The sequence below is a fragment of the Streptomyces sp. HUAS MS02 genome, assembly GCF_055702265.1.
Map to the genome: position 1 here is coordinate 3,756,919 of NZ_CM146747.1, position 453,368 is coordinate 4,210,286.

The window sequence follows — 453,368 nt, forward strand, 5'->3', positions numbered from 1 at the left end:
GGGGTCCTTCCGAGGGCTCGGACTCACTACGCGCGTACCGGCCCCCTCGACCGGGCGCGGAGATGGAAAGCCCCAGGTGAGGGACGTTCAATCGTCGGTGCTCGAGCGAGGGCATGCCCCTGGTGACGGGCAGGAGGCAGCTAACAGGCAGCGCAAAGGGTCAGTGTAGCCAGTTGGCCCACTGATGTCCAGTGCGGGTTTACGGACCCTCGGAAACCCTCGTTGTTCCTCAATACCTGCGGCAAGCCACGCCCTCGATGCACATCGATACTGCCCTCTTCGCCGTCGATCCATGCCTCGGAGTTCGGATCCGTGTGACGACGCGTCCTGAGAATTGCGCGCTGCGTGCAGTTCGTCAAGGCCCCCCATGCCCGAACCAGATGCTGCGATCGTCACTCGCGGCCGGTCACCAGGGGTGCTCGGAGGCACGACGAAGATCACCATACTCGCCGCCACCGACAGTGCAAGGCAGCCGTCACTCGACGTCCCGGAACGCCGAAAGGCGACCACCCACATGGGTGATCGCCCTTCGGTACGTCCGCGTTACAGCCCCGAGCCCGGAGCCTGGCGCGAGCGGGTCCGCAGTGGACCCGTGGGCCTTACTTGACCTCGACGGAGGCGCCGGCGCCCTTGAGGGACTCGGCGGCCTTCTCGGCGGCGTCCTTGGCGACCTTCTCGAGAACGGGCTTCGGGGCGCCGTCCACGAGGTCCTTGGCCTCCTTGAGGCCCAGGGAGGTCAGCTCACGCACGACCTTGATGACCTGGATCTTCTTGTCGCCGGCACCGGTGAGGATGACGTCGAACTCGTCCTTCTCCTCCTCCTGCGGGGCGGCGGGGCCACCCTGCGCCGGACCGGCGACGGCGACGGCCGCGGCGGCGGTGACGTCGAACTTCTCCTCGAACGCCTTCACGAACTCGGAGAGCTCGATGAGGGTCATCTCCTCGAACTGCGCGAGCAGGTCTTCCTGGCTGAGCTTCGCCATGATGGGCGATCCTTCCACTAATTCGGCAGGTGCCGGATGTATCGAAACGGCGGGCGTACTTACGGCCCGCTACGACCCGCGCCTCAGGCGACGCGGATCAATGCGCGAGCCGAATTACTCGGCACCGCCCTGCTCGTCCTGCTTGGCGCGAAGAGCGTCCACAGTGCGGACGAGCTTCGAGGGAAGCGCCTGGAAGAGCTGCGCAGTCTGGGACTGCTTGCCCTTGAAGGCACCCGCCAGCTTGGAGAGCAGAACCTCGCGGGACTCGAGGTCCGCAAGCTTCTTGATCTCGTCGGCGGACATCGCCTTGCCGTCAAGGACACCGCCCTTGATGACGAGGTTCGGGTTGTCCTTGGCGAAGTCACGAAGACCCTTCGCCGACGTCACCGGGTCACCGGTGATGAAGGCAACCGCCGTCGGACCGTTGAACAGGTCGTCGAGCGTCGAGATCCCGGCCTCGTTGGCCGCGATCTTGGTCAGCGTGTTCTTCACCACGGCGTACTGGGCGTCTTCACCGAGCGAACGGCGCAGGTTCTTCAGCTGCGCGACGGTGAGACCCCGGTACTCGGTCAGCACGGCAGCGTTCGAGCTACGGAACTGCTCCGTGAGCTCGGCCACCGCGGCAGCCTTGTCGGGCCTTGCCATAGAGCGTCGGCCTCCTTCCGGGTGATGAGGACCGCTCAGAAGGGGCTGAACAGAACGAAACGCCCCGGCGCAGGCGCACGGGGCGTAGCTCGACCGGACGAATTCCGTGCGGGCACGGAACCGGACCAGGAGCAACTTCCACAGTCACCTGCGCGGGTCGTCCGCGGTTCAGCGGATCCTTCGGCCACCGCGCCCTCTTGCAAGCGCACGGCAACGACCAGCGGTCTTTGGCTTCTCCGGAAGGTTAGATGACACACGACGTGTCAAGCAAATCCGCTCCCTGGGAGGCCGCGACTCAGCCGGATCCGGGGCGGCCCACCACCTCGTCGAGGTCCACGGTGTCGTCGGCCGCCGGGGGCTCGACGGACACGGACGGGTCGACGGCCAGGAAGGTGACGGTCATGTCGAGGGGCCCGGTGTCGACCCAGCGCCCCTTCTTGTCCAGCGTGCTGGTCTCCCCGCGCAGCCGGAACTGTCTGGTCCCGCCGTCCCCGTCGACCCAGAGCTCCATGTCGAGCGCGCTTCCGACCTTCAGGCCCAGCGCCCTGAACTGGTCGAAGCTGTTGGTCGCGAGGTCCCATGCCTTCTTGCCCTGGGCGGCCCCCTGGGCCGCCCTCAGCCCCTTGGCCGTGACCGTGCCCCGGTAGCGGGTGGTGCGGGTGCCGTCCACCGTCTCGGTGCCGGCCTCCCGCAGGTCCTCGGCGCCGTTCAGGATCGTGGACTGCACCAGCGGGCTGCCCTCCAGCTGCCGGGGCAGGACCCGATAGGACTGGTTGTCCACGCTGAGGCCACCCCACGCGGCCGGTGCCGCCCGCAGCCAGCGCCTGCCGGCGGTCTCCACCCCTACGAGCCCGGCGTCGCCGAGAGTTGCCTCGTCCAGCTCGGTGTACATGGCCTCGTCCACGAAGCGGATCTCGACGGAGCCCTCCTCGCTCGCCCCCAGCCCGGTCACTTCCATGCGCAGTACGGACGGCCGCACGCCCATGGACGCCTCGGCCCGCACCTTCCCGTGCCCGGGCAGCGTGCCCCTCACCCGGTACCGCAGCGACGCGACGTCCGTGGTCCGCTCGGCGGCCCGGGCCACGGCCTCGGCGGGTGTCTTCGGCTTCGCCTCGGCCTGCGCCTCCGTACCGCAGGCGGTGGCACCGCCGAGCAGCGCGGCCACGACGGCGACGCCGACCGCCCTGCGGCCATGTACGGAGCGTACGGAGCCGCGCGCGGCAAACCTCATGTGTCCCCCTGGTCCCTCACGCCCCACCTCTGTGGGACGGCTGGGACACTAGCGCCGCCCGGTCGTCTCTGTCCCGCGAATTCAGCTCGTCGGCAGGTGACTCATCAGGTCCTTGTAGTCGACCGTCTCGGCGGCCGGTGGCTCCTCGGTGGAGACGTCGACGCCGTAGTCGCTGTAGTGGACCGTGGAGTTCACCGTGCCGTTCGCGGTCTCGGCCTTCTCGACCTTCTTGACCAGCAGGTTGTCCTCGTCGATCCAGAGGTCGATGTCGACGGTGGTGATGCCGGCGGCCTTCAGCTGCTCCTCCAGCTGGGCCCGCATGTCCTCGCCGAGGTTCGCGTTCCGCTCCTGGAGGTCGGCGACGTCCACGGTTCCGGCGTAGTGCGTGGTCCGCTCTCCGCGGACGTCCTCCTCACCGACCTCCTCGACGTCGCCGGAGGCCAGCAGGAGCCGTACGGACTGGTTCGGTGTGACGCTCTTGAAGTGCTCCTGCACATAGGCGCCGGAGGCCCCGCCGATCATCTCGTCCATGTCCTCGTACGCGTACCGGATCCACCGCTTGCCGCCGTACCGGCCGGCGAACAGGTCGCCCATGTCCGCGTAGTAGGCGTCGGGCAGATAGCGGGCCTCGGTCGAGGTGATGCCCAGGCGGCGCATCTGGTCGGCCGCCTGGCCGCCGGTGTAGGTGATGGTCATCGTGCCGTCGAGGCCGTCGGCCCAGTCGACCTCGCCGTCCGCCTCGATGGACATCAGCTCGCCCAGGTCGCCGGTGGACTCGATCCTCGACGAGTCGGCGTCACGGGTGGAGGAGTCCGCGAGCTTCAGCGCCGCGAACGGATCGTCCCGGCCGTCCCCGTCCGAGTCCGGGGAGCCGCAGGCCACCACCCCCGTCAGCGCGGCCACCACCGCGAACGACACCGCCGTACGGCGACGCGTGCTCGTCCTGGTCATCCGTCCCCACCCCCCAGGGAGATTCATCGTGCTCCGCACACCAGGGCAGCACATGCGCGGGCGTATGCCCACCCGCACGCAGGAAAGGGACGAGCCCCGCACCTCGAAAGGTTGCGGGGCTCGTCCTCGGGCTGTGCGTCCGCGACGCGGCTGCCGGTGAGCGTCAGGCTCAGACGGCGGCCGGGTCCTCCTCGACGAGGAGGTTGCGGGTGCGGTTCGAGTCGACCGGAATGCCGGGGCCGATCGTGGTGCTGATCGCGGCCTTCTTGATGTAGCGACCCTTGGCGGCCGACGGCTTCAGACGGAGGATCTCCTCCAGCGCCGCGGCGTAGTTCTCCACCAGCTTGGTGTCGTCGAACGACGTCTTGCCGATGATGAAGTGCAGGTTCGAGTGCTTGTCGACGCGGAACTCGATCTTGCCGCCCTTGATGTCGTTGACGGCCTTCACGACGTCCGGGGTCACGGTGCCGGTCTTGGGGTTCGGCATGAGACCACGGGGACCGAGCACGCGGCCGAGGCGGCCGACCTTGCCCATGAGGTCCGGGGTGGCGACGACGGCGTCGAAGTCCAGACGGCCCTTCGCCACCTCGTCGATCAGTTCGTCGGAGCCGACGATGTCGGCGCCGGCGGCGGTCGCGGCCTCGGCACGGTCACCGGTCGCGAAGACCAGGACCCGGGCGGTCTTACCGGTGCCGTGCGGGAGGTTCACGGTGCCACGAACCATCTGATCGGCCTTGCGCGGGTCGACACCCAGACGGAAGGCGACCTCGACGGTGCCGTCGAACTTGGACGTGGAGGTCTCCTTGGCGAGACGGACGGCCTCGAGCGGGGCGTAGAGCTTGTCCCGGTCGACCTTGGCGTCCGCAGCGCGGAGAGCCTTGCTGCGCTTGCTCACAACTGCTCCTGTGTGTTCTGAAAGGAGTCGTGGTGTACGGGCCGAGCAGGCCCTACCACGTGCGGCTCCATGAGCCGCATGGTTCTACGAAGGTGGGGTTCAGCCCTCGACCGTGACGCCCATGGAACGCGCGGTACCGGCGATGATCTTCGCGGCGGCGTCCAGGTCGTTGGCGTTGAGGTCGGGCATCTTCGTCGTGGCGATCTCGCGGACCTGCGCCTCGGTGATCTTGGCGACCTTGGTCTTGTGCGGCTCGCCGGAGCCCTTCTCGATACCCGCGGCCTTGAGGATCATCTTGGCGGCCGGGGGCGTCTTGGTGACGAAGGTGAAGGAGCGGTCCTCGTAGACCGTGATCTCCACCGGGATGACCCACCCGCGCTGCGACTCGGTCGCGGCGTTGTAGGCCTTGCAGAACTCCATGATGTTGACGCCGTGCTGACCGAGCGCGGGGCCGACCGGCGGAGCCGGGTTGGCCGCGCCGGCCTGGATCTGGAGCTTGATGAGCCCCGTGACCTTCTTCTTCTTGGGAGGCATTACTCTCCGGGTCCTTTCGATTCGAGTGCGCCCTCATCCGGTTCGCGGCCAGATGAAGGCATACCGCACAACGATAGCGGGTACAGATGCGCGGCTAAAAACCGAGCAGGTCAGACAAGCTGCGGAGAGCTCGCCTGACCTGGTCGGAAGCGTGGGTTGCGTCGCTCCGGAGAACTCAGTTCTTCTGGATCTGGTCGAACGACAGCTCGACCGGAGTCTCGCGGCCGAAGATCTCCACGAGACCCTTGACCTTCTTCGAGTCCGCGTTGATCTCGTTGATCGTCGCCTGCAGCGTGGCGAACGGGCCGTCCGTGACGGTGACCGAGTCGCCGACCTCGAAGTCCAGCACCTGGACCTCGACCTTGCGGGCGGGCGCCGGCTTGCCCTCGGCCTCGGCGGCCTCACGGGCGGCCTTCTCCTCGGCCTCCGGCGCGAGCATCTTGACGATCTCGTCCAGGGTCAGCGGGTACGGGTCGTAGGCGTTGCCCACGAAGCCGGTGACACCGGGGGTGTTGCGGACGACGCCCCAGGACTCGTTCGTCAGGTCCATGCGGACGAGAACGTATCCGGGGAGCTTGTTCTGGCGGATCGTCTTGCGCTCGCCGTTCTTGATCTGCGCGACCTCTTCCTGCGGCACCTCGGCCTGGAAGATGAAGTCCTCGACGTTCAGCGAGACGGCACGCTGTTCGAGGTTGGTCTTCACGCGGTTCTCGTAACCGGCGTACGTGTGGATGACGTACCACTCGCCGGGCAGGGTCCGCAGTTCCTCGCGGAGGGCCTCGACGGGGTCGACCGGCGCGGTCTCCTCCTCGACGACCTCCTCGGTCGCCTCGTCCTCGTCCTCGTCGGCGTCCGCGTCGTCGGAGTCGTCCTCGACGTGCAGCGCCTCTTCCTCGGCCGGCTCCCCCGCCTCGGCCTCGGCAGCCTCGAACTCGTCGACGTCGCCCTCGGAGTCTGAGCCCTCGACGATGTCGAGTTCGTCGTCCACGGACTCGGCACCTTCACCGCGAGGCTCCATGGCGTCCTTCAGGTTCGGGTCAGACACGTGGCTGCTTCTTCCTGGATCATGGGGGTGGAACACGCGAAAGGGGCGCCAGGTAACGGCGCCCTTCGCTCTCGGCTCAGCCGAAGACGTACTTGGCGGCCTTGTCGAGGCCGAAGTCAATCACAGTAACAAGACCGATCATGATGACGACGAAGACGATGACCACCGTCGTGTAGGTCGTCAGCTGGGAGCGGGTCGGCCAGACGACCTTCCGCAGCTCCGCGACGATCTGGCGGTAGAAGAGCGCGAGGCGCTTCAGCGGGCCCTTCTTGGCACGCTTGCCGCCCTTGCGGGTCTTCTTCTTGTCCTCGGGCACCTCGTCCTGGGCATCAGGCGTGTCGATGGAGCCCACGGCGTCCGTCATTCATCCTCACCTGATTCCGGTCCGGGTCGTGGCCGTGCCGCGCCCGGTCTGAGCCGCACGGCGGAACATTGCTGTACGTACATGCGCACACATCCTGGCGTGAGGAGTGTGTAGCAGGGCCGGAGGGACTTGAACCCCCAACCGCTGGTTTTGGAGACCAGTGCTCTACCAATTGAGCTACGACCCTTTGCGGTTATCCCCCAACGTACCGCATCCGACCGAGTGCTCGGTGTGCACCTGGTGAGCGCGGCCGGTGAAGGCCAACGAGGACAGAGCATACGTGGTCCGAGGCCTGTCGTCGAACAGAAAGCGTCCGCAGGGGCGTTGCTCGTCGGAGATCGACTGTTTCCGGCCGCGGATACGGACGGTTGTTCCGTTGCTGTTCAGTCTGTGAAACCCGCGTGCCCGGCGCGTTTCCTGTCTGAAACGATGGGGTCCATGAGCCCTGCAACCCCTCCCACCGAGCGCCGGGTCTCCGCGCGCATCGGCGCGATCTCCGAGTCCGCCACCCTCGCCGTGGACGCCAAGGCCAAGGCCCTCAAGGCCGCCGGGCGCCCGGTGATCGGCTTCGGCGCCGGTGAGCCCGACTTCCCGACCCCGGACTACATCGTCGAGGCGGCCGTCGATGCCTGCAAGAACCCGAAGTACCACCGCTACACGCCGGCCGGCGGTCTGCCCGAGCTGAAGGCCGCGATCGCCGCGAAGACCCTGCGCGACTCCGGCTACGAGGTCGACGCGTCGCAGGTCCTCGTCACCAACGGCGGCAAGCAGGCCATCTACGAGGCGTTCGCCGCGATCCTCGACCCGGGCGACGAGGTCATCGTCCCCGCGCCGTACTGGACGACGTACCCGGAGTCGATCCGTCTCGCCGGCGGTGTCCCGGTCGAGGTCGTCGCCGACGAGACCACGGGCTACCGGGTCTCCGTCGAGCAGCTGGAGGCGGCCCGCACGGAGAACACGAAGGTCCTCCTCTTCGTCTCCCCGTCCAACCCGACCGGCGCGGTCTACACGCGCGCGCAGGTGGAGGAGATCGGCCGCTGGGCCGCCGAGAAGGGCCTGTGGGTCCTGACCGACGAGATCTACGAGCACCTGGTCTACGGCGACGCCGAGTTCCACTCGCTGCCGGTGGTCGTGCCCGAGCTCGCCGACAGGACGATCGTGGTCAACGGTGTCGCGAAGACGTACGCGATGACGGGCTGGCGCGTGGGCTGGGTCATCGGCCCGAAGGACGTCGTCAAGGCCGCGACCAACCTCCAGTCGCACGCCACGTCGAACGTCTCCAACGTGGCGCAGGTGGCCGCGCTGGCCGCCGTCTCCGGCGACCTGTCGGCCGTCGAGGAGATGAAGGAGGCCTTCGACCGCCGCCGCAAGACGATCGTGCGGATGCTCAACGAGATCGACGGCGTGTTCTGCCCGGAGCCCGAGGGCGCGTTCTACGCCTACCCCTCGGTGAAGGAGCTGATCGGCAAGGAGATCCGCGGCAAGCGCCCCCAGGACTCGGTCGAGCTGGCCGCGCTGATCCTGGAGGAGGCCGAGGTCGCGGTCGTCCCCGGCGAGGCCTTCGGCACCCCCGGCTATCTGCGTCTGTCGTACGCCCTGGGTGACGAGGATCTCGTCGAGGGCGTCTCCCGCGTGCAGAAGCTGCTGGCGGAGGCGACGGACTGACATCCCGAGCGTTCGAGGGCCCACATCCGGATTTCCGGATGTGGGCCCTTATTCATGTGTGCGAGCAAGACCACGTTCGAGGATTCCGCTACCGGGACGGCGTGGGCGTACGGCAGGATCGGGCGATGGAGCGTGTACGTGATCTCTCTGAACTGCCCAAGGCCCATCTGCATCTGCACTTCACCGGGTCGATGCGGCCCACGACCGTGCTGGAACTGGCCGACAAGTACGGGGTCCGGCTGCCCGAAGCGCTGACGGAGGCGCTGACCAGCGGGGAGCCGCCGAGACTGCGGGCGACGGACGAGCGCGGGTGGTTCCGTTTCCAGCGGCTGTACGACGCGGCGCGCTCGTGCGTCAGGGAGCCCGACGACATCCAGCGGCTGGTGCGGGAGGCCGCGGAGGAGGACGTCCGGGACGGTTCGGGCTGGCTGGAGATCCAGGTGGACCCGACGTCGTACGCGCCCCGGCTGGGCGGGCTGATCCCGGCGCTGGAGGTGATCCTGGACGCGGTCGACACGACGGCGCGGGAGACCGGGCTGGGGATGCGGGTGCTGGTGGCGGCGAACCGTATGAAGCACCCGTTGGACGCGCGCACGCTGGCCCGGCTCGCGGTGCGGTACGCGGACCGGGGTGTGGTCGGGTTCGGGCTCTCCAACGACGAACGCCGGGGCATGGCGCGGGACTTCGACCGGGCGTTCGCGATCGCCCGGGAGGGCGGCCTGCTGTCGGCGCCGCACGGTGGTGAGCTCACCGGCCCGTCGTCGGTGCGGGACTGCCTGGACGACCTGCACGCGAACCGGGTGGGTCACGGGGTGCGGGCGGCGGAGCACCCGCACCTGCTCAGGCGGCTCGCCGAGCAGCAGATCACCTGCGAGGTCTGCCCGGCCTCGAACGTGGCGCTCGGCGTCTACGAGAAACATGAGGACGTCCCCCTGCGGACGCTGTTCGACGCCGGGGTGCCGATGGCGCTCGGCGCGGACGACCCGCTGCTGTTCGGTTCCCGTCTCGCGGCCCAGTACGAGATCGCCCGCCGGCACCACGGCTTCACGGACGAGGAGCTGGCGGAGCTGGCCCGGCAGTCGATCCGGGGGTCGGCGGCCCCGGAGCAGGAGCGGAAGAAGCTGCTGGCCGGCGTGGACGACTGGCTCGCCACCCCGGCCGGGGCCGGGGTGGCCTAAGGCGTCAGGGACTTCCGGAACACGCCTCAGAGGCTGACGCCGACCGTCACCGGCTCGTTGACCAGGGTGATGCCGAAGGCGTCCCGGACTCCGGTGACGACCTCGCGGGCCAGGGCGAGCAGGTCCTCGGTGGTGGCGGCGCCCCGGTTGGTGAGGGCCAGGGTGTGCTTGGTGGAGATCCGGGCGGGCCCGGTGCCGTATCCCTTGGTGAAGCCGGCCTTGTCGATCAGCCAGGCGGCGGAGGTCTTGGTGTGGCCGTCGCCGGCGGCGTAGGCGGGCGGGGTGACGTCGTCCCCGAGGCGTTCGCGCACGCGCGCGTGGAAGGCGGCGTACTGCTCGTCGGTGAGGATCGGGTTGGTGAAGAACGATCCGGCGGACCAGGTGTCGTGGTCCTCGGGGTCGAGCACCATGCCCTTCCCGGCGCGCAGCTTCAGCACGGTCTCGCGGGCGTCGGCGAGGGGCACCCGGTCGCCGGGTTCGACGCCGAGCGTGCGGGCCGTCTCGGCGTACTTGATCGGCCCCGACAGGCCGCCCGCGTCCTCCAGTTCGAACCGGACCCGCAGGACGACGTAACGGTCCGGCTCGTCCTTGAAGCGGCTGTGGCGGTACGAGAAGGCGCACTCGGTGTTCGGGACGGTGACGGTCTCACGGGTGCGGCGGTCGTAGGCGACGACCTCGGTGATGGTGGAGGCGACCTCCTGGCCGTACGCGCCCACGTTCTGGATCGGTGTGGCGCCCGCGGAGCCGGGGATGCCGGCCAGGCACTCGATCCCGGCGAGCCCGGCCTCGACGGTCCGGGCGACCGCGTCGGTCCACACCTCGCCGGCGGCCAGCTCCAGCCGTGTCCCGTCGAGCGCGAAGCCCTTGGTGGCGATGACCAGTGCGGTTCCGGCGAAGCCCTGGTCCCCGATCACCAGGTTGGAGCCGCCGCCGATGAGCAGCAGCGGCGTGCCGGTGTCGTCGGCCTCGCGGACGGCGGCGACGACCTCGTCGTCGGTGGTCGCGGTGATCAGCCGGCGCGCGGGCCCGCCCAGCCGGAAGGTGGTCAGCGGGGCGAGGGGGGCGTCGTGGAGTTCCTGCACGGGCTCAAGAGTACGAGACCCCCGCACCGGGGAGGGGCGGGGGACCGTGGGGGTGCGGCCGTGCGGCGCGGGCCGTCAGGCCAGTCGGACGACCGCCCGGGACATGCCCAGGACCTTCTGGCCGCCGCTCATGGCCGTCAGGTCGACGCGGACGGTGCGGTCGTCGAGCTTGGCGCCGACCTTGGCGCTGACCTCGATGGTGGCGCCCTCGTCGTCGTTGGGGACGACCACGGGCTTGGTGAAGCGGACGCCGTACTCGACGACCGAGCCCGGGTCACCGGTCCAGTCGGTGACGACACGGATCGCCTCGGCCATGGTGAACATGCCGTGCGCGATGACGTCCGGGAGGCCGACCTCCTTGGCGAACTTCTCGTTCCAGTGGATCGGGTTGAAGTCGCCGGAGGCACCCGCGTACCGGACGAGGGTGGCGCGGGTCACGCCGAAGCTCTGGGCGGGCAGTTCGGTGCCGACCTCGACGTCGTCGTAGGAGATCTTCGCGGTCATCGGGTTCTCACGCCTCCTCGGCCGCGCGGGCCACGAGCTTGGTCCAGGCGGTCACGACGTGCTCGCCGGACTCGTCGTGGACCTCGCCGCGGATGTCCAGGATGTCGTTGCCCGCGAGGGACTTGATCGCCTCGATGGTCGAGGTGACGGTGAGGCGGTCACCGGCGCGCACGGGGCGCTTGTGGGCGAACTTCTGGTCGCCGTGCACCACCCGGCTGTAGTCGAGACCCAACTGGGGGTCCCGGACGACCTGCTCCGCCGCCTGGAAGGTGATCGAGAACACAAAGGTCGGCGGGGCGATCACGTCGGCGTACCCGAGCGCCTTGGCCGCCTCGGGGTCCGTGTAGACGGGGTTGGTGTCCCCCACGGCCTCCGCGAACTCGCGGATCTTCTCCCGGCCGACCTCGTAGGGGTCGGTGGGCGGGTAGGTACGCCCCACGAAGGACTGGTCGAGCGCCATGGGCTCGGCACCTCCTGGTTGCTGCGGATACGGCGGTACTGACCGGCACCGGCCGGGTACTGGCCGGTACTGGTCGATGTAACGACGCGAGGCCGCCCCCGATCACTCGGGGACGGCCTCGTGTACGAGCCTGATTTATCGCGTTTCGCGGTGCGCGGTGTGCGCGTTGCAACGCGGGCAGTGCTTCTTCATCTCCAGTCGGTCCGGGTTGTTACGCCGGTTCTTCTTGGTGATGTAGTTCCGCTCCTTGCACTCCACGCAGGCCAGCGTGATCTTCGGGCGGACGTCGGTGGCAGCCACGTGAGTGCTCCTTGACGAACGGATAGGACTGGTTTAACGCAAGAAAGAGTAGCCGATCGAAGGACCGACCCCGCAATCGGCTACTGTCAGTAGCGGTGACCGGACTTGAACCGGTGACACAGCGATTATGAGCCGCTTGCTCTACCGACTGAGCTACACCGCTGTGATGCGATCGGATCCCGCCTTGCGACGGGAACCTTTCACACCAGAGCCCCAATACGGAATCGAACCGTAGACCTTCTCCTTACCATGGAGACGCTCTGCCGACTGAGCTATTGGGGCGAGCGATGAAGACATTACACGCCCCACCGCCGATCGCCCAAATCCGTTTCCCGGCCCGCAACCATGGGTCGTCCGGGCGCCGTCCGCGGCTCGTCCACGGAGGTTCCCGCAGCCGCCGGGGAACTGCCGCCCGTCGCGTTTTCGCAGGCCGCGCGGGCCCCACGCACACCACCGCCCCCGGCTCTCCCGGCAGTCCCCCCGCCTCCCACCGGCCGTCGCCGTCCCCTCTCCCGGCAGGTGAACCGCTCCGGTACGACTATTGCGCTCCTCCGCGACGAGGGCGGGTGGCCCGCCTAGGCTCGACTCACTCTGCGTGATCTTGTAGCCCCAGGAGCGCGATGCCCGACAGCCAGCCGCAGCCGTCACCCTCCTCCTCCGGCCCGCCCTCGGGCCCGAACGAGGCCGGCGCCCTGCTGCTGTGCGGGGCGCGACTGACCGACGGCCGGGTGGTGGACGTCCGGCTGGGCGGCGGGCGGATCGAGGCGGTCGGCACGGCGGGCAGTCTGGGCCCCGGGCCCGCCACGTCCGGGGTGTCCGCCACCCGGGTGGACCTCGGCGGTCATCTGCTCCTGCCGGCCCCCGTCGAGCCGCACGCGCACGGCGACACGGCCCTGTCGGCCGACTTCGAGGGGCCCGTCCCGTACGACGACCTGGATGTCCAGCGGCGGGCCACCGAGGCCGCACTGCTGCAACTCGGGCACGGGGCCACGGCGTTGCGCTCGCACGTCCACGTGGGGGGTGTGCAGGGGCTGGGGGCACTGGCGGCGGTGCACGCCGCGCGGCGGGCGCTGCGCGGCCTCGTCGAGGTGCGGACGGTGGCGATGCCCCGGGTGCTGACCGGGGTGGCGGGGGCCGACGGGCTCGCGATCCTGCGGGACGCGGTGAAGATGGGGGCCTCCGTGGTCGGCGGCTGCCCGGACCTGGACCCCGATCCCACCGGGTACGTGGAGGCGGTCCTGGAGATCGCCTCCGAGCACGACTGCCCGGTCGACCTGCACACCGACGGCGACGACCCCGCCCGGCTCGCGCGGCTCGCGGCCATGGCGGGCGGCCTGCGGCCCGGTGTGACGCTCGGCCCGTGCGGCGGCCTCGCCCGCCTTCCCTCCCAGACCGCCGCCCGTGCCGCAGATCAGCTCGCGGCGGCCGGGGTGACCGTCGTCTGTCTCCCACAGGGCGGCTGCGGGACGGTGGACCGCCGGGGCACGGCCCCCGTACGGCTGCTGCGCGCGGCCGGCGTACGCGTCGCGGCGGGCAGCGGGGCGCTGCGGGACGTGTCGAACCCGGTCGGCCGCGGGGACCCCCTGGAAGCGGCGTATCTGCTTGCGTCCCGGTACGGGCTGCGGCCCGAGGAGGCGTACGACACCGTCAGCGGGGCGGCGCGTGCCGCGCTGGGGCTGCCCGAGGTGCGCGTGGAGGCCGGTTTCCCCGCCGAACTGCTCGCGGTGCGGGGTGCGCGGCTCTCGGGGGTCCTGTCGCTGGCGTACAGCCGGATCGTCGTGCACCGGGGGCGTGTGGTGGCGCGCACCAGCGCGGTACGCGAGTACTGCGGCACGGCGGCGGGCACGGCGCCGGAGCTGCCTCGGCAGGGGCGCGGGGAGCCGTCGTGAGGTCGCCTCGGCAGCCGTCCGGACTCCCCCGGCCGAGATGGGCGAGCCGGCTGGTGAGACGGGCCGCCGCACGCGCGCGCAGGGCGTTCTGATGTCCCGTGCGCGCAGGGCGTTGTCATGTCCCCGTGCGCGCAGGGCGTTTCATGTCCCCTGTCCCCACGCGCGCGTGCCCGGCCCGAAGCGAACCGGCGGCTCGCCGCCGGGTCAGATGGGGAACATCCCGCTGCCCAGCGGGCCGCCGAACTCCTCGACCGGGATCTCGGACGCGCCCTTGGGGGCGCTGATGTCGCCGGCCTTGCCGAAGGTGAGGACGAGCGGGGCCTTGACGCCCTTCGCGTCGTCGGCGAGGACCGCGAGGTCGGTCTCGATGCGGGTGAGGTCGCCGTTCTTGAGGGTGAAGTCGACCGCGACCTTCTTGTTCGGGGCGTCCTTCATGTCCTCGCCCGTGGGGAGTTCGGCGCCCGGCGGGAGGTCGCCCTCGATGGGCTGGAGCTTGTCGACGATCCCGGTGAGCAGGTCGCGGAAGTTGGCCTTGGCGGTGATGACCTCGGTGCCGTCCTCGCCGTTCTTGGTCTTGAAGTCGACCTCGCGGGCGACGACTCCGCGGACGGCGGAGAGGATCTTCTTCTGGGTCTTGGCGTCGAGTTCGCCGGAGCCGCCCGAGCCGGAGCCGGCACCCGCGTCCTCGGTGGCGTCCTGCAGGTCGGCCGTGTTGACCTTGACCCAGTCGCCCTCCAGGAGCGGCCGCATGTGCTGCTCATCCTCGGGGAGTTCGCCGAGCTCGTCGGCCGTCGGGAAGGGCATGCCCATGGCGTCGCCCATGGCCTGCATGTCGGCGCGGTAGTAGGTGTAGTCGCCGACGAGCCGGTACTCGGCGAACACCCCCTCCTCGCCCGAGATCTTCATGCCCATGCCGGTGACGTCCTTCTCTCCGGACGCGGCGAGCGGCTTCTTCGAGGTGACCGACACGTCGACGCGCAGCCCGGTGAAGAAGTCCGCCATCTCCGGCGGCACTTCCTCGCTGTCCTCGCCCATCAACGCGACGAGGTCGTCCGGGTCGGCGTCGAGCCGGATCCCGAAGGCCAGCGACTTCTGCTCGCCCAGCCGCTCGACGGCGTTGTCGACCTTCTGGCCCGCGGTCAGGTTCTGCACGGTCCCGCAGGCGGCCACCGTGACGAGGACGGCCGCGGCGCAGCCGACCCCGGTGAAGGCCCGGCCGGCCACGGGCGCCCCCGCGACGGATGCGCGCTTCACGGACGTACGTACGACGGTCGTGGGCGTGGCTTCAGGCATGGCTTCAGGCATGACGGTGATGGGTCCCCCCGTGAATTCCCGTGCTCGCCGGAACGGCGAACACGGTTGAGACACTCGGGACGGCCGAATGGTTGCGCGGCAAACGCGTCGGGTCGGGCGTACGGTCGGAAACATGCGCATTGTCATCGCTGGAGGTCATGGTCAGATCGCGTTGCGGCTGGAGCGGTTGCTCGCCGCGCGCGGTGACGAGGTCGCGGGGATCATCCGCCGCGCCGAACAGTCGGACGATCTACGCGCGGCCGGTGCCGAACCGGTGCTGTGCGATCTGGAGTCGGCGTCGGTGGAGGAGGTCGCCGCGCATCTGCAGGGCGCCGACGCGGCCGTGTTCGCGGCGGGCGCGGGTCCGGGCAGTGGAACGGCACGCAAGGACACGGTCGACCGCGGGGCGGCGGTCCTGTTCGCGGACGCCGCGGTACGCACGGGCGTACGACGTCACCTGGTCATCTCGTCCATGGGGGCGGATCCGGACCACGAGGGCGACGATGTCTTCGACGTGTACCTGCGGGCCAAGGGCCAGGCCGACGCCTATGTGCGCGGCCTGGACGCGCTGGACTGGACGATCCTGCGGCCCGGCATGCTGACCGACGACGCCGGCACGGGCCTCGTACGTCTGGCGGCGTCCACCGGGCGCGGTCCGATCCCCCGCGACGACGTGGCCGCGACGCTCGTCGAACTCCTCGACACCCCGGCGACGGCCGGCCTCACCCTGGAGCTGATCAGCGGTTCGACGCCGGTGTCGGTGGCGGTGAAGTCGGTGGCGGGCAACTGAGGGGACGGGCACTTGAGGGGACGGGGCGCCCGGGCCGGCCGCTGACGGATCCCTGGGAGCATTGGGAACGGATTCCTGGGATCCCTGGGGATCATTGGGATCAGAAGAGGGGCAGCTGACCGGGGAACTCGGGGACGACGAAACCGTCGAGCGCGGGCTGGGCGGCCCCCAGCTGGGCCGGCCTGCGCGACCCGGGACACGACACGAGTTCCCCGCTCGCCCCCGGCGGATCGTGCCGCGCGAACCGCCCCGCCACGACGGCGATCTCACGACGGCACTCGGGGCAGTTCCTGCGACGCGATGACATGCGGTCAGTGTGCCTGGCCACCGGAGGCCCTGACCGGATCCGCACGCACCGCACACACGAAGAAGCCCCTCCCGAACTGCTCTCACAGTCCGGAAGGGGCTTCCCTCCACGTGGCGGCGCCAGGATTCGAACCTGGGTAGGCTAAGCCGACGGATTTACAGTCCGCTCCCATTGGCCACTCGGGCACACCGCCTGGGATTTGTCGTCCTTCGAACCGCTTTTCGGCGGCGCTCCGTGGCGACGTCGTAAACGATACCTGATGCTCGGGGGTGCTTCGCCACCTGATTGATCAGTGCGCGCGGGGGCTGGGTGGCTAGGCTTGTCGCCTCCCGTTTCACCGATACAAGGAGCCACAGGACATGGCCGACTCCAGTTTCGACATCGTCTCGAAGGTCGAGCGGCAGGAGGTCGACAACGCCCTCAACCAGGCCGCCAAGGAGATCTCGCAGCGCTACGACTTCAAGGGCGTCGGCGCCTCGATCTCGTGGTCCGGCGAGAAGATCCTCATGGAGGCGAACTCCGAGGACCGGGTGAAGGCCATCCTCGACGTCTTCCAGTCCAAGCTGATCAAGCGAGGGATCTCCCTGAAGTCGCTGGACGCGGGTGAGCCCCAGCTGTCCGGCAAGGAGTACAAGATCTTCGCCTCGATCGAGGAGGGCATCTCCCAGGAGAACGCCAAGAAGGTGGCGAAGATCATTCGCGACGAGGGTCCCAAGGGCGTCAAGGCCCAGGTCCAGGGTGACGAGCTCCGCGTCAGCTCCAAGAGCCGCGACGACCTCCAGGCCGTGATCGCCCTGCTCAAGGGCAAGGACTTCGACTTCGCGGTGCAGTTCGTCAACTACCGGTGACGAGCGGCCCGTAGCTCCCGTAGGTACGAGGAAGGGTGGGCTGCACGGTTCGCCGTGCAGCCCACCCTTTCGTGTGTGTCCCCGGCGCGGGCGCGCGGTCAGCGGCGGGAGTGGCCGAACAGGATGCGGTAGGCGATCAGCAGGACCAGGGAGCCGCCGATCGCTGCCGCCCAGGTCGCGCCGTCGTAGAAGTTCTCGGAGATCGGGTGGTCCAGCCAGCGGGCGGAGATCCAGCCGCCGATGAAGGCGCCCGCGACGCCGATGAGGGTCGTGCCGATGAAGCCGCCCGGGTCGCGGCCCGGCAGCAGGAACTTGGCGATGGCTCCGGCCAACAGCCCCAAGACGATCCAGCCGATGATGCTCATGCCGTGCACCTGCCCTTTCGTGCCGTACGTGTGCGGTACCCGTGCTGTGTTTCCCCCCACAGCGGACAGCGGCCGGGTTTCCGGCCGTGCCTCGTGTCTGCCGTGCCTGTCGTGTCTGTCCGTCTGTCGTGTCTGTCCTGCTCCTGTTGTCCGGGAGGACGCCTCCCCGACATCCGGTGGTTGCACTGGTCAGTAGGGTGCGGCACATGACACAAGCCGGATCGGGCGCTGGGCTGCGTCGCTCGCTCGGCGTCGGGGACGCGGTGGTCGTCGGGCTCGGGGCGATGGTCGGCGCGGGGATCTTCGCCGCGCTGGGGCCGGCGGCGCGTGCCGCCGGGTCGGGGCTGCTGCTCGGGCTCGGGATCGCGGCGGTGGTCGCGTACTGCAACGCCATGTCGTCGGCGCGGCTGGCGGCCCTGTACCCGGAGTCGGGCGGCACTTATGTGTACGGGCGTGAGCGGCTCGGGGAGTTCTGGGGGTACCTGGCCGGCTGGTCGTTCGTCGTCGGCAAGACGGCCTCGTGCGCGGCGATGGCGCTGACGGTGGGCGCGTACGTGTGGCCGGGGCAGGCGCACGCCGTCGCGGTGGCCGCCGTGGTGGCGCTGACAGCCGTGAACTATGGCGGTGTGCAGAAGTCGGCCTGGCTGACGCGGGCGATCGTGGCGGTGGTGCTGGCGGTCCTCGCCGCCGTGGTGGTCGTGTGCCTGGGGTCCGGCGAGGCCGACGCCGGGCGGCTGGACATCGGGGCGTCGGGCGGCGTGGGCGGCGTGCTCCAGGCGGCCGGGCTGCTGTTCTTCGCGTTCGCCGGGTACGCCCGGATCGCGACCCTGGGTGAGGAGGTACGCGACCCGGCGCGCACCATCCCGCGCGCGATCCCGATCGCGCTGGGCATCGCGCTGGTCGTGTACGCGGCCGTGGCGGTCGCCGCGCTCGCCGTGCTGGGCTCCGGTGCGCTGGGCCGGGCCTCGGCTCCGCTGGCCGACGCGGTGCGGGCGGCCGGGGTGCCGGGGCTGGTGCCCGTGGTGCGGGTGGGGGCGGCCGTGGCGGCGCTCGGGTCGCTGCTGGCGCTCATCCTGGGGGTCTCGCGCACGACCCTGGCAATGGCCCGGGACCGGCACCTGCCCGGGGCGCTCGCCGCCGTGCACCCCCGTTTCCAGGTGCCGCACCGGGCCGAGCTGGCCGTCGGTGCCGTGGTCGCGGTGCTGGCCGCCACGGTCGACGTGCGGGGCGCGATCGGGTTCTCGTCCTTCGGGGTCCTCGCGTACTACGCGGTCGCCAACGCGTCCGCCTGGACGCTGAGTTCGGCGCCCCTGTCCCGGGTGGTGCCGGTGGTCGGACTCGTCGGGTGCGCCGTCCTGGCGTTCTCGCTGCCCTCGTCGTCGGTGGGCGTGGGCGCGGTCGTGCTGGGTGTGGGGGCGGCCGTGTACGGCCTGCGGCGGCGCCGCTGAGGCGTGCGTTCGGGGCCGCCCCGTCACATCACCAGCGCTGCTGGGCGAACGGCTGGTCGGAGCGGACGATCTCGCGGCCCAGGGGCATCAGCGAGACCGGGACGAGCTTGAAGTTGGCGATGCCGAAGGGGATGCCGATGATCGTCACGCACAGGACGATGCCGGTGAAGATGTGGGTCAGCGCCAGCCACCAGCCCGCCAGGAGCAGCCACAGGATGTTGCCCAGGCAGGAGGGCGCGCCCGCGTCACGGCGCTCCACGGCGCTGTACCCGAAGGGCCACAGGGCGTAGATCCCGATCCGGAACGACGCGATACCGAAGGGGATACCGATGATGGTGATGCACAGAAGCAACCCTGCGAACAGGTAGCCGAGGAAGAGCCAGAAGCCGCTGAGGATCAGCCAGATGATGTTCAGTACGGTCTTCACTGCGGGGGACCTGCCATCTTCTCGAGTCGGGCGATGCGTTCCGCCATGGGCGGGTGTGTCGAGAACATCTTGGAGAATCCCCGGCCCGGCCGGAAGGGGTTCGCGATCATCATGTGGCTCGCGGTCTCGATCCGGGGCTCGGGGGGCAGCGGGAGCTGCTTGGTACCCATTTCCAGTTTGCGAAGGGCACTGGCGAGAGCAAGTGGATCACCGGTGAGCTGGGCTCCGGAGGCGTCCGCCTCGTACTCGCGGGAGCGGCTGATCGCGAGCTGGATGACGGACGCGGCGAGCGGCCCCAGGATCATGATCAGCAGCATGCCGAGGAGGCCGGGGCCGTCGTCGTCGTCCGAGCGGCCGATGGGGATCAGCCAGGCGAAGTTGACCAGGAACATGATCACGGAGGCGAGGGCGCCGGCGACCGACGAGATGAGGATGTCGCGGTTGTAGACATGGCTCAGCTCGTGGCCGATGACACCGCGCAGCTCGCGCTCGTCGAGCAGGCGGAGGATGCCGTCGGTGCAGCACACGGCCGCGTTGCGCGGGTTGCGGCCGGTCGCGAACGCGTTCGGGGCGTCCGTAGGGGAGATGTACAGGCGCGGCATCGGCTGGCGGGCCTGCATGGAGAGCTCGCGGACCATGCGGTAGAGCGCCGGGGCCTCGAACTCGCTGACCGGGCGGGCGCGCATCGCGCGTAGAGCCAGCTTGTCGCTGTTCCAGTACGCGTACGCGTTCGTGCCGAGGGCGACGACGATCGCGATGATCAGGCCCGTACGGCCGAAGAGGCTTCCGATGACGATGATGAGTGCGGACAGTCCCCCGAGGAGAACGGCGGTCCTGAGCCCGTTGTGCCGGCGGTGCACGGTACGCCCTCCAGGTCGTGCGGCGGGGGAACCCTTTGCTCGCTGTAGCTGTTGATTCCACTTCTCAGTGGACCCTCCCGTACTGGTCAACGCCAGGCGGGGATGACGAGTTCCCTGGTGCGCGCGGCCTGGCCGGTGGGCCGGGCGGGTGAGGGCGGGGCCGCCGCCTTGCCGAGTGGCCGCGGCTTCGGCGACGGCGGGGCCGCGGCTTCGTCAGAAGAGGCCGATGTCGGCGAAGCGCAGGACGAGCTGGGGTGCGCCGGACAGGGCGATGCCGATGATGCCGGTGAGGGCGAGGGCCAGGGTGAGCGGGGCGGGCACGCGGTGCGTCCGGGGCGCGGCGGCGGTGTCGCCCTCGGGGGCGCGGAACAGCAGGGCCGTCCACTGGAGGTAGTAGAAGAGGGCGATCACCACGTTGACGGCCATCACGACGGCGAGCCAGCCGAGGCCCGCGTCGACGGCCGCCGCGAAGACGGTGACCTTGGCGAACAGGCCGATGATGCCCGGCGGCAGTCCGGCGAGGCAGAGCAGGAAGAAGGCCAGGAGCAGGGCGGACAGGGGGCTCGACGCGTACAGGCCCCGGTAGTCGCTGAGTCTGTTCAGGGGCTTCGTACGGCCGACGAGGGCGGCCACGGCGAAGGCGCCGAGGTTCACGGCGGCGTACATCAGGGCGTAGGCGACGGTGGAGCCGACGGCCTTCTCCGCGTCGGCGGTGTCGTCGGCGTAGGCGGCCGCCGCGATCGGTACGAGGAGGTAGCCGGCCTGGCCGACGGAGGACCAGGCGAGCAGCCGGACCGCGCTGTACGCGCGCGTGGAGCCCTGCCTGAGGGCGCCGACGTTGCCGACGGTCATGGTGAGGGCGGCCAGCACGGCGAGGGCGGGCCCCCAGACGTCGGCGTACGACGGGAGGGCGACGACGGTGACGAGGATCAGGCCGGAGAAGCCGACCGCCTTGCCGACCACGGAGAGGTAGGCGGCGACGGGCAGGGGGGCGCCCACGTAGGTGTCCGGGACCCAGAAGTGGAACGGGACGGCGGCCGTCTTGAAGGCGAAGCCGATGAGGGTGAGGACGACGCCGGCCTGGGTGAGGGTGTGCAGCTGGCCGTCGACGTTCTCGACACGGTCGGCGATCTGGGTGAGGTACAGGGTGCCTGTCGTGGCGTAGACGAAGCTGATGCCCAGGAGGCTGACGGCGGTCGCGGTGACGGAAGACAGGAAGAACTTCAGGGCCGCCTCGGAGGACCGTCGGTCGCCGTGCCGGATGCCGACGAGGGCGAAGGCGGGCAGGGAGGCGACCTCCAGGGCGACGACGAGGGTGGCGAGGTCGCGGGAGGCGGGCAGGAGGGCGGCTCCGGCGGCGGACGACAGCAGCAGGAACCAGAACTCCCCTTCCGGGAGGTTCTTCCGGTCGTCCTTGAGGGCCGTCATGGACAGCAGGGCGGCGAGGAGGGCGCCGCCGAGGACCAGGAACTGGATGACGAGGGTGAACCGGTCGGCGGTGTAGCTGCAGACGTCCGGGGCGCCGGTCAGGCAGAAGGTGGCGCGGTCGGCGTCCAGGAGCGGCAGCAGGGCCAGCAGGGAGACGGCGAGGCCCGCGACGGAGACCCAGCCGAGCAGGGCCTTTCTGCGGTCGTCGGTGAAGAGGTCGGCGACGAGCACGGCGAGGCCGACGACCGCGGCGACGGTGGGCGGCGCGATCGCCGTCCAGTCCACGGACTGGACGACCGACTCGGCCAGGGTCTGGACGGCCTCGGCCGGGGCCGGCGGCTGGGCCAAGGGGCTCGGGCTCATCGGGTGCCTCCTGCGAGGAGCTGCTGCACGGCCGGGTCGGTCAGGCCGAGGAGGGCCGCGGGCCAGAGGCCGGCGGCGACGGTGAGGGCCACGAGCGGGGTCCAGGCCGCGAACTCGTACGTCTGCACGTCCGCGAGGGCGTACGGCTGTTCGTCCGTGTGGGCGTACGGCTGTTCGTCCGTGCGGCGTGGTCCCTCCCCCGGTTCCTTCGGGGCGGCGCCCATGCACACGCGGCGGACCACGATCAGCAGGTAGGCGGCGGTGAGGAGGGTGCCGAAGGCGGCGATCGTCATGAAGGTGAGGAAGGCCGGACGGCTGAGGCCCTCGGCGGGTTCGAACGCGCCGAACAGGGCCAGCATCTCGCCCCAGAACCCGGCGAGTCCGGGCAGGCCCAGCGACGCGACGGCGGCGAAGGCGAGGAGGCCGCCGAGGCGGGGGGCCCTGCCGTAGAGGGCGGCGCCGGTCTCCTGCGCGAGGGTGTCGAGGTCGGTGGTGCCGGTGCGGTCCTTCAGTGCGCCGACCAGGAAGAACAGCAGGCCGGTGATGAGGCCGTGGGCGATGTTGGCGAACAGGGCGCCGTTCACGCCGGTCGGGGTCATCGTGGCGATGCCGAGGAGCACGAAGCCCATGTGGCCCACGGAGGAGTACGCGATCAGGCGCTTGAGGTCGCCCTTGGCGCCCCGCCGGGCGAGCGCGAGGCAGGCGAGGGAGCCGTAGATGATGCCGACGACCGCGAAGGCGGCGAGGTACGGCGCGAAGGTGCGGAACCCGTCGGGGGTGATCGGCAGCAGGATGCGCACGAACCCGTACGTGCCCATCTTCAGCAGGACGCCGGCCAGCAGGACCGAGCCGACGGTCGGGGCGGCGGTGTGGGCGTCCGGCAGCCAGCTGTGCAGGGGCCACATCGGGGTCTTGACCGCGAGCCCGATCCCGATCGACAAAGCGGCGATGACCTGCACGGACGTGGTCAGTTCGGGGTGACTGTCAGTGGCGAGTGCCACCATGTCGAATGTGCCCGCCTTGATTCCGATCAGGAGCAGGCCCAGCAGCATGACCACGGAACCGAGCAGGGTGTAGAGGATGAACTTCCAAGCGGCTTGCGTGCGTTGCTCACCGCCCCAGCGGGCGATGAGGAAGTACATCGGGATGAGCACCATCTCGAACGCGAGGAAGAACAGCAGCAGGTCGAGGACGGCGAAGGTGGCGAGGGTGCCGGACTCCAGGACGAGCAGGAGAGCGACGAACGCCTTCGGGGAGGGCCCCGTGGCCCGCGGCGTCAGCCGCTGATGTTGCTGCTTGAAGTAGGAGTAGAGCGCGCAGAGGAAGGTCAGCAGCGCGGTCAGGACCAGGAGGGGGAGTGAGATGCCGTCGATGCCGAGGTGGATGCGTACGTCGAGTGCCGGGATCCAGCTGATGTCCGTGCTGGCCTGCATCTTCGACGGCTGGTCATGGTCGAAGCCGAGCGCGAGGACGATCGCGGCGCCGAGGACCGCGCCGGTCACGGTGATCCCGTGGCGCAGCACCGCCTGCTCGGGTGACTTCCCCTTCAGTCCGGGCGGGGCCGGGAGGAGAGCGGCGGCGGCGCCGAGGAGCGGGCCGACGACGATCAACGCCAGAAGGGCCTGCATCACGGACTCGTTGATATCGATCACGCCTGCTCACGCTCCCGTGGCGACGACGAGGGCGGCGACCACCAGGACGACGGTGCCGGCGAGCAGCGCGCTCACATAGGTCTGGACGTTGCCGGTCTGGGCTTTGCGGACGGCCGCGCCCAGCAGGCGGGGCAGGGCACCCGCGCCGCTCACATAGGTGTCGACGACCTCGCGGTCGAGGAACCGGACGAGGGACGCGCCGGCCCGGACCGGGCGGACGAAGAGCGCCGCGTACACGGCGTCGAGGTGGAAGCCCGCGGCGGCGTGACGGTGCAGCGGGCCGAGCAGGAGACGGCCCGGGTCGGCCGGGTCGGGCGCCGAGGCCACGTCCCCGTAGGCGGGGGTGTGGCTGGCGATGGCCTCCGCCTCGACGGTGCCGGCGTCCGCGTCGGGGTGGGCCGCGACCGCGCCCAGCGGCGGGTGGGTCACGGCCGTGGTGTACCGCCAGGCCGCGTACATCGCCAGGGCGCCGATCAGGGCGGCGCCCGTGCCGAGGACGGACGTGGTGAGCGTGGGGGCCAGGTCGTCGCCGTCGAACCAGTCGGGGAGCCTGCCGTAGGCGAGTCCGCCGAGGGCGAGGGACGGGACGGCCAGCACCCACAGCACCACGGTCATCGCCCGAGGCTGACGGCCGTGGTCGGGGGCCTCGGTGCCCTGACCGCGGAAGGCGAGCAGCCACAGGCGGGCGGCGTACGCGGCGGTGAGCAGGGCCGTGAGGACACCGGCGACCAGGACGGTCCAGCCGGCGGCGGCCGGGACGTGCTCGACGGGGCCGGTGAGGGTGTGACCGGTGGCGGCGTGCTCGGCGGCTCCGAGGACGGACTCCTTGGAGAAGAAGCCGCTGAAGGGCGGGATCGCGGCGAGGGCGAGCAGTGCCACGGTCATCGTCCAGAAGGCGTCCGGGACGCGGGCGCGGAGGTGGCTCATGCGGGACATGGCGGCCAGGGAGTTGGTGCCGGACGCGTGGATGATCACGCCGGCGGCGAGGAACAGCAGCGCCTTGAAGGCGCCGTGCGAGAGGAGGTGGAAGACGGCGGCGCCGCGGTCGCCGACGGCGAGGGCGCCGGTCATGTAGCCGAGCTGGCCGATCGTCGAGTAGGCGAGGACGCGCTTGATGTCGTCCTGGGCGAGGGCGGCCAGGCCCGAGCCGGCCATGGTGAGCGCGGCCATGACGGCGAGGACGACCAGGGCCGCCGAGGAGGCGGCGAAGACCGGGAGGAGACGGGCGACGAAGTAGACACCGGCGGCGACCATCGTCGCCGCGTGGATCAGGGCGGAGACCGGGGTGGGGCCCGCCATCGCGTCGGGGAGCCAGGTGTGGAGGGGGAACTGGGCCGACTTGCCGGCGACTCCGGCGAGGAGCAGGAGGGCGACGAGGGTGGGGTGGTCGAGGCCGCCGTCGGCGACGGTGGCGAGGATCCGCGTGATGCGGAACGACCCGGCGTCCGTGGCGAGGGCGAACAGACCGATCAGGAAGGGGACGTCGCCGAGCTTGGTGACCAGGAAGGCCTTCAGGGAGGCGGCGCGGGCCTCCGGGGTCTCCCAGTAGTGGCCGACCAGGAAGTACGAGCAGATGCCCATGATCTCCCAGCCGACCAGGAGCACCATCAGGTCGCCGGAGTAGACGACGAGCAGCATCGCGGAGGTGAACAGGGAGACGAGGGCGGCGTAGGAGGGGTAGCGCGGGTCGTCGCGGAGGTAGCCGGTCGAGTAGATCTGCACACAGGTGGCGACGAGGCCGACCAGAACGGCGACGAGGGCGGCGAAGCCGTCGATGTACAGGGCCAGGTCGATCGGGACCGAGCCGGTCGGGGTGAGCTGGGTGGCCGCGTCGAGGGTGTGGTCGCCGCCTTGGCGTACGGCGACCAGGACGGCCAGGGCGAAGGCCGTCAGGGTGGGCAGTACGGCGAGGGGGCGGACGAAACCGGGGGCGGTGCGGCCGAGGAGCAGGCCTGCGGCGGCGCCGAGGAACGGGAGGAGGGGGACGAGGACGGCGAGGGTGGTCGTGGTCACGCGGTGGCCTCAGCCTTCTCGCTCCGCTCGGGGCGGCCCGGCAGGCCGGGCTCGCGGGTGCCGTCGGCCTCGGGGGTGAGGTCGGGGTCGTCGGGGTGCTCGGCGGTGTCGCGGAGCTTGTCGATGTCGGCGGTGCCCCGGTTGCGGTGGACCGCGAGGACGATCGCCAGGCCGATGCCGATCTCGGCGGCGGCGATGGTGATCGTGAACAGGGTCAGGGCCTGGCCGGAGTGCAGGGTCTCCTCGGCGGTCCTGCTGAGCCAGACGTCGAAGGCGACGAGATTGAGATTGACCGCGTTGAGCATCAGTTCGACGGACATCAGGACGAGGATCGCGTTGCGGCGGGCGAGGACGCCGTACAGGCCCGTGCAGAAGAGGAGGGCGGAGAGCACGACGGGATAGGCGAGGTGCATCAGTGGGCACCTCCCTCGGCCGAGTCGGCCGACTCGGGTCCGGTGGGGGCCTTCGGCTGGGCCTTCTGGGTCCTGGGCGGAGTGGGGGGCGCGTCCGCTTTCGCCTTGCGGGAGAGGACGATCGCGCCGACCAGGGCAGCCAGCAGGAGGACCGAGAGGGCCTCGAAGGGGAGGACCCAGTTCTGGAAGAGGCTCTCGCCGGTGGCCTCGGTCGAGCCGGCGGCCGGGCCGTCCAGGTCGATCCAGGTGGTGCGGAAGGCGTCGACGACGACCCAGACGAGGGCGGCGGCGGAGGCGACGGCCACGGTGAGGGCGGCCCAACGGTTGCCGGAGTCGGCGTCCGGGGAGCGGCCGATGGGGGCCTTGGTGAGCATCAGTCCGAAGAGAAGGAGGACAACGACGGAACCGACGTAGATGAGGACCTGCACCCAGGCGATGAACTCGGCGGTGAGCAGGAGGTACTCGACGGCGAGTCCGCCGAGCGCCACGACCAGCCAGAGGGCGGCGTGCACCAGCTGGCGGGTGGTGACGGAAACAATCGCGGCGCCGAAGGTGACGAGACCGACGAGGACGAAGGCGATCTCGACACCCGTCGGGGAGAGGAAGCCCTGCGGTGCCTGGGCGAGGGTCATGTGGGTTCTCCCTCGGTGCCGGCCGGCTCGGCCTGGGAGGCCGCCAGTTTCTCGGCGGTCTTGCGGGCGGCGGCCAGTTCCTTGGGTTCCTCGGCGGCGGGGTCGAGGGCCGGGGGCGAGGGGACGGTCCACATCCACTCGCGGAGCTTGTCGCGCTCGTGGGTGAGTTCGTGGATGTCGGTCTCCGCGTACTCGAACTCCGGGGACCAGAAGAGGGCGTCGAAGGGGCAGACCTCGATGCAGATACCGCAGTACATGCAGAGGGCGAAGTCGATGGCGAAGCGGTCCAGGACGTTGCGGCTGCGCTCGCGGCCGCCGGGGGCGGCGGGCGGGACCGTCTCCTTGTGGGAGTCGATGTAGATGCACCAGTCCGGGCACTCGCGGGCGCACAGCATGCAGACCGTGCAGTTCTCCTCGAAGAGCCCGATGACACCACGGGTACGGGGCGGGAGTTCGGGCTGGACCTCCGGGTACTGCGCGGTGACCGTCTTCCTCGTCATCGTGCGGAGGGTGACGGCCAGGCCCTTGGCGAGGCCGGAACCAGGGATACGGGGCCGGGTGGGCGGGAGCGACTCAGCCATGGCTACTGGATCACCACCTTGACGACGCCGGTGAGGGCGATCTGGGCGAGGGAGAGAGGGACGAGGAGGGTCCAGGAGAGCTTCTGGAGCTGGTCCTCGCGCAGGCGGGGGTAGGTCACGCGGAGCCAGATGACGACGAAGGCGAGGACGGCGGTCTTCAGGAGGGTCCAGACCCAGCCCAGGCCCTCGTCGCCCCACGGGCCGTGCCAGCCGCCGAGGAAGAGGACGGTGGTCAGCCCGCACAGGACGACGATGCCGGCGTACTCGGCGAGGAGGAACAGGGCGAAGCGGAGGCCGGTGTACTCGGTGTAGGCGCCGAAGATGATCTCGGAGTCGGCGACGGGCATGTCGAAGGGCGGGCGCTGGAGTTCGGCGAGGCCGGCGACGAAGAAGACGATCGCGCCGACGATCTGCCAGGGCAGCCACCACCACTCGAAGGCGTCGACAATGCCGACGAGGGAGACGGTGCCGGCCGCCATCGCGACGGAGGCCGCCGTGAGCAGCATCGGGAGTTCGTAGGCGAGGAGCTGGGCGGCGGTGCGCAGGCCGCCGAGGAGGGAGAACTTGTTGGCGGAGGCCCAGCCCGCCATCAGTGAGCCGAGGACGCCCACGCCCATCACGGCGAGGACGAAGAAGACGCCCGCGTCGATGACCTCGCCGACGGCGCCCTCGCCCGGGCCGACCGGGATGGCGAGGAGGACGAGGAGGTACGGGAGGAGGGCGACGGCCGGGGCGAGTTGGAAGACCCGGCGGTCCGCGCCGGCCGGGACGACGTCTTCCTTCTGGGCGAACTTGACTCCGTCGGCGACGAGTTGGGCCCAGCCGTGGAAGCCGCCGGCGTACATGGGGCCGAGGCGGCCCTGCATGTGGGCCATGACCTTGTGCTCGGTCTGGCCGATGATCAAGGGGAACGTCAGGAAGACGACGAAGACGATGAGGAGTCGCAGGGCGACGTCCAGAGCGTCGTTCACTGCGTGCCTCCTGTGGGGGGTTCGGTGGCGGGGGTGCCGCCGTCAGAGTCGGGGGTGCGGCCTTCGGAGGCGGGGGTGCCTTCGGAGGCGGGCTCGGCAGGGGTCTCGTCGGGAGCGGCGGGGGTCCCGTTGTCGTCAGCGTCGGTGGGAGTCCCGTTGCCGTCGGGGCCGCTGGGCGGCGTGGGCGCGGCTTCGGGCTCCGCACCTGCCTCCGGCGCGCGCTCGGGCGTCGGCTCCGGCCCCGCTTCCGGCTCGGCCTTCGGCTCCGGCTCGGGCGTGGCCTCGGGCTCCGGCTTCGGCGTGGCCTTCGGCTCCGGCCTCGGCTCGGGATCAGGCTTCGGCTTCGGCTCGGTCGGCGGGGTGTCGAAAGCCGGGCGGGCGTGGTGCCAGGGGGCGTCCGGGCTGCCTGCGGTGCGGCGCGGCTGGGGCGAGGCGGCGGGGGTGACGTGCTGACTGGCCGAGCCCTGCGACGCGGTGCGCGCACGGCGCGGGGGCGCGGACGCGGGCGGGCCGGCCGGTGCCTCCGGGGTCGGAGCGGTGGCCGTCTGGCTTGCCGAGCCCTCCGCCGCCGTGCGGGAGCGGCGCGGAGGCGCGGACGCGGGCGGGCCGGCCGGTGCCTCCGGGGTCGGTGCGGTGGCCGTCTGGCTCGCCGAGCCTTCCGCCGCCGTGCGGGAGCGGCGTGGGGGCCTGGTTGTGGGGCTGTCCGGTGCCTCGGGGGGCGAGGTCTGGCTCGCCGAGCCTTCCGAGGCCGTGCGGGTGCGGCGTGGGGGTGTGGACGTGGGCGGGCCGGCCGGTGCCTCGGGGGGCGTGACCTGGCTCGTCGAGCCCTCGGTGGCCGAGCGGGTGCGGCGGGGCGGGCGGTCGGCCGGGGTGCGGGGCGCCGTGGCTCGGGCGGGGCGGGACGGGGCCGGGGGGAGCTGGCCCTTGAGGGGGCCCCATTCGTTGGGGTCGGGGACGCCGGGCGGGAGCATCTGGCGGCGCTTCGGGCCCCCGTGTGCCGCGCCCGCCGCGGACTCCCCCGGCTCCTTCGCGCCGGGCCAGGCCTTGGCCACCCGGGCGGCCAGGACGAAGTCCTTGCGGAGGGGGTGGCCCTCGAAGTTCTCCGGGAGGAGGAGGTGGTCCAGGCCGGGGTGGCCCTCGAAGCGGACGCCGAACATTTCGTGCGTCTCGCGTTCGTGCCAGGCCGCGCCGGCGTAGATGTCGACGGCGGTCGGCAGGAGGGGGGCGGAGTGCGGGACCGTGGTGCGCAGCAGGAGTCGTCGGACGGGGGCCAGGGCCACCACGTGGGCCGAGACGCGGAAGCCGGTGCCCGGCTCGTCGACCGCGCTCAGCCAGTCGAAGTACGTGCAGCCCAGGGTGGTGCGGGCGGTGCGCAGCGCCTCGGTCCAGGACGCGGGCGGAACGTCCACGGTGAGGACGTCGTAGGACTCCTCGGCCGTGGCCTCGGGGCCGAAGAGCTCCTCGACGGGGGTGGGCAGCCAGCCGGTCACTTGTCCCCCGCTTCGGCCGATCCGGCCTCGGTCGTCGGCGGCTTCACCAGCGCGCTCTGCAGTGCCCCCGTCGACGGGCGGGCGGTGGTGCCGTAGCGCTCGCCCAGGGATTCGCGGGCGATCTTCTCCTGGAGTTTCAGGATGCCCTGGAGGAGGGCCTCGGGGCGGGGCGGGCAGCCGGGGACGTAGACGTCGACCGGGATGATCTGGTCCACGCCCTTGGTGACGGAGTAGGAGTCCCAGTAGGGGCCGCCGCAGTTGGAGCAGGCGCCGAAGGAGATGACGTACTTCGGCTCGGGCATCTGCTCGTACAGGCGCTTCACGGCCGGGGCCATCTTGTCCGTCACCGTGCCCGAGACGACCATGAGGTCGGCCTGCCGGGGGCCGGGCGCGAACGGGATGACGCCGAGGCGGATGAAGTCGTGGCGGGCCATGGACGCGGCGATGAACTCGATCGCGCAGCAGGCGAGGCCGAAGTTGAAGACCCAGAGCGAGTAGCGACGGCCCCAGTTCAGGATGACCTTCATCGGCTCGGGGGCGAGGCGGGCGAGCGCGCCCAGCCGTTTGGGCTCCGGGAGGAGGACGGGCTGGGCGGCCCCCGGCTCCGGCGGGTTCACTTCTGGCGTCACGTCCATGCCAGGACGCCCTTCTTGTATGCGTAGAGCAGGCCCACGGCGAGGAACCCGAGGAAGACGAACATCTCGACGAGGGTGGTCGCCCCGTAGCCGGGGTCGGCGAAGACCGTCGCCCAGGGGAAGAGGAAGATCGAGTCGATGGCGAAGATGACGTAGAGGAAGGCGTAGACGTAGTAGCGGACCTGGGTGTGGGCCCAGCCCTCGCCGACGGGGTCGACTCCGCACTCGTACGTCAGGAGCTTCTCCCGGGTGGGGACCTCCGGACGCAGCAGCCGTCCCGCGCCGAAGGCGACGGCCACGAAGAGCACGCCCACGGCGGCGAGCAGTCCGACCACCGAGTAGGACTGGAAGTAGTCCGCCGCGACGGCGACGCTCGGCTGCGCCGCTGCGGCGACGGTCGGTTCCGGCACGTCCGTCCCTCGCTCCCTGGCCTGGCGATATGTACGTACGGGATGCGGACGCCGTACGTACGTCGCTGTTCGACGATCTGTACGCACGGGAGTCTAGGCCCTGCTAAAGAGAGCGTAAGCAGCCCGTCACAGGTCGGCATGCCCGAGTGCCGCCGTGATCGGGCCGGGAGGGGGAGGTATGGGACAGGGTGGGGTTTTCCCCAGGGTGGCCGGGGCGGTCCGCCTCATGGCGCGGGCCGGGAGGGGGCGGGCAGGCTGGTGGGCATGACCGAACCCCTCTCCTCCCCGGCCGGCTCCGGGCGGCCGTACGGTCGTCCGCTGCCGTCCAGTGACACGCCCTCGGACCCGTTGCCGCCCGCGACGTTCGCGTTCGGGGGGCAGACCTGGCGGGAGATCGCGCATCTGCTGGCCAACTTGCCGTTCGCGCTGCTCGGGTTCGTGTATGTGACGACGGTGTTGTTCACCAGTGCGTTCCTGACGTTGACGGTGATCGGTTTTCCGCTGCTGGCCGCCGCGCTGATGGGGGCCCGGCAGTTGGCGCGGCTGGAGCGGATGCGGGCGCGGGCGCTGCTGCGGGTGCGGGTGGACGAACCGAGTCCGCTGCCGTTCCGCGGGAACGGGCGGCGGGCGGACGAGGGCTTCTTCGCGCAGGTGTGGATGAGCGTGAAGGATCCGGTCGGCTGGCGGTCGATGCTGTACGAGCTGATCCGGATGCCGTGGGCCGTCACGACGTTCGTCATCACTCTGACGGGGTTGTTCGTGGCGTGGCCGGTGCTGCCGTACATCGTGCGGGGGCTGACGAACGTGGACCGGGTGATGGTGCGGTCGCTGTTGTCGCCGTCCGACGAGTTGGAGCGGCGGATCGCCGAACTGGAGTCCGACCGGGGGGTCGTCGTCGACACGGCCGCGGCCGATCTGCGGCGGATCGAGCGGGACCTGCACGACGGGGCGCAGGCCCGGCTGGTGAATCTGGCGATGGGGCTCGGGCTCGCCAAGGAGAAGCTGCTGGAGGATCCCGACGCGGCCGCCTCGATGGTGGAGGAGGCGCACGGTGAGGTGAAGCTGGCGCTCCAGGAGCTGCGCGATCTGGCGCGGGGGATCCATCCTGCGGTGCTGACCGACCGGGGGCTCGACGCCGCGCTGTCGTCGGTGGCGTCGCGGTGCACAGCGCCGGTGAAGGTGACCGTGGATCTGGCCGTGCGGCCCGCCGCGGCGATCGAGGGGATCGCGTACTTCACGGTGTCCGAGCTGCTGCAGAACATCAGCAAGCACAGTGGGGCGAAGGCGGCGTCGGTGGATGTGTGGCGGTCCGACGACCGGCTGCTGATCCAGGTGTGGGACGACGGGTGTGGGGGTGCGCGGCTCGACGGGGGGAGCGGGATCGCCGGGCTGGCGGAGCGGCTGGACGCGGTGGACGGGTTGTTCGTGATCGAGTCGCCGGTGGGCGGGCCTACGACGGTGACGGCGGAGTTGCCTTGGCGGGGGCGGTAGGTCCACTGCGGGGGCGGAGGTCCATTGCGGGGGCGGTAGGTCCACCGCGGGGGTGTGAGGGGCGCCTGCTCGGTGTGGGTGCCCCTTCTGCATGGGCGGGTGCGAATGGGTGCGGGTGCGTCGTGGTTGCTCGCGTGGTTCCCCGCGCCCCTGAGAACGCGCCCCTGAGAAGCCGGGGCTGTGCCCCTCGGCTTTTCGGCGCGCGGCTCCCGGGGGTGGGGAAAACCCCCCTCTCCAGACGCCGACCCGCTCCATGGTTCCGGCAGCCGGGGGACAGCAAGGTGGAGGTACGACATCGGGAATGCGGGACAGCGGAGGCGGGCGACGGTGATGGCCATGGAGTACGGGGACGAGTACGGGAGTTGGGGCGAGGAGCGGCGGCGTCGGGTGCCGGCCGGGTTGCGGGCGCCGTTCGAGGCGCGCAGCTGGCGGGAGTACGGGTACGTGCTGCTGGGGCTGCCGATCGGGATCCTGCTCTTCACCTACGCCGTCACGATGGTGTCCGTCGGTGCCGGGCTGCTGATCACGTTCCTCGGGGTGCCGGTGCTGGCGGCGGGGCTGGCCGGGTGCCGGGCGTTCGGCGCACTGGAGCGGGCGCGGGCGCGTGTGTTGCTCGGGGTGGACGTGGCCGCGCCGGAGCCGCTGCGGATGCGGGGGCGCGGGGCGATGGCGTGGATGGGCGCGGTGCTGCGCAGCGGGGCGTCGTGGCGGCAACTGTTGTACGCGGTCGTGCAGTTCCCGTGGTCGGTGTTCTCGTTCGGGGTGGCGTTGGCCTTCTGGACGTACGGGTGGGCGCTGCTGACGTATCCGCTGTGGTTCTGGGTGTTCCCCGTGTGGGTCGGGCAGGACGGGTTGCAGCTGTACGGGGACGAGACGCACTCCGTGTATCTGGACAACCCGTTCGAGGTGACCGTGACCGCGCTGGTCGGATTGCTCTTCACGATGGCCACGCCGTGGATCGTGCGGGGTCTGACGATGGTCGACCGGGGCATGGTGGTGACGCTGCTGGGGCCGTCTCGGCTCGGGGCGCGGGTCGTCGAGCTGGAGTCGGACCGGGGGGTCGTGGTCGACACGGCGGCGGCCGATCTGCGGCGGATCGAGCGGGACCTGCACGACGGGGCGCAGGCCCGGCTGGTGGCGCTGGCGATGGATCTGGGGCTGGCGAAGGAGAAGCTGGCGGAGGATCCCCGGGCGGCGGCGGTGATGGTCGACTCGGCGCACGGTGAGGTGAAGACCGCGTTGCAGGAGCTGCGGGATCTGGCGCGGGGGATCCATCCTGCGGTGCTGACCGACCGGGGGCTCGACGCCGCGCTGTCGTCAGTGGCCTCGCGGTGTGCGGTGCCGGTGGTGGTGGAGGTGGACCTGCCGACGCGGCCGGCGCCGGCGATCGAGGGGATCGCGTACTTCACGGTGTCCGAGCTGCTGCAGAACGTCAGCAAGCACGCGGGGGCTTCTCGGGTGACCGTGGATGTGTGGAAGGTCGAGGACCGGTTGATGTTGCAGGTGATCGATGACGGGGTGGGTGGGGCGGATGCGGGGGGTGGGGGCGGGTCCGGGTTGGCGGGGCTCGCTGAGCGGGTCGGGGCGGTCGATGGGGTGCTGGTGGTCGACTCGCCGGCCGGGGGGCCGACTCGGGTGACGGCGGAGTTGCCCTGGCGGGCGGCCTGAGGGGGGCCCTGCGGGCTGCTGGGGTGGGGGGCGCCTCTTCGCCGGGGGCGCCCTCTGTTGTGGGTGCGTTGGGGTAGGGGGTGCCTTGGGGGTTGTGGGTGGGTGTGGGTTCGTTGGGGTTGTTCGCGCAGTTCCCCGCGCCCCTGGGGGGGGTGGGTGCCTCGGCGCCGTGGGTGGGTGCCGGTTCGTGGGGGTTTTCGCGCAGTTCCCCGCGCCCCTGGGGGGGTCGGTGCCTCGGCCTTGTGGATGCGTGCAGGTCCGTTGGGGTATTCGCGCAGTTCCCCGCGCCCCTTGACGGTCGCGCAGTTCCTGCGGCCCTTGAAGTTCGCGCTGTTTCCCGTGCCCGTTGAAGTTCGGTGGCCTCCCCGCGTTCTTTGAAGATCGGTGGCCTCCCCGCGTTCCTTGAAGATCTCGTAGTTCCCAGCGCGCCTTAAAGAGGGCGCGGGTGCGTGTGTTCAGGGGGTGTCGGGTCTGGGTGGGCTCGTGTGTTTGGGGGGGTGAGGGCGCCCCTGTTCCACCCCTGTTTCCTTGGCTCTGTGGGGACTGGGCGGCCGGATGCTGGGATGCTGGGGAGTGTCGCGGTACCGGGTGCAGTGGGGGGAACAGGCGTGGAGGACAGGGTGCGGGTGGTCATCGCCGAGGATTCGGTGCTGCTGCGGGAGGGGCTCACGCGGCTGCTGACCGACCGGGGGCACGACGTCGTCGCGGGGGTCGGGGACGGGAACGCCCTGATCAAGACGATCACCGAGTTCGCGGCGCAGGGCGACCTCCCGGACGTCGTCGTCGCCGATGTGCGGATGCCGCCGACCCACACCGACGAGGGCGTGCGGGCCGCCGTACAGCTGCGGAAGTCGTACCCGGAGCTGGGCGTGCTCGTGCTGTCGCAGTACGTGGAGGAGCGGTACGCCACCGAGCTGCTCGCGGGGTCCAGCCGTGGCGTCGGGTATCTGCTGAAGGACCGGGTGGCCGAGGTCCGGGAGTTCGTCGACGCCGTGGTGCGGGTGGCGCGGGGCGGTACGGCGCTGGACCCGGAGGTGGTCGCGCAGCTGCTCGGGCGGAGCCGGAAGCAGGACGTGCTCGCGGGGCTCACCCCTCGGGAGCGTGAGGTGCTGGGGCTGATGGCGGAGGGGCGGACCAACTCGGCGGTCGCCCGGCAGCTGGTCGTCAGCGACGGGGCCGTCGAGAAGCACGTCAGCAACATCTTCCTGAAGCTCGGGCTGTCCCAGAGCGACGGGGACCACCGACGGGTACTAGCAGTGCTCACCTATCTGAATTCATGATTATCTGACACCGTGTCAGGTGAGGGCTCCCGATTCCTCCTCTTCCGTCGCCCGTCCGGCCTCCGGGTGGACTTCGAGGCTTTCGTCGGCCTCGCCGACGTAGGGTTGGTCTTGGGAGGGCCGTCGGGTCGGCCGTTCCCGGACAGCCGCCTCAAGGGAGGTCCAGTTCAGTGACCAGCCAGGTCAGCAGCCCAGCGGAGCAGGCCGACGAGTCCGCTCTGGGAGAACTGAGGGAACAGCGCAATCCGGCGGGACCGAAGGACGTCAGGCGACTCGATCGGGTGATCATTCGGTTCGCCGGGGACTCCGGTGACGGTATGCAGCTCACCGGCGACCGCTTCACCTCCGAGACCGCCACCTTCGGCAACGACCTCTCCACCCTGCCGAACTTCCCCGCCGAGATCCGCGCCCCCGCCGGCACCCTGCCGGGCGTCTCCAGCTTCCAGTTGCACTTCGCCGACCACGACATCCTCACCCCGGGTGACGCGCCCAACGTGCTCGTCGCGATGAACCCCGCCGCTCTCAAGGCGAACATCGGGGACGTGCCGCGCGGCGCGGAGGTCATCGTCAACACGGACGAGTTCACCAAGCGGGCGATGCAGAAGGTGGGGTACACGACCAGTCCGCTGGAGGACGGGTCGCTGGACGGGTACAGCCTGCATCCGGTGCCGCTGACCACCCTCACCGTCGAGGCGCTCAAGGAGTTCGACCTCAGCCGCAAGGAGGCCGAGCGCAGCAAGAACATGTTCGCGCTCGGCCTGCTGTCCTGGATGTACCACCGGCCGACCGAGGGCACCGAGAGGTTCCTGGCGGCCAAGTTCGCCAAGAAGCCGGAGATCGCGGCCGCCAACCTCGCCGCCTTCCGCGCGGGCTGGAACTTCGGGGAGACCACCGAGGACTTCGCGGTCAGTTACGAGATCGCCCCGGCGACCCAGGCCTTCCCGGTGGGGACGTACCGGAACATCTCCGGGAACCTGGCCCTGTCGTACGGGCTGATCGCGGCCTCGCGGCAGGCGGATCTGCCGCTGTACCTGGGCTCGTACCCGATCACGCCGGCCTCGGACATCCTCCACGAGCTGAGCCGGCACAAGAACTTCGGGGTGCGGACCTTCCAGGCGGAGGACGAGATCGCGGGCATCGGGGCCGCGCTGGGGGCCGCCTTCGGGGGGTCTCTCGCGGTCACGACGACCTCCGGGCCCGGTGTGGCGCTGAAGTCGGAGACCATCGGGCTCGCCGTCTCGCTCGAACTGCCGCTGCTCGTCGTCGACATCCAGCGCGGCGGGCCGTCGACCGGGCTGCCGACCAAGACCGAGCAGGCCGATCTGCTCCAGGCCATGTACGGGCGCAACGGCGAGGCCCCGGTGCCGGTGGTCGCGCCGCGTACCCCGGCCGACTGTTTCGACGCGGCCCTCGAGGCGGCCCGGATCGCGCTGACGTACCGCACGCCCGTGTTCCTGCTGTCGGACGGCTACCTGGCCAACGGCAGCGAGCCCTGGCGCATCCCCGAACTCGACGAACTGCCGGATCTGACCGTGCAGTTCACCCAGGGCCCCAACCACACACTGGAGGACGGCACCGAGGTCTTCTGGCCGTACAAGCGCGACCCGCAGACCCTCGCCCGGCCGTGGGCCGTGCCGGGGACGCCGGGGCTGGAGCACCGCATCGGCGGCATCGAGAAGCAGGACGGCACGGGCAACATCTCCTACGACCCGGCCAACCACGACTTCATGGTGCGCACCCGGCAGGCGAAGATCGACGGGATCGACGTCCCCGACATCGAGGTCGACGACCCGCACGAGGCGCGCACGCTGGTGCTGGGCTGGGGGTCGACCTACGGACCGATCACCGCGGCGGTACGGCGGCTGCGGACGGCCGGGGAGTCCATCGCGCAGGCCCATCTGCGCCACCTCAACCCCTTCCCGCGCAACCTCGGCGCGGTGCTGCGGCGTTACGACAAGGTGGTGATCCCCGAGATGAACCTCGGGCAGCTCGCCACGCTCGTACGGGCGAAGTACCTGGTCGACGCCCACTCCTACAACCAGGTGAACGGCATGCCGTTCAAGGCGGAGCAGCTCGCCACGGCTCTCAAGGAGGCCATCGATGGCTGAGAGGTCCACGGAGACCGCCGGCACGGGCGGCACGATCGAGGCGCTCTCCCTCGTGCCCAAGGCCACGGCCCGGCAGTCCATGAAGGACTTCAAGTCCGACCAGGAAGTGCGCTGGTGCCCGGGCTGCGGTGACTACGCGATCCTCGCCGCCGTCCAGGGCTTCATGCCCGAACTGGGGCTGGCCAAGGAGAACATCGTCTTCGTCTCGGGCATCGGCTGCTCCTCCCGCTTCCCGTACTACATGGACACGTACGGGATGCACTCCATCCACGGGCGGGCGCCGGCGATCGCGACCGGGCTCGCCACCTCGCGGCGCGACCTGTCCGTCTGGGTGGTGACCGGTGACGGGGACGCGCTGTCGATCGGCGGCAACCATCTGATCCACGCCCTGCGGCGCAATGTGAACCTGAAGATCCTGCTCTTCAACAACCGGATCTACGGTCTGACGAAGGGGCAGTACTCCCCCACCTCGGAGGTCGGCAAGATCACCAAGTCGACGCCGATGGGATCGCTGGACGCGCCCTTCAACCCGGTGTCGCTGGCGATCGGGGCGGAGGCGTCGTTCGTGGCGCGGACCGTGGACTCCGACCGCAAGCACCTGACGGAGGTGCTGCGGCAGGCCGCCGCCCACCCGGGCACGGCGCTCGTGGAGATCTACCAGAACTGCAACATCTTCAACGACGGCGCCTTCGAGGTCCTCAAGGACCGGCAGCAGGCCGAGGAGGCCGTGATCCGGCTGGAGCACGGCCGGCCGATCCGGTTCGGCGCGGACGGCGCGCGGGGTGTCGTACGGGACGAGGCCACCGGTGATCTGAAGGTGGTCACCGTGACCCCGGAGAACGAGTCCCGGATCCTGGTCCACGACGCGCACGCGGAGTCCCCCACCACGGCGTTCGCGCTGTCGCGGCTGGCCGATCCGGACACCCTGCACCACACGCCGATCGGTGTCCTGCGGTCCGTCGAACGGCCCGTCTACGACACGCAGATGGCCGACCAGCTGGACTCCGCCATCGACCGGTTCGGCAAGGGCGACCTCTCGGCACTGCTGGCCGGCGGCGACACCTGGACGGTGGTCGGCTGAGCGGCGGCCGACCGGGCGGGACGAGCGGGCGGCGAGGCCCGGGGCGGTTCAGCCCCGGGCCTCGCCGTACGTCCGCCGGGCAGCGTCGTACGTTCCCCGGGCCTCGTCGTACGTCCGCCGGGCTTCCTCCACGGCGTCCATGCGGTCCTTCGTCCAGAGCGCGAGGCCGCGCACCTGTTCGGCGGCCTCACGGCCGAGGTCGGTGAGGGAGTAGTCGACGCGGGGCGGGATGACGGGCTTGGCGTCGCGGTGGACGAGGCCGTCGCGCTCCAGGGTCTGGAGGGTCTGGGTGAGCATCTTCTCGCTGACCCGGCCGATGGCGCGGCGCAGCTCGCTGAAGCGGTACGACCGCTCCAGCAGCTCGATCAGGACGAGGACGCCCCAGCGGCTGGTGACGTGCTCCATGACGAGGCGGTGCGGGCACATCCCCTCGGGGCCCGTCTCGTACTTGCTCGCGGGCGGCGACACCTTGCTTACGGCCATGCCAGTAGCTTACTTCAAAGTGGGTACTTTCGAATAGTTAGTGCACCTCCTAGGGTGAGTCTCGCACCCGCCCCCTGGAGGAGTTCCACCATGAGCATCGTCGTCACCGGAGCCACCGGCCACCTCGGCACGTTCGTCATCGAGGGCCTGCTGGAGAAGGTACCGGCCGAGCAGATCACGGCCGTCGTCCGCAGCGAGGAGAAGGCCGCCGGATTCGCGGCGCGTGGCGTGAAGATCGCCGTCGCCGACTACAGCGCCCCCGAGACCTTCGACGGTCTCCTCGCCGCCGGCGACAAGGTGCTGCTGATCTCCGGCAGCGAGGTCGGCGCCGACCGGGTGGGCCAGCACAAGGTCGTGATCGACGCCGCCAAGGCCGCGGGGGTGGCGCTCCTCGCTTACACCAGCGCGCCGGGCAGCCTGACGGCCGCGCTCGCGGACGATCACCGGGGCACCGAGGAGGCGCTGCTCGCGTCCGGGCTGCCGTACACCCTGCTGCGCAACGGCTGGTACCACGAGAACTACACCGAGCAGCTCGCGCCGGTGCTGGAGCACAACGCCGTCACCCACGCCGCCGGTGAGGGCCGGGTCTCCTCCGCGGCCCGCGCGGACTACGCGGCCGCCGCCGTCGCCGTGCTGACCGGCGAGGGCCACGAGAACCAGACGTACGAGCTGGGCGGCGACACCGCGTGGAGCTTCGGCGAGTACGCGGCCGAGCTGAGCGCGCAGACCGGCAAGGAGATAGCGAACAACCCCGTCCCCGGCGAGGTGCTCACCGGCATCCTGACCGGCGTCGGGCTCCCCCCGTTCCTCGCCGAGATCCTCGTGGGCGTCGACGCGTCCGTGGCCAAGGGCGAGCTGGTGGTCTCCTCCGGCGACCTCTCCCGCCTCATCGGCCGCCCGACCACGCCGATCGCCGAGTCGATCGCGGCGGCGCTGAAGGCGTGACCGGGCGGGGCTGAGGCTCCGACAGGGCTGAGCCTTGGCGGCCCTGAGCCTCGGACGGACCTGACCTCAGACAGGGCTGAGCCTCGTCCGGACCTGAGCCTCGGACGGACCTGGGGCGTGCGCCGTGGCCGAGTGCCGTCGGTCCGTGCCCCGAGCATCCCTGGCCGGCGCCCCGGACTCCCCCTCTGGGCGCCTCACCCCCGGCTGTCATGACCGTATGCCGATACGGGCATGACAGGCGGGGGTGCTCGGCGTTACCTTCGGGAGGGTCGAGGGGTCGGGGTCGCGGCGGTGCGGCCGGGCAAGGAGGAGGGGCCGTGGCGGCGCAGTCGAGGGGCGAACACCGGATAGGGCTGCTGAACGGCTTCGCCGCGTACGGGATGTGGGGGCTCGTCCCCCTCTTCTGGCCCCTGCTGAAGCCCTCCGGCGCGGTGGAGATCCTCGCCCACCGCATGGTCTGGTCCCTCGCGGTCGTGGCCGTCCTGCTGCTGGTGCTGCGCCGCTGGTCCTGGGCCGGTGAGCTGCTGCGACAGCCGCGCAGGCTCGCCCTGATCACCGTCGCGGCGGCGGTGATCACCGTGAACTGGGGCGTGTACATCTGGGCCGTCAACACCCACCAGGTGGTCGAGGCCTCCCTCGGGTACTTCATCAACCCGCTCGTCACCATCGCCATCGGCGTCCTGCTGCTGAAGGAACGGCTGCGGCCCGTCCAGTGGACGGCGGTCGGCGTCGGCTTCGCGGCCGTCCTCGTTCTCACGATCGGCTACGGACGGCCGCCGTGGATCTCCCTCTGTCTCGCCTTCTCCTTCGCCACGTACGGGCTGGTGAAGAAGAAGGTCAACCTGGGCGGCGTGGAGTCGCTCGCCGCCGAGACCGCGATCCAGTTCCTGCCCGCGCTGGCCTATCTGGTGTGGCTGGGGTCGCGCGGGGACGCCACCTTCGGCCCCGAGGGGACCGCGCACGCGCTGTTGCTCGCCGCGACGGGACTGGTGACCGCCCTGCCGTTGGTCTGCTTCGGCGCGGCCGCGATCCGGGTGCCGCTGTCCACGCTGGGGCTGCTGCAGTATCTGGCGCCGGTGTTCCAGTTCCTGCTGGGTGTCCTGTACTTCGGCGAGGCCATGCCGCCCGAGCGGTGGGCGGGCTTCGCGCTGGTGTGGCTGGCGCTGTCCCTGCTGACGTGGGACGCGCTGCGGACGGCGCGGGTGGCACGCAAGCGGCTGGAGGAACTGAGCGTCGTCGCGGACCCCGTCGAGGCGCGAACCCCGCTGGCCAAATAGCACCCTTGACGGAGAGTCAGTCCCGCCCGCACCATCCAGGCACCTCATTCACCGGGTTCGCCATGGACACATCAATAGTGCGTCCGGGGCGGACCCATGGAATTCGGAGCCCCCCACCCATGAAGCTCTCTGTTCCAGTCACGGGACGCACCGCCGTCGCCGCCGCCGTCACGGTGGCCACGCTGTTCACCACCGGTTCCATAGCGGGGGCGGCCCCCGCCCCCGACCGGGCGGCCGCCGCTCCGGCCGCGACGATCGCCGCGGCGCCCGACCTGCCCGTGGCCAACGTCAAGGCCCACCTGACCCAGTTCCAGTCCATCGCCGCGGCCAACGGCGGCAACAGAGCCCACGGCCGCGCCGGCTACCTCGCGTCGCTCAACTACGTGAAGGGCAAGCTCGACGCGGTCGGCTTCACCACGACCGTGCAATCCTTCACGTCCGGCGGACGCACCGGCTACAACCTGATCGCGGACTGGCCGGGCGGAGACACGAACCAGGTTGTCATGGCCGGTTCACACTTGGACAGTGTCTCCTCGGGCGCGGGCATCAACGACAACGGCAGCGGGTCCGCCGCCGTGCTGGAGGCCGCGCTGACCGTGGCCCGCACCGACTACCAGCCCACGAAGCACCTCCGGTTCGCCTGGTGGGGCGCGGAGGAGCTGGGTCTCGTCGGGTCCCGCTACTACGTCAACAACCTCTCCTCCGCGAACCGGGCCCGCATCAGCGGCTACCTCAACTTCGACATGATCGGCTCGCCGAACCCCGGGTACTTCGTCTACGACGACAACCCCGTCATCGAGCAGACCTTCAAGGACTACTTCGCGGGCATCGGCGTCCCGACCGAGATCGAGACCGAGGGCGACGGCCGCTCCGACCACGCGCCGTTCAAGAGCGCCGGCGTTCCCGTCGGCGGGCTCTTCACGGGGGCGAGCCGGACGAAGACCGCCGCGCAGGTCGCCAAGTGGGGCGGTACGTCCGGCCAGGCCTTCGACCGCTGCTACCACTCGTCCTGCGACAACACGGCCAACATCAACGACACGGCGCTCGACCGGAACGGGGACGCGCTGGCGTACGCGGTGTGGGAGCTGTCGGAGTGAGGCATCCGGCGCGTGGCGTACCGGGTGGTGACGCCCGGTAGGTAGGCCCGGGTGGTTGTCGTTCCGGGGTCGGCCGGCGGTGGGGAGCGCCGCGGTCGGCCCCGTTTGTGTGTGTGGCGGCAGGTCAGAGTGACCGGCGGTGGGTGGGAGCGGGGTCGGGGGCGGGGGGCGACGGGCGGGTCACGGCTGAGGCGCGGCGGGCCGTGAGGGCGTGGGCGTGTGCCGGGGTCGCGGTCGTCGACCTGAGCCGGGACGCGACCGCGGTGGGCATGCCGGTGCCGTGGGCGAGGTCGGCGGCCACGGCGGAGCGGAGCGCGCCGAGCCGGGCCAGCCGGCTGGTGCGTCGCTCCGGGGTGAGCGCTCCGATGTCGACGCTCAGCGCGGCGCGGACGGCTCCGGGGTGCGTCGGGATGGGGGCGGCACCCTTCGCGGGGGTGCGGGAGGGGTCGAGACCGGCGGAGCGGAGGGCGACGGCGCGGGCGCTCCAGGGGGCGACCGCTCGGGGCGCCGGCGTACGACGGTGAGGGGTGCCGGGGGCTCGGGGAGCTCCGGGGGCGCCGTGCTGGGTGGGCGGTGCTGGGGTCGACCGGTCGAGGGTGCGCCAACTCAGGGTGCCGGTCAGCTCGTTGACGGTCACCTCGACCTTGGGGCGGAGGGCGGGGCGGTGTTCGGGGGGCGCCGCGGAGGCGGGGGAGCGATCGCGGGCCGCTCGGGAAAGGCCGGTGGGGCGGTCGGGCGCGGGGGTGGGCCGGTCGGGTCTGTCGGTGGGCCGGTCTGGTCCGCGGGTGGGCTGGTCGTGTCTGTCGGTGGGGCGGTCGGGTGCAGGGGCGCGGCGGTCCGGCTCACCAGTGGGGCGGTGAGGTGGTCCGTCGAGTTGGTGGCCGGGGAGGCGTCGGTGGCTTCGGGTGGGGTCACTGGCCATGGGCGTAGGGGGCGGAGTCGAGGGCGCGGGCCCGGTCGGTGAGGCGGGTCATGCGGGTGCGGGCCTTCTCCAGCTGCTCCAGGTCGTCGGCGGCGGGGCCGGCGTCCGCGGCGAGGTCGGTCCAGACGGCGATCAGGTCGCGGCCCAGGTGCAGCCCCTGGAGCGGGTCTCGGACCGCGCGCCAGGCGGCCGCCGCGCTCTGGATGTTGCCGTACGCGGCCCGCTGGTCGCGCATGCGGTGGCGGAGGCCGGCGAGGTCGAGCGACAGATGGAACGAGCGGAGGGCGTCACCGGCCAAGTAGGCGATGTAGGCGGTGAGTTCGCGGAGCTTCAGGACCTCGGGGTGCTGGGGGCCCAGCGCCACCGTCGCCTGTGCGACCGTCTGCTCGGCCATCTCCGCGGCTTCCTGGATGCGGCCCAGTTTCACGGCCTCGTTGATGCGCGAGACGGCCTCCGCGAACGGTGACGGGGTGCCGCCGTCCTCCTCCGGGTCCAGCACCGCCTCGGCCACCGCGTCGAACTCCCGTACCGGCGCGGGCTTCGGCGCGTCGTCCTCCTCCAGCACCTTCCACTCGGGGGCGGAGTAGGCGTCGGACGCGGACTCCTCCGGAGGAGCCGGCGTGGAGAGGGGTGCGAGCTCCGGGGTGGGCGTGGTGGCGGGCGGCGCCTGGACCGGCATCGGGGCCGGAGTCGGAGTGGGGGGCCAGGGCTGGGGCTCCAGCGAGACGGGCCCGGACTCCGGGGCGGGCCCCGAGGACGGCATGTGCGTCGACTCCGGGGCGTGCGGGTGCGCCGGCTCCTGGGCCGGGACGTCCGTCGGTGCCGCGGGCCACGGCTGCGGGTCAAGGGCGGCCGGGTCGGCCGGGGCCGTGAGCGGGCCGAACTCGCCGGTCGGGGGTGAGACCGTGCCGGCGGCCCGGGCGGTGTCCTGGGCGGGCTCGGGAGCCGAGGTCCGGGCTTCCGAGTCCACCGGGACGCCGGGGAGGGTGAGGGGCAGGTCCGGGGTGAGGGGCAGGTCCGGGGTGCGCGGCGGCCGCGCCAACGGGCCCTCCGTCGGTTCCGGCACCGCGCGCAGCACGAACGTCGACGGAACGACCCCGCCCGACGCCTGCTGCGACGCGTCGCCCTGCGCGCCCCGCTTCTCCTTCGCCGCCGTGAGCGGCATCGTCCGCGGCTCGCGCTTCACGGGCGGCGCCGGCTCGGCGGGGGTGGGGGCCGCCGACTTGTGGTCGGGGGCGTGCGAGGGTTCGGAGACGGGCGCGTGTGCGGGTGCGGGTGCCGGTTCGGGGGTCTGTGCGCGGATGGGCGCGGGCTCGGGAGCGTGCGCCGGTTCCGGCGTGTGCGCGGGCTTCGCCGCCGACAGAGGAAGGGTGCTCGGCTCCCGCTTCGGGCGCTCGGGCTCGGGTGTGGGGGTGAACGGCTCCGTCGTGGGTGCCGGTTCGCTCGCCGCCAACCGCATCGTGCTGGGCTCCCGCCTCGGCTGCCCCTGCGGGTGCGCCTGCGACTCCGGCCGCGCGTCCGGCCGTACATCCGCCTGGACGGACGGCTGCGGCTGCGGCTGCGGCTGCGGCTGCGGCTGCGGCTGCGGGCGATGCTCGGGGTGGGCCGGCGCCTCCGGCATCGCCTGCGGCTGCCACTGCTGCTGGGCCTCGGCCTGGGGCGGGACCTGGGCAGGGGCCTGCGCGACCGACTGCCAGTTCGGGTCCTGGTGCGGGTGTGGCGTGGAGTGGGTCTGCGGGGTGTGCGGAACGCCCTGCTCGGCCGGGAGTGCGCCCGTGGCCGCCGACTCCGGTACCGCGCGCAGGACATGCGTCGACCTGTCGCGGCGCGGGGCCGCGGACGGTGTCGGGGCCGACGCCGGCGCCGGAGCCGAGGTGGGCGGTTCCGGTGCTGACCCGCTCCCCGGCTGTGCCACGAACCCTTGCGGCTCGCCCACCCGTACCGGCTCGCCGGCGTAGTGGCTGGAACCGTCGACGTGGATCTGCAAGGGGACGACGTAGCCGATGCGTTCGTCGTGGACCGTGGCGAGGACGGGGTGACCGGTGGCGAGGGCCAGCCGGTGGAGGTAGTCGAGGGCGGCGGTCTGGAAGGACTCCCCGGCGGCCGGCGGCACCGGCATGCCGCCGACCGTCGCACCGGCCTCGGCCGAGACCCGTACGTCGATCGGGGTGAGCCCGGCCGGCACGCGTCCCGCGCGCTTGAGTTCCCGCTTCTGTTCGCGGCTGAGTCGAGTCATCGTTCCCTCACTCGGGTCGGGCAGAAGGAGAAGGAGAAAGAGGAGTTGCGGGGGTGGCGGACGCGGCCGACGTGGACGGGTCCGGTGTCGGTATCGCTGCCTCCACCGTACGCACTTCGTCCACCCGCCACGGCTCGCCCTTGCCCGAGCGCACCAGCTTCACGTACACCGTGGCCTGAGGGCCGGTTCCCGTCCAGCCGTCGCGGCCGTGTGCGGTGCCGTCGACGAAGAGGGCGCGGAAGGCGTCCCTGGCCGAGTCGGAGGGCGCGTCCCCGTCGTCGTCCGGTTCCACCTCGACCGTGGTCCATGCCTCGTGCGCGGCCCAGGAGTTCCACTGTTCGCCGGCGCCGCTCGCGGGACGGTACGAGCGCTCAGCCTTCGCCTTGGCGGCGGTGAACCAGCGCGCGGAGCGCAGTACGGCGTCGTGCGGGCCGGTGTCGTACTTGGTGTCGTAGCCGTACGCGACCTCGGTCCAGGCCTCGGCGACGGCGGTCGCGTCCGTCTCGTCGACGCCGGTGGGGTTCGGGACACGGGCGTCCGGGCCGAGCGACTTCCCGGAAGGGAGGGGGGCCTTGGGGGTGAAGGGCGGTTCGGACGTGGCCGTGGAGCCGCCCGCCGTCTCGCGGTGGTCCTCCAGACCGCAGGCGGTGAGGACCGCGACGCCGGTCACGGTCGCGAGCAGGACCATGCCCGCCCGACGGACCACTCCTCCGCCGAAGCGGCCCGCCCCGCGTGCGTCTCGTTCCTCGCGCCCACCGCGCGCATCGCGCATCACGTTCACCCTGGTTCCCCTCCTCACCTCAGTGTCCTGCCCCGCCGAACCCGCCGAACCCGCCGAACTCGTCATCATCCTCACTACAGCCCCAGCCACGGCGCCGGATTCACGTACGCCCCGTTCTGCTGCACCTCGAAGTGGAGGTGGGCGCCGGTCGAGTAGCCGGTCGAGCCGACCAGGCCGACGCGTTGGCCGACCTTGACCTTGTCGCCGACGCTCACGCCGAGGCCGGACAGCATGTGGTTGTAGGTGGTGGAGATGGTGTCGCCGTTGATGGTTCCGTGGGAGATGACGACACGGTTGCCGTAGCCGTTGCTCCAGCCGGCGAAGGTCACCTCGCCGTCGCGGGCGGCGAGCACCGGCGTACCGGACGCCGCGCCGAAGTCGATGCCGGTGTGCAGTTTGCGGACCCCGAGCGTGGGGTGCATGCGCCAGCCGTACGGCGAGGTCACGGGCGGGTTGCCGGGGAGCGGCATCGCCATCTCCCGGCCGGCCGGGAGCTTGCCCGGCGGGTCGTCCACCGACTCGTACTTGGAGATCAGGGACTTGATGCGGGCGACATAGTTCTGGGTCTCGGTGTAGGGCGGGATGCCGCCGTACTTCTTCACCGCCCCCGGACCGGCGTTGTACGCGGCGAGCGCCAGGTCGAGGGTCTCGCCGGTCGCCTGGCCGCGGTCCTTGTAGCCCTGGACCTGCTCGGCGAGGGCGCAGTCGTAGCGGCCCTGGGCCATGATCGCGTCGCCGGGGTCGTACGGGGAGACGCGGCCGTTGCCGTCGTCGTCCTTGCCCCAGCTCGGCCAGGTGCCCGGCATGAACTGGCTCAACCCCTCGGCGCCGACCGGGGACTTGGCGTTCGGGTTCCAGCCCGACTCGGCCTCGATCTGCGCGGCGATCACCGCGGGCTTGATGACGTCGCACATGGCGCCCGCCTTGAGCACCCACGGCACGTACTCGGCCGGTACCTGGCCCGACTTGAGTCCTCCCCCGACGCCCTGCTCCTCGGCCTCGGCATCGCCGCCGCCACTCACCGCGACCATCATGACCACCGGCATCAGCACGGCCGCCACGCAGCCGCCGACGACCCAGGTCGTGACGGACCCTCCCCCGTTGGACATCTGCTCCCCTCAGCGTCGAAGTGGCGGGAAGGACGGGACGGACGGGACGGGACGAGATGCGGTGACGCGGTTCCGTCATGCTCCTCGTGACGTCGTTCCGTCATGTTCCTGCCACTTGGGTCCAGTCAGACGAGTCTCTCCGCTCACCCCCGCTCCGCGCGTCACCGGTGCGTCACAGGCTCGTCGCAGGAACTCACGTCCCGATTCCCAAGCCGCCCGTACGCCGTGAAGATCGGTGATGGGCGTCGCGCCGGGCACGCAACGGCGGCCGGCACCCCGCCGGGTGCACGGGCACCACGGGCTCAGGAAGACTGCGACGGGCGGACCGCGCCGAGCGGACCGCTGTGATCAGCGGCGGAAACAGGGAGTGGTGGAGAGCGGTGATGCGGTGATGCGGCCGGAGACGGGACAGGCGGCGGCCGGGCCGGAGATCTGGGTGCGGGGTCCGGTGACGGAGCCGGAGGCACGGCCGCCGGACCCGGCGCCCATGGCGGCGGCGAGCGCGCGGCGGTTCTCCTGGGTCGCCACGCACGGCGGCGCCGGGTCCACCACCCTCGCGACGGTCTTCGGCGGTCATGACGCGGGCCGCAACTGGCCGCGTCCCGACCAGGGCGAGCCGGGGTCGGTGCTCCTGGTGGGGCGCACGCACGCCGCCGGGCTCGACGCGGTCTCGCACACCCTGGACATCTTCCGGCGGGGCGACGCGCCGCCGGGGCTCGACCTCGACGCGATCGTGCTGGTCGCGGACGCGCCCGGCCGGCTGCCCCGGCAGCTGGTGCAGCGCGTGAAGGTGATCGGTTCCGTCATAGACGTCTACCGCGTGCCGTGGGTGCCCGCCTGGCGCACCGGCGATCTCACCGGCCCGCCGCCCCGGGAGAGCGCGGCACTGGCCCGTCTGACCGGGAGGACCCCATGAGCAGCACCCTGTACGCCGCCGCCTCGACGCTGGCCGCGCCTCCGGCCGTGGTCACCAACGAGCTCAACTACGTGCTGAACATCCTCGCCTGGCTGGTGACGGCGGCCGGCGTGTGCGGGCTGATGATCGTGGGCACGCGGATGGCCATCTCGCTGCGGTCCGGGGAGGGCGACGAGCACCTCAGCCAGTTCGCGGTGGTCATGGGCGCCTGCATCATCGGCGCGACGGCCGGACCGATCGTGGGGTTCGTGCTGTAGGGGGACGCCAGGCGCAAGACAGAGCGACGGCCCGCCGGTTCACGGGGAACCGCCGGGCCGTCGCCGTGGCTTCGGACGGCTTCGGCCGTGTCTTCGGACGGCTTCCGCCATGGCTTCGGACGGCTTCCGCCGTGACTTCAGGCGGCTCCCGCCATGGCTTCGCGCGGCTTCTGCCGTGCCTGACGGCTTCCACCGTGCTTTTGCGCGGCCTCCGCCGTGTCTGACGGCGGCTCCCGCCATGGCTTCGCGCGGCCTCCGCCGTGACTTCAGGCGGCCTCCGCCGAGGCTTCGGGCGGCTTCTCGTAGCGCGCGCGGGGCGCCCGGCGCGCCGAGTCGCAGCTCCGACGGACGACCCCGACGCGCAGGACCGCACGGCCCCGACGCGCAAGGGCACCCGACCCCCGCCGTGCGGCCCCGTCGCACATGAACACGTCGCTCTCTTCGCACGCCGGTGCGATGCCTTCCGCTTAGTCGCAGGTCCCGGCGTTTCTGACAGGGCGTCACTGTCCCGGACATGACGAGGAGTTCCCGTCTGTCACGAGCACGTCACCGGCAGGTGCTGGATCACTACATCGCTTGGTTTCGGCTCACAGCAGTCGCCAAGCTCACAGGGCGACCGGGAACCCAGGCACATCACGCCGGCCCCGAAAGCAACCAATGTCCCATCCGCTCACATCGGTCGACGCCGGTCCGCCGCCCACGGCGGGCGGCCGAGACCACGGGGAGAAACCACATGCTGCACGCGATAGCCGCCAAGGCTCATCAGTCCGTTTTCCTGGCCGACGGCACGGTCCCCAACCCCAACCGCGACGCCCCCGCCGAACTCACCGGCAAGGTCGACACCGTGCTCGGCATCGTCGCCTGGGCCGGCACCGCCGCCGGTGTCGCGGGTGTGCTGATCTGCGGCGCCATGATGGCGATCTCCATGCGCCGCGGCGAGGGCTCGGAGCACATGGGCCGACTCGGCATGGTCCTCGGCGGCTGTGTCCTGGTCGCCACCGCCGGCCCGCTCGTGAACTTCGTCTTCTAGTCGTCCGAGCACGTCGAAAGGGGGAGCGACGATGCCGAACTCCGGCCGGGCCCACGGGGGCAGCGGAGAGTGGGAGCAGCCGTTCTGGCAGCAGCGGGGCTGGATCCTGTCGGCCGGGTTCCTGGCGGTCCTGCTCGTCCTCGCGGTGCTCTTCGCGATCACGGGCAACGGCGGCGGGGGGTCGACCGGCGCGGCCGGCGATCCCGACCCGGCGCCCACCTCGACATCGGAGACGGGCTCGGACACGGGCTCGGACTCCGGTGGCGGTGACGGCGGTTCGGAGAAGCGGCCCGCCGGCTGCCGCACCGACGACCGCGACCAGGACAAGCCCACCGAGGCGCCGCGCGACTTCCACTGGAAGGCCAACGGCACCGGCCTGGTCCCGGTCTCCAAGGCGGCGGGCCCGCGCACGTACGACGGTCCGGTCTGGTCCTGCTTCGCCCACACCCCGCTGGGCGCCGTCATGGCCGTCCACTCCATCACCGACCACCTCAGCTACGACGGCTGGCGCGAGGTCGTAGACAAGCAGGTCGTGCCGGGCGCCGGCCGCGACGCGCTGATCGCGAGCCGCTCCCAGGAGGCGAACAAGTCGACCACGGGCTCGCCGGACGCAGGTGGCTACGCCGGCTTCACGGTCCTGTCGTACGACGAGACGCAGGCGACCGTGATGGTCCTGGTGCGCGGCATGGGCGAGGGCGGCTTCGGTTCCGCCTCGGTCACCGTGCGCTGGCGGGACGGCGACTGGAAGCTCGCCCCGGACCGGGACGGCACGGTCTACAGCGGGGTGTCGCAGGTCAGCGGCACCGACGGCTTCGTCACGTGGGAGGCGTGAGATGGCCTGCTCCTGGAAGCTCTACGACTGTGTGATCGAAGAGGGCGGCAAGCAGTTCACCGAGGGTGCCGTGGTCGTCTTCGCCAAGGCGATCGGCGACGGCGCGGCGGAGGTGCTCAAGGCGCTCAACGGCGTCTGGCTGAACATCGACGTGGAGAACCCGACGGGGAACGGCGGCGGCGGCCACGGCCAGGCGACCGCCGCGAGTCCCATCGGTCAGATCACCGCGGAGGTCAACTGGATCGTCGCCTACGTCGCGGTGGCCTCGTTGCTGCTGGCCGCGATCCGGATGGCCGTGGACCGCAAGGGCCAGTCGATGCGGCAGGCGTTCATGGGGATGTGGAAGGTCATCCTCGTCGGCGCGGCCTCCGTCCCCGTGGTCACGGCCCTGATGAGGGCGTCGGACGCGTACGCCAAGGACGTCTACGCGAGATCGAACCTCGGTGACAAGGCCACCGAGATGCTGGGCGTGCTGACGCTCAACCAACCAGGCCTGGTGCTGATCTTCGGTCTGCTGGTGATGCTGTCGAGCTTCGTCCAGATCGTGCTGATGTACATCCGCATCGGTGTCCTGATCATGCTGGTCGGCACGCTGCCGCTGGCCGCCGCCTCCTCGATGACCGGGTGGGGCGAGGGGTGGTGGAAGAAGCACATCGGCTGGCTCGCGGCCTGGCTGCTGTACAAGCCGGCGGCGGCACTGATCATCTACTCGGCCACCTCGATGACCAAGGACACCAAGGACCTGAACCAGGTCATCGCCGGCATGGGCATGCTGATCATGGCGGTGTTCGCGCTGCCCGCCCTGCTCAAGCTGATCGTCCCGGCCACGGCCGCCCTCGGCGGTACCTCGGGCGGCACCGTCGCCCTCGGCGTCGCCAACAACATGGCCTCCGGCGCGGTCAGCATCGCCGGCAGTGCCGTCGGCGCGGCAGGACAGTCGGGCGGCGGCGGGGGCGGCGGTTCCGCCGGCCCCCAGGGCTCGCCGTCCTCGGGCGCGGGCTCGTCGGCGGGCGGCGCCGCGGGCGGTGCCGGTGGCGCCGGTGCGGCGGCCGGTACCGCCGCCGCGGGAGCGGCCACGGCGGGCGCGGCCGTCGCGGTCCAGGCCGCCGCGGTAGTCGTCCAGACCGGCATGCAGGCGGCCTCCGAGGTCGCGGGCTCCCTGGACGACAACGACGGGATGAAGGGCCACAACCATTAGCCGGACCCCCGCGCCCCTGGAAAGCAGGGGCCGCAGGCCCCCTGCCTTTCCAGGGGCGCGGGGAACTGCGCGAGCAACCACGCACCACCCGCAGCCGCCATCCGACCCCAGTGCCCCGAGTTCGTAGGCACCCAGCACCCAACACCCCGCACCGCGCATTCCGCACCCCGCACCCCGCACCCAGCACCCAGCGACGGCACCCGGAAACCAGCGACCTCAGCCGGAAGAAGGAACCCCATGTCCACCGACGCCCTCACGCGTCCCACCTACGGAAACTGGCGCCGCCCCCGCCGCCCCGGCCTCGGCCCCCTGGGCCTCCTCGGCACCGTCGTGGCCTTCGGCGGACTCCTGGTCGCTCTGCTCGCCTCGCTGGTCTCGCTGCTGGCCGCGGTCCTCGTCCTCATCCCCCTCGGCCTCTTCCTCGCGCCGCTCGCGCTGCGCACGGTGGACGGCCGCAACATCTACCAGGTGGTCGCGGTGCGTATCGGTTGGCTCAGGCGCAAGGCGAACGGCTCCACGACGTACGTCTCCGGCCCGCTCTCCAAGCGTCCCGGCGGCCGCTTCCAGCCGCCGGGCCTGCTGGCCCGCACCAAGATGTACGAGGGCCGGGACGCCTACAACCGCGCCTTCGGGGTGATCCACCACCCCGGCCGCAACCTCTGCACGGTGGTCCTGGCCTGCGAGCCGGACGGTGGTTCGCTGGTCGACCCCGAGCAGGTCGACATCTGGGTGGCGTCCTGGGGCGACTGGCTCTCCCGGCTCTCGCACGAGCCGGGCCTGCGCGGCGCCCAGGTCGTCGTGGAGACCGCGCCGGACACCGGGACGCGGCTGGCGGCCGAGGTGCTGCCGCGCATCTCGCCGGACGCCCCGGCGGCGGCCCGCGCGGTGATGGAGGAGGTCGTCGCGCGCTACCCGTCCGCCTCCTCCGAGATGCACACCTACATCGCGCTCACCTACGGCCCCACCGGCGGCCCCAAGCGGGACGTCCAGGACGTCGTCACCGACCTGTCCATGCGGCTCCCCGGCCTGCTGTCGGGCCTGGTCGCGGCCGGCGGCGGCTCCGCGTACCCGCTCTCCGCCGACCGGCTCGCGGAGATCGTACGGGTGGCGTACGACCCCGCCGTGGCCCCCGACGTGCTGAGCGCGCGGGCCGAGCAGTCCACCACCGGCCTCGACTGGGCGGACGCGGGCCCGGCGGCGGCCGTGGAGACGGTGCAGTCGTACAAGCACGACTCGGGGGTCTCGCGGACCTGGATGCTGACGCTGGCACCGCGCGGCACGGTCCGGTCCAGCGTGCTGCGGGGCCTGCTGGAGCCGGCGTCGGGCACCCGCCGCAAGCGGGTCTCGCTGGTCTACCGCCCGATCGACCCGGCGACCTCCGCCCGAATCGTCGAGGCCGACCGGCGTGCCGCGCACTTCATGGCCGGCTCCAAGCGGGGGCTGGTCCAGGCGCGGGCCAGTTCCGAGATGCAGGCGGCCGAGCAGACGGCGGCCGAGGAGGCCGCGGGTGCCGGGCTCGTGGAGTTCTCGCTGATGGTGACGGTCACCGTCGACGACGAGGAGCAGTTGCCGGACGCGGCGATCACCGTACGCAACCTCCAGGCGTCCTCCCGCATCCTGATGCGCCCCGCCGACCGTATGCAGGCCTCCGCGTTCACCTGCACGCTCCCCGTCGGCCTGCTGCCGTGGGAGCACACCCTCGTTCCGTACCAGATCCGGGAGGCGCTGTGAGCAAGCGCGCTGCTGAACGTTCCGCAGGTCAGACACGTCCCACCCGTCCCGTACGGCCGCAAGTGGCGCCCCCGCGTGGGTGGTTCGGCCCCGGGGGCGGTCAGGTCGGGCATGTCGACCCGCCCGCGCTGTGGCGGGCCACGACGGTCCAGGCGTGCGGGCTGTGGCCCTTCGCGGCGGGTTCCGGCGCCCCGATGACGGGTGTGCCGCTCGGCCAGCACCTGCACACGGGTGCCACGGTCTGCGGCGACCCCATCTCCTGGTTCACCCGCGCCCGTTACATCTCCAACCCGTCCCTGTTCATGCTGGGCATGCCGGGCCTCGGCAAGTCCACGCTGGTCAACCGCATGCTGATCGGCATGGCGGCCACGGGCATCACCCCGCTGGTCCTCGGCGACCTCAAGCCCGACTACGCCGACACCGTCCGGGCGCTCGGCGGCCAGGTGATCTCCATCGGGCGTGGGGTGGGCGGCATCAACGTCCTCGACCCGGGCGCGATGGGCGAGGCGGCGCTGCGGATCGGCGGCGAGCGGGGCCGGATCCTGGCGGCGGAGGCGCACGGCCGTGTGCTGAACATGGTCGCGGCGCTGATCACCATCGTCCGGGGCCGCCCGATGGACGACCACGAGCAGTCCGTCCTCTCGGCGTGCCTGCACCATCTGACGGAACGTACGAAGCCGGGCCGGGCGCCGCTCCTCCCCGACCTGCTGAAGGTGCTGGACGAGGGCCCGGACCGGGTGCGCGCGGTGACCCTCGACCGGGGTGACGTGGCGCGCTACCAGGAGGCGGTGGATCCGCTGCACCGCTCGCTGCTGGGTGTGCTGGACGGTCCGCTCGGCGACACCTTCGCCTCCGAGACCTCCACCCGGATCGACCCCGCCTCGCCCGCCGTCTGCGTCGACATCTCCCGGATCGGCGAGGCGGACACGCAGCTCACGGCGGCGGCGATGCTGGCGGCGTGGTCGGACGGCCTCGGCACGGTCGCGGCGGCCCACGCGCTCGCCGACGCGGGTCTGGCCCCGCAGCGCTGGTTCTTCACGGTGCTGGACGAGCTGTGGCGCCCGCTGCGGGCCGCCTCCGGCATCGTCGAGCGCATCGACGCGCTCACCCGGCTCAACCGGTCCCTCGGGCTCGGCGACGCGAAGATCACGCACACGTTGAAGGACGCGGAGGCGCTGGGCAGCGAGGCGGACCGGGCGAAGGCCCGCGGGTTCGTGGAGCGGGCCGGGATGGTGGTGTGCGCGGGGCTTCCCCGTACGGAGATGAGGGAGCTCGGGGAGATCGTCGGTCTGTCGGAGCGGGAGATCGACCTCGTGTCGTCGTGGTCGTCACCGCCGGGGTGGGCCAGCACCGGGGGCAACGAGGAGCCGCCGGGTCGTGGCCGCTTCCTGATCAAGGTGGGTGGTCGGCCCGGGATCCCGATCAAGGTGTCGATCACGGACACGGAACGGCAACTCCACAACACGAACACGCGGTGGACTCCGTCGCTGTCGAAGGGCGCCTAGTGGGGTGGGCCGGGTGGGTACGTCGGCGGGTGCGGCTCCGGTGGGGCTTCTCGCGCAGTTCCCCGCGCCCCTAAAAGCATCAGGCCCCGCGGGCCTGAAAGCCCCAGCGGGGGCCTGAAAAGCGCGGGGCGAAGCCCCCGCTTTTCAGGGGCGCGGGGAACTGCGCGACCAGCCCCCACCGGACGGACGTCTGGGGGTCGAAGGGGCACCGCCCCTTGAGGACGGGACGGGTAGGGGCGGCGGGGGCGAAGAAGAAGTCCGATCAGCTGACGGGTGAACAGAGATGGCCACACGCAAGCAACACCACACCACCACCGACGACCTACTGCCCTGGATCATCCCCGGCGCCGCCCTGCTCATCGGCACCCTCTTCCTCACCGCCTGGCTGGGCGGCACCCTCGCCGCCGCCCTCACCGGCGCAGGCTGGCACCCACCCCCCTTCACCCCGACCACCCTCAAGACCCTCGTCACGGACGGCCCCACGCCCCTGTGGCCCACGACCTCGCCCGGCACCCTCACCGCCGGCATGGGCACGGTCTTCGGCGCCACCCTCACCCTGCTCGTCACCCCCGTCGTCCTCATCACCCGCCGAGGCGGAAAGCCCACCGGCCTCGCGGGCCGCCGCGAACTCGCCGCCCTCCTCCCGAAGGGCGCCGCCGCCCGCGCCCGCCAACTCCGCCCGTCCCTCCCGAAGTCCGGCAGGCTCCCCGCCGACGACACGGGCAACCTCCTGGGCAACCTGGAGCCCGGCGGCCCTGAACTCCGCAGCAGCTACGAGGACGTGGAGCTGGACCTGATGGCACCGAGGGCCGGCAAGTCCACCGGCATAGCGGTCCCCCGTGTCCTGCGGGCCCGCGGCAGCGTCCTGCTGACGTCCAACAAGGCGGACGTGTACAGCGTGACCCGCGCGGAACGCGAACGCGCGGGCACGGTCTGGACGTTCGACCCGCAGGGCATCGCCCACACCACGCGCGGCCTGTGGTGGGACATGCTCGCCGACGCGGCCACCATCGAAGGCGCCCGCCGTCTGGCCGGCCACTTCGTCGGCGCGGTCAACGACGACGCCTCCAAGCGGGACTTCTGGATCTCGGCGGCCCAGAACACGCTCACCGCGCTCTTCCACGCGGCCAACCGGGGCGGGCGCCAGGTCGGCGAGGTGCTGGCCTGGCTCGCGGACCCGGCCGACCGCACACCCGTCGACCTGCTGCGCGACGCGGGCATGGCGGCCCTCGCCGACCAGCTCCAGGGCACCGTCCAGGGCGCGGTGGAGACCCGCGACGGCATCTACGAGACGGCCCGCCAGTGCGTGGCCTGCCTGCTCGACCCGGTGATCGCCGCCTGGGTGAGCCCGGACCCGGAGCTGCCGCAGTTCCTGCCCGAACGGCATGTGCTGTCCTGCGACACCCTCTACCTGCTCTCCAAGGACGGCGGCGGCTCGGCCGCCGGTGTCATCGCCGCCTGCGCGGACTCCGTCCTGCGCGCGGGCGTCGTGGCGGCGGAGCGGATGGGCGGGCGCCTGGACCCGCCGATGACGGCGGTACTGGACGAGGCGGCCAACGTCTGCCGGATCTCCGACCTGCCCGACCTCTACTCCCACTTCGGCTCGCGCGGCATCAACGTCGTGACCCTGCTGCAGAGTTACCGCCAGGGCACCCGGGTGTGGGGCGAGGCGGGGATGGACGCGCTGTGGGGCGCCGCCACCATCAAGCTGCTCGGCGCGGGCCTCGACGACGCGGACTTCGTCGAGAAGGTCTCGCGGCTGGTCGGCGAGCACGACGTGTCGACGGTCAGCTACTCCCGCGGCAAGGGCGGGCGTTCCCGCTCGACGTCGTACCGCCTGGAACGCATCCTGCCCGCCGACCGTATCCGCGCCCTCCCCAAGGGCACCGCCCTCCTCCTCGCCACCGGCGTCAAACCCGCGCTGGTCCGCCTCCGCCCCTGGTACGCCGAGCCCGGCGCCGACCGTATCGCGCTGGCCGCGCAGGCCGAGGTCAAGGCGATCACGGCGCGCGCCACAGAGAGGATCGTCCGATGACCACCACCGTCGAACAGCCCGGCCCGCAGCAGCCGCTGCCCGCCGTGGGCCCGCCGTTCATCCTCTACCTCGACGGCGCCGAGTACGCCGAGGAGATGCACGGCCTGGCCGTCTGGGTCGGGGACCTGCTGCTCCCGGTCTACGGCCGGGAGGTCAGCTCGCAGCAGCCCTGGTGCCCGCGCTGGTGGGAGCACCTGGAGGCGGTGGCCCGGCTGCACGCCCTGTGGCTGGCCTGGCAGGAACTCACCGACCCCACGGCGGGCCCGACGGGTCCGGCGGTCTGGCACCGCGACCACCTCGGGCCCGTCCTGGCCGAACTCCGCTCCCCCGGCGGCCCGTTCGCGGGCTGCAAGGAGGGCGCCCACCGCGCGAAGCAACCGCCGACCGTGGAGCCGTACGGGACGGGGTACTGAGGGGCGGTCGGCTCCTACCGGACCCGCCGGACAACCCCCCTACCCTGAACCGACGCGCAGCCGATCACAAGGCGGCCACCAGCGGAAACGGACCGACAGCGGTCATCGTCCGCGGCCGACGGGAGAGACAACCATGGACAACCCGACCCTGGAGTACTTCGAGGACGTCGTCGACTGGCGCCACCGCCGGGCGGGGCGCGCGCACACCCTGGTGCGGGCGGTGCGCTCCACCGTCACCGGCCGGGTGGTCGCGGTGGTGTCGGAGCTGGCGAGCAACCCCGACGACCGGGGCGTCACCGACGACTTCGGCAGCGTCGCGGACGCCGTACTGCCCGCCCTGCGGCGGGCGTTCGGCGCGGAGCCGGTCGAGGTCTTCTGGATCGCCCACTTCGGGGCGTTCTCGTACCACGACCCGACCGGCCCGGAGTCCTTCACCCAGATCGTCCTCACCGCGGGCCCTGAGGGACACGTCGACGACCTGTCCGGGGACCGTACGTTCACCGCGCGGGACGTGGAGGAACTCCTGGGCCACGGGCTCGAACCCGTGCCCCAGGTGCTCGCCCGTATCGACCACGAAGCGACACGGGGGTGAGCTGACCGATGACCGAGCATGTGTCGGGGCGTGACGTACTGCGCCAGGCGAAGGACTTGTACGCCCCCTACCGGGACGCGGTGGCCCCGACGGGACAGCGGGTGACGATCATCCGCTTCCAGCCCGCGGAGAACGATCCGCCGGAGTGGAAGGTGAAGCTGGAGGCGTCGAAGGTCTCCGCCGAGCAGAAGGTGAAGAGCTTCGAGCACCTGGGCTTCGAGGCGAACCACGTGGTGATGCCGCCCGGCACCACGCGTGCGCAGTTCGCGGCGGTGCTGGAGCAGGCGAACCAGGACGCGGCGACCCGGGCGATCATCGTGCAGTTCCCGCCGCCGGCCCACCTCCAGCCGCTCGTCCAGCGCATGGATCCCGCGAAGGACATCGACGCGCTCACCAAGGGCCGTTCCCCGTACGCCGCGTGCGCCACGGCCGAGGGGATCTGCCGGGTCGTGGAGCCCTTCGCCAAGGACGACCCGGTGATCGCGGTCGTCGGCAGCAAGGGGTTCGTCGGGCAGGGCGTCGTCACCACCCTGCGCGGGCAGGGCCACCGGCTGATGGAGCTCGACGCCGGGGACGACCTCAGGCGGGTACGCGACGCCGACATCGTCGTCTCCGTCACCGGCAACCCCGGCATCCTCGGCCCCGACCACCTCCGTCCCCACCACCGGCTCGTCGTCGACTCCGGGTTCGTCCCACAGGCGGACGGCACCGTGAAGGGCGACGTCCAGCGGGCGGCGTACGACATCCCGCAGCACCTCACGCCCGTCCCCGGCGGCATCGGCCCGGTCGAGATGGCCACCCTCATGGAACGCGTCGTGCGCCGCGAGGTGGACCCCGACGCCCCGTCCTGGAAGGTCGAACCCCGCCCGTACCTGACGAAGGACCAGCTGACCGCCCAGCAGGCGCCGAAGCCGGAGGTGACGGTGGCGTCGGCGGTGGCCGGACCGAAGGCGGGCCCCGGGCAGGGGACGGCGAGTCTCCAGGCGGCGGCCGGGCAGCGGTCGCCGACCGGTCAGGGGATCACGGGGCAGCAGGGTCCGGCGACGGGGCCGCAGGGTCCGGCCTCCGGCAATCCGGTCGCGGAGGCGGCCAAGCGCCGTACGGGTGGGGCGAACGGTGGAGCCGGCGGGCTCGGCCCCGGCCCGGCGACGCCCCCGACCGGCCCATCGGCCCCGGCCCGCCCGCACATCCCCGCTCCATAGAAGCCGCCGACCCCGCCCGCGCCGGGCGGCCCGGGCGGCCCGGCACGCTGAAGAAGCGGGCAAGTGGGCATGCGGGCAAGCCGAGGGATGGGCGGGACCCGAGCTGCGATCCAGGAGCCGCGAGACGCGAGATCCCCAGCGAGAGCGAGCAGCCGCACGATCCTGACCCACCCGCCAGCCCACCAGCCCGAGCAGCCAACCCGCCCGAGCAGAGCGAACACCCCGGAAGGTCATGGACCCGCACACCTCCCCGCACCCTCACTCACCACAGCCGCCCGACGGCCCCGTCGACGACGGGCTCGCGGCGCTGCCGACCATGCGGATCGCCGACGGCGTGCGCGCGGGTGAGTGGCGAGCCGTCGATGTCGTCGCGGCGGCGCTCGCCCGGATCGAGCGGGCCGAGCCCACGCTGCACGCGTTCATCGAGGTGTGGGCGGAGGAGGCCCTGCGGCAGGCCGGGGAGGTGGATGTGCGCGTCGCCGCGGGCGTGCGGCTGCCCTTGGCCGGGGTGCCGATCGGCGTGAAGGGGCGGTCCGGGCGGCGTACGGCGGCGGCCCGCGCGCTGGTCGCCGCCGGGTGCGTCCCCGTGGGCGCGACCTCCGTGCCCGGCCCGGGTACGCCCTGGCAGACCTGGGGTCTCGGGGCCGGCGGCCGTACGGTCAACCCCTGGCGGGCCGACCGTACGCCGGGCGGCTCCTCCGCCGGGTCGGCGGTGGCGGTCGCCGCGGGCCTGGTACCGCTGGCGACCGGCACGGACGGCGCCGGGTCGGTACGCATCCCGGCAGCCTGGTGCGGCATCGTCGGCCTGAAGTCCACGAACGGGCTCCTCCCCTCCGCCGACCGCACCGGCCTCGCCTCGGCCGGTGTCCTCACCCGCCACGCGTCCGACGCGGCGGCGTACTGGCGCTGCGTGACGGAAGCCGCCGGAGCCGCGCGGGAGCCGGCGCCCGCCGTCAACCCTCCATCCGCTGCCCCGACTCCCCCCGTCGCCGTCTGGTCGGACGACCTCGGGTTCGCCGACGTCGAACCCGGGCTCGTCGCGATCGCCCGTGCCGCCGCCCTTCGCCTCGCCGGCGCGGGGCTCGTGCGGCAGGCCCCTTCTCCCCCGGGGCCGTCCGGCGCGCTCGTCCTGGAGGACCCGGGGCCCGCCTGGCTCACCCTCCGCGCCGGGACCCGGTCCGGGGCCGGGGCCGGTTCCGGCTCCGGCTCCGGGGCTGACGCCCGTGTCGACCCGGCGGACCTTCGCGCGGCCCAAGAGATCCGCGCCGAGAACGACCGACGGCTCGCCACGTTCTTCGCCGGGGCCGACCTGATCCTCACCCCCACGACGCCCAACCCCCCGCACGGTCACGACGGTCCCGGTGACCGTTACTCCACGGCCCTCACCTGGGCGTTCAACCTCAGCGGCCACCCGGCGCTGAGCATCCCGGCCGGCTTCGACGCCGACGGCTGCCCGGTCGGCCTCCAACTCGTCGCCCGACCCGGCGAGGAAGCCCTGCTCCTCCGCGTGGCGGAGGCCGCCGAGGCCGTCCGGGAGTAGCCCAGTAGCCCCCTCTTGGAATCTCATGCGTACGCATATATTGTCAGTGCATGTAATCGTCGCACGCCGCATACCCAGGGGGACCCCATGACCCGCCGTTTCCTGTTCGTGCTCGGCAGCAGCCGGTCCGACGGCAACACCGAGATGCTGGCCCGCGCGGCGGCGGAACAGCTGCCGGCCGAGGTCGCGCAGGTGTGGATCGATCTGGCCCGGCATCCGCTGCCGGACTTCGAGGACCTGCGGCACGACAGTGACCACGTACGGCCCGAGGGCGACAACCGGGCGCTGCTGCTGGACGCCACGCTCGCGGCCACGGACATCGTGATCGCGTCGCCGCTGTACTGGTACTCCGTGTCCGCCCACGTCAAGCGCTACCTCGACCACTGGTCGGGCTGGCTGCGCACCCCCGGTGTCGACTTCAAGAAGACCATGGCCGGCCGCACCCTCTGGGGCGTCACCGCGCTCGCCCACGAAGAGGAGGAGGTCGCCGAGCCCCTCGTCGGGACGCTCAACCACTCGGCCGCGTACCTGGGCATGCGCTTCGGCGGAGTGCTCCTGGGCAACGGCAGCAAGCCCGGCGACGTGCTCCGGGACACCGCCGCCCTGACCCGGGCGAAGACCTTCCTCACCACGGAGCCGCCGTTCGCGCGCTTCCCGTACGACACGGAGGAGGAGGCCGCCGCCTGAGCCGTCGCGTCAGGCGGTGATGTCCTTCGCCGTGAACCTCGCCCACGCCGCCGACCCGAACACCGCCGCGTACACGGCCTGGAGGCCCAGGTTGCGCTGGAGGTCGTCCCAGTAGACCGGCTCGCGCATCAGGTCGGCGAAGGAGAGCCAGTAGTGGGAGAAGAAGTACGGGTGGAGGGCGTCGAGCTGGGGGATCTGGTCGAGGATCTGGACGGTGATGAGCAGCCCGACCGTGGTGGCCATGGCGGCGATGCCGCTGTTGGTGAGGGTGGAGATGAACAGCCCGAGGGCAGCGACGCCGATCAGTGACGCCGCCACCGCCAGCGCGATCAGCAGGGCCCGCAGCAGGCCCTCGGCGAAGCTGATCCGGGTACCGGAGATCGTGGTGAGGTCCCCGAGTGGGAACAGCAGCGCCCCGACCGCCAGTGCGGAGGCCGCCACGACCAAGGTCGCGACCAGGCAGAACGTCATGGTCGTCGCGTACTTGGTGAGCAGCAGCCGGGTCCGGCCCGCGGGTGAGACCAGGAGGTAGCGGAGGGTGCCCGCGTTCGCCTCGCCCGCGATCGCGTCCCCGGCGATCACGCCGACGGCCATCGGCAGGAAGAAGGGGAGTGTCGCGGCCAGCGCCGTGAACACCAGGAACAGACCGTTGTTGGTGATCTGCGCGATGAACGCGGGCCCGCCACCGCCGCCACCGCCCTCGGGTCCGCCACCCATGGACGACCCGTCGCCCGTCTCGATCCGCACCGCGATCCCGACGAGGATCGGCACGGCCGCGAGAACACCCAGCAGCGCGATCGTCCGCCACCGCCGGAAGGTCGTCAGCAACTCGCTGCGGAACAGACCGAAGGTCCACAGGAGGCTGGGGGTGCGCGCGGGGGCGGTGGCCTGTACGGCGGCCGGTGCGGTCGCCTCCGGCGGCGTACCCGGCGTACCCGGCGTACCCGGCGTACCCGGCGTACCCGGCGTACCCGGCGTGCCCGGCGTGCCCGGCGTCTCCTGCGTGCCCGGCGTCTCCTGCGGGGCCTGCGGCCCGGACGTGTCAGCCCGCGACATCGAAACCCTCCCCCGTGAGTGCCACGAACGCGTCCTCCAGGGAGGCGCGTTCGAGGGCGAAGCCGCGGACGCGGACGCCCGCGGTGACCAGTGCGGCGGTCAGTTCGGCGAGGTCGCGGTCGGGCGGGGGCGGTTCCGCCGTCACCCGGCCTCCCGCCTCGGCCACGACCACGTCCGCGATTCCCTGCTCCTTGAGCACCCGGGCCGCGTCCGCCGTGTCGGGGGTGGTGACGACGAGACGGCCGCGTGCGCCGGCGGCCAGTTCGGTCACCGCGCCCTGGGTGATGAGCCGGCCCCGGGCCATGACGGCGGCGTGCGTGCACACCTGCTCGATCTCGTCGAGGAGGTGGGAGGAGAGGAAGACGGTGGTGCCGTCGGACGCCAACTCCCGCACCAGGGTGCGGATCTCACGCATCCCCTGCGGGTCCAGCCCGTTCGTCGGCTCGTCGAGGACGAGCAGGCGGCGCGGCTGGAGCAGGGCTGCCGCGAGGCCCAGCCGCTGCTTCATGCCGAGCGAGTACGCCTTCGCCTTCTTGCCTGCGGCGGCCGCGAGCCCCACCCGGTCGAGGGCGGCCGCGACCCGCGTACGCCGGGTGCGCGGGTCGGCGGTCGGGTCGGCGGAGTCGTAGCGGAGCAGGTTGTCTCGGCCTGAGAGGAAGCCGTAGAGGGCAGGGCCCTCGATGAGCGCGCCGACATGCGGGAGGACGGTCCGGGAGGAGCGCGGCATGGGCCGGCCGAGGACCTGGGCCGTGCCCGAGGTCGGCTCGATCAGGCCCATCAGCATGCGGATGGTGGTGGTCTTGCCCGAGCCGTTCGGGCCGAGGAAGCCGAAGACGCTGCCGCTGGGAACCGTCAGCTCCAGGTGGTCCACGGCCACCTGTCCGCCGCGGAAGGTCTTGGTCAGCCCCTGGGTGTGGATGGCTGCGTCGCTCATGGCTCCCCTCGGGTACGGCCGAGGGGCCGGGACGGCGTCGTACCAGCCGTCCCGGCCCACAGCCGAACGTCACTCCTGCACCGCTCCGGCCCACCGAACCGGTGCCACCGCTCCACCGCCCCGGCCCACCGAGGCGGCTTCACCGAACCGGCGTCACCGCGCCCGGCGGCTCTACTTCGCCGCGTTCGCCGCCTTCACCAGGGCGTCCTTGGTGACGGCGCCCGCGTACACCTTGCCGTCGTCGGTGAAGAGGACGTTGATCAGCCGGGTCTTGAAGACCGTACCCGAGCCGAACTCGCCCTTGACCTGGTCGCCGAGGGAGTTCAGGAAGCCGTCGACCCGGGCGTCGCCGGACGACTCGCCGCCGCCGGTCGGCAGGCCGGCCTCGGAGCCGCCGTCGATCACGGCGATGGTGCTCCAGCCCTTGCCGATCGTCTTCAGTCCACCGAGCCCGCTCGCGAACTCCTCCTCGGAGCCCTCGGAACCCTCGGAACCCTTGAGCCCCTTGCCGTCCTCGTTCTTGAACTCCCCGTGCTTGCCGGGCCCCTCGAACACGGAGTCGCCGGACCCGGACTCGTGGCTGCCCGACTTCTCGACCTCGTCGGCCTCGGTGACCTTCGCGCCCTTCGGCGGGGTGAAGTCGAACGTCGACGCGCTCGGCTTGCCGAAGTCGACCTTCGTGAAGCCCGCGTCCACGACGGCCGCGCCGCCGCTCGCCGGGGTGAGCGTGAACTTCAGCGGCAGCCCCGTCTTCTCGTCGACGGCGATGGAGATCGCCCCGACCGTGGAGCCGGACTGCTTCGGCTTGATGACCAGCTTGTACGCGTCCCGCCCGGCGACCTGCGCGGTCCCGTCGACGGCCACGGACGTGGTGTCGTCGACGGCCTTCAGGGCCTCCTCGGCGAGCTGCTGGGGCGTGGCGGGTACGTCCTCGGCGGTGTCCGGGGCGTCCTTGCCGCCCTTGCCCGCGCGGTCCTCGCCCTCGCCCTTCGGGCCGGCGTCGGTCGCGTGGTAGACCTCGTTCGAGGCGCTGTCGTACGCCCACAGGTCGTCGCCGTTGTGGATGACGCTGTACTCGGCCGCCTCGTCCAGCAGCGACAGCTTCTGCTTGTCGGGGCCGTCGGCGGCGATCCGCAACGTGTGGGTGCCGGTTGCGAGTTCGAGCAGCTTGGAGGACGGGTCGGCGGAGGAACCGCCGTCGCCGCCGGGGGCGCCCTGCGATCCCAGGCTGTCAGTGAGACCGCCCAGGTCGGGCAGGCCCAGATCCGTGGTGATCTTCACCGTGCCGGACACCTGCTGTACGTCGGACGCGGCGATCTTCTCGATGAGTTCCTGTGCGCTGATCTTCGGCAGATCGGGGTCACCGGAGCCGGCGAAGGCCGGGACGAGCCCGATGGTCGCGGCCGCCACGCCCAGCACGGTGACCGGGACGACGTACCGTGCGGCCTTGCGTCGCCGTGCCGAGCGCGCCTCCTCGGCCTCGGCGGCGAGCGCGGCCGCGTCGCCGGACCGGGCGCTGTCGTCGGTTTCGTACGGTGCCATGTGTGCCTTACCTCCGTCGTCGGCGGCGGCGTCTGCTCTCAGCCGCCATTCTCACCCGAATCGGTGAGGAGTGGTGATACCCATCTGACCAAATCGGCCAGCGGGAATCGTCAGACTCGGGGCTCAACTCCACGTACTGCTACGGGATGACACGGCGAACCGTCAGGGATGACATGACGAGGCGGCGCCTCCCCACGACCCGTAGGGGACGCCGCCGGCGACCGGCCCGGAGACGATCCGGCGCGGTGACTGGAAGTAGTCAGGCGCGGGAACGATCGGGCGACCGGCGGCCGGCCGTACGCCGACGCACCGAGGACCGAGGACCGTCCGGCGCCGGTGACTGTCCGGCGCTGGACCGGTCCAGGCGCGGTAGCCATCCGGCGCCGGTGGCTGTCCGGCACAGGACCCGCCCTGCACGGTAGCCATCCAGCGCGGACGGCTGTCCGGCACAAGCCCCGTCCGGCGCGGTCGCTATCCGGCGCGGTGCACCACGGCGTCGCACAGCTCCACCAGGGCCGCCTTCGCGTCGCAGTCCGGGAGGGGGGCGAGCACGGCGCGGGCCTCCTCCGCGTAGCGGATCGTGTCGCGGCGGGCCTGCTCCAGGGCGGGGTGGACGCGGAGCCGGGCCAGGGCCTCGGCGTGGCGGGCGTCGTCGGTGAGGTCGGAGTCGAGCAGCTCGCACAGGGCGATGTCGTCGGCCAGCCCCAGCCGGCCCGCCCGCTCGCGCAGCCGCAGCACCGGCATGGTCGGCACGCCCTCGCGCAGATCCGTGCCGGGGGTCTTGCCGGACTCGTGCGAGTCGGAGGCGATGTCGAGGACGTCGTCGGCGAGTTGGAAGGCGACGCCGAGCCGCTCCCCGTACTGGGTGAGGATGTCGACCACGGTCTCGTCGGCCCCGGCCATCAGCGCGCCGAGCCGTCCGGCGACCGCGACCAGCGAGCCGGTCTTGCCGCCGAGCACGTCGAGGTAGTGGTCGATCGGGTCGCGGCCGTCGCGCGGCCCGGCGGTCTCCAGGATCTGCCCGGTGACCAGCCGCTCGAAGGCCTCGGCCTGGATGCGGACGGCGTCGGGGCCGAGGTCGGCGAGGACGTGGGAGGCGCGGGCGAAGAGGAAGTCGCCGGTGAGGACGGCGAGGGAGTTGTCCCAGCGGGCGTTGGCGCTCGGCACGCCCCGGCGCACCTCGGCCTCGTCCATCACGTCGTCGTGGTACAGCGTGGCGAGGTGCGTCAGCTCGACCACGACCGCCGAGGGCACGACGCCCGGCGCGTACGGGTCGCCGAACTGCGCCGCGAGCATCACCAGCAGGGGGCGGAACCGTTTGCCGCCCGCGCGCAGCAGGTGCTGGGCGGCCTCCTGGATGAAGGGGACCTCGCTCTTGGTCGCCTCCAGCAGACCCTCCTCGACGGCCGCCATCCCGGCCTGGACATCGGCTTCGAGAGCCTGGTCCCGCGCGCTCAGCCCAAACGGCTCGACGACGGTCACGAGGGTTCTCCTGTCTGCTGACGTCTACTGACGATCACACGGTCACACGGTCGGTCTGGTTCGCTCTCACGGTCGATGACACAGTTTGTCGATCTGTCGCTGCCATCACCCGAGTCAGCGTATCCGGTCACCTTTCGATCACCACGAGCGCCCACGGGTCGACGCGCGCGTACGGCACCCGCGCGAGGTCCGCCCCGGGTACCCGCTCCACCGCCGGAGACCCCCACCGGCATCCGGAGACCCCCGCGGACACCCGAAGACCCGCACGAACCTCCGAACTCCCTCGGATTCGCCCGCGAACACACAGCCCGACTTGACCGATTTGCCGCATAGCCAGCACTTCACCCCACTCCTCCCGTGAGTTGAGTCACCAGCCCCGCACGACGCAACCATCCGTCACCACGCCGACTTTCCCTTTGCGGTAGGCAAGTTGACCCCGGAACACGCATCGGAAATAGCCACCGAATCACACCAAACTCAAGGTCAACTAGACCTACCGGCCAAACCGGGACTTGTTCCGATCGTGTGCTCTCGCATACGTTCACACCCCGTCCGGACGGACCGCCGAATCCTGCCGCCGCCCGGACTCCCCACCCATCACCACTCATCCACGCACGGCAGGAGCGGGGGACCCAGGTAAGCGCCGGTCCGACATTTCCCCCATCGGACCGGCTAGGGGTGAAGCCACGCACGGCACGCCCAGCGGACGCGACACGCACAGCGGCCGCCGGGAGGGCGCGCGCGGCCGGGCATCTCCAGCCCGAACCCGACAGCTCACCCCGCAGGCGACGGAGAGGAATCCGCCATGCCCGCACGAGGCAAACACCGCCGTCCCAGAAGCAACGCGTTCACCCGTGGCGTGCTCGCCGCCGGAACGGGCGGGGCCGCCCTGGCCCTCCCGCTCACGGTCGCCACGACCGCGAGCGCCGCCACCCCGGCCCAGGCCGTCGGCTCCGTCCAGTCGGCGCCGCAGTCCGCGCCGGCCGCGACGCAGCCCAAGTCCGCGACCTACACCGTGGTCTCCGGCGACACGCTCTCCTCCATCGCCCGGAAGCACGGCGTCAAGGGCGGCTGGCAGCGGCTCTACAAGGACAACCGCACCGCCGTCGGCGACAACCCGGCCCTGATCCGTCCGGGTCTGAAGCTGAAGGTGGACGGGACGAAGGCGGCCACGGCGAAGAAGGCGTCGACGGCCACGAAGACCGCCAAGGCCACGCAGGCGTCGGTCAAGACGTACCCGGACAACCTCGACGGCTGGATCCGGGAGTCGCTGGACATCATGGCGCAAAAGGGAATTCCCGGGTCGTACAACGGGATCCACCGCAACATCATGCGCGAGTCGTCGGGCAACCCGCTGGCGATCAACAACTGGGACTCCAACGCGGCCGCGGGCACCCCGTCGAAGGGCCTGCTCCAGGTCATCGACCCGACGTTCGCCGCCTACCACGTGTCCGGCACCCCGTACGACCCGTACGACCCGGTCGCGAACATCACGGCGGCCTGCAACTACGCCGCCGACCGGTACGGCTCGATCGACAACGTCTTCGGTCCGTACTGAGTCTTCACCACTGAGCCCTCACCGGCTCCGTGAGCGTTCCCCTGGGCCGGCGGGCCCAGGGGAACGCTCTGTCTCAGCGGAACAGCCTGTCCAGCACCACCGCGATCCCGTCGTCCTCGTTGGAGAGGGTCACCTCGTCGGCGACGGCCTTGAGCTCGGGGTGGGCGTTGGCCATGGCGACGCCGTGCGCGGCCCAGTCGAACATCGGGATGTCGTTGGGCATGTCCCCGAAGGCGATGGTCGCGTCGGGGGTCAGCCCGAGGTGGTCGGCGGCCAGCGCGAGCCCCGTCGCCTTGGTGATGCCGCATGGCTGGAGTTCGACGGTGCCGGGCCCCGACATCGTGACCGTCGCCAGCGAGCCGGCCGCCATCCGCGCCGCCGAGGCCAACTCGTCGTCCGACAGGTAGGGATGGCGCAGCAGCACCTTGCTGATGGGCTCGCACCACAGGTCGTCCCGGCGCGGCACCCGCACCGCCGGCAGCGTGGGGTGCGGCATGAGGTAGCCGGGCTCGATCAGGGTGAGGCCGTCGACGCCGTCCTGGTCGACGGCCGCGTACACCTGTCCGACCTCGGCCTCGATCTTGCCGAGCGCGGTCTCGGCGAGTTCCCTGTCCAGGGTGACCGACCAGAGCAGCCGGTCCGCGCCGGGGTCGTACAACTGCGCGCCCTGTCCGCACACCGCGAGCCCCCTGCTGCCGAGGTCGTCGAAGAGGGGGCGCACTCTCGGCGCCGGCCGTCCCGTCACCACGAGATGCTGAGCACCGGCCTCCGTGGCCCGCGCCAGCGCGGCGAGGGACCGGTCGGAGAGCGTGTCGTCACTGCGCAGGAGGGTTCCGTCCAGGTCAGTGGCGATGAGTGAATATGCGGTGGGAGCGGCCATGATCAGAGAATACGGATGCGACGCCCCATCGGTTCGACCCGAACCGGACGACGTACGCCACCCCGACCGCCCCGGAACCCCCTGACGCCCCCTGAGGTCAACCCCCTTTGTCCGAACGGGGGTTCAGGGGGACTGGATGGGGCACGCGCCCTTTGAGATGGCCGCAGGCCTCGAAAGGGGCGCGGGGCTGTACCGACATGCGGCTCCGCCGCGTGGGTGCGAGAACCCCCACCGGACCCGCACCCCGCGACGCACCGCCCCCACCCGAGCTCACCCCGGAACCCTCACCCGTGAGCGGCGACCAAATGCCGCGCCAACCGAGGCGAAGCGAACTCCGTCCCGCACACGAACCGCATCACCGGCCCGTACGACGCCGCCGCCGGCAACCCCGTGAAGTACAGCCCCGGGATCGACGACCGGAACCCGGCCCCCAGCACCGGTGTCCCCCGGCTCACACCCAGCTCCGCGCGGAGTTCGTGCCCGAGGAACCCCATCGCCCCGAGGTCCACCCGGTACCCCGTCGCCGCGATGACATGATCCGCGCCCAGCTCCGCCGTACGACCGTCGTGCCCGCGCGCCACGAGGACCGGGCGCCCGTCGATGACGCCGGCCCGCACGACCCGCTCCACCTCCCGCACCTCCACACGCCCCTCGAACCGGTCCCGCAGCCACCACGCGCCCAGCGGCCCGAGCACCCGGCGGACCAGGTAGTGCCGGCCGGCGGCGGGCAGGTACCGGTAGGGGTGCGGGTAGTAGCTGAGCGCCCACAGCGACCAGGCCCGCCCGAACGGCGACGCGGGGCGCAGCCTCGGCTGCCGCCACGGGGGCGCGCCGAAGGCCACGGCGCCGTGCCCGCGCGCCACCACCTGGACCCGCGCGCCGGCCTCGGCCGCCAGGACCGCCGTCTCCAGGGCGGACTGCCCCGCGCCCACGACGATCAGTTCCCGGTCCTTGAACCGGCTCAGGTCGGCGTGCTGGGAGCTGTGCGAGACGGGCCCCGCGGGGGTGGGGCCGTCCACGACCGCGCCCGCCAGCTCGGCCGGCAGGTGCGCCAGCCCGAACAGCCCGCTCGCCACGACGACGGCCCGCGCGGCGAACGACTCCCCCGAGTCCAGCTTCAGTTCGAAGCCGCCGCTCTCGTTCCGGTCCACCGAGACCACGCGCACCCGTTCCAGGTCGGGCACGAGCCGCTGCTGGAACCACTCGCCGTAGGAGATGAAGGTCTCGACGGGGATGATGTCCTCGTCCGTCACCAGCCGCCTGATCCCCGCCGCGTCGCAGTAGTCGGCCAGGGTGTGGCCGTGCTGCGGCGCGTCGATGCTCGACGCGGCCGGCGTGGACTTCAGCAGCATCCCGGCGGGCATGTTGTCCCGCCAGCTCACCATGGGTTCACCGAAGACACGGACGGGAATGCCGCGCGCCCGCAGATGCGCGGCGGTGGACAGACCGAACGGCCCGGCACCGATGACTGCTACCGGTTGAATCACGAAGTCCCTCCCCAGGACGCCTCATGCCTACTTCGTGTGGTCACGCACGTGCCCGCGTGCGCCGACGGCCCCAGGGCCCTACGGGCCAGGTCGGACACGGCCTAGGGGCGCACACGGGCGTTGCCGAGGCGGTTGGCCCGCCACAGCTGGTAGAGATGCTTCGCGCCCGGTCGTACGAAGCGCGCGAGCATCGTGAGGAACGGCAGCGGGTCGTCACCCGCGAGCCATGCCAGTTCGGTCCCGCTCGCGCGCGGCGGCGCATGCGGGGTGGTGTAGCCGCTGCGCCGGTAGGCGAGCAGGGCGGGCAGATCGATGTTCTCCACGATGTACCGGCGCCCGGCGAGCTGTTCCCCCTCCGGCACCGGGCGTCCGGTCAGATCGAGGTGCATGGCGCGGACGACGTCGATCCCGGCCTCGTTCTCGAACAGCCGGAACTGCGCGCCCATCCGCGGGTTGAAGTCCAGCAGCTTGTACCGCCCGTCCCGCCGGTCGAACCGCAGGTCGAGGTCGATGACGCCGGAGAACCCGATCTGCTTGATGAACCGGGCGGCGATGTCCGCGAGTTCGGGGTTGTCGACGACGTACGCGTTCGCCGTCATCCCCGCGTGCGGCGGCCAGGACCGCACCTTCACCCCGGTGAACATCGCGAGCGGTGTGGAGTCCGCGTCGAAGTAGGCGTGCACGATCCAGTCCTCGGCGTCCTCCCGCGGCAGGTACTCCTGGAGGATCACCCCGGGCCGGTCGCCCCAGCCGCGGGCCAGCCGCAGCAGGCACTCCCGGTCGGCGATGCGGGTCGTGCCGTTCACCGCGGGCTGCCGGCGTCGTTCGAACGCCTCCCGGTTCTTGGCCACCACGGGGAAGCGGGCCCGCTGCGCGAACCGTTCCACGTCCTCGTACGACTGCGGGAACGAGCTCGCGGGGCTGGCGATGCCGTGCTCCACGCAGAGTTCGTGCAGCCCCTGTTTGCTGGCGAGGCGGCGCGGGAGCTTGGCGTCGACGCGGGGGAAGAGGAAGCGGGTCGCCAGTTCCTCCTGGTGTTCGGCGATGAGTACCGCGGCTTCCTCGTCGGTGGGGACGAGCACGGTGGGCCGCCCTATCCGCCGGCCGATGCGCAGCAGCCCGTCGACCAGCCACCCGGGCTCCTCCGTGCCGGTGGTCGGCCACACGAACGCGCGCCGCAGATAGCGCGAGACGGCGGCCGGTGTGTACCGGTCCTCCGTGATCGCGTACATCGGCACGCCGAGCCGGCCCAGGCTGCGGATGGCTCCGACGCCGCCGTGGTGCAGCGGATAGTCGCCGAGCTTCACGACCAGTCCCGGAACGTCTCGGTCCGCCTGTACCGGCGCACCCCAAGTGCCCATGGCCACGGGTCCCCCCACGTGTCCCCCCTACCGGACCCGGACCCACCCCGTCCGTGTCCCCCAGAGGACGCTAAGCCGGAACCTTTCCTTCCGACCCTCCCCTATCAGGACATTGCGAACTCTTTAGACACTCCCCGATCTTGGCACCGCCCCGTAACGTGAGCCGCGACCAGAGGTACGACGGAACGCACGAGAGCGAGGCAGCACCCGATGCCCCCCTTCGATGTCCCCGACGAGGTCCCCGAGGGTCACCCCTTCGACGTCCCCGAGGGTCACCCCTTCGGTCCGCACAACCTTCCCTACGGCGTCTTCTCCCTCGCCGCGTCCGACGCCCCCTCGGCCTACGCCGGGACCACCGGCACCCGTACCGTCGGCGTCCGTCTCGGCGACCACGTCCTCGACGCCGCCGCGGCGGCCCACGCCCTCGGCTCCCCGTACGCCGCGCTGCTGGCGCACCCCACGCTGAACCCCCTGCTGGCGGCGGGGCGCACGGCCTGGTCGGACCTGCGCCGGGCGCTCACGGCGTGGCTGACGGTGCCCTCGCACCGCGAGACGATCGCGCCGCACTTCCACGCGCTGTCCTCGGTGACACTGCACCTGCCGTTCGAGGTGGCCGACTACGTCGACTTCTACGCCTCCGAGAACCACGCCCGGAACGTGGGGCGGATCTTCCGTCCCGACGCGCCCGACCCGCTGACGCCCAACTGGAAGCACCTGCCCATCGGTTACCACGGCCGGTCCGGCACGGTCGTGGTGTCCGGCTCGGAGGTGGTGCGGCCGGCCGGGCAGCGCAAGGCGCCGGCCGATCCGGCGCCGGTGTTCGGGCCGTCGGTACGGCTGGACATCGAGGCGGAGGTCGGCTTCGTGGTGGGGGCGCCCTCGGAGCGGGGCCGGCCGGTGGGGCTGGGGGACTTCCGCGACCACGTCTTCGGGATGTGTCTCCTCAACGACTGGTCGGCGCGCGACCTCCAGGCCTGGGAGTACGTGCCGCTCGGGCCGTTCCTCGGGAAGTCGTTCGCCACGTCGGTCTCGGCCTGGGTCACACCGCTGGAGGCGCTGGAGGAGGCGCGGGTGGCGCCGCCCGAGCGCACACACCCGCTGCTGCCCTACCTGGACGACGCCGCGCCGGACATCGATCCCGGCGGGTACGACCTGCGGATCAGCGTCGCGATCAACGGGCATGTCGTCTCGGAGCCGCCCTTCGCCACGATGTACTGGACGGCCGCGCAGCAGTTGGCCCATATGACGGTGAACGGCGCCTCGCTGCGCACGGGCGACCTGTACGGCTCCGGCACGGTCAGCGGGGCCGACCCCGACCAACGGGGCTCACTGCTGGAGCTCACCTGGAACGGACGCGACCCGCTCGACCTCCCGACCGGCAAGCGCACGTTCCTGGAGGACGGCGACGAGGTGACCCTCACGGCATGGGCCCCGGGCCCGAACGGCACAAAGGTGGGTCTGGGCGAGGTCAGGGGGAGGGTGGCGGGGGCACAGGGGTAGACCGGCGCGCCGGGCCCGGGGTGGAACGACGCGTCCGGACTCAGGGGTAGACCGGCGCGTCCGGACTCAGGGGTAGACCGGGCGTCCTCCCCCAGGAGTGAGGGCGTGGACCGGGGCGGCTCCCGCACCGAGGAGGTCCGGCCGCAGGCGCGGCAGGCCGCCGCAGGTTCCGCCTCTGCCGTGGTACCGGACGTCGTCGGATCAGATCACGCGGAAGAGGTCGGCTGCGGCGTGGACGTCCGTGAGGTCGGATATGGAGCGGAGGTTGTCGCAGAGGGTGTCGAGGACCGAGTCGGACTCGGCGACGCGTGGGGCGCCCACGGCCACGCCGAAGACGCGGAAGCCCAGCTCGTGCTTGGCGTCGTGCCAGCCGCGCATCCAGTCCGCGGTGACGCCGCAGTCGTCGTCGGTGATCATCACGATGTCCCCGCGGGCGCGGGCCGTGTCGTCGTACTCCTCCCTCAGCAGTTCCCCGGCCGCCGTGAGGGGCGTCTGGTAGCTGGTGCCACCGCCCAGGAAGGTCTCCGCGAACTCGATGACCCGAGCCAGGTCGGCAGACTCGCCCCCGGGGAAGCGGAACACCTGGATCTTGTCGGCGGCGGAGAACAGGATGCCGACGAAGTCCCGACCCGCGTGCCGGGCCTGGTCCAGCAGGGCCAGGGCGCAGGCCTTGGCCCACGCCTCCCGGGTGACACCGCCGGGCCCCGCCTCGTACATGGAGTGCGAGGTGTCGACGCACGCGATGACGGCACCCTTGCCGGTCGCCTGCTCCCCCTGACCGTCGTAGAGCATCAGCTCCCCGGCCGCGTACCGCGCGGCGAACACCGCACGCAGCTCGGGCAGTCCGAGGTTGGCCAGCTCGGAGGGGATGACCCGGGAGAGGTCGTCGCCGAGGGTGACGCCGACCAGTTCGCCGACGGCGTTCTCCACCTTGCGGGCGCGCTCGCCGTCGGCCATCTGCCGAAAGCGGCCGATCAGTTCGGCCCACTCCGCGAGGCGGCCGGTCCGCAGCCGTTCGGCGAGTCGGGCCCGCTCGTCGAACCGCATCCGCTCCAGCTCCCCGGAGCCGACACCCCACGCCCGCATCAGCGCGGCCTCCTGCCGCACGGTCTCGGCGGCCCGCGCCACCGCGTTCCGTGCGGCGGTACGGATTCCGGGCGCCGCCGTCGCGACGGCCCGCTCGGCGTCCAGTGCGGCCTGCCGCGCCGCAGCCTCGGCGTTCTCGGCGCCCTCGATCGCCCGCCGTACGGTGTCGGCGGCCTGAGCCCGCACGGTGCCGTCCTCCTGGGCCTCGCCCGCCGCCCGCCGGAGTTCCTCGCCCACGGCGGTCGCCGCGTCCGCTGCTTCCGCCCGGGCTCTGCCCGCCTGCTCGGCCCGCTCCCGGGCGTGCCGGGTGTGGTCCAGCATCCGGCGCAACGCCTCGGCCTGGGTGAGGACGGCCATGGCTGCGGCGTAGGGATCCCCGGCCGTCTCCCGGTGCAGTTCGGTGAACTCCGGTGACTCCACCAGCGAGGTGATCACCTGGTGGTTGACCAGCCGGGCGGGCGCCATCTCCGCACGCTCACGCAGCTTCGGCCGGACTTTGTACGCGGCCAGGAACACATCACTCAGGAGGTCGGCGACACATGCACGGTCGGTGGTGCGGTCATGCTCGGTGGTGCGGTCGTAGTCGACGGTGTGGCCGTCGGCGGCGGTGTGGCCGTGGTCCCCGCCGTCGTGCCGGTTCAGCTCCTCGGCCAGTTCGCGCAGACCGGCCGACTGCTCGTAGGTGTCACGCCACGCGATCCGGTCGAACCGGTCCCCGACCACGGCCCCCGTGTACCGCTCGGCCCCGGCGGCCGACAGCCCCACCCACTCCCCGGCCCGCCCCGCCAACTCGTCCAGCCTGCCCGATGCCACCTCCACATCCATGTCCACATCCACATTCACATCCATGGTTGTCCCCCCTCCTCCCCCTGTTCTCAGACCCTCGCCTGCACCGTGCTCGCGTCCACGCCGAGGGCCTCGGTGAGGACGCGGGCACGGACGGCGCGCTGGCGGCCGGTGACACGGTCGATGGCGGCGGTGGAGCGGCCGACGCTCATCGCCTCCTCGCGCAGTTGCTCCAGCCGCTTCCCCGCCGTGGCCAGCTTGTTGTGGGCCTTCTTGATGACCCATTCGCTCAGTGCCTCGCGGGACTGCCCTGCCATGGCGTCGAGTTGGGCCTCCAGTTCGTCCATGGCGTCGGCCAGGTCGAGCGCCTCCTTGGCGTCGGGGTTGACCAGGTGCAGCACCTCGCGCTCGACGGTGGGGCGTTCGGCCGGGGAGTCCCACAGCACATGGGTCAGGATCGACAGGTCGGTCTCGGCGACCGCCGGGCGGCCGTCGAGGTAAGCGGACGCCTGGAGCAGGCCCACCGCCTGCCGCCAGCGGCGGTCGGAGGCGATGAGTTCGCGGCGCCGCAGGGCCGCCCGGAGAGTGCACACCGCGTCCACGATGCCGTCGGGCACCTCCACGGCCGGGACGTCCTCGGCAACGGCCTGCCGCAGCGCGGTCAGCTCGACGGTGGTCCGTGTCGGTGGTGTCGGGCGGCTGACGGCGGAGCGGACCAGCGCGGCGAAGTTCGAGGGGTCTTCCAGATAGCCGACCTCGATCCGCACCAGCAGTCGGTCGTAGATCGCGGCGGAGTCCTCTCCCGTGGGCAGTTCGTTGCTGGCCGTGATGGCCCCGATCAGGGGGCAGCGGATCGGCTCGCCGCCGTTCTCGGGGTGGTAGATCCGCTCGTTGAGATAGCCCAGGGTCTCGTTGAGTGCGGCCGTGGAGCATTTGAAGATCTCGTCGATGAACGCGACATGCGCGGTCGTGGCGCGGCCTTCGTACACCTGGCGGTACTCGCCCCGGGTCAGCGCGGCGACGTCGATGGGGCCGAACATCCTGGTCGGCGCGGTGAACTTCGACAGCAGGATCTCCCAGTACGCCGCCCCGTCGAACCTGGCGGTGAGGTCCCTGGCCATCTCGGACTTCGCCGTGCCGGGTGGGCCGAGCAGCAGCGAGTGCTGCCCGGCCAGCAGGGTCACCACGAGCGTGCGCACCACGTCGGCCCGCTCGTAGAAACGGTCCGCCAGCTCCCCGCTGATCGCCCGCAGCCTCTGTGCCGTGTCCTGTGCCTCCATGGTCGGGCCCCCTCCCCTCACCGCCGTGTCGCGTGTCCCCTACGCCCAGTCGTCGAATTCGGGCTCCGGCTCGTCGTCAGGCCAGTCGAAGGCGTCCGCCTCCGTGGAGGAGCCGCGCGCCGCGCCCTGCGCCCCGCCGGAGGCGACGGCCGACTCCCCGTCCGCGGCCCTGGCCCCACTTCCGCTCGTGCCTCCGGCCCCAGCCGCGCCCGCGCTACCAGCCCCGGCCGTGGCCCCTGCCTCGGCTGTGGCTCCGGCTCCGGCTCCGCCCAGCGAGGCCAGCACCCCCAACACCCCCTCCCCGTACGTCGCCAGCTTCTTCTCGCCGATTCCGCTGATCGTGCCGAGCTCGGCGACGGACGCGGGCGCGGTGGCCGCGATCTCGCGGAGGGTGGCGTCGTGGAAGATGACGTAGGCGGGGACGCCCTGCTCGCGGGCCTGTTCGGCGCGCCAGGCGCGGAGGGCCTCGAAGACGGGGATCAGGTCGTCCGACAGTTCGACGGCCGCCGCCTTGGCCTTGCGCTCACCCCGGCCGGAGCCTGAGCCGCCCGAACCGCCGCCCGACGCCGCCCGCGAGGTCACCGGCTTCTTCGGTTCCTTGCGCAGCGGCACGTCCCGCTCGCGACGCAGCACCGCTCCGCTGTCCTCCGTGAGCACGAGCGTGCCGTACTCGCCCTCGACCGCGAGGAGCCCCTGGGCGAGCAACTGCCTTACTACGCCCCGCCATTCGCCCTCGCCGAGTTCCTCGCCGATGCCGAAGACGGAGAGCTGGTCGTGGTCGAACTGGATGACCTTCGCGGTCCGCCGCCCGAGCAGGATGTCGACGATCTGCACGGCGCCGAACTTCTGCCCGCGTTCGCGCTGGAGCCGCACCACCGTGGAGAGCACCTTCTGCGCGGCGACGGTGCCGTCCCAGGTCTCCGGTGGCAGGAGGCATGTGTCGCAGTTGCCGCAGCCTTCGGCCTGGGGTTCCTGGCCGAAGTACTGCAGGAGCTGGCCGCGCCGGCACTGCGCGGTCTCGCAGAGCGCCAGCATGGCGTCGAGGTGGCTGGCGGCCCGGCGGCGGAACGCCTCGTCGCCTTCGCTGCCCTGGATCATCTTGCGCTGCTGTATGACGTCGTTCAGGCCGTACGCCATCCAGGCCGTGGACGGCAGCCCGTCTCGGCCGGCGCGGCCGGTCTCCTGGTAGTAGCCCTCGACGGACTTCGGCAGGTCGAGGTGGGCGACGAACCGGACGTCGGGTTTGTCGATGCCCATGCCGAAGGCGATCGTGGCGACGACCACGAGCCCTTCCTCACGCAGGAACCGTGACTGGTGTGCCGCGCGGGTGCCCGCGTCGAGGCCCGCGTGGTACGGCACCGCCTCCACGCCGTTCTTGCTGAGGAACTCGGCGGTCCGCTCGACGGAGTTGCGGGAGAGGCAGTAGACGATGCCGGCGTCGCCCGGATGTTCCTGGCGCAGGAAGGACAGGAGCTGCTTCTTCGGGTCGGCCTTGGGCACGATGCGGTACTGGATGTTGGGCCGGTCGAAGCTGGCCTCGAAGTGCCTGGCCCGGGGCATGTCGAGCCGCTCGGTGATCTCGCGGTGCGTGGCGCGGGTGGCGGTGGCGGTGAGCGCGATGCGCGGCACGTCCGGCCAGCGTCGGCCCAGGAGGGAGAGGGAGAGGTAGTCGGGCCGGAAGTCGTGGCCCCACTGGGAGACGCAGTGTGCCTCGTCGATCGCGAAGACGGAGATCTTGCCGCGGCCCAGCAGATCGAGGGTGGCGTCGAGCCGCAGGCGCTCCGGCGCGAGGTAGAGGAGGTCCAGCTCGCCCGCGAGGAACTCCGCCTCGACCACCCGCCGCTCGTCGAAGTCCTGGGTGGAGTTGATGAACCCGGCGCGTACGCCGAGGGCCCGCAGGGCGTCCACCTGGTCCTGCATGAGCGCGATCAGCGGGGAGACCACGATGCCCGTGCCGGGCCTGACCAGGGACGGGATCTGGTAGCACAGGGACTTTCCGCCGCCGGTCGGCATGAGAACGACGGCGTCGCCGCCCGCGACCACGTGCTCGATGACCGCTTCCTGCTCGCCCCGGAAGGCGTCGTATCCGAAGACCCGGTGGAGCACGGCCAGCGCCTCGCTGTCCGACCCGGTCGTCCTGTCCTCGTCCGCCATCACACTCGTCCCGCCCGTCCCGATCATGGCCCGCCCGCCGCACCCTTGCGTCCTGTGCCGTCCGTGGTTCCTCCAGCCCTTGCCACGATAGGCGCCCGCACCGACAGCCTCAGAGTTATCCACAGGCTCCACCCGTGCGAGGCCGTATTCGACCGCGCCACCGCTCGCTCATATGTACGACAGCGACGGGCCCGGCCCCCTGGAGGAGACCGGGCCCGTCGCACGAACCGTGGCCGAGCGCGCCGCGCCGGGGCGGAGCCTCAGCGCACGAACACTCCCGCCTGCCCCGCCAGGTCCAGGAAGTACTGCGGTGCGACGCCGAGCACCAGGGTGACGGCGACGCCGACCGCGATCGCGGTCATGGTCAGCGGTGACGGCACGGCGACCGTCGGCCCCTCGGGGCGGGGCTCGCTGAAGAACATGAGCACGATGACGCGGATGTAGAAGAACGCGGCGATGGCCGAGGAGATCACACCGACCACGACGATCGCGCCCGCGCCGCCTTCGGCGGCCGCCTTGAACACGGCGAACTTGCCCGCGAACCCGGAGGTCAGCGGGATGCCCGCGAAGGCCAGCAGGAAGACCGCGAACACGGCCGCCACCAGCGGGGACCTGCGGCCGAGCCCGGCCCACTTGGACAGGTGCGTGGCCTCGCCGCCCGCGTCGCGCACCAGCGTGACCACGGCGAACGCGCCGATGGTCACGAAGGAGTAGGCGCCGAGGTAGAACAGCACGGACGAGACGCCGTCGGGCGAGGCCGCGATGACACCGGCGAGGATGAAGCCGGCGTGCGCGATCGACGAGTAGGCGAGCAGGCGCTTGATGTCGGTCTGGGTGATGGCCACGATCGCGCCGCCCAGCATGGTGACGATGGCGACGGCCCACATGACTGGCCGCCAGTCCCAGCGCAGGCCGGGCAGCACGACGTACAGGAGCCGGAGCAGCGCGCCGAAGGCGGCCACCTTGGTCGCGGCGGCCATGAAGCCGGTGACCGGGGTGGGGGCGCCCTGGTAGACGTCCGGGGTCCACATGTGGAACGGCACCGCGCCGACCTTGAACAGCAGGCCCATGACGAGCATCGCGGCGCCGATGAGCAGCAGCGCGTCGTTGCCCATGGTGTCGGCGAGGGCGGGGTTGATGTCGCCGATGGTGCCGTCGACGACCTGGGCGATCGTCGCGTACTTCACCGAGCCCGCGTAGCCGTAGAGCAGGGCGATGCCGAAGAGGGTGAAGGCGGAGGCGAAGGCGCCGAGGAGGAAGTACTTGACGGCGGCCTCCTGCGACATGAGCCGCTTGCGGCGGGCCACGGCGCACAGCAGGTACAGCGGGAGGGAGAAGACCTCCAGGGCGATGAAGAGGGTCAGCAGGTCGTTGGCCGCCGGGAAGATCAGCATGCCGCCGATCGCGAAGAGCAGCAGCGGGAAGACCTCGGTGGTGGTGAACCCGGCCCTGACGGCGGCCTTCTCGCTGTCGCTGCCGGGCACGGAGGCGGCCTGGGCGGCGAAGGAGTCGACCTTGTTGCCGTGGGTCTCGGGGTCGAGGCGGCGTTCGGCGAAGGTGAAGACGCCGAGGACGCCGGCGAGGAGGATCGTGCCCTGGAGGAACAGGGCCGGTCCGTCCACGGCGATGGCGCCCATGGCCGCGATGCCGGCCTTCGTGGTGCCGTATCCGCCCGCCGCGAGGGCGACGACCGCCGCGAAGGACGCCGCGAGGGCGACCACGGAGACGAACACCTGGACGTGGTAACGGGACTTGCGCGGGACGAAGGCCTCGACCAGCACCCCGATGATCGCCGCACCGATGACGATCAGGGTGGGCGACAATTGCCCGTATTCGATCTTCGGCGCGTCGATCTTGGTGATCGGGTCGGCCGCGGTTGTCCACAGGCTGTGGACGGCTGATGCGCTCACTTGGCCGCCTCCACCTCGGGCTGGGGGTCCTTCTTCTGGACGTCGGACATGGTGTGCTCGACCGCCGGGTTGACGATGTCGGTGAGCGGCTTCGGGAAGACACCCAGGAAGATCAGCAGCGCGACCAGCGGGGCGACGACCACGAGCTCGCGCACCCTCAGGTCGGGCATCCCCTCGACCTCGGCCTTCACCGGGCCCGTCATCGTCCGCTGGTAGAGGACGAGGGTGTAGAGCGCGGCGAGGACGATGCCGACGGTGGCGATGATCCCGACCACCGGGTAGCGCGCGAACGTGCCGACCAGGACCAGGAACTCACTGACGAACGGGGCCAGTCCGGGCAGCGACAGCGTCGCGAGACCACCGATCAGGAAGGTGCCGGCGAGCACCGGCGCGACCTTCTGCACCCCGCCGTAGTCGGCGATGAGCCGGGAGCCGCGCCGGGAGATCAGGAATCCGGCGACCAGCATCAGGGCGGCGGTCGAGATGCCGTGGTTGACCATGTAGAGCGTCGCGCCGGACTGGCCCTGGCTGGTCATCGCGAAGATGCCCAGGATGATGAAGCCGAAGTGCGAGATCGACGCGTACGCCACCAGCCGCTTGATGTCGCGCTGGCCGACGGCGAGCAGCGCCCCGTAGATGATGCTGATCAGCGCCAGGACGAGGATCACGGGCGTCGCCCACGTGCTGGCCTCGGGGAAGAGTCCGAGGCAGAAGCGGAGCATCGCGAAGGTGCCGACCTTGTCGACGACGGCCGTGATGAGGACGGCGACCGGGGCGGTGGACTCCTGCATGGCGTTGGGCAGCCAGGTGTGCAGCGGCCACAGCGGCGCCTTCACCGCGAACGCGAAGAAGAAGCCGAGGAACAGCCACCGTTCGGTGCTGGTCGCCATCTCCAGCGTGCCGTTGGCACGGGCCTCGGCGATCTGCGGGAGCGAGAAGTTCCCGGCGACCACGTACAGGCCGATGACCGCGGCCAGCATGATCAGACCGCCGACCAGGTTGTAGAGGAGGAACTTCACGGCGGCGTACGAGCGCTGCGTGGCCGCCGTCTCCTCGCCGTGCTGGTGGGCACGGTCGCCGAAGCCGCCGATGAGGAAGTACATCGGGATGAGCATGGCTTCGAAGAAGATGTAGAAGAGGAAGACGTCGGTGGCCTCGAAGGAGATGATCACCATCGCCTCGACGGCCAGAACGAGAGCGAAGTAGCCCTGAGTCGGTCGCCACCGCTTGCTACCCGTCTCCACGGGGTCCGCGTCGTGCCAGCCCGCGAGGATGATGAACGGGATCAGCAGGGCGGTGAGCCCGATCAGCGCCACCGCGATGCCGTCGACGCCCAGTTCGTAGCGCACCCCGAAGTCCGCGATCCAGGCGTGGGACTCGGTGAGCTGGTACCGGTCGCCGCCGGGGTCGAAGCGGAACGCGACGATCGCGGCGAGCACCAGCGTGCCCAGCGAGACGGTCAGCGCCAGCAGTTTCGCGGCGTTGCGCCGCTGGGCCGGGACGGCGGCCGTGGCGATCGCCCCGAGGGCCGGGAGCGCCGCCGTCGCTGTCAGCAGAGGAAAGGACATCGGTATCAGACCGCCCTCATCAGCAGGGTCGCGGCGATGAGGATCGCAGCGCCGCCGAACATCGAGACCGCGTACGACCGGGCATAGCCGTTCTGGATCCGGCGCAGCCGCCCGGAGAGGCCGCCCATCGAGGCCGCCGTGCCGTTGACGACGCCGTCGACCAGGGTGTGGTCGACGTAGACGAGGGAGCGCGTGAGGTGCTCTCCGCCGCGGACGAGGACGACGTGGTTGAAGTCGTCCTGGAGGAGGTCGCGCCGGGCGGCCCGGGTGAGCAGCGATCCGCGCGGGGCGACGACGGGGACGGGCCTGCGCCCGTACTGGAGCCAGGCGAGGCCGACGCCGATGACCATCACGGCGACCGTGGAGATCGTCACCGTCAGGGCGCTGATCGGCGGGTGGCCGTGCGTGTGGCCGGTGACGGGCTCCAGCCAGTGGATGAACCGGTCGCCGATGCTGAAGTAGGCACCGCCGAAGACCGATCCGACGGCCAGGACGATCATGGGGATCGTCATGATCTTGGGGGACTCGTGCGGGTGCGGTTCATGGCCGTGCTCGTCGGGCTGCCAGCGCTTCTCGCCGAAGAACGTCATCAGCATCACGCGCGTCATGTAGAACGCGGTGATGGCCGCGCCCAGCAGGGCCACGCCGCCGAGGATCCAGCCCTCGGTGCCGCCCTTGGCGAAGGCCGCCTCGATGATCTTGTCCTTGGAGAAGAAGCCGGACAGCCCGGGGAAGCCGATGATGGCGAGGTAGCCGAGGCCGAAGGTGACGAAGGTGACCGGCATGTACTTCCTGAGGCCGCCGTACTTGCGCATGTCGACCTCGTCGTTCATGCCGTGCATGACCGAGCCCGCGCCGAGGAAGAGACCGGCCTTGAAGAAGCCGTGCGTCACCAGGTGCATGATCGCGAAGACGTAGCCGATGGGGCCGAGCCCGGCGGCCAGCACCATGTACCCGATCTGCGACATCGTCGAGCCGGCGAGGGCCTTCTTGATGTCGTCCTTCGCGCAACCGACGATCGCACCGAAGAGGAGCGTGACCGCGCCGACGACGGTGGTGACGAGCTGTGCGTCCGGGGCGGCGTTGAAGATGTTCGCGGAGCGGACGATCAGGTAGACACCGGCGGTGACCATGGTCGCGGCGTGGATGAGGGCGGAGACCGGGGTCGGGCCCTCCATCGCGTCCCCGAGCCAGGACTGCAGCGGCACCTGGGCGGACTTGCCGCACGCGGCGAGCAGCAGCATCAGGGCGATCGCGGTGAGCGTGCCCTCACTGGTCTCGCCGACGGCCCCCAGGACCGGCCCGAAGGCGAAGGTCCCGAAGGTGGTGAACATCAGCATGATGGCGATGGACAGCCCGACGTCGCCGACGCGGTTGACCAGGAAGGCCTTCTTCGCGGCGGTGGCGGCGCTGGGCTTGTGCTGCCAGAAGCCGATCAGCAAGTAGGAGGCGAGGCCGACGCCCTCCCAGCCGACGTACAGCAACAGGTAGTTGTCGGCGAGGACCAGCAGCAGCATCGCCGCGAGGAACAGGTTCAGATAGCCGAAGAAGCGGCGTCGGCGCTCGTCGTGCTCCATGTACCCGATGGAGTACACGTGGATGAGCGAGCCGACTCCGGTGATCAGCAGCACGAACGTCATCGACAACTGGTCGAGCTGGAAGGCGACGTCGGCCTGGAAGCCTTCGACGGGGATCCAGCTGAACAGGTACTGACCGATCTCGCGGTGTTCGGCGTCCTTGCCGAGCATGTCGGCGAAGAGGACCACGCCGACGACGAAGGAGGCCGCGGCGAGGGCCGTGCCGATCCAGTGGCCGACGGCGTCGAGGCGCCGGCCACCGCACAGCAGGACGGCGGCTCCGAGCAGGGGCGCCGCGACCAGCAGCGCAATCAGGTTCTCCACGATTCTTCCGACCCCTTACAGCTTCATCAGGCTGGCGTCGTCGACCGAGGCCGAGTGGCGGGACCGGAACAGCGACACGATGATCGCGAGTCCGACCACGACCTCCGCGGCGGCGACGACCATCGTGAAGAAGGCGATGATCTGGCCGTCGAGATTGCCGTGCATGCGGGCGAAGGCGACGAGGGCGAGGTTGCAGGCGTTGAGCATCAGCTCGACGCACATGAACACCACGATCGCGTTCCGCCTGATCAGGACGCCGGTGGCGCCGATCGTGAACAGCAGGGCGGCGAGGTACAGGTAGTTGACGGGATTCACTTCGCTGCCTCCCCGTTCTTCCCGCTGGTGCCGCTGTCGCGGCCGTTGCCTCCGTTGCCGCCGCTTCCGCTGTGCGAGCGCTCCAGGCGGTCCTCGGCGCGCTGTTCCAGTGCCTTGAGGTCGTTGAGCGCCTCGGTCGACACGTCTCGGATCTGGCCCCGGTCGCGCAGCGTCTTGCTGACGGTCAGCTCGGACGGGGTGCCGTCGGGCAGCAGGCCCGCGATGTCCACCGCGTTGTGCCGGGCGTAGACGCCGGGCGCCGGCAGCGGCGGGAGGTGCTTGCCCTCGCGGACACGCTGCTCGGCGAGCTCGCGCTGGGTCTTGGCGCGCTCGGTGCGCTCGCGGTGGGTGAGGACCATGGCGCCGACGGCGGCCGTGATGAGGAGGGCGCCGGTGAGCTCGAAGGCGAACACGTAGTCGGTGAAGATCAGGGCCGCGAGGCCCTCCACGTTGCCGCCCGCGTTCGCCGTGCCGAGGCCGTTGAACTCCGTCAGCGAGGCGTTGCCGATGCCCGCGATCAGCAGGATGCCGAAGCCGAGGCCGCACAGCAGGGCCAGCCAGCGCTGGCCCTTGATGGTCTCCTTCAGGGAGTCCGCCGCGGTGACGCCGACGAGCATCACCACGAACAGGAACAGCATCATGATCGCGCCGGTGTAGACGACGATCTGCACGACGCCCAGGAAGTAGGCGCCGTTGGCCAGGTAGAACACGGCCAGGATGATCATGGTGCCGGCGAGGCAGAGGGCGCTGTGCACGGCCTTCTTCATGAACACGGTGCACAGGGCGCCGATCACGGCGATCGTGCCGAGCACCCAGAACTGGAAGGCCTCACCGGTGGAGGTGGTGTAGGCGGCGAGGTGCTGCGTCATCGGCGGATCACCTTCTCCGACGCCGGCTCGTCCGCACCGGTGGTGGAGGCCGCGTCCTGCGGCTTCTCGCCCTCGGAGGTGGCCACCTGACGCTCCGTACCGGGCGCGGCCTCGGTGACCAGGCCCCGGTAGTAGTCCTGTTCGTCGGTGCCCGGGTAGATCGCGTGCGGCGAGTCCACCATGCCCTCTTCCAGACCCGCGAGCAGCTGCTCCTTGGTGTAGATGAGGTTGGCGCGGCTGGAGTCGGCCAACTCGAACTCGTTGGTCATCGTGAGCGCGCGCGTGGGGCACGCCTCGATGCACAGGCCGCAGAGGATGCAGCGGGCGTAGTTGATCTGGTAGACGCGGCCGTACCGCTCGCCCGGGGAGTAGCGCTCCTCGTCCGTGTTGTCGGCGCCCTCGACGTAGATGGCGTCGGCGGGACACGCCCAGGCGCACAGTTCGCAGCCGACGCACTTCTCCAGGCCGTCCGGATGGCGGTTGAGCTGGTGCCTGCCGTGGAACCGCGGGGCCGTGGTCTTCGGCTGCTCCGGATACTGCTCGGTCAGCCGCTTCTTGAACATGGCCTTGAAGGTCACGCCGAAGCCGGCGACGGGGTTCTGGAACCCCTGCTTGTTCTCTTTCGGCTCCTCAGCCATCGGACGCCTCCCTCCCATTCGAAGATCCGTCACTCTCAGTATCGGACCCACCACTGACAATCAGCTCCCGCTCCCGGCGCGGGCGCCTGCGCGGCACCGGTGGGAGGGTCTGTCCGGGCAGGGGCGGTACGGGGAACCCGCCGGCCATCGGGTCGAAGCCGGCCGGTTCGGCGGGCTTGTCCTGTGCCTCGCGCCGGTCGCGGAACATGTCGGCGACGACGGACAGCAGGAACAGGACGATGACGGCGCCGGCGACGTACAGCGCGATCTCGGCGAAGTCGTAGTTCTCGTTCCGGAGGGTCCGCACGGTCGCGACGAGCATCAGCCAGACCACGGAGACCGGCAGGAGGACCTTCCAGCCGAGCTTCATCAGCTGGTCGTAGCGGACGCGCGGGAGGGTGCCGCGCAGCCAGATGAAGAAGAACAGCAGCAGCTGCACCTTCACCACGAACCAGAGCATCGGCCACCAGCCGTGGTTGGCGCCCTCCCAGAAGGTGCTGATGGGGTAGGGGGCCCGCCAGCCGCCGAGGAACAGTGTCACCGACACGGCGGAGACGGTCACCATGTTGACGTACTCGGCGAGCATGAACATCGCGAACTTGATCGACGAGTACTCGGTGTTGAAGCCGCCGACCAGGTCGCCTTCGGACTCCGGCATGTCCAGGGGGGCGCGGTTGGTCTCACCGACCATGGTCACGATGTAGATCACGAAGGAGACCGGCAGCAGCACGATGTACCAGCGGTCCTGCTGCGCCTCCACGATCGCGGAGGTCGACATCGACCCCGAGTAGAGGAAGACGGAGGCGAACGCGGCGCCCATGGCGATCTCGTACGAGATCATCTGCGCGCAGGCGCGGAGACCGCCCAGCAGCGGGTAGGTGGAGCCGGAGCTCCAGCCCGCCAGGACGATGCCGTAGATGCCGACCGAGGCGACGGCGAGGATGTACAGCATCGCGATCGGCAGATCGGTGAGCTGCATCGTGGTGCGCTGGCCGAAGATCGAGATCTCGTTGCCGGCGGGCCCGAAGGGGATCACCGCGATCGCCATGAAGGCCGGGATGGCCGCGACGATCGGCGCGAGGACGTAGACGACCTTGTCCGCGCGTTTGACGATGACGTCTTCCTTGAGCATCAGCTTGATGCCGTCGGCGAGCGACTGGAGCATGCCCCAGGGGCCGTGCCGGTTGGGGCCGATGCGCAGCTGCATCCAGGCGACGACCTTGCGCTCCCACACGATGGAGAACAGCACGGTGATCATCAGGAAGGCGAAGCAGAACACCGCCTTGACGACGACCAGCCACCAGGGGTCGCGGCCGAACATCGAGAGGTCTTCCGCGGCGAGGTACATCGGGCTCACGCCTCCACCTCCTCGGGGGCCTCGGCGGCGAGCGTCGCGGCGCCGATACGGACGAGTGCGCCGGGCAGCGCCCCGGTGTCGGAGGCGACGCCCGAGCCGGTGGAGTTCAGCGGCAGCCAGACGACGCGGTCGGGCATCTCGGCGATCAGCAGCGGCAGTTCCACGACCCCGGCGGGGCCGCTGACCGCGAGGAGGTCGCCGTTCTTGATGCCCGCCTCGGCGGCCGTGGCGGCCGACACGCGCGCGTGGGCGGCGTGCCGGGTCCCGGCCAGCGCCTCGTCGCCGTCCTGGAGGCGGCCCTGGTCGAGCAGCAGCCGGTGTCCGGCGAGGACGGCCTCCCCGGCGGCCGGACGCGGCAGCGCGGCCCCGACCTCCACCGGCTCGTTGGCCCGCGCCCCGTTCCAGCCCCCGAGGCGGTCCAGCTCCGCGCGCGTGGTGCGCAGGTCCGGCAGCCCGAGGTGGACGTCCATGGCGTCGGCGAGCATCTGCAGGACGCGTCCGTCGGTGGGTGCCACCCGGCGGGTCATCTGGTCGGGCTTCAGCGCGGCTTCGAACATCCGCACCCGGCCCTCCCAGTTGACGAAGGTGCCCGCCTTCTCGGCGACGGCCGCGACCGGCAGGACGACGTCCGCGCGGTCGGTGACCTCGCTGGGCCGCAGTTCCAGTGAGACCAGGAAGCCCACCGCGGACAGCGCCTCGCGCGCGCGTGCCGGGTCGGGCAGATCGCCGACTTCCACACCCGCCACCACCAGGGCCCCGAGCTCTCCGGTGGCGGCGGCCTCGACGATCTGCCCGGTGTCCCGGCCGTAGCGCGCGGGGAGTTCGGCGACGCCCCAGGCGGCGGCGACCTCCTCCCGTGCGCGCGGGTCGGTGGCCGGACGTCCTCCCGGCAGCACGGAGGGCAGCGCGCCCGCCTCGACGGCGGCGCGCTCCCCGGCCCGGCGCGGGATCCACACCAGCTTCGCGCCGGTCAGCGACGCGGCGCGGACGGCGGCGGTGAGCCCGCCCGCGACGCCCGCGAGGCGCTCCCCGACGACGATCACGGCGCCCTCGGTGCGCAGCGCCTCGGCGGCCTTGGTGCCGTCGTCGTCGAGGCCGAAGCCGCTCGCGAGGGCGTCCAGCCACTCGGTCTCGGTGCCGGGCGCGGCGGGCAGCAGCGTGCCGCCGGCCTTCTCCAGGCCCCGGGTGGCGTGCGTGGCCAGCGAGTACACCCGCTGCTTGTGCTTGCGCCAGGCCTTGCGCAGCCTCAGGAAGACGCCGGGCGCCTCCTCCTCGGCCTCGAACCCGACCAGCAGGACCGCGGGCGCCTTCTCCAGCGAGGTGTACGTGACGCCCGTGCCGTCGAGGTCGCGGCCGCGGCCGGCGACCCGGGCGGCCAGGAAGTCGGCCTCCTCGCCGCTGTGCACGCGCGCGCGGAAGTCGATGTCGTTGGTGTCGAGCGCCACGCGCGCGAACTTGCTGTACGCGTAGGCGTCCTCGACGGTGAGCCGGCCGCCGGTGAGGACACCGGCCCTGCCGCGCGCGGCGAGCAGGCCCCGGGCGGCGACCTCCAGGGCCTCCGGCCAGGACGCGGGCTCCAGGACACCGTCGGCGTTGCGGACGAGCGGGGTGGTGAGCCGGTCGGGTCGCTGCGCGTACCGGAACGCGAAGCGGCCCTTGTCGCAGATCCACTCCTCGTTGACCTCGGGGTCGTCGGCCGCGAGGCGGCGCATGACCTTGCCGCGCCGGTGGTCGGTGCGGGTGGCGCAGCCGCCGGAGCAGTGCTCGCAGACGGACGGCGAGGAGACCAGGTCGAAGGGGCGGGAGCGGAATCGGTACGCCGCCGAGGTCAGCGCGCCGACGGGGCAGATCTGGATGGTGTTGCCGGAGAAGTACGACTCGAAGGGGTCGCCCTCGCCGGTGCCGACCTGCTGCAGCGCGCCCCGCTCGATCAGCTCGATCATCGGGTCGCCGGCGACCTGGTTGGAGAACCGGGTGCAGCGGGCGCACAGCACGCACCGCTCGCGGTCGAGCAGGACCTGCGTGGAGATCGGCACGGGCTTCTCGTACGTCCGCTTGCGGCCCTCGAAGCGGGACTCGGAGTGGCCGTGCGACATGGCCTGGTTCTGCAGCGGGCACTCGCCGCCCTTGTCGCAGACGGGGCAGTCCAGCGGGTGGTTGATGAGCAGGAGCTCCATCACACCCTTCTGGGCCTTCTCCGCGACCGGGGAGGTGAGGTGAGTCTTGACGACCATCCCGTCCGTACAGGTGATCGTGCAGGACGCCATGGGCTTGCGCTGGCCCTCGACCTCGACGATGCACTGGCGGCAGGCGCCGGCCGGGTCGAGGAGGGGGTGGTCGCAGAAGCGGGGGATCTCGATGCCGAGCTGTTCGGCGGCCCGGATGACCAGGGTGCCCTTGGGCACGCTGATGTCGACGCCGTCGATGGTCAGCGAGACGAGATCTTCCGGCGGGACCGCCGCCTCCCCGCTCCCGGAGGGAGCGCCGGTGGTCACGGTCATGCGTTCACCTCCGCGTGCTTGTCCTTGTCGGCCCAGGCCGTCGACCTGGCCGGGTCGAAGGGGCAGCCCCGGCCCGTGATGTGGTCCTCGTACTCCGCGCGGAAGTACTTGAGTGAGGAGAAGATCGGCGAGGCGGCGCCGTCGCCGAGGGCGCAGAAGGACTTGCCGTTGATGTTGTCGGCGATGTCGTTCAGCTTGTCGAGGTCGCTCATGACGCCCTTGCCGGCCTCGATGTCACGCAGCAACTGGACCAGCCAGTAGGTGCCTTCGCGGCAGGGGGTGCACTTGCCGCAGGACTCGTGGGCGTAGAACTCGGTCCAGCGGGTGACGGCCCGGACGACGCAGGTGGTCTCGTCGAAGCACTGGAGCGCCTTGGTGCCGAGCATGGAACCCGCGGCGCCCACTCCCTCGTAGTCGAGGGGGACGTCGAGGTGCTCGTCGGTGAACATCGGGGTGGAGGAGCCGCCCGGCGTCCAGAACTTGAGGCGGTGTCCGGGTCGCATGCCGCCGCTCATCTCCAGGAGTTGGCGGAGCGTGATGCCGAGCGGGGCCTCGTACTGGCCGGGGGAGGCGACATGGCCGCTGAGCGAGTAGAGCGTGAAGCCGGGGGACTTCTCGCTGCCCATCGACCTGAACCATTCCTTGCCCCGGTGCAGGATGGCGGGAACCGACGCGATCGATTCGACGTTGTTCACGACAGTCGGGCACGCGTAGAGGCCCTCGACAGCCGGGAAGGGGGGACGCAGCCGCGGTTGACCACGGCGGCCTTCGAGCGAGTCGAGCAGCGCGGTCTCCTCACCGCAGATGTACGCGCCGGCGCCCGCGTGCACGGTGATGTCGAGGTCGAGTCCGCTGCCGAGGATGTTCTCGCCGAGGTAGCCCGCCTCGTAGGCCTCGCGGACGGCCTCGTGCAACCGCCGCAGGACGGGGACGACCTCACCCCGCAGATAGATGAAGGCGTGCGAGGACCGGATGGCGTAGCACGCGATGATCATGCCCTCGATGAGGCTGTGCGGGTTCGCGAAGAGGAGCGGAATGTCCTTGCACGTTCCGGGCTCCGACTCGTCGGCGTTGACAACGAGATAGTGCGGCTTCCCGTCGCCCTGGGGGATGAACTGCCATTTCATCCCGGTCGGGAACCCGGCGCCGCCACGGCCGCGCAGTCCCGACTCCTTGACGTACGCGATGACGTCGTCCGGTGTCATGGCCAGCGCCTTGCGCAGTCCCTCGTAGCCGTCGTGCCTGCGGTAGACGTCGAGCGTCCAGGGCCTGTCCTCGTCCCAGAAGGACGACAGCACCGGTGCGAGCAGCTTCTCCGGGCTGCTGCCCTTGATCTCGGGTGCCAATGTCATCACTCCCCCTCCTCGGCGGCGGGCCCTGCCGGGTGGGCCGGGTCGGAGGCCGATGTCTCCTGTGGCGCGTCGTGCGAGCTGAGGTGTTCGGTCGGCGACGGCTTGTGCACCTTGCGGTCCTGCGGCTCGTCGTGGGGGCCGCCGTCCCGCGGGTGGACCACGCGCGCGGGTCCGGCCTCTCCCTTGGCCAGGCGCAGGCCGACCAGCGACGCGGGGCCCGCGCCGCCGCTCGCCTCGACGGCACCGGGCCGCTCGTCGGGGAAGCCGGCGAGGATCCGGGCGGTGTCCTTGAAGGTGCACAGCGGCGCCCCGCGCGTGGGCCGGACCTCGGCGCCCTCGCGCAGGTCGTCGACGAGTCGCTTGGCGCTGTCGACGGTCTGGTTGTCGAAGAACTCCCAGTTGACCATCACGACCGGAGCGAAGTCGCAGGCCGCGTTGCACTCGATGTGCTCCAGGGTGACCTTGCCGTCGTCGGTGGTCTCCCCGTTGCCGACCCCCAGGTGCTCCTGCAGCGCCTCGAAGATCGCGTCGCCGCCCATCACCGCGCACAGGGTGTTGGTGCAGACTCCCACCTGGTAGTCGCCGGAGGGGCCCCGCCGGTACATGGAGTAGAAGGTGGCGACGGCGGTGACCTCGGCCGTGGTCAGGCCGAGCACCTCGGCGCAGAACCGCATGCCGGTGCGGGTGACATGGCCCTCCTCCGACTGCACGAGGTGCAGCAGCGGCAGCAGGGCGGACCGGGAGTCCGGGTAGCGGGCGACGACGGCCGCCGCGTCCCGCTCCAGCCGGGCCCGAACGTCGTCCGGGTAGTCGGGCGCGGGCAGTTGGGGCATGCCCAGGCTGACGCCCTCGGGGGTGGTGGTCACCGGTCGACGCCTCCCATCACGGGGTCGATGGACGCGACGGCGACGATGACGTCGGCGACCTGGCCGCCCTCGCACATCGCCGCCATGGCCTGCAGGTTGGTGAAGGACGGGTCGCGGAAGTGGACCCGGAAGGGGCGGGTGCCTCCGTCGGAGACGGCGTGCACCCCGAGTTCGCCCTTGGGCGACTCGACGGCCGCGTACGCCTGTCCCGGCGGGACGCGGAAGCCCTCGGTCACCAGCTTGAAGTGGTGGATCAGGGCCTCCATGGAGGTGCCCATGATCTTCTTGATGTGGTCCAGGGAGTTGCCGAGTCCGTCCGGTCCCAGGGCGAGCTGCGCGGGCCAGGCGATCTTCTTGTCGCCGACCATGACCGGGCCGGGCTGCAGCCGGTCCAGGCACTGCTCGACGATCCTGAGGGACTGGCGCATCTCTTCGAGGCGGATCAGGAAGCGGCCGTAGGAGTCGCAGCTGTCGGCGGTCGGGACGTCGAAGTCGTACGTCTCGTAGCCGCAGTACGGCTGGGCCTTGCGCAGGTCGTGCGGGAGGCCGGCGGAGCGCAGGATCGGTCCGGTGGCGCCGAGGGCCATGCAGCCGGAGAGGTCGAGGTAGCCGACGTCCTGCATACGGGCCTTGAAGATGGGGTTCCCGGTGGCGAGCTTGTCGTACTCGGGCAGGTTCTTCTGCATCTTCTTCACGAACTCGCGGATCTGGTCCACCGCGCCGGGCGGCAGGTCCTGGGCGAGTCCGCCGGGCCGGATGTACGCGTGGTTCATGCGCAGGCCGGTGATCAGCTCGTAGATGTCGAGAATCAGTTCACGATCACGGAAGCCGTAGATCATGATCGTGGTGGCGCCCAGTTCCATGCCGCCGGTGGCGATGCACACCAGGTGGGAGGAGAGCCGGTTCAGCTCCATCAGGAGCACCCGGATGATCGTGGCGCGGTCGGGGATCTGGTCCTCGATGCCGAGGAGCTTCTCCACGGCGAGGCAGTACGCCGTCTCGTTGAAGAACGGCGTCAGGTAGTCCATGCGCGTCACGAACGTGGTGCCCTGGGTCCACGTGCGGTACTCGAGGTTCTTCTCGATGCCGGTGTGGAGGTAGCCGATGCCGCAGCGGGCCTCGGTGACGGTCTCGCCGTCGATCTCCAGGATCAGCCGGAGCACACCGTGGGTGGACGGGTGCTGGGGGCCCATGTTGACGATGATGCGCTCGTCGTCGGACCTGGCCGCGGTCTCGGCGACCTCGTCCCAGTCGCCGCCGGTGACCGTGTAGACGGTGCCCTCGGTGGTCTCGCGCGCCGAGGCGGCGGACTCCGCCGATGCGTGCTGCGTGCTCATGAGTACGACCTCCGCTGGTCCGGAGCCGGGATCTGGGCGCCCTTGTACTCGACGGGGATGCCGCCGAGGGGGTAGTCCTTGCGCTGCGGGAAGCCCTGCCAGTCGTCCGGCATCATGATCCGCGTCAGCGCGGGGTGGCCGTCGAAGACGATGCCGAAGAAGTCGTACGCCTCGCGCTCGTGCCAGTCGTTGGTCGGGTAGACGGGGACGAGCGACGGGATGTGCGGGTCGGCGTCCGGAGCGGAGACCTCCAGGCGGATCAGCCGGTTGTGGGTGATCGAGCGCAGGTGGTAGACGGCGTGCAGCTCGCGGCCCTTGTCGCCGGGGTAGTGGACGCCCGAGACACCGGTGCACAGCTCGAAGCGGAGGGCCGGGTCGTCGCGGAGGGTGCGGGCGACGGTCGGCAGGTGCTCGCGCTCGATGTGGAAGGTGAGCTCGCCCCGGTCGACGACGGTCCTGTCGATCACGTTCTCGGGGACGAGGCCCTGTTCCTCCAGGGCGCCCTCCAGCTCGTCGGCGACCTCGTCGAACCAGCCGCCGTAGGGGCGGACGGCCTCCCCGGGGAGCCGGATGGAGCGGACCAGGCCGCCGTAGCCGGAGGTGTCGCCGCCGTTGTTCGCGCCGAACATGCCGCGTTGGACGCGGATCTCCTCGCCGCCGTCGCCGCGCTGGCCGGGGAGGTTGGAGGCGGCGAGGTCCTTCTCGGGGTTGGGCCGGTCGGTTCCGTTCGCGTCGCTCATCGCAGCAGCCCCTTCATCTCGATGGTGGGGAGTGCCTTGAGCGCGGCTTCCTCGGCCTCGCGGGCCGCTTCCTCCGCGTTCACGCCGAGCTTGGACGTCTGGATCTTCTGGTGGAGCTTGAGGATCGCGTCCATCAGCATCTCGGGCCGTGGCGGGCAGCCCGGGAGATAGATGTCGACCGGGACGATGTGGTCGACGCCCTGGACGATCGCGTAGTTGTTGAACATGCCGCCGGACGACGCGCAGACCCCCATGGAGATCACCCACTTGGGATTCGGCATCTGGTCGTAGACCTGCCGCAGCACCGGCGCCATCTTCTGGCTGACCCGGCCGGCCACGATCATCAGGTCCGCCTGCCGCGGCGAGCCGCGGAAGACCTCCATGCCGAAGCGCGCCAGGTCGTAGCGCCCCGCGCCCGTGGTCATCATCTCGATGGCACAACAGGCGAGGCCGAAGGTGGCGGGGAAGACGGATGCCTTGCGTACCCAGCCCGCGGCCTGCTCGACGGTGGTCAGCAGGAAACCGCTCGGCAGTTTTTCTTCGAGTCCCATGGTCTTAAAGGCCCCTCAGTCCCATTCCAGGCCGCCGCGGCGCCAGACATACGCGTAGGCGACGAAGACGGTGAGCACGAAGAGCAGCATCTCCACGAGCCCGAAAACACCCAGGGCGTCGAAGGTGACGGCCCAGGGGTAGAGGAAGACGATCTCGATGTCGAAGACGATGAAGAGCATCGCCGTCAGGTAGTACTTGATGGGGAAACGCCCGCCGCCGGCCGGCGTGGGGGTGGGCTCGATCCCGCACTCGTAGGCCTCTAGCTTGGCCCGGTTGTAGCGCTTCGGGCCGATCAGCGTGGCCATGATCACGGAGAAGATCGCAAAGCCTGCCCCGAGGGCTCCCAGTACGAGGATGGGCGCATAGGCGTTCACCGCTCCTCGCTCCTCTCAGTCGGCACTGACTGCTGGCGGATTGCGTCGGCCCTGCTCTCCCGCCCCACCGGCCACACGAGCCCCGTCCGTCTCGACGAAGATCGCGAACATGTGAAGCAGGTCACAAGCCCAACTGCCCCGCATCCTATGCCTGCCGGTCTGTGATCTGCGACACGGGTGCAGCACCGAGTTTGTGATCTCCACCACCTGACGAAGGATCATGAAGTCGGATGAGCGTCGATCTTCATACACGAAGCGCCAGTCTGATCACCAGAAGTGACATTTTCACTCGTCACCGCTGGTCACGATGGGCGTCTCCATATCAAGAGAGTTCCGCTGCATGCAAATTGGTGCTGGACGAGATCGCTTGATAGAGCCCGCGGCCACACCCCGGAGGGAGGTCCGGCGACGGATGTGGACACGTGCACGCGTTCACGAGCGCCGCGAGGACGCCCTCCCGCGCGGGACGCCCCGGGAACGGGTGACCGTTCCGTGACCTGCGCCACATCGGACCGAGATCAAATCAACGGACCTTGGCCACTCGCTGCGATCGGTGGTAAGCGCAGGGCAATTCGGGCGTAATCACGAAAGTGCATGATCAAAGGCCTGTTCGGCCATGTCCGCTATGCCCGTTACGGCGTCAATAAAGAGTGACGCGCGAGAAATTCGGCGCCTCCGTTGAACAACTGTGGCGCAGCACACGTTTCTTGAAGGTATGGAGGATTCGCTGGTACCGCTTGTACCCATGTCCCACACCGCTCACATACGCAGCCACCGGAAACCCCGCCGCAACGCGTCCTCGATCGCGATGCGCGCCGGAGTCGCCGGTGGCGTTCTCAGCACCGTGGCAGTGGCCGGCGCGTCCACGTCGGCCTTCGCGGCGGAGCCGGTGACGCAGACGCTCGAACTGCCCACCCTCACGGCCGACCTGGCCACGCAGGCCGCGCAGTCCGCGGACGCCACGAAGGTGATGGCCGCCGAGTACCAGCTGCAGGCCGAGCGTGACGCCGCCGCCCAGGAGGCGGCCAAGCAGGCCGACAAGGACCTCGCCAAGGCGAAGAAGGAAGCGGCCCGCAAGAAGGCCGCCGAGGAGGCCGAGCGCAAGGCCGCCGCCGAGCGCGCCTCGCGCGACACCGAGCGGGCCACCCTCTCGACCAACTCGTCGGCGTCGACGACGACCACGACTGCGCCCGCCTCCGGCAGCGTCGGCACGGTCATCAGCTTCCTGAAGGCGCAGCTCGGCGACGCCTACGTCCTGGGTGCCACGGGCCCCAACGCGTGGGACTGCTCCTCGCTCGTGCAGGCCGCGTTCAAGCAGGTCGGCGTGGACCTCCCCCGGGTCTCGCAGGACCAGTCGATGCAGGGCACCGAGGTCTCGCTGTCGAACCTCCAGGTGGGCGACATCCTGTACTGGGGCGCGAAGGGCTCGGCCTACCACGTGGGTGTCTACGTCGGTAACGGCCAGTACCTCGACGCGGCGAACCCCTCCAAGGGCGTCGTGATCCAGGACCTCTCCGGCTACCCGGCGACGGGTGCGGTGCGCGTGCTCTGACCCGCGCGGTCGCCCAGGGCGTTTTCGAAGGGCCGCTCTCCCCGTAGGGGACAGCGGCCCTCGGGCTGCCCGCGGAAAGGCCACAGGCGCCCCACAGGGCGCCTGTCGTCCCACACTTGTGGTGTTCCGCACCCCGGGGCGGCAGTGAGCTCCTCAGGGGCGTACAGCGCGTTCGGCCGGCCACGGAGTGCTCCGTGGCCGGCCGAACGCGGTCATACCGGGGCGTACGCCCCCGGGGCGGGTCACGCCTTGGGGGCCACCTTGCTCAGGCCGTTGATGATGCGGTCCATCGCGTCGCCGCCGGTGGGGTCGGTGAGGTTCGCCAGCATCTTCAGGGTGAACTTCATCAGCAGCGGATGGGTCAGGCCCCGCTGGGTGGCGAGCTTCATGATCTTCGGGTTGCCGATGAGCTTCACGAAGGCCCGGCCCATCGTGTAGTAGCCGCCGAAGGTGTCCTTGAGGACCTGCGGGTAGCGCTGGAGGGCGAGTTCACGCTGCCCGGGGGTGGCGCGGGCGTGGGCCTGGACGATGACCTCGGCGGCGATCTGGCCGGATTCCATCGCGTAGGCGATGCCCTCGCCGTTGAACGGGTTCACCATGCCGCCGGCGTCGCCGACCAGCAGCAGGCCCTTGGTGTAGTGGGGTTGGCGGTTGAAGGCCATCGGGAGGGCGGCGCCGCGGATGGGGCCGGTCATGTTCTCGGGGGTGTAGCCCCACTCCTCCGGCATGGACGCGCACCAGGCCTTCAGGACGTCGCGCCAGTCCAGCTCCTTGAAGGCGGAGGAGGTGTTGAGGACACCCAGACCGACGTTGGACGTGCCGTCGCCCATGCCGAAGATCCAGCCGTAGCCGGGGAGCAGACGGTCCTCGCCCGGGCCGCGCTTGTCCCACAGCTCCAGCCAGGACTCCAGGTAGTCGTCGTCGTGGCGCGGGGAGGTGAAGTACGTGCGGACCGCGACGCCCATCGGGCGGTCCTCCCGGCGGTGCAGTCCCATCGCGAGGGAGAGCCGGGTGGAGTTGCCGTCGGCCGCCACCACCAGCGGGGCGTGGAAGGTGACTTCGCGCTTCTCGTCGCCGAGCTTGGCGTGCACCCCGGTGATCCGGCCCGTGCGGTCGTCGACGATCGGAGCGCCCACGTTGCAGCGCTCGTACAGCCGGGCGCCCGCCTTCTGGGCCTGGCGGGCGAGCTGCTCGTCGAAGTCGTCGCGCTTGCGGACGAGTCCGTAGTTCGGGTAGGCGGCGAGATCCGGCCAGTCGAGCTGGAGGCGGACGCCGCCGCCGATGATCCGCAGCCCCTTGTTGCGGAGCCAGCCGGCCTCCTCGGAGATGTCGATGCCCATCGCGACCAGCTGTTTGGTGGCGCGGGGTGTGAGACCGTCGCCGCAGACCTTCTCCCTCGGGAAGCTGGTCTTCTCCAGGAGCAGCACGTCGAGACCGGCCTTCGCCAGGTAGTACGCGGTGGTGGAACCGGCTGGCCCGGCCCCGACGACGATCACATCGGCGGTGTGTTCGGTAAGGGGCTGGGGCTCGGTCACGACGGGTTCTCCCCAAGAAGTAGGCGGATCGGAGCAAAGCCTGCCGGACATCCGGGGCGCCGGACGTCCGGAAAACATGTGCCGACCGGGGTCGGACATGGGCAGTCTATTCAGCGGTACCGATCATCGGCTGAAGGGCTGCCCTGTGAACCGAGCTCTGCCCGACGTACGGCTGCGTGTCCCCACCGACGAGGACGCCTTCGCCTGGCACCGGATCTTCGACGATCCCGACGTCATGGAGTTCCACGGCGGCCGGTCCGCCGAGCTGTCCGTCTACGAGGAGCTCACCGCGCGCCAGCGCCGCCACGACGCCGAGCACGGGTTCTGCCTGTGGACTCTGCTCGACGAGGAGGGCCGGGCCATCGGCTTCACCGGCGCGCAGCCGTGGCCCCGCGAGTGGGGCCCGGCCGGCGAGATCGAGATCGGCTGGCGGCTCGCCCGCGACCACTGGGGCAAGGGGTATGTGACCGCCGCCGCGCTCCAGACCCTGGAGCGGGTGCGGGCGGCCGGTGTGGGCCGGGTGGTCGCCATGGTCGACGCCCGCAACGAGCGGTCCATCGCCGTGACTCGGCGGCTGGGCATGGAACTGGCGGAGACGTTCACGACGCCCGTCTCGCAACGGCCGGGACACTGCTACCGGCTGACGCTCTAGCGGTCCGGCGGGTTCGGCGGTCCGGCGGGTTCGGCGGTCCGGCGGGTTCGGCGGTCCGGCGGTCCGGGAGGTCGGCAGTCCGGCTGTCCGGGAGGTCGGCGTTCGAGATTTCGGCAACTCGTCACCCAGAGTAGCGATTTGCCGCAGATTGCCACGCAGTGCTTCCGGGCGGGGGCGCCCGGCGGTTACCCTGCCGGTACCGCTGGGGGTGAACATCTGTGCGCATGACACCCAAGTCATCCGAAGTGCGTGTGCCACGGTTCGTCGGGCTGATGGCCGTGGACGCGCGCGAGACGGCCGAGGCGGGCGGGGTGCTCCTCGTCGCGCCCGACCGCCCCGACTTCCCACGCACCGTCGTGGACTACGTCGTACGCCAGTACCCGCCACCCGGGGTCCAGGTGCCGCGCGGCGCCGCCGTGACCGTGTGGTTCGAGCCGGGGGACGACGGCGGGGGCGTGCGGGAGCCCCGACGGGGTGGGCCGCCGCCCGGGTTGCGCAGGGCACTGGACGAGCCGGGGGACCCGTTCGCGGTGCTCCGCTAGGTCCCGGTGGGCGGCCCGTCCGGCGCCCGCCCCTCCTACCTCTGCCAGAGCAGGATCGCCGCCGCCCCTCCCCCGCCGATCACGAAGGCCGCCGCGATGGTGAGGGCCCAGATCAGCGCGCGACTGCGGGACTTGGGCGGCTCGGCGGGCGGCAGGTGGTGTCGGCCCAGCTCCACGAGCGGAGGTTCGTAGGGCGCCGGTGCCGGTGCGGGGACGGAGGGCCGTGGCGGGATCCCGTGGGCCGTCGTCGGGCCGCTGCTCGGCATGGCCGGGATCGGCGGTGCGATCACCGCCGTACGCGCTCCCGTCATCTGCACCAGACAGGGCGCGAGGAAGGCCGCGGCGAAGATCCAGAGCAGGCTGAAGGGCAGCACCTCGGGGAGGTCCAGGCCCGCCTCCACCTCGCCCGCGACCGAGAACTCGGTGGTGAACTCGGCCGTGGCCGAGCCGGACGCCTCCATGCCGAAGCCGCTGATACCGGCGAGGAGGAGGAACAGCCCGAAGAAGACGCCCGCGGCGAGGAGTTGCTCGCCGCGGCCCGAGGAACGGCGGGCCGCGAGGATCCCCAGGGTCAGGGCGCAGACCGCGCCGAGTGTCAACGCTCCCACGACCGCCCAGGAGTTGACGGCGTCGCCCAGCTCGGAGAGCCCGAACGACTCGCGCTCGTAGCCGCCGTACGGGCCGGACTCGACGAGTCCGTAGTCGCCGGAGGAGTCGTACGACGTGTCGTCCCCGTACCGGGTGCGGCCCGCCTCGCCCTGGACGGACGCGCCCCAGGAGAGGCCGAGGAGATGGACGGCGAGGTTGGGGAGGACGATCAGCACCAGCAGGAGCGGGTTGAGGTCCTCCTCCCACTCCGCCTGCCACTCGTCGTTCGCCGCGAGGAGCACGAACGTGACGAGTGAGCAGAGGGTGAGGACGACCGCCATGGCCCGTACGGCCGTTCCGGTCGCCCGGAACAGCGTCCGGGGCCCGGGGCGGACGGCCAGCCAGGCGGCCAGGTCGTCGCGTTGCAGCAGGCCGGCCGAGACGGCGGCGGTGAGCAGGAGCGCGCCCAGCGCGGCGCGCCAGGGGGAGGCCGAGACCTCGACGCGCGCGATGTCGGGCTGGGCGAACAGCCCCAGGAGCAGGACGGCGGCCGTCACCAGCAGCGTGACCCGCACGGCCGCTTCGAGCCCGGTGGTACGGCCGCCGGCGGGCCCCGCCCCGGGCGCTCCCGCGCCCGCGTACGCGGCACGGGTCAGCAGGCGGGTGCGGAGTTGCCGTACGCCGAGGAAGAGCGCCCCGAGGAACAGGACGGTCACCGTGAGCGGGACCAGGGTCAGGGTGAGGGCGGCCTCGGCGGACTGGTAGTCGCCCGCGAAGTCGCCGCTTCCGCTCTCGGAGATCCTGAAGCCGCCGCCGAGACCCTGGAGGAGGACGGCGAGGGCGAGGCCCAGCCGGTCGCCGAAGCCGACGAAGTCGTCGTCCGTGGCGCTCTGGTCGTACGAAGGAACGGCCAGAGCGAGGGCGGCGGCGAGGAGCAGCCCGACCGGCCAGAGCGCGGCGGCCGCGGAGCCGCCCCAGTCACCCCGGAAGGCCCGGCCGAGGAAGGCGCCCACGGGCGAAGGGCGGACGGGGACAGGAACAGAGACAGGGGCGGGTACGGGTACGGGTACGGGTGCGTACGCGGGCGGTGGCGGCGGGGGCGGTGAGCCGAGGGTCGGCGCGCCCGGTGGTGCGGAGGGGGGTGCCGGGGGGACCGGCATGCGTTCCCGGCCGCACGCCATGCAGTAGCGCGCCTCGGCCGGGCCTGGTGTCCCGCAGTGCGGGCAGTAGGACGTCATGGAGCCCCCGTCGTCGGACATCACCGGTGCGTGCCGGTGTATCAACGGACGGTAGTTTCCGTTGACCGGTTCCCGTCAACAGAATTCCCCGACGATCATCCCTCGTACGGGTGAACTACGGCTTCGGCAGGCCGACTTGGGCTCTACGCCTGGGCCTTGAATCCCCGGTGCAACGCGACGATCCCGCCCGAGAGGTTGCGCCACGCGACCTTCTCCCAGCCGGCCTTGCCGAGACGCTCGGCGAGACCCGCCTGGTCGGGCCAGGCGCGGATGGACTCGGCGAGGTAGACGTAGGCGTCCGGGTTGGAGGACACCGCGCGGGCCACCGGCGGCAGCGCGCGCATCAGGTACTCGGTGTAGACGGTGCGGAACGGCGTCCACGTGGGGTGGGAGAACTCGCAGATCACGACGCGGCCGCCGGGCTTCGTCACCCGGTACAGCTCGCGCAGCGCGGTGTCGGTGTCCTGCACGTTGCGCAGGCCGAAGGAGATGGTGACCGCGTCGAACGTGTCGTCCTTGAACGGCAGCCGCGTGGCGTCGCCCGCGGTGAACGGCAGCCAGGGCAGGCGCTCCTTGCCGACCTGGAGCATGCCGAGGGAGAAGTCGCACGGCACGACGTACGCGCCGGTCTGCGCGAAGGGCAGCGAGGAGGTGCCCGTGCCGGCGGCGAGGTCCAGGACCTTCTGCGCGGGGCGGGCGTCGACGGCCCGCGCGACCTCCTTGCGCCAGCGCCGGTCCTGTCCGAGGGACAGCACGTCGTTGGTCAGGTCGTACCGTTTCGCCACTCGGTCGAACATCGAGGCGACTTCGTGCGGCTGCTTGTCCAGGGATGCGCGGGTCACGGTCCCATTGTGGCAGTACGCGCCGCGCGCCGGCGCGGCGCCCGGAGTTGTCGACGAAGACGGGCTCGGGGGTGGGATTTTCGTGGGCGGACTCGAATGTGCAGAAGCCACATGCGGCACAGGGGCCTGTGCTTCATTGCCTGCATGAGCACCGTGAGGAATTCCCTGAAACCGGTCGTCGGACTGCTGTGTCTGGTGACCCTGACCTGCGCGGGCTGCACGACCAACCCCCGGGAGGCGGTGACGGAGGCGGCCGGGCCGTCCACCGCGACGACGACGCCCACGGCGCCCACCACCTCCGCGCCGTCCACGGCCTACGCGCCGTACGTGAACGCCACCGAGGCCTCCGACCTCGACGACGCCGGGTCGGCCGCCGCGTACAACCTGGCCTTCGTGATCGCCGACGGTGACGCGTGCACGCCCATGTGGAACGGCACGGACGCGATCGACGACACGGCGGTGAAGTCCCGTGTCTCGGCGCTCACCGGCTCGGGGGCGTCGGTGCGCGTCTCGTTCGGCGGTGCCTCGGGCACGGAGCTGGCCCAGGCCTGCGACAGCGCGACCGAACTCGCCGAGGCCTACGGCGCGGCGCTCGACGCGGCGGGCTCGACCCAGGCGGACTTCGACGTCGAGGGCGACGCGTTGCGGGACTCCGACTCCGTCGCCCTGCGCTCCGAGGCGATCGCGCTCCTCCAGGAGGACCGCCCCGACCTCTCCGTCTCCTTCACCCTCCCCGTCATGCCGTCCGGCCTCGACGACGACGGTCTGGCTCTGCTGAACTCGGCCAACGACCACGCCGTCCGGGTCGGCACGGTCAACATCATGACCATGAACTACGCCAGTTCGTACGACGGTGACATGGGCGACTACGCGGAACGGGCGGCCGAGGCGACGCACGAGCAGTTGATGGACGTCTTCGGCACGAGTGAGTCGACGGCGTGGCGGGCGTTGGCGTTGACCTCGATGCTGGGCGTCAATGACGTCGACAACGAGACGTTCACGCTGGAGGACGCGGCGCAGGTGCGGGAGTTCGCGGAGGAGAAGGGCGTCGCCTGGGTGTCGATGTGGGCGACGTTCCGGGATCGGCAGTGCGGGGACGGGGCGAGTGACGCACTGGTCGACTGCAGCGGGGTCGATCAGGCGGACGGGGCGTTCGGGAAGGCGTTCTCGGGCTGAGGGCGCGGCGGTGGCGCCCCTCAGCGGCGACGGTGGACCAGGCGCCCCGCGCACACCGTGGCCGTGCAGACGCCTGCCCCGTCGTAGACCGCCAGGTCGGCGCGGCCCGCCTCGGCGAGCACCGGGGGCGTCGGGAGCGGCAGGACCGAGACGTGGTTGCGCTCGGCGGCCGACCGGAGTTCCGGGGTGCTCGCGTGCTGTCGCAGGATCGCGACCGCGCCCGACTTCAGCACGGCGTGGACCTGTTCGCGGGGCGAGGGGGCGTCCGGGAGAGGGCCCTCGTGCACCCGGCCGGGCCCGAGGACGCCGGACCACTGCCGGACGCGGGCGCCCGGGAACCGCAGGCGGAGGTCGTCCGCCGGGCCCACCGCCCGGACCCGGGTGCCGTCCACCACGACGGCACCGTCCTTGATCGGCTCCGGGTCGTCCCAGGTGCGCCGCACCTCGTCGGCGGCGTGCATCGTCAGCAAGGCCGGGCCTAGTTGGAGGCGAGGATCTTCAGCTCGGGGTGCGCCGTGCCGCCCTCGATCGCCGTGGAGGAGATGTGGGACATCACGCGCGCGTCGACGGGGTCGTTCGCCGGGTCGTCGTGGACGACGAGGTGCTCGTACGTCGTGGAGCGCTGGGCCGGGACCCGCCCCGCCGTACGGATCATGTCGATCATTTCCTGGAGGTTGGAGCGGTGCTTGGCACCGGCCGCCGAGACGACGTTCTCCTCCAGCATGACCGAGCCGAGGTCGTCCGCGCCGTAGTGCAGCGTCAGCTGGCCCGCGTCCTGGCCGGTGGTCAGCCAGGAGCCCTGGATGTGGGCGATGTTGTCCATGAAGAGCCGGGAGATCGCGATCATCCGCAGGTACTCGAAGATCGTGGCCTGGGTGCGGCCCTTCAGATGGTTGTTCATGGGCTGGTATAGGTACGGGATGAAGGCCCGGAAGCCGCCCGTGCGGTCCTGGACGTCACGGATCATCCGCAGGTGCTCGATGCGTTCGGCGTTGGTCTCGCCGGTGCCCATGAGCATGGTCGAGGTGGACTCCACGCCCAGGTTGTGCGCGGTCTCCATGATCTCCAGCCAGCGCTCGCCGGACTCCTTGAGGGGGGCGATGGCCTTGCGGGGGCGCTCGGGCAGCAGCTCCGCGCCCGCGCCGGCGAAGGAGTCGAGACCGGCGGCGTGGATCCGCTGGATCGCCTCCTCGACGCCCACCTTGGAGATCCGGGCCATGTGCTCGACCTCGGACGCGCCCAGCGAGTGGATCACCAGCTGGGGGAACTCCTTCTTGATGGCGGCGAAGTGCTTCTCGTAGTACTCGACGCCGTAGTCCGGGTGGTGTCCGCCCTGGAACATGATCTGCGTACCGCCCAGCTCGACGGTCTCCGCGCAGCGGCGCAGGATGTCGTCGAGATCGCGCGTCCAGCCCTTGTCCGTGGCCTTCGGCGGGGCGTAGAACGCGCAGAACTTGCACGCCGTGACGCACACGTTCGTGTAGTTGATGTTCCGCTCGATGATGTACGTCGCGATGTGCTCCGTGCCCGCGTACCGGCGCTTGCGTACGGCGTCGGCGGCGGCGCCGAGTGCGTGCAGCGGGGCGTCGCGGTAGAGGACGAGCGCCTCCTCCGGCGTGATCCTCCCGCCCTCGGCGGCACGGTCGAGAACGGACTGGAGATCGGCCTTCTCGGTCACCGGGGGCGTCCCTTTCGTAAGGGTTGAACTGACCGGGCCAGCCTACGCCAGGGGGTCGGACCGGCCGACGTCAGGCCGTCCGCCTGTGGACAACGTCGCGTCAGGCCGCGTACGACTCCAGCAGGAGGCCGACGTACGCTCCCGCGAGCATGAACGGGCCCAGTGCCACCAGCTGGCGGCGTACGGCGCGGCGCCTGGCCAGCGCGACCACGGTGTACGCGCTGCCGATGAGCGCGCCGGCGAACGTGCCGAGGTACAGCGCGCCCCAGCCGTACCAGCCGAGGACGGCGCCGAGGCCGAGGGCCAGCTTCACGTCGCCGAAGCCGAGGGCCATGGGTCTGATGAGGAAGAAGAGGAAGTACAGGCCGCCGAGGGCGAGAGCGCCGTACAGCGCCGTGCGCCACTGGCCGGCGTGCTCGGGTACGAGGGCGACCGCGCCCAGGAGCGTGAGCGCGAGGACCGCGAAGGGGAGGGTCAGGGGGTCCGGGAGGCGTTGGGCGCCGAGGTCCACGAGGGTGAGGAGCACGCCGAGGGGGGCGAGGAGCAGCCATACGGCGAGTTCGGGGCGGGTGCCGGTGGTCAGGGCGAGGGTGGCGCAGATCAGGGCGGTGGTGAGGGCGACGGGGGGTGTGCGCGGGCCGTAGGAGCAGGTGGGGGGTGGGGTGCAGCGGGCGGGGCCCAGCCAGCCGTTCGCCGGGCCCGTGATGTGGTGGCCGGCGGGGCAGGTGTGGTGCCAGGGGTGGTCCTCGTCGACCGTGAAACGGTAGGCGGGGCGGGGGAGGAGGATGCCGGTGGCTGCGCCCCAGAGTGCGGCGGCCACGGTCAGGGTGATCAGCCAGGGGTCTAGAGCCACGGGGGGCAGCCTATGGGTTTCGCCCCCGCCGCCCCTACCCGTCCCTCCCCCACCAAGGGGCTGCGCCCCTTCGACCCCCAGGCGTCCGTCCGGTGGGGGCTGGTCGCGCAGTTCCCCGCGCCCCTCAAAAGGCAGGGGCTGCGCCCCGTGCCTTTTGCCCCGGAGGGCCGGAGGCCCGTTAGGGGCGCGGGGAACTGCGCGAGAAGCCCCACTCAGCCGCAGCCAAAAAGTCGGGCCCTCACTTCACCGCTTCACCTTGGCCAGGCGGGCCGTCGGGTCGCCCGCGTCCGCGTTGTTCGCGGTGTACTGGAGTTCGTCGCCTACGGGGGTGAGCGTGACCTCGTGGGTGTTGCTGGTGCATGTCTTGGGGTTGTTCTTCGCGTCGGCGATGCTCGTGACGACGACATGGTCCTCGGTGACCTTCTTGAGGACGAACGTGTCGTCGCAGGCCCCGCCCAGCAGGTCGACGGAGCGGAACGTGCCCAACCGGTCGCCGACGGAGCCCTGTTCGAGCGTGATGGTGAAGGTGCCCGCGGGGAGGTTCCCGCCGAGGGCGTAGCCGTCGCCCTCCCACGTGCCCAGGTACTTCTTGGGCAGGTCGGCCGCCCCGTCCTGCGGTTCCGAGTCCTGGTTCCCCTCGCTCGGGCTGCTGCCGGCCGAGGGGGCCTTGCCGGCCGCCTCTCCGCCCTTCTCGTCGCCGTTCAGCATGCTCAGCCCGAACACCAGACCTAGGCCCACCACCGCGAACGCGCCCGCGACGGCCAGGGCGACCGAGCAACTGACCCGTCGGCCCCGCCCGTTCGCCGTGGGCGAGGACGCCGCCGCCACGCTCAGCGACAGCTTGCCCGGCGGCGGGACCGTGTCCGCCGACGCGGAGTCGGCCCGCTGGCCCGGCACGTGTGTCGCGGGCGGCGCCATCACCGGAGGCGGGCCGAACACCCCGCTTCCGGCCGGGACTTCGTCTTCGACCTTCACGTCGGCGGAGGAGGCCGAAGGGGACGAGGGAACCGGGGAGGCTGAGGCGGACGAGGCAACCGGGGAGGCCGAGGGGGCCTGGACGTCCGAGCCCACCGACGGGCTGCTGAACCCCACCGGTCCTGACGGAACGTCCTCCGCCGCGTCCAGGTTCAGGAGTTGCACCGCGCTGCGGCCGAGCTGTTCCACCAGGGGGCCCGGCAGCCAGCCCGCCGTCACCAGCGGGGCCGCGCCCTGGGGAGCCAGCGTGCGGGCGACCTCGTCGGGGGCCGGGCGCGCGGAGGGGTCCTTGGCCAGGCAGCGCTCCACGAGGGCGCGCAGGTCGCCCTCCACGCCGTCGAGCCGGGGTTCCTCGTGGACGACCTTGTAGAGGAGGGCGGCCGAGGAGTCACCGGGGAACGGGGACCGGCCGGTCGCGGCGTACGCGAGGACCGCGCCGAGGGAGAAGACGTCCGCCGCGCCGGTGACGCTCTTGCCGAGGATCTGCTCGGGGGACATGTAGCCGGGGGAGCCGATCGAGACGCCCGTCGAGGTCAGGGACGCCGTGCCGTCCGTGGCGCGGGCGATGCCGAAGTCGATGAGGAGGGGGCCGTCGACCGTGAGCAGGACGTTCGACGGCTTCACGTCCCGGTGGACCAGGTCCAGCGCGTGCACCGCCGACAGCGCCTCCGCCAGGCCCGCGCCCAGGACCCGTACGGAGTGGGGAGGCAGGGGACCGCCGTCCGCCACCGCCGTCGCCAGTGAGGGACCGGCCGCGTAGCCCGTCGCCACCCAGGGGACCGACGCCTCCGGGTCCGCGTCCAGGACGGGGGCGGTCCAGGCTCCGCCCACCCGGCGGGCGGCGTCGACCTCCCGCCGGAAGCGGGCGCGAAACTCCTCGTCGAGGGCGAAGTGCGGGTGCACCACCTTGACGGCGACGGTACGGCCGCCCGCGCTCCGCCCCAGATAGACGCGGCCCATCCCGCCCGCCCCGAGCCGGCCGAGCAGCCGGTAGGGCCCCACGACCGTGGGTTCGCCGACATCGAGCGGTCGCATGGACGACACCTCCCCCGTACCTCCCCGCCCCTCCAGCGTAGTGCCGCACGCCCGAAGGGAAATGCGAACGTCGGCGACGGATCCGTAACCGAACCCACAGAACAGTGAATTCGTCAACCGGAATTCCGGGAAGTTCACCGGAGCTTCGCCGGAAAGGGTTCAGGAAAGCAGGTCGACCTTCACGTCCGCCGGAAATCCGGTGGTGGGGCCGACCCGTCGCGCGAACTCGGCGACCGCGGACAGCTGCGGACCGCCGAAGCGGAAGTCCAGGGTCGTGAAGTACCGCTCCAGGATCCGCTCGTCGAATGCCTCCCAGCGGGCCGCCTGTTCGGCGACCTTGGCCACCTCGGTCAGGGACAGGTCGCGGGAGGCGAGGAACGCCTCGTGCACCTTGCGGGTGACCTCGGGCTCCCGCTCCAGGTAGTCACGCCGCGCGGCCCACACCGCGAAGACGAACGGCAGCCCCGTCCACGCCTTCCACATGGCCCCCAGGTCGTGCACCTCCAGGCCGAAGTTCGGCCCGTCGAGCAGGTTCGCGCGCAGCGCCGCGTCACCGATGAGCACGGCCGCCTCGGCCTCCTGCATCATCAGCGAGAGGTCGGGCGGGCAGGTGTAGTACGACGGTTGCACGCCGACGCTCTCGGCCAGCAGGAGCTGCGCGAGGCGTACGGAGGTGCGCGAGGTCGAACCCAGGGCGACGCGTGCGCCGTCCAGGCGTTCGAGTGGCACCTGGGAGACGATCACGCACGACATCACCGGGCCGTCGCAGCCGACGGCGATGTCGGGGAAGGCGACCAGGTCGTCCGCGTTGCGCAGGAACTCGACCAGGGTGATGGGCCCGATGTCGAGGTCCCCGCGCACCAGCTGCTCGCTGAGCTTCTCGGGGGTGTCCTTGGTGAGCTCGAAGTCGAGGAGCGTGCCCGTTCTCGCGAGCCCCCAGTACAGGGGCAGGCAGTTCAGGAACTGGATGTGGCCGACGCGCGGCCGGTTGCGAGAATTGTCCACATCGCGAGGCTAGCCCTCATGGGGTACGGTGCGGGCTCCGGGGGCCCGGAGGTGCTCCTGAAACCGGACGTACACCCCGTGTCAATACTGTCGACGGCGTGTCGCCGATGGGACGGACGGGGAAGTAGAGGCGATCCGTCAAGCCGAGACCCGAGCGGTTCAAACATCCGGGTGACGTGATCTTGCCCTCTATTGCATTCCCCTGCCTGCGTGCTAGGCTCGCCCGCAAGTTGCAGTTTGGTTTCCCTTGCAGTACAGAGCCTGCGGAGCATGTGACCGCGGGCTCTCGTCGTTTTCAGACGTATGCAGTTGTGCGGCATCTTGTTTTCACACTTGCAGGGTTCTGGAGCAGGGCAACCCTTTGGGCCCAAGGAGGGCTTATGGCTACCGGAACCGTGAAGTGGTTCAACGCCGAAAAGGGCTTTGGCTTCATCGCCCAGGAGGGTGGCGGCCCGGACGTCTTCGTCCACTACTCCGCCATCAACGCGAGCGGTTTCCGTTCGCTGGAGGAGAACCAGCAGGTCTCCTTCGACGTGACGCAGGGCCCGAAGGGTCCGCAGGCGGAGAACGTCACCCCCGTCTGATCCGTTCGATCCGAGGGATGCCCCTCTGACGACGTCTGAGAGCACCACCCAAGGAGCCCCTCGCCTTTCGGCGCAGGGGCTCCTGCCTTTTCGCCGCCCTTTCCCCGGCGCGCCCCCTCCCCCCTTCCGCCCGCTCCTTACATGTGCTGCATCACCAGGACGAATGTCGTCCCCGGAGCCAGCGCCTCGTACGAGTGCGGCACGTCACCCCGGAACGCCATGTAGTCACCTGGGCCGAGTTCGACCTCCTCGCCCCTCGGGCCCGCCTTCACCCGGCCCGTGCTCACGGTGAGGTGCTCGACCGTCCCCGGGATGTGCGGCTCCGACTCCCGCACCGACCCCGGTTCGAGCCGGGTCCGGTAGATGTCGCGGCGCGCGCCCGGCGGGCTGGCCGACAGCAGGACCGCCGTGTAGCTGGAGTGTTCCGAGTGGACGGTGGGCCCCTCCCCCGCCCGGACCACCTGCACCGCCGGCACCGGCGGTTCGATCAGCGCGCTGAACGGCACCCCGAGCGCCACACCCAACGCCCACAGCGTCTCCATGCTCGGATTGCCGCTCGCCGCCTCCAGCTGGGAGAGCGTCGACTTCGCGATCCCGGCGCGCTTGGCCAGCTCGGAGAGGGAGAGACCGGCGCGGGTGCGCTCCCGGCGGAGGGCGGCGGCGATCCAGTCGAGCGGGAGCCGGGACGGGGGCTGGGACGAGGGCTGGGGCGGGGGCTTCGCTTCCGAGGAGGCTGCGTCGGACATGTCGTTCGCTCCAGAAGTACGATCGTTCGCCTTGACGAACATGAGGGGTCATGTTCATTGTAGAGAACATGCGTTCGCTACTCCGAACACCCCAGGTCCGTGACCCCGCCCTGTTCCGGGACGTCTCCCTCGTCTGCGCCGCCGGGGGCGTCGTCGGTGTCTCCTTCGGGGCGATCTCGGTGGCGGGCGGGCTGCCCGTGTGGGTACCGGTGGTGATGTCGCTGGTCGTGTACGCCGGGGCCGCGCAGTTCAGCGCGGTCGGGATCCTGTTGGCCGGGGGCGGACCGTTCGCGGCGGCGGCCACCGGGCTGCTGCTCAACACCCGCAACGCCGCGTTCAGCCTGGCGGTCGCCGACCTCCTGGGGCCGGGGAGGACCGCGCGGTTCGTGGGCGCGCATCTCGTCACCGACGAGACGGTGGCCTTCGCCCTGGCGCAGAGCGATCCGGTACGGCGTCGGGCCGCGTTCTGGGTGTCCGGGCTCGGCCTCTTCACCGTCTGGAACGTGTGCGTCCTGGCCGGGGCCCTGGCCGGCACCGCGCTGGGCGACACCGCCACGTACGGCCTCGACGCCGCCTTCCCGGCCGTGCTCGCCGCACTGGTCCTGCCCGCCCTGCGGGAGCGGCCGCCCGTACGGCGGGCCGCGCTGCTCGGGGCGCTGGTCGCGCTGGCGGCGACCACGGTCACGCCGACGGGGGTTCCCGTGCTGCTGGCGCTGGCCGGGCTGGTGCTGTGGCGGGCGTCGCCGGAGGGGGACGGCGCGGCGGACGGGAGGGCGTCGTGAGCGACGGGGTCGTCGGTACGATGCTCGCGCTCGCCGTGGGGACGTACGCCCTGCGGCTCACCGGGCCAGCGCTGCACGGACGGGTGGAGATTCCCGTACGGGTGCGGGAGTTGCTGGCCGGGGCCGCCGTGGTGCTGCTGGTGGCGTTGCTGGCCACGGGTGCCCTGACGGAGGGCGGTGCTTTCGCGGGGTGGGCACGGCCCGCCGGAGTGCTGGCGGGCGGGGTGCTGGCGTGGCGGAGGGCCCCGTTCGCAGTGGTGGTCCTGGGCGCGGCGGCGACCACGGCGGGTCTGCGGGCGCTGGGGGTCGGTTAGCGATCGCGGCCGGGGCCCAGCGACAGCGCGCCCGAAGGGGCGCGGGGAACTGCGCGACCAGCCACGACGAACCGGCGTCCGGAAACCGGTCTAAGTCCCCCTCCCCCGGCCCGCCCCCAGGCGGACCTCAGACGGCCCCCTCCGCGACCAGCGACTCCATGACCCGTCGCAGCCGGACGCCCCGCCCCAGGTCCGGTTCGAGTCCCTTCCCCCTCAGGAGCGCGGTCAGGGACGCCTGGACGACCTCCGCGCCCTCGGGGGCGACCCGCTTGGAGACCTCCAGCCACTCCAGGGGCTGGTCCGCTCCCACCGTGCAGTGCTCCACGGTCACTTCGTGGTGGTCCAGCCGCACCCCGCGCCAGCGGACCGTGCGGACGGGACCGAGGACGTCGAGCGAGCCGAGGCCGACGTCGATGTCTGCACAGTCGGCGAGGAAGGCACGCTGACGGTCGGAGAAGACGAGGTCCAGCGGCTCGGCGCCGAGCGCGGCGGCCTCCACGGCCGTACCTCCGCAGTCGGAGACGAGAGCGGCGGAAAGCACCCGGCGGTCGCCCGACCAGGCGGCCGCCAGGTGGAAGGAGTCCGGTCCCTGCTCACGGAAGCGCAGCCAACGTTCCGAGAGCCGGGACCGGCGACAGGGCCGCAGTTCCGCGGTCGCGGCCCCGCCCCGCCCGCTCCCCGCCCGTAGGCGCAGGATCAGCCCCGCATCCAGAAGCGGCAGGTGACCTGGCGCCGTGGAGCGGGCGAGGGCCTCACAGAAGTAGACGCGGCGCCGGGCTCCCCCGGTGTCCGGCGCCAGTGCCCCAGTCGCGGCGGCCACGCCCGCGCCCGAGAACGTCACCTTGATCTCGACCGAGTCGAGCCGGTCGGATCCCGAGGTGAGATCCCCGCGTCCCACGGATGCCGGCATGGGCCGTCCCCCTAGTTCCGCGACCTGGTTCATTTCCCCTGTTTCCCTTGGTTCTTTCTGTTTCTTCTGTTTCTTCTGTTTCTTCGGTTCCTGCTGTTTCCTTCGGTTCCTGCTTTCCTTCGTTCTCCATTGAAGGGCCGGGGTGACCCCCGTCGCTTCCGGGAAGTCCCTACATCTCCCCTGACAACTCCCCCTGGGGGATGATGGACGGGCGGGGCCGGGCACGGCGGGCACCAGGGGGTGGCGCATTGTTACGGGGACTCGTCGGTCGGGAGCGGGAACGCCGGCTGATGGACGACCTGCTCGTGGCGGGTGGGGCGGGTGGGGCGGCACTGCTGTTGTGGGGCGAACCCGGTATCGGGAAGACCGCCCTGCTCGACTACGCGGCGGAGCGGGCGACGGCCGGCGGCTCCGGCGCGGCCCCGGCCACGGTCCTGCGCGCCCGGGGCATCGAGACCGAGACCGTGCTCCCGTTCGCCACCCTCGGCGACCTACTGATGCCCCATTCGTCCCTTTTCAGGGAACTCCCCGGCGCTCAGCGCTCGGCCCTGGAGTCCTGTCTGGCCCTGAGCGGCGACCCGTCGGACCCGCCGGGCAACCCCTACGCCGCCTGCATGGGCGCCCTCAACGTGCTCGCGGCGCTCGGCGACGAGCGCCCGGTCGTGGTCCTCGTCGACGACCTGCACTGGGTGGACCCCTCCTCCCAGCGCGTCCTGCTCTTCGTCGCCCGCCGCCTCTCCAGCGAACGCGTCGCCCTGGCCCTGGGCTCCCGCGAGGACCACGGCGAGTCGGGGCCGCGCCGCAGCATCCCCACCGTGCAGGTGGGCGGGCTGGAGCCGGAGGAGTGCGCCGCCCTGCTGGAGGGCCGCGTGACCCCCAACGTGCTCGCCGACCTCGTGCGCGTCAGCGGCGGCAATCCGCTCGCCCTGCGTGAGATCGCGGGCGCGCTGACGGACGAACAGGCGCGCGGGGAGCGGCCGTTGCTCGATCCGCCGTCCCTCGGCAGTCATCTGGAGCGCGCCTGGGCGGCCCGGATCGACGGGCTGCCGGACACCGCCCGCCGGGCCCTGGTCGTGCTGGCCGCCAGTCGCTCGACGGCGGCGGGCCCGTTGCGCAAGGCCCTGGAGGCGGCCGGGCTCTCCCTCGACGCGCTCTCCCCCGCCGAGGAGGACGGCCTGATCACGGCCACGGCGGACGAGTTGGACTTCCACCACCCGGTGCTGCGCGCGCTGGTGCTGGGCCGCGCCCCCCTCGCGCACCGGTACGCCGCGTTCCAGGCGCTGGCCGAGGTGAGCACCGGTTCGCTGCACGCCTGGTACCGGGCGTCCGCGACCCCCGGCCCCGACGAGGAGGCCGCGGCGGCGCTCGCCGACGCCGCGCGGGAGGCCCGTCGGCGCAGTGCCTTCGGCGAGTCGGCGCTGGCCTGGCGACGCGCCGCCGAGCTCACCCCGGACCCCGCGCCGCGCGCCGACCGCCTCCACCACGCCGCCTCCGACGCCCTGCTCAGCGGTTCCCCGGCGGGCCCGCAGTGGTGCGAGGAGGCCCTGCGCATCACCCCCGACCCGGCCGTACGCGCCGCCATCCAGGGCCTGTTGGGCCGTATGTACACCTGGAAGGGCGAGACGGCCCAGGCGTACGCCCTGCTCATGGATGCCGCCGACGCCGTGCGCGGCTCGGACCGCACCCGGGCCTGTCTGCTGCTCGCGGAGGCGACGGCCGCCGCGCGCCTGGACGGACACGTCCCGGCGGCGGTCCGTGTCGCGGAGGAGTCCCTCGCCCTCGCCTCCGAGTCCGGGCCCGAACGCTGGTACAGCCTGTCGATGCTGGGCGGGGCCCTGATCATGTCCGGCCGTACGGCGCGGGGGCGCGAGATGCTGGAGGCCGCCGACCGGCACGGCGGTGGTGACCCCGTCCGCGACCAGCAGGTGTACGCGATCGCGGGGCAGGCCTGGAGCCGGGCGGAGGAGTTCGTCCGGGGGCGTCGGCTGCTCAACACGGCCGTGGAGTCCGCCCGGCGGCACAGCGCGGTGGGCGTGCTGGGCTTCACCCTCGCCGTACGCGGGGAACTGGAGACCCGGATCGGCCAATGGGCGTCCGCGCGGGGCGACTTGACGGAGGCCCTGCGCTGGGCGGAGGAACTGGGCCAGCTGACGTGCGTGAGCTACACGCTGTACTGCCTCGCCCGGCTCGAAGCCCTGCGCGGTGAGCGGGTCGAGTGCGAGGAACATGTGGCGCGGGCGCGGCGGGAGTGCGGGGCGTACGGCATCGGCTGCCAGGAGTTCCACATGACGGCGGTGCTCGGGCTGTCGGCCCTGGCCCACGGCGACCACGACGCGGCCGTCGACCAGCTGGAGCAAACGTTGTCACTGGCGGTCGAGCAGGGCATCGGGAACCCCGAGGTGGTGCCCTTCGCGGCGGACCTGGCCGAGGCGCACGTACGGGCGGGGAACGCGACGCGTGCCGCCGAGGTCGTGTCCTGGCTGGAGGAGCGGGCCCGGGAGACGGGCCTGGCGTCGGCGGAGGCGGCGGCCGCCCGGGTCCGGGGGCTGCTCGCGGGGACGCCGGAGGAGGCGGAGGCGTTCTTCGGGGTCGCGTTGAAGGCCCACCAGCGGACGACGGGGCCGTTCGACTGGGCGCGGACCCTGCTGTGCGAGGCGGAGGTCCTGCGCCGCCACCGCCGCCCGGGGGCCGCGCGCGCCCCGCTGGCCTCCGCCCTGGCCTGCTTCGAACGGCTGGGCGCGGTGCCGTGGGCGCGGCGGGCCGCCGGTGAACTCGCGGCGGCGGGCGGCGTCCTCGGCACCGCCCGGTCCGCCGGCAGCGGCACCGGCGGCATGGGCGGCGCCCTGAACCAGCTGACCCCGCAGGAGTTCCAGGTGTCGCGCGCGATCGCCCGCGGCCTCAACAACACGGAGGCGGCGGCCTCGCTGTTCGTCTCCCGGAAGACGGTGGAGGCCCATCTCACCCGGATCTACCGGAAGTTGCACGTCCGCTCCCGGACGGACCTGACGCGCTTGCTGACGGCGGCGGACCTGGTGGACTGACGTAGGCGTCGCCGCCGCCCCGGTGGGCGACGGCGACGCGGAGACGCGGTTCCCCGACGGCGGGGCCGACACGGATCGCCCCGACGGCGTCACGCCAGAAACTCGAAGTTTCACCAAAGGACCGCAGAAACGTGCCGCCGGGGGCGACTGCGGATTCAGCGGCGTTCCTTGAAATGCACACTGACGAAGAGGGCCCCGATCGCGCAGCTGAGTGTTCCGGCCCGGACGAAGAGTTCTCCGCCGTCGGCGTCCGGCACCCCCGGTATGTCCCAGCCCAGCCACCGCACGCACACCCACGCGTACGCCCACCCGGCCGCACCGAGGGCGGCGAAGGCCAGGGCGACCTTCCCGTTGGCCGAGGCGGTAAGGGAACGGAGGTCGGCCACCACCCGTCGTACGTCGAGGGGGTCCGCCTCCCCGCGGCGCGCCCTCAGATGCCGCTCGTGGAGGCCGAGGAACAGGAAGCCGATGAGGCACATGGCCACCGAGGCGGTGAAGAGGTGACCGGTGAGGTCGTCGTCCCGACCCGAGGACGTGAGGGTCCGCACCGTGGACCAGCCCCCCACTGCGACGGCCAGGAGCGTGCAGGCGGTGTAGAGCCTGCCCCAGCGCGAGGAGTGCAGGTGCGCGACGCGTCTTCGGATCATGGGGTCGTACAGTAACGGCCTCGATGGTGCGGAAAAGGCGGGGGACGATGACGAAGCGGGGCGTTCTGCTGGGCTGGGGCGGGCTGGTGGTCCTGCTCGGCGTGGGTGTGGGCGTGTGGTGGGGCTGGTTCCGGGCGCCGTACGCGCTCGCCGACTCGCCCTCGGTCCAGGTGACCGTGCGGGCCGTGAAGTCCGAGTATCCCTATGCGCGGGAGACGGCCGAGGACGTCGACACCCTGGTGCGGGTCTATGTCCAGCGGCTCAAGACCGGCGACGTGGAAGGGCTGATGGAGCTGGCCGGGCCCGCGTACGAGGGGACCCGGGGTGCCGCCTACGAGCAGGTGCGGGAGTTCGGCGAGGGGGCGCGTGGGCCTGTCGAGGTCACCGTGCTGGATGGTGACGTCCCCTACTTCAACCCGGTGCGGCTCACCTACGACAGAACCGACCAGCAGCAGGAGTTGCTGCTGGTCAAGGACGACGGGCACTGGTGGGTCGAGATGGGAGAGGGCGACCCGGCCGCGGGGATGGAGGACGGATGACGGTCCGTCGCCGCAGGTCGGCGCGGGCCTACTTCTCGTACAGCCCCTCGATCTCCGTCGCGAAGGCCTTCTCCACGACCTCCCGCCGTAGCTTCATCGACGGCGTGAGGTGGCCCGCCTCCTCGCTGAAACCGTCGGGGACGATCGTGAACCGGCGGATGGACTCGGGGCGCGAGACCAGGCGGTTGGCCTCGTCCACCGCGCGTTGCAGGACGGCCCGCAGATCCGGGTCCTCGGCCAGGCGGTCGAGGGGGGTGTCCTGCTTGGCGTTCATCTGGGTCCAGTGGCTGACGCCCTCGGGGTCCAGGGTCAGCAGCGCGGTGACATACGGGCGGCGGTCGCCGATCACCATGGCGTGGGCGATGAGGGGGTGGGAGCGCAGCCAGTTCTCCAGCGGCGCCGGGGCCACGTTCTTGCCGCTGTCGGTGACGAGGATCTCCTTCTTGCGGCCGGTGATCGTGAGGTAACCCCCGTCGTCCAGGTGACCGATGTCGCCGGTGGCGAACCAGCCGTCGGGCCCCGCGGGGACGACGCCGCCGGCCTGCGGGTCCCAGTAGCCGCGGAAGATCTGACCGCCGTGCAGCAGGATCTCGCCGTCGGCGGCTATCCGGACCCGGGTGCCGGGGAGGGGGCGGCCGACCGTGCCCAGACGGGGCCGGTCCGGCGGGGTCACGGTGACGGCGGCGGTCGTCTCCGTCATGCCGTAGCCCTCGAAGACGTCGATGCCCGCGCCCGCGTAGAAGGCGGCCAGCCGGCGGCCGAGCGGGCTGCCGCCGCAGATGACGTAACGGACCCGGCCGCCCAGCGCCTTGCGGATGCGTCGGTAGACCAGCGGGTCGTAGAAGGTGCGGGCCGTCTTCAGGAAGGCGGACGGGCCGGGCCCGGTGCCGTGCTGCTCGGCTTCCAGGGCCTCGCCGTAGCGGCGGGCCACGGCCGAGGCGCGGTCGTACGAGGAGGCGCGGCCCATGCGTTCGGCGGAGGCGCGGGCCGTGTTGAAGACCTTCTCCAGCACATAGGGGATGACCAGCAGGAACGTCGGGCGGAAGGACTTGAGGTCGGCGAGGAGGTCCTCCGTGCGGAAGCTCGGCGAATGGCCGAGGCGCACCCTCGCCCGCATACAGCCGATCGCGACCATGCGGCCGAACACATGGGCGAGCGGGAGGAAGAGGAGGGTGGATGCCTCCTCATCCGTCTTCGCGCGGAAGATGGGGTAGAGCAGGTCGATCGCGTTGTCGACCTCGGCGCAGAAGTTGCCGTGGGTGAGCGCGCAGCCCTTGGGGCGGCCGGTCGTGCCCGAGGTGTAGATCAGGGTCGCCAGGGTGTCGGGACCCAACACCCCACGCCGTACGGCGACTTCCTGGTCCGACACGTCACGGCCCAGCTCGGCGAGCCGGTCCAGGTGCTTCTTCTCGAAGACCCACATGTGGCGCAGGTCGGGGATGCGGTCGAGTTCGGGGCCGAGGGCGGCGGCCTGGGCGGCCGTCTCGACGGCGAGAGCCACCGCGCCCGAGTCCTGGAGGATCCAGCGGGTCTGGAAGACGGAGGAGGTGGGGTAGACGGGGACCGTGACCAGGCCCGCCGCCCAGGCCGCGAAGTCCAGGAGGGTCCACTCGTACGTCGTCCGCGCCATGATCGCGATCCGGTCGCCCGGCATGAGGCCCTCGGCGATCAGACCCTTCGCCAGCGCGAGCACCTCGGCGGCGAAGGCGGCGGCCGTGACGTCCCGCCACCGGCCGTCGTCCTCTCCGTCCGCGCCGCCGTGCTTCCGGCTGAGGACGACCGAGTCGGGGGCGTGGGTCGCGTTGTCGAACGGGATGTCCGCGAGCGAGCCGTAGGTCACGGGCGCGGCGAGCGCGGGGACGTACGCCTCCCGCACGATGCCGTCCAGCCGCTTCAACTCGGGTTCCACCAGGGCGGGTTCGGTGCTTTCGAGGTGAGACACGGGCGGCTCCTGGGCGTTCGGCGTGTCCGGATCGTACGGGGTTGGTGTGTGAGGTTCGTGTGAGTGTGGCGATGGTCCGGAGATGGAACGGGGCCGGGGATGTGCAGTGTCACGGACCGCCCCGTCACGACTTCACCGCAGGTCAAGGGCGCGCCAAGTTACCTGAGGGTCGTTCAGCTCCCGGGGTGCGCGGGAGGATCGACCGCCCCTTACCTCGGGTAACCTGACTGTGAAGTAAGGAAGTGGAGCAAGGAAGCGGAATCCGGCGCGGGAGCGGAGCCCGGCGCGGGGAAGGGGAGACCGTCCGATGCACACCGTCACCCTCACACGGCCGCCCTCCCTCGGCCCGCTGCTCGCCAGGGGCGCCCTCCTCTCACCGGGCAGGAGCCGCAGGCTCCCGCGCGCGGCGGCCTCCGGGTTCGTCTCCCCCTCCCGGCTCCCCCGGCTGGTCCTCCCCGGCGTCCGGATCGACCTCGCGCGGCTCGCCGCGTACGAGCGGGTCTGCGGCTTCCCCACCGGGGAGGACGCCGTTCCGCTGACGTATCCGCATGTCCTCGGGTTTCCGGCGGCCATGCGGATCATGGCCGGGCGGGACTTCCCGTTGCCCCTGCTCGGGCTCGTGCACACGTCGATCGAGATCACCCGCCGCCGACGGCTGCCCGCCACCGGGGCGTACGAGATCACCGTGTACGTCGCCGAGTTGACGCCCCACCGACGCGGCACCGAGGCGACGGTCGTCACGGAGCTGCGGGACGGTAATGAGGCGGAAGGCGGGGCCGGGATCGCGTGGGAGTCCCGCAGCACGTACCTCGCCCGGCATCGGCGTGAGCGGGGGGAGCCTGGTGAGCAGGGGGCCGGGGGTGTGGGGGCGGGCGAGAGGGGAGCGCGGGCCGACGGGGGTGGGAGTGGGGCGGTGGGGGATGGGCGGCGCGGTGTGCCTGTTGTCGTCGAGTGGCGGTTGGGTGGGGATGTGGGGCGGCGGTACGGGGCGGTGTCCGGTGACCGGAACCCGATCCATCTGCATCCGCTCGGTGCCCGGCTGTTCGGCTTCCCCCGGGCCATCGCGCACGGCATGTGGACCGTGGCCCGCTGCCTCGCCGAGCACGGTGCGCCTCCGGCGACCCTTGTCCGCGCGGAGTTCCGGGCGCCGGTGCCGTTGCCGGGCACGGTGACGTACACGGCGGACGGGCAGGCGTGGGGTGGGTTCGAGCTGCGCGGGAGCGGTGCCCCTGAGCCGGCCGAGACCCCCGGATCAGGTGGGTCGGGGGGTGCGGGTGGAGGGCGGGTTCATGTGCGGGGGCAGGTGTATCCGTTGGTCGCCTGAGGGGGTGGGAGCGGTGCGGGGTGCGTTGCCGAGTGCGGCTGAGTGGGGCTTCTCGCGCAGTTCCCCGGCGCCCCTAGAAGACCAGGCCCTCCGGCCTGAAAAGCATGGGGCGCAGCCCCTGCTTTTCAGGGGCGCGGGGAACTGCGCCAGAAGCCCCACCGGACCCGCACCCGGCAACGCACCCACGCCCGCCCCACCCCCCATCTCACACCGCAGCCGGCGGTGTCCACGGGCGCCCCTCCATCAGGTCTCCCAGGCCAGCCCACGCGAAGTTCATCAGCGTCGTGGCGGCCTGACGCGCGGTGATGCCGGGCGTGGCGTTGGCCCAGGCGGCGAGCGCCTCGGCGGCGCCGACGAGGCCCTCGGCGAGACCCGCGACCTCCCGCTCCGGCAGGGACGGGTCCCGGCGCGCCTCCCGCGCCGCGACCAGGATCAGCCCGGTCACGAACGCGACCATCTCCTCCCGCATCGCCGCCACCTCGGCGGCGAACGGCTCCCCGTGCGTACGGGCCTGGAGGTGCAGCACGGCCCAGGCGTCGGGGTTGCGCGCGGTGTGCGTGAAGAACGCCCCCAGCCCGTCCCAGAGTTGGCGGTCGGCGGGCAGTTCGGGGTCCACACCCGCCCGTACGGCCGTGGTGAGCGCCTTGGCCTCGCGGCGGATGCAGGCCGTGAAGAGGTCTTCCTTGGAGTTCAGGTACAGGTACACCAACGGCTTGGACACGCCCGCCAGTTCGGCGATCTCGTCCATCGATGCCGCCCGGTACCCACGCTGCCCGAACGTCCGCACCGCCGCGTCCAGCATTTGCTGTTCCCGCACCGCACGAGGCATCCGTTTGCTCTTCACCGCACCCATGCGGGCAAGCGTACGGTTCCGACGCCGGGGACGGACCTGGGCGTCGGGCGGTTGATCCCTCTTTGCGGGCCGGCGAACCTGCCGTCGGCGGTCCGCGTACGGCCTGCGAAGCCGCTACGAGGCCTTGCCGGAGCCCGACCGGACGGAGGCGGCCGTGTCATCGGCGTCGCGGGCCTCGTCGGCCCCGGCGGCCGTGTCGGCCTCGGCGGTGGTCTCGGCGGTGGCCTCCGGGCCCGGGGTCCGGACCGCGTCGTCGGCCTCGTCCTCCTGGCTGCGGTTGGCCGCGAGGTTGGACTTGACGCGGCCGATGGAGCGGTCGAGGCGAGGGGCGATCTGCTCGGAGGCGCGGTCGCGCTCCTTGCGCAGGGCGACGAAGCTGATCGGCGCGGAGACCAGGAGCGCGAGGACGACCATCCACATGCCGTTGGACGCGCCCAGGCCGCGCGGGGCGACGCCGGAGTAGACGAGGGCCCAGACGACCACGAAGCAGCCCACGAAGATACCGAGGCGCATCAGTGTGTAGCGGAGCATCTCAATCCACTCTTCCGTTTCCGTTCCGGACGTTTTCGAAGACCGTCGTCCAGTGAAGCACGATCGGGGGGCGATCTTGCACGGGGGTGTTGGCCCGGCTCACGTCAGGGGCAGGAGCATCGTGATGTCGTCGCGGTGGTCGTCGGGGGCGACCCGTATGGCGCCGGGGACCCGGCCGACCTCCTTGTAGCCGCAGGAGGCGTAGAAGTGCTCCAGGCCGAGGCCGCCTCGGCAGGTGAGGCGGATGGCGTCTATGCCGTCGAAGCCGCGGGCCGCGCTCTCGGCCGCCCTCATGAGGTCGCGGCCGTAGCCCTTGCCCTGGTGGGAGGGGTGGACCATCACCGTGTAGAGCCAGACCCAGTGGGTCATCAGGCGGTGGGTGTTGAAGCTGAAGAAGGCGGTGGCGGCGGGGGTGCCGGTGTCGTCGAGGCCGAGGAGGAGGCGGTGTCTGCCCTCCGCCATGGCGGTGAGGTGTTTGAGGAGTTCGGGGCGGATCGCTTCGCGGGTGGTCGGGGGGACGAAGCCGACGGCTCCGCCGGTGTTGGTGACGTCCGTCCAGAGGGTGAGGATGCCGTCGTGGAGGGTGGGGGTGAGGGGTGGGTCGAGGTGGAACGTAAGGGGCATGGGGTGACCGTAATCATTACGTGAGGCTCGCCTCAAGAGGGGTTTCGCCCCCGCCGCCCCTACCCGTCCCATCATCCCCAGGGGCTGCGCCCCTTCGACCCCCAGACGTCCGTCCGGTGGGGGCTTCTCGCGCAGTTCCCCGCGCCCCTGAAAAGACGGGCTGCGCCCCAGCCCTTTCAGGCCCGCAGGGCCCTGAATCCTTCAGGGGCGCGCGAGAAGCCCCGACCCACCCGCACCCGAACAACCGGCCCCTCAGAGCCGCATCGGCTGCGGGGACTCCCGGCGGGCCGGGTCCGGGCCCTCGTACTCTCGGATGATCTCGTACCTCGTGTTGCGTTCCACGGGGCGGAAGCCCGCGTCGCGGATGAGGTCCAGCAGGTCCTCGCGGGTCAGCTTGTTCGGCGTGCCGTAGTTGTCCGCGTCGTGGGTGATCTTGTACTCGACGACCGAGCCGTCCATGTCGTCCGCGCCGTGCTGGAGCGCCAGTTGCGCGGTCTGGACGCCGTGCATGACCCAGAAGACCTTGACGTGGGGGACGTTGTCGAAGAGCAGGCGGGAGACCGCGAAGGTCTTCAGGGCCTCGGCGCCGGTCGCCATCCGGGTGCGGGCCTGCAGCCTGTTGCGGACCTTGCCGTCCTTCACGTCAACGAAGTCGTGCTGGTAGCGCAGGGGGATGAAGACCTGGAAGCCGCCGGTCTCGTCCTGGAGTTCACGCAGGCGCAGGACGTGGTCGACCCGGTGGCGGGGCTCCTCGATGTGGCCGTACAGCATGGTGCACGGGGTCTTGAGGCCCTTCTCGTGCGCCAGGCGGTGGATCCGCGACCAGTCCTCCCAGTGGGTGCGGTGGTCCACGATGTGCCGGCGGACCTCCCAGTCGAAGATCTCCGCGCCGCCGCCCGTCAGCGACTCCAGCCCCGCCTCGATCAGCTCGTCCAGGATCTCCGACGCCGACAGACCGCTGATCGTCTCGAAGTGGTGGATCTCCGTGGCCGTGAAGGCCTTCAGCGAGACGTTCGGGAGGGCGGCCTTCAGCTCCTTCAGGGAGCGCGGGTAGTAGCGCCATGGGAGGTTCGGGTGCAGGCCGTTGACGATGTGCAGTTCGGTGAGGTTCTCGCCCTCCATCGCCTTGGCGAGTTTCACCGCCTCCTCGATGCGCATCGTGTACGCGTCCTTCTCCCCCGGCTTGCGCTGGAAGGAGCAGTACGCGCAGGAGGCGGTGCACACGTTGGTCATGTTGAGGTGGCGGTTGACGTTGAAGTGGACGACGTCGCCGTTCTTCCGTGTCCGCACCTCGTGCGCCAGACCGCCCAGCCAGGCCAGGTCGTCCGACTCGTACAGCGCGATGCCGTCCTCGCGGGTCAGCCGCTCACCGGAACGGACCTTCTCCTCCAGCTCGCGCTTGAGCCCGACGTCCATGCCTCCGCCTCTCCTCACCGGTTCCCGATGCTCACCGATGCCCACCGATGCCCACCGAACAAAACTCCTGCCACCGTACGCCTACGACTCCTCCGGCAGCTCACCCACCCGGTTCTCCCACTTCGTGGAGAGGATGATCGTCGTACGGGTGCGGGAGACGCCCTTGGTGCCGGAGAGCCGGCGGATGGTCTTCTCCAGACCGTCGACGTCCGGGGCACGCACCTTGAGCATGTACGAGTCGTCGCCCGCGATGAACCAGCAGTCCTCGATCTCGGCCAGTTCCCGCAGCCGGTCCGCCACGTCCTCGTGGTCGGCGGCGTCGGAGAGCGAGATGCCGATGAGCGCGGTCACGCCGAGGCCGAGGGAGGCCGCGTTCACGGTGGCGCGATAGCCGGTGATGACGCCGGCCGCCTCCAGCCTGTTGATGCGGTCGGTGACACTGGGTCCCGACAGTCCGACGAGGCGTCCCAGCTCCGCGTAGGAGGCCCGGCCGTTCTCCCTCAGGGCCTGGATGAGCTGCCTGTCCACCGCGTCCATGCGATCGGTTGCCTTCCGACTAAGAATTGCGTTGTGGGTGATGGGTGTTCGGTGATGCCCGGTCGTCTACGACCACGTACGACGAGACGAGAGCGGTGCGGGTGACGTCACCTGTGGGACTCGCGTGCCCGGCCGACCTCGCCCTCCCAGCGCCGGTACAGGGTGTGCGGGACGCCCGCCGCGTCCAGCGCCCGTCCGGCGACGAAGTCCACCAGGTCCTGGATGTGCGTGGCCCCCGCGTAGAACGCCGGCGACGCGGGCAGTACGGTCGCGCCCGCCTCGTCCAGGGTCACCAGGTGCCGCAGAGTCTGCCCGTTCAACGGGGTCTCGCGTACGGCGACCACGAGCCGGCGGCCCTCCTTGAGGGTGACGCTCGCCGCCCGTTGCAGCAGGTCCTTGGAGAGTCCGAGGGCCACGCCCGCGACACACGCCGTCGACGCGGGGACGATCAGCATCCCCTTGACGGGGTACGAGCCCGAGGACGGTCCGGCGGCCAGGTCGCCGGGGTTCCAGTACCGGACCCGGTCGCCGTGGTCGCCGTCGAGGTCCACGGCGAACGTGCCGGGCTTGCCGTCCGCGCCACGGGACAGCCATTCCCGCAGGTCGTCGCGCCAGTGTGCGTCCCGGAAGGCGATGCCCGTCTCGTCGAGCAGGGTCAGCCGCGAGGCCCGGGACACCACGAGGTCGACACTCTCGCCCGCAACGAGGAGCGCGCGCAGCACGGCCGCGGCGTATGGGGTGCCGGATGCGCCGGACACCCCTACGATCCAAGGCGTACGCGGCGTCTTCCCTGGCTTGACTGGGTTCACGACACCGAGCCTATCCGGCGCCGCGCGGCGGGAACCGGTCAAGGGGGCCCGGCCGTTTCCACGAGGGACGGGTGAGGTCGGGACGGGGGTTCGACATGGCAGGTGGAGTACGCGGGACGCTGGGGCCCGAGCGGCAGTGGTCGCGCGGGGACCGTGCGAAGGCGGCGGCCAAGCTGATGGTGGGCTGGGTCGCGCTGCTGTGGATCCTGGAGGTCGTCGACGTGGCGACCGGCCACGCGCTGGACGACTTCGGGATCGTGCCGCGTTCGGTGCCCGAGCTGGTCGACGTGGTGCCCGCCTCGTTCATCCACTTCGGCTTCGGCCATGTCGCGGCGAACAGCGTGCCGCTGCTGGTGCTGGGGTTCCTCGCGGCCCTGGGCGGACTCCGCCGCTTCGCCGCCGTCTGCGCGCTGATCATCGTCGCGGACGGGCTGGGGGTCTGGCTGATATCCCCGGACAACACCAACACCGCCGGTGCCTCCGGCGTCGTCTTCGGGCTCTTCGGGTTCCTCGTCGTCACCGGCTTCGTCGAGCGGCGTCTGCTCGGGGTCGCGGTGGGTGTCCTGGTGGCGGCCGTCTGGGGCGGCGCGATCCTCGGCGGCATCGCCCCGAACGCGACCGGGATCAGCTGGCAGGGTCACCTGATCGGGCTGGTGACGGGCGTGGTGGCGGCGTTCTTGTTCCGCCGCCGGGCGGACGGGGCCGCGCTCAGGGCGCGCCGGGCGACGCGGGGTCCACAGGAAGACGGCTCGTATCGACCGTAAGGCGGCCGATCTTGGTCTCCACGGTGAGCTTGCCGCCGTACGGAAGCGTGTCTCGTCCGCGGTAGCCGTCGGGGCCGGGGTTCCAGAGCGTGACGAGATGAGCCTTCTGCGGGTCGAAGATCAGGTAGCTGGGGATGCCCCGAGAGGCGTACTGCCTGTTCTTGACCTCGTAGTCATTGCGGATGCTGCTCGGGGAGACCACCTCGATGGCGAGCTCAATGAGGTCGGGTGCATAGAAGGTCAGATTCCGGTTCTTCTCGGCTGCTGGGATGAGCGCGAGATCGGGGCAGAACTCGAAGTCGTCGCTGAAGGGAATGGCCACATCGCTGATGAATCCCCACTCCGGGCCCAGCTGGGCTTCCAGCTGTGTCCAGAGCCGCACGATGGTCTCGTTGTGGAACGGCCTCAGCGGACTCATCACGATGTTGCCCTCGACAATCTCCATCCGGTATCCGCGGAACATGTCCTCGTACCGGGCGAGCTGCGAGTGCAGGCGGTCACTGTCCGAGATGGTCACGTCAGCCTCCCTCTCTCTGCACTCGATGGTAGGCCGCACCATATTCAGAAGGTCAGACCCCGAACCAGAAGATCCAGCAGCGCACACACAAACAGGGCAATGCCGATGAACCCGTTGACGGAGAAGAACGCGCGGTTCAGGCGGGACAGGTCGTGCGGGCGCACGATCGTGTGCTCGTACACGAACGCGCCCGCGACGATCGCCAGCCCCAGCCACAGGAACGCGCCCGCGTCGGTGAGGATCGCGTACCAGACGAAGAGGGCCGTGGTCAGGGCGTGGCAGACCCGCGCCGCCCAGACCGCCGCCGGGATGCCGAAGCGGGCCGGGACCGACAGCACGCCGGACTCGCGGTCGGAGTCGACGTCCTGGCAGGCGTAGATGAGGTCGAAGCCGCCGATCCAGACGCCCACGGCCAGGCCGAGGACGACCGCCTCCCAGGACCACTCCCCCGTGATGGCGAGCCAGCCGCCGACCGGGCCCATGGCCTGGGCGAGACCGAGGATGGCCTGGGGGTAGTTCGTGAAGCGTTTGCCGTACGGGTAGACCACCATCGGGATCACCGCGACGGGGGCCAGCGCGAGGCAGAGCGGGTTCAGCAGCGCCGCCGAGCCGAGGAAGATCACGACCGCGATCAGGGCGCCGGTCCACGCGTGCTTGACCGACATCGCGCCGGTCACCAGCTCACGGTGCGCCGTGCGCGGGTTCCGCGCGTCGATCTCGCGGTCGATGATCCGGTTGACCGCCATGGCGAACGTACGCAGGCCCACCATGCAGATGGTGACCAGGAGCAGCCGGACCCAGTGGATGTTGCCGTCCAGCCGGAACATGGCCGTGAGCGCGGCGATGTACGCGAAGGGCAGCGCGAAGATCGAGTGTTCGATCATCACGAGGCGGAGGAAGGCCTTGGTGCGGCCCGGTTGCTGCGGAATGGCCGCCGACGCGCTGGTCACAGGCCGTACTCCTTCCAGCGGCGGTCGACGAGCGCCGCCGTGGCCGGGTCGGACTCGACCATGTCGGGCCAGCCGCCGTCCCGGGTGTAGCCCTCCTCGATCCACTTCTTGGTGGCGTCGATGCCGGCCTTGCCGCCCCAGAACTGCTGGTAGGAGGCGTGGTCCAGATGGTCCACCGGGCCCTCGACGATCGACAGGTCGCGGGAGTAGTCCGTGTTGCCCAGCGCCCGCCAGGCGACCTCGTGCAGGTCGTGCACGTCGCAGTCGGAGTCGACCACCACGATCAGCTTGGTCAGGGACATCATGTGGGCACCCCAGATCGCGTGCATGACCTTCTGCGCGTGCTTGGGGTACTTCTTGTCGATCGAGATGATCGCGCAGTTGTGGAAGCCGCCCGCCTCGGGGAGGTGGTAGTCCACGATGTCCGGCACGATGATCTTGAGGAGGGGGAGGAAGAAGCGTTCCGTCGCCCGTCCCAGCGGTCCGTCCTCGGTCGGCGGCCGGCCGACCACGATCGACTGGAGCAACGGCCGCTTCCGCATCGTCACGCAGTCGATCTTCAGCGCCGGGAACGGTTCCTGCGGGGTGTAGAAGCCGGTGTGGTCGCCGAACGGGCCCTCGGGGAGCATCTCGCCGGGCTCCAGCCAGCCCTCGATCACGACCTCGGCGTTCGCCGGCACCTGCAGCGGCACCGTCTTGCAGTCGACCATCTCGATCCGCTTGCCCGCGACGAACCCGGCGAACAGGTACTCGTCGATGTCACCGGGGAGCGGGGCGGTGGAGGCGTAGGTCACGGCGGGCGGGCAGCCGAAGGCGATGGCGACCGGCAGGCGTTCGCCGCGCTTGGCGGCCACCTGGTAGTGGTTGCGGCTGTCCTTGTGGATCTGCCAGTGCATGCCGATGGTGCGCTTGTCGTGGCGCTGGAGGCGGTACAGGCCGAGGTTGCGCACGCCGGTCTCGGGGTGCTTGGTGTGGGTGAGCCCCAGGTTGAAGAAGGAGCCGCCGTCCTTGGGCCAGGTGAACAGCGCGGGCAGCAGGTCCAGGTCCACCTCGTCGCCCTGGAGGACGACCTCCTGCACGGGCGCGCTGTCCGCCTTGACCTTCTTCGGCGGGACGTGCGCCATCGCGCCGAGCTTGCCGAACGCCTCGCGCACGCCCACGAAGCCCTGGGGCAGTTCGGGCTTGAGCAGGCCGCCGATCTTCTCGCTGATCTCGCCGTACGACTTCAGACCGAGGGCCTTCAGCAGGCGGCGGTCGGTACCGAAGACGTTCATCGCGAGGGGCATCGAGGAGCCCTTCACGTTCTCGAAGAGCAGGGCGGGGCCGCCAGCCTTGTTGACCCGGTCGACGATCTCCCCGACCTCCAGGTAGGGGTCGACTTCGGCCTTGATGCGCTTGAGATCGCCCTCGCGCTCCAGTGCGCGGAGCAGGGAGCGAAGATCGTCGTAAGCCATGGGGTCCAGTATCCCCGAGGGGCTACCCTGGCCCCGTCACGGGGCCCCGAGCACGGTCCTGATGTCACTTCCACCGCTTCCAGGGGGCCCTTCCATGCTCAGGCTGTTGATGTACCTCGTGCCGTTGGCGCTGACCATCTACGCGTTCATCGACTGCCTCAACACCCCCGAGGACGAGGCGAAGCACCTGCCGAAGATCGCGTGGGTCTTCATCATCCTGCTCTTCTGGATCGTCGGCCCGATCGCCTGGCTCGCCGCGGGCAAGCTCCGCAACGTGCCGGCCGGCGGCCGCACGCCCTCCGAGTGGCACCGCAACCACCGCACGCAGTACGTCGCGCCCGACGACAACCCCGAGTTCCTGAAGTCGCTCGCCGAGGACAACAAGAAGGACGAGTCGCTGCTCAAGAGCTGGGAGGCCGACCTGCGCCGCCGCGAGGAGGAACTGAAGCGGCAGGAGCGGGGGGAGCCGGAGGGCGGCGCGAAGGGTGAGAAGGGCGAGGCCGGCGAGAAACGGGACCGGAAGGACGGCGAGGAGGCGTAGCGCGGCGGCGGTCAGCGGACAGTGGACAGCGGGCTGCTGTCAGCGGTCGGCTGTCAGCGGTCGGCTGTCAGCGGTCGCCGAGTGGGGGCTGGTCTCGCAGTTCCCCGCGCCCCTTAAGGGCCGAAGAAGCAGGGGCGCAGCCGGTGGTCAGCCGGTCGGTTCCTGGCCCTTCTTGTCCACGACGCCGACCTCCAGCAGGGCCTCCTTGTCCGAGCCCAGGTACTTGAACGTCTTCTTGTCGAAGATCCATGCGGCCCGGTCGTCGCCCTTGCCGAAGGCCAGGCCGACGCCTTCGCGGCCGGCGGCGTCCTCCGCGTTCTCGACGACCCGTACCCCGGGGATCTCGGCGGCCACCCGGAAGAGCGCGCCGTTCAGTGCGGGCAGCAACTGCGCCCCGTCGAGCATCGTCGTGATGTATTCCAGGGCGGCCTCCTCGTGGGTGGGGCCTTGGCCCCGGGTGCGGGCCCACACCTCGTCGTACAGCGTGTCGGGGTCCGTGGGGAGCGCCTTCAGCTCGTCGTAGTAGCTGTGGTCCGGGTCGGCGGAGAGCGTCATGTCCTCGACGTCGTCCATCGAGCCCGCCAGGGGGTCGTCGATGACCTTCCCGTTCATGTCCCGGGGGGCCGGTTGCCCCTCCAGCCAGGTGGTCCGGGCGAGTCCGTTCTCACTGCCGTCGACGGAGATCCAGTCGGTCCGCCGGTAGGGATAGTCGGTCTTCGAACCCGCCTCCTCCTTCGTGTTCTTCGCGTCCTTCACGATCTTGCCGCCGTCCGTCGAGGCCACCGAGGCCCGCGACACGCCCTGGGTCCTGATGTAGAGGAACTGGTCGTCGCGCACGGGCGTGGGTTCGCCCGTCGCGGCGTCGGCGGCGCGCTGGAGCAGCCCGGCCGCGTCCTCGTCGTCGACGTGTCCCCGGCCCACCACCCCGGTCGCGATCACGGTGGCGAGGACGGCGGTGGCCACGCCGAGCGGGAGCGCGACGACGGCGAAACGGCGGCGCGTGCGCGTGCGGGCAGCCGCCGGTTCGGGCGTGCCGGTGATCCGGACGGTGGCCTCGCCGGTCAGCTCCTGCATGAGGTGGTCCTCCAGCCGCGTCAGCCGGTCGTCGGAGAGTCGCGGGTCGCCCGGGCTCGGCAACAGCCGGGCCAGTTCGTCACGTTCCACGGCGCTCATGTCACTCACGGCATCCACGGGATTCATCGGGTTCGTGGGGTTCGCGGGATTCATCGGGTTCGTGGGGTTCGCGGGGTTCGCGGGGTTCATGGGGTTCATGGGGTTCATCGGCGTCTCTCCTGTGCCTCTGCCCGGGCCTGGGTCTGTGCCCGGGCCTGGGTCTGTGCCGGTGCCGGCGTCGGCGTCGGCGTCGGCGTCGGCGTCGGCGTCGGCGTCGGCCTGGTCGGCTCGGTGCGGTCGACAGGTTCCTGTCCACCGCCCGGCAGGGGTCTCGTTCTTCCGTGCCGTTCGGGCCGCCGGGCCGGCCGCCGCGCGAGTTCCGCCTCGGCGAGACCCCGCAGCCGCTGCCGGGCGCGGGCCAGCCGCGACCGTACGGTGCTGACGGGCACCCCGAGGGCTTCGGCGGCGGCCGCGTAGCTCAGCCCCGACCACACGCACAGCGCGAACACCTCGCGCTCGCGGCGGCGGAGTTTGGCGAGGGCCGCGTGGGCGGCGGCGAGCCGGTCGGCGTCCTCCATCCGGCCGACCAGGGCGTCGGCGAAGTCGGGGACGGTCTCGCGCTCGGCGTGGCGTTCGGGCAGCCGGGCCAGGGCGGCGCTGTGCCGGCGGGCGGCGCGGCGCGTGTTGCGCAGCACGTTCGTGGCGATCCCGAACAGCCAGGCCCGCAGACTGCTGTCACCGCCGCCCTCGCCCCTGCCCTCACCGCTGCCCCCACCGTCGGCCGCGCCGCCGGGGCCGCCCCCGCCACCACCGAGGCCGCCCCCGGCCAACTCCGCGTCCGACAGCAGCTTTTCGCGCAGTCGCCAGGCTTCCAGGAAGGTCAGGGAGACGACGTCCTCCGCCGTGTTCCGGTCGGCCGTCAGCCGCGCGGCATGGCCGTACACCGCCTGCGCGTGCTCCCAGAAGAGCGTGCTGAACGCCTCCGGATCGCCGTCCCGTACGCGTGCCCGTAAAGAATGCTCCACGCCTTCCCCTGTCCGCCCGCCCCCGGCCGTCCCTGTGTCCCCGGTCACACAGGAATCCGCCTCACGCCCTCGTCCCCATCCGCACGCCGAATCGCCCTAGCCTTCCCCTCGATGCCTGAACCCGGACCACCTCCCAGCGCCTCCGCCTCCGCCTCCGCCCCCGTCCGCCTCCGTCCCGTCGACCTCGCCCGGCTCTCCGGTGTCTCCACGCAGCAGATCCGCAACTACGAAGAGGCGGGGGTGCTGCCGCCGGTGCCGCGTACGGACTCGGGGTACCGGATCTTCGGCGACGCGCACCGGCGGGCGCTGCTGACGTACCGGGCGCTGTCGAAGGGGTACGGGGCGGTCGTGGCCGCGCGGATCATGCGGACCGTGCACGAGGGGGACGTACCGGGGGCGCTGGCGCTGGTGGACGAGGCGCACGCGGCGCTGCACGTGGAGCGGGTGTCGTTGCGCACGACCGGGGAGGCGCTCCGGGCGCTGGCCGGGGAGCCTCCCGAGGACGACGTGCCCGCGGCCGACCTGCTGATCGGTGAGGTCGCGGCGCTGCTCGGCGTGCGGACGTCGACGCTGCGGGTCTGGGAGGCCGCCGGCCTGCTCTCCCCCGTGCGGGACCGGGGCACCGGCTACCGCCACTACACCCCCGACGAGGTACGCGACGCCCGTTTCATCCTCGCCCTCCGCCGCAGCCACTACCTCCTCGACGACATCCGGCCCATCCTCGAAGACCTCCGCGCGGAGGGCGGCACGGAGGCCCTCCGCACCGCGATCACCACCCGCGGCGCCGCGCTGACCGCCTGCACGGCGGCCATGCTGGAGGGCGCCGGCCACCTGCACACATACCTGCGTCCGCCCGCCGCTGAGCCGCCCGGGTGACATATACCCCATCAAAGGTTGATGATGGACAAAGGGTAAGAAGGTGATGAATACGAACGGCCGTGAGTCGGAGAAGCGCCGTTCCTCGTCGCGGCAGGCGCCCGCCGAGGAGCGGGTCTCCGCGCCCGAGGCCATGCGGAGCGCGGTCGAGCAGCTCTCCCAGTTGCTCGGGCGCGCTCCCGAGTCCGTTTCCGCGCTGAAGCCGACCGACGAGGGCTGGGAGGCCCAGGTCGAGGTCATGGAGCTGGAGCGCATCCCCCAGACGACCAGCGTGATGGCCGCCTACCGGGTGTCTCTGGACCCCGCGGGCAACCTGCTGGCGTACGAGCGCGGACGCCGGTACACGCGCGCGCAGATCGACCGGGGCTCTCGCTGAGCCGCTGAGGCCACGGCCGCCGCCGAAGAACCCGGCGGCCGCCGTCCTGGCCATGGCTCGCGGTCCGCGCCGGACGGCTTCCCGTATCCGGAGGGAAGAGATCGTGACTGTGGTGCCGCAGAGCGAGGGCGGCGCCCTCGCCGCCCGTGGCGGTGGCGGCGGCTCGGGGAACCTCTACGACGTACTGGAGCTCGTGCTCGACCGGGGCCTGGTCATCGACGCGTTCGTCCGTGTCTCCCTGGTGGGCATCGAGATCCTGAAGATCGACGCCCGTGTGGTCGTGGCCAGCGTCGACACCTATCTGCGTTTCGCGGAGGCGTGCAACCGGCTGGACCTGGAATCGGGACGCAAGGCCCCCTCCCAGCTGACGGACATCGTCGGGGACACCACCGAGTCGGGCGCCCGGGGCAAGAGCAAGGGCGCGCTCACCGGGGCGGTCGAGGCCGTCACCGACTCGCTCCAGAAGAGGCGCGGCGATGACGACGAGGAGGAGGTGGAGCACGCGCCCAGGCGCGAGAAGCAGCGCGCGAGCTCCGGGCGGAGCGGTACGAGCCGTCGTTCCTCCAGGGACCGGGAGGAGTGAGCGAGCCGATGTCGGTCTACGTCTACGCGATCACCAAAGCCGAGCACCCGCTGGGCCTGGACGACGTCAAGGGCGTCGGCGAGGAACCCGCCGCGCTGCACGCCGTCAGCAACGGCGAGCTGAGCGCCGTCGTCAGCGAGGCTCCCGAGGACCTGTCGGTCAGCCGCCGGGACGTGGAGGCGCATCAGGAGGTCCAGCAGCAGCTGTGGACCGACGGCGCCATCCTGCCGCTGAGCTTCGGTTTCGTCGCCCAGGACGAGGCCGCCGTGGAGGCGCTGCTCCAGGAGCGGGCGGAGGCGTTCTCCCGGCGTCTGGACGAACTCACGGGGCGTGCGGAGTTCAACGTCAAGGGCGTGGTGGACGAGGACACGCTTCTGCGCGCCATCCTGACGGAGTCCGAGCGGGCGCGTGAGCTGAACGACGCGATCCGTGAGGGCGGCGGCACGTACGAGGACCGCCTCGCGCTCGGTGAACTCGTGGCCCAGGAGGTGCAGGGCCGGCAGGACGCGCTCGGCGAGGAGGCCCTCGCCGCGCTGCGGCCCTACGCCCTGGACGAGCGGCTCGCCCCGCCCTCCCAGCAGTACTTCGTGAACGTCTCCTTCCTGGTCGACGGCGAACGGGCGGACGAGTTCGCCGAGGCCGGCGGGGAGTTGGCCGAGGCCCTGGGAGAGGGGGTGGACCTGCGGCTGCGCGGACCGCTGCCGCCGTACAGCTTCGTATGACCGTCGTACGACTTCATCGATGACAGTCGTGCGGCTTAACAGAAGACCGTCGTGCGGCTTCACGGATGACCGTCGTACGGCCTTCGAGTCGGGCTTTGGAGGCGATGTGGTGGGACTGGTCGGGACCATTCTGACGTTGCCGGTCGCTCCCGTGCGGGGCGTCGGGTGGGTGATCGACAAGGTGCGGCAGGCCGCCGAGGACGAGTACTACGACCCGGGGCCCGTCCAGGAGGAACTCGTGAACCTGGAGCGGGCGCGGACCGAGGGGCGGATCGACGAGGAGGAGTTCGCGCGGCGCGAGGAGGAGTTGCTGGGGCGGCTGCAGGAGATCAGCGCCTACCGGCTCCAGCAGCAGAGGGAGACGGAGTCATGAACAACGCCACGATGGGCGCGGCCGTCCTCGGCGGCTATCTGCTGGGACGGACGAAGAAGACCAAGCTCGCCCTCGGCCTCGGTGCGCTGCTGGCCGGGTCCCAGGTCAGACCGGGACAGCTGGGCAAGGCGCTCGACGCCCCGTTCCTGAGCGACCTCACCCGCCAGGTGCGGTCCGAGCTGGCGGGCGCGAGCAAGGCCGCCGCCACCTCCGTGCTGTCGTCGAAGGCCGACCACCTGGCCGACACCCTGCACGAACGCACGGCGGGCCTGCGGGAGCGGGCCGAGGGCGACGGCGCGCACGACGACGAGGCCGAGGACGAGCCCGAGGACACGACCGACACCGGCACCGACACCGACACCGAGGACCAGGCCGAGGCCGAGGCCAAGACCGGGAAGGCGGGCGGCTCTGGGTCGCGCTCGGGCCGTAGGAGCGCGCCGCAGTCGAGGAGCAGCGCGCGCCCGAAGAAGAAGACCGCCGCCGCGAGCCGCACCAAGAGCGCCAGCGGCACACGGTCGAGGAGGCAGGACGATGGCTGAGCGCGGATCGGCGAAGGGCGGCTCGGCCGGCGGCACCGGCACCCTCAGCAGGACGGGTGAGGAGTCCGGCGAGAACACCGGCACGACCCGGCTGAAGGAAGAGCTGGAGGACTACATCGAGGCCCGGATGTCCCTGATGCTCCAGGGCGTGGGCCACGGGCTCGGCGAGGGCGCCCGCAAGCTGGGCGACATGGGCACGGGGGCGCTGACGGCGACCGCGTCCCACGCCAAGGACGCGCTGGTCGACAAGGCGAAGGGCGCCACGGGCAAGGCGAAGGACGTCGTCGGCGAGAAGGCCGGGGATGTCGTGGAGAAGGCGAAGGACGTCGGCGGCAAGGGGCGCAAGAAGGACCCCGAGGGCGGCAGCGGCAAGGGGCACACCATCATCGAGGACATCGACGTGGGTGTGCCGGTGCGCGAGGCGTACGACCAGTGGACGCAGTTCCAGGAGTTCAGCCGGTTCGCCAAGGGCGTGGTCGCCGTCGAGCAGCAGGACGACACCACCACCCAGTGGCACGTCAAGGTCGCCAAGTCCACCCGGCACTGGCGCGGGAACATCACCGAACAGGTGCCCGACGAGCGCATCGCCTGGACCTCCGAGGGCGACAAGGCGACCACCAGGGGCGTCGTCACCTTCCACCCGCTCGGCGAGAACCTCACCAAGGTGCTGCTCGTCCTGGAGTACTTCCCGAAGGGGCTCTTCGAGAAGGTCGGCGGTCTGTTCCGGGCCCAGGGCCGTCGTGCCCGCCTCGACCTCAAGCTCTACCGCACCTTCGTCATGATGCGCGGCGAGGCCACCGGAAGCTGGCGCGGCGAGATCCGCGAAGGGGAGGTCCAGGAGCCGGAGGACGAGGAGGAGGCAGAAGAAGAAGAGGCAGAAGCGGCGGCGGACACGGAGGACGCGGCGGACGCGGACGACCAGTACGACGAGGACGAGGACACGGACGAGTACGAGAACGACGAGGAACCCGAAGAGGACAACGAACCCGAGGCCGAGTACGCGGACGACGTGGAAGAGGACGAGCAGGCGGACGAAGACGAGGACGAGGACGAAGACGGGTACGCGGAAGAGGACGAGGACGAGGACGAGGAGGAAGACGCCGACGAAGCGGACGCGGGCGCGGACGTGGATGAGGACGAGGACGCGGACCGGCGGCCGAAGTCGCGGTCGAGGAGGTCGTGAACCGTGACCCAGTCCGGCTCCCCCGTCCCCTCTCCGTCGCGGAGCGCCTACCCCTACGGCGGCGGTCAGGGCTCCAGCGCGAACCTCGCCGACATCCTCGAACGGGTCCTCGACAAGGGCATCGTCATCGTCGGCGACATCAAGATCAACCTCCTTGACATCGAGCTGCTCACCATCAAGCTGCGCCTGCTGGTGGCCTCGGTCGACAAGGCCAAGGAGATCGGCATCGACTGGTGGGAGCACGACCCGGCCCTCTCCTCCCGGGCCTCCCGCTCCGATGGCCGCCGCTCCCTCGCCGACGAGAACGAGCGCCTGCGCGCCGAGGTGAAGGAGCTGCGCCGACGCGTCGAGGAGCCCCCGCAGGAGCTGCCGGCGAGCGAGTCGGCCGAGCGCCCGCGCAAGGCGGTCCGCCGCAAGGAGCCCGGGGCCGAGAACCGGGTGGCGGAGAACCGTGCGAAGCCCCGTGCCGCGGAGCCCCGGCGCAAGCAGCGCAAGCCGGTGACCCTCGACGAGGAGGACGACGAGGAGGGCCGTGGCTGAGGAGGAAGGTCCCGGCGACTACGACCGCCCGATCAGCGGGCGGCAGGTCGCGCTGATCGACCTGCTCGACCGCCTCCTGAGCGGCGGTGTCGTCCTCACCGGTGACCTCGTCCTGAGCATCGCGGACATCGACCTGGTACGGGTGTCGCTGCGCGCGGTGATCGTCGCCGTCCGCGAACAGATGGACGAACAGTGGGCGCTCCCCCTGCCCGAACGGACGCCCTCGGCAGGGCTGGAAGGAGGCGACGACCATGGCGAGCCCCCTGCCTGACCGCGGCGGCCCTCACATCGACCGCCTCCGTGAGGTGTCCGCGGCCGCGTCCCGCGCGTTCTCGCTGCTGCCCGCCCGGCCGGAGGAGGTCGCCCCGCCGCCCCCGGCCCGGGGCGAAGCCGTGGCGCGCCGGTTGCGCACCGATCCCGACACGGTCGAGCGGGACCTCGTCCGTCTCGTCCTCACCATCGTCGAACTGCTCCGCCAGCTGATGGAGCGCCAGGCCCTGCACCGCGTCGACCAGGGCGGGCTGACCGAGGAGCAGGAGGAGCGCCTCGGCATGACCCTGATGGTCCTGCACGAGCGCATGACGGAACTCTGCGACCGCTACGACCTCACCCTCGACGACCTCAACCTCGACCTCGGCCCCCTGGGCACCCTCCTCCCCCCGCCCTGACCCCCTCCTCCCGCCACCCTGACCCCCTCCTCCCCGGTCTTCCCGCCCCCGATCCCGCGCCGCGTCACACACGTGAGCGCCGCGCGTCGCGGGCAGAGTGAGTTCATGGACCAGGACAAGGACCAGGACCAAGGGCAAGGCCAGGCACGCGCATGGCTCGCCACCGCCGTCGAGGAGGCGCGGGCGGGGCTGGCCGAGGGCGGCATCCCGATCGGGGCCGCGCTCTACGGACCGGACGGCCGCCTGCTCGGGCGCGGGCACAACCGCCGCGTCCAGGACGGCGATCCGTCCACGCACGCCGAGACGGCGGCGTTCCGCGCGGCGGGGCGGCAGCGGTCGTACCGCGGTACGACGATGGTGACGACGCTCTCGCCGTGCTGGTACTGCTCCGGCCTGGTGCGGCAGTTCGGGATCTCGCGGCTGGTCGTCGGGGAGGCCACCACCTTCCACGGCGGCCACGACTGGCTCGCCGAGCACGGCGTGGAGGTCCTGGTGCTGGACGACCCGGAGTGCGTGGCCCTGATGCGGGACTTCGTCCAGCACCACCCGGCTCTATGGAACGAGGACATCGGTGACGCCAGAGACACCAGAGACGCCAGAGACACCAGAGACGCCAGAGACATCAGTGACACCAGAGACATCGGCGACACCGGGCAGTAGGCCGCCCCGGGTCCCCACCATCGATCTGCGCCCCTGGCTCGACGGCGGCCCCGAGGACCGCGCCACGATCGCCCGGACCGTGGACGAGGCGCTCCAGAGCGCCGGTTTCCTGCTCGTCACCGGCCACGGGGTCGACCCGGCGCTCCGGACGCGTATCCGGGAGGCCGCCCGGAGATTCTTCGTCCTGCCCGTCGAGGCCAAGCAGGCGTACGAGGTGAAGGTCGGCGGGCGCGGCTGGCTGGGTCCCGGCGCCGAGGCGAACGGGTACGCCGAGGGTACGGAGACCCCGCCGGACCTCAAGGAGTCGCTGACGTTCGCGACGCACGAGCCGTTCGACGACCCGGCCGTGAACGCGGAGTGGTACGCGCCGAACGTGTGGCCGGCGGAGGTGCCGGAGCTGCGGGCGCTCTGCGAGGAGTACCTGGCGCGGATGGGCGAGTTGGAGAACCTGCTGCTCTCTCTCCTCGGGGAGGCGCTCGGGCTGGAGCCGGACTTCTTCTCCCGCCACATGAGCCACCCCACCTACGGCTTCAACATCAACTGGTACCCGGGCACGGACGTCATCGGCGACCCCGTGCCGGGCCAGTTCCGGATCGGCCCGCACACCGACTTCGGCACGGTGACCATCCTCGACCGGCAGGCCGGCAAGGGCGGACTCCAGGTGTACACGGACGAAGGAGGCTGGGAGGACGCTCCGTACGACCCGGACGCCTTCACCATCAACATCGGTGACCTGATGGCCCGTTGGACCGGTGACCGCTGGCGTTCCGGGCGCCACCGCGTCCTGCCGCCCCCGGCCGACGAGCCCGCCGAGGAGCTGATGTCGCTGGTCTACTTCGGCGAGTGCACGCCCGGCACGATCGTGGAGTCCGTACCCGCGCCGGTCGGACGGGTGGCGTATCCGCCGGTGGACTCGCACGTGTACCTGCGGGCGCAACTGGACTCGATCACCGTCGACTGACCTCCCCTGGGGGAACCCGAACGCCCCTCATCCCGTCTTCCCCCGCGTCACCTTGTATCGAGTGTTTGACACAAGATCCCGACCACGGCATCTTGTACTCACCGCTTGATACAAGATGATCCGGGGGGATCTCTCCATGCTCGACACCGCCCCGCTCCAGGACCGGCTCCTCGACCACGCCGACCACTACGCCCGCTGGTCCGGCCTGGCCGTCGGCCTGGTCGTCGCGCAGGCGCTGTCCACGCTCGGGCACATCGAGTTCGAGCAGCGCGTGGTGTTCTGCCTCACGGCCTTCGGCCTGTGCGCGGTGGCCGGCGTCCTCCTCGCCGACGCCCTGACCCTGCGCCCCCAGGAGGCCGTACGCACCGCGAGTCTCGCCCCGCGCCTGGTCAGAGACCATGTGCCACCGCGCATGGGTCCGCTGATCGCCCTCCAGGGTGTCTCCCTCGTCGTCCTGCTCATGATCACGGCCGCCACGGCGTCCAAGGACGGCGACCGGATGTTCATCACCGGCAAGGTCGTCGACATCACCTGCAACGGGATGCGCGCCACCCTCGGCCCGTGGCCCGGCCTGTACTACAGCCTCCCGATGTTCGGCGCCCTCGCCATAGCCACCCCCACCTGCGTCTGGGCCCTGCGTCACATCGCGCACGGGCCGGGCGAGGAACAGCAGCGCCGCGACCGCGCGTGGGCGGTCACCGGGGCCTGGGGCCTGCTGGTGTCGAGCCAGCAGCTGTACGCCGTCCTGATGATCTCCGTGGCGCTGACGGAGACGGGCTGCGCCGGCACGCTGGGCGCGATCACCTTCTGGGTCTTCTACCCCCTGGCCCTGCTGAACCTCTTCACCGTCGTCTGGTCCCTGGTCACCGTGGTGGCGCCCCGCGCGGTCGAGAACGAGCACGCCGAGGACGGGGCACCCGACGATGAGTGACCCCGCCGTCCGCGTCGACACCACCAGCCAGGTCCCGCCGTACGAGCAGATCCGGGCGCAGCTCGCCGCACTGATCGTCACCGGCCGCCTGGCCGAGGGTGAACGGCTGCCGACCGTGCGCCAGTTGGCCACGGATCTCGGCCTGGCGCCGGGCACCGTGGCCCGCGCCTACCGCGAGCTGGAGGCCGCCGAGCTGATCCGCACCCGCCGTGGCGCGGGCACCCGCGTGGCGGCGCCCCGGACCGGACCGACCCGCCCGCACGCCCACCAACTCGCCACCCTGGCCCGCGACTTCACTGCCTCAGCCCGCGCCCTGGGCGCCGACACCGACGCCATCCTGACCGCCGTCCGCGACGCCCTCGGCCCGGACCGGCCCTGACTAGAGCCGTGCCCTCCGGAAGGTGACACCGAGGACTCCGCCCACGCCGCTGCCGAGCACGACCCCCATCGCCAGGTTGTCGAAGACCGCCACTCCCAGCGCGATCCCGACGGCGATGCCGAACAACATGCCCACGGCAAGCCCGACACCTACGGACGACGACGCTTCGTCGCCCGCGTCACGACCACTGCCCTCGCCGCTCTCCCCGTTCATCATTCGATCATTCTGTCGAACCGGCCGGTACGGGCACCAGCCGACACGGCCGTCGGCCGCTCCCTAGGAGGGAACCTCCTCCAGCGGCTCCAGCACCGAGTAGTCCCCGAAGCTCCGGCGGTAGCGCAGGTGCCGTGTCTCCTGCGTGTGCCTGCGCTGCCACTCCTCCACGGCCGCCGGATCACTGTGCACACCCGACTCCGCGCCGCACTCCGTCTCGTCGCCCGACACGCACCGCGCCTCGTACTCCGGCTCCGCCGTCGTGTCCTGCGCGATGACGTACGGCACGTAGCGGAAGACACGACGGGCACGATCGCGCGTGCGGGGGCCTCCGGCGTGTTCCTGTCGCTGATGGTGACGGAGCAGCACGTTCGCGTCCGTCTCTGCGCTCCGGTCGTACCGGGCCCGCGCCTCGTCCCGCCGTACGGCCAGCTCCGCGCACGCCGTGCATCCGTTCACCGGAACGGGGGGCGGACCCAAGGGCTCAAGTTGACGCAACGTCACACCCTCCTCTTCGTACGGCGGTTGGCGGCCCTGACCTGCGCCCCGAGCCGCTCCGCCGGAGTCGCCGGCCGCAACGTCGCCGGATCCGCCTCCCACTCCCGACCGCCGCCCACCGGACGCAGCATCGCGTACGGCCCGACCCTGTCCCGGTACTCGCCCACGCGCCGCGTCCGCGGATCGAAGACAAGCTGCCCCTCTGGTTCCACGCGCACTCCACAGCCCTGTTCGTCACTCTGGGTGTATCCAGCGTCGCCCACGGGAACGGTCGATATCAACGCGGGACGTGTGGCACTGGACCATTGCCACACCGCACGAGGGGGTCGTCATGACGAGGCGGAACGCGGACGGGGCTGTCGGCGCCGGGAGTTCGGTGCTGTTCGGCGAGGTGCTGCGGCACTACCGCGAGGTGGCGCTGCTGACGCAGGAGGCCCTGGCGAGAGAGATCCCGTGCGACCGCTCCCAGGTGGCGAAGATCGAGGCGGGCACGAGGGTCCCGAGCGACCAGTTCGCGAAGCGGTGTGATGAAGTGCTGTGCACGGGTGGGGTGTTGGCCCGGATGTGGGAGAAGATCGACTGGTATCCGGAGGTTCAGCATCCTGACTGGTTCTCGCGCCGGGTCGAGCTGGAGAAGGAAGCCTCGTCCCTGAGGGAGTACCAAGAGCAGCTCGTACCGGGCTTGTTGCAGACCCCGGGCTACGCACGCGCGCTGTTCTCACGAGTCTCAGCCGACGACGAGTTGGACGAACGAGTCCGGGCGAGGATGAGCCGTCAGCCCCGCTTCCTGGCCGACGACGGTCCCCTGTACATCGTGATCCTGGACGAGAGCTGCCTGCGCAACGGGGTCGGGAGCCCGGAGGTCATGCGGGAGCAGTGCGCGCATCTGCTCAACGTCGGACGGCGCTCCAACATCCGCATCCAGGTGGCTCCGGCGAACCTCTTCGGGCTCATCCGCCCTCGGGTTTCCATGTCCCTGATCGAGCTGCCCGACGAGCGCTGGATGTACTCCGAATCGCAAGGCTATGGCCACTTCATCAACGATCCGGACCGATACGCGCGCGGCAGCCGGATTTATGATGTGCTCAGGGCAGACATTCCGTCAGCCCACGATTCCGCCGCTCTGATCAGCGACGTGATGGAGGGGTACGAACATCATGCACAGGTACGAGCTGAGCTCCGCGACCTGGATCAAGAGCAGCCACAGCGGCGAGGACGGCGGCAACTGCATCGAAGTCGCCCCCGATATCCCCGCCGTCGTCCCCGTCCGTGACAGCAAGAACCCCGACGGCCCCATCCTGGTCATCAACCGTCCCGCCTGGCTCTCCTTCATAGCCGCCGTTCGGTCGGAGTCGTAAGCGAACGAGCAGCCTTCGCCGTACTCCGAAACAACTGCCCCTCCCTCCACAGCTGTTGATAACACCAGCAGCTATGACTACGGCAACCATCCAGCCCCACGCCCTCCTCGACATACCCAAGGCGTTCCGCCCCCCGGAGGGCCCCCCGTTCGTGGTGCTGGCGGGAGCCCGTGGGCTCGGCAGGAGCACGGTGCTGCGGGAGCTGTGCGCGGCCTACCGGGGGCGCAGCCCCGTCGCGTTGATCGACGGGGAGGAGACCCGGTTCGACCGACCGCCCCCGGGCCGGCCCCCGGCGTCCTGGTCACCGGCGTACGAGGCGCTGACCGTGGTCGCCGAGCAGCTGGCGGAGCCACTGGGCGGGGCCGGGCGTCTCACGTTCCCCCGGCTGGCGTGCGGGCTGCTCGCCGTCGCGGCCGGTGGGTGGGGGGATCGCGGGCTGTCGCGGGTCTGCGCGGAGGCGGAGCGGGTCCTGCTGCTGAGCGACACGGGTGGCTGGCTGGCGGGGCGGTGGGTGGGGAGGACCGTGGCCCGGCTGGTGTCGTCGCTGTCGGACCAGGGACCGGTGGTCGAGGCGATCGTCGAGGCCGCGCTGGAGGCGTTCAGCGAGGGGATGTCGTCCTCGCACCGGCGGCTGCGCCGGGGGGCCGTCTGGTACCGCGACCATCCGCACGCGGCCGGCAACCCCAAACTGGGCATGGTCCTGCTCTCCCGGCACTTCCACGCGGGCGGCGACGCCCGGACCCACGCCGAGCACCATCTCGTACGGGCGCTGCTGGCGGACCTCGACGACGCGTACGCGGGGGTCGCGGGGGTCGTAGCGCGCCCGCAGCGGGCCGGGCGGCCGGTGGTGCTGCTGGACAACGTGCAGGAGGCGGCGGGGCGGCGGCTGATGGAGTCCGTGCTGCGGGCGCGGGCGGACGGCCGGGCGGACCAGGTGGCGTTCTTCGCGGGGCTGCGGGGGCAGGGCCACCCCGCCCTGCGGAACGCGGCCCGCCGCACGCTCGCGGAGGCGACTCGGTGGACCGACTGGACACCGGGCGGTACGCCGTCGTCGCACGCGCTGCTGGTGTCGCTGCCGCCGTTCTCCCCCGACGACACCCGGCAGGCGGTGGAGGCGGCCTGTCCCGGGCAGTCGGTCCCGCCCGCACTCCCCATCGCCGTCCACCGGCTGACCGGCGGCAATCCCCTCGGCACGGCGCTCCTCGCCGCGTCGGCCGGCCGGAACCTCGCCCGAGGGCTCAGCACACCGGTCGACCTGCTGCTGGCGGAGGACACCGGGCGCCGCGCGTACAAGACCGTGCTGGACCGTCTCCTCCCGGGCGAGGACCACCTCGACGAGTTGGCCGTCCTGTCCCTCGCCCACGACCACGACTCGGCGGTCGTCCTGGCCGAGTCCCACCTCCCGGTCGGCTTCGGCGAGTCGGGCGTACGGGCGCTGTCGAGCCGGTTGGCGGCGCAGGGTCACGCCCCGGCCCCGGACCACTTCGTGAGCGACCCCTTCCTCCGGGCCCTGCTCCTGCTGCACCTGCGCCACGGGCACACCGCCGGCTCGGGCCGCCCGGCCTGGCGGGAAGCCCACCGCGCCCTGGCGGCCCACTACGGCGGCGCCCACCCCCTGCACCGCGCCCACCACGAACTCGCCCTGGGCAACGCGGACTTCGCGGTCACCCACCTCCACGACTCATACGACGCCACGGCCCCTCGGGACTGGCTCGCCGCCCTCACGTTCATCGCCTCGGCGCCGCACCACAGGGGCCACGATCACCGCACCGCCATCGCCCTCGGCCAGACCGACGCAACCCACCATCCACCGCCGGGTGTCGACCTCGAGCTGTACCTACGCGTACGGCGCGTGCTGCACGCGGCTTGGCACGCGACGGACCTCCTGGCCCCACCGTCCCTCGCCGTGGCCGACCGTCTCCGCCAGGACCTGGGGCACCAGGGGCAGGAGGCAGATTTCCTGCAGTGAGCGGTGCCCGGCTACCCGTCGGCCCCAGAAGCGGAGCCGCGCCCGAACTCCTCAAGCTCGCGCTGCACCTCGTCGGCCTCCGGATCAGCCATGGCCCTCAGCACGGCCAAGGCGTCCACCAGAGTGGCGTACGCGTCATCAACACGCCCCAGATCGCGGAGGCAGTGCGCGCGCGAGCGCAGCGCGACGGCCTGACCGTACGGGTAGCCGGAGTTCTCATGGGTGTCGGCGGCTTCTTCGAAGGCCGCTTGTGCGGATTCCAGGTCGCCCCGCAGCAACGCGACCTCGGCCATGCCAGTGAGGGCGAACCCGATGGTCTGTCGGTCGGCCGAGGCTCGCAGCTCCAGGCTCTCCCGGTAGTTCCGCTCAGCCGCCTCGGGGTCGCCCTGCGCCAGGTGCAACTCACCGAGCAGGAACAGCGAGATGGCCATCTCACGCTGCTGTCCGAGCGAGCGGCGAATGCGCAGCGCGTCCCCCAACACCTCGGCCGCCTCCGACAGCCGTCCCTGGGCGATCAGCGCATCGCCCAGGTTGTTCAGGCTCTTGCCCTCACCCTCGGCATCTCCCAGTGCACGCCACCGCGCCGCCGCTTCCCGATCCTGCTCGGCGGCCTCATCGTGCAGGCCCAACGCGTGCAGCGCACCCCCGAGGCTCATCAGGCTCCACGCCTCACCCCAGCTGTCCCCGGCCCGGCGGGCGGCGGCCAGCCCGATCTCGCAGACCTCACGGCGGTCCGCGTGGTAAGAGCGCAGGACAAGGGGGGTGATCAGCGCCATGGCGATACGCCAGCACAGTTCGTCCTCTCCGTTCGCCGCAGCTGCCCGGACCATCGCCAAGGAGTTCAGTCGCTCCAAGTCGCACCAGGCGAGGGCTTCCTCGTACGAGGTGAAGGGTTCACCAGCCTCCTCGGCCGACAGCACGTGACGGCGTCCTGGAGCGAGGACGCGATCGGCCGCGTCGATTCGGGAGAGATACCGCGCCAGCAGTCGGCGTCTCGCCGGTCCGATTTCCGCATCGGGCTCGTCCTCCTGAACGCGCTCCGTGGCGAACGCCCGCAGCAGGTCGTGCAATCGGTAGCGCGCCCAGCCCTTTGGCTCCAGCAGGCTGAGCTCGACCAGCCGGTCCATGCGGCGCACGGCCTCGGCCTCTTCGACGGCCGCCAGCGCGGCGGCGTCGGCCGCGCTGAAGTCGGCTCCGGGATGAAGTCCGAGCAGCCGGAACGTGCGGGCCAGAACATGGTCGATGTTGGAATAGGACCAGGAGAGCACTACACGCAGCTCCGTAGATGAGTCGTCGTTTAGTGGGGAGAACGTCTCCAGAACGGCACGAGCGTTCTGCAGCTCTCCGATGATCTCCGAGGCGTAGTCACCGAACGAGCCACTCCCTCGGGTTGCCAGCCGTTCGAGGGTGATCCGCAGTGTCAAGGGGAGGTAACCGCACCTGCGGGCGAGGTTGTCGGCCAACAGCAGGTCGGTCTCCGGTAAATCTACCCGGTCGCCGATGAGCATCTGGATCGCCACGTGGCCGTCGAAGGGTTCCAGGCCGATCCGCAGCGCCCCGAGGCGGACCGCTAGTGCGGCGAGCCTGTTCCGGCTCGTGATCACGGTGAGCGAAGTGTTGGTTGACGGGATCAACGGCCGGACCTGGCGAGCGTCCAAGGCATTGTCGAGAAGCAGCAGGAAGGACCGACCATGGGTGATCGACCGGAAGAGCGCAGCGCGGCTGTCCTCGTCGTCGGGGATCTTCTCTGTCGGCACGTCCAGCGCACGCAGGAACTGTTCGAGCACCTGGTTCGCCGTGACGGTGGGCCCGCCCGAGAAACCGTGCAGGTCGGCATAGAGCTGGCCGTCGGGGAACTGGTCGGCGATCGAGTGGATCCAGTGGACGGTTAGCGAGGTCTTGCCCACACCTCCCATGCCGCTCACGATCACCACCGCAGGCTCGTCGGTCAGCCGACACCGCTCCAAGTTCGCATTCAGGGTGCTTAGGGCGCCTTCCCGGTCCCGAAAACCGGCAACTCGGGGCGGCAATTGGTGCGGCGGCGGCAGCGGGACCGCAGCTGTCTCGGCGATCGTGAGCCGGTTGATGACTCCGGCCTGTACGACGGCGTGCGCGATACCCGAGAAGTCGCCACCTACGTGCATGTGGCCGGTGTTGGCGATGCCGCCGGCGCTGGCGTTCGCGTGCCCGGTGTCGCTGGCCCCTCCAAGGGCCTTCGGTGCAGAGGCCGTTGAGTGCACACCGGTCACCGCGATCGAGCCGCCTGCGGCGTGTGCGTCTCCAGTGTCCGTGACGACCACGGGAACGTCCGGCTTCTCGCGACGGCCAGCACCGAGGCGGCGCTTCCACCAGCGCATGGCAAACAAGCCCTCTCGCTCTCGCGAGTCCGCCAGACGGTCGGGCGGCGGAGCGTCCGGGTCAGCCAAGGTCGACGCCGGTGTTGGCCGTGCTTCCATGGCCAGTCGCGGTGGCATCACCCGTGCGCTCGGCCCGCGCGGCCCCCCCGTCGGTGCCCCGGCGCTTGACGCCGGTACTGACGGTGCCACCGCCGGTGGCCTCCGCCCTGCCGGAATCGACGGCCGCGTTCGTCGGCCCCGAATCCGATGACGCCTTAAGTAAGGCCCAGAGCAGGGCCGCGATCCCCGTGGCACCCTGGATGGACGCGCCCACCAACTGCCCGGTGTCCGGCTTGTCCAGCAGCCAGAACAACGGTGTGGAGACAATCCCCGCTGACGCGACCACCACGATCGTGGCCTTCCAGCTTCGCGACATACCGACCCCTCCTCACCAGGGCGCACCCGAACGGTGTTGTCGCGAAGACCCCTGCCCTTGACGGGCTCGGGTCATGCGGCGATCGAGCGCATCAGAGGTGACCCCAGACCGGAACGAGGCGGTCAGCCGACGTCCGCGTAGGAGTGCTTGCCGCTGACGAAGATGTTGACGCCGTAGTAGTTGAACAGCCAGCAGGCGAACGCGGCGATGGCGATGTACGCCGCCTTGCGGCCCTTCCAGCCGGCCGTGGCGCGGGCGTGCAGGTAGCAGGCGTAGGCGACCCAGGTGATGAACGACCAGGTCTCCTTCGGGTCCCAGCCCCAGTAGCGGCCCCACGCGTCGCCCGCCCAGATCGCGCCCGCGATGATCGTGAACGTCCACAGCGGGAAGACGGCGGCGTTGACGCGGTACGAGAACTTGTCGAGCGAGGCGGAGGCCGGCAGCCGCTCCATGACCGAGGTCGCGAACCGGCCGGGCCTGCCTCCGCTCGCGAGCTTGCTCTCGTAGGAGTCCTTGAACAGGTACAAGATCGTGCCCATCGCGCCGACGTAGAACACGGCGCCGCAGAAGATCGCGGTCGAGACGTGGATGTACAGCCAGTACGAGTGCAGGGCGGGAACCAACTGGTCGCTGGCGGTGTACAAGACAGTGACGGCGAGACCGAGATCGAGGAGGACGGTCGTGATGAGCGGCAGCCCGAGCCAGCGGACGTTCTTCTTCAGCGCGAGCAGCGAGAGGTACACGCCGACGGCCACGGTGGAGAAGGTGATGTTGAACTCGTACATGTTGCCCCACGGCGCCCGCTGCACCGAGAGCGCCCGCGCGAGCACCCCGCCGAACTCCACGAGGAACGCGACCACGGTGAGGGACACGGCGATACGGCCGTAGAGGTCGCCCTGCTCGTCCCCGCCGTGGGCGCCGGGCCCGTCCGGCACGTCCCGGGAGCCGGTGGCGGCCCGCACGACCACCTTCGGCCGCTCCAGCACGGAGGTCCCGCCGGCCGTCTTCACCGTCACCGCGGGCGCGTCCGCCTTCTTCGCGGCGGCACCGCCCTCGGAGGTCAGCGCGGCGGCCGTACGGCCCACCTTGCTCCGGCTCCCGAAGAGCCATTCGGCGATATAGGCGAAGAAGGCCAGGGTGTACACGGCCATCGCGGAGTAGATCAGCGTGTTGCTGATGCTCGCGAGGTTTTCGTTGGTGGCGGCGGCGAGATTCACTGCTCGGCCCCTTCGGACGGCACGGCTGGGGGTTGGGGGTTATCGGGGCCCGCACTGTCTGCGGGCAGTCGTGCCTCTGGGGCGATGGGGGTCCCCCCGCTCGAGCGAAGTCGAGAGTGGGGGAGGGTGGGCGCGGCGGCACCCTGCAAGCGCCGGTCAGCGTCACCGCCCTCGGCCTCAACACCAGCGGACGGCGAACCGTGCGACTCGGGCTCAGCAAGAGTCGGCGCCTCGGCATGCACCACCGCCGCCAAGTCCCCCAACTCCTCCGGCACCTTCGCCGACTCACTGCGCCCGAGCCCGGCCATCTCCACGACCGTGACCCCGTCGGCCCCGGTCACCGCCCGCACCCACACCCGGCGGCGCTGCACGAAGAGGGACGCGGCGAGGCCGAGGATGGCGGCGATCGCTCCGGCGAGGGCCCACCCGCTGCCGGGCTGCTGGGTGACCTGGAAGCCGGCCCACTCCCTCACCCCGTCGAAGGTGACCGTGCCGTTCCCCCCGGGCAGCGTCATCGTCTCGCCGACCTTCAGGTTCTCCCGCACCTGCGCGCCCTTGTCGTCCTCGTACGCCTTCAGCTTGCGCTTCTCCAGGCGGTACACGCTCTGCGGCACACCCGAGTCGATCCCGAGGTCACCGTGGTAGGGCTCCAGGTTGAGCACGGGGTTCAGCAGCGCGGGGAACTGCGAGACCACGGCCGTGTTCTTGCCGCCGTACGTCGGCAGGAAGAACGCCTGGAAGCCGAGCTGTTCCCGCTTGCCCTGGGCGTTGGTGTAGCCGTCCAAGACCTTGATCGCGCCGGAGGAGGTGACGTTGGAGTCCAGCGGCAGCAGCGGCGCGGCGTCGCTGAAGACGACCTGGCCCTTGCCGTCCCGCACGGTGATCATCGGGGCGTATCCGTGGCTGACCAGGTAGACCTTGGAGTCGCCGATCTCCAGCGGCTTGTTGACCTCGATCTTGGTCGACTTCCCCTTGCCGCCCGCCCCGACCGCGTAGTCGATGTAAGCCTCGAAGATCCGGGGCGTGCCCTTGTTCGGCCCGCTCACCTCGTAGGTGCCCCGGAAGTCCTTGAGGTCGAAGCTGAAGGGGTTGAGGTCCTCTGCGGTGAAGAGGCTGCCGGACTTGAAGTCGTCGTACTGCGTGAGCGTGTTGGCGAAGCCGTCGCCCTCGACGATCAGCTTGTTGCCCTCGGAGCGGTAGAGCTGGCCCCAGGCGAAGGCGACGAGCATCACGATCAGGGCGATGTGGAAGGCGAGGTTGCCCGCCTCCCGCAGATAGCCCTTCTCGGCGGCTACCGCGTCCCCGGCGAGGTGTGCGCGGAACCGGCGCTTCTTCAGCGCCTTCAGCGCGGCCTCGCGCACCTGCTCGGGCGTCGCCTCGGTGCGCCAGGTGGCGTAGGCGGGCAGCCGGGTCAGCCGCTTGGGCGCGCCCGGCGGGCGGCCGCGCAGCTGGCCCACGAACTGCCAGGTGCGGGGCACGATGCAGCCGATGAGCGAGATGAACAGCAGGATGTAGATCGCCGAGAACCACACCGAGCTGTAGACGTGGAACAGCCCGAGCTTCTCGTAGATCGGCCCCAGGGTCTCGTGCCGCTCCATGAAGTCGGCGACCCGGGTCGCGTCCTGTCCCGACTGCGGGATCAGCGAGCCGGGGATCGCCGCGAGCGACAGCATGAACAGCAGGATCAGCGCGACCCGCATCGAGGTCAGCTGCCGCCAGAACCAGCGGGCCCACCCGATCGCCCCCAGCGCGGGCAGGTTCGGCGCGTCCTCCTGCGGAGCGGTGGACAGCTGCGAACCGGCGGCGCCGAGGTCGTTGTCGTCGGGGGCTCCGCCACCGCGACGGGCGGTGTTCTCGCGGTTGCCGGAGTCGGTCGTCGTCATTGGCTCAGATCCCAGGGGTGAAACCGGAGGACCAGACCTGCATCTCCTGAATGATGCGGTCCCAGGCGCCGGTCAGCATGAGCAGTCCGATCGTGATCATCATGCCGCCGCCGATGCGCAGCACCCACGCGTAGTGCCGCTTGACCCAGGCGAAGGCGCCGAGCGCCTTGCGGAAGGCCACCGCGGCGAGCACGAAGGGCAGGCCCAGCCCCAGACAGTACGCCACCATCAGCAGCGCTCCCCGCCCGGCGCTGGCCTGTTCGAGGGCGAGCGCGTTGACCGAGGCGAGGGTCGGGCCGATGCAGGGCACCCAGCCGATGCCGAAGAGCGCGCCCAGTATCGGGGCGCCCACGAGCCCGGTGGCCGGCTTGGTGTGGAAGCGGAACTCGCGCTGGGTGAACCAGGGCATCAGCCCCATGAAGAACAGGCCCATGGCGATCATCAGCGCGCCGAGCACCTTGGTGAGCATGTCCTGGTGTTCCAGCAGGGTCCGGCCGAAGTAGCCGAAGAGCGCGCCGCTGGAGACGAACACGATGGTGAACCCGAGCACGAACAGTCCGGCCCCGGCCACCATCCGGCCGCGGCGGGCGTCGACCAGGTCGGTGCCGCCGACTCCGGTGACGTACGACAGATAGCCGGGCACCAGCGGCAGGACACAGGGGGAGAAGAAGGAGACGAGTCCGCCGAGGACGGCGATCGGCAGGGCCAGCAGCAGGGCCCCGTTGAAGACGGTCTCGTTCAGCTCGGCGGCGGTCGTGGTGAGCGCGGCCGTTCCCGACACCATCACGTCACTTCTCCGCGAGGATCGGGTCGAGCATCTTGCGCAGCTTCTCCTCGCTCAGCGCCTGTTGCGTGCGCGCCGCGAGCTTCCCCTCCCGGTCGATGACCAGGGTGGAGGGGATCATCTGCGGGTTGAGCGAGCCCTTCTCGAAGCGCAGCAGCAGCTTGCCCGTGGGGTCGTACAGGCTCGGGTACTCGACCTTGTACTGCTTCTCGAACGCGATCGCGGGCCGGGTGCTGGTGTCGCGGGTGTTGATGCCGACGAACTGCACCCCCTGGTCCGCGAGGTCCTCGGAGACCTTGGCCAGGTTGGGGGCCTCGGCGCGGCAGGGCGCGCACCAGGAGCCCCACACGTTCAGGACGATGATCTTGCCCTGGTAGGCGGAGAGGTCGAGCTGCTTGCCGTCGATGGTCTTCCCGGAGAGGTCGGGCGCGGTGTCCCGGTCCCCCTTCTTCACCGTGGCGATCCCGTCGGATCCGGTGATGAAGCCGGTCTGACCGCCACCGCCCTCGATGCCCCCGCCCGCGCAGGCGGACAGCGTCAGCGCCAGGGCGGCGGCCCCGGCTGAGAGCAAAGCGGCACGACTGCGGCTCGTACGGACACTCATGTGAAAAGTTTCGCATGCCCGTTTCGAGGGCTTACGGCGGGGTCGACGGCCCCCTTTCCCGCAGGTCAGGCTGGTGAACCGGCTCCCAGGAACTCCTTCCACCCACCCGACGGCTGCTGCCCCACGCCGAGGGTCTGGAGCTTGGCGAGGACGTCCGGGCTCTGCGCGTCCATCCAGTCCACGAACTGCCGGAAGGACACGATCCGTACCTCGCCGTCCTTGGCCTTCTCCTTGGCCCGCGCGATGTGCTTGAGCGCCTCCTCGACGGCGTCCATGTAGACCCCGCCGTTCCACTCCTCGAAGTGGTTCCCTATGAACAGCGGCGCCCGGTTCGTCTCGTACGCCCGCTGGAACCCGGCGACGTACGCGCCGGTGGCCTGGGTGCGGTAGGCCGGGTAGTTGGCGGGCGGGGCCTGGGTGGAGTTCTGGGACTGGTTGTACATGATGTTGTAGTCCATGGAGAGCACCTCGAAGCTCCGCCCGGGGAACGGCACGGACTGCAGGGGCAGGTCCCACAGGCCCTGCTTCTTCTTCGGCCAGACCTGGAGGCCGCCGGGCGAGGAGGAGTCGTAGCGCCAGCCCAGCTCGCGCGCGGTGGGCAGCAGGTTCTCCTGCCCCAGCAGACACGGCGCCCGGCCGCCGACCAGCTCCTTGTCGTAGTCGAACGGCAGGGACTCGACGTCCGTCCAGCCGCTGTTGGTCCGCCACTCCTTGACGAACGACTTCGCCTGCTCGATCTCGCTGCGCCACTGCTTCGGCGTCCAGTTGCCGACCGAGCCGCTGCCGCCGCAGAAATGGCCGTTGAAATGGGTGCCTATCTCGTGCCCGTCGAGCCACGCCGTACGCAGGTGCCCCAGCGTCGACTTGATGTGCTCGTCCGTCAGATAACCGATGTCGGAGGCGCCGGGCGCGTTGTTCGGCGGAAGGTACACGCGCTTCTTCGATTCCGGCAGGAGATAGATCCCGGAGAGGAAGAACGTCATATGGGCGTCGTGGTCCCGCCCGGCTTTCAGGAACCGCTCGAAAAGCCCGTTCCCGACGTCTCCGGCCCCGTCCCAGGAGAACACCACGAACTGCGGCGGCGTCTCGCCGGGCGCCAGCGGCCGCGGCTTCCCCGGCTGGTTCGGCTGCTTGCCGGTGTACGAGGTCGACCCGTCACCCAGCGGCTTCGCCGTCTTCCCCGGCTTCTTCTTCCCCGAGCCCTTGCCGCCGTCGCCGGCCCCGCCGGCCTCGGTCGGCTTGCCCCCGAGCCCCGTACCGCATCCCGTCAGACCCAGCCCGGCGACCGCTCCCGCGCCGACACCGAGCATCCCCCTCCGCGACATCTCGCGCATTGCATCCCCCTCGGCCAGCTCACGCACCGGTTCACGTGAAGCACACCGTCTGAGAGGGCCGAGAGAACGCGACGGTTCCTTTTGATCTCCGGGAAACTCGGACGCCTTTAGGGGGGCGGGGAACTGCGCGAGCGACCACGACGGATCCGCAGTTCCCCGACAACGTCAAACACGGCTGTTCAGCGGAGCGCTCACGCGCCAAAGGCCTTGTCTTTTCCCTTGACCGGCTTGGCGCCCGCCAGCAGATGCGGCGGCACCAGATCCCGCGCAGGCTCGCTGTACCCCACGGAAACGATCCTGTCGCCCTGGTAGGTGAACGTGGTCAGCGAAGCGAGCGTGCACTGCCGCCGGCGCGGATCGTGCCACAGCCGCCGCTTCTCGACGTACGACCGCACGATCCAGATCGGCAGCTGGTGCGAGACCAGCACGGCCTCGTGCCCGCGCGCCGCGTCCTTCGCCGCGTCGAGCGCCCCCATCATCCGCACGACCTGGTCGACGTACGGCTCACCCCACGACGGCTTGAAGGGGTTGACCAGGTGCTTCCAGTTCTCCGGCCGCTTCAGCGCGCCGTCGCCGACCCCGAAGGTCTTGCCCTGGAAGACGTTGCCCGCCTCGATGAGCCGCCCGTCGGTGGCGAGGTCGAGCCCGTGCGCCTTGGCGATCGGCGTCGCCGTCTCCTGCGCCCGCTCCAGCGGGGAGGCGACGACATGCGTGATGTCCCGGGGCGCCAGGTGCTCGGCGACCCGGTCGGCCATGCGCCGCCCGAGGTCGGAGAGGTGGTACCCGTCCAGGCGCCCGTAAAGGATCCCCTCCGGGTTGTTGACCTCGCCGTGCCGCATCAGGTGGACGACCGTGATGTCACTCATGCTGCCGAAGCCTCCGCTGCTGCCCGGGCCGCCGCCGGAAGGGCGTCGGCGATCCGCTGAACCGCCCGCTCGTCGTGCGCGGTCGACACGAACCACGACTCGAACGACGACGGCGGCAAGTAGACGCCCTGCGACAGCATCGAGTGGAAGAAGGCGTTGAAGCGGTACGACTCCTGCGCCTTGGCCTCCTCGTAGTTCCGCACGGGCGTCTCCGTGAAGAACACGGAGAACATGTTGGAGGCGTTCTGCAGCGTGTGCGCGACGCCCTCCTTGCTGAGCGCGTCCGTGACGAGCCCCTGGATCTGCCGGGACACGGCGTCGACGACGTCGTACGCCGCCTCGTCCAGCAGCCGCAGCTGCGCGAGCCCGGCGGCCGTCGCGACCGGGTTCCCGGAGAGCGTGCCGGCCTGGTAGACGGGCCCGGCGGGCGCGAGGCGGGCCATCACCTCGGCGCGCCCCCCGAAGGCCGCGGCGGGGAAGCCGCCGCCCATCACCTTGCCGAAGGTCATCAGGTCCGGGACGACCCCGTCGATGCCGAACCACCCGGCCCGGCTGGTCCTGAAGCCCGTCATCACCTCGTCGGAGACGTACAGCGCGCCGTTCTCGGCGCAGACGTCCTTGAGCCCCTGGTTGAAGCCCGGCAGCGGCGGGACGACGCCCATGTTGCCCGGGGATGCCTCGGTGATCACACAGGCGATCTCGCCGGGGTGGGCGGCGAAGGCGGCGCGTACGGCGTCGAGGTCGTTGTAGGGCAGCACGATCGTGTCGCCGGCCTGGGCGCCGGTGACGCCCGGGGTGTCGGGGAGCGCGAAGGTGGCGAGGCCGGACCCGGCGGCGGCGAGCAGCGAGTCGACGTGACCGTGGTAACACCCGGCGAACTTCACCACCTTGGCGCGGCCGGTGAAACCGCGGGCCAGTCGGATCGCCGACATGGTGGCCTCGGTGCCGCTGGACACCAGCCGCACCTGCTCCAGCGGCCCGACCCGGTCGACCATCTCCTCGGCCAGCGCGACCTCGCCCTCGCCGGGTGTACCGAAGGAGGTGCCGCGCGCGACGGCCTCCTGTACTGCGGCGACGACTTCGGGCCGGGAGTGCCCGAGGATCATCGGACCCCACGAGCACACAAGATCTACATACTCGCGGCCGTCGGCGTCGGTGAGATAGGGACCGGTACCGGACACCATGAACCGGGGCGTACCGCCCACGGCGCGGAAGGCGCGCACGGGAGAGTTCACGCCGCCGGGCGTGACGGCCGCCGCGCGCTCGAAAAGAGTCTGCGAAACTGGGGCTTCGTACGGATAGCTCACACAGGCCATGGTGTCAGAGGCTCCGAAGATCCTGCCGACTGGTGTTTGCGCGCACGTTTCGGCGAGCGGTCGCGGGGGAGGTCACTGACACGATGATCGGGTTGCGCGGCGGGGGTCACGCGGCCCAGAAATGCGTTCGGGTGGAGATATGCATCGCGGTGGCGGACTGGGCGAGGGGACCGGTGACCTCGGTCCTCGTCGTGCCCGGCGGGGCAGGCACCGGCGCGAGGCGGAGGAGGCCGCGGAGACACGGCAGGAGCGGGGCGGGTCGACCGACCGGAGCGCGCCGGGCGAGGTGAGCGGGGCGGCCGGGCCGGGCCCGCAGTCGTCGTCGCCGGGGCCGCAGGGCGGTCCGCCGGCCCGGCCGGTGGGACCGCCGACGCCTCCCGTGCCACCCCTTCCCTCGGTACCGCCGCCACCCGTGGGGTCGCCGGGGTCACAGCCCCCCTACGCACCGCAGGGACAGCCGGGCGTGTACGGTCCGCAGGGTGCACACGGCACACACGACTCACTCGATCCGCGCGCCGCGCGTGACGCACGCGGTTCGCAGGACCAGCGGCAGGAGACTCCGCCGACTCCGCCCCGCTCGCGTCGCCGACGCGGTGCGCAGGGCGAGACCGACCGTTCCCAGGCCGGCACCGGGGGGACTCCGACCGGTTCCGACCGGGCCGAGGGTGGAACCGACCGCCCCATGCAGAGTCCCGACCGGTCCGAGGGCGGTCACGACCGGTCCATGGGCGGACTCGGCCGCTCCGAGAGCGCTTCCGACCGGATCCCGTCCAGTGGCTCCGACCGGGTCCCTCCGGGTGGGTCCGACCGGATCCAGAGCGGTGGCGCTGAGCGGATCGGGCGGCGCAGCCGTATGGACGGTATGGACCGTATGGATCGCGCCGATCATGTGGATCGTGTCAATCGTGTGGACGGAATGGATCAGACGGACCGGATGGACCGGCCTGACCTGGTGGATCGCAGGACGCGTGCGGAACGCAGGAGCCGCGCGGACCGCAAGGACCGTATGGACCGCATCGAGAGCGCGGACCGCACGGACCGGGTGGACGGCCTGGACCACGTGGTGGGCCGGCTCCGGGCGGGGAGCGGGAATGGTGGTCGGGTGGGGGTGACCTACAAATACTTCGGCGCGCCCGACGGCGCGACCGCGGCCCGCGTCCCGATCTCGATGCGCCCCGAGGAACTCGGCGGCGACGAACTCGGCATGAACGGCATGTTCACCAAGATCAAGCCGGAGACGATGGCCGCGATGGTGCTGACCGGCATCGAAGGCGTCCCCCTCCACAAGGTGCCCCCGCTCGAACTGGTCGTCCTGCACCCTGACTACGCGGTCGTGAAGCTCCCCATGACCGTCGTCGACCCGCTGCGCGGCATCGGCGAGGAGGCGGTCGGCGCTGCCGCGTTCATCTGGTCGACGGTCCCGGACCGCGGCGGCCCGCGCGACGCGTTCAACGTCTACCAACTGCTCCACGAGTGGCAGGACTTCAGCCACCGGTTGCACGAGGCGGGGCATCAGCCGTACTGCCTGGTCTGGCCCTGACCTGGGGCTTCATGGGATTCGGGCGGGGTTTTCGGACCCCGCCCTCGTCATGTCCCGTCATGTGCGGGGGCCGCGTCGGCCGGGGATGCGGGGAAACCGGTGTGGCGGCAGTGGCGTCTTCGGAGTCGGACAGAGATCACGACGACGACCGATGTACGGAGACGATCTTGGCGACCATGAGAAGGCACCCCCGTCCCCTCCCCCGCCGTCGAAGGGTGCTCGGGCTCGGGCTCGGCGGAGCCGCCGGGCTGGGTGCCGTCGGCGCGCTCGGCACGCTCGGTGCCGGGACGGCGTACGCCTCGGGCGGGGCCGGGGCGGGGCTCTCCCGGCAGCTGGCGGAGCTGGAGCGGGAGTACTCCGCGCGGCTCGGGGTCCACGCCCACGACACGGCGACGGGGCGCACGGTGGCGTACCGCGCGGACGAGCGGTTCCCCCTCTGCTCGGTGTTCAAGACGCTCGCCGCCGGGGCGGTGTTACGGGACCTCGACCACGACGGCGAGTACCTCGCCCGGCGGATCCACTACACGAAGGAGTACGTCGAGGCGGCGGGCTACAGCCCGATCACGGGCACGGCGGCGAACGTCGAGGCCGGTATGACCGTCGGGGAGCTGTGTTCCGCGACGGTCTCGCACAGCGACAACGGGGCGGGGAACCTGCTGCTGCGCGAGCTGGGCGGGCCGAGCGCGATCACCCGCTTCTGCCGCTCGCTGGGCGACCGGACGACCCGACTCGACCGCTGGGAGCCGGAGTTGAACACGGCCGAGCCGTGGCGGACGACGGACACCACCACGCCTCGGGCGATCGGCGGGACGTACGCGCGGCTCCTCCTCGGCCGGGCCCTGCGGGACGCGGACCGGGAACTGCTGACCGACTGGCTGATCGCCAACTCGACGAACGTCCAGCGGTTCCGGGCCGGCCTGCCCGCCGACTGGACGCTCGCGGACAAGACCGGCGGCGGAGCGGCGTACGGCGTCGCCAACGACGTCGGCGTCGTCTGGCCTCCCGGCCGCCCGCCCCTCGTCCTGTCCGTCCTGTCGACGAAACTCGACCCGGCGGGCCCCACGGACAACCCGCTGGTGGCCAGGGCGGCGGGCCTGGTGGCGGGGGCCCTCACGGCGTAGCGGCGACCACCGGCCGGGGCGCGGCACCGTCCGCACCCCGGTCACGGCTGGCCGCGAGCCCCCTCGGGGCCGCAGCATGAGTGGCATGAGCGGCATGAGTGGCATGAGCGATGTGAACGACGTGAGCGGCGCGGGCGGCATGAGCGGTACCGGTGTCACGGCCGGTGCTGGCGGTAAGGCCGGTGCTGGCGGTACGGGCGGTTCTGGCGGTACGGGCGGTTCTGGCGGTACGGGCGGTGCGGAAAGCGCGGTCGTCGCTGCCGGGGGCGGCGGCGGGGTGCGTGTCTCGCGGCGGGCCCGGGCCGTCGCTCCCTTCTACGCCATGGAGTTCGCCAAGCAGGCCGCCGCGTTGACCGCCCAGGGCCATGACGTCGTCAAACTCAGCCTCGGCGAACCGGACTTCGGCGCACCCCCGGCCGTCGTGGAGGCGATGCGGGAGGTGATGGACGGGCGGCCGATGACGTACACGGCCGCGCTCGGGATGCCCGCCCTGCGGGAGGCCATCGCCGGTTTCTACGGCGACCGGCACGGCGTCGAGGTCGACCCGGGCCGGGTCGTCGTGACGGCCGGCGCCTCGGCCGCGCTCGTGCTGGCCACCGCCGCGCTGGTCGACCCCGGTGACGAGGTGCTCATCGGCGACCCGTCGTACCCGTGCAACCGGCAGATCGTGGAGAGCTTCGGCGCCGACGTCACGCTCGTGCCCACCACCGCCGCGAGCCGGTTCCAACTGGACACGGCGGCGGTGCGGGCGCACTGGACGGACCGTACGCGCGGGCTCATGGTCGCCACCCCGTCCAACCCGACCGGCACCTCCGTCCCGGCCGACGAGCTCGCCGCGCTCTGCGAGCTGGCCCGTGAGCGGGACGCGTGGCGCCTCGTCGACGAGATCTACCTCGACCTCGGCGACCACGACGAGCGGGGCCGACCGCCGCGCAGCGCGCTGTCGTACGACCCGGGTGCCGTCGTGATCAACAGCTTCTCGAAGTACTTCGGGATGACCGGCTGGCGGCTCGGCTGGTGCGTCGTCCCGGAGCCCCTCGTACCGGCCCTGGAACGGCTGGCCCAGAACTACTTCCTCTGCGCCTCCGCCCCGGCCCAGCACGCGGCCCTCGCCTGTTTCACCCCCGAGTCCCTCGCGGTGTGCGAGGCGCGCCGGGTGGAGTTCGGCGAGCGGCGCGCGCTGGTCCTGGACGGGCTGGCGCGGATCGGGCTGCCGGTCCCGGTGCCGCCCGACGGGGCGTTCTACGTCTACTTCGACGTCAGCGGGACCGGCCTGACCTCCTGGCAGTTCTGCGAGCGGGCCCTGCGGGAGGCGCACGTGGCCCTGACGCCCGGCCGGGACTTCGGCACACACACCGCCGACACCCACGTCCGCCTCTCCTACGCGGCCTCGACGGACGAACTGCGGGAGGGGATCGCCCGGTTGGGGAAGTTCATGACGACGCTGCGCTGAGGCACGGCCCCTGGCACGGAGGTACGCCCGTCGCGGGGCGGGGTCCGGTCGGTGGGGTCGTGAGGTGGGTGCCCGCACGACCCCTGATGGGGGCCGACGTCATTTCTCGACGCCGGTCGACTACCCGTCACCGTGGCTCTATATGATCGGCGTTCGCATGTACGGGGGCATGTGCGGGTGCAACTTCGGCGTTTTCGCCACGCGTTGCCGTGTTCGCGCCGTGTCGCGGCGTCGGCGCCGCCCACTCCCCCGTGCGTCGCGCGTCCTTCCGATGACACCGACGACGAGGAGAGGGGCCATGTCCTTCCCGACACCGCCCCAGCGGCCCGGCCCTGCCGCAGGCCATGGACAACCGCCCGGCCCCTACGGGCAGCACGGCCAGCCCCAACCGTACGGCCAACCGCCCCAGCAGGCGGCCTGGCCCCAGCAGCCCCCGGCCCAGGCACCCCACCCGGGCCAGGCGCCGCAGCCGCAGTACCCAGGTCACACACCGCCCCACCCCGCCCCGGTCCCGACCCCTCCCCCGGCCAAGGGCGGCGCGGCCCGTGGGTGTCTCGCCGGCGCCCTCGGGTTCTTCGGGCTGCTCGGCATGCTCGGCGGCGGCCTCCTGATCGGGCACGCGTACTCGAACGCCGCTCAGGACATTCCCAACCGCGACGGCTACGGCCCGACCATGTGGCGGAACGAGCCGGCGGACCAGCTCTTCCCCGAGGCCCTGGCCCCCCGGGTGAGCGCGACGACCACGAAGCCGGACGGCTCGCGGGCCACCTGGCACCGGATCGGCATATCCGAGGACACCGACTGCGCGAAGGGCCTCAACAAGGTCACCTCGGCCGCCGTCGCGAAGCTCGACTGCGAGGCGGTGCTGCGCGCCACGTACGTGGACCCCACGGGGAACACCGTCGGCACGGTCGCGCTGATCGTGCTGCCCGCCGGGGAGTCGGCGAAGGCGGAGATGACCGCGTTCTTCGAGAAGGACGAGGACAAGCTCGACCCCGAGGTCGGGGTCAGGGCGTTCACCGTGCCCGGCACCATCGCGGCGAAGTGGAGCGACGCGCGCAGCAACGGCGGGGCGGGGGTCGCCGTTCCGGAATCGTCGTTGCCGTACGTCGTCGTGGCCTCCACCGGCGCGGTCGACGGCCGTGAGGCGGGCCATCTGCCGGGCGAGTACGGCAGCCACAACTGGGACGCGGGCGACGACCGCGCCCCGTGGCGGGGCGCGGCGAAGGCCCTGTGCGAAGACGTCAGCTACCACCTCGGTGACCTTTTGCTGGAGACCTCATGAGCGGCACGACCATGCGGCGGACCGGCGTCCTCACGTCCACGGCGGCGCTGCTGCTCGCCACGGCGACCACGGGCACGGCGAGCGCGGCCGAGACCACCCCCCGGTCCTGGGAGTACCAGGCGCTGAAGCTGGGCACGGCACAGCAGGTCGCCCAGGGCGAGGGCGTCACCGTCGCGGTCCTCGACACCGGCGTGGACGCCGACCATCCCGCGCTGAAGGGGAAGGTGACCACGGGCCCCGACTACATCGGGGAGGGCTCCGACTCCGAGGAGGCGGACAACGAGGGCCGGCACGGCACGGCGATGGCCTCGGACGTCCTCAAGGTCGCCCCGAAGGCGAAGATCCTCTCCCTGCGGGTGACCGACGGGAGCGGCGAGCCGGGGTACAGCAAGGGCGGCAATCCCATCGCCCAGGGAATCGACTACGCGATCGAGCACGGGGCCGACGTGATCTCCATGTCGATCGGCGACCAGATGCTCGGCAACAGCTACGACGAGGACGAGACCGACGCCCTGGGCCGCGCGGCCCTGGCGGGCGTGCCGGTCCTCGCCTCGGCGGGCAACAACGGCGACCTCTTCAACGACGCCCAGTACCCGGCGGGTTACCCGGGCGTGATCGCGGTCGCCGCGCTCCAGCAGGACGGCACCCGGGCCGCGTTCTCCACCGTGCGGACGTACAACGCGGTCGCGGCGCCCGGCGTGGACATCATGAGCGCGAGCAACGGCGGCGGTTACGCGACGATCGACGGCACCTCACCCGCGACGGCGCTCGCCTCCGGTGTCGTCGCCCTGATGCTCTCCCGCAACGACAAGCTGACCCCGGCCCAGGTCAGGACGATCCTGACGACCACCGCCGGGCACGCCGCCCAGGGGCACAGCCCGCTGGACGGGTACGGCATCGTCGACGCGCCCGCCGCCGTCGAGGCCGCGGGGAAGCCGCCGGAGGACCGCACCGCGCCGGTGGCGTACAAGGGCGAGGAGCACCTCGGCACCCCGGACGGCACGTCGAAGACCAAGCACCCCGAGCTGGACTCGGAGCTGGTGACGATCGGGGGCGGCGCGGCGGCGGTCGGGCTGCTGATGGCCGTGGGGGCGGTGTTCGTCGGCCGGGCGGGCCGACGGCGTACGACGCCGGTCGCGGCCGGCGCCGGGGCGCGCTGAGCGTATTCCCGCCGGCCCGCATATCTTGGCGCCCATGCAGTCCTACACGATCGGGCAGGCCGCGCGGCTGCTCGGGGTCAGCCCCGACACCGCGCGGCGCTGGGCGGACGCGGGCCGGATGGCGACGCGACGCGACGAGAGCGGGCGTCGGCTCATCGACGGGAAGGACCTCGCGGCCTTCTCCGTACGCCTCGCCCGGGACGCCGCCGACGAGGCCGAGGTCCCGTACACGTCGGCGCGCAACGCCTTCTCCGGCATCGTCACCGCCGTGAAGCTCGGTGACGTGGCGGCCCAGGTCGAGATCCAGGCGGGTCCGCACCGCCTGGTCTCCCTGCTCACCCGGGAGGCCGTGGAGGAACTGGGCCTGGAGGTCGGCATGGAGGCCACGGCCCGGGTGAAGTCCACGAACGTCCACATCGACCGGACGTGAGCGCCGGCCCTCCGTCACGGAGGGCCGGTCCCCGCTCGGTCACCACTCGGGGGCAAGGGCGACCACCAGCCGGTCGACGGCCGCGGGATCCGGCAGCCTGCCCTCGGCCAGCAGCTCCACGACCTGTCCGCTCGCGAACTCCCGCTGTGCTGCGGTGACTTCCGGATCGATCGCGCACTCGGCCTGCACCCGCACATAGTTCAGCTCGGTCGCGAAGAGCATGGAGAACGACTCCACGCCCTTGATACGCCCGGGCCCTCCGGCCGCCACGTAGCCGCGCACCAGCCGCCGGGCGGACGCGGCGCGGAAGTCGTTCCCGCCGGCCCACACATGGACGGCCCGGGCGAGTTCCCGCTCCGCCGAGACGGGCCCGGCGTTGTCCCAGTCGAGGAGGGCGGGTCCGGCCGGCCCCACCAGCACGTTCTGCGGCCGCATGTCGAGATGCGAGGTCACGGTGTCGCCGCCCCCGGACGGGGTGACGTATGCCGCCAGCTCCTCCGCCCGAGTGGCCGCGAACCGCTCCAGCGCCGCCGCCCACGGCATCCCGGCCCGCCGTGCCGCCTCGCACACCCGAGCCCACTCCGCCGGCCCGGGACACCGCTCGTACCAGTCGTTCGGGGTCTCCCCGGTCCCCTCCCCGGCCCGGTGCAGCAGCGCGAGCGTCCGCCCGCACCAGGTGAGCAGCTCCGGGTCACGGGGGTCCGCCTCGCTCCCGTCCACCCAGCCGTACACCTTCACGTACGCCCCGCCCATCGACTCCGGGAGCCGTGACACATACGCCCCGTGGCGGTCCGCGAGGAAGCGTGGCGCCGAGATCCCCAGTCCCTCCGCCGCGTCGCGCAGCCCGGCCTCCCGAGCGACCTGCTCCTCGTCACACCCGAACAGCAACTCCTTGACCGCCCACACCCCGTCGCCCCCGGACAGCCGCCAGATCTGCCCCAGGGCTCCCCGGGCGACGGGCACCAACTCCCAGGCCCCGCCTCCCAGTCCGTACGCATCCGCTATGAACCCGGCCCTGCTCCGCATGCGGCCACCCTTCGTTCGGCCCCCGGCATGTAATACGCGAACGGGACCGGCCACAAACGGATTTGGCCGCGCGGGCGCTTTACCTGGTCAGGGAGGCGCTCGGTGCCGCCAGGTCGAACCAGACCGCCTTGCCGTCGGGGTGGACGAGGTGGCCGCCGTCCGGGAGGGCGGCGGCGGTGCCCCAGTGCCCTTCGGTGAGAGCGTCCACGAGGTAGAGCCCGCGTCCGCCCTCCTCCCAGCCGCCCGGCGTCAACTCCCGCATGACCGGCGGACTCTCGTCCCCGTCGAAGACGATCACGCGCACGCGCCAGGTCTCCACCGACAGCCAGAGAACCGATCCTCCCCCCTTGGCGTGCACACAGGCGTTCGTGACCAGTTCGGACGTGCACAGGGCGGCCGCGTCGACGAGGGTGTCGAGGCCGAGGGCGCGCAGGACGGTGGCGACGAAGTCGCGGGCGATGAGCGGGGAGGTGTCGAGGGACGGACAGAACAGGGTGTACGTCGTCGCCGCGGGCGAGGGCCAGGGGGCGGCACTGGGGAACGGGGCGCGGAGACTACGGGCGGTTTCGGTCACGGGTGATCAACTCCATTGCGACGAGAAGGGATTGCTCGCCTCCCTACCGCGTCTGTGGCTCCTCCTCGGGTGTCGACGGCCCGGGGCGCGCTGACGACTGGCGGCACAAACAAGTAACCCTGCGGCACAGCTGAGTAATGGTTCGAGCACTCTCCGTGAGCGCAGGAATGACCGTAGTCGGCCCGTTCACGCCGCCGCAATGGGGTCGGTGGAAGTACTACGAAAGCGCGTCGCCCTCGGCTGGGGAGCTCCGGCCCGACCCTCACCCTGAGTGGTTCGCGAGGCGGTCGGAGGGCCATGTGATGATGGGCGGGAGGGCGCCCGCAGGGGGCGGGCGGCGCTCCCGAGGGAGCGCGAACACCACGGGTACGGGGACGGAACTGTCATGACCAGTCGGTTGCTCATGTCCTACAACGCGCAGGTCAAACGGGCCGCGGTGACGGTGCGGGAGCCCACGGGCGTGCTCGGCTCCACCCGGGCCACGCAGATCCTGGACCACGACGACCCGCTGGTCGGGGCGGTCGCGCGCAGGGTGCTGAACGAGGCCACACCGCGTGACGCGCTGCGGACCGCGCACCGGATCATCGCCCGGGACGTACGGCCCGTGTACTCGGTGGAGGACCGCCGACCGGTGTCGCGGACGCTGCGGCTGCGGCGCGGCTCGTGCAGTCAGCGGATGGCGGCGCTGGAGGCGGTCGCGCGGGCGGTCCGGGTGCGGACGCGGGTGCGCGGGCTGCTGGTGGACGGGACCTTCTGGTATCCGCGGTTCCCTCGGCTGAAGCCGTTCGTGCCGGAGCAGGTCCTGCTGGCCTGGCCGGAGTTCAGGATCAGCGGCGCCTGGGTCCCCATCGGCGAACTCTTCGGCTTCCCCACCCCGGGCGGCGACGACGAGGGCTTCGCCAACAAGGGCGGGGAGACCCTCTTCGACGCGGTGGCCCGTACGGGCGTCCGCTGGGACGCCTGCGGCACCGAGGCCGGCACCGGATCCGGCACCGGATCCGGCACCGCCTGCGACCTCTCCGCCCGGGTCGTCGCCGACCTCGGCCACTTCGACGACCGCGACGAACTCTTCACCCGCCACGGCCAGACCCTGTGCTGGACGGCCCGCACCCTGAGCGAGCCGGTGCTCGGCCGCTGGAGCGCGGGAGCGACCCGCCCGGCGACCTGAACCACCGCCCCGGCCCGAGCCGCCCGCGCCCCGCCCACCTCGTCGCCCGTCGCACACCGGCACGTACCGTCAACCGGCCCGTCCCCCGCCCCGTCCCCCGGCGCCGCCGCCGGTCCCTCCGCCGTCGGCGACCCCTCGTACCGTGAAGCCGGTCACCAGCCCTCCGCCCTCGCGGCGGAAGGCGAACGGGGCGCCCTCGTGGGCGGCGGAGACGGCTCGGACGATCGAGAGGCCGAGGCCCGAACCGGGAAGGCTGCGGGCGTCGGGGGCCCGGTAGAAGCGGTCGAAGATGCGTTCGAGGTCGCAGTCGGGGACGCCGGGGCCCCGGTCGAGGACCTCGACGCGGACCACGTCCGAGGCGTGGCCGGGTCCGCCCGGACCGGCGAGCCCGCCCAGGTCGCCGTGGTCCCCCCGCTCACCCGGTCCGCCCAGCTCACCGAGGGCCCCCGCCGAGCCCCGGGCGACCACGACCTCGATCGTCCCCGAGCCGCCGCGGTCGAACTTGGCCGCGTTCTCCACCAGGTTGGAGATGGCCCGCTGCAGCGCCCCGGCCCTCCCCTCGACGGTCGTGTCCCCGGCCACCCGGACGACGATCTCGCGCCCGGTGCGCCGCCGCGCGGTCCCGGCGACGTCCTCCGCGAGGTCGGCCAACTGCACCCGCTGCACCGGCTCGGTGCTCGACTGCCCGGCCGCCAGGTCGACCAACTCGTTCACCAGGTCCGTCAGTTCGAGGGCCTCCTGGGAGAGGTCGTCGACGAGTTCCTCCCGTACCCGCGGCGGCAGCTCGTCGATGCGCCGGAGCAGGGAGATGTTGGTACGCAGGGACGTGAGGGGCGTGCGCAGTTCGTGTCCCGCGTCCTGGACCAGGCGCCGCTGGTCCTCCTCCGACTGTGCGAGCCGGACCAGCATGCGGTCGAAGGAGCGGCCCAGCCGGCCCACCTCGTCCCGGCCCGCGACCGGCACCTGGATGCCGAGGTGCCCGGTCCGGGCCACGTCCTCCGCCGCCCCCGCCAGCTGCACCAGCCGCCGGGTCTGCCGCCGCGCCAGCCACCACCCGAACAGCCCGGCCGAGATGACGACACCGGAGACGAACAGCAGGGTCCGCTGCTGCAACTCCCGCAGCAGGTCCTCCGTGTCGCTGAACTCCTGCGCGACCTGCACCGCGCCCCGGCCGCCGCCGAGCGCGACGGTCACCACCCGGTAGCGGTCGTTGCCGACCTCGACCTCGCCGTGCTCGACCGTCACCCCCGCCAGGGCCGCGTCGGCCGTACGGCGGTCGGCGTCACGGACGGGCAGGCCGGGGGCGCCCTTGTCGAGGATCTCCCCGTGCGGGCCGAGCACCTGGACGTCCGTCCGGCCGGAGCGGTTCAGGTCGTCGCGGGGGCCACCGCTGTCGCTCGGCGCGAAGTCCTCCGGCGTCAGCGGGTCCTGCTCCACCAGCTCCCGCAGATCACGCACGACCTCGGCGAACACGGTCTGCTCGTCCACCCGCACCAGCCGCGCCGCCGCGCTGTAGCTGAGGATCCCGACGAGGACGGTGACGACACACGCCACCGCCACGAACGACACGGTGAACGTGGCCCGCAGCGAGGGAACCGGACGCAGCCGGGAGAGCAGCCGGGACACCCGGACGCCACGGAGCGGCGGCATCGCGCGCCGCACTCAGTCTTCCCGCAGCGCGTACCCCACACCCCGCACGGTGTGGATCAGCGCCGGTGCCCCGGGCTCGTCGAGCTTGCGGCGCAGATAACCGACGTAGACGGCGAGGTTCTTGGAGCCGGGACCGAAGTCGTAGCCCCAGATCCGGTCGTAGATGGTCGCGTGGTCGAGGACGATGCCGGCGTTGCGGACCAGCAGTTCGAGCAGGTCGAACTCGGTCCGGGTCAGCTCCAGCTCCCGCGCCCCCCGCCACGCCCGCCGCGCCTGCACGTCCATGCGCAGCCCGGCGGCCGTGAGGAGCCCACCGGACTCCGGGGCCGCGGCCGGCGCCTGGGCCGCGGCCGCCGACGACGGCGCCGGGGCCGGAGCCGCGAACCCGTCCGAACCGCCCGTGCGCCGCAGCAGCGCCCGCAATCGCGCGAACACCTCTTCGACGTCGAACGGTTTGACGACGTAGTCGTCCGCTCCGGCGTCGAGGCCGGCGATCCGGTCTGCGGTCTCCACGAGCGCGGTGAGCATCAGGATCGGCGTCCTGTCACCCTCCGCGCGCAGCACCCGGCAGACCTGGAGGCCGTCTATGCCGGGCATCATCACATCGAGCACGAGCACGTCGGGCCGGTTGCGGTGCGCCTGGGCGAGCGCCTCGACGCCGTCGGCGACCGCCGTGACCTCGTACCCCTCCAGGGTCAGCGCGCGTTCCAGGGCATGGCGGATGGCGCGGTCGTCCTCGGCGAGCAGCACGTTCTGGGGCACCCCACCAGTCTGCCAAGGTCACGGGCGCCCACCACCTCGTCGGAGGCGCCGGACCGCCCTTCTTACCGGCCTCTCACCCCGTCCCGGCGTCCGGCTTACTCCCCGGGAGCAGCGTGTCCGTGTGACACCCCGCCGCACGGGAACCCGGGCAGAGCGAGCAGATGGAGTACAAAGGGTCCGAACCAGCCAAACCAGCACCACCGACCACAACATCGGACAACAACACCACCTCCGCACAACTGCGTCACCGCACCGCTCACGCCGTCGGGAAGGTAGAGCCTTGAGCCGCCGCATGAAGATCGTGTTCCTGCTGCACAACGCGTACGCCATCGGCGGCACCGTCCGTACGACGCTGAACCTGGCGTCGGCGCTCGCGGACCACCACGACGTGGAGATCGCCTCGATGGCCCGTCACCTGGAGGAACCCCGCTTCAAGGTCGATCCGCGGGTCACGCTCGTCCCCTTGGTGGACATCCGTCCCTACAGCCCCGACCTGCGCGATCCGGCCCAGGCGCAGCCCGCGACGGACTTCCCGGCCGAGGACAAGCGGCACCGCCAGTACAGCCGCCTCACCGACCTCCGGGTCCGCAAGTACCTGGCCCGCTGCGACGCGGACGTCGTCATCGGCACCCGTCCCGGCATCAACGTCTACGTCGCCCGCTTCGCGCCCCGCCGCGCCCTGCGCATCGCCCAGGAACACCTGCGCCACGACGCCCACTCCAAGCAGCTCCGCAAGGTCCTCGCCCGCCACTACCGCACCCTGGACGCGGTCGTCACGACCACGCGGGCGGACGCGGCGGTGTACCGCGCACGGATGAAACTGCCCGGCGTACGGGTGATGTCGGTGCCCAACATCGTCCCGGAGGCCCAGGTCGCCCCGTCGGACGTCACGGCCCCCGTCATCGCGGCCGCCGGCCGCCTCGCCCGCGGCAAACGCTTCGACCTGCTGCTGGAGGCGTTCGCGAGGGTCGCCTCGAAGGAACCGGACTGGCAGCTGCGCATCTACGGCGGCGGCAAGCAGCAGGAGCGCCTGGAGACCCTCGTCCAGGAGCTCCGTCTCGCCGACAGGGCCCATCTGATGGGCCCGCACACCCCCATCGAGGAGGAGTTCGCGCGGGCCTCCATCGTGGTCAGCGCCTCCGACGCGGAATCCTTCGGCATGACGCTCGTCGAGGCGATGCGCTGCGGGGTCCCGGTCGTCAGCACCGACTGCCCGCTGGGCCCCGCCGAGATCATCACCGACGGCGTCGACGGCCGCCTCGTCCCGGTCGACGACCCGCACGCCCTGGCCGAAGCCATCCTCGACCTCACCGCGGACCCGTCCCTCCGCCGCGCCATGGGCCGAGCGGCCCTGGCGAGCGCCCACCGCTACGACCCGGCCCCCATCGTCACCAAGTACGAACTCCTCTTCACGGACCTGCGCGAAACGCGGCTCCAGCGCACCTGGGAACGGGGCTCGACGAGGGCGAAGGCCTGGCTACGGCGAAAGGTCCGTACGTGGAAGAGGGCCACACCCGTGCCCTTCAGGGGCGCGGGGAACTGCGCGAGCAACCACAACCAGCGCGCGGCCTGACTCCGACCGCCCCCCAACGGCGCATCTCAGCCCCGAAGCGCCGCCAACTGCTCCTCGAAGGGAACAACAACGAACCCCTCGGTGCCGGTCGCGGTAGCGGGGCCGGTCTCACGCTCGACCGGCGGAGCCACCCGCCGGGAGAGCCCAGCCATCAACCCGGCCAACTCGGACGCCGCCCGCTCGATCCGCCCGGCCAACCCCTCCGCGCCCCAGTCCTCGGACGCGGCGTACACCCCGGTGGGCACCACGACGGCCCGCAGGTACGCGAACAACGGCCGCAACGCGTGCTCCAGCACCAGCGAATGCCGGGCCGACCCCCCGGTCGCGGCGATCAGCACCGGCTTCCCGGCCAGCGCGTCCCGGTCCAGCACGTCGAAGAAGGACTTGAACAGCCCGCTGTAGGAGGCGGAGAACACCGGCGTGACGACCACGAGCCCGTCGGCCCCCGCCACCGCGTCCGACGCGGCGGCGAGCTTCCGGCCCGGGAACCCGTTGGTGAAGTTGTGCGCGATCTCGACCGCGAGGTCCCGCAGTTCGACGACCTGGACCTCGACGGACGCGTCCTGCCCGACCACGGCGGCGGCGAGCCGGTCGCCCAACAGCCGCGTGGACGAGGGCACACTCAGCCCCGCCGAGACGACGACGAGCTTCACGACACACTCTCCTTCTTCTCCGCGTCCTTGTTCTCCGCGTCCCGCTGGTCGGCGTCCCGCTTCCCCGCCGCGGCCAGCAGCGACCCGTGGGTCGGCGCGTCCGGCACGTCCGCCGGCCGCCCCTTCGCGAACTCCTCCCGCAGCACCGGCACGACCTCCTCGCCGAGCATGTCGAGCTGCTCCAGCACGGTCTTCAGGGGCAGCCCCGCGTGGTCGATCAGGAACAGCTGCCGCTGGTAGTCACCGGCGTACTCGCGGAACGCCAGCGTCTTCTCGATCACCTGCTGCGGCGAGCCGACGGTGAGCGGCGTCTGGTCGGCGAAGTCCTCCAGGGAGGGCCCGTTGCCGTAGACCGGCGCGACGTCGAAGTACGGCCGGAACTCCCGGACCGCGTCCTGCGAGTTCTTCCGCATGAAGACCTGCCCGCCGAGACCGACGATCGCCTGCTCGGGCGTGCCGTGCCCGTAGTGCGCGTACCGCTGCCGGTACAGCTCGACCATCCGCTTGGTGTGGTCGGCCGGCCAGAAGATGTTGTTGTGGAAGAACCCGTCGCCGTAGTACGCGGCCTGCTCGGCGATCTCGGGCGAGCGGATGGAGCCGTGCCAGACGAACGGCGGTACGTCGTCCAGCGGGCGGGGCGTGGAGGTGAAGCCCTGGAGCGGCGTGCGGAACTTGCCCTCCCAGGTGACGACGTCCTCGCGCCACAGCCGGCGCAGCAGTGCGTAGTTCTCGACGGCGAGGTTGATGCCCTGCCGGATGTCCTGCCCGAACCACGGGTAGACCGGCCCGGTGTTCCCGCGCCCCATCATCAGGTCCACGCGCCCGTCGGCCAGGTGCTGGAGCATCGCGAAGTCTTCGGCGATCTTCACCGGGTCGTTGGTGGTGATGAGGGTGGTGGAGGTGGAGAGGATCAGCTTCTCGGTGCGCGCGGCGACGTAGCCGAGCATCGTGGTCGGCGACGACGGCACGAACGGCGGGTTGTGGTGCTCACCGGTGGCGAAGACGTCGAGGCCGACCTCCTCCGCCTTCAGCGCGATCGCGACCATCGCCTTGATGCGCTCGCGCTCGGTCGGCGTCCGGCCCGTGGTGGGGTCCGGCGTCACATCACCGACGCTGAAGATCCCGAACTGCATCATCGCTGCCACCCTCCAGGTTGTTTACGATTCAACTATACCCCTGAACGTGTGCCCTCTCTCCTCTATTCCTGAGCTGCCGGCGGCGGTCCTGTCGCTACTTCGCGTGCAGGACCGCGTAGATCATCACGAAGGCGACGATGTGGATGCCGAAGAGGAAGTACCCGAGGTACCACCACACGTACCGCTCGTTCCTCTTCTCCTCCGCGAGCCGGCGCTTCTCGGGCGTCAGGTCGCCGTCGGGAGTCAGGTCGCCGTCGGGAGTCGGGGCACCCTCGATCGCCATCACAGCTCCCGGTGGACCTTGGTGTTGGAGGCCTGCGCGCGCGGGCGCAGGACGAGCAGGTCGACGTTGACATGGCTGGGCCGGGTGACCGCCCAGGTGATCGTGTCGGCGACGTCGTCGGCGGTCAGGGGCTCGGCGACGCCCTCGTAGACGCGCGCCGCCTTCGCCTCGTCGCCGCCGAAGCGGGTCAGCGCGAACTCGTCCGTCTTGACCATGCCGGGCGCGACCTCGATCACCCGCACCGGCGTCCCCACGATCTCCAGCCGCAACGTCTCCGCGAGGACGTGCGCGCCGTGCTTGGCAGCGACATAGCCCGCACCGCCCTCGTACGTCCCGTGCCCGGCCGTCGACGACACCACGACCACCGTGCCGTCACCGCTCGCGGTCAGCGCGGGCAGCAGGGCCTGGGTGACATGGAGCGTGCCGATGACGTTCGTCTCGTACATCGTGCGCCAGTCGGCCGGATCACCGGTGGCCACCGGGTCGGCGCCGAGCGCGCCACCCGCGTTGTTGACCAGCACGCCGATCGTCCTGAACGCGGTCGCGAACTCGTCCACCGCCGCGCGGTCCGTGACGTCCAGGGCGTACGCCGTGGCCTGCCCGCCGCCCTGGTTGATCTCCTCGGCCAGCGCCTCGATGCGGTCCTTGCGCCGCGCGGTGAGCACGACCCGGTACCCGGCCGCCGCGAGCTGCCGGGCCGTGGCGGCGCCGATCCCGCTGCTCGCCCCGGTGACGACGGCGATGCGGGAGGCGGCGGACGGTACGGCGGTGGCCATGAGCTGCTCCTGGGGCGGTGCGAATCGAACGTCGGTCTCTGCCCGGCCAGGATAGGCGGGCGGTGGGACAATGAGAGAGGTGATCCCCGGTACAGGAGGTGGATCATGGGACAGGCGCGCGAGCTGATGGACCAGCTCACCGAGGCGCTCACCACGCACCAGGACCCCAAGACCGTCGGGAACCTCTTCGCGGAGGACGCGGTCGCCCACACGCCCGACGGTGGAGAACTCCACGGCCGGGACGCCATCGCCGAGTACTGGCGGCAGATGACCGACGCCGTGCCCGAGGCGAGGTTCGAGTCGCTCTCCTCCTTCGAGGTCGGCGACACCGCCATCGACGAGGGCATCTACAGCGGCACCAACACCGGCCCGCTGGCGTTCCCCGACGGTACGTCCATCCCCGCCACCCACCGGAACATCAGGATCCGCGGCGTGGACTTCGCCACCGTCCGGGACGGCCAGATCACCAGCTACCGGCTCTACTTCGACCAGCTGGAATTCCTGAACCAACTCGGCCTCCTGCCGGAGGAGCTGGCACAGCCGTCCTGACCGACAGCCGTCCTGACCGACGGCCGCCCTAATCGACAGCCGTCGTAGGCGACGACAGCCGCCGTCACCCCCCGCGCGGCGCGTACATGATCACGGCCATGCCCGCGAGGCAGATCAGCGCGCCCGTCACGTCCCAGCGGTCGGGCCGGTAGCCGTCCGCGACCATCCCCCAGGCGATCGACCCGGCGACGAAGATCCCCCCGTACGCGGCGAGGATCCGCCCGAAGTGCGCGTCCGGCTGGAACGTCGCCACGAACCCGTACGCCCCCAGCGCCACGACCCCGGCCCCGACCCACACCCACCCCCGGTGCTCCCGCACCCCTTGCCACACCAGCCAGGCCCCACCGATCTCGAACAACGCGGCCAGCACGAAGAGGGCGGCGGAGCGGGCGATCACCATGCCAGTAGCTTCGCACGGCCATAACTCACAAGGGTGAACCCTCTCGATCACTCACACGCCGCCCGAACTCCCGACCTAGGCTCGCGCCACAACATCAACACGACGGCCCTCGGCCGGGCGGCATCCCGGACCGAGGGCCTGACCAGCACGGAAGTGGAGCTTCCCTGTGGCTGAATGCGAGCCTAACGCTACGGAGTTCATGGACCTCACGGTCCCCGCGTACGCGTACATGTTCGGCTTCTTGCAGATGGACGGGCATCTGGCCAAGGGACTGGGCCAGAAGGGGCGTCTCACAGTCGAAATCACCGCTCAAGACGTCGAACTCCTACGGCGGTTCCAGAAGCTGACGCCGTACTACAGCAGTATCACCGAGCGGGTACGTTCCACGAACTTCGCCGAAACCCACAGTTCAGTCACGTGGAGCTTGTGCTCCCTCGAAGCCAGAACCCGTCTCAACGACCTCGGCCTGCCCTATGGCCGCAAGTCGACGACGGTGTCCCCGCCTCGCGGTGAGTTCTCGCGTCTCGACTACCTTCGAGGCGTGATCGACGCCGACGGCTCGGTCGGATATACAGCCAAGGGTTTCCCCTTCATCTCCCTCACCACGACCAGCACGGCCATCGGCACGTACCTGTGCCAGTACGCGAAAGAGATCACAGGCGCCGAACGAACCCTCAAGCGCAACATTCGGGACAGCATCTACAACATCCTGTACACCATGGAGTTGGCCCAGCGACTGGCCGCCCACCTCTACTACCCTGGCTGCCTGGCCCTGCAGCGCAAACACAACGTCGCCGACTCACTCGCATCCTGGGAACGCCCTGTGGGCATGAGGGCGGCCTACACGAAACGCCCCTGGGGTCGGCACGAAGACCGGATCCTGCTGGAACTGAGCAGTCCGAAGGCAGCAGGCGAGAGACTCGGAAGGACCGCCCAGAGCTGTAGTCTGCGCCTCTGGCGCCTGCGTACTGGTCAAGTTCCGCTACCGGCCAGCGAACAGTGAGCCAAGGGCCCGAGCCAACGAAGGCTCGGGCCCCTCGCGTAGTTCAACCCTTCACACACACGACCTGCTTCAGCTTCGCCACGACCTGCACGAGGTCGCGCTGCTGGTCGATGACCTGCTCGATCGGCTTGTAGGCACCAGGGATCTCGTCGACGACACCGGAGTCCTTACGGCACTCCACGCCTCGCGTCTGCTCTTCCAGGTCTTTCGTGGAGAAGCGACGCTTGGCTGCGTTGCGGCTCATGCGCCGACCGGCGCCGTGCGAGGCCGAGTTGAACGCCTTCTCATTACCGAGCCCCTTGACGATGTACGTGGCCGTCCCCATGGAGCCCGGAATGATCCCCAGGTCACCGGCCCCCGCCCTGATTGCACCTTTGCGGGTCACGAGCAGGTCCATGCCCTCGTATCGTTCCTCAGCCACATAGTTGTGGTGGCAGCTGACCTCCATCTCGAAGGTCGGCCTGGCCTTCTTGAATTCCTTGCGGATCACGTCCTTGAGGAGCGCCATCATGATCGAGCGGTTGTACTTCGCGTACTCCTGAGCCCAGTAGAGGTCGTGGCGGTAAGCCGCCATCTGCTGAGTGTCCGAGACGAAGACGGCAAGGTCACGGTCGACCAGGCCCTGATTGTGCGGAAGCGTCTGGGCCACACCGATGTGATGCTCGGCCAGTTCCTTGCCGATGTTCCGAGATCCGGAGTGGAGTGTGAGCCAGACAGCACCCTCAGTATCGAATGAGACTTCAAGGTGATGATTTCCCGCTCCAAGCGTCCCCATCTGCAGAGCCGCCCGATCCCGCCGGAACTTCACCGCGTCGGCGATCCCGTCGAACCGCCCCCAGAACCCGTCCCACCCGCCGGCGGTGAAGCCGTGCAGGGTGGCCGGGTCGACGGGGGCGTCGTGCATCCCCCGGCCCACCGGGATCGCCTGCTCGATCTTCGACCGCAGGCGCGAGAGGTCCCCCGGCAGGTCGTTCGCCGTCAGGGACGTCTTCACCGCCGACATCCCGCAGCCGATGTCCACCCCCACCGCCGCCGGACACACGGCCCCCCGCATGGCGATGACGGACCCGACCGTCGCGCCCTTGCCGTAGTGCACGTCGGGCATGACGGCGAGGCCCTTGATCCAGGGGAGCGTGGCGACGTTGCGCAGCTGCTGGAGCGCCCCCTCCTCCACCGACGCGGGGTCGGTCCACATGCGGATGGGCACCTTCGCGCCCGGTATCTCGACATACGACATTTCGCCCTCATTCCCCCGGAAAACCGTTCAAGTTCACAGAACGCAAAACCGTCGCCAAGGTCTACGAAAGGGATGCCGGACCGGCGTTCACAGCAGTGCGTGCGATACACATGGTGCCCGGGGGTCACCCCCGGGCGGCAAGTGAATAACCACAGGCAGAACTGCGCAGGCGTCCCGAGGGACCCGTCGAGAGGAGCCCCACCGTGCAGCGGAAGGCGTACGTACCCGGCGTCGCCGTGCTCCTCGCGGCAGTGCTGGCCGCGTGCACGGGATCGAGCGACGACGCCTCCCCCGACGACCCCCGCCCGGGCGAGGCCACCACCTCGGCCACCGTCGCCCAGCCCGGCCGTTACGACACGCTCCCGGAACCCTGCGGCTCGGTCGGCCAGGACGCCCTCGACACCCTCCTGCCCGGCATCGGGCAACTCCCCGACGCCGCCCAGCGCGAGCAGGCGTACGAGGGCGACGCGACCCAGACGTACGACACGGACCGCAAGGCCGGCTGCCGCTGGAAGGTGGAGTCCGGGGACGCCACCCACTATCTCTTCGTCGACTTCGAGCGGATCGGGTCGTACCAGAACGCGGTCAGCGACGACAGCAAGGCGCAGGAGGTGTACGGCGGGAAGGTCGAGGCGGCCGACCTGCCGGAGCCAACCCCGACCGTCCCGGACGGGGACGACGACGGGACCGACGAGGAGACGGACGAGCCGGAGGGGACGGGGACGACGGGGGACGGCACCGAGGAGGCGTCGGCGAACCCCTCGGCCTCCGCGTCCGGCTCGGCATCCCCTTCCTCCGGCTCATCGAACACGTCGAACACCGCTGGTTCATCCGGTTCGTCGGGTTCGTCGGGAACCGCCGGATCCGCCACTCCCTCCACCTCCGGGACCCCCGCCTCCCTCCAGCCGCGCACGCTGGACGGTCTCGGCGACGAGGCCTTCCTCGACGACGCGCTCGGCACGAGTGGGCAGCGCACGGTGACTGTGGTGTTCCGCACGTCGAACGTGATCGTGACGGTGGAGTACGAGGAGCAGCCGGCGACCACGACGGCGGTGCCGGACAGCGAGGAAATGCAGGACAGGGCCCGGAATCTGGCGGAACGGCTGGCGGAGGCGTTCGACGACTGAGCGGCGTTCGGGGGTGGTTCGGGCCCACACGTGAACCACCCGAACCAGAACCGCACTTCTTCTTCACCGCGTACGGTGGCCTCTCGGAGAACCAATCCACAGGTGTCCGAATGTCTCCGATTGTGAAGGAACCATGCAACGAGCCGCAGAGTCAGATCAGCATCAGTCGCCGCGCGTCGCGCCTTCGGTGCGGGTGACGCGAGTCGGACGGCGTGGGCGTCCGGGCCGGGCCCGGGTCCTCGCGGGCGCGGCGGTCGTGCCGGTGATGCTGCTGGCGGTCGGCTGCTCGTCGGACTCCGGCTCCGACGGCGCCTCCGGTGACGAGACGCCGGCGGGCGCGAACCAGTCGGTGAAGGAGAGCGCCACGCCGGAGGTCGTCGCGGCGAAGTACGCGGTGCTGCCGGACGCGTGCGAGGTGTTCCCCGCCAAGACGCTGAAGTCGGTGGTGCCGCAGGGCGTGAAGTCCGGCAAGGCGATCAACAAGGCCGAGGCGAACGTGAGCGGCGACTGCCGCTGGATCAGCCTCGACAACAACGGTGTGGACGGCTCCCAGTACCGCTGGCTGAGCGTCTCCCTGCACCTGCTGGCGTCGGACGCGGCGAACGGTCCGGGCGAGGACCGCGCGGCCAAGGCGATGGAGTCGAAGGTGGCCGCGGCGAAGGCCGTGGACGGGGCGAAGAACGTCAAGACGGAGCCGGCGACGGGTCTGGGCGACCAGGCGACGGTGGTCAAGTACGACCTGAAGAAGGACGGCGACACCTTCAAGCAGCAGACGGTCGTGGTGCGCACGGAGAACGTGGTCATCACGCTCGACTACAACGGCGCCGGTCTGGCCGGTGAGAAGACACCGGACGCGGCCGCGCTGCTGAAGTCCGCGAAGTCCGCCGTCGAGGACGTCGTGGAGGCGGTCGAGGACGCGAACGACGGTTCGGACGCGTCGCCGTCGTCGTCGCCTTCGAAGAGCGCTTCGAAGGCACCGTCGGACGGCGGGACGAAGGCGTCGTCGTCGGGCGGTTCCGGAGCGGACATCAGTTCGGACGCGGACGGTGGCTCGGATTCCGATTCGGACTCGGGTTCGTCCACCTCCGGCAGCCGGAAGAGCAAGTCGTAGCCGCCGTTCACCTGGCAGTTCGCCGGAGCCCGGTCCCCGCGGGGGCCGGGCTCGTTGCCATCCGGCAACCCGTTTGCCGTACACATGTGCCACTCTGTTGCGCGCAACAACACGCAAGGGGAGGGGAGTACGGGTGGCCGCGCCAATGCAGCTGACTCGAATGCACCGCGTTCTCATCGGCGTGGTCGTGTTCGGCGCCGTCATCATCGCCGGGATCGGCTTCGCTGGTTCGTACGCGGCGGTCCGGGAACTGGCGGTCCAGAAGGGCTTCGGGAACTTCTCCTACGTCTTCCCGATCGGTATCGACGCGGGCATCTGTGTCCTGCTCGCCCTGGACCTCCTGCTGACCTGGATCCGCATCCCCTTCCCGCTGCTGCGCCAGACGGCGTGGCTGCTGACGGCGGCGACGATCGCGTTCAACGGTGCGGCGGCCTGGCCGGACCCGCTGGGCGTCGGTATGCACTCGGTGATCCCGATCCTGTTCGTCGTCGCGGTCGAGGCGGCCCGGCACGCGGTCGGCCGGATCGCCGACATCACCGCCGACAAGCACATGGAGGGCGTCCGCCTCACCCGCTGGCTGCTCTCGCCGGGCCCCACCTTCCTGCTCTGGCGCCGTATGAAGCTGTGGGAGCTCCGCTCCTACGACCAGGTCATCAAGCTGGAGCAGGAACGTCTCGTCTACCAGGCCCGCCTGCGCTCCCGCTACGGCCGCGCCTGGCGCCGCAAGGCCCCGGTCGAATCCCTGATGCCGCTGCGCCTGGCCCGCTACGGCGTCCCCCTGGCGGAAACGGCCCCGGCGGGCCTGGCCGCGGCAGGCATAGAACCAGCGGTCCTGCCACCGGCACGGCAGGTCGAGGTCGACCTGGCTGCGGGCAATCGTGCCGCTGGGGCGGCAGGGGTGGGCGCAGCGGCACCTCCCAGCGAGCAGCGCCCCCAACTGGAAAGCACCCCCACCCAGCAGCGGCCGGAAAACACCGGGCAGCAGGAACAGAGCTACGCCGACCAAGCACCCCCGGTCGACGAAAGCCCTTGGCTCCACGCCCGCCACCCCATGGAGGTCCCCTACCAGGGCGGCTACGACCCGTCGTACGACCCGGAGGAACAGTACGAGGACTGGTACGAGGAGCAGGAGCAGGACCCGCAGCAGTACGAGGGGTACGAGCAGAACGAGCAGTACCGCCGCCTCCAGCCGGACCCCCGGGACCCCCGCTTCCAGCAGCAGCAGTTCGAGGCACCGGAACTCCAGGGCCCCGAACCCCAGTCTTCGGAGTCCTCTGGGGAGGAGACCGGCAGCTTCCCCATCCCCGCCGGTCCCGGCCGCACCCGCGAGCTGGGCGAGGGCGGCGGCACCCCGGAACCCCCCGCCCCGGACGAGGAGTCGTTCTACCAGGTCTTCAAGCAGTCGATAGTCCCCGGAAGCGGTTACCCGACGCCCCGCGAGTTCAGTGACAACGTCGAGATGACCTACGGCGTCTCCGTCCTGGACGCCGAGGCCAAGCGCATGGTGCTGCGCTTCCAGAACCGCCACACCGCGGAACTGCAGGACGACCACATAGCCTGACCCGCGCGCATACGGCGATGGGGGCGCCCGGTGAAAACCGGACGCCCCCATCGCCGTAGTCCCGTAGGCCCTACTCCCCGAGCAGCCGCCGCACCCGCTCCTGCCCCACCGCCAGCAGCAGCGTGGGCAGTCGCGGCCCCGTGTCCCGCCCGACGAGCAGGTGGTACAGCAGGGCGAAGAACGACCGCTGGGCGGTCTTGATCTCCGGCGGCAGCTCCTTGGGCGTGGCGTCCGCGGAGAACCCGGCCTGCACCTTGGGCACGCCGTAGACGAGGTGCGTCAGCCCGTCCAGCGACCAGTGCTCGGCGAGCCCGTCGAGCAGCAGCCGCAGCGACTGCTGGGACGCCTCGTCGAGGGACTTCAGCAGCTCGGCGTCGGCCTCCTCGCGCACGATGGTCCGCTGGTCGGCGGGTACCTGGGTGTTGATCCAGGCCTCGGCCTTGTCGAGCCGCGGCCGCACCTCGTCGAGGCCGGAGAGCGGGTCGGTGGGGTCGAGTTCGCTGAGGATGCGCAGCGTCTGGTCCTCGGCGCCCGCGGTGATGTCGGCGACGGACGCGAGGGTCCGGTACGGCATCGGGCGGGGCGTGCGGGGCAGCTCACCGGCGGCCGTGCGCACCGCGCGGGAGTGCGCGGCGACATCGGCCGGCAGCGCGGAACCGTCCGCGACCTTGGCGTCGAGCTTGTCCCACTCGTCGTAGAGCCGCTGGATCTCCTGGTCGAAGGCGATCTTGAACGACTGGTTGGGCCGGCGACGGGCGTAGAGCCAGCGCAGCAGCTGCGGCTCCATGATCTTCAGGGCGTCGGCGGGCGTGGGCACACCGCCCTTGGACGACGACATCTTGGCCATGCCGCTGATGCCGACGAAGGCGTACATCGGCCCGATGGGCTGCTCACCGCCGAAGATCCCGACGATCTGCCCGCCGACCTGGAAGCTGGACCCGGGCGAGGAGTGGTCGACGCCGCTGGGCTCGAAGACGACGCCCTCGTACGCCCACCGCATCGGCCAGTCGACCTTCCAGACGAGCTTGCCGCGGTTGAACTCGTTCAGCGCGACGGTCTCGGAGAAGCCGCAGGCGGTGCAGGTGTAGGTCAGCTCGGTGGTGTCGTCGTCGTAGGCGGTGACGGTGGTGAGGTCCTTGCCGCAGCTCCCGCAGTAGGGCTTGTACGGGAAGTACCCGGCGGTGCCGGAGCTGCCGTCGTCCTCGCCGGCGGCGCCGGAACCCTCGGCGGCCTCCAGCTCGGCCTCGTCGACCGGCTTCTGCTGCTTCTTCGCCGGGGCCTTCTTGGTGCGGTACTGGTCGAGGATCGCGTCGATGTCCCCGCGGTGCTTCATGGCGTGCAGGATCTGCTCGCGGTAGACCCCGGAGGTGTACTGCGCGGTCTGGCTGATCCCGTCGAACTCGACGCCCATCTCGGCGAGCGCGTCGACCATCGCCGCCTTGAAGTGCTCGGCCCAGTTGGGGTGGGCGGAGCCCTGGGGGGCGGGCACGGAGGTGAGCGGCTTGCCGATGTGCTCGGCCCAGGAGCCGTCGACGCCGTCGACGCCGTTCGGGACCTTGCGGTAGCGGTCGTAGTCGTCCCAGGAGATGAGGTGCCGGACCTGGTGGCCACGGCGGCGGATCTCGTCGGCGACCAGGTGCGGGGTCATGACCTCGCGGAGGTTGCCGAGGTGGATCGGGCCGGACGGCGACAGCCCGGACGCGACGACGACGGGTTTGCCCGGGGCCCGACGCTCCGACTCCTCGATGACCTCATCCGCGAAACGGGAGACCCAGTCGGTGGTCTCGGTGCTCTGAGCCACGATCGGCACGTCCTCTTTTTCCTGGAGTTTCCATGGCCGCCGGTTACGGTCCCGGGCGACCGCGCCATTCTCCCAGCCTTTCACTCCGTGGGTCGAACCGGGCGCCCAATAACTCGGGGGTACGGGTACGTGGGCGGGTGCGGCTCCGGTGGGGGCTGATCGCGCAGTTCCCCGCGCCCCTGGAAAGCCGGGGCTGCGCCCCGTGCTTTCCAACCCGCGGCCCTGCAAGCTTTCAGGCCCGCAGGGCCTGGCCTTTCAGGGGCGTGGGGAACTGCGCGAGAAGCCCCAGACACCCGCACCCGCCGACGAGACCCGCACCCCGCTCCCCCCGAGGCACCGCAGAAAAACCCCTTTACCCCCGTGGGATACTGAACGACATCCACCCGTACCCCGAGGAGAACGGCTCCCCCTGATGGCTTCGGTCACGTCCCTCACCGCCTCCGTCCACCAGCGCCTCGCGACCGCCCTCTCGGCCACCCTGCCGACCGCGGACGCGGACCCGCTGCTGCGACGCAGCGACCGGGCGGACTACCAGGCGAACGGGATCCTCGCGCTGGCCAAGAAGGCCAAGGCCAACCCCAGGGAGCTGGCGACCCAGGTCGTCGCCCAGGTGGAGTCCGGCGAGCTGATCAAGGAGATCGAGGTCTCCGGCCCCGGCTTCCTGAACATCACCCTCTCCGACGGCGCGATCACCGAGAACCTCGCCGCGCGGTACGCGGACGACACCGGCCGGCTCGGCGTCCCCACGGCGGAGCGCCCCGGCACCACGGTCATCGACTACGCCCAGCCGAACGTGGCGAAGGAGATGCACGTCGGTCACCTCCGGTCCGCCGTGATCGGTGACGCGGTCGTGCAGATCCTGGAGTTCACCGGCGAGAACGTGGTCCGCAGGCACCACATCGGCGACTGGGGCACCCAGTTCGGCATGCTCATCCAGTATCTGGACGAGCACCCGCACGAGCTGGACCACAAGGAGTCCGACGGCGACCTCCAGGCGTCCGGCGAGGCCGCCATGTCCAACCTGGACCGGCTGTACAAGACGGCCAGGAAGCTCTTCGACTCCGACGAGGAGTTCAAGACGCGGGCCCGGCGCAGGGTCGTGGACCTCCAGGCCGGTGACCCGCACACCCTCGCCACGTGGCAGAAGTTCGTCGACGAGTCGAAGATCTACTTCTTCTCCGTCTTCGAGAAGCTCGACATGGACATCCGGGACGCCGACATCGTCGGCGAGTCGGGCTACAACGACATGCTCGCGGAGACCTGCCGCCTCCTGGAGGAGCAGGGCGTGGCCGTCCGTTCGGAGGGCGCGCTGTGCGTCTTCTTCGACGACATCAAGGGCCCGGACGGCAACCCGGTCCCCCTGATCGTGCAGAAGTCCGACGGCGGCTACGGCTACGCGGCCACCGACCTGTCCGCGATCCGGGACCGCGTCTTCAACCTGAAGGCGAACTCCCTGCTGTACGTCGTCGACGCCCGCCAGTCCCTGCACTTCAAGATGGTCTTCGAGACCGCGCGCAGGGCGGGCTGGCTCAACGACGAGGACGTCAAGGCGTTCCAGCTCGCCTTCGGCACGGTCCTCGGCAAGGACGGCAAGCCGTTCAAGACCCGTGAGGGCGAGACGGTCCGTCTGGTCGACCTGCTCGACGAGGCGATCGACCGCGCCACGGCCGTCGTCCGGGAGAAGGCCGAGAAGGTGGGCCTGACCGAGCAGGAGATCGTGGAGAACGGCCGCTACGTCGGCATCGGCGCCGTCAAGTACGCGGACCTCTCGACCTCCGCCGTCCGGGACTACAAGTTCGACCTGGACCAGATGGTCTCGCTGAACGGCGACACGTCCGTCTACCTGCAGTACGCGTACGCCCGGATCCAGTCGATCCTCCGCAAGGCGGGCGAGGCCCGCCCGGCCGCCCACCCGGAGCTCGAACTGGCCCCGGCCGAGCGCGCGCTGGGCCTGCACCTGGACCAGTTCGGCGAGACCGTGGCCGAGGTCGCGGAGTCGTACGAGCCGCACAAGCTGGCCGCGTACCTCTTCAAGCTGGCGACCCTGCTGACCGCGTTCTACGACCAGTGCCCGGTCCTGAAGGCCGACACCCCGGCGCAGGTGGAGAACCGTCTGTTCCTGGTCGACCTGACGGCCCGCACCCTGCACCGGGGCATGGCCCTGCTGGGCATCAGGACGCCCGACAAGCTCTGACGCCGACCGGCGAGAGCGCGAGAACGAAGAAGAAGAGCGGGCCGCCGTACACCGGCGGCCCGCTCTCCGTTTCCCTCTCGCGGCGCTGCTCAGCCGTCGGAGAGGCGGGCGCCGAACTTCTGCCCGGCGAAGCTGGTGATGGCCTGCTTCTTCACGAGGGGGCCCTTGCCGACGGAGCTGTACTGCTTATTTTTCGGCCGAGTTGACCAAAATCGTCTCTTCGGGCAGTGCCCTTCGGGGCAGCACGGCCGGGCCGCTGTCAGTGGTGGCCCCTACAGTCACACCCATGGCGACACTTCCCAACCCGCTGCCCCAGCTGGCGGCCGACCCGAGCGGGCGTGTGCTCGGGCTTGAGATCCCGCTCCCGCAGGGGAGGTTGATCGACACGACGGACGACGGCCCGTGGCACGAACCGCTGCTGTGGTGCGCGGACGAGGCGGCGACACCGGGCGCCTGGGCAGCCGTCCAGCCCGCCCGCCGCACGGTGGGCCTCCTCCCGGTGCTGCTGGACGTCGGCGACCGCCAGGGCGGTCCGGCGGAGTGGGAGTTGATGCCCGGCGAGATGTCCTACCCCGGCGACCACGACGCCGACGAGGTCCTGGCCGAGTTCTGGGACGCGTACGCCACCGTCGAGGACCCCGAGTGGCCGGGCCTCGCCCTGCCCCCGGCCTCCGCCCCGGACGCGGCGCCCGACCCCGACACCCTCGCCGCCGAGACGGCCGACGCCCTCGTCAAGGACCCCGCACGGCTGAAGGACCCGCGCCTCGCCCTCGTCCCCGCCCGCCGCAGCGCCGACATCCCGGCGGCCATCGGCTGGACCGGCCCGACGAACCACGAGAACGACGTGGCGAGGCTCTGCGCGGTCCTGCGCTCCTGGGAGGACCGCTTCGGCATACGCGTCGTCGCCCTGACCTTCGACCAGCTCGTCCTCTCGGTCGCCGCCCCGCCCACCACCGAGGCCGAGGCCGAAGCCGTGGCCGCCGAACACTTCGCCTTCTGCCCCGACAACATCTGGCAGGGCACACCCGACGGCACCCGCGACTCCTACGCCCACACCCTCCTGGGCGCCCCCCTCTGGTCCTTCTGGTGGGACTGAGGCCGCACCGAAATCCGCTCGGCGGCGTGCCCCGGCACACGGCACAGTGGCCCCATGGTGAACATGGATGAGCGAGGACTGGACCGCGACGGAACGATCGCCCGCGAAGGCGCGCTGGGCCGCGTGTCGGCGGCGTTCGTCCCCGTCGTCGACGCCGCCCGCGCTCACCTCACGGAGACGTTCGGCGGACGGCGCCTGCACAGCGCCTACCTCTACGGCAGCATCCCCCGCGGCACCGCCACCCCCGGCGTCTCCGACCTCGACCTCCAACTCGCCCTCCACGACGAGCCCACCGATGCCGACCGGGTCGACGCCACAGCGATCGAGGCCGCACTCGACCGCGCGTTCCCGCAGATCGACGGCGTCGGGATCCTGCTGTCCAGCACTCGGGTTCTCCTCAGCGACCTCGAACGTCACGACGGCGGCTTCTTCATCGCCTGCCTCTGCACCCCGTTGCTGGGCCCCGACCTCGCGCGGCAACTGCCCCGATACCGCCCCACAGCCCTGCTCGCGCGAGAGACCAACGGCGACCTCGCCCGCGTGCTCCCCCGCTGGCGTGCCGAAGCGGCCGAAGCCACCACGGACGCCGATCACCGGCGCCTCAGCCGTCTCGTCGGCCGCCGCCTCGTCCGCACGGGATTCACCCTGGTCATGCCCCGATGGAACGGCTGGACCAGCGACCTCGACCGGTCCGCCGAGCTCTTCGGCCGCTACTACCCCGAGCGCGCCGCGCAGATGCGTGTCGCCGCATCGACCGGCCGCGCGCCCTCACCCGACCCGGCGGTGCTCGGGACGCTCATCGACGACCTCGGCCCGTGGCTGGCAGCCGAATACACCGCCATGCACGGCGAGAAGGCCCCGCGCCCCTGACGGCGGCAGGACCAGTCCTCCGACGCCTCACCCCCGCAACCCCGCCCCCAACCGCCGCAGCCCCTCACGGATCTCCTGCGGTGTCTGCGTCACGAAGCACAGCCGCAGCGTCGACCGGTCGGGCTCACCGGCGTAGAAGGGCGCCCCGGGCACGTACGCCACGTCCCGCGCGACGACGCGCGGGAGCAGCGCGCCGGTGTCGTGGGAGGAGGGGAGGCGGGCCCACAGGAACATGCCGCCCTCGGGACGGTTCCAGGTGGAGCCCTCCGGGAGCGCGTCGGCGAGACCCGCGAGCATGGCGTCGCGCCGCTCCCGGTACGCGTCGGCGACCCGGGCGACATGGGCGTCCAGATCGCGGTCGGCCAGATACCGCGCCGCCGCGAGCTGGTTGACGGTCGGCGTGTGCAGATCGGCCGCCTGCTTGGCGACCGCGCACGCCCGCCGCAGCCCCGTCGGCGCGCGCAGCCAGCCCAGCCGCATCCCGGGGGCCATGACCTTGGAGAAGGAGCCCAGCAGGGCGGTACGGTCCTCGGCGCCCGGGTACGAGGCGATCCACGGCACCCGGTCGCCCTCGAAGCGGAGTTCGCCGTACGGGTCGTCCTCGACGATCCACAGCCCGCGCCGGGCTGCGACGGAGGCGACGGCCGCCCGCCGCTCGGCGGGGAGCGTGCGCCCGGTGGGGTTCTGGAAGGTGGGCACGGTGTAGAAGAGCTTGGGCCGGTGCCGTACCACCGACTCCTCCAGCGCCACCGGATCCACCCCGTGCGCGTCGCCCCGCACGGCCACCACCCGCGCCCCCGCGAACCGGAACGCCTGGAGCGCCGCGAGATAGCAGGGGTCCTCGACCAGGACGACGTCCCCCGGTTCCAGCAGCGCGGTGGCGAGCAGCGACAGCCCCTGCTGCGACCCCGTGGTGACGAGCACTCCGTCCGCGCCGGTCGGCAGCCCGCGCGCCCCGTACCGCGCCGCGAGCGCCGCCCGGAGCACCGGCTCGCCCTCGGTCGTCGCGTACTGCAGCGCGCGCCCCGCGGACTCGGCGAGCACGTCGCGGTAGGCGGCCGCTATCCCCTCCGTGTCGAACAGCTCGGGCGCGGGCAGTCCACCCGCGAAGTTGACGACTTCGGGACGCGAGGTGACGGCGAGGATGTCCCGAACGGGGGAACCCCCGACGGCAGCGACGCGCCGGGCGAAGCCGGGCACGGCCGCCCCGGCGCCCGCCCCGCTCTCGTCCCCGGAACCGCCCCCGGCCCCCGTCCTCGCGACAAACCCCACGTCATACGCGGCACGCTCGGCATCCACGGCACCCATCCCACGGCTCCTTCGCCACTCCGGGACGGCACGGTCCCGCCCCTGCCCGCACCCTAGCCAGGTAGGTGCCCCCTACATTCACCATTTCCGCGATGCGGACGACCCCCGTCACCCCCTAGGCTGCGCGCATGCTGCCCAGCGTGGACACGAACGACGAGTTGGAAGAAGTCGTCGGTGACGAGGCGCTGCTGCGTCCGGCTGCCCAGGATCTCTGCGGTCAGCTCGGTCTCGCAGGCGCGCGGATCGTACGCTTTCCCGAGGGCTCGCTGCCGGTGTACGCCGTCGGCGACTCCCTCGTCCTCAAGCTGTATCCGGGTTTCGAAGCCGCGCAAGCGGTCCGCGAGGCCCGCCTGTTGTCCATCCTGTGGGGCAAACTCCCCATCCCCACACCGAGGTTGCACTCGGCGGACCAGTACAAGAGCGGCTGGCGCTATGTGCTGATGTCCCGGCTGCCCGGCGAGGACCTCAACGAGGTCTGGCCCCGGATCCCCCGGCCGGACCAGGAACGTATCGTCGCCGAGGCCGCCGAGGGCCTGGCCGCCCTGCACGCCCTGGACGCCTCGCCGGTCGTCCCGCTCACCGGGCCGCCGGACTGGGGCCGGTTCGTCGCCGCCCAGCGCGCGGGGGTGGTCGAACAGCAGCGGAGCGGCGGTCTCACGGAGCCGTGGCTCGAACAGATCCCGGACTTCCTGCGCTCGGTGCCCCTGACCGCCGCGCGCCGCCCGGTGCTGCTGCACACGGAGTTCATGCGTGAACACCTCACCGTCGACCCCCACGACGGCTGGCGCCTGACGGGCCTCTTCGACTTCGAGCCGGCCATGGTGGGCGACCCCGCCTACGACTTCGTCAGCGTCGGCCTCTACCTCACCCGGGCCGACCCCGCCCTCCTGAAACTCTTCTACGAGGCCTACGGCCAACCCCCGTTCGACCCGCGCGAGCTGATGGCCTACACCCTCCTGCACGTCTACAGCGACCTGAACTGGTACCTGCGCATGCTGCCGGCCCCACCCAGCAAGACACTGGACTCGCTGGCGGAGACGTGGTTCGGAACGGGGGGATGACACCCGGGGCGTCGGGGGTGAAGAACGGGGGCGCAGCCCCGTTCTTCAGGGGCGCGGGGAACCGCACGAGAAGCCCCATCCACCCGCGCCCGACACCCGACCCAGATCCCCCTACCCCTTACGCCCCACCGCCGCATACACATTGATGTCCGCGTCGGTCACATCGTTGATGTCCCGGTACCGCACCCGCTCGATGTCGTCCATCCCGGCCAGCACATGCGGCTCCACCGCCGCAGGCACCGGCGCACCGTCGGAGAACCGCCAGTGGTGCGCCGGCACCACCCCGGGCTCGTCCACCACGAGCCCGCTCTCCTCGAAGAACCGTGCCACCTCGTCCTTGGAACGCAGCACGAAGGTGAACCCGCGCTCGGTGTAGGTCTCCTGGACCGCGCGGATCTTCGCGGGGTTCAGATCCGCGGTCAGATGGCTGAGCACCAGCCGGCTCCCGGCGGGCAGCGCCTCCACCAGTTCCCGCACCACCGGGTAGGCCTCGTCGTCCTCCACGAAGTGCAGGATCGCCACCAGGCACAGCGCGACCGGCTGATCGAAGTCGAGCGTCTTCGCGGCCTGTTCGAGGATGCTCGTCGGCGACTTGAAGTCGGCGTCGATGTAGTTGGTGGCCCCCTCGGGCCCGCTCGTGAGCAACGCGCGCGCGTGCGCGAGCACCACCGGGTCGTTGTCGACGTACACGACCCGTGAGTCGGGGACGATCGCCTGGGCGATCTGGTGGACGTTCTCGGCGGTCGGCAGCCCGGTGCCGATGTCGAGGAACTGCCGGATGCCCTCGTCCCGGGCGAGCGTGGTCACCGCGCGGCGCATGAAGTCACGGTTGTGGCGGACGTCCAGATAGCCGCGCGGATTGGCGGCCAGCGCCGCGCCGGCCGCCTCCCGGTCCACGGGGTAGTTGTCCTTGCCGCCGAGGAAGACGTCGTAGACCCGCGCCGGGTGCGCCTTGGTGGTGTCGATCCTCTTCCGCAACTCGGCGGGGTCCTGGCTGAGTGCGTCACCGGCCATCGAGCTCTCCCTGGGGGGTCGGGTCATTGAACGACCAACAACCTAGCGCCCCAGGGGAGTTGCCGCGTCAGGCTTGCGCCGGGTAGGCCTTCGGGTCGGGGCCGTACTGGTTGGCGTCCCGCTGGCCCTCGGTGGCCATGAAAACGATCATGAAGATGAATCCGACGCAGGGGACGAGCCCTATGAGGACCCACCAGCCGCTCTTGCCGGTGTCGTGCAGCCGTCGGACGCTGACCGCCAGGGACGGCAGGAAGAGGGCGACGCTGAGGAGGAGCTGGGGCGCCTGCGAGTCCAGGGCGAGGCCGAGGACGTACAGAGCGACATAGATGAGCGAGCTGATCAGCGTGAACATCCAGTACTCCTGGCGACGCGCACGCCCGCTGAAGACCGCGTACTTCTTGAGCACCTCGACGAACCAGTTCATGGCTTCCCCCGAAAATCGGCATAGGTCCGCCCCGGAAAATCGGGGCAGGCGCGCAACCTATGCCGATTGATGAGAACTCGTCAATCAGTTACCGCTCTCGTCCTCACCCTCCCCCCAGCGTCGTCCCCTCCGGAACCCACTTCGGACCGCCGAGCGGATACTCGTACGCCGGGCGCCCGTTGTTGCCGCTCGTACGGAACGGCCGGCCGTCGTCGTTCAGGGTCAGCGTGCCGCTGCGGGATCCGGTGCTCCACTCCAGCTCCAGGTACCAGCTGACGTAGTACGCGGAGGCGTCGGCGGTGATGTAGTACACCTCCGGATCGGACTGACTGACCGAGTAGGGGAAGTTCTTGCTGCCCGCCGCGGGCTTCACGTCGGGGCGCGCGGCGTCGAGGGCGACCGTGAAGGAGCGGGTCGGGACACCGGCGCCGCAGCCGACACCCGGGTAGCCCATGGCGTAGTCGTTCCAGGCGAGGGGCGACCGCTTGTCGGTCATCCGGACCTTGAGACTCCGTACGACGACGGTCTCCTCACCGGTGCCCTGCACGGTCAGCGTCAGGAACTGCTCCCCCGAGGCGACGGCACCCTCCGAGGACACCCAGGCCGGCGCATCCTGCTCCAGCGGCGGCGGCCCCACCTCCGCCGGCGTACGGTCGGCCAGGTACCGCTGGGAGCAGGGGCTCTCCCAGGTGTACGGCTCCACCTTCACGGTCAGCGGCGCCGGGAGGGACGCGTCCGCCCCGTCCGCGTCCGCACCGCCGGTCGGAGTCTCGGTGGCCGAGGCCCCCGCCCCCTTGCCGGCGTCCTTGCCCTTCTTGCCACCCGGCTCGCTCGCGGACGCGGAGGGCGAGGCACCGCTCGGCGAGGCGGAGCCGCCGTCGGGCTTCTCCTCACCGCCGCTGCCGACGGACGCGGCCCCGGCCGTACGGTCGGCGCCGTCCTTCTTCCCGTCGGAGGGCAGACTCAGGGCGAGCGTCACCGCCCCGAGCACGGCGGCCACGGCCACCCCGGCGACCAGAGCGACCCGCGTACGCCGCCGGGCCGGCCCCCGTTCCCCGGCCCCACCGGAAACGACACCACCGATCACGGTCTCCGCCTCGACGGCCCAGGGCTCCTCGACCGCGGAGCCGGACCCCTCCGCCACGCCGCTCTCCCCCACGGCCGACCGCGAGCCCGAACCCTCGCCCGAATCCGCACCCGCACCCGCAGCGGACCCGGCGCCAGAACCCGAACCCTCGCCCGCACCCGCACCCGCACCCGCACCCGCAGCGAACCCGGCGCCAGAACCCGAACCCGCGCCCGCGCCCGAATCACGCTCCTCCGCCGCCGCCCCGACGGAGTCACCCCCCTTGCGCCGGCGCATCGCGTCCGCGAGCACCCACCTCCGGTGGAGCTCGACCAACTCCTCCGGGGACGCCTTGCAGAGGCGGGCCAGCCGCTCGACGGGGGCGTAGTCCGTCGGTACGGCGTCCCCGTTGCAGTACCGGTGCAGCGTCGACGTACTCATGTGGAGCCGCTTGGCGAGCACCCCGTAACTCAGCCCGGAGCGCTCCTTCAACTCCCGCAGCAGCTCGGCGAAATCGGCCCCCAGGCCGCCCGCGGTACCGCTCCCCGACACGTCTTCCTCCGTCCCCTCATGTCCCGCGCGTCCCGTCCCGCGTTCCAGGGAAGGGGCGTTTGCGCAGGTGAAAGCCCTCGCGAGCGTTCCAGCGTCCCTGATCGTCCGTCGGCTGTGGTGGCCGGGACGGATCACCCCACAAGCTTGGGTCATCCAAGCACGCCGCTCCCGGCACACCGGTCGAGCGGCACGGCTTCGAGCACTTGTTCTCAGCCTTCTCCACTCGCTTTGTCCGAAAGGGACCTCTCATGCGCACGCTTCGCACCGCTCGCTCCGCCCGTACCGCCCGCCCCGCCCGTCTGCTCGCCGTGACGGGAGCGGCACTCGCCGCCCTCGCTCTCACCGCGTGCGACAGCGGCATGGGCACGAAGGACGAGGGGGCGGCGGGCGGTTCCACGTCCGCCCAGAGCACGGGCGGCACCGGCACGACCGGCGGCTCGACCACCGGAGGTTCCACGAGCACGGGCGGCTCGACCACCGGGGGCTCCACGGGCACGAGCGGCGGCGGCTCGGCCACCGGAGGTTCCACGGCCGACAAGGCCTCCTCGAAGGGCGGGACCTCGGACCCCTCCGATCCCGAGAACCGCGTCACCTGCAACGGCTCCAACACCACCGTCACCGCTCAGCCGGTCTCACGCCCGCTCAACCACATGCTGATCACCGTCAAGAACACCGGTTCGAAGTACTGCGACCTCTTCTTCAACCCGACGGTCCGGTTCGGCGAGGCCCAGTCGGCGCCGCGCGTGATCGAGGAGTCGCAGCCGCAGGCCGTGGTGACCCTGGCCCCCGGCGAGTCCGGCTACGCCGGTGTCCTCCTCTCCGCCGCCGACGGCAGCGGCGGCAAGGGCACGACGGAGAAGAAGGTCGTGATCTACTTCCAGGGCTCCGAGGCCGGCAGCGACGCCGGTTCCCCCGCGTCCCCCGCGCTCCCGGCCAAGGGCGTCTACATCGACAACTCCGTGGCCGTCACGTACTGGCAGTCGACCATGGAGGACGCCCTGCAGTACTGAGCCGAGCGGGTACCGGGGCCAGGACCCGAGGTCAAGGCCCTACGACCGGGGCCACGGCCCTACCGGTATCAGCGCAGCATGCGAGCGGCCTCGACGGCCCAGTACGTCAGGATGTTCTGCGCACCGGCCCGCTTGATCCCGGTCAGCGTCTCCAGGATGGCCCGGTCCCGGTCGATCCAGCCCTTCTCGGCGGCGGCCTCGACCATCGAGTACTCCCCGGAGATCTGGTAGGCGACGACCGGCACGTCGCTGGTGTCCGCGACCCGGGCGAGGATGTCGAGGTAGGGCCCGGCCGGCTTGACCATCACCAGGTCGGCGCCCTCCTCCAGGTCGAGAGCGAGCTCGCGCAGCGACTCACGGGCGTTGGCGGGGTCCTGCTGGTAGGTCTTCCGGTCCCCCCGCAGCGAGGAGCCGACGGCCTCCCGGAAGGGGCCGTAGAAGGCGGACGCGTACTTGGCGGTGTAGGCGAGGATCGCGACGTCCTCACGCCCGATCTGGTCGAGGGCGTCCCTGACGACCCCGATCTGGCCGTCCATCATCCCGCTGGGCCCGACCACATGAGCGCCGGCGTCGGCCTGCACCTGGGCCATCTCGGCATACCGCTCCAGGGTCGCGTCGTTGTCGACGCGGCCCTGGTCGTCGAGGACTCCGCAGTGCCCGTGGTCGGTGGTCTCGTCGAGACACAGATCGGACATGACGAGCAGCTCGTCCCCGACCTCGGCCCGTACGTCCCGCAGCGCGACCTGCAGAATCCCGTCGGGATCGGTCCCGGGGGTGCCGAGCGCGTCCTTCTTCGCGTCCTCCGGCACGCCGAAGAGCATGATCCCGGAGACCCCGGCCTCCACGGCCTCCACGGCGGCCTTCTTCAGACTGTCCCGCGTGTGCTGCACGACCCCCGGCATGGCCGCGATCGGCACCGGCTCACTGACCCCCTCCCGCACGAACGCGGGCAGGATGAAGTCGGCCGGGTGCAGCCGGGTCTCCGCGACCATCCGTCGCATCACAGGCGTCGTACGAAGCCGGCGGGGCCGCGTACCGGGAAACGATCCGTACTTCGACATACACCTACGCTACGCCCGGCCCGAGGGCCCCTTTGCCAACACCTCGTCGGCGGCCGCGCACCCGCCCTGAGCCCCCTGAACTCCACGCCCTGGGTCGCGGGAGCCCCCTTCTTCTTCCCGGACGACCCGCAGCACGGGCTCCGTCAGCGCGAACTCACCGAGATCGAACGCGGCGTCCCGCCAGTGCGCGGCCAGATTCTCCTCGGTGGTCAGGCCCTCGCACTGGGATTGCAGTCCCGGCGGGGGCCGTCGCATGTCTGCGGTTGTCTCCTGTCTCCACCGAGCCTGCCCGCACACCCCACCGGGTCCCGTGTATCCGGGCTCCGGCCCGTCCCTTCTTCCCTGACCATGCCGGAGCGTGCGCGCAAAAGTCAGGCGAGGCGACGAGTGCCCCAGCCCTAGAGTGGCCGTCGTGACCGACAACACTCAGCGCCCCGACAGCGGGCCGAACCGCGCCCCCGAACTGCCGACCCAGTACGCGCCGGCCGAGGTGGAGGGGACGCTGTACGAGCGCTGGGTAGAGCGCGGTTACTTCGAGGCTGACGCGAAGAGCGACAAGCCCGCGTACACCATCGTCATCCCGCCGCCGAACGTCACCGGCTCCCTCCACCTGGGCCATGCCTTCGAGCACACGCTGATCGACGCCCTCACCCGCCGTAAGCGCATGCAGGGCTACGAGACGCTGTGGCAGCCCGGCATGGACCACGCCGGTATCGCGACGCAGAACGTCGTCGAGCGGGAGCTCGCCAAGGAAGGCAAGTCCCGTCACGACCTGGGCCGCGAGGCGTTCGTCGAGCGGGTCTGGCAGTGGAAGGCCGAGTCCGGCGGTCAGATCGCCGGGCAGATGCGGCGTCTGGGCAACGGCGTCGCGTGGAGCCGTGACCGCTTCACCATGGACGAGGGGCTGTCCCGTGCCGTCCAGACGGTCTTCAAGAAGATGTTCGACGACGGCCTCATCTACCGCGCCGAGCGCATCATCAACTGGTGTCCACGCTGCCTGACGGCGATCTCGGACATCGAGGTCGACTACCAGGACGACGACGGCGAGCTCGTCTCCATCAAGTACGGCGAGGGGGACGACACGGTCGTCGTCGCCACGACGCGCGCGGAGACCATGCTCGGTGACACCGCTGTCGCCGTTCACCCCGACGACGAGCGCTACAAGCACCTCGTCGGCCGGCGCATCGCGCTGCCGCTGACGGGCCGCACGATCCCCGTCGTCGCCGACACGCACGTCGACCCGGAGTTCGGCACCGGTGCCGTCAAGGTCACGCCCGCCCACGACCCCAACGACTTCGCCATCGGCCGGCGGCACGGCCTGGAGTCGCTGACCGTCATGGACGAGCGCGGCGTCATCACGGTCCACGGGCCTTTCGAGGGGCTCGACCGCTTCGAGGCGCGTTCCGCGATCGTCGCCGCGCTGCGCGCCGACGGCCGGATCGTCGCGGAGAAGCGGCCGTACGTCCACTCGGTGGGCCACTGCTCGCGCTGCAGGACGACCCTGGAGCCGCGGCTGTCCCTGCAGTGGTGGGTGAAGGTCGAGACGCTCGCGAAGGCCGCGGGGGACGCGATCCGCGACGGCCGGGTGGACATCCACCCCGCCGACCTGTCGCAGCGGTACTTCGACTGGGTCGACAACCTCAACGACTGGTGCATCTCACGGCAGTTGTGGTGGGGCCACCGCATCCCCGTCTGGCACGGCCCGAACGGCGAGACCGTGTGCGTCGGACCCGACGAGCAGCCGCCGACCGGCGAGGGCTGGGAGCAGGACACCGACGTCCTCGACACCTGGTTCTCGTCCGGCCTGTGGCCCTTCTCCACGCTGGGCTGGCCCGAGAAGACCGCGGACCTGGCCAAGTTCTATCCGAACTCGGCCATGGTCACCGGCTACGACCTGATGTTCTTCTGGGTCGCCCGGATGATGATGTTCGGCCCGTACGCGATGGACGGCGAGATCCCCTTCCGCACCATCGCGTTCCACGGCATGGTCCGTGACGAGCACGGCAAGAAGCTGTCGAAGACGTTCGGCAACACGGTCGATCCGCTGGACTGGATGGACAAGTACGGCTCCGACGCTCTGCGGTTCACGCTCGCGCGGGGCGCCAACCCCGGCACCGACGTGCCGATCGGCGAGGACTGGGTCCAGGCTTCCCGGAACTTCGCCAACAAGATCTGGAACGCGACCCGGTTCGCGCTGATGAACGGCGCCACGATCGAGGGTGACCTGCCCCCGGCCGAGCGGCTGTCGGCCACGGACCGCTGGATCCTGTCCCGGCTGAACACCGCCGTGGCCGAGGCGGACGCGTACTACGACGATTACCAGTTCGCGAAGCTCGCCGACGCCCTGTACCACTTCGCGTGGGACGAGGTCTTCGACTGGTACGTCGAGCTGTCCAAGACGACGTTCATGGCCGGCGGTGACGCGGCCAAGGTCTCGGCCCGCGTCCTGGGCGAGGTCCTGGACGTGACGCTGAAACTGCTCCACCCGATCGTTCCGTTCGTGACGGAGACGCTGTGGACCACGCTCACCGGCCGTGAGTCCGTCGTGATCGCCGACTGGCCGGCGGACAGCGGGTTCCGCGATGCCGCGGCCGAGGCGGAGATCGAGAGCCTCCAGCAGGTGATCACCGAGGTTCGTCGCTTCCGCTCGGACCAGGGCCTGCAACCAGGTCAGAAGGTCCCGGCGCGCCTGGAGCTGTCCGGTACGCAGCTCGCCGCCCACGAGGCCGCCATCCGTCAGCTGCTCCGGCTTCAGCCGGAGGGCGACGGCTTCAGCGCCACGGCGACTCTTCCGGTCGCCGGTGCCACGGTCGCGCTCGACCTGTCCGGCACGATCGACGTCGCGGCCGAACGTAAGAGGCTGGCCAAGGACCTTGCCGCGGCGGAGAAGGAGAAGGCCCAGGCGGAGGCTCCGGACAACGTGGTCGAGAAGATCCGTACCCGTCTCGCGAAGGCTGACGGGGACGTCGTCCGGCTGCAGAACCAGATCGACAACCTGCCGCCCGCCCCATAGCCGGACCAGCGAGGAAGCCCCGGACGTATCGTCCGGGGCTTCCTTCATGCGACAGCGCGAGGCTACGGAACTCCCAAGCCCTCGAAGGACTCGACAGAGAGAACTACCGCTGGCCGGCGACCGTCAGGGCCTGTTCAGCCGCGAGCCATTGCGCCACAGCGACCTCTCGGCGCACGTATGGCAGCCGGTCCGCGTGACGGCCCACGCGGGAGACGCCCCGCCCGTCATCGATACGGAAGACCGCATGGTCACCGAGCCGCAGCAACAGGGCGCCCACAAGGCGAAGGCGGCAGCCGCAAGCAGCCACCGCCCCCTCTCCCACTTCACCTCACGTCGTCGTCCGCCGCCGCCGCGCCCCCGGCCGCCGCTCGCTCGGCCGTGTCACCGGATCCCCGGCCTCGACGGCGGCAGCCCGCCGCCGCACACCGAAGTCGGCCAGCGCCTCAGCCAGCTTGTGCACGGACGGCTCCGGGGCCATCACGTCCACCCGCAGCCCGTGCTCCTCGGCCGTCTTGGCCGTCGCGGGCCCGATACAGGCGATCACCGTCACGTTGTGCGGCTTCCCCGCGATGCCCACCAGGTTCCGCACGGTGGAGGACGAGGTGAACAGCACGGCGTCGAAACCGCCGCCCTTGATGGCCTCACGGGTCTCCGCCGGCGGCGGCGACGCGCGCACGGTCCGGTACGCCGTGACGTCGTCGACCTCCCACCCGAGCTCGATCAGCCCGGCGACCAGCGTCTCCGTGGCGATGTCGGCCCGGGGCAGGAACACCCGGTCGATCGGGTCGAAGACCGGGTCGTACGGCGGCCAGTCCTCCAGCAGCCCGGCCGCGCTCTGCTCACCGCTCGGCACCAGGTCCGGCTTCACCCCGAACGCGATCAGCGCCTTGGCGGTCTGCTCGCCGACCGCCGCGACCTTGATCCCGGCGAAGGCACGGGCGTCGAGCCCGTACTCCTCGAACTTCTCCCGCACCGCCTTGACGGCGTTGACCGAGGTGAACGCGATCCACTCGTAGCGGCCGGTGACGAGGCCCTTCACGGCCCGTTCCATCTGCTGCGGCGTACGCGGCGGTTCGACCGCGATCGTCGGCACCTCGTGCGGTACGGCCCCGTACGAGCGCAGTTGGTCGGAGAGCGAGGCGGCCTGCTCCTTCGTGCGCGGCACGAGGACCCGCCACCCGAAGAGCGGCTTGTTCTCGAACCACGACAGCTGGTCGCGCTGGGCCGCTGCGGAACGCTCGCCGACCACGGCTATCACCGGCCGCCCGCCCTCCGGCGAGGGCAGCACCTTGGCCTGCTTCAGCGTCTGCGCGATTCCGCCGAGCGTCGCGCTCCAGGTCCGCTGCCGCGTCGTCGTACCCGCGACGGTCACGGTCATGGGAGTGTCCGGCTTGCGGCCGGCGGCGACCAGTTCACCCGCCGCCGCGGCCACGGTCTCCAGCGTCGCCGAGACCACGACCGTCCCGTCGGACGCGCCGACCTCCGCCCAGCAGCGGTCGGACGCCGTGCGCGCGTCGACGAACCGAACGTCCGCGCCCTGCGCGTCACGCAGCGGCACACCGGCGTACGCGGGCACGCCCACGGCCGCCGCCACGCCCGGGACCACCTCGAACGGCACGCCCGCGGCGGCGCACGCCAGCATCTCCTCGGTGGCGTACGTGTCGAGCCCGGGGTCCCCGGACACCGCACGCACGACCCGCTTGCCGCCCCGCGCGGCCTCCATGACAAGATGTGCCGCATCCCGCACAGCGGGTGCACCAACGGTTGTTGACGCGCCGTCAACAACCGTCAGCTGAGGCGTGCCTGTGCCCGAAAACGTATCCGCTGAAGTAGCCGCGGAAGAGGCAGAGGACGCCGCAGCCAGGGCCGGCGGCGGGCTCGAGTCGGTGTCCAGTAGGGCGACGCCGGCACGGGCGTGCGTACGCACCACGTCGAGCACGTCGTGCTCGGCGATGAGAACGTCCGCGTTCGCCAGCGCTTCGACGGCGCGCAGTGTCAGCAGTCCCGGATCCCCGGGTCCGGCACCGAGGAAGGTGACGTGACCGTGGTCCGGACCGGCGGGAAGGGTGGTGGGGCTCAATGTGCTCGCTCCCCCATCAGACCGGCCGCGCCCTTAGCGAGCATCTCGGCGGCGAGTTCACGGCCGAGCGCCATTGCTTGGTCGTACGTCTCGGGCACGGGACCGGTGGTGGACAGCTGCACCAGCGTCGAGCCGTCGGTCGTGCCGACGACGCCGCGCAGGCGCATCTCCTTGACAATCTGCCCGTCGGCCAGAAGGTCGGCGAACGCACCCACAGGTGCGCTGCAACCGGCCTCCAGGGCGGCGAGCAGGGACCGCTCGGCGGTCACGGCGGCCCGGGTGTGCGGGTCGTCGAGCCCACTGAGCGCGGCGATCAGCGCAGTGTCTTGGGCGGTGTGCCCCGCCCTGCATTCGATCGCCAGTGCCCCCTGGCCGGGGGCGGGCAAAACGGTGTCGACCGAGAGGAAGTCGGTCACTTCATCGCTCCGTCCGATCCGGTTCAGTCCGGCGGCGGCCAGGACCACTGCGTCCAGCTCGCCCTTCCGTACGTATCCGATCCGCGTGTCGACGTTCCCGCGGATCGGCACCGTCTCGATCGTGAGCCCGTGGCTGCGCGCGTACGCGTTCAGCTGGGACATGCGCCGGGGCGAACCGGTGCCGACGCGCGCGCCCTCGGGCAGCTGCTCGAAGGTGAGCCCGTCCCGGGCGACCAGGACGTCGCGGGCGTCCTCGCGCACCGGCACGGCGGCCAGCGCCAGGTCGTCCGGGTGCGTGGTCGGCAGGTCCTTCAGGGAGTGCACGGCGAAGTCGACCTCGCCGCGCAGCAGCGCCTCGCGCAGCGCGGTGACGAACACGCCCGTGCCGCCGATCTGCGCCAGCTGCTCCCGGGAGACGTCGCCGTACGTCGTGATCTCCACGAGTTCGACGGGCCGCCCGGTCAGCCGGCGGACCGCCTCCGCCACCTGCCCGGACTGGGCCATGGCGAGTTTGCTTCGCCTGGTCCCCAGCCTCAGTGCCTGGTCACTCATGATCGCCCTCGGTTCTCGGCGTCGTTCTTGGAACTGCTGCTGTCCTCGGCCCGGGACACGGCCGCGACCGTCTCCTGGTCCAGGTCGAACAGGGTGCGCAGCGCGTCCGCGTACCCGGCGCCGCCCGGCTCGGCCGCGAGCTGCTTGACCCGTACGGTCGGGGCGTGCAGCAGTTTGTCGACGACGCGCCGCACGGTCTGGGTGATCTCGCCGCGGTGCTTGTCGTCGAGGCCCGGCAGCCGGCCCTCCAGGCGGGCGATCTCACCGGCGACGACATCGGCGGCCATGGCGCGCAGCGCGACGACGGTGGGTGTGATGTGCGCGGCCCGCTGAGCGGCGCCGAAGGCGGCCACCTCGTCCGAAACGATCCTCCGCACCATGTCGACGTCGGAGGCCATCGGCGCGTCGGCGGAGACCTCGGCGAGCGACTCGATGTCGACCAGCCGTACGCCGGCGAGCCGGTGCGCGGCGGCGTCGATGTCCCGGGGCATCGCCAGGTCCAGCAGCGCGAGCACGGGCGCAGGCCGGGGCACGTCGACGACGGGCTCGGGCCGGCGCAGCTCGGTGATCCGCCCGGTGACGGCGACGGTCGCGACGAGCGCGGCGATCAGCTCGGCCTCGGCGTCGGGCGTACGCGCGGTCTCACGCTCCGGCGTGCGACGGCTCGCGCGCCGGTCCACGGTGGCGTTGTCGACCCAGGCCGCGTGCTGTTCCAGGGTGGCCGCGTCCATCCCGGCCACCGCGGCCTCCCCGAGCACGGAGAAGCCGCCGCCCTGCACGGCGGGCAGGTCGAGGGGGCAGTCGTCGTCGCTGCCGACGGAGGTCGACGGCAGCACCGGCCGTACGTCGTCGGTGCGCGGCTCGGCCTCGGTGGGGAGTGCGCCCTCGGGCACCCGGCCCTCGACGGCAGCGGCGACCATCTCGGCGGTCAGGACCAGGCCCGTGGCGCCCGTACAGGAGATGGCGACGTCCGCACGTGTCAGCTCGTCCGGCACCGATTCCATCGGGACCGCGCGGGCCAGCACATCCGTCGCGCCCTGCTCCGCCGGGCGTTGTCCGTACTGCTCCTCGAGCAACTGCGCGAGGCGCTCGGCCCGGTCGTACGTCCGGTTGGCGATCACGATCTCGCCGACGCCGGCCCGTGCGAGGGTCGCGGCGGCCAGCGAGGACATCGATCCGGCGCCGATCACGACGGCCCGCTTGCCCCGGGCCCAGCTCGCGACGTCCGTACCGGCGGTGAACTGCTCCAGGCCGAAGGTGACCAGCGACTGTCCGGCCCGGTCGATCCCGGTCTCGGAGTGGGCCCGCTTGCCGACCCGCAGGCTCTGCTGGAACAGGTCGTTCAGCAGCCGCCCGGCGGTGTGCAGCTCCTGGGCGCGGGCCAGCGAGTCCTTGATCTGCCCGAGGATCTGCCCCTCGCCGACGACCATGGAGTCGAGTCCGCAGGCCACGGAGAACAGGTGGTGGACGGCCCGGTCCTCGTAGTGCACGTACAGATAGGGAGTGATCTCGTCGAGACCCACCCCGCTGTGCTGGGCGAGCAGCGTGGACAGCTCGGCGACGCCCGCGTGGAACTTGTCGACGTCGGCGTACATCTCGATGCGGTTGCAGGTGGCGAGGACGGCGGCCTCCGCGGCAGGCTCGGCGGCGACCGTGTCCTGAAGCAACTTGACCTGCGCGTCCAGGGACAGCGCGGCCCGCTCCAGCACGCTCACCGGAGCGCTGCGGTGACTCAGCCCGACGACCAGAAGACTCATGCCGGCATCACGGCGGGGACATCCCCGTCGGGCCCTTTCCCGGACTCCTTGGGAGCCATCGGTACGGCACCGGCCTCGGCGGCGGCCTCCTCGCCGGCCTTGCGCTGCTCGTGGAACGCGAGGATCTGCAGCTCGATCGAGAGGTCCACCTTGCGCACGTCGACACCGTCCGGCACGGACAGGACGGTGGGCGCGAAGTTCAGGATGGAGGTGACCCCGGCGGCGACCAGCCGGTCGCACACCTGCTGCGCGGCGCCGGCGGGGGTGGCGATCACCCCGATGGAGACGCCGTTGTCGTCGATGATCTTTTCCAGCTCGTCCGTGTGCTGGACCGGGATCCCCGCGACGGGCTTGCCCGCCATCGCCGGATCGGCGTCTATCAACGCCGCCACCCGGAACCCGCGCGAGGCGAACCCGCCGTAATTGGCGAGCGCTGCGCCGAGGTTACCGATACCGACGATCACTACCGGCCAGTCCTGGGTCAGCCCCAGCTCACGCGAGATCTGGTAGACGAGATACTCGACGTCGTAGCCCACGCCCCGCGTCCCGTAGGAGCCGAGGTACGAGAAGTCCTTGCGCAGCTTGGCGGAGTTGACCCCCGCCGCGGCCGCCAGTTCCTCGGATGAAACGGTGGGTACCGAGCGCTCCGACAGCGCGGTCAGGGCACGGAGGTACAGCGGAAGCCTGGCGACGGTGGCCTCGGGAATCCCTCGGCTACGGGTCGCCGGTCGGTGAGTTCGGCCAGTTGCCACGGTGCTCCTGCGGGTAGAGCGGGGCTGCGGGCGGTCATGCGTCCCCAGACCGCCCCGTCGACAGCAGGCTATGTCTTTGTGAACGCGTGCACAAAGATGGTGTCCGATTTGCCCGGCCAACGTGACCGGGGTCACGCACACACGACACACGCGCGCGGAACCGGCACACGCGTACCTTCGCTCCTCGGCTGACGCCTTGCACGACGGGGGCAAAACCGCACACTCTCCTCACGAATCCCGCCCCCGAGACCAACCAGCCCATCGATCCTAAGCGACTTTTGGGACCACTTGGACTGGTCGGTCAGGTCACATCTCGGGCACCTCTACGAGAGGGCTTTGCGCAGGCGCTCCTCGTTCACACGCCAGAAGGTGTGCTGCGCGCCGTCCACCAGCACCACGGGGATCTGCTCCCAGTACTGCCGGTGCAACTCCTCGTCCTCGGTGATGTCCTTCTTCTCCCAGGGAACGCCCAGCTCACCGCAGACCTTCCCGATCACCGCCTCCGCGTCGTCGCACAGATGGCACCCCGGTTTGCCGATCAGTGTGACGATTCGCTCACCGGGATTCTTCGGCGTCCGCCGGAACAGGGCACTCATGCCGGCCATTGTCGCTCCGCACGGGATGTCCACACCTCCTCCTCACCACCAAGCGCACGACCTGCCCCTTTCCTCACCGGTTCCGCCGCCTTCCGCACGCGGACACACGAAGAGGACCCCTTCTTTAACGACACGGCCGCGGAGAGTTCACAGCCCGCAAACCTCCAGACTCCGGAAGTACCGAACAGACTGGCTATGCTCACGACATGGCCGCTCTCGGATGGCTCACTCCCCGTAGGCGCTCCGCCACGGCGCGGAGCGTTTTGGCAGGCGAGGCCTCTGCGGAGGCAGCACGCAAGTCCTCCCAGGAGCTGGAGGACATCTCCCCCGCGCCCGACGCCGTCAAGGAACCGGAGTTCCCGGTTCTCGGTGACGACAAGGCCGCCGCGTTCTTCGACCTCGACAACACCGTCATGCAGGGCGCCTCGCTCTTCCACTTCGGCCGGGGCCTGTACAAACGGAAGTTCTTCGAGACCCGCGACCTCGCCCGATTCGCCTGGCAGCAGGCGTGGTTCAGGCTGGCCGGCTCCGAGGACCCCGAGCACATGCAGGACGCCCAGAACTCCGCGCTCTCCATCGTCCAGGGCCACCGCGTCGCCGAACTGACGATCATCGGCGAGGAGATCTACGACGAGTACATGGCCGAGCGCATCTGGCCCGGCACCCGCGCCCTGGCCCAGGCCCACCTCGACGCCGGCCAGAAGGTCTGGCTCGTCACGGCCGCGCCCGTCGAGATCGCCCAGGTCATCGCCCGCCGACTGGGCCTGACCGGCGCGTTGGGCACGGTCGCCGAGTCCCTCGACGGCGTCTACACCGGCAAGCTGGTCGGCGAGCCGCTGCACGGCCCGGCCAAGGCCGAGGCCGTCCGCGCCCTGGCCGCCGCCGAGGGGCTGGACCTCTCGCGCTGCGCCGCGTACAGCGACTCCCACAACGACATCCCGATGCTGTCGCTCGTGGGTCACCCGTACGCCATCAACCCGGACAGCAAACTCCGCAAGCACGCCCGTGACATGGACTGGCGGCTGCGCGACTACCGCACCGCCCGTAAGGCCGCCAAGGTCGGCCTCCCCGCGGCCGCGGGCGTCGGCGCGGTGGCCGGTGGCACGGCGGCCGCGATCGCGCTGCACCGCCGCCGCCGCTGAACGGCTGATCGTTCCTCGAACGCCGGAGGGGCTGGGTCTCCCAGCCCCTCCGGCGTTCGCGCGTCCGGACGCGTCCGCCCCCGTCACCCCGGCATTCGGGCCGTCATACCCCCACCGCGCCCCGCTCAGTCACACCGTCCGCACCCGACCACAACACGCCCCGCACCCAGACGGAAAACGAACCCAATCGATCAACATCCGATCACGCGGCGGTACTTGAGCAGCCGTCAATCGGTAACAGAAGCGACGTAATCGATGATTTGAGCAACTGGGTGTAGCAGTGCCTGCACGAAGCGTTATTCTCCTCAAACGCAAACCGGTACCCCTCCGTCGCTACGACGGGTGAAAGGTTCCGCACTGCACGTGATGGAAGCTCTGCCTCTGGGAGTCCCGTGTACCCACACGTCGGGGTTGACGCCTCGGGCCTGGCTACGCTGCGCGCGACAGTCAACCAACTGTTGCGCGGCTTCGTCCCCACCGCGTACGCCGTCCCCGCCCTCGCCACCTCCGCCGCGCCCGTCGGCCCGTGCTACGCACTGGCCGACGGCGTCGAGCAGGGGCCGGCGCGAAGCGCTGTCGTCGAGGGGCGGCGGTCGGTTGACGGACGGGCGGGCAGACGAGGCCGTTCGGGATCCACCGCCACGACCACCCGCCGTCCCGCCGCGGACAGCGACAGCGCCCGCATGATGGACCTCGTCGAACGCGCCCAGTCCGGCGAGGCCGACGCCTTCGGCCGCCTGTACGACCAGTACAGCGACACCGTCTACCGCTACATCTACTACCGCGTCGGCGGCAAGGCGACCGCCGAGGACCTCACCAGCGAGACCTTCCTGCGCGCCCTGCGCCGCATCGGCACGTTCACCTGGCAGGGCCGCGACTTCGGCGCCTGGCTGGTCACCATCGCCCGCAACCTGGTGGCCGACCACTTCAAGTCCAGCCGTTTCCGGCTGGAGGTCACCACCGGCGAGATGCTCGACGCCAACGAGGTCGAGCGCTCCCCCGAGGACTCCGTCCTGGAGTCCCTCTCCAACGCCGCCCTGCTGGAAGCCGTACGCCGGCTCAACCCGCAGCAGCAGGAGTGCGTCACCCTCCGCTTCCTCCAGGGCCTCTCCGTCGCCGAGACCGCCCGGGTCATGGGCAAGAACGAGGGCGCGATCAAGACCCTCCAGTACCGTGCGGTCCGCACGCTCGCCCGCCTCCTTCCGGACGACGCCCGCTGAGGCCCGCCCACCGGGACCACCACAGCTGAGCCACCGGCTCGCCGAGCGCATCGATCACATACGCTCCGCGACGCTCAACTCACCCTGCGTCGAAGTCGGTTGACTTCCTCGTCCGATCATCCGCCGTCCGTAACCCAAGTGCCGCGCCGCTCGTTGTGCGGGATACAGGCTCCCTGTGGTCGCGCCTGGCCGACACCGATCACTCGATCGTGTGGCACGGTCGGGGACGTGCAACCCTCAGGACCCCCTGGGGAGTCGACCGTCATGACGAGAGGAGGTGCCGCCAGTGATCGCGAACGTATCGGCGCACCGGCGGGCGAACGCCTTCGCCCAGGCCCTGGAGGAGCTGTCCGACCGGGGCACGGCGGCCGAGCAGCCCGAGGGATCGGCACCGGCCCCGGCAGCGGAACAGACCGAGCGGGGCCGCATGGTGGCCCTCACCATCGGTCTCGACGAGCTGCCCAAGCCAGTGCTCGACCCCGAGGTCAAGGTCGTCCATCGCGCCCAGTTGGTGGCCGCGATGGAAGCCATGCTGCGGGACGGCACACTGCCGGGGCGCGAGGCGTCGGACCCTTCGGTGCCCGAGCAGCGATCGGGCCGGGCGCGAGGCGCTCACCGGGCGAGCCCGCTGGGCAAGTTGCGACCAAGGTCCCGCCTGACGAAAGGGCTCGCCGCGGGCGGGCTCAGCGTCGGTGTGGCCGCGAGCGCCTTCGGCGGTGTGGCCGCCGCCAGCTCGGACGCCCTCCCCGGTGACTCGCTCTACGGCCTCAAGCGCGGCATCGAGGACGTGAAACTGACCCTGGCCGACGACAACGACGACCGGGGCCGGCTCTACCTGGACCAGGCGTCCACCCGGCTCGGCGAGGCCCGCCGCCTCATGGAGCGCGGCCGGAGCGGACACCTCGACCACGAGTCGCTCGGCGAGATCCGCCGCGCACTCACCGGGATGCGGCACGACGCCGCCGAGGGCCACCGGCTGCTCCACGAGGCCTTCGAGCGAGATCCGGACTCCCTGGGCCCGATCCAGGCCCTGTCGGCCTTCTCCCGGTCCCACCGCGAGGCCTGGGGCGCGCTCCGCGACCGGCTGCCCGTGCAGCTCGGGGACGTGAGTCGGCAGGTCTCGTCGGTCTTCGACGCCATAGACGACGAGGTCGCCCCGCACTCGTCGCTCCTGCCGCAGCCCCCGGCCCCCGGCGGCGACGGCAGGCAGCGGTCCACGGGCTCCGGTTCCCCCGGCACCACCGACCCGGGCGGCCGCCCGGCCCCGAGCACCACCGGCGGCTCCGTCGGCGGCGACCAGGACACCGGCGGCAAGCCCAAGCCGTCCACGTCGAACTCGGACAGCGGCGGCGAAGGTCTCGTCGGCGGCACCACCGGCGGCCTGCTGGACCCGCCCCAGGACGACACCAGCACCTCCCCGTCCACCGGCAAGTCCACCCCGCCCGAAGACCCCGACGTCACCCTCCCGCCCCTCCTGCCGGGCCTCCTGCCCGGCCTGGGCATCGACGGCGACAACGGCGGATAGACCCGCCCCGTACGACGGTGGGGCGCCCTTCTTCGAGAAGGGCGCCCCACCGTCGTACGTCTGCTGTCGTCCGCCCTCAGCCCCGCGGGGCTTCAGAAGAACACCGACCGCCGCTGCACCAGCAACTTGTACAGCGTGTGCTGGATCTGCTCCCGTACCTGGTCGGTCAGGTTGAACATCAGCATCGGGTCCTCGGCGGCCTCCGGCGGATAGCCGTCCGTCGGAATCGGCTCACCGAACTGGATGGTCCACTTCGTCGGCAGCGGTACGGCGCCCAGCGGCCCGAGCCACGGGAAGGTCGGCGTGATCGGGAAGTACGGGAAGCCGAGCAGCCGGGCGAGCGTCTTCGAGTTGCCGATCATCGGGTAGATCTCCTCCGCGCCCACGATCGAGCACGGGATGATCGGCGTACCGGCACGCAGGGCCGTGGAGACGAAGCCGCCCCGGCCGAACCGCTGCAGCTTGTAGCGGTCCCCGAAGGGCTTGCCGAGCCCCTTGAAGCCCTCCGGCATGACCCCGACCAGCTCACCCTGCTGCAGCAGCCGGGAGGCGTCCTCCGCGCACGCGAGGGTGTGGCCGAGCTTGCGGGCCAGTTCGTTGACCACCGGCAGCATGAAGACCAGGTCCGCCGCGAGCAGCCGCAGATGCCGGCCCGTGGGGTGGTTGTCGTGCACGGCGACCTGCATCATCAGGCCGTCCATCGGCAGCGTCCCCGAGTGGTTGGCGACGATCAGGGCGCCGCCGTCCGTCGGGATGTTCTCGATGCCCTTCACCTCGACCCGGAAGTACTTCTCGTACACCGGCCGCAGCAACGACATCAGCACCTGGTCGGTGAGCTCGGCGTCGTAGCCGAAGTCGTCGACCTCGTAGTCGCCCGTGAGGCGCTTGCGCAGGAACGCGAGTCCTCCGGCGATGCGTCGCTCCAGCCCGCCCGCGTCCTGCGCCTCGGCGGCCTCCTGGGGCGGCTCCGGCTTCTCCCGTGTCACAGGTACATCATCCGTGTCGGCCAGCCGTGCGGGGAGGGCCTGGACCTCGCCGGATTCACGGACGTCCCGGGCGACCGCGCTCTCACCCTTGCGCCGGCTCCCCGTGGTCCGGCGGCGCGGCGGGCGCTGCGCGGCACCCCCGCGCGTGCGGTCGTCGTCGAACGGAATGACCTTGGCATCCGCCATCGTTGATGCGCTCCTCAGTTGGCGCTCTGCGTCGGGGGTTGACCGCCACCCACCGTGGGCACGGGCAGGGCGGCGATCCGGTCGATGGCCCCAGCGAGGGCCTCGGGGGGCAGGAGGCCGGGCCCCCTGCTCCGCGCGAAGTCGGCGAACGTCTCCGCGGTGGTGTACCTGGCCCGGTAGCCGAGGGTCTCGCGCATCTGGTTGGTCGACACGACCCGCCCGTGCGTCAGCAGCCGCAGCTGCTCCGGCGAGAAGTCGGTGACGCCCAGCGTCCGGACCATGGAGCCGACCCAGCTGACCGCCGGCATCAGCAGCGGCACCGTCGGCCGGCCGAGCCGCCGCGCGCACTGCGAGAGCAGCAACACACCGTCGCCCGCGATGTTGAACGTGCCGCTGTTGAGCGTGCCCCGCGCCGGTTCGTGCGAGGCGATCCGCAGCACCTCGATCACATCGTCCTCGTGCACGAACTGCAGCCGGGGGTCGTAGCCCAGCACGGTCGGCAGCACCGGCATCGAGAAGTACGAGGCGAGCGGCGAATCGGCGCTCGGCCCCAGGATGTTCGCGAACCGCAGCACGCACACGGCCACGTCGGGCCGCCGCCGGGCGAATCCGCGGACGTACCCCTCGACCTCGACGGTGTCCTTGGCGAAGCCACCGCTGGGCAGCGACTTGGGCGGGGTGGTCTCGGTGAACACGGCCGGATCGCGGGGCGCGGAACCGTACACGTTCGTGCTGGACTTCACGACCAGCCGTTTGATCAACGGGGATTTCTGACAGGCACCGAGCAACTGCATGGTGCCGATGACGTTGGTCTCCTTGAGCGTGGCGCGACCGCCGCTGCCCAGAGGGGTGCCCGTGACGTCCATGTGCACCACGGTGTCCACGTTGTGCTCGGCCAGCAGACGGGCAACGGCGGGCTGACGGATGTCGGCCTGGACGAAGTCCGCGCCGCCCAGATGGTGTCCCGGCGGCACCGCGTCCACCGCGATGACCCGGTCCACCTGCGGGTCACGCTGGATCCGCCGGACGAACCGGCCTCCCAGCTGACGGGCCACACCGGTGACGAGCACGACCTTCCCCAAGATCAGCGCCTTCCTTCCAGCCGTCGCCTCACACAGGCGTAACTCTGCTCGTACTCTGCCGCGTTCCCCGTGCTCTCCGCGTTCCCCGTGTGCGGCCACGTTAGCGGGTCGATGTTGCTCTGTGGTGACCGCGACCCCGTCAATGACCGGCAAAAACAATGACCGGTGAAACACCGCGACCCCCCACCGGTTCCGGTGGGGGGTCGCGGCAACGCGTTCTTCAACAGCGCTCGCGCAAGAAAGCAAGGCGTACGGCCCCCTTACGCGAGGGGGACCGGCCAGGACCCCGATCGCGGGGCCAGACCGCCTTACTTCTTGTTGCGACGCTGAACGCGGGTGCGCTTGAGCAGCTTGCGGTGCTTCTTCTTAGCCATCCGCTTGCGCCGCTTCTTGATAACAGAGCCCACGACTACCCTCGCTCACTTCTCATCACTCGGTGTTTGGGCGCCATGGGCCCATACGACCTACGAGGGGCCAGCCTACCCGTCCGAGCGCTGAGGTCGTAATCGAGGGGGAACCGGGGAACCCCGGAGGTCCCATGGGGCCTCCGGGAGCCCTCGGCCCCGATGGCCGTCAGGCCGTCTCCACCCCCACATAGCTCTCGCGGAGGTACTCGTGCACCGCTTGCTCCGGCACCCGGAAGGACCTGCCCACCCGGATCGCCGGCAGATGACCGCTGTGCACCAAGCGGTACACGGTCATCTTCGACACGCGCATCACCGCGGCGACTTCCGCCACGGTCAGGAACTGAACCTCGTTCAGAGGCCTCTCGCCAGCTGCAGCCATGACACACCTGAACCTTCCGCACTCGACGGCCACCGGCTTCCCCTTCCGGTGACTCTTCGTCGTTGCGTGCTCACTCCCCAATGTAGGGGCGGGTGATGCGAGTGGGGAAGAGGGGATGCCATCGGCGGCCTACTGTGACAGACACGCCCGATTGAGTACGTAGCGGGTCAGCGGTCGGTAGTAATCAGACCGCACACCGTCATCAAGTGGAACGGCTACGGACACCCGCCCCTCCGCCTCCCCCACGAAGAGCGCCGGATCGTCCGTATCGGCGAGCCCGATCGTCTCGAACCCCAGCTGACCTGCCCCGCAGACCCAACCGTGGTCCCCCACCACGAGTTCCGGGAGCGGCCCGCCGGCCTCCGCGACGGCCGCCAGAACCGTCCGTACCGGCAGCGGTGAATGTGTGTGCACGCCGGTCGCACAACCGGAGCGCAAGGCGGGCGCCTCACGGACGAGAGCGACGCCCCGTACGTAGTCGAGGTTGTACGTGCGTAGACCGAACCGGGTCGTTATGTCGACACGTCTACCCGTCGCAGGGGTGAGAACCTCACATCCCGCCGCCGACAAAGCGTCCGCCAACGCGCCGTAGAAACCGAGCAGCCGATGCGGGTGCCCGGTCCCGAGGAGCACCGGACCACCACTGCGAGCGACCGCCCCGACCCGTTCCGCGAACCGGTCCAGCGCCCCGACCGTCAACTCCGGGTCGATCACATCCTGCCCGGATGTACACCCGGGATCGGCCGAAACCCCGCACCTCTCCGCCATCAAAGCGAGCACATCACGCTGGCACCAGGTCATCTCCGGATCGATCCCGATCAGAAACCGAGGATCACGAGCCGCGAACAACCGATAACTCCGCAGACTCACCTCACGAGCGGTACTCACCCGCCCAGCCAGCCCGGCCCCCACCAGATGCCGCCGCAACGCCCCACCGCTCACCACCCTCAGATGCTGACGCACGGCCCCCGCCCCCACCCCGAAAACCACCGCCCCACCACACAGTTGGCCTAACAGCCCCCAGGGGCGCCGGGAACTGCGCGAACGGAGTCCGAGCCGATGCATCAGGGGCGCGGGGAACTGCGCGAACGAGGTCCGGGGCGGAGCCCCGAATCCCTGACGGGGGGCCGAAGGGGGCGCGCAGCCCCCTGGAGGACGGGACGGGTAGGGGCGGCGGGGGCGAAAAAGCCCCCTACGGCAACAACCCCCGCAACGGAAACACAGCCTTCCGCGCAGCAAGCACCGCCTGATCCAAGCGATCAGCGGGGTCGTACCCCGCATCCCACCCCGCCCACGCCACAGGCCACCGCCCATCAGTCATCCGCGCCGGCGCCAACTGCCGCGTACGAGCGAACACCTGCTGCCGCCACTCCTCGGGAATCACGGTCTCCGGCGCGATCTCCCGCCCCGCCGCGATCGCCACCAGATGCGTCCACGACCGCGGCACCACGTCCACCACCGCGTACCCGCCCCCGCCGAGGGCGACCCACCGGCCGTCGGCGTACTCGTGCGCCAGCTCGTGCAGCGCGACCTGGACGGCCCGCTGCGCGTCCAGCGACACCGCCAGATGCGCCAACGGATCCTCGAAGTGCGTATCGGCCCCGTGCTGGGTCACCAGCACCTGCGGTCGGAAGTCGGCGATCAGCTCGGGCACCACCGCGTGGAACGCCCGCACCCATCCCGCGTCCCCGGTCCCCGCCGGCAGCGCCACGTTCACGGCCGACCCCTCCGCACTCGACGGGGCCCCCGTCTCCTCGGGCCACCCGGTCTGCGGGAACAGGGTCCGGGGATGCTCGTGCAGCGAGATCGTCAGGACCCTCGGGTCCTCCCAGAACGCCGCCTGCACCCCGTCCCCGTGATGCACGTCGACGTCCACATAGGCGACCCGCTCGGCCCCCAGCTCCAGCAGCCGGGCGATGGCGATCGACGCGTCGTTGTAGATACAGAACCCCGAGGCGCCCCCGGGCATCGCATGGTGCAGCCCGCCCGAGAAGTTCACGGCGTGCAGCGCGTCCCCGCGCCACACGGCCTCCGCCGCCCCCACCGACTGCCCCGCGATGAGCGCGGACACCTCGTGCATCCCGGCGAAGGCCGGATCGTCGACGGTCCCCAGTCCGTACGACCCGTCCGCGCCCCCGGGATCGGCGGACGCGGCCCGGACCGCCGCCACGTAGTCCTCGCGGTGCACGAGCCGCAGTGTCGACTCCCCGGCCGGCTTCGCCGAGACGACATCCATCTCCCGGTCGAGACCGAAGGCAGTCACCAGACTCCGGGTCAACGACAGCCGGACCGGATCCATCGGATGGTCCGGACCGAAGTCATAGCCCGTTACTGCCTCGTCCCACATCAGCTGTGCGCGGCCGCTCATGCCCGCCACCGTATCGGTCCGGTTCAGTTTCGAACGACCGGGCGTACACCAGGGTCACCAGCACCAACGCCATGGGGATGAGCATCGCCCCGCGATAGCTCCAGAGGTCCCCCACGGCCCCCACCAACGGAGAACCGATCAAGAACCCGACATAGTTGAAAATGTTCAGTCGTGCGACGGCCGCGTCCGAAGCTCCGGGGAACAGCCGCCCCGCCGCCGCGAACGTCTGCGGCACCAGCACACACAGCCCTAGCCCCAGCAGCGTGAACCCGAGCATGCCGACCCAGGCCCCCGGCGCACCCGCCACCACGGCGAACCCGACCGCCGCCACCAGCGCCCCGGCCCGCACGACGGCCGCGGCCCCGAACCTCCGCACCCCGAAGTCCCCGATGGACCGCCCGATCAACGTGGTGACCATGTAGACGTTGTACGGCACCGTCGCGAGCTGCTCGCTGCTTCCCAGCACGTCCTGCAGATACTTGGCGCTCCAGTTGGAGACGGTCGAGTCGCCGATGTACGCGAAGCACATCACCAGACAGAGCGGCAGCAGCATCTTGAACGCGACGGACCCGCCCGCGCCGCTCGCCCCGCCCGCCTCGGCCTGTGCGGCGTCCTCCTTTACCGCCTCCGGCCCGGCGTCGACGTACCACCGGCTCCCCACCAGCACCGCCGGCAACAGCACGGCCACCACGGGCAGATACGACACCAGCAGCGGAAGATCCCAGTGCGCCCCGACCCACGCCAGCGAAGCCCCGGCTATACCGCCCAGGCTGTACACCGCGTGGAAGCCGAGCATGATGCTCCGCCCGTACGACCGCTGCAGGCTCACTCCGAGCATGTTCATCGACGCGTCGAGTGCTCCGACCGCCAGTCCGAAGGCCGCCATGGCCGCGCCGAGCACGACCATCTGCTCGCCGGCCCCCACCCCGAGCAGGGCCAGGAGCACGACGGGCTGGGACCACCGGAGCACCAGGCTCGGCGGCACCTTCTTCACGAGGTGCTCGGTGCAGACGCTGCCGACGCCGGCGAGGATCGGCACGGCGGCGAGGAAGGCGGGCAACAGCGCGTCGGAGACCCCGTACCGGTCCTGAATGGCCGGAATCCGCGTCACGAGCAGCGCGAAGGCGACACCCTGAGCGAAGAAGCTGAACGCCAACGCGGCCCGACCGCGCCGCAGCAGATCTGTCATGGCGGCACAGTAGGGGCCAGGGCCTACCCGTGGGTAGAGGAAGTTGAATACTGCTCAACTAAGCGTGCGGAGCGGCTTCAGACGAGCAGGTCCAGCAGCTGCCCCATGTCCGAGAAGTGCCCCTTGGCTCCAACGAGCTTATCGGCGGGCGTCATCCCCGTGAACCCATACACATCCATCCCCGCCGACACACCGGCCTGTACCCCGACGGGACTGTCCTCGACAACCACACACCTCTCCGGAGCCACTCCCATGCGCGCGGCCGCGTGCAGGAACAGATCGGGCTCCGGTTTCCCCCGCCCCACGTCCTGGGCGCTGAAGACGAGCCCGGCTCCGAACCACCGGTCCAGCCCGGTCGTCCGGTGCCCCACCCTGATCCGCTCATGGCTCCCGGACGAGGCCACGCAGTACGGCACGTCGTCCGCGACGAGCTTCTCCAGCACGTGGACGACACCCGGAACGGGCTTCAACTCCCGCTCGAACGCGTCGAAGACCCGGCCGTGGAAGACATCGTCGAAGTCCTCTGGCAACGGCCGGCCCGTCCGCTCCAGCACGAGCTCGTGCACCCGGTGCATCGCCGACCCCATGTAGTCCCGAATGGAGTCCTCGTACGAGGTCGGGTGCCCCAACTCGGTCAGGAAGGCCGCCAGCAGCCGATTGGAGATCGGCTCACTGTCGACTAGAACACCGTCATTGTCGAAGATCACGAGGTCGTAGCGCATGACTCGACCCTAAGCGACCCCAAACCGGCCGTAAATGCAGAAAGCCCCCGCCGGTCACCCGGCAGGGGCTTTCTCAAAGATTGTTCGGCGGCGTCCTACTCTCCCACAGGGTCCCCCCTGCAGTACCATCGGCGCTGTAAGGCTTAGCTTCCGGGTTCGGAATGTAACCGGGCGTTTCCCTCACGCTATGACCACCGAAACACTATGAAACTGTGAATACCGCACCATCCCTCGTGACCATGAGGCATGGGGTTGTTCGTGGTTTCAGAACCAACACAGTGGACGCGAGCAACTGAGGACAAGCCCTCGGCCTATTAGTACCAGTCAACTCCACCCGTTACCAGGCTTCCATATCTGGCCTATCAACCCAGTCGTCTACTGGGAGCCTTACCCCATCAAGTGGGTGGGAATACTCATCTCGAAGCAGGCTTCCCGCTTAGATGCTTTCAGCGGTTATCCCTCCCGAACGTAGCCAACCAGCCATGCCCTTGGCAGAACAACTGGCACACCAGAGGTTCGTCCGTCCCGGTCCTCTCGTACTAGGGACAGCCCTTCTCAATATTCCTGCGCGCGCAGCGGATAGGGACCGAACTGTCTCACGACGTTCTAAACCCAGCTCGCGTACCGCTTTAATGGGCGAACAGCCCAACCCTTGGGACCGACTCCAGCCCCAGGATGCGACGAGCCGACATCGAGGTGCCAAACCATCCCGTCGATATGGACTCTTGGGGAAGATCAGCCTGTTATCCCCGGGGTACCTTTTATCCGTTGAGCGACGGCGCTTCCACAAGCCACCGCCGGATCACTAGTCCCGACTTTCGTCCCTGCTCGACCCGTCGGTCTCACAGTCAAGCTCCCTTGTGCACTTACACTCACCACCTGATTGCCAACCAGGCTGAGGGAACCTTTGGGCGCCTCCGTTACCCTTTGGGAGGCAACCGCCCCAGTTAAACTACCCATCAGACACTGTCCCCGATCCGGATCACGGACCCGGGTTAGACATCCAGCACGACCAGACTGGTATTTCAACGACGACTCCACCCGAACTGGCGTCCGAGCTTCACAGTCTCCCAGCTATCCTACACAAGCCGAACCGAACACCAATATCAAACTGTAGTAAAGGTCCCGGGGTCTTTCCGTCCTGCTGCGCGAAACGAGCATCTTTACTCGTAGTGCAATTTCACCGGGCCTATGGTTGAGACAGTCGAGAAGTCGTTACGCCATTCGTGCAGGTCGGAACTTACCCGACAAGGAATTTCGCTACCTTAGGATGGTTATAGTTACCACCGCCGTTTACTGGCGCTTAAGTTCTCAGCTTCGCCACCCCGAAGAGTGACTAACCGGTCCCCTTAACGTTCCAGCACCGGGCAGGCGTCAGTCCGTATACATCGCCTTACGGCTTCGCACGGACCTGTGTTTTTAGTAAACAGTCGCTTCTCGCTGGTCTCTGCGGCCACCCCCAGCTCACCGAGTAAATCGGATCACCAGGTGTGGCCCCCCTTCTCCCGAAGTTACGGGGGCATTTTGCCGAGTTCCTTAACCATAGTTCACCCGAACGCCTCGGTATTCTCTACCAGACCACCTGAGTCGGTTTAGGGTACGGGCCGCCATGAAACTCGCTAGAGGCTTTTCTCGACAGCATAGGATCATCCACTTCACCACAATCGGCTCGGCATCAGGTCTCAGACTTAATGGCGTGCGGATTTACCTACACACCGTCCTACACCCTTACCCCGGGACAACCACCGCCCGGGATGGACTACCTTCCTGCGTCACCCCATCACTCACCTACTGCAAGTCTGGTTCGTCGGCTCCACCACTCCCCTTCACCCGAAGGATCCGGGGCGGCTTCACGGACTTAGCATCGCCTGGTTCAATGTTTGACGCTTCACAGCGGGTACCGGAATATCAACCGGTTATCCATCGACTACGCCTGTCGGCCTCGCCTTAGGTCCCGACTTACCCTGGGCAGATCAGCTTGACCCAGGAACCCTTGGTCAATCGGCGCAAACGTTTCTCACGTTTGTATCGCTACTCATGCCTGCATTCTCACTCGTGAACCGTCCACAACTCGCTTCCGCGGCTGCTTCACCCGGCACACGACGCTCCCCTACCCATCCCAGCGGGCGTTGGCCCTCATGCTGGAATGACACGACTTCGGCGGTACGCTTGAGCCCCGCTACATTGTCGGCGCGGAATCACTAGACCAGTGAGCTATTACGCACTCTTTCAAGGGTGGCTGCTTCTAAGCCAACCTCCTGGTTGTCTCTGCGACTCCACATCCTTTCCCACTTAGCGTACGCTTAGGGGCCTTAGTCGATGCTCTGGGCTGTTTCCCTCTCGACCATGGAGCTTATCCCCCACAGTCTCACTGCCGCGCTCTCACTTACCGGCATTCGGAGTTTGGCTAAGGTCAGTAACCCGGTAGGGCCCATCGCCTATCCAGTGCTCTACCTCCGGCAAGAAACACACGACGCTGCACCTAAATGCATTTCGGGGAGAACCAGCTATCACGGAGTTTGATTGGCCTTTCACCCCTAACCACAGGTCATCCCCCAGGTTTTCAACCCTGGTGGGTTCGGTCCTCCACGAAGTCTTACCTCCGCTTCAACCTGCCCATGGCTAGATCACTCCGCTTCGGGTCTTGAGCGTGCTACTAAAACCGCCCTGTTCGGACTCGCTTTCGCTACGGCTACCCCACCCGGGTTAACCTCGCAACACACCGCAAACTCGCAGGCTCATTCTTCAAAAGGCACGCAGTCACGAGACACCAAGCAAGCTTGATGTCCGACGCTCCCACGGCTTGTAGGCACACGGTTTCAGGTACTATTTCACTCCGCTCCCGCGGTACTTTTCACCATTCCCTCACGGTACTATCCGCTATCGGTCACCAGGGAATATTTAGGCTTAGCGGGTGGTCCCGCCAGATTCACACGGGATTTCTCGGGCCCCGTGCTACTTGGGTGTCTCTCAAACGAGCCGTTGACGTTTCAGCTACGGGGGTCTTACCCTCTACGCCGGACCTTTCGCATGTCCTTCGCCTACATCAACGGTTTCTGACTCGTCCTGTTGCCGGCAGACAACAGAAGAGAGATCCCACAACCCCGTATACGCAACCCCTGCCGGGTCTCACACGCATACGGTTTGGCCTCATCCAGTTTCGCTCGCCACTACTCCCGGAATCACGGTTGTTTTCTCTTCCTGCGGGTACTGAGATGTTTCACTTCCCCGCGTTCCCTCCACACTGCCTATGTGTTCAGCAGCGGGTGACAGCCCATGACGACTGCCGGGTTTCCCCATTCGGACACCCCCGGATCAAAGCCTGGTTGACGACTCCCCGGGGCCTATCGTGGCCTCCCACGTCCTTCATCGGTTCCTGGTGCCAAGGCATCCACCGTGCGCCCTTAAAAACTTGGCCACAGATGCTCGCGTCCACTGTGCAGTTCTCAAACAACGACCAACCACCCATCACCCCGAACCAGCGGTTCGAGTGCACTGGGGCCGGCACTGAAGGAAGTTCATTCCCTCAGACACCCAACAGCGTGCCCGACCGGGTCCCGTCCGGAGATCATGTTTTCCACGCTCTTGCGAGCAGTACTAACAGCCTCCGGCCCGTGAAACCGGCCGAATAATCAACGTTCCACCCATGAGCAACCACCGTCGGACGTTCGCCGACGTTGTGGCCCTGGATCTCTTGCGAGATCTAGATGCTCCTTAGAAAGGAGGTGATCCAGCCGCACCTTCCGGTACGGCTACCTTGTTACGACTTCGTCCCAATCGCCAGTCCCACCTTCGACAGCTCCCTCCCTTACGGGTTGGGCCACCGGCTTCGGGTGTTACCGACTTTCGTGACGTGACGGGCGGTGTGTACAAGGCCCGGGAACGTATTCACCGCAGCACTGCTGATCTGCGATTACTAGCAACTCCGACTTCATGGGGTCGAGTTGCAGACCCCAATCCGAACTGAGACAGGCTTTTTGAGATTCGCTCCGCCTCACGGCATCGCAGCTCATTGTACCTGCCATTGTAGCACGTGTGCAGCCCAAGACATAAGGGGCATGATGACTTGACGTCGTCCCCACCTTCCTCCGAGTTGACCCCGGCAGTCTCCTGTGAGTCCCCATCACCCCGAAGGGCATGCTGGCAACACAGAACAAGGGTTGCGCTCGTTGCGGGACTTAACCCAACATCTCACGACACGAGCTGACGACAGCCATGCACCACCTGTACACCGACCACAAGGGGGCGACCATCTCTGGCCGTTTCCGGTGTATGTCAAGCCTTGGTAAGGTTCTTCGCGTTGCGTCGAATTAAGCCACATGCTCCGCTGCTTGTGCGGGCCCCCGTCAATTCCTTTGAGTTTTAGCCTTGCGGCCGTACTCCCCAGGCGGGGAACTTAATGCGTTAGCTGCGGCACCGACGACGTGGAATGTCGCCAACACCTAGTTCCCACCGTTTACGGCGTGGACTACCAGGGTATCTAATCCTGTTCGCTCCCCACGCTTTCGCTCCTCAGCGTCAGTAATGGCCCAGAGATCCGCCTTCGCCACCGGTGTTCCTCCTGATATCTGCGCATTTCACCGCTACACCAGGAATTCCGATCTCCCCTACCACACTCTAGTCTGCCCGTATCGAATGCAGACCCGGGGTTAAGCCCCGGGCTTTCACATCCGACGCGACAGACCGCCTACGAGCTCTTTACGCCCAATAATTCCGGACAACGCTCGCGCCCTACGTATTACCGCGGCTGCTGGCACGTAGTTAGCCGGCGCTTCTTCTGCAGGTACCGTCACTTTCGCTTCTTCCCTGCTGAAAGAGGTTTACAACCCGAAGGCCGTCATCCCTCACGCGGCGTCGCTGCATCAGGCTTTCGCCCATTGTGCAATATTCCCCACTGCTGCCTCCCGTAGGAGTCTGGGCCGTGTCTCAGTCCCAGTGTGGCCGGTCGCCCTCTCAGGCCGGCTACCCGTCGTCGCCTTGGTGAGCCGTTACCTCACCAACAAGCTGATAGGCCGCGGGCTCATCCTTCACCGCCGGAGCTTTCCACACTCATCGGATGCCCGAGAGTGTCGTATCCGGTATTAGACCCCGTTTCCAGGGCTTGTCCCAGAGTGAAGGGCAGATTGCCCACGTGTTACTCACCCGTTCGCCACTAATCCCCACCGAAGTGGTTCATCGTTCGACTTGCATGTGTTAAGCACGCCGCCAGCGTTCGTCCTGAGCCAGGATCAAACTCTCCGTGAATGTTTACCCGTGATCGGGTCGACACCACGAGAGCGGAACCACCGGAGGAATAATCCGATGGTTCACAGCATCCTCGCTGTGTTTGTTTCAAAGGAACCTCGTCCCAGCAGATGCTGGAGACGGGGTATCAACATATCTGGCGTTGATTTTTGGCACGCTGTTGAGTTCTCAAGGAACGGACGCTTCCTTTGTACTCACCCAAGCTGTTCTCGGGCTTTCCTCCGGGCAGTTTCCCTTCGGTCTTGCTGTCTTGCGTTTCCGACTCTATCAGATCGTTTTCCGATCCGATTTCCTCGGTGCTTTCCAGGTTTCCGCTTCCGCGTTTCCCTTTCCGGCGGCTCCGACTCTATCAGATCCTTTCGGGCCTGATTCCCAGTCAGCGGGAGTTGTCTTCGCGGCTGTTCGGCCGTTCCGACGAGTGAGACTTTAGCGGATTCCTCGCCCCCGAGCTAATCGGGGCTGCGCCCTTTCGAGCGCGGATTCCTCATTTCGCAAATTCACATGCCAAGGGCACGACGACGGGTCGCCGATTGTTGGTGGTTACCTGCGGAATGGCTGTCCGGGGACCGACCGAGGTCGGCGCTCACGTCGGACAACCCGGAGAACACTACGTATCGGCTCGGGGTGTGTCAACCCGCTGCCGATCGGCCCCTCACGGGCGTAGCCTGGCCCGCATGACTACGCGTACGTGTCGCCAGCAGTGGTGGGCCGCCTGACGGCGGCCGTGCTCACGTATGTACTCAACGGCCGCCGCCCTGGCGGCCGTTCTCGTTTCTCCCTTCTGCGGGTCGGCCGCCCAGCGCGGCGGTCCTGATCAGGAGGTGGAGAGATGACACGGGTCTTCAGCGGTATCAAGCCGACAGGGCATCTGACGCTGGGGAACTACCTGGGGGCCGTGCGGCGGTGGGCCGAGGTCGACCAGCACCGGACGGACGCGCTGTTCTGCGTCGTGGACCTGCACGCGCTGACCGTGGACCACGATCCGGCCCGGGTGCGCAGACTCAGCCGGCAGGCGGCGACTCTGTTGCTGGCGTCGGGGCTGGATCCCGAGCTGTGCACCGTCTTCGTGCAGAGTCAGGTGGATGAGCACGCGCGGCTCTCGTACCTGTTGGAGTGCGTGGCCACGGACGGCGAGATGCGGCGCATGATCCAGTACAAGGAGAAGGCGGCGCGGGAGCGGGAACGGGGCGGGAGTGTCCGGCTCTCGCTGCTGACGTATCCGGTGCTGATGGCGGCGGACATCCTGGCCTACGGGACGGACGAGGTACCGGTCGGGGACGACCAGACACAGCACGTGGAGCTGACGCGGGACCTGGCGGTGCGGTTCAACCAGCGGTACGGGCAGACGTTCGTCGTTCCCCGGGCCACCCCGCCGAAGGTCGGGGCGCGGGTGATGAACCTGCAGGACCCGACGTCGAAGATGGGGAAGACGGACGACGTCGGGCCGGGGATCGTCTATCTGCTGGACGAACCGGATGTCGTGCGGAAGAAGGTCATGCGGGCCGTGACCGACAGTGGGCGGGACGTCGTGTACGACCGGGAGGGGCGGCCGGGGCTCGCGAATCTGCTGGAGATCCTCGCGGCCTGTGAGGGTGGGAACCCCGAGGACCTGAGCGGTGTATATGAATCGTACGGAGCACTGAAGAAGGACACCGCAGAGGCCGTGGTCGAGCTCCTCAGGCCCGTACAGGAGAGGCACAAGGCGTTGTGCGCGGATCCTGCGTATGTGGAGGGGGTGCTGCGGATGGGTGCGGCGAAGGCCAGAGAGATGGCTCGACCGAGGGTGGACGAGGCGTATCGGGCGATCGGTCTTCTGGCCGGTTGACCGCGGGCGGCGTCAGCTGTTGTTGCCGGAGGCCAGTTCGCGGCTGCGGTCGCGGGCGGCCTCCAGTGCGGCGATCAGTGCGGCGCGTACTCCGTGGTTCTCGAGCTCGCGGATCGCGCTGATCGTCGTGCCGGCGGGAGAGGTGACGTTCTCGCGGAGCTTGACGGGGTGTTCGCCGCTGTCGCGGAGCATCGTGGCCGCGCCGATGGCGGACTGGACGATCAGGTCGTGGGCCTTGTCCCTGGGCAGGCCGAGGAGGATGCCCGCGTCCGTCATGGCTTCGACCAGGTAGAAGAAGTACGCCGGGCCGGAGCCGGAGAGGGCGGTGCAGGCGTCCTGCTGGGACTCGGGGACGCGGAGCGTCTTGCCGACGGCGCCGAAGATCTCCTCGGCATGCGCGAGGTCGGCCTCACTCGCGTGGCTGCCGGCGGAGATCACGGACATGGCCTCGTCGACGAGGGCGGGGGTGTTCGTCATGACACGGACGACGGGGGTGCCTGCGGCCAGGCGCTCCTCGAAGAAGGAGGTGGGGATGCCCGCCGCGCCGCTGACGACCAGGCGGTCGGCGGGGGTGTGCGGGGCCAGTTCGTCGAGGAGAGTGGCCATGTCCTGGGGCTTGACCGTGAGGATGAGCGTGTCCGCGGTCTTCGCCGCCTCGGCGTTGGTGACCGGGGTGACGCCGTAGCGGGTGCGGAGTTCCTCGGCGCGCTCGGAGCGGCGGGCGGTGACCAGGAGGTCCGCGGGCGCCCAGCCGGCTCGGATCATGCCGCTGAGCAGGGCCTCGCCGATCTTGCCGGTGCCGAGGACTGCGACTTTCTGGCTCATGGTGCGGGTGCCCTCCGGGGGGGTGCGTCGTCCTGGGGCCATCCTCGCACCGGGGGCGGGCGTCCGGCTGGCGTGTCCGGTGGGCGGAACGTCGGGCAGGTGATCGGTGGCCGTCAGGTCGTCCGGCGGCGCAGGGTGGCCGCTCCCAGGGTCAGGACCAGTAGGGCGCAGCCGGCGACGATCGCGACGTCGCGGACGAAGGTGGTGGTCATGTCGCTGTGCAGCAGGACTTCGTTCATGCCGTCGACGGCGTACGACATGGGGAGGACGTTGGAGATGGCTTCCAGCGCGGGGTGCATCTCGGGGCGCGGGGTGAACAGGCCGCAGAGCAGGAGCTGGGGGAAGATCACGGCCGGCATGAACTGGACGGCCTGGTACTCGGAGGAGGCGAAGGCCGAGACGAAGAGGCCGAGGGCGGTGCCCAGCAGGGCGTCGAGGAGGGCGACGATCAGGAGAAGCCAGGGTGAGCCGGTGACGTCCAGGTCGAGGAACCAGACGGCCAGACCGGTGGCGAGGGCGGACTGGATGATCGCCAGGGTGCCGAAGGCCAGGGCGTAGCCGGCGATGAGGTCTCCCTTGCCGAGGGGCATGGAGAGGAGGCGTTCCAGGGTGCCGGAGGTGCGTTCGCGCAGGGTCGCGATCGAGGTCACCAGGAACATTGTGATCAGCGGGAAGATGCCGAGGAGTGAGGCGCCGATGGAGTCGAAGACGCGTGGGTTGCCGTCGAAGACGTAGCGGAGCAGGAAGAGCATCACGCACGGGATGAGCATCAGCAGGGCGATCGTGCGCCGGTCGTGGCCGAGTTGGCGGAGGACTCGGGCGGCGGTGGCGGTCGTGCGGGAGTAGCTGAGGGCCCTGGAGTGCGAGGGCGCGGGGTCAGCGGTCGGGGGGTGCGGGGTCGTGGGGGCCACGTCTGTGTTCGGTGTCGTCGTCATCGCGCCGGCTCCTTCCGGTGTGTGTCGGTCGCGGCTGGGGGCGTGGTCGCGGTGGTTTTCGTGGTGGCCTCGTCGACGAGGTGGAGGAAGGCCGCTTCGACCGTTTCCGTGTGGGTGCGGGTGCGGAGGGCCTCGGGGGTGTCGTCGGCGAGGATCTCGCCCTCGCGCATGAGGAGGAGGCGGTGGCAGCGCTCGGCCTCGTCCATGACGTGGGAGGAGATCAGGAGGGTGGCGCGGCGCTCGGCGGCGATGGTGTCGAAGAGGGCCCAGAGCTCACGGCGCAGGACGGGGTCGAGGCCGACGGTGGGCTCGTCGAGGACCAGCAGTTCGGGTGTGCCGAGGAGGGCCACGGCCAGGGAGACGCGGCTGCGCTGGCCGCCGGAGAGGTTGCCGGCGAGGGCGTCGGCGTGGGTGGTGAGGGCCACGTCGGCGATGGCCCGGGTGACGTTCTCGTCGCGGCGGTCGGCGGCGGCGCGGCCGGGGTCGAGGATCGCGGCGAAGTAGGCGAGGTTCTGGCGGACGGTCAGGTCGTCGTAGACGGAGGGGGCCTGGGTGACGTAGCCGATGCGGTGGCGGAGGGCGGCGTCGCCTGCGGGTCGGCCGAGGACGTCAAGGGTGCCGGTGACCTTGGCCTGGGTGCCGACGATCGCTCGCATCAGGGTTGATTTGCCGCAGCCGGAGGGGCCCAGGAGGCCGGTGATCTGGCCTCGGGGGACGGCGAAGTCGAGGCTGCGGAGGACCGTGCGGGGGCCTCGGGCCACGGTGAGGCCCTGGGCGTGGATGGCAGGGCGTGCAGGGGCGCCCTCAGGGGTTGGGAGTGGAGGTGAAGGTGGAGGTGGAGTCTCCTCCGGAGAGTAATTCATCATGTGATGAATATTGCGCAGGGATGGGGGCGACGTCAAGGGAGGGGGCGGCTGCATCCGGGCGCCGAGCGGCGGGGCGGGCGTGGGTGACAGAGGGGCGGCGCGGTAGGGCAGGCGCGGGCGGGAGTGAGGAGGGGCGCGGGCGCTCGGTGGGGGGATCGGAAGGTGAGGGTCCGCGGAGATGCGCTTCCGGTGCGGGGTGGTGGTCAGGGGAAAGGGGTGCGGAGCATGCTCGCTTTGGGTGACAATTGATTGCGGAGCGTGGTCATGCGGAGAGGGTACTCGGCCGCGCCGTGTCGCCCGGGTGACCTGTGCGGCGGACTCCCGTCGTGAGTTCTCGTGATCACCGTCGGGTTCCCTCCCCTGGCTCGGGACTGCACATCTCCTGTCGGGCACTCCTGTCGAACTTCGACTGCCGGAGGTGTGTGTCTTGTGCGTAATGCCCTGGGAGCATTTCAGGGACGGTTAGGGCTGCGGCCACGGCTCGGGGGCCCGGGGGCTGTGCCGTGGCGAGGGGAGTTGGCCGCCTCGGTCGGCGTGTTCCTGGTGGCACTGCCGTTGTGTGCGGGGGTCGCCGTGGCATCGGGGGTGCCGGCGGAATTGGGGCTGGTCACGGGGATCGTCGGAGGACTGGTCGTCGGTGCGTTGCCGGGGAGCAGCCTCCAGGTGAGCGGGCCGGCGGCCGGGCTGACGGTGTTGGTGTACGAGGCGGTGCGGGTGTACGGGCTGTCGGCGCTCGGTGTGCTGGTGCTCGGCGCCGGAGTGCTGCAGCTCGTGTTGGGGGCGTTGCGCTGGGGGCGGTGGTTTCGGGCCGTGTCCGTGGCCGTGGTGCAGGGGATGCTCGCCGGGATCGGACTGGTGCTGGTGGCGGGGCAGGTCTACGCGTTGGGGGACGCGGCCGCGCCCCGGGGCGGGGGGATCGAGAAGGTCGCGGGGTTGGGCTTGCTGCCCGGGGCTGTGGATCCCGTGGCGCTCGCGCTCGGGGGTGCCACGGTCGGTGTGCTGGTGGTGTGGCCCCGGTGGCGGTGGGGAGCGCGGTTCGTGCCGGCGCCGTTGGTGGCTGTCGGGGGCGCGGCCCTGGTCACGGGGGTCTTCGAGCTGGGGGTGCGGCGGGTCGAGGTGCGGGGGTTGCTGGAGGCCGTGCGGGTGCCGACGGTCGATGACCTGGGGTTGCTCGCGGAGGTGGGGGTGGTCGGGACCGTTCTCGCCCTCGCGCTGATCGCCTCCGCCGAGTCGCTTTTCAGCGCGGCAGCCGTGGACCAGTTGCACGACGGACCGAGGACCGACTACGACCGCGAGTTGGTCGCCCAGGGCGCCGGGAACGTGCTGTGCGGGGTGCTCGGGGCGCTGCCCATGACGGCGGTGATCGTACGGAGCGCGGCGAACGTGCGGGGAGGGGCTCGGACCAAGGCCTCACGGCTGCTGCACGGATTGTGGCTGTTGCTCTTCGCCGCGTTGCTCCCCGGGGTGCTCGGTGTGATCCCCGTGGCGGCGCTGGCCGGGTTGCTGGTGTACGCGGGGTGTCGGCTGGTGCCCGTAAGGGAGTTGGGGGTGCTGTGGCGGGGACGTGATCGCGGGGAGGTGGTGGTGCTGGGGGTGACCGCCTCGGCGATCGTGGTCTGGGACCTGTTCGAGGGGGTGCTGGTGGGGCTCGCGTTGGCGGTGGTCAAGACGGCGTGGGACATCAGCCAGGTCCATGTGGAGATCGAGGACCGGGGGGAGCCGGGAGTGGTGGTGCGGGTGGTCGGGAACGCGACGTTCCTGCGGTTGCCGAAGCTGCTGGACGCGTTGGACGGGGTGCCTCGGGAGCGGGGTGTGCGGCTGGAGTTGGGCGGGCTGTGGCATGTGGATCACGCGTGTGCGGCGGCTCTGGAGGCATGGGGGGCGGGGGTTGCCGTGGAGCGCGGGGCGGGTGCCGGAGGGCCTGGTTCAGGAAGGATTGACGCAAAGGGGCCTGGTTCAGGGGCGGATGGCCAGTAGCAGGTCCACGTCGTAGGTCTCCTCGATGGTTTCGGTGGGGAAGAGCCCCCGGAGGTGCGCTCGTTCCTCGGTGAGGAACTCGGTGGTGGCGTCTTCGCCCAGGACCAGGAACGCCGAATGGCTGGCGATGTTGGCCAGATGGGTGTCGAGGGAGACCTCACGGCTCCAGCGGAGTTCGCGGCGGGTGAAGTCGAGGAGCCCCGCTGTGTCGGTGAGGGCGGCGGGCGCACCGGAAGCGCTCTTCTCGATCGGGGTGTCCGGGTCCACGCCGAGGAAGCGGTGGATGCGGGTGGTGGCGTCGGCGATCCAGGGGATGTCGACGGCGTCGGTGTTCCACCAGAGGGCGAGTACGCCGCCGGGGCGCAGTACGCGGAGGGCTTCCGGGACCGAGCGGGAGGGGTCGGTCCAGTGCCAGGACTGGGCGTAGGTCAGGAAGTCGGTGGAGGCGGTGGCGACGGGGAGGGCGTTGCCGTCACCTCGGACGACGGGGAGGTGGGGGTGGGAGCGGCGGAACTGGGCGGCCATGCCCGCGCCGGGTTCGACGGCCAGTACATGGGCGCCCCGGCTGTGGAGGAGCGCGGTGGAGATGCCGGTGCCGGCGCCTACGTCGACGGTGCGGGAGCCGTGGAGGGGGCGGGGGGACAGGGCTTCGACGGCGTCGAAGAGGGCGCGTGGGTAGGAGGGGCGGTTCGCCGCGTACTGGGCTGCGGCGGTGTTGAAGGAGTGGGCTCGGGTGGTGTGGGAGGAGTGGGCTCGGGGGTGCGGGCGGGAGGTGGGCATGGGGGCATCGTGGCTTGCGGTGGGGGGTGTTGGGGAGAGGTTTGTCGGCCCCCGTCGGCCCTACCTGCACGCGCGGTTCCCCGCGCCCTGCGGGGGCGCTGCGTCAGGGGCGGCGTCGCTTCGCCGGGTTTCCGGTGCGCTTGGCTGTGCGGCGGTCGTACTGGTCGCGCGCCGTCGTGTGTTCCTCGCGGTGGAGGGCCTCGCCCGGGGCCTCCTTCAGGGAGCGGAGGAAGTAGGCGGTCAGGGAGCCCAGGAAGCCGATGGCGAGAAGGCCGCGCAGAGAGGACTGGCGGTCCGGGTCGGGGCGTTTGGTGTAGGAGCCCCAGGTGTGGCCGAAGGCCAGGGCGCTGCAGATGGCGAACATGATCACGACCAGGATGCTGACGTAGCCGCCGACCGCCGCCAACTGCAGGCCCTCGTAGGCCAGGCGCAGCATCAGGGCGGAGGCGACCACGGCGGCGAGCGAGCCCGCGGTGACGCCGGCGCGGCGGGCCGAATAGTTGCCGTCGTGATTCAGCCAGGTCGTCCCGAAGAAACGGATGGGTTCGGGGCGAGGTCCCGCAGGGGTGGTCCCGGCCGCCGAGGGCGCCTGGCGCTCCCGCGGTTCCGCCGACTCCTGCTGCGCCTGCCGCTCCCGCCGCTCCGCCCGGATGTTCTTCGGTTCATCGCTCACACGTCGATTATCGCCCCGGGTCGAAAGGGGCCGGGCGGCGGCATCAGGAGTGGGAGGAGGTCGGACCGCGCCCCGGAATCACCGGCCTCGCTCGGCCTCCCCATCGCCCAGATGCCTGGCCGGTACCGGGCCTCTCCCGGGAGGCTCTGTGGCTTCGCCGCGGTACCTCGTGTGCGGGGTACCGCGGCGAGCTGCCTCTCCGCGTGCGGTGTCCGGGCTTCCCCTTCGGGTCAGCCGCAGCGGCCGGCCACGTAGCCGTCGCTGCCGGTGTAGACGTACGCGTCGGAGATGTACTGGCCGTTGTCGATGTTGTCCCAGAGGTTCGTCGTGCCGTACGGACCGGAGATGGTCTGGCCCGGGGTCTGGCAGTAGATCGGCACCCTGGCGCCCTCGGAGAGGACGCGGACGATGCCGTAACTCGTGCTCGGGCCGCTGCGGACGTTGACGCGGACACCCGGCGCGACCGAGTAGTACCGGACGGCCACGGTGACCGCCGCCGCGGTGGCCACCACAGTGGCAGTCTGCTCCCCCTCGCCGTCACCCGTGATCTCTTCGGCATGCTCGACAGACATGGCTGAACTCCCCCCGTTTGAAACTGCTTTGAAACCCGTGCGAACCCCGATTGGTCCCCATGCAAGCCATGGGGACCCTTTGATACCCCTGAATCAGGACACGCACACCTGTACGTTTTTCGCACGCGCAGGCTAGCAAGCCGCCTCTGTCCCGTACGGGTCATCGACTAGGCTCCGAGCGTCGCGAGAGCGGCCGAAACAGCACGGGGGTGGACCCATGGCACCGCAGCGGGGCACCGGGTCGGGGGCGGAAGCGGAACTTCCCGAGTACTCCGGTCAGTACCGCCTGGAGTCGTGTCTGGGGTCCGGCGGCATGGGTGTCGTCCATCTGGCCACCTCGACCTCGGGGCTACGGCTCGCGGTGAAGGTGGTGCATGCCGAGTTCGCCAAGGACCCTGAGTTCAGGGGCCGTTTCCGGCAGGAGGTGGCCGCCGCCCGACGGGTCAGCGGTGCCTTCACCGCGCCTGTCGTCGACGCCGACACGGACAGCCCCCGGCCCTGGATGGCCACCCTCTTCATCCCCGGCCCCACCCTCGCCGAGCACGTCAAGCGGAACGGGCCGATGCCGCCCGGGCAGTTGCGGCGGCTGATGGCCGGACTCGCGGAGGCCCTGCGCGACATCCATCGCGCCGGTGTGGTCCACCGGGATCTCAAGCCCAGCAACGTGCTGCTCGCCGAGGACGGCCCCAAGGTCATCGACTTCGGCATCTCCCGGCCGAAGGACAGTGAACTGCGCACGGAGACCGGCAAGTTGATCGGCACACCGCCGTTCATGGCCCCCGAGCAGTTCCGGCGACCCCGGGAGGTCGGGCCCGCCGCCGACATCTTCGCCCTCGGTTCGGTGACCGTGCACGCGGCCACCGGGCGCGGCCCCTTCGACTCCGACAGCCCCTACGTCGTCGCCTACCAGGTCGTCCACGACGAGCCGGACCTCACCGGCGTGCCCGACAACCTCGCGCCGCTCGTCCGCGCCTGTCTCGCGAAGGAGCCCGACGACCGGCCCACCGCGGACCAGCTGATGCACGAACTCCGGTCCGTGGCGGCCTCGTACGACACCCAGAGCTTCATACCGACCCAGCGGGACCGGGAACGGGAGAGGGAGCGGGAGAAGGAGAGACGAGGGGCGGGATGGGCCGCGGCCGTCCCGGGCTCCGACCGCCCCGCCGACCGTCCCGCCGACAAAGATGCCGGAGACACCACAGACGGCAGAGACGGCCGAGACGGCCGACAGTACGGGGACACGAAAGCCGGGCAGAGGGGGGCCGAGAACTCCGGTGCCGGCACCGGCACCGATACGGAGCCGGGCACAGGAACGGGCCCGGGCTCGCGCGCAGGTGTCGGTGATGGTCGTAGCGAGTCCGGGGCACCCCGCGACAGCGGGCCTGGACGCGGGGCCGGTACGGCCGGCAGGCGGTTGCGTCGGCGGGCCGTTCTGGTCGCCGCCTCGTTGGTGCTTGTCGCGGGTGGCGGGTTCGTCTCGGCGCGAATGCTGGGCGGTGACGGCGTGCGGGCGGACGGGGCCACGGCCACTCCCCGGGCCAGTCGTGCCGCGGCCGCCGCGCCCGCGCTCGAAGCCTGGGCCACCAAGCCCATGGCGAAGAACGGGAGCGTGCCGCAGTGCTCGTACGGGGCCGGCAAGCTGCTCTGCTCCCAGCCGGGGCTGGTCTCCGCGCTGGATCCGGCGGACGGCAGCGTGCTGTGGCGGCACACCGTCGAAGGCGTGGGCGCGCCGGGCACGGGTGCCCCGCCCGTCGAGGCGGGCGGGCTGGTGCACGTACTGACGGACCAGAACCGCCGGGTCCAGGCGCTCGACCCGAGCACCGGCAAGGTGCGGTGGGAGCGGGACCTCTCCGCGTACGGCGCCCAGCGGTTCGCGGGCGGCATGCTGCTGCTGACCTCCGCCGACGGAACCGTCACCGGGGTGGACGGCGCCACCGGCGACACCGTGTGGAGCCGCCGGATCCCGGGACAGCCGGAGGCGTACTTCACGTCGTTCGACGGTGACCGGTCGGCCTACGTGGCGAGCGTCACCGGCGAGGGCACGGGGGCTCGGACCCGGGTCACCGCGGTGGACCCCGAGACGGGTGACGTGCGGTGGGACGCCCGGCTGGACGGTCAGCTGGAACCCGTGGGGGCCCAGGACGGCTCCCTCCTCTTCGCCGCGATCGGGGGCGCCTACCCCGACACGGTCGCCGTGGTCCGGTACGACCCCGGCACCGGGAAGACCGTCCGGGTCGAGCTGCCCGTACGGCTCGAACAGGCGCATGCGGTGGTGCGCGGTGACGTCGTGTACCTGCTGAGCGGCGCGAGCGGCGCGCTCGTGGCCGTCGACATGAAGGCCCGCGCGCAGTTGTGGCGGACCGAGACGGGGGTCGCGCGGAGTTCGACGCCCGTCGTCGGCGAACGGTACGTGTACTTCACCTCGTCCGACGGCCGGGTGCTCGCGGTCGACGTGCGCAAGGGACGGATCAGCGGGGACACACCGGCACGGCTGGGCGAATCGGACCGCCTCACCGGTGCCCTGCCCCAGCCGGTGGTGATCGACGACCGAGTCTGCGCGGGCGCGCTCGACGGATCTGTGCTCGGCCTGGACGGAACGGATCCGGCGAGCTGGTGAGACGGCCGGCCGGCCCCGCGACCCGCACACGGACGAGGGCCGTTGCCCGCTTGGGAACGACCCGCAAACGACCGAGGGCCGTTGCCCGCAGGGGAACGGCCCTCACTCGTACCACCACAGCGCCGTCGTGCGGGACGGCGGCGGCCCTCAGCCCACCTCAGCCCAGCTTGCTGACGTCCCGGACCGCGCCCCTGTCGGCGCTGGTGGCCATCGCGGCGTAGGCGCGCAGCGCGGCCGACACCTTGCGCTCCCGGTTCTTCGGGGCGTAGACGCCGTTCAGCGCCTGCTCGCGGCGGGCCAGTTCGGCGTCGTCGACCAGCAGCTCGATCGAACGGTTCGGGATGTCGATACGGATGCGGTCGCCGTCCTCGACGAGGGCGATCGTGCCGCCGCCGGCCGCCTCGGGCGAGGCGTGGCCGATGGACAGGCCGGACGTACCGCCGGAGAAACGGCCGTCGGTGATCAGCGCACAGGACTTACCCAGGCCGCGGCCCTTGAGGTACGAGGTCGGGTAGAGCATCTCCTGCATGCCGGGGCCGCCCTTGGGGCCCTCGTAGCGGATGACGACGACGTCGCCCTCCTTGATCTCCTTCAGCAGGATCTTCTGGACGGCCTCCTCCTGCGACTCGCAGACGACCGCCGGGCCCTCGAAGGTCCAGATCGACTCGTCGACGCCGGCCGTCTTCACCACGCAGCCGTCGACGGCGAGGTTGCCCTTGAGCACCGCGAGACCGCCGTCCTTGGAGTAGGCGTGCTCGGCGGAGCGGATGCAGCCGCCCTCGGCGTCCTCGTCCAGGGTGTCCCAGCGCTCGGAGGTGGAGAACGCCTCGGCGGAGCGGACGCAGCCGGGGGCCGCGTGCCACAGCTCGACGGCCTTGGGGGACGGGGAGCCGCCGCGCACGTCCCAGGTCTTCAGCCAGTCGGCGAGGGAGGGGCTGTGGACGGAGTTCACGTCCTCGTTGAGCAGGCCCGCGCGGTGCAGCTCGCCCAGCAGGGCCGGGATGCCGCCGGCGCGGTGCACGTCCTCCATGTAGTACGTGCGGTCCTTGGCGACGTTCGGCGCGACCTTGGCCAGGCACGGCACGCGGCGCGAGACGGCGTCGATCTCGTTCAGACCGAACGGGACGCCCGCCTCCTGGGCGGCGGCCAGCAGGTGCAGGATCGTGTTGGTGGAGCCGCCCATGGCGATGTCGAGGGCCATCGCGTTCTCGAAGGCCGCGAAGTTCGCGATCGAGCGCGGCAGGACCGTCTCGTCGTCCTGGTCGTAGTAGCGGCGGGTGATGTCCATGACCGTGTGGGCCGCGTCGATGTACAGCTGCTTGCGGGCCGTGTGCGTGGCCAGGACCGAGCCGTTGCCCGGGAGGGAGAGGCCGATGGCCTCGGTCAGGCAGTTCATCGAGTTGGCGGTGAACATGCCGGAGCAGGAGCCACAGGTCGGACAGGCGTTCTCCTCGATACGGAGGATGTCCTCGTCCGAGATCTTGTCGTTCACGGCGTCGGAGATCGCGTCGACCAGGTCGAGCGTGCGGACCGTGCCGTCGACGAGGGTGGCCCGGCCGGACTCCATGGGGCCGCCGGAGACGAAGACGGTCGGGATGTTGAGCCGCAGGGCGGCGTTCAGCATGCCCGGGGTGATCTTGTCGCAGTTGGAGATGCAGATCAGGGCGTCGGCGCAGTGGGCCTCGACCATGTACTCGACGCTGTCCGCGATCAGGTCGCGGGAGGGCAGGCTGTACAGCATGCCGCCGTGGCCCATCGCGATGCCGTCGTCCACGGCGATCGTGTTGAACTCACGCGGGATGCCGCCGGCCTCGCGGATGGCCTCGCTGACGATCCGGCCCACCGGCTGGAGGTGGGTGTGGCCCGGCACGAACTCGGTGAAGGAGTTCGCGACCGCGATGATCGGCTTGCGGCCGATGTCCGCGCCCGGTACACCGGAGGCGCGCATAAGGGCGCGGGCGCCCGCCATATTGCGGCCGTGGGTGACTGTGCGGGACCTCAGCTCGGGCATCGTCGCTCGCCTCGCTCCTTCGGAGAGTTATGACTGAAGTCGAGCGTACGCCGGTCATCCAGGTGATGGACACGATGACCGAAATGTGGGACGACCGTCTCGGTTTTCGAGTACGGGCCCGACCCCGTTGCCCGGTTGCTCTTGCCCCTGCCGCTGCCCCCTAGGAGGGCGCGGTGAGGTGCGCCTGCACCACGGGAGCCACCCTTGCGATGATCTGCTCCGGATCCGCCGACGCCAACGGCTCCACCTTGATCACGTACCGCAGCATCGCGATGCCCACCAGCTGCGCGGCGGCCAGTTCCGCCCTCAGCTCCGCGTCCGGCACGTCCAAGCGGTCGGCGATGCGACGGAGCACCTGCGTGGCGATGATGCGGCGGAAGACGGCGGCCGCGGCCTCGTTGTTCACGGCGGAACGGACGATCGCGAGCAGGGGCGCACGGGTCGCCGGGTTCTCCCAGACGCCGAAGACGAACCGGGTGAGCCGCTCGCCGGCGTCGTCGAGCGGGCCCTCCTCGACGGCCTGCGGAGCCTGCATGGCCGGGCCGAAGGAGAGGGTGATGGCGGCCTCGAACACCTGCTCCTTCGTGCCGAAGTAGTGGTGCACCAGGGCCGAGTCCACCCCGGCGGCCTTGGCGATCCCGCGTACGGACGCCTTGTCGTAGCCGCGCTCGGAGAACTCCTCGCGGGCCGCCGCGAGAATGCGGTCGCGGGCGGCGGGCGTGTCGGCCGATTCCGTACGGGAGGGCCGGCCCCTGCGGCGGGGAGTGCCCGGGGTCACGGTCGGGGGACCCGCACGGCGGAGGCGAGATGCAGCCGGGTGAAGGCCAACGCCTCCGCCAGGTCGGCCTCGCGCTCGGCGGCGGACATGGCGCGGCGGGTGTTGACCTCGATCACGACGTGGCCGTCGAAACCGCTCAGGGCCAGACGTTCCAGCAGCTCGGCGCAGGGCTGGCTGCCGCGGCCGGGGACGAGGTGCTCGTCCTTGGCCGACCCCTTGCCGTCCGCCATGTGCACATGTCCGAGGCGGTCACCCATGCGGTCGACCATGTCCAGGGCGTCGGTGCGGGAGGTCGCGGCGTGGCTGAGGTCGATCGTGAAGTGCCGGTAGTCGTCGTTCGTGACGTCCCAGTCGGGGGCGTACGCGAGCATCTCGCGGTCGCGGTAGCGCCAGGGGTACATGTTCTCGACGGCGAACCGGACGTCCGTCTCGTTCGCCATCCGCCAGATCCCGGTGACGAAGTCACGCGCGTACTGGCGCTGCCAGCGGAACGGGGGGTGGACGACGACCGTGCTCGCGCCGAGCTTCTCGGCGGCGGCCTGGGCACGCTGGAGCTTCACCCACGGGTCGGTGGACCACACGCGCTGTGTGATCAGCAGACAGGGCGCGTGAACGGCGAGGATGGGGATCTGGTGGTAGTCGGAGAGGCGGCGCAGGGCCTCCAGGTCCTGGCTGACCGGGTCGGTCCAGACCATGACCTCCACGCCGTCGTACCCGAGGCGTGCGGCGATCTCGAAGGCCGTGGCCGTCGACTCCGGGTACACGGAGGCCGTGGACAGGGCGACCTTCGCGTCCGGGATCCGTACGGGTTCTGCCACGCGGCACAGCCTAAGGGGTGGGGCCTCGCCCATGCGCCGTCGGGGTGCCTGCCCGTCGGCGGCCGCGGGCCCGGTGGGGCTCCCCTCGCAGGTCGCCGCGCCACTGAGAAGCGGGTGGCTGTGCCCCGGGCTTTTCCTGCCCGCGGCCCCGGGCTTTTCCTGCCCGCGGCCCCGGGCTTTTCGTGCCCGCAGGGCCTGATCTTTCAGGGGCGCGGGGACACGCGGGGGAAGCCCCACGGGTCGGCAGCCGACAACGCACCCCGCCTTTGACCTGCTCCCTGCCCCCGCTCCCTCACTCCCTGCTCCCGACGCCCTGCGCCGTACCCATGTGGTCCAGCCGCCGCAGGATCACACCCTCCCGAAGCGCCCATGGGCAGACCTCCAGCGTCTCCACCTCGAACAGATCCATCGCGGCCTCCGCCACCAACGCCCCCGCGAGGATCTGGTTGGCCCGCCCCTCGGACACGCCGGGCAGGGCGGCTCGCTGCGCGGTGGTCATGCCGGCGAGCTTGGGAACCCAGGACTCCAACGCGTCGCGCTTGAGGTCGCGCTGGACGTAGAGGCCCTCGGCGGAGCGGGCGGCGCCACCGATACGGGCGAGCTGCTTGAAGGTCTTGGACGTGGCGACGACGTGGTCGGGGGCCCCGAAGCGGCTGAACTCCCCGACCGTACGGGCGATCTGGGCCCGGACATGCCGGCGCAGCGACCGGATGTCGTCGGGGGTGGGCGGGTCGCCGGGGAGCCAGCCGGCGGTGAGGCGTCCTGCGCCCAGGGGCAGCGAGGCGGCCGCGTCGGGCTCCTCGTCTATGCCGTAGGCGATCTCCAGCGAGCCGCCGCCGATGTCGAGGACGAGGAGCTTGCCGGCCGACCAGCCGAACCACCGGCGGACGGCGAGGAAGGTCAGCCGGGCCTCCTCGGAGCCCGTGAGGACCTGGAGCTCCACGCCGGTCTCGTCCTTGACCCGGGTGAGGACGTCATCGGCGTTGCTGGCCTCACGCACCGCCGATGTGGCGAACGGGAGCAGTTCCTCGACGCCCTTGTCCTCGGCGGCCTGGAGCGCCTCGTGGACGACGGCTATGAGTTTGTCGATCCCCTCGGGGCCGATGGCCCCGGCCTCGTCGAGGAGTTGGGCAAGGCGCAGCTCCACCTTGTGCGAATGCGCGGGCAGGGGGCGCGCGCCCGGGTGTGCGTCCACCACCAGTAGATGCACCGTGTTCGATCCCACGTCGAGGACACCGAGTCTCATGTACGGAACGCTACTGCCAGCGGAGGCGTGCGCCGTCCTCGATGCGGCTTCGGGCGCCGTACCCTGGACGGGTGCCAAAGACGAAAAAGGCAAAGGCCGACAAGTCGGCAGCGGGAGCGGCGTCGGGGACGGCTGCGGCCGGCGGCTCTTCGCGGGCGAAAGCGGCGACCAGGCCACCGAAGTCGACGAAGGGCTCGGCGGAGTCCACCACGCCGGACGAGAAGGGGCTCGATTTCGCGCGCGCGTGGGTGGAGTTCCCTGATCCGGCGGACGACGAGCAGGTCTTCCGCTGCGATCTGACATGGCTGACCTCTCGCTGGAACTGCGTCTTCGGCAGCGGCTGCCAGGGCATCCAGGCGGGCCGCGCGGCCGACGGATGCTGCACCCTGGGTGCCCACTTCTCGGACGAGGACGACGAGAAGCGCGTCGCCGAGCATGTGGCGAGGCTCACTCCGGAGATCTGGCAGTTCCACGATGTGGGCACGGAGACGGGCTGGGTCTCGAAGGACGAGGACGGCGACCGTCAGACCCGCCCGTACAAGGGGTCGTGCATCTTCCAGAACCGCCCGGGCTTCGCCGGGGGCGCGGGCTGCTCGCTGCACATCCTGGCGCTCCAGGAGGGGCGCGAGCCGCTGGAGACGAAGCCGGACGTCTGCTGGCAGTTGCCGATCCGCCGCACGTACGACTGGATCGACCGGCCCGACGACACGCGGGTGCTCCAGGTGTCGATCGGGGAGTACGACCGTCGCGGCTGGGGCCCGGGCGGTCACGACCTGCACTGGTGGTGCACCTCGGCGACCTCGGCGCACGGCGCGGGCGACCCGGTGTACGTGTCGTACCGCCCGGAGTTGATCGAGCTGATGGGCAAGGAGGGCTACGGCCGTCTGGTCGAACTGTGCGAGCAGCGACTGGCGTCCCGCCTGCCCCTGGTGGCACCGCACCCGGCGGATCCGACGGGTCCGGCGGAGCCTGCGGGCCAATAGGCGGCTGGGCGGGCGGGGACGGTGGTCGGTCCGCGGACCGAACTGGCCACATCGCCGCCCCTCCTCGCGCCCTCCCTGGCGCCCCGGTTCACCTGACACCCCGGCTTCATGGCGGCGCCCCCGCCGGTCTACGGTCCCGGTGGCGGGTCGCCGCCTCCGTCGCCCGGTGGTGTCGTGGGGCCGCCCGGGTCCGTGGGGGCCGGGTCGGTCGGGGTCGGCGTGGGGTCCGGCTGGGCCGGGCCGGTCGGCGTGGGGTCCGGGTCGGGGGTCGGCGGTGGAGCGGTGGGCCTCGGGGGGCCCGGGTCCGGGACGGGCGCGGTGGGCCGGGGGCCGACCGGCGGCGTCGGCTCCGGACCGTAGCCCTCGATCGTCACCACGGCGTCCGACGGAGCCAGGGTCACCCGCGCGGTCCAGTACCCGGAGGGCTCGCTCAGCTGGTCGACGTACACCTTGATCGTCAGAGACTCGCCGGGCTTCAGGGTGCCCGAGGACTGGCTGAGGTAGAGCCAGTCGGCGCCGGTGCGGGCGGACCAGCGGACGGCCGCGTCCCCGGTCGCTTCAAGGGTGATGAGGGTGGTGTCGCCGTCGTTGGCGGCGGTGATGGAGAGCGCGCCCCGCCCCTTGCCCTGGGTGACCTCCACGGACACGTCGTCCGACGCCTGCTTGCCTCGGCCGTGGCGGGCGTCGGACCTGTTCCGGGCGTTGCCGGCGTTCTGGTAGGCGTCGCCGCTGCCGTCGCCCACGGTGCCGTCGCCGTCGCCCTGTTCCTCGCCCGCGCTGACCGAACGGCCGTCGCCGCCCTCGCCGATGAGAGGGGCGCCCCGATAGGCGGCCCAGAGGGCGAAGACGGGCGCCGCGACCACGGTGGCGACGACGGTCGTGGTCACGGCCCGCGCGCGCAGCCGCTCCCGTCGGGCCGCACGGTCCCTCGGATCCATGGGAAAGCCACGCCGGTCGAAGCGCGGGGCGCCGCCACGCGCGCGCGTGAGGTGAGCCATCGCGGGCCCCAGGGCGGCACGCGGCGCTTCGAGCACCGGCAGCGCGGCGGGCGTGACCGTGGTGCCGGGCCAGCGGCCGGGGACGGCGCGCTCGGCGGCGCGACGGCAGACGGGACAGTCGTCGACGTGCCGGACGAGTTCGCGGCGCAGGGTGGCGCTCAGGACGAGCTGATGGTCACCGGTCAGCCGGGCGACGCTCGGACAGGCGCCGGTCTCGACGACCGCGAGGGCGGCTCGGGTGCGCTCCACCTCGCAGGCGGCGGAGGCGAGCAGCTCCCGCGCGGCGGTCGGGTCCATGCCCAGCACGGCGGCGACCTCGTGGGCGGTGAGCTGATGCCGTACGGCCAACTCAAGGGCCTCGCGCTGCTCGGGCGAGGTGCCGGCGGCCTCCGGCCAGGCGAGCTGGGCGAGTTCACGCCGCCGCTGCCGCTCCTCGTCCTCGGAGAGCGCGACGGCCCGGACGGCGGCGCTCTCGACGGCGCGCGCCTTCCCCGAACGCCCTTTCTCCGAGCGCCCTTTCTCCGAGCGGCCCTTGTCGGGATGCGTGGTGTCGGCCCCACCGCCGTGCCCCGGTGGGCGCGTGGAGGCATGCGCGGCCGGCCGTTTCTGCCGCACCTCGGCGAGCTTGCGCAGACAGGCCCAGCGGGCCAGTGCGTACAGCCAGGCACGGCGGTCGTCGGCGGTGTCCGGCCCCCGACGCCGCTCGGCGAGCGCGAGCACGTCGGCGAGCGCAGCGGTGGCCGCGTCGCGGTCGCACAGCACGGACATGCAGTAGGTGAACAGGCCGTCCAGGTACGGCTCGTAGCGCGTCGACGGGTGCTGCGCCACCGCGCGCGCCGCGGCCCGATCGCGCGCCTCACGGTGCGCCCGGTGTGCGCCGGTGGTGCGGGTCGAGGTTTCCGGACTGATGCTCATCATTCATGGACGGTAGGCGCCCGGAACCAGCACCTTCTCGCCCCTTGAGCACATTTACTCCGTACGGGTGAAACGATCCCTCATAAGGGGACAGGAATGCCGCATTCCGCGGTGCACGCGGAGCTTGGCCGAATGTTGTGCACTTTATTGACCGTCACCAAAAATTGGCCCTACATTGCTCTCGGGAAACGAGTTACTGCCCAGTAAGAGCGAGCAACGTCCCCACCTCCGCGCCGACAGGAGCCCCACCCCCATGGCCGTACGCACCCGCCGCTCCACCAACCGCTCCACCCACCGCGCCCTCGCCGCCCTCGCCGCGACCGTCGTCCTCTCCCTGACCGGCGCCTCCGTCTCCGCCGCCGCCCCGCAGAGCGCCGCGCCCGCCGTGGAACGCCTCACCGGCACCCTCCCCGACGGTGCCGCCTGGATAGCGGACGTCCCGGAGAACTGGAACGGCACTCTGATCGTCTTCAGTCACGGCTTCGGCGTGACGGTGCCCCAGAACGCCCCCCGCGAGGCCGTGCGCCTCCGCCTCCTCGAAGAGGGCTACGCGCTCACCGGCTCCTCCTACGACGTCAGCGAGACCCTCTGGGCCCTGGAGAGCGCGGAGCGCGACCAGCTCGCCACCGTCGCGGCGGTCACCGAGAGGATCGGCGAACCCACGCGCACGCTCTCCATCGGCCAGTCCATGGGCGGGCTGGTCAACGCCCGGCTCGCCCGCTCCGGCGCGGGCGGGATCGACGGCGCGCTGGGCCTGTGCGGTCTCGTGGCGGGAGCCAACGACCTGCACGCCTACCAGCTCGACGCCGAGTACACGATCGCCCGGCTCCTGCTCCCCGACACTCCCGTGAAGCTGGTGGACTTCGCTTCCGAGGCGGAGGGCGCCACCACCGGCCGGCAGCTCACCGACGCCGTCGTCGCCGCCCAGAAGACCCCGCAGGGCCGCGCCCGGATCGCCCTCGCCGCCGCCTACCTCAACCTGCCCACCTGGGCGCCCGGCAAGGACCGCCCCGCCGCCGGTGACCGGGACGAACAGCAGGCCCAGCAGTACCAGTGGCTGGCCCAGGGTGTCCTCAACCGCATGGAGCCCGCCCGCTTCCACGTCGAGAAGGCCCTCGGCGGCAACAACTCCGGGAACAAGGGCGTCGACTACGCGCGCGTGCTCGCGGGCTCCCAGCACGCACCCCTGGTCAAGGCCCTCTACAAGAAGGCCGGCCTCGACCTGCGCGCCGATCTGCGCGACCTGACCGCGAACGCCGACATCACCGCCGACCCGGACGCCGTCGCCGCCGGCCTACGCACGTCCTCCGCCGGCCAGGGCCTCGCCGTTCCCCTCCTCAACATCCACACCACCGCCGACGACCTCGTCCCCGTCGAGCATGAGTCCCGCTTCGCCACCCGGATCCGCGCCTCCGGCGACGCCGCGCAGCTCCGCCAGGCCTACGTCGAACGCCAGGGCCACTGCACCTTCACCACCGCCGAGACGGTGGCCGCCCTGCACGCCCTGGAGTCCCGCCTGGACACCGGCCGCTGGGGCGCCTCGGCCACCCCGGCCGCCCTCCAGTCGGCCGCGACCGCCCTCGGCCTCGACGGCGCGGCGTACATCCCGTACACCCCGGCCCAACTGACCATCGGCCGCCGCCCGTAGCGAGAGGATTCACCGAGACGGCAACCCGGCCGCGAACGCGCGGAAGGGGCCGTGCCGGTGCGTAGCAGCCCGTCGCTCACAGCCGCCCGGAGAACGGCTCGCCCTTACCTCCGAGCAGTAGGGCACCACGCGACGGGCTCCAGCTCTACGCACCGGCACGGCCCCGCCCCACCCACCCACCGCCCGGACGCACCCCAGGGGCGCGGGGAGCTGCGCGAAAGCCCCCGCGAACCCGCACCCGCCCCCTCCCGAAACCCCTCTCGAAGCACCTCCCGGAACCCCTCCCAAGCCGCCCCCGAAACCGCACCGAAGCCCCTCCCAAGACCCTCCCCCACACCCCCCGTCCGGCCGACCGTCGAAGACTGTCGGTGCCCTCCGTTACGGTTCGTCCATGGCTGCCCGCACGAAGACCACGAAGGACCGCCCGTCCTACCGCTGCACGGAATGCGGCTGGCAGACGGCCAAGTGGCTGGGCCGCTGCCCCGAGTGCCAGGCCTGGGGCACGGTCGAGGAGTACGGCACCCCGGCCGTCCGTACGACGACCCCCGGCCGCGTCACCACCTCCGCCGTCCCCATCGCCCAGGTCGACGGCCGCCAGGCCACCGCCCGCTCCACCGGCGTCCCCGAGCTCGACCGCGTCCTCGGCGGCGGCCTCGTCCCCGGCGCCGTCGTCCTCCTCGCGGGAGAACCCGGCGTCGGCAAGTCCACCCTCCTCCTCGACGCCGCCGCCAAGTCCGCGAGCGCCGAGCACCCCACCCTGTACGTCACGGGTGAGGAGTCCGCCAGCCAGGTCCGCCTCCGCGCCGACCGCATCAAGGCCCTGCACGACCACCTCTACCTCGCCGCCGAGACCGACCTCGCCGCCGTCCTCGGCCACTTGGACGCGGTCAAGCCGTCCCTGCTGATCCTCGACTCGGTCCAGACCGTCGCCTCACCGGAGATCGACGGCGCCCCCGGCGGCATGGCCCAGGTCCGCGAGGTCGCCGGCGCGCTGATCCGCGCCTCCAAGGAGCGCGGCATGTCGACGCTCCTCGTGGGCCACGTCACCAAGGACGGCGCCATCGCGGGCCCCCGCCTCCTGGAGCACCTCGTCGACGTCGTCCTGCACTTCGAGGGCGACCGGCACGCCCGCCTCCGCCTGGTCCGCGGCGTCAAGAACCGCTACGGCGCCACGGACGAGGTCGGCTGCTTCGAGCTGCACGACGAGGGCATCACCGGCCTCACCGACCCCAGCGGCCTCTTCCTCACCCGCCGCGACGAACCCGTCCCCGGCACCTGCCTGACCGTCACCCTGGAGGGCCGCCGCCCCCTGGTCGCGGAAGTGCAGTCGCTCACAGTCGACTCGCAGCTCCCCTCCCCCCGCCGGACCACGTCCGGCCTGGAGACCTCCCGGGTCTCGATGATGCTCGCGGTCCTGGAGCAGCGCGGCCGGATCAGCGCCCTCGGCAAGCGGGACATCTACTCGGCGACGGTCGGCGGCGTGAAGCTGTCGGAGCCCGCCGCGGACCTCGCGATCGCCCTCGCCCTGGCCTCCGCGGCGACCGACACCCCTCTCCCCAAGAACCTCGTGGCGATCGGTGAAGTGGGTCTCGCGGGCGAGGTCAGACGGGTCACAGGGGTGCAGCGCCGCCTCTCCGAAGCACACCGCCTCGGCTTCACGCACGCCCTCGTTCCGACCGATCCCGGCAAGGTTCCTCCCGGTATGAAGGTCCTGGAAGTGGCCGACATGGGAGACGCGCTCCGGGTACTGCCCCGATCCCGTCGGCGAGAGGCCCCACGGGACGCGGAGGACCGCCGGTAGACTTTGCCCAGGTCTCGCCCGTCCGTACGAACCACGAGTGCGAAACGGGAGCGCCCCAGAACCTGCGACCGGAGGAGTGCAGTGGCAGCCAACGACCGGGCAGCAGCTCCCGGAAAGTCCGGTGGGAGCTCCGGTGCCGATGGCCTGATGCGCGCCTCACTGAGCGCCGTGGCCCCAGGCACGGCCCTGCGCGACGGGCTTGAACGGATTCTCCGCGGCAACACCGGCGGACTCATCGTGCTCGGCTTCGACAAGACCGTCGAGCCGATGTGCACCGGTGGTTTCGTCCTGGATGTCGAGTTCACCGCCACGCGCCTGCGTGAGCTGTGCAAGCTCGACGGCGGCATCGTGCTGTCCTCGGACCTCTCCAAGATCCTCCGGGCGGGCGTCCAGCTGGTCCCCGACCCGATGATCCCGACCGAGGAGACCGGCACCCGCCACCGCACGGCCGACCGCGTCAGCAAACAGGTGGGCTTCCCCGTCGTCTCGGTCTCCCAGTCGATGCGCCTCATCGCGCTCTACGTCGACGGGCAGCGCCGCGTCCTGGAGGACTCGGCGGCGATCCTGTCCCGGGCGAACCAGGCCCTGGCGACCCTGGAGCGCTACAAGCTCCGCCTGGACGAGGTGGCCGGCACGCTCTCCGCGCTGGAGATCGAGGACCTGGTGACGGTCCGGGACGTCTCGGCGGTCGCCCAGCGACTGGAGATGGTCCGCCGCATCGCCACCGAAATCGCCGAATATGTGGTCGAACTGGGCACCGACGGTCGTCTCCTGGCCCTCCAGCTCGACGAGCTGATCGCGGGCGTCGAACCGGAGCGCGAACTGGTGGTCAGGGACTACGTCCCCGAGCCCACCGCGAAGCGCTCCCGCACGGTCGACGAGGCCCTCCACGAACTCGACGCCCTCACCCACGCCGAGCTGCTCGAACTCCCCACGGTCGCCCGCGCCCTCGGCTACACCGGCTCCCCCGAGGGCATGGACTCGGCCGTCTCCCCGCGCGGCTTCCGCCTCCTCGCCAAGGTCCCGCGCCTGCCCGGCGCCATCATCGACCGCCTGGTGGAGCACTTCGGCGGCCTCCAGAAGCTTCTCGCCGCCAGCGTCGACGACCTCCAGACAGTCGACGGCGTGGGCGAGGCCCGCGCCCGCAGCGTCCGCGAGGGACTGTCCCGCCTGGCGGAGTCCTCCATCCTGGAACGCTACGTCTGACCGACCGCCTGCAGCCCACTCAGGCCCACCCGGGGCCCCGCCCGACCTCTGACCGTCAGCCAGCCCTGCGACAGTCAGCCCCTCTGACCGTCAGCCCTCCGACCGTCAGTTCCTCCGGCCGTCAGCCCACCGACCGTCAGTCCTTCTCCAGCACGAAGGACGTGCGAGCCGTGGCCAGCCCCGGTGCCTTCGCCTCGACGAGGTACGTCCCGGCGGTGGCCGAACCGGCTGACGGAGTCGCGCAGTTGGGCGCGCTCGGGTCACGGTTCCACTCGACGGTGTAGGTCACCCGGTCACCGGCCGGCACCTTGAACATCAGGCTGCCCGCCGTCTCGTGGCAGTCGTCGGACGCCCAGAACGCGTCGTCGTCATCGGCGTCGGCCGGGGTGATCGTCACCACCGTGTTGTCCGGGCCGAGATCGAGCTTGCAGTCGCCGCCGGAGGAGTTGCGGGCGATGAGTTCGAACGTGGGGTTGACCCCGGGCGCGTAGGCGTTGCGCACGCTGCGCACGGTCAACTTCACGGCCCCAGCTGTGCAGTTGGGCAGGCTGGACCCCGCCGGAACCTGCTCGCCCGAGCTGCTGCCGTTCTTGCCGCCGTCGTCGGAGGTACCCCCACCCGCGGCACCGGACCCGGCGCTCGTGTCCCCGCCACCGGAAGCCGAGCCCGAACCCGACCCCGAACCGTCGCCCGCCCCGGAACCGGAGCTGTCGCCCCCGGAGCTCGACTCGTCACCCGACTCGTCGCGTCCGCCCGGCGCTTCACTGATCGCGGGACCGGAACCGGACGGCCCGGGAGTGATCGAGGTCGCGGGATTCTTTCCGTCGGGACCACCCGCGTTGTTGTCGCCGTCCCCGCCCCCGCCGGTGACGACCCACACGACGAGGATCGCCAGCAGACCGACAACGGTCAGCAGAACGGCCCTCCGGCGCCAGTAGATGGTGGAGGGAAGCGGCCCGATCGGATTGCGCAGAGATCCCACGGCGCAACTTTACGAGAGATCCGGCACTTCGCTGGCCCCACCCGCCGCCCGAAACCTCAACTTTTCCGGATCATCATCCCGGTCGTTCCCGTGATCGCCCCGGCCGGGCGCCTCATGATCGCGGTGCGTGATCGCAGAGCCCGTACGGGCACGTTCCGTGACCGGATCCATGTCATGCGAACAGCACCAACTCCGCAGCCCTCCAGGCCCGTTCAGGGAGACATCCGCTCATCGACCCCGAGTTCACTCGCCGCTTCCCTCGGCCCACCTGCCACAATCGTCCCCACCACCGAAGCGCGCCGCAGGACTTGGAGATGACGATGGCCGGATCCGAGACCGTGGAGAACGGCGTCAGCGCACCGGCGTCGAAGCCGTTGCGGAAGCTGGGGTTCCTGACCATCGGGCTGTTCGACGAGGCCGACCCGCGCCGGGGCCACGAATCCACGCTGGAGATCATCGAACTGGGCGAGCGGCTCGGTTTCGACAGCGCGTGGCTGCGCCACCGTCATCTGCAGTACGGCATCTCCTCCCCCGTCGCGGTCATGGCGGCCGCCTCGCAGCGCACGAGCCGTATCGAACTGGGCACCGCTGTCATCCCGTTGGGCTGGGAGAACCCGCTGCGGCTCGCCGAGGACCTGGCCACGGTCGACCTCCTGTCCGGCGGCCGGGTCAACCCGGGGATCAGCGTCGGACCGCCGATGCACTACGACACCGTCAAGGCGGCGCTCTACCCGGACACCGCCGACGCGGAGGACTTCAGCTTCGAACGGGTCCGTAGGCTCCTTGGCTTCGTACGCAGCGAAGCGGCCACGGACTTCCGCGGCACCGAGGGGTTCGAGGTCTTCTCCGACCGGGTCCAGCCGCACTCCCCGGGGCTGGGCGCCCGGATGTGGTACGGCGGCGGCAGCCTGCGGTCGGCGCGGTGGGCCGGCGAGAACGGGATGAACTTCCTGACCAGCAGCGTGGTGAAGGCGGAGCCGGCGGAGGGGGTGGCGGCGGAGCCGGGGCCGACGGCCGCCTCCGGGACGGTGGACTTCGCCGAGATCCAGCGCTCGCACATCAGGGAGTTCCGGGCGCACCACCCCGACGGTGAGCGGGCCCGGGTCTCGCAGGGACTCGTGGTCATCCCGACCGACTCGGCGAGTGCGGAGCAGCGCGCCAAGTACGAGGCGTACGCGGCGAAGCGGTTGCCCCGGACCACGGCGCCGCAGGGGGCGGGGCGGCTTCTCTTCGCGCCGGACCTGGTGGGCACGTCCGCGGAGATCGCCGAGCGGTTGCGGGCGCACGCCGGGTTCCGCGAGGTCGACGAGGTGGCGTTCGCGCTGCCGTTCACGTTCGAGCACGAGGACTATGTGCAGATCCTGACGGACATCGCGACGAAGTTGGGGCCGGCGCTGGGGTGGCGGCCGGGCGGCTGACGTGCCGCCGAAGAGCACGGGAGTTCGGATGCGTTGGCGAGTGCGGCTCCGGTGGGACTTTCCCGCACCCGGCGGACCCACCCCAGACACCCCCCACCAGAACCCGCCCCCACCACCCTCCGCGTGGCAGGATCGACCGTGCCATGACTGCACCCACGAAACCCCAGAGCAGCCCTGCCGACGTAACCCCCACACCAACCCCCACCTCTGTCCCCGCCCCCACACCCACCGCCCTGCACACCCCGGTGATCGCCTGGTTCGAGACGCACGCCCGTGACCTGCCCTGGCGTCGACCGGAGGCCGGCCCCTGGGGGGTGATGGTCAGCGAGTTCATGCTCCAGCAGACACCGGTCAACCGTGTACTGCCCGTCTACGAGCAGTGGTTGGCGCGCTGGCCCCGCCCGGCGGACCTCGCGAAGGAACCCCCGGGCGAGGCGGTGCGCGCCTGGGGCCGGCTCGGCTACCCGCGCCGCGCGCTACGGCTGCACGGCGCCGCGGTGGCCATAACGGAACGGCACGGCGGAGACGTACCCCGTGATCACGCGCAGCTGCTCGCGCTGCCGGGGATCGGCGAGTACACGGCCGCGGCGGTGGCCTCGTTCGCGTACGGGCAGCGGCACGCCGTGCTCGACACGAACGTGCGGCGGGTCTTCGCCCGCGCGGTGAGCGGCACGCAGTACCCGCCGAACGCGACCACGGCAGCCGAGCGGAAGCTGGCCCGGGCCCTGCTGCCCGAGGACGACGGGACGGCGTCCCGGTGGGCGGCCGCGTCGATGGAGCTGGGCGCACTGGTGTGCACGGCGAAGAACGAGACGTGCGGGCGCTGCCCGATCGCCGGACAGTGCGCCTGGCGGCTGGCCGGGAAGCCCGCGCACGAGGGCCCGGCGCGGCGCGGGCAGACGTACGCCGGTACCGACCGTCAGGTCCGCGGCAAGCTGCTCGCCGTCCTGCGGGACGCGATCGCCCCGGTGCCGCAGGCGGTTCTCGACCGGGTGTGGGACGAGCCCGTGCAGCGTGCCCGCGCCCTGGACGGGCTGGTCTCCGACGGACTGGTGGAACCCCTCCCCGGCGGCCTCTACCGCCTCCCCCTCACCTGACCCTCCGGTGTCGTCGACGGGGTAAACCGGCCCATCTCCGCCCCAAAGCCCATCCCGCTTTACCCCGTTCCTACTTTCGTTACACAACCGACGGACAGCCGAGCGTTCTCCGCAGGCTGCCTCGGACGTCTCCGTGACAACCCCTCCGTAGCTTCATTGGCGTACCGCAGGAACCCGCGAAACGAACCGGCGGATCCGGCGGAACGAGCGACACGCACCGCGCGACACACCGCGCGACACGAAGCGGCGGACAACCGGCACCGCGCGACAGCGCGGACGTCGGAAACGGGGAACGGAGGCGGTTGATCATGGCGCACGGCGAGGTGCTCGAATTCGAGGAGTACGTCCGTACCCGGCAGGACGCGCTGCTGCGCAGCGCCCGCCGGCTCGTGCCGGACCCGGTGGACGCCCAGGATCTGCTGCAGACGGCGCTGGCACGGACGTACGGCCGCTGGGACGGCATCGCGGACAAGCGGCTGGCCGACGCCTATCTGCGCCGGGTCATGATCAACACCCGGACCGAGTGGTGGCGGGCCCGGAAGCTGGAGGAGGTCCCGACCGAGCAGCTGCCGGACGCCTGCATCGAGGACTCGACCGAGCAGCACGCGGACCGCGCCCTCCTGATGGACATCATGAAGGTTCTGGCACCCAAGCAGCGCAGTGTCGTGGTGCTGCGACACTGGGAGCAGATGTCCACGGAGGAGACGGCCGCCGCCCTCGGCATGTCGGCCGGCACGGTCAAGAGCACGCTGCACCGTGCGCTGGCCCGGCTCCGCGAGGAGCTGGAGTCGCGGGACCACGAAGAGCGCGCCGCCCGTGCGCTCGAAGCGAGCGAGGAGCAGGAGCGTTGCGCGGCCTGAGCACAGCGGCCGGCCCCCGTCCGGGGGTCAGGCAGGGCACGAAGGCGGTGATCACGGCGGTGGCCGTGCTCGCCGCCCTCGCCCTTTCCGTGTCCGCCTGCGGCACGGGCGGCACCGGTGCCCGGGACGAGGGGCCGGCCGACAGCGACTCCCTCGCAGCGGGCGCGGCCACCCCGTCCGTCTCCGGTTCGGCGGAGGCCGAGGACGACCACCCGAGCGTCGACGAGGTCGTCCGGATGGTCCGCGCGGACCCGGAGGTCAGCAAGACGGTCAAGAGCGATCTGCGGCCGTGTGTGGCCGACGAGTACCCGGTGGACGTGACGTACGGGGACCTGACCGGGGCCTCGTCCGACGACCTCGTGGTGAATGTGATGACGTGTGCGGACGCCGTCGGTGTGGCGTCGTACGTGTACCGCGCGGAGGAGAAGGGGGCGTACCGGAGCGTCTTCCGGTCCGAACAGCCGCCCGTCTACGCGGAGATAGACCGGGGCGACCTCCTCGTCACCCGGCAGCTGTACGAGAATGGCGACCCGTCGTCGTACCCGTCCAGCGAGGAAGTGGCCACCTATCGCTGGATCAAGGACGACTTCGTCCAGCGCTCCAGTACACGCACCGAGTACAGCAGCGCCGTGGGCGGCACGGAGTCGGCGACACCCGAGCCGAGCTGAGCCCCGCTGGTCACGGCGATCCCGACCGCCCGACCGACCGCCCGAATACGACGGTCGGAACCGTCCCCGACCGCGACGGCCGACCGTCCCCGACCGCGCCGGTCCCGACCGACCCGACAACCGTCGCGACCCACTTCGACCGAGAGCGAGCGAGATCACCGGATGGCAGAGCAGACCCACGTCCTGTTCGTCGAGGACGACGACGTCATCCGCGAGGCCACCCAGCTCGCCCTGGAGCGGGACGGCTTCGCGGTCACGGCCATGCCCGACGGGCTGTCGGGGCTGGAGGCGTTCCGCGCGAACCGGCCTGACATCGCCCTCCTCGACGTCATGGTCCCGGGTCTGGACGGGGTCTCCCTGTGCCGCCGCATCCGTGACGAGTCGACCGTCCCGGTGATCATGCTCTCCGCGCGCGCCGACTCCATCGACGTGGTGCTGGGGCTGGAGGCGGGCGCCGACGACTACGTGACCAAGCCGTTCGACGGCGCGGTCCTGGTCGCCCGGATCCGCGCGGTGCTGCGCCGCTTCGGCCACGCGAGCGGCGGCGACGCCAAGGCGGAGGAGACCGGGGCGGCGGGCACCGCCGGGGTGCTCACCTTCGGCGAACTGGAGATCGACACCGAGGGCATGGAGGTACGGAGGTCGGGGGAGCCGGTGGCGCTGACGCCGACCGAGATGCGGCTGCTGCTGGAGTTCTCGTCCGCCCCCGGCACGGTGCTCTCCCGCGACAAGTTGCTCGAACGCGTGTGGGACTACGGCTGGGGCGGCGACACCCGGGTCGTCGACGTCCATGTCCAGCGGCTGCGCGCGAAGATCGGCCAGGACCGGATCGACACGGTCCGCGGCTTCGGCTACAAGCTCAAGGCCTGAGCGGGGGCGGAGCCGAGATGGAGTCGAGGGGCATACGGGGAAGGCGGGCCCCGGAGGCGGTACGTGTCGTCGGCCGCCCGTCCGCCGCGGGGTCCGCGTCGGGTACGCGACCCGTCGCAGGCGCGGGGCCGGCCGTCGGCACGGGGCCCGCTTCGGGCATCCGGACGGGGTTGCGCTGGCAGTTGAGCGCGGCGATCGCCCTGGTGGGCGCGCTGGTGGCGGTCGCGCTGAGCCTGGTCGTGCACAACGCGGCACGGGTCTCGATGCTCGACAACTCGCGCGACCTCGCCGACGAGCGCATCCAGGTCGCCCAGCGCATGTACGAGTCGGGCCGCCCGCTGAAGTCGGGCGCCTTCGGCGTGAAGATCGACGACCCCGAGATCCCCGGAGACCTGCTGACCAAGGTCAGGGAGGGCCGCAGGGCCACCTACGTGTCCGAGGGCGAGAACGGGGTGCCCGACATCTGGGCGGCGGTCCCGCTGAAGGACAAGCGCGTCCTGTCGCTGCACACCGACTTCACCGACCACAGCTCGGCGGTGATGCGGGACCTCGACCAGGCCCTGCTGATCGGCTCGATCGCGGTCGTCTTCGGCGGTTCGGCCCTCGGGGTCCTGATCGGCGGCCAGATGTCCCGCCGACTGCGCAAGGCGGCGGCCGCCGCGCACCAGGTGGCCAAGGGCGAGTCGGACGTACGGGTGCAGGAAGCGATCGGTGGTGTCGTCCGGGACGAGACCGCCGAGCTGGCGCGGGCCGTGGACGCGATGGCCGACACCCTGCGGCAGCGCATCGAGGCGGAGCGCCGGGTGACGGCGGACATCGCGCACGAGCTGCGTACGCCGGTGACCGGGCTGCTGACGGCCGCGGAGCTGCTGCCGCCGGGCCGCCCCTCCGAGCTGGTCCGCGACCGGGCGCAGGCGATGCGCACGCTCGTCGAGGACGTGCTGGAGGTGGCCCGCCTCGACGGTGCCTCCGAGCGGGCCGAGTTGCAGGACATCATGCTGGGTGAGTTCGTGGCCCGGCGGGTGGCGGCGAAGAACGCGGACGTGCGGGTGCGGATCGTGCACGAGTCGGAGGTGACGACCGACCCCCGCCGTCTCGAGCGGGTCCTGCTGAACCTGCTGGCCAACGCGGCGAAGCACGGCCGACCGCCGATCGAGGTGTCCGTCGAGGGCCGCGTCATCCGGGTCCGCGACCATGGCCCCGGGTTCCCCGAGGAACTTCTCGCGGACGGGCCCCGCCGTTTCCGTACCGGGGCCTCCGACCGGGCCGGCCAGGGTCACGGGCTCGGCCTGACGATCGCCGCCGGTCAGGCGCGTGTCCTCGGAGCGCGCCTCACCTTCCGCAACGTCCGCCCGCCGGGTTCCCCGGACACGGTCCCGGCCGAGGGCGCGGTCGCGGTCCTGTGGCTCCCGGAACACGCCCCGACGAACACGGGGAGCTACCCGATGCTGCCGATGTCGAACGACGGGGTGGGGTGACCGGGGCCGGTTGTTCGGCTGCGGGTGAGTGGGGGCTGGTCGCGCAGTTCCCCCCCCCCGCCCCTGAAAAGCAGGGGCTTCGCCCCGTGCTTTTCAGGCCCGCAGGGCCTGTTCTTTCAGGGGCGCGGGGAACTGCGCGAGAAGCCCCACGCACCCGCACCCGCCAATCGCACCCGACCCCCCACTCTCATGCGCGCACCATGCCCTCGGTGGCCTCCCCCTTGCCGGAGGCCTCCGCCTTGCCCGAGGCCTCCGCCGCGGAGGAACCCCCGGCCCCCCGCAACGGCACCTCCTTCACGAACACCGCCGCCACCAACGCCACCACGGAGACGACCGCCCCCAGCAGAAACGCCGAGTGCGTCCCGGCGGACACCGCGTGCTGGTACGCCTCCCGCGCGGCCTCCGGCAGCTTCGCCAGACTCGCCGCGTCCAACTGCGCCGACTGCTCGGTCACCTTGGACCCCAGCGCCCCGGCCCGCTCGGCCATCACGTCCTGCACTCGGCTGTTGAACAGCGCACCCATGATCGCGACCCCGAAGGACGACCCGAGGGTCCGGGACAGCGTGGTCGTGGACGACGCCACCCCCATGTCCTTCATCTCGACGCTGTTCTGCGCGACCAGCATGGTGATCTGCATCAGGCATCCCATACCGGCCCCCAGCACGGCCATGTACAGCCCGGACGTCACCCGGCTCGTCCCGATGTCCATCTGCGCCAGCAGGAACAGCCCCACGATCATCAGGACGCTCCCGACGAGCGGGAAGACCTTGTAGCGGCCGCTGTTCGTGGTCACCCGCCCGGCCACCATCGACACCGCGAGCATCGCCCCCAGCATCGGCAGCAGCAACAGCCCGGAGTTCGTCGCGGACGCGCCCTGCACCGACTGCTGGTACAGCGGCAGGAACAGCACCGCACCGAACATCACGAACCCGGTGAAGAACCCGATCAGGGACATCAGCGTGAAGTTCCGGCTGCGGAAGATGTGCAGCGGGATCACCGGCTCGGCCGCCCGCTTCTGCACGAACACGAATCCGACCAGCGAGGTCACCCCGAGCGCGATCAGCTCCATGATGACGGCCGAGCCCCAGGCGTACTCGGTGCCGCCCCACGTGGTGACCAGCACGATCGCCGTGATGCCGACGGTCAGCAGGCCCGCGCCCAGATAGTCGATGTTCCGCGCCGACCGCCCCTCGCGCGACGGCTTCGGCAGGTGCAGCACGGCACTGACGGCGATCAGTGCCACGACCCCGAGCGGCAGGTTGATGTAGAAGGACCAGCGCCAGCCCCAGTGGTCCGTGATGGACCCGCCCACCAGCGGCCCGGCGATCATGGCGAGGGCCATCACCCCGGCCATCATGCCCTGGTACTTGCCGCGCTCCCGGGGCGGTATCAGGTCGCCGATGATCGCCATGACGCCGACCATCAGCCCGCCGGCGCCGAGTCCCTGCACGGCGCGGAACCCGATGAGCTGGCCCATGTCCTGGGCCATACCGCTCAGCGCCGACCCGATCAGGAAGATCACGATCGAGGTCATGAAGACCCGCTTGCGGCCGTAGAGGTCGCCGAGCTTGCCCCAGATGGGTGTGGAGGCGGCGGTCGCGAGCGTGTACGCGGTGACGACCCACGAGAGGTGTTCGAGCCCGCCCAGCTCGCCCACGATCGTCGGCATCGCGGTGCCGATGATCATGTTGTCGAGCATCGCGAGCAGCATGGCGATCATGAGCGCGAGCAGCACCACCCGCACACTGCGCGACTGCGGCCCGTCCGCCTCGGCCCCACCGCTCGCTTCGTTCTTCTTCTCCGCATCCATCGCGGTCCTCCACTCCCCCCGGAGCTCCCGTGCACTTACTTGCCGACCGGCTAGTTGTCTACACTTAGGGAAGCTAGGCCCCTAACTAGCCGGGCGTCAAGTAAGTTCGACGCGCTTGGCCGAGGCTTGACCGACCCGGGCCGTCCGAGCGGCGAGGAGTACGAGGATGAGCGGCACGACACGGGACGCGACGGGCCCGACGAGCCCGACACCGAAGCGGCAGCGTCGCGGCGACACCCGCCAGCGCATCCAGGACGTCGCCCTCGAACTCTTCGCCGAGCAGGGCTACGAGAAGACCTCGCTGCGGGAGATCGCCGAACGCCTGGATGTGACGAAGGCGGCGCTGTACTACCACTTCAAGACCAAGGAGGACATCCTCATCGGTCTCTTCCAGGACCTGCAGCGCCCGATCGACGAACTGATCGAATGGGCGGGCACCCAGCCGCGCACCCTCGACACCAAGCGGGAGATCCTGCGCCGCTACAGCCTGGCCCTGGCCGATGTCGCCCCCCTCTTCCGCTTCATGCAGGAGAACCAGGCGACGGTCCGAGAGCTGAGCGTCGGCGAGACGTTCAAGGACCGCATGATCCGGCTGATCGACACCATCAAGGAACCGGACGCCGCCCTGACCGACCAGGTCCGCTGCACGAGCGCCCTGTTCACCATGCACGCCGGCATGTTCGTCCTCAGGGACGTCGAAGGCGACCCCGAGGAGAAGCGCAAGGCCGTCCTTGAGGTCGCGATCGACCTGGTGACCCAGGCGCACGCCGGCACCCCACACTCGTGAGGGCCCTCGTATCGGGGTAAGACCCCCAGAGCCCTCGGGGACCTCCCGATCGCATCCCCACCGCATGCCGATCGCATCCCGACCACATCTCGACCGCATCGGCACGAGGAGGCCCGAGTGAAAGCCGACGACCACGCCCGGATGACCGACGAGGAGCGCGCCGCTCACGACCGCAGAAGCCACCGCATCGCACTCGCCGTCACCGTGGCGGTCGGGATCGCGATGCTCCTCCTCATGGCCTTCTTCAGCGACTACTACGCCGACACCCCGATGTGCGGCACGGGCCAGGACTACGGCCCGTGCTGACCGGCCCTGGCTGACCGGCCCTGGCGACCGGCCCTGGCCTCAGGCCCGAGCGGATCAGACGCTGACGCCCTTGGTCCGCAGGAAGGCGACCGGGTCGATGGCGGAGCCGTAGTTCGCGGTCGTACGGATCTCGAAGTGCAGGTGCGGCCCGCTGGAGTTACCGGTGTTGCCGGAGAGGGCTATGCGCTGCCCGGTCTTGACGACCTGGCCGACCTTCACGTTCACCTTGGACAGGTGGGCGTACTGCGAGAACGTGCCGTTGCCGTGCTTGATGACGACGGCGTTGCCGTACGCCGGGCCGTCACCGGCGCCGTTGCCGCCGGCCTTCACGACGGTGCCGCCGTGCGCGGCGGCGACGGCCGTACCGCTCTTGACGGCGAAGTCCTGGCCGCTGTGCTTCGCGGACCACATGTTGCCGGCCTGGGCGAAGCGCGCGCTCAGCTTGTAGCCCTTGACGGGGCTGACCCAGGAGGCGGCCTTCTTGGCGGCGGCGGTCTGGACGGTGGCGGTGCCGGCGCTCGTGGCCTGAGCACCGCCGGCGGCGGCCGCGACCCCGGCCCCCAGCACGCCCGAGACACCCACACCCACGGCCGCCACGGCGGCACGGACACGGAGCTGGGACATACGGGAACGGGGAGTGCGAACACGCTGCGACATGGAGTACCTCACGGGAGACGGAGACAGGGAACGTGCCTCGACGGACACGAATCCCACCCGGCACACATCTGCGGCCGCCGAATGGGACACCCCTTGGTACCCCGACGCCCCGAAACCCCCCAAACGCGTGACCTACGACCGAACGTCGTAGGTCTCCATAAACCGCCCCTCTCGTTGACATCCACCCCCAAACCGTCCCCCACCTGCACGGCAGCAATCAAATCCCCTGACAACACACCCAAATGTCCGTTTTGCCCATCACCCCTTCGCCACTATTCCACCTAGTACCGGACAAATGACCTGTGCGGCACGTCACCGGTACCGACCCGAAAGACCTCAGGAATGTGACGCCGCCTACGAGGCCCACATCACTCACGGGCGATGGATTCCGGCAGCAGAAAAGGGGCTGCCCCGGGACCGAAGTCCCGGGGCAGCCCCTTTGTCGCTCAGGCCGAGCGCGGCGGTTAGGCGTCCTTGCTCAGGTTCGGCCCCGCACCGCCGGCCGCCTGCTCGATCGGCGGGACGTCCGGCAGCGCCGACTTCTCCTCACCCCGGAAGGTGAAGGTCTGCGTCTCGCCCTCGCCCTCGGTGTCCACGACCACGATGTGGCCGGGGCGCAGCTCGCCGAAGAGGATCTTCTCGGAGAGGGTGTCCTCGATCTCGCGCTGGATGGTCCGGCGCAGCGGCCGGGCGCCCAGCACGGGGTCGTACCCCTTCCTGGACAGCAGTTCCTTGGCGGACTGGGAGAGCTCGATGCCCATGTCCCGGTCCTTCAGACGCTCGTCCACCTTGCCGATCATCAGGTCGACGATCGCGAGGATGTCCTCCTGCGTCAGCTGCGGGAAGACGACGACGTCGTCGACACGGTTGAGGAACTCGGGCCGGAAGTGCTGCTTGAGCTCGTCCGAGACCTTGTTCTTCATGCGCTCGTAGTTGGTCTTCTTGTCGCCCGAGGCCGCGAAGCCCAGGTTGAAGCCCTTGGAGATGTCCCGGGTGCCGAGGTTGGTCGTCATGATGATGACCGTGTTCTTGAAGTCCACGACCCGGCCCTGGGAGTCGGTCAGGCGACCGTCCTCCAGGATCTGCAGCAGCGAGTTGAAGATGTCCGGGTGGGCCTTCTCGACCTCGTCGAAGAGGACGACGGAGAACGGCTTGCGGCGGACCTTCTCGGTCAGCTGGCCGCCCTCCTCGTAGCCCACGTATCCGGGCGGGGAACCGAAGAGCCGCGAGACCGTGTGCTTCTCGCTGAACTCCGACATGTCGAGGGAGATCAGCGCGTCCTCGTCGCCGAAGAGGAACTCGGCGAGCGCCTTGGACAGCTCGGTCTTACCGACACCGGACGGGCCGGCGAAGATGAACGAACCACCGGGACGCTTGGGGTCCTTCAGACCGGCACGCGTACGGCGGATCGCCTTCGACAGCGCCTTGACGGCGTCGACCTGGCCGATGACCCGCTTGTGGAGCTCGTCCTCCATGCGCAGCAGACGCGAGGACTCCTCCTCGGTCAGCTTGAAGACCGGGATGCCGGTGGCGGTCGCCAGGACCTCGGCGATCAGCTCGCCGTCGACCTCGGCGACGACGTCCATGTCGCCGGCCTTCCACTCCTTCTCGCGCTTGGCCTTGGCGGCCAGGAGCTGCTTCTCCTTGTCGCGGAGGGAGGCGGCCTTCTCGAAGTCCTGCGAGTCGATCGCGGACTCCTTGTCCCGGCGGACACCGGCGATCTTCTCGTCGAACTCGCGGAGGTCCGGCGGCGCGGTCATCCGGCGGATGCGCATCCTCGATCCGGCCTCGTCGATCAGGTCGATCGCCTTGTCCGGCAGGAAGCGGTCCGAGATGTACCGGTCGGCGAGCGTCGCCGCCTGCACCAGGGCCTCGTCCGTGATGGAGACGCGGTGGTGGGCCTCGTACCGGTCGCGCAGACCCTTGAGGATCTCGATGGTGTGCGGGAGCGAGGGCTCGGCGACCTGGATGGGCTGGAAGCGGCGCTCCAGGGCCGCGTCCTTCTCCAGGTGCTTGCGGTACTCGTCCAGGGTGGTGGCACCGATGGTCTGCAGCTCACCGCGGGCCAGCATCGGCTTCAGGATCGAAGCGGCGTCGATGGCGCCCTCGGCGGCACCCGCACCGACCAGCGTGTGCAGCTCGTCGATGAACAGGATGATGTCGCCGCGGGTGCGGATCTCCTTGAGCACCTTCTTCAGGCGCTCCTCGAAGTCACCGCGGTAGCGGGAGCCGGCGACCAGCGCGCCGAGGTCGAGGGTGTAGAGGTGCTTGTCCTTGAGGGTCTCGGGCACCTCGCCCTTGACGATGGCCTGGGCGAGGCCCTCGACGACGGCGGTCTTGCCGACGCCGGGCTCACCGATCAGGACCGGGTTGTTCTTGGTACGGCGGGACAGCACCTGCATGACCCGCTCGATCTCCTTCTCGCGCCCGATGACCGGGTCGAGCTTGGACTCACGAGCGGCCTGGGTGAGGTTCCGGCCGAACTGGTCGAGGACCAGGGACGTCGAGGGGGTGCCCTCGGCGGGGCCGCCGGCGGTGGCGGTCTCCTTGCCCTGGTAACCGGAGAGCAGCTGGATGACCTGCTGCCGCACCCGGTTGAGATCAGCGCCCAGCTTGACCAGGACCTGGGCGGCGACGCCCTCGCCCTCACGGATCAGGCCGAGCAGGATGTGCTCCGTGCCGATGTAGTTGTGGCCCAGCTGAAGGGCCTCGCGGAGCGACAGCTCCAGGACCTTCTTGGCACGGGGGGTGAAGGGGATGTGGCCGGACGGAGCCTGCTGCCCCTGCCCGATGATCTCCTCCACCTGCTGGCGGACCGCCTCGAGCGAAATCCCGAGGCTCTCCAGGGCCTTAGCGGCGACACCCTCACCCTCGTGGATCAGGCCCAGGAGGATGTGCTCGGTGCCGATGTAGTTGTGGTTGAGCATCCGGGCTTCTTCCTGAGCCAGGACGACAACCCGCCGCGCGCGGTCGGTGAACCTCTCGAACATCGTTAATCGCTCCTCAGAGCGGTCAGGCAGTGAGGGGACGCTCCCCTCGCTGTCCTTCCGCAGCTTAGTCCCGCAAGCGGGGACCGCTCATTCCAACTGCCGACACCGTCCTTGGCCTCCTGACCCCGAACGCCGACATCTGCTCCAACCCGATGGTGCGAGACGATGTTCCCGCAGGCCAGGCAGTTACCCCCACCATCAGTACGCCGATGGCGAACGTGAGACGGCCTTTCCTGCGTGTCGCCCCCTCCCACTAGGGATGTCTTACCCGTAGGGACTGACACTCCATGCCGGATGCACCGGTTCCCTCCGCTAAGGGCGAACATCCTTGCGTCACCGCACACTGTGGAACGCCCCCTTTCCCGGCACTCTTCGAAGCAGCGCCGACACCCAGCGTAACTCTGGGCCCCTTCGCCCGGTTGCTCCTGACATGGCCATCGTCCCCCTTCCCCGCCGACCGCTCGACCCGAGCGCCTCCTCGGCCGTCGCCCCGCGCGATGTCCCGGGTGAGGACCCCTGCGACGCGGTGCGGTGGTGGTACGAGAACGATCTCGGCTGGGCGACCGTGCCCGGGACGCCCGTACACCTCATTACGGGCCTGCGCTTCGATGTGCTCGACGTACCGGTGGAAGCGGGGGTCGCGGCGCTCCGTCATCTGGGGCCGGTGCCCGGCCCGGGTTCCCCGGTGGCGCTGTGCGGCGGGCGGATGCTGCTGCTGGTCGCGGCGGGGAGCGCGGAGGAGGTGCCGGAGCTGTTGCGGTGGCTGGACTGGGGCGGCCTCGACCTGGACCTCACTGCCGTCGGAACGGGCGGTCACATGGTGGCGCCGGAGCCCCCGGGTGTGATCGGTGGGCGCGGGGAGGCCGGTTCACAGGGGGCCGCCGAGTGGGTGCGGCCCCCCGAGCCGGGGTGCGAGGTCGAACCCTCGCTGCCGAGCATGTCGGCGTTGGGGGGCGGTGGGGGCGCCCCCGACCTCGTGCGAGTGGTGGACACGGTGGCGACGCACTGCCACCGCGTCCGGCTGCGGCGCGCGAGCACCGGGCCGTCGGAATCTCAGCCGTTGGCCTTCTCGTAGGCCTCGCGGATGGAGGCGGGGACGCGACCGCGGTCGTTGACCTCGTAACCGTTCTCCTTCGCCCAGGCGCGGATGGCCGCGGTGTCCTGGCTGCCGCCGGAAGCGACGCGGGCCTTGCCACGCCCGCCCGCAGCGCGGCCCCCGGTACGCCGGCCACCCTTGACGTAGGGGTCGAGAAGGCCACGAAGCTTGTCCGCGTTGGCGGTCGTGAGGTCGATCTCGTACGTCTTGCCGTCCAGCGCGAACGTCACGGTCTCGTCCGCCTCGCCGCCGTCGAGGTCGTCGACAAGAAGGACCTGAACCTTCTGTGCCACCGGATTTCCTTTCATCGAAAACTTCAGGGCCGAGGGCTGCGGCGAGCGCCGCTGTTTCACGTCCCCTGTTATATGCAGTACTGCAGTACGTCGGAAAGCAAACCGCTTTTCCAGGAAAAACACAAACCCCTGGGAGAGACCGAGGAGAGTCCGGGGAGAGAGTCCGGAGAGGACGAGGAGCCCCGGGAAGACCGGAAACATGCGCGTTTCGGACATAGGCCCCGCGGGCAAGGCGACCCTCGGCGGAACGCCCCTCACCGGAATTGGTCTCCGCCGACGATCACAGATGCAGAAGCATCCGGCTGTTGCCCAAGGTGTTCGGTTTCACTCGTTCGAGACCGAGGAACTCCGCGACGCCCTCGTCATAGGAACGCAGCAGCTCCGCGTAGACATCGGTGTCGACGGGAGTCTCCCCGATCTCCACGAAGCCGTGCTTGGCGAAGAACTCGACTTCGAAGGTCAGACAGAAAACGCGTCGAACACCCAGCCAGCGAGCGGTGTGCAGCAACTTCTCGAGCAACTGGTGACCGACGCCGAGGCCCTTGGCGTCGGGGTTCACCGCGAGAGTGCGGACTTCCGCGAGGTCTTCCCACATGACGTGCAGCGCGCCGCAGCCGACGACCTGGGCGTTGTCGTCCCGTTCCGCTACCCAGAACTCCTGGATGTCCTCGTAAAGCGTGACCGTGGCTTTGTCGAGCAGGATGCGGCGCTGGACGTAGGAGTCGAGCAGGTCGCGCACGTGCGGGACATCGCTGGTCCGAGCCCGCCTGACGGTGATGGCTTTTGCGGTGGCTTCGGGACTCGTTGCTGGCATGAGCGGACGCTATCGCCCGGGGAGATCCGGTGATTCGCCGGGGGTCCCCTGTGTTTCGCCGGACGATTCGACGGATTCGCCGGCGGTTTCAACAGGGGTTTCGAGGACGGGGGCGGCGGGCGCGGCGGGTTCGGGTTTGGCGGGGCCCGGGCCCTCCACGATGCGTACGGCGTCGGTGAGCGCCTGTCGCTGTTCCTCGCTCATCATCCCGAAGAAGGCGACGAGGGCGGCGGCGGGGTTGTCGCTCTGCGACCAGGCTTCGTTCATGAGTGCGGCCGCGTAGGCGGCGCGAGTGGAGACCGCCTCATATCGATAGGCCCGGCCCTCCGCCTCCCGGCGCACCCAGCCCTTCTGATGGAGATTGTCCAGAACGGTCATCACGGTGGTGTACGCGATGGACCGTTCCTGCTGAAGATCTTCCAGGACTTCCCGAACTGTCACCGGGCGGTTCCACTTCCACACCCGCGTCATGACCGCGTCTTCGAGTTCTCCCAATGGGCGAGGCACAGTTCCGCACACTATCCGGAGCGGGGGAACAAAAAGGGCGTACGACTCGAAAAACACACGAGTCGTACGCCGATGGGGCGGAGCGGTACGCGTCAGGCGCCGGTGGCCCGGGAGTCGCCGTCGGCCTGGCGGGTGTTCTCCGCGCGGGCGAGGGCCGCGTCGACCACCGCGTCCTCCTTGGCCTTGTTGGGGCCGCCCTGGGTCTTCACGATCACCCGGATGACGCTGATGAACAGCACGGCCATCACGAACGGGGGCAGCAGCGCGGAGACGTAGTCCATGCGTCCAGGGTAGCCAGGGCTAGACGGCGGCCAGCTGCTGGGGCGGGTTCGCGGGCGGGGCGGGCGGCTTCCGCTTGGGCGGGAAGACCTCGCCGGGGGTGGGGATGGGGCGGCGGCCCGGGCGCGGGGCGTCGGGGCGGGGCACCGGGCCGGGCTTGTCGGCGGGCTCGGCCGGCTGGGCGGGGCGGGACGGCCGGGCGGGCTTGGGCCGGGCGGGCTCTCCGGCGGCGCGCGCGTGGCTGTCCCGCGCCGCCAGACCGCCCGGGAGCGCGGTGAGGCGGAGCCGTGAGCGGCCGGAGGCGGAGCGCGAGGCGGGGACGACGACGGCCGAGGCGGCCGCGCGCCCCTCGAAACGGGCGCGCACGTCCTGGGCGACGAGCGGGCGGCAGCGCTCCAGGAGCGACGCGGCGGTGGGGTTGCCGCGCAGGGCGCGCAGCGCGGCGAGGTCGTCCGGGTGGGGGCGGTACCCGGTGTCCAGGGCCTGCGTCAGGAGTGCCGTGTAGCCCGTGACGGTGCCGGGGAGCGCGGCGCGGTACCGGGCGAGGTCGGCCAGCAGGAAGGCCCTCAGACGGGCGTCCTCGCGGGCCGCCTCGTCGACGGACTCGGCGAGCCGGAGGCAGTCCTGCACCTCCTCCGCCGAGACGGGACTGGGGTTGAGGGCGAGGGCGAGGGCACGGCGGAGCACACGCAGCTCCTCAGCGCCGAACGCCATGCCGCCGCGGGTTCCGTGGGGCGTGGGCATGCGGCGACGATACGCGCTAATCAGACAAAACAGATGTGATGAGGGGGCGTGGCGCGGAGGGTTCCACCCGGGTGGGGGGCGCGAGGGGTGCGTTCGTCGGGTGCGGGTGGGTGGGGGCTGGTCGCGCAGTTCCCCACGCCCCTGAAAAGCAGGGGCTGTGCCCCGTGCTTTTCACCCCGAAAGGGCCGTAGGCCCCTTTCGGGGGCGCGGGGAACTGCGCGAGAAGCCCCACCGGGCCGCACCCGACGAACACACCCCTCTCAGGCGCTCAGAGTCGCGACACGTTGCGCTCGTACACCAGCCGCAATCCGATCAGCGTCAGCCACGGCTCGTGTTCGTCGATCACCGAGGACTCGCCCAGCACCATCGGTGCCAGCCCGCCCGTCGCGATGACCGTCACGTCCGCGGGGTCGTCGGCGAGTTCGCGGACCATGCGGCTGACGACGCCGTCGACCTGCCCGGCGAACCCGTACACGATCCCGGACTGCATCGCCTCGACCGTGTTCTTGCCGATGACGCTGCGCGGCCGTGCGACCTCGATCTTGCGGAGCTGGGCGCCCTTCACGCCGAGCGCCTCGACGGAGATCTCGATACCGGGCGCGATGACACCGCCGACGTACTCGCCGCGCGCGCTGACCGCGTCGAACGTCGTCGCCGTACCGAAGTCCACGACGACGGCCGGCCCGCCGTACAGCTCGACGGCGGCGACGGCGTTGATGATGCGGTCGGCGCCGACCTCCTTCGGGTTGTCCGTGAGGATCGGGACGCCCGTCTTCACCCCCGGCTCGACGAGCACGGCGGGGACGTCGCCGTAGTAGCGGCGGGTCACCTCACGCAGTTCGTGCAGCACCGAGGGGACGGTGGCGCAGATCGCGATGCCGTCGATGCCGTCGCCGAGCTCCTCGCCGAGCAGCGGGTGCATGCCCATGAGGCCCTGGAGGAGGACCGCCAGTTCGTCGGCGGTGCGGCGCGCGTCGGTGGAGATGCGCCAGTGTTCGACGATGTCCTCGCCGTCGAACAGACCGAGGACGGTGTGGGTGTTGCCCACGTCGATCGTCAGCAGCATGGCCCGTCCCCGTCCCTACTCGGCCGCGCGCAGGTCGAGGCCGATGTCCAGGATCGGGGACGAGTGGGTCAGCGCCCCGACGGCCAGGAAGTCGACGCCGGTGTCCGCGTACGCCTTCGCGTTGGCGAGGGTCAGCCGGCCCGAGGCCTCCAGGAGGGCGCGGCCGTCGACGATCGAGACGGCCTCCTCGCACTCCAGCGGCGTGAAGTTGTCCAGGAGGATCAGATCGGCGCCCGCGTCGACGACCTCGCGCAGCTGGTGCAGGGTGTCGACCTCGACCTCGATGGGCACCTCGGGGAACATCTCGCGCACGGCCTTGAACGCCTGGGCGACACCGCCCGCGGCGACCACGTGGTTGTCCTTGACGAGGGCCGCGTCCGACAGGGACATGCGGTGGTTGATCCCGCCGCCGCAGCGGACCGCGAACTTCTCCAGGGAACGCAGCCCCGGCGTCGTCTTGCGGGTGTCGCGCACCTTGGCCGTGGTGCCCTCCAGGGTGTCCGCCCACGCGCGCGTGGCGGTCGCGATGCCGGAGAGGCGGCACAGCAGGTTCAGGGCGCTGCGCTCGGCGGTGAGCAGGTCACGGGTGGCGCCGGTGACGCTGAGGAGCTTCTGGCCGGCCTCGACGCGGTCGCCGTCGTCGACGTGCCGCTCGACCTCGAACTCGTCGGAGCAGGCCACCGAGAGGACCGCCTCGGCGACTCTCAGGCCCGCCACGACGCCGCCCTCGCGTGCGGTGAAGTCGGCGGTGGCGCGCGCGTCCTCGGGGATCGTGGCGACCGTGGTCACGTCGACGCCGTGGTCGAGGTCCTCCTGGATGGCGACGTTGGCGATGTCCTCGACCTCCACGGGGTCGAGTCCGGCGTCGGCCAGGAGCTGGGCGAGCGCGGGATCGAGCCCGCACTCCAGGTATTCCTCGCTGAGGCCGTCGTCCGCGCCGCAGGCGCAGCCGTCGCCGCAGCCGCCGCTCTGGGCGAGGGGAAGGTCGGGAGTGCTCACGTCTGTCACTGCTCCTGCTGGTGCTGCCGGGTCGGGGGGAAGTCTGCGGTATCCGTGGTGTGTACGGCGAGCGTCCGGTCCGGATTCAGCCGTACGACGATGTGGCGGCGCCAGGCGGTGTCGTCGCGCTCGGCGCGGTCCTCGCGCCAGTGGCAGCCGCGGGTCTCCTCGCGCAGCCGGGCGGCGGCGACCAGGACGCGGGCCACGCACAGGAGGTTGGTCGTCTCCCAGGTGTCGACGCCCGGCTCGGCCGTCTTGCCGTTCTCGGCGAGGGCGTCGCGGGCCTCGGCGTGCAGCCGGTCCAGGGCGGCCGCGGCGGTGGCCAGGGACGCCTCGGAGCGCAGCACGCCGGCGCCCTCGGTCATGGTCCGCTGGATCGCGAACCGTATCTCCGGGGCGAGCAGCGGGTGCGCTGGCTGCTCCGCGTGCGGGACGGGCTGGGGCACGCGCGCGTGCAGGCCGTGGTCGGCGTGGGCGGCGACGATGTCGGTGACGATCCGCTCGGCGTAGACCAGGCCCTCCAGGAGGGAGTTCGAGGCGAGCCGGTTGGCGCCGTGGACACCGGTGCAGGCGACCTCGCCGCAGGCGTACAGGCCGGGGACGGTGGTGCGGCCGCGGGAGTCGGTGCGGACGCCGCCCGAGGCGTAGTGGGCGGCCGGGGCGACCGGGATGGGCTCCGTGACCGGGTCGAGGCCGTGGGCGCGGCAGGCGGCGAGGATCGTCGGGAAGCGGTGCTCCCACATGTGCGCGCCGAAGTGCCGGGCGTCCAGGTACATGTGCTCGGCGCCCTGCTCCTGCATGCGGCGCATGATGCCCTTGGCGACGATGTCCCGGGGCGCCAGCTCGGCCAGTTCGTGCTGTCCGACCATGAAGCGGGTGCCGTCGGCGTCCACCAGGTGGGCGCCCTCGCCGCGGACGGCCTCGGAGACCAGGGGCTGCTGGCCCTCCGCGTCCGCGCCGAGGAACAGCACGGTCGGGTGGAACTGGACGAATTCGAGGTCGGAGACCTCCGCGCCCGCGCGCAGGGCGAGGGCCACGCCGTCGCCGGTCGACACCGACGGGTTGGTGGTGGCGGAGAAGACCTGGCCCATGCCGCCCGTCGCGAGGACGACCGCGGGGGCGTGGACGGCTCCCACGCCGTCGTGCTGGCCCTCGCCCATGACGTGCAGGGTGACCCCGGCGGTGCGGCCGGCGGCGTCGGTCAGCAGGTCCAGCACGAGCGCGTTCTCGACCGTGCGCACGCCACGCGCGCGTACCGCCTCGACGAGGGCCCGGGAGATCTCGGCGCCGGTGGCGTCGCCGCCCGCGTGGGCGATGCGGCGGCGGTGGTGGCCGCCCTCGCGGGTCAGCTCCAGGCCGCCCTCCTCCGACTCGTCGAAGTGGGCGCCGGTCGCGATCAGCCGGCGTACGGCGTCGGGGCCCTCGGTGACGAGGAGGCGTACGGCCTCCTCGTCGCACAGGCCCGCGCCGGCCACCAGGGTGTCGTCCAGGTGCTGTTCGGGGGTGTCGCCCTCGCCGAGGGCCGCGGCGATGCCGCCCTGGGCCCAGCGGGTGGAGCCGTCGTCGAGGCGGGCCTTGGTGACGACGACCGTGGTCAGGCCGGCGGCCTCGCAGCGCAGCGCGGCGGTGAGGCCGGCCACGCCCGAGCCGACGACCACGACGTCGGCGTCGATGGACCAGCCTGGGGCAGGTGCGTGCAGTCGTATGCCTGTGGTGGTCACGAGGCGGCTCCGAAGGTGAGGGGGAGGTTGTCGATCAGCCGGGTCGTCCCCACCCGGGCCGCGACGGCGAGGACGGCTTCGCCGGTGAAGTCGTCGGGGATGTCGGTGAAGTCGGTCGGGTCGACCAGCGCCAGGTAGTCCAGGACGATCGGCGGCTTCATGCGCAGGGCCTCGTCGAGGACCAGACGGGCGGCGGCGCGGACGGCGGCCGGGCCGCCGGGGGCGGACTTGGCCATGGCGTGCGCGTCGGCGGCGGCGCGGGACTCGCCGATCGCGCTGAGGGCCTCGGCACGCGCGCGCGTGGCGGGCACCTCACGGGCGCGGGCGCGCAGGGCCTCCTGCGCGGCGTGCCGGTCGCGGCCCGCGAACAGTGCCTGGGAGAGCGCCAGGGCGGTGCGGCGCTCCTCGGTGGACAGGTACCGGTTGCGGCTGGACAGGGCCAGACCGTCGGCCTCGCGGACCGTCGGGACGCCCACGATCTCCATGCCGAAGTTCAGGTCGCGGACCATGCGGCGGATCAGGGCGAGCTGCTGGGCGTCCTTCTGTCCGTAGAGCGCCACGTCGGGGCGGGTGAGGTGGAGCAGCTTGGCGACGACGGTGAGCATGCCGTCGAAGTGCCCGGGGCGGGAGGCGCCCTCCAGGCGCTCCCCCATGGGTCCGGCGGTGATCCGGACCTGGGGTTCGCCGCCCGGGTAGACCTCCTCCACGGAGGGGGCGAACACCACGTCCGCGCCCGCCTGTTCGGCGAGCTTGACGTCGGCGTCGAGGGTGCGCGGGTAGCGGTCGAGGTCCTCGCCGGCGCCGAACTGGAGGGGGTTGACGAACACGGTCACGACGACCTCGCCCGTGTCGCCCGCGATCTCGCGCGCGCTGCGGATCAGCGTGGCGTGGCCCTCGTGCAGGGCGCCCATGGTCATCACGACGGCCCGGCGTCCCGTACGCGCGCGTGCGTGCAGTTCGTCGGCGGTGCGCAGCACGGTGATGGTCATCGGGCGTCCCCTTCGGTGCCGTCGGATCCGTCCGCTCCGGTGGTTCCGCTGGTCCCGTCGGCGAGTACCCCGAGGAGGTCCTCGGCGAGCTCCGGCTTGAGCAGGCCGTGGGCGAGGGCCCGGTCGGCGGTGGCGCGGGCCATCGCCAGGTATCCGGCGACGGTGGCGGGGGCGTGCGCGCGCAGCTCGGCGACGTGCGCGGCGACCGTGCCGGCGTCCCCGCGCGCGACGGGGCCGGTGAGGGCCGCGTCGCCCGACCTGAGGGCGTTGTCCAGGGCGGCGCCGAGCAGGGGGCCGAGCATGCGGTCAGGGGCGGTGACCCCGGCCGTGCGCAGCAGTTCCATGGACTGGGCGACCAGGGTCACCAGGTGGTTGGCGCCGAGGGCGAGGGCCGCGTGGTAGAGCGGGCGGTTCTCCTCGGCGATCCACTCGGGCTCGCCGCCCATCTCGATCACCAGCGCCTCGGCGGCGAGCCGCAGCTCGTCCGGGGCGGTGACCCCGAAGGAGCAGCCGGCGAGCCGCTGCACGTCCACCTCGGTCCCCGTGAACGTCATCGCGGGGTGCAGCGCCAACGGCAGCGCCCCGGCCCGCAGCGCGGGGTCCAGCACCTTCGCGCCGTACCGTCCGGAGGTGTGCACGAGGAGCTGCCCCGGCCGTACGGAGCCGGTCTCCGCGAGGCCCTCGACGAGCCCCGGGAGAGCGTCGTCGGGGACGGTCAGCAGGACCAGGTCCGCGTGGCGCAGCACGTCGGCGGGGGACATCAGCGGGACGTCGGGCAGCAGTTCGGCCGCGCGCCGCCGGGAGGCGTCGGAGACGCCGGAGACGGCCACCGGCCGGTGACCCGCGAGCCGGAGCGACGCCGCCAGCGCGGGACCGACCCGGCCGGCGCCGACGACACCGACGGAGAGCCGCGCGGGGCGGTCCTTCGGCTCTGGCTGCTGGAATGTACTCACTCGGTGGTGGCCTTCCCGTTCCAGTCCGCTCTGGGTACCGGACGATTTCTCGTCATGTTAACGCGATTGGTTCGAGGGGCGTTCGGTTGTCCACAGGCTGTGGGCGGTCGCGGGCCGTTTCCGCAGGTCGCGTCGGAGGGCTTGGACACATGGCCGGTTCGGCCCGGAAACCGGGTGCCGGGCCGGACGGCCCGAGGGGATGATCCCAGGATGAGTGAAGCTGCGATGAAGCGGTACGAGCGGCGGCAGGTCGCGCACCGGGCGGCAGGGCGCGTGCTGGCCCGGACGAGTGCGCTGGCCACGGTCCGGGAACGCCTGGCGCTGCTGGAGACGGCCGGTGACGTGTACGACCTGGACCGGACCGTCGACATGTACGGCAACGGGGTCGTCGAGACCCTGGAGGACCGGACCGCCGCACTGCTCGGCATGGAGGCCGCCGCGTTCTTCCCCACCGGCACGATGGCGCAGCAGGTGGCACTGCGCTGCTGGGCGGCCCGCACCGGGAACCCCGCCGTCGCCCTGCACGCCCTCTCGCACCCCGAGATGTACGAGCGGCACGCGTTCAGCCGGCTCAGCGGGCTGCGCCCGGTCCGGCTGACGAGCGAGCCGAGGCAGCCGACCGCCGAGGAGGTACGCGATCTCGACGAGCCCTTCGGGGCGCTGATGCTCGAACTGCCCCTCAGGGAGGCCGGGTGCCTGCTCCCCTCCTGGGAGGAGCTGGAGGAGGTCACCGAGGCGGCACGCGCGCGGGAGGCGGTGGTCCACTTCGACGGGGCCCGGCTGTGGGAGTCCACCACCCACTTCGGCCGCGCCGTCGACGAGATCGCGGCCCTCGCCGACAGCGTCTACGTGTCGTACTACAAGTCGCTGGGCGCCTACGGCGGCGCCGCGATCGCCGGTCCCAGGACGCTGATCGACGAGGCGAAGGCCTGGCGGCACCGCTACGGCGGGCAGCTCTTCCAGCAGTTCCCCACCGCCCTGTCGGCCCTCGTCGGTCTGGAGCGCGAACTGCCCCGGCTGCCGGAGTACGTCCGCCACGCGCGCGTGGTCGCGGCCGCGCTGCGCGAGGGGTTCGCGGCGGCGGGGGTGCCGTGGGCCCGGGTGCACCCCGAGGAGCCCCACACCCACGAGTTCCAGGTCTGGCTGCCGTACGAGGTCGATGTCGTCGCTGAGGCCTCGGTGCGCCAGGGCGAGCAGACGGACGCGCTGCTCTTCGCCCGCCCGTGGGACCCGGGCGGGCCGGGACTGGCCGTCACGGAGATCGAGGTGCGGGCCGCCGCGCTGGAGTGGACGGCCGACGACGTCCGGGCGGCCGTGGCGGACTTCGTGGGCCTCGTGGAGAAGGTGGCCCGCGAATAGACCTGCCGGACGCGGGGGTTGCTGGCCGGCCGAGGCGGTGGAGGGGGCGGTGTCAGTGGTCGGGGGCACCATGGGGCCATGAGTGTGCGCATCGACATCACCGGGCTGCGGCGGGAGAAGGTGGCCGTCGTGCCCTCGCCGCTGGCCGAGCTCGGCATGGCGCTGCACGTGCTGTCCGAGCCCGGACACCACCCGGGCCTCCAGGGCTGGGTGACGGGGGTGACCGCCCGGCTCGACCCGCATCTCGCCGACCGGATGTCCGAGGCGGACTTCCTGTGGCGCACGTCGTTCTCCGACCTGTTCCTCCCCTTCGCCGGGATCCCCGGCCGGGACACCCTCCCGGGCGCGACACTCGCCGACGACCTCGATCTGCTGGACAAACTGACGGACGACCAGTTCGTCGACGCCGGGCTGGAGTTCGTCTGCTCCCCCGGGTACGCCTACGACTCGCCGCGGCCCGGCCCGCTGGCCGACGCGGAGATGCGGCGCAGTGCCCTGGAGCTGGCCGCCGCGCGCGGGCCGCGGCAACTGCGGTTCGCCGGGCGGCTGCTGGCGGACCCGCCCGGGGTGCGGGCCTGGCTGCGGCAGTTCCTGGAGGACTGCGACGCGGCCTTCTTCGCCGAGACCTGGTCCCGGCTGTGCCACCCGCTCGCGGCGGACGCCCGCCACAAGACCGACGTGCTGCGGCACAAGGGGCTGGCCGAGGCGCTGGGGGCCGTCTCGCCGTCAGTGACCCTGGACGGCCCGAACGTCGCGAACGGCCCGAACGGCCCTGCCGGCCCGAACGTTGCGGACGGCCGGGACGCGGCGACGGGGCGGATCGTCGTGGACAAGCTGGTCGAGGGCCGTACGCACACCGGTGACGGCGGCCTGCTGCTCGTGCCGACCAGCCTGGGGCGGCCCCATCTCACCGTCCTGCACCGGTTCGGCTGGCAGCCGGTGATCCAGTACCCGGTGAGCGCGGCCGAGCCCGCCGCCCCGCCCTCCGTGGAGCAGCTCGCCCTGCGCATGACCGCGCTGGCCCACCCCGTCCGGATGCGCCTGTGCCGCAATCTGGCCCGCAGCGCGAACACCACGGGAGAGCTGGCCCAGATGCTCGGCATGACCCCGCCGGAGATATCCCGGCACCTGGCCGTCCTCAAGAAGGCGGGCCTCCTCACGACGCGCCGCCGGGGCCGTTACGTGCTCCACCAGCTGGACGTGACGGTGGTGGCCCGGCTGGGCAGCGACTTCCTGGAGGGGCTGCTCAGATAGCCGGACGCCCGGCGGCACGGGCGAAGCAGAGGACCGTGGGCCGTGGGCCGGCCGTCTCAGCCGTGTCCGCCGGCGCGCACCAACCCCGTCTCGTACGCCAGGACGACCACCTGGACGCGGTCGCGCAGGCCCAGCTTGGTCAGGATGCGGCCCACGTGGGTCTTGACCGTGGCCTCGGAGAGGACGAGGCGGGCGGCGATCTCGCCGTTGGAGAGGCCCTGCGCGACGAGGATCATGACCTCGCGCTCGCGTTCGGTGAGCCGTTCCAGTTCCTTGTGCTTGGGCTCCGAGCCGGTGCTCGGGAGCATTGGGGCGAACCGGTCGAGCAGCCGCCGGGTCGTGGAGGGCGCGACGACCGCGTCACCGCTGTGCACGGCACGGATCGCGGCCAGCAGCTCACCGGGCGGCACGTCCTTGAGCATGAAGCCGGAGGCGCCCGCCTTCAGCCCGGAGAAGGCGTACTCGTCGAGGTCGAAGGTGGTCAGGATGAGCACCTTCGGCGGCTCGGGCTCCGCACAGATACGGCGGGTGGCCTCGACGCCGTCCAGCTTCGGCATACGGACGTCCATGAGGACCACGTCCACCTCGGTCGACCGCACGACCTGGAGGGCCTCGACGCCGTCGCCCGCCTCCGCCACGACCTCCATGTCCGGCTGGGCCGCCAGCACCATCCGGAACCCGGTGCGCAGCAGCACCTGGTCGTCGACGAGCATCACGCGGATCGCCATCGGGTCCTCTTCCGTTTCCGTCTACAGATGTCGGGTCTACAGGTGCCGGGTCTGCAGATATCGGGTCTACAGGTGTCAACGGCCGGCACGGCCGTGTCGCCGTGTCAGTGCGCGGGCTTCAGGGGCAGCAGGGCGCTGATCCGGAAGCCGCCGCCGGGGCGGGGGCCCGCGTCCAGCGTGCCGCCGACCATACCGACGCGCTCACGCATCCCGATGAGGCCGTGCCCCTGGCCGTCGGCGCCGCCCTCCTCGTACAGCTCGTGCGGCGCGCCCTTGCCGTCGTCCTCGACGAGCAGGCCGAGGCCGTCGTCGAAGTAGACCAGCCGGACACTCGCCCCGGCGTTCGGGCCGCCGTGCTTGCGGGTGTTGGTGAGGGCCTCCTGGACGATGCGGTACGCCGTCAGCTCCACCCCGCTGGGCAGCGGGCGCGGAGTGCCCTCGATCTTGAAGTCGACGGGCAGCCCGGCCACTCGGCACTGCTCGACCAGGTCGTCGATCTGCTCGACGTCGGGCTGCGGGACGTACTCGCCGACCTCCTTGTGCTCACCGGTGCGCAGCACGCCCAGCAGGCGGCGCATCTCGGCGAGGGCCTGGCGGCCGGTGGAGGAGATCGTCTCCAGGGCCTTCTTCGCCTGGTCGGGGGCGGCGTCGAGGACGTACGCGGCGCCGTCGGCCTGGACGACCATCACGGACACGTTGTGCGCGACCACGTCGTGCAGTTCACGGGCGATCCGGGCGCGCTCGGCGGCGACCGCGACCTTGGCCTGTGCCTCGCGCTCCTTCTCCAGCCGGGCGGCGCGCTCCTCCAGCTGCGCGAAGTACGCGCGGCGGGTGCGCAGCGAGTCGCCGAGCACCCAGGCCAGGGCGAAGGGCACGGTCAGGAACAGCGCGAGCACCGCGTTGCCCATCGTGCTCGTGTCGTCGTCGGTCCAGCGCAGCTGTCCCAGCGACGCCGCGCACAGGCCGCCGCCCAGGGCGAACCAGGAGGCCCAGCGGGCGCCGTTCGCCGCGACCGTGTAGATGACCACGAGCATCGCGAAGTCGGCCGGGATTCTCGGCACGTCGAGGATCAGCTGCGCGATGCCCGCCGCGGCGGCCAGCATCAGCATCTTCTCGGGCATACGGCGCCGCAGGGCGATCGACAGACAGAGCACGAGCGTGATCACCACGAACGCGGTCTCGTTCATGTCACGCGCGTAGTCCGGGTCGATCGCTCCGCCGGCCAGGGTCACCCCGAGCAGGACGACGGCCCAGAAGCTGTCGACCCATGTCGGGTGTCGGCGGAGGAAGTCATAGAGGCGCTGCACGTAACCCAGCGTAGGGAAGCGGGCGGTGTGCCGGGGTCAACCGGAGGGCCGATCCATGACGGGTGCATGTACTCCCCAAGGTGGAGGCGTTGTTGTCCGTTCCGCTTAGCCTGGCGCTGTGACGAATCGCCTACGAACTCGGGAGGGCGCGTTGGTCCGCGGCCGCGGGTCGGGTGGGGGTGACCGCGCAGTTCCCCGCGCGCCCGACGAGGCGCGGCCTTGGCGGGCGGCGGCCGAGCGGGCGCTGTACGGGCCCGAGGGCTTCTACCGGCGGCCGGAGGGGCCGGCCGGCCATTTCCGGACCTCCGTGCACGCCTCCCCGCTGTTCGCCGCAGCCGTGGCCCGGCTGCTGTGTCGCGTGGACGAGGAGGCGGGGCGGCCGGGCGAGCTGGCTTTCGTGGACATGGGGGCCGGGCGCGGGGAGCTGGTGTCCGGGGTGCTGGACGCCTTGCCCGTCGACGTGGCGGAACGCACGCGCGCGTACGCCGTCGAACTGGCCGACCGACCGCCCGGCCTGGATCACCGCATCGAGTGGGTCGCAGAACCGCCGGGGGGCGTCACGGGGCTGCTGTTCGCCAACGAGTGGCTGGACAACGTGCCCGTGGACGTCGTCGAGGTGGACGCGGCAGGCGTGGCACGACTGGTGCTCGTACGGGAGGACGGCGGCGAGGTGCTCGGGGAGCCCGTCGGCGGGGCCGAGGCCGAGTGGCTGGACCGGTGGTGGCCGCTCGACCCGGAGGAGGGGCTGCGGGCCGAGGTCGGACTGCCCCGGGACCGGGCGTGGGCCGCCGCCGTGGCGGGCGTCGAGCGGGGGCTGGCCGTCGCCGTCGACTACGCGCACCTCGCCGGCTCCCGGCCGCCCTTCGGGACGCTCACCGGGTTCCGGGAGGGGCGGGAGACCGCGCCGGTCCCGGACGGTTCGTGCGACATCACCGCGCACGTGGCGCTGGACGCGTGCGCGCTGCCGGGGGCCCGGCTGCTCACCCAGCGGGAGGCCCTGCGCGCCCTGGGGGTCACCGGCGGGCGCCCTCCGCTTTCCCTGGCGACCACCGACCCGGCGGCGTACGTACGTGCCCTGGCGGGCGCGGGCGAGGCCGCCGAACTGACCGCGCCGGGCGGCCTGGGCGACTTCGGATGGCTCCTGCAGCCGGTCGGGATCACGGACCCGCTCGCATAGGGCCCTTCTGATGGATCTCCGTGGGAGAAGGAGCGGCGGTCGGTGCGTGCTCTCGGCGTGCCGGGCGGAAGCCCTCGTAGCGGAGCTACTAGGGCTTTTGCCCGGTGCGGCGAGAGGGCGTGCCGGGCGTCGCGACGCCGCGGAGATCCATCAGAAGGGCCCTAGTAGTGCTTCGTTACGTTGGGTGATCTCGGCTGTTCGTGGGCAGCTTCCTCGGGTGAGGTTGGGGGAGGTGGAACGGCTCCGGGGTGAGTTGGCGGAGTTCGTTGCCGATGTGTTCGGGTCGTTGTCGCGGCGTGATCAGCGGCGGTGGGGCGAGTGTTATCTGCGGGGTCTGATGCTGGACGGTCGGCGCAAGTCGGTCCAGCCGATGGCCGAGCGTCTGCCGGACGGGAACATGCAGGCCCTGCAGCAGTTCGTGAGCCAGTCACCGTGGGATCCGCTGCCGGTTAGGCGGCGGATCGCCGAGCGGCTGTCCCAAGTTGTCGGGCCCGAGGTGTGGGTGATCGACGATGTGTCGTTCCCCAAGTGCGGCACGGCGTCGGTCGGGGTGGCCCGCCAGTACTGCGGAGCGGTCGGCAAACGGGCGAACTGCCAGGTCGCGGTCAGTGTCCATGCCGCCACCGACACCGCCTCGTGCCCGTTGGAATGGCAGTTGTATCTGCCGCGTGAGTGGACGGACGAGCCGGACCGATGCCGCAGGGCAGGCGTCCCCGACGGCGTGGTGCACCGGGAGAAGTGGCGTCTGGCGCTCGGCCTGCTGGACACACTCGCCACCTGGCAGTTGAAGGCGCCGGTCGTGGTCGCCGACGCCGGCTACGGCGTCAGCACCCCCTTCCGGCTCGGTCTGGAGGAGCGCGGGCTGGCCTATGTCCTGGCCCTGACCGGGAAGGAAGTCGCCCATGCGGAGGATGCCGAGCCTGGCCGGCCTGCCTATGGCGGGCTCGGACCGCCCACCCTTCCCCGCTACCGCACCCCACCGCGAGCCGTTTGTGTCCTCGCAGCACAGGCGGGGGCAGAGCGGTTCACCGAGGTGACCTGGAGGCAGGGCAGCAAGGGCGCGATGACCTCACGGTTCGCGGTGCTGAGGGTGCGGCCCGCGGGCAAGCAGTCCCTGGCCGCAGCCCAGGAGGCGGGCGGCGGCCGCAACCGGTGGGACGGCGTCCTGCCTGTCCAGACACTCCTTGTCGAGTGGCCGGACGGCCAGGACACTCCCACGGACTACTGGATATCGAACCTGCCTGCCACCACACCGGCCGCTGACCTGGTGCGATGGGCCAAGATGCGCTGGCGGATCGAGCACGACTACCGCGAGCTCAAGCACGGCCTGGGGCTGGACCACTTCGAGGGCCGCACCTGGCGCGGCTGGCACCACCACGTCACCCTCGTCACCGCCGCCCAGGCCTTCCTCACCCTGCGGCGGCTCGACCCAAAAGTCCGCACACCGGCCTAACCCTCTACCAGGTCCTCGACGTCCTTCAGGACCTGCTGAGGTGCTGGACCGGTACCTGCACCACCTGCGGCCGCCCCCTACCCAGCCCTCGGAGACGCCGCAGACAGCCCACAACCTAACGAAGCACTACTAGGGCCGGGAGGGCCGTGGCGGGCCCTCGGACCCGCTCGCGCGGGGCGCGGGCGGTGCCGGGGCGGAAGGCGGGGAGCTGTCGCGGAAGGCGGGGAGCGGCTACTTGTCGATGTCCCCCACCACGAAGAACAGCGAGCCCAGGATGGCCACCATGTCGGCCACCAGCGTCCCCGGCAGCAGCTCCGTGAGGGCCTGGATGTTGTTGTACGAGGCGGACCGGAGCTTGAGGCGGTACGGGGTCTTCTCGCCCTTGCTGACGAGGTAGTAGCCGTTGATGCCGAGGGGGTTCTCGGTCCAGGCGTAGGTGTGTCCCTCGGGGGCCTTGAGGACCTTCGGCAGCCGCTGGTTGACGGGGCCGGGCGGGAGTTCGGCGAGACGGTCCAGGCAGGCGTCGGCGAGGGCGAGGGAGTTGTGCGTCTGCTCCAGCAGGCACTCGAAGCGGGCGAGGCAGTCGCCCTCGTCACGGGTGACGACCTTCAGGACGTCCTGGAGATCGCCGTACGCCAGATACGGCTCGTCGCGCCGCAGGTCGAAGTCGACACCGGAGGCGCGGGCGATGGGGCCGCTGACCCCGTACGCGTGCACGGTCTCCGGGGAGAGGACGCCCACGTCCCGGGTGCGGCCCCGGAAGATCTCGTTGCCCAGCACCAGGTCGTCGAAGACGTCCATGCGGGAGCGGACATCGGCGACCGCCCCACGCGCGCGTGCGGTCCACCCCGCCGGCAGGTCCTCCTTCAGACCGCCGACCCGGTTGAACATGTAGTGCATGCGCCCGCCGGAGATCTCCTCCATGACGGTCTGGAGCTCCTCGCGCTCCCGGAAGGCGTAGAAGACCGGAGTGATGCCGCCGAGCTCCAGCGGGTAGGAGCCGAGGAACATCAGATGGTTCAGGACGCGGTTCAGCTCGGCGAGGAGCGTGCGCATCCAGACCGCGCGCTCCGGGACCTCCATACCGAGCATGCGTTCGACGCCGAGGACGACCCCGAGTTCGTTGGAGAAGGCGGAGAGCCAGTCGTGGCGGTTGGCGAGCATGATGATCTGCCGGTAGTCACGCGCCTCGAAGAGCTTCTCCGCGCCCCGGTGCATATAGCCGATCACCGGCTCGGCGTGCCGGATGCGCTCGCCGTCGAGGACCAGCCGCAGCCGCAGCACACCGTGCGTGGACGGATGCTGCGGGCCGATGTTCAGCACCATGTCCGTGCTCTCGGCGGCACCGCCGATACCGACCGTCGTCTCTCGGGTCTCCGTCGGGGGAGTCATGGACACAGTCTGTCGTACGTACGCTGGCGGAATGGAGACGGGGAGCGTGGGGACCTTGGCAGACGGCGCGGGGCGGGCGGAGGACGAGCCGGTCTGGATCGGACTGCCGCCGGGGCTGTTGCGGATGAGGCGGTTGTTGCTGGTGGTGTGGCTGGTGCCGATCACCGTCGCGACGGCCGTCCTGCCGGGCTGGCTTGCGGGGCCGCCCTGGGCGGCGTTCGCGCTGCTGCCCTTGGCGCTGCTGCTCTGGGGCTGGCCGATGCTGGGGCGCAACTGGCGATCGTGGCGGTACGCCGAACGGGCGGACGACCTGCTGATCAGCCGGGGTGTGCTGTGGCGCGAGGAGACCGTCGTGCCGTACGGGCGCATGCAGCTGGTCGAGGTGACCTCCGGTCCCGTCGAGCGGCACTTCAACCTGGCGAGCGTGCAGCTGCACACGGCCGCGGCGGCCACGGACGCGTGCATCCCCGGCCTCGACCCGGCCGAGGCCGAACGCCTGCGCGACCACCTCACGCAGCTGGGCGAGGCCCGATCGGCGGGGCTGTGACGGTGCCGGCATCGGACGCGGGCGGCGCGCTGGGGGACGACGCGGTGGAGGTTGAGGGCGTGGTGGAGGACGCGGCCGTACGGACTGACGGTGGCGGTGCGGAGGGCGTGGGGGCGGACGGCGGCGGGGCCGCCGGGGCCGAGAAGCCGGTCGTCGAGCATCGGCTGCATCCGGTGACGCCGTTGCGGCGGGCCTGGGCGCCGGTGGCCGTGCTGATCGGGTGGGGGGTGCACGATCCGGACGGGGCACAGCGGCAGCTGATGCGGCTCGACACGTCGACCCTGCTGATCGGGCTCGCGGTGTTCGTCCCGGCCGTCGCCCTCTACGGCTTCCTGACCTGGTGGTTCACCCACTTCGCGGTGACCGACAGCGAACTGCGCATCCGTACCGGCCTGTTGTTCCGCCGCACCGCCCACATCCGTCTCGAACGCATTCAGGCCATTGACGTAACCCGCCCGCTGCTGGCCCGGATCGCGGGCGTCGCCAAACTCAAACTCGACGTGGTCGGCACCGACAAGAAGGACGAGCTGGCCTATCTCGGCGAGGCGCACGCCGGCGCGCTACGGGCCGAACTCCTGGCCCGAGCGGCCGGTTTCGCGCCGGAGACCGCGCACGAGGTGGGCGAGGCGCCCGTACGGCAGCTGCTGAAGGTCCCGGCGGGCGTGCTCGCCATGTCCCTCGTCCTGACCGGCGCGACCTGGGGCACCCTGGTGGCCGCCGTCGTCGTGCCGTCCGTGCTGTGGTTCGCCACGGAGAGCGTGTGGACGGTCCTCGCGACCGCGCTGCCGCTGCTCGGCGCGGCCGGGGCGAGCAGTGTGGGGCGGTTCGTCGGGGAGTACGACTGGACGGTCGGCGACTCCCCCGACGGGCTCCGCATCGACCACGGGCTCCTCGACCGGAACCACGAGACGGTGCCGCCCGGCCGTGTGCAGACGGTGCGCATCGTCGAACCGCTGCTGTGGCGGCGGCGCGGGTGGGTCCGGGTCGAGCTGGACGTGGCGGGCTCGACCGACTCCGTCCTGCTGCCGGTCGCGCCGCGTGAGGTGGCCGAGTCGGTCATCGCGCGGGTGCTGCCGGGGGTGAGCGTGCCGGACGCCACGGCGCTCGTACGGCCGCCGGGGCGCGCGCGGTGGTGCGTGCCGTGGTGGTGGCGGGGGTACGGGCTGGCCGTGAGCGACGCGGTGTTTGCGGCGCGGCACGGGCTGCTGCGGCGCCGGCTCGATCTCGTACCGCACGCGAAGGTGCAGAGCGTGCGGCTGTCGCAGGGGCCGTGGAAGCGGTACAAGGGGCTCGCCGACGTCCACGTCGACACCGGCGCCAACAAGACCGTGACGGCACGGCTGCGGGACGCGGCCGAGGCGGCGGCCCTGCTGCGGGCCCAGGCGGAACGGTCCCGCACGGGACGGCGCGAGGCGTTGCCGGATCGGTGGATGGCGTAGGGGCGGGGCGGGTCCTGCAGCTCCGCCTGCCCGGGACCCACGGCTTGGGCCGGGCGGGGGACCGTTCCCGCTCACCGGCGCTCGCCGGGCACCGCCTGCGCCCACCCGTGCCTCCCCAACGGCACGACTGCCCTCAGCTGGGGCTGGGGCAGGGCGCGGGGGGCATAGGCCGGGCCCCGGCTGCCCGCGAGGACGGGTAGGGAGGGTAGTGAGGGTCGGGCGGCCGGGCGGCCGGGCAAACAGTGCGGCCGCCCGCCTGGAGGGGCGGGCGGCCGGAGGCGGGCGCGTGGTCGGTGGTCAGGACGCCGCTGTGCGGAGGCCCTGTACGTCGATCTGTTCCGTTTCGTCGTGGGCGGTGAGGTCGATGACCTGGCCGATCCCCCGGGATGCCTCGTCGGCGCGCTTGAACCGGGCCTCCGACTCGGCCTTGTGGAGCGCGAGGGCCTCCTGACCGACCACGTCGGCGAGATCCTCGTTCTGCACGGCCTCCAGGGCGTCCGCCGACTTCTGCGTACCGAAGAAGTCGAACCCTCCCTCGACGGCCATCCGTCGGCGCGGCGCCTCCGGGACGACCGCCACGGCCGTGGGCACCGTGAAGTGACCGACCGGCGGAACCACCGGCTCCACACGCCCCGAGGGCTCCACGCGGGTCAGCTCCTCCACCCCCGTCGAGCCGGCCGGTGCGGCGACCACGGGTACGGGGCCGCCGGCGGCGCGCTCATGCCCCCGGGTCGCCACCGATTTCCCCACCGCGTCGCCCTCCTCGGCGGTGAGCACCGGAACGGGCTCCTCCTCCGCCTCGGCGGAACGTCCCTGCCGGGTGCCCCCGTCCGTGGGCCCGTCCGGATCGCCCTTGGGGGAAGGCCCCTTCGGGGAACCGCCCTTCGCTCCCTCGCCCTTGGCCTTGCCCTCGACCTCGCCCGCGCCCTTGGCCGTCCCGTCGGCGAATTCGGCTGGTGCGGCCGATTCGGCGGATTCGGCGGATTCGGCGGATTCGGTGACCGTGCCGGGTGCGGCGGCGGCCTGGGTGGGCTCGGTCGGCCGGCTGGTTTCGGCAGAGGTCTCGGCCGACTCGCCGTTCTGCTCGCCGACCGTGCCGTCCTCCGGTGCGTCGACCGGGTCGTCCACGGCGGCGCCGAAGGACTCGTCAGCGGCTTCGCCGACGCCCTCACCAGCACGCTCACCGGCGGACTCGTCCGCGTCCCCCGCCGCTACGGACTCGGCGGCACCCTCCGCCTCGGCGGCGGCCCCGGCGTCCTCCGTGCCCTTCACCGAGCCCCGCTGGGTGATGATCCGGTCCAACGCCGAGTTCGCGCGCAGGAAGAGCGACGAACCGGCCGGCGAGAACACCGTGGGGGCCGACGTCTCCTCCCCCGAGCCCTCCTCCTCGGCCTCGGCCCGCCCCGCAGAAGTACCCGCACCCGCACCCGAGTCGGCACCGCCACCGGCACCCGCCGAGGCACCCGCACCCGCCCCGCCCTTCACGCCCTTCCCGTCCTGCGCCGCCGCCTTCGCCGCTGCGGCCTTGGCCGCAGCGGCCTTGGCCGCAGCGGCCTTGGCCGCCGTCTCCCACGAAGCCCAGGGCGCCCCCGGCGCGGGAGTCCCCTGCGGCGGCACCGTCGAGGTCCGGGACGCCGCCGCGGTCCCGCCGTCGCCGTCGTCCTCGTCCGCATCCGCCGCCGGCAACGCCCGTGCGTCCTCGGGGGCGGTCGTCTCGATCTCCAGCAGACGGCGGCCCTCCAGGGCGCTGGCCCGCTCGGTCTCGGCCGTGGCGTAGCGCCGCAGCAGCGCGGCGTGCTCGTTGCGGAGGTTGGCCAGTTCGGTGCGCTTGGCGCGGAGCTTGTGCTCCAGCTTGGTGCGCAGCTCACGGGATTCGTCGAGGTCGGTCTCCAGTTCGGCGACCTTCTCCTCGTGACGCCACTCGTCGCTCGCACGCGCGCGCGTGAGGTCGGCGACGCGTTTGCCCGCCTCGACGTCCCAGCGGCGCATGACCGCCGCGCCCACGGCCGCGGTCGCCGCGGCGACGGCGGCGGTGACCCTGAGCACCGCCGGCTCGGAGAACATCCATGGCCCAAGGGCGCAGACGAGCGAGACGCCTGCGATCGCCGTGGGGGGCAGCAGCCTGTGCAGAGGCGGTGAATGGCGGTGACGTCCACGTGGCATGGCCAGAAACTTACCGCGCGTAGGCGAATGATGGTGCCCCGGGACGCAAAAACTCAGCCGCCCCTCTCACCTCTCACAAGCCTTCACAGGGTTCCTCCCCGCGGGCGCGGCAATGCGCCCACCGGCGGCTCCTCCTCTGGATCAACCTCATTGAATCCGGATACACCTTGGCCGCATCCGTCTCTTTCCCCTCCGGTGAATTCCGCGAATTGCGGGACCCGCCGCCGAACCGTTACCGAACTCGTCGCCGACCCGTCGCCGTGCCGTGACCGACACGCCCCTCACCGGCCCACTTCACCGGTCGCCCAACCGCCCGCTGATCCACTGCAACGTCGCCGGGATCTCCCGGCGCCAGGTGTTGAAGTTGTGCCCGCCGCTGTCGAGGATGATCGACGAGATCCGCGTCGGCCGCATCTCCTTCACCTGTTCGATGAACTTCAGCGTGGCCTTGTAGTTGGTCTCCCCCTGTTTGCTGCTGGTGACCAGCAGAGAGGTGTCCGGCGCCGGACGGTGCTTCAGATACCAGAACAGGTCCGCCTCGTTCCGCAGTGTCTTGTTCCCTTGGAAGAGATCGCCCGTCGTCGGGTCGATCGGCGCCTTGTAGTACGGCGAGAGGCCCGCGCCGGCGGCGAACACCCGGGGATGGTGCATGGCCAGTTTCAGCGCGCAGTAGCCGCCGGTCGAGTCGCCGATGACGCCCCAACTGCCTGGCCTCTTCCCGACCCTGTAGTGGTGGCCCACGGCGTCCGGCAGATCCCGGGCGAAGAACGTCTCGGTCCGCGGCCCGCCCGGGACGTCCACGCACTCGGTGTCGCGCGGCGGCGCCACGGTCGGCCGCAGCATCACCAGGATCATCGGCTGCGCCTTCCCGTCCCGGGCCAACGCGTGGGCCGTCTGCGGGAAGTGGAGCCCCTTGATCAGCGCCTCGGCGGTGCCCGGGTAGCCGGTGAGGACGACCGCGGCGGGGAAGGTGCGGGTGCGGTACCGGGGCTGGAAGTACTCCGGCGGCAGATACACGTACGCCGGGCTCGCGATCCGGCTCGTACGGCCGACGATCTCGACCTTCTGGATCTGGCCGCCGACCGCGGGACGGCCGCCCCCGGCCACGTTCACCTGCTGGGTGTCGACGACCCGCAACGGACCCCCGGCGTCGGCCCCGTCGTGGTCGACCACCACCCCCTGCCCGGTCTCCCGGCCGAGGAGGTCGGCCCAGCTGGCGTAGAACCCGAAGGCCTGGTTGGCGGCGAGGCCGACCGACACGAAGACGGCGATCTGTGTGGCCAGCAGGACGACGATCCGGCCGCCGACCGCCCGCCACCCGCGCCGGGCCAGCCGCGGCCACAGCCACACCGTGCCGACGAACAGCAGCACGGCGGACAGCACCGCCAACACCAGGACCTTGTTGCTTGTCAGACCCATCGGGTTGTCCCCCGCCGACCTTTCTTCCCTTGTCTTTCCCTGCCCTTTTGGTTCAGCTTTCCGATCGGGAGTGAACCTCCCCCGCCGAGCCACCGTCCTAGAGGGCGCAATGTCGCCGGATGCCGGAAAGGCGCCGGATCCAAGCTCTCTCGCGGAACTACGGGATGCGATGTCTGTCAGGACAGATGGGGAAATGTCGGGTGAGGTTCCGGTCCGGTCGGACCGACTCGCGCCGAGCGCCGACCGGCGGCCGAAGGACGCACACCGAGGCGCGGTGCCGGGTGCCCTGCGCGGCGTGCTGCGCGGCCCGCGCCCCGAGGCCGTGCCCGCCCTGGTCGCCAGGGCCTGCACACTCGTCGGGCTCGTGGACATCGCCGCGGGGGTGTTCCCCCGCTTCCGCAACAGCCGTATGCACGCCCTGGCCGAGGTGCTCCCCGGCGCGCTCGGCCCGTTCGCGGCGGCCCTCTCGCTGAGCGTCGGCGTCCTGCTGCTGCTCCTCGCCCACGGTCTGCGCCGGCGCAAGCGGCGGGCCTGGCGGGCGGCCGTGGTCCTGCTCCCGGCCGGGGCGATCGCCCAGTTCACCTACCGCCACTCGCTCGTCGGTGTGCTCGTCTCCCTCGCGCTGCTCGTCCTGCTGCTGCGCCACCGCGACGAGTTCCGCGCCCTGCCCGACCCCACCAGCCGCTGGCGGGCGCTCACCAACTTCGTGCTGATGGGCGCCGGTTCGCTCGTCCTCGGTCTGGCCGTCGTCAGCGCCCACCCCGGACGCATGGTCGGCGACCCGAGCCTCGCCGACCGGCTCGAACACGTCATCTACGGCCTGTTCGGCTTCGAGGGCCCGGTCGACTACGCCGGCAGCACGTCCTGGACGGTGGCCTTCTCCCTGGGCGCCCTCGGTCTGCTGACCGCCATCACCACCATCTACCTGGCCTTCCGCCCCGAACACCCGGCGGCCCGCCTCACCGACGACGACGAGGCACGGCTGCGCGCCCTGCTCGACAGGCACGGCGGCCGCGACTCGCTCGGCCACTTCGCGCTCCGCCGGGACAAGGCGGTCGTCTTCTCCCCCAGCGGCAAGGCGGCGGTGACGTACCGCGTCGTCTCCGGGGTGATGCTCGCCAGCGGCGACCCGATCGGCGACGTCGAGGCCTGGCCCGGCGCGATCGAACGCTTCATGGACGAGGCGAAGGCCCACTCCTGGACCCCGGCCGTCATGGGCTGTTCGGAGACCGGGGCGGAGGTCTGGACCCGGGAGACCGGCCTGGACGCCCTCGAACTGGGCGACGAGGCGGTGGTGGATGTCGCGGATTTCTCCCTCGCCGGACGCGCGATGCGCAACGTGCGTCAAATGGTGAAGCGCATCGAGCGGCTGGGTTACGAGACCCGGGTACGGCGCGTCCGTGACCTCGGTGAGGCCGAGCTGGACCGGATCCGCCGTGCCGCCGAGGACTGGCGCGGCACCGACACCGAGCGCGGCTTCTCCATGGCCCTCGGCCGCATCGGCGACCCGGCCGACGGGGACTGCCTCATCGCCACCGCGCACAAGGCCGACGAGGTCCCCGGCCCGTACGGCGACCTCAAGGCCGTCCTCCACTTCGTGCCCTGGGGCCCGGACGGCGCCTCCCTGGACCTGATGCGCCGCGACCGCTCCGCCGACCCCGGCATGAACGAACTCCTCATCGTCGCGGCCCTCCAGGCCGCCCCCCGCCTGGGCGTCCGGCAGGTCTCCCTGAACTTCGCGATGTTCCGCTCGGCCCTGGCCCGGGGGGAGAAGATCGGCGCGGGCCCGGTCCTGCGCGCCTGGCGCGGCCTGCTGGTCTTCCTCTCCCGCTGGTTCCAGATCGAGTCCCTCTACAAGTTCAACGCCAAGTTCCGCCCCCGCTGGGAACCGCGCTTCGTCGTCTACGCCGCCTCCCGCGACCTCCCGCGCATCGGCCTGGCCGCCATGCAGGCCGAGGGCTTCGTCAACCTCGCCCTGCCCCGCCTGCTGCGGCGCCGCGCGAAGGCTCCGGCCCCCTGCGCCCATACGATGCGCTCGGCGGAACACTCGGCGCGCAGCGCGGCGTGAACGGTGCGGCCCGCGCGAGACGGGCCGCCCGCCCCCGCCGCCCTGCCGAGCCCTGCCGGGCTACGTCGCCCGTGCCGCCCCGCCACCCGTGTCGTCGTCCTCCGGGAGCTTGCAGACGCGCTCCAGGAAGAAGGCGGCCACTATGACGCCGATGCCCGCGAGGACGGAGAACCCGGCGTAGATGGCCTGATCGCGGCGGGCCGGGACCTCCAAATACTCCAGGAGGAAGACGCCGACGCCGCCGTACATCCCGGCGACGAGGGCGGCGACGAGGGCGCTGGCCTGGCCGAACACGACCGCGCGGGCGGCCATCAGGGGATCGACGCCCTTGGCCTCCGGCCTGCGCTCCCGCTGGGCCTTGAGCCGGCTGCGCAGGGACAGCGCGGTGGCCGTCAGGACGGCGGCGATCAGGGCGAGCACGATGGGGGCGGCCAGCGGAACGCTCGGCAGGGTGTCCACCGAGTTCCACAGCCGGGCCCCGGCCCAGGACAGCACCCCGGCCACCACGAACACCGCGGCCAGCGTCCTGATGCGCAGCTCTTTCACGATGCCCCTTCGACGAGCCCGATGGTCCACGGACGCCGGGCCCACGGGCGCCGGGTGATCGGCCCGGCCGGTGGTCCCGACGGCGTCGGGGATGACCCCGACCCGGTAGACCTTAACGACTACTCGGGCAGCTGGAGTTCCAGGTCGGCGCGGGGCGACACGCCCTCGCGGGTGATGCCGTCGAGGAGCTGGGCGACCGGGCCGCGGCCGGCGAGCCGGGCGTCCGGCTCCACGTCGTGCCACGGCGCGAGGACGAAGGCGCGCTCGTGCGCCCGCGGGTGCGGCAGAGTCAGGGCCGGGTCGTCGGAGACGACGTCCGCGTACGCCACGATGTCGACGTCCAGCGTGCGCGGGCCCCAGCGCTCGTCCCGCACCCGGTGGAAGGCCTCCTCCACCGCCTGGGCCCGCTCCAGCAGCGAGGAGGGCGGCAGGGTGGTCTTCAGCACCACCACGGCGTTGAAGTACGAGGGCTGACTGCCCGGCGCCACACCCCACGGCTCGGTCTCGTACACCGGCGACACGGCCTTGACGCGGACGCCCGGGGTGTCCTCCAAGGCGTCGACGGCGCCCTGGAGGTTCTCCAGCCGGTTGCCCAGGTTCGAGCCGATGGAGATCACCGCCCGGCGGGGGTTGTGCAGGGTCGTGTCGGCCTCGTCCACCTTCTGCACGACGGAGGCCGGCACCGGCTGGACGGTCGGGTCGCTCTGACCCCCGGTGAAGAACGCGGTCATACTCGGCTCCGGGTGATGGTGACGGTCGTGTCGTCGAAGGGGACCGTGATCGGCGCGTTCGGCTTGTGGACGGTGACCTCGACCTCCTGGACCACCTCATGCCGCAGACACGCCCGGGCGATGCGCTCGGCGAGCGTCTCGATGAGGTTCACCGGCTCGCCCGCGACGATGGCGACGACCTCCTCCGCCACGATCCCGTAGTGCACGGTCTTCGCCAGGTCGTCGTCGGCCGCGGCCGGACGGGTGTCCAGCCCGAGCGTCAGGTCCACGATGAAGGTCTGGCCCTCCTCGCGTTCACCCGGGAACACCCCGTGGTACCCACGGGCCCTGAGGCCGCGCAGCGCGACACGATCCACGCGAATCACTCCTGCAGTCGTCGGGAACGGCCGATGTCCTCCGTGTCGTCCGAACACGGTCGGCACACCGGCCACCTTCGAATCTACCTGCGGGCACTGACAGCGCTCACCCCCCGGAGGACTCGATTCCACTTCCGTACGGACAGGGTTCATCGAGCGTTCTCCCAGGGAACGCGACGGCTCACGGGTCGGAAGCCGCCCCTACCCGCGCACCCGGGTTCCCAATCACCCCTTGGGCCCTACGGACCACCGGCCCCCTCAGGAGGGTGACTCCGCTCAGGAAGGCGACTCCTCGCCCTCGTCGTCGTCGGACTCCGTCAGGACCGGGGAACCGTGGTGCGACCAGAGCTTCCAGCCGTCGGGTGTGCGGCGGAACACATTCGTGGCGACCACCAGCTGCCCCACGAGCGGCCCCAGCTCGTCACCGCCGTCCGGCGCCGGGCCCCCGCTGAGGATGTTCTCGGTGCACGTGACGAGCGCGGTGTCCCCGGTGACCGAGACGTGCACATCGGTGAGGAAGAACTGGATGTACTCCGTGTTCGCCATGATCAGCGCGTACGACCGCAGCACCTCGCCGCGCCCGGTGAGCACCGGCCAGCCGGGATGGACGCAGGAGATCACACCGGTCTCGGCGGGGTCGTGGTACTCCTCGTCCACGCCCACGTCGGCCGGGGTCAGCCAGAGCGCGGAGAGTGTCTCGAAGTCGCCCTGTTCCAGGGCCTCGTAGAAGGCCCGGTTGGCGAGTTCGACCTGTTCGACGTCGAGGTGGGGAGCGCTCACCGCTCACGGGCCCCTTCGATGGCGCGAGTCACCCGGACCGCGTCGGCGGTGGCGCGGACCTCGTGCACCCGGACCGCCCAGGCGCCCTGCTGCGCGGCCAGGGCCGACACGGCGGCCGTGGCCGCGTCCCGTTCCCGCGCGGGCGGCGGGGCACCCTCGGAGCCCGCCAGCACCCGGCCGAGGAACCGCTTGCGGGAGGCGGCGACCAGCAGGGGCCGGCCGAGGCCGTGCAGCCGGTCGAGGTGCGCGAGCAGGGCGAGGTCGTGCTCGGCGTCCTTGGAGAAACCCAGGCCGGGATCGACGACGACGCGGTCCGCCGCGACTCCGCCCTCCAGGACGGCCTCCACGCGCGCGTGCAGCTCCTGGAGCACCTCGGCGACGACGTCCTCGTAGACGCCCTTCACGTTGCCGCCCTGGAGGAAGCCGCGCCAGTGCATCACCACGAAGGGAGCGCCCGCGTCGGCGACCACCGGGATCATCGCGGGGTCGGCCAGACCGCCGCTGACGTCGTTGACGAGCGCCGCGCCGGCGGCCAGGGCCTGCTCCGCCACGGACGCGCGCACGGTGTCCACGGAGACGGTGACGCCCTCGGAGGCCAGCCCCCGCACCACCGGGACCACTCTGCGCAGTTCCTCCGCCTCGTCGACCCGGGCCGCGCCGGGCCGGGTCGACTCACCGCCGACGTCCACCAGGTCCGCGCCCTCGCCGACCATGTCAAGGCCGTGCTTGACCGCCGCCGTGGTGTCGAAGAAGCGGCCCCCGTCGGAGAAGGAGTCCGGGGTGACGTTGACGACACCCATCACCGCACAACGGTCCCATCGGGGCAATCCGGCCACCCACCCACGCCGGTTCTGCTTGCTCATGCGTCAAGCCTAGGCCCCCGCGCGCGGCCGTGGTCCGGCGCTCCCTGCACCGAGGGGCCAGGGGGCCACCGGGGAGTCAGTGGGCCATGATGAGGCTCATCGCCTCGTTGCGGGTCGCCGCGTCCCTGAGCTGGCCGCGCACCGCCGACGTTATGGTCTTCGCCCCGGGCTTGCGGATGCCCCGCATCGACATGCACATGTGCTCGCACTCCACGACCACGATCACCCCGCGCGGCTCCAGGATCTCCATCAGCGAGTCGGCGATCTGCGTCGTCATCCGCTCCTGCACCTGCGGACGCCGGGCGTAGACGTCCACGAGCCGCGCCAGCTTCGACAGCCCGGTGATCTTGCCGCTGGTGGACGGGATGTACCCGACGTGCGCCACGCCCCGGAACGGCACCAGGTGGTGCTCACAGGTCGAGTACACCTCGATGTCCTTGACCAGCACCATCTCGTCGTGACCGAGGTCGAACGTGGTGGTCAGCACATCCTCCGGCTGCTGCCACAGCCCCGCGAAGATCTCCCTGTACGCGCGCGCCACCCGCGCCGGCGTCTCCCTCAGGCCCTCGCGGTCGGGGTCCTCGCCGACGGCGATCAGCAGTTCCCTCACGGCGTTCTCGGCGCGCTTCTCGTCGAACTCGCCGATGGTGCCCTCGCCGTCCAGCGTCACGGGGTCGGTCATGTCGTGCCTCGCTCCTGAGCCTGTGACACGTACGGATGACGCGTCTCGTCCTCGGCCTTCTGCGGCCCTCTTTCGGCCATACAAAATGCCGCGCCCCCCAGGCTAGAACCAGGGGGGCGCGGCAGTCATTCCGGGCCTGACGAGGCCGGCCGGGGCCGGGAGCGGCGGGCTCCCGGTGGCCGGTTCTCATCGGTGGGGCGTCAGCTCTCCGCGCTCTCCTCCGGGGTCGCCTCGGCGGGCGCCTTGGTGGTGATCGCCGGTGCCGCGCCGTTGGCGCCGTTCGTCAGTGCGAGCTCCTTCGGGGAGAGCACCGGCGGACGGGTCGACGGGGTGCGGCGGGAGGAGCCGGTCCAGGCGGGCCGGGCCGGACGCTTGACGATGGCGGAGAAGATCTCGGCGATCTCCTCCTTGCCCAGCGTCTCCTTCTCCAGCAGCTGGAGCACGAGGTTGTCGAGGACGTCGCGGTTCTCGACCAGGATCTCCCAGGCCTCGTTGTGCGCGTTCTCGATGAGCTTCTTGACTTCCTCGTCCACGAGCGCGGCGACCTCTTCCGAGTAGTCGCGCTGGTGAGCCATCTCACGTCCGAGGAAGGGCTCCGTGTTGTCGCCGCCGAACTTGATGGCGCCGAGCCGCTCGGTCATGCCGTACTGCGTGACCATCGCGCGGGCCAGGTTGGTGGCCTTCTCGATGTCGTTCGCGGCGCCGGTGGTCGGGTCGTGGAAGACCAGTTCCTCGGCGGCGCGGCCACCCATCATGTACCCGAGCTGGTCGAGCATCTCGTTGCGGGTGGTCGAGTACTTGTCCTCGTCCGGCAGGACCATCGTGTAGCCGAGGGCACGGCCTCTCGACAGGATCGTGATCTTGTGGACCGGGTCGGAGTTGGGTGAGGCCGCCGCGACCAGGGCGTGTCCGCCCTCGTGGTACGCGGTGATCTTCTTCTCCTTGTCCGACATGATCCGGGTCCGCTTCTGCGGGCCCGCGACCACACGGTCGATCGCCTCGTCCAGCATGTGGTTGTCGATCAGCTTCCTGTCGCTGCGGGCCGTGAGGAGCGCGGCCTCGTTCAGGACGTTGGAGAGATCGGCACCCGTCATACCGGGGGTGCGGCGGGCGACGGCGCCGAGGTCGACGTCGGGCGCGACCGGCTTGCCCTTCTGGTGGACCTTGAGGATCTCCAGACGGCCCTGCATGTCCGGGCGGTCGACCGCGATCTGACGGTCGAAACGGCCGGGGCGCAGCAGTGCCGGGTCCAGGATGTCCGGGCGGTTCGTGGCGGCGATCAGGATGACGCCGCCCTTCACGTCGAAGCCGTCCATCTCGACGAGCAGCTGGTTGAGCGTCTGCTCCCGCTCGTCGTGACCGCCGCCGAGGCCGGCGCCGCGGTGGCGGCCGACCGCGTCGATCTCGTCGACGAAGACGATCGCCGGGGCGTTCGCCTTGGCCTGCTCGAAGAGGTCACGGACCCGGGAGGCACCGACACCGACGAACATCTCGACGAAGTCGGAACCGGAGATCGAGTAGAAGGGGACGCCCGCCTCGCCGGCGACGGCGCGCGCGAGGAGCGTCTTGCCCGTACCGGGCGGGCCGTACAGCAGCACACCCTTGGGGATCTTGGCGCCGACGGCCTGGAACTTGGCCGGCTCCTGCAGGAACTCCTTGATCTCGTGGAGCTCCTCGACGGCCTCGTCCGCGCCGGCGACGTCGGAGAACGTCGTCTTCGGGGTGTCCTTGGTGATGAGCTTGGCCTTGGACTTCCCGAAGTTCATGACCCGGGAGCCGCCGCCCTGCATCTGGTTCATCAGGAACAGGAAGACGACCACGATGAGGACGAAGGGGAGCAGAGACAGCAGGATGCCGACGAAAGCGTTCTGCTTGGTCGGGGAGACCGTGTAGCCGTCGGGGATCTGCTTGTTCTGGAACTTGTCCTGCAGGGTGTTGGCGAGGGTGACGCCCTGGTCGCCGATGTAGCTCGCCTGGATCTTCGAGCTGCCCTCGATCTTCTGGCCGTCCTTGAGCTGAACCTTGATGGTCGACTCTTCGCCGGTGGTCAGCTTGGCTTCTTTGACCTTGTTGTCATTGATCGCCTGGACCACCTGGCCGGTGTCCACCGTCTTGTAGCCGCCGGACGAGCCGACGACCTGCATCAACACGACCACGGCAAGGACGGCCAGCACGATCCACATGACTGGCCCACGGAAGTATCGCTTCACGTCCATCCATACGGAGCGGTGCCGCCCCGTCCCTCCTGCCATAGTGAGTTTGATAAAAGACTGTTCTTCGGACGGTACCCCAGCATTGTCACCCGAAGCCGCAGGGGACTGCTTGCAATCCCGTCCTCGCATGCTCCAACGGCGCGAAACCCGCTGGGGTTCCCGAGCGTCTTACGGGGAATGAGCCGGAATCGGTTCAACCGCCGTAGACGTGGGGCGCGAGCGTACCGACGAACGGGAGGTTGCGGTACTTCTCGGCGTAGTCGAGGCCGTAGCCCACGACGAACTCGTTGGGGATGTCGAAGCCGACCCACTCCACGTCGATGGCGACCTTGGCGGCGTCGGGCTTGCGCAGCAGGGTGCAGATCTTCAGGGACTCGGGCTCGCGGGAGCCGAGGTTGGAGATCAGCCAGGACAGGGTGAGACCCGAGTCGATGATGTCCTCGACGATCAGGACGTGCTTGCCCTTGATGTCGGTGTCGAGGTCCTTGAGGATCCGCACCACACCCGAGGACTGGGTGCCCGCGCCGTAGGAGGACACGGCCATCCAGTCCATGGTGACCGGGGTGGACAGCGCCCGGGCGAGGTCCGCCATGACCATCACCGCGCCCTTGAGGACACCGACGATCAGCAGGTCCTTGCCCGCGTACTCCGTGTCGATCTTCGCGGCCAGCTCGGCCAGCTTCGCGTCGATCTCTTCCTTGGTGATGAGCACCTCTTTGAGGTCGGTGCCCATGTCTTTCGCGTCCACCCGCATCACTTTCGGTCGTCCCAGGGCCGGCCCCGGACGCCCGCGTCCCGTGTGCGGGAGGCTTGGGGCCCGTCGCGCGGGCCCCGTCGGCGTCCGGTTTCAGCCTTGCCGAATCACCAGTCTGCCACCCTGCCGCTGGGCGACGACCCGGCCGGGGAGATTGATGGCCCCCTGACCGCGCCAGCCGGTGATGAGACGGTCGATCTCCTCGATGTGCCGGGCGAAGAGGGAACCCGCCGGCGCTCCGGCCTCGATGGCGGCCCGGCGCAGGATCCGGCGGCGCACGGCGGGCGGCAGGGCGTAGAGCTTGGCGCACTCCAACAGGCCCGCCGCGTCGCGGACGGAGGCCTCCGCCTGGCGGGCCCAGGTGTCGAGGGCGTCGGCGTCGTCCCGGGAGAGCTGGGCCGTACGGGCGAGGGCCTCGACGACGCCCTTGCCGAGCGCCTTCTCCAGGGCGGGCAGGCCCTCGTGGCGGAGCCGGGAGCGGGTGTAGGCGGGGTCGGCGTTGTGCGGGTCGTCCCAGACGGGCAGCGACTGGACCATGCAGGCCTTGCGGGCGGTCTGCCGGTCGAGCTGGAGGAAGGGGCGGCGGTAGCGGCCGTCGGCCCCCGAGACCGCGGCCATCCCGGACAGGGAGCGGATGCCGGAGCCGCGGGCGAGCCCGAGGAGGACGGTCTCGGCCTGGTCGTCGCGGGTGTGGCCGAGGAGGACGGCGGTGGCACCGTGGCGTTCCAGGGCAGCGTCCAGGGCGGCGTAGCGGGCGTCCCGGGCGGCGGCCTCGGGGCCGCCCTCGCGCCCGACGGTGACGGCGACGGACTCGACCGGGTCCAGGCCGAGTTCGCGCAGGCGCAGGGCGACTTCCTCGGCGCGCAGGTCGGAGCCGGGCTGCAGACCGTGGTCGACGGTGATGCCGCCGGCGCGGACGCCGAGCTTGGGCGCCTCGAAGGCGAGGGCGGAGGCGAGCGCCATGGAGTCGGCGCCGCCGGAGCACGCCACGAGCACGAGCGGGCTCTCGGGTGCGGCGGATCCCGGGCGCGCGGAACCGCCGCGCCTCACCTCGACGGGCACGGCCGCGGGGGGTACGGCCGTGGGGGGCGTGGGCACCGGTGGTGCGCCCGGGTCGGAGGGCGCGCCCGGGAGCGCGCGGGCGGGCGCGTGCGAGGTGGTGTTCGTGTGGTGTTCGGTGAGGAGGTCGTGGAGTACGCGGCGGACCGCCAGGCGTATCGCCGCGACCGCGGGGTGGGGACCCATGTCCGGTTCCCTTCATGAAATTGTCGGGGGTGAGCCCGAGCTCGGTCACTCAGAGTGTGTAGATGGTGACAGAACCGGGCGGTTCCCCGAGCATTGCACGCCTACCCTTCGCTCACGGTCCCTCGGACGGGTGATTGGAGGGGCGTTCGCCTGCCGTCGGCCGGATTCGTTCACCACGCTCACGCGCGGCTCACGAATCCGCCTTGCGATGCACCCGCGCGACCCAGTCCGCCGGTTTGGCGATCTCCGCCTTGGTCGGCAGGGTGTTCGGGGAGGTCCAGACCCGGTTGAAACCGTCCATGCCGACCTGTTCGACGACCGCCCGTACGAACCGCTCGCCGTCCCTGTACTGCCTGAGCTTGGCGTCCAGGCCCAGCAGTTTGCGCAGCGCCTGGTCCAGACGTGAGGCACCCTTCGCGCGGCGCTGCTGGAACTTCTCGCGGATCTCGGCGACCGAGGGCACGACGGCCGGACCGACGCCGTCCATCACGAAGTCGGCGTGGCCCTCCAGAAGGGACATGACGGCGGTGAGCCGGCCGAGGATCTCGCGCTGGGCGGGGGTCTGCACCAACTCCACGATCGAGTGACCGTCGTCGCCGACCTCCCCCTCGGGCCGGCCACCCGCGAGTGACTGGGCGGCCTCCCTGATGCGCTCCAGGAAGGTCGTGGGGTCGACCTCCGTCTCCCCCAAGAACGACTGGATTTCACCCTCCAGGTGGTCCCGCAGCCAGGGGACGGCGGTGAACTGCGTGCGGTGCGTCTCCTCGTGCAGACAGACCCAGAGGCGGAAGTCGTGGGGCTGCACGTCGAGTTCGCGCTCCACGTGCACGATGTTCGGGGCGACGAGCAGGAGTCGGCCGCCGCCGTTCTCGCCCGCGGGGAGGTCGCGGGTCGCGGGGGCGAAGGTCTCGTACTGGCCGAGGACCCGGGAGGCCAGGAAGGACAGGAGCATGCCCAGCTCCACGCCGGTGACCTTGCCGCCGACCGCGCCGAGGACGGCCCCGCCGGGGGTGTTGCCGCGACGTTCCTGCATCTTGTCGAGCAGCGGCTTCAGCAGTTCCCGGAAGCCGGCGACGTTGGCCCGGACCCAGCCGGGCCGGTCGACGACGAGCACGGGGGTGTCGTCGCCCGTGTCGGGGAGCATCCGGGTGAAGGCGCGGACGTGCTCCTCCGAGGCCTTCGCATGTCGGCGGAGCTCGGCGACGATGGCCCTGGCCTCGTCGCGGCTCACCTCGGGGCCCGGCCGCACGAGCCGGGTCGCGGTCGCCACCGCGAGATTCCAGTCGACCATCTCGGCACCACCGATACGAGTCATGTTGTCAACCGTACGGGAGCGCTGCCGCTTGGGGCAGGCCATGGGGTGGGGGTGGGTGCGGTTGTGACTTGGGCGCGGGCGGGCCGTGGTTGCTCGCGCGGTTCCCCGCGCCCCTGAGAAGCAGGGGCTGCGCCCCGTGCTTCTCCCAGCTTCCCCTGGTTCAGCGGCAGCCGCAGGTCGCCAGGGTCGAGGTGGCGTCCGTGAGGGCCTTCTTGGCCAGGTCGGTGTTGGGCAGTTCCGTCTCCGTGGCGAGGAAGGCGAAGGCGAGGAGGCGGCCGTCGGCGTCGACGACGGTGCCGGCGAGGGTGTTCACGTTGCTGAGGGTGCCGGTCTTGGCGCGGACGATGCCGGTGCCGGTCGCGTCGCTCGGGTAGCGGGTGCGCAGGGTGCCGGTGAAGCCCGCGACGGGGAGACCGGTGAGGACGGGGCGGAGTTCGGGGTGGTCGGGGGCCGCCGACTCGGCGAGCAGGGCGGTGAGGAGGGCGGGGGTCAGCGCGTTGCCCCGGCTGAGGCCGCTGCCGTCCGCGAACTCGACGCCTTCGAGGGGCACTTCGAGCTTCTTCAGTTCCTTCTTGATGGCCGCCGCGCCGCCCTCGAAGCTCGGCTGTTCGCCCGTCGCGAGCGCGACGTGGCGGGCGAGGGCCTCGGCGATGTCGTTGTCGCTGTTGGTGAGCATGCGCTCGACCAGGGTGGCGAGGGGCGGGGAGGAGACCGCGGCGAGTTCCTTCGCGTTCTTCGGGGCCCCCACGGCGCCCTCCGTCCTCACCTTGATGCCCCGGTCCTCCAGGAGGCCCGCGAACTCGGCGGTGGCGTCCCCCGCCGGGTCGGGGTCGCGGGTCGCGCTGCCGCTGGAGGAGTCGTCGAGGCGGGCCTCGTCGACCATCAGCGGGACGACGAGGGCGATGTTGGGGTTGTCGCCGATGGTGTGCCGCTCGGGACCCTCGTAGAGGGAGACGTCGTGGGTGAGGGTGATCTCCTTCAGGTGACGCTTGTCGAGCGCGTCGGCGGTCCTGTCGGCGAGGGTGCGCAGGCTCGCGTAGCCCTCGGTGTCCTTGTGCGCGGTGAGGGTGGGATCGCCGCCGCCGACGAGGACGACCTCGGCGGAGTCGGGGTCCAGGACCGTGCGGGTCTCGATGCGGTGGTCGGGGCCCACCGCCGAGAGCGCCGCGACGGCCGTGGCGATCTTGGTGGTGGAGGCCGGTGTCAGGGCCTCGTCCACGTTCTGGGAGTACAGCTGCTCGCCGGTCTCGACGTCGACGACGGAGGCCGCGCGGCGCGGGCCCAGGACGGGGGACTTCAGGAAGGGGTCGAGCAGGGCCGCCAGGGCGGCGGAGTCGGGCGCCGAGCCCGCGCCGGAGGTGCCGCCGAGGCCAGCCAGGACGGAGGGGGCGCTCGGCGCGGGCTTGGGCGCCCCCGCGGCCGTACCGGACGACGTACCGGAACTACGTCCGTGATCTGCGCCACCCTGGCCTTCGCGCGATGCCGCCCAGTCGCGCTCGGCCGTACGCTGACCGGAGGAGTCCCAGGGTCCGGCGGCGACCACCGCCCCGGCCGAGAACACCAGCCCCAGGGTGGCCGCGCCGGCGGTGAACTGGAGGGTCGTGAGCTTCTTCGTGCTCGCCGTGAGCTGCGAAGAACGTGCCGTGACGGCGCTCGTGACGCGTACGACGCCGGGTTTCACCGCCCGTGCGACGCGCGCGGCACCGGGCTTCACGGCGCGTGTGACGCGCACGATCCCCGGTTTCACGCCGTGCACCACCCGCACCACACGCGGTCTCGCGGCCTGCCAGACCTTCGGCTCCCGCACGACCACCAGCCCCTTTCGCGATCACACACCTGCGTGAGGGACACTTAACCACCAGAACTATGTGTTGATCATGGAGGAGTCACCGGTGGAGTTCGACGTCACGATCGAGATTCCGAAGGGTTCGCGGAACAAGTACGAGGTGGACCACGAGACCGGTCGGATCCGCCTGGACCGTCGACTCTTCACCTCGACCGCCTACCCGACCGACTACGGCTTCGTCGAGAACACCCTCGGCGAGGACGGCGACCCGCTGGACGCGCTGGTCATCCTGGACGAGCCGACCTTCCCGGGCTGCCTCATCAAGTGCCGTGCGATCGGCATGTTCCGCATGACGGACGAGGCCGGCGGCGACGACAAGCTGCTGTGCGTCCCGGCGACGGACCCGCGTGTGGAGCACCTGCGTGACATCCACCACGTCTCGGAGTTCGACCGCCTGGAGATCCAGCACTTCTTCGAGGTCTACAAGGACCTGGAGCCCGGCAAGTCCGTCGAGGGCGCCGACTGGGTCGGCCGCTCCGAGGCCGAGGCCGAGGTCGAGAAGTCGTACAAGCGCTTCAAGGAGCAGGGCGGTCACTGACCCCGCCTGAGCCTGTCGGCTGTCTTGCCGATCGATTCCGCGAACGGGCCGCGTGTCCCCGGGAGGGGCGCGTGGCCCGTTCGCGTATCCGTGAGTGCCGGTGCGCATACTGAGGCGTATCTGCGGTGTCGTACAGGGAGCGCGGCGGAGTGGGAGTGACGGAGCCCGGGGACGGCGGGCCGGTGGAGGACCGCAAGCCGGTGTCGGACGAGGCGGGCAGTGCCTTCGCGCCGGTGGGATTCACGCTGGGGATCGACGGTGACGCGTCGGTGACCTCGGAGTTCGCGATCCCGGCCGGACTGGACGTGCCGGGCCCGGAGGCCGAGGCGCAGACGACCTCCGAGTTCGCGCTGCCGGAGGGGCTGGCGCCGCCCGAGGGGGTCCCGGACGAGCACGAGGGGTCCGCGTTCAGCGTGCCCCGGACCTACAGCGCGCGGCACGCGCCGGTCGCGTTCACACCGGCCGGCGGGATCCCGGCCGTCAGTCTGACCAAGGACGCGCCCTGGCAGGACCGGATGCGCACGATGCTGCGGATGCCGGTGGCGGAGCGGCCCGCGCCGGAGCCGCCGGCGCGCGCGGAGGGCGACACGGGGCCCGCCGTGCCCCGTGTGCTTGACCTCACCCTGAGGATCGGCGAGCTGCTGCTGGCGGGCGGCGAGGGCGCGGAGGACGTGGAGGCGGCGATGTTCGCCGTGTGCCGGTCCTACGGCCTCGACCGCTGCGAGCCGACGGTGACCTTCACCCAGCTGTCGGTCACCCACCAGCCGTCGCTGGTGGACGACCCGGTCACGGCGTCGAGGATCGTCCGGCGCCGGGCCACCGACTACAACCGGCTCGCGGCCGTCTTCCGGCTGGTGGACGACCTCAGCGACCCGGAGACCGCGATCTCGCTGGAGGAGGCGTACCGGCGGCTCGCGGAGATACGGCGCAACCGGCACCCGTATCCCGGCTGGACGCTGACCCTGGCTAGCGGGCTGCTGGCGGGGGCCGCGTCCGTGCTGGTCGGCGGTGGCGTCGTCGTGTTCGTGGCGGCGGCGCTCGGCGCGATGCTCGGCGACCGGCTGGCGTGGCTGTGCTCCGGGCGCGGGCTGCCGGAGTTCTACCAGTTCCTGGTGGCCGCGATGCCCCCGGCGGCGATCGGGGTGGCGCTGACCGTGGCGCACGTGGACGTGGAGGCGTCCGCCGTCATCACCGGTGGGCTGTTCGCGCTGCTGCCCGGGCGGGCGCTGGTGGCGGGCGTGCAGGACGGGCTGACCGGCTTCTACATCACCGCCTCCGCGCGGCTCCTGGAGGTCATGTACCTCTTCGTGGGCATCGTGGTGGGGGTGCTGCTGGTCCTGTACTTCGGTGTGAAGCTGGGCGCCGAGCTGAACCCCGACGCGGCGCTCGGCAGCGCGGACCGGCCGCTGTTGCAGCTCGGGGCGTCGATGTTGCTGTCGTTGACGTTCGCGCTGCTGCTTCAGCAGGAACGATCCACCGTGCTGGCGGTGACCCTCAACGGCGGTGTGGCCTGGGCGGTGTACGGGGCCATGCACGAGGCGGGCGGGATCTCACCGGTGGCCTCCACCGCCGTGGCGGCGGGGCTGGTGGGGCTGTTCGGACAGTTGCTGTCGCGGTACCGGTTCGCGTCCGCGCTGCCCTATACGACCGCGGCGATCGGGCCCCTGTTGCCAGGGTCGGCCACGTACTTCGGGTTGTTGGGCTTCGCGCAGAACGATGTGGACGCGGGGTTGGTGTCGCTCACCAAGGCCGCGGCGTTGGCCATGGCCATCGCGATCGGGGTGAACCTGGGGTCCGAGCTCTTCCGGTTGTTCCTGCCGGGGGCCGCGCGGGCGGGCCGCAAGGCGGCGAAGCGGACGCGAGGGTTCTGAGGGCCCAAGGGCTCGGGGGCCGCTGAGTGTTGGCGGCCGCGGGTGCGTGGGGCTTCCCGCGCCCACGCGGCGGAGCCGCAAAGAGACACGGTCCCGCGCCCCTGAAAAGCGGGGCGCGGGACCGTGGTTGTTCAGTACCGCGGGTAGTCCTGGCCCTGGTAGCCCTGCTGGTTCTGGTCCTGGTTCTGCGGGTACTGGCCGCCCTGCGGGTACTGCTGGGCGTAGGGCTGCTGCGGGGGCTGCTGGTAGCCGTAGTTCTCCTGGTAGCCCTGCTGCTGGTGGCCCTGGTCGCCGTAACCCTGGTTGTCGTAGGCCTGGTTGCCGTAGCCCTGGTTCTGGTCGTACGACGGCTGCTGGGGCTGGTCGGTCGGCGGGACGCGGCGGAGCTGGGTCGTCGCGTCGTCCATGACCGGGGCGGCGGCGGAGTGCTGCTGCGGGGCCTGCTGGGGCTGGGGCTGGTTCTTCTTCGCCTTCCTCGCCTTGAGGAGCTCGAAGATGATCGGGAGCACCGAGATGAAGACGATGAGGATGAGCATCGCCTCGATGTTCTTGTGCACGAACTCGATCTGACCGAGCCAGGAGCCGAGGAGTGTGACGCCCGCGCCCCAGAGGATGGCGCCGACGATGTTGAAGACGAGGAACGTGCGGTACCGCATGCCGCTGACGCCCGCGATGATCGGCGTGAACGTCCGCACGATGGGTACGAAGCGGGCCAGGATCAGGGACTTCGGGCCGTGCTTCTCGAAGAACTCGTGGGCCTTGGTGACGTTCTCCTGCTTGAAGAAGCGGGAGTCAGGGCGGTTGAAGAGAGCGGGGCCGACCTTCTTGCCGAACATGTACCCCACCTGGTCGCCCAGGATCGCCGAGACGCAGATCAGCACGATCGCCAGCCACAGCGGGAAGTCCAGCTGATCGGTGGTGATCAGCAGGCCGGCCGTGAAGAGCAGCGAGTCACCGGGCAGGAAGAACCCGAAGAACAGGCCGGACTCGGCGAACACGATCAGGAGCAGGCCCCAGATGCCGAACGAATTGAGCAGGTAGTCCGGATCCAGCCAGCTCGGTCCGAGGGCGATCGTCTGCACGGTTCCGGGCTCCTGGGGGGTGAGGAAGAGGGAACGCCTGTGGGCGGGGACCCACGACGGCGGGTCGCACAGGCAGTGGGACCCATAGGGGTGACCAAAGCTATCAACGCACGGTCACCCCACTAGGTTCCACGGGCTCCTCCAGAGTGCCCTGTGGCCGCACTGAGACCAAGCTGTGTGGTCAGCGGGGCGGGCGGAGGCGGGTCAGGGGCGCTTGCGGGCCGCGTTCGCGTTGATCGCGTCCCGGAGGTGTTCGGCGAGGCCGGGGCGCATCGCGTCGTAGAACGCCTTGAAGCGCTCGTCGGAGACGTACATCTCGCCAAGGCACCGGTGCATCTCGTACGGGCAGTCGTAGTACCAGGTGTTGATCTGCTGCCGGTGCTCCTCGGCCAGGTGCATGGCCGCCTCGCCGGTCGGCTCCTCGCCGGCGGCCATCAGGGCGTCGTAGCGCGCGCCCCAGTCGGCCGCCTCGGCCTGCATGCGCTTCCAGTCGTCCTTCGTGTAGGTGGCGGTGCGGCGCTGCGACTCGGCGTACGCCTCCGTGCCGCCCCAGCGCTGTTCCGCCTCCTCGGCGTACTGCTCGGGGTCGTTGTCTCCGAAGACCTCGAACCGTTCCTCGGGGGTGAGATCGATGCCCATCCTGCGTGCCTCCATGGCGTGTTCCACGGCCGCGGCCATCTTCTGGAGTCTCTCGATCCGGGCGGTCAGCAGTTCGTGCTGGCGGCGCAGGTGCGCCCGCGGGTCCGCGTCCGGGTCGTCGAGCAAGGTCGCGACCTCGTCGAGGGGGAAGCCGAGCTCCCGGTAGAACAGGATCTGCTGGAGCCGGTCGAGGTCGTCGTCGCCGTAGCGGCGGTGGCCCGCGTGGGTGCGCTCGCTCGGTACGAGGAGGCCGATCTCGTCGTAGTGGTGCAGCGTGCGCACTGTGATCCCGGCGTAGCCCGCGACCTGTCCCACGGTGTGGCTCATGGCTTCCGCTCCTTTGTCGGTCGTGTTCCAGGCTGGGTCCTCACGTGACGTGAGGTGCAAGTCCTTTGTGCCCACCGACCGCCGGGGCCGGGCGGTGGGCCTCCGGCGGTGTGCGTCCGGCTGTGTGCGTCCGGCGGTGGGGGTCCGGCTGTGTGCGTCCGGCGGTGGGGGTCCGGCCGTAGCGGACTGTGCACTTCCGCAAGGCTCGGGGCTGGTGAAACGCACTGGCGACACGTCACACGCGTCTCACTGTGCACAACGCGAAGCCGGGGCGCGTGGACCGTGCACTTGTGCAATGGCCCGAGGCCCGGCGCTCTTCCTACGCTGAGCGCACGTCGTCCGGGGCCTTCCTCCCCAGGTGGTGCCGGACGACGCAGGCCACCGCCCGCGCGGTGTCCGCGGACGAGAACGCCCGGCCCGTCACGGGGGTGCGGGCCAGGCGTTCCGTCGACGGCCACCGTCGCCTCTTCCTACCCCGTAGCTCCCAGCGGAGGGACTGTCTTGAACCAGACCGACAAGAGGGACACCTCGTTCGCCGACCTCGGCGCGGCGCTGGAGGGTGTGGACCGCGGCCGGCTGACGATCGTGCCCCTCTTCGCGGGCGACGACGCCGGGCTCACCGCCCATCTCGTGGTGTGGCCGCCGAACGCGCCGAGCCAGGCCTGTGTGCACGAGGACTTCGCCGAGGCCGCCCACATCGTCGCGGGCAGCATCATCGACGAGGACGGGACGGAGCACCGGGCGGGCCGGCTGTGGATGCGCCCGGCGCACCATGTGCACCACCCGCGCGCCGGCGCCGAGGGCGCCCAGCTCGTCCTGTGGCGGGCGCCCGTACCGGCGTGAGGACCCACTGGGCAACCCGCGCACGTGTTGGGGCACGTGCGCGGGTTTCGGTCTTCGGCGCCGGTCGTGCCGGGGGCCGGCGGCTCAGGAGCCGCGGGGCGGCTGGGTCAGGGCCGGGCGGCCCAGGAGCACGTGCAGGGCGAGGGCGATGTCGGCCACGGTCACCACGTCGGTGTCGGTGATGCCGACCATCTTCGTGGAGAAGTCCATGCCGAGCAGGCCCGCCGCGTCCCGGGTGTGGTTGCGGACGGTGGCCTCGGAGAGGCCGAGGGCGCGGGCGGTCTCCCTGGTGCTGAGGTTGCTCTCCAGCCAGACGCAGACGGTCTCGACGAGGTCGCGCTGATCCGCCCGTACGGGGCGCAGGCGCTCCTCCGCCCAGGCGGCGGTGGCGCCCTCCTCGGCCGCGGCCGCCATCAGCGCCGCGAAGTCGGGTGGCGTGGCGGGGGTCTCGGTGTCCGGGTGCGGTGGGGCGGGGGTGCCGGTCCCCAGGGGCACGTCAGGTTCCGGGTCCGGGTCCGGCAGGGCGAGGATGTCGAGGGCGAGCAGCGTCAGGACGCGGTCGTTGGCGGAGCCCCGGAGGTCCAGGGAGAGGATCTTCCCGGCCCGGTTGAGACGCTGCGTGACCGTGTTGCGGTGGACGCCGAGGCCGCCGGCGGCCTCCGTGTGCTTGAAGCTGAGGGCGGTCGGGAGGGTCTCCAGCAGCAGCTTCCGCTCGTCGCCACGGCCGGGGAAGTCGTCCAGGAGCGGGGACATCAGGGCCGCCGCCCAGGCCTTCGCCGCCCGTCTGGGCAGCAGGGGGGCGAATTTGGCCTTGGAGCCGCCCAGCCGGACGCGGTGCGGGGTACCCGCCGCGTCGCCGACCGCCGTCAGGGCCTCCAGATAGCCGACCGCGGTCTCGGCGAGCGCGTGCGGTCGGCTCTGGCCCATCAGATGGCCCTCACGGGCGGCGATCATCTCCTTGAGGACCGTCTCGACCCGGCCGTCCTCCCGGGCGGGGTCGAGGATGAGGATGTGCTTCGGCTTGCCCGGACACGGGGCCACGATGGCCTGCTCGGCCAGGGCCCGCTCGCACCAGCTGAGGGTGGCCTCGCGCTCCTGCGGTCCGGTGTCGACGATGAAGACGCGGGCGGTGTCGGTGTCCAGCAGGGCCTGCGCGGCGCCCGTGTAGACCACCTGCGCCAGAACCGTTTCTCCGCGCATGAGCAGCTGGAACGCGGCGTGCCGCACCGCCCTCGGGGTCCGGGTCCTGGCCTGGTGCTCGCGGCGGGCCTGGTCGCACAGTCCGAGGAGCTTCGCCGCGTGCTGGATCAGGGCCGTGGCCGCGCGGTCGAAGGGTTCGTGGGAGGCGATGGCCAGCCGGACCTCGTCCTCGCCGCCCGGGGAGCCCGGGGAGCCTGAGGAGATCGCCACGATCCGGGTGTGCATGGCGCCGTCGTGCGCCTCGGGTGCGCCGTGCGCGCTGGTGATGACGGCGTGGGCCAGGCCGGCGGGCGCGCTGTCGGGCGCCGCCGCGAGGACGCCGCGCCGGGCCGAGCTGACGAGGACCTCGGCGTCCAGGGCCACCGAGAGCCAGTCGGCGATGCGCCGCGTGGCCGTGGGGTCGGCGAGGCGGGCCGGGAGCCGGTTGAGGAGGCCGTCGAGGTGCTGGACCTGGCGCTCCGCGAACTGGGCGCGCCGCAGCCGCAGGTCCTCGTTGACGTGGGCCCAGGCGGTGGTCTCGGCGGAGGTCGCCAGCAGCGGCAGTTCCAGGCGGTTCGCGGCGGTGAGGGTGGCGTCGGGGAGGGTGCGCAGATCGTGCCCGGGGGTGCCGATCACCAGACCGGCCGCCTTGCGCCGGTCCAGGAGCCGGATCAGGTGGTCGAGCGCGCGCAGGTGGGCCGGGGTCGGCCGGGGCGTGTCCATGGTGACCAGGAAGAGCGTCCCGTCCTCGAACGGGGTGTCGGCCGCGAGGTCGCCGAGCCCGTGCGGAGCCTCGGTCAGCGGCCTGGCGACGACCTCGGTGACCCGGGTCGCGCCGTGGCGGGAGGCATGGCCCGGCTGGAGGAACCTCAGCCGCAGCTGCTGCCGCTCGTTGATCAGATAGTCAAGGGTGGGCAACTGCGCCGTCCCTCCCCGGTCACGCACGTGGGTGCGCGGGACGCTCAACTCCACCTGCTGTGTTCGCTCTTGCCATACGTCTTGTCATATGTCTTGTCATACGTGGTGTGCATTCGGCAGCGTAATGGACGGACGATACGACCGACACATCACCCTCACGGGCCACCCGCACCCCTTCCGCACAGGTGTGAGGTGCGCGTCCCCGGCGGCGGACCTACCGTCGAAGACATGCCACTGCACCGATGGGACAACGACGCCCCGCAGGACGCCGGGCTCGACCGGCACGACGGGCACCGGCTCGCCGTGAACCCCTTCTACGGCCAGGCCAACCCCGTGAGCGGCATGACCGAGGCCCCGCCCAGGCACCGGCTGCCCGAGGCGCCGCTGCCCCCCTCGACGGCGTACCAGCTCGTCCACGACGAACTCATGCTGGACGGGAACTCACGGCTGAACCTCGCCACCTTCGTCACCACCTGGATGGAGCCCGAGGCGGGGGTGCTGATGGGCGAGTGCCGGGACAAGAACATGATCGACAAGGACGAGTACCCGCGCACGGCCGAACTGGAGCGGCGGTGCGTGTCGATGCTCGCCGACCTGTGGAACGCGCCGGATCCGGCCGCCGCCGTCGGCTGCTCGACCACCGGGTCCAGCGAGGCGTGCATGCTCGCCGGGATGGCCCTCAAGCGGCGGTGGGCGAAACGGAACGCCGACCGCTACCCGTCGGCGGGCGCCCGGCCCAACCTGGTCATGGGGGTCAACGTCCAGGTCTGCTGGGACAAGTTCTGCAACTTCTGGGAGGTGGAGGCCCGGCAGGTGCCCATGGAGGGCGACCGGTTCCATCTCGATCCGGCGGCGGCCGCGGCGCTGTGCGACGAGAACACGATCGGGGTGGTGGGCGTCCTCGGCTCCACCTTCGACGGGTCGTACGAGCCGATCGCCGAGCTGTGCGCGGCCCTCGACGACCTCCAGGAGCGGACGGGTCTGGATGTGCCCGTGCATGTCGACGGGGCGTCCGGGGCGATGGTCGCGCCCTTCCTCGACGAGGAGCTGGTCTGGGACTTCCGGTTGCCCCGGGTGGCGTCGATCAACACCTCCGGGCACAAGTACGGGCTGGTGTATCCGGGGGTGGGCTGGGCGCTCTGGCGGTCCGCCGCCGAGCTGCCGGAGGAGCTGGTGTTCCGGGTGAACTACCTGGGCGGCGACATGCCCACCTTCGCGCTGAACTTCTCCCGGCCGGGCGCGCAGGTCGTGGCGCAGTACTACACGTTCCTGCGGCTCGGGCGGGAGGGGTACCGGGCCGTGCAGCGGTCGACGCGTGACGTGGCGACGGGGCTCGCGGAGGAGGTGTCGAAGTTCGGGGACTTCCGGCTGCTCACGCGGGGGGACGAGTTGCCGGTGTTCGCCTTCACGACGGAGGAGGGGGTCACCGCGTTCGACGTCTTCGACGTGGCGCGGCGGATGCGGGAGAGGGGGTGGCTGGTGCCCGCGTACACGTTTCCGGAGAACCGGGAGGATCTGTCCGTACTGCGGGTGGTGTGCCGGAACGGGTTCACGAGCGATCTCGCGGGGATGTTCCTGGAGGATCTGGGGCGGCTGCTGCCCGAGCTTCGACGACAGTCGGGGCCGGCGGTGCGGGACAAGGGGGCGGCGACGGGGTTTCACCACTAGGGCGGTGGTGCGGGTTCGGTGGGTGGGTGCGGGTTCGGTGGGGGTTCTCGCGCAGTTCCCCGCGCCCCTGAACAGCAGGGGCTGCGCCCCTGCTGTTCGGCCCGGCCCCTACTTGCTCAGGCGGGCGAATCTACGGACCGCCAAGGGGAAGAAGACCGCCAGCAGGGCCAGGGGCCAGGCGATCGCCGTCCAGAGGTGGGGGGCTTCGGCGCCCGGGGTGCCGAAGAGGTGGCGTACGGCCGTCGCCGTGTGGGACATCGGGTTCCAGTCGACGACCGTGCCGAGCCAGTCGGGCATGGAGGCGGGCGTGGCGAGGGCGTTGGAGAGGAAGCCGACCGGCCAGACGAGGATCTGTACGGCGGTGAGCAGTTCGGGCCGGCCGGCCACCATAGCGAGGTGGATGCCGATCCACAGCATCGCGAAGCGGAAGAGCAGCAGGAGGCCGACCGCGCCGAGGAAGGCCGCGGGGCCGCCGTGCGCGCGCCAGCCGAGGGCGAAGGCGACGGCCATGAGGACGGCCAGGCCCACCGCCGACTGAAGCATGTCCGCGACCGAACGGCCCACCAGGACCGCCCCGTTGGCCATCGGCATCGACCGGAAGCGGTCGATCACCCCCTTGTTGAGGTCCTGGGTGACGGCGAGCATCGTGCCCTCCAGGCCGAAGGCCATGGTGAGCGCGAGCATGCCGGGGACCAGGTAGTCGAGGTAGTCGCCGGTCACCCCGCGACCGCCGCCGATCAGATAGCCGAACATCAGCAGCAGCATCACGGGGAAGACCAGCCCGACCAGCATCTGCACCGGTTGCCGTGCCCAGTGGGCGAGTTCGCGGCGGGTCATGGTCCAGGAGTCGGTCAGGGCGTGTGCGCCCGCACCCGTGTGCGCGGTCGTCGCGGTCGTCGCGGTCGTCACTGTCGTCGTGGTCATGCGCTTACGGCCTCCTTCGTACGGTCGTCCCCGGTGAGGTGCAGGAACACCTCGTCCAGGGTCGGGCGGCGCAGGGCGATGTCCTCGGCCTCGATGCCGGCGTCCGCGAGGGCGCGTACGACCGCGGTGAGGGCCGTCATGCGGTCGGTGACCGGGGCGCTGAGCCGGCGGCGGTCGGCGTCGACCGAGACGTCGTCCTCGGGGACCGGCAACAGGTCGACAGCAGCGCCCAGTTGACGGGCGTCTCGCAGGACGATGTCGATGCGGTCGCCGCCGGTCAGGCGCTTCAGCTCGTCCGCCGTGCCGTCGGCGACGACCCGTCCGCCGTCGACCACGGAGATCCGGTCGGCGAGCTGGTCGGCCTCGTCCAGGTACTGGGTGGTGAGCAGGACCGTCGTACCGCCGCCGACCAGGGAGCGGACGGAGTCCCAGACCTCGGTGCGGCCGCGAGGGTCGAGGCCGGTCGTCGGCTCGTCCAGGAAGAGCACCTCCGGTTCGGTGATCAGGGACGCGGCGAGGTCGAGGCGGCGCCGCATGCCGCCGCTGTACTGCTTGACCGCCTTGCGGCCGGTGTCGCCGAGGCCGAACCGCTCCAGGAGTTCGTCGGCCCGTACGCGCGCGGGGCGGGCGCCCAGGTGGTAGAGGCGGCCGAACATCTCCAGGTTCTGCCGGCCGCCGAGCTCCTCGTCGAGCGCGGCGTGCTGGCCGAGCAGGCCGATGCGGAAGCGCACCTCCCGCGCGTGCGCCACCACGTCGTGCCCCGCGACCTCGACCCGGCCCGCGTCGGGCCGCAACAGGGTCGCCAGGATCCTGACCAGGGTCGTCTTGCCCGCGCCGTTGGGTCCGAGCACTCCGTGCACGGTGCCGCGCGCCACGTGGAGGTCGAGTCCGTCGAGGGCCACCTTGCCGCCCCTGCCGCCGTATGTCTTGCGGGCCCCTTCGACAGTGATCGCCTGATCGGTCATGGAGATCCCCCTATTAGTCAAACTTGACTACAGCGTCCATCCGAAGGTAACCCCTTCGAGCGGGATGGTCAAACTTGATTAGCGGTCGTCCCCCGGGTGCCGCTCCCCCGTCGCGTACGGGTTGTCCTGGCCCTCCGCCAGGACGCCGACGAACGGCTCGCCCTCCCCCGCGAAGGTGTAGGCGCCGGCGCGGATGCGCTCGATGAGGCTGCGGGTCCACGCGGCGCCGCTGTCGGAGGAGTCGAGCCAGAAGTTCATGATCTCGCCGATGTGCCCGAACTGGTCCGGGCCCTTCTCGGGCGCGTAGTACTCGGTGATGCCCTCGCGCCAGGCGCCGATGGCCTTGACCCGCTCCTCCAGGAGGCCGAGCACCTCCGCGCGGTCGAGGTCGACCATGAAGCCGAGCCCGGCCGAGAGCACGTCCGGCTTCTGGTGGTAGGTGGCGAGGGACTCCCGCAGCAGCGCGAAGAACTCCTCGGTGCCGGCGTCGGTGACCGTGTACTCCGTGCGGGGCGGCCCGCCGGCCGTGGAGGGGGCGATCTCGTGCGCGACCAGCAGTCCCTGTTTCGCCATCTGCTTCAGGGCGTGGTAGATCGAGCCGGGCTTGGCATTGGACCACTCGTGCGCGCCCCAGTACTCCAGGTCGTTGCGCACCTGGTAGCCGTGGGCCCGCCCGTGCTGGCGCACCGCGCCGAGCACGAGAAGACGGATCGCTGACATGGGCCCCAGCGTAGAACCACAGGACGTCACCCCCCGTTCGCACCCTGCGCCTTCGCCACCAGCTCGAAGGCGGTGGCGCCGTCCAGCGACTCGCGGATGATGTCGGCGTGACCGGCGTGCCGGGCGGTCTCGCGGATGAGGTGCAGGCCCAGCCAGCGCATGGAGACCCGCTCGTTCGGCGGGAACCACGGTTCGTTCGGCAGCTCGAAGGTGTCGTCGAGGCTGGGCACCGTACGCAGGAAGGACTCCGTCTCGGCGGCGACCTTCTCCCAGTACGCGAGCTGTGACTCCACGGTCTCGTCGCGGACGAGGGTGAAGCACTCGTGCCAGTTCGACTGGTCCCGCCGGACGGCCGGCTCCTCGCCCTTGGCCTTGGCGATCCACCACTGCTCGACCTCGGCCACGTGCTTGAGAAGCCCGGCGAGGGAGAGTTCGCTGGCGCTCGGCCGACTGGAGGCCTGCTCGTCGGTGAGTCCGAGCACCGAGCGGCGGAGGCCGCCGCGCTGTTCCGCCAGGAAGGCGAGCAGCGCCCCGCGCTCGTCGACCGTCTCCTCCGCGCGCACGTGCATGACCATGACCGTCTGCCTCTCGTCGGGCCGGGGGCTCCGGTGAGCCCCTCTGACACCGACGAAGCTACGGGCCCTTGCGGTCAGGTTCTGTCCGCAAGGGCCCGGCGAATTCGGAGAACGAGGAACGAGGCGGAAAGGGGGCGAAGAGAAACGGGGCTAGAAGGGGAAGAAGCTCCGCTTGTGCTGGACCGAGATCCACTTCTGGGTGGTGAACGCGTCCACCGCGGTCTCGCCGTTGAGGCGCCCGATGCCGGAGTGCTTCTCGCCGCCGAACGGCACGAGGGGCTCGTCGTGGACGGTGCCGTCGTTGACGTGGAACATGCCGGTGTCGATCTGCTTGGCGAAGCGCACGCCCCGCTCGATGTCCCCGGTGTGCACGGCGCCGCTGAGGCCGTACGGGGTGTCGTTGACGACGCGGACGGCCTCCTCCTCCCCGTCGAAGGGGATGAGGAAGACGACGGGGCCGAAGACCTCCTGCTGGAGGAGGGCGGAGCCGGCGGGGACGTCGGTGAGGACGGACGGCTCGACCAGGTTGGCGGTCGTGGAGCCGTGCAACAGCGCGGTGGCGCCCTCGGCGAGCGCCTGCTCGACGACGGCCTTGAGGGAGTCCGCCTGGGAGGAGTTGATGACCGGGCCGATGACCGTGCTCGGGTCGCTCGGGTCGCCGACCTTCAGGGACTTCACCTTGGCCACGAACTTCTCGGTGAACTCGGCCTGCACCGAGCGGTCGACCAGGACGCGGTTGGCGGCCATGCAGACCTGCCCCTGGTGGACGTAGCGCGAGAAGACGGCCGCGTCGACGGCGTAGTCGACATCCGCGTCGTCCAGGACCACCAGGGCGCTGTTGCCGCCCAGTTCGAGGATCGCGCGCTTGAAGTGCGAGGCGGCGACGGTGGCGACGTGGCGGCCGACCTTGTCGGAGCCGGTGAAGGAGATGACCTTGGGGATCGGGTGCTCGATGAAGGCGTCGCCTATCTCGGCGATGTCGGTGACGACGACGTTGAGCAGCCCGCCGGGCAGGCCCGCCTCCTCGAAGATCTTCGCGACCAGGGTGCCACCGGCGATGGGGGTGTTCTGGTGCGGCTTCAGGACCACGCCGTTGCCGAGGGCGAGGGCGGGGGCGACCGACTTGATGGAGAGGAGGAAGGGGAAGTTGAAGGGGCTGATGACGCCGACGACGCCGACCGGTACGCGGTAGAGGCGGTTCTCCTTGCCGTCGATCGGCGACGGAAGGATCCTGCCCTCGGGGCGCAGCGCCAGCTGAATCGATTCGCGCAGGAACTCCTTGGCGAGGTGCAGTTCGAACCCGGCCTTCAGGTACGTGCCGCCGAGTTCGGCGATGATCACCTCGGTGATCTCCTGCTCGCGCTCCTCGATGACCTTCAGGGCCTTCTCGAAGACCGCGCGACGCGCATACGCGTTGACCTCGGCCCATTCCTTCTGGGCCGTCCGGGCGGCCCGGTAGGCCTCGTCCACTTCGTCGACCGTGGCGATGGTGATCGACGCGAGCTTCGCGTCGTCGTACGGGTTGAAGTCGATGATGTCCCAGGAGCCGGAGCCCGGGCGCCACTCGCCGCCGATGTACTGCTGGGCCAGGTCGATGAAGTAGGACGACATGTGATCCTCAATCAGTCGGCATCGATCAAGATTGATCACCCGTCATCGTACTGGTGGGTAAAGGGAGTTGGAGAGCTACTCGGGAGACTCTGTGAAGACTCTCAGGGATTCTCAGGGAGCCTCAGGAGGTCCCAGGGAGTCTCAGGAGAGCTGGATCAGCCCTCGCAGCAGGTCCCGGCTCTCGGCCGGGGACGGGCTGTCGTCCTGGAGCCGCTTGATCGCCCGCTCGTACTGCGCGATGTCCTCGCCCTTGTCCAGGTAGAGCGCGCTGGTGAGCTGTTCGAGATAGACGACGTCGGTGAGGTCGGACTCGGGGAAGCTCAGCACGGTGAAGGCGCCGCTCTCGCCGGAGTGGCCGCCGAAGCTGAACGGCATGATCTGGATCGTCACGTTCGGGCGCTCCGAGATGTCGATCAGATGCTGGAACTGCCCCCGCATCACGTCCCGGTCGCCGTACGGCCGACGCAGCGCCGCCTCGTCGAGGACGCAGTGGAACTCCGGGGCCCGCTCGGACACCAGGTACTTCTGGCGCTCCATCCGCAGGGCGACCCGCTTGTCGATCTCCGCCTCGCTCGCGCCCCTCATGCCCCGGGCGACGACCGCGTGGGCGTACGCCTCGGTCTGCAACAGGCCGTGCACGAACTGGACTTCGTAGCTGCGGATGAGGTGGGCCGCCGCTTCGAGGCCGACGTAGGTGGGGAACCAGCTGGGCAGGACGTCGGAGTAGCTGTGCCACCAGCCGGCGACATTGGCTTCCTTCGCCAGGGAGAGCAGTGAGGTGCGCTCGGCCTCGTCGGTGACGCCGTAGAGGGTCAACAGGTCCTCCACGTCACGGGTCTTGAAGCTGACCCGGCCGAGTTCCATCCGGCTGATCTTCGACTCCGAGGAGCGGATCGAGTACCCGGCCTTCTCCCGGGTGATCCCCTGCGACTCGCGCAGCCGCCTGAGATGCGAGCCCAGCAGCATCCGCCTCACCACCGACCCGCTCGATTCACCGGCGCCCACGTTCGTCCAGCCTCCCCAACTTCTTCAGGGGCCGCAGTCTGCCACTAAACCACTCCGATCCGCACTCGCCCGGTTACAGAAATGGAAAGTCTTCAACATCTGAGACGGATGAGACGGCGGAGGAGAGAAGGGAGTGTGGCCGAGATGCGTCGCGAAGAACACCCCGCGGACACAGGAAACCGTCAGGAAGTTGCCAGGAAGCCGTCGACCGCGGCCCGTTGGGAGGGAATGAGGGGAGAGAAGAAATGTTCAGCAAGCGGTATGCGAAGGTCCAATTCGGGCGCGTGCACGTGCATCTGCCCTTGCATCTGCTGTGCGCATCAGAAACCATGGTCCCGCGCCACCGCTGCATCGCAACGACCGCGAACTCCCGGGAGTGCCTCGCATGGGGACGAATGGATCGACCATGCTCGAACCCTTACGGCAGGGACTTCCGCCACTTGATCCCGCGACCGTGTCCGACGCCGCGTCCTGCGCGCTGCCGCCCCGCTACGAAGCGGTGCGCGAGGCACGGCAGTTCACCCGGGGCACGCTCGGCCAGTGGCGGTTGGACGAACGCTTTGACGACGTCTGCCTCGTGGTCTCGGAACTCGTCACCAACGCCCTGCGGCACGGTCTGCCCACCGGCAACGGGGCGCGCCCGGCCCAGGACCCGCCCGTACGGCTGCACTTGATGCGCTGGACCGAGCGGCTGGTGTGCGCGGTGCGCGATCCCAGCCACGACAGCCCGGTCGCGGGCGACTCCGAGGACTTCGCGGCGGAGTCGGGGCGCGGATTGTTCCTGGTCGACTCCTTCGCGGACAGCTGGGGCTGGCATCCGCTGGGCGGCGCGCTCAGCGGCAAGGTGGTGTGGGCGCTGTTCCAGGTGGAGCAGGTGCCGGGCCGCCAGTCCGCCTGTCGATGAACCGCGGCGCTTTTCGGCGCCGCGGTTCTACGCGTGTCACACCGTCGGGCCCGCCGACTTCCCGCCGCCGGGCGGGCCTTATCCGACCAGGTGGTCGAACTCCCCGTCCTTGACGCCCAGGAGCATCGCCTCGATCTCCGCGCGGGTGTAGACGAGCGCCGGGCCGTCGGGGAAGCGCGAGTTGCGTACCGCCACCTCGCCGCCGGGCAGCCGGGCGAACTCCACGCAGTTGCCCTGCGAGTTGCTGTGCCGGCTCTTCTGCCAGGCCACCGCGTGGAGCTCGGTGAGCTCCGTCGCGGCCATGCCGTTGTACACGTCATCCACGCCGTACACGTCGTGGTCCACAGGTCGCTCCCCGGGGTGGTGCAGTAGTGCGCTGGATGCGCGTTGGCTCTGATGTGGCCGGTGTTGCCAGTGATGCCTTCGTTGCCAGTGGTGGCCGCCTTGTCAGTGACGCCTGCCTTGTCAGTGGTGTCGGTGTTGCCGGTGACACCAGTGATGCGGCAGTCAACTGCCCCGGATCATAGCTTTGTTCACGTGCAGATGCATGAGCGGATGCACGTGCACGGGGGGTGTCTCCCCGGTTACAGCACCAGAGAGACGTAGGACGGCGCGATCCTGTTCCATCCGGGCCCACATCTCTCCGTACGGCGTGCGGAACCGGGCGGTTCAGGGCAGGGAGGGCGGCGCCCGCGAATGGCGGAAAACGGACGGCCCCGGGGAGGCCGTGGAGCCTCCCCGGGGCCGGGTGGGGGGTGGTGGTGCGGGTTATGCCAGATGGTGCGTGCGGTGCAGGTGGTGCAGGTGGTGCGGGTGGATATTCGGGTCGGTTCGGGCAGGCGGCTCAGCGTGTGGAGTACGGCAGGAGGGCCATCTCTCGGGCGTTCTTGATGGCCCGCGCGAGCTGGCGCTGCTGCTGCGCGGTGACACGGGTCACACGGCGGCTGCGGATCTTGCCCCGGTCGGAGATGAACCGGCGCAGCAGGTCCGTGTCCTTGTAGTCGATGTACGTGATCTTCGCCTGGTCCAGCGGGTTGGGGCGGGACTTGGCGGGCTTGCGCTCCGGCTTGCGGGGCATGGCGGTTCAGACCTCCAGGAAGGTGTCGAAGGGGCGCGGCAGCCGTTCCCAGGCGGCGCGGCCCGCGGCGTACTCGGCGTCGGTGAGCAGGCAGGACTCCAGCAGCCGTTCGAGTCCGTCGCGGTCCAGGCCCGGGGAGGTGAAGACGAGGTGCTGGCAGCGGTCGCCGTGTTCCGGGTGCCAGTCGAGGGCGGCGGCGGCCCGGCGGACCGGGGGGACCATGTCCCAGGCGGCGTCCGGGAGCGAGGCGAGCCAGGGGCCGACCGACTCCACGCACAGGGCGCCGCCGGCGGCGTCCCAGTGGAGCAGGGTGTCGGGGCGCTCGGCCAGCCAGAACCTGCCGCGGCTGCGGGCCGCCGCGCAGCACAGGTCTTCGAGTGCGGCGTAGAGGCGTTCCGGGTGGAAGGGGCGGTGGCGGTGCCAGACCAAGGTGGTGACGCCGTGTTCGTCCGCGTCGGTGGGGAGGAGGGCCGAGGCGGGGTGCTGGGCCGCGGCTGCGGCGTCCACGTCGAAGCCGGCGAACGCGGCGGCGAGCAGGGAACCGTGGGGCGCCGTGGGGGTGGCGGTGCGCTCCGGAGAGCGGGTGCGTCGTGGCTGGTCGCGCAGTTCCCCGCGCCCCTCAAGAGCAAGGGGCGCCCCCTGGCTCTGGATGGGGACCCGCTGGGCTGTCGGGTGGAGTTGGGCCAGCAACGCCCTGTCCTCGTCGTCCGCGTCCTCCGAGTCCAGTACGGCGAGGACCGGGGCGTATTCGAGTTGGCGGGCGAAGGTGTCGGCGACCGTGCGCTGGTCGGTGGTGGCGGCGGCGAGGCCCCGGTCGGCGAGGTCGTCGCCGTTGCCGAGGTAGGGCAGCAGGAGGGCGGGGTCGACCGCCGTGATCACGGAGGTGAGGCGGAGGCCGCTGGCGGCGATCACCTCGGCCATGGCCTTCGGCTCGACGGAGTCCCAGAGTTCGACGACCGCGAGGCGGGTGAGGCCGGCGTCGGCGAAGCGCTCCAGTTCGGGGACGAGGTCCTCGCGCAGCGCGCAGCAGGCGCAGTCGTTGACGAGCGGGGTCTCACCGGTGGTGATGAGGCCCGCCGCGTCCCGGACGGTCCGGACGACCTTGGCGTCCGGACCGTCGGTCGCGGTGGAGAGGTCGTGGTGCAGCGCGACGCTGCCCGGTACCCCGGCGAGCAGCGCCTCGACGGCGGCCCGCCGGGCGTCGGCGTGCAGCCCGCCGACGATCGCGACAGACAGCTGGGTCACGTCGGTCAGCCTCGCTTCGTTCCGGTCACGCCGGTCGCGCCGGTCGCGCCGACTGATCCGGTTGTGCCAGCCGACCCGGCTTTCCCGGCGCCGTACCGCTTCTGGAACTTCTCCACGCGGCCGGCGGTGTCCAGGACGCGCGCGGTGCCCGTGTAGAAGGGGTGGCTGACGTTCGAGATCTCGACGTCGACCACCGGGTAGGTGTTGCCGTCCTCCCACTCGATCGTCTTCTCGCTCGTCATCGTCGAGCGGGTGAGGAAGGTGTGGTTCGCGGCACGGTCCCGGAAGACGACGGGCCCGTACGACGGGTGGATGTCCTTCTTCATCGGCGCCTCAGCGCTCCTCTCGGAAGTCGACGTGACGGCCCGCCATCGGGTCGAACTTGCGCAGCGTCAGCCGGTCCGGGTCGTTCCGGCGGTTCTTGCGGGTGACGTAGGTGTAGCCGGTGCCGGCCGTCGACCGGAGTTTGATGACCGGGCGGAGTTCGTTGCGTGCCATGCTGCTACCTTACTGAAAATGAATTCCATTTACACCACCTGATCGAGAGAGGTGCATCACCTTGTCCGCCCACTGCATGCTGACCGGCGCCCAGCCCGGCTTCGGCAACCGCATCTCGCACTCCCACCGGCGTACGTCCCGCCGCTTCGACCCCAACATCCAGTCCAAGCGGTACTGGCTGCCCAGCGAGAACCGCCATGTGCGGCTGCGGCTGAGCACGAAGGGGATCAAGACCGTGGACGTCATCGGCGTCGAGGCCGCGGTCGCGCGGATCCGCGCGCGCGGCGTGAAGATCTGAGGGGCTGAGGAGCCGATGGCGAAGAAGAGCAAGATCGCGAAGAACGAGAAGCGCCGGGAGATCGTCGCGCGGTACGCCGAGCGGCGGGCCGAGCTGAAGGAGATCATCCGGCGGCCGTCCGCCTCGGACGCCGAGCGCGAGGCCGCCCAGCGGGAGCTGCGCGCCCAGCCGCGCGACGCCAGCGCGACCCGCGTCCGCAACCGGGACCAGGTGGACGGCCGGCCCCGGGGGCACTTCCGCAAGTTCGGGCTGTCCCGGGTGAGCCTGCGGGAGCAGGCGCACGCGGGGTATCTGCCGGGGGTGCGGAAATCCTCCTGGTAGGGGGTGGGTGACGGGGGCGGCCCGGGCCTGCCTGCCGCTGGGGGCGGTGTGTCCCAGGGGTGCCGGGGCGTCCCGTCCTTCCCGGAGTTCTCACAGTTCCCGGCCGTCTGACGCCGAGGTGCTGCTGGTAGCTTGCCGCTGTCGCCGCGGCGACCGGATCCGGCCACAGCTTTGGGAGACCTCCAGTGACTACGGTGACCGCGGCGACCACCGCGCAGACGGCAAGGCCCGCGACCAGGGCTTCCTCCGCGAGCCGGCGCATACGCGTCGTGGCCGCGGCGGCGGGGCTCACGGCCGCGCTCGTGCTGACCGGGTGCAGCGGTGACAGTAGTGACAGTGGTGACTCCGGGACCAAGGGGTCGTCCGCCGACCCGAAGCCGTCGGACGGCGCCGACGGCTCGGACAGCGGCGGCTCCGGGGACTCCTCCGGCGCCGAGACCGAACTCCAGGGCAACTGGCTGGCCACGACCGGCGGCAAGCCGGTCGCCCTGTTCGTCAACGGCGGGGAGGTCGCCGTCTTCGTGGGCACCTCGGTGTGCAGCGGCAAGGTCTCCGACGAGGCGAACATGCAGATGATCAGCCTCAAGTGCCAGGACGGCAGCGACGACCGCACCGAGGGCATGGTGAACAAGGTGAGCGCCAAGTCCCTCACGATCACCTGGGAGGGCGGCGTCGGCGAGGAGACGTTCCGCAAGGCGGAGGGGTCGATGCCGTCCGGGCTGCCGACGGATCTGCCCACGGCGAGCGCGGGGTCGTAGGCCGGCTCGGGCGGGAGGGGCGCGAGGGGTGGGGACGGACGCCTCGACTTCGGGCGCTGGGGCATGGCCCTGTCCGAGCCGGGGCAGTGCAGTCGTCCTCGGGCGGTAGGGCATGGACCTGTCCGGGCCAGGGCCGTGGAGCCGTCTTCGGGCGGTGGGGCGTTGGGGCAGTGGGGCTGGGGGCTGCGGGGCTGCGGGGCTGCGAAATGGGCCTCGCTCGGCAGCCGGGTCGTAGATCATGTGTCGGACGGGCCGCGGAACCTCCGGGTTCGGTGGCCCGTTCGCACTTTCACATCGCCGCCGGCTGTGCCGTGACAGCCACGAACTCCACCGGGAACACCATGCGCACCGCTCCGACCGCCATCGCCGCCGCCCTTCTCGCGGCCCTCACCCTGACCGCCTGCAGCGGGAGTGACGGGGGTGACGGCGGGGACGACGGCAAGACCGGTGCCGCCGCCACCACCGAGAGCGCCCAGGAGGGCGCCTGCACGGCCGCGCGGGTCGGCTTGGAGGTCGGGCCCAGCAGTGCGGCGCCGGCCGCCGGGGACGAGGGGGCCGTCCCGGTCACCGTCACCAACAAGGGCGACGCGGCCTGCACGTTGAAGGGCCTCGCCGGGGTCGATCTGTTCGCCGGCGAGAAGTCGTGGGCGCTCAAGCCGCAGGAGGGCGCGTCCGAGGACACCGAGGTGAAGCTGGAGGGCGGCCAGTCGGTGAGCTTCTCCATCTCCTACGTGCGCGGGGTCGCCGGTGACGCGGAGAAGAGTGCCGCCGTGGACGAACTGAAGCTGACCCTGCCCGGCGACAGCAAGGTCAGCAGCTTCAAGTGGCCGGACGCGGAGGTCGCGGTGAAGTCCGAGAGCACGTTGGAGGCGACGGTGGGGCCGTTCCTGCCGGTGGGCGACTGAGTCGTCGGGGCCGGCCCCGGACCGGAACGAACCGGGGACGGCGTCAGTGCGGAGGCCGGGCCGGGGCCACCCGGGTGGGCGTCTGTGCCGAGGCCGGCCGGAGCCTGGGGCAACGCCCGGAGCCTGGGGCAACGCCCGGAGCCTGGGGCAACGCCCGGAGCCTGGGGCAACGCCCGGATCATGAGGCCAGGTGCGGAGCACGAGACCCGGCGCGGGACACGAGACCCGGCGCGGGACACGAAGCCAGGCGCGGGACACGAGGCCAGGCCCGTTCCCAAGCCGGCGTCCGTTTCCGGGTCAGTGACCGGCCCGGGTGATGGCGCAGCCGGGGTCGGTCACGACTCCAGGGGCGGTCACGGGCCGTGCCGGTTCCCAGACCGGCGTCGCCAGTGACGGGTCAAGGCCCGGCCCGGGTCATTCCGGTAGCCGGGGGCGCGCCCTGACCTGGGCGCGGTCTGCCGCTTCCGCGCCCTGTTGCCAGCCGGCGAGGTCGCTGACGCCTCGGACTCGGGTGGTCACCGTGTCCGGGAACATCCGGCTGAACTCGTCGTGGACGGCCACGTCGCGGGCGGCGAGGACGGGCAGCAGGTCCTGGTCGGAGCCGCCGACCCCAACCGCGCCCCCGGCCTCGGCCTCGGCCCGCGCCTCGGCCACCTGGGCCTCGGCCACCGCCGCCAGCCGGTCGCCGATGCGGTGGGCGTAGGCGGCCAGGAACGACTGCCGAAAGGTCTTGGTCCGCTTGCGGCCGCCCTTGCGCTGGGCCGCCTCCGCCTTGGTCATGGCGGTGGTGGCCTGGACGAGGAGCGAGGTGTGCAGCAGCTCGACCACCTCCAGGTCGGCCTCGAACCCGACCACCGTGGAGAAGCCGAGGGCCTCGTTCCACACGGCCTCGCAGCGGTTCGCCCGGGCGACCGCGTCGAGGAGGGTCGCCTTGGCCGTCTCGTACGGCGGGTCGACACCGATCCGGCACGCGCCGGGCGTGTCCTTGCTGTGCGCGCGGGCCGCGAGGAGCGCCTCGTCGATGCTGTGCCGCGCCATCAGCTCCTGCGCCTTCGCGCTGAGCGCCTCCGCCTCCTCCGGGAAGCCGGTCGCCTCCGCCTTCGCGAGGAGCGCACGGATCCGGCTGAGCATGCGGGACTCGGGGTGGGGCGAGTTCTTGGCGCCGCCGACGTCCCGTGGCCGGTCCAGGGGTTCGAGGGTGGGCAGGCGCAGGAGAAGGCGGTACAGCTCCAGGGCGGTGGTGGCCTGTGAGAAGCGGTCCGCGCGGGTGGGGTGCGCGGCGAGCTCTCTGATGTCGTCGAGCTGGGCGGCCCAGCGCGGGCCGGGGGGCTGGGGGCGGGCGCCCGTCCGTCCGGTCCCGTGCTCCCTAGCAGCGGACTCGTGCTCCTCGACGACGAGGCGCGCGAGGAGCCGTACGTGCTCGTCCTCCAGCTCGCGCCGTGCGAACCGGACGACGTCGGCGGGCTGCCAGCCCCGCCGCCAGGCCCCGGCGACGAACTCCCGCCCGCGCCGGGCCAGTTCGACGTCGGCCGCCGGGTCGGCGGCGAGCAGGGAGGCGCCGGTGTCGAGGGCGGCGTCGGTGTCGGCGTAGAGCGCGGCCTCGAAGGCGCGGTCCACCGTGCTGGTCGTACTCACGTGTTCGATCGTGTCATGGGGTGGGGTGGGGTGGATCAGGGTCCCTGGGGCGGGGATTCCGGCCGGGGTATGGCTGGCCCTACCTCCAGGACGCCCTCCAGGGGTCGTGTGCGGGCGGGGACCCGGACGGTTCGCTAAGGGCATGACCACAGTGGAGAGAGACAACGCCTCGGCGGAGGCGGGCAGGGTGTCCGCGGAGGCGGGCGGGGTGTCCGCGAGGGCGGGTACGGCCTCGGCCGGGGCGGGCCGGAGCCGGGCCGGAGCCGACGGGGACGGGGCAGGGCACAGGGCAGGGCACGGGGAGACGGGGGGCGCGGCGGTACGCGTGCGGGGGCTGCGGCGGGCCTACGGGGAGGTCGTCGCCCTCGACGGGGTGGACCTGGACTTCGGGGGCGGGACCTTCACCGCGGTGATGGGGCCGTCGGGGTCGGGGAAGTCGACGCTGTTGCAGTGCGCGGCGGGGCTGGACCGGCCGTCCGGCGGGACCGTGCGGGTCGACGGCGTGGAGCTGGCCGGGCTGAGCGAGAGGCGGCTGACGCTGCTGCGCCGGGACCGGATCGGTTTCGTCTTCCAGGCCTTCAACCTCCTCCCCTCCCTGACCGCCGCGCAGAACGTCGCCCTGCCGCTGCGGCTCGCCGGGCGGCGCCCCTCGCGGGGTGCGGTGCGCGAGGCCCTGGCCCGGGTGGGGCTGGCCGAGCGGGCCGGACACCGGCCGGCGCAGTTGTCCGGCGGGCAGCAGCAGCGGGTCGCCCTGGCCCGTGCGCTGATCACCCGGCCCGCCGTTCTCTTCGGTGACGAGCCCACCGGGGCGCTGGACACCACGACCAGCCGTGAAGTGCTGTGCCTGTTGCGGGAGTTGGTGGACCGGGAGGGTCAGACCACGGTCATGGTGACCCACGACCCCGTGGCCGCGTCGTACGCGGACCGAGTGGTGTTCCTGGTCGACGGGCGGGTGAGCGGCGAGCTGGTCCGGCCGTCGGTCGAGGCGGTGGCCACGCGCATGACGGGGCTGGAGCGGGTGGCGGGGGACGGCGTCGCCGGAGGTGTGACGTGCTGACTCTGTCGTCGTTGCGTACGCGGTGGGCCGCGTTGCTCGGGTCGTTCGTCGCCGTGATGGTGGGGGTCGGGGTGATGACGGCCATGGGTCTGGGGCTCGCGGCGTCGCTCGATCCGCCCGCGCGTGCGCCTGAGCGTTTCGGCTCCTCCCCCGTGGTGGTGGCGGGCCAGGACAGACTCACGGTGGAGGTCCGGCGGGGCCCGGGGACGGCCAGGGTGTCGCAGAAGCTGGCCCGTCCACACCCTGTGGACAAGCGGTTGCTGGCGGAGCTGCGGAAGCTGGGGCCGGTGCCGACGGGCGCGGGCGGGACGGACGCGACCGGCGCCGGCTCGGCCGGGGCGGACACGGCCGGGGTGGACGCGGTCGGGGTGGACGCGCCCGTGGCCGAGGTGCGGGCGGTGGTCGGGGAGCGGGCGCGGGTGCTGACCGGCGACGCCCGACGGCAGGTGGACCCGTCGTACGAGCGGGACGCGCAGGCCCTGGTCGCCGTGAACGCACTCCTGGGGACGGCCGGCGGGGTCGCCGCGTTCGTGTCGGTGTTCGTGACGGCGTCCACGTTCGCGTTCGTGGTGGCGCTGCGCAGACGGGAGTTCGGACTGCTGCGGATGGCGGGCGCGACCCCGCGTCAGGTACGGCGGCTGCTGCTCGGCGAGGCCGTGGCGGTGGGGCTCGTGGCGTCCGGCGCCGGGTGTGCGCTGGGGGCGTGGGGGGCGCCGCTGCTGGTACGGGAGTTGGTGGACGGCGGGGTCGCGCCGTCGTGGTTCGCGGTGCCGGACACGGTCGTGTGGCCGTATCACCTGGCCTTCTGGACGGGGGTGTCGGTGGCCCTGGCGGGGGCGTGGGTGGCGGCGCGGCGGGCCGGGCGGACCGGGCCCGTGGAGGCGCTGCGCGAGGCGTCCGTGGACACGGGGGTGCTGCCGCTGTCCCGCCGGGTGATCGGTGGCGTGCTGCTGGTGGGTGGACTGGGGTTGCTGGCCTGGAAGGTGGGGACGGACCCCGCCGAGCTGCTGAAGCGGAAGACGTACACCACCCAGCCGATGCTGCTGATCACGGCCGTGGCCGCGCTCGCGCCGCTGCTCGTACGGCCGGTCGTACGGCTGGTGGGTGCGGCGCTGCCCGGGGCCGTCGGGCTGCTGATCCGGGAGAACGCGGCCACGTCCGTACGCCGTACCGCGGCCGTCGCCGCGCCGGTGCTGGTGACCGTGGCGCTGGCCGGGTCGCTGCTGGGGGCCGCCGGGACGGTCACCGGGGCGAAGGGCGCGGAGGCGGCGGCGCGGACCGGGGCGGACTTCGTGGTCACGGGTGAGGCGGGAACGGGGCTGCGGGACGAGGTGGTGCGGGGTGCCGTCGGGGACGGGGCGACGGTGGTCGGGTCCGCTTCCACCGCCGTGTACGTCGTGGAGGAGGGGACCGCGCTCGTGCGGTCCGAGGCGCGGGCGGTGACGGACGCGGCGGCGCTCGCGACGGTGTCGCGGCTGCCGGTGGTCGCCGGTGACGTGCGGGATCTCGACGACCGGTCGATCGTCGTCAACGAGGAGTGGGAGCGGCACGAGGTGGGCGAGAGCGTGCGCGTGTGGCTCGGCGACGGGCGGCCGGTACGGCTGCGGATCGCGGCGGTGCTCGCGGAGGGGACCGGGGACAACGGGGCGTACGTGACGGCCGCGAACGCGGGTGGGGCGGTGGTGGACCGGGTCGAGGTGCGGGTCGCTCCGCGTGGGAGCGGGGTGGAACGGGCTGGGGTGGCGGCGGCGCTGGAAGGGCGGTCGGAGCGGGCCGGCTGGACCGTGCGGTCGGCCGGGGAGTGGCTCGCGGCGAACCGCCCCGGCACCAAGGCGCACACCCGGCTGGGGTTTGTCGTGGTGCTGGGGATCGCGCTCGTGTACGCGGGGATCTCGCTGGCCGGGACGTTGCTGATGGCCACGTCGGCGCGGGGCGCGGAGCTGCGCTCACTGCGGCTGGCGGGGGCGACGCGGAGGCAGGTGCGGGTGGTCGTGGTGGGCGAGGCGCTGGTCGCGATCGCGGTGGGAGCGCTGCTGGGGGTCGCGGTCACCGCGGTGAACCTGGCCGGTATGGCGGGGGCGTTGGCGATGTTGTCGGCGCCGGTGGGTGTGACGGTGCCGTGGGAGGTGCTCGGCGCGTGCGTGGGGGCGTGCGTCGGGGTGGGTGGGGTGGTGGCGGTGGCGAGCGCCGGCGGGGTGAGGTAGCCGGGCGCGGGAGGGGGTGCGGCGCCCGATGGGGTGGGGGTGCGGTGGGGGGCGTGTGCGGGTGGGGGGTGGCTGGGCGCGCCGTTCCCCGCGCCCCTTGCGGGAGCCGTGGTGGGCCGGCATTGAGCGTCGACGCGTCCCGGTGCGGCGCCCCGATGGGGTGGGGGTGCGATGGAGGGGCGTGTGCGGGTGGGGGGGGTGGCTGGGCGGGCCCCCGCGCCCCTTGCGGGGCCCCTCGTGCTGCGGCGGCGTGAAGGGCGTGGACGACGCAGACCAGGTGTCAACTTCGGGTTGACGCCCGAGGGGTGTCAACCTACGGTTGACACATGACGACGAATCCTCGAGTCACCTCCTCCATCCGTCTCGACGAACTCATCGAAGCCATCAAGAAGGTCCACCCGGAACCGCTCGACCAGCTCCAGGACGCGGTCATCGCCGCGGACCACCTCGGTGACGTGGCCGACCATCTGATCGGCCACTTCGTGGACCAGGCCCGGCGTTCGGGCGCGTCCTGGACGGACATCGGCCGGAGCATGGGGGTCACCCGGCAGGCCGCGCAGAAGCGGTTCGTGCCGAAGGCCGAGAACGACCTCGACGCCAGCCAGGGCTTCAGCCGCTTCACCCCCCGCGCCCGGAACGTGGTCACGGCCGCGCACAACGAGGGCAAGGCCGCCGGCGCCGTCGAGGGGCTGCCCGCCCACCTCGTCCTCGGACTCCTCGCCGAACCGGACGGGCTCGGGGCCAAGGCGCTCGTGGCCCAGGGCCTCTCCCCCGCGGCCGTACGGGACGCCGCCACCGCCGTCCTGCCGCCGGCCGCCGCCGAGGTCCCCGAGCTCATCCCCTACGGGCCCGACGCCAAGAAGATCCTCGAACTCACCTTCCGCGAGGCCCTGCGCCTCGGCCACAACTACATCGGCACCGAGCACATCCTCCTCGCCCTCCTGGAGTTCGAGAACGGGCAGGGAGTGCTCAGCGGCCTCGGCGTCACCAAGGAGGCCACCGAGGCCCACGTGACCGAGGCGCTCCAGGCACTCCAGGCCCTCATGCAGGAGCAGAGCCAGGGGCTGGGACAGGGACAGGGATAGCCACAGGGGGCGCGAGGAGGAGAGGGGCGGGGGGAAGGGGCCGGGGGCGGCGGGTGGCCGGTGGGTCGGGTCGCGTTCTGGGGCCGTTGTCAGACCCCCCTGTCACACTCGCACCCATGACCGACCGGTGGGTGCTCGCGACGGCCGAGGACGGGGGCGTGGAGATCGCCCCGCTCGGCGCCGACGGGCTGCTCGCGGGGGCGGTGACGTGGGAGCCCGATCTCGCGGAGGCGGTCCGGCGGCGCGGGCCGCAGGTAGGGCGGTGGGTGTGGCGGTCCACCGGTGAGGTGTATCCACGGCTGCTCGCCGCGGGGGTGCGAGTGGAGCGGTGCTACGACATCGAGGACGCCGAGACCCTGCTGCTCGGACACGAGGGCCGGCTCGGCGAACCCCGCTCCGCCGCCGCCGCGCTCGCCCGGCTCCGTCGCGCCCCCGTGCCCCCGGACCCGCCCGCGCGCTCGGCCGACCCCGGCGCCCAGCCCTCCCTGTTCGAGCCCCGCCCCGTCCACGTGCCCCTCACTGACCTCGTCGAGGTGTACGCGGACCAGCAGCGGCGGCACGACGCCACCGTCCACCCCGACCGGATGCGCCTGCTGACCGCCGCCGAGTCGGCCGGGATGCTGGTCGCCGCCGAGATGAACCGGGCGGGGCTGCCGTGGCGGGCCGACGTCCACCGTGACGTGCTGCACGAGATGCTCGGCGAGCGGTACGCGGGCGGGGGCGAGCCACGTCGGCTCGCCGAACTCGCCGAGGAGGTGTCGCAGGCGTTCGGGCGGCGGGTGCGGCCCGATCTGCCCGCCGATGTCGTCAAGGCCTTCGCCCAGGCCGGCACCCGGATCCGGTCCACCCGGCGCTGGGAGATCGAGAGCCTCGATCATCCGGCGGTGAAGCCTCTCCTCGAGTACAAGCGGCTGTACCGGATCTGGGTCGCCCACGGGTGGTCCTGGCTGCACGACTGGGTCCGCGACGGCCGCTTCCGCCCCGAGTTCCTCGCGCACGGCACGGTCACCGGACGGTGGGTCACCAACGGCGGGGGCGCCCTGCAGATCCCCAAGGTGATCCGCCGCGCCTGCGTCGCCGACCCGGGCTGGCGGCTCGTCGTCGCCGACGCCGACCAGATGGAACCCCGCGTGCTGGCCGCCATCTCCCGCGACCCCGGGCTGATGGAGGTCGCGGGCCGCCCCACCGACCTCTACCAGTCCGTCTCCGACCGCGCCTTCTCCGGCAATCGCGAACACGCCAAACTCGCCGTGCTCGGAGCCGTGTACGGGCAGACGTCCGGGGACGGGCTCAAGAACCTCGCCGCGCTGCGCCGACGGTTCCCGCTCGCCGTGCGGTACGTCGACGACGCGGCCCGCGCGGGCGAGGAAGGCCGGCTCGTACGGACCTGGCTCGGGCGTACGTGCCCACCGGCGGTCGGCGCCTCGGACTCGGGCGGCGACGAGGCGGGCCTCCCCCAGGACGACGGTGACCCCGACACCCGGGAGCGCGGACAGGGCGACGAGTGGGTCCCCGGGTACGCCTCCACCAACTCCCGCGCCCGGGGCCGCTTCGCCCGCAACTTCGTCGTCCAGGGCAGCGCCGCCGACTGGACCCTGCTGCTGCTCGCGGCCCTCCGCCGCGCCCTCGACGGCATGGCGGCCGAGCTGGTCTTCTTCCAGCACGACGAGGTGATCGTGCACTGCCCGGAGCGGGAGGCGGAGGCCGTGGTGGCGGCGATCCGTGAGGCGTCGGAGCTGTCGGGGCGGCTGGCGTTCGGGGAGACGCCGGTGCGGTTTCCGTTCTCGACGGCGGTGGTCGAGTGTTATGCGGATGCGAAGTGAGGGGTGCCGGGGGGCGGGTGCGTGGGCGGGGGGCGCCTTCCGGGGTGGGGGTTCTGTCGGGTGGCGGCTGCGGGAGCGTCGGGGCTGGTCGCGCAGTTCCCCGCGCCCCTACAGGGCGGCTGCGCCGCCATTCGGCGTGCGGTTCTTCAGTAGTTCTCTCAGGTCCGTCGCCACCGTCGAGTCCGTGTCGTCCAGGATTTCCTGGGCGCGTTCCCATTCGTGGTAGGCCTCCTCCTCCTGGCCCCCGGCGCGGAGCAGCAGCCCCCGCTGGTGCCGGGCCAGGCCCACGGCGTACTGGTCGGCGCGGCGTTCGGCGAGGTCGAGCAGGACCGCGCACTCCTGGGCCGCGCGGTCCGGGCGCCCGAGTTCGCGCAGGGCCCGTACCAGGCCGAGCCGGGACTTGGACTCGCCCTGCCAGTCCTCGTCGTCGCCGAGGATGCGCAGGCTCTGCTCGAAGTTGCGTACGGCGGCGGCCGGTTCGCCCAGGCGGAGGTGGGCGTAGCCGATGTTGCAGTGCGCGGTGTGCCGTACGACGAGACTGTCGGCGATCTCGCCCAGCGCCAGGCTCCGTTCGTGGTGGGCGATGGCGGCGCGCGCGTCGGTGTGTTTGTACAGGTTGCCGAGGTGGCTGAAGGTCACCGCCTCGCCGTAGGGGTCGCCGAGCAACCGGGACAGTTCCAGGCTCTGCCGGAGCGTCTCCTCGCTCTCCTCGTACCGGCCGAGGCTCTCCAGCACGAGTCCCCGGTTGTTCAGGCAGCGCCGTACGCACGACACCACTCCGAGGCGGCGCCACAGTTTCAGGCCCTCGTCGTTGAGGGCGAGCGCCTCCGAGGCCCGGCCGGACATGAAGTGCAGCCCCGCGCGATCGGTGAGGGCGAACGCCTCGGCCTCGTCGTCCCCGAGGGATCTCGCGATGTCCAGCGCGTGCCGGCCGAGCACGTCCAGCTCGGCGAGCCGGCCGCCCCGGTGCAGATGGGGGAAGAGGTGGCGGACGAGGGTGGGGACGAGCGCCGCCGCCGGGCCGCCGTCCTCCCGGGCGCAGCGCTCCACCAGGGCGACGATGTTGGGGAGTTCGCGGTCGCCCCAGGCGAAGGCCTCCTCGGCGGAGGTGAGTTCCGGGGGCCCCTGGTCCGGCACGGGCGCGGTGGTCCGCAGGCGTTCGTCGCGCTCGTAGCCCGGCGGGAGCATCACCAGCAGGCTCTGCCGGGCGTGTCCGGCGTACCAGCCGAGCGCCTGCTGGACGGCCTCGCAGGTGTCGGCCGGGTCGGCGAGTTCGCGGGCGAAGTGGCGTACGAGGTCGTGGGGGACGTAGCGGCCGTACGTCGTCTCCTCCAGGAGGGCCACGTCGACGAGGCGGTCGAGGGCGGCCTCCGCGCGGAACTCGTCGGTGCCGGTGAGGCGGGCGAGGAGGGGCGCGCCGTAGGCGGGCAGGTCCAGGGCGCCGATGCGGATCAGGACGTGGGCGGCGTCGCGGTCGGCCTCGCGGTGGGAGGCGCGCAGGGCCTCGTGGGCGACGGCGAGGGAGCGGCGGACACTCAGGTCGTCGTATTCGAGGTGCTGCAACCGCCCTTCCGTGGCCGCCAGTTGGTTCGCCAGCGCGTCCGGGGTGAGGGCGCGGCGGGCGGCGAGGCGGGCCGCGACCACGCGGAGGGCGAGCGGGAGGCGGCCGGTGAGTTCCACGAGGGGGTGCGCGGCGTCCAGGCCCGCCGCGCGGCCCGAGGCGGCCCGCAGCAGGGCCGCGCTCTCGTCGTCCGACAGCGGGGCGAGCGGGAAGCGGTGGGCGCCGTCCAGGGCGGTGAGGGGCGAGCGGCTCGTCACGATGACCGCGCAGCCGGGGCCCGCCGGGAGGAGGGGGCGTACCTGGGCGGCCGTCGCGGCGTCGTCCAGAACCATCAGGGTCCGGGTGGGGGCGAGGGTCGAGCGGAGCGACGCGGCAGCCGCGTCCGGGTGCTCGGGGATGCGGCGGGGGTCGGTGCCGAGGTCCCTCAGGAGGGCGGCGAGGGCCTGGGCGGGGGTGAGAGGGGTCATGCCCGGGGTGGCGCCGTGCAGGTTGATGTACAGCTGGCCGTCGGGGAAGTGCTCGGCGAGTTCATGGGCGAGGTGGAGGGCGAGGGCGCTCTTGCCCACGCCGGCCATGCCGCTGATGACCGCCGTCGGCGAAGCGGGGCGCCTGTGGGCTCGGGGGGCATGCTGCGTGGGCGAGTGCGGGTGCGGGTGCGTCGTGGCTGGTCGCGCCCACGCGGTGGTAGCCGCGGATTCCGTGCCGCCCCGCGCCCCTGGCGGAGTGGGGGCGGGGGTTTCGTCACACGCGCCCCCGGCCAGTTTCTTGCGCAACTCCGCGAGTACCTCTGTCCTGCCCGTGAAATAGGCCGGAGGTGGCGGGAGTTGGGCCGGGCGGAGCGGGGGGTCCTCGGCAGGGGGGTCGGACGGGGTCGTCGGGCGGGGCTCGGGGGGCTGTTCGCGCAGGATCTCCACATGGGCCTCGCGTACGGCGTGGCCCGGCTCCACGCCGAGTTCGTCGAGGAGGCGCGCGCGGAGGTCGCGGTGGACGGCGAGGGCCTCGGCCTGGCGGCCCGTGCGGTGCAGGACGAGCATGAGAAGCCGGTGGAAGGCCTCGCGCAGAGGGTGTTCGGTGACGAGGGCGGCGAGTTCGGGCGCGAGGGCGCCGAGCGCATGCGCCCCGGCGGGTTCCGTCTCCGCCCTGTCGGCCGCGAGGTGGAGTTCGGCGTCGTACCGGCGCTCCAGAAGCAACAGCCGTGCCTCCTCCAGGCGTTGGACGAACGCCTGGGCGCGGAACTCCTCGACCGGCAGTCCGCCGAGCGGTGTGCCCCGCCAGAGCGCGAGCGCGGCGGAGGACTCCCGTACGGTGCGAGCCCAGTCGCGCTCGGCGTGTGCGGCACGGGCGGCGCGGGCGTGGGTCTCGAAGACGCGGACGTCCAACTCGCCCTCGTCGACCCGCAGCAGATAGCCCGGCGGGATCGCGCGCAGCCGCTCGGGGTCGTCCAGCAGCCTGCGCAGCCGGGTCACGTGGTTCTGCAGGGAGGCCTGCGCGGAGGGCGGTGGCGCCGCGTCCCACAGCACGTCCTTCAGGGTGTCGACGGAGACGACCCGCCCGGGTTCGAGCAGCAGCGCGACGAACAGGGCGCGCATCTTGCCGCTGCCGACGGACCGTACGCCGCCACCGGGGGCACGGCCGTCCGAAGTGCCACCGGGACCACCGGGGCCACCGCCGGAACCCATGGCTTTCCCGGGCACTTGGGTGACATCCGCGTCCGCGTCCCCGGCACCGATGCCGGTTCCGTACAGAACCGGCGGACCGAGCAGTCCGAACCGCAGCCCGTCCCGCATAGAACCCGTCCGCTGCCTTTCCGCACCGTCGTTCCGGGCCCGCCCCGCGGCGACCTGCCGCCGCCTCCCGTACGGCCCCCCGTGGAACCGTTGGGCTCATGTTAGCGATCCGTTGGCGGGACCTGATGTGATCACTTCATCGGATCCGGCGACGACGGCGCACGCGTGAGACGCGTAGCTCGGGGGAGTGCCGCCGCCGCTGCCGGATCCGGGAACCGCACAAAGCGCTGTGCCCCGGTCGGTGGAGGTGAACGACCGGGGCACTCGTGTGTGCGGGACGGGCGGCGGGGGCGGGCGGCCATCGGGGGCTGCGGGCAGCTGTCGGCGGGCGGGCGTACGGGATCGGGGAGCGGCCGTACCGGATCGGCGAGCGGCCGTACGGGATCGGGGAGCGGCCGTACCGGATCGGCGAGCGGCCATACGGGATCGGCGAGCGACCCCGGGCCTCATGGGATCGGCGAGGGGCCCCGGACGGCCTCACGGGATCGGCGGGCGGGCGTACGGGATCGGCGAGCGACCCCGGAGGAGCATCGGGCCGGCCGGCCTACAGGATCGGTGGGCGGCCCAGCCGCGTCAGGCGCCAGACCGTCCGCCAGCTCATCGGCCGGCGCTCGCCGCCCGACTCGCGCCAGCCCTCCGCGAAGCCGCCGAACCAGGCCTTCAGACCGCCGACCGAGCGCATCCGCAGCAGGGTGATGAGGACCCACACGCCAAGGTGAACGGGGATGAGCGGGAGCGGGAGGCGGCGGCGGGCGAGCCAGACGCGGTTGCGGGCGTTGACGCGGTAGTAGATGGCGTGGCGGGCGGGTGAGGTCTTCGGGTGCTGGAGGAGCAACTCGGGGGCGTACAGCACGGTCCAGCCGGCGTCGAGCGCCCGCCAGGCCAGGTCGGTCTCCTCGTGTGCGAAGAAGAACTCCGCGGCCCAGTCGCCCGTCTCGCCGAGCATGGCCATGGAGAGGGCGTGGCCGCCGCCGAGGAACCCGGTGACCGGGCCGCCGCGCATCGGGTCCTTCGCCCCGACCCTCGGTACGTGCCGCCGCTGGGTCTCGCCGTGCTCGTCGGCGATCCGGAACCCGACGATGCCGAGGCGGGGGTCGGCGACGTACAAGTCCCTTACGCGGCGCAGTACATCGGCGTCGACGAGCAGACCGTCGTCGTCCAGTTCGACGACGACGTCGATGTCACCGAAGGCGCGCAGCCGCTCCAGGGCGACGTTCCGGCCACCGGGGCAGCCGAGGTTCTCGTCCACCTCGATGAGGGTGACCTCGCCGGGCAGGTCCAGCCGTTCGGCGAACTCGGGGAGCGGGCAGCCGTTCCCCACGATCACGATGCGTTCGGGCGCGACGTCCTGCTTGGCCACGGAGGCGAGCAGCGCGTCCACCTCCGCGGGCCGATTGCCCATCGTCACCACGGCGACAGCGACCCGAGGCCCGGCCTCCACCACGACACCAACCCCATTCCGTCCACGGACCGCCGACGACGACCGGCGCGGCCGACGACCGCCGACCCGCTTCCCGTCCTCCACCGACTGTTTACGGCCGGGATGCTAGTCGTTCACGCCGGAGACTTCGCATCGACTGCTCTACTTCGCCGTCCCCGGCCCTCGTTCGTCACGCAGGTTCTCCTAGTCGTGACACCGACTGCGGTCTTTCCGCGCGCACTTGATTACGGATCAGACCCATGGCCCGCGCCGGTCGTTCTCGGCCGTTTCCACCCCGCTCGTCAAGGGCGCTGACGGCACTCATGGCGTTCATGACCTAGGACGCGGAGATCCTCAGCGCCTACCTGAACCGCTATCCGCCCCGCACCGACCTGCGCCACGACCAGCCCGTGGTCATGGGTGCCCTCCTGTACGTCGACAGCCGCCTGTGTACGTCGGCAGCCGCCTGGGCACGTCCCACGCGGCGCCCTTCACCGCGCCCGGCGGCCTCCACCAGCACTGGGTGAACGCCGTCCTCCACGGGCCGGACCGCCCCGCGTACGCCCCCGAACGGGAGCTGGCGACCGTGACCCGCCTCTGCGACTTCGCCGACGACTGGACCACGTCGGGCTGAGGTCACAGCGGACGGGGCGGTCGCAGCTCTGGCTGGAGCGTCGTTCCTCGGCTAGGGTCCCGCCCCATGATCTCTGGGGGAGGCCCGGCTGCCGACGCGACGGTCGTGCGATACGGCCTGCGGCGGTTTCTCTGGACCCTGTTGTTCGTGCCGGTGACGCTCGTCTCGGGTGGGCTCGGTGTGGTCGAGGCGGTGTACGGCGGCGACAGCGACAGCCGGTTCACGGTCTGGGGCCCCGTGTTGTTCCTCCTGATGGCGCTGTTGTTCGCCGTTCCGGTCGTCTTCGCCTGTCGGACCCTCCGATGGAGGGCAGCGTTCGACGCGACGGGATTCTGGTGGATCCGGGGCAGGGAGACCGCGTTGTTCCGCTGGGACTCGCTCGCCGGAGTGGGGATCTACTGGACGCCCCAGATCTTCACCCTCGAACTCTGCCCCCGGGACGAGATCGACCGCGACGACCCACTGCTGTGGCAGTTCGTCCGTGACACGGAACCGCTCCGGCCCGGCCTGCCCCGCCTGCGCTACCGCATCCCCCTCCCTCACGCCTACAAGCCCTACGAGCAGGCCCTGCGCCGGTGGGCGCCCGAGCTGTGGTTCGGCGTGGTGGCGCAGCCGCCGTCGTACGCGGGACAGCCCGACCGGGCGGGCCACCGGGAGCGCACGGCGAGGGGCGGGAAGGGCTGACCGCCGGCCGCGCGCGCCCTCTCCCATCCCACCGTGACGGGACGTACAACCCCCGTGCCCGGAGCGCGAGTCGGCGCTCCGGGCCCCGGTGCGGACGCGGGCCTCAGGCCCGCAGCGGGTTCGAGCGGACCGCTGCCATCAGGTACCAGGCCGTGGCGCCCGTGTGCCGGTACGGGTAGTAGCCGAACCCGAAGCCCGTGTCGAGGGGGCTGCTGGCCGAGACGACGCCCGAGCGGTCGGGGAGGGCACGGCCGCCGACGGTCTGGCCGGTGCCGAGGAGGTCCTGGGCGCGTTCGAGAGAGGCGAGGAGGCGCCGGGCGCGCTTCTCGTCACCACGCGCGCCCCGGTCGCGCAGGGCGAGCGCGAGATGGGCCGTGCCCTCGAACCAGACGCCGTTGCGGTTGGGCTTGGGCTGGAACTCGGCGATGGGCGCGTCCTCGTTCGCGAGGAGGCCGGCCGAGCTGAAGGTCACGCCCTCGTACGACTGCCCGGCGGGGACCGTGCTGTTGCGGCGCTCGGCGTGGTCCGAGACGGCGAGTTCCCGGGCCGCCCAGTCGAGGGAGCGCGCGTACCGGTCGGAGTCGAGGGCGAGGTGGGTCCAGGTCTGGGTGTCCTCGGGGATCGGGGACTTGTTGACGGTGACACCGTCGTTCGTGCCGGTGTAGAAGAAGCCGCCGGACGCGCCCCGGCCCGGCTCCCACATGCCCTTCACGAAGGCTTCCGCCCGTGCCCGCCGCTGCCACCACACCCGGTCACCGGTGAGCCGGGCGAGCCGCCCGAACAGGCAGATCAGGTCGGTGTTGTGCTCGGTGGAGGTGAACGGCAGCTTCTCGTTAGCCCCGTTCACGCCGAACTTGTAGCCGCCGAGGGGCTCGTCGGTACGGCCGGTCCGCTCGATCCACTCCCCGATCCGTACGGCGGCGGCCAGGAACCGCCGGGCCCCGGTCCGCCGGGCCAGCGCGCTCAGCGCGATCCCCGCCCAGGCCATGTCCCCCACGGCCGTCCCCGTGAAGCCGAACTGGGTGCCGACATTGGCCGTCCCGTCCGCGCGCACGAACCCGTCCGGCTGCGGTACGCCGTCGAAGAAGACGTACGGCCCGACGTTGTACGCCTGGCGCAGCCGGCCGTCGTCGTACGCCGGGTCGTGCTCCTGGGCGTAGATCAGCGCGTCCCCGAGCGCCACCGCCCGGGCCCGTCCGTCCCCGGTGCGCACGGCGAGGTGGGCGAGGATCGCGAGGGCGTTGTCGTAGGTGAAGGCCGTACTGAACAGGCCCGCCTGGTCGGTGTAGCTCTGGGTCAGCCGGAGGTCGCCGTGGTCGGGGTAGGCGTCCATGGCGGCGGCGAGGAAGGCGTGCCCGCGCCGGGGGGCGGAGCCGCCGGACGCGGCGGACGCCGCGGACGCCTGCGATACCGGGGATGGCTGCGATACCGGGGATGCGGCGTGGGCCGTGCCGGCGCCCGCGCCGACCGCGGTGAGCGCTGTCGCCGCGCCGAGGCCGGTGCCGAGGAGCCTGCGGCGGCTGAACGCGCGGGCTCGTCCGCCGGTACTGCTGCCGGTACTGCCCGTACTACCCGTGCCGCCGGTGGTGCCGCTGGTGCCCGTGCTGCCGGTCATGGGTCTCCCTTGGAGATGCGAGGTGCGGGTGCGAGGTGCGAGCGCGAGGGGCCAGTCGAGGGGTGCAGAGGTGGTGCGTGCGCGCCCTGAGTCGGTTTGAGAGCGCTCTCAAGCAGATGGGGGCTCATTCTGCTGGCGCGCCCCGCGCGGGTCAACGCCCGTGCGCGGCAGGGGAGGTGAGTGACCGGGTGAGCGGAGTGGGCGCCCCGGCACCTTGTGGGTGCGCGGGACGCCCTACGCCCCCTCACACCCCCAGGTAAGTCTCGTTGTCCGATTGTCCGCTTCCGGGACGTCACCGCTCACTCCGTTCGCAGCGCCCTGGCCGTACCCGTCCGCGCCGCCCACCCCGCCGGCAGCAGCGCGCCCGCCACCGCGATGACCAGCCCGCCCAGCGCGAGGGCGACGAGGACCGGCCCGTCGTACACGGCCACGACGGTGTCCGGCAGGCTCATGCCGACGGCGTCGCCCATGAACGGCGTGACCACACCGTGCAGCACCGGCACGGCCAAGCGCGTTGCCGAGCACCACCCCGAGGACGGAGAGCGCCCGTGACGGCAGGTCACCCGCACCCCCCTGCCATGTACCCGGCGGACGCCGACCTGCCCCGCGTGGTGATCGCCGACGACCAGGCCCTGGTGCGCACCGGGTTCGGCATGATCCTCTCCGCCGACGGCATCGACGTGGTCGCGGAGGCGGCCGACGGGGAGCAGGCCGTCGAGGCGGTCCACCGAACCCGCCCCGACCTCGTCCTGATGGACATCCGCATGCCCGGCACGGACGGCCTGGAGGCGACCCGGCGCATCCTCTCCGGCGCGGTCCCCGACCCGCCCCGCGTCCTCATGCTGACCACCTTCGACCTGGACCGTTACGTCTACGCCGCCCTCACCGCCGGCGCCAGCGGCTTCCTGCTGAAGGACGTCACCCCCGAGCACCTGGTCCACGCCGTCCGCCTGGCCCGCACCGGCGACGCGCTCCTCTCCCCCGCCATCACCCGCCGCCTGATCGAACGCTTCGTCTCCCCGTCCCCCGAGACCCCCGTCCTCCACCGCGACCTGGCCCCCTCACACCCCGCGAACTACAGGTTCTCCGGTCCCTCGCCGCCGGGCTCAGCAACGCCGAACCGGCCGCCCACTTCCGCCTCAGCGAGGCCACCGTCAAGACCCATGTCGCCCGCATCCTCGCCAAGCTCCGGCTCCGCGACCGCGCCCAGGCCGTCGTGGTGGCGTACGAGACGGGCCTGATCGTTCCAGGATCGGCAGCCGGGACGCCGCCCCCGAGGTATAGCGCCAGTCCCTTGCCCCCAGGGCGCCGATCCCCTGTGCCCAGCCTTCTCCCCCTCCCCGCTCTCCCCCTACTTCCCCTACTTCCCCTACTTCCCCAGCTCCACCGTGACGTGCGCGGACAGCGCGCCGAGGAAGTCGGCCGCGTCGAACGCCGCCCCGGCAGAGAGCACACCGGCCCCCTTCACCCGCCCCTCGATCACGCGCCGCACCGCCTCCACCGCGAGCGGTGCGCTGACGGCGTAGATGTCCTGTCCGTGCGCTGTGGCCCGCCGTTCCACGCCCCCGGAACGGACGACGACGTCGACCACGAAGGTCTGCGCGGACCGCCCGTGCTCGTCGACGGCGACCGGCGCGGGCGTGTCCGGCGCGGCCAGATCGCGCGCGGCCTCGACCGTCATGTACGTCCGCACCTCGGGGACGGCCAGATGGGTCGGCACGGTGACGATGTCGGCCATGCTGAACTCCCCGATCACGGCCCGGGTCCCCATCGGCTCGGGGAAGTCCCACTTCGTGGCCGGGGCCGCGTCGTCCCGGTACTCCAGCCGCCCGTCGGCGTACCGGACCCGTCGCCCGCCCCGACGCTGCCGCGAGACCGCGCCCGCGTCCCGTGTCCCCGCCGTGGGGTGCCACCCGCTCAGCCCGTACGCGATGTGCGCCTCGTCCACCGCCGTCCAGCCGGCCGACTCGGTCGCGGCGGTGACCAGCAGGTCCCCGAGTCCGCCGAAGAAGGCCATGGCGGGCACCACGGCGACCCCCGCCGCCCGCGCCGGCTCCCCGAACCGCGCGAACGTGTCGAGATTGGCCTCGATCTCGGCCGCCACGTCCACATAGGGAATCCCGGCGCGCAGAGCCGCCTCGATCACCGGCGCGGCCGTCTCCGCGAAGGGCCCGGCGCAGTTGACCACGGCGTCCGCCCCGGCGAACGCCCGGTCCAGGGAGCCCGGTTCACCGACCGAGGCGACCCGCACCCACCCCTCCGCACCCGCCCCCGACCGCGACTCCGGCTCCGGCTCCGGCCCCGGTTCCAACGTCGCCGCCACCGCCCGCAGCTTCGCCGCGTCGCGCCCGACCAGCAGCGGTACGAACCCCCGCGCCCGCAACTCCGCCACCACGAACCGCCCGGTGTGACCGGACGCCCCGAACACCGCGACCGTACGCCCCGCACTCATCCGCACTCCCCCACATCCACCGTCACCATCGGCGAAGCGTCGATCGCCCCGCCTGACGACCATCCTTCCGAGTGCGGCCGCCCACCACGAGTGTCCGAAACGACGAGCCCCGTACAATTTCCGACATGCCGAGCCCGGACCGGACCACCATCGCGCTCGCCGTCACCGACGGCATGCTGCACTTCGAACTGGCCCTCGCCTACGAGGTGTTCGGCTCCGATCTCTCGCACCTGGTCGACCCCTGGTACGAGTTCGCCCTCTGCGGCCCGGGCCCCGTCTCCGTGGGCCGCTTCCGTCTGGAGCCGGACCACGGCCTGGACCGGCTCCGTAACGCCGACACGGTGATCGTCCCCGGCTGGACCGATGTGGACGTGGCCCCGCCGGCCGACCTGGTCGACGCGGTCCGCGCGGCGCACGAGGCCGGCGCGCGGATCGCCTCGCTGTGCACCGGCGCGTTCGTCCTGGCCGCCGCGGGACTCCTGGACGGCCGCCGGGCCACCACGCACTGGGCCCACACGGACGTCCTGGCCGCCCGCTTCCCCGAGGTGGAGGTCGACCCGGACGTCCTCTACGTCGACAACGGCAGCGTGCTCACCTCGGCGGGCAAGGCCGCCGCGATGGACCTCTGTCTGCACCTGGTCCGCCTCGACCACGGCTCGGCGGTCGCCAACACGGTGGCCCGCCGACTGGTCGTACCCCCGCACCGTTCGGGCGGCCAGGCCCAGTTCGTCCCCGCCCCGGTGCCCACCCGGAGCGACCACCCGCTGACCGACCTGTTCCCCTGGACCCTGGAACGCCTCGATCAGCCTCTGACCGTCGAGGATCTGGCCCGCCGCGCGAGCATGAGTTCGCGCACCCTGACCCGGCACTTCCGCGCGGCCACCGGCACCACCCCGCTCCAGTGGCTCCTCACCCAACGCATCCGCCGCGCCCAGGAACTCCTGGAGACCACCTCCGACAGCGTCGAAGCCATCGCCACCACCACGGGCATGGGGACGGCCGCGACCCTCCGCCGCCACTTCAACCGCACCCTCGGCGTCCCCCCGGACACCTACCGCCGCACCTTCCACGCCGCCCGCTGACTACGTACTGCACACCGCACTCAGCGGCGCCCGCCGGTCGGGCCGCGCCTCCGCCACGTTCTGTACGTCGGCCAGCAGCCCCGGCACGTCGAGTTCCTCCCCGGCGGCGGCGCGGGCGATCGTCAGCAGGACGGCCTCGTAGAAGGCGTCGCGGACGGCGGGGGGCATCACGTCGGAGGCGTCGAGACAGCGCGGGCCGGTGCCCGTGAGGCGTTCGGCGATCTCCCGTTCGACGGGACCGCCCTCCTGCCGCACCCGCCGGTTCGCCGAGAAGACGTCCGCTGCCTCCGCCCACTTCCGCTGGCCCTCCCGGGAGGCCAGCCGCTCGATCAGGTCACCGGCCCGGGGACGGTCGCTGAACAGCGCGGCGAAGTCACCGGTCACCTCGTGGCCCCGCACCCGGTAGCCGCCGCCGGGCAGCAGGGGAGCGGAGTCCATCAGCCCCGCCCCCTGCCGCTTGTCCCCGTAGAAGGAGCGGGCGAAGGAGCCCTGGTGCTCCAGCGCGCACCCGCCCTTGCCCTCGAACAGCAGCCCGTACTCGCCGGGGGCGCCGCGATGGTCGGTGAGCAGGGCCCGCCCGGCCGCCGCCTCGTCCTGCCGGAGCAGCCCGGCCCACGCCTCCCACGCCTCGCGCACCGGAGCCCCGGTCCAGGGCACCGTGGCGTCGCCCAGCGCCCACTTGCCGTAGACCTCCGGACCCTCCCGTTGCAGCACGAGGTCCTCGATCCAGTCGCTGCCGGGCCAGCCGGACGCTCCGTCGTCGCCCATGCCGATGCACCAACTCGTGAGCGGGGCGGGCGAGTTCGCGGGGCGTTCGCCCTCGCGGTACCAGACGATGCTCTTCAGGTCCGCCTTGACCGGCACCCAGTACGCGTCCGCCCGGGGCGAGCTCACCGGCTTCCAGGGGGCGCCGTACTCCTCCTCGGCGTAGAGGCCGTTCAGCGACTTGAGGAGGTTCTGGTCGGCGTACTCGGCGAGTTCGCCGACGCCCGGCATGATCGCGATGTCCGGTGGCTCCCCCGACTGCACCTTGGACAGCAGCACCTCGCGCTGGGCGGCGGTGCCCTGGTACTCGAAGGGGATGCCGAAGCTCCGCAGCACGTCCTCGAACTGCTCCCCCTGCTTGTCGGTCCACGGTCCGAGGATGGTCACCGGTTCGTCGTCCCGCTCCGACCAGACCGCGACCATGCCGCCGGCCGAGACCAGCAGCAGCGCCGCGAGCAGCACGAGCACCTTGAACCGCCGGGTCACCGCCGCCTCCAGTAGTCGCTGTCGAGCCGGAGACCGAGGCCGATCACGGGCAGGACGACGATCAGCAGACCGCCGGTCAGGGTGCCCTGGTACACCCGGTCGGTCCAGGCGTCGTCGGCCAGGACACTCCGCACCTCCTCGGACTTCGCCGTGACGGTCCGCTGCGCGTGCTCCAGTTCCTGGCCGCAGCAGGCGTCCGTGGAGACCCGGGTGATCTCCCGCAGATCCCCGATGACACGGTCGAGGTCGTCCTGGGCGGACCCCATCGTGAGCAGTGGGACGACGGCGAGCAGCACGGTGAGCACGAAGGCCGCGAGCAGATACGGGCTCCAGTCCCGGCCGCAGCGGTCGCGCAGCACGAACAGCGCGGACAGCAGGGTGAACGCGAGGGCTGTCAGGGCGAGTTCGGCGATCCACCAGCCACCGCGCTGGAGCCATCCCTCGGCGACGGTGGCCTCGGCGTGCTTCAGCTGCGTCCGCTGCATCGCGTCCAGACGGGGTACGAGTCCCACGTCCCCGCGCGTGAGCAGCGAGCGCGCCTCGGTGAGCTTCTGGTGCCGCATGAGCGGCTGGTCCCGGTACATCACGGTGCCGAGGGTGAGGGAGTTGCTGTAGGTGGCGAGCAGCCCGTTGACGGTGCCGAGGTCCTGGTCCGTACGGTCCGCGATCCTGGACAGCCCCTGGTCGGCGGCGGAGAGCTGGGCCCGGTAGGTCTCGCCGCGCCCCGCCACGTCGACGAACTCCCTCTCGCCGAGGGCGCGGGCCTCGCGGTCGGCGCGCAGCACCGCGAGCCGGGTGGCGGCGAGCCCCTGCACGGCCGGTGCCTCCTGCTCGGCGACCGTCCCGGCGCCGCCCTGGATCTGCCGGCAGGACACGAACAGGGCCCCGGCCGCCACGAGCGCACACACCGCCAGCAGCACCAGATGCACCTCCAGCAACCGCCGCGTCCGCCACCGCCGCAGCCGGGCCCGCCAGAAACCACCGAGGGAGTACGACCACCGCCGACGCCGTGAGGAGGAACGCCGGGCGGCGAAGAACACGGACCCGCCCGGGCGCGCCGGCGCGGACGCGGACTCGGACGCGGTGGTGGCGAAGCGTAAGGACACGCCTCGGCGCGTCGAGAGTGCGGCGCCCTCCCGGGAAGCCGCCGCCGGGCGCCCGCTCGGAGGAACGGCGGGGAGGTGCCGGCTCCTGCCGTCGTCGGCCGCGAGGCGCCCTCGCCGGACCGCACCGAGAACCCGACCGCCCCAGGAGCCCCTTCCCGATCGTCCGCCACGGAGAACCCACGCGGGCCGCCCGCTACGAGGAGCCCATTCCGACCACCTCGCACGCAAAGCCCACGCGGACCCCTCGCCGCCCAGTGCCCACTTCGAGAAGCCGCCGCTGGGGCCCCACTCCCAAGACCCCACGCGAAGAGCCCACGCAGACCACCCGTCCCGGAAAGCCCACTCCGGCCACACGCCGCGGAAGGCCCGCTCCGGCCGCTTCCCACGTACGGCCCGCTCCGGCCTGCCGCCACGTACGGCCCGTTCCGGCCCTCCGCCCCCGGATGCCCCCTGGTCGGCCGTCACAGCAGTTTCTCCCCGCAGGCCATGCAGTAGCGGGCCTCGCTCCCGGCCGGGGCGGCGCACCGGGCGCAGCGTGCGCCCGGTTGCGGGGCCGCGGTGTCGGTCAGCGGCACGGGCCGGGACCCCGCGCGCAGGATCATCGGCCCGAGCGTGGACGCGTCGACGGCGTCGCCCGGGCGCAGCCGGACCCGCCCCGCCGACGCGTCCTCGATGTCGGCGACCGCACCGATCTCGTGCAGCACCCAGTCCGTGCCGAACCGGGCCGCCAGCCGCGCCGCCCGCCCCAAGTGCCCCTCGGCGACGTTCCACCGCCGTTCCCCGAGCGCGACGAGCCCCCGGCGCAACGCGTCCCGCATCAGGGTGCGCGACTTCTGCTCGCGCACACTGTCGCCCCCCGCCGCGGCCTCGGGCGGCGGCAGCTCGGGCCGGTGCCAGCGCGCGGTGACCGCCGCGTGGACGTCCCCGACGGACACCATGGCGAACTGCAACCACGTCTCCAACGGGTCACCGTCGGCGTCGGCGACGAGCGTGAGCAGATAGTCGCGGCCGCCCTGCTCCCACTGGTACGTCGGAAAGCTCCAGCGATGCGGTCGACCGGGCTGCGGAAGTCCACCGAGACGGTGCGGCCGGGGCGCCTTCTCGTTCAGCGCGACCTGCCGCACCGTGGGCCGTACGGTCACCTCGATCGGCAACTGCGGGGCGTGCACCCGGCGCAACCGCCGTACGGCGGCGGTGATCGCCCCGCCGAGGCCGTCGTCCACGAACTCGGCCGTGCCATGCAGCCGTTCGGCGAGCGTCAGCAACGGCTCGGGCGCCCAGTCCGCGCCCACGGCGAGCACATCGCAGGTGAAGTGCCCCGCGCAGGCGTCCAGTTCCTCCTCCAGCCGGGTCTCGCCAGGGCCGCTGCTGCCGTCGGTGATCAGCAGCAGATGCCGTACGGACAGCGGGCGGGCCGCGAGCAGGGCGCGCGCCCTGGCCGCCCAGACGGCGTACCCGGCGGGGCGCGGGGCGTCCCGGTGCAGCGGTATCGCGCCCGCCGCGAAGGCGGCCCGGCGCTTCTCGTGCTGATCGGCGACGGCCCACTCGGCGTTCCCCCGTGGGTAGCAGGGGACCGGCTCGGGGCCGGCGCCGTGCACCGTGAACGAGATGCCGTCCGGCAGGCCCCTGAGCGCGGCCGGCAGGGCGTGCCGGACGACCGTCCGGAGAGGTTCGGCGACATCGACCGCGATGATCACGGCGAGCTCGATCGCGGGCAGCTCGGCGGGGGCGTCCCCGGCGGTCACGTCAACCCGCAGATGCGCCTCGATCTTCGCGCTGCGATGCGGCCGCACATCACCGTCGAGGTCGACCCGCACGCGGATCTCCGGCCGCGCCGACCGCGCGTGACCGCCCGTACGCTCGCCCAGCGCGTGGCCGCCCGCACGCTCCCCCCGCGCGTGGCCGCCCGTACTCCCGTCCCGCGCGTGGTCGCCCGTGCGCCCGTCCGCCCGCGCTTCCGCACCACCGCGCGTACGCCCGCCCACGAGCCCGTCCCCCTGCCCGCCCGTACGACGCTCCATACGTCCGCCCCCACGCCCGCAGCCCGTCCGCCCGCTCACGCCCTGGCCCATGTGCCCGCTCACGTACCGCCCCATGTGCCCGCTCACGCACCGGCTCATCTGCCCGCCCACGCGCCCGCTCATGTCGTGCGTCACCGTTCCTTCCCCGTTCGTCGCCGTACGCACCACATGGCCGCTGCCCGCCGCCCCCCCTCAGCCCCTCAGCCCCCTCCAGCCCCTCCAGCCGTTAAAGCCCCGCAAGCAACCAATCCCTCTCCCCTTCCCCCGACCCTCCCCCTCCCCCCAGTCAGACCACGGTCTGTGGCCGTACCGCCTGGAGGAGGTCCACGAGGTGTTCGTGCGCGGCGGTGGTCTCCCCGTGCCGGGCGGCGAGTTGGCGATAGTGGGACTCGATCCGTGCGCGCAGCTCCCGCTCCTGCGGGCTCAGCCGCCGCAGACTGCCGGGATCGAGTCGCCCGCCGCCCGCTCCCCGGGGGCCGGGCCGGTCGCCACGGCTGTGGAGCGCGTCCAGCTTCCATTCGTGCAGTTCGGTGCTGAGGCGCAGCGCCTCGTCCTCGGACAGGCTCGGCCCGCCGGCGCCCGGTTCCCGGAGGACGAGGTCGCTCAGTTCGGCCAGGGCCGCGTCGACCTCGCTGGGCGCGGGCAGCGGATCGTCGTCGTGCGGCAGCCGGGCCGCACGGATGCGCAGGGAGGCGATCCGGGTGACGGTGTGGTCCAGGGTGCCGGGACGGACCCGGCCGAGGACGTCGAGCGCGGCCCGGCGGTCGCCCGCCCGGAGCGCGAGCCGCGCGAGCCCCAGGGCCGCGCCCCCGTGCGCGGGGTTGCGGGCGAAGACGGCCTCGTACAGCTCCTTGGCCGTGGGCCCGGCCGCGTCGTCGCCGAGCCGTTCGCCGCAGTAGGCGAGGGCGAGCTTGGGCGCGTACTCGCCGGGCAGTTCGAGGCGGACGGCGGCGAAGTGGCCCTTGGCCTCGGCGACCCGGCGCGGGTCGCCGTCGAGGTCGGCGCGGCGCAGCGCGACCAGCGCGCGGTGCCACTCCAGGCGCCACCGGCGCACGGCGGACGGCCCGGGGATGGAGTCGGCGGTGTCCAGCTCCTCCTGGGCCCGCTCCAGGTCGTCCCGGCTGTTCCGGCCCAGCAGGACCCGTACGTTGTGCAGGCGGATCTCGACCGAGGGCGGCTTGCCCTCCTCCTGGTCGAGGAGCCGGCCGGGGTCGTAGCCGCTGCTCACCTCGAACCGCGTGGTCTGCGGGTCGCCCGGGTAGCGCCTGGGCACCGGCAGCCGGCGGGCGATCTCGGTGAGGGTGGGGGCGCCGAGGTCGAGGGCGGGGGCGAGGGGCGGGTCGTACCGGTCACGGCGGGGGCGGTCGAGCCAGTGCTCGATGCCGGGCACGGTGCCGAGCCGGGCGCCGAGCAGTTGGGGGGACGGCCGGAAGTAGTCGGAGGGTTCGGGCGGGTCGCTCTTGCCGCGCAGGGCGCGGATCTCCCGCAGCGCGCCCCGCAGTTGGCCGGCCATCTCGCGGGCGTCGGCGAAGCGGAGCCCCGGATCGGTGCGGGTGGCGCGGTCGACGACCTCGTGGAAGGAGGCGGTGCCGAGGCCGGGTACCTCGTCGACGGCCCAGCCGGCGAGTTCCCGCAGGGTGACGCCGACGGTGTGCAGGTCGTGGGCGGTGGTGGGCATGGGCGAGGAGGCGGTCTCGGGCGCCATGTAGTCGGGGGTGACGTGGGCGGGCGGCTGGTCCTGGCCCTGTTCGCGCATGCCGCCGAGGTCGATGACCTTGACGCCGTCGCCGTGGTGGACGACGTTCGAGGGCTTCATGTCCCCGTACACGAAGCCCCGTTCGCCGCCCGTGTGCAGATGCACGAGCGCTTCGAGGATCTGGCAGCCGTACGCGGCCACGTGCTCGATGTCGAGGACGGACTCGCCGCGCCGGGTCTCCTTGACGACCTTGTCCAGGGTGCCGTCGCCGACGTCGTCCATGACGATGTACCCGCCGGTGATCCGCCCGGAGTCGTCGCGCCGGGCGACGAAGTCACGGATCTGGACGATACGGGGGTGGCGGATGGCGACGAGGTTGCGGCGTTCGACGTCGGCGAGCCGGGCCCCGTCCTGCTCGTACCGGTTGAGCAGCCCTTTCACGGCGACGATGTCACCGAGGTGGGTGTCCTCGGCGAGGTAGACCCAGCCCTGGCCGCCGTGCGCGATGGGCCCCATGATCCGGTACTGGTCGCGCAGCACGTCGCCCTCGGCGAGTTCGGGCCGGTAGGAGTAGGGCTCGCCGCAGGCCGGGCAGTACCCCTCGACCGGCACCGGGCCCACGGTGTAGGGCGGGGCGAAGGTGATGCCGCACTCGCCGGACGAACAGACCATACGGACGCGCAGCGGCGCCTCGGGGTGGATGAGGCGCTCCTGGGCGGGCCGCGAGGCACGCTCGGGCAGAGCCAGCAGCTCGGCGGGCCCGAACTCCCGGGCCACGTCGGGCAGGGCGGGCAGCCGGGGCCCGTCCTCCGCACGACCGCAGACGGCACAGTGCCGGGTGGGCAACAGGACCCCACCACAGGGAGCCCCACTGAACCGCCGATGCGGACACCTGGGCGCCCCCCGGCCACCGGCCCCCCGGCCGCCTTCCCCGGGACCGTCTCTCCCCGTCCGCCTTGCTTCACGGCCACCTGTCCCCGAGGCACCCGCCCCCCGGTCTGCACTCCCCGGCCCGCCCCGACCGCCGGACCTCATGCCAGACCCCCGGACCTCATGCCGGACCCCCGGACCTCATGCCAGACCCCCGGACCTCATGCCAGACCCCGGACCTCATGTCGGACCTCCGGCTGCCCGCTCTCCGGTGCGCCGCAGATCGGCGCGGAGCGTGCGAACCAACTCCCGCAGCCGGGCAAGCCGCTGCTGCGGATCCCCACCCCCACCGGCACCGGCACCGGCACCGGCACCGGCACCGAACCCGTAGGCCCTCCCCCCACCACTCGCTCCACTCCCTCCAGTCCCCTCGCCCGCGTCGATCAGTCGACGCTCGCCCCGGCGCCGTTCGGCGGTCTCGGTGAGGGAGCCCAGCGACGCGCTGTCGACCACACCGTGTCGAACCGCGCGGCTGAACTCGGCCCGCTCCAGCCGGGCGAGCAACGTGTCCGCGTGGGCGAGCAGCGCGGGCGCGAGAAGTTCGTCGCGGGCGGCGTTCCAGCCGGTGCCGCCCTCGTGCCGGAAGACCAGAAGCAGCCGGAAGCCAAGGGTGCGTAATCGGGCGAGGAGAGCGATCAACGGCCCGGGCTCGGCCTCCTCGTCGAGCCCGTCGACCAGGACGGTGACCCGCTGCCCGCCCACGGGACCGGGCGTCGGCCCGGACGGGGGCGGCCGGGTCCCGAGGAGCCAGTCCCAGTAGGCCAGATACTGCCCGGGCGGAAAGGCGATGTGCCCCAGCGCGTGATCGGCGAGGTCGGGCCGACTGGACACGCCACCCCGGTGGACGAGATCGGCCCGATGCACGAGATGCCGCAGGGACCGTTCCTTCCCACTCCCCGGAGGGACCACGGTGACCTTCACCGGCTCCTCGTCGGCGTACTCGTCACCGAACCACCGCGCCAGCCGCTCCTCGAAACCGTGGTCCCAGGCATGGGGCGTACTCAACTCGGCGACCAGCGGCGACAGTTCGGCGATACGCGCCACGGGAATCAGATACGAGAACGCGAGCCGGTTGTTCTCCGGCAACAACTCGCCCATGTCCCCACGCCAACTGACGACGAGCCCGACGACCCGCGCGGGCCGCCCCTCCCCGGGCCGCGTGCACACGGCGGCCCCGCTGAACCCCCGCCGCACCACCTCGGCCTTGGTGACGGCGTCGAGCTGCACGCGCTCACCGCTGACCCCGCCGATCCGCCCCCACAGACTCATCCCGTCGTCGAAGCCCTCCGCGTATCCGGTGGCGGACACCTCCATCCCGCCCCACAACGCGGTCTCCAGCCGGGCGGGCCGCGCCTGGGGCCGGGGGACGTCCAACCGCAGTACGGCGACGTCCTCACCACCCTCCCCCTCGGGGAGCCATCCGCCGGGCGTCACACGCGCGGACACAGCCTCGATCTCACTGTTCTCCGCGAACTCCACCCACATCACGGCACCCGGATCGCGCACCACATGCGCGCAGGTCAACACGGTGTTCTGATCGATGAGCACCCCGGCGCCGCAGATGGGGCCCCGCGCGCTCCCGCGCCGCAGCCGGAGTCTCCAGTCCGCACGCAATTCCCCCATGCCACCTCACACTACGCGCGGGGCATGGTGCCTCCCTAGACTTGTGAACCAACTTGGATCGGTCAATCGATTCGGTCAATCAACGGAATCCGACGGGGTGTTGACATGAGCGATACCGAACCGGTCGGCCTGGCGGAGGCCATCGGCACGGTCCGCGCGGAACTGGCCCGGGCCCAGGCGGAGGGCGCGGCGAGCGACTGGCGGTTCAGCGTGGAGCAGGTCAGCCTGGAGTTCGCGGTCCAGTTCCACCGCTCCGGCGAGGGTGGCGCGGGCCTCCGCCTCGGCGTCGTCGAGGCCCGCCTGGGCGGCACGGTCAGCCACGACACCACCCACCGCATCCAGGTGGACCTCAAGCCCCTCCCGGGCCCGACGGGCCACCACCACGAGGTGGGCCGCTGATCCCTCCCGGGGCGTGATCACCGCCTTCCGGCCCATACGACACCGCATCACACCCCCAAGCCCGCCCTCCCCCACCCCCACAGCGCAAGGCAGTGCGGCGCGGGGCCGTGGCCGGTCCCCCGTCTCGGCCACAGCCCCGCCTGGTGTGGAGGTCGGTCATCGACGGATCAGCAACAGCCGCCTGCGGTTACCGGTTCCTTCGCGCCGGTGTCCGTGCCGGAGTCGGCCGTTCCGGTGCAGCAGGTGCTTCCCTGCTGCTTGGCGAGGAAGTCGGCGTCGGCCTTGACGACGTACACCTCCCAGGGTTCCTGGCCGGGGCCGTGGACCCAGACCTTGTCCTGGAGGGCGTAGCAGCAGGTCGTGTCGTTCTCCACGTCGGTGTTCAGACCCGCCTGGCCCAGGCGGGTGGTGGCGGCGTGGACGGCCTCGGTCGTCTCGACCTCGACGCCGAGGTGGTCCATGCGGGTCGCCTCGCCTGCGGTGCCTTCGATGAGGACGAGCTTGAGTGGGGGCTCGTCGATGGCGAAGTTGGCGTAGCCGTCGCGGAGTTTGGCGGGCTCGGTGCCGAAGAGCTTCGTGTAGAAGGCGATGGATGCGGCGAGGTCGGGGACGCGGAGTGCGAGCTGTACACGGGATGCCATGGCGAACCTTTCGGGGTGGGTGGGTTGTTCAGCAGCCGCCGGACGTGGCGGCCGGGGCGCCGATGCCGATCTGGAGGGTGGTGGGGGCGGCGCAGCATCCGCCGCCGGACTGTTCGGCGTTCTCCGGCTCGTCGAAGAGGCCGGCCCCGCCGCACACCCCCGTTTCCGGGAGGGTGAGTTCAACGCGCTCGGCGGCCTCCTGGTCTCCGGCGAGGGCGGCGGTGATGGAGCGGACCTGCTCGTAGCCGGTCATGGCGAGGAAGGTCGGGGCGCGGCCGTAGGACTTCATGCCGACGAGGTAGAGGCCCTGCTCGGGGTGGGAGAGCTCGTTCACGCCGTGCGGGTAGACGGTGCCGCAGGAGTGAACGTTGGGGTCGATGAGCGGGGCGAGGGCGGTCGGGGCCTGGAGGCGCTCGTCGAGGCCGAGACGGAGCTCGGAGAGGAAGGACAGGTCGGGGCGTAGGCCGGTCAGGACGATGACCTCGTCGACCGGGTCCAGACGGCGGCCGTCCTCGGCGACGAGGACGAGCTGGTCGCCGTCGCGCTCCACGGACTGTGCGCGGAAGCCGGTGACCGCGCTCGCGTGGCCGGCCTCGACGGCTTCCTTGGCACGCAGGCCCAGCGCGCCGCGGGCGGGGAGCTGGTCGGCCTCGCCGCCGCCGTAGGTGTCCGCGCCGATGCCCCGGCGCAGGATCCACACCGCGTGTGTGTCCTCTTCCTGCTTCGCGAGGTCGGCGAGGAGGGCGAGGGCGGTGAAGGCGGAGGCGCCGGAGCCGACGACGGCGGTGCGCCTGCCCGCGTATCGGGCGCGAACGGCCGCGTCGTTCAGGTCGGGGACGCGGTAGGAGATGCGGTCGGCGGCGCTTTTCTCGCCGAGGGCGGGCAGGCCGTCGGCTCCCATGGGACTGGGGACGGACCAGGTGCCGGAAGCGTCGATGACGGCGCGGGCGGTGATCCGCTCCTCGCGGCCGTCGGCGGACCGGGCGTGCACGGTGAAGGGCTGCTCGTCACGGCCCGCGTCGACGATCCGGTCGCGGCCGGCGCGGGCGACACCGGTGACCGTGATGCCGTAGCGGACCTTGTCGCCGAGGACGGCGGCGAGCGGCTGGAGGTACTGCTCGGCCCATTCGCCGCCGGTCGGGTAGGCGGAGGCGTCCGGGTGGGCCCAGCCGGTCGGGGCGAGGAGCTTCTCGGCCGCCGAGTCGACGACCTCGCCCCAGGTGGAGAAGAGGCGGACGTGCGACCACTCGCGCACGGCGCTGCCCGCCGCCGAACCGGCCTCCAGGACCAGGGGGTCGATGCCGCGCTCGACGAGATGGGCGGCGGCGGCCAGGCCGATCGGGCCGGCTCCGATGACCACGACGGGCAGCTGGTCGGTGGCGGGCGCGTTCACGAGGATTCCCCTTTGTTTCGACGTTCATCAATGCCTTGCCCAGCCAGGATGGCACCTGATTAGACAACCGTCAACATAGACATCCATCGAATCCGGAGCGGTGGCCCTCGCCGGGCTGGTTAGGCGTATGTCAACATAGACGCATGTCGAATTCGAAGGTGTTGCCGCTGCTGGAGCCCGAGGCCGTGGCGCCGTGCTGCCCTCCGCTGACCGAGCGCCCCTTCACCGCCGAGGAGGCCGAGACGGCCGCGCGGATGTTCAAGGCGCTCGGTGACCCGGTGCGGCTGCGACTGTTCTCCTCGGTGGCTTCGCACGAGGGCGGGGAGGCGTGCGTGTGCGACATCTCCGACGTCGGGGTGTCCCAGCCGACCGTCTCCCATCACCTCAAGAAACTGAAGGAGGCGGGGCTGCTCTCCTCCGAGCGCCGCGGCACGTGGGTGTACTACCGGGTGGAGCCGTCGGTTCTCGCGGCGATGGGCCGGCTGCTGACCCAGGCCGCGCCGACCGCCTGACCTTCACCGGGTCAGCTCCTGCGATTCCACGGCTTTCCGCCGTGCGGGCTCAGTCGTGACGGGCGAGCTTGACCGCGGAAACGAGCAGGATCAGGGCCAGTAGGGGAATGAGTACCAGGTCCGAGAAGACGCCGAGCAGCAGGCCGCCCAGCATCGCACCCGCAATCGAGCCTGCGGCCATGATCAGGGTGAAGCGGCGGTTGGCGCCCAGCACGGCGAAGCTGCCGTCGCGGCTGTAGCGGGCGAAGGCCACCAGCATGGTCGGCAACGACACCAGCAGGGACAGGCTGCCGGCCGTCTTGATGTCCACCGCGAACAGCAGCACGATCGTCGGGATCAGCAGCTCGCCTCCGGCCACGCCCATGATCGCCGCGACCACGCCGATCCCGAAGCCCGCCACGACCCCGCAGGGCACCTGGGCCCACAGCGGCAGTGCGAGCGTCCCCACGGCGGTGAGGTGCGTGGCCATCAGGGCGGCGGCCATGAGCACCATCAGCCCCGCCAGCACCTTGTAGAGAGTGGAGCTGCGCATCCGCACCGCCCACGAGGCTCCGGCCCAGGCCCCCAGCAGGCTCCCGGCCAGCAGGTTGACCGCGACGGACCAGTGGGCGGCCACATCGGAGGCGGAGACGGCTGCAAGACGGGCGGGCAGCGCGGCCAGGACCACGACCAGGCTCATCGCCTTGTTCAGGATGACCGCGGAGAGTGCGGCGAACCCGAATAGGCTGATCAGGAGCGGCAGGCGGAACTCCGCGCCGCCCAGACCGATCATCCCGCCCAGGACACCGATGCCCGCTCCCGCGCCGAAAACCCACGGCGTCGTATGTGCCGAGCGGGCGGGCGCGAGATCTTTGCCGGTGGTCATGGTGGGCATCCTCGCTGGCAGAGGCCGCTGCCCGCTACGGCGCCTCCTCGCCTTCAGGGAAAGACACCGGGCACCGGCTCGGGATTCGTCCGGCCCTCTGAACCGACCGGCGCAGTCCGGGTGTCAGGGATGACGAAGGCGGGTCGGAGGCGGCTCAGGTGGTAGCCGCCGGCGAGCCCGGCCTGGCCGCCATCGATCACCACCACCTGCGTGCGGTGGCTCATTCGGCCGGTCGTCCGGGCATGAAGATGAGCGCGACCAGCGCCAGGCCGACCGCGCCGCCGATGAGCTGCATGCCGATGAACCCGGCGAGCGAGCCGGGGGCGATGCCCGCGAAGGTGTCGGTGAACGCGCGGCCGATGGTCACGGCCGGATTCGCGAAGGATGTGGACGAGGTGAACCAGTAGGCGGCGCCGATGTAGGAGGCGACCGCGACCGGCGCGAAGCGCAGCTGGTTCGTGCGGGCCAGGCCGAAGATCAGCAGGATCAGACCGGCGGTGGCGACGACTTCGCCCAGCAGCAGATGACCCGCGGACCGGTCGTGGGTGGACCACTTCACCAGCGGCTCGCCGAACATCGCGTCCGCCAGGATCGCGCCCGCGATCGCGCCGACGATCTGCGCGGGCACGTACACAGCCACCTCGCGCGGGGTGACCCCGGGACCGCCGCGTCGGGCGGTCCACCACTCGGCCAGGGTGACGACCGGGTTGAAGTGGGCGCCGGAGACCGGTCCGAGCAGGAGGATCAGGATGCCGAGGCCGAAGACGGTGGCCGTGGAGTTGGCCAGCAGTTGCAGACCGACGTCCTTGGTCAGTTGGGTGGCCTGGATGCCGGAGCCGACCACGACCGCCACGAGCAGGGCGGTGCCTATGAGTTCGGCGGCGGTCCGGGCGACCAGCGGGGTGCGCGGCGGGGTGGCGCCCGGCGCGGGAGCCACGGACTCGGGCGCAGGACCGGCCGGCGCGGACTCCGCGGTCGGGGCGGCTTCGGCGGCGGTCATGGGCAGGCCCTCTTGTTCTCGGCGGCGGTGCGAGCGGACTCGGCCAGGTCGGCGAACCGACTGGCGAGCTGGGCGATGACGTCGGGCTTGAGCCGGTAGTAGATGTACCGGCCGCACGGCTCCGTCTCGACGACCCCGGCCTCGCGCAGCACCTTCAGGTGGTTGGAGAGGTTGGTCTGCTTGGCACCGGTCTCCTCCACAAGGTGGGTGGTGCACAGCGTCTCTTTGGCGAGCAGAGTCACGATTTGCAGCCTGAGCGGGTCGGCCAGAACCCGGATCAGATCAGTGTCGACTGACGTCATCATGGGCTGATACTGTCACATCAGTGGTGGCTGACACCACCGGGTGCTGACATCAATCGCACCTGATGCCGTCGTGAGACACGCGAGACAAGAGAGCCCTCTGATGTCCGACAAGCCCTCCGTGCTGTTCGTCTGCGTCCACAACGCCGGCCGTTCCCAGATGGCCGCCGCGTGGCTGACCCACCTGGCCGGGGACCGGGTCGAGGTCCGCTCCGCCGGCTCCAACCCCGGTGCCGGCGTCAACCCGGCCGCCGTCGAGGCCATGGCCGAGGTCGGCATCGACATCTCCGCCGAGGTCCCGAAGATGCTCACCGTGGACGCGGTGAAGGAGTCGGACGTCTGCATCACCATGGGCTGCGGCGACACCTGCCCGGTCTTCCCCGGCAAGCGGTACCTGGACTGGACACTGGAGGACCCGGCCGGGCAGGGCGTGGAGGCCGTACGTCCGATCCGCGACGAGATCAAGGTACTGGTCGAGGGACTGATCAAGGAGATCGCGCCGGAGCCCCAGGCATGAGCGCGGCCGAGAGCACCACAGGCATACGCAACGTCATCGTCGTCGGCTCCGGCCCCGCCGGATACACCGCCGCCCTCTACACCGCCCGCGCCTCGCTGAAGCCGCTGGTCTTCGAGGGCGCAGTCACGGCCGGCGGCGCGCTCGTGCAGACGACCGAGGTGGAGAACTTCCCCGGCTTCCCGGACGGCGTCATGGGCCCGGACCTGATGGACAACATGCGGGCCCAGGCCGAACGCTTCGGCGCCGAACTCGTCCCCGACGACATCGTCGCCGTCGACCTCACCGGCACGGTCAAGACCGTCACCGACTCCGCGGGCACGGTCCACCGGGCGAAGGCCGTCATCGTGGCGACCGGCTCGCAGCACCGCAAGATCGGTCTGCCCGGAGAGGACGCGCTGTCCGGCCGGGGCGTTTCGTACTGCGCGACCTGCGACGGCTTCTTCTTCCGCGAGCACGACATCGTGGTGGTCGGCGGCGGCGACACGGCGATGGAGGAAGCCACCTTCCTCTCCCGCTTCGCCCGCTCCGTGACGATCGTCCACCGCCGCGACACCCTGCGCGCCTCCATGGCCATGCAGGACCGCGCACTCGCGGACCCGAAGATCTCCTTCGCCTTCAACCGGGAGGTCGCCGCGATCCACGAGGACGGCGGCAAGCTCGCCGGACTCACCCTGCGCGACACCGTCACCGGCGAGACGTCCGAACTCCCCGCCACCGGACTGTTCGTCGCCATCGGCCACGACCCGCGCACCGACCTGGTCACCGGCCAGCTCGACCTGGACGACGAGGGCTACCTCAAGGTCTCCTCCCCCTCCACCCGCACGAACATCGCGGGCGTCTTCGGCGCGGGCGACGTCGTCGACCACACCTACCGTCAGGCGATCACCGCGGCGGGCTCCGGCTGCGCGGCGGCCCTCGACGCCGAGCGGTACCTCGCCGCCCTGAGCGACACCGACCCGGTCGGCGAACCGGCCGTAGCCGCCGTCTGACTCCTGGAGGAAGACCATGGCTCTCAAGAACGTCCTCGATGCCGCTCCTCGTCCGCGAACTCGAGACGGCGGAAAGCCAGCAGCTCGTTCACATCAAGGGGCTGAACCCCGGCGCCAAGCAGCGGTTCGATCTGGTCGACCCTGCCAAGGAACCGCCCCGCTACTGGCCGCGATAGCCCTTTCCCTGACCGAACAGTCCGGCTCGCGATGCAACGGCCTGCCGGGGTGGAGAGAGAACACGCCCCCCATCCACACGGGCCTGTCCGGCGCCATCCTCGCTGACTGAACATGCCCTGGTTCTGAGGGTTCAGCACCACCTCGGCCTCTCCCGACTTGCCCGGCGAACCCTGGGCTTGCCTGCGAAAGGACTGGGCACACCTCGGCCTACGTTCCCCGGATGTTCCCCTTGGGCGCCAAAAAGGCCCTCCGCGATCCACCACGGAGAGCCCACGAGCCTCTGACCTGCTTTTTTAAGAGCCGCCTTCGGGATTCGAACCCGAGACCTACGCATTACGAGACCACAAGCGTTCGTGTCGTGTAGTGCTTCGTCATGCCGTCTGGTGATGTTCTGGCTGATCAGAGCATGTACAACGGGTTGACCCGTGCCACCCCGTGACGCACAGTCCAAAGGCGTCCGTCCACCGACTGTCCACCGGCGGGACCACCCCGTCAGCCGCCCATCACCCCCTCATCGCTTCCGGCGAACCCCTGACACGACCGGAACCCGCCGTGGGGACAACTGTCCACTTTCCACAAGGAGGAGCATGAACGCGCGCTGATCCGCGCCCTCTTGGGCGGGCCGGGCCCCGCCGACCGGCTTCTCTGCCCCGACCCTCACGTCGGCATCCCCCGCTCCGCCAGCCCGCTCTCGTACGCGATGATGACCAACTGAGCACGATCACGCGCATGCAGCTTCGCCAGGAGGCTGCTCACGTGGGTCTTCACCGTTGGCAGGCTGATCACCAGTTGCCCCGAGATCTCCGCGTTCGACAAGCCGTTCGCGATCAGCACGAGCACCTCCTGCTCCCGCTTGGTGAGGCCGACCAGTCGCGGGGCCGCCCGCGTCGTTTCGTCGGTACGGGAGAAGTTCGCGATCAGGCGGCGGGTGACCGTGGGGGCCAGTACGCCCTCGCCCGTGGCGATGACCCGGATGCCGGCGACCAGGTCCGCCGGTGAGACGTCCTTCAGCATGAAGCCGCTCGCGCCGGCTTGCAGGGCCGGGTAGACGTACTCGTCCATATCGAACATGGTCAGGGCCAATACACGGACTGCCGTCAGCGTTTCGTCCGAGCAGATCTCCCTCGTGGCTGCGATGCCGTCCATGACCGGCATGCGGAGGTCCATCAGGACGACGTCCGGCTTGAGTTCGCGTGCGAGTTGCACGGCCCTGGCGCCGTCCTCCGCCTCGGCTATCGCCTTCATTCCCGGTGTCGAGTCGATGAGGAGGCGGAAGCTTCCGCGCAACAGGGCCTGGTCGTCCGCGATCAGGACCCTGACCGGCGTGTCCGCCATTCCGTGTGCCTCGTCCCTTACCTGCTGGACCTGCTGTCCCTACTGTTCATCGAGCTTTCGAGCACTGCGATGCTAACAGTCCTGTTCTCCTCAACTGCTGTGTCGCTGTTGCGTGTTGAGCATCAGCTCCCCCGTCCCCGTGTCCCCGACCACGACCGTCGCTCCGTACGGCTCCGACAGTGCGGCGAAGTCCGTGAGGATCTCCTTCGCCGCTGTCGGGGCTGCCATGCGCGGGCGGCCCCTGCGGTGGACCGGGTGGCCGAAGCCCAGTTCGATCGGGTGGAGGCGGGCTTCGGTCAGCTTGCCGTCGTCGAAGGTGAGGACCGGGACGAGTGATTCCCAGTACTGGCGGTGTGGGGCGAACAGGCGGCGGTCATGTGCGCTCAGTTCGGCGAAGTAGCGGCCTGGTGTGAGCTGTTCGGCCGTGGGGACCTTTGCGTAGTCCTCCGCTGGGATCCGGTCCGCAAGGTCGATCTGGCTCACGATGTTGCCCAGGCTGTAGAAGATCGGTTTCCGGCGGTAGAGCTCCACTCCGCGGAGTTGGTGCGGGCCGTGGCCGACCACCATGTCGGCGCCCTCGTCGATCATCCGGTGGGCGAACTCCCGTAGGAACTCCCCGGGGGTTTCCGGTGTCGGGCCCGGCTCGTGGGAGTGCACGCTGACCATGACCAGGTCCGCTCGGCGTCGGGCCTCGGTCACCCACCGGGAGATCTCGTCCAGGTCCTTCGGGTCGCATGTGGTGGTGAAGCCCGGGGCGTCCGCGGCCTGGAAGCGGGTGCCGAACAGGGTGAGCCGGTCGGGTGCGGGCATCGCGGGGTCGAAACCGAGGAGTGTGCGGGCCTCGGCCCGGCGGGCCCGAAGGCCTGTCTCGCCGTCCATCTCCCTGAGCAGGTCCAGTTGGGTGGGCGTCACCTGAAGGGTCGCGCGGTGTCTGAGCGGGTTCAGGCCCGGGCGGCCCGGCAGGTCCGGAGACGGGGGCGCCGCCTCATGGCCGGCCAGGAACGTCGTACTGCAGGAGATCAGAGCCAGGCTGCCGCCGGGGCGGTCCACGTAGACCGGTCGGCGGGCGGCGGTGAGGTCGGGGCCGATCCCCGCGAAGGGGATTCGCTTCGCGTTGAGGAGGTCCACGGTGCCCAGGACGCCGTTCGTGCCCAAGTCCAGCGCGTGGTTGTTCGCGCAGCCGAGCACCGTGAAGCCCATCGCCGTGATGTCGTCGATCACCGCGGGGTCCGCTATCAGGCCGCCGCCGCTCGCCGCGTTGTGTATGGGGTGGCCTTCGCCTGTGGCGGGGACCACCTCCAGGTTGGTGAAGGCGAAGTCCGTAGCCCGCAGCACCTCCCGGAGTTCCTCCGCCGCAGGGTCGGACGTGATCAGCGCTCCCCTGGTCGCCATGCAGTCGCCGGAGAGCGCCACCGTCAGCCGTGTCATCCCCTGGCCTCCCGCACCGCGCGGGTCAGCGAGGCCGCCGCGTCCGGTCCGGTGACCTCGATGCGGTCGCCGTCGACCATGACCGTCGGGGTCAGCGCGACCTTCCGGGACGCGGCGGCGTCGGAGACGTATGTCACCCAGGGGGTGTACGCAGCCTCCTGGACGCACTTCGCGAAGCCCCCGTCGGTGATGCCGGCTTCCTCTCCGGCCGCGATCAGCTGGGCCTCGCCGAGTCCCGGCCCGCCCTCCGGGGGCTGCTGGTCGAACAGCACCGCGGAGTACTCCTCGAACCTGCCCTGGTCCGCCGCGCAGGCCGCCGCCGACGCCGCCCGGGTCGAGTAACCCTCGGGGCTGCTGCGACCGTCGAGGAAGGCGACCGGGTGGTAGACGACGCTGACGTCTCCGGCCGCCTTCAGGGTCTCCAGTTCGGCGGCCAGGGCCTTTTCCGTGTTGCGGCATTCGGGGCAGAGGTAGTCGAGGTAGAGGTCGATCCGTACCGCGCCCGTCGAGGCGGCCAGCCCCGCCTTGTCGGCGGTCGCCCCGGCGGGGACCCGGGCCGGTGCCTCGCCGGGCTCGGTGTTGTTCGCCCGGACGAGGCCGGCGCCGACGAGCGCGGCGGCGACCACCACGACGGCGGCCACGAGCGACACCAGCAGGGTGCGCCGTCGGCGGTGACGCTTCCGCACCATCTCCCGCACCATGGCGTCGGTCGACTGCATGTCTGTCACTCCTTGACTCACTCCTTCACGTCCAGGACCCAGCGGTCCAGCGCGTACCGGGTTCGTGGATTGCGGACCAGGAAGGCGGCGGCGCCGAGGAAGACCAGGTCGCGTGCGATGTCGATGACGTAGCCGCGTTCGGCACCGCTCGTCAGGGTGCCCCCGCTGCTGAAGCAGCCGCAGTCGATGGAAAGTCCCCTTGCCCATACCGAGGTGATGGCGGCTATGTAGATGGCCATCAGGGCCGCGGTGGCGACCGCCACCGCCCTGGTCGCCAGGCCGACGATCAGGAGCAGTGCGAGCGCCAGCTCGATGAACGGCAGGACGCCGCCGACGAGTTGGGCGGATTCGTCGGGGACGATCCGGTAGAGGGCGACCGTGCGGCCCGACTCCGTGAGATCGCGTATCTTCACCAGGCCCGCGTAGCCCAGGACCGCCGCCAGGAGGAGCCGTGCGGCCATGCCCACCCAGGACCTGCACACCCATGCCCTCATGGCGTGCACCGCGTGAACTCCCCTCCCCCTCATGGCGTACGGGAGAACCGGTAGGTGGCCAGGCCCAGCGCCGCGGCCGTGATGGCGGCCAGCAGGCCCAGCTCCGCCAGCACCGGCGGGTTCCAGTCGCCGAGCAGCAGCCGGGTCTGTTCCGAGGTGAGGCTGTCGGGGCCCGGCAGGGTGCGGCGGACCGCGTCGACGCCGTACGTCAGCGGGTTCAGCTTGACCACGGCATCGAGCCAGCCCGGCAGACCGTTCGGCGGGAACATCGCGCCGGAGAAGAACATCAGCGGCATCATGCTGAGGTTCACCACGATCTGGAAGGTGTCGACCTGCTTGATCGTGACCGCCGCGAGCAGCCCGAACGACGTGAACATCAGCGAGACGAGCAGCATCTCCAGGAGCACGAGCAGGAGCATCGGGGTGTAGCTGATGCTCGCGATGCCTCCGACCGACAGGACCATGAGGCCGTAGATCCCGCCCGTGGTGGCCCCGCCGAGTGCGAGGCCGAGCACGATGCTGGAGCGCGGGAACGGCGAGACGAGCATCTGGCGGAGCACGCCGAGTCTGCGGTCCCACACGAGGGAGATGCCCACCGCGATCGCCGGGGCCTGTACGGACATGACCAGCACGCCGGGGAACAGGTACGCCCGGTAGTCGTTCAGCTGGGCCTTGCCGAGGGTGGAGGACGCGGCGTCGAGGCCGGTGCCCAGGACCACGAGAAACAGCAATGGCGTCACCAGGCCCATCGCGAGGCGTACCGGGTTGTGCCGCAGCCGTGTCATCTCGCGGCGCCAGAGCAGCGCGTACGGCCTGAGTGCGTTGCTCCGCCGGTCGGTGGGCGGGCTGTCGGGGGTGGTGGTCCTGTCCGTGGGTGCGAGCGGTGCCGTGTCGGTCCGGCTCATCGTCGTCCCTCCCCGATGTTGCTGAGTGTGCGCGCGTTCGGCGCGTTCTCCCTGATGGCGGACCCGGTGTGGTGCAGGAAGACGTCGTCGAGCGTCGGTGAGGTGACGGTCACCGAGCGGACGGTCAGGCCCAGTTCGGTGCACAGGCGCGGGACGAGGGTGGCGCCGTTCGACACCCGCAGGCGCAGTCCGTCCGGTCCGGGTTCCGCCGCCAGGCCGAAGCGATCGGACAGGGCTTCCACGGCGCTGGGGTCGTCCTCCGTGCGCAGGACGACGAGGTCGGCGCCGATGATGGACTTCAGCTCCGCGGGCGTGCCCTCGGTGATCACCTTGCCCCGGTCGATGATCGCGATCCGGTCGCAGTGCTCGGCCTCCTCCAGCTGGTGCGTGGTGAAGAAGACCGTGATCCCCTGTTCCCGCCGCAGCCTGTCCAGGTGCTCCCAGACGGCCGCGCGGGTCTGCGAGTCGAGGCCGGTGGTCGGTTCGTCGAGGAAGAGGACGCGGGGCGAGCCGAGCAGACCGCGGGCGATCTCCAGACGGCGCCGAAGACCGGTGGAGAACCGCTGTACGGGGATGTCGCCGCGCTCGGACAGTTCCATCATGTCGAGCATCGCGGCGATCGCGGTCCGTGCCTCGCGGCGGCCGAGCCCGCACAGGTCGGCCTGGAAACGGAGGTTCTCGGCCGCGGTGAGGTCCATGTCGAGCGTCGACTCCTGGAAGACGATGCCGATCCGGCGGCGGACCTCGGCGGGCCGGGTCGCCACGTCGAAGCCGGCCACTTCCGCCCGGCCCGCCGTGGGTTTGAGCAGCGTGGTCAGCATGCTGATCGTGGTCGTCTTGCCCGCGCCGTTCGGGCCCAGGAAGCCGAACGTGGCGCCTTCGGGCACCTCCAGGTTCAGGCCGTTGACCGCCGGTGATGTGCCGTAGTACGCGTAGAGGCCCTCGGCCCGGATCGCCGTCATGAGCGGCTCCTCCCGTCGGGGCACCGCACCGCCAGGACGGTCCGGAACACGCTCAGCTCGCCCGGCTCGTCCACGGGCCGTCCGTCGACCTCGACCCAGGCATGCGCGCCGAAGGGCTGGATACGGAACCCGGTACACCAGTCGGCCCACCTGCCCCGGGCCCGCACGAGCAGGAGGGTGGCCACGGAGCGCTGGAGGCAGCCGAGGCCCGCGCAGCGGGTGCTGACGGAGACGACCGAACGCCGGGCGCGCGCCACCTCGCCGTACGCGGCGGGCCGGGTGCCCTTGCTGATCACGCGCAGCACCCGTTGCAGCCGGGCCGGAGGCAGCCTGACCAGCAGACGTGCCGCGCCGGCCGCGCATCTGGGCGCGAGCTGCCGGTGCAGCGGGAGCCGCGGGGCCTGTTCCGCGACGGCAGGGGTGGTCACTGCGCCACCTCCAGGAGGTTGGCCGCGCTCAGCGACTCGATGAGGGCCATCACGTCCTTGTGCGCCTGCTCCTCGCTGACCGGGGCGACCTCGGACAGGCTCGCGGCAGTCGCGTCGGGGGTCGCTCCTTCGAGGAGTCTGCGCAGGATGGCGGAGCCGGACTGGTTCAACTGCCAGTAGCGGCCCCGGCGCCCGTCGAGCAGGACAGCACCGGTCTCCACGGAGGTGAGGGTGACGTCGCGGGCAAGGCTCAGCTTCACGTGCGTTCTCCCGTGTCGTGGGGGTGTGGCTGGGAGTGCGTCCGGAGCCAGCTCTCGCACGCCACGGTGGTCTCGATCGGGTGGAGGTGATGGGACATCGGCCCGGGGTTGAGCACAGCGGACCGGAACGCCGCCGGGTCGATGAGCCCGAGCCGGGCGAGTTGCGAGTCCTCGCAGAGCTCCAGGAGCCGGGTCCGGTTGCGTTCGAGGCCCCGGAACGCTTCGGCGCTGAACTCGCCCTTGTCACGGCGGTCGAGGATGTCGGCGGGCACGATGCCCCGTACGGCGGAGGTCAGCAGGGGCTTGAACCGCCCGGCCGCCAGGCGCTGGTCGATCCGGGTGGACAGCGCCGCCTCCAGTACGCGGTCGTCGAGGAAGGGCGCGTCCCAGACGACGCCCGTGTCCGCGACGACTGTGTTGACCTGACGGACTGTCTTCCCCTCGAAGACGATCGAGGCGAGCGCCTGGTGGTGGGCCCGGTCGGCGTCCAGCGGTTCCGGTGTCTCGGTGGCGGCCGTGGTGAACAGCTTCCGTACGGCGGCCACGGCGTCCGGTGTCGCCCAGGCGGGCATGCGGGGTGCGAACACCCAGCCGAAGTCGGGTTCGTCGAGCCGTGCGGGCGGAGTGCTGATCCGGGCGGCGACCGCGGTGAGGTTCTGCGCGAACGTCGACCGGTCCGCGAGGGCCCGTACGGTCGCGCCCAGCGACCAGCGGTTGGCGAGCCGGTAGCGGTTCACCAGTTTCAACCCGCTGCCCGGGTTCGCGCGGGCGAGGGACCATGCGCAGGCGGGCATCCGGCCGAACAGCTCGTCCCCGCCGAAGCCGGTCAGGTGCAGGGACGAGCCGTCCGTCGTGGCCCGTTTCGCAAGGTCCCGGACGTGCGCGAGCCCGGAGGCCCAGGTCGAGGGACCTTCCGGGGCGAGGTGTGTGTGGTCGGCGGTGTATCCGACGTCGAACAGATTCTCGGCGCGGTCCGCGGACAGCATGTGGTGCCGGGCCTGCGGGAGCATGGCGGCTGCCTTGCGGGCCCAGGCTGTGTCCTCGTTGGCGTGGTCGAGCGGCATGACGTGATAGGTGACCAGGTCGGCGCCCGCCTCGTCGGCGAGGAAGCACAGCGAGGTCGAGTCCAGGCCGCCGGACAGGTCGGCGCTGATCGTCCGGTCCGGGCGTACCCGGGTGGTGATCGCCTCGGACAGTGCCGAGCGGACGGCTTCCGCGCCCTGCGCGAGCGACAGGGACGCCTCCGGCAGCCGCCACCAGCGCCTCTGCCGTGACCGTCCGTCGGTGTCCAGTTCGAGCCAGTGCCCGGTGGCGAGCGTGTCGATGCCCCGGCGGACGGTGCGCAGGGAGAGCGGCCAGGGTGCTCCGCCGGGCGCCAGCAGCCGGGCGGCCAGCACCGTCTCGTCGAGGCCGGTATCGGTGAGGCGCAGCAGCGGTTCCATGCCGCTCGCCGCCACCGTCACCCGGTGGACCTCGGCGGTGAAGATCTGTCGTACGCCGGCCACGGACCCCTGGACGCGGGTCCTGCCGTCCATCGAGACCGCCAGATGGAAGAGTCCCGGCAGCCGGGACGCGAGCGTGTCCACGTCGTGCAGGGAGCGCATCCGGCCGAGCGCGGCCGTCGTTGCCGCCCGGTCCAGCCGGGTGCGGCCGAGGAGCACCATCCGGCGCGGGCCCGCTTCGACCACCGTGACCTCGTCCTCGGGCCAGGCACCGACAATCCAGGGCCGCCCCGACGCGTGGTCGATCCGCTGTGCCGCCCTCAGCGCCGCGGCCGACCGGCCGGCGGCGGGGCAGTCCGGAAGAACTGTGAATTCCATGTCGCCTCGTTCCCCGGGCGGTGCCGGTGCGCCGAAGCGCACCGGCACCGGTGTGATCACCAGAAGCAGACGATGGCGTAACCACAGCCGGCGAAGTCGTCACAGCTACCGACGCCGAGGCACTTGGTGAGCTCGTCGAAGTCGCCGATCTCCTGGAGGGCGGGGGGCTCGTAGATCGCGGACATGGTTTCCTCCCAGATGGTCGGGTCGCTCGGGCCGACCAGTTCGGCCCGTGACCTGTCTGGGAACCTACGAGGCGGCATGTCCCACCGGCATGGGACAGATGCCTCACGCACGTCCCGTCACGCGTCCCATCGCCGGTGCCGGAGATAGCCGGCGGCCAGCGCCGCGGCCGTCCACACGAGCAGCACCGCGAATCCGGTGTAAGCGTCGTGCGACTGGACGGTGAGCATCCGCATGCCCGCCTGGTCGGGGAAGTACCGGGCCACCTCCTTCGTCGCTCCGATGACGGAGAGGATCTGGGTTCCGGCGAGCACCATCGGGAGCAGTACGGCCAGGGGCAGGACGGCGCTGCGGGCCGTCGCGGCCACACCTGCCGCGAACAGGCTCATCAGCGTCAGGTAGACCACCGCGCCGGCCAGGGCGCGCGGGACGCCGTTCGCGTCGATCGAGGAGCCGTGGGAGCCGAGGGCGGCCTGGGTGACCAGGTAACTGACGACGATGACGGGGGCCGCCACAGCCGCGGCGGCGAGGGCGGTGACGGTCATCTTCGCCGCGTAGAGCCGGCCTCGCCGGGGCACGGCGAGCAGCGAGACGCGCATCATGCCCGAGGCGTACTCGCTGGAGACGATGAGGACGCCGAACACGAGCAGGGCGAGCTGGCCGTAGAGGATGCCGTCCAGGCCGGCCTGCTCGGGGGTGAAGTCGGAGCGGAGCCCCGGGCTGTCGGACTCGATCGCGCCCTTCGCGGACCAGCCGCCGAGGGCGGCGATGAAGACGCTGACGGGGACGAACAGGAGCAGTGCGACAAACGTGCCGCGGATTCCGCGCACCTTGGTGAACTCGGCCCGGATGGCCGCGGCCGTCTCAGACATGGGTGTTGCTTCCTTCGTCGCTGGTGAGCTTGAGGAAGGTGTCCTCAAGGGATGCCGTGTGGGTGCTCAGCTCTTCGAGCGGGAGCCCGCTCGCCGCGGCCAGTCGGCTGATCTCGGCCGCCGGCATGCCGTCGACCTCCAGGCTGCCGTCCGGTGCGAGCCTCAACGCCGCTCCCCTCTTCTCCAGTTCGGTGTTGAGCCGCAGCGGCTCCGAGGTCCGCACCCGTACGTAGGTCCGGCCGTGGCTCTGGATGAATTCCGACATACCGGTCTCCGCGAGGAGTTGCCCGCGGTTGATGACGACCAGTTGGTCCGCGACCATCGACATCTCGGTCATCAGGTGGCTGGAGACGAGCACGGTCCGGCCCTCGGCAGCCATCGAGCGCAGCAGTTCGCGCAGCCACCGGATGCCCTCCGCGTCAAGGCCGTTGACCGGCTCGTCGAGCACCAGGACCGGCGGATCGCCGAGCAGGGCCGCCGCCAGGCCGAGCCGTTGGCCCATACCGAGGGAGAACGTGCCGATCCGCCGCCGGGCCGCCGCCGTGAGACCGACCGTCTCCAGGACCTCGCCGACTCGTTTCCGGGCGATCCGGTTGCTCTGCGCGAGCCACAGCAGATGGTTGGCGGCGGTCATCCCGCGGTGCGGGGCCGACGTCTCCAGCAGGGCACCGACATGCCGGGCGGGGTACCTCAGTTCGTGATAGGCGCGGCCTTCCACCGTCGCGCATCCGGTGTCGGGGCGGGTGAGGCCGAGCACCATCCGCAGCGTCGTGGACTTCCCGGCTCCGTTGGGGCCCAGGAAGCCGGTGACGGTTCCCGGCCGCACCGTGAAGGTGAGGCCGTCGACGACGGTGTGCTGCCCGTACCGCTTGGTCAGGTTCTGGACGTCAATCACACGGTGAGTCTCGTCGGGCGTCCCGCCGGCCGCATCGGTCCCGAGGCTGGACCGCCGGACGGCCTTCGCGCTCCGAACTCATACCTACGGATGAGTCCGGGTCAGTACGGCAGCGTGGCCAGGACCCGGAAACCTCCGCCCGGGACGGGTCCGGCGCTGAGTGTGCCCCCGTGTGCGGCGGTCCGTTCCTTCATCCCGACAAGGCCCATTCCGCCGCCGGGCACGGTCGGCCGATGCCCCGTCCCGGGACCGTCGTCCACGACGTCGATCACCAACGTGCCCTGCCCTGCCGAGAGATGGACCCGGCAACCGGTGGGCGCGGCATGCTTGACGACGTTGGTCAGCGCCTCCTGCACGATCCGGAACGCGGACAGCGCGACCCCGTCCGGAGGTTCCTCCGGACACATGGACCGCAGGTCGACACGTACGCCGGCCGCCTCGGCCGTGCGGGCCAGGGTGGGCAGGTCCGACAACCCGAGAGCCGGCCGGAGGTCCTGGGCGTCGCCGTCCGGCTCCCGGCGCAGCACCCTGATGGTGGCCCGCATGTCGCTCAACGCTCTGCGGCTGACGTCCTCGATCACCTTGAGGGCCTCTTGTGCCTCCTCCGGGTGGGTGACGACGACGTGGTTGGCGACTGCCGCCTTGATCGCGATCAGGCCCACGCTGTGGGTGACGACGTCGTGGATGTCACGGGCGATACGGAGGCGTTCCTCGACCTTCGCCTGCTCGGCAGCGTGCTCGATGGCGCGCCTCGTGCTCTCCCGCCGTTCCCTGACGGCCGCCCCCGCCGCCCAGGTGGCGCCGAGGACGAGCAGCCCGAACAGGACCTGCACGACCCTGGTCCCGCCCTGGTAGCTCTGTCCTCCCGTCGCCGTGAGCAGGACGGCTCCCACCGCGCAAAGGCCGGTGATGAAGGCCGCCGACAGCCCCGGCCGTTGTCGCCTCGTCGTGGCCACCATGTACAGGGCGTACGCGGTGGCGAGAAACGGGATCGGTCCGACGCCGACGGCCAGCGCCACACAGGTGGCGGCCAGGACAAACCCGAAGACCGGCACGGGCCAGAGCCGTCGGACGACCAGCGGAAGCGCGGTGCTCACAGAGAGCAGCCACAAGGTGCCGCCGTTCACTCCGTCGGCGAGGTCCGGCCGCAGCACGGCCACCTGCGGGAGCAGTGCGAACCCGAGTGCGGCCGGCACGTCGAGCATGATCAAGCGCCGTCGTGGGAGATCACCCATGCCGTTGAACGTATTCGGTCGGTTCACGGTATGTCCAACGTAATGGCGTGATGACCGCTCTACGGCGAGACGGATTCACCCTTGCTGTGAGTTCGCTGTGCCTCCGAATCGCCACGTCACCCTTATCCGGCGGGTGCCCGAACACCCTGAACCGAACCGGCCACAGCCCTTCCTGGCACGTCTGCCGACGCTCCCGCGTGCGGGCCACCGGCCACATCGCACCCCTGGGCCGACAATCGCCCCTTAAGCGGAACCGCACCCTTCCATTTAAGAGGCGACCTTGCATCCCTGTCGATCACCTACGCATACTCGGCACCAGGAGTATGCAATAGCATCCTTGATTACATGTGACCACGAATGGCGGCACCGCCCCCATTCATCGCAGTCACCAAAAGAATGCTGCTCCTGCGCTCTTTGCTCGTCATGGAAACCAGACACGGGGGTCGCGTTCATCCATGAAAACCAACCTGTTCGTCATCAGTGACAGCCCGATCACCTTTGCGGGACTGGAAGCAATCATCGAGCAGGACGAGAGATTCGTCCTCACAGGACGGGCCGTAGCAAGCTCCGACGTCACACGTTGCCTCGAAGACACCGAATTACAGCCGGACGTCGTCATACTCGGCGAACCGTCCTCGAAAAGGACCATCTGCGAGACCGTACAGCAGATCGTCTCGCACTATCACCGCAAGAAGTCACGATCCAAGATAATCGTGGTGTCAGAGCAGGATGAAGACGACGTCATCGTCGCCGCTCTACGGGTCGGCGTCAAAGGATACCTCACGCGAATCAGGTCGTCCGAGGAACTGCTCCACGCCATCAGGATAGTCGCCGAAGGCGGCGCCACATTCAGTCCGGACATTGCTTCCCGACTCAGCCGGTACTTCTCTAAGATGCAGAGCGGATCGGACCTGACGGAATTTTCCGATCTGACCAGCCGCGAACTGGAGATACTGGAATTAGTCGCGCGCGGACTGGGCAACCAGCAGATCGCCCGGCGGCTTTTCCTGGCCGAAAAGACAGTACGCAACTACGTCTCGCGGATTTTCACCAAACTGGAGGTGCACGACCGGGCCACGGCGGTGGTGGTGGCACGCGACGCCGGCCTCGGCGGACACAGAGGAGTGCCGGCTCCGCAGAGCATCTGATCCCATGGCTCCGCACCCGCACACAGGGCGACTGCGCTGTCGCAGCGACCTGCGGGGAGGCACGGGAGCGTGACAAGGCTGGAGGAATGAGCGACCACACGCGACGAAGCCCCGTTGCGTGTGGCGCCTCCCCAAGTCGCCTTCACGCCAAAGAGCTTCGGCGTGCCGTCGGTCTGCCGCCGCCTGTCCGGTCAAGCCGCCCACTCGTCAGCAGCGCCCCACGGGCCCGCCGGCCGAGCGGGCGGGCCCAGGCCGCCATGGGGCGCCGAGGACCGGGCGAGCCGTAGCCGGGACAGCGGACCGACGGACAGGAGGTCCCCGACCTCAGCCCCACTGAATGGCCCCACATCCCGCCCGCCTTTGCCGATTGCAAGAATGCGCCCGTTGGGCGGACGTGAGCATCGGCTCGGGGCGGGCACGAGCACTGTTGGAACGGGGGTAGCCATGGCGTTGGTCATGTGTCCACTGTGCAGCGACGACGAGGACATCGAGGTGATCCGCACGCACGACGGCGGACGTCGCGTTGTGAAGCACAGGTGCGGCTACGAATGGGAGCACACAGAGCCCACCGCCCCGCAGCGGAACCCGCTCCGCACCTTCGGCGACCTCAAGGCCCGTTTCCCGAAGCCCGAGGACGTCGATCCCGAGCAGTTGGAGCGCGTGGCCCGGCTGAAGGAGCAGTACCTCGCCGTCGAACCGGACTTCGCCCCCGAGGTGGCGGCCTACTGGTCGAAGTATCAGCAGATCTTCTCCCCCGGCGGGCTGTGGGCGTGCGACCCCAGAGCCCTCAAGGACTTCGCCAACTCCGAGGTCGGAGCCCGCCCCGGCAATCAGGCCACCTTCAACTCCGCGTGGAACGACATGGGCGATGCCGCGGCCGGGGAGGCGACCCGCCGGACGATCGAGTACCTCCTGCACGAACCTGACGACGTGCCGCTCGAAGACCGGCTCCAACACCTGCTGTCCGGCACCAAGCCGTTCGCCATGACCGGTTTCAAGGAGGCCCTCCTCACGAGGGTTCTCTGCGTGATGCACCCCGACCGGTTCCTGACGATCCTCAAGTACACGACGGAGGCGGCCGGCAAGCGCGAGATCGCGCGAATGGTCTACGGACTGGAGCTGCCGGCACCCGAGTCGGTGAACTGGACCCTCGGCCGGCTCATCCTCTGGAGCAACGACCTCCTGAATGACCTCGTCGGCCCGGGCTTCGCCAACCAGCAGCACGCCGCCGCGTTCCTGTGGTGGGCCAAGGACCGGGTCGAGGGACTTCCGTAGGTTGCCGTACGTGCCTCCAGGCACGGCCAGGAGCACTTCGCCGGCTTCGGCGACCTGAACGACGTGGACCTGCTCATCACCGGCAGCGGGCTGAACCCCGAGGACGCCCTCACCATCGAACGCAAGGCACCGAGGTGCTGCGTTCGCCCGTGGGCCCTCGTAGCCCCCGATGGGCTCGGCACGGCTGAACGCGAGCGCACCACCAGGGTTCAGCCGCTTCGCGATGAGCCGGCTGTACCCGCGAAGGCGCCGAGCGCCACCCCGAGGCGGTTCCCCCATGTGCGTCGTGGGACCGCCGATTCCGCCTCAGGCCGTCGGAACGGCACAGGACCGAGACCGCTGATCGCAGCACCCGGACCGCCCAACCGACGCCAGAACCCGGACTCGGCGAGAGAACTCCTGACTGTCCATCACGCACAGCTGTCCACCGGCTGTCCACCGAAGATTCCTCCGACTACCTGCACATCGACGACAACGTCTTCGCCGCCCGCTGGAGATCCAGCACCACACACATAGTGCGGGCTTCCACCGCGCCCTACCGCTCCCTGACTTCCTCGCCGCCGCCACCGCCACCGCAGTACTGTGGCGAACAGCCTCCCTCGCGACTGCGACTTCGGCATGTTCACCACCCTCACCAGCCCGTGAGATGGGTCGTTCCGCCCGGGCGACTGGGCTTGATCCGCTGTGACGGATATTCGAGATCGGAAGCCTGCCCCGAAGGGGCGCCGACGACCGCCCGACCATGGACGCAGTTGGGCGCACGCCAATCCGACCGGCCCAAAGACGAGTGACCACGAGAAGCAAAAGACCAGCTCACAGCTCTGCAGAGCAGAACCGCCACCGACTGCGAACCTCAGACCTACGCATTGCGATGCACAGACCACACGTACCCGATTGGCCCGAATTCCAAGGTCAGCCAAAACAAGAAACCCCAGGTCAAAGGCTCGACCTGGGGTTCATCACAGAGCCGCCTTCGGGATTCGAACCCGAGACCTACGCATTACGAGTCGAAAGAACCTCTTGACGATCTTGCTTGATCCTGCTTGATCTATAGCGTTTTTGCAGGTCAGAAAGGGTGCGGCATACCGGCCTTGCTAGGTCTTTCTCGATCCTTCCCGGTCCTTCTGTTCCCCCAGCGTTCCCCCTGGTTCCCTAAACGACCCCCCGCGGAGCCGCCGCGGCAGCCGTCGGCAGCCGTCGGCAGCAGATTCGCAGACGGAAGCGAGGGTTGCGAACCTTAGAACTACACACATCCATTGAGGCGAGTTGGGCTTCGCATCCCCTGCACCCGGGATGGAGCCTGTGACCGTTGTCGCAGGTCAGCCACGTAGTGGCAGCCTAGCGCAGGTGCTCGTCGACTACCGAAATGCAAGGACCACTCCTCCGCAGGACACTGGCCAGGCGACCGCGAGCGATCCCATCGATCACCGGCCACCCGGCCGCTTACCCGTTCCCGAGGTATGACCCGCCCCCTGCAGGGCCATTACCATCCAGCAGGATATATTTCACTCTTAGGTGTGATATCACTACTGACTTGTAATGCGTGATGTCGTGGGGTGCTGACAGGTCGTGATCGTCGCGGTACACCACGGTCATGAGGTACGCGCAGGGTGGCGGGCTGACTGCCGAGCGGAGGGCCTTTCGCGAGCGGATCCGTCTGGACGCGGGCGAGATGTTCGCGGCCGGTAGCGACAACGCCGAGGTGGCGAAGGTGCTGCGGGTGCATGTGCGCTCGGTGCAGCGCTGGCGGCGCGAGTGGGCCGAGCGGGGTGAGGCGGGCCTGGTCTCGAAGGGGTCGGCGTCCCTGCCCAAGCTCAGCGACGAGTTGTTCGTGAAGCTGGAGGCGGCGCTGGCGCTGGGGGCGGTGGCGCACGGCTGGCCTGACGAGCGCTGGACGCTCGCGCGGATCCGGACACTGATCGGGCGGATGTTCCACAAGAGCTACACCGGGCCCGGGGTGTGCCTGTTGCTGCACCGGCACGGCTGGTCGCCCCAGGTCCCGGCTCGCAGGGCGGTGCAGCGCGACGACGAGGCGGTCGCGACGTGGGTGAAGGAGACCTGGCCGGCCGTGGAACCACCGCGGCGGCGCTCGGCGCCTGGACCGTCTTCGCCGACGAGGCCGGGTTCTCGATGACGCCGCACACCGCCCGCACCTGGTCCCGCCAAGGCGTCACCCCGGTGATCCGGGTCAACGGCGGCAGCAGACGCCACCTGTCGGTGGCCGCTCTGTGCTGCTACAAGCCTGGCGAGCGGGCGCGGTTGGTCTTCCGGCACACCGGTGACCGGCGGGCCGACGGCCGCAAGGGCTTCTCCTGGAAGGACTTACGGGACCTGCTCGCCGCCGCCCACACTCAGCTCGGCGGACCGATCGTGCTGGTCTGGGACAACGTCGGCCTGCACCTCAGTCGCGCGATGCGCGCCTGGACCACGGCCCGGGACTGGCTCACGGTGTTCCAGTTGCCGGCCTACGCACCGGACCTCAACCCCGTGGAGGGGATCTGGTCCAGCCTGCGGCGCACCAGCCTGGCCAACGTCGCCTTCGCCGACTACACGCACCTGGTCAACGCAGTCCGCCGGGGCCTACGTCAGATCCAGTACCGGCCCACCATCATCATCGGCTGCCTCATCGGCACCGGCCTCGCCATCAGCCCTGACGACATCACGCATTAATCCTCAGTAGCTCAGATTGGGGAAATACGACAGGCTCACACTGTTTCTTCCCATGACAGCTCGTCCACTCGAAGGGGCAGAGCGTGCTGGTAGGGGCGTTGGCATCGTCTTGGTCCCGTCGGATAACCGTGCCGTCGGTGTCCACTGATCCCTCGACCGAGGAATGGCTGCTACAGCTGAGGGCCGCAGAACCCCGAGCTGTGCGAGACGCAGTGGTCTTCGCCCCCGACGAGCGTGTGGTGACCGCGGTGCTCACGCTGCTCACGAAAGCGCGCACGATCACTGCTGCCTGGGACGGCGCAGTCCGGCTCGACGGCACCGGACAGTTACTGCTGCGGATCGTTGCGAACGGACACGGCACCCGTTTCGAAGGCGGCGACCTGGCAATCGCCCACGCCCACTTCCTGGCTGGGCTCGACGAACATCTGACAACCCCAGGCAACGCCCGCCGCGCCTACGAGCTGGCGGCGCTCGAATACCGCAGGGCGGGCGCGGAAGCCCTTGCCTGTATCGCCTCGTTCGCGTCCGCCACAGTGAGTCAGGCCACCCTGTTTGAAGCCGACTTCTCCGAGGTCCGCAAGCGACTCGGTCTGCTGGCGGGCGGCGACGCCGACACAGCAGCCACGCTGCGACGGACGCTGCCCCCTTATCTGAGCGTCATCGAGTGGGCCGTGGAGGTACGCGCAGGACACGCCGAGTCGGACTCCGTCCCTGCGGAGACCGACAGCGACACTCCCACCCTCCTAGACTTCTTCGCGGCGTCCGCTCTCGATGAACCGCGGGTGGCCGCGCAGCTGGCACGGACCGCCGATGCCGTTCGACCGGCATCCGAGCCCCCAGCGACGAGCCTGCGCAGGCTCTCGCACGCCTTGTGTGCGAGGCGGCGGTGGGCCGAGGCCGCGGAACTGCTCACCGAAGTTCGCGTGCTGGATCCGGGCGACCTGTCGGATGCGGAGGCCCTGGCCCGTGCTTACGGAAACGTGGGCCGCTGGCCCGAGGGAAGGGCACTGCTGCTCGGACTGCTAGGAGACCCGCCACGACGGGACGACCTGTCGGTTCTTGTTGACCTGTGCGGCATGGAGCACCTCTTCGGCGATACTGAGGAGTCTGCTCGGTGGCGTCGCATGATCATGGAGCTGGATCCGGAGAGCGACCCGTACCAGGGGCTGCCCGGAATGCCTGATCCGCCGGAGCCGGAGCGGCCCCGGAGCTTGGCCGCCACTTTCACTGACGGCACCCTGCACATCTGGGAGGAACTGTCCGCAGGGCTGCCGCCCGAGGAGCTCACTGCCCACATGACTGCGGCGATCGTGGCGGGCAGCCCGCAGGGTGGCGAACTGCTGAACTCCCTGACGCGCGACGATCCAGTGATGGCGGAGCGGGTCATGTTCCTGCTCGGAGTTGTCAGGATGACGCCGGAAGAGGCCCAGGCCGCCGAACACTTCGACGCGGCGGAGGAACACTTCCGTCGCGGCCGTCTCGACGAGGCCACGGCCGAGTACGAAGCCACGCTCCGACTGCAACCGGAACATGTGCAAGCGGTGACGTACCTGGGAGACACCTGGTACCGCCGTGGTGCCTACCACGTTGCCCAGGCGTACTTCGAGGAATCTCTGGCTGTGAAGCCGACACCGCAGGCCTACCGCTTCCTCGGCGACGCGATCTGGTTCGGCGGCCATGGCGGTCGCCGGGCCCGTCCGTGTTACGAGAACGCGCTGAGGATGGCACCGAACTATCGTGGTGCGAGAGATGCGCTCGCCCATGTGCGGGAACAGGAACCGCCGGAACAGCTCCAGCCGCCCGGCGCAGGGGAGGTCGTAACGCCGTCCCTTCGGGACGTGCTTCTCGGCCGAGCAGCGGTCTCTGGTCACGGACCGACCCCCGAACCTGCCGCCGCGCCGCAGCAATCCGGAACGCCAGCCGCGACGGACATAAACAAGGGGGCGGTCGCTTACGGCGATCGCAATCTCGCCGCCCATCGCCGCAACGAGTCACCCGACCATTTCGTCCACTTCATTGAAGATGACGACCGATTTGCGCAATGGGTCGCGGCGGCCGAGCCCGACGACCTTGCCCGAGCCGCTCTGGACGTAGCGGCTATTGGTTTCCAGTACCACAGCAAGGACAGGGACCTGCCCCGGTGGAAGTTGTGCGTGATGCGACAGGTGGCGCTCGCACAGGCGCTTCCCGCCGGCTTCGGCCCGCAGCACAGCAGGCTGGAGCTGGGCCGGGACCGTCTGCTGGCGGATGCGCTCTCCGAACTGGCCGAGCTGCGGGTGGTGGAGGGGCTGCTTCCCGAGGCCCGCGCCCTCTACGAGCACTGCGTCGAACTGCTGACTGCGGAGGAGGACGCTCGCGCACGGGCCGGACTCGTGGGCGAGTCTGAGTTCGACCGATTGTTTCACCAGGTGAGCGTCATGGGCCACACTCTCCACGCACTGGCCGATGTGTGCCACGAGTTGGGGGATGACACCGCCGCGCAGCGACACTGGGCGGCGGCAGAACAGCTGATCGACTCCCGGCCCACGACCGAGGTGGAGGTGCAGGCTTTCATCAGTGCCGCGGACTTCGCCCTCGACAGTGGTCTGGTCGATCGTGCGCTGGGTCTGTACCAGCACGCTGTCTACCTTGCCGAGGACGACGATCCGGACCCGCTGGTGCCGCGTGTTCTGACGACCGCGCTGAGCGGTCTCGGCCGCGGCTACTTGCGCCTGGGTACAGCGCGTGTGGCACTGGCCTGCTTCGAACGGGCCCGCCTCCTCAACGAGCGGACCGGCAACGCGGAACGTCTTGCCTACAATCACATGCGCATCGCGGATGTCCTGCGGAAACGCCCCGAACTCGCTGGCTTGGCGAGCAACGTCGGAGAGGCCCCCGACCTGCGTGACGCGCGCGCTCACTTGGAGCAGGCCCTGATCTACGCGAGCCTCCCGGATCCCGGCCACGACGAATTCGGTTGGACGACCTCGGGCGGGGCCTCCTACCGGATCAGCGCCCCGGATCGGGCGTGGCCGGTGCTTATGCGGTTCGGCGGTCTGTTCCAGGAGTCCGGCGACGACCCAGCCGCAGCACGCTTCCTGACCCTCGCCACTCGTTTGGCGGACCTGATGCGGGCAGGGCTGGTGGACGACAGCCAGCGGATCGCGGTGCAGAACCAGCGCATCGAGGCGTTCGCCGAGCTGACCAAGGTACTCGTGCGGCTGGCTGCCAAGGGCGGGCCGGAAGCGGGCTCGTACGCCGAGAAGGCCTGGCTGGCCAATGAGTCCATGCGAGCTCGCGCCTTCCTCGACGAACTGGGCGACGCCGAACTCTCCGCTCCGTCCGACGTTTCCGCCGTCCTGCTGGACAGGGAGCGGGAGCTGCTGGCCCGTCGGCGCCGGCTACGTGGGGCGGGAGGCGTCCAGAGGCTCGGCTTCTGGGACGAGTACCGGGAACTCGTTCAGGAGCTCGACGGAGTCTGGGAGGAGATGCGCAGGACGAGCCCGGCCGCCGAAGGGTATGTCGAAGTGCGGCAGGCCCAGCCCGCCGATCCGGCGGACCTGTCCATGCTCCTCGACCACGGCGAACGGGGCGCTGTGCTGGCCAGCTTCGTGCACTTGGGGAACGGGACGCTCGGCGTGATCGCGTTGCGCGCCGATCAGTCCACGCCTGTCATTGAGACCCGCCCCGTCGATGTCGTACAGCTCAGGCGGTTCATTCGGATGAACTTCGGCTCGGCCGGACGGGTACGCGAGCTGGCGGTCGACGCGGAGGATCTGTTCCAGCACGAGATGGCCATCGTCGGTGACCTTCTGACGACAGTGTGCGACCCGGAAGAGCTGTTGATCGTCTGTCCCACCGGTGCCCTGCACCATGTGCCGCTCGGAGGGCTGCGGACCGGTAGCGGGATCCTGCTGGAGCGCAACCCGCTCGCGCTGTTGCCGAGCGCGTCCCTCCTACGAGCCCTGCACTCGGCGGCCTACGCATCGCCCTCGATACCCGCTGCCGTCTTCGGAGACCCGGCCGGAGATCTGCCGGGGGCACGGGCCGAGGCCGTGTCTGTCGCGGCCCGCTTCGCGGCAGTGCCGCTGCTCGGCGAGGACGCCACGCGGGCCGCAGTACGCGAAGCCATGACCGCAGCGGGCATTCTCCACGTCGCCGCGCATGCCCACTTCGACGCCGCGGACCCGTTGAGGTCCGGTCTCGTCCTTGCGGACGGCGTGCTCAGCGCACGAGAGATCCTCAAACTTAGGTCCCCTGCGCTGTCCCTGGTCACGCTCTCCGCCTGCGAGACCGGTATCTCCAAGACGGACGCCGCGGAGGAACTGGTCGGACTGATCCGGGCGCTGCTCTTCGCGGGCGCCGACGCCATGGTCGTCAGCCTGTGGAAGGTACCCGACCTGGCTACCAAGAACATCATGAACGACTTCTATGGCGCCATCGGGCGCGGCAGCAGCAAGAGCGACGCGCTGCGTCACGCAGTGCTCAGTGCCAGGGACACGTACGGACCGGGGCGGCTGGACCGATGGGGCGGTTTCCAGCTCATCGGGGACTGGCGCTGAGAGGCAGGAACTGACGTTCGCGGAAAGGAACCCACCGGATGACGGACGACGAAACCCTGTTCGCGCCTCTTGCCGAGCTCGCCTTCGACGTGGACGAGGAGGAAGCGGACCGCGCGGCCACCGAAGTGATCGACGATGCCACGCTGCGCCTGCTGAAGCGTGAGAACCGGGTGGCCATCGCCCGGGCGCCCAGCCGACGCGTTTCCGCCCCGGGCATGGCAGAGGGCCGGTGCGGTCACGACGTTCCGCTGTTGTTCACTCTGCACGCCCATCCCGAGTGCACCTTCGCCTGGTCACGTCTGATGGTCGACCTCAGCCCCACCCCGGACTGCGTCATCGCGGACATGGCACCTCGCGAGGTCGAGGATCTTCCGCTGGAGGTGGAGACGACCGTCGGTGTTGACCTGTCCTTCTCCATCGCGGCCTCGGCGGTGGACCTCTCTGCGGCGCCCCAGCTCGGCCAACGGCGCACGGTCTACTATCCGCTGGTCCTGACGTCTGGCATCGGCTTCCGCAAGGCGTACTGGGACTTCTATCCCAAGGCGGGCGACTACCTGCACACCAACAAGGAGCTGCGACTGCTGCTGGACGCCTCGGCGGACGTACAGGTACAGGCGACGTTCACGGTCCGCGCCAAGGTTCGCTTCCGAGGTCTGCCCAGGCTGATTCCGCTCCTGGCGCGTACCGGCACCACGATGACGGCGGTCCGGCTCGCCTGAGCACTAAAAGGCTCCTGAAAATCTTGTTGTTGGGGCTGTCCAGCCGTGGGCCGGACAGCCCTTTCGCTATTCGGTGGCCGACCCCCGCTCTGGCCGGCTGTCCTATTGCCAGCAGACCAGAACTCGCAGCGCCTCACCGTTGATGAACACCCGGTCATACTTCCCGTCGCCGTACTGGCGCAGACGGCCAAGGCTGACAAGCTCCTTCACTGCATTGCTGACAGCCGGGTAAGTCACGTTGTACCTCTTGGATGCACAGGTGATCGTGAGCATGGGGTAGCCGATCAGGTCCTCAGCGATGCGCAAGGCAACGCCTGTAGCCTTGACCTGGTGGAGAGTGGTGACCATTCGCTGCTTGCGACGCCAGGTAGACGCAGCGTTGAGTCACCCGCTACGACAAGCTGGCGGAGTCCGGCGCACTTCGTCTCTCAACCACAGTGGACGAATTGACCCCACGCCTACTCGTCGTCAAGCAAGTCCTCGTAGCTTAGAGGACGCGATTCGTCGCCTTCGATCTCATCATCTTCGGCAGAGTCTCCATTGTCGCCGTTGTCTTCCGCCTCGTCCTGTTCCGTGTCAGCAAGTGCCCCAGCAGAAATCCAGTCATTGAAGTCCGTCTCCGAGACAAAGAACCAGTTCACGAGTGCCTTACGGAGCGTCTTGGTGGCGAGTTCTTCAGCTGCTTTCCTCCGCTGGTCATCTGTCTGACCTGGCCGAAGGGACTTGAGTGCCTTCTTGCGTTCTTCGATGCAGAAGCTCAAGTACATCTTGCGGGCATCTGAGAGCATCTTCTCGAAGCCGTCGCGGCCATCGAACCACTCGGCCACGTGCTTCCACGAATCTGGGCTGGCAAGGGCCTGAAGCCAGAAGTACCGGAAGTACACTGCGCGCGCTGTTTCAAGCTTCGGGATTTGATTGATCGGGTCTGACACCGACTTGCTGAACGCGAGCCGTCGATCCCGGGCCTTGCCTTTTCCAGTTTCGTGCAGGAAGAAGGCGTTCCAGCCTTGCGCGAGCGCATCAGCGAAGCCCGGAAGCTCGTCAAGCTTCCACCGCTTGACTTCGGCCTTCCGCAGTTCCCAAAGAGACCCCAAGGTCATTGCCAGCCCGAGCTGGCAGGCATGGGTGTTCAACACAAGATATGCAGACTTGCTAGGCTCGCGCTTCTCGTCTGAAGTTGAACCGAGGTACTCTTCAGCCCGCAGCACCTCGAAGTCGCTCTCCTTCTCCTCAATCACCTCCCACGCGCGCAGAACATCATCATCCGGCTTGCGCCGGCTCGTTCCAGGTTTGTTTCGCGACTCTTCCTTGTAATGCTCGTAGCTGTCCTTCAGCGTCCAGTACACGCCCACACCGCCAAACAATGCATCACGTGCAAGCGAGGCGTAGATCTCTACCCCCGTCCAACCCGCTTCCATGCGCCTGAGGGCGCGAGCGTGCGCAGCGTATGGCTCTACCTTCGATAGCAGAGTGAGGATGGATCGTCCCCAGGTCTCAGAGAAGCGAGCACTCAGGATGTCAGCTTTCCCGAGGGGGAAGTTCTCGTTGCCGATGGCATCCCGGCGATAGGTGAAGCCCTCATCCTGTACCTCAGCCTTAAACAGCTTTCCTACTTCAAGCTGCTGCCGCATGAAGGCGTCGCGCTCCGGCTTCCCTTCGCGGCTGCTGATCTTTTTTGTTACGTCCCTCAAGTACTTCGGAGGGCCGAAGACGCAACGGTTCACTGCCTCCTTAAGCAGATGAATGTTGGTCATAACTGACCAGCGAGCCGGGCGCGTTGTGTTGATGTCAGGATTGTCGTATTCCACTGCGTACAATGGAATGAAGTCGTCATTGTCGGGGCGCCTCAGATCGCTAAGCATGCTGCGAGTGAGGACGTTGACCAGCTCGGCATCTGAGAGCAGGATGATCCGTGACTCACTGGGAGCCTTGGCTTCCTTGTTTACGTCCACGAACAACGTGCGCGCTGCTTCGTGGGCGTGGCCCGTTTCACCGACGCGGTCAGGGAACCAGCAGACAGTGACGGGGACCTCTACGTTGGACAAGTCCACGTTCGATGCGATGGCTTCGTCTGCGAGATATCTTTGAACCTGCTTCTCATAGAAGTCACGGAACTTCTCGCCTCGGCTTCCCCGCCACTTGTGCGACATGGTGCGATCGATGGCCAACAGCGCCATGGCTCGATGCTGACCGTCCAGGACGACCAGCCTGGATGCGTGCTCGTTCCAGCGCAGCTGCGCGAGGTTCACGGGGTGATAGTCACCCTGCTCATCGACGAGGCGTCGCACTGCGAAGGCGTCGCCTGCCTGCACCTGCTTCCAGGGAAGGTCCTGATCCTCGACCGCCTCGGCCTCCCCGAACACGGGAAAGCGCGAGGGCACTCCCTCCTTGAAGGGCAGGAGAACAGCCATGATCGGAGGGAAGAATGCCGGCCCCGTTGCTCGGTTCTTAAGCAGGTAGGGGATCAGCCCCGTGGCCACACGGTGGTCATCGAGGTCGCGCTGAAGAAGCTGATTGAAGTCGAGAACATCAGCATCCATTACCTCTCGGACAGGTGACAGGTGCTGCGTCAAGAGCCGCTCGGGCGCCGGTGACTCCTCGCCCAAACGGGCCTTGGTCATGATGTACTCAACGCGCCCGGCGGGGGTGCTGAATGTACCCCAAGTGCCCTGTACGTAGTCGCGAAACGTACTCTTGACGGTGGAGCGAAACAATACAGTCACTGCCTTCCCAGAATTGGCGCAAATAGACGGTGGAGCAGCCATTCTGCCGATTGGGCGCTCTCACGCAAAACGTTGATGGGAGTATCGGACTCTAGTGCCTTCAAGTCAATTACCCAGGCCTCGAGATTCTCCATAGCGATCCCGCGTGCGGCCGCGCGCTGTCCGAAATTCTTGGCGTCTCTTTTTAGCCTGTCTATATCATTGGGATTTCCTCGAAGCCAATCCATGGCCCGACTGTAATTGTTGCGATGCTGCTGGAGGCGCTCGTTGAGATTTTCAGCGACACCGATGTAGAGGGGTGACGAGAACACTGGTGTTGCGCGACCAAGGAACTGTGCGAGCAAGCGGCGTCCAGTTTGTGAGCTGATGGTGTTGTCCAGCGCCTCTCGATCCCGCTCCCGTCGTTCCCTCTCCCGATCATTGCCTTCGCCCTGCGATGGACCCTCACGTCGGTTTACTCCGTGGTCAAGCTCAAGGGCCCCGTCCCACCGCCCTCCATAAGGCGCAGATCCGTGCAGCGTTATGGGGAGCGGCTCGTAGTAACTGGCGTACTCTCGGAGCAGCCCAAGGAAGCCGTCGATGGAGGCGTCCTGGCCGTTGACGGGCTTCGTCTCCCAGTCCTGAGCACTCGCCTGGAACGTCACATACCAGGCATAGATACCCGGGGATTCGGGCGCCTGTTCGACTTCAAGCATGCCGAATCTCGACGCCGCGTGATCCTCAGCGCCGACGTCGGCGTCCTCCAAACCACCCAAGATCGATCCCGTCATGTGCTGTCTGTTGCTCTGCCTTGGTAGCCAAGAAGCGGCGGACCGTGATCAGGGTATGCCGATCAACGGCCGTTCGGAGCCGTACCTTGTCTCCCGGGACGCGTCAGGGCTGACAGAGGCACGCCGTCCCTTAGCCTCGAACTTTCGTGATGGGCCGCCGACGAAGTCGGCGGCCCATTTCGTTGTCGGCGGTGGAGGGCGGGCAGGCTGAGGGCCCGGGTGTCGTCTCGGGTGGACGCCGGGTTCCACTGCTCCGGGCTGGATCCACTTCTCGCAGGGACGGGTGAGTCCGCCGGTCATCCGGGGTTCGGCAGGAGTGCGAGCCGTTCGAGGGCGTCGGTGATGTCGTGGGCCCAGGGCCAGTGGTGGGCGAGGCGGAGGACGCGGCGTCGGCCGGTGGTGACGAGCTGTCCGGCCGCGGAGAACAGGCGGAGCCGCAGGCGACGGGGTTCCCAGAGTCGGGCTTTGCCGGTCAGGGCGAGCATGGGCATCCAGGCCAGCAGGTCGAGTGCGATCTGAACGATCTCCAGCCAGACCTTGTTCTGCGCGGTGTGGTGCAGGGGCAGGTTGCGCAGGCCGGTGGACCGGGCGGCCCGGATCCGGTCCTCCGCCCGGGCCCGCAGACGGTGACGGAGCTCGAGCTCGGCGATCGGCCGACCGGTCGTATTGGTAGCGAAGCAGGTGATCCGCATGCCGTCCGCGTCCGTGATTCTCAACTGTGCGCCGGGGTGGGGTCGTTCCTTGCGGACGATCAGCCGCATGCCGCTGGGCCAGCCCTCCAGCAGCTTGCCCGTGAGCTCGGCGACCCAGGCTCCGTCGCGGACCTGGCCGTCGGCCTCGACGGCCGGCGTCCATGCCGGGCCGGGGATCTTCAGCACGTGCTGGTGGATCGCCTCGGTGATCACCATGCCGACCGAGTAGGACAGCCATCGGCCTCGCTTCGCGAGCCAGGACACGAAGTCGTGGGTGCCGCCGGCGGAGTCCGTGCGGATCAGCGTCCGCCGTCCTCGCCGGTACTTCTTCGGCAGTTGAGCCAGGGCTCGTTGGGCGGTGGTGATGTGGTCGGCGGCCGTGTTCGAGCCCGCGTTACCCGGTCTGAGGAGAGCGGCGACCGGCTCTCCGGTTCCGCCCGGGCCGTGGTCGACGAAGGCCGTCAGGGGGTGATGGCCGTAGGTCTTCTTCCAGGTCGCGGCCGCATCCTCCTTGTCGGAGTGCGCGATCACGAGGACGCCGTCGATGTCGACCGTGACCCGTCCATCTGCGTCCGGGGCGTTCTTGCCCGCCAACGACCAGGCCCGGCTGCGGACTTCGGCCCGTGCGAACCGGATGGCCTGCAGGGCTTTCTCCTCGGAGCCGGCGAGGGGGTCGATCAGGCGGGAGACCGTCGGGTCGGAAGCGACCGGACCGAAGACAGCCGGCTCACACCTCAGCATCGCGACGTCCGCGAGGCAGTCCCCGCCCAGCGCGACCGCCAGCGCAAGGTCCAGAAGGATCTTCCCAGGATCGTGGACGGCCCGCGGCTTGCGCCAGGACGCCAGGGCTGTGGATATAGCCTGGTCAAGGCCGATCTTGCGGACCGTCTCCAGCAGCAGGACCGCGCCAGCCTGCGAGGCCACCCGCCGACCGTCTCCCTGGACACGGACACGCGGGTACGACGAGATAGGCTCTCTCACCTGGAAAGTGCTCTTTTCCTTGCAGCCAACAGGACCCTCAGCAAGTCCCATCGTTGCAGGTCAAGGGCACTTTCCGTGTTTCTGATCAACTCCTGGACAGCTCACCTCGTGAAAGCCCGAGGTTAGGAGTGGTAGCAGTGCACCAGAAGCGAAGACGAGACGTGGTCCGCTGCCCAACTCCTTGCAGAACATGGGCGAGTGACAACCAGCTGGGTTGGATGCCACACGACAAAGGGGACCGTCCGCACCCAGATCCCCTCACGCCGTAGCCCGTCACCAGTCTCTCCAACGGCAGAGACGTGAGGGAAGGCGATGAAGGGAACGGAGCCAAGGTTGTTCCGTATGCAGAGTCAGCACCGTCGGGGACACATGCACGGGCGGGCCGCCGCCACGTGCATCCTCCTGGATGGCTCCAAGTCATCCCCCCTCGCGACCAGTTGATGCGCGCCGCCGTGAGGGGTTCTCGACTGAAGCTGTCCCCTATGAGATGTGAGCGTTCTGCCACCGGCTGTCGGTGGCGAGCACTACAGTTTCACCACCTGCTCATGCCGAAGTCGACCGAATGGCGACGACGGCCAAAGGGCGAGCGGGTCACAACTGAGTGGGTCCGGCTTACAGCAGCCGGGCACCCGGGGAGGGGCTTTGATGCTCCAGTTCACCGACGTGCACGTCGAGACGATGTGCCGTTTGTACAGCAAGCAGAAGCGGCGGGCGTGGGACGGTGAGTTCCTCGACGTACTCGAGACCGCGCTGAACCTCACTCTCGGCCACAAGCGTGCAGCCGAGAGCCCTGATCTCCTGTGCAGGAACGTGATCAGGGACGCACGTCGCACCATCCGCCGCTCGCAGGCCACTGCCCGTCAGAATGCCGCCTGCCGGCCTCTTCCTGACGCTGCCAGTCGCCGCGTGTGCACCACCGCTGCAGACGGCGCGCTGGCGGCTGAGATGGTTACCCACGACACCCCTGAGGCACGGGCCATCGCCGCCGAAATGCTGCAGGAGCTGGGGGCCTTTGCCTCTACGCTCGGGGCCCATGGCCCCGATTGCCTCCAGGGCATGCTCGACATGTTGACCGTCGCTGACTCCGCCAAGCAGACGGGAATGTCCGTGGCCACAGTGGAGCGAACCCGGCGTGCACTGCGCGAACACGCGAAAACGCTAATCAGCGTCACGGCGTGACCGCGCTCCCCCGGGGGCTCTCAGTACGTCTTGGTGAGCCGTATGAGGGCAACGGAAGTGTCGCCCTCCGGTTCACCCGGGGCGTCGTGAACATGCAGATCCCCGCAGGAACGATCGGCGCATACCTCCTTCTGCGCCACGAGCAGCAGCCCACGCCCCTGTACGTCGGTCGCTCGGACACCTGCCTCCGCCGTCGGCTCACCCGTCATCCACTCCGCGACCGTGCAACGTACTTCGTGGCTGCACCGACCTCCAACCGCCACCAGGCCTACGCCATCGAGTCCGCCTGGTACCACCGGTACCTCTCGACGAACACCCCGATCGCGAACCAGATCCATCCCGCAAGCCCCACAGGAACGGGCCGCAGCTGCCCCTTCTGCCCCGAGACCGAAATCGAGCGCGCGCTGCGCCGGGCCCTTCCCGCCTCCCGCACCCCGTAGACCAGGAGATCAACATGAACGACATCGTCGAGGGCGCCATTCCGGTCGTCCTCTCCGGACAGGCACTCCTCAGCCTCCGTGAGTCCGGCCACAACTTCCCCTCCGCCGTGGGTGAAGTGATCGACAACAGCATCGAAGCACGCGCGAACCACATCCAGATTCTGACCGAAGAGTTCATGAAGGGCCGCAAGAAGGCGATCAGCCAGATCTCCTTCATCGACGACGGCGAGGGCATGGATGACAAGACCCTTCACCACTACCTGCAACTCGGCTTCTCGACGCGCTTCATGTCCGACAAGACCATCGGCAAGTTCGGCGTCGGAGCCAAACTCGCCGGCCTCAGCGTAGGTACCTGCATCGAAGCATGGTCGCGGGTAGCGGGCAGCGACGCGATCAGGCACGTGAAGTTCGATCTCGACGACGCCATCGAGGCAGAGAAGCGAGGCGAGAAGATCGGCATCAACCCGCCGGACGATGAACCCTTGCCCGCCCATCTGGTCCCGTACTTCCCGGAAGGCACGGGCACGCTCGTTCTGTGGTCGAAGATCGACCGGGTTTCCGACGGACACGGTCGAAGCACCCCGGACCACATCCGCAACGAGATGACCAAGGAACTGTCCAGGATCTTCCGCGACTTCCTCTGCGGAGGCATCAAGATCACGGTCGACCACACGGACCTCGTACCGCATGACCCGACCTTCCTTCGCAAGGGCACCTGGGTGGACCAAGTCCTGACCGAGGAAGCTGCCCGCAGCGGAGGTACCCCGCGGAACGTCGGCGCGGAGGAAACCCACTTCCCCGGCCAAGTCTTCTTCAACGATGAAGTGCCGGTTCAGGGCACCACGCACAAGGTCCGGGTCGTCATCACTCTTGCCCCGCGCGAGGTACTGCGGGCCAAGGGGCTGGGTGGTGACGCCCTGGCCAAGAAGCTGCGCTTGCCTGAAAACGAGGGCGCGATCAGCTTTATGCGGCTGGACCGCGAGATCAGCTACACCCCGGTCGCTCGCCTATTCCCCGACGGGATCCTGACGCCGGACAGGTTCATCGGATTCGAGGTGTACTTCACCCCCGAACTCGACCGTCTGATGGGTGTCCGCAACGTGAAGCGCGGAGCGGTACCCGCGGACGAACTCCGCAGGACTCTACGAGACTTGGCCCGCACCGTCATCCCCAAGGCCCGCGAAGAGCTCCAGCGTGTGTGGGGTGAAGACGACCGAAAGGAGGCAGTGAAGTCCGGCGAGCATGCCCCCCTCGCCAAGGCGGTGAAGGAGGCAGATCGCACGATGCCCAAGGGCCGGGTCAAGGCCGTACCGACACCCGCCGAGCGCGAGAGGGAATACGCCGACCTAGCCCAGGACGCGGGGCGGAGTTCCACTGAGGAGGAGAAGGCGGCGTACGTTCAGGAGATCAAGGACCTGCCGTTTGTAATCGAGACCGTCAGCTTCCCCGGCGACCAACTCATTGAACTCACCCACCTCGGGGATCAGACGATCATCCGGCTGAACCAGCGGCACGCCTTCTACCGGGAGATGTACGAGCCCCTCCACGCACTGTCCAAGGACGCCACCGCGTCGAGCGCGCCGTCCCTGCAGTCAACTGCTCGGCGCGCAATCGAAGCGATCACGCTGCTGCTCGTGGCATACGCCAAGGCTGAGTCGATGCACGACACCCCGAACGATCAGTACGGACAGCTGAGGAAGCAGTGGGGCGGCTTCGCCGAGCTCTACCTCAACAAGATCAAGGATGTTCTGTGAGCATCAGGTAGTCGCCTGGCAGATGCAGATACCTTGGTGGAGACGGGCAACGGCGCCTCCACCGAGGCATCTTGCAGATCAGGCCACAGCCAACTTGACGAAGTCGCTGATGCTCTTGAGTTCCCTCCGACCATGAAGGTAGCCCACGCCGCGGTGGATGTGGACGATGAGGGTCCGGGACACGGCTTCGTCGCTCGGTTCTTCGCCGTCGGCGATGCACCGCTGCTTGAGCAGCGCGAGGTAGATATCACCGTAGGAGCCTGCGAAGGTCCGCCAGCTCATCTCCACGTTGGAGTCGGTGACGATCTCCTTGACGAGCGGGGTCGAATCATCTTGCAGGGAGAGCACAAGCGCCCAACGGCAGAGAACGTTCCAATGAGCGATCCCTGTATTGCGCTTGAGCCAGACGAGTTGATCTCTCGCCGTTTGCGAGAGGCGGATTGTCTCAAGCGACATGCGCTGCTCCTGCGGTCCACCAGTAACCGGGTTCAACGGTGGTGGTGAAGGTCTTGTCGTCGTGAACGAGGGTGTAGGTGTGGGCGAGGTACGGCTTCAGGCGCCCAAGCAGGTTCTCGTCGATCTCCTCGTCCGTGGACAGGAGCAGGACCTGGCGGCCGGCCTCGGGGAAGTAGCGGTCGACGAGATGCTGGCGGTGGCGGCTGTCCAGTCGGCCGAGTGGGGTATCGATGATGCTCGGCAGTCGGTTACCTGCCGACTTGGCGAGGCCCCACAGGAGAGAGACCGCCAGGAGTTGCCGTTCGCCGGCGCTCAGCCGTCCGGGGTCAACGGGCCCGCCCTCGGCGTCGGTCAGCTGGAGTGTGAACTTGTCCGTGTCGATCTGGATGTCGCGGATGAGGCCCTGTTTGCGCATGAGCTTGTTGAAGCTCTCGAGCACCGCGACTTCCACGCTCTTGATGTGCCGGGCCATGAGTGCGGCGCGGAACTTCTCCAGCGTGTGGCGTGCCTTGTCGGAGTAGTTGGCAACTCGCTTGAGTACCTCTGACTGCCACTCAACTTCTCTGCGATCTCGCTGAGTTCGCTTCAACTCTGCGGCGAGGCGCGTCTTGCGGGCGGTTGCCTCTGCATAGAGGGATTCACCACGCTGCACTTGGGCTTGCGCGACAGCAACCTTCTCCATCGCCGCATTGCGCTTGGCCACAAGGTCCGCGATGAGGCTCTCTTCGGGTACAGCCCCGAGCTGCTGGTCTGCCGATTCCAGCCGCTCAGCAATGTCGGCAGCTTCTTGCAGCAGGGCGAGAGTGCGCTCCGAATCGCTGCTCAGAGCCTGGTCAAGTGCCGACAGCTGCATCAGGGCATCGTGTGGAAGGCCCATAGACTGCTCGAGGTTGGCTGTCGCTTCGCGCTTGCGTCGATCACTCGTCAGCTTCTTCTTCAGTGCCGTGCGAGCAGCCGCTGGCAGTGCGTCAGCGAGCTGCTGCATGAGCCACTCGTCTCGCTCCTCCAGTACGCCGACAACACGCGACGCGTCGTCGGCTTGCTGCTCCAGTTGCGCTTGCTCCTTGACTCCTTCGAGCTGCTTCTTGAGGAGCAGGAGAGGTAGGGGCCCTTCGGCCATGGCAACCAGAGCTTTGTTCGTAGACTTCGCTAGTTCACTGATGCGTTCGCGTTCAGCTTCCAGTTCCTTGCTCTGCTCGAAGGCCTTACCACCGGCCCGCTCGAAGGTGGCCTCGACTTTGGCCAGGTCGTTCCTGCACACGTCGAGGTGGGAGGTAAAGCCCGACAGCGTCTGTTTGCTGTCCGCGGCGACTTGGGTGGCGTGTTCCAGCTCTTGTTGCAGTGAGTAGATCTTGTCGAGGACCTCCTGCTGCTGCCCTGAGAGTTGCTGCCGGTTCTGGAGGGCCTTGAGGTCGTTGCGGAGACGTTCCACGGTGCCGACGCCCATCAGTGACTGGACTGCAGACTCAATGACCTTGGCCGCTCGCTCTGGATCAGCGAGTTGCTCTACTCGCTCACCGTCGAAGAAGAACAGAGAGGCAACATCAATGGGAAGGATGGTCTCAACGTGGTCTGGCCAACTCTCCGTTACCGCGCGGCTGAACTCTCCGTCGACCATGACAGTGAGGAATTCTTTCAGCGTCTTGGTTCCGGTGAAGTACCAGTTTCTGACCACCTTGTAGTGGCGCTCTTCGCCCTCCACATTGATGGAGAACTCCAGCGTGATGGAAGCGCCTGAGCGTTGATCCGCCTTGCGGTTGATGCACTGCTCGAGGTAGTCGAGGTAGCCGCGGGCGCCTCGACCGCTGTAGTCCGTCTTGGGTCCGTAGAGAACCAGCTGGATAGCGTCGAGAAGGGTGGTCTTGCCGCAGCCGTTCAAACCACCGATCAGGACGATTGGCCGTCCTGGCCGTGTGCGCAGATCGAGCTGCTGCTCACCTTGGTACGCGCCAAAGTCATGCAGGGTGATGTTATGCAGGAGCATCGGTCGTCTTTTCGTCCAGCGTCAGAGCCTGAGGCTCGTCGTCGTTCAAGGTGCCATTTTCGCGAAGCTCTTTCTTCCGCTTGGCGAAGTCGAGTGCGTCGTCCGCGTTCTCATAAAATCCCTTCTGGATAACCTTTTCTAGAGACTCGAATAGACCCTTGCGGCGAGTTTTGGTTCGGAACTGGCGTTCAACGGCCAACAGTTCACGGATCATATTGAAGTGGATCTCGTCGTCTCCACAGACTTCCCGCAGGAGACCAACTTCGTCAGCACGGATGACGAGTTGTTCATCCAGTGATGGCCCAGGGAACGCCTCGCCTGTGGCTGCCTCGTAGATGCCCGGCAGCGAGTCTTCGACCTCGTGCTTCTCGAAGACCCAGAGGCGGCGGATCTCATGGAGCTCTTCCATCGTGATCAGCTCGATGTTGCTCATGTCGTCCGGAGCGTTCTTTCGCACGTGGGCCTGAGCCTTGAGCAGCTTCCGCAGCCACTCTTCGCGCGCGGCCTGGGTGTACGGGCCAGGGATGACACGATCGTTGAAGAGGTCGACGCGACCGTTCATGCGCCGGAAGTCGCGGGTGTCCTTTTCCTTCGAGACATCGTCGAGCTCGTTACGGAGGTCAAGGAGCGGTCGCATCCACTTCTTCTCTCCGTCGTTCTGGATCATGGCAGTCATCGACTTGTCCTGATCCACCAGGGTGCAGGTCCAGCAGCCGAAGCGGCTGTCACCGCACGATGGCGTGGTGTCGTCCACGACCAGGGGGCATTCTGAGTCGCTGGAAGCGCCCTGGTACATGGTGAGCAGGTCCTTGTTCTTGTGCCCCCACGGGTTGGACTGCTGCATGAGGAACATCCAGACCTCGTCGTTGGTCCATGCCTCGACGGGGCTGTAGACAAGCGAGTTGGGCAGGTTGCCGTTGGGCGAGAGGCGATCCCGCACGCGGCCCTTTTCGTGCTTGGTCATAGCGCGAGCACGCGCCTGGCTCTCTGCCTTGCGGATGCCCAGTACGAGGATCGCTTCACCGTGCCGGCGGACCACGCTTCGGATGAACCTGTTGGACGGCTTGATCTTCATTCGCTCCGTGCACCAACGGAACTTAGGGCGGGGAGCCGGGTAGCCACGACCGATCAAATTCACCCAGAAGGTGTCCTCGACCTTCGGGATGAGCCGGTGCGGTTCGATCGGGAGTCCCTGCTCGTCGGCAGCCTTACGCATCGTTTCGAGCGACTGGCTGACCCAAGCCGCAACCACCGGGTTCTCGACCAAAGTGTCCGTGCTGATGACGTGCACAGGCTTCGTGCGCTGCTCGACTGGCAGGTCCTTCAGGGCGAGCCAGACGAGCTGGAGGACGGCGGTGGAGTCTTTGCCTCCGCTGTATCCGATGACCCAGGGCACCTCATCCGCGGTGTAGAGCTCGCGAACCTCGTCCGTCAGCTCGTTCACGACTTCGGAGAGGGACCGCCCCTGGAAAGGCGCAGTCCGTGTCGGGGTGCTCATGCGTCTCCTCGCAGGTAGGCGTCTTCTACACGCTGCTCTTCGGGGCTCAGCCGAAGCTTCATGTGCTGACGGAGATAGTTCACGGTCAGGGTCAGGTTCTGGTGGCTCTTCGAGACGCGACCGCCGACGAGTGCGCGTCCTTCCCAGTCGGAGTTGGTACGGCTCCAGTCCACCGACTGCAATCGAACCAGCTTTGGCTTCCACACCTTGGGAGCATCCGAGCTTCGCAGAAGGGTGTTGCCGATTCGGCCGATAGCGTGGAGAGCAATGCCGTGGCTGTGGATGTAGTCGCGACGCACCTCGGAGGCCTGCAACTCTCGGCGGCGTACAAGATCCCACTCTGGGATGGCTTCGTCCACGGCCTCCCAGTACTGCTCAGCAAGCTCCTGAGCCTTCTCCTTCTTAACCTCCAGTCCCTGTAGAAGGGACTGGGTCGCGTAGTAGACGGAGCTGAGCGTGAAGAGCTTGCGGGACCGCTGGGAGAGGGTGCTGCTCTCCATCTCCACATGGCCTTTGAACACGGGGCACTTCATGGCCAGGAGCCGGGCGATGATAGCCAGATCATCTCGATGGTCGTACAGCACGCCGATTGACCGAGCGGGACGAACGGCATGACGGTTAAGATCGGCGAACATCTGCTGGCAGCGCGCGAGCCCCGAATCGTGGAAGAAGACGACCGCGATGGTTTCCTCGCCGAGATCCGGGTTCTCCTTCAGCGCCATTTCGATCGCGGCTCGGCGGTGCTGCCCGTCGTTGATAAGGAAGCGAGCGGCCATGGGGATGCGGATCTGGCCGGCCCTCATGCCGACGCCGGAGTCCGAGATGCCTTCGAAGTGCATCTCGCCGTCCACCGACGCTGTTAGCGCACTAAAGACATAGTCGTCCGGATTGTCCACGATGTACCGAGTAAGGGCTGGGAGTCTCCCCTTGTTCAGCACCCGTTGCGCACGGACTTCGGGTGCCAGCTCATCCTCATCGAACAGGAAGATCTTCGGAATGAGACGAAGCGGACACATGGATACGTAAAACTCGCGCCCCGCCTGGACGCCTCGGATGGCTGGAAAGATGTAGTCGAACCCCGAGGACGTGGCGGTGTCAGCGAGTTGCGAAGGCGACGATGATCCCACCTACGCAACGGTATCGTACTTGTACGTGAGAGATTAGACGTACAGACCATGCAGGAATAACGCACAGAGGTGTGGTGGGGCTAGTGGTGACGTACCTGGATGCAGCAGCAACCACGCGCGTGGACCCGCGCGTGGCCGAGGTCGTCCTGCACTGGATGACCGAAGACTTCGGTAACGCCGGCAGCCGCACGCACGAATACGGATCCCGAGCCAAGCGCGCTGTGCAACAGGCGCGCCAGTACCTTGCGGGCACGTTCAACGCCGAGGTAGACGAGGTGATCTTCACGAGCGGCGCCACCGAGAGCAACAACATCGCCCTACTCGGACTTGCCCAGCACGGGGAAGAAAGTGGCCGGCGCCACATCATCACCTCTGCCATCGAACACAAAGCAGTCATCGAGCCTCTAGAGCACCTCCAGTCCCGTGGTTTCGAGGTCGACTTCATCGAGCCTGGTCCGTCTGGACGCGTCACCGTCGAGGCCGTGATGGAGCGGTTGCGCCCGGACACACTCCTGGTGTCACTGATGCACGTCAACAACGAGACGGGGGTTGTGCAGCCCGTCGCTGATCTCGCTCATAAGCTGCGGGAGAGTCCGACCTTCATGCACGTGGATGCCGCGCAGGGCTACGGGAAGCTGACGCAGGACCTCGCTGCCCCGATTGACCTGATCAGTGTCAGCGGTCACAAGATCGGCGGGCCGAAGGGGATCGGTATGCTCGTGGCCCGCCACCGCGGCTGGGACACCCTGCCCCTGAAGCCGATCATGTTCGGCGGGGGTCAAGAACGCGGCCTGCGGCCCGGGACCCTGCCGGTCCCATTGATCATGGGCTTGGCGGAAGCGGCGAAGATCTTCCACAAGGAACACGCCCGTTGGAGCCACGACGCGGCGACGTTCCGCACGCGTCTCCTGGACGCGCTCTCGAAGACCCGATTCCAGATCAACGGAGACCAGGAACACACGGTCCCCCACATCGTGAACCTGACGTTCGACGGCGTCGACGCCGAGGCACTCATCGTGATGCTCAAGGACCAGGTGGCCGTTGCCACCGGTTCCGCGTGCACCAGTGCCTCGTACACCCCTAGTCATGTCCTGACTGCCATGGGCCTGCCTGAAGAGGTGGCTTCGAATGGGCTTCGCCTGTCGTGGTTCCCGAGCCAGGCGACGGATCTGGACGCGACGGAACTGGCTATTACGATCGCGCGTCTGCAGCCTGACTCTGCATGATCACTCACTGCATCCGCCGCACGAGACGGTGCCCGCGCAACGCGCGCTGGCAGCGGATGAGTTCGGCTTCCCAGCCGCTCTCAGTGCCGATGAGATGAGGTCTCTCGTACAAGCCCGCTCTCACCTCGGATGCTGTTAGGCGCTTGTACTTCTCGGCATCCGGATCGTCGGGGGCGAGGAACTCGTGCTTGCGGTGGAGCAGGGGCCGGTTGCTGGAGTTGGCATACGACGTGTGCGATGTCTCTAACGTCGTGATGTCCACCTGGTAAGACGACTGGATCCGCGGATGCGGATCGGTGTCGAAGTCGGGGTAGTCCAGCCAACTCACCGCGCGTCCCTGGTGGCGCAACTTCGCCACCGTCCACTGCGGTGGCCGGCCGGCAGCAATCGAGGCGCAGTGCTCGTACAGGCGCAGGACGGTCGGCATGTGGTCCAGGGCGCGGCGATGCACGTACAGGGCGGTCGGGGTCAGCTTTCCGACGGTCGATGCGTTCATGGCCCCGCGGATGTATGTGTCGTCACGGAGCTTGAGCAGCAGTCGGTCGGATCGCTTGCAGGCCTCCTTATAGGAGGAGAAGAAGGCCCGGACGTCGAGCTGGACACTGAGGGGAAGGCTGCTGAACGGGCCTCGGCCGTTGAAGAGCTCGACGGCAAGGAAAAGCAAGGTGTTGAGTGTCGATCGTTTGCCACCCTCCTCGGCCTTGGTCTGGTCTACGGATTCTCGGACGAGCCGACGCAATTCGTTCGGGCGCAGGTGACCGAGGAGTTCGGCCATCGGGTGGGGTGCTTCCTCCATGCGGGGCAGCCGCCCGCGGCGTTCCACATAGTCGACGACTGCTGCGATCGCCGAGGTGATGTCGTCGGAAGCGAGCCAAACCGCATCCGGGACGATCCGCTGCGCCAGGTAACTCAGCCGTGCTGTCTCGTCCTTGAACGCGTACACCACCCCAGGTGCCGCTGACATGGTGCGGACGCCGGTGACTTCTTCGACGTAGTTGCGCAGTTCGCTGGCGCCGAAGAGGTGTTGGAATGTCTGGCGGCTAGTCAGTACGCCGTCGCCGAACTCCTCGCCCTTGACCTTCGACTTCTCCCAGGTCAGTCGTGCCGAAGCAACCAGCACGGTACCCGCTAGGTTCCAAGCAGCCTGCAAAGTCTTTCGGCGTTCCTGAGAATCTTCAATGACGTTGAGGACGTAAGTCAGAAGGACAACATCCGCTGGTCCCAACTTCGCCTCAGGCAGGTAGAACGGGTCCCAGCCGACGGCTTGGTATTCAAGGCACTGAAGGGTTCGGACGTCGCCACCACGACCACAGCCGTAGTCAAGGACAGTCCGGCCAGGGACTACCTGTTTGTCGATCACAGCCTGTCTGGCCGGTACAGAGAGGCTCGCGCGACTGATCGCGGTCAACCTACGGTCGCTATTCCATGCCTGCTGCGCCATGCTCACGCCCTCGCACAACTGGGTAACAACCGGAGAGTAGCGGTGGGCCCCGGCAGGCAGGGCGCGTTCGCATGAGGTGAACTCCTGCCTCGCACTGGAGGCGATTCTCACGCTCGTCACCGCGGAGCAGAAACGCCTCCGAAGACGACATTGCCCGACGCCATGTTCCCCGTACGTTCCCCTTGGCTCACGCAACGGGCCCCTCGCTCCCCACTCCTGAGGAGAAAGACCAGTTCAGAGACTTAAGAGCGTAAATCTCGTCACAGAAAGCAAACCGTTGACCTGCGCATGACGATCCGCAGCCTACAGGTATCCGATTCGCCCGAATTTCAAGGTCAACAAAAGCAAATAACCCCAGCTCAAAGGCATGACCTGGGGTTTGCTTTAGAGCCGCCTTCGGGATTCGAACCCGAGACCTACGCATTACGAGTCGAAAGAACCCCTTGACGATCTTCCTCGATCCTGCTTGATCTGTAGCGTTTCAGCAGGTCAGATGGCGTTCGGCGTCTCGCCCTTACTGGTTCCTTCTCGATCCTTCCCGGTGCTTCCGTTCCCCCAGCGTTCCCCTTCGTTCCCCGGACGGCCCCGCGCAGAGCAGCTGCAACAGCCGTCGGCAGCAGATCCGCTGGCGAAAGCAGCAAATACGAACCTTGGAGCTACGCACGTCCATTGGGGCGAGCTGGGCTTCACATCCCCTGCACCCGGGGTGGAGCCTGTGACCGTTTTCGCAGGTCAGCCGCGCGGCAACAGCGTAGCGCAATCGGGAAGGATGGACCTGATGATGAGAGGGCGACACCCCTTGAGGTTCCGAGAGGCGGCTGCGACACGATCTCTCCATCAGCGCAACCGATCGCCCAAGTCCCGGATTATCAGGCGCTCATGGCTTCAGACCTCGGTAGCATGCCCGGCATGAACAACGCTCCGGACTTGGCAGCACGCCTGCATGCCTGGTTCAGCGAGGTGCGGCAGGCGGGGATTTCCGTCGAGTCCGGCGCCTCACTGGTGAATACCATGAGCCACTACCCGGCATGGGCCTCGGTACGGGCCGCAGTCCAGGTGACAGCTCCGCTGACGGTACGCCCAGATCTCTATACCAACGAGGGAGAGCTACGGGATGCGACGCTACTGGGTATGACCGGCCTTGCCCGGGCTGCGCAGGTCATCACCAACGGCCTGCCCGTGAACGACCAGTGCTGTCCACGCTCCTACCAGCACAGCAACGACCTACAGGTGGACACCGCAGTCGCGGAGTTCGTGACCTTCTGCCAGTCTCCGTTGCCGATGCCGGAGGATTGGCTTCTTCTGGACGCGCAGCTTCCCAAGGGCACTTTGGTCTCGGTAGGTGGGTACAACCTGAAATCGGCGACGGCCGCGGACTTGCGTCAGCTCCTGGCGCTGCCCACGGCCCGGGCGGTGTGCGACGTGTTGGAGCGGTCCGAGATGGATCCGAAGTTCCTTGATGGTGCTGCTTTCCTGTGCCGTGACGATCCGGACGGGGAGCTGGTCAACGGCATTCGATGGCCGCTCATGGAGCTTCCGACCCGGCCTGAGCTGCATCACTGGCGGCCGCTGTTCATTCTGCTGTTGTGGCGCAGCGACGTGGCGTGCCACATGGATGCCTGGTTCGTGGTCGAGCGTGGCCGGCGTATCGATCGCCGCAGCGGTGCAGTTCCCTGGACGATGGACGTTTTCGTCGATGAGCACGGCGAGGAGGTGGAAGTGGAGCGGCACCAAAGGGGTCTCTACGAGGTGTCGGCAGAGGAGATGCCTCGATTCCGCTCCTTCTGTGACGCCGTTGATTCGCTGGTCGACCTGGTCCTAGCAGACACCTCGAAAGCCGGCAGGAAGCGGGCACGGCGCTTGGAACGTGCAGCAAAGCACCTGGTGCGCGCCTCCCACCGCACGCATGTTGACGGATCCATCTGGGAGGAGGAGGCAGACGAGATCACGCTGCACTACGTCATCGCGATGGAGGCACTGCTGACTGGTGATGGGAACAGCGGGGTCGCCCAGAAGATCAGGCAGCGCGCGGCCATGCTCTGGATGACCGACGAGACCCGCGAACGAGTCCTCAACCTGGTGTCCACGAGCTACGACAGCCGGTCGAAGTTCGCTCACGGCGACGAAACGAAGGAAGACATCCAGCACCTGCACGATCTCCGGGAGCTTGCCACGAACGTGACGCTGCGCTGGCTGATCACCGCATCCGCGGCCGGCCCTGATCTGGGAAAGCGTCTGGATGAGGCATTGACCTCTGACGCAGTCCGCCGGAACGTAGTCACGGACCCGCTGACGGCCTTCTTCACCCGTACCCCACCGCGTCAGAACCCGCCAGATCTTGCACCGTGAGTGAGTCCCTTGGGCTCCACGGGCACCAGCTCTGTTGATAGGCGTAGCCACAGAGCTTGGAGCAGGCTGCGCGTTTGCCGCAGCCGTGCAGGCGCGCGACCATAGGAACAACCCCTCTGTGCGGAGGTCGCGTTATGCCAGATGTCTTCGGCGGTCACGATGAAATCCCTCGCGAATTCACCGATTCATACTGGATGGAATACGCGTCCAGGATTCCGGAAGCGGGGGGTCCCGTTCCCAGCTCACCGTGGCTGGCGGCAGATTCTGCGATATCCCGACCGCTCCGGGACCGCATGGGGAGGGCCGGGAATGAACCGATCGGCGTTGTCATCGAGCTGAATGATGCATGGCCAGGGCGCCCCGAAGAGGCACGTCATGTCACCATGCGCTCCATCGAACGGCACGCCGCAAGTTCAGTGCAGGAATTTGGGCCCTACATCGCCGCGGCCCTCCCTAAACAGGGAATCATCGATATCGCACACATGGACATAGAGTTGGCCAACCACATGTGGGACGCCTTCGAGCACTCGAGGCCGCCGGACCTGTCCGAGGGGGGACAGCACGATTGCAGAGGACCCATCAGGGGACTCTGGCCGAACTTCGAGATCCATGGGTTGATCGACCGCACCGCTATCACCACAAAAAGTATCGCCGCACAGCGGGCCTTCGGAGCGTACGGCGAGGGAATCACATGGGCGGTGGTCGATTCAGGCATCGAGGCAAAACATTCACATTTCACCCGCCACTCGAATCTCGGTACTCCGGGCTCACCGCTGAGTCATCGGAGTTTCGTAGGTAGCTCTGTCGCCGACGCCCTCACCGATGAGGCCGGGCACGGTACGCACGTCGCTGGCATCATCGCGGGAGAAGACACCGGAGTGCTCGTCGCCCGCAGCCACATAGTCAATGACGTAGACCTGCGAGTGGGGCTAGAGAAGGTCGCGGCAGTCGGCGGGATGGCACCCAAGTGCTCCCTCCTGTCCTTGAAGGTACTCCGGAGCGACGGCTCTGGAGACGTAGTGACGCTCATCAAGGCGCTTCAGTTCCTGCGCCAGTTCATCGAAGAACGCGACGGCGAGCTGCCGGTGCACGGAGTGAACCTTTCCGTCGGCTATCCGTTTGATCCGAGCTGGTTCGGGACGGGGCAAACACCGGTCTGCCGAGAGGTTGACGCGCTGGTCCGCGCAGGTCTGGTGGTAGTTTCCGCCGCTGGCAATACGGGATGCGGGATGGCCCGGGGGTTCGGTCCCCGGGCGTCCAGCTTCCAGATGGGAGTCGGTCAGACCATCAACGATCCCGGGAATGCCGAAGCGGCCATCACCGTCGGTTCGACGTCCGCCAGCCCGTACCGCACCGGGGTCTCCTACTTCTCTTCCAAAGGCCCCACTGGTGATGGTCGGCCCAAGCCGGACCTCGTCGCCCCGGGAGAACGCGTGGTGAGTGCCGCCGCCGGAAAGCTATGGGAAGACCTTGGCTCGCCCTCAGCCCGTGCCCCCTATGCAGAGAACTCCGGTACTTCCATGGCTGCACCGCACGTTTCCGGCGTAGCCGCCGCCTTCCTGTCCGTACACAGGGAGTACATCGGGCGGCCGGAGGAGGTCAAGCGGATCCTGCTCGGCTCCGCAGTAGATCTGGGCAGATCTCGTGACTTCCAAGGTAACGGTCTAGTGGACGCAATGAGTGCCATCCAGTCCGTGTGACCTGCGGGAGGAGCCATGGAGAACGCTTACCCATTTCCCACCGCTGAGGTGGAGATCCGCAAGACTGGGCAGATCTATGACCACGGCCAGATGGAACGGGCCGTGGCCCTTGCCGCAGACGCCACGGACGTACTGGTCATCGCGCATGGATGGCAGAACGGCAAAGCACAGGCGCGTTCCTTGATCCGGGAACTCACCACAAGCATCCGGGCAGTGCGGGAGGAAGCAGAGGCAGAGGATCGCAACAGACTCGTCGTAGTGGGTCTGGTCTGGCCGTCGGTGAGGTGGGCCGACGAGAGCGATATCCCTGCCGGCGGGGCAGCAATGGGCGTCGAACCCCGTGGACTACAGGCACATATTGAAGAAGACATCGACGATCTGAGCGCCAGCCAGGAACTCGCGCGTCTAACGCGAGACCTGGATCAGCAGGATGCCAGAGCCGAATTTGTTGACGCTCTGCGCAGTTTGGTTCCCGCGGTGGGGGGCGAGGACCTCGATGCCCCGCCTCAATCCTTCCTCAGCGGTGACCCACTCGAGACCTTCCAGAAGGCGACCGAGTTCGAGCCTGAGGACTGGGACGAGGACGCCCCTTCCTCGGGAGGAGCCGCCGTAAGCGGTCCAGGCGGTGGCCCGGGGACCTGGTTCGTAGTCGGCGCCCCGCCGGGTGGAGGAGGGGCTATACAGCCTCCTGGGTTCCAACAGTCGTTCACCGAAGGAGCACATCGACTACTCAACCTGACCACGTATTACCGCATGCGGAGGCGGACAACAGAGGTCGGCGGCATTGGTGCCGCCTCGGTCCTCATTCATCTCGGTGAGACGGACGCCCGCCTCCATCTCGCCGGACACTCCATGGGAGCTCGGGTCATATCGGTCGCTGCCAACGAATCCGGGCCGCCCGTGCATTCCATGACACTGCTGCAAGGGGCGTTCAGCCACTACGGATTTGCCCACAACTACGACGGCAAGGGAGGGAACGGGCTGTTCCGCCCCGTGCTCACCGGTAGCCGTCTGGCCGGCCCCGTGCTGGTCACGCATACCACCAACGATTCCGCAGTTAAGTGGCCGTACCGGTTCGCGTCCTTCCTAGCCCGGCAGGTCGGGGTCGGAAATGCGCTGGCCAAGTCCGGGAAGTACGGCGCAATCGGGAGTAGCGGCGCGCTCGCGACCCCGGAAGCCACTGACAAGGCGTTGCTGAATGTCGGCAGCCACTACGGCTTTGCACCGCGCGGCGTCTACAACCTCCAAGCTGACGAATTCATACGCTCCCACAGCGATGTGCGGGGTCGGCAGGCGGCGTACGCAATTCTGACGGCGATGTATCGAAACGGCCATTCCTGACAGTCGCATAGCGCCTTCGAGGACAGAGGCGTACCAACCCAGGGCGGAGGGTGAAGAGCGATGGAGCCCATATCTGTGGCAGTGCTGGTGGCACTCGCGACTGGCACTGCTGGTGAGGTTGGCCGGCAGGCGTGGGCCGGGCTGAGCGCACTGGTGCGGCACCCATCCCGGCGCGGCCAGGGAACCGTGGATAGTGCGACTGTCAGTTCCGGAGAGGAGGAACTGACCAGGCTGGAGCAGGCGTCGACGGATGCGGCCCGTGCTCAGGCGGCGCAGTCCCTGAGCACGGCTCTGGCGGCGCGCGCCGACCTAGACCCGGACTTCTCTGCAGATCTACAGCAGTGGCAGGCAAGGCAGATGAATCTGATCACCGGCGGACACTTCTACGGGCCGACGTGGCAGGTAAGCGGCAACGTCGGGGGCATTCCCGACCCGCCTGCGCCGCCTACCACGGACACTTCTACCCCTCCGCGAGGGTGAGCAACATGGGTGGCGCATCCGGCAGTGCAGGTGGGCCAGTTTCGAACACAATTAACGATGGTCTCTTCTTCCACACGGTGATCCAGGGCCGGGACGTCACCGTGCAACTGCCCCCGCAGATCACCCCGGCTCTGTCCGGACTGCCCCCCCGCCTCACCCACCTTCACTGGCCGCGACAACGATGTTGACGAGCTGCTCCAAAGCCTGGCGCCCGCTAGTAGGGAGCATCAGCGGGCGGTCTTGCTGGCCGCAGTGGCAGGGCTGGCCGGCGTCGGCAAGACGGAACTCGTCGTGCAGACCGCCAACAAGGCCCTGCGGAAACCCGGCTGGTTCCCAGGCGGGGTGCTCTTCGTCGACCTGTTCGGCTACGACTCCAACCGCCATTTGTCCCCCGAGCACGCCCTGGACGGGCTGCTGCGCGCCCTCGGGATGCCTGGCGAGCACATACCCGCCAGCCTGCAGGACCGTACGCGCCTGTACCGAAGTGTGCTGGCTGCCTTCGCCGAACAAGGCCGACGGATCCTGGTCGTCATCGACAACGCCTCCAGCGCCGAGCAGGCCCGCCCACTGCTGCCCAGCGACGGCACTACCGTCGCCCTGCTCACCTCCCGCCATACCCTCGACATTGATGCACGTCTGTACGACCTGGACATCCTCGACGCACCCGCCTCCATCGAGTTGCTCCGCGACGCCCTGCACTGGGCTCGGGGCAGTGCAGACGATCGCGTGGACGACGACCCGGAAGCAGCCGCCGAGATTGCACGACTGTGCGCGGGTCTGCCGTTGGCACTGCGCATCGCCGCCGCCCTGCTCGCAGACTCCCCCGTCCGCCCACTGAGCTCCCTGGCCCTCGCCCTGAAGACGGAGCATTCCCGACTAGACCGGTTACAACGTGAGGACCGCGCCGTGCGCGCCACTTTCGACCTGTCCTACCAGCACCTCGACGACCAGCACGCCAGGCTGTTCCAGCTGCTGCCGCTCAACCCCGGCCCAGACCTATCCACTCAAGCCGCCGCTCACCTCGCCGATGTGGACCAGCTCCAGGTCGAAGAGCTACTGCAGGATCTGGCCCGCGCCCACCTGATCGAACCCGGACCTGTCTGGAGCCGCTGGCGGCTACACGACCTGGTCCGCCTTTACGTCGACGAGCGCGCCGCGGAGAATATGGCCCCTGGCTGGCGGGACGCAGCTATGACCCGGCTGCTGGAGCATTACGCAACCACCACGAAAGCGGCTGATGACCACATGCGGGCGCTACCCGGCCAAACCGTGCCCGAGGCGTTCACCGGACGCGAGGCGGCCCTGAGCTGGTTGGACGCCGAACGCGCCAACTTGGTTGGCGCAGTCGCCATCGCGAATAGGACCGGACACCCAGATATCGCCATCCGTCTTCCGGCATCTCTCTGTGAATATCTGTTGTGGCGGAGGTATTTTGACGATGGGATCACCACCGCCACCATCGCACGCGATACCGCCCATGACACTCGTGACAACCGCCGCGAAGCCGCAGCATGGAACAATCTCGGCGTCGCCTTCCGGGAGGTTCGTCGCTTCGACGAGGCCGTCGCCGCCTTCGAACACGCCCGTGACCTGTTCCAGCAAACCGAGGACCGCAGGTTCGAAGCCCGCACCTGGGACAACCTCGGCCTTGTGCTTCAGGACGTGCGCCGCTTCGATGAGGCCGTAAACGCCTGCACCCACGCCCGCGATATGCACCATGACCTCGCAGAGCACCACGGCGAAGCGATGGCCTGGAATAACCTCGGCCTCGCCTTCCGGGAAGTAGGTCGCTTCCATGAGGCCATCACCGCCCACACCAAGGCACGCGGCACTTTCTACGACCTCGGCGACGAATATCGCGAGGCCACCGCCTGGTACAACGTCGGCTTTCCCCTGCGGAAAATCGGCCGCTTCGATGAGGCCATCGCCGCATACAGCAAGGCGCGCGAGATGTTTGAACGCACCGGCGACCACCACGGTGTAGCTGAAGCCTTGAATGACCTCGGCCTCGCCTTCCGGGAAGTGGGTCGCTTCGATGAGGCCATCACCGCCCATACCAAGGCGCGTGACATATTTGAACGCACCGGCGACCACCACGGCGAGGAAAGGGCATGGGCGAACCTCGGCCTGGCCCTGGGAGCAGTGGGGCGAATAGACGAGGCAGTAGCCTCATTACACAAGGATATTGACTCATGCACAGTCACCGGTGATCTTTACGGCGCCGCCCACACCTGGCAAGACCTCGCCAAGATGTACGAGCGTGCCGGGCGCGGTGTACTGGCTCAGGCGGCGTGGGAAGCCGCAGCCACGGCCTATCAAGATGCCGGAGCGCATAGGGAGGCTGAACAGGCCCGCGCGAATACGACAGGGGCATAGCAGTCCTGCCTGCCTCGGGGCCATGGCCGGCCGGTGGCTTATGTAGCCGATAGGCATCCATATTCAAGAGTCATGATACCGGAAGGGAGATAATCATGAACGACTTCTATGAATCCCAATCCACGGAGAAACTGTCAGGGATGCTGGCCATTGCAGACGGCTTGAATGACTTTAAGTCCTGCGATGAGATCATCGACGTCCTACGGGCGCGCCATCCTGAGGTCCACGCAGCGACCCTCCGATGGGCAAAAGCCGGAAGTTTCGAGGGCGAGAGCGATCTGCATCAAGTCGTCCTCAAAGTTTGCTCTCGCGTGGCCAAGAATCACAGGTGACAAGGACCTCGCAGGCGGGCATTCAAGGACGACTGGCTATGTCGGTGAATAGGGGAGGCGTTTGTCGTCCGGTACGGGAGGCGACTTCGTGTTGCGGAGGGTGATGTTGCCCAGTTTTGACGGCACTTGGAGCCTTGCAGTGGGACGATCGGTGTGCTTCTCCCGCTGGGGGTTCGAATGCACATATCGACGAGCAAGGTCGAGTTGTACGCGGCGATCCGCCGTGACCACCGTGCCGGTCTGTCGATGCGCGCTCTGGAGCGCAAGTACGGGGTGACCTAGCGGACGATCCGCAAGGCCCTGGACTCGAACTGGCCCGAGCCCCGCAAGAAGCAGGCGCCGCGTCCGACCCGGCTTGACCCGTACAAGCCGGTGATCGACGGGATGCTGCGGGCGGACCTCGACGCGCCGCCGAAGCAGAAACACACGGTGAAGCGGATTTTCGACCGGCTGCTCGACGAGCACGCGGCGGACGGGATCTCCTACCAGATGGTCCGCGGCTACGTCGCGGTGCGGCGCAAGGAGGTCCGGTGGGAGGCCGGCCGGGGCCCGGAGGAGATGTTCGTCCCGCAGTCCCACATGCCGGGGGACGAGGCGGAGGTCGACTTCGGTGATGTCCACATCGTGCTGGCGGGGGTGCCCACCCGCTGCTATCTGTTCTCGCTGCGGCTGTCGTACTCCGGCAAGGCGGTGCACCGGGTGTCGGCCTCCTGCGGCCAGGAGGCGTTCTTCGAAGGCCATGTCCACGCGCTGAACGTGCTGGGCGGGGTGCCGCGCGGCAAGGTGCGCTAGGCATCAACCTGAAAGCGGCGGTCGCCCAGGTGCTGGGCTTCTCCCGGCAGCGCACGGAACCGGAGCGATGGATCGCTTTCCGTTCGCACTGGGGGATCGAGAGTTTCTACTGCCGTCCGGGCATCGAGGGCGCCCACGAGAAGGGCGGGGTGGAGGGCCAGATCGGCTATTTCCGCCGCAACCACTTCGTGCCGGTCCCCGAGGTCGCCACCCTCGCCGAGCTGAACGAGATGGTCGACCGGTGGGACCTTGAGGACGAGGGCCGGCGCACAAGACGCTCCGGGTGCTGCTGCACGCCTCCGAGCTGATCGTCTTCGACGACGGTCGGGAAGTGGCCCGCCACGAAAGGCTGAGCACGCAGGGCGGCTCGCGCCTGGTGCTCGATCACTATCTGGAGGCCCTGGTCCGCAAGCCGGGCGCCTTCCCCGGGGCAACAGCCCTGGAACAGGCCCGCTCGGCCGGCCGGTTCACGCCGGTCCATGACGACTGGTGGGCCGCGGCCCGCGCGGCCCACGGCGACAAGGAAGGCACCAAGGCCCTCATCGAGGTGCTGCTGCTGGCCCGGCACATGAGCCACGAGCACCTGGTCGCCGGACTCGCGGCCGCGCTGCGGGCCGGGGCGCTGACAGCGGACGCGGTCGCGCTGGAGGCCCGCAAGATCGCCGACGGCGACCTGCCGGACCAGCCGATGCCCTCACCGCTGCCAGAACCCGAAGCGGCCGGGCCGGCGCGGGCGACCGTCACCTTTCTCGCCGACTGGCGGCTGTCCCACCTGCCGCCCGACACCCGGCCGCTGCCCTCGGTTGCCGCCTATGACCAGCTGCTGCGACGCCGCCGTGGCGGGAGTGCTCCGAGCAAGGGAGAAGCGACATGAACGCCAAACGCAACCGCGGGCTGACCGAGGAAGCCGCGACCACCGCCATCGACCAGGCAGGCATGCCGGATGCTGCGACTGCCCACCATCCGCGGCCAGTTCCCCGACCTCGCCGAGGCGGCGTTCCGCGAGCAGATGTCCTACCGGGGCTTTCTGGCGGAACTGCTGCTGTCCGAGTGCGACGACCGGGCCCGCCGGCGCTCGGAACGGCGCATCAAGGCCGCCGGGTTCCCGCGCGAGAAGTCACTGCGGGCCTTCGACTACGACGCGAACTCCAGCATCGACGCCGCGACCATCAACGCCCTCGCCACCTGCGAATGGGTCCGCAAGGGCCACCCGCTCTGCCTGATCGGCGACTCCGGCACGGGCAAGTCCCATCCGCTCATCGCGCTGGGGACCGAGGCCGCGATGAAGGGATACCGGGTGAAGTACGTCCTGGCGACCAAGCTGGTCAACGAGCTGGTCGAGGCCGCAGACGAGAAGGTCCTGGCCAAGACCATCGCCCGCTACGGACGCGTCGATCTTTTGTGCATCGACGAACTCGGCTACATGGAGCTCGACCGCCGGGGCGCCGAACTCCTCTTCCAGGTTTTAACGGAGCGTGAGGAAAAGCATTCTGTGGCGATCGCTTCGAAGGAGTCGTTCGGCGGGTGGACGAAGACATTCACCGATCCCAGGCTCTGCGCGGCCATCGTCGACCGCATCACCTTCGGCGGCAACATCATCGAGACCGGCACCGACTCCTACCGCCTCGCCCACACCAAAGCCCAGGCCGAACGCGCCGACGCCGGCTGAACCATGGACACAGTCACCGAGCTGGCCTCGTTCGTCCACGCCCGGCTGGACGAAGAAGGACGCGACGCCGCCCTCTTCCACGAACTCGACTGCCCGGCCTCGCACACGACGGGGCGCACCAGCCACTGCGGCTGTCCCTGCCCCGCCCGGATTCTCGCCCGGATCGCCACCCACCAGGAGATCATCCGGGGCTGCGAGCAGCGGATCAAGCACGAGCAGGAGAAGGGCCTGTGCTGGCCCCTGGACTCGATCATCGCGTTCCAGACCATGAAGGCGTTCGCGCTGCCCTTCGAGCTGCATCCCGACTGGCAGGACAACTGGTATCCCTGACCGGCACCCGGGCAGATCCGCACAACTGAGCGACTTCAAATCTCACCGACATTCACGGCCTCTCAAGCCGTCAACCGCCATCCGAAGTCAGCAACAAACGCCTCCCGCTGACACTTACACAGCCAGACGACTCTGAAATCACAACCATCTCGGCCCACTTGTGGCTGCTTCACCAGAGTCGCTCTACGGTCGCCCGAGCCGTACAGGCGGCGTTCACGGTCCGCGCCAAGGTTCGCTTCCGGGGTCTGCCCAGGCTGATTCCGCTCCTGGCGCGTACCGGCACCACGATGACGGCGGTCCGGCTCGCCTGAGCACTAACAGGCTCCTGAAAATCTTATTGTTGGGGCTGTCCGGCCGTGGGCCCGACAGCCCTTTTCGCTATTCGGTGGCCGGGGTGAGGTGCCGAGTGGTGCCAGTTCGGGTGAGTCCGAGGTTGTTCACTCGGCAGAGGTTGAGGGCGGCGGCGTGGTGGCGGAGCCAGATGTCGTTGGCGATGACGTCGCGGTGCGGAACGCGGCGGCTTCCCTTTGCGACCCCGGGTGATGGCGCGTTCGGCTACCAGAGCTGCTACGCGGGCACGTACCGTCCCGACGAACTGCTGGTCTCCGGCGGTTTCGATCTGGCCTACTGCAGTCGGCATACGGGCGAGGACTAGGACCTCGGGCGTCGCCTGGCCCGACGGATCCGCCAGCGGGAACGGGTCTTCATCTACGAGCCGCCGTTCGCCTGGCACCCCGAACGGCCCAACCCCTGGAGGCCATTCGGGGTGGACGAACTTGTGTGTGGGCCCACACCACCCGATGCTCACCGTACTGAACGGCATCAGGTTCGAGACCTGCGCCGCGTGCCCGTGACTACGTGCCGTAGAGTCGCCCGTCGCCGCTGAGACGATGCTGGCGTTACCGCTAGACCCGGACGCGGTGCCGGTCGAAGTCGTCGAGCTCAAGGGCTGACGACCAGGCCGTAGTAGTGGTGTAGCAACCGGAACCGGGCGACGTTGGCTCGCGGCACCTTCCAACCCGACGACCACTCCGCGCCGGTTGCCTCGTAGACGAACGTCGCGATCGCGTCCAGGTTGCCGGGCACTAGGCACCAAGGCAACAGCGACGCCCACACCGTGGCGGCTGTCGCCGCCTTCTGCGCGGCGGTCGTCAGCGGCCCGGCGGCCGTCAGGGTGGAGTTCAGCGTCGAGCGCAGCCCCGGGGTCGCCGCGATCCGGGTGCGCAGGGTCTTCCACCGAGCACCGCTGGTGCCGGCGGCGGCGATGACCGCGCTGGCCAGCAGCAGCCGTACCTGGTCGGTGCCGATGTTGTAGCGCAGATAAGCCAGTGGCAGATCGATCGCAGCCGGAGCACCGGCCGGCAGCGGCGGCGGGCCAAACAGCCAGTCCGGCTTGGTGAATGTGCGCAGCAGCTGCACCGCGTCGCCGAGCACGGTGGTGAGGAGCGCGACCGGGTTCTTGACGGGTGCAGCGATGGCCGGTGCGGCGGGGGCCGGTGGGCTGATCCTGCGCAGCGTCACCGCGTCGCGCATCAACACGGCGCGGGCCAGGGCGGCGCCCAGGTTGTCCACCCCGGCCGCCTTCCAAGTCTGATAGGTCCAGATCTGGTACGCGGGGCCGCCGGGCGGCAGGCCGCCGAGCACGTCCAGGCCCGCCAGCTGGACCACATAGGACGTGGTGGCGAAGGCCGCGATGACAGGATCGGCGTACCCCGCGAACGGCGCCGCCCCGGCTAGCCAGACCAGATGACTGATGTCCGGCCTGGGCGTCAGCGAGGTCACCGCGTCGGTTGTGCCGCTCGGCACCCCACCGTCGATGCTGTCGGCGGACGGGGGAACGCCCAGCGCCCCCTCGGTGCGGTAGACCGCGAGCACCAACTCGGGGGTGGCGCCGGTCGCGGTGGCGGTGGCGCGGGCGACTCGCAACCGGAACAGGATGTCCTGGACCCGGCGTAGCCCGACGATCGCCTGACTGGCGGTGAGCGGTCCCTTGGCCGCGTCGGCCACGGTGGCCACGCCGGTCAGCAGCGCCTGCCCGAGGGCGGCCCCGGTGGATGCGGCAAGGTCGAGGTCCTGCCGAAGATACTTGGGTACGGCACCGGGCAGGTCGGTCGGCACTCGAGGGCCGGTCACCTGGGCGGTCTTCTCGGCCGGGCGGACTCGGGCGAGCATCGTCAGCGAGCCGTCCGCCGTCGCCTGCTGCCAGTCGGCCAGCACTGGGGTGAACTCGTCGGTGATCCGCTTGGCCCGGTCAGCCTGGCTCAGCGGTTGCAGTTGCTTGCGCAGGCCGGCCGCGTGCGGCAGGTACGCGGTCGCCGCAGTACTCGGCTCGATGACGGGCGGGATCGGCGCCACGGCACCCAGCAGCATCTGCGTCAGTAGCCGGTTCGCGAGACCACCCCCGCCGCCGCCAGCCGCGGGCAGGCCGGGGGCGGCAGACCTGCTCTGGGTGAGCGCGGTGCGCACCGCTTGACCGGCCGGAGTGGCGACCGGTGTGCGGCCCGGTATGAGGGTGCCGGTGGCGGGCCATCCCTCGGCCACCCAGTGCAGTCCCGACGCGGCCAGTCGGCGGCCAGCCGCGTTGTTCGGGTAGCGGTCGTCACCGGTGGACCAGCCGAGCACGGCTACCGGGACCCGGCGGGCCAGGCCGATCAGCTCCGGCGGCACCAGCGGGCGCGGGCCGGGACGGTAGCCGGTGATGACGCCGGGCGCGGGCTGGCCGTCGGTGAAGGCGAGCGGTGCGGCACCGACGGTGCCCGCGACGAAACCGGCGATCGCGACCGCGGCGGGGTGTTCAGCGCGCAACTCGCCCAACATGGCGAGCAACAGGGTATGCAGCTGCCGGGCGGCCACCGCGGCCGAGCCGGGTCCGGCGTCCGGCAGGTCGACCGCGAGCGGGGTGCGCAGCAGCTCGAACAGCACGGCCGGGGAGTCGCTCCAGCGCCGGCCGAGCACCCGCCAGAGCTGGCGGCAGGCATCGAAGGAGAGCGGCCGGTCGTCGTCGCTGGACCGCATCGTGGCCAGCTGCACGATGGTGTACAGCCCACGGTCCTGGGCAGCCCGCACCGTCGTGTCGAGCGCGTCGAGGTAGTCGCCACCGAAGCCACTGCGGTCGGCCTCGTCGAGAATAGGGGTGGCGCCCTCGGGAAGGACGACGCGCGGATCTGGGACGGCCTCCGCGGCCACCACCTTGTCCAGCGCGATCGGCACGCTCACGGCGGTGGCTCCCCAGCGCACCAGCAGATCCAGGTCCTCCTCGGAGACCGGCGGCGGATACCCCCCGTCGGGCAGAAGCCCGGCACGATCAAAACCCGGCAGGTGTACGGCCCGGAGCCGCACCGGCCGATCGGTCTCGTCCAGCAGCAACGGGCCGTGCACACGCAGCCGGGTGAGGCCCCGGTCCCCGGCGGCCACCGCTTGCCGCTGCCCCTGACGAGCTCGCTGGTCGCGATCCTTCCGCCGACGGTCCGCGGCCGACTCCTGGCGGCGTGCCTCCTGACGCTGCCGAGCCCGGTCCTCCCCACGAGCCGCCTCCCGCGCCTCACCACGCTGCTGCTTCCGCGCCTGGTCTCGGGCCTGCTCACGCCGGGCTTGGTCGCGCTGCTGGTCGCGGTCCGCCCGTGCGCGCTCCTCGGCCGCTGCTCTGGCCTTCTCCGCCGTCGCCTGCTGGGCCGCACGCACCGCCCGTGCGGAGACCGCCGCCGCCCGCCGCGCCGCGTCGAGCCGGCCCGCCTGCCTCTCCGCCGCCCGGCCCTCCGCCGCCTGCTCGGCCCGGCGCCGCGCCCGGATCCGGGTCACCACCTCCGCGCGCCGCGCCGCCTTTCGCTGCTCCGCGGCCGCCTTCTCGCGCGCCTGTTCCAACGCGTCCAGCCGTCGCTGCTCCTCCTTCTCCCGATCGCGCTCCTCGTCCCTCGCCTTCTCGCGCAGCTCCTCCAACCGCTGCTTACGCCGTTCCTGCTCACGTTCGCGCTCCCGGCGCTCCCGCAGCCGGGCCTCGTCCTGCTCGACCAGGTTCACCACGGTCACCCCCGGGCGGCTGGCGCGGCCTCGCCCAGCGGCGGGGGCAGGGACGCCAGACGGATCTCGAACCTGGACAGGCTTTCCGGGCTGAGCAGGCCACCCGGGTCAGCGGTGATCACCACCCGGCCGTCGGCGAACTCCACCGCGGCCCGCACTTCCACGCGGGCGTCGTTGATCGCGTAACCGGGTGGCAGTTCCGCGCCGACCAGCACCGCCCGGGTGACCGCATCGACCAGCTGCCGGACGGTCAGCCGATGCACCTCGGCCTGCGCCTGGTCGAGCCGGGCCTGCAAGTCGGCTATCTGTGCGGCCTGTTCAGTGACCACCCGGCGAAGCCGTTCGACCTCGATCCGGGCTGCCGCCGCCTGGCTGATCAGCAGGTCCCGCCGGTCGATCAGGCTGCGGCCGACCTCGCTGGCGACCGCGCGGGCGACGGCCTGCTCGACGAAGGCGGCCGACAACCGTTGCGTACCGTCGCTCATTGCGGCGTCTCCGGGGTGGTGCCAGGCAGCCGGGGCAGCAGCTTGAGCTCCATCTGGACGGTGGACAACTGGTCGGCGGGTGCCGCGCCGACCTGCGCCGTGAGGATCTCGACGTCGCCCTGCTCGTTGGTCCGCAGCAGACCCTTGGCCTGCACATTCAGCCCGGTCAGCGCGGCCCCGAACCCGCCGCCGGACGTCGGCCGGTTGCCGAGGTCGTTGAGCACGTCCGCAAAGTGCCCGGCCAGGTCCGTCGTGGTCATCGCCGGACCCGCGCCCGCCGCCGCCGTCTGTTCCAGCTCAGTGACCCGGGCCTGGAGACGGTCCCGGTCGGCGTGCAGGGCGTCGACCTCCTCGGCGTGCGCCTGGTTGACGTCGCCGAGGGTGGTGTCGAGCTGGCTGCGGACCTGCTCGGGGATCGCCGTGTGGGTCTGGTCGAGTTCGCGGCGCAACTCGTCGCGTTCCTGCCGCAGCTCGCCCGAAGTCGTCTCGACCTGCCGCAGCCGGCCGACCTCGAGCTGCTGTCGGGAGTACTCGCCCTGGAGCCCATCGTATTTCTCGGTCAGCCGGTCGAGCTGCCGGGTGAGCTTGTCGCGTTCACGTTCGCTCGCGGCTAGCCGCTCCTGGGTGCGGGCCAGCTCGAGTCTCAGCTCCTCAACGGTGGAGTCGTCCGAGCGGCCGCCGTCCGGTTTCGAGGTCATCGGGTCATCCCTCCACCGGCTCCTCGAGGGTGGCGGCGAGGGTCTCGTCATCGACCTTGATCAACTTCAACCGATGCGTCACCGGTCCGTCCTCCTCAGTCTGGAGCACGATCCAGGAGCGCGCCGCCGGGCTGAAGGTGACGCTGACCCGGCCGCGGACGCCCGCCTCGCCAGTGATCAGCCGGTCCTGGACGGCGGCCACCACCTCCTCGGCCGAGTGAATCGCCCGCACCGTGGTGACCACAGCGGGCGGCGGCACCGGCACCACGGTCAGCCGGACACTGCTGCTGGCCCGTACGTCGTAGCCGAACTGGTTGGCGTAGCGGGCGTTGACCGGCTGAGCCCACAGCCGGGGCAGAGCGCGCCCCGCCGGTGCGGTCGGCTGCTCGACCGCGACAGCGATCCGCAGGTCGAGCTCGGTGCTGGGGATCTGGTACCAGGTGGCCTGGAGGCCGTACTGGCCAAGGACCGGGTCGGCGTCGATCATCTGCTGGATCTCGATGCTGTGCCGGTCAAGCGCCGACTGCGCCTCGCCGATGCCCCGGCCGAGCGCGCTGAGCAACTGCTCCAGCGGCACGGACAGCAGCTCGGCGATCTGTTGGGTGGGGTTGGTCATGGCTCAGACCGTCGTGACCGTGGGCGGATTGGTATGCGTATTGATCGTAGTGATCGCGGGCTGCAGCCGGCTCGGCGGTGGCACTGGCCGCAGGGTGGCGCGCAGCACGCTGGACCCGTTCGCGTCGTAGCTGTAGGCGTTCTGGGTGCGGTAGTCCACGGTCGAAGCGAACGCACGGGACGACTGCAGCCCCAGGAATCCCGGGTGGGAGCTCTGCGTCTGTGACTCCGTGTCCTCGTGCATCGTGATCGCGATCTTCACCTCTATCGAGGCCTCGGTGAACTGGTAGAAGGTCGGGAAGAGGCCAGCCTGAAGCATTGACATGGTGGTCTGCTCGACCCCGGACGGGAGCACCCGGGCGCCTGTGATCTCGACGGTCTCCGTGTGAGTGCCGCCGTCGGTGTCGGGCACCGTGACCGTGACCGGTGTGGTGGTCCGCTCGATCACTTCGGTGACCCCGCTGAGCACGTCCACCTGTATCTCGGCCAGGGCCTTCAATGAGCTTCTTCGAGTTGGCCACCGATCGGGTGATGGGCCGTGCAGCGCAACGAGCGAGGCCCCCGGGCTGTTGATCGAGATGTCTGACGTCTCAATCACGCTGCTCGGGGGCCTCGTTGGTCATCCATCCTGCCGCACTCGACCTACCGCATGCACTCGTGGAGTGGGTCACCATGCTGCTCATCACCCGTGAGGGCGACCGGCGCTGCAAGCTCCGTCCGTCCCAGCGCGCGATGGTGGCACTGGTGTACCTGCGCGAACACACCACCCTCGCGAAGATCGCCGCCGGGTTCGGGATCAGCGAGTCCACCGCCCACGCCTACACCAGCACGGTCGTCGACCTTCTCGCCGAACGTGCACCGGGTCTGCTGAAGACGCTGCGCGAGCACGACCCCGACTTCGTCCTGCTCGACGGCACCCTCGCCGAATGCGACCGGGTCGGCGACGGCCGGGCCGACTACTCCCACAAACACCGACGCCACGGCGTGAACGTGCAGGTCGTCACCGACCCCGGCGGCCAACTGCTTTGGCTCTCGCCCGCCCTGCCGGGCCGCACCCATGACCTGACTGCAGCCCGCACCCACCGGATCATCCGGATCTGCGAGCGCCAAGGCGTTCCCATCCTGGCCGATCTCGCTTACCAGGGCGCCGGCACGTGGCTGACCACCGGCATCAAACGCAGGCCCCTGCAGGAACTCACCCCCACCGAGAGGACTCTCAATCAGGCACTGGCCGCAGCGCGAGTACCCGTCGAACGCGGCGTCGCGAGGCTGAAGTCCTGGCGGATCTTCCGCAGGTCCCGATGCAGCCCCAATCGCATGACGTCAATCGCCAAGGCCATCCTCACGCTGGAGCGGCAACGCTGAAGAAGCTCAATGTCTCTAGGGAGTTGCGGTCCAGAGCGGTCTGGCCGTCGGCGATGGCGACGGCCAGGTTGCGCACCAGTTCGGCGAACGGGAGGTTGAGCAGATCGCGGCCGATGGCCATAGTCGCGCCCCTCTCAGACCGTTGTGACGACGGGCGGCTGTCCCTGGAGCATCGGCAGCGTGTTCACGGTGATGATGCGCGGTGTGAGCCTGCTCGGCGGGGGCACCGGCTTGAGCGTCGTGCGCAGCAGGCTGGAACCCTCGGCCGAGTAGGAGTAGGTGTTCGAGTTCTTGTAGTTCACGTGTGCCGCGAAGGCCACGCTGACCGGGCCGAACCCGCCCTGCACCGACAGGGACGCGCCAGCCTCGAGCTCGCTCGAGCTGGAGGTCTTCTGCGAGATCGACATCTTTACCTCGATCACCGACTCGGTGAATTGGTAGAAGGTCGGGAAGAGGCCGGCCTGCAACAGACTGTAGTCCACCGGGTCGGTCGAGTCCGACGTGATCTTCGCACCGGTGATCACCACGTGCGCCTGTTTGGTACCGCCCTCACCGTCGTCGATGGTCAAATTGACCGATTCGAAGGACGGCGTGATTGTCTCGTGGATCTCCTCGATGATTTTGACCTTTTCCCGCGCCAGCTGGCGGGTGGTCTCGATCGAGGAGCGGTCCAGGGCGAGCTGCCCGCGCGCGATGGCGAAGGCGAGATTCTGGACCATCTGAGGGAAGGGTACGTCGAGGAGATCCTGGCCGACGCTCATGTCGGGCTTCCTTCCGGATCGTCGGTTGCTGCTCGCCCGGTGGGCGAAAGGAACTGTTGGGTGTCAGTAAGGCGTTGGCTCCACGGCACCTCACGAGCGCCGCCGGTGGTGCGAGGGCTGATGGGGTCGGTGAGGCCGGTGCGGCCCTGCTCGGCGAGCTGGCGAGCCGCGTTCAGGGCGAAACGCTGTTGCAGGACCCGCAGGCCGGGGGCGTCCTCGGCGAAGCTGACACCCCCGACGAAGCCGACCAGGCTGTGCGCGTGGAGGGCCTCCTTGCGCCCCGGCGGCAGGCCCACCACCAATGCGCCGCCGCCCGTGCTCAGCAGCACCACGCCGCCGAGGCAGGCGGTGTGCTCGGCGATCGCCTCCAGCGCGGCGTCGCCGTGGCCGGGCACGGGACGGACGAAGAACATCTCGATCCCACTCGCGTCGGCCAGACTCATCGGACGGCCTCCAACCGGGCGCGGCCGGGCGCGGCCAGATCCTCAAACTGGCGTACGACGTCGGCGGGCAGCGCGTCCAGCGCCGCCGCGCGCGCGATGTCGCGCCGCCAGACCGAGTAGCCGTGGTCGGTCAGCAACCGGCGCAGCGCACTGATGTCGTCGGGCTCGTCGACGCCGGTGACCGGCGGCCACCACGGACTCGTGCCGTGGTAGGGCACACCCAGCACCGCACAGGCCAGATCGACCCCCGGGCAGGCGTCGCCGCCGTGGTCGGCCACCAGGGCGTAGGACGGAAGCGCGACGACCAGTTCGTCGAGGGGGAGCCGCTGCTCGGTGGTGATGTCAAGCCCGGGGGTGGTGACAGCGATCCTGGTGCCCGGGAAGACGGTCTGCAACGGGGCCAGTTCGGCGAGGCTGCCTGGCCCGGCGAGCACCCAGCCGACGTGTGCTCGGCGCGCCCCGGTGACCGCCGGCGGCAGACGGACCGGGATCGACAGTTCGTCGCCCTCGGTGAAGGCAGCCGCCCGGATCCGGCCAGCCGCCTCGCCGTGCCGACGTTCGGCCACTCGGACCGTCACGCTGGCGCCCTCCGGCAAACCCGTCATAGCGGGGGCGAGAGCACTGCGCACCTGGGTGGGTACGGCCGGATCGGGAGCGTCCCCCGAGACCAGGGCGTACGTCCGGGAGCGCACCAACCTCCGCCGCGCGGGCGCCTCGTGCAGGCACCGCTCCCAGTCGTCGGTCACGGTGTCCCACCCATAGCCCTGCGCGAACTCGCGGCACTGGGCGGACCGGGCGGCGAGTTCAGCCGGGTCGTCATGCAGGTCGGCGATACCGACGGCCGCGGCAGCCGAATCGAGCAACGTGCGGACCATGCCGAACTCGTCTCGCATCGTCGACTCGACCGGCACCGCGATGCCGTGCGTGCCGACCAGCTCACGGCTAGCCGAGGCGGCGACGGCGACTGGCACCACACCTGCCGCGGCAGCCTGGAGCGTGGGCAGCCCGAAGCCCTCCCCGTACGAACTGAGCAGGTGCACGTCGGCCGCCTGATAGAGCCGGGCGAGCTCGGCCATGGTGACTCCACCGCCAGCCCGCATCCGGAAGCCGGCGGTGAACCGCACCCGGCCGAGCAGCCCAAGCAGTTCCAGGTCGTGCAGGACGCTGTACGCGTACAGTTCGCTCTCGGCAGCCGGGTCGCGCGGGTCGCAGTGCAGGTGGAACAGGATGTCGTCGTAGCGTGAGTCGCCGGCCAGCAGCCGGATCACGTCGAGGGTGCGCGGCAGCATCTTGCGGGGCTGGTTGCGGGCATCGGAGAGCACTACGAACCGGCCTGCACAGCCCAGCTCGGCCTTCGCCGCCGCCTTGTCGTCCGGAGGCCGGAACAACTGCAGGTCGACACCGTGCGGAACGTACCGGGCATCGACCCCGCTGGCGGCGGAGACCTCTTGGCCCCACCCGCTCATCGCGACCGCCACATCGGCGGCGGTCAGCAGCTCCGCCCAGCCGGGCGGCAGCCTGCCTGCCGGGTCGGCGCCGTCCACCGGGTAGTAGTGCACCCAGCGGGTGCCCGAGGTGTCCAGGAAGGACTGGATCAGCGGGTCAGCCATGAAGCTCATCCACCAGACGTCCGCGAGGCTGACCACGAAGTCGGGGCGCACCCTCATCAGATAGCCGAGCAGCACGTCGGCGCCGAACTGGTCGTGCCGCACGGGGTGCACAGCGACGCCCTCCCACCAGGACACCACGCCGCGGGTCTGCCAGCCGAGGATCTCGATCCGATGCCCACGCTCGTGCAGCCGCCGACAGACCTCGCGGGTGACGGTAGCGAATCCGGACGGAGTGGTGGGACTGTCGGAGATCCATAGCAGCCGCATCAGTGCCCCCATCACGCGGACTCTCATCGCAGCCCGATTTCACCACGTAGGGGATTAAGTCGCCTAGTGCCAATACCGTCCACTTTCAGCCATGTTGGTCGTTGGATGTGGTATCGAGGAACCTCTAGACGATCTTCTTCACCTTGCTTGATCCATCGTGTTTCAACAGGTCAGGAAAGGTGCCGTGCACCGTCCATGCTGGGCCTTTCTCGCCCCTTCTCGGTCCTTCCGTACTTCCAGCGGTTCCCGGTCTTGCGGTTGATTCCCACCTCTCGGCACGCGGCAGAGTTGCCCATACCCTGCGCCATGGAGCGAAGGTATTGATCATGCTTATCCGCCAACGGTGCAGGTCCGGGCTTCTTCGGCTTCCGGCGCGGCTTGGTCATCGCAACAACCCCGAGGGTCAGGTGTTGCAACCACCTCTAGAACCCAAGCGTTTCCGCTGGGGCCAGAAAAGTCATTCAGAGTCACACACGGCTTCATTATCGTCGGCACGACGGCGAACGCGCCCAGCTCGGCGAGTAGGGCCGCCGACCGCTACGCGCCGGTGGTGACACGGTGCATCCCGCCTCATCACCCCTGGGTCCACGATGCCGCTGGACGCGTTTCCCCTTTCACACGAAAACATAGTGATGCCATACTAAATGACTGACTATCAGTAGATTGTCAGGCATGCCAATGAGGTAAGAGGTCAGCATGACGCAGGGATGGAAGATCACGGTCATCTTGCTGGCAACGGTGGGACTTGTCTCCACGCCGCTGATCTGGCTGCTGGACAGTCCCGATGCGGGACAGCTGGCCGGGGCCTCGATCCAGGCCGCTGTCGGCATCGCGGCCCTGGTCTGGGCCCTATTTCGACACCCGGAAAACCGAACGGAGGACTCGGCCGTGCGGACCGGAGCAGCGCGCGCGAGCAGCGGTGGCAGGGCCGTCCCCGGTATCAGGCGTCCTGGGGGCCTCGGCAGCGGATCGGCGCGGGTGGAGGACACCGGGAACGCCAGCGCCACCGGTGACGGCAGTGCCGTCACCGGCATCGACTACAGCTGACCGGCCCGGCCGCAGCACAGCACCAGGGGTGGGAGAACAACGACGGCATGGTCAGAGAAGACAAACGCCGGCACGGCCCCGACACCGCCGTCACGGAGATCACGGTATCCGGCAGCGGGAATGCCACGGCCGCGTCCGGGGCCACGGCGGTGACCGGCTACAGCGGCCCGGCCCCAGGGACCGAAGGCGCCCCTGTCACTCCGGTACGTCTGTCCCGCACCGGGCATGCGACCGCCACCGGGAACGCGGTCGCCAACACCGGCTACATCGGCACGCTGACCTTGCAGCAGCGCGCGCCCCAGGAACCGGCTTCCTGGCCGCACCAGGTCGGACTCATCCCACCTGCGGCGCGGTCCTTCCAGTACCGCGCCGCAGCGGACCGGCTGCGCACGACGGTCGACGGCGGCGGCACCGCCGTACTGACGCAGCTGCTGACGGGCATGGGAGGGGTGGGCAAGACCCAGCTGGCCGCCGACTACGCCCGCACCGCATGGGACAACGCCAGCGCGGTAGACGGTCTGGATGTCGTGGTGTGGGTCACCGCGAGCAGCAGGCAGGCCATCGTGACCGGATACGCGCAGGCTGGCGTCGAGCTGTGCCGGGCCGATCCCAACGATCCGGAGAAGGCCGCCGGCTCGTTCCTGGCCTGGCTTACTCCCAAGGCCACAGCAAAGCCGTGCCGGTGGCTGATCGTCCTGGACGACGTCACCGACCCTGCCGACCTACGCGATCTATGGCCACCCGCCAGCTACCACGGCCGCACCCTGGTCACCACCCGCCGCCGGGACGCCGCACTCGCCGCGGACGGCCGTCACACCGTCGCGATCGACCTGTTCACCAAGGACGAAGCCCTCGCCTATCTCATCGCGTCTCTGGCCGGATACGGCCACGGCTCACCCACCGACGAGCTCGCCGCCCTGGCCGACGACCTCGGATACCTTCCCCTGGCCCTCGCACAGGCCGCCGCATACATCATCGACACCGGCGACGACGTGGGCACCTACCGCAGACTGCTGGCTGACCGCGCCACCACACTCGCCGACGCAGCCCCCGATGTCTTGCCCGACGACCAGGCCCACTCTCTCGCCGCCGCCTGGTCCCTGTCCATCGACCGCGCCGACGCTCTCCGTCCGGTCGGTCTGGCCCGCCCCATGCTCCGGCTCACCTCTCTGCTCGATCCCAACGGCATCCCGCAAACCGTGCTGACGAGTGAACCCGCGCTGGCCTACCTCACCACGCACCGCATCCGGACCGGTCCGAGCCCCGCCAAGGCATCGGACCCGGTCTCTGCCCGGAACGCCGTACGCGCCCTGCGGAACCTTCACCGCCTCAGCCTCATCAACCACACTCCCGACACCCCCAACCAAGCCGCCCGGGTCCACCAACTCATCCAACGCGCCACGCGCGACACACTCACCACCCACCAACACGATCACACCGCCCGTGCCGCCGCGGACGCCCTGACGGCCGCCTGGCCCGACATCGAACGCGACACCGCCCTCGCCCAGACCCTCCGCGCCAACACCACCGCCCTCACCAAGAGCGCCCAGGACGCCCTGTACCAACCCACCGTGCATACGGTGTTGTACCGTGCCGGTCGCAGCCTCGGCGAGAACGGCCAGTTCACGGACGCCACCGGCTACTTCCGCCACCTGGCCAGGACCGCCCACTGCCACCTCGGCGCCGGTCACCCCGACACGCTCAGGGCCCGGCATCGTTATGCCCACTGGCGAGGGAAGGCAGGAGATCCTTCCGGGGCGGAGGCCGTCTTCGCCGAGCTGGTATTCCGGCACCGGATACCGGATCTCGGCCCCGATCATCTCGACACCCTGACCGCGCGGCATGAACTGGCCTGCTGGCGGGGCGAGGCAGGAAACGCGGCCGGGGCCGCAGCCGTGTTCGCGGAACTGCTGGCCGACCAGGTGCGGGTACTGGGCAACGACCACCCCCACACCCTCACCACCCGGCACAACCTCGCCCGGTGGCTGGGTGAGGCAGGGGATGCGGCCGCCGCCATCACCGCGCTGGAGCAGTTACTCGGCGACCAGGTGCGGGTACGGGGGAATGTCCACCCCGGCACCCTCGCCACCCGAGCCGACCTCGCCCGGTGGCTGGGTGAGGCAGGGGATACGGCCGGGGCCATCGCCGCCCTCACGGAACTACTGCCCCACCAGGCACAGGTACTGGGCAACGACCACCCCCACACCCTCGCCACCCGAGCCGACCTCGCCCGGTGGCTGGGTGAGGCAGGGGATACGGCCGGGGCCATCGCCGCCCTCACGGAACTACTGCCCCACCAGGCACAGGTACTGGGCAACGACCACCCCCACACCCTCACCACCCGGCACAACCTCGCCCAGTGGCAGAGGAAAGCAGGCAACACAGCCAGCGCCACCGCCGCGCTGGAACAGCTGCTGATCGACCAGGTACGGGTATTGGGCGACGACCACCCCGACACCCTCGCCACCCGAGCCGACCTGGCCCATTGGCGGGGCGAGGCGGGAAATGCGGCCGCCGCCGCCACCGCACTGGAACAGCTCCTGCGAAAGCGTGTAAGGGCTCATGGGCCGGACCACCCCGACACCCTCGCCACCCGCCACAACCTGGCCTACTGGCGAGGGCGTGCTCAGGACCGGATCGGTGCCGCAAAAGCCTTCGAGGTCCTGCTAGCCGACCGGGTGCGGGTATTGGGCGTCTATCACCCCGACACTCTCGCCACCCGGTACAACCTGGCCTACTGGAGGGGCGAGGCGGGGAACGCTGTGGGTGCTGCGGCCGCGTTCGCCGAGTTGCTGCGCGACATTGCGCAAGGCCGACAACCGGTGAGATTCGCCGTCGGCGAGGCGACCGCGTTCGCCGGGCTGCTGGACGACCAGGTCCGGGTGCTGGGCAATGACCATCCTGACGCCCTCTTCACCCGGTACAACCTCGCTCGGTGGCGGGGTGAGGCGGGGGACACGGCCGGGGCCGCTGCCGCGTTCGCCGAGCTAGCGCCCGACTATGAGCGGGTCCTCGGCGCGGAACACCCCGACACCCTCGCCATCCGGAACAATCTCGCCCACTGGCGCGGTGAGGCGGGCGATGCGGCCGGGGCTGCCGCCGCCCTCACCGAACTGCTGGACGACCAGGCACGGGTACTGGGCAATGATCACCCCCACACCGTCACTACACGGAACAACCTCGCATCCTGGCGGGAGGAAGCGGAGAAGACGGCCCCGGCATCGGGTGACGATTGTTCGTAGAACATGAAGATCGACACTTCTCCTGCGGCCCCAACTGTCAGCTTCACGCCTTGCTCGAGGTTCCAGCTCTGACGGTTTCCAAAGCGGCCGAATACCCACTCGTCGATCACGTTCAGAAGAGCGTCGACCAGACCTTGCGGGCGAGGCTCGCGCGGCACTTCGATCGCATGGCATCACGCGGCCCGGCGTCGGCCGGAGGGAAAGCAGGACCAGGACGCAGATGCCGCGTCGAATGCCGCCGAAGTGGACACTGTCCGACGCCATGTTCCCCGTACGTTCCCCATAGCTCAGGCAACGAATCTCTGACGATCCGCCCCCGAGGCGAAAGGCCACTTCAGAGACCTAAGGCCGCAGATCTCGCCACTGAAAGCAAACCACTGACCTACGCATTACGATCCGCAGAGTACGGGTATCCGATTCGCCGGAATTCCAAGGTCAACGAATGCAAATAACCCCAGGTCAAAGGCATGACCTGGGGTTTGCTTTGGAGCCGCCTTCGGGATTCGAACCCGAGACCTACGCATTACGAGTGCGTTGCTCTGGCCATCTGAGCTAAGGCGGCGCGCTGTCCGCACTATGGTGCGATCAGCAACGTCGGTAAGTCTACACAGTTTCCGGGGTGCTCCGAACCACGGGTCGGAGCACCCCGGGGTCGCCCCGGCCCGACCGGCCCGGGTGTCGATGATCAGGGCGCTGAGCAGCGCTTTCCGTCGGTCGGGGGTGTGCCGCGGAGCAGGTACGTGTTGATCGCCGAGTCGATGCACGCGCTGCCGCGGCCGTAGGCGGTGTGGCCGTCGCCGTCGTAGGTGAGGAGGCGGGCGGAGGAGAGCTGGGAGGCGAGGGCCTGGGACCAGCGGTAGGGCGTGGCGGGGTCACGCGTGGTGCCGACGACGACGATCGGGGCCGCGCCCTTCGCCTCGATGCGGTGCGGCCCGCCCGTCGGCCTCACCGGCCAGTACGCGCAGTTCAGGGAGGCCCACGCCAGAGCCCGGCCGAACACCGGGGATGCCTTCTCGAACTCGGGGAGGGCCCGTTCCACCGCCTCGGGGGTGTCGTACGCGGCCGGGAGGTCCAGGCAGTTCACGGCGGCGTTGGCGTACATCAGGTTGGAGTAGGTGCCGTCGGGCGCGCGTTCGAAGTAGCTGTCCGAGAGCGCGAGCAGGCCTGCGCCGTCGTCGTTCTTGACCGCCTCGGTGAGCGCCTGGCGCAGCTGGGGCCACGCGCCCTCGTCGTACATCGCGGCGATCACGCCGGTCGTGGCCAAGGACTCGCCGAGCCGGCGCCCGTCGGCATCACCGGTCGCCAGCGGGCGCTCGTCCAGCCGCGCGAAGAGACCGCTCAGATTCTTGGCGACCCGCGCGGGCGTACGCCCCAGCACGCAGTCCTGGCGCCCCACACAGTCCTTCGCGAACGCCTGGAACGCCGTCTCGAACCCCGCCGTCTGCTCCTGGTTGAGCCGGTGGGCCGGCAGCGACGGGTCCAACGCGCCGTCCAGCACCAGCCGGCCGACCCGCTCCGGGAAGAGCCCCGCGTACGTCGCACCGAGGAACGTGCCGTACGAGGCGCCGACGTACGTCAGTTTCTCGTCGCCCAGCAGGGCCCGCAGGATGTCCATGTCCCTGGCGGCCTCGACCGTGGAGACGTGCCTCAGCAGCTTCGGCGACCGCTCCCCGCACCCCTCCGCGAACCGCTTGTACGCGGCGACCAGCCGGCCCTTCTCCGCCGTGTCGTCCGGAGTGAGATCGGTCTGCGTGTACGTGTCCATCTGGTGCCCGGTGAGACATTCGACCGGCTCGCTGCCGGCCACGCCCCTCGGGTCGACTGCCACCATGTCGTACCGCGCACGCACCTCGGCCGGGTAGCCGATGCCCGCGTACCTCTGCACATAGCCGACCGCCGAGCCGCCGGGACCACCCGGATTGACCAGCAGCGAGCCGAGCCGCTCCCCCGGTCCGGTCGCCTTCCGCCGCGAGACGGCCAGCCTGATGTCGCCCTCAGACGGGTTCGCGTAGTCGAGGGGCGCCTTCATCGTGGCGCACTGGAAACCGGGGGTGTCGCAGCCCCGCCAGCTCAGCCTCTGCTCGTAGTACGGGGCCAGCGCCGACGAAGTCGCACGGGGCAGCGAGCCGAGGACGGGCCCCCCGTCGACGGTCGTGGCCGCCGCACTGGAGTGACCGGAGGAGCAGCCCGCGACGAGCAGCGCGGCGGCCGCGAGCAACGCGCCGCCGGCCCGCACGGACCGGTTCGGCCAGGAAGTACGCCTGATGTGCATCTCGCGAGCCTAACCAGAACCGCTCAATTCATCACGAACAGCAACGAAGGCTCCTCGTACGAGTGACGCCGTCAACCGAACGCACCCTCATCCCGCGCGCAAGCATCCTGCGTACCCGCATCCCGCTCGCCGGCGTCCCGCGTACGAGCATCCCGCGCGCAAGCCGCCTCACCCCCGCAGACCGCCCCCGCGCCGCGCGCTGACCCTCTCACCCGGCACGCAAGGACCGTCGTTGCGCGCTGACAACCCTCACCCGGCGCGCAGGGCCATCGTCATCGCCTCCACGGCCAGCAGAGGCGCCACATTGCGGTCCAACGCCTCTCTGCACGCCGCGATCGCGTCGATGCGCCGCAGCGTCGCCTCGGGCGTGCCTCCCCGCGCCAACCGCTCCAGGCTGTCCCGCACCTCGACATTGGCGAGCGGCACCCGGGAGCCCAGCTGCAGAGCCAGCACATCCCGGTAGAACCCGGTGAGCTCGGTCAGCGCGAGGTCGAGGCTGTCCCGCTGCGCCCGCGTACGCCGCCGCTTCTGCTTGTCCTCCAGGTCCTTCATCACCCCCGCCGTGCCGCGCGGCATCCGCCCGCCCTGCACCGCGCCCAGCGCCGCCTTCAGCTCCTCGGTCTCCTTGGTGTCGACCTCTTCGGCCAGCTGCTTCGACTCCTCCGAGGCGGCGTCCACCAGCTCCTGCGCCGCCTTGAGACACCCCCCGATGTCCTCCACCCGCAACGGCAGCTTCAGCACAGCGGCCCGCCGCTCCCGGGCCCGCGGATCGGTGGCCAGCCGCCGGGCCCGCTCGATGTGCCCCTGGGTCGCCCGCGCGGCCGTCGCCGCGGCCTCCGGCTCGATGCCCTCCCGCCGTACGAGCATGTCCGCCACCGCGTCGACCGACGGGGTGAGCAGCCCGACGTGCCGGCACCGCGACCGGATCGTCGGCAGCACGTCCTCCAACGATGGCGCGCACAGCATCCACACCGTCCGGGGGGCGGGCTCCTCCACGGCCTTCAGCACGGCGTTCGCCGACTTCTCGTTCAGCCGCTCGGCGTCCTCGACGAGGATCACCTGCCAGCGGCCGTTCGCCGGCGACGTGAACGACTTCCGCACCGTGTCCCGCATGTCGTCGGCCAGGATCTGCGTGCCCACCGCCGCCACGGTGCTCACATCCGCGTGCGTCCCCACCAGCGCCGTATGACATCCGTCGCAGAACCCGCAGCCCGGGCTCCCGCCGAGCGCCCGGTCCGGACTGACACACTGCAACGCCGCGGCGAACGCCCGCGCCGCCGTCACCCGCCCCGACCCCGGCGGCCCCGTGAACAGCCACGCGTGCGTCATCTTCGACGCTTCCGGAGGCGCGATCCCCTTCTCGGCCGCCGTGACGATCCCGTCCGCGTCCCGAGCGGCAGCGTCCAGCTGCGCACTCAGCCGCTCCTGCCCCACCAGGTCGTCCCACACAGCCATGCCCCACCGCCTCCGTCACACTCAACCGTCACCGCGCCCCATTGTGCGCGACCCAACTGACACCCAGCCCCACGCGTGAACCGCCACCCGCACCCAACCCCACGGTCCGCCGCCCACACACGGAAGGGGCCGCACCGGTGCGTCAGCCCGTCGCGTACAGCGGCCCAGAGTGCCCGGGGGACCACCCCGGGCACAGGGCACCAAAGCGACGGGCTGAGGCACCGGCACGGCCCCGACCACACCCGACCACCGGCGGAACGCGTACCAGCCGCACACGCCCCACCAAAGCTCAGCCGCCCAGCCCAGCTCGGCCCAGCCCAGCTCGGCTCAGCTCGGTTCAGCGACGGCGACGCCGCCAGCCCCGCCCCTCATCGGCGTCGTCCTCGTCGTGGGACCCCAACAGCTCGTCCGCCAACGTGGGCAGATCGTCCAACGGCGTCTCCTCGGCCCAGTCCGACCGAGGCCGCCGCCGAGGCACCCCCTGCTCATCGACCTGCGGAAGCTCCCGCGTCCGATCCACGGCGTCAGACCCGTCCGCCCCGCCGGCCGCGGGCCGCTCGTCCCGGAAGTACCCCGGCGGCGCCAAGTCGTCCCGCACCGGCGGCAGCACAGCCGTCTCATCGGCCGCCCCCGAAGGCACCGGCGGCAACACCGCGGTCTCGTCCTCCGTAGCCGCCCCCGGCGACTGCACCGGCGGCACCGACGGCTTCGGCAGCTTCGCCGTCGCCTCGGAGTCGGCCCCGGACGCGTCCCGCACGGGCGGCAGCACAGCCGTCTCATCCACCGGCCCACCGGAAGCGTTCGTCGGCGTCACCAACGGCGTAGCCACAGTCACCGCGTCGTCGCCGGCCCCAGAGCCAGCGCCCGCGCCCGCACCTGACCTGGCGGACCCGGCCTCGGCCCCACTCCCCCGCTCGGCCGCAATCCGCGCAGCCTCCGCCGCGGCCGCGACCCGCTCCGCCTCAGCCTTCCGGTCGGCCTCGGCCCGCTCCGCCGCGGCGCGCTCCGCCTCCGCCGCGACCGCCGCCGCCCGCTCGGCCTCCGCCGCGGCGGCCACCCGCCGGGCCTCCTCGGCGCGCAGCAACGCCTCCTCGGCCTTCCGCTGCTTCTCCAGGCGCAGCGCCTCCGCCTCGGCCCGCAGCCGCTGCTCCTCGGCGGCCTGCTGACGACGCCGTTCCTCCTCGACCCGACGTCGTTCCTCCGCCTCGGCCCGCGCCTTCTCCTCCGCGAGGAGCCGCGCCTGCTCCTCCTCAGCTCGGCGACGCGCGTCCTCGGCCCGCTGCCGGGCCTCCTCCGCCTGCCGCTCCGCCTCGCGCCGCTGAGCCTCCTCCAGCTCGCGCCGCTTGCGCTCCTCCTCCTCGGCCCGCAGCCGCGCGAGCTCCTCCTGGCGCTCGCGCTCCAGCCGCTCCTCCTCGGCCTTGCGCGCGGCCTCTTCCTCGGCCTTGCGCCGGGCTTCCTCCTCGGCCTTGCGCCGCGCCTCCTCCTGCGCCTTCACCTCGGCCTCGGACAGCGGCAGCATCACGTCGAGCCGGTGCCGGACCACGGTCGTCACCGCCTCGGGGTCCTGCGCGGCGTCCACCACCAGGTAGCGCCCGGCATCGGCGGCGGCCAGCGTCAGGAATCCCGCCCGCACCCGCTCGTGGAACTCGGCCGGCTCGGACTCCAGCCGGTCCGGCGCCTCGGTGAACCGCTCGCGCGCGGCCTCCGGCGACACGTCCAGCAGCACCGTCAGGTGCGGCACGAGTCCGTCGGTCGCCCACCGCGAGATCCGGGCGATCTCCGTCGGCGAGAGGTCCCGCCCGGCCCCCTGGTAGGCCACGGACGAGTCGATGTACCGGTCCGAGATGACCACCGCGCCCCGCTCCAGCGCGGGCCGCACCACGGTGTCCACGTGCTCGGCACGATCAGCCGCGTACAGCAGCGCCTCGGCGCGGTGGGACAGGCCGGCCGACGACACATCGAGCAGGATCGACCGCAGCCGCTTCCCCACCGGAGTCGCCCCCGGCTCGCGCGTCACCACGACCTCGTGGCCCTTGGCCCGGATCCACTCGGCGAGCGCCTCGACCTGGGTGGACTTCCCGGCGCCGTCCCCGCCCTCCAGGGCGATGAAGAACCCGGAGGCCGCGGGCGCCTGCACCGGGTCGTCGCCCTTGAGCAACGCGTCCCGCAGGTCCTGCCGCAGCGGTACCCCGGACCGGTCGTCGACCTTGGCGAGCACCAGCGCGGCCACCGGCAGCAGCAACGCCCCGACCAGCATCAGCGTGAACGCCGCACCGCCGTGCGCGAAGACGAACTTGCCGCTCTCCAGCCGGTGCGGTCCGATGACGGCCGCGACCAGCGGAGCGACGAGCACCGCCAGCGCCACGAACACCCGTACGACAGCGTGCAGATGCTCGGTCGTCCGGGCTCGGCGGGAGTCCTCGGCCTCCTGATCGAGCAGCGTGTGCCCGGTGTTGGCGGCGATCCCCGCGCCGGTTCCGGCGAGCCCCAGGATGAGCACGACGCTCGTGACGTCCGGCGTCAGACCGGCGGCGAGCAGCGCGACCCCGGTGAAGGCGATCGCGAGAGCGAGCAGCCGGCGCCGGGACAGCGAGGGCAGCACGGACGGGCCCCGACGGATCCCGACGACCACGCCACCCGTCAGCGCGGCGACGAACAGCCCGTACATCACCGGCCCGCCGCCCAGGTCCTTGGCGTGCAGCACGGCGACGGCGACCGCGGCGGCGACCGCACCCGCGACGGCCCCACAGGCCGGCACCAGCAGCGGGATCGCACCCGTGCGGCCCTTGTCGACACCGGTGCCGGTCTTGGGCCGGCGCAGCCCCTCCAGCGGCGACCGCGCGCGCGGGGTACGCGTCTTGGGCAGGTCGAGGAAGGTCACGACCGACAGTGAGGCGGCGAAGAGCCCGGCGGCGACGTACGAGGCGAGCGCGGCCTGGTGCTGCCCGAACCAGTCGAGGCCCGCACCCAGCAGGTTGTTGAGCAGCGAGGCGACGACGAGGACGGCGGCCGCGAGAGGAACGGCCACGAATCCGGTACGCAGGGACAGGCGCCGCAGCGCGTCCATGTGGTCCGGCAGCGGCCGTACGGTCGCGCCCTCCGGCGGCGGCGCGGGCAGCAGCGCGGGGGCCGCGCTCTCGCGGCAGACCGTCCAGAACCGCTCGGCGACACCGGCGACGAACACGGTGACCAGCAGCACCGCGAGCGCGTTGTCCGGCGTCCAGTCGATCCACAGGGGCGCGACGATCAGCAGCAGGACCCGCAGCCCGTCCGCGCCGACCATGGTCCAACGGCGGTCGAGCGGACCGTCCTGCGAGGTCAGGGAGGTGAGCGGCCCGAGGAGTACGGCACCGAACAGCAGGGTCGCGAGGACGCGCGTGCCGAAGACGACCGCGACCGTCAGTGCGACGCCCCGGTATCCGCCGCCGAAGGCGCCCTCGGCGATCGCCGCCTGGAAGGCGAGGAGCACCAGCACGAGCAGCGCGAGCACATCGCCCACGCCGCCCACGAGCTGTGCGCTCCACAACCGTTTCAGCTGCGGCCGACGCAGCAGCGCCCGGACGGCGCGCTCCCTGGAGTCGGCTGCCAGGGCGTCGTCGGGGGCCGGGTTGTGGGCCGTAGGCTGCTCGGCTCGCATCATGCTTTCAGCCTATCGGCACGCACCGACACCCAGAAGCAGCGCCCAAGCGCGCACACACTTCGACACCAAGTCGCGGAAAGCGCGCGGATTCAGTACACCCGAGGTGAAGATTCCAGCCACCGCGCACAGCAGCCACCCCAGGGGCGCGGGGAACTGCGCGATCAACCACGACGATCACGCAGCCGCCGAACGACCACGCCCCCGAGCTGTCAGGCGCTCTCCCCGGCCGACGTCGCCTTCTTCGCCGCCACCTTCTTCGCGGGTGCCGCCTTCTTCGCCGCGGCCGTCTTCGAAGCAGCGGTCTTCTTCGCGGCAGCGGTCTTCTTCGCCGGCGTGGCCTTCTTCGCGGCGGTCTTCGTCGCCGTCTTCTTCGCCGGCGCCTTCTTGGCCGTCTTCTTGGCGGGTGCCTTCGCCCGCTTCTCCGCCAGCAGTTCGAACCCGCGCTCGGGCGTGATCGCCTCCACGCTGTCCCCGGACCGCAGCGTCGCATTGGTCTCGCCGTCGGTGACGTACGGGCCGAAGCGGCCGTCCTTCACCACGACCGGCTTCCCGCTGACGGGGTCCTCACCCAGCTCCTTCAGCGGCGGCTTGGCGGCGGCCCGCCCGCGCTGCTTGGGCTGGGCGTAGATGGCCAGCGCCTCTTCGAGGGTGATCGTGAAGAGCTGCTCCTCGTTCTGGAGCGAACGCGAGTCCGTGCCCTTCTTCAGATAGGGCCCGTAGCGCCCGTTCTGCGCGGTGATCTCCTGGCCCTCCGCGTCGGCGCCGACGATCCGCGGCAGCGACATCAGCTTCAGGGCGTCGTCGAGGGTCACCGTGTCCAGGGACATGGACTTGAACAGGGAGGCCGTGCGCGGCTTGACCGCGTTCTTGCCCGTCTTCGGGGTGCCCTCGGGAAGGATCTCCGTGACGTACGGGCCGTAGCGCCCGTCCTTGGCGACGATCTGGTGACCGGTCGCCGGGTCGGCGCCCAGCTCGAAGTCGCCGCTCGGCTTGGCGAGCAGTTCCTCCGCCAGCTCGACGCTCAGCTCGTCCGGGGCCAGGTCCTCGGGGATGTCCGCGCGCTGGTGCCCCTCGGCGTCCTTCTCGCCCCGCTCGATGTACGGGCCGTAGCGCCCGACGCGCAGCACGATGCCGTTGCCGACGGGGAAGGAGGAGACCTCGCGGGCGTCGATCGCGCCGAGGTCGGTGACCAGTTCCTTCAGGCCGCCGAGGTGGTCCCCGTCGCCGTTGCCGGCCTCGGCCGCCGTCGTGCCGCCGGCATCGCTGCCCTCGCCGAAGTAGAACCGCTTCAGCCACGGCACCGCCTGGGCCTCGCCGCGCGCGATGCGGTCGAGGTCGTCCTCCATCTTGGCGGTGAAGTCGTAGTCGACGAGCCGCCCGAAGTGCTTCTCCAGCAGGTTGACCACGGCGAAGCTCAGGAAGGACGGCACGAGGGCCGTGCCCTTCTTGAAGACGTAGCCCCGGTCGAGGATGGTGCCGATGATCGACGCGTACGTCGACGGGCGGCCGATCTCGCGCTCTTCGAGCTCCTTGACCAGCGACGCCTCGGTGTAGCGCGCCGGGGGCTTGGTGGCGTGCCCGTCGACCGTGATCTCCTCGGCGGAGAGCGGGTCGCCCTCGGCGACCTGCGGCAGCCGGCGCTCACGGTCGTCGAGCTCGGCGTTCGGGTCGTCGGCACCTTCGACGTAGGCCTTGAGGAAACCGTGGAAGGTGATCGTCTTGCCGGAGGCGCTGAACTCGGCGTCCCGGCCGTCGGAGGCGGTGCCGCCGATCTTGACGGTGACGCTGTTGCCCGTGGCGTCCTTCATCTGGGAGGCGACGGTCCGCTTCCAGATCAGCTCGTACAGCTTGAACTGGTCACCGGTCAGCCCGGTCTCCGCGGGCGTGCGGAAACGATCACCCGAAGGCCTGATCGCCTCGTGGGCCTCCTGCGCGTTCTTGACCTTCCCGGCGTACGTACGCGGCTGCGCCGGCAGGTAGTCGGCGCCGTACAGCTGGGTGACCTGGGCGCGAGCGGCGGCCACGGCGGTCTCGCTGAGCGTCGTGGAGTCCGTACGCATATAGGTGATGAAGCCGTTCTCGTACAGCTTCTGCGCCACCTGCATGGTCGCCTTCGCCCCGAAGCCGAGCTTGCGCGAGGCCTCCTGCTGGAGCGTCGTCGTACGGAAGGGGGCGTACGGCGAGCGGCGGTACGGCTTGGACTCGACGGAGCGGACCGAGAAGCGGGTGTTCTCCAGGGCGGCGGCGAGCGCGCGGGCGTTCGCCTCGTCCAGGTGAAGAACGTTGGCGCCCTTGATCTGGCCGAGCGAGTCGAAGTCGCGGCCCTGGGCGACGCGGCGGCCGTCCACGGACTGCAGGCGGGCGACCAGCGACGACGGGTCGGAGGCGTCACCGGCGCGGCCGGTCGCGAAGGTGCCGGTCAGGTCCCAGTACTCGGCCGAGCGGAAGGCGATCCGCTCCCGCTCCCGCTCCACGACGAGCCGGGTCGCGACGGACTGGACGCGGCCCGCCGACAGCCGCGGCATGACCTTCTTCCACAGGACCGGTGAGACCTCGTAGCCGTAGAGGCGGTCGAGGATGCGGCGGGTCTCCTGGGCGTCGACGAGGCGCTGGTTCAGCTCGCGCGGGTTGGCGACGGCGGCCTGGATCGCGGCCTTGGTGATCTCGTGGAAGACCATCCGCTTGACCGGGACCTTGGGCTTGAGCACCTCCTGGAGGTGCCAGGCGATGGCCTCGCCCTCGCGGTCCTCATCGGTGGCGAGGAAGAGTTCGTCGGACTCCTTCAGCAGGTCTTTGAGCTTCCTGACCTGGGCCTTCTTGTCCGCGTTGACCACGTAGATGGGCGCGAAGTCATGCTCGACGTCGACGCCGAGGCGGCGCACCTCGCCGGTGTACTGCTCGGGCACCTCCGCGGCGCCGTTGGGAAGGTCGCGGATGTGCCCCACGCTCGCCTCGACGATGTAGCCGGGGCCGAGATAGCCCTTGATCGTCTTCGCCTTGGCAGGCGACTCGACGATGACGAGTCGGCGGCCGCCCTTCGCGGTCTCGCTGGTCGGGGACAACTTCGCTCTTCTCTCCGGTCGACGCTGGGTCTCCCCAGGCTTGCGTCCCGGGGCGGGCGACCCCTTGAGGCCGTTGCCTCGCACGGGGCTCGGCTGTCGGCCCGGGGGTCGGGTCATGCTGACGCTGCGGAGTGTGACGGTACATCCCGCCCCCGTGTCAAACGGGAAAAGCCCGCAACGGCCACTCGAACGGTAACCCGACTACCGCCATTCCTGCCGCCCGGCGTCCTCAGCGATCCGTTCGGGGCCTATGCGGAGGGTCACATCGCGGTTACCCCGCTCGCTCGCCGGCCCCGGCTCCCCGCGCCCGCTCAGACGCGGGTGAGGCACCAGGCGGCGAGCACCAGAGCGGTGACCGCGGTGATGCTCGCGAGGGTCGCCGACAACGCGGGACGCGCCCCCTGCGCGACCGGCTCGCCAAGGCGCAGCCTCCGCACGGTCCACAGCATCAGTCCGCCCCCGAACAGGGCGAACACCACTCCTACGAAGATCGCCGGACCGCTCTCCATGTCCCGTCCTCCCACCCCTCGACTGCCCCGGGACGGGAGGCTGGCACGGACGGGAAGCGGGCGCGCGAACCCGAGGTGAACGTGAGGCGTCCGGCCTCTCAGACAGAGCCGGGCGTGGGTATCTTGCCGGTCGTCTGCGACACGTCGGCGTTGCGCACCGTGCACACCACCTTGTTGAAGCCCTTCTTCCATTCCTCTTCGGCGGAGACCCATCCCGACACGATCAGGTCAGCGCCGGGCGCCCAACTCGTCTCGAACCTGTTGGTGCACAGCTTTCCGCCCTCGGCGAGGGCTCCGGCGAAGGTCATGTTGTCGGGTGCCTGCACCGATCCGACGACCTGGTCGGTGTGCGCTTCGGCACAGTCGGTCAGCGGGGCGTCGTACCCCTCGTCCTCCCTGATGGTGTAGTCCCAGCAGTCGCCGACGGCCATCTGCGTGGGCCACAGGTTCATGCCCACGTCACGGAGTCGGCCCACCTCGCCTCCGATCGGGACGTGCTTGCCGAGGACGAGACATGCCGTACCGCCCTTGGCCGCGGTGAAGCCCTCCTTCGTCGGGATCAGTGCGTAGACGCCGGCGTCGGGCAGGGCCTCGGCCAGCGCGTCGGCCTGGCCGGCGCAGCGCTGCTCTCCGCTGGCCTTGGCCTCGGCGGGGTCCGACGCCGTCGCTATCGCCACGACCTGACCGTCCGGCCAGTCCTCGTCGCAGTCCACCACGCCGAGGTCGGGCACCGAGTCGAACGCCGTCCCCGTCCAGACGGCCTTGACGCAGTCCCCCACTTCCAGCGCCTTCTTGAGGGCCGCCTGCTTGCCGTAGGGGTACTCCGACGTCGGCGACGACAACGGGCCCGGGCTGTCGGAGGGCCTGGGGTCCGGGCCGCCCGACAGGTTCACCGCGGCCCAGGTGCCGCCGCCAGCCACGAGCAGCACGGCGACCACGATCGCGACGACCGCCCCCGCGGGCGTCCTGCGCCGCGGTCCGCCGGGCGGCGGCGGGCTCCCTGCCGTGATGGTCGGGAATCCCGCGTTCCCCGGAGGCGTGGCGCCGCCACCGCCGTACGGCGGCGACGCGTTGGCCGCGTACGGCAGCGACTGGTTGCCCACGGTGCCGCCGTACCCGGGTGGCTGAGCGCCCGCGCCGCCGTACGCCGACGGCCGGCCACCGGGGGCGCCCGCGTAGGGCGTGGCCCCGCCGCCCGCCGGGCTCCCGTACGGCGTGGACGGGCGGCCCCCGTACGGGTTGTAGCTGTCGTAGGGGCCGCGCGGCTGCTGTCCCCGCTGCCACGGGTCGTGCGGCGAAGCGCCGCCCGGGGCCGCGCCCGGCGTGGGCGGGCCACCGGCGGGAGTGTTGGGGGCGTTCGGCGACGAGGGCGTGCCGGGGGTGTGCGGCACCCCCGGGGTGTACGGCGTGTGGGGTGGGCCAGGCGTGTCGGGCGTGCCCCCGAGGCCGTGCTGCCCGGCGGCGACGTACCCGGGGGGCGCGCTCGCGACATACCCCGGAGGCGCGCCGGGAGTGCCGGGGGTCGCGGGGGTCCCCGGCGTGCCGGGGGTGCCGGGGGTGCGGGGAGCCGGTCCGAAGGCGCCGGGTGCCGAGGCGGGGGTGGCGCCCCAGCCCGGCGGGGTCGGCTCGCCGCCCGAGGCGGCGACCCGTTCCAGGCCACGTGCCGCGGCCTCCGGCGAGAGTCGGCGCACGGGGTCCTTGATGAGCAACCCGTGCAGGACGGGGGCGAGTTCACCGGCGCGGGCGGGCGGTGCCGGCTCCTCCCCGAGCAGGGCCGTGAGCGTCGCGTACTCGCCGTGCCGGTCGAAGGGGCCGCGGCCCTCGACCGCCGCGTACAGCGTGGCGCCGAGCGAGAACAGGTCGGCGGCCGGGGTCGGCGGCTCGCCCCGGGCCCGTTCGGGCGCCAGATACCCGGGCGTGCCGAGGATTCCGGCGGTGGCGGTGAGCCGGGGTTCGCGGGACTCCGGCTGGAGCGCGATGCCGTAGTCGGTGAGCAGCACGCGCGCGTAGGGGTCGCCCGAGGCGTCGGCCGCGAGCAGGATGTTGGCCGGCTTCACGTCCCGGTGGAGTATGCCGATGCGGTGCCCCGCCGTGAGCGCGTCGAGGACCGCGAGCCCGACCCGGGCGGCCTGCTCGGGCGAGAGCGGACCCCGCTGCCGTACGACCGCCTGGAGGTCGATCGCGTCCGGCACGTACTCCATGACGATCCACGGCAGGCCCTCGTGGAGCACCACGTCGTGGACCGTGGCCACATGGGGATGGCCGCGCAGTCGCGCGGCGTGCCGGGCCTCGCTGCGGGCCCGGGCGATGCGCTGGGCGGGCTCGGTCGCGTCCATCGGGACATCGGGCAGGGAGATCTCCTTCATGGAGACCTCGCAGGCCAGTTCCTCGTCGTACGCGAGCCAGACCCGGCCCATACCGCCCGCGCCCAGGGTGCGCAGCAGTCGGTACCGGTCGTTGATGATCCTTCCCCGGCCCTGCTCCGGCGTATCCCCCGCCATCGCGATCCCCCGATCCCCCAGAGACAGCGCGTGCCTCCCCCGAGGACACGTCGAATCCGTCTCTTGAAAATAGCTTCGCACGCACCACTGACAGGAGCCCTTTTACGGACCAATTCAGGCAGAGGAGACACATGTGTCCCAGAGGTGCGAACCAGCCCCACCCATCACGGGAACGGGCGCCGCGCGGGGTACCGGTCCCGTCATCGGACGGTCCGGAAATGGTCACCGGGTGCGGGAGACCGGACGGGCTCCCCCGCCGGTGCGGGGCGGGTCACCGAGCCGGTTCGAGGAACCCCTGTTCGACGAGGAGGCGGATCTGGACCGGCGTCCGGTCGCGCAGGGCCACCGGGTCCTCGCCGACGAGCTGGGCGATGGCGTCCAGAATCCGCCCGGCGCTGAGCGTGCCGTCGCACACACCGGCGAATCCCGCGCCCACCGTGTCCACCTTCGTGGCCCGGCGCATCCCACGGTTCTGACGCAGCACCACATGCTCGGGGTCCTCGGCACCGGGCAGCCCGACCTGCTCCTGAACGACCTCGGCGGTGAGCCGGAAGTGCGCCTCCAGGAGCGCCGCGTCGTCGTTCGCCCGCAGGTAGTCGACGCGCGCGAAGTGCTGCCGCACCGCCTCACCGAGCGGCTGTTCGACCGGATGCGGCCACTCCTCCAGGGTGATCGAGGGCTCCGACTCCGCGGCGGCCGACTTCCGCAGCGTGATCCACCCGAACCCGACGCCCTTCACCTTCCGCGCCTCGAACTCGTCGAGCCACGCGTCGTACCGTGCCTGGTACTCGGCCACGTCACCACGATGGTCGCCCGCGTCCCGCAGCCACAACTCCGCGTACTGCGTGACGTCCTGGACCTCACGCTGCACGATCCACGCGTCGCAGCCGCGCGGCACCCACGACCTGAGCCGCTCCTGCCAGTCCTCCCCCTCCACGTGCTGCCAGTTGGCGAGGAACTGCGCGTAGCCGCCCTCGTTCAGCCGCTCCCCCGCCTGCGAGACGAGCGTGCGGCACAGGTCGTCCCCGCCCATCCCGCCGTCGCGGTACGTCAGCCGGGCACCGGGCGAGATCACGAACGGCGGATTCGACACGATGAGGTCGTACGTCTCGTCCGCCCCGACCGGCTCGAAGAGCGAACCCTCCCGCAGCTCGGCGGCGCGGGCTCCGGACAGCGCCAGCGTGAGCGCCGTGATGTGCAGCGCGCGCGGGTTGAGATCGGTCGCCGTCACGCGCGTGGCGTGCTGGGCGGCGTGCAGGGCCTGGATGCCGGAGCCGGCCCCGAGGTCGAGGGCGGCGGCGACGGGCGTCCGTACGGTGATCCCGGCCAGCGTCGTGGACGCCCCGCCGACCCCCAGTACGACGCCCTCGTCCCGGCTCCCGATCCCGCCGGCCCCACCGACCGCGCACCCCAGGTCGGAGACGATGAACCAGTCCTCGCCGCCGGGGCCGCCGTACGGCCGGACGTCGACGGTGGCGGCGACCTCGTCCCCGTCGTCGCCGACGCGGACGAGCCAGCCGCTCTCGACGCACGCGTCGACGGGCAGCACGCCCTCCACGCGCGCGCGTACGACCGGCTGCTGCAACAGGAACAGGCGGACCAGCGCCTCCAGCGCCGTCTCCCCCCGCGTCGCCCTCAGCGCGGGCACGACCTCGCTCCGCGCGAGGGCCGCGTACGCCGGCGCACCGAGCAGTTCGAGCAGCCCGTCGGCGGTGAAGTCGGCCCCGAGCAGGGCTTCCCGCAACCGAGCGGCGACATCGGACCGATCAACAGAGGGCAACGAAGACAGCCTGGAGTCACTCACACCGCCCAGCGTAGCCGCGCCCCACGACCCGCCTCAGCGGCACACACCCCGTGTTCTCCCCCTGCGCCCCCGACGCCACGTCATAGCTGCGGGCAGTCGTGCCGCTGGGGCGATGGGGACACCTCCCGCTCGAGCGAAGCCGAGAGTGGGGGAGGGTGGGCGCAGGCGGCACCTCGTAATCGCCGAGCCGCGGAACCCACCCCGCTCAGCCCGACCGCCGTGCACCCGATCAACCCCCGGCCCGGCACAATCCGCACCGACCACCGAGAGCACCCCTCAGCCCTCAGCCCTCAGAAGGCACAGCCGGCACCGACGCCGCCCCGGACGTGCCCGCGGACTTGCAGCTCTGCTGCTCGGCCATCGCCTGCCCGACCTCCCCCTTCTCCAGCTCCTTCAACGCGTCGCTCCCGGTCTTGCTCAGCTTCTCCAGCTCCGTCGCGACCCCTTCGAGCCCGTCCGCGAACTTCGCCTGGTCCTTGATGTTCAGCGCGTCCGACTTCTTCTTCAGCTCCCCGTACGCCGTGGACAGCTGGTTGAGCTCGGCCACCGCGGCCTTCTGCTTCTTCTCGCCCTCCTCGACGTCCGGTGCCCCGGCCTGCTGAATGGCCGTCGCCATCGCCTTGTAGGCGTCGGAGATGTCCTGGAAGCCCTGGGAGTCGGCCTTCTGCACGTCCGCCGGCGCGCTGTCGTCCGAGGTCTCCTTCTGGATCGAGGCGTTGGCCGCCGCGATCTTCTTGATCTGCGGCTGCACCGAGTCGCAGACCTCCTTGGCCCAGGAGTTCAGCTTGTCGTTCGTCTCGTCGTCGCCGCTGCAGCCGGACAGCGCCAGTACCAGTACCGCACCGCCGGACAGTGCGGCCGCGAGCTTCTTGTTCACCGGATTGGTCCCTTCCATGGCTCTCGGCCCCGGAACATACACGCCGAATGGGAGCCACCTGTGTGCCGAGCACCCCCGGTGCACCTTTTGTAACCGTTTGCACCAAGAGAGACAAGGCTCACGGCCACCCCCGGCATGGCCAAGGGGCGGACGGCCGACGCGTCAACACGCGCCGTCCGCCCGCCCCTTGAGCTGGCCTCTGGCAGAGCCGGTCCGGGACCGCCTACGAAACCACCGCTGGATCCGCCGACTTGGCCACCCGGTCGGAGTTGCCTTCGTCACCCACCGCGATCCCGCGTCGCTTGGACACGTACACCGCGCCGACGATGACGGCGATCGAGGCCACCGCGATGGTGACCCGCAGCGCGACGCTCTTGTCCTCGCCGTAGCTGAACTGGACGACCGCGGGCGCGATGAGCAGTGCGACGAGGTTCATCACCTTCAGCAGCGGGTTGATGGCCGGCCCCGCCGTGTCCTTGAACGGGTCGCCGACCGTGTCGCCGATGACGGTCGCGGCATGGGCCTCGCTGCCCTTGCCGCCGTGATGACCGTCCTCGACGAGCTTCTTGGCGTTGTCCCACGCGCCACCGGAGTTGGCGAGGAACACCGCCATCAGCGTCCCGGTCCCGATCGCGCCGGCGAGATACGCGCCGAGCGCGCCGACCCCGAGAGTGAACCCGATCGCGATGGGCGCCATGACCGCGAGCAGACCGGGCGTGGCCAGCTCCCGCAGGGCGTCCTTGGTGCAGATGTCGACGACCCGCCCGTACTCCGGCTTCTCGCTGTAGTCCATGATCCCGGGATGCTCGCGGAACTGCCGCCGCACCTCGTAGACCACCGAACCGGCCGACCGCGCGACCGCGTTGATCGCCAGTCCCGAGAAGAGGAAGACGACCGCGGCACCCGCGATGAGCCCGACCAGGTTGTTGGGCTGCGAGATGTCCATCATCAGGTTCATGGGCGCGCCTTCGCCGGAGACCTTCTCCCCGACGTCGTTCGCGGCCGTGAGGATCGCGTCCCGGTACGAGCCGAAGAGCGCGGCGGCAGCGAGGACGGCCGTGGCGATGGCGATGCCCTTGGTGATGGCCTTGGTGGTGTTGCCGACGGCGTCCAGGTCGGTGAGCACCTGCGCACCCGCGCCCTCGACGTCGCCGGACATCTCGGCGATGCCCTGGGCGTTGTCGGAGACCGGTCCGAAGGTGTCCATGGCGACGATGACACCGACCGTGGTGAGCAGGCCGGTGCCGGCCAACGCCACCGCGAACAGCGCGAGCATGATGGACGTACCGCCGAGCAGGAACGCCCCGTAGACACCGAGGCCGATCAACAGGGCGGTGTAGACGGCCGATTCGAGACCGATGGAGATACCGGCGAGGACGACGGTGGCCGCGCCGGTGAGCGAGCTCTTGCCGATGTCCTTCACGGGACGCCGGCTGGTCTCGGTGAAGTAGCCGGTCAGTTGCTGGATCAGCGCGGCCAGCACGATGCCGATGGCCACCGCGACGACCGCGAGGACCCGTGGGTCGCCGTCGTGGCCCGCGATCGCCGTGTCCGTGACCCCTTCGAGGTCGGCGTACGACGAGGGCAGGTAGGCGTAGACGGCGATGGCGACGAGCACCAGCGAGATCACCGCGGAGATGAAGAACCCGCGGTTGATGGCGGACATGCCGCTGCGGTCGGTGCGGCGGGGTGCCACCGCGAAGATGCCGATCATCGCGGTGATCACGCCGATCGCGGGCACGATCAGCGGGAACGCGAGTCCGGAGTCGCCGAACGCCGCCTTGCCGAGGATCAGCGCGGCGACGAGCGTCACGGCGTACGACTCGAAGAGGTCGGCCGCCATGCCCGCGCAGTCGCCGACGTTGTCGCCCACGTTGTCGGCGATGGTCGCGGCGTTGCGCGGGTCGTCCTCCGGAATGCCCTGCTCGACCTTGCCGACCAGGTCGGCGCCGACGTCGGCGGCCTTGGTGAAGATGCCGCCGCCGACCCTCATGAACATGGCGATGAGCGCGGCTCCGAGGCCGAAGCCCTCCAGCACCTTGGGCGCGTCGGCCGCGTAGACGAGGACCACGCAGGACGCGCCGAGGAGGCCGAGCCCCACCGTGAACATGCCGACGACGCCGCCGGTGCGAAATGCGATCTTCATCGCCTTGTGTGAGACGGCGGTGAGATCCTTTTCCGGCTCGCCTTCCGCCGGTGTGGCTTCTCGGGCCGCCGCGGCGACGCGCACATTGCTGCGCACGGCGAGCCACATACCGATATAGCCGGTGGCCGCCGAGAACGCCGCGCCGATCAAGAAGAACACCGATCGTCCGGCGCGCTGATTCCAGTCGTCCGCGGGCAGCAGCATGAGCAGGAAGAACACGACGACGGCGAATACGCCGAGCGTGCGCAACTGCCGTGCCAGATAGGCGTTCGCGCCTTCCTGGATGGCCGTCGCGATCTTCTTCATGCTGTCGGTGCCCTCACCCGCCGCGAGCACCTGGCGCACCAGGATCCCGGCGACGACGAGCGCTGCCAGGGCCACGACGCCGATCACCATGACGATGATCCGGTTGTCGTCGGTGAGCACCGCGGCTGCGAAGTTCGCGGTGTGGTCAAACCTTTGAGGGGTAGAAAGCCCCGCCATTCGTCCTCCTTGACGCTTGGGCTGAGCTCAAGATGTGGACGGATTGTAGGGAGTTGAACCTGATCAAAACAGTGCGCGGGAAACGGAATTGCCCTTCACATGCCCTTCAGCAAATGATCCGGACCCGACCACGCTACTCGAAAGAAGTAACGCCTCAAAGGCATTGACACTTGATCAATTATCACGTGAATGATCGTGAATTCCTTCACGAATTCCGGTGTTCCGATGAACAATGATCGGAATAAATTGCCGGAAAAACACGAAGGGCCCTGCTCAGCAGGGCCCTCGCGGTACTACTTGAAACTGGGAGTACGGACGGTCAGGGCACGACCGCGACCGACGGTGTCGTCGGCCAGGTCATGCGGATCAGCCCGCCGTTCTCGCCGGCGGTGACCTCCACGTCGTCGACGAGGCCGCTGATGACCGCGAGGCCCATGTCGTCCTCCTCGACTTCCGCGTCCGCGTCCCCGGCACCCGATGACCGGTCACCGGGGACGACGTGCGGCGCCTCGTCGCCCACCTCGATGGAGAACTGCTTCTCCTCCTCGATCAGCAACACCCGCACCGGCGCCGAGATACCGCTGCTCTGATGCAGTCCGACGGCACGGGTGCACGCCTCACCGACGGCCAACCTGACCTCGTCGAGGACGGCCTCGTCCACTCCGGCCCTGCGCGCCACCGCTGCCGCCACCAGTCGGGCGGTCCTGACGTGCTCGGGCAGCGCGCTGAAGCGGAGTTCAACGGTGGCCATGCATCCCCCTCGGAACTACGGGCGTGCTGTCGGAAGGCCGGGCCGCACGGGCCCGGTCCTCCTCACTTGTCTGTGGCCGTCCGGGCCCGGGGCCCGGACGGACGTGATCAGTCAGTGGCCGCCACCGCTTCGTCGACCGAGGTGTGAATGGGGAACACCTTGGTCAGACCGGTGATGCGGAAGATCTTCAAAATCCGCTCCTGGTTGCACACCAGGCGCAGCGAGCCCTCATGGGCCCGTACTCGCTTCAGGCCGCCCACCAGTACGCCGAGCCCGGTGGAGTCGAGGAAGTCGACGCCCTCCATGTCGACGACGAGGTGGAAACTCCCGTCGTTGACCAGCTCGACCAGCTGCTCACGCAGCTTGGGCGCGGTATAAACGTCGATTTCGCCACCGACCTCGACGACCGTACGATCGCCGACGGTACGGGTCGACAGGGACAGGTCCACGGATCCTCCAGCACCTTGCTATCGAGCGTTCGCCCCTCGGGACACCTCGGCTTGAAAGCCCCCGGGACGGTTCGCCAGCCGCGATGGCATTCAATCACTTACCGGCAGGCGTGCACGACGCCTTGGCTCCATTGTCCGTCACGCCGGTGACACACTCGATGCCGATGGCCAAGAATCACCGATCCGATCGAACCCCGACGGACACCGCCTCCAGCCCCTCGCCGGGCACGGTCCTGGACCGGCTCGCCTCGGGGCCGAGCCGGGCTTCGCGCATCACTCATACGGAGCATGTGCCCCCACGTGCGGGTCGCCATGCCGTCTGGCCCGACCGGATCCGACCGGAAGTGGTCGCCGCCGTACAGGCCGCCGGAATCGAACATCCCTGGGCCCACCAGGCACGCGTCGCCGAGCACGCGCTGGACGGCGAATCGGTCGTCGTCGCCACCGGCACCGCCTCCGGCAAGTCGCTGGCCTACCTCGTCCCGGTCCTCTCCCGCCTCCTGGACGGCTCCGAGGCCCCCAACGGCCGTGGCGCGACCACGCTCTACCTGGCCCCCACCAAGGCCCTCGCGGCGGATCAGTGCCGAGCCGTGAAGGAACTTTCACAACCCCTCGGAAACGCCGTACGCCCCGCCGTGTACGACGGCGACACCCCCGTCGAGGAACGCGAGTGGGTTCGCCAGTACGCCAACTACGTCCTCACCAACCCCGACATGCTGCACCGGGGCATCCTCCCCTCCCACCCCCGCTGGTCCTCCTTCCTGCGCGCCCTGAAATACGTCGTCATCGACGAGTGCCACACCTACCGCGGCGTCTTCGGCTCCCACGTCGCCCAGGTGCTCCGGCGCCTGCGCCGCCTGTGCGCCCGCTACGGCGCCGAGCCCGTGTTCCTCCTCGCCTCCGCCACCGCCGCCGAGCCCTCGGTCGCCGCCCGCCGCCTCACCGGCGTGCCGGTCACCGAGGTCGCGGACGACGCCTCACCCCGCGGTGAACTGGTGTTCGCCCTCTGGGAGCCGCCACTCACCGAGCTGCACGGCGAGAAGGGCGCGCCGGTACGCCGCACGGCCACCGCCGAGACCGCCGACCTGCTCACCGACCTCACCCTCCAGGGCGTCCGCTCGGTCGCCTTCGTCCGCTCCCGGCGCGGCGCGGAGCTGATCTCGGTGATCGCCCAGGAACGCCTCGCCGAGGTGGACCGTTCCCTCGCCCGCCGCGTCGCCGCCTACCGCGGCGGCTACCTCCCCGAGGAACGCCGCGCCCTCGAACGCGCCCTCCACTCCGGCGAGCTCCTCGGCCTCGCCGCCACCACCGCCCTCGAACTCGGCGTCGACATCTCCGGCCTCGACGCCGTCCTCATCGCCGGTTACCCCGGCACCCGCGCCTCCCTGTGGCAGCAGGCCGGCCGCGCCGGACGCGCCGGTCAGGGCGCCCTCGCCGTCCTGATCGCCCGCGACGACCCGCTGGACACCTTCCTGGTCCACCACCCCGAGGCCCTGTTCGACCGACCGGTGGAATCGACCGTCCTCGACCCCGACAACCCGTACGTCCTCGCCCCCCACCTCTGCGCCGCGGCCGCGGAACTGCCCCTCACCGACGAGGACCTCGTCCTGTTCGGTCCCGCCTGCGAGGACCTCCTGCCGCAGCTGGAGGCGGCGAAACTGCTCCGCCGCCGGGCAAAGGCCTGGCACTGGACCCGCCGCGAGCGGGCCGCAGACCTGGCCGACATCCGGGGCCAGGGCGGTCGCCCCGTCCAGGTCGTCGAGACCGGCACCGGCCGGCTCCTCGGCACGGTCGACGCGGGCGCCGCCCACACCACCGTCCACGAGGGCGCGGTCCATCTGCACCAGGGCCGCACCTACCTGGTCCGCGAACTGGACCTGGAGGACTCCGTCGCCCTCGTCCAGCAGGCCGACCCGCCCTATTCGACGGTCGCCCGCGACACCACCGCCATCTCCGTCCTGGAGACCGACACCGAAGTCCCCTGGGGCGACGGCCGCTTGTGCTACGGCTCGGTCGAAGTCACCAACCAGGTCGTCTCGTTCCTCCGTCGCCGCCTCATCACCGGCGAGGTGCTCGGCGAGTCCAGACTCGACCTCCCTCCTCGTACGCTGCGCACCCGCGCCGTCTGGTGGACCGTCACCGAGGACCAGCTCGACGCGGCCCGGATCAACCCCGAGATCCTCGGCGGCGCCCTGCACGCCGCCGAGCACGCCTCCATCGGCATGCTGCCCCTCTTCGCGACCTGCGACCGCTGGGACATCGGCGGTGTCTCGGTCCCGCTCCACCCGGACACCCTGCTCCCGACGGTCTTCGTCTACGACGGCCACCCCGGCGGCGCCGGATTCGCCGAGCGCGCGTTCCACACGGCCCGTGCCTGGCTCACCGCCACCCGCCAGGCCATCGCCTCCTGCGAGTGCGACGCCGGCTGCCCGTCCTGCATCCAGTCCCCCAAGTGCGGCAACGGCAACGAGCCGCTGCACAAGCGGGGCGCCGTACGCCTCCTGACCGAGCTGCTGCGCACCGCGCCGGGGGCTCCGCCGGAGGGCCGGGTGCCTTAGTGCTCGGGGGTGCCTGCCCAGGAAGCCCGGCGTGCTGAGCGCCTCAGAGCTCGGGGACGTCCGGGATCGGGCGGCTGCCGGTCGTGTGGAGCTGGTCGCGCAGTTCCCCGCGCCCCCTGAGGGGCGCACCCGCGGGACCGTCCGCTGCGTTCGGTGGCCCCGCACGTGCCCTGGACTCGGCGGTGAGTGGGCCCATCGCCGAGGCGGCCGTGACGTCCGAGATCTCTCCCTGGAGTTCACAGCGCACCAGTCGGCTGCCCTGGGCCTCCACCACCCGTTCCGCGGTCGCGCAGGCCCCCTCGGCGCCCTTCGCCCAGTGGTCGGCGGCCGCGAGAGCCGCGAGGTCGGCCGCCCCCTCCGCCTGATGCCGGATCACCACGGCCTGGCCGAAGACGAGTACGGCACCGAACACCGCGCACAGCACCGCGATCGCCCCCACCGCCCAGACGGTCGCGGACCCCCTGTCCGAGCCGGCCCGCCGCCGCGGGACCGGGCGGACGCACCCGAACCGCCGGCCGAACCACGACAACGCGCTCACCCGCCCGCCTCCCCCACCGTCTCCTCCGCGAGCGCCACGGCCGCGTGGCTGAGGTCGAGGCCCAGTCCGTCCGGCCCCGGCGCCTGGGCCGAGACCACGACGCGTACGAGATCACCCTCCCGGCCCACGCGCACCTCCGCCCCGTCCGGCGCCGTCTTCCGGGCCGCCGCCTCGACCGCCCCGGGCGGGTCCTGCCGGGCCGCCGCCCGGGCACCCGCCCGGGCGGCGTCCACGACCTGGATCTGTGCGCAGGCGGCGAGCAAGGCCCACACGAGCGCCGTCGCGAACAGCAGCATCACGGGCAGGGCCATGGCCGCCTCCGCCGTCACGAACCCGCCGTCGCCGCCCAGCGCCGCGCGAAGCCGACGCGGCTCACGCCCCGCCATTGAGGGCCCGCCCGACGATCTGCTGCAGTTCCGCCTGGACCTGCCCGCTGGTCACCACCTTGTACAGCACCGCGGCGAAGGCCACGGCCGCGATGATCCCCACCGCGTACTCGGAGGTCACCATCCCCGCGTCCCTCCGCGCCGCGAGCACCCGGCGCAGCACGGCCCGCACCACCCGTACCCGCACTGCTTCCACAGTCCGCATCGCCTGTACTGCCCGTACTGCCTTGCGCATCTCAACCCCCGTGAGGCTCTGTTCCGTTGACCACTCGTCTGTCTCGTCTGTCCGCTGATCACCGCGGTTCGTCGTCGCCCGCTTCCGATCCGCCCGGGCGGCCCCCGCGCAACACCCGCCGACGTCCGCCCCGTCACGGCCCACCTCCTCCCAACAGCCCGTCCGCCAAACCGATGACCACCGGCAGGACGCCCACCGCGATGAAGGCGGGCAGGAAGCACAGCCCCACCGGTGCGGTGACCATCACGCCGGCCCGGCGGGCCCGCTCCGTCGCCGAGCGGCCCCATTCGGCGCGAGCCTCGGCGGCCAGGCGGGCGACCGGTGAGGCCGCCGGCACCCCGGACTCGTCGGCCCGCTCCAGCAGCCGCGCCAGGGCTCCGGCGCCGGGCAGCGCCGCCAACGAGCGCCACGCTTCGGCCGGTTCTCCCCCGAGCCGCGCCTCCGCCGCCCCTCTGGACAGCCGTTCGCCCACCGGTCCGCCGAGGGCCTCGCCCACGGCCTGCGCGGCCGCCACCGGGCTCGCCCCGGCCGTGATGCAGGCAGCCAGCAGGTCGGCCGCGAGAGGCAGTTGGCGTGCCGCTGCGGCGACGTCGTACTCCTCACCCGCTTCACCGCCCGCGCTCCGCGCCCTCCTCAGCCACCGCCAGGCCCCGGCCCCGGCGGCCAGCCCCAGCAGCAGGCCGACGAGCCCGCCGACGAGCACCCACCCGGCGCAGACCGCGCCGACGACGGGCAGCCATCGCCGTACGGCCCCCTGTGTCAGGCGGTTCCGCCGGGGCGGCTCGACCGCCAGTGCGAGCACCCTGGTCAGGCGGGCACGCAGCCTTCGCCGACGTCGCGCGGAGTCGAACGCCCGGACCAGCCACCACAGCCCCACGATCACGGCGACGGTCACCCCCAGCCTGTGGACAACCTCCGCGCTCACGCCGTCTCAGCTCCCCGCACGATCCGCAGCGCCCACCACAGGCCCACGCCCTCCAGCACGGCGCCGACGACCAGACAGCCCATCCCCGCCGCGCTGTGCAGCACCACGTGCAAGGGATCGGCGCCGAGCGCGGTCCCCAGCAACAGGCCCAGCACCGGTAGTCCGGCCAGCATCACGGCCGTCGACCGCGCGCCGGCCAACTGGGCACTCAGGTCAGCCCGCTGGTCCCGCTCGGCGCGCAGGGCGCCCTCCAGCCGGTCGAGGCCGGCGGCCAGGCCCGCGCCCCGGTCGACGGCCACCCGCCAGCAGGCGGCGAGCCCCGACAGCCCCTCGGCACCGGGCTGCCGCGCCGCGTCCACCAGGGCACCGGGCACGTCCCCGCCGAAGCGGGCCGCCGCCAGCACCACGGCATGGGACTCGCCCAGTCCGGCGGAGTCCCGCGCGGCCCGCGTCAACGCCTCGCCCGGCTGCCGCCCGGCCCGCACCTCCCCCGCGAGCGACGCGCACAGCGCGACCACGGCATCGCCCCGCCGCTCCCGGACCCGGCGCTCCTCCGCCGCCCGCCGCACCCGCCTCAGCAACGGCACCCCGGCCGCTCCCACGACGACCGGCAGCACCGACGCCCCGAGCACCGCGATCACCAATCCGGCCACCGGCGCCCACCACTCGGTCCCCAGCGTCCGCACCCGGCCGACGACCCGCTTCCATCGCGGCGGCCCCACCGCCGTGCCACCCGGCAACAACGACCGCGCCCGCCGCGCCCCCGCGCCCCGCCCGTCGTCCGACATCCAGGCCGCGGCCCCGGCGCACATCACGGCCACCACCCCCGAGATCTCCCCGACCCCTGTCACCGCCGCCCACTCCCTTCCACAAGGCCGACAGCCCGGCCGTAGGTCTCATCCATCCGCCCGCCGTCCGGGTCTCGCATCCGACCGCCCGGGCCCCCCGCCCCGCCGTCCGGACCCCGCGCCCCGCCGGAGATCTCGTCCCCCCGGCTGTGCGCCCCGCCCCGAAGCAGGCCCCGCAGCCGCTCCCAGCCCCGCTCGTGCACGAACGCCGCCTCGCCCCAGCGGAGGGCCGGCACGGTCACCACCAGCCCCGACACGTCCCGCTCCAGCACGTGCACCTCGTCGATCCGCCGGCGGCCGTCCCGGTCCCGTACGAGATGCAGGACCACCGACAGCGCGGCCGCCAGCTGGCTGTGCAGTGCGGCCCGGTCCAGCCCCGCGGCCGTGCCGAGGGCCTCCAGACGGGCCGGCACCTGCCCCGCGGCATTGGCGTGGAGCGTTCCGCTGCCGCCCTCGTGGCCGGTGTTCAGGGCGGCCAGCAGGGCCACCACCTCGGGCCCCCGCACCTCGCCGACCACCAGCCGGTCCGGGCGCATGCGCAGCGCCTGTCGCACCAGGTCCCGCAGCTCGACAAGGCCCACGCCCTCCTGGTTCGCCGGTCTCCCCTCCAGCCGCACCACATGCGGATGGTCGGGCCGCAGCTCCGCCGAGTCCTCGGCCAGCACGATCCGCTCGCCGGGGTCGACCAGCCCGAGCAGCGCGCTCAGCAAGGTGGTCTTCCCGGTCCCCGTCCCGCCGCTGATGACGTACGACAACCGGGAGCCGATCAGCGCCCGCAGGACCCGGTCGCCGCCGGGCGGAACCGTGCCCGCCGCCACCAGTTCGGCGAGGGTGAAGGCGCGCGGCCGGACGACCCGCAGGGACAGACAGGTGGAACCGACGGCCACCGGCGGGAGCACCGCGTGCAGTCGGGTGCCGTCCGGGAGCCGGGCGTCCACCCACGGTCGGGCGTCGTCCAGCCGACGTCCGGCGACGGCCGCCAGGCGCTGCGCGAGGCGTCGTACGGCCGCCGCGTCCGGGAAGGAGATCACGGTGAGCTCCAGGCCGCCGCCCCGGTCCACCCATACCCGGTCCGGCGCCGACACCAGCACGTCGGTGACCGAGGGATCCGCGAGCAGCGGCTCCAGCGGCCCGCTCCCCACGAGCTCCGACCGCAGCCGCTCGGCCGCCCCGAGCACCTCGGCGTCCCCGAGCACCCGCCCCCGTTCGCGCAGCGCCTGCGCCACGCGCGCGGGCGTCGGCTCGGCCCCGCTCTCGACGAGCCACTGCCGTACGCCGTCCAGCAGACCGTCGTCGGGCATCCCGTTCACCCGGTTCACGCCGCCTCACCCCGGACCGCCGCGCGCTCCCAGAAGCCGTCACAGAAACGGGCGAGCGGTCCACGTGGCGCACCCGGGGGTCCGCCGCCGTCGGACAGCCCGGACTCGGTGGGCACTTCGCCCGCGAGGGGCAGCCGGAGGAGGCGGGCCACCTCGTGGTCGTCGAGGCCGGGGGCGTACGGGCCGCGGACCGCGACGCGCAGGTCTCGCAGGACCATGCCGAAGGCGGAGGCGACCCGGGAGGCGGCGGCGACGGCCCGCAGTTCGGCGGGGACGACCAGGAGCCCCATGTCCAGTTGGGCGAGGGTTTCGGCGACACCTTCGTCGATGCGGCGCGGCAGGTCGACGACGACCGCGCCGCCGCGCCGCCGGCCCGCGGCGAGCACCGCGCGCACGGCCTGGGGCGGAATGGCCACGGCGTCGCCCCGGTCCCAGCTGAGGACGCGCAGGGCGTGCACCTCGGGCAGCGACTCCTCCAGCGCGCCACCGCCGACCCGTCCGCGTGAGGCGGCGAAGGCCGGCCAGCGCAGTCCGTCGGCGCTCTCGCCGCCGAGGAGCACGTCCAGGCCGCCGCCGAGCGGATCGGCGTCCACGAGGAGGGTGCGGGTGCCCCGGCGCGCGGAGGTGACGGCGAGGGCGCAGGCCAGCGTGGACGCCCCGGCACCGCCCCGGCCGCCGACGACGCCTACGGTGAGCGCCGGCCTGCCGACGCCTTCCGCCACGTCGGCGATGCGGTCGACGAGCCACTGCTCGCCGTCGGGCAGCATCAGGACGTGGTCGGCGCCGATCTCCACGGCCCGCTGCCAGACGCCGGAGTCGTCCTGGTCCTTGCCGACGAGCACCACTCCTCGTCTGCGTGCGGCCCCGCGCAGCCGCCGTGCCGCGTCGTTCCCGACGAGCACCAGCGGTGCCGTCTCCCATCGGCCCCGGGCTTCCGGCACCCCGTGGTGGACCTCCGGCCGGGCGCCCGCTGCCGCGCACAGGCGCAGCAGGTCGTCCAGCAGTTCCACGTCCTCGGTGACGATCAACGGCCTGCCCTGCCGCCCCTCGGCGGCGGACGGCCGGTCGTCGGTGATGGCTCCCGCCACGATCTCCAGCCCCCTTCGCTGCGTGAACGCGGTCGCCCGGTGTTCCGGACGACGTGTTCAACTCCTGTGTGAAGCACCGGAGATCGGCCGCCGCGGAGGCGGTCGACGGAATCCGGCCCTACGCATCCGCGAAACGGAACCGGCCGTGAACTCGCCGCCGTCGGGACGCGCTGGAATCACGGTGCGACGGCCTCGGAAATCATGTGGATCTTGGTCGAAAACTGTGGACAACTCGGCCCTTGTGAATATCGCCGTCACCCGAACAGGCGACTGCTGTGCGACTTCCACAGCGCAGCCTGACGACTACGGAAGGTGACGGATCCTGTGCCGGGGCAGAGGAAAGCCCACGAGGGCCTGAGAGCGCCTCGCGGGCCGGGGAGAAGAGAGGAAACGCGTCCGGACATGCGACGACCCCCACCGGGGGGGAGAGTGGGGGTCGTCTCCACGGCCGACTCGGGGGGGGAGGAGCCGGACCGCGTTAGCACGGTCGCGAACGATCCGTGACTTCCATGGTGTACCCGAGAGGCCTCTCAGGCAAACCCACGCGCCCCACACTAGCCCGAATGGCGGGCGCATATGCTCGGCCCCGTGGAAAACCACTCCTTGCCCCGCACAGCGGCCTTCTTTGACCTGGACAAGACGGTCATTGCGAAGTCGAGCACGCTCACGTTCAGCAAGTCGTTCTACCAAGGCGGCCTGATCAACCGCAGGGCCGCCCTGCGAACGGCGTACACCCAGTTCGTGTTCCTCGCGGGCGGCGCCGACCACGACCAGATGGAACGGATGCGGAAGTATCTGTCCGCGCTGTGCCGGGGCTGGAACGTCCAACAGGTGAAGGACATCGTCGCCGAGACCCTGCACGACCTGATCGACCCGATCATCTACGACGAGGCGGCCTCCCTCATCGAGGAGCACCACGTCGCGGGTCGGGACGTCGTCATCGTCTCCACCTCGGGCGCCGAGGTCGTCGAGCCGATCGGGGAGCTCCTCGGCGCGGACCGGGTGGTGGCGACCCGCATGGTCGTCGGCGACGACGGCTGCTTCACCGGCGAGGTGGAGTACTACGCCTACGGCCCGACGAAGGCGGAGGCGATCCGGGAGCTGGCCGAGTCCGAGGAGTACGACCTCGCGCACTGCTACGCCTACAGCGACTCGGCGACGGACCTGCCGATGCTGGAGGCCGTGGGTCATCCGCACGCGGTGAACCCGGACCGGACGCTGCGCAGGGAGGCCCTCGCGCGCGGGTGGCCCATCCTCGACTTCCACCGCCCGGTGCGCCTCAAGCAGCGCCTGGCCGTACGGCCGCGGCCCGCCCTTCTCGCGGCGGCCGCCATAGGCGCCGCGGCGGCCACCGCCGGGCTGGTCTGGTACGCGAGCCGGCGCCGCGTGGCGACCGCCTGAACCGCTCTCCGCGCAGCCGGCAGCGGATTCACCCTCTTTGAACCCAAAAGTAAAGAAGCGCATCAAGGGGTTCCGCTTGCCCGGGTCCTGGAGTAGAAAGGATTCAAGGCCCGCGAGACCAAAGGCGTCCGAGAGGATCACCTTTAACAACTCATTTTGGCCCCACGGACCTAGCATGAACACCAGGCACCCACGCGACGTCGACCCGTCGATTACGGGCCAGCCGCACCAGGTCACGGGCTGAGTTCCCGGCCTGATGGGCATATATCGAGGACGCTTGGTAACCAGGTGGACATGCCAGCGGCGGTACGAATTCTCGTACCGCCGCAACCCTTTTCCAGGAGTTCTGCGTCGCCTGTTCGCGGCTCTCTACGCCGCCCCGCGCTGCAGCGCCTCGCACACGGCCGTCGACTCCCGAGCGCCCAGCTCGATCGCCCTGCCGCAGTGGGCGATCCAGGCGGCCATGCCCTCCGGGGTGCCGGAAGCGTAGCCGTCGAGGGCGGCCAGATAGGCGGCACGGCCCAGTTCCGCGTGGCCGACCTCCGCCGGGCAGACCGACTTGGGGTCGAGGCCGCTGCCGATCAGCACGATCCGCTCGGCCGCGCGCGCGACGAGGCCGTTGTGGAAGCCGAAGGGCCGCAGGGCGAGCAGTTCGCCGTGGACGACGGCGGCCGTCACCAGCGCCGGAGCCGAGCTGCCCTTGATGATCAGCTCGGAGAGCCCGTCGAGCCGGCCCGCGACCTCCGCCGGCCCCGGCAGGGGCAGCTCGACCAGGGGCTCCTCGACGGGCTCGCCGTCCTGTCGCGGGCGCCCCACGCGCGCGTCGTCGCTCCCGGCCGCGACCAGGTGCAGCCGGGCCAGCACGCGCAGGGGCGACTGCCGCCAGATCGACAGCAGCTGTCCCGCCTCGGCGGTGAGCCGCAGCGCGGCGCCCACGGCGCGGGCCTCGTCGTCGCCGTCCTGACCGCTGAAGTCCGTACGGCGACGCACCTCTTCGAGGGCCCAGTCGGCGCCGGACAGCGCCGCCGAGCCGCGCGCGCCCCGCAGGGCGGCCTCGGAGGTGACCGCGTTGCTGCGACGGCGCATGACGCGGTGGCCGTAGACCCGGTCCACGGACTTGCGCACGGACTCCACGGATTCGGCCACACCGGGAAGCTCTCCCAGGGCCGCGAGCGGATCGGCGGCCGCACCTGTCGTACTCATGAGTACGACCCTACGCGCACCGGCGGCAGACCCCTCGAAGGAGTGGTCTTCCCGACCGCGCGAACACCCTGGGCGGCCACACCGCTACCGTTAGTGAACATGAAAATTGCTTTCGTCGGGAAGGGCGGGAGTGGCAAGACCACGCTGTCCTCCCTGTTCATCCGCCACCTCGCCGCCTCAGGAGTCCCCGTCGTCGCCGTCGACGCGGACATCAACCAGCACCTGGGCGCCGCCCTCGGCCTCGACGAGTCGGAGGCCGCCGAACTGCCCGCGATGGGCGAGCGGCTGGCACTGATCAAGAACCACCTGCGGGGCTCCAACCCGCGGATCGCCTCCGCCGAGACGATGATCAAGACGACCCCGCCGGGCGACGGCTCGCGTCTGGTGCGGATCTGCGAGCCCAACGCGATCTACGACGCCTGCGCCCGCCCGGTGGAACTCGACGGCGGGGCCGTCCGTTTGATGGTCACCGGCCCCTTCACCGACGCCGACCTGGGGGTCGCCTGCTACCACTCCAAGACGGGAGCGGTGGAGCTGTTCCTGAACCACCTGGTGGACGGCCGCGACGAGTACGTGGTGGTCGACATGACAGCCGGTTCGGACTCCTTCGCGTCCGGCATGTTCACCCGTTTCGACATGACGTTCCTCGTCGCCGAACCGACGAGGAGGGGGGTCTCCGTCTATCGCCAGTACAAGGAGTACGCCGCCGACTACGGCGTCGCCCTGAAGGTCGTCGGGAACAAGGTGCACGGCCAGGACGACCTCGACTTCCTCCGCGCCGAGGTCGGGGACGACCTGCTGGTGGCCTTCGGGCACTCGGACTGGGTGCGCGCCCTGGAGAAGGGCCGCCCGCCCCGCTTCGAGCACCTGGAGGAGGCCAACCGCCGCTCCCTGCGCACCCTGCACGAAGCGGCCGACGCCACGTACGAGCTGCGTGACTGGGAGCGCTACACCCGTCAGATGGAGCACTTCCACCTGAAGAACGCCACCAGTTGGGGCAACGAGAGGACCGGGGCCGATCTGGCCTCGCAGATCGACCCCGGGTTCGTGCTCGGCGAACAGGTGGCCGCCGCCGTGTGAGCGCCGCTACGGCTTGGCCGCGGGTGCCCCCGGAACCCCCTTCGGTGCCGGTGCCGCTCCTGCGGAGAGGAAGGACGTCCAGCCGCCCTTCGGAGACTGACCGACACCCAGGCCGCGCAGCCTGTCCAGGACCTTCGGGTCCTGGGCGTCGAGCCAGTCCGCGAGTTGCCGGAAGGAGACGCAGCGCACCTCGGGCTTGCCGCAGACCGCCTCGACGGTCTCCTCGACCGCGCGCATGTAGACGCCGCCGTTCCACGACTCGAAGTGGTTGCCGATGATCAGGGGCGCGCGGTTGCTTTGATAGGCGCGCTCGAAGCCCGCGAGCAACCCGTCACGGAACTGGTCGCCCCACTCCTCCCGCCGGGCGGGCGCCCCCGCCCGGGCGCCGGACTGGTTGACGTAGAAGTTGTAGTCCATGGTCAGGGTCTCGAAGTTCCGCCCCGGGACCGGGACGAGCTGCAGCGAGAGGTCCCACAGCCCGTCCTTCTTCTCGGGCCAGACCTGGTTCCGGACGCCGCTGGTGTCGTAGCGGAAGCCCAGTTCCCGGGCGGCCCGCATGAAGTTGGTCTGTCCTTCGAGACAGGGCGTGCGGGCGCCGATCAACTCCTTGTCGTAGTCGAAGGGCAGGGGGTCGGCCCGCTCCGTGCCGGTGTTGGTCTTCCATGCCTTCACGAACGACTTGGCCTGGGCGACCTCGCTCTTCCACTCCTCGACCGACCACTCGCCGACCCCGCCGTCGGGTCCGCAGAAGTGGCCGTTGAAGTGGGTGCCGATCTCGTTGCCCTCCAGCCACGCGCCGCGCAGCTGGTCCACGGTGTCCCTGATCCCGCGGACGTCGTTGAACCCGATGTCGGAGCGGCCCGGTGAGTGCTGGGGCGGCCGGTACAGGTCCCGCTTCTCCTCCGGCAGCATGTACACACCGCTCAGGAAGTACGTCATGGTCGCGTCGTTGGCCCGGGCGACCTTGCGGAAGTGCGAGAAGAGCCGTTGGCTGTCCTCCCCCGCGCCGTCCCAGGAGAAGACGACGAACTGCGGGGGCCGTTGACCGGGCTTCAACCGCTGTGGCCTGGGCAGGTGCGGCTGCGCCCCGGTGTACGCGGTGGAGCCGTCGCCGATCAGCCGGACCGCGGTCTTGGGCGGCGCCGGGGCACCCCCCTTCGTGAGCCCGCCCTGGGGACCCCCCTGCTCCGTTCTCTTCGCGCCGGGTGAGCCGGCGGTCGACGTCGGCTCACCGATCCCGCATCCGGCGATCGCCGCGGCCACGGTCGCGGCGAGCGTGACTGCGGCGGCGATCCTCTGGGTGACGGCCATGTCCCGCCCACCTTCCTTCGTTCCGGGGCAGAGCGGCCAAGGTCACACAGAGTTCCGATCATGATTAATACGACAAGCCGATGAAATGCTTCATTCACCCCCGTGAGTGATCTAATGACCCATTTGCGGCTAATGTTCTTGCGCATCCTTTACCCTGCATTACGATTCGTTTACTGAGCGTTGAGAAAATCCCGCCGCTGTACGCCGTGTCCCACGGCCGCGAACCGACGCGACCGCGCAGCCCCGGAGGAGACGGGAGAACATGTCCGCCTGCGTTCCCACCCCCACCCCCACCACCGACCCGGACTCGAACCGGACGGAGCGTGACCACCGACCGCACAGCCCGCCGGAGGGCCCGCGTCGCCGGTTCCACGTCTCGGCCGCCGATCTGTCCGCCTCCGTCGCGGTCTTCCTGATCGCCCTCCCCCTGTCCCTGGGCATCGCGCTCGCCACGGGCGCACCGCTCCAGGCCGGCCTCGTGGCGGCCGCCGTCGGCGGTCTCGTGGCCGGACGCCTCGGCGGATCCCCCCTCCAGGTCAGCGGCCCCGCGGCCGGTCTCACGGTGGTCACCGCCGACCTCATCCACCAGTACGGCTGGCGCACCACCTGCGCCATCACCGTCTTCGCGGGCATCGCCCAACTGGGCCTGGCCCACCTGCGCGTGGCCCGCTCGGCGCTCGCCGTCAGCCCCGCGATCGTGCACGGCATGCTCGCCGGCATCGGCGTCACCATCGCGGTCGCCCAGCTCCACATCGTGCTCGGCGGCACCCCGCAGAGCTCCGTCAGCGCCAACCTCGGGGCCCTGCCCGCCCAGTTGGCGGACCTGCACCCCGCCGCGGTCTCCGTGAGCGTCCTCACCCTCGTCCTGCTGCTCGCCTGGCCCCGCCTCCCCGGCTCCGTCGGGCGGCAACTGCGCGCGGTCCCGGCGGCCCTCGTCGCCGTCGCCGGCGCCACGGCCGCCGCCGCGCTCGCCGCGTTGAGCCTGCCCAAGGTCGACCTGCCGTCCTGGCGCAGCCACGCCCTGGCCGGCGTGCCCGAAGGACCGGTGCTCGGCCTCGTCGCGGCCGTCCTCACCACCACGCTCGTGTGCAGCGTGCAGTCCCTGCTCGGCGCCGTGGCCATGGACAAACTGGCGGCCGGACGGACCGACGTACGGCGCTCCGACCTCGACCGCGAACTGCGCGGCCAGGGCGCGGCCAACGTCGCCTCCGGCGTCCTCGGCGGCCTGCCGATCGCCGGCGTCGCCGTCCGCAGCACGGCCAATGTCCGGGCCGGCGCCACCAGCCGGAACTCCACGATGCTGCACGGCGTCTGGGTGATGGCGGCCACCCTGCTCCTGGTGCCCGTCCTGGAGCTGATCCCCCTCGCCTCACTCGCCGCGCTGGTGATGGCCGTCGGAATCCAGATGGTCTCCCTGCACCACATCCGTACGGTCACCCGCCACCGCGAGGTACTGGTCTACGCCGTCACCACCCTCGGCGTCGTCGTCTTCGGTGTCCTGGAGGGCGTCGCGCTCGGTATCGCCGTGGCCGTCGGCGTCGCCCTGCACCGCCTCACGCGCACCCGCATCACCCACGACCAGCGGGACGGCGTCCATCACGTCCGTGTGCGTGGCCAGTTGACGTTCCTCGCGGTGCCCCGGCTCAGCCGCGCCCTGCACCAGGTCCCCGCGGGCGCCGTCACCGTGGTGGAGCTGGACGGGTCGTTCATGGACCACGCGGCGTACGAGTCGCTGCAGGACTGGCAGCACGCGCACCACGCGCGGGGCGGCTCCGTGGAGATCACCGGCCGCGCCGGCACCCGGATCGCCGAGCCCGCGAGCACCACGGCGGGCTGCCGCTGCCGGCCCTGGACGCCCTGGCGCAACCACCAGTGCGAGGCCCCGGCCAGCCCGACCGAGGGCACAGCGCGGGAGGAGACGGCCGAAGAGCCGAGCGGTCATCAACTGGCGCGCGGCATCAGCGCGTTCCAGCGCAACACCGCCCCCCTGGTCCGCGGGGAGCTGGCCCGGCTGGCGCGCGAGGGTCAGCAGCCCTCGCAGCTCTTCCTGACCTGTGCGGATTCCCGGCTCGTCACGTCGATGATCACCTCCAGCGGTCCCGGCGACCTCTTCGTCGTCCGCAATGTCGGCAACCTCGTTCCGCCGCCCGGCGAGGAGAGCGGCGACGACTCGGTGGCGGCGGCCATCGAGTACGCGGTGGACGTGCTGAAGGTACGGTCCATCACGGTCTGCGGGCACTCGGGCTGCGGCGCGATGCAGGCCCTGCTCAAGACTGATCCGCACGGCGCCCAGACCCCTCTCAAGCGCTGGCTGCGGCACGGCCGGCCCAGCCTGGAGCGCGCCACCGACAAGAACCGGCCCTGGGCCCGGCTCGCGGGCCGCGAGCCCGCCGACGCCATCGAGCAGCTGTGCCTGACCAACATCATCCAGCAGCTGGAGCACCTGAGAGCCCACGACTCCGTCGCCCGCGCCCTGCGTGAGGGGGCGCTCGAACTGCACGGCATGTACTTCCACGTGGGTGAGGCACAGGCCTACCTGCTCACGGAATCGGCGCCGGAGAGCGGAGTCTTCGATCAGGTCACCGGCGCGGCAGACCCGGCCGAACCCAACGGGACGGTCCTGTACGACACTCGCGCGTGAACCGATGTCCGTCGGGGTCCGTGGGAACGGGTGGCGTCCTGGCCGCAGGGCCACCCGCCCACAGGTCTAAACCAATCCGACGAAGGCCCTTGTCATCGGGGGTCCGGGTCTGATGAGCTGTGGCCTGGGACACAACGGTCGCCCCCCGGCAAAGCACCGCAAGGGAGATGTCGTGAGCAACGAAAGCCTGGCCAACCTCTTGAAGGAGGAGCGACGCTTCGCGCCGCCCGCTGACCTGGCCGAGAACGCCAACGTCACGGCCGAGGCGTACGAACGGGCCAAGGCTGACAGGCTCGGTTTCTGGGCGGCTCAGGCCCGGCGGCTGACCTGGGCCAAGGAGCCGACCCAGACGCTGAACTGGTCGAACCCGCCGTTCGCCAAGTGGTTCGAGGACGGCGAGCTCAACGTCGCGTACAACTGCGTCGACCGGCATGTCGAGGCAGGCAACGGCGACCGGGTCGCCATCCACTTCGAGGGCGAACCGGGTGACAGCCGTGCCCTCACCTACGCCGAGCTCAAGGACGAGGTGAGCAGGGCGGCCAACGCCCTGCTGGAGCTGGGCGTCCAGGCGGGCGACCGGGTCGCGGTCTACATGCCGATGATCCCGGAGACGGCCGTGGCGATGCTCGCCTGCGCCCGGATCGGCGCCGCGCACTCCGTCGTGTTCGGCGGCTTCTCGGCGGACGCGCTCGCGACCCGCATCCAGGACGCCGACGCGAAGGTGGTCATCACCGCCGACGGCGGCTACCGGCGCGGCAAGCCGTCCGCGCTGAAGCCCGCCGTGGACGACGCGGCCGACCGGGCCGGCAATGTCGAGCACATCCTCGTCGTCCGCCGCACCGGCCAGGACGTCGCGTGGAACGACTCCCGCGACGTGTGGTGGCACGAGATCGTCGACCGGCAGAGCAACGAGCACACGCCGCAGCCGTTCGGCGCCGAGCACCCGCTGTTCATCCTGTACACGTCCGGCACGACGGGTAAGCCCAAGGGCATCCTGCACACCTCCGGCGGCTACCTCACGCAGACGTCGTACACCCACCACGCCGTCTTCGACCTCAAGCCGGAGACGGACGTGTACTGGTGCACGGCCGACGTCGGCTGGGTCACCGGCCACTCGTACATCGTCTACGGGCCCCTGGCGAACGGCGCTACGCAGGTCATGTACGAGGGCACGCCGGACACCCCGCACCAGGGGCGGTTCTGGGAGATCGTGCAGAAGTACGGGGTGACGATCCTCTACACGGCGCCCACGGCCATCCGTACGTTCATGAAGTGGGGCGACGACATCCCCGCGAAGTTCGACCTGTCCTCACTGCGCGTCCTCGGCTCCGTCGGTGAGCCCATCAACCCCGAGGCGTGGATCTGGTACCGCAAGCACATCGGGGCCGACGCGACGCCGATCGTGGACACCTGGTGGCAGACCGAGACCGGCGCGATGATGATCTCGCCACTGCCGGGCGTGACGTCGACCAAGCCGGGATCCGCGCAGACGCCGCTGCCGGGCATCTCCGCGACGGTCGTCGACGACGAGGCGAACGAGGTGCCGAACGGCGGCGGTGGCTATCTCGTCCTCACCGAGCCGTGGCCGTCCATGCTGCGCACCATCTGGGGCGACGACCAGCGGTTCCTCGACACGTACTGGTCCCGGTTCGAGGGCAAGTACTTCGCCGGTGACGGGGCGAAGAAGGACGACGACGGGGACATCTGGCTCCTCGGCCGCGTCGACGACGTGATGCTCGTGTCCGGTCACAACATCTCGACGACCGAGGTGGAGTCCGCGCTCGTCTCGCACCCGTCCGTGGCGGAGGCCGCGGTGGTCGGCGCGGCCGACGAGACCACCGGCCAGGCGATCGTGGCGTTCGTGATCCTGCGCGGCACGGCGAACGCCGAGGACGAGAGCCTCGTCGCCGACCTGCGCAACCACGTCGGCGCCACCCTCGGCCCGATCGCCAAGCCGAAGCGGATTCTGCCGGTGCAGGAGCTGCCGAAGACCCGCTCCGGGAAGATCATGCGGCGACTGCTGCGTGACGTGGCGGAGAACCGCCAGCTCGGCGACGTCACGACGCTGACCGACTCCACGGTCATGGACCTCATCCAGGCCAAGCTGCCGGCGGCGCCCAGCGAGGACTGACGCGTCACATACGGCTCAAGGGGCACCCGGCCGCAAGCGCGCCGGGTGCCCCTTAGCTAAGCTAAAGAACAGGTGTGCCGGGAAGTCTGGTCGGCGAGTGATCCGTGCTGCCCACCGACCGGAGGTCCCATCGTGGCCGCGCCCCGTACCCCCCCACCCGCAAGGTCCTCGACCGGCTCTCCCTGCCGGAACGGACCTTCGTGGCGGACGCGCTGCGCACGGAGACCGTCGGCGGTGTGCTGCTGCTCCTGGCCGCCGTCACCGCGCTGGTCTGGGTCAACATTCCCGCGCTGCGCGACAGCTACGAGACCGTCAGCCACTTCCACTTCGGCCCCGAGGCCCTCGGCCTCGACCTGTCCGTGGCGCACTGGGCGGCCGACGGGCTCCTCGCGATCTTCTTCTTCGTCGCCGGCATCGAACTCAAGCGCGAACTGGTCGCGGGTGACCTCAAGGACCCGAGGACGGCCGCGCTGCCCGTGGTGGCCGCGCTGTGCGGCATGGCCGTACCGGCGCTCGTCTACACGCTCACCAACCTCCTAGGCGACGGCTCCCTGTCCGGCTGGGCGGTGCCCACGGCCACCGACATCGCCTTCGCGCTGGCCGTGCTCGCCGTCATCGGCACCTCCCTGCCGAACGCGCTGCGGGCCTTTCTGCTCACCCTCGCCGTCGTCGACGACCTGTGCGCGATCCTGATCATCGCGGTGTTCTTCACCGACGACCTGAACTTCGCCGCGCTCGCCGGCGCCGTCGCCGCGCTCGCCGTCTTCTGGCTGCTGCTGAGGAAGGGCGTACGCGGGTGGTACGTGTACGTTCCGCTCGCGCTCGTCGTCTGGGCGCTGATGTACAACAGCGGCGTGCACGCCACGGTCGCCGGGGTCGCGATGGGGCTGATGCTGCGCTGTAGCCGGCGTGACGGGGAGGAACGCTCCCCCGGCGAGCACATCGAGCATCTGGTGCGCCCCCTGTCGGCCGGTCTGGCGGTGCCGCTGTTCGCCCTGTTCAGCGCGGGTGTCGCGGTGTCGGGCGACGCATTGGCGAAGGTGTTCACGCAGCCGGAGACGCTCGGGGTGGTGCTCGGGCTGGTGGTCGGCAAGGCGGTCGGGATCTTCGGCGGGACCTGGCTGACCGCCCGCTTCACCCGGGCCTCGCTCTCCGACGACCTGGCCTGGCCGGACGTCTTCGCCGTCTCCTCCCTCGCCGGGATCGGCTTCACCGTGTCGCTGCTCATCGGTGAACTGGCCTTCGAGGGCGACCAGGTGCTCACCGACGGCGTCAAGGCCGCCGTCCTCAGCGGTTCGCTCGTCGCGGCGGTCCTGGCGACCGTCCTGTTGAAGCTGCGGAACGCCAAGTACCAGGCACTGTGGGCCGCCGAGGAGCGCGACGACGACCTCGACGGCATCCCCGACATCTACGAACAGGACGACCCTGCGTACCACCTGCGCATGGCGGAGATCTACGAACGCAAGGCCGCGGAACATCGCAGGCTTGCCGAAGTGGCGGGCGGGGCAGGCGTCGGCGACGACGGTCCGGCATGATCTGACAGGACCGTAGACAGGACCGTACAAACGCATATGAGGGAGACCCCGATGAGCGCACCCGACGGCAGCCCGGTCGGAGCCGAACGCAGCGTCGGCCAGTTGGTCGCCTCGGCGACGGCCGAGATGTCCGCGTTGGTGCACGACGAGATCGCGCTGGCCAAGGCCCAGCTCAGGCAGGACGTCAAGCGAGGAATGATCGGCGGCGGGGCCTTCACCGCGGCCGGCGCGGTACTGATCTTCTCCCTGCCGATGCTGAGCTTCGCCCTGGCGTACGGCATCCGCACCTGGAGCGAGTGGAACCTGGCGATCTGCTTCCTGCTGTCGTTCGCGGCGAACGTCGTGGTCGCCCTCGTCCTGACGCTCGTCGGCGTCGCCTTCTCCAAGAAGGCCAAGAAGAGCCAGGGTCCGCAGAAGGTCGCCGCCTCCATGAAGGAGACGGCGGGCGTGCTGCAGAACGCCAAGCCGCACCCCCGTCGGACCGCCCCGGCCGACGGCGCCGTCGAGGCTGTGGCACGCTCGACGTCATGACCGACCCCGCGACCACCCCGGCCGCCCCCTGGAATCAGCCCGCGTCTCCCGTACGGCTCGACGTGCCCGGCGCCAAGGAGCTGATCCACCGGGACGTGGCCGCCAACGGCGCGCGCTTCCACATCGCCGAGGTGGGCGACGGACCGCTGGTACTGCTGCTGCACGGCTTCCCGCAGTTCTGGTGGACCTGGCGGCACCAGATGGTCTCCCTCGCCGAGGCCGGGTTCCGGGCCGTGGCCATGGACCTGCGCGGAGTCGGCGGCAGCGACCGCACCCCCCGGGGTTACGACCCGGCGAACCTCGCCCTCGACATCACCGGCGTCGTCCGGTCCCTCGGCGAGCCCGACGCCGCGCTGGTCGGCCACGACCTGGGCGGGTATCTGGCGTGGACGGCTGCCGTGATGCGCCCCAAGCTCGTACGGCGGCTCGCGGTCTCCTCGATGCCGCACCCGCGGCGCTGGCGCTCGGCCATGCTCTCCGACGTCAAGCAGACCTCCGCGGGCTCCTACATCTGGGGGTTCCAGCGGCCCTGGATCCCCGAGCGGCAACTGACCGCCGACGACGGCGCCCTGGTCGGCCGGCTGATCCGGGACTGGTCGGGGCCGCGGCTGCCCGACGACGAGGCCGTGGAGGCGTACCAGCGGGCGATGTGCATCCCGTCGACCGCGCACTGCTCGATCGAGCCGTACCGGTGGATGGTGCGGTCCATGGCCCGCCCCGACGGCATCCAGTTCAACCGCCGGATGAAGCGGCCGGTCCGGGTGCCCACCCTCCATCTGCACGGTTCGCTCGACCCGGTGATGCGCACGCGCAGTGCGGCCGGCTCCGGGGAGTATGTCGAAGCGCCGTACCGTTGGCGGCTGTTCGACGGTCTGGGACACTTCCCGCACGAGGAGGACCCGGTGGCGTTCTCCACGGAGCTCATCAACTGGCTGAAGGACCCCGAGCCCGACCGGTGAGTCGGCCAGGTCGCCCGCCACCCGAACGTGAACACCTGTTCCACGAACAGCCACTTGCCCGGCGCATAGGCCAATTGGGGGGCGTGGGGGCGGTTATCGACCTTGGGGTGGGGGCACACGTCGGGGTATGGGCTGGACGCACGACTACAGTGACGCAGCACGCAACCGCCGCTCGGCCTCGGGTCTGAGCTCGCACCAGAGGGGCGGCCCGCAACTGCAGGGCACCGATCCCCGACTGGGCATTCCGCGCATCCTGCGCCGCCGGGCCCGCTGGGTCTCGGCCCGCCTGCGCCATCCCCGTCCCTGACCTGTACGGGCGATCCCCGATCGGGGCGACCCGCACAGGACGGGACCTCACACCACCACCGGCCCCGCCCGGCCTCAGAGCGCGCAGCTGTCGCTGTCCACCTGCTGGTTGGCCGTACGGCCCTTGGCGATGTCCTCCTCCACCTCGTCCGCGGTGAGGGCGTAGCCCGTCTCCGAGTCGTCGAGGGACTTCGCGAAGACCACGCCGTAGACCTTGCCGTCGGTCGTGAGCAGCGGACCGCCGGAGTTGCCCTGGCGGACGGTCGCGTAGAGCGAGTAGACGTCACGGTGGACGGTGCCGCGCTTGTAGATGTCGGCGCCGTTGGCCGTGATGCGACCGCGCACGCGCGCGGGACGGATGTCGTACGCGCCGTTCTCCGGGAAGCCCGCGACGATCGCGTCGTCGCTGCTGACGGCGTCCTTGGTGGTGAACTGCAGCGCGGGCGCCTTGAGCCCGGGCACGTCCAGGACGGCGATGTCACGCTCCCAGTCGTAGAGGACGACCTTGGCGTCGTACTTGCGGCCCTCGCCGCCGATCTGGACGGTGGGTTCGTCGACTCCGCCGACCACGTGCGCGTTGGTCATCACCCGGCGCTCGCCGAAGACGAAGCCGGTGCCCTCCAGGACCTTGCCGCAACTCTGGGCGGTGCCCATGACCTTGACGATGGATCGCTTGGCGCGCTGGGCGGCCGGGCTGCTCGCGAGCGCGGGGTCGGGGGGCTGGACCTCGGTGATCGGCTCGTTCGAGAACGGGCTGAAGACCTGCGGGAAACCGTTCTGCGTGAGGACGGAGGAGAAGTCCGCGAACCAGGTGTCCGCCTGGGTGGGCAGGGCACCGGCCACGCCCTGGAGCACCTTGGAGTTGCGGACCTCCTTGCCGAGCGTGGGCAGGGTCGTCCCGGCGAGTGCGGAACCGATCAGCCAGGCGACCAGGAGCATCGCGACCACGTTGACGAGGGCGCCGCCGGTGGCGTCCAGGGCACGGGCCGGGGACCAGGTGATGTAGCGGCGCAGTTTGTTGCCGAGGTGGGTGGTCAGGGCCTGGCCCACGGAGGCACAGACGATCACGATGACCACCGCGACGACCGCGGCGGCCGTGCTGACCTCGGAGTTGTCGGTCATCCAGTCCCAGATGAAGGGCAGGGCGTACACGGCGACGAGACCGCCGCCGAGGAAGCCGATCACCGAGAGGATGCCGACGACGAAGCCCTGTCGATAGCCCACGATCGCGAACCAGACGGCGGCGACCAGCAACAGGATGTCCAGCACGTTCACCGCTTCAAGCCTCGCCTCGTCACTACGCGATCACTACAGGCCGACCGGGGGGACCGGTCCACCGCGCGGCGACAGGGGGACGCGACAGGCCCCAAAAGACGCAGCACGGCAGACACCCTGTCATGAGCGCCAGTCGAGCGGGACCTGCTTCTCGCGGTCCCAGGGGCGCTCCCAACCCGAGTAGTGCAGCAGACGGTCGATCACTCCGGCCGTGAAACCCCACACCAGGGCTGATTCGACCAGAAATGCCGGGCCTGCGTAGCCACGGGGGTGTACGGCGGTGGCTCTGTTGGCGGGATCCGTGAGATCCGCCACGGGAACCGTGAAGACGCGGGCCGTCTCGTTCGGATCGACGACCCGGACCGGCGTGGGACGGCGCCACCAGCCCAGGACGGGGGTCACCACGAAGCCACTGACCGGGATGTAGAGCTTAGGCAGCACACCGAAGAGCTGGACGCCGGCGGGGTCGAGACCGGTCTCCTCCTCGGCCTCGCGCAGGGCGGCGCGCAGCGGGCCGTCGGTCTGCGGGTCGCCGTCCTCGGGGTCGAGGGCGCCACCCGGGAAGGACGGCTGGCCCGCGTGCGATCTGAGCGAACCGGCGCGCTCCATGAGCAGCAGCTCGGGTCCGTCCGGGCCGTCGCCGAACAGGATCAGGACCGCCGACTGCCGCCCCGAGCCGTTCTCCGGCGGCAGGAAGCGGCTGAGCTGCAGCGGCTCGACCGTCTCGACGGCGCGCACCACCGGGTCCAGCCAGGGGGGCAGACCCGCCTTGTCCAAGGCGACGTGCCCGGCCCACGCGGGGGGCCGCCCCGCCTGGTGCCCGTTGTCGGTGTCCGTGCCGCCGTCCGTCCGGCTCGCGCCTGTCATAGCCACCCCCGTCGTTCTTCCGGTCCCAACG

401 protein-coding genes, 5 tRNA genes, 3 rRNA genes and 2 pseudogenes are annotated in these 453,368 nt (G+C 70.6%); 157 read left to right on the forward strand and 254 right to left on the reverse strand.

Translation table 11 applies throughout. The features are described 5' to 3' along the window. Positions 1 to 599: 599 nt before the first annotated feature. The 9 genes from rplL to ACZ9QC_RS16015 all read right to left on the reverse strand — a co-directional run bounded on the left by rplL (position 600) and on the right by ACZ9QC_RS16015 (position 6,835). Positions 600 to 983: a 50S ribosomal protein L7/L12 gene (gene rplL, locus ACZ9QC_RS15975; protein WP_472920729.1), complete on the reverse strand. Its 384-nt coding sequence runs from the start codon at positions 981 to 983 to the stop codon at positions 600 to 602. A gap of 114 nt (positions 984 to 1,097) precedes the next feature. After that, complete coding sequence (gene rplJ / locus ACZ9QC_RS15980) at positions 1,098 to 1,628, reverse strand: 50S ribosomal protein L10 (RefSeq protein ID WP_215448516.1); 531 nt, start codon at positions 1,626 to 1,628, stop codon at positions 1,098 to 1,100. A 295-nt stretch (positions 1,629 to 1,923) separates the two neighbouring features. Beyond that, complete coding sequence (locus tag ACZ9QC_RS15985; RefSeq protein WP_472920730.1) at positions 1,924 to 2,859, reverse strand: SCO4651 family lipoprotein; 936 nt, start codon at positions 2,857 to 2,859, stop codon at positions 1,924 to 1,926. Positions 2,860 to 2,940: 81 nt separating this feature from the next. Next, entirely contained in the window at positions 2,941 to 3,810 is an 870-nt protein-coding gene (locus tag ACZ9QC_RS15990; RefSeq protein ID WP_472920731.1) for an SCO4651 family lipoprotein, read from the reverse strand. Between the two features lie 169 nt (positions 3,811 to 3,979). Next, positions 3,980 to 4,705, reverse strand: a complete 726-nt coding sequence (rplA, locus tag ACZ9QC_RS15995; protein ID WP_184904681.1) for a 50S ribosomal protein L1 — start codon at positions 4,703 to 4,705, stop codon at positions 3,980 to 3,982. Positions 4,706 to 4,804: 99 nt separating this feature from the next. Continuing rightward, positions 4,805 to 5,239, reverse strand: coding sequence for a 50S ribosomal protein L11 (gene rplK, locus ACZ9QC_RS16000; RefSeq protein ID WP_033528316.1), 435 nt, complete (start codon positions 5,237 to 5,239; stop codon positions 4,805 to 4,807). Between the two features lie 175 nt (positions 5,240 to 5,414). Further along, positions 5,415 to 6,284, reverse strand: a complete 870-nt coding sequence (gene nusG, locus ACZ9QC_RS16005) for a transcription termination/antitermination protein NusG (RefSeq protein WP_472920732.1) — start codon at positions 6,282 to 6,284, stop codon at positions 5,415 to 5,417. 76 nt (positions 6,285 to 6,360) lie between these two features. Then, positions 6,361 to 6,648: a preprotein translocase subunit SecE gene (gene secE, locus ACZ9QC_RS16010; protein WP_033528314.1), complete on the reverse strand. Its 288-nt coding sequence runs from the start codon at positions 6,646 to 6,648 to the stop codon at positions 6,361 to 6,363. A gap of 114 nt (positions 6,649 to 6,762) precedes the next feature. Further along, positions 6,763 to 6,835: transfer RNA gene (locus ACZ9QC_RS16015), tRNA-Trp, on the reverse strand. Positions 6,836 to 7,086: 251 nt separating this feature from the next. Here ACZ9QC_RS16015 and ACZ9QC_RS16020 point away from each other — a divergent pair. Together ACZ9QC_RS16020 and ACZ9QC_RS16025 are read left to right on the forward strand one after the other, a co-directional pair. Continuing rightward, entirely contained in the window at positions 7,087 to 8,313 is a 1,227-nt protein-coding gene (locus ACZ9QC_RS16020) for a pyridoxal phosphate-dependent aminotransferase (protein WP_472920733.1), read from the forward strand. A gap of 125 nt (positions 8,314 to 8,438) precedes the next feature. Next, a complete protein-coding gene (locus ACZ9QC_RS16025; protein WP_472920734.1) occupies positions 8,439 to 9,491 on the forward strand; it encodes an adenosine deaminase in 1,053 nt (350 codons plus the stop codon). 26 nt (positions 9,492 to 9,517) lie between these two features. Here the strand turns inward: ACZ9QC_RS16025 and ACZ9QC_RS16030 are convergent, their stop codons facing one another. The 6 genes from ACZ9QC_RS16030 to ACZ9QC_RS16055 form a co-directional block, all read right to left on the reverse strand. Further along, positions 9,518 to 10,573 (reverse strand): UDP-N-acetylmuramate dehydrogenase, encoded by a 1,056-nt coding sequence (locus tag ACZ9QC_RS16030; protein ID WP_472920735.1) that lies wholly within the window; start codon positions 10,571 to 10,573, stop codon positions 9,518 to 9,520. Between the two features lie 75 nt (positions 10,574 to 10,648). Then, positions 10,649 to 11,077, reverse strand: coding sequence for a MaoC family dehydratase (locus tag ACZ9QC_RS16035; protein WP_472920736.1), 429 nt, complete (start codon positions 11,075 to 11,077; stop codon positions 10,649 to 10,651). Positions 11,078 to 11,084: 7 nt separating this feature from the next. Next, positions 11,085 to 11,537 carry an FAS1-like dehydratase domain-containing protein gene (locus ACZ9QC_RS16040; RefSeq protein ID WP_472920737.1) on the reverse strand — a complete coding sequence of 151 codons (453 nt, stop codon included), beginning with the start codon at positions 11,535 to 11,537 and terminating at the stop codon, positions 11,085 to 11,087. Between the two features lie 135 nt (positions 11,538 to 11,672). Beyond that, positions 11,673 to 11,837 carry a 50S ribosomal protein L33 gene (rpmG, locus tag ACZ9QC_RS16045; RefSeq protein WP_003948671.1) on the reverse strand — a complete coding sequence of 55 codons (165 nt, stop codon included), beginning with the start codon at positions 11,835 to 11,837 and terminating at the stop codon, positions 11,673 to 11,675. 90 nt (positions 11,838 to 11,927) lie between these two features. Beyond that, a tRNA-Met gene (locus tag ACZ9QC_RS16050) sits at positions 11,928 to 12,000 on the reverse strand. A gap of 46 nt (positions 12,001 to 12,046) precedes the next feature. After that, positions 12,047 to 12,119: transfer RNA gene (locus ACZ9QC_RS16055), tRNA-Thr, on the reverse strand. A gap of 338 nt (positions 12,120 to 12,457) precedes the next feature. Between ACZ9QC_RS16055 and ACZ9QC_RS16060 the strand changes: the two genes are divergently transcribed. Beyond that, positions 12,458 to 13,726: an amidohydrolase family protein gene (locus tag ACZ9QC_RS16060; protein WP_472920738.1), complete on the forward strand. Its 1,269-nt coding sequence runs from the start codon at positions 12,458 to 12,460 to the stop codon at positions 13,724 to 13,726. Between the two features lie 204 nt (positions 13,727 to 13,930). On the opposite strand, the gene ACZ9QC_RS16065 is transcribed toward ACZ9QC_RS16060, so the two are convergent. Further along, positions 13,931 to 15,019 carry a hypothetical protein gene (locus tag ACZ9QC_RS16065; protein WP_472920739.1) on the reverse strand — a complete coding sequence of 363 codons (1,089 nt, stop codon included), beginning with the start codon at positions 15,017 to 15,019 and terminating at the stop codon, positions 13,931 to 13,933. Between the two features lie 133 nt (positions 15,020 to 15,152). Between ACZ9QC_RS16065 and ACZ9QC_RS16070 the strand changes: the two genes are divergently transcribed. Then, positions 15,153 to 15,809: an SDR family oxidoreductase gene (locus ACZ9QC_RS16070; RefSeq protein WP_472920740.1), complete on the forward strand. Its 657-nt coding sequence runs from the start codon at positions 15,153 to 15,155 to the stop codon at positions 15,807 to 15,809. A gap of 100 nt (positions 15,810 to 15,909) precedes the next feature. Here ACZ9QC_RS16070 and ACZ9QC_RS16075 read toward each other — a convergent pair whose 3' ends face one another. Beyond that, positions 15,910 to 16,116, reverse strand: coding sequence for a hypothetical protein (locus tag ACZ9QC_RS16075; RefSeq protein WP_230219536.1), 207 nt, complete (start codon positions 16,114 to 16,116; stop codon positions 15,910 to 15,912). Between the two features lie 111 nt (positions 16,117 to 16,227). After that, a tRNA-Tyr gene (locus ACZ9QC_RS16080) sits at positions 16,228 to 16,309 on the reverse strand. 166 nt (positions 16,310 to 16,475) lie between these two features. Here ACZ9QC_RS16080 and ACZ9QC_RS16085 point away from each other — a divergent pair. After that, positions 16,476 to 16,964, forward strand: a complete 489-nt coding sequence (locus tag ACZ9QC_RS16085) for a YajQ family cyclic di-GMP-binding protein (RefSeq protein ID WP_215448505.1) — start codon at positions 16,476 to 16,478, stop codon at positions 16,962 to 16,964. 98 nt (positions 16,965 to 17,062) lie between these two features. On the opposite strand, the gene ACZ9QC_RS16090 is transcribed toward ACZ9QC_RS16085, so the two are convergent. Then, a complete protein-coding gene (locus ACZ9QC_RS16090) occupies positions 17,063 to 17,329 on the reverse strand; it encodes a GlsB/YeaQ/YmgE family stress response membrane protein (protein WP_060883639.1) in 267 nt (88 codons plus the stop codon). Between the two features lie 206 nt (positions 17,330 to 17,535). Between ACZ9QC_RS16090 and ACZ9QC_RS16095 the strand changes: the two genes are divergently transcribed. Then, positions 17,536 to 18,777, forward strand: coding sequence for an APC family permease (locus tag ACZ9QC_RS16095; RefSeq protein ID WP_472920741.1), 1,242 nt, complete (start codon positions 17,536 to 17,538; stop codon positions 18,775 to 18,777). Between the two features lie 28 nt (positions 18,778 to 18,805). Here the strand turns inward: ACZ9QC_RS16095 and ACZ9QC_RS16100 are convergent, their stop codons facing one another. The 12 genes from ACZ9QC_RS16100 to ACZ9QC_RS16155 all read right to left on the reverse strand — a co-directional run bounded on the left by ACZ9QC_RS16100 (position 18,806) and on the right by ACZ9QC_RS16155 (position 30,652). Continuing rightward, complete coding sequence (locus ACZ9QC_RS16100) at positions 18,806 to 19,204, reverse strand: YccF domain-containing protein (RefSeq protein ID WP_184904705.1); 399 nt, start codon at positions 19,202 to 19,204, stop codon at positions 18,806 to 18,808. Then, positions 19,201 to 20,064, reverse strand: a complete 864-nt coding sequence (htpX, locus tag ACZ9QC_RS16105; protein ID WP_472920742.1) for a zinc metalloprotease HtpX — start codon at positions 20,062 to 20,064, stop codon at positions 19,201 to 19,203. The genes ACZ9QC_RS16100 and htpX overlap by 4 nt, the downstream gene beginning before the upstream one ends. A gap of 213 nt (positions 20,065 to 20,277) precedes the next feature. Beyond that, a complete protein-coding gene (locus ACZ9QC_RS16110) occupies positions 20,278 to 21,855 on the reverse strand; it encodes an NADH-quinone oxidoreductase subunit N (RefSeq protein WP_472920743.1) in 1,578 nt (525 codons plus the stop codon). Continuing rightward, positions 21,852 to 23,507 carry a complex I subunit 4 family protein gene (locus ACZ9QC_RS16115; RefSeq protein WP_472920744.1) on the reverse strand — a complete coding sequence of 552 codons (1,656 nt, stop codon included), beginning with the start codon at positions 23,505 to 23,507 and terminating at the stop codon, positions 21,852 to 21,854. The genes ACZ9QC_RS16110 and ACZ9QC_RS16115 overlap by 4 nt, the downstream gene beginning before the upstream one ends. Positions 23,508 to 23,513: 6 nt before the next feature. Further along, a complete protein-coding gene (locus ACZ9QC_RS16120) occupies positions 23,514 to 25,520 on the reverse strand; it encodes an NADH-quinone oxidoreductase subunit 5 family protein (protein WP_472920745.1) in 2,007 nt (668 codons plus the stop codon). After that, positions 25,517 to 25,933: an NADH-quinone oxidoreductase subunit NuoK gene (gene nuoK / locus ACZ9QC_RS16125; protein ID WP_472920746.1), complete on the reverse strand. Its 417-nt coding sequence runs from the start codon at positions 25,931 to 25,933 to the stop codon at positions 25,517 to 25,519. Before nuoK (ACZ9QC_RS16125) ends, ACZ9QC_RS16120 begins: the two co-directional genes overlap by 4 nt. Then, positions 25,933 to 26,565 carry an NADH-quinone oxidoreductase subunit J family protein gene (locus ACZ9QC_RS16130; protein WP_472920747.1) on the reverse strand — a complete coding sequence of 211 codons (633 nt, stop codon included), beginning with the start codon at positions 26,563 to 26,565 and terminating at the stop codon, positions 25,933 to 25,935. Before ACZ9QC_RS16130 ends, nuoK (ACZ9QC_RS16125) begins: the two co-directional genes overlap by 1 nt. Then, complete coding sequence (locus ACZ9QC_RS16135) at positions 26,562 to 27,146, reverse strand: NuoI/complex I 23 kDa subunit family protein (RefSeq protein ID WP_472920748.1); 585 nt, start codon at positions 27,144 to 27,146, stop codon at positions 26,562 to 26,564. The genes ACZ9QC_RS16130 and ACZ9QC_RS16135 overlap by 4 nt, the downstream gene beginning before the upstream one ends. A gap of 2 nt (positions 27,147 to 27,148) precedes the next feature. Next, a complete protein-coding gene (locus tag ACZ9QC_RS16140) occupies positions 27,149 to 28,117 on the reverse strand; it encodes a complex I subunit 1/NuoH family protein (protein ID WP_472920749.1) in 969 nt (322 codons plus the stop codon). Next, positions 28,114 to 29,607 (reverse strand): NADH-quinone oxidoreductase subunit C, encoded by a 1,494-nt coding sequence (locus ACZ9QC_RS16145; protein ID WP_472920750.1) that lies wholly within the window; start codon positions 29,605 to 29,607, stop codon positions 28,114 to 28,116. The genes ACZ9QC_RS16140 and ACZ9QC_RS16145 overlap by 4 nt, the downstream gene beginning before the upstream one ends. Further along, a complete protein-coding gene (locus ACZ9QC_RS16150; RefSeq protein ID WP_472920751.1) occupies positions 29,604 to 30,242 on the reverse strand; it encodes an NADH-quinone oxidoreductase subunit B in 639 nt (212 codons plus the stop codon). Before ACZ9QC_RS16150 ends, ACZ9QC_RS16145 begins: the two co-directional genes overlap by 4 nt. Continuing rightward, entirely contained in the window at positions 30,233 to 30,652 is a 420-nt protein-coding gene (locus tag ACZ9QC_RS16155) for an NADH-quinone oxidoreductase subunit A (RefSeq protein WP_467292037.1), read from the reverse strand. The genes ACZ9QC_RS16150 and ACZ9QC_RS16155 overlap by 10 nt, the downstream gene beginning before the upstream one ends. Before the next feature lie 264 nt (positions 30,653 to 30,916). Here ACZ9QC_RS16155 and ACZ9QC_RS16160 point away from each other — a divergent pair, with 264 nt between their 5' ends. The 5 genes from ACZ9QC_RS16160 to ACZ9QC_RS16180 all read left to right on the forward strand — a co-directional run bounded on the left by ACZ9QC_RS16160 (position 30,917) and on the right by ACZ9QC_RS16180 (position 38,280). Further along, a complete protein-coding gene (locus ACZ9QC_RS16160) occupies positions 30,917 to 32,143 on the forward strand; it encodes a sensor histidine kinase (protein WP_472920752.1) in 1,227 nt (408 codons plus the stop codon). Positions 32,144 to 32,473: 330 nt separating this feature from the next. After that, the gene (locus ACZ9QC_RS16165) at positions 32,474 to 33,811 is read left to right on the forward strand and encodes a sensor histidine kinase (protein WP_472920753.1); all 1,338 of its coding nucleotides are present in this window, start codon (positions 32,474 to 32,476) and stop codon (positions 33,809 to 33,811) included. Between the two features lie 620 nt (positions 33,812 to 34,431). Continuing rightward, positions 34,432 to 35,091: a LuxR C-terminal-related transcriptional regulator gene (locus ACZ9QC_RS16170; protein WP_472921705.1), complete on the forward strand. Its 660-nt coding sequence runs from the start codon at positions 34,432 to 34,434 to the stop codon at positions 35,089 to 35,091. A gap of 170 nt (positions 35,092 to 35,261) precedes the next feature. Further along, positions 35,262 to 37,199 carry a 2-oxoacid:acceptor oxidoreductase subunit alpha gene (locus ACZ9QC_RS16175; protein ID WP_472920754.1) on the forward strand — a complete coding sequence of 646 codons (1,938 nt, stop codon included), beginning with the start codon at positions 35,262 to 35,264 and terminating at the stop codon, positions 37,197 to 37,199. Continuing rightward, positions 37,192 to 38,280 (forward strand): 2-oxoacid:ferredoxin oxidoreductase subunit beta, encoded by a 1,089-nt coding sequence (locus ACZ9QC_RS16180; RefSeq protein ID WP_472920755.1) that lies wholly within the window; start codon positions 37,192 to 37,194, stop codon positions 38,278 to 38,280. Before ACZ9QC_RS16175 ends, ACZ9QC_RS16180 begins: the two co-directional genes overlap by 8 nt. Before the next feature lie 48 nt (positions 38,281 to 38,328). Here the strand turns inward: ACZ9QC_RS16180 and ACZ9QC_RS16185 are convergent, their stop codons facing one another. Further along, positions 38,329 to 38,763, reverse strand: a complete 435-nt coding sequence (locus ACZ9QC_RS16185) for a winged helix-turn-helix transcriptional regulator (RefSeq protein WP_472920756.1) — start codon at positions 38,761 to 38,763, stop codon at positions 38,329 to 38,331. Between the two features lie 90 nt (positions 38,764 to 38,853). On the opposite strand from ACZ9QC_RS16185, the gene ACZ9QC_RS16190 reads away from it, so the two are divergent. The 3 genes from ACZ9QC_RS16190 (at position 38,854) to ACZ9QC_RS16200 (ending at position 42,082) form a co-directional block, all read left to right on the forward strand. After that, a complete protein-coding gene (locus ACZ9QC_RS16190) occupies positions 38,854 to 39,708 on the forward strand; it encodes an SDR family oxidoreductase (protein WP_472920757.1) in 855 nt (284 codons plus the stop codon). Between the two features lie 317 nt (positions 39,709 to 40,025). Then, positions 40,026 to 40,985 carry an EamA family transporter RarD gene (gene rarD, locus ACZ9QC_RS16195; RefSeq protein ID WP_472920758.1) on the forward strand — a complete coding sequence of 320 codons (960 nt, stop codon included), beginning with the start codon at positions 40,026 to 40,028 and terminating at the stop codon, positions 40,983 to 40,985. Positions 40,986 to 41,104: 119 nt separating this feature from the next. Continuing rightward, entirely contained in the window at positions 41,105 to 42,082 is a 978-nt protein-coding gene (locus ACZ9QC_RS16200; RefSeq protein ID WP_472920759.1) for a M28 family metallopeptidase, read from the forward strand. A 124-nt stretch (positions 42,083 to 42,206) separates the two neighbouring features. Here ACZ9QC_RS16200 and ACZ9QC_RS16205 read toward each other — a convergent pair whose 3' ends face one another. The 4 genes from ACZ9QC_RS16205 to ACZ9QC_RS16220 all read right to left on the reverse strand — a co-directional run bounded on the left by ACZ9QC_RS16205 (position 42,207) and on the right by ACZ9QC_RS16220 (position 47,130). Continuing rightward, the gene (locus ACZ9QC_RS16205; RefSeq protein WP_472920760.1) at positions 42,207 to 42,719 is read right to left on the reverse strand and encodes a hypothetical protein; all 513 of its coding nucleotides are present in this window, start codon (positions 42,717 to 42,719) and stop codon (positions 42,207 to 42,209) included. A gap of 274 nt (positions 42,720 to 42,993) precedes the next feature. Then, positions 42,994 to 45,240, reverse strand: a complete 2,247-nt coding sequence (locus tag ACZ9QC_RS16210; RefSeq protein ID WP_472920761.1) for a tetratricopeptide repeat protein — start codon at positions 45,238 to 45,240, stop codon at positions 42,994 to 42,996. Positions 45,241 to 45,247: 7 nt separating this feature from the next. Continuing rightward, positions 45,248 to 46,012 (reverse strand): hypothetical protein, encoded by a 765-nt coding sequence (locus ACZ9QC_RS16215; RefSeq protein WP_472920762.1) that lies wholly within the window; start codon positions 46,010 to 46,012, stop codon positions 45,248 to 45,250. 83 nt (positions 46,013 to 46,095) lie between these two features. Continuing rightward, a complete protein-coding gene (locus tag ACZ9QC_RS16220; protein ID WP_472920763.1) occupies positions 46,096 to 47,130 on the reverse strand; it encodes a peptidoglycan DD-metalloendopeptidase family protein in 1,035 nt (344 codons plus the stop codon). Positions 47,131 to 47,497: 367 nt separating this feature from the next. On the opposite strand from ACZ9QC_RS16220, the gene ACZ9QC_RS16225 reads away from it, so the two are divergent. The 13 genes from ACZ9QC_RS16225 (at position 47,498) to ACZ9QC_RS16285 (ending at position 61,068) form a co-directional block, all read left to right on the forward strand. Further along, positions 47,498 to 48,046 (forward strand): DUF6668 family protein, encoded by a 549-nt coding sequence (locus ACZ9QC_RS16225; RefSeq protein ID WP_472920764.1) that lies wholly within the window; start codon positions 47,498 to 47,500, stop codon positions 48,044 to 48,046. Continuing rightward, positions 48,043 to 48,303: a hypothetical protein gene (locus tag ACZ9QC_RS16230; RefSeq protein WP_329895697.1), complete on the forward strand. Its 261-nt coding sequence runs from the start codon at positions 48,043 to 48,045 to the stop codon at positions 48,301 to 48,303. Before ACZ9QC_RS16225 ends, ACZ9QC_RS16230 begins: the two co-directional genes overlap by 4 nt. Positions 48,304 to 49,036: 733 nt before the next feature. Then, complete coding sequence (locus ACZ9QC_RS16235; protein ID WP_184904751.1) at positions 49,037 to 49,333, forward strand: hypothetical protein; 297 nt, start codon at positions 49,037 to 49,039, stop codon at positions 49,331 to 49,333. Positions 49,334 to 49,364: 31 nt separating this feature from the next. Continuing rightward, positions 49,365 to 50,165: a DUF8175 domain-containg protein gene (locus ACZ9QC_RS16240; protein WP_472920765.1), complete on the forward strand. Its 801-nt coding sequence runs from the start codon at positions 49,365 to 49,367 to the stop codon at positions 50,163 to 50,165. Position 50,166: 1 nt separating this feature from the next. Then, entirely contained in the window at positions 50,167 to 51,363 is a 1,197-nt protein-coding gene (locus ACZ9QC_RS16245; RefSeq protein ID WP_472920766.1) for a hypothetical protein, read from the forward strand. Positions 51,364 to 51,600: 237 nt separating this feature from the next. After that, complete coding sequence (locus ACZ9QC_RS16250) at positions 51,601 to 53,094, forward strand: SCO6880 family protein (protein ID WP_184904757.1); 1,494 nt, start codon at positions 51,601 to 51,603, stop codon at positions 53,092 to 53,094. 62 nt (positions 53,095 to 53,156) lie between these two features. Beyond that, positions 53,157 to 54,599 (forward strand): ATP/GTP-binding protein, encoded by a 1,443-nt coding sequence (locus ACZ9QC_RS16255; RefSeq protein ID WP_472920767.1) that lies wholly within the window; start codon positions 53,157 to 53,159, stop codon positions 54,597 to 54,599. Positions 54,600 to 54,882: 283 nt separating this feature from the next. Then, the gene (locus tag ACZ9QC_RS16260; RefSeq protein WP_472920768.1) at positions 54,883 to 56,634 is read left to right on the forward strand and encodes a type IV secretory system conjugative DNA transfer family protein; all 1,752 of its coding nucleotides are present in this window, start codon (positions 54,883 to 54,885) and stop codon (positions 56,632 to 56,634) included. Further along, positions 56,631 to 57,047: a DUF4913 domain-containing protein gene (locus ACZ9QC_RS16265; RefSeq protein WP_472920769.1), complete on the forward strand. Its 417-nt coding sequence runs from the start codon at positions 56,631 to 56,633 to the stop codon at positions 57,045 to 57,047. Before ACZ9QC_RS16260 ends, ACZ9QC_RS16265 begins: the two co-directional genes overlap by 4 nt. A 133-nt stretch (positions 57,048 to 57,180) precedes the next feature. Then, the gene (locus tag ACZ9QC_RS16270; protein WP_184904763.1) at positions 57,181 to 57,639 is read left to right on the forward strand and encodes a hypothetical protein; all 459 of its coding nucleotides are present in this window, start codon (positions 57,181 to 57,183) and stop codon (positions 57,637 to 57,639) included. A gap of 8 nt (positions 57,640 to 57,647) precedes the next feature. Continuing rightward, positions 57,648 to 58,841, forward strand: a complete 1,194-nt coding sequence (locus ACZ9QC_RS16275) for a tetrahydrofolate dehydrogenase/cyclohydrolase catalytic domain-containing protein (protein ID WP_472920770.1) — start codon at positions 57,648 to 57,650, stop codon at positions 58,839 to 58,841. A gap of 316 nt (positions 58,842 to 59,157) precedes the next feature. After that, complete coding sequence (locus ACZ9QC_RS16280; protein ID WP_472921706.1) at positions 59,158 to 60,381, forward strand: amidase family protein; 1,224 nt, start codon at positions 59,158 to 59,160, stop codon at positions 60,379 to 60,381. Positions 60,382 to 60,468: 87 nt separating this feature from the next. Beyond that, entirely contained in the window at positions 60,469 to 61,068 is a 600-nt protein-coding gene (locus tag ACZ9QC_RS16285; protein WP_472920771.1) for a flavodoxin family protein, read from the forward strand. Between the two features lie 9 nt (positions 61,069 to 61,077). Here the strand turns inward: ACZ9QC_RS16285 and ACZ9QC_RS16290 are convergent, their stop codons facing one another. The 4 genes from ACZ9QC_RS16290 to ACZ9QC_RS16305 all read right to left on the reverse strand — a co-directional run bounded on the left by ACZ9QC_RS16290 (position 61,078) and on the right by ACZ9QC_RS16305 (position 66,082). Beyond that, positions 61,078 to 62,124 carry an ABC transporter permease gene (locus ACZ9QC_RS16290; RefSeq protein WP_472920772.1) on the reverse strand — a complete coding sequence of 349 codons (1,047 nt, stop codon included), beginning with the start codon at positions 62,122 to 62,124 and terminating at the stop codon, positions 61,078 to 61,080. Next, entirely contained in the window at positions 62,111 to 63,058 is a 948-nt protein-coding gene (locus ACZ9QC_RS16295) for an ABC transporter ATP-binding protein (protein ID WP_472920773.1), read from the reverse strand. The genes ACZ9QC_RS16290 and ACZ9QC_RS16295 overlap by 14 nt, the downstream gene beginning before the upstream one ends. Positions 63,059 to 63,229: 171 nt before the next feature. Next, positions 63,230 to 64,600 carry a LolA family protein gene (locus tag ACZ9QC_RS16300; RefSeq protein ID WP_472920774.1) on the reverse strand — a complete coding sequence of 457 codons (1,371 nt, stop codon included), beginning with the start codon at positions 64,598 to 64,600 and terminating at the stop codon, positions 63,230 to 63,232. Positions 64,601 to 65,071: 471 nt separating this feature from the next. After that, on the reverse strand, positions 65,072 to 66,082 hold the full coding sequence (locus tag ACZ9QC_RS16305) for a polyprenyl synthetase family protein (RefSeq protein WP_184904774.1): 1,011 nt from the start codon (positions 66,080 to 66,082) through the stop codon (positions 65,072 to 65,074). Positions 66,083 to 66,887: 805 nt separating this feature from the next. Between ACZ9QC_RS16305 and ACZ9QC_RS16310 the strand changes: the two genes are divergently transcribed. Continuing rightward, positions 66,888 to 67,640 (forward strand): transglycosylase SLT domain-containing protein, encoded by a 753-nt coding sequence (locus tag ACZ9QC_RS16310; protein ID WP_472920775.1) that lies wholly within the window; start codon positions 66,888 to 66,890, stop codon positions 67,638 to 67,640. 73 nt (positions 67,641 to 67,713) lie between these two features. Here ACZ9QC_RS16310 and ACZ9QC_RS16315 read toward each other — a convergent pair whose 3' ends face one another. The 3 genes from ACZ9QC_RS16315 to ACZ9QC_RS16325 all read right to left on the reverse strand — a co-directional run bounded on the left by ACZ9QC_RS16315 (position 67,714) and on the right by ACZ9QC_RS16325 (position 71,368). Continuing rightward, complete coding sequence (locus tag ACZ9QC_RS16315) at positions 67,714 to 68,520, reverse strand: HAD family hydrolase (RefSeq protein WP_472920776.1); 807 nt, start codon at positions 68,518 to 68,520, stop codon at positions 67,714 to 67,716. A gap of 284 nt (positions 68,521 to 68,804) precedes the next feature. Beyond that, positions 68,805 to 70,007 (reverse strand): NAD(P)-binding domain-containing protein, encoded by a 1,203-nt coding sequence (locus ACZ9QC_RS16320; RefSeq protein ID WP_472920777.1) that lies wholly within the window; start codon positions 70,005 to 70,007, stop codon positions 68,805 to 68,807. Between the two features lie 101 nt (positions 70,008 to 70,108). Then, positions 70,109 to 71,368, reverse strand: coding sequence for a carboxylate--amine ligase (locus tag ACZ9QC_RS16325; RefSeq protein WP_472921707.1), 1,260 nt, complete (start codon positions 71,366 to 71,368; stop codon positions 70,109 to 70,111). A gap of 210 nt (positions 71,369 to 71,578) precedes the next feature. Between ACZ9QC_RS16325 and fahA the strand changes: the two genes are divergently transcribed. Then, positions 71,579 to 72,868, forward strand: a complete 1,290-nt coding sequence (fahA, locus tag ACZ9QC_RS16330) for a fumarylacetoacetase (RefSeq protein WP_472920778.1) — start codon at positions 71,579 to 71,581, stop codon at positions 72,866 to 72,868. 201 nt (positions 72,869 to 73,069) lie between these two features. On the opposite strand, the gene ACZ9QC_RS16335 is transcribed toward fahA, so the two are convergent. The 17 genes from ACZ9QC_RS16335 to ACZ9QC_RS16415 form a co-directional block, all read right to left on the reverse strand. Further along, positions 73,070 to 74,803 carry a VWA domain-containing protein gene (locus tag ACZ9QC_RS16335; protein ID WP_472920779.1) on the reverse strand — a complete coding sequence of 578 codons (1,734 nt, stop codon included), beginning with the start codon at positions 74,801 to 74,803 and terminating at the stop codon, positions 73,070 to 73,072. Positions 74,804 to 74,829: 26 nt separating this feature from the next. Continuing rightward, positions 74,830 to 76,020 (reverse strand): AAA family ATPase, encoded by a 1,191-nt coding sequence (locus tag ACZ9QC_RS16340; protein WP_472920780.1) that lies wholly within the window; start codon positions 76,018 to 76,020, stop codon positions 74,830 to 74,832. A 39-nt stretch (positions 76,021 to 76,059) separates the two neighbouring features. Next, the gene (gene recQ, locus ACZ9QC_RS16345) at positions 76,060 to 78,201 is read right to left on the reverse strand and encodes a DNA helicase RecQ (RefSeq protein WP_472920781.1); all 2,142 of its coding nucleotides are present in this window, start codon (positions 78,199 to 78,201) and stop codon (positions 76,060 to 76,062) included. Between the two features lie 233 nt (positions 78,202 to 78,434). After that, positions 78,435 to 80,084: an NADH-quinone oxidoreductase subunit NuoN gene (nuoN, locus tag ACZ9QC_RS16350; RefSeq protein ID WP_472920782.1), complete on the reverse strand. Its 1,650-nt coding sequence runs from the start codon at positions 80,082 to 80,084 to the stop codon at positions 78,435 to 78,437. Further along, positions 80,081 to 81,652: an NADH-quinone oxidoreductase subunit M gene (locus ACZ9QC_RS16355; RefSeq protein ID WP_472920783.1), complete on the reverse strand. Its 1,572-nt coding sequence runs from the start codon at positions 81,650 to 81,652 to the stop codon at positions 80,081 to 80,083. Before ACZ9QC_RS16355 ends, nuoN begins: the two co-directional genes overlap by 4 nt. Before the next feature lie 5 nt (positions 81,653 to 81,657). Next, positions 81,658 to 83,553 (reverse strand): NADH-quinone oxidoreductase subunit L, encoded by a 1,896-nt coding sequence (gene nuoL, locus ACZ9QC_RS16360; RefSeq protein ID WP_472920784.1) that lies wholly within the window; start codon positions 83,551 to 83,553, stop codon positions 81,658 to 81,660. Between the two features lie 15 nt (positions 83,554 to 83,568). After that, positions 83,569 to 83,868 (reverse strand): NADH-quinone oxidoreductase subunit NuoK, encoded by a 300-nt coding sequence (gene nuoK / locus ACZ9QC_RS16365; protein WP_230219476.1) that lies wholly within the window; start codon positions 83,866 to 83,868, stop codon positions 83,569 to 83,571. Continuing rightward, on the reverse strand, positions 83,865 to 84,737 hold the full coding sequence (locus ACZ9QC_RS16370) for an NADH-quinone oxidoreductase subunit J (protein ID WP_472920785.1): 873 nt from the start codon (positions 84,735 to 84,737) through the stop codon (positions 83,865 to 83,867). Before ACZ9QC_RS16370 ends, nuoK (ACZ9QC_RS16365) begins: the two co-directional genes overlap by 4 nt. Then, the gene (gene nuoI, locus ACZ9QC_RS16375; RefSeq protein WP_472920786.1) at positions 84,734 to 85,375 is read right to left on the reverse strand and encodes an NADH-quinone oxidoreductase subunit NuoI; all 642 of its coding nucleotides are present in this window, start codon (positions 85,373 to 85,375) and stop codon (positions 84,734 to 84,736) included. The genes ACZ9QC_RS16370 and nuoI overlap by 4 nt, the downstream gene beginning before the upstream one ends. Then, entirely contained in the window at positions 85,368 to 86,732 is a 1,365-nt protein-coding gene (gene nuoH / locus ACZ9QC_RS16380; RefSeq protein ID WP_472920787.1) for an NADH-quinone oxidoreductase subunit NuoH, read from the reverse strand. The genes nuoI and nuoH overlap by 8 nt, the downstream gene beginning before the upstream one ends. Then, positions 86,729 to 89,233 (reverse strand): NADH-quinone oxidoreductase subunit G, encoded by a 2,505-nt coding sequence (locus tag ACZ9QC_RS16385; RefSeq protein ID WP_472920788.1) that lies wholly within the window; start codon positions 89,231 to 89,233, stop codon positions 86,729 to 86,731. Before ACZ9QC_RS16385 ends, nuoH begins: the two co-directional genes overlap by 4 nt. Continuing rightward, positions 89,230 to 90,585 (reverse strand): NADH-quinone oxidoreductase subunit NuoF, encoded by a 1,356-nt coding sequence (gene nuoF, locus ACZ9QC_RS16390; RefSeq protein WP_472920789.1) that lies wholly within the window; start codon positions 90,583 to 90,585, stop codon positions 89,230 to 89,232. The genes ACZ9QC_RS16385 and nuoF overlap by 4 nt, the downstream gene beginning before the upstream one ends. Continuing rightward, on the reverse strand, positions 90,585 to 91,418 hold the full coding sequence (gene nuoE, locus ACZ9QC_RS16395; protein WP_472921708.1) for an NADH-quinone oxidoreductase subunit NuoE: 834 nt from the start codon (positions 91,416 to 91,418) through the stop codon (positions 90,585 to 90,587). Before nuoE ends, nuoF begins: the two co-directional genes overlap by 1 nt. A 29-nt stretch (positions 91,419 to 91,447) precedes the next feature. Further along, positions 91,448 to 92,788: an NADH-quinone oxidoreductase subunit D gene (locus ACZ9QC_RS16400; RefSeq protein WP_184904806.1), complete on the reverse strand. Its 1,341-nt coding sequence runs from the start codon at positions 92,786 to 92,788 to the stop codon at positions 91,448 to 91,450. After that, positions 92,785 to 93,528 (reverse strand): NADH-quinone oxidoreductase subunit C, encoded by a 744-nt coding sequence (locus tag ACZ9QC_RS16405; RefSeq protein ID WP_472920790.1) that lies wholly within the window; start codon positions 93,526 to 93,528, stop codon positions 92,785 to 92,787. Before ACZ9QC_RS16405 ends, ACZ9QC_RS16400 begins: the two co-directional genes overlap by 4 nt. Continuing rightward, positions 93,525 to 94,079, reverse strand: a complete 555-nt coding sequence (locus ACZ9QC_RS16410) for a NuoB/complex I 20 kDa subunit family protein (protein ID WP_003998928.1) — start codon at positions 94,077 to 94,079, stop codon at positions 93,525 to 93,527. Before ACZ9QC_RS16410 ends, ACZ9QC_RS16405 begins: the two co-directional genes overlap by 4 nt. Positions 94,080 to 94,094: 15 nt before the next feature. Beyond that, a complete protein-coding gene (locus ACZ9QC_RS16415; protein ID WP_009310323.1) occupies positions 94,095 to 94,454 on the reverse strand; it encodes an NADH-quinone oxidoreductase subunit A in 360 nt (119 codons plus the stop codon). A 715-nt stretch (positions 94,455 to 95,169) separates the two neighbouring features. Between ACZ9QC_RS16415 and ACZ9QC_RS16420 the strand changes: the two genes are divergently transcribed. Continuing rightward, positions 95,170 to 96,006, forward strand: coding sequence for a C40 family peptidase (locus ACZ9QC_RS16420; RefSeq protein ID WP_472920791.1), 837 nt, complete (start codon positions 95,170 to 95,172; stop codon positions 96,004 to 96,006). A gap of 242 nt (positions 96,007 to 96,248) precedes the next feature. Here the strand turns inward: ACZ9QC_RS16420 and ACZ9QC_RS16425 are convergent, their stop codons facing one another. After that, positions 96,249 to 97,541 (reverse strand): geranylgeranyl reductase family protein, encoded by a 1,293-nt coding sequence (locus tag ACZ9QC_RS16425; RefSeq protein WP_230219466.1) that lies wholly within the window; start codon positions 97,539 to 97,541, stop codon positions 96,249 to 96,251. A 145-nt stretch (positions 97,542 to 97,686) separates the two neighbouring features. Between ACZ9QC_RS16425 and ACZ9QC_RS16430 the strand changes: the two genes are divergently transcribed. Beyond that, positions 97,687 to 98,193, forward strand: coding sequence for a GNAT family N-acetyltransferase (locus tag ACZ9QC_RS16430; protein ID WP_472920792.1), 507 nt, complete (start codon positions 97,687 to 97,689; stop codon positions 98,191 to 98,193). A gap of 218 nt (positions 98,194 to 98,411) precedes the next feature. Further along, positions 98,412 to 98,735, forward strand: a complete 324-nt coding sequence (locus tag ACZ9QC_RS16435) for a PASTA domain-containing protein (RefSeq protein WP_472920793.1) — start codon at positions 98,412 to 98,414, stop codon at positions 98,733 to 98,735. Positions 98,736 to 98,770: 35 nt separating this feature from the next. Here the strand turns inward: ACZ9QC_RS16435 and ACZ9QC_RS16440 are convergent, their stop codons facing one another. Together ACZ9QC_RS16440 and ACZ9QC_RS16445 are read right to left on the reverse strand one after the other, a co-directional pair. Beyond that, positions 98,771 to 100,582: a zinc ribbon domain-containing protein gene (locus ACZ9QC_RS16440; RefSeq protein WP_472920794.1), complete on the reverse strand. Its 1,812-nt coding sequence runs from the start codon at positions 100,580 to 100,582 to the stop codon at positions 98,771 to 98,773. A gap of 122 nt (positions 100,583 to 100,704) precedes the next feature. After that, positions 100,705 to 101,403, reverse strand: a complete 699-nt coding sequence (locus ACZ9QC_RS16445; RefSeq protein WP_467485483.1) for a demethylmenaquinone methyltransferase — start codon at positions 101,401 to 101,403, stop codon at positions 100,705 to 100,707. A gap of 144 nt (positions 101,404 to 101,547) precedes the next feature. Between ACZ9QC_RS16445 and ACZ9QC_RS16450 the strand changes: the two genes are divergently transcribed. After that, on the forward strand, positions 101,548 to 102,579 hold the full coding sequence (locus ACZ9QC_RS16450) for a chitinase (protein WP_472920795.1): 1,032 nt from the start codon (positions 101,548 to 101,550) through the stop codon (positions 102,577 to 102,579). Positions 102,580 to 102,599: 20 nt separating this feature from the next. On the opposite strand, the gene ACZ9QC_RS16455 is transcribed toward ACZ9QC_RS16450, so the two are convergent. The 5 genes from ACZ9QC_RS16455 to ACZ9QC_RS16475 form a co-directional block, all read right to left on the reverse strand. Then, entirely contained in the window at positions 102,600 to 103,049 is a 450-nt protein-coding gene (locus tag ACZ9QC_RS16455; RefSeq protein ID WP_472920796.1) for an imidazolonepropionase-like domain-containing protein, read from the reverse strand. An 8-nt stretch (positions 103,050 to 103,057) separates the two neighbouring features. Continuing rightward, on the reverse strand, positions 103,058 to 104,257 hold the full coding sequence (gene mqnC, locus ACZ9QC_RS16460) for a cyclic dehypoxanthinyl futalosine synthase (RefSeq protein ID WP_472920797.1): 1,200 nt from the start codon (positions 104,255 to 104,257) through the stop codon (positions 103,058 to 103,060). A gap of 100 nt (positions 104,258 to 104,357) precedes the next feature. After that, positions 104,358 to 105,110 (reverse strand): prepilin peptidase, encoded by a 753-nt coding sequence (locus ACZ9QC_RS16465; protein ID WP_472920798.1) that lies wholly within the window; start codon positions 105,108 to 105,110, stop codon positions 104,358 to 104,360. Between the two features lie 243 nt (positions 105,111 to 105,353). Continuing rightward, entirely contained in the window at positions 105,354 to 107,120 is a 1,767-nt protein-coding gene (locus ACZ9QC_RS16470) for a serine/threonine-protein kinase (RefSeq protein WP_472920799.1), read from the reverse strand. Positions 107,121 to 107,279: 159 nt separating this feature from the next. Continuing rightward, the gene (locus tag ACZ9QC_RS16475) at positions 107,280 to 108,125 is read right to left on the reverse strand and encodes a menaquinone biosynthetic enzyme MqnA/MqnD family protein (protein WP_217177934.1); all 846 of its coding nucleotides are present in this window, start codon (positions 108,123 to 108,125) and stop codon (positions 107,280 to 107,282) included. Positions 108,126 to 108,505: 380 nt separating this feature from the next. Between ACZ9QC_RS16475 and ACZ9QC_RS16480 the strand changes: the two genes are divergently transcribed. After that, positions 108,506 to 108,709 carry a cold-shock protein gene (locus ACZ9QC_RS16480; protein ID WP_003992177.1) on the forward strand — a complete coding sequence of 68 codons (204 nt, stop codon included), beginning with the start codon at positions 108,506 to 108,508 and terminating at the stop codon, positions 108,707 to 108,709. Between the two features lie 137 nt (positions 108,710 to 108,846). Here the strand turns inward: ACZ9QC_RS16480 and ACZ9QC_RS16485 are convergent, their stop codons facing one another. Beyond that, on the reverse strand, positions 108,847 to 109,455 hold the full coding sequence (locus ACZ9QC_RS16485) for a helix-turn-helix domain-containing protein (protein ID WP_472920800.1): 609 nt from the start codon (positions 109,453 to 109,455) through the stop codon (positions 108,847 to 108,849). A 68-nt stretch (positions 109,456 to 109,523) separates the two neighbouring features. On the opposite strand from ACZ9QC_RS16485, the gene ACZ9QC_RS16490 reads away from it, so the two are divergent. Continuing rightward, entirely contained in the window at positions 109,524 to 110,237 is a 714-nt protein-coding gene (locus ACZ9QC_RS16490; RefSeq protein ID WP_472920801.1) for an AzlC family ABC transporter permease, read from the forward strand. Between the two features lie 20 nt (positions 110,238 to 110,257). Beyond that, on the forward strand, positions 110,258 to 110,551 hold the full coding sequence (locus ACZ9QC_RS16495) for an AzlD domain-containing protein (RefSeq protein ID WP_472921709.1): 294 nt from the start codon (positions 110,258 to 110,260) through the stop codon (positions 110,549 to 110,551). A 127-nt stretch (positions 110,552 to 110,678) separates the two neighbouring features. On the opposite strand, the gene ACZ9QC_RS16500 is transcribed toward ACZ9QC_RS16495, so the two are convergent. Continuing rightward, on the reverse strand, positions 110,679 to 111,461 hold the full coding sequence (locus ACZ9QC_RS16500) for a hypothetical protein (protein ID WP_472920802.1): 783 nt from the start codon (positions 111,459 to 111,461) through the stop codon (positions 110,679 to 110,681). 290 nt (positions 111,462 to 111,751) lie between these two features. Between ACZ9QC_RS16500 and ACZ9QC_RS16505 the strand changes: the two genes are divergently transcribed. After that, a complete protein-coding gene (locus tag ACZ9QC_RS16505) occupies positions 111,752 to 114,502 on the forward strand; it encodes a helix-turn-helix transcriptional regulator (RefSeq protein WP_472920803.1) in 2,751 nt (916 codons plus the stop codon). A 155-nt stretch (positions 114,503 to 114,657) separates the two neighbouring features. Here ACZ9QC_RS16505 and ACZ9QC_RS16510 read toward each other — a convergent pair whose 3' ends face one another. Then, complete coding sequence (locus ACZ9QC_RS16510; RefSeq protein ID WP_472920804.1) at positions 114,658 to 115,149, reverse strand: hypothetical protein; 492 nt, start codon at positions 115,147 to 115,149, stop codon at positions 114,658 to 114,660. 47 nt (positions 115,150 to 115,196) lie between these two features. Here ACZ9QC_RS16510 and ACZ9QC_RS16515 point away from each other — a divergent pair, with 47 nt between their 5' ends. After that, positions 115,197 to 115,688, forward strand: a complete 492-nt coding sequence (locus ACZ9QC_RS16515) for a hypothetical protein (RefSeq protein WP_472920805.1) — start codon at positions 115,197 to 115,199, stop codon at positions 115,686 to 115,688. Between the two features lie 28 nt (positions 115,689 to 115,716). Here the strand turns inward: ACZ9QC_RS16515 and ACZ9QC_RS16520 are convergent, their stop codons facing one another. Continuing rightward, positions 115,717 to 117,630: an AMP-dependent synthetase/ligase gene (locus ACZ9QC_RS16520; RefSeq protein WP_472920806.1), complete on the reverse strand. Its 1,914-nt coding sequence runs from the start codon at positions 117,628 to 117,630 to the stop codon at positions 115,717 to 115,719. Between the two features lie 307 nt (positions 117,631 to 117,937). On the opposite strand from ACZ9QC_RS16520, the gene ACZ9QC_RS16525 reads away from it, so the two are divergent. Continuing rightward, positions 117,938 to 118,954: a MaoC family dehydratase gene (locus tag ACZ9QC_RS16525; RefSeq protein ID WP_472920807.1), complete on the forward strand. Its 1,017-nt coding sequence runs from the start codon at positions 117,938 to 117,940 to the stop codon at positions 118,952 to 118,954. Positions 118,955 to 119,159: 205 nt separating this feature from the next. Here the strand turns inward: ACZ9QC_RS16525 and ACZ9QC_RS16530 are convergent, their stop codons facing one another. From ACZ9QC_RS16530 to ACZ9QC_RS16555, 6 genes are all read right to left on the reverse strand, one after another. Beyond that, complete coding sequence (locus ACZ9QC_RS16530; protein ID WP_472920808.1) at positions 119,160 to 119,807, reverse strand: TetR/AcrR family transcriptional regulator; 648 nt, start codon at positions 119,805 to 119,807, stop codon at positions 119,160 to 119,162. Positions 119,808 to 119,921: 114 nt separating this feature from the next. Then, on the reverse strand, positions 119,922 to 120,338 hold the full coding sequence (locus ACZ9QC_RS16535) for a DUF4229 domain-containing protein (protein ID WP_472920809.1): 417 nt from the start codon (positions 120,336 to 120,338) through the stop codon (positions 119,922 to 119,924). 99 nt (positions 120,339 to 120,437) lie between these two features. After that, on the reverse strand, positions 120,438 to 120,962 hold the full coding sequence (locus ACZ9QC_RS16540; protein WP_472920810.1) for a GNAT family N-acetyltransferase: 525 nt from the start codon (positions 120,960 to 120,962) through the stop codon (positions 120,438 to 120,440). Between the two features lie 252 nt (positions 120,963 to 121,214). Further along, complete coding sequence (gene mqnE / locus ACZ9QC_RS16545; protein WP_472920811.1) at positions 121,215 to 122,378, reverse strand: aminofutalosine synthase MqnE; 1,164 nt, start codon at positions 122,376 to 122,378, stop codon at positions 121,215 to 121,217. An 81-nt stretch (positions 122,379 to 122,459) separates the two neighbouring features. Then, positions 122,460 to 122,915, reverse strand: a complete 456-nt coding sequence (locus tag ACZ9QC_RS16550) for an Lrp/AsnC family transcriptional regulator (protein WP_472920812.1) — start codon at positions 122,913 to 122,915, stop codon at positions 122,460 to 122,462. A gap of 107 nt (positions 122,916 to 123,022) precedes the next feature. Beyond that, complete coding sequence (locus tag ACZ9QC_RS16555; protein ID WP_472920813.1) at positions 123,023 to 123,724, reverse strand: UbiX family flavin prenyltransferase; 702 nt, start codon at positions 123,722 to 123,724, stop codon at positions 123,023 to 123,025. Between the two features lie 95 nt (positions 123,725 to 123,819). On the opposite strand from ACZ9QC_RS16555, the gene ACZ9QC_RS16560 reads away from it, so the two are divergent. Beyond that, positions 123,820 to 124,488: a rhomboid family intramembrane serine protease gene (locus ACZ9QC_RS16560; RefSeq protein WP_472920814.1), complete on the forward strand. Its 669-nt coding sequence runs from the start codon at positions 123,820 to 123,822 to the stop codon at positions 124,486 to 124,488. Here ACZ9QC_RS16560 and ACZ9QC_RS16565 read toward each other — a convergent pair. From ACZ9QC_RS16565 to ACZ9QC_RS16575, 3 genes are read right to left on the reverse strand one after another with little or no spacing between them, the layout of a single operon-like run. Further along, positions 124,433 to 125,005 carry a Uma2 family endonuclease gene (locus ACZ9QC_RS16565; RefSeq protein ID WP_472920815.1) on the reverse strand — a complete coding sequence of 191 codons (573 nt, stop codon included), beginning with the start codon at positions 125,003 to 125,005 and terminating at the stop codon, positions 124,433 to 124,435. The two genes, ACZ9QC_RS16560 and ACZ9QC_RS16565, sit on opposite strands and share 56 nt — an antisense overlap. Before the next feature lie 44 nt (positions 125,006 to 125,049). Next, positions 125,050 to 125,955 (reverse strand): menaquinone biosynthesis prenyltransferase MqnP, encoded by a 906-nt coding sequence (mqnP, locus tag ACZ9QC_RS16570; RefSeq protein WP_472920816.1) that lies wholly within the window; start codon positions 125,953 to 125,955, stop codon positions 125,050 to 125,052. Further along, positions 125,952 to 127,409, reverse strand: coding sequence for a menaquinone biosynthesis decarboxylase (locus ACZ9QC_RS16575; protein WP_472920817.1), 1,458 nt, complete (start codon positions 127,407 to 127,409; stop codon positions 125,952 to 125,954). Before ACZ9QC_RS16575 ends, mqnP begins: the two co-directional genes overlap by 4 nt. Positions 127,410 to 127,503: 94 nt before the next feature. Here ACZ9QC_RS16575 and ACZ9QC_RS16580 point away from each other — a divergent pair, with 94 nt between their 5' ends. Continuing rightward, positions 127,504 to 127,950, forward strand: a complete 447-nt coding sequence (locus tag ACZ9QC_RS16580) for a PLD nuclease N-terminal domain-containing protein (protein WP_472920818.1) — start codon at positions 127,504 to 127,506, stop codon at positions 127,948 to 127,950. A 147-nt stretch (positions 127,951 to 128,097) separates the two neighbouring features. Here the strand turns inward: ACZ9QC_RS16580 and ACZ9QC_RS16585 are convergent, their stop codons facing one another. Further along, complete coding sequence (locus ACZ9QC_RS16585) at positions 128,098 to 129,123, reverse strand: CU044_5270 family protein (RefSeq protein WP_472920819.1); 1,026 nt, start codon at positions 129,121 to 129,123, stop codon at positions 128,098 to 128,100. 104 nt (positions 129,124 to 129,227) lie between these two features. Further along, positions 129,228 to 130,088 carry an RNA polymerase sigma factor gene (locus ACZ9QC_RS16590; protein ID WP_472920820.1) on the reverse strand — a complete coding sequence of 287 codons (861 nt, stop codon included), beginning with the start codon at positions 130,086 to 130,088 and terminating at the stop codon, positions 129,228 to 129,230. Between the two features lie 111 nt (positions 130,089 to 130,199). On the opposite strand from ACZ9QC_RS16590, the gene ACZ9QC_RS16595 reads away from it, so the two are divergent. From ACZ9QC_RS16595 to ACZ9QC_RS16660, 14 genes are all read left to right on the forward strand, one after another. After that, a complete protein-coding gene (locus tag ACZ9QC_RS16595; protein WP_472920821.1) occupies positions 130,200 to 130,964 on the forward strand; it encodes a MerR family transcriptional regulator in 765 nt (254 codons plus the stop codon). A gap of 46 nt (positions 130,965 to 131,010) precedes the next feature. Then, positions 131,011 to 131,340 carry a gas vesicle protein GvpO gene (locus ACZ9QC_RS16600; protein WP_472920822.1) on the forward strand — a complete coding sequence of 110 codons (330 nt, stop codon included), beginning with the start codon at positions 131,011 to 131,013 and terminating at the stop codon, positions 131,338 to 131,340. 103 nt (positions 131,341 to 131,443) lie between these two features. Beyond that, on the forward strand, positions 131,444 to 131,923 hold the full coding sequence (locus ACZ9QC_RS16605) for a gas vesicle structural protein GvpA (RefSeq protein WP_472920823.1): 480 nt from the start codon (positions 131,444 to 131,446) through the stop codon (positions 131,921 to 131,923). Positions 131,924 to 131,931: 8 nt separating this feature from the next. Further along, positions 131,932 to 132,645 carry a GvpL/GvpF family gas vesicle protein gene (locus ACZ9QC_RS16610; protein WP_472920824.1) on the forward strand — a complete coding sequence of 238 codons (714 nt, stop codon included), beginning with the start codon at positions 131,932 to 131,934 and terminating at the stop codon, positions 132,643 to 132,645. A 136-nt stretch (positions 132,646 to 132,781) separates the two neighbouring features. Beyond that, positions 132,782 to 133,018, forward strand: coding sequence for a gas vesicle protein GvpG (locus ACZ9QC_RS16615; protein WP_472920825.1), 237 nt, complete (start codon positions 132,782 to 132,784; stop codon positions 133,016 to 133,018). Continuing rightward, positions 133,015 to 133,557, forward strand: a complete 543-nt coding sequence (locus ACZ9QC_RS16620; RefSeq protein ID WP_472920826.1) for an ABC transporter substrate-binding protein — start codon at positions 133,015 to 133,017, stop codon at positions 133,555 to 133,557. The genes ACZ9QC_RS16615 and ACZ9QC_RS16620 overlap by 4 nt, the downstream gene beginning before the upstream one ends. Further along, positions 133,550 to 134,740, forward strand: coding sequence for an SRPBCC family protein (locus ACZ9QC_RS16625; RefSeq protein WP_472920827.1), 1,191 nt, complete (start codon positions 133,550 to 133,552; stop codon positions 134,738 to 134,740). Before ACZ9QC_RS16620 ends, ACZ9QC_RS16625 begins: the two co-directional genes overlap by 8 nt. A gap of 3 nt (positions 134,741 to 134,743) precedes the next feature. Continuing rightward, the gene (locus ACZ9QC_RS16630; RefSeq protein ID WP_472920828.1) at positions 134,744 to 135,280 is read left to right on the forward strand and encodes a gas vesicle protein; all 537 of its coding nucleotides are present in this window, start codon (positions 134,744 to 134,746) and stop codon (positions 135,278 to 135,280) included. Next, complete coding sequence (locus ACZ9QC_RS16635; protein WP_472920829.1) at positions 135,273 to 135,551, forward strand: gas vesicle protein; 279 nt, start codon at positions 135,273 to 135,275, stop codon at positions 135,549 to 135,551. The genes ACZ9QC_RS16630 and ACZ9QC_RS16635 overlap by 8 nt, the downstream gene beginning before the upstream one ends. Next, positions 135,532 to 135,948 carry a gas vesicle protein K gene (locus ACZ9QC_RS16640; protein WP_472920830.1) on the forward strand — a complete coding sequence of 139 codons (417 nt, stop codon included), beginning with the start codon at positions 135,532 to 135,534 and terminating at the stop codon, positions 135,946 to 135,948. Before ACZ9QC_RS16635 ends, ACZ9QC_RS16640 begins: the two co-directional genes overlap by 20 nt. Before the next feature lie 105 nt (positions 135,949 to 136,053). Further along, on the forward strand, positions 136,054 to 136,608 hold the full coding sequence (locus ACZ9QC_RS16645) for a nucleoside deaminase (protein ID WP_472920831.1): 555 nt from the start codon (positions 136,054 to 136,056) through the stop codon (positions 136,606 to 136,608). After that, the gene (locus tag ACZ9QC_RS16650) at positions 136,574 to 137,569 is read left to right on the forward strand and encodes an isopenicillin N synthase family dioxygenase (protein WP_472920832.1); all 996 of its coding nucleotides are present in this window, start codon (positions 136,574 to 136,576) and stop codon (positions 137,567 to 137,569) included. The genes ACZ9QC_RS16645 and ACZ9QC_RS16650 overlap by 35 nt, the downstream gene beginning before the upstream one ends. Before the next feature lie 136 nt (positions 137,570 to 137,705). Further along, positions 137,706 to 138,500, forward strand: a complete 795-nt coding sequence (locus ACZ9QC_RS16655) for a hypothetical protein (RefSeq protein WP_472920833.1) — start codon at positions 137,706 to 137,708, stop codon at positions 138,498 to 138,500. After that, entirely contained in the window at positions 138,493 to 138,879 is a 387-nt protein-coding gene (locus tag ACZ9QC_RS16660; protein WP_472920834.1) for a GntR family transcriptional regulator, read from the forward strand. Before ACZ9QC_RS16655 ends, ACZ9QC_RS16660 begins: the two co-directional genes overlap by 8 nt. On the opposite strand, the gene ACZ9QC_RS16665 is transcribed toward ACZ9QC_RS16660, so the two are convergent. Genes ACZ9QC_RS16665 through ACZ9QC_RS16675 form a run of 3 tightly spaced genes read right to left on the reverse strand, consistent with a single transcriptional unit; the run spans position 138,880 to position 139,802 of the window. Next, positions 138,880 to 139,095, reverse strand: coding sequence for a hypothetical protein (locus ACZ9QC_RS16665; RefSeq protein WP_472920835.1), 216 nt, complete (start codon positions 139,093 to 139,095; stop codon positions 138,880 to 138,882). 60 nt (positions 139,096 to 139,155) lie between these two features. Beyond that, positions 139,156 to 139,551 carry a DUF7848 domain-containing protein gene (locus ACZ9QC_RS16670; protein ID WP_472920836.1) on the reverse strand — a complete coding sequence of 132 codons (396 nt, stop codon included), beginning with the start codon at positions 139,549 to 139,551 and terminating at the stop codon, positions 139,156 to 139,158. Between the two features lie 41 nt (positions 139,552 to 139,592). After that, positions 139,593 to 139,802, reverse strand: a complete 210-nt coding sequence (locus tag ACZ9QC_RS16675) for a hypothetical protein (protein ID WP_472920837.1) — start codon at positions 139,800 to 139,802, stop codon at positions 139,593 to 139,595. Positions 139,803 to 139,921: 119 nt separating this feature from the next. Between ACZ9QC_RS16675 and ACZ9QC_RS16680 the strand changes: the two genes are divergently transcribed. From ACZ9QC_RS16680 to ACZ9QC_RS16690, 3 genes are all read left to right on the forward strand, one after another. Next, positions 139,922 to 140,863: a helix-turn-helix domain-containing protein gene (locus ACZ9QC_RS16680; protein WP_472920838.1), complete on the forward strand. Its 942-nt coding sequence runs from the start codon at positions 139,922 to 139,924 to the stop codon at positions 140,861 to 140,863. After that, the gene (locus ACZ9QC_RS16685) at positions 140,820 to 140,948 is read left to right on the forward strand and encodes a DUF397 domain-containing protein (protein ID WP_472921710.1); all 129 of its coding nucleotides are present in this window, start codon (positions 140,820 to 140,822) and stop codon (positions 140,946 to 140,948) included. Before ACZ9QC_RS16680 ends, ACZ9QC_RS16685 begins: the two co-directional genes overlap by 44 nt. 73 nt (positions 140,949 to 141,021) lie before the next feature. Next, the gene (locus ACZ9QC_RS16690; RefSeq protein WP_472920839.1) at positions 141,022 to 142,917 is read left to right on the forward strand and encodes a hypothetical protein; all 1,896 of its coding nucleotides are present in this window, start codon (positions 141,022 to 141,024) and stop codon (positions 142,915 to 142,917) included. 11 nt (positions 142,918 to 142,928) lie between these two features. Here ACZ9QC_RS16690 and ACZ9QC_RS16695 read toward each other — a convergent pair whose 3' ends face one another. The 9 genes from ACZ9QC_RS16695 to hemL form a co-directional block, all read right to left on the reverse strand. Further along, entirely contained in the window at positions 142,929 to 145,274 is a 2,346-nt protein-coding gene (locus tag ACZ9QC_RS16695) for a tetratricopeptide repeat protein (RefSeq protein ID WP_472920840.1), read from the reverse strand. A gap of 61 nt (positions 145,275 to 145,335) precedes the next feature. Continuing rightward, positions 145,336 to 145,689 carry a hypothetical protein gene (locus ACZ9QC_RS16700; protein ID WP_472920841.1) on the reverse strand — a complete coding sequence of 118 codons (354 nt, stop codon included), beginning with the start codon at positions 145,687 to 145,689 and terminating at the stop codon, positions 145,336 to 145,338. Between the two features lie 122 nt (positions 145,690 to 145,811). After that, complete coding sequence (gene ccsB, locus ACZ9QC_RS16705) at positions 145,812 to 146,906, reverse strand: c-type cytochrome biogenesis protein CcsB (protein WP_472920842.1); 1,095 nt, start codon at positions 146,904 to 146,906, stop codon at positions 145,812 to 145,814. Then, a complete protein-coding gene (gene resB / locus ACZ9QC_RS16710) occupies positions 146,903 to 148,789 on the reverse strand; it encodes a cytochrome c biogenesis protein ResB (protein WP_472920843.1) in 1,887 nt (628 codons plus the stop codon). The genes ccsB and resB overlap by 4 nt, the downstream gene beginning before the upstream one ends. A 4-nt stretch (positions 148,790 to 148,793) precedes the next feature. After that, positions 148,794 to 149,573: a cytochrome c biogenesis CcdA family protein gene (locus ACZ9QC_RS16715; RefSeq protein ID WP_472920844.1), complete on the reverse strand. Its 780-nt coding sequence runs from the start codon at positions 149,571 to 149,573 to the stop codon at positions 148,794 to 148,796. Between the two features lie 4 nt (positions 149,574 to 149,577). Further along, on the reverse strand, positions 149,578 to 150,177 hold the full coding sequence (locus ACZ9QC_RS16720) for a TlpA family protein disulfide reductase (RefSeq protein ID WP_472920845.1): 600 nt from the start codon (positions 150,175 to 150,177) through the stop codon (positions 149,578 to 149,580). A 65-nt stretch (positions 150,178 to 150,242) separates the two neighbouring features. Continuing rightward, positions 150,243 to 151,511: a polysaccharide deacetylase family protein gene (locus tag ACZ9QC_RS16725; protein ID WP_472920846.1), complete on the reverse strand. Its 1,269-nt coding sequence runs from the start codon at positions 151,509 to 151,511 to the stop codon at positions 150,243 to 150,245. Positions 151,512 to 151,702: 191 nt separating this feature from the next. Then, complete coding sequence (locus ACZ9QC_RS16730) at positions 151,703 to 152,377, reverse strand: histidine phosphatase family protein (RefSeq protein WP_472920847.1); 675 nt, start codon at positions 152,375 to 152,377, stop codon at positions 151,703 to 151,705. Next, positions 152,374 to 153,693, reverse strand: coding sequence for a glutamate-1-semialdehyde 2,1-aminomutase (hemL, locus tag ACZ9QC_RS16735; protein WP_472920848.1), 1,320 nt, complete (start codon positions 153,691 to 153,693; stop codon positions 152,374 to 152,376). Before hemL ends, ACZ9QC_RS16730 begins: the two co-directional genes overlap by 4 nt. 1,102 nt (positions 153,694 to 154,795) lie before the next feature. Here hemL and ACZ9QC_RS16740 point away from each other — a divergent pair. From ACZ9QC_RS16740 to ACZ9QC_RS16765, 6 genes are all read left to right on the forward strand, one after another. Then, positions 154,796 to 155,233 (forward strand): hypothetical protein, encoded by a 438-nt coding sequence (locus ACZ9QC_RS16740; RefSeq protein ID WP_003974483.1) that lies wholly within the window; start codon positions 154,796 to 154,798, stop codon positions 155,231 to 155,233. A gap of 176 nt (positions 155,234 to 155,409) precedes the next feature. Next, entirely contained in the window at positions 155,410 to 156,354 is a 945-nt protein-coding gene (gene bla, locus ACZ9QC_RS16745; protein WP_472920849.1) for a class A beta-lactamase, read from the forward strand. A gap of 277 nt (positions 156,355 to 156,631) precedes the next feature. Continuing rightward, positions 156,632 to 157,807, forward strand: a complete 1,176-nt coding sequence (locus tag ACZ9QC_RS16750; RefSeq protein WP_472921711.1) for a pyridoxal phosphate-dependent aminotransferase — start codon at positions 156,632 to 156,634, stop codon at positions 157,805 to 157,807. Positions 157,808 to 158,105: 298 nt separating this feature from the next. Continuing rightward, complete coding sequence (locus tag ACZ9QC_RS16755; RefSeq protein WP_472920850.1) at positions 158,106 to 159,092, forward strand: hypothetical protein; 987 nt, start codon at positions 158,106 to 158,108, stop codon at positions 159,090 to 159,092. Continuing rightward, entirely contained in the window at positions 159,089 to 160,252 is a 1,164-nt protein-coding gene (locus tag ACZ9QC_RS16760) for a S8 family peptidase (protein ID WP_472920851.1), read from the forward strand. Before ACZ9QC_RS16755 ends, ACZ9QC_RS16760 begins: the two co-directional genes overlap by 4 nt. Positions 160,253 to 160,286: 34 nt before the next feature. Then, complete coding sequence (locus ACZ9QC_RS16765; protein WP_184904919.1) at positions 160,287 to 160,682, forward strand: TOBE domain-containing protein; 396 nt, start codon at positions 160,287 to 160,289, stop codon at positions 160,680 to 160,682. 39 nt (positions 160,683 to 160,721) lie between these two features. Here ACZ9QC_RS16765 and ACZ9QC_RS16770 read toward each other — a convergent pair whose 3' ends face one another. Together ACZ9QC_RS16770 and ACZ9QC_RS16775 are read right to left on the reverse strand one after the other, a co-directional pair. Continuing rightward, on the reverse strand, positions 160,722 to 161,708 hold the full coding sequence (locus ACZ9QC_RS16770; protein WP_472920852.1) for a phosphotransferase enzyme family protein: 987 nt from the start codon (positions 161,706 to 161,708) through the stop codon (positions 160,722 to 160,724). Between the two features lie 79 nt (positions 161,709 to 161,787). Beyond that, the gene (locus ACZ9QC_RS16775; protein ID WP_472920853.1) at positions 161,788 to 162,282 is read right to left on the reverse strand and encodes an ATP-binding protein; all 495 of its coding nucleotides are present in this window, start codon (positions 162,280 to 162,282) and stop codon (positions 161,788 to 161,790) included. Positions 162,283 to 162,667: 385 nt separating this feature from the next. Between ACZ9QC_RS16775 and ACZ9QC_RS16780 the strand changes: the two genes are divergently transcribed. Beyond that, complete coding sequence (locus tag ACZ9QC_RS16780) at positions 162,668 to 163,450, forward strand: transglutaminase domain-containing protein (RefSeq protein ID WP_472920854.1); 783 nt, start codon at positions 162,668 to 162,670, stop codon at positions 163,448 to 163,450. A gap of 69 nt (positions 163,451 to 163,519) precedes the next feature. On the opposite strand, the gene ACZ9QC_RS16785 is transcribed toward ACZ9QC_RS16780, so the two are convergent. Next, complete coding sequence (locus tag ACZ9QC_RS16785; RefSeq protein WP_472920855.1) at positions 163,520 to 165,100, reverse strand: HAMP domain-containing sensor histidine kinase; 1,581 nt, start codon at positions 165,098 to 165,100, stop codon at positions 163,520 to 163,522. A gap of 12 nt (positions 165,101 to 165,112) precedes the next feature. Next, positions 165,113 to 165,862, reverse strand: a complete 750-nt coding sequence (locus tag ACZ9QC_RS16790) for a response regulator transcription factor (protein ID WP_472920856.1) — start codon at positions 165,860 to 165,862, stop codon at positions 165,113 to 165,115. 292 nt (positions 165,863 to 166,154) lie between these two features. Here ACZ9QC_RS16790 and ACZ9QC_RS16795 point away from each other — a divergent pair, with 292 nt between their 5' ends. Beyond that, the gene (locus ACZ9QC_RS16795) at positions 166,155 to 167,435 is read left to right on the forward strand and encodes a glycosyltransferase family 4 protein (RefSeq protein ID WP_472921712.1); all 1,281 of its coding nucleotides are present in this window, start codon (positions 166,155 to 166,157) and stop codon (positions 167,433 to 167,435) included. Between the two features lie 26 nt (positions 167,436 to 167,461). On the opposite strand, the gene ACZ9QC_RS16800 is transcribed toward ACZ9QC_RS16795, so the two are convergent. From ACZ9QC_RS16800 to ACZ9QC_RS16815, 4 genes are all read right to left on the reverse strand, one after another. Continuing rightward, positions 167,462 to 168,088: an FMN reductase gene (locus ACZ9QC_RS16800; protein ID WP_472920857.1), complete on the reverse strand. Its 627-nt coding sequence runs from the start codon at positions 168,086 to 168,088 to the stop codon at positions 167,462 to 167,464. Beyond that, positions 168,085 to 169,221, reverse strand: a complete 1,137-nt coding sequence (locus ACZ9QC_RS16805) for an LLM class flavin-dependent oxidoreductase (RefSeq protein WP_472921713.1) — start codon at positions 169,219 to 169,221, stop codon at positions 168,085 to 168,087. The genes ACZ9QC_RS16800 and ACZ9QC_RS16805 overlap by 4 nt, the downstream gene beginning before the upstream one ends. Positions 169,222 to 169,318: 97 nt before the next feature. Beyond that, positions 169,319 to 169,507 (reverse strand): hypothetical protein, encoded by a 189-nt coding sequence (locus ACZ9QC_RS16810; RefSeq protein ID WP_472920858.1) that lies wholly within the window; start codon positions 169,505 to 169,507, stop codon positions 169,319 to 169,321. Beyond that, a complete protein-coding gene (locus ACZ9QC_RS16815) occupies positions 169,507 to 170,283 on the reverse strand; it encodes an SDR family NAD(P)-dependent oxidoreductase (RefSeq protein WP_230219383.1) in 777 nt (258 codons plus the stop codon). The genes ACZ9QC_RS16810 and ACZ9QC_RS16815 overlap by 1 nt, the downstream gene beginning before the upstream one ends. A 105-nt stretch (positions 170,284 to 170,388) precedes the next feature. Between ACZ9QC_RS16815 and ACZ9QC_RS16820 the strand changes: the two genes are divergently transcribed. Beyond that, positions 170,389 to 170,832, forward strand: coding sequence for an ester cyclase (locus ACZ9QC_RS16820; protein WP_472920859.1), 444 nt, complete (start codon positions 170,389 to 170,391; stop codon positions 170,830 to 170,832). Between the two features lie 64 nt (positions 170,833 to 170,896). On the opposite strand, the gene ACZ9QC_RS16825 is transcribed toward ACZ9QC_RS16820, so the two are convergent. Beyond that, a complete protein-coding gene (locus ACZ9QC_RS16825; RefSeq protein WP_472920860.1) occupies positions 170,897 to 171,232 on the reverse strand; it encodes a YnfA family protein in 336 nt (111 codons plus the stop codon). Between the two features lie 199 nt (positions 171,233 to 171,431). Between ACZ9QC_RS16825 and ACZ9QC_RS16830 the strand changes: the two genes are divergently transcribed. Continuing rightward, positions 171,432 to 172,235: an LAGLIDADG family homing endonuclease gene (locus tag ACZ9QC_RS16830; RefSeq protein WP_472920861.1), complete on the forward strand. Its 804-nt coding sequence runs from the start codon at positions 171,432 to 171,434 to the stop codon at positions 172,233 to 172,235. A gap of 43 nt (positions 172,236 to 172,278) precedes the next feature. On the opposite strand, the gene ACZ9QC_RS16835 is transcribed toward ACZ9QC_RS16830, so the two are convergent. Continuing rightward, the gene (locus ACZ9QC_RS16835) at positions 172,279 to 173,472 is read right to left on the reverse strand and encodes an RtcB family protein (RefSeq protein WP_472920862.1); all 1,194 of its coding nucleotides are present in this window, start codon (positions 173,470 to 173,472) and stop codon (positions 172,279 to 172,281) included. A gap of 203 nt (positions 173,473 to 173,675) precedes the next feature. Here ACZ9QC_RS16835 and ACZ9QC_RS16840 point away from each other — a divergent pair, with 203 nt between their 5' ends. From ACZ9QC_RS16840 to ACZ9QC_RS16850, 3 genes are all read left to right on the forward strand, one after another. Next, positions 173,676 to 174,599, forward strand: a complete 924-nt coding sequence (locus ACZ9QC_RS16840; protein WP_472920863.1) for a DUF3558 domain-containing protein — start codon at positions 173,676 to 173,678, stop codon at positions 174,597 to 174,599. 193 nt (positions 174,600 to 174,792) lie between these two features. Beyond that, positions 174,793 to 175,710 (forward strand): hypothetical protein, encoded by a 918-nt coding sequence (locus ACZ9QC_RS16845; RefSeq protein ID WP_472920864.1) that lies wholly within the window; start codon positions 174,793 to 174,795, stop codon positions 175,708 to 175,710. Between the two features lie 160 nt (positions 175,711 to 175,870). Beyond that, a complete protein-coding gene (locus ACZ9QC_RS16850; protein ID WP_472921714.1) occupies positions 175,871 to 177,271 on the forward strand; it encodes a DUF2637 domain-containing protein in 1,401 nt (466 codons plus the stop codon). Positions 177,272 to 177,341: 70 nt separating this feature from the next. On the opposite strand, the gene lysS is transcribed toward ACZ9QC_RS16850, so the two are convergent. After that, positions 177,342 to 179,081: a lysine--tRNA ligase gene (gene lysS / locus ACZ9QC_RS16855; protein ID WP_472920865.1), complete on the reverse strand. Its 1,740-nt coding sequence runs from the start codon at positions 179,079 to 179,081 to the stop codon at positions 177,342 to 177,344. A gap of 403 nt (positions 179,082 to 179,484) precedes the next feature. Between lysS and argS the strand changes: the two genes are divergently transcribed. From argS to ACZ9QC_RS16870, 3 genes are all read left to right on the forward strand, one after another. Next, on the forward strand, positions 179,485 to 181,266 hold the full coding sequence (gene argS / locus ACZ9QC_RS16860; RefSeq protein WP_472920866.1) for an arginine--tRNA ligase: 1,782 nt from the start codon (positions 179,485 to 179,487) through the stop codon (positions 181,264 to 181,266). 286 nt (positions 181,267 to 181,552) lie between these two features. Continuing rightward, on the forward strand, positions 181,553 to 182,362 hold the full coding sequence (locus tag ACZ9QC_RS16865) for a DUF4253 domain-containing protein (protein ID WP_472920867.1): 810 nt from the start codon (positions 181,553 to 181,555) through the stop codon (positions 182,360 to 182,362). A gap of 63 nt (positions 182,363 to 182,425) precedes the next feature. Further along, positions 182,426 to 183,232, forward strand: coding sequence for a nucleotidyltransferase (locus tag ACZ9QC_RS16870; protein WP_472921715.1), 807 nt, complete (start codon positions 182,426 to 182,428; stop codon positions 183,230 to 183,232). A 27-nt stretch (positions 183,233 to 183,259) separates the two neighbouring features. Here the strand turns inward: ACZ9QC_RS16870 and ACZ9QC_RS16875 are convergent, their stop codons facing one another. Continuing rightward, complete coding sequence (locus ACZ9QC_RS16875; RefSeq protein WP_472920868.1) at positions 183,260 to 184,540, reverse strand: aminotransferase-like domain-containing protein; 1,281 nt, start codon at positions 184,538 to 184,540, stop codon at positions 183,260 to 183,262. Between the two features lie 128 nt (positions 184,541 to 184,668). On the opposite strand from ACZ9QC_RS16875, the gene ACZ9QC_RS16880 reads away from it, so the two are divergent. Next, the gene (locus ACZ9QC_RS16880) at positions 184,669 to 185,601 is read left to right on the forward strand and encodes a phosphotransferase family protein (RefSeq protein ID WP_472920869.1); all 933 of its coding nucleotides are present in this window, start codon (positions 184,669 to 184,671) and stop codon (positions 185,599 to 185,601) included. A 111-nt stretch (positions 185,602 to 185,712) separates the two neighbouring features. On the opposite strand, the gene ACZ9QC_RS16885 is transcribed toward ACZ9QC_RS16880, so the two are convergent. The 3 genes from ACZ9QC_RS16885 to ACZ9QC_RS16895 form a co-directional block, all read right to left on the reverse strand. Then, positions 185,713 to 186,615, reverse strand: coding sequence for an SAM-dependent methyltransferase (locus tag ACZ9QC_RS16885; protein ID WP_472920870.1), 903 nt, complete (start codon positions 186,613 to 186,615; stop codon positions 185,713 to 185,715). A gap of 67 nt (positions 186,616 to 186,682) precedes the next feature. After that, positions 186,683 to 187,039, reverse strand: a complete 357-nt coding sequence (locus ACZ9QC_RS16890; RefSeq protein WP_472920871.1) for a DUF805 domain-containing protein — start codon at positions 187,037 to 187,039, stop codon at positions 186,683 to 186,685. A gap of 103 nt (positions 187,040 to 187,142) precedes the next feature. After that, positions 187,143 to 188,657: a helix-turn-helix domain-containing protein gene (locus ACZ9QC_RS16895; protein ID WP_472920872.1), complete on the reverse strand. Its 1,515-nt coding sequence runs from the start codon at positions 188,655 to 188,657 to the stop codon at positions 187,143 to 187,145. Between the two features lie 248 nt (positions 188,658 to 188,905). Here ACZ9QC_RS16895 and ACZ9QC_RS16900 point away from each other — a divergent pair, with 248 nt between their 5' ends. Next, positions 188,906 to 189,667: a DUF4232 domain-containing protein gene (locus ACZ9QC_RS16900; protein WP_472920873.1), complete on the forward strand. Its 762-nt coding sequence runs from the start codon at positions 188,906 to 188,908 to the stop codon at positions 189,665 to 189,667. Positions 189,668 to 189,735: 68 nt separating this feature from the next. Here ACZ9QC_RS16900 and hemB read toward each other — a convergent pair whose 3' ends face one another. Continuing rightward, positions 189,736 to 190,728, reverse strand: a complete 993-nt coding sequence (hemB, locus tag ACZ9QC_RS16905) for a porphobilinogen synthase (protein WP_472920874.1) — start codon at positions 190,726 to 190,728, stop codon at positions 189,736 to 189,738. Between the two features lie 9 nt (positions 190,729 to 190,737). Further along, entirely contained in the window at positions 190,738 to 190,983 is a 246-nt protein-coding gene (locus ACZ9QC_RS16910) for a hypothetical protein (protein ID WP_472920875.1), read from the reverse strand. Positions 190,984 to 191,140: 157 nt separating this feature from the next. On the opposite strand from ACZ9QC_RS16910, the gene ACZ9QC_RS16915 reads away from it, so the two are divergent. Then, complete coding sequence (locus tag ACZ9QC_RS16915) at positions 191,141 to 193,741, forward strand: valine--tRNA ligase (protein ID WP_472920876.1); 2,601 nt, start codon at positions 191,141 to 191,143, stop codon at positions 193,739 to 193,741. 328 nt (positions 193,742 to 194,069) lie between these two features. Here ACZ9QC_RS16915 and ACZ9QC_RS16920 read toward each other — a convergent pair whose 3' ends face one another. The 5 genes from ACZ9QC_RS16920 to ACZ9QC_RS16940 form a co-directional block, all read right to left on the reverse strand. Continuing rightward, on the reverse strand, positions 194,070 to 195,821 hold the full coding sequence (locus ACZ9QC_RS16920) for a bifunctional uroporphyrinogen-III C-methyltransferase/uroporphyrinogen-III synthase (RefSeq protein ID WP_472920877.1): 1,752 nt from the start codon (positions 195,819 to 195,821) through the stop codon (positions 194,070 to 194,072). Then, positions 195,818 to 196,789, reverse strand: a complete 972-nt coding sequence (gene hemC / locus ACZ9QC_RS16925; protein ID WP_472920878.1) for a hydroxymethylbilane synthase — start codon at positions 196,787 to 196,789, stop codon at positions 195,818 to 195,820. Before hemC ends, ACZ9QC_RS16920 begins: the two co-directional genes overlap by 4 nt. After that, on the reverse strand, positions 196,786 to 198,546 hold the full coding sequence (locus tag ACZ9QC_RS16930; protein WP_472920879.1) for a glutamyl-tRNA reductase: 1,761 nt from the start codon (positions 198,544 to 198,546) through the stop codon (positions 196,786 to 196,788). Before ACZ9QC_RS16930 ends, hemC begins: the two co-directional genes overlap by 4 nt. Next, positions 198,543 to 199,298 (reverse strand): redox-sensing transcriptional repressor Rex, encoded by a 756-nt coding sequence (locus tag ACZ9QC_RS16935; RefSeq protein ID WP_215448367.1) that lies wholly within the window; start codon positions 199,296 to 199,298, stop codon positions 198,543 to 198,545. The genes ACZ9QC_RS16930 and ACZ9QC_RS16935 overlap by 4 nt, the downstream gene beginning before the upstream one ends. Before the next feature lie 323 nt (positions 199,299 to 199,621). Next, positions 199,622 to 199,903, reverse strand: a complete 282-nt coding sequence (locus ACZ9QC_RS16940) for a glutaredoxin family protein (protein ID WP_467291788.1) — start codon at positions 199,901 to 199,903, stop codon at positions 199,622 to 199,624. Between the two features lie 197 nt (positions 199,904 to 200,100). On the opposite strand from ACZ9QC_RS16940, the gene ACZ9QC_RS16945 reads away from it, so the two are divergent. The 3 genes from ACZ9QC_RS16945 to ACZ9QC_RS16955 all read left to right on the forward strand — a co-directional run bounded on the left by ACZ9QC_RS16945 (position 200,101) and on the right by ACZ9QC_RS16955 (position 203,781). Then, positions 200,101 to 201,036, forward strand: coding sequence for an HAD family hydrolase (locus ACZ9QC_RS16945; RefSeq protein ID WP_472920880.1), 936 nt, complete (start codon positions 200,101 to 200,103; stop codon positions 201,034 to 201,036). A gap of 392 nt (positions 201,037 to 201,428) precedes the next feature. Next, entirely contained in the window at positions 201,429 to 202,256 is an 828-nt protein-coding gene (locus tag ACZ9QC_RS16950) for an ECF subfamily RNA polymerase sigma factor, BldN family (protein WP_472920881.1), read from the forward strand. Between the two features lie 286 nt (positions 202,257 to 202,542). Beyond that, positions 202,543 to 203,781, forward strand: coding sequence for a DUF5667 domain-containing protein (locus ACZ9QC_RS16955; RefSeq protein ID WP_472920882.1), 1,239 nt, complete (start codon positions 202,543 to 202,545; stop codon positions 203,779 to 203,781). A 92-nt stretch (positions 203,782 to 203,873) separates the two neighbouring features. On the opposite strand, the gene ACZ9QC_RS16960 is transcribed toward ACZ9QC_RS16955, so the two are convergent. The 11 genes from ACZ9QC_RS16960 to ACZ9QC_RS17010 form a co-directional block, all read right to left on the reverse strand. After that, positions 203,874 to 204,953, reverse strand: coding sequence for a lysophospholipid acyltransferase family protein (locus tag ACZ9QC_RS16960; RefSeq protein ID WP_472920883.1), 1,080 nt, complete (start codon positions 204,951 to 204,953; stop codon positions 203,874 to 203,876). A 14-nt stretch (positions 204,954 to 204,967) separates the two neighbouring features. Then, positions 204,968 to 206,035 (reverse strand): NAD-dependent epimerase/dehydratase family protein, encoded by a 1,068-nt coding sequence (locus ACZ9QC_RS16965; RefSeq protein ID WP_472920884.1) that lies wholly within the window; start codon positions 206,033 to 206,035, stop codon positions 204,968 to 204,970. A gap of 308 nt (positions 206,036 to 206,343) precedes the next feature. Further along, entirely contained in the window at positions 206,344 to 206,442 is a 99-nt protein-coding gene (locus ACZ9QC_RS16970; RefSeq protein ID WP_003948845.1) for a 30S ribosomal protein bS22, read from the reverse strand. A 166-nt stretch (positions 206,443 to 206,608) separates the two neighbouring features. Beyond that, a complete protein-coding gene (locus ACZ9QC_RS16975; protein WP_007443703.1) occupies positions 206,609 to 206,821 on the reverse strand; it encodes a helix-turn-helix domain-containing protein in 213 nt (70 codons plus the stop codon). A 129-nt stretch (positions 206,822 to 206,950) separates the two neighbouring features. Continuing rightward, positions 206,951 to 207,766, reverse strand: coding sequence for a phosphatase (locus tag ACZ9QC_RS16980; RefSeq protein WP_472921716.1), 816 nt, complete (start codon positions 207,764 to 207,766; stop codon positions 206,951 to 206,953). Between the two features lie 247 nt (positions 207,767 to 208,013). Continuing rightward, on the reverse strand, positions 208,014 to 209,189 hold the full coding sequence (locus ACZ9QC_RS16985; RefSeq protein ID WP_472920885.1) for an acetoin utilization protein AcuC: 1,176 nt from the start codon (positions 209,187 to 209,189) through the stop codon (positions 208,014 to 208,016). Further along, a complete protein-coding gene (locus ACZ9QC_RS16990; RefSeq protein ID WP_472920886.1) occupies positions 209,140 to 210,378 on the reverse strand; it encodes an MFS transporter in 1,239 nt (412 codons plus the stop codon). The genes ACZ9QC_RS16985 and ACZ9QC_RS16990 overlap by 50 nt, the downstream gene beginning before the upstream one ends. Before the next feature lie 77 nt (positions 210,379 to 210,455). Further along, positions 210,456 to 211,100 carry an HAD family hydrolase gene (locus ACZ9QC_RS16995; RefSeq protein ID WP_472920887.1) on the reverse strand — a complete coding sequence of 215 codons (645 nt, stop codon included), beginning with the start codon at positions 211,098 to 211,100 and terminating at the stop codon, positions 210,456 to 210,458. An 82-nt stretch (positions 211,101 to 211,182) separates the two neighbouring features. Next, positions 211,183 to 211,299 (reverse strand): 5S ribosomal RNA (rrf, locus tag ACZ9QC_RS17000). Between the two features lie 95 nt (positions 211,300 to 211,394). After that, positions 211,395 to 214,518 (reverse strand): 23S ribosomal RNA (locus ACZ9QC_RS17005). Between the two features lie 300 nt (positions 214,519 to 214,818). After that, positions 214,819 to 216,344 (reverse strand): 16S ribosomal RNA (locus ACZ9QC_RS17010). The 16S, 23S and 5S rRNA genes sit together here, the layout of an rRNA operon. An 829-nt stretch (positions 216,345 to 217,173) precedes the next feature. On the opposite strand from ACZ9QC_RS17010, the gene trpS reads away from it, so the two are divergent. Beyond that, positions 217,174 to 218,169: a tryptophan--tRNA ligase gene (trpS, locus tag ACZ9QC_RS17015; RefSeq protein ID WP_472920888.1), complete on the forward strand. Its 996-nt coding sequence runs from the start codon at positions 217,174 to 217,176 to the stop codon at positions 218,167 to 218,169. 12 nt (positions 218,170 to 218,181) lie between these two features. On the opposite strand, the gene proC is transcribed toward trpS, so the two are convergent. The 3 genes from proC to ACZ9QC_RS17030 all read right to left on the reverse strand — a co-directional run bounded on the left by proC (position 218,182) and on the right by ACZ9QC_RS17030 (position 220,795). After that, a complete protein-coding gene (gene proC / locus ACZ9QC_RS17020) occupies positions 218,182 to 218,994 on the reverse strand; it encodes a pyrroline-5-carboxylate reductase (RefSeq protein WP_472920889.1) in 813 nt (270 codons plus the stop codon). A gap of 113 nt (positions 218,995 to 219,107) precedes the next feature. Next, positions 219,108 to 219,929 carry an ABC transporter permease gene (locus ACZ9QC_RS17025; RefSeq protein ID WP_472920890.1) on the reverse strand — a complete coding sequence of 274 codons (822 nt, stop codon included), beginning with the start codon at positions 219,927 to 219,929 and terminating at the stop codon, positions 219,108 to 219,110. Beyond that, positions 219,926 to 220,795: an ABC transporter ATP-binding protein gene (locus tag ACZ9QC_RS17030; protein ID WP_472920891.1), complete on the reverse strand. Its 870-nt coding sequence runs from the start codon at positions 220,793 to 220,795 to the stop codon at positions 219,926 to 219,928. The genes ACZ9QC_RS17025 and ACZ9QC_RS17030 overlap by 4 nt, the downstream gene beginning before the upstream one ends. Before the next feature lie 516 nt (positions 220,796 to 221,311). Here ACZ9QC_RS17030 and ACZ9QC_RS17035 point away from each other — a divergent pair. After that, positions 221,312 to 222,772 (forward strand): SulP family inorganic anion transporter, encoded by a 1,461-nt coding sequence (locus ACZ9QC_RS17035; RefSeq protein ID WP_472920892.1) that lies wholly within the window; start codon positions 221,312 to 221,314, stop codon positions 222,770 to 222,772. Here ACZ9QC_RS17035 and ACZ9QC_RS17040 read toward each other — a convergent pair. The 3 genes from ACZ9QC_RS17040 to ACZ9QC_RS17050 form a co-directional block, all read right to left on the reverse strand. Beyond that, on the reverse strand, positions 222,752 to 223,552 hold the full coding sequence (locus tag ACZ9QC_RS17040) for a class I SAM-dependent methyltransferase (protein WP_472920893.1): 801 nt from the start codon (positions 223,550 to 223,552) through the stop codon (positions 222,752 to 222,754). The two genes, ACZ9QC_RS17035 and ACZ9QC_RS17040, sit on opposite strands and share 21 nt — an antisense overlap. Positions 223,553 to 223,655: 103 nt before the next feature. After that, positions 223,656 to 224,225: an EamA/RhaT family transporter gene (locus ACZ9QC_RS17045; protein ID WP_472920894.1), complete on the reverse strand. Its 570-nt coding sequence runs from the start codon at positions 224,223 to 224,225 to the stop codon at positions 223,656 to 223,658. Positions 224,226 to 224,455: 230 nt separating this feature from the next. Further along, positions 224,456 to 224,797 (reverse strand): SH3 domain-containing protein, encoded by a 342-nt coding sequence (locus ACZ9QC_RS17050; RefSeq protein ID WP_472920895.1) that lies wholly within the window; start codon positions 224,795 to 224,797, stop codon positions 224,456 to 224,458. Between the two features lie 217 nt (positions 224,798 to 225,014). Here ACZ9QC_RS17050 and ACZ9QC_RS17055 point away from each other — a divergent pair, with 217 nt between their 5' ends. Beyond that, the gene (locus tag ACZ9QC_RS17055) at positions 225,015 to 227,414 is read left to right on the forward strand and encodes a serine/threonine-protein kinase (RefSeq protein ID WP_472920896.1); all 2,400 of its coding nucleotides are present in this window, start codon (positions 225,015 to 225,017) and stop codon (positions 227,412 to 227,414) included. A 157-nt stretch (positions 227,415 to 227,571) separates the two neighbouring features. Here the strand turns inward: ACZ9QC_RS17055 and ilvD are convergent, their stop codons facing one another. From ilvD to ACZ9QC_RS17075, 4 genes are all read right to left on the reverse strand, one after another. Next, a complete protein-coding gene (gene ilvD, locus ACZ9QC_RS17060) occupies positions 227,572 to 229,425 on the reverse strand; it encodes a dihydroxy-acid dehydratase (protein WP_472920897.1) in 1,854 nt (617 codons plus the stop codon). Positions 229,426 to 229,585: 160 nt separating this feature from the next. Next, positions 229,586 to 230,203: a TetR/AcrR family transcriptional regulator gene (locus ACZ9QC_RS17065; RefSeq protein WP_467331311.1), complete on the reverse strand. Its 618-nt coding sequence runs from the start codon at positions 230,201 to 230,203 to the stop codon at positions 229,586 to 229,588. Next, on the reverse strand, positions 230,200 to 231,021 hold the full coding sequence (locus ACZ9QC_RS17070; protein WP_467331313.1) for a sugar phosphate isomerase/epimerase family protein: 822 nt from the start codon (positions 231,019 to 231,021) through the stop codon (positions 230,200 to 230,202). The genes ACZ9QC_RS17065 and ACZ9QC_RS17070 overlap by 4 nt, the downstream gene beginning before the upstream one ends. 292 nt (positions 231,022 to 231,313) lie before the next feature. Then, positions 231,314 to 232,267 carry a Ppx/GppA family phosphatase gene (locus ACZ9QC_RS17075; protein ID WP_472920898.1) on the reverse strand — a complete coding sequence of 318 codons (954 nt, stop codon included), beginning with the start codon at positions 232,265 to 232,267 and terminating at the stop codon, positions 231,314 to 231,316. Positions 232,268 to 232,338: 71 nt separating this feature from the next. Here ACZ9QC_RS17075 and ACZ9QC_RS17080 point away from each other — a divergent pair, with 71 nt between their 5' ends. After that, positions 232,339 to 233,250, forward strand: coding sequence for a DUF3109 family protein (locus ACZ9QC_RS17080; protein ID WP_472920899.1), 912 nt, complete (start codon positions 232,339 to 232,341; stop codon positions 233,248 to 233,250). Positions 233,251 to 233,378: 128 nt separating this feature from the next. Here ACZ9QC_RS17080 and ACZ9QC_RS17085 read toward each other — a convergent pair whose 3' ends face one another. After that, positions 233,379 to 235,166 carry a BACON domain-containing protein gene (locus tag ACZ9QC_RS17085; protein WP_472920900.1) on the reverse strand — a complete coding sequence of 596 codons (1,788 nt, stop codon included), beginning with the start codon at positions 235,164 to 235,166 and terminating at the stop codon, positions 233,379 to 233,381. Between the two features lie 250 nt (positions 235,167 to 235,416). On the opposite strand from ACZ9QC_RS17085, the gene ACZ9QC_RS17090 reads away from it, so the two are divergent. The 3 genes from ACZ9QC_RS17090 (at position 235,417) to disA (ending at position 239,818) form a co-directional block, all read left to right on the forward strand. Beyond that, on the forward strand, positions 235,417 to 236,811 hold the full coding sequence (locus tag ACZ9QC_RS17090; protein ID WP_472920901.1) for an alpha/beta hydrolase: 1,395 nt from the start codon (positions 235,417 to 235,419) through the stop codon (positions 236,809 to 236,811). A gap of 391 nt (positions 236,812 to 237,202) precedes the next feature. Beyond that, positions 237,203 to 238,612, forward strand: a complete 1,410-nt coding sequence (radA, locus tag ACZ9QC_RS17095) for a DNA repair protein RadA (protein ID WP_472920902.1) — start codon at positions 237,203 to 237,205, stop codon at positions 238,610 to 238,612. An 81-nt stretch (positions 238,613 to 238,693) separates the two neighbouring features. Further along, positions 238,694 to 239,818: a DNA integrity scanning diadenylate cyclase DisA gene (gene disA / locus ACZ9QC_RS17100; protein WP_045562654.1), complete on the forward strand. Its 1,125-nt coding sequence runs from the start codon at positions 238,694 to 238,696 to the stop codon at positions 239,816 to 239,818. Positions 239,819 to 239,954: 136 nt separating this feature from the next. On the opposite strand, the gene ACZ9QC_RS17105 is transcribed toward disA, so the two are convergent. Further along, entirely contained in the window at positions 239,955 to 240,800 is an 846-nt protein-coding gene (locus tag ACZ9QC_RS17105) for a hypothetical protein (protein ID WP_472920903.1), read from the reverse strand. A gap of 320 nt (positions 240,801 to 241,120) precedes the next feature. On the opposite strand from ACZ9QC_RS17105, the gene ACZ9QC_RS17110 reads away from it, so the two are divergent. From ACZ9QC_RS17110 to cseC, 6 genes are all read left to right on the forward strand, one after another. Beyond that, a complete protein-coding gene (locus ACZ9QC_RS17110; RefSeq protein ID WP_472921717.1) occupies positions 241,121 to 242,218 on the forward strand; it encodes an LLM class flavin-dependent oxidoreductase in 1,098 nt (365 codons plus the stop codon). Positions 242,219 to 242,361: 143 nt separating this feature from the next. Continuing rightward, positions 242,362 to 243,315: an HhH-GPD family protein gene (locus tag ACZ9QC_RS17115; protein WP_472920904.1), complete on the forward strand. Its 954-nt coding sequence runs from the start codon at positions 242,362 to 242,364 to the stop codon at positions 243,313 to 243,315. A gap of 308 nt (positions 243,316 to 243,623) precedes the next feature. Further along, on the forward strand, positions 243,624 to 244,175 hold the full coding sequence (locus ACZ9QC_RS17120; RefSeq protein WP_045562650.1) for a SigE family RNA polymerase sigma factor: 552 nt from the start codon (positions 243,624 to 243,626) through the stop codon (positions 244,173 to 244,175). Next, positions 244,163 to 244,843 carry a hypothetical protein gene (locus ACZ9QC_RS17125; RefSeq protein WP_472920905.1) on the forward strand — a complete coding sequence of 227 codons (681 nt, stop codon included), beginning with the start codon at positions 244,163 to 244,165 and terminating at the stop codon, positions 244,841 to 244,843. Before ACZ9QC_RS17120 ends, ACZ9QC_RS17125 begins: the two co-directional genes overlap by 13 nt. A gap of 162 nt (positions 244,844 to 245,005) precedes the next feature. Next, positions 245,006 to 245,713, forward strand: a complete 708-nt coding sequence (cseB, locus tag ACZ9QC_RS17130; RefSeq protein ID WP_472920906.1) for a two-component system response regulator CseB — start codon at positions 245,006 to 245,008, stop codon at positions 245,711 to 245,713. Next, positions 245,710 to 247,191, forward strand: coding sequence for a two-component system sensor histidine kinase CseC (gene cseC / locus ACZ9QC_RS17135; RefSeq protein WP_472921718.1), 1,482 nt, complete (start codon positions 245,710 to 245,712; stop codon positions 247,189 to 247,191). The genes cseB and cseC overlap by 4 nt, the downstream gene beginning before the upstream one ends. A 187-nt stretch (positions 247,192 to 247,378) precedes the next feature. On the opposite strand, the gene ACZ9QC_RS17140 is transcribed toward cseC, so the two are convergent. Continuing rightward, complete coding sequence (locus tag ACZ9QC_RS17140; RefSeq protein ID WP_472920907.1) at positions 247,379 to 249,001, reverse strand: MDR family MFS transporter; 1,623 nt, start codon at positions 248,999 to 249,001, stop codon at positions 247,379 to 247,381. A 166-nt stretch (positions 249,002 to 249,167) separates the two neighbouring features. Here ACZ9QC_RS17140 and ACZ9QC_RS17145 point away from each other — a divergent pair, with 166 nt between their 5' ends. Further along, on the forward strand, positions 249,168 to 249,788 hold the full coding sequence (locus ACZ9QC_RS17145; RefSeq protein ID WP_472920908.1) for a TetR/AcrR family transcriptional regulator: 621 nt from the start codon (positions 249,168 to 249,170) through the stop codon (positions 249,786 to 249,788). Positions 249,789 to 249,905: 117 nt separating this feature from the next. Continuing rightward, on the forward strand, positions 249,906 to 250,094 hold the full coding sequence (locus tag ACZ9QC_RS17150) for a hypothetical protein (RefSeq protein WP_472920909.1): 189 nt from the start codon (positions 249,906 to 249,908) through the stop codon (positions 250,092 to 250,094). A gap of 54 nt (positions 250,095 to 250,148) precedes the next feature. On the opposite strand, the gene ACZ9QC_RS17155 is transcribed toward ACZ9QC_RS17150, so the two are convergent. Then, positions 250,149 to 250,751 (reverse strand): M23 family metallopeptidase, encoded by a 603-nt coding sequence (locus ACZ9QC_RS17155; protein ID WP_472920910.1) that lies wholly within the window; start codon positions 250,749 to 250,751, stop codon positions 250,149 to 250,151. 464 nt (positions 250,752 to 251,215) lie between these two features. After that, the gene (locus ACZ9QC_RS17160) at positions 251,216 to 253,741 is read right to left on the reverse strand and encodes an ATP-dependent Clp protease ATP-binding subunit (RefSeq protein WP_472920911.1); all 2,526 of its coding nucleotides are present in this window, start codon (positions 253,739 to 253,741) and stop codon (positions 251,216 to 251,218) included. Positions 253,742 to 254,171: 430 nt separating this feature from the next. Between ACZ9QC_RS17160 and ACZ9QC_RS17165 the strand changes: the two genes are divergently transcribed. Beyond that, positions 254,172 to 254,816 carry an SCO3374 family protein gene (locus tag ACZ9QC_RS17165; protein ID WP_472920912.1) on the forward strand — a complete coding sequence of 215 codons (645 nt, stop codon included), beginning with the start codon at positions 254,172 to 254,174 and terminating at the stop codon, positions 254,814 to 254,816. On the opposite strand, the gene ACZ9QC_RS17170 is transcribed toward ACZ9QC_RS17165, so the two are convergent. The 10 genes from ACZ9QC_RS17170 to ACZ9QC_RS17215 all read right to left on the reverse strand — a co-directional run bounded on the left by ACZ9QC_RS17170 (position 254,795) and on the right by ACZ9QC_RS17215 (position 263,202). Continuing rightward, a complete protein-coding gene (locus tag ACZ9QC_RS17170) occupies positions 254,795 to 255,130 on the reverse strand; it encodes a histone-like nucleoid-structuring protein Lsr2 (protein WP_472920913.1) in 336 nt (111 codons plus the stop codon). The genes ACZ9QC_RS17165 and ACZ9QC_RS17170 overlap by 22 nt on opposite strands. 280 nt (positions 255,131 to 255,410) lie before the next feature. Then, complete coding sequence (locus ACZ9QC_RS17175; RefSeq protein WP_045562639.1) at positions 255,411 to 255,944, reverse strand: amino-acid N-acetyltransferase; 534 nt, start codon at positions 255,942 to 255,944, stop codon at positions 255,411 to 255,413. 9 nt (positions 255,945 to 255,953) lie between these two features. Beyond that, a complete protein-coding gene (locus ACZ9QC_RS17180; protein ID WP_472921719.1) occupies positions 255,954 to 256,415 on the reverse strand; it encodes a BlaI/MecI/CopY family transcriptional regulator in 462 nt (153 codons plus the stop codon). Positions 256,416 to 256,543: 128 nt separating this feature from the next. After that, positions 256,544 to 256,732, reverse strand: coding sequence for a hypothetical protein (locus ACZ9QC_RS17185; RefSeq protein ID WP_184905067.1), 189 nt, complete (start codon positions 256,730 to 256,732; stop codon positions 256,544 to 256,546). 19 nt (positions 256,733 to 256,751) lie between these two features. Further along, on the reverse strand, positions 256,752 to 257,444 hold the full coding sequence (locus ACZ9QC_RS17190; protein ID WP_472921720.1) for a hypothetical protein: 693 nt from the start codon (positions 257,442 to 257,444) through the stop codon (positions 256,752 to 256,754). A gap of 298 nt (positions 257,445 to 257,742) precedes the next feature. Further along, the gene (locus ACZ9QC_RS17195) at positions 257,743 to 258,540 is read right to left on the reverse strand and encodes a type III pantothenate kinase (RefSeq protein WP_215448328.1); all 798 of its coding nucleotides are present in this window, start codon (positions 258,538 to 258,540) and stop codon (positions 257,743 to 257,745) included. Positions 258,541 to 258,555: 15 nt separating this feature from the next. Continuing rightward, on the reverse strand, positions 258,556 to 259,539 hold the full coding sequence (gene nadC / locus ACZ9QC_RS17200) for a carboxylating nicotinate-nucleotide diphosphorylase (RefSeq protein WP_472920914.1): 984 nt from the start codon (positions 259,537 to 259,539) through the stop codon (positions 258,556 to 258,558). Between the two features lie 5 nt (positions 259,540 to 259,544). Continuing rightward, positions 259,545 to 261,260 carry an L-aspartate oxidase gene (locus ACZ9QC_RS17205; protein WP_472920915.1) on the reverse strand — a complete coding sequence of 572 codons (1,716 nt, stop codon included), beginning with the start codon at positions 261,258 to 261,260 and terminating at the stop codon, positions 259,545 to 259,547. Beyond that, entirely contained in the window at positions 261,257 to 262,249 is a 993-nt protein-coding gene (gene panC / locus ACZ9QC_RS17210; protein WP_472920916.1) for a pantoate--beta-alanine ligase, read from the reverse strand. The genes ACZ9QC_RS17205 and panC overlap by 4 nt, the downstream gene beginning before the upstream one ends. Beyond that, the gene (locus ACZ9QC_RS17215; RefSeq protein WP_472920917.1) at positions 262,246 to 263,202 is read right to left on the reverse strand and encodes a Rossmann-like and DUF2520 domain-containing protein; all 957 of its coding nucleotides are present in this window, start codon (positions 263,200 to 263,202) and stop codon (positions 262,246 to 262,248) included. Before ACZ9QC_RS17215 ends, panC begins: the two co-directional genes overlap by 4 nt. 210 nt (positions 263,203 to 263,412) lie before the next feature. Between ACZ9QC_RS17215 and ACZ9QC_RS17220 the strand changes: the two genes are divergently transcribed. Together ACZ9QC_RS17220 and ACZ9QC_RS17225 are read left to right on the forward strand one after the other, a co-directional pair. Continuing rightward, positions 263,413 to 264,561, forward strand: coding sequence for a threonine aldolase family protein (locus ACZ9QC_RS17220; RefSeq protein ID WP_472920918.1), 1,149 nt, complete (start codon positions 263,413 to 263,415; stop codon positions 264,559 to 264,561). Between the two features lie 78 nt (positions 264,562 to 264,639). Beyond that, complete coding sequence (locus tag ACZ9QC_RS17225; RefSeq protein WP_472920919.1) at positions 264,640 to 265,815, forward strand: DUF5937 family protein; 1,176 nt, start codon at positions 264,640 to 264,642, stop codon at positions 265,813 to 265,815. A 56-nt stretch (positions 265,816 to 265,871) separates the two neighbouring features. On the opposite strand, the gene ACZ9QC_RS17230 is transcribed toward ACZ9QC_RS17225, so the two are convergent. Beyond that, positions 265,872 to 266,543: a response regulator transcription factor gene (locus ACZ9QC_RS17230; protein WP_467331365.1), complete on the reverse strand. Its 672-nt coding sequence runs from the start codon at positions 266,541 to 266,543 to the stop codon at positions 265,872 to 265,874. Positions 266,544 to 266,647: 104 nt separating this feature from the next. Next, positions 266,648 to 267,850: a sensor histidine kinase gene (locus tag ACZ9QC_RS17235; RefSeq protein ID WP_316726515.1), complete on the reverse strand. Its 1,203-nt coding sequence runs from the start codon at positions 267,848 to 267,850 to the stop codon at positions 266,648 to 266,650. A 151-nt stretch (positions 267,851 to 268,001) separates the two neighbouring features. Between ACZ9QC_RS17235 and ACZ9QC_RS17240 the strand changes: the two genes are divergently transcribed. Together ACZ9QC_RS17240 and ACZ9QC_RS17245 are read left to right on the forward strand one after the other, a co-directional pair. Next, entirely contained in the window at positions 268,002 to 269,027 is a 1,026-nt protein-coding gene (locus tag ACZ9QC_RS17240) for an SAM-dependent methyltransferase (protein ID WP_472920920.1), read from the forward strand. 217 nt (positions 269,028 to 269,244) lie between these two features. Further along, positions 269,245 to 270,480 carry an IS701 family transposase gene (locus ACZ9QC_RS17245; protein ID WP_472915873.1) on the forward strand — a complete coding sequence of 412 codons (1,236 nt, stop codon included), beginning with the start codon at positions 269,245 to 269,247 and terminating at the stop codon, positions 270,478 to 270,480. Positions 270,481 to 270,711: 231 nt separating this feature from the next. Here the strand turns inward: ACZ9QC_RS17245 and ACZ9QC_RS17250 are convergent, their stop codons facing one another. After that, a complete protein-coding gene (locus ACZ9QC_RS17250; protein ID WP_472920921.1) occupies positions 270,712 to 271,872 on the reverse strand; it encodes an NADH-quinone oxidoreductase subunit D in 1,161 nt (386 codons plus the stop codon). A gap of 31 nt (positions 271,873 to 271,903) precedes the next feature. On the opposite strand from ACZ9QC_RS17250, the gene ACZ9QC_RS17255 reads away from it, so the two are divergent. Both ACZ9QC_RS17255 and ACZ9QC_RS17260 read left to right on the forward strand, forming a co-directional pair. Further along, positions 271,904 to 272,419, forward strand: a complete 516-nt coding sequence (locus ACZ9QC_RS17255) for a PH domain-containing protein (RefSeq protein ID WP_472920922.1) — start codon at positions 271,904 to 271,906, stop codon at positions 272,417 to 272,419. Between the two features lie 107 nt (positions 272,420 to 272,526). Beyond that, entirely contained in the window at positions 272,527 to 273,858 is a 1,332-nt protein-coding gene (locus tag ACZ9QC_RS17260; protein ID WP_472921721.1) for a PH domain-containing protein, read from the forward strand. 297 nt (positions 273,859 to 274,155) lie between these two features. Here the strand turns inward: ACZ9QC_RS17260 and ACZ9QC_RS17265 are convergent, their stop codons facing one another. After that, complete coding sequence (locus tag ACZ9QC_RS17265; RefSeq protein ID WP_472920923.1) at positions 274,156 to 275,922, reverse strand: hypothetical protein; 1,767 nt, start codon at positions 275,920 to 275,922, stop codon at positions 274,156 to 274,158. Positions 275,923 to 276,315: 393 nt separating this feature from the next. Continuing rightward, a complete protein-coding gene (locus ACZ9QC_RS17270) occupies positions 276,316 to 277,440 on the reverse strand; it encodes an alpha/beta hydrolase (RefSeq protein WP_472920924.1) in 1,125 nt (374 codons plus the stop codon). A gap of 193 nt (positions 277,441 to 277,633) precedes the next feature. On the opposite strand from ACZ9QC_RS17270, the gene ACZ9QC_RS17275 reads away from it, so the two are divergent. Then, the gene (locus ACZ9QC_RS17275; RefSeq protein WP_472920925.1) at positions 277,634 to 279,508 is read left to right on the forward strand and encodes a phosphatidylglycerol lysyltransferase domain-containing protein; all 1,875 of its coding nucleotides are present in this window, start codon (positions 277,634 to 277,636) and stop codon (positions 279,506 to 279,508) included. A gap of 60 nt (positions 279,509 to 279,568) precedes the next feature. On the opposite strand, the gene ACZ9QC_RS17280 is transcribed toward ACZ9QC_RS17275, so the two are convergent. From ACZ9QC_RS17280 to dacB, 11 genes are all read right to left on the reverse strand, one after another. Next, on the reverse strand, positions 279,569 to 280,054 hold the full coding sequence (locus ACZ9QC_RS17280; protein ID WP_472920926.1) for a DUF3180 domain-containing protein: 486 nt from the start codon (positions 280,052 to 280,054) through the stop codon (positions 279,569 to 279,571). Between the two features lie 119 nt (positions 280,055 to 280,173). Next, positions 280,174 to 280,785, reverse strand: a complete 612-nt coding sequence (gene folK, locus ACZ9QC_RS17285) for a 2-amino-4-hydroxy-6-hydroxymethyldihydropteridine diphosphokinase (RefSeq protein WP_472920927.1) — start codon at positions 280,783 to 280,785, stop codon at positions 280,174 to 280,176. Beyond that, positions 280,782 to 281,141 (reverse strand): dihydroneopterin aldolase, encoded by a 360-nt coding sequence (gene folB / locus ACZ9QC_RS17290; protein WP_316726523.1) that lies wholly within the window; start codon positions 281,139 to 281,141, stop codon positions 280,782 to 280,784. Before folB ends, folK begins: the two co-directional genes overlap by 4 nt. 276 nt (positions 281,142 to 281,417) lie before the next feature. Then, positions 281,418 to 281,921, reverse strand: a complete 504-nt coding sequence (locus tag ACZ9QC_RS17295; protein WP_184905103.1) for a nuclear transport factor 2 family protein — start codon at positions 281,919 to 281,921, stop codon at positions 281,418 to 281,420. Then, a complete protein-coding gene (gene folP, locus ACZ9QC_RS17300) occupies positions 281,918 to 282,784 on the reverse strand; it encodes a dihydropteroate synthase (RefSeq protein ID WP_472920928.1) in 867 nt (288 codons plus the stop codon). Before folP ends, ACZ9QC_RS17295 begins: the two co-directional genes overlap by 4 nt. A 76-nt stretch (positions 282,785 to 282,860) precedes the next feature. Further along, a complete protein-coding gene (gene folE / locus ACZ9QC_RS17305) occupies positions 282,861 to 283,466 on the reverse strand; it encodes a GTP cyclohydrolase I FolE (protein WP_184905107.1) in 606 nt (201 codons plus the stop codon). 200 nt (positions 283,467 to 283,666) lie between these two features. Then, complete coding sequence (gene ftsH, locus ACZ9QC_RS17310; RefSeq protein ID WP_472920929.1) at positions 283,667 to 285,682, reverse strand: ATP-dependent zinc metalloprotease FtsH; 2,016 nt, start codon at positions 285,680 to 285,682, stop codon at positions 283,667 to 283,669. Between the two features lie 190 nt (positions 285,683 to 285,872). Further along, complete coding sequence (hpt, locus tag ACZ9QC_RS17315; protein ID WP_239756444.1) at positions 285,873 to 286,433, reverse strand: hypoxanthine phosphoribosyltransferase; 561 nt, start codon at positions 286,431 to 286,433, stop codon at positions 285,873 to 285,875. A gap of 93 nt (positions 286,434 to 286,526) precedes the next feature. Next, complete coding sequence (gene tilS, locus ACZ9QC_RS17320; RefSeq protein WP_472920930.1) at positions 286,527 to 287,678, reverse strand: tRNA lysidine(34) synthetase TilS; 1,152 nt, start codon at positions 287,676 to 287,678, stop codon at positions 286,527 to 286,529. 190 nt (positions 287,679 to 287,868) lie between these two features. Next, positions 287,869 to 288,993, reverse strand: a complete 1,125-nt coding sequence (locus ACZ9QC_RS17325; protein WP_472920931.1) for a zinc-dependent metalloprotease — start codon at positions 288,991 to 288,993, stop codon at positions 287,869 to 287,871. Between the two features lie 160 nt (positions 288,994 to 289,153). Further along, positions 289,154 to 290,806 carry a D-alanyl-D-alanine carboxypeptidase/D-alanyl-D-alanine endopeptidase gene (gene dacB, locus ACZ9QC_RS17330; RefSeq protein ID WP_472920932.1) on the reverse strand — a complete coding sequence of 551 codons (1,653 nt, stop codon included), beginning with the start codon at positions 290,804 to 290,806 and terminating at the stop codon, positions 289,154 to 289,156. 79 nt (positions 290,807 to 290,885) lie between these two features. Here dacB and ACZ9QC_RS17335 point away from each other — a divergent pair, with 79 nt between their 5' ends. Continuing rightward, positions 290,886 to 291,377 carry an inorganic diphosphatase gene (locus tag ACZ9QC_RS17335; RefSeq protein ID WP_033524694.1) on the forward strand — a complete coding sequence of 164 codons (492 nt, stop codon included), beginning with the start codon at positions 290,886 to 290,888 and terminating at the stop codon, positions 291,375 to 291,377. Positions 291,378 to 291,532: 155 nt separating this feature from the next. Next, complete coding sequence (locus tag ACZ9QC_RS17340; protein ID WP_472920933.1) at positions 291,533 to 293,248, forward strand: threonine/serine exporter family protein; 1,716 nt, start codon at positions 291,533 to 291,535, stop codon at positions 293,246 to 293,248. Between the two features lie 131 nt (positions 293,249 to 293,379). On the opposite strand, the gene ACZ9QC_RS17345 is transcribed toward ACZ9QC_RS17340, so the two are convergent. Further along, on the reverse strand, positions 293,380 to 294,330 hold the full coding sequence (locus ACZ9QC_RS17345; protein ID WP_472920934.1) for a DedA family protein: 951 nt from the start codon (positions 294,328 to 294,330) through the stop codon (positions 293,380 to 293,382). A gap of 204 nt (positions 294,331 to 294,534) precedes the next feature. After that, positions 294,535 to 295,296: a MerR family transcriptional regulator gene (locus ACZ9QC_RS17350; protein ID WP_472920935.1), complete on the reverse strand. Its 762-nt coding sequence runs from the start codon at positions 295,294 to 295,296 to the stop codon at positions 294,535 to 294,537. A gap of 501 nt (positions 295,297 to 295,797) precedes the next feature. Here ACZ9QC_RS17350 and ACZ9QC_RS17355 point away from each other — a divergent pair. Further along, positions 295,798 to 296,139, forward strand: coding sequence for a hypothetical protein (locus ACZ9QC_RS17355; RefSeq protein ID WP_472920936.1), 342 nt, complete (start codon positions 295,798 to 295,800; stop codon positions 296,137 to 296,139). Between the two features lie 84 nt (positions 296,140 to 296,223). On the opposite strand, the gene ACZ9QC_RS17360 is transcribed toward ACZ9QC_RS17355, so the two are convergent. After that, a complete protein-coding gene (locus ACZ9QC_RS17360; protein WP_472920937.1) occupies positions 296,224 to 298,236 on the reverse strand; it encodes a helix-turn-helix domain-containing protein in 2,013 nt (670 codons plus the stop codon). Between the two features lie 228 nt (positions 298,237 to 298,464). Here ACZ9QC_RS17360 and ACZ9QC_RS17365 point away from each other — a divergent pair, with 228 nt between their 5' ends. Beyond that, the gene (locus tag ACZ9QC_RS17365; RefSeq protein WP_472920938.1) at positions 298,465 to 299,904 is read left to right on the forward strand and encodes a glutamate decarboxylase; all 1,440 of its coding nucleotides are present in this window, start codon (positions 298,465 to 298,467) and stop codon (positions 299,902 to 299,904) included. A gap of 108 nt (positions 299,905 to 300,012) precedes the next feature. Here the strand turns inward: ACZ9QC_RS17365 and ACZ9QC_RS17370 are convergent, their stop codons facing one another. From ACZ9QC_RS17370 to ACZ9QC_RS17395, 6 genes are all read right to left on the reverse strand, one after another. Continuing rightward, positions 300,013 to 300,828 carry an ABC transporter permease gene (locus tag ACZ9QC_RS17370; protein ID WP_472920939.1) on the reverse strand — a complete coding sequence of 272 codons (816 nt, stop codon included), beginning with the start codon at positions 300,826 to 300,828 and terminating at the stop codon, positions 300,013 to 300,015. Next, positions 300,825 to 301,793 (reverse strand): ATP-binding cassette domain-containing protein, encoded by a 969-nt coding sequence (locus ACZ9QC_RS17375; protein ID WP_472920940.1) that lies wholly within the window; start codon positions 301,791 to 301,793, stop codon positions 300,825 to 300,827. Before ACZ9QC_RS17375 ends, ACZ9QC_RS17370 begins: the two co-directional genes overlap by 4 nt. Before the next feature lie 78 nt (positions 301,794 to 301,871). Beyond that, positions 301,872 to 302,513, reverse strand: a complete 642-nt coding sequence (locus tag ACZ9QC_RS17380) for a PadR family transcriptional regulator (protein WP_472920941.1) — start codon at positions 302,511 to 302,513, stop codon at positions 301,872 to 301,874. A 26-nt stretch (positions 302,514 to 302,539) separates the two neighbouring features. Then, positions 302,540 to 303,088 carry a DinB family protein gene (locus ACZ9QC_RS17385; RefSeq protein WP_472920942.1) on the reverse strand — a complete coding sequence of 183 codons (549 nt, stop codon included), beginning with the start codon at positions 303,086 to 303,088 and terminating at the stop codon, positions 302,540 to 302,542. A 150-nt stretch (positions 303,089 to 303,238) separates the two neighbouring features. After that, positions 303,239 to 304,699 (reverse strand): aldehyde dehydrogenase family protein, encoded by a 1,461-nt coding sequence (locus tag ACZ9QC_RS17390; RefSeq protein WP_472920943.1) that lies wholly within the window; start codon positions 304,697 to 304,699, stop codon positions 303,239 to 303,241. Positions 304,700 to 304,840: 141 nt separating this feature from the next. After that, on the reverse strand, positions 304,841 to 305,704 hold the full coding sequence (locus ACZ9QC_RS17395) for a helix-turn-helix domain-containing protein (RefSeq protein WP_230215635.1): 864 nt from the start codon (positions 305,702 to 305,704) through the stop codon (positions 304,841 to 304,843). A 385-nt stretch (positions 305,705 to 306,089) separates the two neighbouring features. On the opposite strand from ACZ9QC_RS17395, the gene ACZ9QC_RS17400 reads away from it, so the two are divergent. After that, entirely contained in the window at positions 306,090 to 306,608 is a 519-nt protein-coding gene (locus ACZ9QC_RS17400; protein WP_472920944.1) for an ATP-binding protein, read from the forward strand. A gap of 78 nt (positions 306,609 to 306,686) precedes the next feature. Here ACZ9QC_RS17400 and ACZ9QC_RS17405 read toward each other — a convergent pair whose 3' ends face one another. The 5 genes from ACZ9QC_RS17405 to rpmG (ACZ9QC_RS17425) form a co-directional block, all read right to left on the reverse strand. Next, the gene (locus ACZ9QC_RS17405; RefSeq protein ID WP_193382079.1) at positions 306,687 to 306,953 is read right to left on the reverse strand and encodes a DUF397 domain-containing protein; all 267 of its coding nucleotides are present in this window, start codon (positions 306,951 to 306,953) and stop codon (positions 306,687 to 306,689) included. 499 nt (positions 306,954 to 307,452) lie between these two features. After that, a complete protein-coding gene (gene rpsR / locus ACZ9QC_RS17410) occupies positions 307,453 to 307,686 on the reverse strand; it encodes a 30S ribosomal protein S18 (protein ID WP_184905141.1) in 234 nt (77 codons plus the stop codon). A 6-nt stretch (positions 307,687 to 307,692) separates the two neighbouring features. Next, complete coding sequence (locus ACZ9QC_RS17415) at positions 307,693 to 308,931, reverse strand: CobW family GTP-binding protein (protein ID WP_472920945.1); 1,239 nt, start codon at positions 308,929 to 308,931, stop codon at positions 307,693 to 307,695. Between the two features lie 5 nt (positions 308,932 to 308,936). Beyond that, on the reverse strand, positions 308,937 to 309,257 hold the full coding sequence (locus ACZ9QC_RS17420) for a type B 50S ribosomal protein L31 (protein ID WP_472920946.1): 321 nt from the start codon (positions 309,255 to 309,257) through the stop codon (positions 308,937 to 308,939). A gap of 7 nt (positions 309,258 to 309,264) precedes the next feature. After that, positions 309,265 to 309,429 (reverse strand): 50S ribosomal protein L33, encoded by a 165-nt coding sequence (rpmG, locus tag ACZ9QC_RS17425; protein ID WP_033524681.1) that lies wholly within the window; start codon positions 309,427 to 309,429, stop codon positions 309,265 to 309,267. A 61-nt stretch (positions 309,430 to 309,490) separates the two neighbouring features. Between rpmG (ACZ9QC_RS17425) and rpmB the strand changes: the two genes are divergently transcribed. The 4 genes from rpmB (at position 309,491) to ACZ9QC_RS17445 (ending at position 311,711) form a co-directional block, all read left to right on the forward strand. Next, a complete protein-coding gene (gene rpmB / locus ACZ9QC_RS17430; RefSeq protein WP_184905144.1) occupies positions 309,491 to 309,727 on the forward strand; it encodes a 50S ribosomal protein L28 in 237 nt (78 codons plus the stop codon). Between the two features lie 15 nt (positions 309,728 to 309,742). Next, the gene (gene rpsN, locus ACZ9QC_RS17435; RefSeq protein WP_184905146.1) at positions 309,743 to 310,048 is read left to right on the forward strand and encodes a 30S ribosomal protein S14; all 306 of its coding nucleotides are present in this window, start codon (positions 309,743 to 309,745) and stop codon (positions 310,046 to 310,048) included. A gap of 185 nt (positions 310,049 to 310,233) precedes the next feature. Next, on the forward strand, positions 310,234 to 310,806 hold the full coding sequence (locus ACZ9QC_RS17440; RefSeq protein WP_472920947.1) for a hypothetical protein: 573 nt from the start codon (positions 310,234 to 310,236) through the stop codon (positions 310,804 to 310,806). A gap of 341 nt (positions 310,807 to 311,147) precedes the next feature. Then, the gene (locus ACZ9QC_RS17445) at positions 311,148 to 311,711 is read left to right on the forward strand and encodes a DUF4232 domain-containing protein (protein ID WP_472920948.1); all 564 of its coding nucleotides are present in this window, start codon (positions 311,148 to 311,150) and stop codon (positions 311,709 to 311,711) included. Between the two features lie 414 nt (positions 311,712 to 312,125). Here the strand turns inward: ACZ9QC_RS17445 and ACZ9QC_RS17450 are convergent, their stop codons facing one another. Then, positions 312,126 to 313,346, reverse strand: a complete 1,221-nt coding sequence (locus ACZ9QC_RS17450) for a DUF2786 domain-containing protein (RefSeq protein WP_472920949.1) — start codon at positions 313,344 to 313,346, stop codon at positions 312,126 to 312,128. Between the two features lie 142 nt (positions 313,347 to 313,488). Here ACZ9QC_RS17450 and ACZ9QC_RS17455 point away from each other — a divergent pair, with 142 nt between their 5' ends. The 4 genes from ACZ9QC_RS17455 to ACZ9QC_RS17470 all read left to right on the forward strand — a co-directional run bounded on the left by ACZ9QC_RS17455 (position 313,489) and on the right by ACZ9QC_RS17470 (position 319,515). Next, entirely contained in the window at positions 313,489 to 314,403 is a 915-nt protein-coding gene (locus ACZ9QC_RS17455; RefSeq protein ID WP_472920950.1) for an ABC transporter ATP-binding protein, read from the forward strand. Further along, complete coding sequence (locus ACZ9QC_RS17460) at positions 314,397 to 316,607, forward strand: ABC transporter permease (RefSeq protein ID WP_472920951.1); 2,211 nt, start codon at positions 314,397 to 314,399, stop codon at positions 316,605 to 316,607. Before ACZ9QC_RS17455 ends, ACZ9QC_RS17460 begins: the two co-directional genes overlap by 7 nt. 326 nt (positions 316,608 to 316,933) lie before the next feature. After that, the gene (locus ACZ9QC_RS17465; RefSeq protein WP_472920952.1) at positions 316,934 to 317,692 is read left to right on the forward strand and encodes a Clp protease N-terminal domain-containing protein; all 759 of its coding nucleotides are present in this window, start codon (positions 316,934 to 316,936) and stop codon (positions 317,690 to 317,692) included. A 116-nt stretch (positions 317,693 to 317,808) separates the two neighbouring features. Beyond that, on the forward strand, positions 317,809 to 319,515 hold the full coding sequence (locus ACZ9QC_RS17470; protein ID WP_472920953.1) for a bifunctional 3'-5' exonuclease/DNA polymerase: 1,707 nt from the start codon (positions 317,809 to 317,811) through the stop codon (positions 319,513 to 319,515). A gap of 108 nt (positions 319,516 to 319,623) precedes the next feature. Here ACZ9QC_RS17470 and ACZ9QC_RS17475 read toward each other — a convergent pair whose 3' ends face one another. Further along, a complete protein-coding gene (locus tag ACZ9QC_RS17475; protein ID WP_472920954.1) occupies positions 319,624 to 322,863 on the reverse strand; it encodes an AfsR/SARP family transcriptional regulator in 3,240 nt (1,079 codons plus the stop codon). Between the two features lie 544 nt (positions 322,864 to 323,407). Next, positions 323,408 to 324,265, reverse strand: coding sequence for a glycosyltransferase family 2 protein (locus ACZ9QC_RS17480; RefSeq protein ID WP_472920955.1), 858 nt, complete (start codon positions 324,263 to 324,265; stop codon positions 323,408 to 323,410). Between the two features lie 368 nt (positions 324,266 to 324,633). On the opposite strand from ACZ9QC_RS17480, the gene ACZ9QC_RS17485 reads away from it, so the two are divergent. From ACZ9QC_RS17485 to ACZ9QC_RS17495, 3 genes are all read left to right on the forward strand, one after another. Beyond that, a complete protein-coding gene (locus ACZ9QC_RS17485; protein WP_472921722.1) occupies positions 324,634 to 324,810 on the forward strand; it encodes a DUF6000 family protein in 177 nt (58 codons plus the stop codon). After that, the gene (locus tag ACZ9QC_RS17490) at positions 324,732 to 324,917 is read left to right on the forward strand and encodes a DUF6000 family protein (RefSeq protein WP_472920956.1); all 186 of its coding nucleotides are present in this window, start codon (positions 324,732 to 324,734) and stop codon (positions 324,915 to 324,917) included. Before ACZ9QC_RS17485 ends, ACZ9QC_RS17490 begins: the two co-directional genes overlap by 79 nt. Before the next feature lie 66 nt (positions 324,918 to 324,983). After that, a complete protein-coding gene (locus ACZ9QC_RS17495) occupies positions 324,984 to 325,601 on the forward strand; it encodes a hypothetical protein (protein WP_472920957.1) in 618 nt (205 codons plus the stop codon). 103 nt (positions 325,602 to 325,704) lie between these two features. On the opposite strand, the gene ACZ9QC_RS17500 is transcribed toward ACZ9QC_RS17495, so the two are convergent. Further along, on the reverse strand, positions 325,705 to 327,216 hold the full coding sequence (locus ACZ9QC_RS17500; protein WP_472920958.1) for a Tat pathway signal sequence domain protein: 1,512 nt from the start codon (positions 327,214 to 327,216) through the stop codon (positions 325,705 to 325,707). 299 nt (positions 327,217 to 327,515) lie between these two features. Continuing rightward, on the reverse strand, positions 327,516 to 327,719 hold the full coding sequence (locus ACZ9QC_RS17505) for a hypothetical protein (RefSeq protein ID WP_472920959.1): 204 nt from the start codon (positions 327,717 to 327,719) through the stop codon (positions 327,516 to 327,518). A gap of 75 nt (positions 327,720 to 327,794) precedes the next feature. Between ACZ9QC_RS17505 and ACZ9QC_RS17510 the strand changes: the two are divergent. After that, positions 327,795 to 328,477 (forward strand): annotated as a pseudogene (locus ACZ9QC_RS17510) (response regulator); the annotation flags it as partial. Between the two features lie 108 nt (positions 328,478 to 328,585). Here ACZ9QC_RS17510 and ACZ9QC_RS17515 read toward each other — a convergent pair. Further along, a complete protein-coding gene (locus ACZ9QC_RS17515; protein ID WP_472920960.1) occupies positions 328,586 to 329,668 on the reverse strand; it encodes a saccharopine dehydrogenase NADP-binding domain-containing protein in 1,083 nt (360 codons plus the stop codon). A 125-nt stretch (positions 329,669 to 329,793) separates the two neighbouring features. Between ACZ9QC_RS17515 and ACZ9QC_RS17520 the strand changes: the two genes are divergently transcribed. After that, positions 329,794 to 330,750, forward strand: a complete 957-nt coding sequence (locus ACZ9QC_RS17520; RefSeq protein ID WP_472920961.1) for a helix-turn-helix domain-containing protein — start codon at positions 329,794 to 329,796, stop codon at positions 330,748 to 330,750. Here ACZ9QC_RS17520 and ACZ9QC_RS17525 read toward each other — a convergent pair whose 3' ends face one another. The 5 genes from ACZ9QC_RS17525 to ACZ9QC_RS17545 form a co-directional block, all read right to left on the reverse strand. Continuing rightward, the gene (locus ACZ9QC_RS17525; RefSeq protein ID WP_472920962.1) at positions 330,751 to 332,001 is read right to left on the reverse strand and encodes an extracellular solute-binding protein; all 1,251 of its coding nucleotides are present in this window, start codon (positions 331,999 to 332,001) and stop codon (positions 330,751 to 330,753) included. Next, positions 331,998 to 333,107, reverse strand: a complete 1,110-nt coding sequence (locus ACZ9QC_RS17530; protein ID WP_472920963.1) for a hypothetical protein — start codon at positions 333,105 to 333,107, stop codon at positions 331,998 to 332,000. Before ACZ9QC_RS17530 ends, ACZ9QC_RS17525 begins: the two co-directional genes overlap by 4 nt. A 461-nt stretch (positions 333,108 to 333,568) precedes the next feature. Next, positions 333,569 to 335,251 carry a hypothetical protein gene (locus tag ACZ9QC_RS17535; protein ID WP_472920964.1) on the reverse strand — a complete coding sequence of 561 codons (1,683 nt, stop codon included), beginning with the start codon at positions 335,249 to 335,251 and terminating at the stop codon, positions 333,569 to 333,571. A 163-nt stretch (positions 335,252 to 335,414) separates the two neighbouring features. Beyond that, the gene (locus ACZ9QC_RS17540; RefSeq protein ID WP_472921723.1) at positions 335,415 to 337,496 is read right to left on the reverse strand and encodes a serine/threonine protein kinase; all 2,082 of its coding nucleotides are present in this window, start codon (positions 337,494 to 337,496) and stop codon (positions 335,415 to 335,417) included. A 438-nt stretch (positions 337,497 to 337,934) separates the two neighbouring features. Continuing rightward, positions 337,935 to 339,377, reverse strand: a complete 1,443-nt coding sequence (locus ACZ9QC_RS17545) for a S1 family peptidase (protein ID WP_472920965.1) — start codon at positions 339,375 to 339,377, stop codon at positions 337,935 to 337,937. A gap of 105 nt (positions 339,378 to 339,482) precedes the next feature. Here ACZ9QC_RS17545 and ACZ9QC_RS17550 point away from each other — a divergent pair, with 105 nt between their 5' ends. Continuing rightward, positions 339,483 to 339,776, forward strand: coding sequence for a trypco2 family protein (locus tag ACZ9QC_RS17550; RefSeq protein WP_230215657.1), 294 nt, complete (start codon positions 339,483 to 339,485; stop codon positions 339,774 to 339,776). A 167-nt stretch (positions 339,777 to 339,943) separates the two neighbouring features. On the opposite strand, the gene ACZ9QC_RS17555 is transcribed toward ACZ9QC_RS17550, so the two are convergent. Then, positions 339,944 to 340,417, reverse strand: coding sequence for an ArsI/CadI family heavy metal resistance metalloenzyme (locus ACZ9QC_RS17555; protein WP_472920966.1), 474 nt, complete (start codon positions 340,415 to 340,417; stop codon positions 339,944 to 339,946). A gap of 28 nt (positions 340,418 to 340,445) precedes the next feature. After that, complete coding sequence (locus ACZ9QC_RS17560; protein ID WP_472920967.1) at positions 340,446 to 341,810, reverse strand: NAD(P)-binding domain-containing protein; 1,365 nt, start codon at positions 341,808 to 341,810, stop codon at positions 340,446 to 340,448. 143 nt (positions 341,811 to 341,953) lie between these two features. Between ACZ9QC_RS17560 and ACZ9QC_RS17565 the strand changes: the two genes are divergently transcribed. Continuing rightward, entirely contained in the window at positions 341,954 to 342,322 is a 369-nt protein-coding gene (locus tag ACZ9QC_RS17565; RefSeq protein WP_472920968.1) for an ArsR/SmtB family transcription factor, read from the forward strand. Between the two features lie 49 nt (positions 342,323 to 342,371). On the opposite strand, the gene ACZ9QC_RS17570 is transcribed toward ACZ9QC_RS17565, so the two are convergent. The 4 genes from ACZ9QC_RS17570 to ACZ9QC_RS17585 are packed head-to-tail and all read right to left on the reverse strand — an operon-like array spanning position 342,372 to position 344,492. Then, a complete protein-coding gene (locus ACZ9QC_RS17570; protein ID WP_472920969.1) occupies positions 342,372 to 343,187 on the reverse strand; it encodes a sulfite exporter TauE/SafE family protein in 816 nt (271 codons plus the stop codon). A gap of 53 nt (positions 343,188 to 343,240) precedes the next feature. Next, the gene (locus tag ACZ9QC_RS17575; protein WP_472920970.1) at positions 343,241 to 343,411 is read right to left on the reverse strand and encodes a hypothetical protein; all 171 of its coding nucleotides are present in this window, start codon (positions 343,409 to 343,411) and stop codon (positions 343,241 to 343,243) included. Continuing rightward, the gene (locus ACZ9QC_RS17580) at positions 343,408 to 344,187 is read right to left on the reverse strand and encodes an aquaporin (RefSeq protein ID WP_472920971.1); all 780 of its coding nucleotides are present in this window, start codon (positions 344,185 to 344,187) and stop codon (positions 343,408 to 343,410) included. The genes ACZ9QC_RS17575 and ACZ9QC_RS17580 overlap by 4 nt, the downstream gene beginning before the upstream one ends. Continuing rightward, a complete protein-coding gene (locus ACZ9QC_RS17585) occupies positions 344,184 to 344,492 on the reverse strand; it encodes an ArsR/SmtB family transcription factor (protein WP_472920972.1) in 309 nt (102 codons plus the stop codon). Before ACZ9QC_RS17585 ends, ACZ9QC_RS17580 begins: the two co-directional genes overlap by 4 nt. Positions 344,493 to 344,592: 100 nt before the next feature. Here ACZ9QC_RS17585 and ACZ9QC_RS17590 point away from each other — a divergent pair, with 100 nt between their 5' ends. From ACZ9QC_RS17590 to ACZ9QC_RS17600, 3 genes are read left to right on the forward strand one after another with little or no spacing between them, the layout of a single operon-like run. After that, positions 344,593 to 345,006: an arsenate reductase ArsC gene (locus ACZ9QC_RS17590; protein ID WP_409134149.1), complete on the forward strand. Its 414-nt coding sequence runs from the start codon at positions 344,593 to 344,595 to the stop codon at positions 345,004 to 345,006. Beyond that, entirely contained in the window at positions 345,003 to 345,995 is a 993-nt protein-coding gene (trxB, locus tag ACZ9QC_RS17595; RefSeq protein WP_472920973.1) for a thioredoxin-disulfide reductase, read from the forward strand. Before ACZ9QC_RS17590 ends, trxB begins: the two co-directional genes overlap by 4 nt. Before the next feature lie 38 nt (positions 345,996 to 346,033). Further along, positions 346,034 to 346,171 (forward strand): hypothetical protein, encoded by a 138-nt coding sequence (locus ACZ9QC_RS17600; RefSeq protein ID WP_472920974.1) that lies wholly within the window; start codon positions 346,034 to 346,036, stop codon positions 346,169 to 346,171. Positions 346,172 to 346,829: 658 nt separating this feature from the next. Here ACZ9QC_RS17600 and ACZ9QC_RS17605 read toward each other — a convergent pair. The 13 genes from ACZ9QC_RS17605 to ACZ9QC_RS17665 all read right to left on the reverse strand — a co-directional run bounded on the left by ACZ9QC_RS17605 (position 346,830) and on the right by ACZ9QC_RS17665 (position 357,708). Beyond that, a complete protein-coding gene (locus tag ACZ9QC_RS17605) occupies positions 346,830 to 347,507 on the reverse strand; it encodes a response regulator (RefSeq protein WP_472920975.1) in 678 nt (225 codons plus the stop codon). 90 nt (positions 347,508 to 347,597) lie between these two features. Further along, a complete protein-coding gene (mslH, locus tag ACZ9QC_RS17610) occupies positions 347,598 to 348,935 on the reverse strand; it encodes a lasso peptide C-terminal Trp epimerase (RefSeq protein WP_472920976.1) in 1,338 nt (445 codons plus the stop codon). After that, positions 348,932 to 349,654, reverse strand: coding sequence for a DsbA family protein (locus ACZ9QC_RS17615; protein WP_472920977.1), 723 nt, complete (start codon positions 349,652 to 349,654; stop codon positions 348,932 to 348,934). The genes mslH and ACZ9QC_RS17615 overlap by 4 nt, the downstream gene beginning before the upstream one ends. Before the next feature lie 17 nt (positions 349,655 to 349,671). Next, on the reverse strand, positions 349,672 to 350,115 hold the full coding sequence (locus tag ACZ9QC_RS17620; protein WP_472920978.1) for a MauE/DoxX family redox-associated membrane protein: 444 nt from the start codon (positions 350,113 to 350,115) through the stop codon (positions 349,672 to 349,674). A gap of 62 nt (positions 350,116 to 350,177) precedes the next feature. After that, complete coding sequence (locus ACZ9QC_RS17625) at positions 350,178 to 351,053, reverse strand: ABC transporter permease (protein ID WP_272173222.1); 876 nt, start codon at positions 351,051 to 351,053, stop codon at positions 350,178 to 350,180. After that, positions 351,050 to 352,015 carry an ATP-binding cassette domain-containing protein gene (locus tag ACZ9QC_RS17630; RefSeq protein ID WP_472920979.1) on the reverse strand — a complete coding sequence of 322 codons (966 nt, stop codon included), beginning with the start codon at positions 352,013 to 352,015 and terminating at the stop codon, positions 351,050 to 351,052. The genes ACZ9QC_RS17625 and ACZ9QC_RS17630 overlap by 4 nt, the downstream gene beginning before the upstream one ends. Further along, the gene (locus ACZ9QC_RS17635; protein ID WP_472920980.1) at positions 352,012 to 352,443 is read right to left on the reverse strand and encodes a lasso peptide biosynthesis B2 protein; all 432 of its coding nucleotides are present in this window, start codon (positions 352,441 to 352,443) and stop codon (positions 352,012 to 352,014) included. The genes ACZ9QC_RS17630 and ACZ9QC_RS17635 overlap by 4 nt, the downstream gene beginning before the upstream one ends. After that, positions 352,440 to 352,703, reverse strand: coding sequence for a lasso peptide biosynthesis PqqD family chaperone (locus tag ACZ9QC_RS17640; protein ID WP_472920981.1), 264 nt, complete (start codon positions 352,701 to 352,703; stop codon positions 352,440 to 352,442). The genes ACZ9QC_RS17635 and ACZ9QC_RS17640 overlap by 4 nt, the downstream gene beginning before the upstream one ends. Then, complete coding sequence (locus tag ACZ9QC_RS17645; RefSeq protein ID WP_472920982.1) at positions 352,700 to 354,523, reverse strand: lasso peptide isopeptide bond-forming cyclase; 1,824 nt, start codon at positions 354,521 to 354,523, stop codon at positions 352,700 to 352,702. Before ACZ9QC_RS17645 ends, ACZ9QC_RS17640 begins: the two co-directional genes overlap by 4 nt. A 56-nt stretch (positions 354,524 to 354,579) precedes the next feature. After that, positions 354,580 to 354,708, reverse strand: coding sequence for an aborycin family tricyclic lasso peptide (locus ACZ9QC_RS17650; RefSeq protein ID WP_272173227.1), 129 nt, complete (start codon positions 354,706 to 354,708; stop codon positions 354,580 to 354,582). 117 nt (positions 354,709 to 354,825) lie between these two features. Next, positions 354,826 to 355,578 (reverse strand): ABC transporter permease, encoded by a 753-nt coding sequence (locus ACZ9QC_RS17655; protein ID WP_472920983.1) that lies wholly within the window; start codon positions 355,576 to 355,578, stop codon positions 354,826 to 354,828. Beyond that, positions 355,571 to 356,473: an ABC transporter ATP-binding protein gene (locus ACZ9QC_RS17660; protein WP_472920984.1), complete on the reverse strand. Its 903-nt coding sequence runs from the start codon at positions 356,471 to 356,473 to the stop codon at positions 355,571 to 355,573. Before ACZ9QC_RS17660 ends, ACZ9QC_RS17655 begins: the two co-directional genes overlap by 8 nt. A gap of 101 nt (positions 356,474 to 356,574) precedes the next feature. Beyond that, positions 356,575 to 357,708, reverse strand: coding sequence for a sensor histidine kinase (locus ACZ9QC_RS17665; protein ID WP_472920985.1), 1,134 nt, complete (start codon positions 357,706 to 357,708; stop codon positions 356,575 to 356,577). Positions 357,709 to 358,163: 455 nt separating this feature from the next. On the opposite strand from ACZ9QC_RS17665, the gene ACZ9QC_RS17670 reads away from it, so the two are divergent. From ACZ9QC_RS17670 to ACZ9QC_RS17690, 5 genes are all read left to right on the forward strand, one after another. Beyond that, positions 358,164 to 358,856 carry a LuxR C-terminal-related transcriptional regulator gene (locus ACZ9QC_RS17670; protein ID WP_472920986.1) on the forward strand — a complete coding sequence of 231 codons (693 nt, stop codon included), beginning with the start codon at positions 358,164 to 358,166 and terminating at the stop codon, positions 358,854 to 358,856. A gap of 444 nt (positions 358,857 to 359,300) precedes the next feature. Beyond that, the gene (locus ACZ9QC_RS17675) at positions 359,301 to 360,131 is read left to right on the forward strand and encodes a hypothetical protein (RefSeq protein ID WP_472920987.1); all 831 of its coding nucleotides are present in this window, start codon (positions 359,301 to 359,303) and stop codon (positions 360,129 to 360,131) included. Between the two features lie 1,594 nt (positions 360,132 to 361,725). Next, a protein-coding gene (locus ACZ9QC_RS17680; protein ID WP_472914640.1) for an IS630 family transposase occupies positions 361,726 to 362,801 on the forward strand; the annotation gives its coding sequence in 2 pieces (ribosomal slippage) (positions 361,726 to 362,179 and positions 362,179 to 362,801; 1,077 coding nt in all). 239 nt (positions 362,802 to 363,040) lie between these two features. Beyond that, on the forward strand, positions 363,041 to 367,342 hold the full coding sequence (locus tag ACZ9QC_RS17685; protein ID WP_472920988.1) for a CHAT domain-containing protein: 4,302 nt from the start codon (positions 363,041 to 363,043) through the stop codon (positions 367,340 to 367,342). Between the two features lie 38 nt (positions 367,343 to 367,380). Continuing rightward, positions 367,381 to 368,061: a hypothetical protein gene (locus ACZ9QC_RS17690; protein ID WP_472920989.1), complete on the forward strand. Its 681-nt coding sequence runs from the start codon at positions 367,381 to 367,383 to the stop codon at positions 368,059 to 368,061. 102 nt (positions 368,062 to 368,163) lie between these two features. On the opposite strand, the gene ACZ9QC_RS17695 is transcribed toward ACZ9QC_RS17690, so the two are convergent. The 4 genes from ACZ9QC_RS17695 to ACZ9QC_RS17710 form a co-directional block, all read right to left on the reverse strand. Further along, positions 368,164 to 368,409, reverse strand: a complete 246-nt coding sequence (locus ACZ9QC_RS17695; RefSeq protein WP_472920990.1) for a hypothetical protein — start codon at positions 368,407 to 368,409, stop codon at positions 368,164 to 368,166. A gap of 110 nt (positions 368,410 to 368,519) precedes the next feature. Then, positions 368,520 to 370,682 carry a ParB N-terminal domain-containing protein gene (locus tag ACZ9QC_RS17700; RefSeq protein ID WP_472920991.1) on the reverse strand — a complete coding sequence of 721 codons (2,163 nt, stop codon included), beginning with the start codon at positions 370,680 to 370,682 and terminating at the stop codon, positions 368,520 to 368,522. Between the two features lie 98 nt (positions 370,683 to 370,780). Continuing rightward, positions 370,781 to 371,554 (reverse strand): GIY-YIG nuclease family protein, encoded by a 774-nt coding sequence (locus tag ACZ9QC_RS17705; protein ID WP_472920992.1) that lies wholly within the window; start codon positions 371,552 to 371,554, stop codon positions 370,781 to 370,783. Between the two features lie 296 nt (positions 371,555 to 371,850). After that, positions 371,851 to 373,227, reverse strand: coding sequence for an IS1380 family transposase (locus tag ACZ9QC_RS17710; RefSeq protein ID WP_472920993.1), 1,377 nt, complete (start codon positions 373,225 to 373,227; stop codon positions 371,851 to 371,853). 645 nt (positions 373,228 to 373,872) lie between these two features. Here ACZ9QC_RS17710 and ACZ9QC_RS17715 point away from each other — a divergent pair. The 3 genes from ACZ9QC_RS17715 (at position 373,873) to ACZ9QC_RS17725 (ending at position 376,600) form a co-directional block, all read left to right on the forward strand. Then, on the forward strand, positions 373,873 to 374,406 hold the full coding sequence (locus tag ACZ9QC_RS17715) for a hypothetical protein (RefSeq protein ID WP_472920994.1): 534 nt from the start codon (positions 373,873 to 373,875) through the stop codon (positions 374,404 to 374,406). Between the two features lie 236 nt (positions 374,407 to 374,642). Next, positions 374,643 to 374,846, forward strand: coding sequence for a hypothetical protein (locus tag ACZ9QC_RS17720; RefSeq protein ID WP_472920995.1), 204 nt, complete (start codon positions 374,643 to 374,645; stop codon positions 374,844 to 374,846). Positions 374,847 to 374,860: 14 nt separating this feature from the next. Next, a complete protein-coding gene (locus ACZ9QC_RS17725) occupies positions 374,861 to 376,600 on the forward strand; it encodes an ATP-binding protein (RefSeq protein ID WP_472920996.1) in 1,740 nt (579 codons plus the stop codon). Between the two features lie 78 nt (positions 376,601 to 376,678). Here ACZ9QC_RS17725 and dndE read toward each other — a convergent pair whose 3' ends face one another. Genes dndE through dndB form a run of 4 tightly spaced genes read right to left on the reverse strand, consistent with a single transcriptional unit; the run spans position 376,679 to position 381,665 of the window. Further along, positions 376,679 to 377,056 (reverse strand): DNA sulfur modification protein DndE, encoded by a 378-nt coding sequence (gene dndE / locus ACZ9QC_RS17730; protein WP_472920997.1) that lies wholly within the window; start codon positions 377,054 to 377,056, stop codon positions 376,679 to 376,681. Beyond that, the gene (dndD, locus tag ACZ9QC_RS17735) at positions 377,046 to 379,040 is read right to left on the reverse strand and encodes a DNA sulfur modification protein DndD (protein WP_472920998.1); all 1,995 of its coding nucleotides are present in this window, start codon (positions 379,038 to 379,040) and stop codon (positions 377,046 to 377,048) included. Before dndD ends, dndE begins: the two co-directional genes overlap by 11 nt. Then, complete coding sequence (gene dndC / locus ACZ9QC_RS17740; RefSeq protein ID WP_472920999.1) at positions 379,027 to 380,538, reverse strand: DNA phosphorothioation system sulfurtransferase DndC; 1,512 nt, start codon at positions 380,536 to 380,538, stop codon at positions 379,027 to 379,029. The genes dndD and dndC overlap by 14 nt, the downstream gene beginning before the upstream one ends. Then, entirely contained in the window at positions 380,535 to 381,665 is a 1,131-nt protein-coding gene (dndB, locus tag ACZ9QC_RS17745; protein ID WP_472921000.1) for a DNA sulfur modification protein DndB, read from the reverse strand. Before dndB ends, dndC begins: the two co-directional genes overlap by 4 nt. Before the next feature lie 83 nt (positions 381,666 to 381,748). Between dndB and dndA the strand changes: the two genes are divergently transcribed. Beyond that, on the forward strand, positions 381,749 to 382,891 hold the full coding sequence (dndA, locus tag ACZ9QC_RS17750) for a cysteine desulfurase DndA (protein ID WP_472921001.1): 1,143 nt from the start codon (positions 381,749 to 381,751) through the stop codon (positions 382,889 to 382,891). A gap of 4 nt (positions 382,892 to 382,895) precedes the next feature. Here the strand turns inward: dndA and ACZ9QC_RS17755 are convergent, their stop codons facing one another. Then, positions 382,896 to 384,332, reverse strand: coding sequence for a DNA phosphorothioation-associated putative methyltransferase (locus ACZ9QC_RS17755; protein ID WP_472921002.1), 1,437 nt, complete (start codon positions 384,330 to 384,332; stop codon positions 382,896 to 382,898). Between the two features lie 909 nt (positions 384,333 to 385,241). Between ACZ9QC_RS17755 and ACZ9QC_RS17760 the strand changes: the two genes are divergently transcribed. The 10 genes and pseudogenes from ACZ9QC_RS17760 to ACZ9QC_RS17805 all read left to right on the forward strand — a co-directional run bounded on the left by ACZ9QC_RS17760 (position 385,242) and on the right by ACZ9QC_RS17805 (position 395,701). Next, positions 385,242 to 386,681 (forward strand): hypothetical protein, encoded by a 1,440-nt coding sequence (locus ACZ9QC_RS17760; protein WP_472921003.1) that lies wholly within the window; start codon positions 385,242 to 385,244, stop codon positions 386,679 to 386,681. Between the two features lie 134 nt (positions 386,682 to 386,815). Then, positions 386,816 to 388,381 carry a S8 family peptidase gene (locus tag ACZ9QC_RS17765; RefSeq protein ID WP_472921004.1) on the forward strand — a complete coding sequence of 522 codons (1,566 nt, stop codon included), beginning with the start codon at positions 386,816 to 386,818 and terminating at the stop codon, positions 388,379 to 388,381. Positions 388,382 to 388,396: 15 nt separating this feature from the next. Further along, positions 388,397 to 389,722, forward strand: a complete 1,326-nt coding sequence (locus ACZ9QC_RS17770; protein ID WP_472921005.1) for an alpha/beta fold hydrolase — start codon at positions 388,397 to 388,399, stop codon at positions 389,720 to 389,722. A gap of 720 nt (positions 389,723 to 390,442) precedes the next feature. Further along, positions 390,443 to 392,578, forward strand: a complete 2,136-nt coding sequence (locus ACZ9QC_RS17775) for a tetratricopeptide repeat protein (protein WP_472921006.1) — start codon at positions 390,443 to 390,445, stop codon at positions 392,576 to 392,578. 95 nt (positions 392,579 to 392,673) lie between these two features. Continuing rightward, positions 392,674 to 392,910, forward strand: coding sequence for a hypothetical protein (locus ACZ9QC_RS17780; RefSeq protein WP_472921007.1), 237 nt, complete (start codon positions 392,674 to 392,676; stop codon positions 392,908 to 392,910). A gap of 372 nt (positions 392,911 to 393,282) precedes the next feature. Continuing rightward, entirely contained in the window at positions 393,283 to 393,702 is a 420-nt protein-coding gene (locus ACZ9QC_RS17785; protein WP_472921008.1) for a hypothetical protein, read from the forward strand. Positions 393,703 to 393,731: 29 nt separating this feature from the next. Further along, positions 393,732 to 394,010 carry a hypothetical protein gene (locus ACZ9QC_RS17790; RefSeq protein ID WP_472921009.1) on the forward strand — a complete coding sequence of 93 codons (279 nt, stop codon included), beginning with the start codon at positions 393,732 to 393,734 and terminating at the stop codon, positions 394,008 to 394,010. Then, positions 393,986 to 394,576: a hypothetical protein gene (locus ACZ9QC_RS17795; RefSeq protein ID WP_472921010.1), complete on the forward strand. Its 591-nt coding sequence runs from the start codon at positions 393,986 to 393,988 to the stop codon at positions 394,574 to 394,576. The genes ACZ9QC_RS17790 and ACZ9QC_RS17795 overlap by 25 nt, the downstream gene beginning before the upstream one ends. Next, positions 394,573 to 395,371, forward strand: a pseudogene (gene istB, locus ACZ9QC_RS17800) (IS21-like element helper ATPase IstB). Before ACZ9QC_RS17795 ends, istB begins: the two are co-directional and overlap by 4 nt. A gap of 3 nt (positions 395,372 to 395,374) precedes the next feature. Then, positions 395,375 to 395,701, forward strand: a complete 327-nt coding sequence (locus tag ACZ9QC_RS17805; RefSeq protein ID WP_472921011.1) for a DUF6221 family protein — start codon at positions 395,375 to 395,377, stop codon at positions 395,699 to 395,701. Between the two features lie 942 nt (positions 395,702 to 396,643). Here the strand turns inward: ACZ9QC_RS17805 and ACZ9QC_RS17810 are convergent. Genes ACZ9QC_RS17810 through ACZ9QC_RS17830 form a run of 5 tightly spaced genes read right to left on the reverse strand, consistent with a single transcriptional unit; the run spans position 396,644 to position 402,015 of the window. Next, positions 396,644 to 399,727: a glycoside hydrolase family protein gene (locus ACZ9QC_RS17810; protein WP_472921012.1), complete on the reverse strand. Its 3,084-nt coding sequence runs from the start codon at positions 399,725 to 399,727 to the stop codon at positions 396,644 to 396,646. Then, the gene (locus tag ACZ9QC_RS17815) at positions 399,724 to 400,203 is read right to left on the reverse strand and encodes a hypothetical protein (RefSeq protein WP_472921013.1); all 480 of its coding nucleotides are present in this window, start codon (positions 400,201 to 400,203) and stop codon (positions 399,724 to 399,726) included. Before ACZ9QC_RS17815 ends, ACZ9QC_RS17810 begins: the two co-directional genes overlap by 4 nt. Beyond that, positions 400,200 to 400,901 (reverse strand): hypothetical protein, encoded by a 702-nt coding sequence (locus ACZ9QC_RS17820; protein ID WP_472921014.1) that lies wholly within the window; start codon positions 400,899 to 400,901, stop codon positions 400,200 to 400,202. Before ACZ9QC_RS17820 ends, ACZ9QC_RS17815 begins: the two co-directional genes overlap by 4 nt. 4 nt (positions 400,902 to 400,905) lie before the next feature. Next, the gene (locus ACZ9QC_RS17825) at positions 400,906 to 401,517 is read right to left on the reverse strand and encodes a hypothetical protein (RefSeq protein WP_472921015.1); all 612 of its coding nucleotides are present in this window, start codon (positions 401,515 to 401,517) and stop codon (positions 400,906 to 400,908) included. A 3-nt stretch (positions 401,518 to 401,520) separates the two neighbouring features. Next, the gene (locus tag ACZ9QC_RS17830) at positions 401,521 to 402,015 is read right to left on the reverse strand and encodes a hypothetical protein (RefSeq protein ID WP_472921016.1); all 495 of its coding nucleotides are present in this window, start codon (positions 402,013 to 402,015) and stop codon (positions 401,521 to 401,523) included. A gap of 116 nt (positions 402,016 to 402,131) precedes the next feature. On the opposite strand from ACZ9QC_RS17830, the gene ACZ9QC_RS17835 reads away from it, so the two are divergent. Continuing rightward, a complete protein-coding gene (locus tag ACZ9QC_RS17835; RefSeq protein WP_334529838.1) occupies positions 402,132 to 402,881 on the forward strand; it encodes a transposase family protein in 750 nt (249 codons plus the stop codon). Here the strand turns inward: ACZ9QC_RS17835 and ACZ9QC_RS17840 are convergent. From ACZ9QC_RS17840 to ACZ9QC_RS17855, 4 genes are read right to left on the reverse strand one after another with little or no spacing between them, the layout of a single operon-like run. Continuing rightward, positions 402,859 to 403,002, reverse strand: a complete 144-nt coding sequence (locus ACZ9QC_RS17840) for a hypothetical protein (protein ID WP_472921017.1) — start codon at positions 403,000 to 403,002, stop codon at positions 402,859 to 402,861. The two genes, ACZ9QC_RS17835 and ACZ9QC_RS17840, sit on opposite strands and share 23 nt — an antisense overlap. A gap of 13 nt (positions 403,003 to 403,015) precedes the next feature. Continuing rightward, complete coding sequence (locus ACZ9QC_RS17845) at positions 403,016 to 403,642, reverse strand: hypothetical protein (protein WP_472921018.1); 627 nt, start codon at positions 403,640 to 403,642, stop codon at positions 403,016 to 403,018. Continuing rightward, entirely contained in the window at positions 403,639 to 404,085 is a 447-nt protein-coding gene (locus tag ACZ9QC_RS17850; protein ID WP_472921019.1) for a hypothetical protein, read from the reverse strand. The genes ACZ9QC_RS17845 and ACZ9QC_RS17850 overlap by 4 nt, the downstream gene beginning before the upstream one ends. Beyond that, complete coding sequence (locus ACZ9QC_RS17855; RefSeq protein ID WP_472921020.1) at positions 404,082 to 405,974, reverse strand: glycosyltransferase family 4 protein; 1,893 nt, start codon at positions 405,972 to 405,974, stop codon at positions 404,082 to 404,084. The genes ACZ9QC_RS17850 and ACZ9QC_RS17855 overlap by 4 nt, the downstream gene beginning before the upstream one ends. 684 nt (positions 405,975 to 406,658) lie before the next feature. Here ACZ9QC_RS17855 and ACZ9QC_RS17860 point away from each other — a divergent pair. Together ACZ9QC_RS17860 and fxsT are read left to right on the forward strand one after the other, a co-directional pair. Next, positions 406,659 to 407,009 carry a hypothetical protein gene (locus ACZ9QC_RS17860; RefSeq protein WP_472921021.1) on the forward strand — a complete coding sequence of 117 codons (351 nt, stop codon included), beginning with the start codon at positions 406,659 to 406,661 and terminating at the stop codon, positions 407,007 to 407,009. A gap of 47 nt (positions 407,010 to 407,056) precedes the next feature. Further along, entirely contained in the window at positions 407,057 to 410,251 is a 3,195-nt protein-coding gene (gene fxsT / locus ACZ9QC_RS17865; protein WP_472921022.1) for an FxSxx-COOH system tetratricopeptide repeat protein, read from the forward strand. Between the two features lie 485 nt (positions 410,252 to 410,736). Here fxsT and ACZ9QC_RS17870 read toward each other — a convergent pair. The 12 genes from ACZ9QC_RS17870 to bldG form a co-directional block, all read right to left on the reverse strand. Beyond that, positions 410,737 to 410,813: transfer RNA gene (locus ACZ9QC_RS17870), tRNA-Thr, on the reverse strand. 123 nt (positions 410,814 to 410,936) lie between these two features. Continuing rightward, the gene (locus ACZ9QC_RS17875) at positions 410,937 to 412,523 is read right to left on the reverse strand and encodes an alpha/beta hydrolase (RefSeq protein WP_472921023.1); all 1,587 of its coding nucleotides are present in this window, start codon (positions 412,521 to 412,523) and stop codon (positions 410,937 to 410,939) included. A gap of 249 nt (positions 412,524 to 412,772) precedes the next feature. Further along, the gene (locus ACZ9QC_RS17880; protein WP_184905193.1) at positions 412,773 to 413,978 is read right to left on the reverse strand and encodes a DNA polymerase III subunit delta'; all 1,206 of its coding nucleotides are present in this window, start codon (positions 413,976 to 413,978) and stop codon (positions 412,773 to 412,775) included. Positions 413,979 to 414,315: 337 nt separating this feature from the next. Beyond that, positions 414,316 to 417,618: a dTMP kinase gene (gene tmk / locus ACZ9QC_RS17885; protein ID WP_472921024.1), complete on the reverse strand. Its 3,303-nt coding sequence runs from the start codon at positions 417,616 to 417,618 to the stop codon at positions 414,316 to 414,318. A gap of 209 nt (positions 417,619 to 417,827) precedes the next feature. Further along, positions 417,828 to 420,680 carry a type I DNA topoisomerase gene (gene topA / locus ACZ9QC_RS17890; RefSeq protein WP_472921025.1) on the reverse strand — a complete coding sequence of 951 codons (2,853 nt, stop codon included), beginning with the start codon at positions 420,678 to 420,680 and terminating at the stop codon, positions 417,828 to 417,830. Positions 420,681 to 420,991: 311 nt separating this feature from the next. After that, the gene (locus ACZ9QC_RS17895; RefSeq protein ID WP_472921026.1) at positions 420,992 to 421,189 is read right to left on the reverse strand and encodes a hypothetical protein; all 198 of its coding nucleotides are present in this window, start codon (positions 421,187 to 421,189) and stop codon (positions 420,992 to 420,994) included. Between the two features lie 98 nt (positions 421,190 to 421,287). Continuing rightward, positions 421,288 to 423,690, reverse strand: coding sequence for a serine/threonine-protein kinase (locus tag ACZ9QC_RS17900; RefSeq protein WP_472921027.1), 2,403 nt, complete (start codon positions 423,688 to 423,690; stop codon positions 421,288 to 421,290). Positions 423,691 to 423,961: 271 nt separating this feature from the next. Further along, on the reverse strand, positions 423,962 to 425,494 hold the full coding sequence (locus ACZ9QC_RS17905; protein WP_472921028.1) for a DUF7059 domain-containing protein: 1,533 nt from the start codon (positions 425,492 to 425,494) through the stop codon (positions 423,962 to 423,964). 283 nt (positions 425,495 to 425,777) lie between these two features. Beyond that, the gene (locus ACZ9QC_RS17910) at positions 425,778 to 426,389 is read right to left on the reverse strand and encodes a small secreted protein (RefSeq protein ID WP_316726591.1); all 612 of its coding nucleotides are present in this window, start codon (positions 426,387 to 426,389) and stop codon (positions 425,778 to 425,780) included. Positions 426,390 to 426,594: 205 nt separating this feature from the next. Further along, positions 426,595 to 429,000, reverse strand: coding sequence for a sodium-translocating pyrophosphatase (locus tag ACZ9QC_RS17915; protein ID WP_472921029.1), 2,406 nt, complete (start codon positions 428,998 to 429,000; stop codon positions 426,595 to 426,597). 319 nt (positions 429,001 to 429,319) lie between these two features. Next, positions 429,320 to 429,751: an ATP-binding protein gene (locus tag ACZ9QC_RS17920; RefSeq protein ID WP_472921030.1), complete on the reverse strand. Its 432-nt coding sequence runs from the start codon at positions 429,749 to 429,751 to the stop codon at positions 429,320 to 429,322. Between the two features lie 107 nt (positions 429,752 to 429,858). Further along, on the reverse strand, positions 429,859 to 430,200 hold the full coding sequence (gene bldG, locus ACZ9QC_RS17925) for an anti-sigma factor antagonist BldG (protein ID WP_005475923.1): 342 nt from the start codon (positions 430,198 to 430,200) through the stop codon (positions 429,859 to 429,861). A gap of 83 nt (positions 430,201 to 430,283) precedes the next feature. On the opposite strand from bldG, the gene ACZ9QC_RS17930 reads away from it, so the two are divergent. Continuing rightward, positions 430,284 to 432,758: a DEAD/DEAH box helicase gene (locus ACZ9QC_RS17930; protein ID WP_472921031.1), complete on the forward strand. Its 2,475-nt coding sequence runs from the start codon at positions 430,284 to 430,286 to the stop codon at positions 432,756 to 432,758. Between the two features lie 43 nt (positions 432,759 to 432,801). Here ACZ9QC_RS17930 and ACZ9QC_RS17935 read toward each other — a convergent pair whose 3' ends face one another. The 7 genes from ACZ9QC_RS17935 to ssd form a co-directional block, all read right to left on the reverse strand. Beyond that, positions 432,802 to 433,287, reverse strand: a complete 486-nt coding sequence (locus ACZ9QC_RS17935; RefSeq protein WP_472921724.1) for an Rv3654c family TadE-like protein — start codon at positions 433,285 to 433,287, stop codon at positions 432,802 to 432,804. A gap of 5 nt (positions 433,288 to 433,292) precedes the next feature. Then, complete coding sequence (locus ACZ9QC_RS17940; protein ID WP_472921032.1) at positions 433,293 to 433,682, reverse strand: TadE family type IV pilus minor pilin; 390 nt, start codon at positions 433,680 to 433,682, stop codon at positions 433,293 to 433,295. Continuing rightward, a complete protein-coding gene (locus ACZ9QC_RS17945; RefSeq protein WP_472921033.1) occupies positions 433,669 to 433,917 on the reverse strand; it encodes a DUF4244 domain-containing protein in 249 nt (82 codons plus the stop codon). The genes ACZ9QC_RS17940 and ACZ9QC_RS17945 overlap by 14 nt, the downstream gene beginning before the upstream one ends. A 133-nt stretch (positions 433,918 to 434,050) precedes the next feature. Next, a complete protein-coding gene (locus ACZ9QC_RS17950) occupies positions 434,051 to 434,842 on the reverse strand; it encodes a type II secretion system F family protein (protein ID WP_472921034.1) in 792 nt (263 codons plus the stop codon). Beyond that, complete coding sequence (locus ACZ9QC_RS17955) at positions 434,839 to 435,654, reverse strand: type II secretion system F family protein (RefSeq protein ID WP_472921725.1); 816 nt, start codon at positions 435,652 to 435,654, stop codon at positions 434,839 to 434,841. Before ACZ9QC_RS17955 ends, ACZ9QC_RS17950 begins: the two co-directional genes overlap by 4 nt. 35 nt (positions 435,655 to 435,689) lie before the next feature. Continuing rightward, positions 435,690 to 437,000: a TadA family conjugal transfer-associated ATPase gene (locus tag ACZ9QC_RS17960; RefSeq protein ID WP_472921726.1), complete on the reverse strand. Its 1,311-nt coding sequence runs from the start codon at positions 436,998 to 437,000 to the stop codon at positions 435,690 to 435,692. Between the two features lie 5 nt (positions 437,001 to 437,005). After that, positions 437,006 to 438,097, reverse strand: coding sequence for a septum site-determining protein Ssd (ssd, locus tag ACZ9QC_RS17965; RefSeq protein ID WP_472921035.1), 1,092 nt, complete (start codon positions 438,095 to 438,097; stop codon positions 437,006 to 437,008). A gap of 576 nt (positions 438,098 to 438,673) precedes the next feature. Here ssd and ACZ9QC_RS17970 point away from each other — a divergent pair. After that, positions 438,674 to 439,498, forward strand: coding sequence for an HAD family hydrolase (locus ACZ9QC_RS17970; RefSeq protein WP_472921036.1), 825 nt, complete (start codon positions 438,674 to 438,676; stop codon positions 439,496 to 439,498). Positions 439,499 to 439,867: 369 nt separating this feature from the next. Here ACZ9QC_RS17970 and ACZ9QC_RS17975 read toward each other — a convergent pair whose 3' ends face one another. After that, complete coding sequence (locus ACZ9QC_RS17975) at positions 439,868 to 440,701, reverse strand: Fic family protein (protein ID WP_472921037.1); 834 nt, start codon at positions 440,699 to 440,701, stop codon at positions 439,868 to 439,870. 99 nt (positions 440,702 to 440,800) lie between these two features. Here ACZ9QC_RS17975 and ACZ9QC_RS17980 point away from each other — a divergent pair, with 99 nt between their 5' ends. Beyond that, positions 440,801 to 441,781: an ATP-binding protein gene (locus ACZ9QC_RS17980; protein ID WP_472921038.1), complete on the forward strand. Its 981-nt coding sequence runs from the start codon at positions 440,801 to 440,803 to the stop codon at positions 441,779 to 441,781. A gap of 6 nt (positions 441,782 to 441,787) precedes the next feature. On the opposite strand, the gene ACZ9QC_RS17985 is transcribed toward ACZ9QC_RS17980, so the two are convergent. Next, positions 441,788 to 443,092, reverse strand: coding sequence for a polysaccharide deacetylase family protein (locus tag ACZ9QC_RS17985; RefSeq protein ID WP_472921039.1), 1,305 nt, complete (start codon positions 443,090 to 443,092; stop codon positions 441,788 to 441,790). Positions 443,093 to 443,354: 262 nt separating this feature from the next. Between ACZ9QC_RS17985 and ACZ9QC_RS17990 the strand changes: the two genes are divergently transcribed. The 6 genes from ACZ9QC_RS17990 to ACZ9QC_RS18015 all read left to right on the forward strand — a co-directional run bounded on the left by ACZ9QC_RS17990 (position 443,355) and on the right by ACZ9QC_RS18015 (position 451,196). Then, positions 443,355 to 445,733 (forward strand): bifunctional SulP family inorganic anion transporter/carbonic anhydrase, encoded by a 2,379-nt coding sequence (locus ACZ9QC_RS17990; protein ID WP_472921040.1) that lies wholly within the window; start codon positions 443,355 to 443,357, stop codon positions 445,731 to 445,733. Between the two features lie 172 nt (positions 445,734 to 445,905). Then, positions 445,906 to 447,864 carry an acetate--CoA ligase gene (gene acs, locus ACZ9QC_RS17995; RefSeq protein WP_472921041.1) on the forward strand — a complete coding sequence of 653 codons (1,959 nt, stop codon included), beginning with the start codon at positions 445,906 to 445,908 and terminating at the stop codon, positions 447,862 to 447,864. Positions 447,865 to 447,968: 104 nt separating this feature from the next. After that, complete coding sequence (gene nhaA / locus ACZ9QC_RS18000; RefSeq protein WP_472921042.1) at positions 447,969 to 449,399, forward strand: Na+/H+ antiporter NhaA; 1,431 nt, start codon at positions 447,969 to 447,971, stop codon at positions 449,397 to 449,399. A gap of 51 nt (positions 449,400 to 449,450) precedes the next feature. Continuing rightward, a complete protein-coding gene (locus tag ACZ9QC_RS18005) occupies positions 449,451 to 449,930 on the forward strand; it encodes a phage holin family protein (protein ID WP_472921043.1) in 480 nt (159 codons plus the stop codon). Next, complete coding sequence (locus tag ACZ9QC_RS18010) at positions 449,927 to 450,889, forward strand: alpha/beta fold hydrolase (RefSeq protein ID WP_472921044.1); 963 nt, start codon at positions 449,927 to 449,929, stop codon at positions 450,887 to 450,889. The genes ACZ9QC_RS18005 and ACZ9QC_RS18010 overlap by 4 nt, the downstream gene beginning before the upstream one ends. Before the next feature lie 127 nt (positions 450,890 to 451,016). Then, positions 451,017 to 451,196 (forward strand): hypothetical protein, encoded by a 180-nt coding sequence (locus tag ACZ9QC_RS18015; protein ID WP_078853953.1) that lies wholly within the window; start codon positions 451,017 to 451,019, stop codon positions 451,194 to 451,196. Positions 451,197 to 451,270: 74 nt separating this feature from the next. Here ACZ9QC_RS18015 and ACZ9QC_RS18020 read toward each other — a convergent pair whose 3' ends face one another. After that, the gene (locus tag ACZ9QC_RS18020; protein ID WP_472921045.1) at positions 451,271 to 452,470 is read right to left on the reverse strand and encodes a MarP family serine protease; all 1,200 of its coding nucleotides are present in this window, start codon (positions 452,468 to 452,470) and stop codon (positions 451,271 to 451,273) included. A gap of 120 nt (positions 452,471 to 452,590) precedes the next feature. Beyond that, positions 452,591 to 453,337, reverse strand: a complete 747-nt coding sequence (locus ACZ9QC_RS18025) for an NUDIX hydrolase (RefSeq protein WP_472921046.1) — start codon at positions 453,335 to 453,337, stop codon at positions 452,591 to 452,593. Positions 453,338 to 453,368: the final 31 nt, after the last annotated feature.

What these genes read in the sequence shown, in the direction of transcription:
- rplL (WP_472920729.1), bottom strand. Translation starts at nt 983, where the DNA reads ATGGCGAAGCTCAGCCAGGAAGACCTGCTCGCGCAGTTCGAGGAGATG.
- rplJ (WP_215448516.1), bottom strand. Translation starts at nt 1,628, where the DNA reads ATGGCAAGGCCCGACAAGGCTGCCGCGGTGGCCGAGCTCACGGAGCAG.
- ACZ9QC_RS15985 (WP_472920730.1), bottom strand. Translation starts at nt 2,859, where the DNA reads ATGAGGTTTGCCGCGCGCGGCTCCGTACGCTCCGTACATGGCCGCAGG.
- ACZ9QC_RS15990 (WP_472920731.1), bottom strand. Translation starts at nt 3,810, where the DNA reads ATGACCAGGACGAGCACGCGTCGCCGTACGGCGGTGTCGTTCGCGGTG.
- rplK (WP_033528316.1), bottom strand. Translation starts at nt 5,239, where the DNA reads ATGCCTCCCAAGAAGAAGAAGGTCACGGGGCTCATCAAGCTCCAGATC.
- secE (WP_033528314.1), bottom strand. Translation starts at nt 6,648, where the DNA reads ATGACGGACGCCGTGGGCTCCATCGACACGCCTGATGCCCAGGACGAG.
- ACZ9QC_RS16020 (WP_472920733.1), top strand. Translation starts at nt 7,087, where the DNA reads ATGAGCCCTGCAACCCCTCCCACCGAGCGCCGGGTCTCCGCGCGCATC.
- ACZ9QC_RS16025 (WP_472920734.1), top strand. Translation starts at nt 8,439, where the DNA reads ATGGAGCGTGTACGTGATCTCTCTGAACTGCCCAAGGCCCATCTGCAT.
- ACZ9QC_RS16035 (WP_472920736.1), bottom strand. Translation starts at nt 11,077, where the DNA reads ATGACCGCGAAGATCTCCTACGACGACGTCGAGGTCGGCACCGAACTG.
- ACZ9QC_RS16040 (WP_472920737.1), bottom strand. Translation starts at nt 11,537, where the DNA reads ATGGCGCTCGACCAGTCCTTCGTGGGGCGTACCTACCCGCCCACCGAC.
- ACZ9QC_RS16060 (WP_472920738.1), top strand. Translation starts at nt 12,458, where the DNA reads ATGCCCGACAGCCAGCCGCAGCCGTCACCCTCCTCCTCCGGCCCGCCC.
- ACZ9QC_RS16065 (WP_472920739.1), bottom strand. Translation starts at nt 15,019, where the DNA reads ATGCCTGAAGCCACGCCCACGACCGTCGTACGTACGTCCGTGAAGCGC.
- ACZ9QC_RS16070 (WP_472920740.1), top strand. Translation starts at nt 15,153, where the DNA reads ATGCGCATTGTCATCGCTGGAGGTCATGGTCAGATCGCGTTGCGGCTG.
- ACZ9QC_RS16075 (WP_230219536.1), bottom strand. Translation starts at nt 16,116, where the DNA reads ATGTCATCGCGTCGCAGGAACTGCCCCGAGTGCCGTCGTGAGATCGCC.
- ACZ9QC_RS16085 (WP_215448505.1), top strand. Translation starts at nt 16,476, where the DNA reads ATGGCCGACTCCAGTTTCGACATCGTCTCGAAGGTCGAGCGGCAGGAG.
- ACZ9QC_RS16090 (WP_060883639.1), bottom strand. Translation starts at nt 17,329, where the DNA reads ATGAGCATCATCGGCTGGATCGTCTTGGGGCTGTTGGCCGGAGCCATC.
- ACZ9QC_RS16095 (WP_472920741.1), top strand. Translation starts at nt 17,536, where the DNA reads ATGACACAAGCCGGATCGGGCGCTGGGCTGCGTCGCTCGCTCGGCGTC.
- ACZ9QC_RS16110 (WP_472920743.1), bottom strand. Translation starts at nt 21,855, where the DNA reads ATGAGCCCGAGCCCCTTGGCCCAGCCGCCGGCCCCGGCCGAGGCCGTC.
- nuoK (WP_472920746.1), bottom strand. Translation starts at nt 25,933, where the DNA reads ATGCACCTCGCCTATCCCGTCGTGCTCTCCGCCCTCCTCTTCTGCACG.
- ACZ9QC_RS16130 (WP_472920747.1), bottom strand. Translation starts at nt 26,565, where the DNA reads ATGACCCTCGCCCAGGCACCGCAGGGCTTCCTCTCCCCGACGGGTGTC.
- ACZ9QC_RS16135 (WP_472920748.1), bottom strand. Translation starts at nt 27,146, where the DNA reads ATGGCTGAGTCGCTCCCGCCCACCCGGCCCCGTATCCCTGGTTCCGGC.
- ACZ9QC_RS16150 (WP_472920751.1), bottom strand. Translation starts at nt 30,242, where the DNA reads ATGGACGTGACGCCAGAAGTGAACCCGCCGGAGCCGGGGGCCGCCCAG.
- ACZ9QC_RS16160 (WP_472920752.1), top strand. Translation starts at nt 30,917, where the DNA reads ATGACCGAACCCCTCTCCTCCCCGGCCGGCTCCGGGCGGCCGTACGGT.
- ACZ9QC_RS16165 (WP_472920753.1), top strand. Translation starts at nt 32,474, where the DNA reads ATGGCCATGGAGTACGGGGACGAGTACGGGAGTTGGGGCGAGGAGCGG.
- ACZ9QC_RS16180 (WP_472920755.1), top strand. Translation starts at nt 37,192, where the DNA reads ATGGCTGAGAGGTCCACGGAGACCGCCGGCACGGGCGGCACGATCGAG.
- ACZ9QC_RS16185 (WP_472920756.1), bottom strand. Translation starts at nt 38,763, where the DNA reads ATGGCCGTAAGCAAGGTGTCGCCGCCCGCGAGCAAGTACGAGACGGGC.
- ACZ9QC_RS16190 (WP_472920757.1), top strand. Translation starts at nt 38,854, where the DNA reads ATGAGCATCGTCGTCACCGGAGCCACCGGCCACCTCGGCACGTTCGTC.
- ACZ9QC_RS16200 (WP_472920759.1), top strand. Translation starts at nt 41,105, where the DNA reads ATGAAGCTCTCTGTTCCAGTCACGGGACGCACCGCCGTCGCCGCCGCC.
- ACZ9QC_RS16210 (WP_472920761.1), bottom strand. Translation starts at nt 45,240, where the DNA reads ATGACTCGACTCAGCCGCGAACAGAAGCGGGAACTCAAGCGCGCGGGA.
- ACZ9QC_RS16215 (WP_472920762.1), bottom strand. Translation starts at nt 46,012, where the DNA reads ATGCGCGATGCGCGCGGTGGGCGCGAGGAACGAGACGCACGCGGGGCG.
- ACZ9QC_RS16220 (WP_472920763.1), bottom strand. Translation starts at nt 47,130, where the DNA reads ATGTCCAACGGGGGAGGGTCCGTCACGACCTGGGTCGTCGGCGGCTGC.
- ACZ9QC_RS16230 (WP_329895697.1), top strand. Translation starts at nt 48,043, where the DNA reads ATGAGCAGCACCCTGTACGCCGCCGCCTCGACGCTGGCCGCGCCTCCG.
- ACZ9QC_RS16235 (WP_184904751.1), top strand. Translation starts at nt 49,037, where the DNA reads ATGCTGCACGCGATAGCCGCCAAGGCTCATCAGTCCGTTTTCCTGGCC.
- ACZ9QC_RS16240 (WP_472920765.1), top strand. Translation starts at nt 49,365, where the DNA reads ATGCCGAACTCCGGCCGGGCCCACGGGGGCAGCGGAGAGTGGGAGCAG.
- ACZ9QC_RS16245 (WP_472920766.1), top strand. Translation starts at nt 50,167, where the DNA reads ATGGCCTGCTCCTGGAAGCTCTACGACTGTGTGATCGAAGAGGGCGGC.
- ACZ9QC_RS16250 (WP_184904757.1), top strand. Translation starts at nt 51,601, where the DNA reads ATGTCCACCGACGCCCTCACGCGTCCCACCTACGGAAACTGGCGCCGC.
- ACZ9QC_RS16260 (WP_472920768.1), top strand. Translation starts at nt 54,883, where the DNA reads ATGGCCACACGCAAGCAACACCACACCACCACCGACGACCTACTGCCC.
- ACZ9QC_RS16265 (WP_472920769.1), top strand. Translation starts at nt 56,631, where the DNA reads ATGACCACCACCGTCGAACAGCCCGGCCCGCAGCAGCCGCTGCCCGCC.
- ACZ9QC_RS16270 (WP_184904763.1), top strand. Translation starts at nt 57,181, where the DNA reads ATGGACAACCCGACCCTGGAGTACTTCGAGGACGTCGTCGACTGGCGC.
- ACZ9QC_RS16275 (WP_472920770.1), top strand. Translation starts at nt 57,648, where the DNA reads ATGACCGAGCATGTGTCGGGGCGTGACGTACTGCGCCAGGCGAAGGAC.
- ACZ9QC_RS16280 (WP_472921706.1), top strand. Translation starts at nt 59,158, where the DNA reads ATGCGGATCGCCGACGGCGTGCGCGCGGGTGAGTGGCGAGCCGTCGAT.
- ACZ9QC_RS16285 (WP_472920771.1), top strand. Translation starts at nt 60,469, where the DNA reads ATGACCCGCCGTTTCCTGTTCGTGCTCGGCAGCAGCCGGTCCGACGGC.
- ACZ9QC_RS16290 (WP_472920772.1), bottom strand. Translation starts at nt 62,124, where the DNA reads ATGTCGCGGGCTGACACGTCCGGGCCGCAGGCCCCGCAGGAGACGCCG.
- ACZ9QC_RS16295 (WP_472920773.1), bottom strand. Translation starts at nt 63,058, where the DNA reads ATGAGCGACGCAGCCATCCACACCCAGGGGCTGACCAAGACCTTCCGC.
- ACZ9QC_RS16300 (WP_472920774.1), bottom strand. Translation starts at nt 64,600, where the DNA reads ATGGCACCGTACGAAACCGACGACAGCGCCCGGTCCGGCGACGCGGCC.
- ACZ9QC_RS16310 (WP_472920775.1), top strand. Translation starts at nt 66,888, where the DNA reads ATGCCCGCACGAGGCAAACACCGCCGTCCCAGAAGCAACGCGTTCACC.
- ACZ9QC_RS16315 (WP_472920776.1), bottom strand. Translation starts at nt 68,520, where the DNA reads ATGGCCGCTCCCACCGCATATTCACTCATCGCCACTGACCTGGACGGA.
- ACZ9QC_RS16325 (WP_472921707.1), bottom strand. Translation starts at nt 71,368, where the DNA reads ATGGGCACTTGGGGTGCGCCGGTACAGGCGGACCGAGACGTTCCGGGA.
- fahA (WP_472920778.1), top strand. Translation starts at nt 71,579, where the DNA reads ATGCCCCCCTTCGATGTCCCCGACGAGGTCCCCGAGGGTCACCCCTTC.
- ACZ9QC_RS16335 (WP_472920779.1), bottom strand. Translation starts at nt 74,803, where the DNA reads ATGGATGTGAATGTGGATGTGGACATGGATGTGGAGGTGGCATCGGGC.
- ACZ9QC_RS16340 (WP_472920780.1), bottom strand. Translation starts at nt 76,020, where the DNA reads ATGGAGGCACAGGACACGGCACAGAGGCTGCGGGCGATCAGCGGGGAG.
- recQ (WP_472920781.1), bottom strand. Translation starts at nt 78,201, where the DNA reads ATGATCGGGACGGGCGGGACGAGTGTGATGGCGGACGAGGACAGGACG.
- ACZ9QC_RS16355 (WP_472920783.1), bottom strand. Translation starts at nt 81,652, where the DNA reads ATGTCCTTTCCTCTGCTGACAGCGACGGCGGCGCTCCCGGCCCTCGGG.
- ACZ9QC_RS16370 (WP_472920785.1), bottom strand. Translation starts at nt 84,737, where the DNA reads ATGACGCAGCACCTCGCCGCCTACACCACCTCCACCGGTGAGGCCTTC.
- nuoI (WP_472920786.1), bottom strand. Translation starts at nt 85,375, where the DNA reads ATGGCTGAGGAGCCGAAAGAGAACAAGCAGGGGTTCCAGAACCCCGTC.
- ACZ9QC_RS16385 (WP_472920788.1), bottom strand. Translation starts at nt 89,233, where the DNA reads ATGACCGTGACCACCGGCGCTCCCTCCGGGAGCGGGGAGGCGGCGGTC.
- nuoF (WP_472920789.1), bottom strand. Translation starts at nt 90,585, where the DNA reads ATGACATTGGCACCCGAGATCAAGGGCAGCAGCCCGGAGAAGCTGCTC.
- nuoE (WP_472921708.1), bottom strand. Translation starts at nt 91,418, where the DNA reads ATGCCCCAACTGCCCGCGCCCGACTACCCGGACGACGTTCGGGCCCGG.
- ACZ9QC_RS16400 (WP_184904806.1), bottom strand. Translation starts at nt 92,788, where the DNA reads ATGAGCACGCAGCACGCATCGGCGGAGTCCGCCGCCTCGGCGCGCGAG.
- ACZ9QC_RS16405 (WP_472920790.1), bottom strand. Translation starts at nt 93,528, where the DNA reads ATGAGCGACGCGAACGGAACCGACCGGCCCAACCCCGAGAAGGACCTC.
- ACZ9QC_RS16410 (WP_003998928.1), bottom strand. Translation starts at nt 94,079, where the DNA reads ATGGGACTCGAAGAAAAACTGCCGAGCGGTTTCCTGCTGACCACCGTC.
- ACZ9QC_RS16420 (WP_472920791.1), top strand. Translation starts at nt 95,170, where the DNA reads ATGGAGGATTCGCTGGTACCGCTTGTACCCATGTCCCACACCGCTCAC.
- ACZ9QC_RS16440 (WP_472920794.1), bottom strand. Translation starts at nt 100,582, where the DNA reads ATGTCCGACGACGGGGGCTCCATGACGTCCTACTGCCCGCACTGCGGG.
- ACZ9QC_RS16450 (WP_472920795.1), top strand. Translation starts at nt 101,548, where the DNA reads ATGAGCACCGTGAGGAATTCCCTGAAACCGGTCGTCGGACTGCTGTGT.
- ACZ9QC_RS16470 (WP_472920799.1), bottom strand. Translation starts at nt 107,120, where the DNA reads ATGCGACCGCTCGATGTCGGCGAACCCACGGTCGTGGGGCCCTACCGG.
- ACZ9QC_RS16480 (WP_003992177.1), top strand. Translation starts at nt 108,506, where the DNA reads ATGGCTACCGGAACCGTGAAGTGGTTCAACGCCGAAAAGGGCTTTGGC.
- ACZ9QC_RS16485 (WP_472920800.1), bottom strand. Translation starts at nt 109,455, where the DNA reads ATGTCCGACGCAGCCTCCTCGGAAGCGAAGCCCCCGCCCCAGCCCTCG.
- ACZ9QC_RS16490 (WP_472920801.1), top strand. Translation starts at nt 109,524, where the DNA reads ATGCGTTCGCTACTCCGAACACCCCAGGTCCGTGACCCCGCCCTGTTC.
- ACZ9QC_RS16495 (WP_472921709.1), top strand. Translation starts at nt 110,258, where the DNA reads ATGCTCGCGCTCGCCGTGGGGACGTACGCCCTGCGGCTCACCGGGCCA.
- ACZ9QC_RS16500 (WP_472920802.1), bottom strand. Translation starts at nt 111,461, where the DNA reads ATGCCGGCATCCGTGGGACGCGGGGATCTCACCTCGGGATCCGACCGG.
- ACZ9QC_RS16505 (WP_472920803.1), top strand. Translation starts at nt 111,752, where the DNA reads ATGGACGACCTGCTCGTGGCGGGTGGGGCGGGTGGGGCGGCACTGCTG.
- ACZ9QC_RS16510 (WP_472920804.1), bottom strand. Translation starts at nt 115,149, where the DNA reads ATGATCCGAAGACGCGTCGCGCACCTGCACTCCTCGCGCTGGGGCAGG.
- ACZ9QC_RS16515 (WP_472920805.1), top strand. Translation starts at nt 115,197, where the DNA reads ATGACGAAGCGGGGCGTTCTGCTGGGCTGGGGCGGGCTGGTGGTCCTG.
- ACZ9QC_RS16525 (WP_472920807.1), top strand. Translation starts at nt 117,938, where the DNA reads ATGCACACCGTCACCCTCACACGGCCGCCCTCCCTCGGCCCGCTGCTC.
- ACZ9QC_RS16530 (WP_472920808.1), bottom strand. Translation starts at nt 119,807, where the DNA reads ATGGGTGCGGTGAAGAGCAAACGGATGCCTCGTGCGGTGCGGGAACAG.
- ACZ9QC_RS16535 (WP_472920809.1), bottom strand. Translation starts at nt 120,338, where the DNA reads ATGCTCCGCTACACACTGATGCGCCTCGGTATCTTCGTGGGCTGCTTC.
- ACZ9QC_RS16540 (WP_472920810.1), bottom strand. Translation starts at nt 120,962, where the DNA reads ATGCCCCTTACGTTCCACCTCGACCCACCCCTCACCCCCACCCTCCAC.
- mqnE (WP_472920811.1), bottom strand. Translation starts at nt 122,378, where the DNA reads ATGGACGTCGGGCTCAAGCGCGAGCTGGAGGAGAAGGTCCGTTCCGGT.
- ACZ9QC_RS16550 (WP_472920812.1), bottom strand. Translation starts at nt 122,915, where the DNA reads ATGGACGCGGTGGACAGGCAGCTCATCCAGGCCCTGAGGGAGAACGGC.
- ACZ9QC_RS16560 (WP_472920814.1), top strand. Translation starts at nt 123,820, where the DNA reads ATGGCAGGTGGAGTACGCGGGACGCTGGGGCCCGAGCGGCAGTGGTCG.
- ACZ9QC_RS16575 (WP_472920817.1), bottom strand. Translation starts at nt 127,409, where the DNA reads ATGGCTTACGACGATCTTCGCTCCCTGCTCCGCGCACTGGAGCGCGAG.
- ACZ9QC_RS16580 (WP_472920818.1), top strand. Translation starts at nt 127,504, where the DNA reads ATGCTCAGGCTGTTGATGTACCTCGTGCCGTTGGCGCTGACCATCTAC.
- ACZ9QC_RS16585 (WP_472920819.1), bottom strand. Translation starts at nt 129,123, where the DNA reads ATGAGCGCCGTGGAACGTGACGAACTGGCCCGGCTGTTGCCGAGCCCG.
- ACZ9QC_RS16595 (WP_472920821.1), top strand. Translation starts at nt 130,200, where the DNA reads ATGCCTGAACCCGGACCACCTCCCAGCGCCTCCGCCTCCGCCTCCGCC.
- ACZ9QC_RS16600 (WP_472920822.1), top strand. Translation starts at nt 131,011, where the DNA reads ATGAATACGAACGGCCGTGAGTCGGAGAAGCGCCGTTCCTCGTCGCGG.
- ACZ9QC_RS16610 (WP_472920824.1), top strand. Translation starts at nt 131,932, where the DNA reads ATGTCGGTCTACGTCTACGCGATCACCAAAGCCGAGCACCCGCTGGGC.
- ACZ9QC_RS16620 (WP_472920826.1), top strand. Translation starts at nt 133,015, where the DNA reads ATGAACAACGCCACGATGGGCGCGGCCGTCCTCGGCGGCTATCTGCTG.
- ACZ9QC_RS16625 (WP_472920827.1), top strand. Translation starts at nt 133,550, where the DNA reads ATGGCTGAGCGCGGATCGGCGAAGGGCGGCTCGGCCGGCGGCACCGGC.
- ACZ9QC_RS16640 (WP_472920830.1), top strand. Translation starts at nt 135,532, where the DNA reads ATGGCGAGCCCCCTGCCTGACCGCGGCGGCCCTCACATCGACCGCCTC.
- ACZ9QC_RS16645 (WP_472920831.1), top strand. Translation starts at nt 136,054, where the DNA reads ATGGACCAGGACAAGGACCAGGACCAAGGGCAAGGCCAGGCACGCGCA.
- ACZ9QC_RS16655 (WP_472920833.1), top strand. Translation starts at nt 137,706, where the DNA reads ATGCTCGACACCGCCCCGCTCCAGGACCGGCTCCTCGACCACGCCGAC.
- ACZ9QC_RS16660 (WP_472920834.1), top strand. Translation starts at nt 138,493, where the DNA reads ATGAGTGACCCCGCCGTCCGCGTCGACACCACCAGCCAGGTCCCGCCG.
- ACZ9QC_RS16665 (WP_472920835.1), bottom strand. Translation starts at nt 139,095, where the DNA reads ATGATGAACGGGGAGAGCGGCGAGGGCAGTGGTCGTGACGCGGGCGAC.
- ACZ9QC_RS16680 (WP_472920838.1), top strand. Translation starts at nt 139,922, where the DNA reads ATGACGAGGCGGAACGCGGACGGGGCTGTCGGCGCCGGGAGTTCGGTG.
- ACZ9QC_RS16690 (WP_472920839.1), top strand. Translation starts at nt 141,022, where the DNA reads ATGACTACGGCAACCATCCAGCCCCACGCCCTCCTCGACATACCCAAG.
- ACZ9QC_RS16695 (WP_472920840.1), bottom strand. Translation starts at nt 145,274, where the DNA reads ATGCGCTGGTGGAAGCGCCGCCTCGGTGCTGGCCGTCGCGAGAAGCCG.
- ACZ9QC_RS16700 (WP_472920841.1), bottom strand. Translation starts at nt 145,689, where the DNA reads ATGTCGCGAAGCTGGAAGGCCACGATCGTGGTGGTCGCGTCAGCGGGG.
- resB (WP_472920843.1), bottom strand. Translation starts at nt 148,789, where the DNA reads ATGACGACGACCGACTCCGGCAACCGCGAGAACACCGCCCGTCGCGGT.
- ACZ9QC_RS16715 (WP_472920844.1), bottom strand. Translation starts at nt 149,573, where the DNA reads ATGGTGTCGGGAACGGCCGCGCTCACCACGACCGCCGCCGAGCTGAAC.
- ACZ9QC_RS16720 (WP_472920845.1), bottom strand. Translation starts at nt 150,177, where the DNA reads ATGAGTGTCCGTACGAGCCGCAGTCGTGCCGCTTTGCTCTCAGCCGGG.
- ACZ9QC_RS16725 (WP_472920846.1), bottom strand. Translation starts at nt 151,511, where the DNA reads ATGCGCGAGATGTCGCGGAGGGGGATGCTCGGTGTCGGCGCGGGAGCG.
- ACZ9QC_RS16730 (WP_472920847.1), bottom strand. Translation starts at nt 152,377, where the DNA reads ATGAGTGACATCACGGTCGTCCACCTGATGCGGCACGGCGAGGTCAAC.
- hemL (WP_472920848.1), bottom strand. Translation starts at nt 153,693, where the DNA reads ATGGCCTGTGTGAGCTATCCGTACGAAGCCCCAGTTTCGCAGACTCTT.
- bla (WP_472920849.1), top strand. Translation starts at nt 155,410, where the DNA reads ATGAGAAGGCACCCCCGTCCCCTCCCCCGCCGTCGAAGGGTGCTCGGG.
- ACZ9QC_RS16755 (WP_472920850.1), top strand. Translation starts at nt 158,106, where the DNA reads ATGTCCTTCCCGACACCGCCCCAGCGGCCCGGCCCTGCCGCAGGCCAT.
- ACZ9QC_RS16760 (WP_472920851.1), top strand. Translation starts at nt 159,089, where the DNA reads ATGAGCGGCACGACCATGCGGCGGACCGGCGTCCTCACGTCCACGGCG.
- ACZ9QC_RS16765 (WP_184904919.1), top strand. Translation starts at nt 160,287, where the DNA reads ATGCAGTCCTACACGATCGGGCAGGCCGCGCGGCTGCTCGGGGTCAGC.
- ACZ9QC_RS16770 (WP_472920852.1), bottom strand. Translation starts at nt 161,708, where the DNA reads ATGCGGAGCAGGGCCGGGTTCATAGCGGATGCGTACGGACTGGGAGGC.
- ACZ9QC_RS16780 (WP_472920854.1), top strand. Translation starts at nt 162,668, where the DNA reads ATGACCAGTCGGTTGCTCATGTCCTACAACGCGCAGGTCAAACGGGCC.
- ACZ9QC_RS16785 (WP_472920855.1), bottom strand. Translation starts at nt 165,100, where the DNA reads ATGCCGCCGCTCCGTGGCGTCCGGGTGTCCCGGCTGCTCTCCCGGCTG.
- ACZ9QC_RS16795 (WP_472921712.1), top strand. Translation starts at nt 166,155, where the DNA reads ATGAAGATCGTGTTCCTGCTGCACAACGCGTACGCCATCGGCGGCACC.
- ACZ9QC_RS16805 (WP_472921713.1), bottom strand. Translation starts at nt 169,221, where the DNA reads ATGCAGTTCGGGATCTTCAGCGTCGGTGATGTGACGCCGGACCCCACC.
- ACZ9QC_RS16810 (WP_472920858.1), bottom strand. Translation starts at nt 169,507, where the DNA reads ATGGCGATCGAGGGTGCCCCGACTCCCGACGGCGACCTGACTCCCGAC.
- ACZ9QC_RS16815 (WP_230219383.1), bottom strand. Translation starts at nt 170,283, where the DNA reads ATGGCCACCGCCGTACCGTCCGCCGCCTCCCGCATCGCCGTCGTCACC.
- ACZ9QC_RS16820 (WP_472920859.1), top strand. Translation starts at nt 170,389, where the DNA reads ATGGGACAGGCGCGCGAGCTGATGGACCAGCTCACCGAGGCGCTCACC.
- ACZ9QC_RS16825 (WP_472920860.1), bottom strand. Translation starts at nt 171,232, where the DNA reads ATGGTGATCGCCCGCTCCGCCGCCCTCTTCGTGCTGGCCGCGTTGTTC.
- ACZ9QC_RS16830 (WP_472920861.1), top strand. Translation starts at nt 171,432, where the DNA reads ATGGACCTCACGGTCCCCGCGTACGCGTACATGTTCGGCTTCTTGCAG.
- ACZ9QC_RS16835 (WP_472920862.1), bottom strand. Translation starts at nt 173,472, where the DNA reads ATGTCGTATGTCGAGATACCGGGCGCGAAGGTGCCCATCCGCATGTGG.
- ACZ9QC_RS16850 (WP_472921714.1), top strand. Translation starts at nt 175,871, where the DNA reads ATGCACCGCGTTCTCATCGGCGTGGTCGTGTTCGGCGCCGTCATCATC.
- argS (WP_472920866.1), top strand. Translation starts at nt 179,485, where the DNA reads ATGGCTTCGGTCACGTCCCTCACCGCCTCCGTCCACCAGCGCCTCGCG.
- ACZ9QC_RS16865 (WP_472920867.1), top strand. Translation starts at nt 181,553, where the DNA reads ATGGCGACACTTCCCAACCCGCTGCCCCAGCTGGCGGCCGACCCGAGC.
- ACZ9QC_RS16870 (WP_472921715.1), top strand. Translation starts at nt 182,426, where the DNA reads ATGGATGAGCGAGGACTGGACCGCGACGGAACGATCGCCCGCGAAGGC.
- ACZ9QC_RS16875 (WP_472920868.1), bottom strand. Translation starts at nt 184,540, where the DNA reads ATGGGTGCCGTGGATGCCGAGCGTGCCGCGTATGACGTGGGGTTTGTC.
- ACZ9QC_RS16880 (WP_472920869.1), top strand. Translation starts at nt 184,669, where the DNA reads ATGCTGCCCAGCGTGGACACGAACGACGAGTTGGAAGAAGTCGTCGGT.
- ACZ9QC_RS16885 (WP_472920870.1), bottom strand. Translation starts at nt 186,615, where the DNA reads ATGGCCGGTGACGCACTCAGCCAGGACCCCGCCGAGTTGCGGAAGAGG.
- ACZ9QC_RS16890 (WP_472920871.1), bottom strand. Translation starts at nt 187,039, where the DNA reads ATGAACTGGTTCGTCGAGGTGCTCAAGAAGTACGCGGTCTTCAGCGGG.
- ACZ9QC_RS16900 (WP_472920873.1), top strand. Translation starts at nt 188,906, where the DNA reads ATGCGCACGCTTCGCACCGCTCGCTCCGCCCGTACCGCCCGCCCCGCC.
- hemB (WP_472920874.1), bottom strand. Translation starts at nt 190,728, where the DNA reads ATGTCGAAGTACGGATCGTTTCCCGGTACGCGGCCCCGCCGGCTTCGT.
- ACZ9QC_RS16910 (WP_472920875.1), bottom strand. Translation starts at nt 190,983, where the DNA reads ATGCGACGGCCCCCGCCGGGACTGCAATCCCAGTGCGAGGGCCTGACC.
- hemC (WP_472920878.1), bottom strand. Translation starts at nt 196,789, where the DNA reads ATGAGTGACCAGGCACTGAGGCTGGGGACCAGGCGAAGCAAACTCGCC.
- ACZ9QC_RS16930 (WP_472920879.1), bottom strand. Translation starts at nt 198,546, where the DNA reads ATGAGTCTTCTGGTCGTCGGGCTGAGTCACCGCAGCGCTCCGGTGAGC.
- ACZ9QC_RS16940 (WP_467291788.1), bottom strand. Translation starts at nt 199,903, where the DNA reads ATGGCCGGCATGAGTGCCCTGTTCCGGCGGACGCCGAAGAATCCCGGT.
- ACZ9QC_RS16945 (WP_472920880.1), top strand. Translation starts at nt 200,101, where the DNA reads ATGGCCGCTCTCGGATGGCTCACTCCCCGTAGGCGCTCCGCCACGGCG.
- ACZ9QC_RS16960 (WP_472920883.1), bottom strand. Translation starts at nt 204,953, where the DNA reads ATGGCGGATGCCAAGGTCATTCCGTTCGACGACGACCGCACGCGCGGG.
- ACZ9QC_RS16975 (WP_007443703.1), bottom strand. Translation starts at nt 206,821, where the DNA reads ATGGCTGCAGCTGGCGAGAGGCCTCTGAACGAGGTTCAGTTCCTGACC.
- ACZ9QC_RS16985 (WP_472920885.1), bottom strand. Translation starts at nt 209,189, where the DNA reads ATGAGCGGCCGCGCACAGCTGATGTGGGACGAGGCAGTAACGGGCTAT.
- ACZ9QC_RS16990 (WP_472920886.1), bottom strand. Translation starts at nt 210,378, where the DNA reads ATGACAGATCTGCTGCGGCGCGGTCGGGCCGCGTTGGCGTTCAGCTTC.
- ACZ9QC_RS16995 (WP_472920887.1), bottom strand. Translation starts at nt 211,100, where the DNA reads ATGCGCTACGACCTCGTGATCTTCGACAATGACGGTGTTCTAGTCGAC.
- trpS (WP_472920888.1), top strand. Translation starts at nt 217,174, where the DNA reads ATGACACGGGTCTTCAGCGGTATCAAGCCGACAGGGCATCTGACGCTG.
- proC (WP_472920889.1), bottom strand. Translation starts at nt 218,994, where the DNA reads ATGAGCCAGAAAGTCGCAGTCCTCGGCACCGGCAAGATCGGCGAGGCC.
- ACZ9QC_RS17025 (WP_472920890.1), bottom strand. Translation starts at nt 219,929, where the DNA reads ATGACGACGACACCGAACACAGACGTGGCCCCCACGACCCCGCACCCC.
- ACZ9QC_RS17030 (WP_472920891.1), bottom strand. Translation starts at nt 220,795, where the DNA reads ATGATGAATTACTCTCCGGAGGAGACTCCACCTCCACCTTCACCTCCA.
- ACZ9QC_RS17040 (WP_472920893.1), bottom strand. Translation starts at nt 223,552, where the DNA reads ATGCCCACCTCCCGCCCGCACCCCCGAGCCCACTCCTCCCACACCACC.
- ACZ9QC_RS17050 (WP_472920895.1), bottom strand. Translation starts at nt 224,797, where the DNA reads ATGTCTGTCGAGCATGCCGAAGAGATCACGGGTGACGGCGAGGGGGAG.
- ACZ9QC_RS17055 (WP_472920896.1), top strand. Translation starts at nt 225,015, where the DNA reads ATGGCACCGCAGCGGGGCACCGGGTCGGGGGCGGAAGCGGAACTTCCC.
- ilvD (WP_472920897.1), bottom strand. Translation starts at nt 229,425, where the DNA reads ATGCCCGAGCTGAGGTCCCGCACAGTCACCCACGGCCGCAATATGGCG.
- ACZ9QC_RS17075 (WP_472920898.1), bottom strand. Translation starts at nt 232,267, where the DNA reads ATGAGACTCGGTGTCCTCGACGTGGGATCGAACACGGTGCATCTACTG.
- ACZ9QC_RS17085 (WP_472920900.1), bottom strand. Translation starts at nt 235,166, where the DNA reads ATGATGAGCATCAGTCCGGAAACCTCGACCCGCACCACCGGCGCACAC.
- ACZ9QC_RS17090 (WP_472920901.1), top strand. Translation starts at nt 235,417, where the DNA reads ATGGCCGTACGCACCCGCCGCTCCACCAACCGCTCCACCCACCGCGCC.
- radA (WP_472920902.1), top strand. Translation starts at nt 237,203, where the DNA reads ATGGCTGCCCGCACGAAGACCACGAAGGACCGCCCGTCCTACCGCTGC.
- ACZ9QC_RS17110 (WP_472921717.1), top strand. Translation starts at nt 241,121, where the DNA reads ATGGCCGGATCCGAGACCGTGGAGAACGGCGTCAGCGCACCGGCGTCG.
- ACZ9QC_RS17115 (WP_472920904.1), top strand. Translation starts at nt 242,362, where the DNA reads ATGACTGCACCCACGAAACCCCAGAGCAGCCCTGCCGACGTAACCCCC.
- ACZ9QC_RS17120 (WP_045562650.1), top strand. Translation starts at nt 243,624, where the DNA reads ATGGCGCACGGCGAGGTGCTCGAATTCGAGGAGTACGTCCGTACCCGG.
- cseB (WP_472920906.1), top strand. Translation starts at nt 245,006, where the DNA reads ATGGCAGAGCAGACCCACGTCCTGTTCGTCGAGGACGACGACGTCATC.
- ACZ9QC_RS17140 (WP_472920907.1), bottom strand. Translation starts at nt 249,001, where the DNA reads ATGGATGCGGAGAAGAAGAACGAAGCGAGCGGTGGGGCCGAGGCGGAC.
- ACZ9QC_RS17145 (WP_472920908.1), top strand. Translation starts at nt 249,168, where the DNA reads ATGAGCGGCACGACACGGGACGCGACGGGCCCGACGAGCCCGACACCG.
- ACZ9QC_RS17155 (WP_472920910.1), bottom strand. Translation starts at nt 250,751, where the DNA reads ATGTCGCAGCGTGTTCGCACTCCCCGTTCCCGTATGTCCCAGCTCCGT.
- ACZ9QC_RS17160 (WP_472920911.1), bottom strand. Translation starts at nt 253,741, where the DNA reads ATGTTCGAGAGGTTCACCGACCGCGCGCGGCGGGTTGTCGTCCTGGCT.
- ACZ9QC_RS17165 (WP_472920912.1), top strand. Translation starts at nt 254,172, where the DNA reads ATGGCCATCGTCCCCCTTCCCCGCCGACCGCTCGACCCGAGCGCCTCC.
- ACZ9QC_RS17175 (WP_045562639.1), bottom strand. Translation starts at nt 255,944, where the DNA reads ATGCCAGCAACGAGTCCCGAAGCCACCGCAAAAGCCATCACCGTCAGG.
- ACZ9QC_RS17180 (WP_472921719.1), bottom strand. Translation starts at nt 256,415, where the DNA reads ATGACGCGGGTGTGGAAGTGGAACCGCCCGGTGACAGTTCGGGAAGTC.
- ACZ9QC_RS17185 (WP_184905067.1), bottom strand. Translation starts at nt 256,732, where the DNA reads ATGGACTACGTCTCCGCGCTGCTGCCCCCGTTCGTGATGGCCGTGCTG.
- ACZ9QC_RS17190 (WP_472921720.1), bottom strand. Translation starts at nt 257,444, where the DNA reads ATGGCGTTCGGCGCTGAGGAGCTGCGTGTGCTCCGCCGTGCCCTCGCC.
- ACZ9QC_RS17195 (WP_215448328.1), bottom strand. Translation starts at nt 258,540, where the DNA reads ATGCTGCTGACGATCGACGTGGGCAACACCCACACCGTCCTCGGTCTG.
- panC (WP_472920916.1), bottom strand. Translation starts at nt 262,249, where the DNA reads ATGACCATCACCGTGCTGCGCACCGCCGACGAACTGCACGCACGCGCG.
- ACZ9QC_RS17220 (WP_472920918.1), top strand. Translation starts at nt 263,413, where the DNA reads ATGAGTGAAGCTGCGATGAAGCGGTACGAGCGGCGGCAGGTCGCGCAC.
- ACZ9QC_RS17225 (WP_472920919.1), top strand. Translation starts at nt 264,640, where the DNA reads ATGAGTGTGCGCATCGACATCACCGGGCTGCGGCGGGAGAAGGTGGCC.
- ACZ9QC_RS17230 (WP_467331365.1), bottom strand. Translation starts at nt 266,543, where the DNA reads ATGGCGATCCGCGTGATGCTCGTCGACGACCAGGTGCTGCTGCGCACC.
- ACZ9QC_RS17250 (WP_472920921.1), bottom strand. Translation starts at nt 271,872, where the DNA reads ATGACTCCCCCGACGGAGACCCGAGAGACGACGGTCGGTATCGGCGGT.
- ACZ9QC_RS17255 (WP_472920922.1), top strand. Translation starts at nt 271,904, where the DNA reads ATGGAGACGGGGAGCGTGGGGACCTTGGCAGACGGCGCGGGGCGGGCG.
- ACZ9QC_RS17265 (WP_472920923.1), bottom strand. Translation starts at nt 275,922, where the DNA reads ATGTTCTCCGAGCCGGCGGTGCTCAGGGTCACCGCCGCCGTCGCCGCG.
- ACZ9QC_RS17270 (WP_472920924.1), bottom strand. Translation starts at nt 277,440, where the DNA reads ATGGGTCTGACAAGCAACAAGGTCCTGGTGTTGGCGGTGCTGTCCGCC.
- ACZ9QC_RS17275 (WP_472920925.1), top strand. Translation starts at nt 277,634, where the DNA reads ATGTCGGGTGAGGTTCCGGTCCGGTCGGACCGACTCGCGCCGAGCGCC.
- folK (WP_472920927.1), bottom strand. Translation starts at nt 280,785, where the DNA reads ATGACCGCGTTCTTCACCGGGGGTCAGAGCGACCCGACCGTCCAGCCG.
- folP (WP_472920928.1), bottom strand. Translation starts at nt 282,784, where the DNA reads ATGAGCAAGCAGAACCGGCGTGGGTGGGTGGCCGGATTGCCCCGATGG.
- folE (WP_184905107.1), bottom strand. Translation starts at nt 283,466, where the DNA reads ATGACCGACCCCGTGACGCTGGACGGCGAGGGCACCATCGGCGAGTTC.
- ftsH (WP_472920929.1), bottom strand. Translation starts at nt 285,682, where the DNA reads ATGGACGTGAAGCGATACTTCCGTGGGCCAGTCATGTGGATCGTGCTG.
- hpt (WP_239756444.1), bottom strand. Translation starts at nt 286,433, where the DNA reads ATGCGGGTGGACGCGAAAGACATGGGCACCGACCTCAAAGAGGTGCTC.
- tilS (WP_472920930.1), bottom strand. Translation starts at nt 287,678, where the DNA reads ATGGGTCCCCACCCCGCGGTCGCGGCGATACGCCTGGCGGTCCGCCGC.
- ACZ9QC_RS17325 (WP_472920931.1), bottom strand. Translation starts at nt 288,993, where the DNA reads ATGACTCGTATCGGTGGTGCCGAGATGGTCGACTGGAATCTCGCGGTG.
- ACZ9QC_RS17350 (WP_472920935.1), bottom strand. Translation starts at nt 295,296, where the DNA reads ATGAGCCACACCGTGGGACAGGTCGCGGGCTACGCCGGGATCACAGTG.
- ACZ9QC_RS17365 (WP_472920938.1), top strand. Translation starts at nt 298,465, where the DNA reads ATGCCACTGCACCGATGGGACAACGACGCCCCGCAGGACGCCGGGCTC.
- ACZ9QC_RS17370 (WP_472920939.1), bottom strand. Translation starts at nt 300,828, where the DNA reads ATGACCACGACGACAGTGACGACCGCGACGACCGCGACGACCGCGCAC.
- ACZ9QC_RS17375 (WP_472920940.1), bottom strand. Translation starts at nt 301,793, where the DNA reads ATGACCGATCAGGCGATCACTGTCGAAGGGGCCCGCAAGACATACGGC.
- ACZ9QC_RS17380 (WP_472920941.1), bottom strand. Translation starts at nt 302,513, where the DNA reads ATGTCAGCGATCCGTCTTCTCGTGCTCGGCGCGGTGCGCCAGCACGGG.
- ACZ9QC_RS17385 (WP_472920942.1), bottom strand. Translation starts at nt 303,088, where the DNA reads ATGGTCATGCACGTGCGCGCGGAGGAGACGGTCGACGAGCGCGGGGCG.
- ACZ9QC_RS17390 (WP_472920943.1), bottom strand. Translation starts at nt 304,699, where the DNA reads ATGTCGTCCTACTTCATCGACCTGGCCCAGCAGTACATCGGCGGCGAG.
- ACZ9QC_RS17400 (WP_472920944.1), top strand. Translation starts at nt 306,090, where the DNA reads ATGGGGACGAATGGATCGACCATGCTCGAACCCTTACGGCAGGGACTT.
- rpsR (WP_184905141.1), bottom strand. Translation starts at nt 307,686, where the DNA reads ATGCCCCGCAAGCCGGAGCGCAAGCCCGCCAAGTCCCGCCCCAACCCG.
- ACZ9QC_RS17420 (WP_472920946.1), bottom strand. Translation starts at nt 309,257, where the DNA reads ATGAAGAAGGACATCCACCCGTCGTACGGGCCCGTCGTCTTCCGGGAC.
- rpmG (WP_033524681.1), bottom strand. Translation starts at nt 309,429, where the DNA reads ATGGCACGCAACGAACTCCGCCCGGTCATCAAACTCCGGTCGACGGCC.
- rpsN (WP_184905146.1), top strand. Translation starts at nt 309,743, where the DNA reads ATGGCGAAGAAGAGCAAGATCGCGAAGAACGAGAAGCGCCGGGAGATC.
- ACZ9QC_RS17445 (WP_472920948.1), top strand. Translation starts at nt 311,148, where the DNA reads ATGCGCACCGCTCCGACCGCCATCGCCGCCGCCCTTCTCGCGGCCCTC.
- ACZ9QC_RS17455 (WP_472920950.1), top strand. Translation starts at nt 313,489, where the DNA reads ATGACCACAGTGGAGAGAGACAACGCCTCGGCGGAGGCGGGCAGGGTG.
- ACZ9QC_RS17465 (WP_472920952.1), top strand. Translation starts at nt 316,934, where the DNA reads ATGACGACGAATCCTCGAGTCACCTCCTCCATCCGTCTCGACGAACTC.
- ACZ9QC_RS17470 (WP_472920953.1), top strand. Translation starts at nt 317,809, where the DNA reads ATGACCGACCGGTGGGTGCTCGCGACGGCCGAGGACGGGGGCGTGGAG.
- ACZ9QC_RS17475 (WP_472920954.1), bottom strand. Translation starts at nt 322,863, where the DNA reads ATGCGGGACGGGCTGCGGTTCGGACTGCTCGGTCCGCCGGTTCTGTAC.
- ACZ9QC_RS17480 (WP_472920955.1), bottom strand. Translation starts at nt 324,265, where the DNA reads ATGGGCAATCGGCCCGCGGAGGTGGACGCGCTGCTCGCCTCCGTGGCC.
- ACZ9QC_RS17495 (WP_472920957.1), top strand. Translation starts at nt 324,984, where the DNA reads ATGATCTCTGGGGGAGGCCCGGCTGCCGACGCGACGGTCGTGCGATAC.
- ACZ9QC_RS17500 (WP_472920958.1), bottom strand. Translation starts at nt 327,216, where the DNA reads ATGACCGGCAGCACGGGCACCAGCGGCACCACCGGCGGCACGGGTAGT.
- ACZ9QC_RS17515 (WP_472920960.1), bottom strand. Translation starts at nt 329,668, where the DNA reads ATGAGTGCGGGGCGTACGGTCGCGGTGTTCGGGGCGTCCGGTCACACC.
- ACZ9QC_RS17520 (WP_472920961.1), top strand. Translation starts at nt 329,794, where the DNA reads ATGCCGAGCCCGGACCGGACCACCATCGCGCTCGCCGTCACCGACGGC.
- ACZ9QC_RS17535 (WP_472920964.1), bottom strand. Translation starts at nt 335,251, where the DNA reads ATGAGCGGGCGCGTGGGCGGGCAGATGAGCCGGTGCGTGAGCGGGCAC.
- ACZ9QC_RS17540 (WP_472921723.1), bottom strand. Translation starts at nt 337,496, where the DNA reads ATGGTCTGTTCGTCCGGCGAGTGCGGCATCACCTTCGCCCCGCCCTAC.
- ACZ9QC_RS17545 (WP_472920965.1), bottom strand. Translation starts at nt 339,377, where the DNA reads ATGGGGGAATTGCGTGCGGACTGGAGACTCCGGCTGCGGCGCGGGAGC.
- ACZ9QC_RS17550 (WP_230215657.1), top strand. Translation starts at nt 339,483, where the DNA reads ATGAGCGATACCGAACCGGTCGGCCTGGCGGAGGCCATCGGCACGGTC.
- ACZ9QC_RS17555 (WP_472920966.1), bottom strand. Translation starts at nt 340,417, where the DNA reads ATGGCATCCCGTGTACAGCTCGCACTCCGCGTCCCCGACCTCGCCGCA.
- ACZ9QC_RS17565 (WP_472920968.1), top strand. Translation starts at nt 341,954, where the DNA reads ATGTCGAATTCGAAGGTGTTGCCGCTGCTGGAGCCCGAGGCCGTGGCG.
- ACZ9QC_RS17570 (WP_472920969.1), bottom strand. Translation starts at nt 343,187, where the DNA reads ATGACCACCGGCAAAGATCTCGCGCCCGCCCGCTCGGCACATACGACG.
- ACZ9QC_RS17575 (WP_472920970.1), bottom strand. Translation starts at nt 343,411, where the DNA reads ATGAGCCACCGCACGCAGGTGGTGGTGATCGATGGCGGCCAGGCCGGG.
- ACZ9QC_RS17580 (WP_472920971.1), bottom strand. Translation starts at nt 344,187, where the DNA reads ATGACCGCCGCCGAAGCCGCCCCGACCGCGGAGTCCGCGCCGGCCGGT.
- ACZ9QC_RS17585 (WP_472920972.1), bottom strand. Translation starts at nt 344,492, where the DNA reads ATGATGACGTCAGTCGACACTGATCTGATCCGGGTTCTGGCCGACCCG.
- ACZ9QC_RS17590 (WP_409134149.1), top strand. Translation starts at nt 344,593, where the DNA reads ATGTCCGACAAGCCCTCCGTGCTGTTCGTCTGCGTCCACAACGCCGGC.
- trxB (WP_472920973.1), top strand. Translation starts at nt 345,003, where the DNA reads ATGAGCGCGGCCGAGAGCACCACAGGCATACGCAACGTCATCGTCGTC.
- ACZ9QC_RS17600 (WP_472920974.1), top strand. Translation starts at nt 346,034, where the DNA reads ATGCCGCTCCTCGTCCGCGAACTCGAGACGGCGGAAAGCCAGCAGCTC.
- ACZ9QC_RS17605 (WP_472920975.1), bottom strand. Translation starts at nt 347,507, where the DNA reads ATGGCGGACACGCCGGTCAGGGTCCTGATCGCGGACGACCAGGCCCTG.
- mslH (WP_472920976.1), bottom strand. Translation starts at nt 348,935, where the DNA reads ATGACACGGCTGACGGTGGCGCTCTCCGGCGACTGCATGGCGACCAGG.
- ACZ9QC_RS17615 (WP_472920977.1), bottom strand. Translation starts at nt 349,654, where the DNA reads ATGCAGTCGACCGACGCCATGGTGCGGGAGATGGTGCGGAAGCGTCAC.
- ACZ9QC_RS17620 (WP_472920978.1), bottom strand. Translation starts at nt 350,115, where the DNA reads ATGGCCGCACGGCTCCTCCTGGCGGCGGTCCTGGGCTACGCGGGCCTG.
- ACZ9QC_RS17625 (WP_272173222.1), bottom strand. Translation starts at nt 351,053, where the DNA reads ATGAGCCGGACCGACACGGCACCGCTCGCACCCACGGACAGGACCACC.
- ACZ9QC_RS17630 (WP_472920979.1), bottom strand. Translation starts at nt 352,015, where the DNA reads ATGACGGCGATCCGGGCCGAGGGCCTCTACGCGTACTACGGCACATCA.
- ACZ9QC_RS17645 (WP_472920982.1), bottom strand. Translation starts at nt 354,523, where the DNA reads ATGGAATTCACAGTTCTTCCGGACTGCCCCGCCGCCGGCCGGTCGGCC.
- ACZ9QC_RS17650 (WP_272173227.1), bottom strand. Translation starts at nt 354,708, where the DNA reads ATGTCCGCGATCTACGAGCCCCCCGCCCTCCAGGAGATCGGCGACTTC.
- ACZ9QC_RS17655 (WP_472920983.1), bottom strand. Translation starts at nt 355,578, where the DNA reads ATGTCTGAGACGGCCGCGGCCATCCGGGCCGAGTTCACCAAGGTGCGC.
- ACZ9QC_RS17665 (WP_472920985.1), bottom strand. Translation starts at nt 357,708, where the DNA reads ATGGGTGATCTCCCACGACGGCGCTTGATCATGCTCGACGTGCCGGCC.
- ACZ9QC_RS17670 (WP_472920986.1), top strand. Translation starts at nt 358,164, where the DNA reads ATGAAAACCAACCTGTTCGTCATCAGTGACAGCCCGATCACCTTTGCG.
- ACZ9QC_RS17675 (WP_472920987.1), top strand. Translation starts at nt 359,301, where the DNA reads ATGGCGTTGGTCATGTGTCCACTGTGCAGCGACGACGAGGACATCGAG.
- ACZ9QC_RS17690 (WP_472920989.1), top strand. Translation starts at nt 367,381, where the DNA reads ATGACGGACGACGAAACCCTGTTCGCGCCTCTTGCCGAGCTCGCCTTC.
- ACZ9QC_RS17695 (WP_472920990.1), bottom strand. Translation starts at nt 368,409, where the DNA reads ATGGTCACCACTCTCCACCAGGTCAAGGCTACAGGCGTTGCCTTGCGC.
- ACZ9QC_RS17700 (WP_472920991.1), bottom strand. Translation starts at nt 370,682, where the DNA reads ATGACCAAGGCCCGTTTGGGCGAGGAGTCACCGGCGCCCGAGCGGCTC.
- ACZ9QC_RS17705 (WP_472920992.1), bottom strand. Translation starts at nt 371,554, where the DNA reads ATGACGGGATCGATCTTGGGTGGTTTGGAGGACGCCGACGTCGGCGCT.
- ACZ9QC_RS17715 (WP_472920994.1), top strand. Translation starts at nt 373,873, where the DNA reads ATGCTCCAGTTCACCGACGTGCACGTCGAGACGATGTGCCGTTTGTAC.
- ACZ9QC_RS17725 (WP_472920996.1), top strand. Translation starts at nt 374,861, where the DNA reads ATGAACGACATCGTCGAGGGCGCCATTCCGGTCGTCCTCTCCGGACAG.
- dndE (WP_472920997.1), bottom strand. Translation starts at nt 377,056, where the DNA reads ATGTCGCTTGAGACAATCCGCCTCTCGCAAACGGCGAGAGATCAACTC.
- dndD (WP_472920998.1), bottom strand. Translation starts at nt 379,040, where the DNA reads ATGCTCCTGCATAACATCACCCTGCATGACTTTGGCGCGTACCAAGGT.
- dndC (WP_472920999.1), bottom strand. Translation starts at nt 380,538, where the DNA reads ATGAGCACCCCGACACGGACTGCGCCTTTCCAGGGGCGGTCCCTCTCC.
- ACZ9QC_RS17755 (WP_472921002.1), bottom strand. Translation starts at nt 384,332, where the DNA reads ATGGCGCAGCAGGCATGGAATAGCGACCGTAGGTTGACCGCGATCAGT.
- ACZ9QC_RS17760 (WP_472921003.1), top strand. Translation starts at nt 385,242, where the DNA reads ATGAACAACGCTCCGGACTTGGCAGCACGCCTGCATGCCTGGTTCAGC.
- ACZ9QC_RS17765 (WP_472921004.1), top strand. Translation starts at nt 386,816, where the DNA reads ATGCCAGATGTCTTCGGCGGTCACGATGAAATCCCTCGCGAATTCACC.
- ACZ9QC_RS17770 (WP_472921005.1), top strand. Translation starts at nt 388,397, where the DNA reads ATGGAGAACGCTTACCCATTTCCCACCGCTGAGGTGGAGATCCGCAAG.
- ACZ9QC_RS17780 (WP_472921007.1), top strand. Translation starts at nt 392,674, where the DNA reads ATGAACGACTTCTATGAATCCCAATCCACGGAGAAACTGTCAGGGATG.
- ACZ9QC_RS17805 (WP_472921011.1), top strand. Translation starts at nt 395,375, where the DNA reads ATGGACACAGTCACCGAGCTGGCCTCGTTCGTCCACGCCCGGCTGGAC.
- ACZ9QC_RS17815 (WP_472921013.1), bottom strand. Translation starts at nt 400,203, where the DNA reads ATGAGCGACGGTACGCAACGGTTGTCGGCCGCCTTCGTCGAGCAGGCC.
- ACZ9QC_RS17820 (WP_472921014.1), bottom strand. Translation starts at nt 400,901, where the DNA reads ATGACCTCGAAACCGGACGGCGGCCGCTCGGACGACTCCACCGTTGAG.
- ACZ9QC_RS17825 (WP_472921015.1), bottom strand. Translation starts at nt 401,517, where the DNA reads ATGACCAACCCCACCCAACAGATCGCCGAGCTGCTGTCCGTGCCGCTG.
- ACZ9QC_RS17840 (WP_472921017.1), bottom strand. Translation starts at nt 403,002, where the DNA reads ATGGCCATCGGCCGCGATCTGCTCAACCTCCCGTTCGCCGAACTGGTG.
- ACZ9QC_RS17845 (WP_472921018.1), bottom strand. Translation starts at nt 403,642, where the DNA reads ATGAGCGTCGGCCAGGATCTCCTCGACGTACCCTTCCCTCAGATGGTC.
- ACZ9QC_RS17850 (WP_472921019.1), bottom strand. Translation starts at nt 404,085, where the DNA reads ATGAGTCTGGCCGACGCGAGTGGGATCGAGATGTTCTTCGTCCGTCCC.
- ACZ9QC_RS17855 (WP_472921020.1), bottom strand. Translation starts at nt 405,974, where the DNA reads ATGGGGGCACTGATGCGGCTGCTATGGATCTCCGACAGTCCCACCACT.
- ACZ9QC_RS17860 (WP_472921021.1), top strand. Translation starts at nt 406,659, where the DNA reads ATGACGCAGGGATGGAAGATCACGGTCATCTTGCTGGCAACGGTGGGA.
- fxsT (WP_472921022.1), top strand. Translation starts at nt 407,057, where the DNA reads ATGGTCAGAGAAGACAAACGCCGGCACGGCCCCGACACCGCCGTCACG.
- ACZ9QC_RS17875 (WP_472921023.1), bottom strand. Translation starts at nt 412,523, where the DNA reads ATGCACATCAGGCGTACTTCCTGGCCGAACCGGTCCGTGCGGGCCGGC.
- ACZ9QC_RS17880 (WP_184905193.1), bottom strand. Translation starts at nt 413,978, where the DNA reads ATGGCTGTGTGGGACGACCTGGTGGGGCAGGAGCGGCTGAGTGCGCAG.
- tmk (WP_472921024.1), bottom strand. Translation starts at nt 417,618, where the DNA reads ATGATGCGAGCCGAGCAGCCTACGGCCCACAACCCGGCCCCCGACGAC.
- ACZ9QC_RS17895 (WP_472921026.1), bottom strand. Translation starts at nt 421,189, where the DNA reads ATGGAGAGCGGTCCGGCGATCTTCGTAGGAGTGGTGTTCGCCCTGTTC.
- ACZ9QC_RS17900 (WP_472921027.1), bottom strand. Translation starts at nt 423,690, where the DNA reads ATGGCGGGGGATACGCCGGAGCAGGGCCGGGGAAGGATCATCAACGAC.
- ACZ9QC_RS17910 (WP_316726591.1), bottom strand. Translation starts at nt 426,389, where the DNA reads ATGGAAGGGACCAATCCGGTGAACAAGAAGCTCGCGGCCGCACTGTCC.
- ACZ9QC_RS17915 (WP_472921029.1), bottom strand. Translation starts at nt 429,000, where the DNA reads ATGGCGGGGCTTTCTACCCCTCAAAGGTTTGACCACACCGCGAACTTC.
- ACZ9QC_RS17920 (WP_472921030.1), bottom strand. Translation starts at nt 429,751, where the DNA reads ATGGCCACCGTTGAACTCCGCTTCAGCGCGCTGCCCGAGCACGTCAGG.
- ACZ9QC_RS17930 (WP_472921031.1), top strand. Translation starts at nt 430,284, where the DNA reads ATGGCATTCAATCACTTACCGGCAGGCGTGCACGACGCCTTGGCTCCA.
- ACZ9QC_RS17940 (WP_472921032.1), bottom strand. Translation starts at nt 433,682, where the DNA reads ATGGCGGGGCGTGAGCCGCGTCGGCTTCGCGCGGCGCTGGGCGGCGAC.
- ACZ9QC_RS17945 (WP_472921033.1), bottom strand. Translation starts at nt 433,917, where the DNA reads ATGCGCAAGGCAGTACGGGCAGTACAGGCGATGCGGACTGTGGAAGCA.
- ACZ9QC_RS17955 (WP_472921725.1), bottom strand. Translation starts at nt 435,654, where the DNA reads ATGTGCGCCGGGGCCGCGGCCTGGATGTCGGACGACGGGCGGGGCGCG.
- ACZ9QC_RS17970 (WP_472921036.1), top strand. Translation starts at nt 438,674, where the DNA reads ATGCTCGGCCCCGTGGAAAACCACTCCTTGCCCCGCACAGCGGCCTTC.
- ACZ9QC_RS17975 (WP_472921037.1), bottom strand. Translation starts at nt 440,701, where the DNA reads ATGAGTACGACAGGTGCGGCCGCCGATCCGCTCGCGGCCCTGGGAGAG.
- ACZ9QC_RS17980 (WP_472921038.1), top strand. Translation starts at nt 440,801, where the DNA reads ATGAAAATTGCTTTCGTCGGGAAGGGCGGGAGTGGCAAGACCACGCTG.
- ACZ9QC_RS17985 (WP_472921039.1), bottom strand. Translation starts at nt 443,092, where the DNA reads ATGGCCGTCACCCAGAGGATCGCCGCCGCAGTCACGCTCGCCGCGACC.
- ACZ9QC_RS17990 (WP_472921040.1), top strand. Translation starts at nt 443,355, where the DNA reads ATGTCCGCCTGCGTTCCCACCCCCACCCCCACCACCGACCCGGACTCG.
- ACZ9QC_RS18005 (WP_472921043.1), top strand. Translation starts at nt 449,451, where the DNA reads ATGAGCGCACCCGACGGCAGCCCGGTCGGAGCCGAACGCAGCGTCGGC.
- ACZ9QC_RS18010 (WP_472921044.1), top strand. Translation starts at nt 449,927, where the DNA reads ATGACCGACCCCGCGACCACCCCGGCCGCCCCCTGGAATCAGCCCGCG.
- ACZ9QC_RS18015 (WP_078853953.1), top strand. Translation starts at nt 451,017, where the DNA reads ATGGGCTGGACGCACGACTACAGTGACGCAGCACGCAACCGCCGCTCG.
- ACZ9QC_RS18025 (WP_472921046.1), bottom strand. Translation starts at nt 453,337, where the DNA reads ATGACAGGCGCGAGCCGGACGGACGGCGGCACGGACACCGACAACGGG.